The 451053-nt window shown below is 68.7% G+C and carries 393 protein-coding genes and 79 pseudogenes (1 of these 472 cut by a window edge); 228 read left to right on the top strand and 244 right to left on the bottom strand.

Annotated elements, in window-relative coordinates:
• The 3 genes from GQF42_RS44640 to GQF42_RS44630 all read left to right on the top strand — a co-directional run.
• Positions 1-2658 (top strand): helicase associated domain-containing protein (locus tag GQF42_RS44640; RefSeq protein WP_158929589.1); only part of this gene is annotated, 2658 nt, incomplete at its 5' end.
• 79 nt (positions 2659-2737) lie between these two features.
• Positions 2738-4003, top strand: a complete 1266-nt coding sequence (locus GQF42_RS44635) for a competence protein CoiA family protein (protein WP_158929587.1) — start codon at positions 2738-2740, stop codon at positions 4001-4003.
• A 312-nt stretch (positions 4004-4315) separates the two neighbouring features.
• Positions 4316-5518 carry an AfsR/SARP family transcriptional regulator gene (locus tag GQF42_RS44630; RefSeq protein ID WP_158929585.1) on the top strand — a complete coding sequence of 401 codons (1203 nt, stop codon included), beginning with the start codon at positions 4316-4318 and terminating at the stop codon, positions 5516-5518.
• Positions 5519-5548: 30 nt separating this feature from the next.
• Here GQF42_RS44630 and GQF42_RS44625 read toward each other — a convergent pair whose 3' ends face one another.
• The 4 genes from GQF42_RS44625 to GQF42_RS44610 form a co-directional block, all read right to left on the bottom strand.
• On the bottom strand, positions 5549-5989 hold the full coding sequence (locus GQF42_RS44625; RefSeq protein WP_158929583.1) for a hypothetical protein: 441 nt from the start codon (positions 5987-5989) through the stop codon (positions 5549-5551).
• 139 nt (positions 5990-6128) lie between these two features.
• Positions 6129-8009: a DUF2637 domain-containing protein gene (locus GQF42_RS46800; protein WP_233273723.1), complete on the bottom strand. Its 1881-nt coding sequence runs from the start codon at positions 8007-8009 to the stop codon at positions 6129-6131.
• Positions 8010-8641: 632 nt separating this feature from the next.
• Positions 8642-9115 carry a hypothetical protein gene (locus GQF42_RS44615; protein WP_158929581.1) on the bottom strand — a complete coding sequence of 158 codons (474 nt, stop codon included), beginning with the start codon at positions 9113-9115 and terminating at the stop codon, positions 8642-8644.
• Positions 9116-9130: 15 nt separating this feature from the next.
• Positions 9131-10384 carry a helix-turn-helix domain-containing protein gene (locus tag GQF42_RS44610; protein ID WP_158929579.1) on the bottom strand — a complete coding sequence of 418 codons (1254 nt, stop codon included), beginning with the start codon at positions 10382-10384 and terminating at the stop codon, positions 9131-9133.
• Between the two features lie 1360 nt (positions 10385-11744).
• Here GQF42_RS44610 and GQF42_RS44605 point away from each other — a divergent pair.
• From GQF42_RS44605 to GQF42_RS44585, 6 genes are all read left to right on the top strand, one after another.
• Positions 11745-12932 (top strand): phosphotransferase, encoded by a 1188-nt coding sequence (locus tag GQF42_RS44605; protein ID WP_158929577.1) that lies wholly within the window; start codon positions 11745-11747, stop codon positions 12930-12932.
• On the top strand, positions 12929-13837 hold the full coding sequence (locus GQF42_RS44600) for a lactate/malate family dehydrogenase (RefSeq protein WP_158929575.1): 909 nt from the start codon (positions 12929-12931) through the stop codon (positions 13835-13837). Before GQF42_RS44605 ends, GQF42_RS44600 begins: the two co-directional genes overlap by 4 nt.
• Positions 13828-14955 carry a phosphoenolpyruvate carboxykinase (ATP) gene (locus GQF42_RS44595; protein ID WP_158929573.1) on the top strand — a complete coding sequence of 376 codons (1128 nt, stop codon included), beginning with the start codon at positions 13828-13830 and terminating at the stop codon, positions 14953-14955. Before GQF42_RS44600 ends, GQF42_RS44595 begins: the two co-directional genes overlap by 10 nt.
• 295 nt (positions 14956-15250) lie before the next feature.
• The gene (locus GQF42_RS44590) at positions 15251-15736 is read left to right on the top strand and encodes a serine integrase family protein (RefSeq protein ID WP_158929571.1); all 486 of its coding nucleotides are present in this window, start codon (positions 15251-15253) and stop codon (positions 15734-15736) included.
• 47 nt (positions 15737-15783) lie between these two features.
• Positions 15784-15906 (top strand): hypothetical protein, encoded by a 123-nt coding sequence (locus GQF42_RS47105; protein WP_267906173.1) that lies wholly within the window; start codon positions 15784-15786, stop codon positions 15904-15906.
• 303 nt (positions 15907-16209) lie between these two features.
• On the top strand, positions 16210-16704 hold the full coding sequence (locus GQF42_RS44585) for an N-acetyltransferase (protein ID WP_158929569.1): 495 nt from the start codon (positions 16210-16212) through the stop codon (positions 16702-16704).
• A gap of 121 nt (positions 16705-16825) precedes the next feature.
• Here the strand turns inward: GQF42_RS44585 and GQF42_RS44580 are convergent, their stop codons facing one another.
• Entirely contained in the window at positions 16826-18112 is a 1287-nt protein-coding gene (locus GQF42_RS44580; RefSeq protein WP_373300785.1) for an IS256 family transposase, read from the bottom strand.
• A 139-nt stretch (positions 18113-18251) separates the two neighbouring features.
• On the opposite strand from GQF42_RS44580, the gene GQF42_RS44575 reads away from it, so the two are divergent.
• On the top strand, positions 18252-18407 hold the full coding sequence (locus tag GQF42_RS44575) for an ASCH domain-containing protein (protein ID WP_158929567.1): 156 nt from the start codon (positions 18252-18254) through the stop codon (positions 18405-18407).
• A gap of 98 nt (positions 18408-18505) precedes the next feature.
• Here GQF42_RS44575 and GQF42_RS44570 read toward each other — a convergent pair.
• A pseudogene (locus GQF42_RS44570) lies at positions 18506-18817 on the bottom strand (integrase core domain-containing protein); the annotation flags it as partial.
• A gap of 25 nt (positions 18818-18842) precedes the next feature.
• Here GQF42_RS44570 and GQF42_RS44565 point away from each other — a divergent pair.
• Positions 18843-20062: pseudogene (locus GQF42_RS44565) on the top strand (IS30 family transposase); the annotation flags it as partial.
• A gap of 279 nt (positions 20063-20341) precedes the next feature.
• On the opposite strand, the gene GQF42_RS44560 reads toward GQF42_RS44565, so the two are convergent.
• The 7 genes and pseudogenes from GQF42_RS44560 to GQF42_RS44530 form a co-directional block, all read right to left on the bottom strand.
• Positions 20342-20551, bottom strand: coding sequence for an integrase (locus tag GQF42_RS44560; protein ID WP_233273722.1), 210 nt, complete (start codon positions 20549-20551; stop codon positions 20342-20344).
• A gap of 469 nt (positions 20552-21020) precedes the next feature.
• Positions 21021-21800, bottom strand: coding sequence for a hypothetical protein (locus tag GQF42_RS44555; protein ID WP_158929565.1), 780 nt, complete (start codon positions 21798-21800; stop codon positions 21021-21023).
• Between the two features lie 109 nt (positions 21801-21909).
• A complete protein-coding gene (locus GQF42_RS44550) occupies positions 21910-25962 on the bottom strand; it encodes an SGNH/GDSL hydrolase family protein (protein ID WP_158929563.1) in 4053 nt (1350 codons plus the stop codon).
• 500 nt (positions 25963-26462) lie between these two features.
• The gene (locus GQF42_RS44545; RefSeq protein WP_158929561.1) at positions 26463-27053 is read right to left on the bottom strand and encodes a hypothetical protein; all 591 of its coding nucleotides are present in this window, start codon (positions 27051-27053) and stop codon (positions 26463-26465) included.
• Positions 27054-27096: 43 nt separating this feature from the next.
• Positions 27097-27633, bottom strand: a complete 537-nt coding sequence (locus GQF42_RS44540) for a hypothetical protein (protein WP_158929559.1) — start codon at positions 27631-27633, stop codon at positions 27097-27099.
• 434 nt (positions 27634-28067) lie between these two features.
• Positions 28068-29258 (bottom strand): IS110 family RNA-guided transposase, encoded by a 1191-nt coding sequence (locus GQF42_RS44535; RefSeq protein ID WP_158929557.1) that lies wholly within the window; start codon positions 29256-29258, stop codon positions 28068-28070.
• A 243-nt stretch (positions 29259-29501) separates the two neighbouring features.
• Positions 29502-29777, bottom strand: a pseudogene (locus GQF42_RS44530) (transposase family protein); the annotation flags it as partial.
• 186 nt (positions 29778-29963) lie between these two features.
• On the opposite strand from GQF42_RS44530, the gene GQF42_RS44525 reads away from it, so the two are divergent.
• Positions 29964-31739 carry an IS481 family transposase gene (locus tag GQF42_RS44525; protein ID WP_158931343.1) on the top strand — a complete coding sequence of 592 codons (1776 nt, stop codon included), beginning with the start codon at positions 29964-29966 and terminating at the stop codon, positions 31737-31739.
• Positions 31740-32721: 982 nt separating this feature from the next.
• Here the strand turns inward: GQF42_RS44525 and GQF42_RS44520 are convergent.
• From GQF42_RS44520 to GQF42_RS44510, 3 genes and pseudogenes are all read right to left on the bottom strand, one after another.
• On the bottom strand, positions 32722-33564 hold the full coding sequence (locus GQF42_RS44520) for a hypothetical protein (RefSeq protein ID WP_158929555.1): 843 nt from the start codon (positions 33562-33564) through the stop codon (positions 32722-32724).
• Complete coding sequence (locus GQF42_RS44515; RefSeq protein ID WP_407699523.1) at positions 33561-34145, bottom strand: RNA polymerase sigma factor; 585 nt, start codon at positions 34143-34145, stop codon at positions 33561-33563. Before GQF42_RS44515 ends, GQF42_RS44520 begins: the two co-directional genes overlap by 4 nt.
• Before the next feature lie 593 nt (positions 34146-34738).
• Positions 34739-35691 (bottom strand): annotated as a pseudogene (locus GQF42_RS44510) (IS5 family transposase).
• A 397-nt stretch (positions 35692-36088) separates the two neighbouring features.
• Between GQF42_RS44510 and GQF42_RS44505 the strand changes: the two are divergent.
• A complete protein-coding gene (locus GQF42_RS44505) occupies positions 36089-36829 on the top strand; it encodes a hypothetical protein (protein ID WP_158929551.1) in 741 nt (246 codons plus the stop codon).
• 350 nt (positions 36830-37179) lie between these two features.
• Positions 37180-37401, top strand: coding sequence for a hypothetical protein (locus tag GQF42_RS44500; RefSeq protein WP_158929549.1), 222 nt, complete (start codon positions 37180-37182; stop codon positions 37399-37401).
• 133 nt (positions 37402-37534) lie between these two features.
• Here GQF42_RS44500 and GQF42_RS44495 read toward each other — a convergent pair whose 3' ends face one another.
• Together GQF42_RS44495 and ltrA are read right to left on the bottom strand one after the other, a co-directional pair.
• Positions 37535-37927 carry a hypothetical protein gene (locus GQF42_RS44495; protein ID WP_158929547.1) on the bottom strand — a complete coding sequence of 131 codons (393 nt, stop codon included), beginning with the start codon at positions 37925-37927 and terminating at the stop codon, positions 37535-37537.
• Positions 37928-38711: 784 nt separating this feature from the next.
• Positions 38712-39971 (bottom strand): group II intron reverse transcriptase/maturase, encoded by a 1260-nt coding sequence (ltrA, locus tag GQF42_RS44490; RefSeq protein ID WP_158929545.1) that lies wholly within the window; start codon positions 39969-39971, stop codon positions 38712-38714.
• Positions 39972-40559: 588 nt separating this feature from the next.
• Here ltrA and GQF42_RS44485 point away from each other — a divergent pair.
• Positions 40560-40772, top strand: a complete 213-nt coding sequence (locus GQF42_RS44485; RefSeq protein WP_233273721.1) for a hypothetical protein — start codon at positions 40560-40562, stop codon at positions 40770-40772.
• A gap of 35 nt (positions 40773-40807) precedes the next feature.
• Here the strand turns inward: GQF42_RS44485 and GQF42_RS44480 are convergent, their stop codons facing one another.
• Genes GQF42_RS44480 through GQF42_RS44470 form a run of 3 tightly spaced genes read right to left on the bottom strand, consistent with a single transcriptional unit; the run spans position 40808 to position 41459 of the window.
• A complete protein-coding gene (locus tag GQF42_RS44480; protein ID WP_158929541.1) occupies positions 40808-41008 on the bottom strand; it encodes a hypothetical protein in 201 nt (66 codons plus the stop codon).
• Between the two features lie 38 nt (positions 41009-41046).
• Entirely contained in the window at positions 41047-41244 is a 198-nt protein-coding gene (locus GQF42_RS44475; protein ID WP_158929539.1) for a hypothetical protein, read from the bottom strand.
• Positions 41241-41459, bottom strand: a complete 219-nt coding sequence (locus GQF42_RS44470; RefSeq protein WP_158929537.1) for a LexA family protein — start codon at positions 41457-41459, stop codon at positions 41241-41243. The genes GQF42_RS44475 and GQF42_RS44470 overlap by 4 nt, the downstream gene beginning before the upstream one ends.
• A 237-nt stretch (positions 41460-41696) precedes the next feature.
• Here GQF42_RS44470 and GQF42_RS47465 point away from each other — a divergent pair, with 237 nt between their 5' ends.
• The 4 genes and pseudogenes from GQF42_RS47465 (at position 41697) to arr (ending at position 44131) form a co-directional block, all read left to right on the top strand.
• Positions 41697-41879, top strand: a complete 183-nt coding sequence (locus GQF42_RS47465; RefSeq protein ID WP_325100423.1) for a DUF6233 domain-containing protein — start codon at positions 41697-41699, stop codon at positions 41877-41879.
• 267 nt (positions 41880-42146) lie between these two features.
• Positions 42147-42791, top strand: a complete 645-nt coding sequence (locus GQF42_RS44460) for a dihydrofolate reductase family protein (protein ID WP_158929535.1) — start codon at positions 42147-42149, stop codon at positions 42789-42791.
• 147 nt (positions 42792-42938) lie between these two features.
• Positions 42939-43589 (top strand): annotated as a pseudogene (locus GQF42_RS44455) (ISL3 family transposase); the annotation flags it as partial.
• A 131-nt stretch (positions 43590-43720) separates the two neighbouring features.
• Complete coding sequence (gene arr / locus GQF42_RS44450; protein ID WP_158929533.1) at positions 43721-44131, top strand: NAD(+)--rifampin ADP-ribosyltransferase; 411 nt, start codon at positions 43721-43723, stop codon at positions 44129-44131.
• Between the two features lie 269 nt (positions 44132-44400).
• On the opposite strand, the pseudogene GQF42_RS44445 reads toward arr, so the two are convergent.
• Both GQF42_RS44445 and GQF42_RS44440 read right to left on the bottom strand, forming a co-directional pair.
• Positions 44401-45006: pseudogene (locus GQF42_RS44445) on the bottom strand (BRCT domain-containing protein); the annotation flags it as partial.
• Between the two features lie 76 nt (positions 45007-45082).
• Positions 45083-45445 (bottom strand): class I SAM-dependent methyltransferase, encoded by a 363-nt coding sequence (locus GQF42_RS44440; RefSeq protein ID WP_267906172.1) that lies wholly within the window; start codon positions 45443-45445, stop codon positions 45083-45085.
• Positions 45446-45517: 72 nt separating this feature from the next.
• On the opposite strand from GQF42_RS44440, the gene GQF42_RS44435 reads away from it, so the two are divergent.
• Positions 45518-45901 (top strand): hypothetical protein, encoded by a 384-nt coding sequence (locus tag GQF42_RS44435; RefSeq protein ID WP_158929531.1) that lies wholly within the window; start codon positions 45518-45520, stop codon positions 45899-45901.
• 212 nt (positions 45902-46113) lie between these two features.
• Complete coding sequence (locus GQF42_RS44430; protein WP_158929530.1) at positions 46114-46857, top strand: DUF7019 family protein; 744 nt, start codon at positions 46114-46116, stop codon at positions 46855-46857.
• Between the two features lie 85 nt (positions 46858-46942).
• On the opposite strand, the gene GQF42_RS44425 is transcribed toward GQF42_RS44430, so the two are convergent.
• The 3 genes from GQF42_RS44425 to GQF42_RS44415 all read right to left on the bottom strand — a co-directional run bounded on the left by GQF42_RS44425 (position 46943) and on the right by GQF42_RS44415 (position 50165).
• On the bottom strand, positions 46943-48295 hold the full coding sequence (locus GQF42_RS44425) for an LGFP repeat-containing protein (protein WP_199273007.1): 1353 nt from the start codon (positions 48293-48295) through the stop codon (positions 46943-46945).
• 247 nt (positions 48296-48542) lie between these two features.
• Positions 48543-49607: an IS110 family RNA-guided transposase gene (locus GQF42_RS44420; protein ID WP_158929528.1), complete on the bottom strand. Its 1065-nt coding sequence runs from the start codon at positions 49605-49607 to the stop codon at positions 48543-48545.
• 192 nt (positions 49608-49799) lie between these two features.
• Entirely contained in the window at positions 49800-50165 is a 366-nt protein-coding gene (locus GQF42_RS44415) for a transposase (RefSeq protein ID WP_407699544.1), read from the bottom strand.
• A gap of 163 nt (positions 50166-50328) precedes the next feature.
• Between GQF42_RS44415 and GQF42_RS44410 the strand changes: the two genes are divergently transcribed.
• From GQF42_RS44410 to GQF42_RS44400, 3 genes are all read left to right on the top strand, one after another.
• Positions 50329-50760 carry a transposase domain-containing protein gene (locus GQF42_RS44410; protein ID WP_158929526.1) on the top strand — a complete coding sequence of 144 codons (432 nt, stop codon included), beginning with the start codon at positions 50329-50331 and terminating at the stop codon, positions 50758-50760.
• A 394-nt stretch (positions 50761-51154) separates the two neighbouring features.
• Positions 51155-52003 carry an alpha/beta fold hydrolase gene (locus GQF42_RS44405; protein ID WP_199273006.1) on the top strand — a complete coding sequence of 283 codons (849 nt, stop codon included), beginning with the start codon at positions 51155-51157 and terminating at the stop codon, positions 52001-52003.
• Positions 52004-52019: 16 nt separating this feature from the next.
• Positions 52020-52418, top strand: coding sequence for a nuclear transport factor 2-like protein (locus GQF42_RS44400; RefSeq protein ID WP_158929524.1), 399 nt, complete (start codon positions 52020-52022; stop codon positions 52416-52418).
• A gap of 105 nt (positions 52419-52523) precedes the next feature.
• Here GQF42_RS44400 and GQF42_RS44395 read toward each other — a convergent pair whose 3' ends face one another.
• From GQF42_RS44395 to GQF42_RS44385, 3 genes and pseudogenes are all read right to left on the bottom strand, one after another.
• Positions 52524-53765 carry an IS256 family transposase gene (locus tag GQF42_RS44395; protein WP_067049883.1) on the bottom strand — a complete coding sequence of 414 codons (1242 nt, stop codon included), beginning with the start codon at positions 53763-53765 and terminating at the stop codon, positions 52524-52526.
• Between the two features lie 122 nt (positions 53766-53887).
• Positions 53888-54565 (bottom strand): annotated as a pseudogene (locus GQF42_RS44390) (transposase); the annotation flags it as partial.
• 242 nt (positions 54566-54807) lie between these two features.
• Complete coding sequence (locus tag GQF42_RS44385; protein ID WP_158929519.1) at positions 54808-55524, bottom strand: TetR/AcrR family transcriptional regulator; 717 nt, start codon at positions 55522-55524, stop codon at positions 54808-54810.
• Positions 55525-55624: 100 nt separating this feature from the next.
• Between GQF42_RS44385 and GQF42_RS44380 the strand changes: the two genes are divergently transcribed.
• Positions 55625-57310: a CocE/NonD family hydrolase gene (locus tag GQF42_RS44380; protein ID WP_158929517.1), complete on the top strand. Its 1686-nt coding sequence runs from the start codon at positions 55625-55627 to the stop codon at positions 57308-57310.
• 155 nt (positions 57311-57465) lie between these two features.
• Here GQF42_RS44380 and GQF42_RS44375 read toward each other — a convergent pair.
• Positions 57466-57591 (bottom strand): annotated as a pseudogene (locus GQF42_RS44375) (AAA family ATPase); the annotation flags it as partial.
• A gap of 224 nt (positions 57592-57815) precedes the next feature.
• On the opposite strand from GQF42_RS44375, the pseudogene GQF42_RS46795 reads away from it, so the two are divergent.
• Positions 57816-59171 (top strand): annotated as a pseudogene (locus tag GQF42_RS46795) (Tn3 family transposase); the annotation flags it as partial.
• Positions 59172-59402: 231 nt separating this feature from the next.
• Here the strand turns inward: GQF42_RS46795 and GQF42_RS44370 are convergent.
• On the bottom strand, positions 59403-60560 hold the full coding sequence (locus GQF42_RS44370; RefSeq protein WP_158931336.1) for a nuclear transport factor 2 family protein: 1158 nt from the start codon (positions 60558-60560) through the stop codon (positions 59403-59405).
• A gap of 95 nt (positions 60561-60655) precedes the next feature.
• Here GQF42_RS44370 and GQF42_RS44365 point away from each other — a divergent pair, with 95 nt between their 5' ends.
• Positions 60656-61549, top strand: a complete 894-nt coding sequence (locus tag GQF42_RS44365) for a LysR family transcriptional regulator (RefSeq protein ID WP_158929515.1) — start codon at positions 60656-60658, stop codon at positions 61547-61549.
• Positions 61550-61723: 174 nt separating this feature from the next.
• Here the strand turns inward: GQF42_RS44365 and GQF42_RS44360 are convergent, their stop codons facing one another.
• The 3 genes from GQF42_RS44360 to GQF42_RS44350 form a co-directional block, all read right to left on the bottom strand.
• Complete coding sequence (locus GQF42_RS44360) at positions 61724-62671, bottom strand: site-specific integrase (protein ID WP_158929513.1); 948 nt, start codon at positions 62669-62671, stop codon at positions 61724-61726.
• 844 nt (positions 62672-63515) lie between these two features.
• Positions 63516-63836 (bottom strand): helix-turn-helix domain-containing protein, encoded by a 321-nt coding sequence (locus GQF42_RS44355; protein ID WP_158929511.1) that lies wholly within the window; start codon positions 63834-63836, stop codon positions 63516-63518.
• Positions 63833-64909, bottom strand: a complete 1077-nt coding sequence (locus GQF42_RS44350) for a tyrosine-type recombinase/integrase (protein ID WP_158929509.1) — start codon at positions 64907-64909, stop codon at positions 63833-63835. Before GQF42_RS44350 ends, GQF42_RS44355 begins: the two co-directional genes overlap by 4 nt.
• Here GQF42_RS44350 and GQF42_RS44345 point away from each other — a divergent pair.
• Complete coding sequence (locus GQF42_RS44345; RefSeq protein WP_267906171.1) at positions 64908-65780, top strand: Tn3 family transposase; 873 nt, start codon at positions 64908-64910, stop codon at positions 65778-65780. The two genes, GQF42_RS44350 and GQF42_RS44345, sit on opposite strands and share 2 nt — an antisense overlap.
• A 439-nt stretch (positions 65781-66219) precedes the next feature.
• Here GQF42_RS44345 and GQF42_RS44340 read toward each other — a convergent pair whose 3' ends face one another.
• Positions 66220-67239, bottom strand: a complete 1020-nt coding sequence (locus GQF42_RS44340) for an aldo/keto reductase (protein ID WP_158929505.1) — start codon at positions 67237-67239, stop codon at positions 66220-66222.
• 108 nt (positions 67240-67347) lie between these two features.
• A complete protein-coding gene (locus GQF42_RS44335; RefSeq protein WP_158929503.1) occupies positions 67348-68307 on the bottom strand; it encodes an alpha/beta hydrolase family protein in 960 nt (319 codons plus the stop codon).
• Between the two features lie 165 nt (positions 68308-68472).
• Between GQF42_RS44335 and GQF42_RS44330 the strand changes: the two are divergent.
• The 4 genes and pseudogenes from GQF42_RS44330 to GQF42_RS44310 all read left to right on the top strand — a co-directional run.
• A pseudogene (locus GQF42_RS44330) lies at positions 68473-68859 on the top strand (hypothetical protein); the annotation flags it as partial.
• A 264-nt stretch (positions 68860-69123) separates the two neighbouring features.
• Positions 69124-70533: an IS701 family transposase gene (locus GQF42_RS44320; RefSeq protein WP_158916949.1), complete on the top strand. Its 1410-nt coding sequence runs from the start codon at positions 69124-69126 to the stop codon at positions 70531-70533.
• A 568-nt stretch (positions 70534-71101) separates the two neighbouring features.
• On the top strand, positions 71102-71407 hold the full coding sequence (locus tag GQF42_RS44315) for a DUF3759 domain-containing protein (RefSeq protein ID WP_158917172.1): 306 nt from the start codon (positions 71102-71104) through the stop codon (positions 71405-71407).
• Between the two features lie 365 nt (positions 71408-71772).
• Positions 71773-72621 carry a hypothetical protein gene (locus GQF42_RS44310; RefSeq protein WP_158929501.1) on the top strand — a complete coding sequence of 283 codons (849 nt, stop codon included), beginning with the start codon at positions 71773-71775 and terminating at the stop codon, positions 72619-72621.
• Here the strand turns inward: GQF42_RS44310 and GQF42_RS44305 are convergent.
• Positions 72618-73448, bottom strand: a complete 831-nt coding sequence (locus GQF42_RS44305; protein WP_158929499.1) for an alpha/beta fold hydrolase — start codon at positions 73446-73448, stop codon at positions 72618-72620. The genes GQF42_RS44310 and GQF42_RS44305 overlap by 4 nt on opposite strands.
• A gap of 57 nt (positions 73449-73505) precedes the next feature.
• Here GQF42_RS44305 and GQF42_RS44300 point away from each other — a divergent pair.
• Positions 73506-73980 (top strand): annotated as a pseudogene (locus GQF42_RS44300) (MarR family winged helix-turn-helix transcriptional regulator).
• A gap of 75 nt (positions 73981-74055) precedes the next feature.
• Here the strand turns inward: GQF42_RS44300 and GQF42_RS44295 are convergent.
• Positions 74056-74822 (bottom strand): annotated as a pseudogene (locus tag GQF42_RS44295) (transposase).
• 126 nt (positions 74823-74948) lie between these two features.
• On the opposite strand from GQF42_RS44295, the gene GQF42_RS47460 reads away from it, so the two are divergent.
• Entirely contained in the window at positions 74949-75200 is a 252-nt protein-coding gene (locus GQF42_RS47460) for an SbtR family transcriptional regulator (protein ID WP_325100422.1), read from the top strand.
• Between the two features lie 46 nt (positions 75201-75246).
• Positions 75247-75930: a hypothetical protein gene (locus GQF42_RS44285; RefSeq protein WP_158929497.1), complete on the top strand. Its 684-nt coding sequence runs from the start codon at positions 75247-75249 to the stop codon at positions 75928-75930.
• A gap of 343 nt (positions 75931-76273) precedes the next feature.
• Here the strand turns inward: GQF42_RS44285 and GQF42_RS44280 are convergent, their stop codons facing one another.
• Positions 76274-79129 carry an AAA family ATPase gene (locus GQF42_RS44280; protein WP_158929495.1) on the bottom strand — a complete coding sequence of 952 codons (2856 nt, stop codon included), beginning with the start codon at positions 79127-79129 and terminating at the stop codon, positions 76274-76276.
• Positions 79130-79368: 239 nt separating this feature from the next.
• Between GQF42_RS44280 and GQF42_RS46790 the strand changes: the two genes are divergently transcribed.
• From GQF42_RS46790 to GQF42_RS44270, 4 genes are all read left to right on the top strand, one after another.
• Positions 79369-79941 (top strand): cupin domain-containing protein, encoded by a 573-nt coding sequence (locus tag GQF42_RS46790; RefSeq protein WP_233273720.1) that lies wholly within the window; start codon positions 79369-79371, stop codon positions 79939-79941.
• A complete protein-coding gene (locus GQF42_RS46785; protein ID WP_233273865.1) occupies positions 79935-80180 on the top strand; it encodes a helix-turn-helix domain-containing protein in 246 nt (81 codons plus the stop codon). The genes GQF42_RS46790 and GQF42_RS46785 overlap by 7 nt, the downstream gene beginning before the upstream one ends.
• The gene (locus GQF42_RS46780) at positions 80177-80263 is read left to right on the top strand and encodes an AraC family transcriptional regulator (RefSeq protein WP_233273855.1); all 87 of its coding nucleotides are present in this window, start codon (positions 80177-80179) and stop codon (positions 80261-80263) included. The genes GQF42_RS46785 and GQF42_RS46780 overlap by 4 nt, the downstream gene beginning before the upstream one ends.
• Before the next feature lie 739 nt (positions 80264-81002).
• On the top strand, positions 81003-81857 hold the full coding sequence (locus GQF42_RS44270; RefSeq protein ID WP_158929493.1) for a pentapeptide repeat-containing protein: 855 nt from the start codon (positions 81003-81005) through the stop codon (positions 81855-81857).
• Between the two features lie 13 nt (positions 81858-81870).
• Here the strand turns inward: GQF42_RS44270 and GQF42_RS44265 are convergent.
• From GQF42_RS44265 to GQF42_RS44250, 4 genes are all read right to left on the bottom strand, one after another.
• Positions 81871-83279, bottom strand: a protein-coding gene (locus GQF42_RS44265) for an IS3 family transposase (RefSeq protein WP_407699472.1) whose coding sequence is annotated in 2 segments (ribosomal slippage) — positions 81871-82913 and positions 82913-83279 — 1410 coding nt in all. Because the reading frame shifts where the segments join, the coding sequence is not laid out codon by codon here.
• Complete coding sequence (locus GQF42_RS44260) at positions 83276-84460, bottom strand: SDR family oxidoreductase (RefSeq protein WP_199273005.1); 1185 nt, start codon at positions 84458-84460, stop codon at positions 83276-83278. The genes GQF42_RS44265 and GQF42_RS44260 overlap by 4 nt, the downstream gene beginning before the upstream one ends.
• On the bottom strand, positions 84445-84879 hold the full coding sequence (locus GQF42_RS44255; RefSeq protein ID WP_158929491.1) for a GNAT family N-acetyltransferase: 435 nt from the start codon (positions 84877-84879) through the stop codon (positions 84445-84447). The genes GQF42_RS44260 and GQF42_RS44255 overlap by 16 nt, the downstream gene beginning before the upstream one ends.
• Positions 84876-85292, bottom strand: a complete 417-nt coding sequence (locus GQF42_RS44250; protein WP_199273004.1) for a YbaK/EbsC family protein — start codon at positions 85290-85292, stop codon at positions 84876-84878. The genes GQF42_RS44255 and GQF42_RS44250 overlap by 4 nt, the downstream gene beginning before the upstream one ends.
• Before the next feature lie 215 nt (positions 85293-85507).
• Between GQF42_RS44250 and GQF42_RS44245 the strand changes: the two genes are divergently transcribed.
• On the top strand, positions 85508-85816 hold the full coding sequence (locus GQF42_RS44245; RefSeq protein WP_158929487.1) for a hypothetical protein: 309 nt from the start codon (positions 85508-85510) through the stop codon (positions 85814-85816).
• Here GQF42_RS44245 and GQF42_RS44240 read toward each other — a convergent pair.
• Together GQF42_RS44240 and GQF42_RS44235 are read right to left on the bottom strand one after the other, a co-directional pair.
• The gene (locus tag GQF42_RS44240; protein ID WP_158931332.1) at positions 85813-86625 is read right to left on the bottom strand and encodes a LysR family transcriptional regulator; all 813 of its coding nucleotides are present in this window, start codon (positions 86623-86625) and stop codon (positions 85813-85815) included. The genes GQF42_RS44245 and GQF42_RS44240 overlap by 4 nt on opposite strands.
• A 29-nt stretch (positions 86626-86654) precedes the next feature.
• Positions 86655-87893: an IS110 family RNA-guided transposase gene (locus GQF42_RS44235; protein WP_158916897.1), complete on the bottom strand. Its 1239-nt coding sequence runs from the start codon at positions 87891-87893 to the stop codon at positions 86655-86657.
• 393 nt (positions 87894-88286) lie between these two features.
• On the opposite strand from GQF42_RS44235, the gene GQF42_RS44230 reads away from it, so the two are divergent.
• From GQF42_RS44230 to GQF42_RS44220, 3 genes are read left to right on the top strand one after another with little or no spacing between them, the layout of a single operon-like run.
• Positions 88287-89171: an NAD(P)H-binding protein gene (locus tag GQF42_RS44230; protein WP_158929485.1), complete on the top strand. Its 885-nt coding sequence runs from the start codon at positions 88287-88289 to the stop codon at positions 89169-89171.
• Positions 89168-89674: an SDR family NAD(P)-dependent oxidoreductase gene (locus GQF42_RS44225; protein WP_158929483.1), complete on the top strand. Its 507-nt coding sequence runs from the start codon at positions 89168-89170 to the stop codon at positions 89672-89674. Before GQF42_RS44230 ends, GQF42_RS44225 begins: the two co-directional genes overlap by 4 nt.
• Positions 89671-90126 (top strand): hypothetical protein, encoded by a 456-nt coding sequence (locus GQF42_RS44220; protein WP_158929481.1) that lies wholly within the window; start codon positions 89671-89673, stop codon positions 90124-90126. Before GQF42_RS44225 ends, GQF42_RS44220 begins: the two co-directional genes overlap by 4 nt.
• A 186-nt stretch (positions 90127-90312) precedes the next feature.
• On the opposite strand, the gene GQF42_RS46775 is transcribed toward GQF42_RS44220, so the two are convergent.
• Entirely contained in the window at positions 90313-90669 is a 357-nt protein-coding gene (locus tag GQF42_RS46775; RefSeq protein WP_233273719.1) for a hypothetical protein, read from the bottom strand.
• A 184-nt stretch (positions 90670-90853) separates the two neighbouring features.
• Here GQF42_RS46775 and GQF42_RS47095 point away from each other — a divergent pair, with 184 nt between their 5' ends.
• The gene (locus GQF42_RS47095; protein WP_267906169.1) at positions 90854-90985 is read left to right on the top strand and encodes a hypothetical protein; all 132 of its coding nucleotides are present in this window, start codon (positions 90854-90856) and stop codon (positions 90983-90985) included.
• Positions 90978-91112 (top strand): annotated as a pseudogene (locus GQF42_RS44210) (ATP-binding protein); the annotation flags it as partial. The gene GQF42_RS47095 and the pseudogene GQF42_RS44210, both read left to right, overlap by 8 nt.
• Positions 91113-91134: 22 nt before the next feature.
• Here GQF42_RS44210 and GQF42_RS44205 read toward each other — a convergent pair.
• Entirely contained in the window at positions 91135-91431 is a 297-nt protein-coding gene (locus GQF42_RS44205) for a hypothetical protein (protein ID WP_158929479.1), read from the bottom strand.
• Between the two features lie 351 nt (positions 91432-91782).
• Positions 91783-92088: an integrase core domain-containing protein gene (locus tag GQF42_RS44200; RefSeq protein ID WP_375994027.1), complete on the bottom strand. Its 306-nt coding sequence runs from the start codon at positions 92086-92088 to the stop codon at positions 91783-91785.
• Between the two features lie 21 nt (positions 92089-92109).
• Between GQF42_RS44200 and GQF42_RS47940 the strand changes: the two are divergent.
• From GQF42_RS47940 to GQF42_RS44185, 3 genes and pseudogenes are all read left to right on the top strand, one after another.
• A pseudogene (locus GQF42_RS47940) lies at positions 92110-92663 on the top strand (IS5 family transposase); the annotation flags it as partial.
• A 71-nt stretch (positions 92664-92734) separates the two neighbouring features.
• Positions 92735-93241, top strand: a complete 507-nt coding sequence (locus tag GQF42_RS44190; protein ID WP_158929475.1) for a DUF6624 domain-containing protein — start codon at positions 92735-92737, stop codon at positions 93239-93241.
• Positions 93242-93308: 67 nt separating this feature from the next.
• Positions 93309-94313, top strand: a pseudogene (locus GQF42_RS44185) (IS110 family RNA-guided transposase); the annotation flags it as partial.
• Positions 94314-94506: 193 nt separating this feature from the next.
• On the opposite strand, the gene GQF42_RS44180 reads toward GQF42_RS44185, so the two are convergent.
• The 3 genes from GQF42_RS44180 to GQF42_RS44170 form a co-directional block, all read right to left on the bottom strand.
• Positions 94507-95760 (bottom strand): RNA polymerase sigma factor, encoded by a 1254-nt coding sequence (locus GQF42_RS44180; protein ID WP_158929473.1) that lies wholly within the window; start codon positions 95758-95760, stop codon positions 94507-94509.
• 10 nt (positions 95761-95770) lie between these two features.
• A complete protein-coding gene (locus GQF42_RS44175; RefSeq protein WP_158929471.1) occupies positions 95771-96172 on the bottom strand; it encodes a YciI family protein in 402 nt (133 codons plus the stop codon).
• A 220-nt stretch (positions 96173-96392) separates the two neighbouring features.
• Positions 96393-97220 carry a helix-turn-helix domain-containing protein gene (locus GQF42_RS44170; RefSeq protein ID WP_199273003.1) on the bottom strand — a complete coding sequence of 276 codons (828 nt, stop codon included), beginning with the start codon at positions 97218-97220 and terminating at the stop codon, positions 96393-96395.
• A gap of 114 nt (positions 97221-97334) precedes the next feature.
• Between GQF42_RS44170 and GQF42_RS44165 the strand changes: the two genes are divergently transcribed.
• Both GQF42_RS44165 and GQF42_RS44160 read left to right on the top strand, forming a co-directional pair.
• On the top strand, positions 97335-98195 hold the full coding sequence (locus GQF42_RS44165; RefSeq protein WP_233273717.1) for an alpha/beta fold hydrolase: 861 nt from the start codon (positions 97335-97337) through the stop codon (positions 98193-98195).
• A 188-nt stretch (positions 98196-98383) separates the two neighbouring features.
• A pseudogene (locus GQF42_RS44160) lies at positions 98384-99227 on the top strand (IS5 family transposase).
• Positions 99228-100067: 840 nt separating this feature from the next.
• On the opposite strand, the gene GQF42_RS46765 reads toward GQF42_RS44160, so the two are convergent.
• The 3 genes from GQF42_RS46765 to GQF42_RS44145 all read right to left on the bottom strand — a co-directional run bounded on the left by GQF42_RS46765 (position 100068) and on the right by GQF42_RS44145 (position 102349).
• Positions 100068-100268, bottom strand: coding sequence for a hypothetical protein (locus GQF42_RS46765; RefSeq protein WP_233273716.1), 201 nt, complete (start codon positions 100266-100268; stop codon positions 100068-100070).
• 372 nt (positions 100269-100640) lie between these two features.
• Complete coding sequence (locus GQF42_RS44150) at positions 100641-101117, bottom strand: hypothetical protein (protein ID WP_158929469.1); 477 nt, start codon at positions 101115-101117, stop codon at positions 100641-100643.
• A gap of 164 nt (positions 101118-101281) precedes the next feature.
• Positions 101282-102349: an aldo/keto reductase gene (locus GQF42_RS44145; protein WP_158929467.1), complete on the bottom strand. Its 1068-nt coding sequence runs from the start codon at positions 102347-102349 to the stop codon at positions 101282-101284.
• Between the two features lie 147 nt (positions 102350-102496).
• Between GQF42_RS44145 and GQF42_RS44140 the strand changes: the two genes are divergently transcribed.
• The 5 genes and pseudogenes from GQF42_RS44140 (at position 102497) to GQF42_RS44120 (ending at position 105923) form a co-directional block, all read left to right on the top strand.
• A complete protein-coding gene (locus tag GQF42_RS44140) occupies positions 102497-103090 on the top strand; it encodes a TetR/AcrR family transcriptional regulator (RefSeq protein WP_158929465.1) in 594 nt (197 codons plus the stop codon).
• Positions 103091-103136: 46 nt separating this feature from the next.
• The gene (locus tag GQF42_RS44135; protein WP_158929463.1) at positions 103137-103478 is read left to right on the top strand and encodes a hypothetical protein; all 342 of its coding nucleotides are present in this window, start codon (positions 103137-103139) and stop codon (positions 103476-103478) included.
• Between the two features lie 233 nt (positions 103479-103711).
• A pseudogene (locus GQF42_RS44130) lies at positions 103712-104629 on the top strand (DUF6192 family protein).
• Between the two features lie 2 nt (positions 104630-104631).
• Entirely contained in the window at positions 104632-105042 is a 411-nt protein-coding gene (locus GQF42_RS44125) for a RacP protein (RefSeq protein ID WP_199273002.1), read from the top strand.
• Positions 105043-105065: 23 nt separating this feature from the next.
• Positions 105066-105923: an IS5 family transposase gene (locus GQF42_RS44120; protein WP_158929461.1), complete on the top strand. Its 858-nt coding sequence runs from the start codon at positions 105066-105068 to the stop codon at positions 105921-105923.
• A gap of 159 nt (positions 105924-106082) precedes the next feature.
• On the opposite strand, the gene GQF42_RS44115 is transcribed toward GQF42_RS44120, so the two are convergent.
• Complete coding sequence (locus GQF42_RS44115) at positions 106083-106385, bottom strand: gp53-like domain-containing protein (RefSeq protein ID WP_158929459.1); 303 nt, start codon at positions 106383-106385, stop codon at positions 106083-106085.
• A gap of 577 nt (positions 106386-106962) precedes the next feature.
• Between GQF42_RS44115 and GQF42_RS44110 the strand changes: the two genes are divergently transcribed.
• Positions 106963-107577, top strand: a complete 615-nt coding sequence (locus GQF42_RS44110) for a hypothetical protein (RefSeq protein ID WP_158929457.1) — start codon at positions 106963-106965, stop codon at positions 107575-107577.
• Between the two features lie 46 nt (positions 107578-107623).
• On the opposite strand, the pseudogene GQF42_RS46760 reads toward GQF42_RS44110, so the two are convergent.
• Positions 107624-108336: pseudogene (locus GQF42_RS46760) on the bottom strand (helix-turn-helix domain-containing protein); the annotation flags it as partial.
• Between GQF42_RS46760 and GQF42_RS44100 the strand changes: the two are divergent.
• The 3 genes and pseudogenes from GQF42_RS44100 to GQF42_RS44090 form a co-directional block, all read left to right on the top strand.
• A pseudogene (locus GQF42_RS44100) lies at positions 108309-108941 on the top strand (transposase); the annotation flags it as partial. The pseudogenes GQF42_RS46760 and GQF42_RS44100 overlap by 28 nt on opposite strands.
• Entirely contained in the window at positions 108938-109360 is a 423-nt protein-coding gene (locus tag GQF42_RS44095) for a hypothetical protein (RefSeq protein ID WP_158929455.1), read from the top strand. The pseudogene GQF42_RS44100 and the gene GQF42_RS44095, both read left to right, overlap by 4 nt.
• A 516-nt stretch (positions 109361-109876) precedes the next feature.
• Positions 109877-110167 (top strand): hypothetical protein, encoded by a 291-nt coding sequence (locus GQF42_RS44090; protein ID WP_158929453.1) that lies wholly within the window; start codon positions 109877-109879, stop codon positions 110165-110167.
• 244 nt (positions 110168-110411) lie between these two features.
• Here GQF42_RS44090 and GQF42_RS44085 read toward each other — a convergent pair whose 3' ends face one another.
• Together GQF42_RS44085 and GQF42_RS44080 are read right to left on the bottom strand one after the other, a co-directional pair.
• A complete protein-coding gene (locus GQF42_RS44085) occupies positions 110412-111317 on the bottom strand; it encodes a hypothetical protein (protein ID WP_158929451.1) in 906 nt (301 codons plus the stop codon).
• A complete protein-coding gene (locus GQF42_RS44080) occupies positions 111314-111724 on the bottom strand; it encodes a hypothetical protein (RefSeq protein WP_158929449.1) in 411 nt (136 codons plus the stop codon). Before GQF42_RS44080 ends, GQF42_RS44085 begins: the two co-directional genes overlap by 4 nt.
• A gap of 160 nt (positions 111725-111884) precedes the next feature.
• Between GQF42_RS44080 and GQF42_RS44075 the strand changes: the two genes are divergently transcribed.
• Complete coding sequence (locus tag GQF42_RS44075) at positions 111885-115154, top strand: CHAT domain-containing protein (protein WP_158929447.1); 3270 nt, start codon at positions 111885-111887, stop codon at positions 115152-115154.
• A 185-nt stretch (positions 115155-115339) separates the two neighbouring features.
• Here the strand turns inward: GQF42_RS44075 and GQF42_RS46755 are convergent.
• A pseudogene (locus tag GQF42_RS46755) lies at positions 115340-115871 on the bottom strand (IS3 family transposase); the annotation flags it as partial.
• A gap of 207 nt (positions 115872-116078) precedes the next feature.
• On the opposite strand from GQF42_RS46755, the gene GQF42_RS44060 reads away from it, so the two are divergent.
• Both GQF42_RS44060 and GQF42_RS44055 read left to right on the top strand, forming a co-directional pair.
• A complete protein-coding gene (locus GQF42_RS44060; RefSeq protein WP_158929443.1) occupies positions 116079-116642 on the top strand; it encodes an ArsR/SmtB family transcription factor in 564 nt (187 codons plus the stop codon).
• Between the two features lie 101 nt (positions 116643-116743).
• Entirely contained in the window at positions 116744-118105 is a 1362-nt protein-coding gene (locus GQF42_RS44055; protein WP_233273713.1) for an alpha/beta hydrolase family protein, read from the top strand.
• A 111-nt stretch (positions 118106-118216) separates the two neighbouring features.
• On the opposite strand, the pseudogene GQF42_RS44050 reads toward GQF42_RS44055, so the two are convergent.
• From GQF42_RS44050 to GQF42_RS44040, 4 genes and pseudogenes are all read right to left on the bottom strand, one after another.
• Positions 118217-119037, bottom strand: a pseudogene (locus GQF42_RS44050) (IS701 family transposase).
• A 140-nt stretch (positions 119038-119177) separates the two neighbouring features.
• Positions 119178-119984, bottom strand: coding sequence for a transposase (locus GQF42_RS44045; protein ID WP_158929439.1), 807 nt, complete (start codon positions 119982-119984; stop codon positions 119178-119180).
• 326 nt (positions 119985-120310) lie between these two features.
• Positions 120311-120385, bottom strand: a pseudogene (locus GQF42_RS48025) (helix-turn-helix domain-containing protein); the annotation flags it as partial.
• 78 nt (positions 120386-120463) lie between these two features.
• On the bottom strand, positions 120464-121009 hold the full coding sequence (locus tag GQF42_RS44040) for a hypothetical protein (protein ID WP_158929437.1): 546 nt from the start codon (positions 121007-121009) through the stop codon (positions 120464-120466).
• A gap of 239 nt (positions 121010-121248) precedes the next feature.
• Between GQF42_RS44040 and GQF42_RS44035 the strand changes: the two genes are divergently transcribed.
• From GQF42_RS44035 to GQF42_RS44020, 4 genes are all read left to right on the top strand, one after another.
• Entirely contained in the window at positions 121249-121791 is a 543-nt protein-coding gene (locus tag GQF42_RS44035; RefSeq protein ID WP_158929435.1) for a hypothetical protein, read from the top strand.
• 107 nt (positions 121792-121898) lie between these two features.
• Positions 121899-122243 (top strand): DUF3147 family protein, encoded by a 345-nt coding sequence (locus GQF42_RS44030; protein ID WP_158929433.1) that lies wholly within the window; start codon positions 121899-121901, stop codon positions 122241-122243.
• Positions 122240-122710 carry a DUF3147 family protein gene (locus GQF42_RS44025; protein WP_158929431.1) on the top strand — a complete coding sequence of 157 codons (471 nt, stop codon included), beginning with the start codon at positions 122240-122242 and terminating at the stop codon, positions 122708-122710. The genes GQF42_RS44030 and GQF42_RS44025 overlap by 4 nt, the downstream gene beginning before the upstream one ends.
• Before the next feature lie 560 nt (positions 122711-123270).
• On the top strand, positions 123271-124485 hold the full coding sequence (locus tag GQF42_RS44020) for a glycosyltransferase 87 family protein (RefSeq protein WP_158929429.1): 1215 nt from the start codon (positions 123271-123273) through the stop codon (positions 124483-124485).
• A gap of 111 nt (positions 124486-124596) precedes the next feature.
• Here the strand turns inward: GQF42_RS44020 and GQF42_RS46750 are convergent, their stop codons facing one another.
• The 7 genes and pseudogenes from GQF42_RS46750 to GQF42_RS43985 form a co-directional block, all read right to left on the bottom strand.
• Positions 124597-125019 (bottom strand): SpoIIE family protein phosphatase, encoded by a 423-nt coding sequence (locus GQF42_RS46750; RefSeq protein ID WP_233273712.1) that lies wholly within the window; start codon positions 125017-125019, stop codon positions 124597-124599.
• A 627-nt stretch (positions 125020-125646) separates the two neighbouring features.
• Positions 125647-125831, bottom strand: a pseudogene (locus GQF42_RS44010) (cold-shock protein); the annotation flags it as partial.
• 796 nt (positions 125832-126627) lie between these two features.
• The gene (locus tag GQF42_RS44005; RefSeq protein ID WP_158929427.1) at positions 126628-127554 is read right to left on the bottom strand and encodes a tetratricopeptide repeat protein; all 927 of its coding nucleotides are present in this window, start codon (positions 127552-127554) and stop codon (positions 126628-126630) included.
• A complete protein-coding gene (locus GQF42_RS44000) occupies positions 127547-128113 on the bottom strand; it encodes a tetratricopeptide repeat protein (protein ID WP_158929425.1) in 567 nt (188 codons plus the stop codon). The genes GQF42_RS44005 and GQF42_RS44000 overlap by 8 nt, the downstream gene beginning before the upstream one ends.
• A 113-nt stretch (positions 128114-128226) precedes the next feature.
• A complete protein-coding gene (locus GQF42_RS43995; protein WP_158929423.1) occupies positions 128227-129582 on the bottom strand; it encodes an ATP-binding protein in 1356 nt (451 codons plus the stop codon).
• A gap of 19 nt (positions 129583-129601) precedes the next feature.
• Positions 129602-130060, bottom strand: a complete 459-nt coding sequence (locus GQF42_RS43990; protein ID WP_158929421.1) for a hypothetical protein — start codon at positions 130058-130060, stop codon at positions 129602-129604.
• Between the two features lie 543 nt (positions 130061-130603).
• Positions 130604-131500 (bottom strand): annotated as a pseudogene (locus GQF42_RS43985) (ISAs1 family transposase); the annotation flags it as partial.
• A 617-nt stretch (positions 131501-132117) separates the two neighbouring features.
• On the opposite strand from GQF42_RS43985, the gene GQF42_RS43975 reads away from it, so the two are divergent.
• Positions 132118-132402: a hypothetical protein gene (locus tag GQF42_RS43975; RefSeq protein ID WP_158929403.1), complete on the top strand. Its 285-nt coding sequence runs from the start codon at positions 132118-132120 to the stop codon at positions 132400-132402.
• 534 nt (positions 132403-132936) lie between these two features.
• On the opposite strand, the gene GQF42_RS43965 is transcribed toward GQF42_RS43975, so the two are convergent.
• Positions 132937-133263 (bottom strand): hypothetical protein, encoded by a 327-nt coding sequence (locus GQF42_RS43965; RefSeq protein WP_158929399.1) that lies wholly within the window; start codon positions 133261-133263, stop codon positions 132937-132939.
• A gap of 97 nt (positions 133264-133360) precedes the next feature.
• On the opposite strand from GQF42_RS43965, the gene GQF42_RS43960 reads away from it, so the two are divergent.
• Positions 133361-134443: a hypothetical protein gene (locus GQF42_RS43960; RefSeq protein WP_158929397.1), complete on the top strand. Its 1083-nt coding sequence runs from the start codon at positions 133361-133363 to the stop codon at positions 134441-134443.
• Positions 134444-134622: 179 nt separating this feature from the next.
• Here the strand turns inward: GQF42_RS43960 and GQF42_RS47935 are convergent, their stop codons facing one another.
• The 5 genes from GQF42_RS47935 to GQF42_RS43935 form a co-directional block, all read right to left on the bottom strand.
• Complete coding sequence (locus tag GQF42_RS47935) at positions 134623-134814, bottom strand: DUF488 family protein (RefSeq protein WP_375995088.1); 192 nt, start codon at positions 134812-134814, stop codon at positions 134623-134625.
• A 96-nt stretch (positions 134815-134910) separates the two neighbouring features.
• Positions 134911-135921, bottom strand: coding sequence for an SDR family oxidoreductase (locus GQF42_RS43950; protein WP_158929395.1), 1011 nt, complete (start codon positions 135919-135921; stop codon positions 134911-134913).
• 3 nt (positions 135922-135924) lie between these two features.
• A complete protein-coding gene (locus GQF42_RS43945) occupies positions 135925-136350 on the bottom strand; it encodes a hypothetical protein (RefSeq protein WP_233273711.1) in 426 nt (141 codons plus the stop codon).
• Positions 136347-138170, bottom strand: coding sequence for a thiamine pyrophosphate-requiring protein (locus tag GQF42_RS43940; RefSeq protein ID WP_158929393.1), 1824 nt, complete (start codon positions 138168-138170; stop codon positions 136347-136349). Before GQF42_RS43940 ends, GQF42_RS43945 begins: the two co-directional genes overlap by 4 nt.
• A gap of 36 nt (positions 138171-138206) precedes the next feature.
• Positions 138207-141281 carry an FAD-binding and (Fe-S)-binding domain-containing protein gene (locus GQF42_RS43935; protein ID WP_158929391.1) on the bottom strand — a complete coding sequence of 1025 codons (3075 nt, stop codon included), beginning with the start codon at positions 141279-141281 and terminating at the stop codon, positions 138207-138209.
• A gap of 347 nt (positions 141282-141628) precedes the next feature.
• On the opposite strand from GQF42_RS43935, the gene GQF42_RS43930 reads away from it, so the two are divergent.
• Both GQF42_RS43930 and GQF42_RS43925 read left to right on the top strand, forming a co-directional pair.
• The gene (locus GQF42_RS43930) at positions 141629-142585 is read left to right on the top strand and encodes an LLM class F420-dependent oxidoreductase (RefSeq protein ID WP_158929389.1); all 957 of its coding nucleotides are present in this window, start codon (positions 141629-141631) and stop codon (positions 142583-142585) included.
• Between the two features lie 70 nt (positions 142586-142655).
• Positions 142656-143218, top strand: a pseudogene (locus GQF42_RS43925) (isochorismatase family cysteine hydrolase).
• A 76-nt stretch (positions 143219-143294) separates the two neighbouring features.
• Here GQF42_RS43925 and GQF42_RS43920 read toward each other — a convergent pair.
• Both GQF42_RS43920 and GQF42_RS43915 read right to left on the bottom strand, forming a co-directional pair.
• A protein-coding gene (locus tag GQF42_RS43920; RefSeq protein WP_407699472.1) for an IS3 family transposase occupies positions 143295-144703 on the bottom strand; the annotation gives its coding sequence in 2 pieces (ribosomal slippage) (positions 143295-144337 and positions 144337-144703; 1410 coding nt in all).
• Between the two features lie 321 nt (positions 144704-145024).
• A pseudogene (locus GQF42_RS43915) lies at positions 145025-145437 on the bottom strand (transposase); the annotation flags it as partial.
• Between the two features lies 1 nt (position 145438).
• Here GQF42_RS43915 and GQF42_RS43910 point away from each other — a divergent pair.
• Positions 145439-145798, top strand: a pseudogene (locus GQF42_RS43910) (transposase); the annotation flags it as partial.
• A 165-nt stretch (positions 145799-145963) separates the two neighbouring features.
• Here GQF42_RS43910 and GQF42_RS43905 read toward each other — a convergent pair.
• Entirely contained in the window at positions 145964-146626 is a 663-nt protein-coding gene (locus tag GQF42_RS43905; protein ID WP_158929385.1) for a peptidylprolyl isomerase, read from the bottom strand.
• A gap of 326 nt (positions 146627-146952) precedes the next feature.
• Here GQF42_RS43905 and GQF42_RS43900 point away from each other — a divergent pair.
• Positions 146953-147461: pseudogene (locus tag GQF42_RS43900) on the top strand (NUDIX domain-containing protein).
• A 65-nt stretch (positions 147462-147526) separates the two neighbouring features.
• Positions 147527-147676 (top strand): annotated as a pseudogene (locus GQF42_RS43895) (transposase); the annotation flags it as partial.
• A gap of 150 nt (positions 147677-147826) precedes the next feature.
• Here the strand turns inward: GQF42_RS43895 and GQF42_RS43890 are convergent.
• Positions 147827-148225, bottom strand: a complete 399-nt coding sequence (locus GQF42_RS43890; protein ID WP_158929383.1) for a hypothetical protein — start codon at positions 148223-148225, stop codon at positions 147827-147829.
• Positions 148226-148548: 323 nt separating this feature from the next.
• Between GQF42_RS43890 and GQF42_RS46740 the strand changes: the two are divergent.
• Positions 148549-148782: pseudogene (locus tag GQF42_RS46740) on the top strand (transposase); the annotation flags it as partial.
• 310 nt (positions 148783-149092) lie between these two features.
• Positions 149093-149776, top strand: a complete 684-nt coding sequence (locus tag GQF42_RS43880) for an SDR family NAD(P)-dependent oxidoreductase (RefSeq protein WP_158929379.1) — start codon at positions 149093-149095, stop codon at positions 149774-149776.
• Positions 149777-150012: 236 nt separating this feature from the next.
• Here the strand turns inward: GQF42_RS43880 and GQF42_RS43875 are convergent, their stop codons facing one another.
• Entirely contained in the window at positions 150013-150696 is a 684-nt protein-coding gene (locus GQF42_RS43875) for a hypothetical protein (protein ID WP_158929377.1), read from the bottom strand.
• A 268-nt stretch (positions 150697-150964) separates the two neighbouring features.
• Complete coding sequence (locus GQF42_RS43870; protein WP_158929375.1) at positions 150965-151117, bottom strand: hypothetical protein; 153 nt, start codon at positions 151115-151117, stop codon at positions 150965-150967.
• A 202-nt stretch (positions 151118-151319) separates the two neighbouring features.
• Between GQF42_RS43870 and GQF42_RS46735 the strand changes: the two genes are divergently transcribed.
• Complete coding sequence (locus GQF42_RS46735; RefSeq protein ID WP_233273709.1) at positions 151320-151709, top strand: hypothetical protein; 390 nt, start codon at positions 151320-151322, stop codon at positions 151707-151709.
• A gap of 952 nt (positions 151710-152661) precedes the next feature.
• On the opposite strand, the gene GQF42_RS43860 is transcribed toward GQF42_RS46735, so the two are convergent.
• Complete coding sequence (locus GQF42_RS43860) at positions 152662-153198, bottom strand: helix-turn-helix domain-containing protein (RefSeq protein WP_158929373.1); 537 nt, start codon at positions 153196-153198, stop codon at positions 152662-152664.
• Between the two features lie 370 nt (positions 153199-153568).
• On the opposite strand from GQF42_RS43860, the gene GQF42_RS43855 reads away from it, so the two are divergent.
• Positions 153569-154405: an alpha/beta fold hydrolase gene (locus GQF42_RS43855; protein WP_158929371.1), complete on the top strand. Its 837-nt coding sequence runs from the start codon at positions 153569-153571 to the stop codon at positions 154403-154405.
• A gap of 202 nt (positions 154406-154607) precedes the next feature.
• Here GQF42_RS43855 and GQF42_RS43850 read toward each other — a convergent pair whose 3' ends face one another.
• Both GQF42_RS43850 and GQF42_RS43845 read right to left on the bottom strand, forming a co-directional pair.
• A complete protein-coding gene (locus GQF42_RS43850; RefSeq protein ID WP_158929369.1) occupies positions 154608-154838 on the bottom strand; it encodes a hypothetical protein in 231 nt (76 codons plus the stop codon).
• A gap of 62 nt (positions 154839-154900) precedes the next feature.
• Positions 154901-155266 (bottom strand): hypothetical protein, encoded by a 366-nt coding sequence (locus tag GQF42_RS43845; RefSeq protein WP_158929367.1) that lies wholly within the window; start codon positions 155264-155266, stop codon positions 154901-154903.
• 259 nt (positions 155267-155525) lie between these two features.
• Between GQF42_RS43845 and GQF42_RS43840 the strand changes: the two genes are divergently transcribed.
• A complete protein-coding gene (locus GQF42_RS43840) occupies positions 155526-155723 on the top strand; it encodes a hypothetical protein (protein ID WP_158929366.1) in 198 nt (65 codons plus the stop codon).
• A gap of 222 nt (positions 155724-155945) precedes the next feature.
• Here GQF42_RS43840 and GQF42_RS43835 read toward each other — a convergent pair whose 3' ends face one another.
• The 3 genes from GQF42_RS43835 to GQF42_RS43825 form a co-directional block, all read right to left on the bottom strand.
• Positions 155946-156644 carry an SDR family oxidoreductase gene (locus GQF42_RS43835; protein WP_158929364.1) on the bottom strand — a complete coding sequence of 233 codons (699 nt, stop codon included), beginning with the start codon at positions 156642-156644 and terminating at the stop codon, positions 155946-155948.
• Positions 156645-157444: 800 nt separating this feature from the next.
• Positions 157445-157855, bottom strand: a complete 411-nt coding sequence (locus tag GQF42_RS43830; RefSeq protein ID WP_233273708.1) for a hypothetical protein — start codon at positions 157853-157855, stop codon at positions 157445-157447.
• 747 nt (positions 157856-158602) lie between these two features.
• Positions 158603-159196 carry a YdeI/OmpD-associated family protein gene (locus GQF42_RS43825; RefSeq protein ID WP_158929362.1) on the bottom strand — a complete coding sequence of 198 codons (594 nt, stop codon included), beginning with the start codon at positions 159194-159196 and terminating at the stop codon, positions 158603-158605.
• A gap of 986 nt (positions 159197-160182) precedes the next feature.
• On the opposite strand from GQF42_RS43825, the gene GQF42_RS43820 reads away from it, so the two are divergent.
• From GQF42_RS43820 to GQF42_RS43805, 4 genes and pseudogenes are all read left to right on the top strand, one after another.
• Complete coding sequence (locus GQF42_RS43820) at positions 160183-160671, top strand: hypothetical protein (protein WP_158929361.1); 489 nt, start codon at positions 160183-160185, stop codon at positions 160669-160671.
• Between the two features lie 40 nt (positions 160672-160711).
• A pseudogene (locus GQF42_RS43815) lies at positions 160712-161109 on the top strand (helix-turn-helix domain-containing protein); the annotation flags it as partial.
• 137 nt (positions 161110-161246) lie between these two features.
• Positions 161247-162007, top strand: a pseudogene (locus tag GQF42_RS43810) (class I SAM-dependent methyltransferase).
• Between the two features lie 154 nt (positions 162008-162161).
• On the top strand, positions 162162-162659 hold the full coding sequence (locus GQF42_RS43805) for a GNAT family N-acetyltransferase (protein ID WP_233273707.1): 498 nt from the start codon (positions 162162-162164) through the stop codon (positions 162657-162659).
• A 357-nt stretch (positions 162660-163016) separates the two neighbouring features.
• On the opposite strand, the gene GQF42_RS43800 is transcribed toward GQF42_RS43805, so the two are convergent.
• The 13 genes and pseudogenes from GQF42_RS43800 to GQF42_RS43740 form a co-directional block, all read right to left on the bottom strand.
• Positions 163017-163292: a hypothetical protein gene (locus GQF42_RS43800; RefSeq protein WP_158929357.1), complete on the bottom strand. Its 276-nt coding sequence runs from the start codon at positions 163290-163292 to the stop codon at positions 163017-163019.
• Positions 163293-164031: 739 nt separating this feature from the next.
• Complete coding sequence (locus GQF42_RS43795; RefSeq protein WP_158929355.1) at positions 164032-164280, bottom strand: hypothetical protein; 249 nt, start codon at positions 164278-164280, stop codon at positions 164032-164034.
• 341 nt (positions 164281-164621) lie between these two features.
• Entirely contained in the window at positions 164622-165956 is a 1335-nt protein-coding gene (locus GQF42_RS43790; protein WP_199273001.1) for a ricin-type beta-trefoil lectin domain protein, read from the bottom strand.
• 103 nt (positions 165957-166059) lie between these two features.
• Positions 166060-166422 (bottom strand): annotated as a pseudogene (locus GQF42_RS43785) (RICIN domain-containing protein); the annotation flags it as partial.
• Positions 166413-166582 (bottom strand): annotated as a pseudogene (locus GQF42_RS47455) (hypothetical protein); the annotation flags it as partial. The pseudogenes GQF42_RS43785 and GQF42_RS47455, both read right to left, overlap by 10 nt.
• Positions 166583-166703: 121 nt before the next feature.
• Positions 166704-168536, bottom strand: a complete 1833-nt coding sequence (locus tag GQF42_RS43775; RefSeq protein ID WP_158929354.1) for an RICIN domain-containing protein — start codon at positions 168534-168536, stop codon at positions 166704-166706.
• A gap of 103 nt (positions 168537-168639) precedes the next feature.
• A complete protein-coding gene (locus tag GQF42_RS43770) occupies positions 168640-170181 on the bottom strand; it encodes an arabinofuranosidase catalytic domain-containing protein (RefSeq protein WP_233273706.1) in 1542 nt (513 codons plus the stop codon).
• Positions 170182-170251: 70 nt separating this feature from the next.
• Positions 170252-171865 (bottom strand): glycoside hydrolase family 27 protein, encoded by a 1614-nt coding sequence (locus GQF42_RS43765; RefSeq protein ID WP_199273160.1) that lies wholly within the window; start codon positions 171863-171865, stop codon positions 170252-170254.
• A gap of 81 nt (positions 171866-171946) precedes the next feature.
• Positions 171947-173368 (bottom strand): arabinofuranosidase catalytic domain-containing protein, encoded by a 1422-nt coding sequence (locus GQF42_RS43760; RefSeq protein ID WP_158929351.1) that lies wholly within the window; start codon positions 173366-173368, stop codon positions 171947-171949.
• Positions 173369-173795: 427 nt separating this feature from the next.
• Positions 173796-175259, bottom strand: a pseudogene (locus GQF42_RS43755) (endo-1,4-beta-xylanase); the annotation flags it as partial.
• 78 nt (positions 175260-175337) lie between these two features.
• Positions 175338-176477 carry an SGNH/GDSL hydrolase family protein gene (locus tag GQF42_RS43750; protein ID WP_158929347.1) on the bottom strand — a complete coding sequence of 380 codons (1140 nt, stop codon included), beginning with the start codon at positions 176475-176477 and terminating at the stop codon, positions 175338-175340.
• A 60-nt stretch (positions 176478-176537) separates the two neighbouring features.
• On the bottom strand, positions 176538-178910 hold the full coding sequence (locus GQF42_RS43745; protein WP_158929345.1) for an RICIN domain-containing protein: 2373 nt from the start codon (positions 178908-178910) through the stop codon (positions 176538-176540).
• Positions 178911-179155: 245 nt separating this feature from the next.
• The gene (locus GQF42_RS43740) at positions 179156-180598 is read right to left on the bottom strand and encodes an arabinofuranosidase catalytic domain-containing protein (protein WP_158929343.1); all 1443 of its coding nucleotides are present in this window, start codon (positions 180596-180598) and stop codon (positions 179156-179158) included.
• Positions 180599-181895: 1297 nt separating this feature from the next.
• On the opposite strand from GQF42_RS43740, the gene GQF42_RS48020 reads away from it, so the two are divergent.
• The 3 genes from GQF42_RS48020 (at position 181896) to GQF42_RS43730 (ending at position 183642) form a co-directional block, all read left to right on the top strand.
• Complete coding sequence (locus tag GQF42_RS48020; protein ID WP_446447331.1) at positions 181896-182150, top strand: poly(ethylene terephthalate) hydrolase family protein; 255 nt, start codon at positions 181896-181898, stop codon at positions 182148-182150.
• Positions 182086-182367 (top strand): ricin-type beta-trefoil lectin domain protein, encoded by a 282-nt coding sequence (locus GQF42_RS43735; RefSeq protein ID WP_158931318.1) that lies wholly within the window; start codon positions 182086-182088, stop codon positions 182365-182367. Before GQF42_RS48020 ends, GQF42_RS43735 begins: the two co-directional genes overlap by 65 nt.
• Before the next feature lie 231 nt (positions 182368-182598).
• Positions 182599-183642 (top strand): LacI family DNA-binding transcriptional regulator, encoded by a 1044-nt coding sequence (locus tag GQF42_RS43730; RefSeq protein ID WP_158929341.1) that lies wholly within the window; start codon positions 182599-182601, stop codon positions 183640-183642.
• 15 nt (positions 183643-183657) lie between these two features.
• On the opposite strand, the pseudogene GQF42_RS46715 reads toward GQF42_RS43730, so the two are convergent.
• Both GQF42_RS46715 and GQF42_RS43720 read right to left on the bottom strand, forming a co-directional pair.
• Positions 183658-183880 (bottom strand): annotated as a pseudogene (locus GQF42_RS46715) (GntR family transcriptional regulator); the annotation flags it as partial.
• A gap of 186 nt (positions 183881-184066) precedes the next feature.
• Entirely contained in the window at positions 184067-185080 is a 1014-nt protein-coding gene (locus GQF42_RS43720) for a LacI family DNA-binding transcriptional regulator (RefSeq protein ID WP_158929339.1), read from the bottom strand.
• Between the two features lie 282 nt (positions 185081-185362).
• On the opposite strand from GQF42_RS43720, the gene GQF42_RS43715 reads away from it, so the two are divergent.
• From GQF42_RS43715 to GQF42_RS43705, 3 genes are all read left to right on the top strand, one after another.
• Positions 185363-186328, top strand: coding sequence for a glycoside hydrolase family 6 protein (locus tag GQF42_RS43715; RefSeq protein ID WP_158929337.1), 966 nt, complete (start codon positions 185363-185365; stop codon positions 186326-186328).
• A 163-nt stretch (positions 186329-186491) separates the two neighbouring features.
• Positions 186492-187778, top strand: a complete 1287-nt coding sequence (locus GQF42_RS43710) for a glycoside hydrolase family 6 protein (protein WP_158929335.1) — start codon at positions 186492-186494, stop codon at positions 187776-187778.
• Positions 187779-188029: 251 nt separating this feature from the next.
• On the top strand, positions 188030-188242 hold the full coding sequence (locus GQF42_RS43705; RefSeq protein WP_158929332.1) for a hypothetical protein: 213 nt from the start codon (positions 188030-188032) through the stop codon (positions 188240-188242).
• A gap of 66 nt (positions 188243-188308) precedes the next feature.
• On the opposite strand, the gene GQF42_RS43700 is transcribed toward GQF42_RS43705, so the two are convergent.
• Positions 188309-189844, bottom strand: a complete 1536-nt coding sequence (locus tag GQF42_RS43700; protein WP_158929330.1) for a glycoside hydrolase family 43 protein — start codon at positions 189842-189844, stop codon at positions 188309-188311.
• Between the two features lie 87 nt (positions 189845-189931).
• Here GQF42_RS43700 and GQF42_RS46710 point away from each other — a divergent pair.
• Positions 189932-190058, top strand: a pseudogene (locus GQF42_RS46710) (IS5/IS1182 family transposase); the annotation flags it as partial.
• Between the two features lie 664 nt (positions 190059-190722).
• On the opposite strand, the gene GQF42_RS43690 reads toward GQF42_RS46710, so the two are convergent.
• The 4 genes from GQF42_RS43690 to GQF42_RS43675 are packed head-to-tail and all read right to left on the bottom strand — an operon-like array spanning position 190723 to position 196156.
• A complete protein-coding gene (locus GQF42_RS43690) occupies positions 190723-193083 on the bottom strand; it encodes a beta-xylosidase/alpha-l-arabinosidase (RefSeq protein ID WP_158929326.1) in 2361 nt (786 codons plus the stop codon).
• Between the two features lie 8 nt (positions 193084-193091).
• Positions 193092-193910: a carbohydrate ABC transporter permease gene (locus GQF42_RS43685; protein ID WP_158929324.1), complete on the bottom strand. Its 819-nt coding sequence runs from the start codon at positions 193908-193910 to the stop codon at positions 193092-193094.
• The gene (locus GQF42_RS43680; protein ID WP_158929322.1) at positions 193910-194842 is read right to left on the bottom strand and encodes a carbohydrate ABC transporter permease; all 933 of its coding nucleotides are present in this window, start codon (positions 194840-194842) and stop codon (positions 193910-193912) included. Before GQF42_RS43680 ends, GQF42_RS43685 begins: the two co-directional genes overlap by 1 nt.
• A 9-nt stretch (positions 194843-194851) precedes the next feature.
• Positions 194852-196156 (bottom strand): ABC transporter substrate-binding protein, encoded by a 1305-nt coding sequence (locus tag GQF42_RS43675; RefSeq protein WP_158929320.1) that lies wholly within the window; start codon positions 196154-196156, stop codon positions 194852-194854.
• Positions 196157-196365: 209 nt separating this feature from the next.
• Between GQF42_RS43675 and GQF42_RS43670 the strand changes: the two genes are divergently transcribed.
• Positions 196366-197385 (top strand): LacI family DNA-binding transcriptional regulator, encoded by a 1020-nt coding sequence (locus GQF42_RS43670; protein WP_158929318.1) that lies wholly within the window; start codon positions 196366-196368, stop codon positions 197383-197385.
• Positions 197386-197437: 52 nt separating this feature from the next.
• Here GQF42_RS43670 and GQF42_RS47930 read toward each other — a convergent pair whose 3' ends face one another.
• Positions 197438-198046, bottom strand: a complete 609-nt coding sequence (locus tag GQF42_RS47930) for an IS3 family transposase (RefSeq protein WP_407699543.1) — start codon at positions 198044-198046, stop codon at positions 197438-197440.
• A gap of 92 nt (positions 198047-198138) precedes the next feature.
• The gene (locus GQF42_RS43660; protein ID WP_158929314.1) at positions 198139-198381 is read right to left on the bottom strand and encodes a transposase; all 243 of its coding nucleotides are present in this window, start codon (positions 198379-198381) and stop codon (positions 198139-198141) included.
• A gap of 212 nt (positions 198382-198593) precedes the next feature.
• Between GQF42_RS43660 and GQF42_RS43655 the strand changes: the two genes are divergently transcribed.
• Positions 198594-200318, top strand: coding sequence for a hydrogenase maturation protein (locus GQF42_RS43655; RefSeq protein ID WP_158929312.1), 1725 nt, complete (start codon positions 198594-198596; stop codon positions 200316-200318).
• A 1030-nt stretch (positions 200319-201348) separates the two neighbouring features.
• Here the strand turns inward: GQF42_RS43655 and GQF42_RS43650 are convergent.
• The 6 genes and pseudogenes from GQF42_RS43650 to GQF42_RS43625 all read right to left on the bottom strand — a co-directional run bounded on the left by GQF42_RS43650 (position 201349) and on the right by GQF42_RS43625 (position 206372).
• The gene (locus GQF42_RS43650; protein ID WP_158931316.1) at positions 201349-201888 is read right to left on the bottom strand and encodes a GNAT family N-acetyltransferase; all 540 of its coding nucleotides are present in this window, start codon (positions 201886-201888) and stop codon (positions 201349-201351) included.
• Between the two features lie 374 nt (positions 201889-202262).
• Positions 202263-203671 (bottom strand): IS3 family transposase gene (locus GQF42_RS43645; RefSeq protein WP_407699472.1). Its coding sequence is split into 2 segments (ribosomal slippage): positions 202263-203305 and positions 203305-203671, totalling 1410 coding nucleotides; the frame shifts between segments, so codons are not numbered across the junction.
• A 107-nt stretch (positions 203672-203778) separates the two neighbouring features.
• A complete protein-coding gene (locus tag GQF42_RS43640) occupies positions 203779-204411 on the bottom strand; it encodes a M15 family metallopeptidase (protein ID WP_158931314.1) in 633 nt (210 codons plus the stop codon).
• 195 nt (positions 204412-204606) lie between these two features.
• Positions 204607-204815 (bottom strand): annotated as a pseudogene (locus GQF42_RS46705) (hypothetical protein); the annotation flags it as partial.
• Entirely contained in the window at positions 204793-205359 is a 567-nt protein-coding gene (locus GQF42_RS43630; protein ID WP_158929310.1) for a GNAT family N-acetyltransferase, read from the bottom strand. The pseudogene GQF42_RS46705 and the gene GQF42_RS43630, both read right to left, overlap by 23 nt.
• A 74-nt stretch (positions 205360-205433) precedes the next feature.
• The gene (locus tag GQF42_RS43625) at positions 205434-206372 is read right to left on the bottom strand and encodes a MerR family transcriptional regulator (RefSeq protein WP_158929308.1); all 939 of its coding nucleotides are present in this window, start codon (positions 206370-206372) and stop codon (positions 205434-205436) included.
• Positions 206373-206631: 259 nt separating this feature from the next.
• On the opposite strand from GQF42_RS43625, the gene GQF42_RS43620 reads away from it, so the two are divergent.
• On the top strand, positions 206632-207408 hold the full coding sequence (locus GQF42_RS43620) for a methyltransferase domain-containing protein (protein ID WP_158929306.1): 777 nt from the start codon (positions 206632-206634) through the stop codon (positions 207406-207408).
• Positions 207409-207441: 33 nt separating this feature from the next.
• Here the strand turns inward: GQF42_RS43620 and GQF42_RS43615 are convergent, their stop codons facing one another.
• From GQF42_RS43615 to GQF42_RS43605, 3 genes are read right to left on the bottom strand one after another with little or no spacing between them, the layout of a single operon-like run.
• On the bottom strand, positions 207442-208239 hold the full coding sequence (locus GQF42_RS43615; RefSeq protein ID WP_158929304.1) for an ABC transporter permease: 798 nt from the start codon (positions 208237-208239) through the stop codon (positions 207442-207444).
• Complete coding sequence (locus GQF42_RS43610; protein ID WP_158929302.1) at positions 208226-209158, bottom strand: ABC transporter ATP-binding protein; 933 nt, start codon at positions 209156-209158, stop codon at positions 208226-208228. The genes GQF42_RS43615 and GQF42_RS43610 overlap by 14 nt, the downstream gene beginning before the upstream one ends.
• A gap of 26 nt (positions 209159-209184) precedes the next feature.
• The gene (locus tag GQF42_RS43605; RefSeq protein WP_158929300.1) at positions 209185-209535 is read right to left on the bottom strand and encodes a hypothetical protein; all 351 of its coding nucleotides are present in this window, start codon (positions 209533-209535) and stop codon (positions 209185-209187) included.
• A gap of 65 nt (positions 209536-209600) precedes the next feature.
• On the opposite strand from GQF42_RS43605, the gene GQF42_RS43600 reads away from it, so the two are divergent.
• The 4 genes and pseudogenes from GQF42_RS43600 to GQF42_RS47090 all read left to right on the top strand — a co-directional run bounded on the left by GQF42_RS43600 (position 209601) and on the right by GQF42_RS47090 (position 212147).
• Positions 209601-209891 carry a helix-turn-helix transcriptional regulator gene (locus tag GQF42_RS43600; protein ID WP_158929298.1) on the top strand — a complete coding sequence of 97 codons (291 nt, stop codon included), beginning with the start codon at positions 209601-209603 and terminating at the stop codon, positions 209889-209891.
• Complete coding sequence (locus GQF42_RS43595) at positions 209888-210652, top strand: hypothetical protein (protein WP_158929296.1); 765 nt, start codon at positions 209888-209890, stop codon at positions 210650-210652. Before GQF42_RS43600 ends, GQF42_RS43595 begins: the two co-directional genes overlap by 4 nt.
• Positions 210653-210855: 203 nt before the next feature.
• Positions 210856-211518 (top strand): annotated as a pseudogene (locus GQF42_RS47450) (hypothetical protein); the annotation flags it as partial.
• A 113-nt stretch (positions 211519-211631) separates the two neighbouring features.
• The gene (locus tag GQF42_RS47090; RefSeq protein WP_267906168.1) at positions 211632-212147 is read left to right on the top strand and encodes an ATP-binding cassette domain-containing protein; all 516 of its coding nucleotides are present in this window, start codon (positions 211632-211634) and stop codon (positions 212145-212147) included.
• A gap of 47 nt (positions 212148-212194) precedes the next feature.
• Here GQF42_RS47090 and GQF42_RS43580 read toward each other — a convergent pair.
• Positions 212195-212586: pseudogene (locus tag GQF42_RS43580) on the bottom strand (transposase); the annotation flags it as partial.
• Positions 212587-212737: 151 nt separating this feature from the next.
• Positions 212738-213463, bottom strand: a complete 726-nt coding sequence (locus GQF42_RS43575; protein WP_199273000.1) for a TetR/AcrR family transcriptional regulator — start codon at positions 213461-213463, stop codon at positions 212738-212740.
• 95 nt (positions 213464-213558) lie between these two features.
• Between GQF42_RS43575 and GQF42_RS43570 the strand changes: the two genes are divergently transcribed.
• Complete coding sequence (locus GQF42_RS43570; protein WP_158929290.1) at positions 213559-214683, top strand: FAD-dependent oxidoreductase; 1125 nt, start codon at positions 213559-213561, stop codon at positions 214681-214683.
• 780 nt (positions 214684-215463) lie between these two features.
• On the opposite strand, the gene GQF42_RS43565 is transcribed toward GQF42_RS43570, so the two are convergent.
• A protein-coding gene (locus tag GQF42_RS43565) for an IS3 family transposase (RefSeq protein ID WP_407699472.1) occupies positions 215464-216872 on the bottom strand; the annotation gives its coding sequence in 2 pieces (ribosomal slippage) (positions 215464-216506 and positions 216506-216872; 1410 coding nt in all).
• A 505-nt stretch (positions 216873-217377) separates the two neighbouring features.
• Between GQF42_RS43565 and GQF42_RS43560 the strand changes: the two genes are divergently transcribed.
• Positions 217378-219459: an alkaline phosphatase family protein gene (locus tag GQF42_RS43560; protein WP_158929288.1), complete on the top strand. Its 2082-nt coding sequence runs from the start codon at positions 217378-217380 to the stop codon at positions 219457-219459.
• 71 nt (positions 219460-219530) lie between these two features.
• On the opposite strand, the pseudogene GQF42_RS46695 reads toward GQF42_RS43560, so the two are convergent.
• Positions 219531-219820, bottom strand: a pseudogene (locus GQF42_RS46695) (transposase); the annotation flags it as partial.
• Positions 219821-220669: 849 nt separating this feature from the next.
• Between GQF42_RS46695 and GQF42_RS43550 the strand changes: the two are divergent.
• The gene (locus GQF42_RS43550) at positions 220670-220960 is read left to right on the top strand and encodes a hypothetical protein (RefSeq protein WP_158929286.1); all 291 of its coding nucleotides are present in this window, start codon (positions 220670-220672) and stop codon (positions 220958-220960) included.
• 399 nt (positions 220961-221359) lie between these two features.
• Here GQF42_RS43550 and GQF42_RS43545 read toward each other — a convergent pair.
• The 4 genes and pseudogenes from GQF42_RS43545 to GQF42_RS43530 all read right to left on the bottom strand — a co-directional run.
• Positions 221360-221887, bottom strand: a pseudogene (locus tag GQF42_RS43545) (transposase); the annotation flags it as partial.
• Between the two features lie 160 nt (positions 221888-222047).
• A complete protein-coding gene (locus GQF42_RS43540) occupies positions 222048-222974 on the bottom strand; it encodes an NADP-dependent oxidoreductase (protein WP_199272999.1) in 927 nt (308 codons plus the stop codon).
• Positions 222975-223001: 27 nt separating this feature from the next.
• The gene (locus tag GQF42_RS43535) at positions 223002-224165 is read right to left on the bottom strand and encodes an FAD-dependent oxidoreductase (RefSeq protein WP_158929284.1); all 1164 of its coding nucleotides are present in this window, start codon (positions 224163-224165) and stop codon (positions 223002-223004) included.
• Positions 224166-224264: 99 nt separating this feature from the next.
• Positions 224265-225158 carry an NADP-dependent oxidoreductase gene (locus tag GQF42_RS43530; RefSeq protein WP_158929282.1) on the bottom strand — a complete coding sequence of 298 codons (894 nt, stop codon included), beginning with the start codon at positions 225156-225158 and terminating at the stop codon, positions 224265-224267.
• Positions 225159-225229: 71 nt separating this feature from the next.
• Here GQF42_RS43530 and GQF42_RS43525 point away from each other — a divergent pair, with 71 nt between their 5' ends.
• Complete coding sequence (locus GQF42_RS43525; RefSeq protein ID WP_158929280.1) at positions 225230-225814, top strand: TetR/AcrR family transcriptional regulator; 585 nt, start codon at positions 225230-225232, stop codon at positions 225812-225814.
• 819 nt (positions 225815-226633) lie between these two features.
• Here the strand turns inward: GQF42_RS43525 and GQF42_RS43520 are convergent.
• On the bottom strand, positions 226634-227338 hold the full coding sequence (locus GQF42_RS43520; protein ID WP_158929278.1) for a LysM peptidoglycan-binding domain-containing protein: 705 nt from the start codon (positions 227336-227338) through the stop codon (positions 226634-226636).
• Between the two features lie 1360 nt (positions 227339-228698).
• Positions 228699-229079 carry a winged helix-turn-helix transcriptional regulator gene (locus tag GQF42_RS43515; RefSeq protein ID WP_158929276.1) on the bottom strand — a complete coding sequence of 127 codons (381 nt, stop codon included), beginning with the start codon at positions 229077-229079 and terminating at the stop codon, positions 228699-228701.
• A 90-nt stretch (positions 229080-229169) separates the two neighbouring features.
• Here GQF42_RS43515 and GQF42_RS43510 point away from each other — a divergent pair, with 90 nt between their 5' ends.
• Positions 229170-230099: an NADP-dependent oxidoreductase gene (locus tag GQF42_RS43510; protein ID WP_158929274.1), complete on the top strand. Its 930-nt coding sequence runs from the start codon at positions 229170-229172 to the stop codon at positions 230097-230099.
• Between the two features lie 220 nt (positions 230100-230319).
• On the opposite strand, the gene GQF42_RS43505 is transcribed toward GQF42_RS43510, so the two are convergent.
• Positions 230320-230472, bottom strand: coding sequence for a hypothetical protein (locus GQF42_RS43505; protein WP_158929272.1), 153 nt, complete (start codon positions 230470-230472; stop codon positions 230320-230322).
• Between the two features lie 709 nt (positions 230473-231181).
• Here GQF42_RS43505 and GQF42_RS43500 point away from each other — a divergent pair.
• Positions 231182-232387, top strand: a complete 1206-nt coding sequence (locus GQF42_RS43500; protein WP_199272998.1) for an acyl-CoA dehydrogenase family protein — start codon at positions 231182-231184, stop codon at positions 232385-232387.
• 499 nt (positions 232388-232886) lie between these two features.
• Here GQF42_RS43500 and GQF42_RS43495 read toward each other — a convergent pair whose 3' ends face one another.
• A complete protein-coding gene (locus GQF42_RS43495; RefSeq protein WP_158929270.1) occupies positions 232887-233750 on the bottom strand; it encodes an LLM class flavin-dependent oxidoreductase in 864 nt (287 codons plus the stop codon).
• A 658-nt stretch (positions 233751-234408) separates the two neighbouring features.
• Between GQF42_RS43495 and GQF42_RS47925 the strand changes: the two are divergent.
• Both GQF42_RS47925 and GQF42_RS43485 read left to right on the top strand, forming a co-directional pair.
• Positions 234409-234618: pseudogene (locus tag GQF42_RS47925) on the top strand (IS630 family transposase); the annotation flags it as partial.
• A gap of 100 nt (positions 234619-234718) precedes the next feature.
• Positions 234719-234952, top strand: a complete 234-nt coding sequence (locus GQF42_RS43485; RefSeq protein ID WP_158929268.1) for a hypothetical protein — start codon at positions 234719-234721, stop codon at positions 234950-234952.
• Positions 234953-235456: 504 nt separating this feature from the next.
• On the opposite strand, the gene GQF42_RS43480 is transcribed toward GQF42_RS43485, so the two are convergent.
• Together GQF42_RS43480 and GQF42_RS46685 are read right to left on the bottom strand one after the other, a co-directional pair.
• Positions 235457-236989 carry a helix-turn-helix domain-containing protein gene (locus tag GQF42_RS43480; RefSeq protein WP_233273705.1) on the bottom strand — a complete coding sequence of 511 codons (1533 nt, stop codon included), beginning with the start codon at positions 236987-236989 and terminating at the stop codon, positions 235457-235459.
• Between the two features lie 94 nt (positions 236990-237083).
• Complete coding sequence (locus GQF42_RS46685) at positions 237084-237323, bottom strand: nucleotidyltransferase domain-containing protein (RefSeq protein ID WP_376002352.1); 240 nt, start codon at positions 237321-237323, stop codon at positions 237084-237086.
• 7 nt (positions 237324-237330) lie between these two features.
• On the opposite strand from GQF42_RS46685, the pseudogene GQF42_RS43475 reads away from it, so the two are divergent.
• From GQF42_RS43475 to GQF42_RS47435, 3 genes and pseudogenes are all read left to right on the top strand, one after another.
• Positions 237331-238298: pseudogene (locus GQF42_RS43475) on the top strand (glycosyl hydrolase family 65 protein); the annotation flags it as partial.
• A 142-nt stretch (positions 238299-238440) separates the two neighbouring features.
• Positions 238441-239268, top strand: a complete 828-nt coding sequence (locus tag GQF42_RS43470; RefSeq protein WP_158929266.1) for a class I SAM-dependent methyltransferase — start codon at positions 238441-238443, stop codon at positions 239266-239268.
• Positions 239269-239391: 123 nt separating this feature from the next.
• On the top strand, positions 239392-239925 hold the full coding sequence (locus GQF42_RS47435; RefSeq protein WP_325100421.1) for a DUF6603 domain-containing protein: 534 nt from the start codon (positions 239392-239394) through the stop codon (positions 239923-239925).
• A gap of 366 nt (positions 239926-240291) precedes the next feature.
• Here GQF42_RS47435 and GQF42_RS43460 read toward each other — a convergent pair whose 3' ends face one another.
• Together GQF42_RS43460 and GQF42_RS43455 are read right to left on the bottom strand one after the other, a co-directional pair.
• A complete protein-coding gene (locus GQF42_RS43460) occupies positions 240292-240852 on the bottom strand; it encodes a zinc-binding dehydrogenase (protein WP_158929262.1) in 561 nt (186 codons plus the stop codon).
• Between the two features lie 44 nt (positions 240853-240896).
• Positions 240897-241193, bottom strand: a complete 297-nt coding sequence (locus GQF42_RS43455) for an alcohol dehydrogenase catalytic domain-containing protein (protein WP_158929260.1) — start codon at positions 241191-241193, stop codon at positions 240897-240899.
• A 325-nt stretch (positions 241194-241518) separates the two neighbouring features.
• Here GQF42_RS43455 and GQF42_RS43450 point away from each other — a divergent pair, with 325 nt between their 5' ends.
• On the top strand, positions 241519-241968 hold the full coding sequence (locus tag GQF42_RS43450) for a MarR family winged helix-turn-helix transcriptional regulator (RefSeq protein WP_158929258.1): 450 nt from the start codon (positions 241519-241521) through the stop codon (positions 241966-241968).
• An 81-nt stretch (positions 241969-242049) separates the two neighbouring features.
• Here GQF42_RS43450 and GQF42_RS43445 read toward each other — a convergent pair.
• Positions 242050-242921: pseudogene (locus GQF42_RS43445) on the bottom strand (IS5 family transposase).
• A 239-nt stretch (positions 242922-243160) separates the two neighbouring features.
• Positions 243161-246262 carry an nSTAND1 domain-containing NTPase gene (locus GQF42_RS43440; RefSeq protein WP_233273704.1) on the bottom strand — a complete coding sequence of 1034 codons (3102 nt, stop codon included), beginning with the start codon at positions 246260-246262 and terminating at the stop codon, positions 243161-243163.
• An 859-nt stretch (positions 246263-247121) separates the two neighbouring features.
• On the opposite strand from GQF42_RS43440, the gene GQF42_RS43435 reads away from it, so the two are divergent.
• From GQF42_RS43435 to GQF42_RS43395, 10 genes and pseudogenes are all read left to right on the top strand, one after another.
• A complete protein-coding gene (locus tag GQF42_RS43435; protein WP_158929254.1) occupies positions 247122-247739 on the top strand; it encodes a DUF5317 family protein in 618 nt (205 codons plus the stop codon).
• A gap of 568 nt (positions 247740-248307) precedes the next feature.
• Entirely contained in the window at positions 248308-248901 is a 594-nt protein-coding gene (locus GQF42_RS43430; protein ID WP_158929252.1) for an RICIN domain-containing protein, read from the top strand.
• A 935-nt stretch (positions 248902-249836) separates the two neighbouring features.
• Positions 249837-250916 (top strand): IS110 family RNA-guided transposase, encoded by a 1080-nt coding sequence (locus GQF42_RS43425; RefSeq protein WP_158918164.1) that lies wholly within the window; start codon positions 249837-249839, stop codon positions 250914-250916.
• Positions 250903-251055, top strand: coding sequence for an MFS transporter (locus GQF42_RS43420; RefSeq protein WP_158929250.1), 153 nt, complete (start codon positions 250903-250905; stop codon positions 251053-251055). The genes GQF42_RS43425 and GQF42_RS43420 overlap by 14 nt, the downstream gene beginning before the upstream one ends.
• Positions 251056-251081: 26 nt before the next feature.
• Positions 251082-251243 carry a hypothetical protein gene (locus GQF42_RS43415; RefSeq protein WP_158929248.1) on the top strand — a complete coding sequence of 54 codons (162 nt, stop codon included), beginning with the start codon at positions 251082-251084 and terminating at the stop codon, positions 251241-251243.
• 444 nt (positions 251244-251687) lie between these two features.
• The gene (locus GQF42_RS45250) at positions 251688-251951 is read left to right on the top strand and encodes a DinB family protein (protein WP_199272997.1); all 264 of its coding nucleotides are present in this window, start codon (positions 251688-251690) and stop codon (positions 251949-251951) included.
• A gap of 426 nt (positions 251952-252377) precedes the next feature.
• Positions 252378-253490, top strand: a complete 1113-nt coding sequence (locus GQF42_RS43405) for an ABC transporter substrate-binding protein (protein ID WP_158929246.1) — start codon at positions 252378-252380, stop codon at positions 253488-253490.
• A 246-nt stretch (positions 253491-253736) separates the two neighbouring features.
• Positions 253737-253949, top strand: a complete 213-nt coding sequence (locus GQF42_RS46680; protein ID WP_233273703.1) for a hypothetical protein — start codon at positions 253737-253739, stop codon at positions 253947-253949.
• Positions 253946-254248 (top strand): hypothetical protein, encoded by a 303-nt coding sequence (locus tag GQF42_RS46675; RefSeq protein ID WP_233273702.1) that lies wholly within the window; start codon positions 253946-253948, stop codon positions 254246-254248. The genes GQF42_RS46680 and GQF42_RS46675 overlap by 4 nt, the downstream gene beginning before the upstream one ends.
• Before the next feature lie 362 nt (positions 254249-254610).
• Positions 254611-255031: pseudogene (locus GQF42_RS43395) on the top strand (CBS domain-containing protein).
• A 235-nt stretch (positions 255032-255266) separates the two neighbouring features.
• On the opposite strand, the gene GQF42_RS43390 reads toward GQF42_RS43395, so the two are convergent.
• Positions 255267-255581: an ANTAR domain-containing protein gene (locus GQF42_RS43390; protein WP_158929244.1), complete on the bottom strand. Its 315-nt coding sequence runs from the start codon at positions 255579-255581 to the stop codon at positions 255267-255269.
• A gap of 195 nt (positions 255582-255776) precedes the next feature.
• On the opposite strand from GQF42_RS43390, the gene GQF42_RS43385 reads away from it, so the two are divergent.
• On the top strand, positions 255777-256733 hold the full coding sequence (locus GQF42_RS43385; protein ID WP_158929242.1) for an AraC family transcriptional regulator: 957 nt from the start codon (positions 255777-255779) through the stop codon (positions 256731-256733).
• Between the two features lie 917 nt (positions 256734-257650).
• On the opposite strand, the gene GQF42_RS43380 is transcribed toward GQF42_RS43385, so the two are convergent.
• The 5 genes and pseudogenes from GQF42_RS43380 to GQF42_RS43365 form a co-directional block, all read right to left on the bottom strand.
• Positions 257651-258502: a SigB/SigF/SigG family RNA polymerase sigma factor gene (locus GQF42_RS43380; RefSeq protein ID WP_158929240.1), complete on the bottom strand. Its 852-nt coding sequence runs from the start codon at positions 258500-258502 to the stop codon at positions 257651-257653.
• A 304-nt stretch (positions 258503-258806) separates the two neighbouring features.
• Positions 258807-259122 (bottom strand): annotated as a pseudogene (locus GQF42_RS43375) (ArsR family transcriptional regulator).
• 33 nt (positions 259123-259155) lie between these two features.
• Positions 259156-259395, bottom strand: a complete 240-nt coding sequence (locus GQF42_RS46670) for a hypothetical protein (RefSeq protein ID WP_233273864.1) — start codon at positions 259393-259395, stop codon at positions 259156-259158.
• The gene (locus tag GQF42_RS43370) at positions 259314-259538 is read right to left on the bottom strand and encodes a transposase family protein (protein ID WP_233273701.1); all 225 of its coding nucleotides are present in this window, start codon (positions 259536-259538) and stop codon (positions 259314-259316) included. The genes GQF42_RS46670 and GQF42_RS43370 overlap by 82 nt, the downstream gene beginning before the upstream one ends.
• Before the next feature lie 29 nt (positions 259539-259567).
• On the bottom strand, positions 259568-260311 hold the full coding sequence (locus GQF42_RS43365; RefSeq protein ID WP_158929238.1) for an alpha/beta hydrolase: 744 nt from the start codon (positions 260309-260311) through the stop codon (positions 259568-259570).
• A 49-nt stretch (positions 260312-260360) separates the two neighbouring features.
• Here GQF42_RS43365 and GQF42_RS43360 point away from each other — a divergent pair, with 49 nt between their 5' ends.
• Complete coding sequence (locus tag GQF42_RS43360; RefSeq protein ID WP_158929236.1) at positions 260361-260738, top strand: winged helix-turn-helix transcriptional regulator; 378 nt, start codon at positions 260361-260363, stop codon at positions 260736-260738.
• Positions 260739-262183: 1445 nt separating this feature from the next.
• On the opposite strand, the pseudogene GQF42_RS46665 reads toward GQF42_RS43360, so the two are convergent.
• From GQF42_RS46665 to GQF42_RS46660, 3 genes and pseudogenes are all read right to left on the bottom strand, one after another.
• Positions 262184-262288 (bottom strand): annotated as a pseudogene (locus GQF42_RS46665) (iron-containing redox enzyme family protein); the annotation flags it as partial.
• 575 nt (positions 262289-262863) lie between these two features.
• Positions 262864-263532, bottom strand: coding sequence for an HAD family hydrolase (locus GQF42_RS43355; protein ID WP_158929234.1), 669 nt, complete (start codon positions 263530-263532; stop codon positions 262864-262866).
• Positions 263533-263537: 5 nt separating this feature from the next.
• Positions 263538-264107: a Rieske 2Fe-2S domain-containing protein gene (locus tag GQF42_RS46660; protein ID WP_375993292.1), complete on the bottom strand. Its 570-nt coding sequence runs from the start codon at positions 264105-264107 to the stop codon at positions 263538-263540.
• 223 nt (positions 264108-264330) lie between these two features.
• Here GQF42_RS46660 and GQF42_RS43345 point away from each other — a divergent pair.
• From GQF42_RS43345 to GQF42_RS43330, 3 genes and pseudogenes are all read left to right on the top strand, one after another.
• Positions 264331-265346, top strand: a pseudogene (locus GQF42_RS43345) (glutathione-independent formaldehyde dehydrogenase); the annotation flags it as partial.
• A gap of 202 nt (positions 265347-265548) precedes the next feature.
• Positions 265549-266064, top strand: coding sequence for a hypothetical protein (locus GQF42_RS43340; RefSeq protein WP_158929230.1), 516 nt, complete (start codon positions 265549-265551; stop codon positions 266062-266064).
• A gap of 280 nt (positions 266065-266344) precedes the next feature.
• Positions 266345-266671: a plasmid stabilization protein gene (locus tag GQF42_RS43330; RefSeq protein WP_158929226.1), complete on the top strand. Its 327-nt coding sequence runs from the start codon at positions 266345-266347 to the stop codon at positions 266669-266671.
• Between the two features lie 109 nt (positions 266672-266780).
• On the opposite strand, the pseudogene GQF42_RS43325 reads toward GQF42_RS43330, so the two are convergent.
• Both GQF42_RS43325 and GQF42_RS43320 read right to left on the bottom strand, forming a co-directional pair.
• Positions 266781-267016: pseudogene (locus tag GQF42_RS43325) on the bottom strand (GAF domain-containing protein); the annotation flags it as partial.
• Between the two features lie 812 nt (positions 267017-267828).
• On the bottom strand, positions 267829-268758 hold the full coding sequence (locus GQF42_RS43320) for a LysR family transcriptional regulator (protein ID WP_158931304.1): 930 nt from the start codon (positions 268756-268758) through the stop codon (positions 267829-267831).
• A 90-nt stretch (positions 268759-268848) separates the two neighbouring features.
• Between GQF42_RS43320 and GQF42_RS43315 the strand changes: the two genes are divergently transcribed.
• From GQF42_RS43315 to GQF42_RS43305, 3 genes are all read left to right on the top strand, one after another.
• Entirely contained in the window at positions 268849-269703 is an 855-nt protein-coding gene (locus tag GQF42_RS43315; protein WP_158929224.1) for an alpha/beta fold hydrolase, read from the top strand.
• The gene (locus GQF42_RS43310; protein ID WP_233273700.1) at positions 269700-271070 is read left to right on the top strand and encodes an MFS transporter; all 1371 of its coding nucleotides are present in this window, start codon (positions 269700-269702) and stop codon (positions 271068-271070) included. The genes GQF42_RS43315 and GQF42_RS43310 overlap by 4 nt, the downstream gene beginning before the upstream one ends.
• Positions 271071-271284: 214 nt before the next feature.
• Positions 271285-271503, top strand: coding sequence for a hypothetical protein (locus GQF42_RS43305; RefSeq protein WP_158929222.1), 219 nt, complete (start codon positions 271285-271287; stop codon positions 271501-271503).
• Positions 271504-271845: 342 nt separating this feature from the next.
• On the opposite strand, the gene GQF42_RS43300 is transcribed toward GQF42_RS43305, so the two are convergent.
• Positions 271846-272178, bottom strand: a complete 333-nt coding sequence (locus tag GQF42_RS43300; protein ID WP_158929220.1) for a DUF3592 domain-containing protein — start codon at positions 272176-272178, stop codon at positions 271846-271848.
• Between the two features lie 273 nt (positions 272179-272451).
• Positions 272452-273180 carry a polysaccharide deacetylase family protein gene (locus tag GQF42_RS43295; protein ID WP_158929218.1) on the bottom strand — a complete coding sequence of 243 codons (729 nt, stop codon included), beginning with the start codon at positions 273178-273180 and terminating at the stop codon, positions 272452-272454.
• A 360-nt stretch (positions 273181-273540) separates the two neighbouring features.
• Here GQF42_RS43295 and GQF42_RS43290 point away from each other — a divergent pair, with 360 nt between their 5' ends.
• The 12 genes from GQF42_RS43290 to GQF42_RS43235 all read left to right on the top strand — a co-directional run bounded on the left by GQF42_RS43290 (position 273541) and on the right by GQF42_RS43235 (position 280437).
• A complete protein-coding gene (locus tag GQF42_RS43290) occupies positions 273541-273969 on the top strand; it encodes a phage holin family protein (protein WP_158929216.1) in 429 nt (142 codons plus the stop codon).
• A gap of 575 nt (positions 273970-274544) precedes the next feature.
• Complete coding sequence (locus tag GQF42_RS43285; RefSeq protein WP_158931300.1) at positions 274545-274910, top strand: gas vesicle protein GvpO; 366 nt, start codon at positions 274545-274547, stop codon at positions 274908-274910.
• A 63-nt stretch (positions 274911-274973) separates the two neighbouring features.
• Positions 274974-275396: a gas vesicle structural protein GvpA gene (locus tag GQF42_RS43280; RefSeq protein ID WP_158929214.1), complete on the top strand. Its 423-nt coding sequence runs from the start codon at positions 274974-274976 to the stop codon at positions 275394-275396.
• The gene (locus GQF42_RS43275) at positions 275393-276163 is read left to right on the top strand and encodes a GvpL/GvpF family gas vesicle protein (protein ID WP_158929212.1); all 771 of its coding nucleotides are present in this window, start codon (positions 275393-275395) and stop codon (positions 276161-276163) included. Before GQF42_RS43280 ends, GQF42_RS43275 begins: the two co-directional genes overlap by 4 nt.
• A 30-nt stretch (positions 276164-276193) precedes the next feature.
• Positions 276194-276451 (top strand): gas vesicle protein GvpG, encoded by a 258-nt coding sequence (locus GQF42_RS43270; RefSeq protein WP_158929210.1) that lies wholly within the window; start codon positions 276194-276196, stop codon positions 276449-276451.
• 1 nt (position 276452) lies between these two features.
• Complete coding sequence (locus GQF42_RS43265; protein WP_158929208.1) at positions 276453-277079, top strand: DNA primase; 627 nt, start codon at positions 276453-276455, stop codon at positions 277077-277079.
• Positions 277076-278149, top strand: a complete 1074-nt coding sequence (locus tag GQF42_RS43260; RefSeq protein ID WP_158929206.1) for an SRPBCC family protein — start codon at positions 277076-277078, stop codon at positions 278147-278149. The genes GQF42_RS43265 and GQF42_RS43260 overlap by 4 nt, the downstream gene beginning before the upstream one ends.
• Positions 278146-278481 (top strand): gas vesicle protein, encoded by a 336-nt coding sequence (locus GQF42_RS43255; RefSeq protein ID WP_158929204.1) that lies wholly within the window; start codon positions 278146-278148, stop codon positions 278479-278481. Before GQF42_RS43260 ends, GQF42_RS43255 begins: the two co-directional genes overlap by 4 nt.
• A complete protein-coding gene (locus GQF42_RS43250) occupies positions 278478-279230 on the top strand; it encodes a GvpL/GvpF family gas vesicle protein (RefSeq protein ID WP_158929202.1) in 753 nt (250 codons plus the stop codon). Before GQF42_RS43255 ends, GQF42_RS43250 begins: the two co-directional genes overlap by 4 nt.
• A complete protein-coding gene (locus tag GQF42_RS43245) occupies positions 279227-279433 on the top strand; it encodes a gas vesicle protein (RefSeq protein WP_158929200.1) in 207 nt (68 codons plus the stop codon). The genes GQF42_RS43250 and GQF42_RS43245 overlap by 4 nt, the downstream gene beginning before the upstream one ends.
• Positions 279430-279711 carry a gas vesicle protein K gene (locus GQF42_RS43240; RefSeq protein ID WP_158929198.1) on the top strand — a complete coding sequence of 94 codons (282 nt, stop codon included), beginning with the start codon at positions 279430-279432 and terminating at the stop codon, positions 279709-279711. The genes GQF42_RS43245 and GQF42_RS43240 overlap by 4 nt, the downstream gene beginning before the upstream one ends.
• Positions 279712-279996: 285 nt before the next feature.
• A complete protein-coding gene (locus GQF42_RS43235) occupies positions 279997-280437 on the top strand; it encodes an ATP-binding protein (protein ID WP_158929196.1) in 441 nt (146 codons plus the stop codon).
• A gap of 741 nt (positions 280438-281178) precedes the next feature.
• Here GQF42_RS43235 and GQF42_RS43230 read toward each other — a convergent pair.
• From GQF42_RS43230 to GQF42_RS43220, 3 genes are all read right to left on the bottom strand, one after another.
• Complete coding sequence (locus tag GQF42_RS43230; RefSeq protein WP_158929194.1) at positions 281179-281343, bottom strand: hypothetical protein; 165 nt, start codon at positions 281341-281343, stop codon at positions 281179-281181.
• A gap of 92 nt (positions 281344-281435) precedes the next feature.
• Entirely contained in the window at positions 281436-282956 is a 1521-nt protein-coding gene (locus GQF42_RS43225) for a catalase (protein ID WP_158929192.1), read from the bottom strand.
• Positions 282957-283325: 369 nt separating this feature from the next.
• On the bottom strand, positions 283326-283703 hold the full coding sequence (locus tag GQF42_RS43220; RefSeq protein ID WP_158931298.1) for a transposase: 378 nt from the start codon (positions 283701-283703) through the stop codon (positions 283326-283328).
• Positions 283704-284427: 724 nt separating this feature from the next.
• On the opposite strand from GQF42_RS43220, the gene GQF42_RS43215 reads away from it, so the two are divergent.
• Positions 284428-284655: a DUF5133 domain-containing protein gene (locus GQF42_RS43215; protein ID WP_158929190.1), complete on the top strand. Its 228-nt coding sequence runs from the start codon at positions 284428-284430 to the stop codon at positions 284653-284655.
• An 806-nt stretch (positions 284656-285461) separates the two neighbouring features.
• Here the strand turns inward: GQF42_RS43215 and GQF42_RS43210 are convergent.
• The 4 genes and pseudogenes from GQF42_RS43210 to GQF42_RS43200 all read right to left on the bottom strand — a co-directional run.
• Entirely contained in the window at positions 285462-287000 is a 1539-nt protein-coding gene (locus GQF42_RS43210; RefSeq protein ID WP_158929188.1) for a CYTH and CHAD domain-containing protein, read from the bottom strand.
• Positions 287001-287256: 256 nt separating this feature from the next.
• Positions 287257-288024, bottom strand: a complete 768-nt coding sequence (locus tag GQF42_RS47430) for a glycoside hydrolase family 15 protein (protein ID WP_325100404.1) — start codon at positions 288022-288024, stop codon at positions 287257-287259.
• The gene (locus GQF42_RS47425; RefSeq protein ID WP_325100403.1) at positions 287982-289040 is read right to left on the bottom strand and encodes a trehalase-like domain-containing protein; all 1059 of its coding nucleotides are present in this window, start codon (positions 289038-289040) and stop codon (positions 287982-287984) included. The genes GQF42_RS47430 and GQF42_RS47425 overlap by 43 nt, the downstream gene beginning before the upstream one ends.
• Before the next feature lie 256 nt (positions 289041-289296).
• Positions 289297-289660: pseudogene (locus GQF42_RS43200) on the bottom strand (thiamine pyrophosphate-requiring protein); the annotation flags it as partial.
• Between the two features lie 589 nt (positions 289661-290249).
• Between GQF42_RS43200 and GQF42_RS43195 the strand changes: the two are divergent.
• Both GQF42_RS43195 and GQF42_RS43190 read left to right on the top strand, forming a co-directional pair.
• Entirely contained in the window at positions 290250-290807 is a 558-nt protein-coding gene (locus GQF42_RS43195) for a hemerythrin domain-containing protein (RefSeq protein WP_158929186.1), read from the top strand.
• Positions 290808-291039: 232 nt separating this feature from the next.
• The gene (locus tag GQF42_RS43190; RefSeq protein WP_158929184.1) at positions 291040-291546 is read left to right on the top strand and encodes a hypothetical protein; all 507 of its coding nucleotides are present in this window, start codon (positions 291040-291042) and stop codon (positions 291544-291546) included.
• 349 nt (positions 291547-291895) lie between these two features.
• Here the strand turns inward: GQF42_RS43190 and GQF42_RS43185 are convergent.
• Together GQF42_RS43185 and GQF42_RS43180 are read right to left on the bottom strand one after the other, a co-directional pair.
• Positions 291896-292381, bottom strand: a pseudogene (locus GQF42_RS43185) (sigma-70 family RNA polymerase sigma factor); the annotation flags it as partial.
• A 42-nt stretch (positions 292382-292423) separates the two neighbouring features.
• Positions 292424-292885 carry a hypothetical protein gene (locus GQF42_RS43180; protein ID WP_446447368.1) on the bottom strand — a complete coding sequence of 154 codons (462 nt, stop codon included), beginning with the start codon at positions 292883-292885 and terminating at the stop codon, positions 292424-292426.
• On the opposite strand from GQF42_RS43180, the pseudogene GQF42_RS46655 reads away from it, so the two are divergent.
• Positions 292863-293075, top strand: a pseudogene (locus tag GQF42_RS46655) (IS256 family transposase); the annotation flags it as partial. The gene GQF42_RS43180 and the pseudogene GQF42_RS46655 overlap by 23 nt on opposite strands.
• 65 nt (positions 293076-293140) lie before the next feature.
• Here the strand turns inward: GQF42_RS46655 and GQF42_RS43170 are convergent.
• On the bottom strand, positions 293141-293707 hold the full coding sequence (locus tag GQF42_RS43170) for a YbhB/YbcL family Raf kinase inhibitor-like protein (RefSeq protein WP_158929182.1): 567 nt from the start codon (positions 293705-293707) through the stop codon (positions 293141-293143).
• Between the two features lie 68 nt (positions 293708-293775).
• Between GQF42_RS43170 and GQF42_RS43165 the strand changes: the two genes are divergently transcribed.
• Positions 293776-294249 carry a MarR family winged helix-turn-helix transcriptional regulator gene (locus tag GQF42_RS43165; RefSeq protein ID WP_158929180.1) on the top strand — a complete coding sequence of 158 codons (474 nt, stop codon included), beginning with the start codon at positions 293776-293778 and terminating at the stop codon, positions 294247-294249.
• A gap of 924 nt (positions 294250-295173) precedes the next feature.
• On the opposite strand, the gene GQF42_RS43160 is transcribed toward GQF42_RS43165, so the two are convergent.
• Positions 295174-295344: a hydrophobic protein gene (locus GQF42_RS43160; RefSeq protein WP_158929178.1), complete on the bottom strand. Its 171-nt coding sequence runs from the start codon at positions 295342-295344 to the stop codon at positions 295174-295176.
• A 140-nt stretch (positions 295345-295484) separates the two neighbouring features.
• On the opposite strand from GQF42_RS43160, the gene GQF42_RS43155 reads away from it, so the two are divergent.
• Positions 295485-295652: a CsbD family protein gene (locus GQF42_RS43155; RefSeq protein WP_158929176.1), complete on the top strand. Its 168-nt coding sequence runs from the start codon at positions 295485-295487 to the stop codon at positions 295650-295652.
• 146 nt (positions 295653-295798) lie between these two features.
• Here the strand turns inward: GQF42_RS43155 and GQF42_RS43150 are convergent.
• A pseudogene (locus tag GQF42_RS43150) lies at positions 295799-295915 on the bottom strand (DUF5133 domain-containing protein); the annotation flags it as partial.
• A gap of 891 nt (positions 295916-296806) precedes the next feature.
• Here GQF42_RS43150 and GQF42_RS46650 point away from each other — a divergent pair.
• Positions 296807-297239 (top strand): annotated as a pseudogene (locus tag GQF42_RS46650) (GAF domain-containing protein); the annotation flags it as partial.
• A gap of 82 nt (positions 297240-297321) precedes the next feature.
• Here GQF42_RS46650 and GQF42_RS43145 read toward each other — a convergent pair.
• Entirely contained in the window at positions 297322-298116 is a 795-nt protein-coding gene (locus GQF42_RS43145) for an RNA polymerase sigma factor SigF (protein WP_158931296.1), read from the bottom strand.
• A gap of 517 nt (positions 298117-298633) precedes the next feature.
• Here GQF42_RS43145 and GQF42_RS43140 point away from each other — a divergent pair.
• From GQF42_RS43140 to GQF42_RS46645, 4 genes and pseudogenes are all read left to right on the top strand, one after another.
• On the top strand, positions 298634-298978 hold the full coding sequence (locus GQF42_RS43140; protein WP_158929174.1) for an STAS domain-containing protein: 345 nt from the start codon (positions 298634-298636) through the stop codon (positions 298976-298978).
• A gap of 154 nt (positions 298979-299132) precedes the next feature.
• The gene (locus GQF42_RS43135) at positions 299133-299552 is read left to right on the top strand and encodes an MFS transporter (protein WP_325100402.1); all 420 of its coding nucleotides are present in this window, start codon (positions 299133-299135) and stop codon (positions 299550-299552) included.
• A gap of 138 nt (positions 299553-299690) precedes the next feature.
• Positions 299691-300059 (top strand): annotated as a pseudogene (locus tag GQF42_RS43130) (IS110 family transposase); the annotation flags it as partial.
• Between the two features lie 517 nt (positions 300060-300576).
• Entirely contained in the window at positions 300577-301287 is a 711-nt protein-coding gene (locus GQF42_RS46645; RefSeq protein WP_233273699.1) for a hypothetical protein, read from the top strand.
• Positions 301288-302200: 913 nt separating this feature from the next.
• On the opposite strand, the gene GQF42_RS43120 is transcribed toward GQF42_RS46645, so the two are convergent.
• Complete coding sequence (locus GQF42_RS43120) at positions 302201-302704, bottom strand: GNAT family N-acetyltransferase (RefSeq protein ID WP_158929170.1); 504 nt, start codon at positions 302702-302704, stop codon at positions 302201-302203.
• A 462-nt stretch (positions 302705-303166) separates the two neighbouring features.
• Between GQF42_RS43120 and GQF42_RS43115 the strand changes: the two genes are divergently transcribed.
• Complete coding sequence (locus GQF42_RS43115; protein WP_233273698.1) at positions 303167-303688, top strand: hypothetical protein; 522 nt, start codon at positions 303167-303169, stop codon at positions 303686-303688.
• A 20-nt stretch (positions 303689-303708) separates the two neighbouring features.
• Here GQF42_RS43115 and GQF42_RS43110 read toward each other — a convergent pair whose 3' ends face one another.
• The 5 genes from GQF42_RS43110 to GQF42_RS43095 all read right to left on the bottom strand — a co-directional run bounded on the left by GQF42_RS43110 (position 303709) and on the right by GQF42_RS43095 (position 305370).
• A complete protein-coding gene (locus GQF42_RS43110) occupies positions 303709-303966 on the bottom strand; it encodes a DDE-type integrase/transposase/recombinase (RefSeq protein WP_158929168.1) in 258 nt (85 codons plus the stop codon).
• A 15-nt stretch (positions 303967-303981) separates the two neighbouring features.
• Complete coding sequence (locus tag GQF42_RS47920; protein WP_375993574.1) at positions 303982-304047, bottom strand: hypothetical protein; 66 nt, start codon at positions 304045-304047, stop codon at positions 303982-303984.
• Positions 304020-304268, bottom strand: a complete 249-nt coding sequence (locus tag GQF42_RS46640; protein ID WP_233273697.1) for a hypothetical protein — start codon at positions 304266-304268, stop codon at positions 304020-304022. The genes GQF42_RS47920 and GQF42_RS46640 overlap by 28 nt, the downstream gene beginning before the upstream one ends.
• Positions 304269-304407: 139 nt before the next feature.
• A complete protein-coding gene (locus GQF42_RS43100; RefSeq protein ID WP_158929164.1) occupies positions 304408-304581 on the bottom strand; it encodes a transposase in 174 nt (57 codons plus the stop codon).
• 270 nt (positions 304582-304851) lie between these two features.
• Positions 304852-305370 (bottom strand): phenolic acid decarboxylase, encoded by a 519-nt coding sequence (locus GQF42_RS43095; RefSeq protein ID WP_158929162.1) that lies wholly within the window; start codon positions 305368-305370, stop codon positions 304852-304854.
• A gap of 106 nt (positions 305371-305476) precedes the next feature.
• On the opposite strand from GQF42_RS43095, the gene GQF42_RS43090 reads away from it, so the two are divergent.
• From GQF42_RS43090 to GQF42_RS43080, 3 genes are all read left to right on the top strand, one after another.
• Complete coding sequence (locus GQF42_RS43090; RefSeq protein WP_158929160.1) at positions 305477-305926, top strand: MarR family winged helix-turn-helix transcriptional regulator; 450 nt, start codon at positions 305477-305479, stop codon at positions 305924-305926.
• Positions 305927-306090: 164 nt separating this feature from the next.
• Entirely contained in the window at positions 306091-306726 is a 636-nt protein-coding gene (locus GQF42_RS43085; RefSeq protein ID WP_158929158.1) for a hypothetical protein, read from the top strand.
• Between the two features lie 60 nt (positions 306727-306786).
• Positions 306787-306978, top strand: coding sequence for a hypothetical protein (locus GQF42_RS43080; protein WP_158929156.1), 192 nt, complete (start codon positions 306787-306789; stop codon positions 306976-306978).
• Positions 306979-307264: 286 nt separating this feature from the next.
• Here the strand turns inward: GQF42_RS43080 and GQF42_RS48015 are convergent.
• Positions 307265-307552 (bottom strand): annotated as a pseudogene (locus GQF42_RS48015) (hypothetical protein); the annotation flags it as partial.
• Between the two features lie 116 nt (positions 307553-307668).
• On the opposite strand from GQF42_RS48015, the gene GQF42_RS43075 reads away from it, so the two are divergent.
• The gene (locus GQF42_RS43075; protein ID WP_158929154.1) at positions 307669-308097 is read left to right on the top strand and encodes a PPOX class F420-dependent oxidoreductase; all 429 of its coding nucleotides are present in this window, start codon (positions 307669-307671) and stop codon (positions 308095-308097) included.
• Positions 308098-308353: 256 nt separating this feature from the next.
• Here GQF42_RS43075 and GQF42_RS43070 read toward each other — a convergent pair whose 3' ends face one another.
• Entirely contained in the window at positions 308354-308848 is a 495-nt protein-coding gene (locus tag GQF42_RS43070) for a zinc finger domain-containing protein (protein WP_199272994.1), read from the bottom strand.
• Between the two features lie 138 nt (positions 308849-308986).
• On the opposite strand from GQF42_RS43070, the pseudogene GQF42_RS43065 reads away from it, so the two are divergent.
• From GQF42_RS43065 to GQF42_RS43035, 7 genes and pseudogenes are all read left to right on the top strand, one after another.
• A pseudogene (locus GQF42_RS43065) lies at positions 308987-309276 on the top strand (Dyp-type peroxidase domain-containing protein); the annotation flags it as partial.
• Between the two features lie 438 nt (positions 309277-309714).
• Positions 309715-310470 (top strand): (5-formylfuran-3-yl)methyl phosphate synthase, encoded by a 756-nt coding sequence (locus GQF42_RS43060; protein ID WP_158929152.1) that lies wholly within the window; start codon positions 309715-309717, stop codon positions 310468-310470.
• 8 nt (positions 310471-310478) lie between these two features.
• Positions 310479-311882 carry an aldehyde dehydrogenase family protein gene (locus tag GQF42_RS43055; RefSeq protein WP_158929150.1) on the top strand — a complete coding sequence of 468 codons (1404 nt, stop codon included), beginning with the start codon at positions 310479-310481 and terminating at the stop codon, positions 311880-311882.
• A 2-nt stretch (positions 311883-311884) separates the two neighbouring features.
• Positions 311885-312988 (top strand): NAD(P)-dependent alcohol dehydrogenase, encoded by a 1104-nt coding sequence (locus tag GQF42_RS43050; RefSeq protein ID WP_158931292.1) that lies wholly within the window; start codon positions 311885-311887, stop codon positions 312986-312988.
• Positions 312989-313250: 262 nt separating this feature from the next.
• Entirely contained in the window at positions 313251-314159 is a 909-nt protein-coding gene (locus GQF42_RS43045) for a class I SAM-dependent methyltransferase (RefSeq protein WP_158929148.1), read from the top strand.
• A 592-nt stretch (positions 314160-314751) separates the two neighbouring features.
• Positions 314752-314928: pseudogene (locus tag GQF42_RS48010) on the top strand (transposase); the annotation flags it as partial.
• A 662-nt stretch (positions 314929-315590) separates the two neighbouring features.
• Positions 315591-316655 (top strand): LacI family DNA-binding transcriptional regulator, encoded by a 1065-nt coding sequence (locus GQF42_RS43035; protein ID WP_158931290.1) that lies wholly within the window; start codon positions 315591-315593, stop codon positions 316653-316655.
• Here GQF42_RS43035 and GQF42_RS43030 read toward each other — a convergent pair.
• Genes GQF42_RS43030 through GQF42_RS43015 form a run of 4 tightly spaced genes read right to left on the bottom strand, consistent with a single transcriptional unit; the run spans position 316618 to position 321222 of the window.
• On the bottom strand, positions 316618-318003 hold the full coding sequence (locus tag GQF42_RS43030) for a glycoside hydrolase family 32 protein (RefSeq protein WP_158929146.1): 1386 nt from the start codon (positions 318001-318003) through the stop codon (positions 316618-316620). The genes GQF42_RS43035 and GQF42_RS43030 overlap by 38 nt on opposite strands.
• Positions 318000-318854, bottom strand: a complete 855-nt coding sequence (locus GQF42_RS43025; protein WP_158929144.1) for a carbohydrate ABC transporter permease — start codon at positions 318852-318854, stop codon at positions 318000-318002. The genes GQF42_RS43030 and GQF42_RS43025 overlap by 4 nt, the downstream gene beginning before the upstream one ends.
• Before the next feature lie 14 nt (positions 318855-318868).
• Positions 318869-319816, bottom strand: coding sequence for a carbohydrate ABC transporter permease (locus tag GQF42_RS43020; protein ID WP_158929142.1), 948 nt, complete (start codon positions 319814-319816; stop codon positions 318869-318871).
• Positions 319813-321222, bottom strand: coding sequence for an extracellular solute-binding protein (locus GQF42_RS43015; RefSeq protein ID WP_158929140.1), 1410 nt, complete (start codon positions 321220-321222; stop codon positions 319813-319815). Before GQF42_RS43015 ends, GQF42_RS43020 begins: the two co-directional genes overlap by 4 nt.
• Before the next feature lie 159 nt (positions 321223-321381).
• On the opposite strand from GQF42_RS43015, the gene GQF42_RS43010 reads away from it, so the two are divergent.
• A complete protein-coding gene (locus GQF42_RS43010; protein ID WP_158929138.1) occupies positions 321382-322962 on the top strand; it encodes a glycoside hydrolase family 32 protein in 1581 nt (526 codons plus the stop codon).
• A gap of 122 nt (positions 322963-323084) precedes the next feature.
• Here the strand turns inward: GQF42_RS43010 and GQF42_RS43005 are convergent.
• A pseudogene (locus GQF42_RS43005) lies at positions 323085-323213 on the bottom strand (transposase); the annotation flags it as partial.
• A 1-nt stretch (position 323214) separates the two neighbouring features.
• On the opposite strand from GQF42_RS43005, the pseudogene GQF42_RS43000 reads away from it, so the two are divergent.
• Positions 323215-323424 (top strand): annotated as a pseudogene (locus GQF42_RS43000) (glycosyltransferase); the annotation flags it as partial.
• Positions 323425-323431: 7 nt separating this feature from the next.
• On the opposite strand, the gene GQF42_RS42995 reads toward GQF42_RS43000, so the two are convergent.
• The 5 genes from GQF42_RS42995 to GQF42_RS42980 all read right to left on the bottom strand — a co-directional run bounded on the left by GQF42_RS42995 (position 323432) and on the right by GQF42_RS42980 (position 327939).
• Positions 323432-323581, bottom strand: coding sequence for an arsenate-mycothiol transferase ArsC (locus tag GQF42_RS42995; RefSeq protein WP_158931288.1), 150 nt, complete (start codon positions 323579-323581; stop codon positions 323432-323434).
• 289 nt (positions 323582-323870) lie between these two features.
• Complete coding sequence (locus GQF42_RS42990; RefSeq protein ID WP_267906193.1) at positions 323871-324242, bottom strand: DegT/DnrJ/EryC1/StrS family aminotransferase; 372 nt, start codon at positions 324240-324242, stop codon at positions 323871-323873.
• Positions 324173-324391, bottom strand: a complete 219-nt coding sequence (locus tag GQF42_RS47085) for a DegT/DnrJ/EryC1/StrS family aminotransferase (protein WP_267906166.1) — start codon at positions 324389-324391, stop codon at positions 324173-324175. The genes GQF42_RS42990 and GQF42_RS47085 overlap by 70 nt, the downstream gene beginning before the upstream one ends.
• A 190-nt stretch (positions 324392-324581) precedes the next feature.
• Positions 324582-325013: a hypothetical protein gene (locus tag GQF42_RS42985; protein WP_158929136.1), complete on the bottom strand. Its 432-nt coding sequence runs from the start codon at positions 325011-325013 to the stop codon at positions 324582-324584.
• A 718-nt stretch (positions 325014-325731) separates the two neighbouring features.
• Positions 325732-327939 carry a putative Ig domain-containing protein gene (locus tag GQF42_RS42980; RefSeq protein WP_158929134.1) on the bottom strand — a complete coding sequence of 736 codons (2208 nt, stop codon included), beginning with the start codon at positions 327937-327939 and terminating at the stop codon, positions 325732-325734.
• An 851-nt stretch (positions 327940-328790) separates the two neighbouring features.
• On the opposite strand from GQF42_RS42980, the gene GQF42_RS42975 reads away from it, so the two are divergent.
• Complete coding sequence (locus GQF42_RS42975; RefSeq protein ID WP_158929132.1) at positions 328791-329045, top strand: hypothetical protein; 255 nt, start codon at positions 328791-328793, stop codon at positions 329043-329045.
• A 191-nt stretch (positions 329046-329236) separates the two neighbouring features.
• Here GQF42_RS42975 and GQF42_RS42970 read toward each other — a convergent pair whose 3' ends face one another.
• Together GQF42_RS42970 and GQF42_RS42965 are read right to left on the bottom strand one after the other, a co-directional pair.
• Positions 329237-329725, bottom strand: a complete 489-nt coding sequence (locus tag GQF42_RS42970; RefSeq protein WP_158929130.1) for a hypothetical protein — start codon at positions 329723-329725, stop codon at positions 329237-329239.
• Positions 329726-329812: 87 nt separating this feature from the next.
• On the bottom strand, positions 329813-330649 hold the full coding sequence (locus GQF42_RS42965) for a universal stress protein (protein ID WP_158929128.1): 837 nt from the start codon (positions 330647-330649) through the stop codon (positions 329813-329815).
• 490 nt (positions 330650-331139) lie between these two features.
• Between GQF42_RS42965 and GQF42_RS47910 the strand changes: the two genes are divergently transcribed.
• The 3 genes from GQF42_RS47910 (at position 331140) to GQF42_RS42950 (ending at position 333081) form a co-directional block, all read left to right on the top strand.
• Positions 331140-331349 carry an avidin/streptavidin family protein gene (locus GQF42_RS47910; RefSeq protein ID WP_376002527.1) on the top strand — a complete coding sequence of 70 codons (210 nt, stop codon included), beginning with the start codon at positions 331140-331142 and terminating at the stop codon, positions 331347-331349.
• Between the two features lie 533 nt (positions 331350-331882).
• The gene (locus GQF42_RS42955) at positions 331883-332674 is read left to right on the top strand and encodes a slipin family protein (RefSeq protein ID WP_158929124.1); all 792 of its coding nucleotides are present in this window, start codon (positions 331883-331885) and stop codon (positions 332672-332674) included.
• A gap of 83 nt (positions 332675-332757) precedes the next feature.
• Positions 332758-333081, top strand: a complete 324-nt coding sequence (locus GQF42_RS42950; protein ID WP_158929122.1) for a hypothetical protein — start codon at positions 332758-332760, stop codon at positions 333079-333081.
• A gap of 21 nt (positions 333082-333102) precedes the next feature.
• Here the strand turns inward: GQF42_RS42950 and GQF42_RS42945 are convergent, their stop codons facing one another.
• Positions 333103-334206, bottom strand: coding sequence for a baeRF2 domain-containing protein (locus GQF42_RS42945; protein WP_158929120.1), 1104 nt, complete (start codon positions 334204-334206; stop codon positions 333103-333105).
• Between the two features lie 273 nt (positions 334207-334479).
• On the opposite strand from GQF42_RS42945, the gene GQF42_RS42940 reads away from it, so the two are divergent.
• The 5 genes from GQF42_RS42940 (at position 334480) to GQF42_RS42920 (ending at position 340146) form a co-directional block, all read left to right on the top strand.
• Entirely contained in the window at positions 334480-334707 is a 228-nt protein-coding gene (locus tag GQF42_RS42940; RefSeq protein ID WP_158929118.1) for a DUF1918 domain-containing protein, read from the top strand.
• 1066 nt (positions 334708-335773) lie between these two features.
• Positions 335774-336628, top strand: a complete 855-nt coding sequence (locus tag GQF42_RS42935) for a universal stress protein (protein ID WP_158929116.1) — start codon at positions 335774-335776, stop codon at positions 336626-336628.
• 472 nt (positions 336629-337100) lie between these two features.
• The gene (locus GQF42_RS42930) at positions 337101-337547 is read left to right on the top strand and encodes an SPW repeat domain-containing protein (RefSeq protein ID WP_233273696.1); all 447 of its coding nucleotides are present in this window, start codon (positions 337101-337103) and stop codon (positions 337545-337547) included.
• A 520-nt stretch (positions 337548-338067) separates the two neighbouring features.
• Positions 338068-339099, top strand: a complete 1032-nt coding sequence (locus GQF42_RS42925) for an NAD-dependent epimerase/dehydratase family protein (RefSeq protein WP_199272993.1) — start codon at positions 338068-338070, stop codon at positions 339097-339099.
• 165 nt (positions 339100-339264) lie between these two features.
• Positions 339265-340146, top strand: coding sequence for a universal stress protein (locus GQF42_RS42920; protein WP_158929109.1), 882 nt, complete (start codon positions 339265-339267; stop codon positions 340144-340146).
• Between the two features lie 56 nt (positions 340147-340202).
• Here GQF42_RS42920 and GQF42_RS42915 read toward each other — a convergent pair whose 3' ends face one another.
• From GQF42_RS42915 to GQF42_RS42900, 4 genes and pseudogenes are all read right to left on the bottom strand, one after another.
• Positions 340203-341141 (bottom strand): ThiF family adenylyltransferase, encoded by a 939-nt coding sequence (locus GQF42_RS42915; RefSeq protein ID WP_158929107.1) that lies wholly within the window; start codon positions 341139-341141, stop codon positions 340203-340205.
• A complete protein-coding gene (locus GQF42_RS42910) occupies positions 341138-341317 on the bottom strand; it encodes a hypothetical protein (protein WP_158929105.1) in 180 nt (59 codons plus the stop codon). Before GQF42_RS42910 ends, GQF42_RS42915 begins: the two co-directional genes overlap by 4 nt.
• Before the next feature lie 227 nt (positions 341318-341544).
• Positions 341545-342792 carry a site-2 protease family protein gene (locus GQF42_RS42905; RefSeq protein WP_233273695.1) on the bottom strand — a complete coding sequence of 416 codons (1248 nt, stop codon included), beginning with the start codon at positions 342790-342792 and terminating at the stop codon, positions 341545-341547.
• Positions 342793-342892: 100 nt separating this feature from the next.
• A pseudogene (locus tag GQF42_RS42900) lies at positions 342893-343895 on the bottom strand (IS256 family transposase).
• Between the two features lie 203 nt (positions 343896-344098).
• Here GQF42_RS42900 and GQF42_RS42895 point away from each other — a divergent pair.
• The gene (locus GQF42_RS42895; RefSeq protein ID WP_158929103.1) at positions 344099-344677 is read left to right on the top strand and encodes a fasciclin domain-containing protein; all 579 of its coding nucleotides are present in this window, start codon (positions 344099-344101) and stop codon (positions 344675-344677) included.
• A 514-nt stretch (positions 344678-345191) separates the two neighbouring features.
• Here the strand turns inward: GQF42_RS42895 and GQF42_RS42890 are convergent.
• Entirely contained in the window at positions 345192-346658 is a 1467-nt protein-coding gene (locus GQF42_RS42890; protein WP_158929101.1) for an extracellular catalytic domain type 1 short-chain-length polyhydroxyalkanoate depolymerase, read from the bottom strand.
• Between the two features lie 441 nt (positions 346659-347099).
• Here GQF42_RS42890 and GQF42_RS42885 point away from each other — a divergent pair, with 441 nt between their 5' ends.
• The 3 genes from GQF42_RS42885 (at position 347100) to GQF42_RS42875 (ending at position 351588) form a co-directional block, all read left to right on the top strand.
• Positions 347100-347927: a 3-hydroxybutyrate dehydrogenase gene (locus tag GQF42_RS42885; RefSeq protein ID WP_158929099.1), complete on the top strand. Its 828-nt coding sequence runs from the start codon at positions 347100-347102 to the stop codon at positions 347925-347927.
• 193 nt (positions 347928-348120) lie between these two features.
• Positions 348121-349518, top strand: a complete 1398-nt coding sequence (locus GQF42_RS42880) for an MFS transporter (RefSeq protein WP_199272992.1) — start codon at positions 348121-348123, stop codon at positions 349516-349518.
• 117 nt (positions 349519-349635) lie between these two features.
• Positions 349636-351588 carry a helix-turn-helix domain-containing protein gene (locus GQF42_RS42875; protein WP_158929097.1) on the top strand — a complete coding sequence of 651 codons (1953 nt, stop codon included), beginning with the start codon at positions 349636-349638 and terminating at the stop codon, positions 351586-351588.
• 89 nt (positions 351589-351677) lie between these two features.
• Here GQF42_RS42875 and GQF42_RS42870 read toward each other — a convergent pair whose 3' ends face one another.
• The 6 genes from GQF42_RS42870 to GQF42_RS42845 are packed head-to-tail and all read right to left on the bottom strand — an operon-like array spanning position 351678 to position 357488.
• Positions 351678-352640: an alpha/beta hydrolase gene (locus GQF42_RS42870; protein WP_158929095.1), complete on the bottom strand. Its 963-nt coding sequence runs from the start codon at positions 352638-352640 to the stop codon at positions 351678-351680.
• Positions 352637-353767: a branched-chain amino acid ABC transporter permease gene (locus GQF42_RS42865; protein WP_158929093.1), complete on the bottom strand. Its 1131-nt coding sequence runs from the start codon at positions 353765-353767 to the stop codon at positions 352637-352639. Before GQF42_RS42865 ends, GQF42_RS42870 begins: the two co-directional genes overlap by 4 nt.
• Positions 353764-354651 carry a branched-chain amino acid ABC transporter permease gene (locus GQF42_RS42860; protein WP_158929091.1) on the bottom strand — a complete coding sequence of 296 codons (888 nt, stop codon included), beginning with the start codon at positions 354649-354651 and terminating at the stop codon, positions 353764-353766. The genes GQF42_RS42865 and GQF42_RS42860 overlap by 4 nt, the downstream gene beginning before the upstream one ends.
• Positions 354651-355439, bottom strand: coding sequence for an ABC transporter ATP-binding protein (locus GQF42_RS42855; RefSeq protein ID WP_233273694.1), 789 nt, complete (start codon positions 355437-355439; stop codon positions 354651-354653). The genes GQF42_RS42860 and GQF42_RS42855 overlap by 1 nt, the downstream gene beginning before the upstream one ends.
• Positions 355436-356248 (bottom strand): ABC transporter ATP-binding protein, encoded by an 813-nt coding sequence (locus GQF42_RS42850; protein WP_158929089.1) that lies wholly within the window; start codon positions 356246-356248, stop codon positions 355436-355438. Before GQF42_RS42850 ends, GQF42_RS42855 begins: the two co-directional genes overlap by 4 nt.
• Positions 356249-356252: 4 nt before the next feature.
• Positions 356253-357488, bottom strand: coding sequence for a substrate-binding domain-containing protein (locus tag GQF42_RS42845; protein WP_158929087.1), 1236 nt, complete (start codon positions 357486-357488; stop codon positions 356253-356255).
• A 291-nt stretch (positions 357489-357779) separates the two neighbouring features.
• On the opposite strand from GQF42_RS42845, the gene GQF42_RS42840 reads away from it, so the two are divergent.
• On the top strand, positions 357780-358580 hold the full coding sequence (locus tag GQF42_RS42840; RefSeq protein WP_158929085.1) for a CoA transferase subunit A: 801 nt from the start codon (positions 357780-357782) through the stop codon (positions 358578-358580).
• Between the two features lie 2 nt (positions 358581-358582).
• Complete coding sequence (locus GQF42_RS42835; protein ID WP_158929083.1) at positions 358583-359245, top strand: 3-oxoacid CoA-transferase subunit B; 663 nt, start codon at positions 358583-358585, stop codon at positions 359243-359245.
• Positions 359246-359729: 484 nt separating this feature from the next.
• On the opposite strand, the gene GQF42_RS42830 is transcribed toward GQF42_RS42835, so the two are convergent.
• A complete protein-coding gene (locus tag GQF42_RS42830) occupies positions 359730-360524 on the bottom strand; it encodes a GAF domain-containing protein (protein ID WP_158929081.1) in 795 nt (264 codons plus the stop codon).
• A 182-nt stretch (positions 360525-360706) separates the two neighbouring features.
• Here GQF42_RS42830 and GQF42_RS42825 point away from each other — a divergent pair, with 182 nt between their 5' ends.
• Entirely contained in the window at positions 360707-361147 is a 441-nt protein-coding gene (locus GQF42_RS42825; RefSeq protein WP_158929079.1) for a hypothetical protein, read from the top strand.
• 27 nt (positions 361148-361174) lie between these two features.
• On the opposite strand, the gene GQF42_RS42820 is transcribed toward GQF42_RS42825, so the two are convergent.
• Positions 361175-361588: a pyridoxamine 5'-phosphate oxidase family protein gene (locus GQF42_RS42820; protein WP_158929077.1), complete on the bottom strand. Its 414-nt coding sequence runs from the start codon at positions 361586-361588 to the stop codon at positions 361175-361177.
• A gap of 110 nt (positions 361589-361698) precedes the next feature.
• Positions 361699-361971 (bottom strand): ABC-2 transporter permease, encoded by a 273-nt coding sequence (locus GQF42_RS42815; RefSeq protein WP_158929075.1) that lies wholly within the window; start codon positions 361969-361971, stop codon positions 361699-361701.
• Positions 361972-362178: 207 nt separating this feature from the next.
• Here GQF42_RS42815 and GQF42_RS42810 point away from each other — a divergent pair, with 207 nt between their 5' ends.
• Complete coding sequence (locus GQF42_RS42810) at positions 362179-364869, top strand: bifunctional acetate--CoA ligase family protein/GNAT family N-acetyltransferase (RefSeq protein WP_158929073.1); 2691 nt, start codon at positions 362179-362181, stop codon at positions 364867-364869.
• A gap of 30 nt (positions 364870-364899) precedes the next feature.
• Complete coding sequence (locus GQF42_RS42805; RefSeq protein WP_158929071.1) at positions 364900-365628, top strand: CBS domain-containing protein; 729 nt, start codon at positions 364900-364902, stop codon at positions 365626-365628.
• A gap of 21 nt (positions 365629-365649) precedes the next feature.
• On the opposite strand, the gene GQF42_RS42800 is transcribed toward GQF42_RS42805, so the two are convergent.
• From GQF42_RS42800 to GQF42_RS42790, 3 genes are all read right to left on the bottom strand, one after another.
• Complete coding sequence (locus GQF42_RS42800) at positions 365650-365850, bottom strand: hypothetical protein (protein WP_158929069.1); 201 nt, start codon at positions 365848-365850, stop codon at positions 365650-365652.
• A 66-nt stretch (positions 365851-365916) separates the two neighbouring features.
• Positions 365917-366189: an SHOCT domain-containing protein gene (locus tag GQF42_RS42795; protein WP_233273693.1), complete on the bottom strand. Its 273-nt coding sequence runs from the start codon at positions 366187-366189 to the stop codon at positions 365917-365919.
• A 1279-nt stretch (positions 366190-367468) separates the two neighbouring features.
• Positions 367469-367612 carry a hypothetical protein gene (locus GQF42_RS42790; RefSeq protein WP_158929065.1) on the bottom strand — a complete coding sequence of 48 codons (144 nt, stop codon included), beginning with the start codon at positions 367610-367612 and terminating at the stop codon, positions 367469-367471.
• Between the two features lie 151 nt (positions 367613-367763).
• On the opposite strand from GQF42_RS42790, the gene GQF42_RS42785 reads away from it, so the two are divergent.
• The 9 genes and pseudogenes from GQF42_RS42785 to GQF42_RS42745 all read left to right on the top strand — a co-directional run bounded on the left by GQF42_RS42785 (position 367764) and on the right by GQF42_RS42745 (position 375037).
• Positions 367764-368222 (top strand): Crp/Fnr family transcriptional regulator, encoded by a 459-nt coding sequence (locus GQF42_RS42785; protein WP_158929063.1) that lies wholly within the window; start codon positions 367764-367766, stop codon positions 368220-368222.
• A gap of 26 nt (positions 368223-368248) precedes the next feature.
• A pseudogene (locus GQF42_RS46635) lies at positions 368249-368557 on the top strand (CBS domain-containing protein); the annotation flags it as partial.
• Between the two features lie 58 nt (positions 368558-368615).
• Positions 368616-369254, top strand: a complete 639-nt coding sequence (locus GQF42_RS42775) for a hypothetical protein (RefSeq protein ID WP_233273863.1) — start codon at positions 368616-368618, stop codon at positions 369252-369254.
• Positions 369241-370683, top strand: coding sequence for a V-type ATPase 116kDa subunit family protein (locus tag GQF42_RS42770; protein WP_233273692.1), 1443 nt, complete (start codon positions 369241-369243; stop codon positions 370681-370683). The genes GQF42_RS42775 and GQF42_RS42770 overlap by 14 nt, the downstream gene beginning before the upstream one ends.
• Positions 370668-371084 (top strand): ATP synthase subunit C, encoded by a 417-nt coding sequence (locus GQF42_RS42765; protein ID WP_158929059.1) that lies wholly within the window; start codon positions 370668-370670, stop codon positions 371082-371084. Before GQF42_RS42770 ends, GQF42_RS42765 begins: the two co-directional genes overlap by 16 nt.
• Positions 371084-371311, top strand: coding sequence for a V-type ATP synthase subunit F (locus GQF42_RS42760; protein ID WP_199273158.1), 228 nt, complete (start codon positions 371084-371086; stop codon positions 371309-371311). Before GQF42_RS42765 ends, GQF42_RS42760 begins: the two co-directional genes overlap by 1 nt.
• Positions 371308-371817 carry a hypothetical protein gene (locus GQF42_RS42755; RefSeq protein WP_158929054.1) on the top strand — a complete coding sequence of 170 codons (510 nt, stop codon included), beginning with the start codon at positions 371308-371310 and terminating at the stop codon, positions 371815-371817. Before GQF42_RS42760 ends, GQF42_RS42755 begins: the two co-directional genes overlap by 4 nt.
• Positions 371802-373598 (top strand): V-type ATP synthase subunit A, encoded by a 1797-nt coding sequence (locus GQF42_RS42750; RefSeq protein WP_158929052.1) that lies wholly within the window; start codon positions 371802-371804, stop codon positions 373596-373598. Before GQF42_RS42755 ends, GQF42_RS42750 begins: the two co-directional genes overlap by 16 nt.
• Positions 373595-375037 (top strand): V-type ATP synthase subunit B, encoded by a 1443-nt coding sequence (locus GQF42_RS42745; RefSeq protein ID WP_158929050.1) that lies wholly within the window; start codon positions 373595-373597, stop codon positions 375035-375037. The genes GQF42_RS42750 and GQF42_RS42745 overlap by 4 nt, the downstream gene beginning before the upstream one ends.
• A 374-nt stretch (positions 375038-375411) precedes the next feature.
• On the opposite strand, the gene GQF42_RS42740 is transcribed toward GQF42_RS42745, so the two are convergent.
• Positions 375412-375888 carry a MarR family winged helix-turn-helix transcriptional regulator gene (locus tag GQF42_RS42740; RefSeq protein ID WP_158929048.1) on the bottom strand — a complete coding sequence of 159 codons (477 nt, stop codon included), beginning with the start codon at positions 375886-375888 and terminating at the stop codon, positions 375412-375414.
• Between the two features lie 135 nt (positions 375889-376023).
• Between GQF42_RS42740 and GQF42_RS42735 the strand changes: the two genes are divergently transcribed.
• A complete protein-coding gene (locus GQF42_RS42735) occupies positions 376024-376878 on the top strand; it encodes an alpha/beta hydrolase (protein WP_456115211.1) in 855 nt (284 codons plus the stop codon).
• Between the two features lie 253 nt (positions 376879-377131).
• Here GQF42_RS42735 and GQF42_RS47905 read toward each other — a convergent pair whose 3' ends face one another.
• Positions 377132-377698 carry a transposase gene (locus GQF42_RS47905; RefSeq protein ID WP_158929044.1) on the bottom strand — a complete coding sequence of 189 codons (567 nt, stop codon included), beginning with the start codon at positions 377696-377698 and terminating at the stop codon, positions 377132-377134.
• A gap of 189 nt (positions 377699-377887) precedes the next feature.
• Positions 377888-379036 carry a serine hydrolase domain-containing protein gene (locus GQF42_RS42725; protein WP_158929042.1) on the bottom strand — a complete coding sequence of 383 codons (1149 nt, stop codon included), beginning with the start codon at positions 379034-379036 and terminating at the stop codon, positions 377888-377890.
• 191 nt (positions 379037-379227) lie between these two features.
• On the opposite strand from GQF42_RS42725, the gene GQF42_RS42720 reads away from it, so the two are divergent.
• The gene (locus tag GQF42_RS42720; RefSeq protein ID WP_158929040.1) at positions 379228-379479 is read left to right on the top strand and encodes a hypothetical protein; all 252 of its coding nucleotides are present in this window, start codon (positions 379228-379230) and stop codon (positions 379477-379479) included.
• A gap of 180 nt (positions 379480-379659) precedes the next feature.
• Here the strand turns inward: GQF42_RS42720 and GQF42_RS42715 are convergent, their stop codons facing one another.
• The 5 genes from GQF42_RS42715 to GQF42_RS47900 form a co-directional block, all read right to left on the bottom strand.
• Positions 379660-381663: an AfsR/SARP family transcriptional regulator gene (locus tag GQF42_RS42715; protein ID WP_158929038.1), complete on the bottom strand. Its 2004-nt coding sequence runs from the start codon at positions 381661-381663 to the stop codon at positions 379660-379662.
• 160 nt (positions 381664-381823) lie between these two features.
• Positions 381824-382186 carry a hypothetical protein gene (locus GQF42_RS42710; RefSeq protein WP_158929036.1) on the bottom strand — a complete coding sequence of 121 codons (363 nt, stop codon included), beginning with the start codon at positions 382184-382186 and terminating at the stop codon, positions 381824-381826.
• Between the two features lie 248 nt (positions 382187-382434).
• On the bottom strand, positions 382435-382608 hold the full coding sequence (locus GQF42_RS42705; RefSeq protein ID WP_158929034.1) for a TopoII/MutL transducer domain-containing protein: 174 nt from the start codon (positions 382606-382608) through the stop codon (positions 382435-382437).
• A 14-nt stretch (positions 382609-382622) separates the two neighbouring features.
• Positions 382623-382802: a hypothetical protein gene (locus tag GQF42_RS45240; RefSeq protein ID WP_199273183.1), complete on the bottom strand. Its 180-nt coding sequence runs from the start codon at positions 382800-382802 to the stop codon at positions 382623-382625.
• A complete protein-coding gene (locus GQF42_RS47900) occupies positions 382717-383520 on the bottom strand; it encodes a carboxylesterase family protein (RefSeq protein WP_375996472.1) in 804 nt (267 codons plus the stop codon). Before GQF42_RS47900 ends, GQF42_RS45240 begins: the two co-directional genes overlap by 86 nt.
• 290 nt (positions 383521-383810) lie before the next feature.
• Between GQF42_RS47900 and GQF42_RS47895 the strand changes: the two are divergent.
• Both GQF42_RS47895 and GQF42_RS46625 read left to right on the top strand, forming a co-directional pair.
• A pseudogene (locus GQF42_RS47895) lies at positions 383811-383906 on the top strand (SDR family NAD(P)-dependent oxidoreductase); the annotation flags it as partial.
• Positions 383907-383962: 56 nt separating this feature from the next.
• A complete protein-coding gene (locus GQF42_RS46625; RefSeq protein WP_233273690.1) occupies positions 383963-384166 on the top strand; it encodes a Rossmann-fold NAD(P)-binding domain-containing protein in 204 nt (67 codons plus the stop codon).
• A 134-nt stretch (positions 384167-384300) separates the two neighbouring features.
• On the opposite strand, the gene GQF42_RS42690 is transcribed toward GQF42_RS46625, so the two are convergent.
• The gene (locus tag GQF42_RS42690) at positions 384301-385230 is read right to left on the bottom strand and encodes a LysR family transcriptional regulator (RefSeq protein ID WP_158929030.1); all 930 of its coding nucleotides are present in this window, start codon (positions 385228-385230) and stop codon (positions 384301-384303) included.
• 98 nt (positions 385231-385328) lie between these two features.
• On the opposite strand from GQF42_RS42690, the gene GQF42_RS42685 reads away from it, so the two are divergent.
• Entirely contained in the window at positions 385329-385820 is a 492-nt protein-coding gene (locus GQF42_RS42685; protein WP_158929028.1) for a GNAT family N-acetyltransferase, read from the top strand.
• Between the two features lie 551 nt (positions 385821-386371).
• Here GQF42_RS42685 and GQF42_RS42680 read toward each other — a convergent pair.
• Positions 386372-386608 (bottom strand): annotated as a pseudogene (locus GQF42_RS42680) (transposase); the annotation flags it as partial.
• A 310-nt stretch (positions 386609-386918) separates the two neighbouring features.
• On the opposite strand from GQF42_RS42680, the gene GQF42_RS42675 reads away from it, so the two are divergent.
• Positions 386919-387560 (top strand): PAS and ANTAR domain-containing protein, encoded by a 642-nt coding sequence (locus GQF42_RS42675; protein ID WP_158929026.1) that lies wholly within the window; start codon positions 386919-386921, stop codon positions 387558-387560.
• 435 nt (positions 387561-387995) lie between these two features.
• Here GQF42_RS42675 and GQF42_RS42670 read toward each other — a convergent pair whose 3' ends face one another.
• From GQF42_RS42670 to GQF42_RS42640, 7 genes and pseudogenes are all read right to left on the bottom strand, one after another.
• Positions 387996-388268 carry a glutaredoxin domain-containing protein gene (locus GQF42_RS42670; protein WP_158929024.1) on the bottom strand — a complete coding sequence of 91 codons (273 nt, stop codon included), beginning with the start codon at positions 388266-388268 and terminating at the stop codon, positions 387996-387998.
• A 52-nt stretch (positions 388269-388320) separates the two neighbouring features.
• Positions 388321-389679: an SMI1/KNR4 family protein gene (locus tag GQF42_RS42665; protein WP_158929022.1), complete on the bottom strand. Its 1359-nt coding sequence runs from the start codon at positions 389677-389679 to the stop codon at positions 388321-388323.
• Between the two features lie 64 nt (positions 389680-389743).
• Positions 389744-390232, bottom strand: a complete 489-nt coding sequence (locus GQF42_RS42660) for a nuclear transport factor 2 family protein (RefSeq protein ID WP_158931278.1) — start codon at positions 390230-390232, stop codon at positions 389744-389746.
• Positions 390233-390965: 733 nt separating this feature from the next.
• On the bottom strand, positions 390966-391874 hold the full coding sequence (locus GQF42_RS42655; RefSeq protein WP_158929020.1) for a GlxA family transcriptional regulator: 909 nt from the start codon (positions 391872-391874) through the stop codon (positions 390966-390968).
• A 10-nt stretch (positions 391875-391884) separates the two neighbouring features.
• On the bottom strand, positions 391885-392484 hold the full coding sequence (locus tag GQF42_RS42650) for an isochorismatase family protein (RefSeq protein ID WP_158929018.1): 600 nt from the start codon (positions 392482-392484) through the stop codon (positions 391885-391887).
• 193 nt (positions 392485-392677) lie between these two features.
• A pseudogene (locus tag GQF42_RS42645) lies at positions 392678-393245 on the bottom strand (IS5/IS1182 family transposase); the annotation flags it as partial.
• A 262-nt stretch (positions 393246-393507) separates the two neighbouring features.
• Complete coding sequence (locus tag GQF42_RS42640) at positions 393508-394344, bottom strand: helix-turn-helix domain-containing protein (protein WP_158929016.1); 837 nt, start codon at positions 394342-394344, stop codon at positions 393508-393510.
• A gap of 102 nt (positions 394345-394446) precedes the next feature.
• On the opposite strand from GQF42_RS42640, the gene GQF42_RS42635 reads away from it, so the two are divergent.
• The 3 genes and pseudogenes from GQF42_RS42635 to GQF42_RS46615 all read left to right on the top strand — a co-directional run.
• Positions 394447-395043 carry an NADPH-dependent FMN reductase gene (locus tag GQF42_RS42635; RefSeq protein WP_158931276.1) on the top strand — a complete coding sequence of 199 codons (597 nt, stop codon included), beginning with the start codon at positions 394447-394449 and terminating at the stop codon, positions 395041-395043.
• Positions 395044-395054: 11 nt separating this feature from the next.
• Positions 395055-396023, top strand: coding sequence for an aldo/keto reductase (locus GQF42_RS42630; protein ID WP_158931274.1), 969 nt, complete (start codon positions 395055-395057; stop codon positions 396021-396023).
• Positions 396024-397265: 1242 nt separating this feature from the next.
• Positions 397266-397474: pseudogene (locus GQF42_RS46615) on the top strand (prolyl aminopeptidase); the annotation flags it as partial.
• A 37-nt stretch (positions 397475-397511) separates the two neighbouring features.
• On the opposite strand, the gene GQF42_RS42620 reads toward GQF42_RS46615, so the two are convergent.
• From GQF42_RS42620 to GQF42_RS42595, 6 genes are all read right to left on the bottom strand, one after another.
• Positions 397512-399365: an RICIN domain-containing protein gene (locus tag GQF42_RS42620; RefSeq protein WP_158929014.1), complete on the bottom strand. Its 1854-nt coding sequence runs from the start codon at positions 399363-399365 to the stop codon at positions 397512-397514.
• 64 nt (positions 399366-399429) lie between these two features.
• The gene (locus GQF42_RS42615; protein ID WP_158929012.1) at positions 399430-401166 is read right to left on the bottom strand and encodes an amylo-alpha-1,6-glucosidase; all 1737 of its coding nucleotides are present in this window, start codon (positions 401164-401166) and stop codon (positions 399430-399432) included.
• Between the two features lie 83 nt (positions 401167-401249).
• Positions 401250-402074 carry a carbohydrate ABC transporter permease gene (locus GQF42_RS42610; protein ID WP_158929010.1) on the bottom strand — a complete coding sequence of 275 codons (825 nt, stop codon included), beginning with the start codon at positions 402072-402074 and terminating at the stop codon, positions 401250-401252.
• Positions 402071-403054: a carbohydrate ABC transporter permease gene (locus GQF42_RS42605; RefSeq protein WP_158929008.1), complete on the bottom strand. Its 984-nt coding sequence runs from the start codon at positions 403052-403054 to the stop codon at positions 402071-402073. Before GQF42_RS42605 ends, GQF42_RS42610 begins: the two co-directional genes overlap by 4 nt.
• 10 nt (positions 403055-403064) lie before the next feature.
• Positions 403065-404312, bottom strand: coding sequence for a sugar ABC transporter substrate-binding protein (locus GQF42_RS42600; protein WP_158929006.1), 1248 nt, complete (start codon positions 404310-404312; stop codon positions 403065-403067).
• Between the two features lie 148 nt (positions 404313-404460).
• Entirely contained in the window at positions 404461-405507 is a 1047-nt protein-coding gene (locus GQF42_RS42595; RefSeq protein WP_158929004.1) for a LacI family DNA-binding transcriptional regulator, read from the bottom strand.
• A 536-nt stretch (positions 405508-406043) separates the two neighbouring features.
• On the opposite strand from GQF42_RS42595, the gene GQF42_RS45235 reads away from it, so the two are divergent.
• From GQF42_RS45235 to GQF42_RS42565, 6 genes and pseudogenes are all read left to right on the top strand, one after another.
• Entirely contained in the window at positions 406044-406241 is a 198-nt protein-coding gene (locus tag GQF42_RS45235; RefSeq protein WP_199273182.1) for a hypothetical protein, read from the top strand.
• Between the two features lie 958 nt (positions 406242-407199).
• Positions 407200-407958, top strand: a complete 759-nt coding sequence (locus GQF42_RS42585; protein ID WP_158929000.1) for a FadR/GntR family transcriptional regulator — start codon at positions 407200-407202, stop codon at positions 407956-407958.
• A gap of 329 nt (positions 407959-408287) precedes the next feature.
• Positions 408288-408377: pseudogene (locus tag GQF42_RS47890) on the top strand (IS5/IS1182 family transposase); the annotation flags it as partial.
• A gap of 51 nt (positions 408378-408428) precedes the next feature.
• A pseudogene (locus tag GQF42_RS42575) lies at positions 408429-408903 on the top strand (IS256 family transposase); the annotation flags it as partial.
• Positions 408904-408945: 42 nt separating this feature from the next.
• On the top strand, positions 408946-409929 hold the full coding sequence (locus GQF42_RS42570; protein WP_158928998.1) for a GNAT family N-acetyltransferase: 984 nt from the start codon (positions 408946-408948) through the stop codon (positions 409927-409929).
• A 202-nt stretch (positions 409930-410131) separates the two neighbouring features.
• A complete protein-coding gene (locus GQF42_RS42565; protein WP_199272991.1) occupies positions 410132-410602 on the top strand; it encodes a hypothetical protein in 471 nt (156 codons plus the stop codon).
• 225 nt (positions 410603-410827) lie between these two features.
• Here the strand turns inward: GQF42_RS42565 and GQF42_RS48005 are convergent.
• Positions 410828-411126 (bottom strand): annotated as a pseudogene (locus GQF42_RS48005) (transposase); the annotation flags it as partial.
• Positions 411127-411442: 316 nt separating this feature from the next.
• On the opposite strand from GQF42_RS48005, the gene GQF42_RS42555 reads away from it, so the two are divergent.
• From GQF42_RS42555 to GQF42_RS42540, 4 genes are all read left to right on the top strand, one after another.
• On the top strand, positions 411443-411883 hold the full coding sequence (locus GQF42_RS42555; protein ID WP_158928996.1) for a VOC family protein: 441 nt from the start codon (positions 411443-411445) through the stop codon (positions 411881-411883).
• Positions 411884-411899: 16 nt separating this feature from the next.
• A complete protein-coding gene (locus tag GQF42_RS47080; protein WP_267906164.1) occupies positions 411900-412034 on the top strand; it encodes a hypothetical protein in 135 nt (44 codons plus the stop codon).
• 372 nt (positions 412035-412406) lie between these two features.
• The gene (locus GQF42_RS42545) at positions 412407-412964 is read left to right on the top strand and encodes a hypothetical protein (RefSeq protein WP_233273687.1); all 558 of its coding nucleotides are present in this window, start codon (positions 412407-412409) and stop codon (positions 412962-412964) included.
• 172 nt (positions 412965-413136) lie between these two features.
• A complete protein-coding gene (locus GQF42_RS42540; protein WP_158928994.1) occupies positions 413137-413415 on the top strand; it encodes a hypothetical protein in 279 nt (92 codons plus the stop codon).
• A gap of 94 nt (positions 413416-413509) precedes the next feature.
• Here the strand turns inward: GQF42_RS42540 and GQF42_RS47075 are convergent.
• The 3 genes and pseudogenes from GQF42_RS47075 to GQF42_RS42530 form a co-directional block, all read right to left on the bottom strand.
• Positions 413510-413683 (bottom strand): annotated as a pseudogene (locus GQF42_RS47075) (ATP-binding protein); the annotation flags it as partial.
• A gap of 3 nt (positions 413684-413686) precedes the next feature.
• Positions 413687-414098: pseudogene (locus GQF42_RS47410) on the bottom strand (helix-turn-helix domain-containing protein); the annotation flags it as partial.
• A 76-nt stretch (positions 414099-414174) separates the two neighbouring features.
• Positions 414175-414906 carry a dienelactone hydrolase family protein gene (locus GQF42_RS42530; protein WP_158928992.1) on the bottom strand — a complete coding sequence of 244 codons (732 nt, stop codon included), beginning with the start codon at positions 414904-414906 and terminating at the stop codon, positions 414175-414177.
• Positions 414907-415147: 241 nt separating this feature from the next.
• Here GQF42_RS42530 and GQF42_RS42525 point away from each other — a divergent pair, with 241 nt between their 5' ends.
• Positions 415148-416239, top strand: a complete 1092-nt coding sequence (locus tag GQF42_RS42525; RefSeq protein WP_158928990.1) for an IS630 family transposase — start codon at positions 415148-415150, stop codon at positions 416237-416239.
• Positions 416240-416606: 367 nt separating this feature from the next.
• Here the strand turns inward: GQF42_RS42525 and GQF42_RS42520 are convergent, their stop codons facing one another.
• Entirely contained in the window at positions 416607-419297 is a 2691-nt protein-coding gene (locus tag GQF42_RS42520; protein WP_158928988.1) for an ATP-binding protein, read from the bottom strand.
• A gap of 498 nt (positions 419298-419795) precedes the next feature.
• On the opposite strand from GQF42_RS42520, the gene GQF42_RS42515 reads away from it, so the two are divergent.
• Entirely contained in the window at positions 419796-420320 is a 525-nt protein-coding gene (locus GQF42_RS42515) for an AAA family ATPase (protein ID WP_158928986.1), read from the top strand.
• 215 nt (positions 420321-420535) lie between these two features.
• Positions 420536-421225 carry a DUF4232 domain-containing protein gene (locus tag GQF42_RS42510; RefSeq protein ID WP_158928984.1) on the top strand — a complete coding sequence of 230 codons (690 nt, stop codon included), beginning with the start codon at positions 420536-420538 and terminating at the stop codon, positions 421223-421225.
• Between the two features lie 606 nt (positions 421226-421831).
• On the opposite strand, the gene GQF42_RS42505 is transcribed toward GQF42_RS42510, so the two are convergent.
• The 3 genes from GQF42_RS42505 to GQF42_RS42495 are packed head-to-tail and all read right to left on the bottom strand — an operon-like array spanning position 421832 to position 425608.
• The gene (locus GQF42_RS42505) at positions 421832-422512 is read right to left on the bottom strand and encodes a hypothetical protein (RefSeq protein WP_158928982.1); all 681 of its coding nucleotides are present in this window, start codon (positions 422510-422512) and stop codon (positions 421832-421834) included.
• 40 nt (positions 422513-422552) lie between these two features.
• A complete protein-coding gene (locus tag GQF42_RS42500; protein WP_158928980.1) occupies positions 422553-424115 on the bottom strand; it encodes a hypothetical protein in 1563 nt (520 codons plus the stop codon).
• Between the two features lie 29 nt (positions 424116-424144).
• Positions 424145-425608 carry a hypothetical protein gene (locus GQF42_RS42495; protein WP_158928979.1) on the bottom strand — a complete coding sequence of 488 codons (1464 nt, stop codon included), beginning with the start codon at positions 425606-425608 and terminating at the stop codon, positions 424145-424147.
• Positions 425609-427220: 1612 nt separating this feature from the next.
• Here GQF42_RS42495 and GQF42_RS42490 point away from each other — a divergent pair.
• Positions 427221-427997, top strand: coding sequence for a DsbA family protein (locus GQF42_RS42490; protein WP_233273686.1), 777 nt, complete (start codon positions 427221-427223; stop codon positions 427995-427997).
• A gap of 1100 nt (positions 427998-429097) precedes the next feature.
• On the top strand, positions 429098-429805 hold the full coding sequence (locus tag GQF42_RS42485; protein ID WP_158928977.1) for a hypothetical protein: 708 nt from the start codon (positions 429098-429100) through the stop codon (positions 429803-429805).
• Between the two features lie 198 nt (positions 429806-430003).
• Here GQF42_RS42485 and GQF42_RS45230 read toward each other — a convergent pair whose 3' ends face one another.
• On the bottom strand, positions 430004-430279 hold the full coding sequence (locus GQF42_RS45230) for a GyrI-like domain-containing protein (RefSeq protein ID WP_199272989.1): 276 nt from the start codon (positions 430277-430279) through the stop codon (positions 430004-430006).
• A 159-nt stretch (positions 430280-430438) separates the two neighbouring features.
• On the opposite strand from GQF42_RS45230, the gene GQF42_RS45225 reads away from it, so the two are divergent.
• Positions 430439-431173, top strand: coding sequence for a hypothetical protein (locus GQF42_RS45225; RefSeq protein ID WP_199272988.1), 735 nt, complete (start codon positions 430439-430441; stop codon positions 431171-431173).
• A 169-nt stretch (positions 431174-431342) separates the two neighbouring features.
• On the opposite strand, the gene GQF42_RS42470 is transcribed toward GQF42_RS45225, so the two are convergent.
• A complete protein-coding gene (locus tag GQF42_RS42470; RefSeq protein ID WP_158928973.1) occupies positions 431343-432356 on the bottom strand; it encodes a YncE family protein in 1014 nt (337 codons plus the stop codon).
• A gap of 428 nt (positions 432357-432784) precedes the next feature.
• Between GQF42_RS42470 and GQF42_RS42465 the strand changes: the two genes are divergently transcribed.
• Positions 432785-434071 (top strand): alpha/beta hydrolase family protein, encoded by a 1287-nt coding sequence (locus tag GQF42_RS42465; RefSeq protein WP_158928971.1) that lies wholly within the window; start codon positions 432785-432787, stop codon positions 434069-434071.
• Between the two features lie 131 nt (positions 434072-434202).
• Here the strand turns inward: GQF42_RS42465 and GQF42_RS47885 are convergent.
• The 4 genes and pseudogenes from GQF42_RS47885 to GQF42_RS47405 all read right to left on the bottom strand — a co-directional run bounded on the left by GQF42_RS47885 (position 434203) and on the right by GQF42_RS47405 (position 435549).
• Positions 434203-434580 (bottom strand): annotated as a pseudogene (locus tag GQF42_RS47885) (DAPG hydrolase family protein).
• 68 nt (positions 434581-434648) lie between these two features.
• Positions 434649-434723, bottom strand: a pseudogene (locus GQF42_RS47880) (hypothetical protein); the annotation flags it as partial.
• A 36-nt stretch (positions 434724-434759) separates the two neighbouring features.
• On the bottom strand, positions 434760-434903 hold the full coding sequence (locus tag GQF42_RS42445; protein ID WP_158928969.1) for a hypothetical protein: 144 nt from the start codon (positions 434901-434903) through the stop codon (positions 434760-434762).
• A 490-nt stretch (positions 434904-435393) separates the two neighbouring features.
• Positions 435394-435549, bottom strand: coding sequence for a hypothetical protein (locus tag GQF42_RS47405; protein WP_158928967.1), 156 nt, complete (start codon positions 435547-435549; stop codon positions 435394-435396).
• Between the two features lie 479 nt (positions 435550-436028).
• Here GQF42_RS47405 and GQF42_RS42435 point away from each other — a divergent pair, with 479 nt between their 5' ends.
• On the top strand, positions 436029-436904 hold the full coding sequence (locus GQF42_RS42435) for a patatin-like phospholipase family protein (RefSeq protein WP_158928965.1): 876 nt from the start codon (positions 436029-436031) through the stop codon (positions 436902-436904).
• Between the two features lie 11 nt (positions 436905-436915).
• Positions 436916-437962, top strand: coding sequence for a 1-acyl-sn-glycerol-3-phosphate acyltransferase (locus tag GQF42_RS42430; protein ID WP_233273685.1), 1047 nt, complete (start codon positions 436916-436918; stop codon positions 437960-437962).
• A 380-nt stretch (positions 437963-438342) separates the two neighbouring features.
• Here GQF42_RS42430 and GQF42_RS42425 read toward each other — a convergent pair whose 3' ends face one another.
• Positions 438343-438546, bottom strand: coding sequence for a hypothetical protein (locus GQF42_RS42425; protein WP_158928961.1), 204 nt, complete (start codon positions 438544-438546; stop codon positions 438343-438345).
• Between the two features lie 383 nt (positions 438547-438929).
• A complete protein-coding gene (locus tag GQF42_RS42420) occupies positions 438930-439274 on the bottom strand; it encodes a helix-turn-helix transcriptional regulator (RefSeq protein WP_158928959.1) in 345 nt (114 codons plus the stop codon).
• A 222-nt stretch (positions 439275-439496) separates the two neighbouring features.
• Between GQF42_RS42420 and GQF42_RS42415 the strand changes: the two genes are divergently transcribed.
• Positions 439497-440159: an ANTAR domain-containing protein gene (locus tag GQF42_RS42415; protein WP_233273684.1), complete on the top strand. Its 663-nt coding sequence runs from the start codon at positions 439497-439499 to the stop codon at positions 440157-440159.
• Between the two features lie 141 nt (positions 440160-440300).
• Here GQF42_RS42415 and GQF42_RS42410 read toward each other — a convergent pair.
• Both GQF42_RS42410 and GQF42_RS42405 read right to left on the bottom strand, forming a co-directional pair.
• Positions 440301-440786 (bottom strand): annotated as a pseudogene (locus GQF42_RS42410) (transposase); the annotation flags it as partial.
• Between the two features lie 186 nt (positions 440787-440972).
• The gene (locus GQF42_RS42405) at positions 440973-441650 is read right to left on the bottom strand and encodes a GNAT family N-acetyltransferase (protein ID WP_199272986.1); all 678 of its coding nucleotides are present in this window, start codon (positions 441648-441650) and stop codon (positions 440973-440975) included.
• A gap of 855 nt (positions 441651-442505) precedes the next feature.
• Between GQF42_RS42405 and GQF42_RS42400 the strand changes: the two are divergent.
• Positions 442506-442906 (top strand): annotated as a pseudogene (locus GQF42_RS42400) (transposase); the annotation flags it as partial.
• 30 nt (positions 442907-442936) lie between these two features.
• On the opposite strand, the gene GQF42_RS42395 reads toward GQF42_RS42400, so the two are convergent.
• Positions 442937-443680 (bottom strand): SDR family oxidoreductase, encoded by a 744-nt coding sequence (locus GQF42_RS42395; RefSeq protein ID WP_158931269.1) that lies wholly within the window; start codon positions 443678-443680, stop codon positions 442937-442939.
• Between the two features lie 99 nt (positions 443681-443779).
• Between GQF42_RS42395 and GQF42_RS42390 the strand changes: the two genes are divergently transcribed.
• The 5 genes and pseudogenes from GQF42_RS42390 (at position 443780) to GQF42_RS42370 (ending at position 447005) form a co-directional block, all read left to right on the top strand.
• Complete coding sequence (locus GQF42_RS42390) at positions 443780-444682, top strand: LysR family transcriptional regulator (RefSeq protein ID WP_158928956.1); 903 nt, start codon at positions 443780-443782, stop codon at positions 444680-444682.
• A gap of 212 nt (positions 444683-444894) precedes the next feature.
• A pseudogene (locus GQF42_RS47875) lies at positions 444895-445417 on the top strand (transposase); the annotation flags it as partial.
• A gap of 119 nt (positions 445418-445536) precedes the next feature.
• Positions 445537-445761, top strand: coding sequence for a class I SAM-dependent methyltransferase (locus tag GQF42_RS46565; protein WP_325100419.1), 225 nt, complete (start codon positions 445537-445539; stop codon positions 445759-445761).
• Positions 445762-445770: 9 nt separating this feature from the next.
• Entirely contained in the window at positions 445771-446460 is a 690-nt protein-coding gene (locus GQF42_RS42375; RefSeq protein ID WP_158928954.1) for a helix-turn-helix transcriptional regulator, read from the top strand.
• A 32-nt stretch (positions 446461-446492) separates the two neighbouring features.
• Positions 446493-447005 carry a DUF3291 domain-containing protein gene (locus GQF42_RS42370; protein ID WP_158928952.1) on the top strand — a complete coding sequence of 171 codons (513 nt, stop codon included), beginning with the start codon at positions 446493-446495 and terminating at the stop codon, positions 447003-447005.
• Between the two features lie 431 nt (positions 447006-447436).
• Here the strand turns inward: GQF42_RS42370 and GQF42_RS42365 are convergent, their stop codons facing one another.
• Positions 447437-448777, bottom strand: a complete 1341-nt coding sequence (locus GQF42_RS42365) for a S53 family peptidase (protein WP_158928950.1) — start codon at positions 448775-448777, stop codon at positions 447437-447439.
• 377 nt (positions 448778-449154) lie between these two features.
• Between GQF42_RS42365 and GQF42_RS42360 the strand changes: the two are divergent.
• The 3 genes and pseudogenes from GQF42_RS42360 to GQF42_RS42350 form a co-directional block, all read left to right on the top strand.
• Positions 449155-449611 (top strand): annotated as a pseudogene (locus GQF42_RS42360) (ATP-binding protein); the annotation flags it as partial.
• A 69-nt stretch (positions 449612-449680) separates the two neighbouring features.
• Positions 449681-450073, top strand: a pseudogene (locus GQF42_RS42355) (SCO5389 family protein).
• A 157-nt stretch (positions 450074-450230) separates the two neighbouring features.
• On the top strand, positions 450231-451053 hold the 5' portion of the coding sequence (locus tag GQF42_RS42350; RefSeq protein WP_158928948.1) for a metal ABC transporter solute-binding protein, Zn/Mn family. The gene runs 155 nt beyond the window's last position; 823 of the gene's 978 nt are visible here — the first part of the coding sequence; it begins with the start codon at positions 450231-450233; its stop codon lies off the right edge, out of view.

Here is a 451053-nt window from a genome sequence, read left to right as displayed (position 1 = left end):
CCGGACAGCGAGATCCACCTCAACGCCCAGGCCCGCGCCCGCATCGCCACGCTCTGCCGCGTTGAGCCACAGGTACTGGAGCGTGCTCTGCCCGCCTGGATGCGGGAAGAACCATGCGGCAAGTACGGGGCCGGCCCGGTCGGGCGGCTGATGCGCGGTGAGCAGGCCGTGGCCGCATGGGGCCCGGCCTGCCCCGGATGCACGTCCGCCCGCACCGGACGCCTCATGTCCGCGCGCCGGTACCTGGCACCCGAGCAGCGTGTGTGCCCGCGCCACCGGTACTGGCTCATGTATCTGCCCCACACCAGCGGCCTGAGCGTGCCCCTCGCCAGGTGCCCGGAGGTGGTCGAGGCCCATGGGCGGCATGTCCGGCTGCTACGGCATGGGGCAGTGGGGGCACAGGCCTTCGAGGTCGCGCGCGCCGTCGCCGGGGCCTGGTGGCAGCAGTCCTGGCCCGCGGAGGAAATGCTGTGGCCGAACCGCCTGGCGGCTACGTGTCCCGAGGGCGCCGATCCCAGCTGGTGGCAAGCGGCCGCCCGCGACCTGATCACCTATCCCGAGACCGTCGCTCTGGCGCGCCTGCTGGCCGACCGATCTCTGCAACAGCGCACCGTCACCGAATCGGGCCGCCATCTGCCCTACCGGCTGGGCGAACTCCCCCGGTTGCTCACCGAACTCGCCGACCGGCTCGGGCGGCCGTGGCTCGCCCGCCACCTCGCCGCCGACACCCACGGCCCGCTGTTCACCTGGATCCACTCCTGCGTACGCACCCGAGCAGCCTCCACGCGTGCGGCGCAGAAGGTGCTGTGGAGGGTTCACTCGGCTCACCGGCCGCGCGCCCTGAGCGACCTTCTCCCCCGCCCGCCTGCCGCCGGCACCGCCCAGCCGATGCCGCCGCCCGTGAAGCGGCTGCGCGGCCACAGCGTTCAGGCCGAGCGCGCCTTCGAGCAGGGGGTAGCGCACGCCCGGCTCTTCCACCAGCAGCACGGGCACCTGGCCGTGCCCAAAGATGCCACGCTCGGCGGCTACCCGCTCGGCACCTGGCTCGTCAACCAGCGTGCTAGACACCTGCGGATGCCCGACCACCACTTCATGGCACTGGCCGCCCTCGACCCGTGGTGGAACCCGCCCTGGGACCCGCGGTGGCGGCGGCAATGGCACCAAGCCGCGCAGCACACCCGCGCCCACGGCCCCCTCAACGCGGCCTCCGGCTTCCCCGACACCGGTATCAACCTCGCGGAATGGCTGTACGAGCAGTGCGCCCGCTATGCCGATCTGCACCCTGAGCAGCAACGCCTGATGGCTTCCCTCGGCATCGACACAGCCACCGCTCAGGCAGCCCGGCCGCCCCGGCGCAGCTACAGCGAACGCTTCCAGATGGGCCTGGCACACGCCGCCGCCTACGCCTCGCAGCACGGGCAGCTCGCCAACGTCGGCCAACGCACCGTCCACGACGGCTTCCCGCTGGGCAACTGGCTGGCCCTGCTCCGCAACCGGCACCACAACCGGCCCCCCGTACCCGCCGACCGCATTCAAGCTCTCAACGCCCTCGACCCATGGTGGAACCCTCCCTGGAGCCTGTACTGGCAACGCCACTACTACCGCGCCCGCGACATGGCAGCCGGCCACACATTGAACCCTTCGAACGGCTACGACGACCTGCCTGACGCCGCAGTCGCCGACTGGCTACGCCGGCAATGCCGTGACTACCACCATCTCCATCCCAACCAGCAACAGCTCCTGACTGCTGTGGGACTCACCCCCGACACCGTCGACACAGCCCGCCGCCACCTGACCACTCGCACCGGCACGGCACGCAACCGGCACCGCGCGAAGAACGGCAGCCTGCTAGGACACCGGCCCGACCAACGCGCCGGCTTCGATGCCGCCCTCGCCCACGCCCGCTCCTATGCCGCCCAGCACGGCCACCTCGCCGTCCCGGGCGACACCCTCCACGACGGCTTCCCTCTGGGCCGTTGGCTGGCCCGACAACGCAACCAGGCCAGTACACGGGCCCGCCGGAACCTGCCGCCCTCCCCGCAGACCGGTGAACTCGCCGCTATCGACCCCTGGTGGAACCCACCCTGGAAAAGCGAGTGGCAGCGCAACTACTACCGCGCCCTGCACCACATCCACGCCGGCAAACCCTTCAACATCGCCCACCGCGTCCCCAACTCGCACACTGCCCTGGGTAGTTGGATCGACCGTGCCTGCTGCCACTACGACCGCCTCCACCCCGGCCAGCAACAACTCCTGACCAGCCTCGGCATCACCCCCGAGGCCCTCGCAGCCCGCACCGGCATCGCACCGCACTGGCACACCGCCATCGAACACGCCCGCTCCTACGCCGCCCAGCACGGCCACCTCGCCGCCCCCCACCACACCCTGCATGACGGCTTCGCGCTGGGCCGCTGGCTCGTCAAACAGCGCTACCGCACCAGAACCGGTACCTCATGCCCCGCAGCCGGTGCTCTGACCGCGATCGACCCGTGGTGGAACCCACCATGGAACCTGCGCTGGCAACGCGCCTACCACCACGCCCGCACCCACCCCCACACCCACGCCAGCCGGCAATGGCTCAACAACCAGCGCGCCGCCTGGCCCCGCCTCCACCCCGACCAGCAACGCCTCCTCACCCACATCGGCGTCACAGGCTGAGACCGACGCTCCAGCATGTCCCCGGTGCATGGCATCTGCACTCTTTCCATGCCGCAGACAGCCACTTACCGTCAGTTGCATGGCCAACGGGGTGTTTCACACCAGGTACGGCATAGAGATCAACCTGACGCGCGAAGACCTCGACCACCCGGACCACACCGGACTGCTGGAAGAGATCACCCAGCCTGTCGGGCAGCGGCCCCGGGACCTGCTGCAGTGCCTGACGGACTACAAGGGCGGACAATGCCAGTGCGCCCTGGACGGCAAGACGCCGTGGATGTTCGTCCGGCGCCAGCGCCGTGGCGGCAAGGTGATGTGGGTAGCAGCGCACCTTCCACTCACCCACGTCGCCACTCCCCAGGAGAGCGACAAGCACAAGGCGATGAAAGAGCGGATCGCCCGCACCGCATCACGCCACGGCCTTCACGTGCAGACCGAAGCCCGGTCCGAGGACGGACGGGTCATCACCGACGTGCTGGTGACCGGAGCCGGCGCACGCGTGGGATGGGAGGCCCAGTACTCCCCCATCACCGCCAGTACCGTGCGCCGGCGGTCCGCCAAAGCCCGCGAGCGCAACATCGCACCTCTGTGGGTGACCGCAGACGCCACCTCCGCCCTGATAGACCGCGCCCCCTGGACCCGCGTCGACGACGTGCCCTGGCAGCGCATCATCTCCCCGCTCGCCCTGATCATCCGCGGCGGCGTCCGCCACCTGCAGATCTGGAAATGCACCCCCACCAGCGAACGCTCATGCCCCGAAACCGGCAGGGCGTGCGGAAAGTGGCACAGCGGCTGGTTCCTGCCCGCCCTGTGCATCCCCCAGGAACGCGCCACCCCCCTCGACGAACTCATCGTCACCAGCGCCGACGGCGAGCACCTGCCCGTACGCTCCCGCAACCGGCACGACCCCCACCGCACCTCCTACCTGTGGGCCCTGGCCCGCGACGTCAAACGCTGGCACGAGATCACCGGCGAAACGAACACCCCGCCCGAGACCGGCCCGGCCGACGACGAACCCCTCACCTACACCGAACAAGAACTCGACAGCTCCTGCCACTACGGCGACGAAACCCCCCACACCAGCAGCCCACGCCCACAACGCGAGACGACCTCCGCCACCGGCCTGCAAACCTTCGACCACGCCCCCGACGACACCCTCCTCCAACCCACCAGACCCATCGCCCTACACCTGTCCCCCCGCGAACGCCTCGTCATCGCAGCAGAACTCAAGTGCCCACCCTGGGAAATCGGCCCCTGCATGCTCTGCGCCACCCCCATCCACCGCTACGGCCCCCGAAGCCCCAAAGCATGCCCCGCCTGCCGCACCACCACCCAGCAAACCTAGGACCGCACCCCATACCAACAACCACTCAACCTGATCACCAGTCACCGCAAGTGACACGACCTGATCACCCAGCCCGCTATCTGACAAAGCCGCAGACCAGACCCCACACAGCAAGGCCCACACCCCCACCCGCGCCCCCACCGAAACGCCCGCACCCCCCGACCACACCAACACGCCAAACTGATCAACACAGGCCAGACCACCAGCCACTGATCAGAAAAACCGCCACCGGACACCGCTGGGGCGCACTTCCCCGAGGCGGAGACCGTCAACGCGTCCCTCAGCACGCCGCAACCCCTCGGCTCCATCGGCATGGACATCATCGTGCAGCGCCTGGAGCACGCGGCGTACGAGCAGATCGCCACGGCGCTCACCCTCTCCGGGCAGCCCGCCGAACCTGCCCAGGGCCCGTGGCGGGACGTTCCCGACGAGCCCGACCCCGCAAGGCAATCCGATCGCGCCGTGGCGGAGGAGTTCGACGGCCTCGGCAGCGATCCTGGCCCGGACAGCGGCAGCGAAGCCCCCGCGGCGGAACCGGTGACGGGGAACCTGACCGACAGCGACGTGTTCCCGGCCCTGCTGGCCGCCTCAGCCGATCCGGCCGGTCTGCGCCTGCTGCCCGCCGCGTTGTATGACGGGCAGGACGCACCCCGGCCAGAGCTCGCCGAAGACCCGGCAGAGAACGAAGAACCGGACGTTCCAGCCTCTGCGATTCCGGAACCGGACAGCGGCGGGGGCACAGCGGACAGCGAAGCGCACGATATGCATGCGCCGGAGATCCGCGTCCTGGGACCGGTTGAAGTGGACGGCGTGGCCAGCTCCGGGCACGGACCGCGCATCGCCCAGCTCGCGGCGCTGATGTATTTCCGCCCCAACCGCAGCGCCGACGCGCTGTGCTCCGACATGGACCCGCTCACCCCCTGGGGAGCAAGCACCCTCAACGCCCGCCTGCGGGGCCTGCGCAGCGCACTCGGCAACGACCCGGCCGGCAACCCGTACGTGCCGCGCCGCCGCACCGGCGAGGACCCCTACCGCCTCTCCCCCGCCGTACGGTGCGACTGGACAAGGTTCCTCCAGCTCGCCGAACGCGCGCTGCCCCAGGGCGCGGCCGGCCTGCCGGACCTGGAAAGGGCCCTCGGCCTGGTGCGAGGAAAGCCGTTCGGCTCGAGGCCACTGCCCTGGGCCGAACCCTTCCAGCAGGAGATGATCACCAGGATCATCGACATCGCGCACACCGTGGCCACCTACCGCACCCCGGCGGGCCCCCGCCACGACCTCAGCGCGGCCCGCCAAGCCATCGCAACCGGCCTCGACGTAGACGACAGCTCCGAGTTGTTGTACAGGGCGTGGATGAGGGTAGAGCATGCCGCGGGGAACCGCTCCGGCTTGCACACCGCCATCGCCCGCATCCAACAGGTCAACAGGTCGCTGGAGGCGTCGATGGAATTGGAGACGGAGCAGCTGATCAACGAACTCCTCCACGGCCGCGGCCCGGCCATGCGCAAGGCCCTGTAGAAGGTCGGTGCGCAGGATGCGCGGTACGCGCTACCGGCCGGAGGCCACGTCCCGGGCCGCGTAGGCAAGGAGTTCGCTAGCGGCCGCCTCGCTCGAGGCGGGCGGCCGGGCCTTCCATGCCTTCAGTGTTTGCCGCACGGTCTGCGTCACCGTGCGGGCGTGCTCGGCAAGATCGTCGTCCAGTGCGGCCGCTTCCCCGTCCGGCGTGCGGCCCGTGATGACCACGGGGCCATGCAACGGGTACAGGGCCATACGGCGCCAGGCGCTCACAAGCGCCCACGCGGCGAGGTTCTGGTCGAGCCCGACCACCTGGCCCTCGCCGTGCACGTGCAGGAGGGCGCGGTGGTGGTACACGGCCTGGTCGACGGCTCCGGACGTTCCGACGTGGTGACGGATCACGGAGAGCGCATCGGCTTCGGGGAGGGTGAGTTCCGTGAGAGTGGTGTCCGGGGCGATGCGCAGTGCTCTCATGGCAATCCTCCTGGTCGCTCAGGGTCCGGTGCACAGGCCTGCGCAGTGATCATTGTGGCTGCGCATTGGGCAGCTGATCAGGGGCTTTACCGATTGCGCATCGCTGGGCTCCTGATGCGCAACCGGTGTGCGGCACGGTCTACTGCTGGGTGTCGGCGTGATAGCGGGTGAGGGCGTGCCAGCGCCGCTCGAAGTCGTCGGCCTGCTCGGTGACCTGTGCGGGGGTGATGGGCTTGTTGTACTGGGCGGTGATGCCGCGGGCTGCGCAGTCCTGCGCAACGGCGTCCACCGCGGGGTTCTCATTGCGCACACGGTGCTCGGCCCAGACGCTGTAGATACGGAACCAGAGCGGGTACCGGCGCAACGTGGATGGGCTGACCGGCTTCCCTCCCCGGCCGTGCATGCCCTTCTCCGCGAGATAGATCGACAGCTGCTCGGCGCCGGGTTCATCGCCGTGCTCGGCCTGGTAGTCCACCCAGGCCAGGAAGTAGCGGTCAACGACGGTGAGGTCGCCTCCCTCAGCCGGGTCAGGGGGTGCAGGATTCTCGTCGATAGGAGCGTTGACGCTCGGCCCGCGCTGCTCCTTGGCAGCGTGCGCACCCGCACTGGCGGTCTCCTGCCGTGTCTCCGCTGCTGGGTGGGGCTCGGTGGCCTGCTGCTCGCCAGGATCGGCGTCCGCCTCCTCCTCGCCGGCCGACTCGGGTGCCGGTGCGCCGGTGCCGTACTCGCGTTCCTGGAACTCGGCGACGAAGCTCTCCACGTCGGCCCCGGTGACCGGCCGTCCGTCGGCGCCCGTGATGCCGTCGTGCTGGTGCACGAACTGGGCGAGCGCGGCGGCGTCAGGGTACGCGCCGTACTGCTGCGCGTACATGAGCCAAGCGCTGTAGAAGTAGTCACCCCAACCGTCGTCAGCGTCGTGCGGGGCTTGGGGTTGTGTCCCCTCCTCGGCTGGTGGCGTGTGGCGCTGCTTGAAAAGTCGCAGCAGGGGGTCGAGTTGCTCGTCAGACAGTGGCCCGCCGGCCGCGGTGGCGATGCCGTACTGGTCTTGGAGCCACAGGGCGAACTGCGCCCTGGTGGGCTCGTATCCGAAGGCTGCCATCCAGTCCTGATAGGCATCGGCGAGGTGTTGGGCGTTTCCTTCTTCTTCAATGTCGTGCGGCTGCTCCAGACGTGCAGCTCGTACTTGCTCCACCGGCTGGGGGGCCGCGCCGCCCGCTTGCGCCAGTTCCTTTTCCTGGTCGACGGCGGCCTTGAGTTCGGGGCTCTGCCGCTGTGCCGGAACCGGGGTCCGCTCGACGATGAACTGAATCGGCGATTCATCAATGCCGGCTGCGGCCAGCCCGGCCCGGGCCGTCTCTGCGAGGGGGACGCCGTAGCGAGCCAGGCGTAGCGGCATCAGCGACTCCACGGGAGCCTTCCTGCGCCAGGCTCGGCCGAAGCGGGACCGGAGGCTCGCTTGGTAGACCAGGCGTTCCTGTTCCAGCTTGATGACCTGGTCGTAGGAGCGCAGCTCCCACAGCTTCATGCGGCGCCAGAGGAGGAACGTCGGGAGCGGGGAGAGCAGCCAGCGGGTGATGCGGACGCCCTCCATGTGCTTGTCGGCCGTGATGTCGGCGATCCGGCCGATCGCGTGGCGGGCGGCCTCGACCGCGACCACGAACAGGATCGGGATCACCGCGTGCATGCCCACGCCCAGCGGGTCGGGCCAGGCGGCGGCACCGTTGAACGCGATCGTCGCCGCCGTCAGCAGCCACGCCGTCTGGCGCAGCAGCGGGAAGGGGATGCGTATCCAGGTCAGCAGCAGATCCAGGGCCAGCAGGACACAGATACCCGCGTCGATGCCCACCGGGAACACATAGGAGAAGTTCCCGAAGCCCTTCTTGATGGCCAGCTGACGGACCGCCGCGTACGAGCCGGCGAAACCGATGCCGGCGATGATCAGGGCACCGGAGACCACCACACCGACGAGAACCCGATGCGCTCGAGTCAGCTGGGGTATCTCACGTGTCCCCGCAGCCACATTCCGCTCCCCTGCCTGAACCTCAAAATTGAACAGCTATCACACTCCCACAACAGAGGTCGAGGCTATACGCGGCAGGCCGAGGAACGGTCGGACGGCTCCGTCCGAGGACGACGCCCTTGGAGCGGGCGGGTCATGCACCGGTCTCCCGTAAGAACGGCTCCGCCGACGTCCTGGCCGCCTTCGGTCTCCCTCTGCATCTCGGCCCGAAGCAGGTCTGTCGGCGCACCGACCTGGGCCCCGACTTCGCTTTGGCCCCGGCCTTCCGTCAGGGAACGCGGTCGCGTCAGGGTGAGCGTTGGGGTAGTTGCTGTGGCTATCAGTCGATCATCTGCACCCTGACGCTAAGGACGGCGATGTAAGTTCCGACCTCTTCGTCGGAGACGCGGAAACGGCGCCCGAGCCTCTGTGAGCCACGTGGACTTCCGGGACGGACAGCCCCCGCCCCGCGGAAAGGCCATAGGCTTGCGGTGCTCTCGCGATCACTCGCAAACTACGGTGCTCCGCCACGCAAAGAACGTCCCGCCACCGCCGGCGGACAGAAAGCTCCGATACGGGATTTGAGACGGGTGCATGCAGTGAGTCGTTCGTCGGCGGGCAGCGCCCCGAAACCGATCACATTGGGGGCAACGTCATCGGCTGGCGCCCTCGGGCCACAGCACCCGCACCGGGACACCAGTCCGCTCGGCGTACGCCACCACGTCCGCCGTGCCTCCATACCCCCGCGCCGGTTGCCCGTCCCACACAGCGATCAGCTCATGCACCAGGCCAACGAGGATTTCGGATCCGGCCTGATGGGCTTGGGAAGTTGACTCGGCCATGCCGGTGTGGTGGATGTCGGCCGCGCGAGAGATAAGTCGATCGTAGACGTGGTGATGCCAATCGGGCAGGCTCTCGCGGTACTCGGCAGCAGGGATAACAACCTCGAGACGGCCGCCGTGCTCCAACACGGCTTCGGCGAACCAGGAGTCTGGGCCGTCGGCGATGCATGACACGCCGACCAGTTCGGCCGAATAGTACTCTTCGACCCGTTCGGCCAGGAACGCCCGAACCCGTTCCCCTACTTGTGTGCTCAGCCCGCGATGCCCTGTGATGCCAACCCTCATGCTGTAGTCACTCTCCTACAGGTAGACGCCGTGCAGGCGCTCGTCAAAGTCCCGCACAACTTTGGACGGTGAGGTGGTGGTGAGGCTACGGCGCACGGCGCGGACCCGTTCCACGATCCGGCCGGACCGGTACTGAAGGCCAATGTCGAGCGCGCGCGAGGCGAGAGCGAACGTGGCCTCGACCCGTCCGCTAGCAAGATGCCCGGCGGCAATGTCGAGCACCAACAGAGCACGTTGTTTCGCATGGCCGGTGGTCAGGGCCTCCACGTCCTCGGCCAGCACCCAGTCCGCCAGTCCGAGGCGTGCGCCGCAGGTGACGCGGCAGGCAGCCACCTTGTCCGGGGTGAAGGAGAACACCCACGGCCAGGGCGGCGGCTCCTGGGCGGCGGTCAGCGCCTCCGCCCCTGTACGGGATGCGGTCAGGGCTCGGTCAGCTCGAGCCAGGTCCCCGGCTGCCGCGTATCCGAGCGCTTCGACGCTGGACAACCATGCGTCGGCGACGGCCGGGCGCTGCTCGCCCAGCACCCTTCGGGCGCGGCGGGCGAGATTCAGGGCCTCCACACCGTTCCCGGCGTGTGCCTCGAACTGGGCAAGCGTGCCGGCCTGGTAGGCCGTCAGGAGCGCGTTTCCGGAAGTTCGGGCAGCTTTGATGGCACCGCCATACCAGGAGCGGGCCGACCCGTGGTCACCCTTATCCCACGCCAGCCAGCCGGCGAAGGATGCGGCCTCACTGCCTGCTGCGGCCAGCCTCGCCCGATCTGCTTCGCTGGTCGCGCTGCGGGTGACGGTCTGGATGAGCCGGATATGACCGTCCACCGCGTCGGCGAGGTCCCGGGAGGGGGTGGTGCTGTCGAGTCTGCGGTAGGCACTCGTGGTCAGCCGCAGGGCGGCGGCCTGGCCGCCAATCGTGTCGTGCGTGTCTGGCACGGCGGCCAGGACGGGGGCTGCCATCGCGGCGACCGCGCCGCCAAGTACGGTGCGTCGGTGCATGGGATCGTCGTCTCTCGTCTGGACCTGCGCCATGCGCCCGTCTGCCAGACCCACCAGTGCCGGCGGAATCTGAAGATGTGCAGCCGCCGCGGTCAAGACGTCCGTGCTGTATGAGGCTGAGCCGCGTTTCTCCAGACGGGAGACGGCGGACTGGGACAGGCCGAGCGCCTGTCCGAGTGCCGCCTGCGTCATCTGCCGCCCTTTGCGGATCAGTTCGATGACACGTCCGTAATCCCCGGCCCGGGACGCGTCTCGGATCGGGCCTGTCTGGAAGTTCACGAGCTACCCCCACGCTACGAGTCCATGCGGCATCCGTCGTCTGTCCGTACCCGTTGAGCGCATATGTGTATACGCATGCCGCATGTGTGATGGTCCCACAGCGCACAGTGATCGTTGACTGGGTGTCAGCCCAACCGCCCCCGCTCCGGGCGCGTTGTGCCCCGGTGGTCGCCCCCGTTGGGGACGACCACGCCAAATCGACCGCGAGCGCGAGGCGACGACATGACGACGCGCAGCACGACCCCGCAACCATCCTCCGGCGGACTCGACGCCCCGACGCCACACTTCGATCGACTCAGCGACAGGCAGTGCGAGGGCGCCTCTTGCTGCTGGTGCTCCGGGACGCCTGACCGGCGGTTCGCGGTTCGGATACTGAGTGCGCTCAGCGTCCAACTGAATGCCTGCGAGCACTGCGCGGGCATGTACGGCTTGACGGAGGCCGAGCGGTGAGCGCGGACCTGGGGCTCATGCACCGTGATCACAGGTGGCTGAACCACGTGGTGACGGACACCGTCACCGGGCGTCGGGGCACACTCCGCGCCATCGCTCCGGACACGGGAGTGCATCCCGTTGCGTGGCTGGCTCCGGTCGGCGGGGGTGTGGAGTGGACGACGAAGCTCAGTGCTCTGGCTGATCCCGCTCCAATCACCGCAGGCACGCACCCGGCGGCGGTGTCCCGGTGACCCGCGACGACTCCGGGCGTGGCAGCGGTCGGCGACCTGGTACGCGACAAGTCCCGGAGCCGTCAGGCGATGCTCACGGACCTGTGAGAGGGCCGACCGTTCCTGCACCCTCAGCACGGCGGCAGCCTCGTAGAGCCGTGGTCGACCTCGTGGGCGGCAGTCGAGCTAATGACATGGCGCGGCGCCTGGGAGGAACAGTGAGGAGCCGGCGTCGGATGCCGGCCGGCGACGGCAGGACCGCCAAGGCTGCGCTACTCGGCGCGGTCGGTTGCAGGCCTCGCCCTGGTGCCGGCTCAGGTCTTCTCACCGTCCGCGTAGACGCCGCGCCGGTCCGAGTAGAGCGTCCGGACCGCCCGCCGCCCGAGGCCGCAACCTGGCCGCACCACATGAGTGCCGCTGCGGCACCCGATAGACCCCGGCGGGGCTCGGACCCGCCGAACGTCACACCCCGCCGGTCACCACTCCATCCCGAGTCGGTAGCCCCGTTCCCGCGCCCTGCCGCCGGTCCGGGACAACCGATAGCTCCCGCGCGGTCAGTGGCCCAGGCAAGACCGGCCGCGCGGGACCGGGACGGCACCTCACCCCAAGAGGAGCCGTCCTACCCCGGCCGCACACCCAGCCTCTCTGCACCGGGCGGGCGGTACACGCCCGCCACTGTTGACCGCCGAGGAGACACTATGCACCGCACCCCCTTACCGCAGGCCGCCGATCTGTTCGCGCTCAGCGCCGACCGCATCCACCGCGCCGCAGCTGACCTGTGGCCCTGCGAGCCACTGACGCTCGGCGATCACGTCCCCTCGGTCACCGGCTATGTGCACCGCGCCAGCATCGGCGGGCGGGACGTGTTCGCGAAGGACTCCATCCTTGGCCTGTCCCTCGTCTCCGTGCTGCGCGGCGTGGCTGGTGACCGGGACATGGTCCGTGCGGCGCAGGCCGCTTATGCCACCTCTCCCGCCTCTCTGCTCGCGCGGGAAGCCGCGCAGCTCCGCGCCCTGGATGCGTCTGGGGTCCGGGTCGGCCGATGTGCCGGCTACGCGGCCGGGGTACTGTTCACCGAACCCGTCACGGGCCCGACCCTCGCCAACCTGATCACCAAAGACCCGGGCCGGACCTACGACTTGCTCAGCACCGCCGTCGCCGCCCTTGAGAGCCTTCAACGCCCGCAGGTGGCCTCGCAGGTCGACGCCGCGTCGATTCCTGAACGCAGCATCGACGGCACGTTCCGCAGGAAGTTCAACGGCGTCTCCGGTCGCCTCTACGTCGAACGCCTCGGCCTTGACCGAGTGGACGAGCGCAGGCGCCGGAACGTCGCCGCGGTGGTCGGCGCCGTCGTAGCCCGGCTGCTGAAACTCCGCCTCATCCCGCCGACCGGTCCCGCCGTGATCGTCTACGGCGACTTGAAGCCGGAACATGTCCTGTTTCCCGACGGCCCCACAGAGGCACCGGTGTTCATCGACCCCAGTCTGGCACGCGGGCCCGCCTGCCATGACACGGCAAAGCTCGTCTCACGTACGTTCCTCGCGCTCCTCGCCGCCCCGCACTTGGACGGCCCCGCGTCTACGGTGGTGGACGGGATCGGCGAGTTCGTGGCGGGACGGATGCGAACCCTGCACGGTCCCGCGCGGACCCTGTGGCTCCGCCGTCTGCTCGTGACGTGGCTGATGGACACGGTGAACATCCTCTCCACCTACCTCACTGCCCCCGCCACCCTGCCACTGCCCGAACACGCCCAAGCCGTCATCGACCGCTCAGAGACCTTGTGCTCGCTGCTGGACCTGGTGAGTGCCCCGCTCGCGGCCGGAACCGACCCCGAGACTGCCTGGCGGCTCGCCCTGCGGACCGTGAGCCGGGCGGCGGACCGGTGACCGGCCACACAATCGGCATCATTGGCGCCGGCGCAGTCGGACAGACTGTCGCCGCGCTTCTCATCGGCGAACCCTGGTGTGACCGGCTGCTGATCACCTCCCGCACGGCCGACAGCGCCACCGGTCTCGTCGCCGATCTGGACGACATGGCCCACGTCGTCCGCGCCGGGACCCGCGCGCACGCGGTCACCGTCGCCGAGCTGGACCAGACGGACGCCGTGGTCCTGTGCCCCAGAGCCACCTTCACCAACACCGCCAGCCGCGACGTGCGCATGGCAGGACTCGCCGCGAACGCCCCGCTCATCGCCTCACTCGCCCGCACCCTCACCGGCTACACGCGCCCCGTGGTCATGGTGACCAACCCCGTGGACGTCCTCTCACGCCTGTGCGCCACCATCAGCGGCGCCCCCACCTACGGGATCGGATCGGCTACCGACACCGCCCGCTACCGCACAGCCCTCGCCGCCCATCACCGCGTGCCCGTCAACGAGGTCGACGGCTATGTGATCGGCGAGCACGGGGACGGCGCAGTCATCTGTGCCTCTTCCACCACCATTCGTGGCACCCCCTGCGCCGTCCCCCTCGACCTCATCCGCGCCGAACTCGCCGACCGGCCCCGCCGGATCAACGCCGGGATCGGACGCACCCGCCATGGACCGGCCGCCGCCGTCCTGTCCGCCCTGCGCAAGCTCCTGGACGTCGAGGACGGAACCGACGTGCTGTCCGTCAACCGCGCGGGCGTGTGGCTCGGAATCCGGTTGCGCATCCGCGCCGGCCGTCCCACCGTCCAGCCCCTGGAGCTCGACCCGCACGAGACAGCGGACCTGATCACGGCCCGGACCAAACTCGAAGCCGCCTACCGCACCATCAACCACCACGAACAAGGAGCCCGTACGTGCCTGTGACCGCAACCCGCATCCACGCCGACACCGCAACCGTCACAGTCGCCAGCCTCACCAAGGCAATCACCGACTGGTCCACCCGCTACTTCGGCCCCTGGTGGAACGCCACTGCCGCCGACGACGCCGGCCCCGGCTCCCTCACCGACGCCAGCCTGGTCCTCGCCGACGTCGACCCGGGCCGCGTGGAGGACATCCGCGCCCTCGTCACGGACTACGGGCACGAAGAAACCACCTACGCGAACGCCCGAACCCACGTCGCCCGGCACGACGGGATCACGTATGCAGTACAGCCTGATGAGCGCATCGGCTACCAGGCCGACGGGCGCCGCCTGGTCATTGTCGGTGACCAGGCCGAACCGGTCGCCGTCGCCGCCGCCCGCCTCGCCCGCGAACTCGTCCGCAGCCAGCTCCTCGCCGACGGCTGGACCGTCCTCCACGCCTCCGCCGCCACCCACCATGGTGAAGCCGTCCTGACCCTGGGCGACAAAGGCGCGGGCAAGACCACCACCAGCCTCCTGCTCGCCCTGGACGGCTGGGGCCTGCTCGCCAACGACCGCGTCTTCGTCCGCCCCGAATCGGACAGCAGCCTGCGCGTATTGCCGTGGCCGTCCGCCGCCGCGCTCGGCCTCGGCCTCCTCGACGCGACCGGCCTGTACGACCAAGTCCGGGAAAAGGTGCTCGACGGCGGGCAACTCCACCCCACCCAGCACCCCAAGGTGACGCAGGCCCTCAAGGACGGCCGCCGCGAGCCGCTGTGGCACAAGACCGGCAAGGAACTGAAGCCGCAGTTCTTCCCCGACCAGCTCCACTCGTGGCTCGGCCTCACCCTGTCCACCGAAGGCCGCGTATCAGGGCTCCTCTTCCCCACGATGAGCTCTGATGCGACCCCGGCCCTCGTGGAGACCGGGCGGACGCTGACCGACGCGGACGTGTTCGACCAGAAGACCGAGGACCGCTACCCCGACATCTTCGGCCTGACCCCCACCGCCACGACCGGCACCGAGGCCATGACCGAACACCTTGCCCGGCTCCCCCACCGCTCGCTGCTCCTCAGCCACGACACCATCGCCTCCGCCGCACTGCTGACCAAGACCGCCAAGGAGATCACCGCCACCCCTTGAGCGCACACGCCCATGAAACCCCCGGCCGGGGCTTGTTGCCCTCGCACACCCGCCCCGCCCGGGACCTCACTGCCACCAATCGAGACGAGCCAGAGGCATCACCGTGATACCCGGTCGTGAGATCCCCTACAGGGGTCTGAAGACGAGCACCCGTGACGCAACTGCTTGCCCGCGCCGCTCTTGGCTTCGCCGCCTTTGTTCTCGTGCACCGCGCGCCCCGTACACCGCCGGAAGCCACGGCGCATCGGCACGAAGAGGAGAACCGCCCCTTCACCGAGCCATACAGGAGGGCCTCATGAAGCTCCAGCTCGTCCCGGCCGACGAACTCGACGAGCCGTGGTTGAGATGGAGGCTGCCGGAGCCCCGGTTACGACCAACCCCTGATTCCAGGCTGAGCGCCTTGCGACGCAGCGTCTTCGAGAACGCTCTCGCCGCCATCAAACCCGGCCGGTCCGTCAAGGTGACCACCTACGTCTTCGCCGACCGCGGCGTGGACACCGACGGCGCACACGCCCTCCTGACGGAGCACGCGCGCGACCGCGGATGGATCGTCCACCGAGAACGGTTCACCGACGAATCGACCGGTGGCCCGGCCTCTGCCCGCCCTCAGTTCAACCTTGCGTGCCGCCGCGCCGGGTCGGGCTTCGTCGACGGCGTCCTCGCGATGGGACGAGACGCCATGCCCAGCACCGACGAGGCGTACGAGGCGTACCTGCATTGGCTGCACCGCCACCACGCCTTCATCGCATTCCTACAGCCGACCACAGGGAGAACTCAATGACCCCAGAACCCCGGCATCATCACCAGCGACCAAAGAGGCCGCCGCTCATGACCACACCCAAGCCGCCGCTACGGACCAGGATCATCGACACCGTCATCACGACCACCCTGGCCAGCCTCGTCATCCTTGCCTTCGTCATCGCGCTCGTCCACACGCTTCGAAGTCACTGAACCCAACCACCTCTCCAGGTCTCGCCGACGCCGCTCTCATGCACTCCGGACAACCCGTACATCCCCGGCCCCAAAGGGAGCGCCCTCACGAAGAACGGCCGGCCCGAGACCTACCGCCAACCGGCCCTCACGAGAGACAAGAACTTGGTATACGAGATGCGCCCGGCCGCTGACGAGGACGGCCAGGGGATCCACAAACTCCTCCAAGCGCGCAACGAATGGGCCCGTCAACGTGGCCAGTTACCACCAGACAGCATCGCCCTACGCGTGCTGACCGCAAACACTAGCGATGACATGGCCCTCATGCTGCTTGTGGAGGACAGCGCCGTCGTGGGCTGCTTCGTCCTCTACGCCACGACACCGGGGTGGACATGGACCGCCAGCGAGCACGCCGAGCCGTCCATGAACCTGGCCATGATGCACACCCATCCCGATCAACGCGGCGCGAGACTGGCTGACTTGATGACCCTGTGGGTGCTCGACTACGCAGCCCGGCGCACCGGACCGGAACTGCACTGGGTGCGCTGCTGCGTCCCTGACAACCGGCTGGCGCGATACTTCCGTGAGGAGCTGGGCTGGCATCAGGTCCGGGTCACCCGTAACGTCCAGGGACAGTACTACGCCCACATGCAACGGCGCCCCCGCCGCCTCCCTGAACTCTCCGCCCTGATCAGGAGCGACGATCCGGCGCTCCTCGTGACCGGGGACCTGGCGATCACCACCGCGCCCCTCGTGCCCCCACAACCGCGCCAGAGCCCCGGCATTGTCACCAGAGACCAGAGAGGCGGCCGCCCATGACCTCACAAAAGCCACCGTCACGAACACGGAACATCGAAACGGCCATCACCATCGTGCTGGCCGGCCACGTGGTCCTCACCTTGGGTCTGTCCAGCCAACGGTGTAACTCGGGTGATGTGAGTTATCGGCGGCCGACGGAGAGTCGGCCGTCGAAGGCGATGTCGAATGCCTGCAGGGCGGGCTTCCAACGCATGGTCCAGCGTTTGCGTCCCTGGCCGGTGGGGTCGAGGCTCATGATGGCCATGTAGACGCATTTGAGGGCTGCGGCCTCGTTCGGGAAGTGCCCGCGGGCCCGGACGGCTTTTCGTATGCGAGCGTTGACCGACTCGATAGCGTTGGTGGTGCAGACGACACGGCGGATCTCGGTGTCGAACTGCAGGAAGGGCACGAACTCTGCCCAGGCGTTCTCCCAAAGGCGCACGATCGCCGGGTACTTGGCGCCCCACTCCTCCTGGAACTCCAGGAACCGGTCCTCCGCCGCGCTCGCAGTGGGAGCCGTGTAGACCGGCTTGAGCGCGCGGGAGATCTTGTCCCAGTCCTGGCGGCCCGCGTAGCGGAACGACGCCCGGATCAGGTGGACGACACAGGTCTGGGTCACCGCCTGGGGCCAGACCGCCGAGATCGAGTCGGGCAGGCCCTTGAGCCCGTCACAGACGACCATGCACACATCCTCGACACCGCGGTTCTTGATCTCGGTCAGGACCTGGAGCCAGTATTTGGCGCCTTCGCCGCCGTCGCCGGCCCACAGGCCGAGAATGTCGCGCGTGCCGTCCACCGTGACGGCGAGTGCGACGTAGATGGGCCGGTTCGCCACCTGCCCATCTCGCACCTTGACGTGCACGCAGTCGATGAAGATCACTGGATAGACCGGGTCCAGCGGCCGGTTCTGCCATTCGGCCATCCCGTCCATGACCTTGTCGGTGATGGTCGAGATGGTCTGCTTGGACACGCTCGCGCCATAGACCTCGGCCAGGTGGGCGGAGATGTCACCGTGCGTCAGACCACGCGCGGACAGCGACAGGACCATCTCGTCGACGCCGGTCAGCCGCCTCTGCCGCTTCTTGACGATCTGCGGCTCGAAGCTGCCGTCGCGGTCACGCGGCACCGTGATCTCCACCGGCCCCACGTCGGTCAGAACGGTCTTGGACCGGGCCCCGTTGCGGCTGTTGCCGCTGCCGGCACCGGCCGGGTCGTGCTTCTCGTAGCCGAGGTGGTCGGTGATCTCGCCTTCCAGGGCGGACTCCAGCACGCGCTTGGTCAATTGCTGCAGCAGCCCGCCGTCGCCGGTCAGCTGCAGGCCGCTCGCGCGGGCCCGGTCGACCAGCTGCCCGATCAACTGGTCATCCAGCAGGTCCGCCGGCGACTCGGCCGGCCGGACCTCTTCAACCGCCTCAACAGAGACAGTCACGTCGCTCATCAGGTGCTACTTCCATGATCGGGAGTTACACCGAAGACCGTACAGACCCCTCACCTTCGGCGTCGCGCTGCTGGCGAGTTTGTGGCGGTCAGAGATCTGCAGCCAGGCCGCCGCGTCATACCCGGCGGCCGTGGGTGAGCCGGTCGACTCGATCGCCGAGCAGGGCGCCGCCGTCGAAAGCGGCGACTGGATCCGCGGCATCACGGTCCGCCAGCCCTGGGCCACCTGCATCCTCGCAGGGAAGCGCACGGAGAACCGGCCCAAGCACTGGCTTATGGGCAGTTGAAGCGGCGCTTACAGCATTGACCAGGTTGGTTGCGTGGTGGACATGTCCTCCACGCGGCAGAAGGAGGGGTCAGATGCAGGTTCGGGTGACAGGTGCGGTCACGCGGCCTGGAGGGTCGGCGTGGTCATGACGGTCTCGAATTCGATGGGGGTCAGCCGACCGAGTGAGGCTTGTCTGCGACGTCGGTGATAGGTCCGCTCGATCCAGGTCACGATCGCGATCCGGAGTTCTTCGCGAGTGGCCCAGGCACGGCGGTCGAGGACGTTCTTCTGCAGCAGGCTGAAGAAGGACTCCATGGCTGCGTTGTCGCCGGCAGCTCCGACCCTCCCTATCGATCCGGCCATCCGGTGGCGGTCGAGCGCCCGGACGAACTTCCGGGAGCGGAACTGGACGGATTCAACCGGTCGTCGCAACACCTGATCGGGAGGTGGAGCGATGGGCTCTGTGAAGCGGCACAAGCAGGTTCGTGCGTATCGGGGGTTGATGCCGTCGCCGGGCAGGCCGTCGGTGGCCTGGCGTGAGGACAGGGTCAGGTTCTGGTCGGCGATCGCTCGGGGTGCCAAGACCGAGGATGCGTGCAGTGCTGCCGAGGTGTCCGGGCCGGTGGGGTTCCGCTGGTTCCGGCACGCTGGCGGCGTGAATCCGTGTCTGCTGATGAGGTGTCCGGGCGCTACCTGTCGTTTCCCGAACGGGAGGACATCGCCGTCTGGCATGCCCAGGGCGCCGGCGTCTGCGAGATCGCCCGCAGGCTCGGACGGGCGCCGTCGACGGTCTCCCGTGAGCTGCGGCGCAATGCCTCTACCCGGACCTACAAGCTGGACTACCGGGCCTCGACCGCACAGTGGCACGCTGAACGCCGGGCCCGGCGCCCGAAGAAGGCCAAGCTGGTGGACAAACCGAGGCTGCGAGCCTATATCCAGGCCCGTCTGTCGGGGGACGTCACCGACGCCGGAGGCAACCGTGTGGGCCCGGAGGGCCCGGCCTGGAAGGGGCGCAACAAGCCGCACCGCGGCGACAGAGGCTGGGTGACAGCCTGGAGCCCGGAGCAGATCGCGCGACGCCTGCCGGTCGAGTTCCCCGACGATGAGGACATGCGCATCAGTCACGAGGCGATCTACCAGGCGCTCTACGTCGAGGGACGTGGTGCGCTGAAACGCGAGTTGGTGGCCTGCCTGCGCACCGGACGGGCGCTGCGTGTTCCCCGGGCACGCAGCCGGCAGAAGGCATGGGCTCACGTCACCGACAAGGTCCTCCTCAGCGAGCGTCCCGCCGAGGCCGAGGACCGCGCCGTTCCCGGGCACTGGGAGGGCGACCTCATCATCGGGCTGAAACGCTCGGCGATCGGGACTCTCGTCGAGCGCAGCACCAGGTTCACCATGCTGGTCCACTTGCCGCGCGAGGAGGGCTACGGTGTGGTCCCGCGCACGAAGAACGGACCCGCTCTGGCCGGATACGGCGCCATCACGATGAAGAACGCTCTGGCCAGGACGATGACCACACTGCCTGAGCAACTCCGGCGATCTCTCACCTGGGACCGCGGCAAGGAACTGTCCGCCCACGCCGCCTTCACGGTTGAGACCGGCATCCCTGTCTACTTCGCGGACCCTCACAGCCCCTGGCAACGCGGGACCAACGAGAACACCAACGGCCTACTGAGTTGTTGTAGCGACCGCGACCCGGTCCGACAGTCGCTCACCGGATGACTTCAGTTGACCCGCTCTTGACACACCAACAACAACGACGAGATTGCCCGTAAGTTACCGGTATTGGGTCTAGCCTCGGCGTTTCAGTTGGGGTGATGAGACGTCACTGTTCGTCTTGGTTCACTGCGCGCTGGCAGGACCGCATGTGGCTGCGCGAACAGAAGCTGAAAGCCGGGGTCGGTTTCAACTGAGCTGTGACCTTGCCCTTGCCGATATCTCCGTCCGTGCAGGTCAGGCGGCGTGTCCGTACTCGTGAAGGATGCCGCTGAGGCCATCGCGTCTTCGTATGTCGAGGCGGGCTATTTGGTCCGGATCGGCGATCAGGGCGGGCAACGGGTAGAGCAGACGGGCGTTCGCCATGCCCTGATGCGGCCGGTGTCCGTTATAGAACTGCTCGAACTCACGCAGGACGTCCAGCAGGTGCCGCTGGTTCCAGATCAAGGTCCGGTCCAGCAGCTCGCGTCGGGGCGGGCGCGCCGGGCGCCTGCCGGTGGTCGGTGCGTGGTCATCGCGGTGACTCCTTCGCTCCGGACCGCCTGTTCGTGGGCGGCGATCGAGGGAGCAGCGTGCCCGGGAGCCCCTTGTCCGCGGTCTGACGGCCGTCGGTAGCAAGCATGGTCAAGGGAAAACACGGCCGTGGTCGGGGTGGTAGCCAACCTGGCCAAGGGGTCATGGTCAGGCTCGTGGTCGGGCCGACCATGCGAACAAGGGGACCGGGTTTGGCCCTGGCGGTCCAACTCGTCCCGGGCCGGGAGGGAGTGTCCTGTTGAGCCGGCACGGAGCGCGGAGGGGGCTCCCCCCGGTCAAGGTGGGGTTCGCCTGGTACTCCCGCCACGACGCCGACCCCGCGCACGCCTGGCTGCGCGTGCGTGCGGGAGCTGATGGAACCGTGCGCGGCTGGCACCGAGCATCACTCCGTGCGCGTCCGACCATTCTTGAGCACCCCGTAGTAGTCGCTGTAGGGGAGTTCCAGCTTGAACACCAGGCCGTACTGTTTCCGGATGGCGGCGACCGTGACGGTCTTCGGATCGCGGACCACGCGGGACACCGGCGGATCGTCGACGAGGCCGGCGTAGGGCTCCTCGACCAGCTGGCGCGGGGCACCACCGCCGCGTGTCGTGTCCCAGGTCAGCGTCTGTCCGGAGACGGTCAGCCTGGTCGGCTCCGGGGCTTGTGGGCCCTGGGGGTTCGGGCCGTGCCCCCGGTAGTAGGCGACGAGCCGCTTGCCATGGTCGTCGTGCGTGAACGGGATGGGACTTCCGGACCCGGTCGGCCCGGAACGGTCATGGTCGCCCGCGGTCAGGATCCCGTCGAGGGTGTCGCCCATGTGCCGAGGGTCGGCGCCGTAGTAGGCGGTGATGTTCATCGAGCAGACGACCTTGTAGTCGTCGGTCTTCTGCTGGAAGAACCAGCCCGGTCCCGATCCCGGCACGCACACGTCGTGCACCACGACCAGGCCGAGCGACAGGGGCGTGCGGTCGGCGTAGGCCCGCGCCACACCCCGAAGCCGTTCCTCCGCCCGCTCCCGGGCCCGCACCGCCTGGTCGCTCTCCCCGAGTTTGCGCAGTTGCCTGTCGCTGACGGCACGGTCCGGGGTCGTGGAACAGGCCGAGACGGCGAACAGGACGAGCACCGCCAACGATCCCCACACGCTCTTCGAGCCGCCGGCACGCCGCGCGAAGGCCCTCATGGTTGTCCGCCTCTCATCGGCAGCTGCCTCTCCGTCGTCGTACGTCCGGCCCGGCTGTCACTGTCCACCAGGACGGCCGGGCCGGGCATGAGTACCCGTACTCAGACGGCTACAGGCTCATGCCTGCCATCGTGCGTTCGAGCGCGTTCGCGTACAGGCGCGCGCCCCCGATCTTCGGGTGGAACGACTGGGCCGACAGGCCGTACTGGTTGATGAGCGGCCAGTCCTTGATCGGCTCGTCGGACTTGGTCAGGGTCTTGACGATGCCGTGAACCTGTTCCGGGTCACCGCACACGCCCTTGCCGGAGAAGTCGCTCTTCGGGTTGGAGAACCACACGTTGATGCCCGAGGCCTTGGCGTCGTCGGCCGCGCCCTGCATCTGCGCCGCCAGTGTGTCGGCGGTGTCGTCGAGCCAGCCCGCAGATGCCTCGGAAAGGCCGATGGCCATGCCGCTGAAGCCGGCGTTCAGGCACGATCCCTTGTCCGAGATCAGGGGCGGGTACCCCATCAAGACGATTTTCGCGTTCTGCGCCCTCTTGTGGATCTCCTTCAGGACCCGTGTGATGTCCGGCCGGACGACCTGGTTCATCAGGCCCGGGACGGCCGTCTCCAGCGGCTGTCCGAGGAACTGCTTGTCCCGGCCGTTGACGCTGTCGTCCGTCATGTCGAACTTCTGGCCCTGGCAACTGCCGTTACCGATGGACAGCAGGCACTTCTGGACGATCTGGGAGAACCGGGAGTCGTTGCCGCCGATGGAGATCGTGACCAGGGTGGTGTTCTGGTCCAGATAGCCCTTGTCGGTCTGGGGTTCCTCGCCGTTCTGGCTCTCTCCCTTCGACAGAACGCTGTCGGCCCCTACGTCCTTGGGCAGAACGTTGTAGGTGCGCGCGCCCGAGCACGCGATCAGGTGGTAGTCCATGCTCGGGTCCAGCGAGTCGTCCAGTTGACCGATCGACTGCGACGCGCCGGGCATCGTGGCCTGGCGCGACCACGCCTGGGTGGACCGGTGGCAGGCGTTGCGGGCGCTTTCGTCGAGCTTGTTGCGGTAGTTGGTCTCCGGGTAGTAGTCCCGGTCACCCTCGGAGGCGCCCTCGCCGGAGGAGTAGGAGTCGCCCATGGCGACGACCACGTTCTTCGGCTTGCCGGGCAGTGGCTGGAACGCGACCGAGCCCCAGGCGATGTCCTCGTCGGCCGTACCGTCATCGGTGACGTTCGACAGCATGACCGCCGGCCGCCCCGTGAAGTGGAACGCACCCAGGCTCACCCAGCGCCCCGCACGCTGCTGCACGGACCGATCGGGGCTCGTGCTGTCGGTGTTGATGACGTGGTACTTCGCCTGCCTCGTCTGCGCACCGGTGTCGGGCAGATGCACGAGGACACGCGCCCAGCCGAGATCCTGCCCGAGGGTCCAGACGCCGTTGATGGCCATCCGGCCGCCGTCGCCGCCGAGGTGGTCCGCGTTGCGGGTGTGGGCGTACCAGTAATGGCCCCCGTATCCGCCGCCGACCTGGTGCAGATCTTCCTTGCCCTCGAAGTGGTCGTCGGAGTCAGGGAAGAAGCGGAAGCCGAAGGTTCCCGCCGAACTGGTGTTGCCGCAGTCGGACCATGTCGGTGTGCCGTCCGGTACCGAGGCCACGACCTTCGCCCCGGTGGGGGCTCCGGTGCAGACCGGGGCTCCGTCCTGCAGGCGGTGTCCCTGCCCCGGCTCCGAGATCAGCGTCTGGTACTTGATGTTCTCGTGCCCGCAGGTGGTCTTGCAGACGGGCTTCCAGGTCACGTTGGGCTGGTTCCACCAGTACTGCTTGTAGCAGTCGATGTTCTTGCAGTTCGGCGGAACGTTCGGGTCGCAGTTGTTCTTGGTGTTGCAGAACGTGTCCAGCGGCGGGGAGACATGGCTGCGGTCGCCCTTGCTGATCCACCAGGCGGGCTGGAAACCCACCGAGTTGAACCCGGATTCGCCCGGCCAGTCCTGCTTGCCGTCGGTGCCGTAGGAGAAGCCGGTGTCCATGGACCAGGCGGCCCAGCCCATCACCTTCTCCTCGTACGGCCAGTCCTGCGGATGCGCAGCATCCTTGTTCGCGGTCGGGCCGTCCACGTCGGTGTCCATGAACGGATGGCCCCAGCTCTTCTTGTAGAGCGGGTTGGCCGGGTTGTTGTACCAGCCCAGACCCCAGTAGCCGGCGTTCTTGCCCGCGTCCGCAGCCGGGTTGAAGCCGAGGTTGTAGTTCCACACGGCGGTGAACCAGTTCTCGACCATGGACGGATCGTCGTCGTTGACGGTGACCGTCTGCCCGGCGGCGTGGACCTCGTTCCACTTGTCGGCCAGGATCTGCATCGCGGCGGCGATGTTCGTGGCGTAGTCGACGGCGATGGCCTTCTGAAGGCCCGGGTCCAGCGCGGTCTCCTTGTGCCCGTTGTCGTCCGTCTTCTCGTGACCGGCCAGGCGCATGCCGTCGGTGACCTGTCCGACGCCGTACCCACAGTCGGACTTGTCCCAGTGGATCTGCCAGTAGGCGTCCGGGGCGTTCTCCACGGCCTTGCGGCCGTAGTAGCCGTCCATCGCGGCGAGCGGGTTGCCCATCTCGCCGGGGATCGAACCGCCCTCGGCCTGCCACAGGTTGGACTCCTGCGCCATGATGCCGAGCAGCACGTTCGCCGGGATACGTCCCTTGCCGTCACCTCCCGCCAGCCTCGGCACCGGGAACAGGCCCTGGGGGTCGATCGTGCCCAGGCCGGCCTGGCTGCGGTATCCGCCCTGCCGCAGGTACTGGGAGCGCAGCTGTCCGCGTACGGCCATGTCGACGGCCCACTCGACCTGGTTCGGCGTCGGCTGCAGCGCCTGTGCGTCCACATCGTTGCGGGAGATCGCGCAGATGCGGTCGGTGTCCCGCGGGTCCACCGCCGCGGTGGGGTCGTTGACGCGCGCCACCGAGGACCCCTTGCCTCTGCCGCCGGCGATGGGGAGAGCGGGGCTGGGGTTCTTCCCGCTCGGTGCCGTCGCGTCCGCGACCGACTGGGTGACCTTCTCTCCAGTGGCGGTGGCCGTGCTAGTGATCGTCACGGGCTGGTCCCCAGCCACGGTCTCGGGAGTCGGCCTGGTGTCCTGCGGGGCGGGCTCGTTCCTGGTGAACCCCTTGCCCGCGCTCTTGATGTGTGCCAGGCCCGCGCGGACGCCCGGCGTAAGGACGGGTTCGACCGCGAGACGTCCCTGCGTGGAGATGTCCGTGTCGGCGGGGGCATCGATGCGGGTGACACCGGTGCCCCGCATGTTCGGGGCTCCCTGGGGGTGACCGGTGAGGAAGACCCGGCCCGCCTCGCCCGGCATCAGGTCGAGGTCGCCCAGCTTCCCGGAGGCGACGAGGGTCGGCCCGCCGTGCCCGGACCACACCTTCGCCTGCGCGGTCTTCGTGTCCTTGCGGTCAACGAAGACGATCTTGCCGTCCTGTGCGGGATGGATGTCGAACGGGACGCTGTCCCCGGTGGCGAGGTCCTTCACCTTGCCGGCACGGTCGATGTGCACCAGGTTGTGGCCGCGCGCGGCCACCGCCCCGTCCACGACCGGTACGGCGCTGGTGATCTCACCCTTGAGCGCCGCCTCGCCCAGGGATCTTCCGGCCGTGTCGACGGTCACCACACGGGTCTTCGTCAAGGCCGGGTCGTTGACGTCCCGGAAGGCGGTGAACGCGGCCGTATGCGTCCGGGTGTTGCAGGACGGGTCGAAGTAGGCCAGGGACACCGTGAACGGCAGCTTCGTCACATGCCCGTCGGCCGTGTCGACGATGGCGGCGAACGCGCCGCCCTGCATCAGATCCGGCTTGTTCGTGAAAGTGCGCGGCGCGTACACGGCCGCGACATGGTCGCGGTCCATCACGCACTGGTTCCCGATCCACGAGTCCGCCGTCAGACCCGGCTCGGACAGTTCTGCGGCCGTCTTCCATACGTACGCCTGGCTGCTGTCCGCGGTGAGGATCTTGAACCCGCTGGTGTCGGCCGCCCCGGTCACCGCTCGGTCTGTGGAAGTCTTCCAGCCGGAGCCGAGCGTCTTGCCCGGGTCCGTCACGCGGCCGGGAGGGGCTGGCGTGGCGTGTGCGTTGTTGCTGCGGTCCTGGCCGGGTGCCGGCGCGGCAGCGGCGGGCGCTGCCTGCAGCAGACCGCCGGTCATGGCCGCGCAGGCAGCCAGGGCAGCTATGGGCAGGTGCGATCTTTTTCTGCGTCTCAAGTGAGAGCTCCCCCGTTTCTAGTTAAGAGGTTCCCCCCGCCTGGTCGAGGCAGGGCTCGGCCGCCCACCCTCAGAGGTGGGCGCGAGTGCGAAGAGAGTTGGCCGGCGGTGGAAATGGCAATGGCGCGGACTGCGGACCCGGGTTTCTTCAGCCGGGTCGGCTTGCCTCGGAAGCGTGGCGGCAATGGCCAAGTACGCGTCCATGCCAGTAGTGGTGAACCAGCCGACCACGTACTCGGGGTAGTCGCTGAACTTGGTGGGCGACTCCCCCGAGAGGCGTTGTTAGTGCCAGCCCCATGGGCGTAGGCGCGCAACAGAGTGTGCGTCCCGCATTGGGGCCATTCCAGGAGACCGCAGGCCGCGCTCCGAACCGACTCACCAAATCGCTCGCGCGAACAGGGCGTCTTGGACGGCGGTCGGCAGGAGAGCCGCGGTGGGGTTCTCTAGGCCTTGTATTCGTTCCGCTCGACGCTCTCGATGGTGATGTGCGGGTGCGAGGGAGGCGTGTGACCGGGGTCACTTACCGTCAGCTCGGTGGGCCAGGAGGTCCCGGGGTACAGGCCGACGACATTCGACGAGGCACTGGCCGTTGCGTCGAAGCCGCCCGGCCCCGTGATCCGAATCCGGAATCGGTAGAACGCGCGCTTCCGACCGCTGTTGACCACCTCTACCGGGACTGTCAGCCCACCCTTCTCCCGGCGGGCCGCGTAAACGGTCACATCTCCTTGACTGATGACCGGAGTTCCGAAGTGCTCGCTGCCCTTGGCGATGCCCGTCACCGGCGACGGCGTGATGGTCACCCCAGGCGGTGCAGCCTGCCTGCGCTCCCTTTCCGCCTTCTGTCTGGCCTCCTCTATCCCGTCAGACCTCGTGCTGGCGGCGGCCGACGACGCGGCGGAATCCGGCGGTGAGGACTGAACGGCTGAGGTGTCCGGGCCATGGCTCGCCGGTTCGTGCCCGCACGCAGCGGTCATCGCTCCGGCAGCGACGAGCAGGACAAGGAACCGGCGAGATACCGGCGTACGTACGGGCATGACATGCACCTCGGGGACGGAGAGGGACGGGTACGGGTGACGGTCAGTCGCAGCCAAAGACGTCCGTCTGCCGGTCGATGATCGCAACATCGCCCTCCCACATCAGGGCGTTCACCACGGCGCAGCCGGGATCGAAGTCGCCCTCGACCTTGACCGGACCCGCGTAGTCAGAGAACCAGCCTTCATCGACCTGGCACGTCGTCCCGCACAGCTTCAGCTTCATGTGCTTCTTGGCACCGAGGTTGTTGTCGAACAGGGCGCATGCCCCGTTCGCCCCGCCCGGCCCAAACTTGGTGTATGTGAAGAGGGTCCCGAACCGGCGGGAGTCCGGAAGCGGATTCACCAAAGCCAGCTTGTATCCGCTCCCGCACAACAAACCGCCGGCTTGTACCGCTGCAGGGTTGGCCGCCGCGAGGGCACGCGTCTGCGGATCCCGCGCCGCGCCCGGTGCATACTCCACGTTGGTGCCGGGCACCTTCTCGGGAACCGGCTTCGAGTCCTGGGCCAGGGCTTGTGGAGCTAACAGAACCGAAGAGACGAAAGCTGTGGACACGGCAAGAGCAGGCAGCCACTTGCGCATGACGTCATTCCCCCATATTGAAAGCACAAGGGGGCCTCGCCCGTGGCGGCACGGGCGTGCTTGTGGTCCCCGTTGTGCTGAGCGTGTGTTGGTCGTCCACTCCCGTCCCGCCCGGATGACACGGGCTGGCAGTTCCCCAACTGACCGAGAGCGGCCCGTCACTCTATGCCCACACGCAGCAGCAGACGCAAGAGCATAAGCCCCGACATGGCGAAGAGACGACGCCTGCAGAAAGGTAAGCGGAATCGGAGGGACACCATGTGCCCCATACGCTCGCCCAAAGAAACGGAACTCGCCGAGCACACGCGAACCATGGCAGAAATCCGCACCAACGCTTGCACTCTGGATGAGCCGAAATGCTGCAATCACTATGCGGTGCATCGTCGGTGCGCACCACGGCATCGAGTGCACTCAGTGATTCCTAATGCTGTCTGTCAAGCGGCGAGGGTGGTGGGTGGCGCGGCCTCGTAGGTCCGTCCGTCGCGTAGGAGTGCCCAGAGGACGTTGACGCGGCGGCGGGCCAGGGCCAGGACGGCCTGGATGTGACGCTTACCCTCGGAGCGTTTGCGTTCGTAGAACCGGCGGGAGTCCTCGCAGCTTCGGATGCTGAACAATGCGGAGATGTAGAGGACTCGTTGGAGTCGGCGGTTGTAGCGGCGTGGGCGGCGGAGGTTGCCGCTGATCTTCCCGGAGTCGCGGGGAACGGGAGCAACGCCGCCGAAGCCGGCGAGGCGGTCAGGAGAGCCGAACAGACTCAGGTCGCCGCCGGTCGCGGCCAGGAACTCGGCACCGAGGATCACGCCCAGGCCGGGCATGCTGGTGATCACCTCGAAGTGCCGGTGGTCGCGAAACCGGGCCTCGATGAGCTTGTCGAGCTCGGCGACCTGCTGGTTGAGGGCCATCACCTCCGCCGCCAGCGTGTGCACGAGCTGGGCGGTCAGTTTCTCTCCGGGCAGGCTGGTGTGCTGGCGTTCGGCGGCCTCGACGGCTGTCTCGGCGAGCCGGTCAGCGCGAAGGACCCTGCGATTGCGGAGCCAGGTCTCCAGCCGTTTGACCCCGATCCGCCGAATGGCGGCCGGAGTCTGGTAGCCGGTCAGCAGCACAAGCGGACCGGTGTTGGTCAGGTCCAGTGCCCGCTCCAGACCAGGGAAAATACCGGTGAGCTGGGCGCGGAGCCGGTTAACGATGCGGGTGCGGTCGGCGACGAGGTCCGTGCGCCGGCCGGTGAGGATCTTGAGATCAGTGACGGTCTCGTCGCCGGCGCGTAAGGGATGCAGGTCGCGGCGGATGCGGACTTGGTCGGCAATGACGGCGGCGTCCTTGGCGTCGGTCTTGCCCTCGCCGCGGTAGCTCTCGGAGGCACGGTGGATGGCCCGGCCGGAGATGTAGTGCACCGGCTGGTCGTGGTTGAACAGGAGCGTGATGGCCAGAGCGGCACCGCCGTCGGCCAGGTCAATGCCCCAGGTCACCTCGTCGCCCAAGGCCAGGACATCGCGGAGGAGTTCGAGGAGTTCGGGTTCGTCGTTGGCGACGCGTCGGGACAGCAGCCTGCGGCCGCTCTCGTCGATCGCGACGCAGTGGTGGTGGGTCTTGCCTGCATCGATGCCGGCCCAGATCATGGCCATGTGGTGCCTCCGTGCGGTGTGCTGCTGGCGCCTCCCGACGGACGACCTCGCTGTCGATTCCCTACTCAGCGATCATTCGCAATTCCTAATTGGCAGCCGAGTCGTCGTGGGGTACTGGGCGGCCAATCAGTGGAAGCCACAAGCGGCAGAGCCTTTTGAACCACACCCGGCACCCCTGGGCGGGTCAACCATACGAGGGGCTCACCACATCCCGCGGAACAACGTAGGGAGCCTTTTCCATCTTCAGTCTGAGCTGGTCAGATGAAGGGTGAGGACGGCCTGGACGAGGTTGGTGATCCGGGTGGTCGAGCACCGCAGTTTGCGCAGGAGTCGCCAGGACTTGAGGGTGGCGATGGCCTGCTCGACGAGTGCCCGGATCTTTGCGTGAGACCGGTTCACCGCTTTCTGGCCTGCGGAGAGGGTCTCCCAGCGTCCCCAGCATGGGATGCGGACGGTGCCGCCGGCACCCCGGTAACCCTTGTCTGCCCAGCACTTGATGTCGGCCTCGGCGAGGGCGTTGTCAACGGCCATGTCGTTCTCCCCGCAGTGTGAAGTCCCACGGGTTTTTGGACAGTTCCGTCCCGGTTGATCCTGGACGGTCTCACGGCAGTTTTGACGGTCTCGGCACATCCTGGACGACCGTGGCTCGTTGGTCCTTCCGTGACGGAAACGCATGAGCCTGAGCCAGTGGACGACCGGCGGTGGATGGCCGAGCACCGTTACCGGGCGGTGCTCCTGGTGCTGGACGGAGCGCCGGTCGCGCAGGTAGCCCGCCAGTTCGGTGCGTCGCGGCAGTCGGTGTACACCTGGATCGAGCGGTACCACGCCGGCGGGCTGGACGCGCTGGTGAACAAGTCGCGCCGTCCGCACGTCTCGCCGCACCAGGTGCCCGCCGAGGTCGAGGCGCTGGTCTGCGATCTGCGGCGCTCCTACCCACGCTGGGGCGCCCGCCGGATCGTCCACGAGCTGGGCCGGCGCGGGCTGGCGCCAGTGCCCGGCCGCTCCACCGTGCACCGGATCCTGACCCGTCACGGACTGATCAACCACCAGGAGCAGAATCACCGCCGCGTCTACCGCCGCTGGCAGCGCGACGCCCCGATGCAGCTGTGGCAGATGGACCTCATGGGCGGGGTGTTCCTCGCCAGCGGGCGCGAATGCAAGCTGGTCACCGGCATCGACGACCACTCCCGGTTCATCGTGATCGCCAAGGTGGTCGCCGAGCCGTCCGGCCGCGCCGTGTGCACCGCCTTCGCCGAGGCCATGACCACCTACGGGGTGCCCTCGGAGGTGCTGACCGACAACGGCAAGCAGTTCACCGGCCGCTTCACCAAGCCGGTCCCGGCCGAGGTCCTCTTCGAGCGGATCTGCCGTGAGAACGGCATTACCGCCCGGCTGACCAAACCTCGATCACCGACCACCACCGGGAAGATCGAGAGGTTCCATAAGTCCCTGCGGCGCGAACTGCTCGACCACGTCGGTCCGTTCGCGGACCAGGCAACAGCCCAGGCCGCCATCGACGCTTGGGTGCACGGCTACAACCACAGCCGACCGCACCAGTCCCTCAACATGGTCGTGCCCGCCGCCGTGTTCCGCCCCGTGGCCAAGGACCCGCAGCAGGACCGACACGACGTCCACCTGCCCGAGCCGCAGGACGAGACAACGTCTGCGACGGCCGAGCTGCTGGCGCCGCAGCTGCCCGCGCTGCTGCCCTCACCGCGGTTGCCCGTCGACGAATCCCACATCAGGGCCGTGGAGTTCGAGGCGCTCATCTCACCGATCGGCAGGCTGTGTCTGCCCTCCGGCCAGCAACTGAAGTTCCCTGCAGCTCTGGGCGGACGCACCGCCACCGTCTGGGCCGACGAGCGCAGCATTCACGTCTTCATCGACGGCGAACTCGCCCGCACTCGCACCTCCCAGTTCACGGCGGCCGATCTGAAGGCGCTGGTGCAGCGCGGCGGGCGAATCGCCGGCCCCGAGCCAGCGACGCCCGCCCTGCCCAACGGGCCGCACTCCCCGTTCGTGGTCGAGGTCGACCGGCTGGTCGGCCGGGACGGTGACGTCGGGCTCGGTGGGCAGCGCATCAAGCTCGCGGCCCAGCTCGCCGGACAGCAGGTCACCCTGCGGTTCGACGGCCAGCTGATGCACGTCATCGCCGATGGCCGGGTGGTGAAGACGCTGCCCGCGCCCATCCCACCGGAGCAACGAGCGCAGATCAGCGGGGCCCGCAGCCCGCGCACCGCGATCATCCCTCCGTCCGCGCAAGCCCTGCGGGCTCAGCGCAAAGTGCCTGCGGACGGCGTGGTGATGGTCGGCGGCCAGCGCCTGCGGATCGGCCGGGCTCAAGCTGGGAAGACCGTGACCATCCTCATCGAGGACACCGTCTTCCGCATCCTGGACGGCGACGTCGAACTGCCCACCCACGCCCGCAACAGCGACAAGCCGATCAGGCAGTTCAAGGCGGTCGCCCGCACGAGGAAGTAGCGGCTGTCCAGCATCTACCGGTGACGTCCAACATCAGCTGGGACCAAACTGTCCAAGATCTCGCGGGACCTCACACCGTCACAGCACCACCCTCATGCCCACCCCGGCAATCCCGGCAGTCGGCCTGGACCGGCCGTATCGCCTGCACCACCTGCTCGAACGCGCCCGCGACCAAGCAGAGCCACGCCCTGATCGACCGGGACCTGTAGGTGCAGGCCGACTGGTTCGCCGATCCGGCGCGGATGGCGGCGGGTTTCCCCAAGGATCACACTTCGCCACCAAGCCAGCGTTCGCCCTCGCGCAGGTGAAACGGGCGCCGGGATCAGACCGAAGTGGACAACCGACGAGGTGTACCGACGGAGCCAGGAGTTGCGCGAGTTCTTGGAAGGCTCCGGCATCGGCTATATGTTCGCGATGCCCGTCGACCACCAGGTCACCACATCCGGCGGCGGGACGCATGCGCGCGGACCAGGCACTGCACCTGGTCGAGCCGGACGGGTGGAACCGGGGCAGTGACGGTCCAGGACACCCTCGCGGCAGCCTCCCGACGATCCCTTCATGGCACCGTGACCCGCGGACAGAGAATGTGACACAGGCGCAGCACCTCGATGGTTTGCGAGCTCCGCGACGAGACAGGGGCACCGGGCTCCTTCGGTGAACCGCCTTGTTCGGCACCGAAGCCTCCGGCTGCCCCGGTGCGACTGCTGCGCCTGACCGACCGCACTGCCGCTTGGCCGACGACATGCCCCCGGCATGGCCCCGACCTGAGCGGCTCACCCCTCTGCAAGCGACGCCGAGCGGCGGCATCGCTCAATCCGAGGCGGAAGTGCTCGATGCCGTGGGCGACCCGGACACAGGCCCCCGCCGAAGACCGCCTAAACCGCGCCTAAACCGTCACCCCAGCGGTCCCAGCGCCCGGCCCGGCGCTGCGGTCCGTCACGCGTCACCCTTGCAAAAGGCCGGCGGTCCTCGTCCCGCCCGGTCAGCCGGGCGGTGCGAGGACCCCTTGCGGTGTGGCAGGTCCGGGCCCGTCGATGATGCGCAGGCCCGCACCGGATCGGGTGCCGCCCAGGGCCGGTGGGACCACCCCTTCCACGACTTGGCCCACGACGCTCGGCTTGCCCTGGCCCTTCCCGGACTTCCCTGTGTTGTTCGGCTTCGTCGGCGTCGGGTCGACCTCGTTCGCCGTCCCCGTCAACTGCACGCAGTAGGCCGCGACTTGCTGTTCACCGCCCGCGGCGCGGACGAGAGAGTGCCATGCCGCGGCCTTCAGGGCGTGGCCGCGGCCTTTGACCTTCCCGTAGGCACGGCACTGCGCCTCGACGTTCTGTGCCGTCCCGGGGCGTGAGGGAGCGGAAGTGGGTGCCGTGCCGGATCCGGTGGACGCGGAGCCCTGTTCGCCGGGCGCGGGTGTGGCAGGCCGACGCGTGCTGTGGCTGGTGCCTGCCTCGTGGGCGGGGTGCTGCCCTCTGTGCACCACGCCGATGGAGGCGAAGGCGATACCGCCCAGCAGCGTGCTCGCCGCGAGGGCAAGGGCGCCGCCGCGCGTCCAGCGTTGCTTCCGTGTCCTGGGGCGCCAGTCGTCCTGACGCCGGGTACGCAGGGCCGCGTCGCTCGCCGTGCGTGCGCTTCGGAAGGCGGCAAGGGCGGCCTGCTCCGCGCCGTCGTCCACGGGCTGACGGCGCAGGGCCTCACCGATCCGCTCGGCCATGCCATTCAGGTCCCACGCGCCGTCACCTTCGGTCGCGCGGCCGGGACCTGCGGTGATCTCGGGCTGATGGGCCTGGCCGCTCAACCGTCCGTCTCCGTTTCGATGGGTGCTCATGTCGGTTCCCCCAGCGCCCGCGCGACACCATGTGTCACATCACCGGCGCCGAGCAGACGCGCCAGGCTCCTCGTACCCCGGCGGGCCAGCAGCCGTACGACAGGGCTGGGCCGGCCCATGACCCGGGCGATGGTGGGCTCGTCCAGACATATGACATGGCGTAGGAGGACCACCTCGGCCTGAGCGAGGGGCAGCTGGGCGATCAGGGCCTGGGCCGTCTCGGTGGGCAGCGTGGCTCCGGGCAGGGTGTGGGCGAGGTGATCCATGGCCGGCGGCGGCCAGGAGCTTCCTGTCGTGCGATGCGATGCGCCGCGCCGCCGCAGGTGGCCGCGCGCGTGGCGCCGGGCGATGCTCGCCGTCCAGCCGCGGAATCCGTGCCCGTCACCGCGAAACCGTGGCAGTTCGCGGGCGATCTCCCGCCAGGCAGCGGCGGCGACGTCCTCGGCGTCCTCCCCTACGATCCCGCACAGGTAACCGTGCAGGCCCGGCTGGACCGATCGGTACAGCACCTCGAACGCGGCCTCGTCGCCGTCCTGGGCCTGGGCAACCGCCGTGCCCAGTGCCAGATCGTCGGCCGACACGCGCTGAACCTGCCCTCCCTTGCGCACTATTCCGTCTCCCCTTGCTGAGCAACGCCCCGGAGCGTACGGCACGTCACATCAGCCTCCCAAATAGTCGGTGGCAACTCCACACAACAGGCGATCCAGGCCACCGAGATCGCCTACCGCGGCCGCCGTGCCCGCCGAGCCGCGCGCGGGGAGCAGGGGCGGCGTGTGAGAGGGCACCTTTCCGGATGGAACGGAGGAGGTTGTTCCGGGCGGCATCACAGCCGTCGGCGCAGCACTTGCGCGACTTGTAGTCAATCCGTGATGGCGACAAGTGCACGTCTTCATAAAGGTGTCGATCTCGCGGCCATCTCGGTCCACCCGTGACACTCCTGACGCGCGGCGCGCTGTTGAGAGTGACCCCCGACGGGGTCACGGCGCCCATCCTCCGGAGGAGGTACAGGAGCCGATGTGCCGGGGCAGGCTCGGTCTCCCCCCGTGACCGGGTCTGCCCCTGCCCTCTAACATCCAGTCCGCCGCCCGCGCGACGGATCTTCGAACCCGGCGGCCGACCTGACCCAGGCCGTGAAGGTTTCGGCGCACCGGCTAGGGCTCGTATCGAGTCGTGATCAATTGGTGGTCCGGGTGAGGTCTTCGATCCAGATCATCGAGGCTCGTAGGTGGAGGCAGGCGAGGTAGCTGTCCGGGGTCTTGTCGTATCGGGTGGCTATGCTTCGCCAGGCCTTGAGCTTGTTGATCAGGCGCTCGACGGTGTTCCTCTCCTTGTAGAGGACGGCGTCGTGGCTGACGGGCCGACCGCCGCCGGAGCCCTTCTTCTTCCGGTTGGCGGCCTGGTCCTTCTTCTCCGGGATCACTGCCTTGATGCCGCGTTGACGCAGGTGGGCCCGGTTGCCGCGGGACGAGTAGGCCTTGTCTCCGGCGACCGCGTCCGGGCGGGTTCGGGGGCGGCCGAAGGGGCCGCGGACCCGTAACTTCTTGAGCACCGGGATGAACTGTGGACTGTCCGCTGCCTGGCCCGCGGTCAGCACGAACGCCAGCGGGCGGCACGTGCGGTCGGCGGCCAGATGGACCTTGCTGGTCTGCCCGCCCTTGGAGCGTCCGAGGAGAGCGGCCTTCAGGCGGACCCTTCGCCGACGCCGGATGCGTCGTGGCTCCTCCCGCTCGGGATCTGCTGTGACGTCCTGCCCGCTTTGTTCTTCGAGGCTGCCCCCTTTGACCTGGCCTTCTCCTCCTCGGCGGCAGCCTTCTCCAACGCAGTGACGACGTCCTCGCCCAGGTGCATCCCGGCGGCATCGTGGTGTGCCCGCACGGTGGTGGAGTCGATACTGACCAGGGACAGGTCCACCTCACCCCGCTTCGCCGCTTCCTCGATCAGGCCCTCCAGCAGGGCCTCGAAGACGCTGGCGTCGCGCCACTGCCGGAAGCGGTTGTGCACGGTCGACCAGGCGCCGAACTCCTGCGGCATCTCCCGCCACTGCCCGCCGGTCTTGAACCGCCAGATCACACCCTCGAACTGCTGCCGCAGCCGCTCGGGGTACGGGCCGTACTCGCCGATCGGCAGCTACGGCCCGATGAACTCCCACTCTGCGTCCGTCAGTTGCACTCGCGTCACGCAAGAAGTTCTACCGGACCAGACCCCGCCGCGAGAGAATCCCGCAGATTGATCACGACTCGATACGCGCCCTAACACGGATCAGTCATGGCTTTCGTAGCGACACGCAGCCAGCGGAGGGTGAGCAGGCGTCAGCAGTTCATCCGTGAGGGCTAATGGTCATTCAATCTGCCTGGTCTTCGAGCCGCTTCACATTCTGACGGTGCGCCAGGCAGGGCCGTATATACCCCGGTCGGCCCCCTGCCGCACAGCTTTCGATATGACCCGATATGACAGCTATGAGTACTTTTGGTCGCAGTCGGCTGACGAGCCGACATCTCCGAGATATCCAGACAGGAGAAGCGACATGAAGCTCGCTCGTTCCACCATGGTGACCGCAGGTCTCTCGTCCGCCGCGGCGCTCGTCGTGACCGGCATCGCCTACGCCTCGGCGGCCTCCGCCCCGGCACCCCAGGCCGTCCCGGCTGCCGCCTCGGCAGCACCCTTCGGCGGCGACTCCGGACAGAACAAGGCCAACAACAACCAAGGACAGGGCAAGGGCAACGAAGGAAAGGGCAACGAAGGCCGGGGTGAAGGCCGACGCGAGGAAGGCCGGCGCCACGAGGACAGAGGCCGGATCGAGATCAACGAGCGGTCCTACTCCGCCCATCCCGGCGACTGCATCACCGTCGTCAGCGGCCTGGGCGCCAAGACCCTCAACATCCGCAACGAGAGCCACAAGCGCCTCGAGGTCTTCCGCGGAGCCGTCTGCGACAACGGCGCACCCATCGCCACCGTCGGCCCCTGGAGCTCCTCCGACGGCGTCTGCCCGACGATCAAGGACGAGGACGAGAAGAAGAACGGGAACGAGAACGAGAACTGCGAGGAGCGCGAGCACCACGAGAACGGCAAGCACGACGAGAACGGCAAGCACGAGGAGAACGGCAAGCACGAGGAGAAGGGCGAGCGCCACGAGAAGGGCGAGGACGGCGTGAAGGTCAAGAACGGAGTCATCGCCAGCTTCCGCGTGGTCTGCGACCACGACGACCGCGGTGACCGCGGTGAGGGCGGCCGGGGCGGCGAGGGCGGCGAGGGCGGCCGGGACTGACCCCGGAGCCGAGCAGCCCAACACGGGGCCCCGGCCCGCCGGAATCGGGCCGGGGTACTCCCATCTCATTGTCCGACAACCCACGCACCATGCGCGCACCACCGGCCCGGACACCAGACATCACACCCCTGGTGCCCGGGCCGACGCTCTTTCCCTTGTTGGTCGATCCACCTGGGGATATCCGTCCCGAACGCTTCCCGCGGGCACATCTGAGCACGCCCTCGCCAAACGTTTTCCCTCCCGGCGTTTCCACCGCCCCGAACGGGTGAGAAAACGCGCTGGCGGAACGGACGAGGACGTATGCACGGACACGGGCGCAGGCGGCCCATCACCGCCCGTACGATGATCGCGTGACAGCCCGCCGCGCCCTTGGCGCCGGTCCCCAGGCCCCGCAGAACATCCGCGCCGCCCAGGCCGACCTCCTCGACACCCTCCCCGGGATCCGGCTGCCCGGCCTCGACCAGCTGCGGGCCCGTGGAGTCCTCGGCACTCACCCGGCGGCACCCCCGGCATCCCGGCGGACCCTCGGCACGGGCGGCCGCGCTGACGCGAACCCCTCTCACCTCTCCTGATGCCCAGACCGGCACCGCGGACAAGAGCGCGAGAACGCTGGGGGCCGGGCCAACCAGCCGTGTGCTCCGGCGCCGCAGCCCGACCGCGGCCGTCCAGCCCCTCACACACCAAGGTCCGGACGGCTGGACCAGGTCAGCACGGCGGCACGATGTTGTTGTGGAAGTAGAGGGCGCCGTCGACATAAGGAGCGAAGGTCCACCAAGGGTCGGTAACGGTGGCCCAGCTGGAACCGTTGGCGTACTCGACCTGCCACGTGCGGTACCACACGTCGCCGGCGTTGCCGACTTGGCCGCCGGCGATCCAGCAGTCGATCATCAGATAGTCCCCCTTACTCAGGGGGGTGTAGCCGAGGTTGTTGGCAGGCGTGTCGTAGGGCTGCGAATAGACACCGACGTGACTGCCGGTCGAAACCTGGTCCGTGACCGGATAGGGGAGCGGGGTGGCCTGCGCGCTCGTGGTGCTGGCGACGGCTGCGGCTGCGGCGATGACGGCCGCGACGGCGGCCTTGGTGATACCTCCGGGCATGTTTCCCCCTACGGTCGACCCCGGAGTCCTGGAATGGATGCCGGGGAGTTGTGGACAGCGGCCCGCGGTCGGGCCGTTGGATTCGTGTGCCAGCTTGCCTGTGCACGGTCAGCCGGGGAATGACGCTGGCTTGACGTTCCCCTGACATTTCGAGCGGTCGCTGCGCCGCTGGGGCCAGCCTTGCGCGAAGCGACAAGACCAGGCTGCCCGAGTCGGCTTGGTGAAGTTCCGTTTCCCGCACGACCCCGCACACCCGCTCCCGGACCATATGTCAGGGGCACGACTTCGTAGGTGACGCTGGTTGGGAAGGGGTGCGGTTTGCGTTCGAACTCAATCTAGGACCGGCGACGCATCGTGTGGAGTGGCAAGTTGCACAGTGAAGCGGGGGTTCCGGTGCCGCGGTGCACAGCGAGCGGGGAAGGCGCAGATGAGTAGCTGTTGGCGTAGCGAATCCAGGGATGGTGCTCGGTCCAGGACCACATCGTGCTCCGCGGTGACGGCGGGCCGGAGCGGCAGCCTCGCCGGTGGACCCTCTTCGTACGCCTCACAGGCTTGACCGACATCGGCCGCGGCCCGGCACGAACACCGGCCTCCAGGCCGAGCGCGGCTCTACCCGATCGGCCGGTGGCCCCGAGAGCCGGACTGCCGTGACCGCCGTCTAGGATCCGCCCGTGGCAGAGGTTCCCGATGAGTTGATCGAGTAGCCGAGGGGGATCTCACCCCTCGGCTCTCACGGAACCGTGCGTAAAAGTCTCCCGTTACACGGCTCTTGTCGTTCTGACCATCAGATCAAGCAGGCGACAGCGGTCAGGCGCCAATGCGCGAACATGCGTGGGTACCGCTGCGCGATCTCCCCGAGCTTCGCGAGCGCTTTGCGGTAGCCTGCGAGCCGTTTGTACTTCCGGCGGATCCAACGCACCAGGTAGGCGTTGATGCGCATCAGGAAGGCGATCAGCTCCCACGGGCGGAATCGTCCGTAGTAGTTGATCCAGCCCCCGACCACAGGGTTGATCCTGCGGGCGAGGTCTGTGAAGGAACTTCCGGTGTGGATGTGCAGTTGCCACGAACGCACTTCCCGACCGATCCGGGTCAGGGCCTGCCTGCTGATGGCCGGCTCGAACGACAGGAACTGCTTGCCGTGCCGATTCCGGTTCTTCCTGGGCCGGAACGTGTACCCGAGGAACGTGAACGACGTGTGCTCATAGGAGCCGCGCCGGTACGAGTCCTTGCAGTAGACGATCCGGGTCTTGTCCGGGTGCAGCTGCAACCCGACCTCGACCAACCTGTCCCTGAGCGAGGCCAGCACCTGCCGGGCCTGGCGCTCGGTGACGCAGTGCAGTACCGCGTCGTCCGCATAGCGCTCGAACCAGATGCCCGGGAACTCCCGTGCCATCCAGGCGTCGAACGCGTAGTGCAGGAACAGGTTCGCCAGGACGGGAGACACCGGGGCCCCTTGCGGGGTCCCGCGGTCCCGTTCCAGCAGGGAGCCGTCGGGCATGACGAGCGGGGCGGTGAGCCACCGGCGCACGTACAACTTCACCCATACGGCATTAGTGTGAGCCTCCACCGCCTTGACCAGCAGGTCCCAGGGCACGCTGTCGAAGAACTTGGCGATGTCGAACTCCACCACCCAGTCCCGCTTCCAGCAACGCTCCCGGCACCTTTCCACCGCATCCAAGGCAGACCGTCCAGGCCGGTATCCGTAGCTGTCCGGGTGGAAAACAGTCTCCACCCTTCTCACTAGATGCCGGGAAACCACGGTCTGAGCCACACGATCGGCGACAGTGGGAATGCCGAGCATTCTCGTGCCACCTCCATGCGGCTTGGGGATCTCCACCGCGCGCACCGGTGGCGGAAAGTATGAGCCCGACGACATGCGATTCCAGACCTTGTAGAGGTTGCTCCTCAGGTCCTTCTCGAATTCGTCGATGCTCTGCCCATCCACGCCGGATGCGCCCCTATTTGCCTTGACTTCCTCCCATGCCTCCTTGACTTCCCACTTCGAAATATCAAACGGCTTGACCTGAGACTTCAACTGGTCCATCGCACTCCTCCCGGGCTCTCGCCCGGTTGATGTGATCAACTCAGCCACGAACGACCCGGCCCCTTCGCTCCACCCCCATTACAGGGGCTTCATCACTACTACGGACCGGTCTGCCAGCAGGCGCCGCATCGGTACTCGACCCCTTACGGTGTCCGCCGCTTGGGGCACTCCCTCTCCCCCGACCTGCGTCAGGGCGTATCAGCGCCTGCCTTCTCCTGTTCCATGCGAGAGCCGCAGACCGGACTCACGTCGCCTCCATGCCGGACACCACCTGGCCAATAGACGGGCACCCGCCAGGCTCATCCCGGAACTCATGATCCGCCCCGGTTTTGATGTCGTCTGGTTCCATTTCGACACGTCAGCAGCGATTCACTTGCGTTCGTCTTTCCGGTCCCCACCTGACGCCTCCTACGGCGCCTTTTCCTCATCGCTCACCACGACAGTCTTCAGCTAACGCAGCATGAGGCAGTTTGAAGCCTCCCCCCGCAGGGCGGCTTCGAAGGGCCACAAAACCTTCATCTCTCACACAGCACCATTTCCGGAAACTGCTCCTACATCCAACTTCCTTCCATGTTCAGGACACACATCATGCTTGAACGATCCGCCGAACAGGAGCCCGCCGCGCTCGCGGGCCTGGCCGGCGAGGAGTACAACCTGCAGTGGGCGCGTTGGCTCAGGGCGGCCGAGGCCGCGCAGGGGGCCGTCACCGCGCACGCCGAGGCGTCCGGGGAGAATCGCTACGAGCTGGAGCAGGCCGTGAAGCGGGCGGTCCGGCACGCCACGGAGGACCCCGCCGAATAGGCCGGCGCGGCGGTGGGTCAGCGTGTCGAGAGACGCTACTCGCCGGCCGGCGGCGCGATCTGGTGCAGGGCGGCCGTCATGGGCTCGACGGTCTTCACGATGGTGGCCGTGCCGTCGAGGAGTTGCCGCTCGAACTGCGTCAGCGGTCGCGGCGGGACGGCGGGGCCCACTTCGAAGCAGCGCCGTTCGATCTGCTTCCGCGCGCGCTCGCGGTTGGGGTACGGGCGGTGGGCCATGGCGTCGCCTCCGTGATCCTGGCCAGGATGGCAGACGCTCACTGCTCGTCGGGCCAGGTCGTCAACACGGTTCCGGTCTCCTCGTCGGTCAGGGTGATGCGGGCGCCGGGCGCGCGGTGCAGGCCGACGCAGTCGCCGTATTTCTCGCGAGCGACCTTCTCGTTCCCCCACCAACCGTGCTGCGCCGGTCGCCCGCCGATGGTGTGCAGCAGGTGGTAGCGCCCCGGACCGGTCATGCGAGCCGGATGCCTCTCGCCCGGCCCGGCTCCCGGACGATCGCCTGCTGCGTCTCCAGCTCGACCAGTTGGTAGTGGACGCTGGACCGGCTGCTCATGCCGACGGCCTCCCCGATCTCCTGCACCGTCGGCGCCTCGCCACGGTCGGCGATCGCCTGTCGGATACAGCGCAGGACGCGCTCCTGGGTATCGGTGAGGTGCTCTACACGGTGCATACTGAGATTGGAGCACTTGTTCGAATTCTTCGGCAAGCGGACACACGGCACAGCACAGAGGAGCGGGCAGGTGAACCAGCCGACCTCGATCTGGACATGCTGCGGTTCGCCCGCCGCGTCGTCGAGCAGCAGACCGCGCGGCAGCTCGCCCTGATCGACCGGTGGATCGCCGACGAGGAGCGCCGGGAGCACTAGCGGCGGCGGGGTGAGGAGCGCCGGCCGTCGCAGCCGGAGTGGCTGATCCAGTACGGGCTCAACCGCAGCAACATCGATGCCATGCACACCGGCGACTGCTGGGCGGCCGCCAAGAGCGGACGGTGTCGCCCGGCGACCCGACAGCAGGCCCTTGACGCACTGCGGCGCCAGGTACGGGCCTGCCCTCACTGCAGGCCGGACACCGCCCTCGGCATCCTCGAATAGTGCTCCGGCCGGCAAGGTTCGCCGGGTTAGCGGTTGGATCGGTCGGACGGGCGGTGACGTCCATTGCGACGCACGTGAGTCGTCGCGGTGGCCGCCCGGGGCACCGCGATGCCCTCCGGGTCCATGACGTTCACGCCGCCGCTGTGGCCGCTTCCTCGCACGCCTTGGAAAAAGTTGCGGACCGCTGTCGATCCGGCCACGTCCCGTTCGACGTCATGGTGTGCGGCGCTTCGCTGCACGATGACGACGGACCTGACGAGGACAGACATGGATCAACTGCTGAGAGTGATGAACTTCAACGTCTCGAGTGACGGAATCGGTGCCGGTGAGGATCAGAGTCTCGAGCGGCCGTTCGGATGCGACCGTCCCGAGAGGCTGTTTGCCTGGGCCGGAGCCACGGCGAGCTGGCCCATGCGCACGGATCCCGGGGGGAGCCGGGGCCTGGACGATTACTTCACGCGAGACTTCGCGCGCAACATCGGTGCCGAGATCATGGGCCGCAACAAGTTCGGGCCGCAGCGTGGGCCATGGCGGGACCATGATTGGCGCGGCTGGTGGGGTCAGGAGCCCCCGTTCCGCACGCCGGTGTTCGTCATGACCCGCCACACGCGTCCGTCGTTCACGCTCTCCGACACCACGTTCCACTTCGTCGACGGCGACCCGGCCACGGTCCTCGAACGGGCGCGGGAGGCGGCGCAGGGCAAGGATGTCCGACTTGGCGGCGGGGTCACCACCATCCGACAGTTCCTCGATGCCGGCCTCGTCGACACCATGCATGTGGCGGTCTCACCGGTAAGGCTCGGGTCGGGACTACGCCTCTGGGAGTCCCCCGATGAGCTGCTCGACCGGTTCCACCTGGAGGTCGTGCCCAGCCCGAGCGGCGTGACGCACCACCTGTTCTGGCGAAGGTGAGGCGAAGGCCCCCTCGAGTTCAGGCTGCGACTGCGAGGGGGCGTCAGCCCCAGCGGATGCCCTTCTCTTCGGATGGGGTCTGTAAAGCGAGCGGCTCTGTTCCGTAGTCGGTGGTGACGCCGGGTAGCCGCCCTTGATCATGATCTTGTGGTGGATATCAACTCCCTTATAGGTATGGTGTTTTCGGGTCTCTCGGTGCTGGTCGTCGAGGACGTGGCGGACGACGGCAACACGGTGGTGGTTTCCGCCCGGACCCGGGATATCGCGGTGCCGTGTCCCGTGTGCGGAACGCCGACGGCGAAGGTGCACGGTTATCACCGCCGAACGGTGAGGGACGTGCCGGTCGACGGCCGCCAGGTCGTCGACCACCTGCGCGTACGGCGGCTGGCTTGTCCGGCCCTGGGCTGCTGGCGGCAGACCTTCCGCGAGCAGATTCCCGTACTGCTGGAGCGCCATCAGCGCCGCACGGTGCGGCTCGCAGGGCAGATATCCCAGGTGGCACGGGAGTTATGCGGCCGGGCGGCCGCACGCCTGGCCGGCCTGCTGGCCGTGCCCGTTTCCCGAAGTACCGCGCTGCGCCATCTGCGGCGCCTGCCGCTGCCGCAGCAGACAGTCCCACGGGTGATCGGCGTGGACGATTTCGCCCTGCGCCGCCGCCACCGCTACGCCACGATCATCACGGAAGCCGAGACCGGCAGGCGCGTCGCGGTCCTGCCCGACCGAGAGGCCGCGACGCTGGAGTCCTGGCTGCGCGAACATCCTGGTGTCGAGGTCGTGTGCCGTGACGGCTCGGCCACGCGATCCCGCACGGCATGCAGCATCTGCTGTGCCGGCCTCCTGGGACGCCGACGCGGTGCGTGACGACCCGTAGAGCTATGGAACAGAAGGTCGCAGCAGGGGCGGACAAGTAGGTGCCGTAACCTGTGGCGATGGACGAGACGTTGGACGAGGGACTGTTCTTTCACGGCACGAAGGCCGAGCTGCGGGTCGGAGATCACCTCACCGCCGGTTTCCGTTCCAACTACCGGCCCGAAATCGTGATGAACCATATCTACTTCACTGCGTTGCGCGACGGCGCGGGACTCGCTGCCGAACTCGCCGCCGGTGACGGGGCCCCGCGGGTGTATGTCGTCGAACCGACCGGGGAGTTCGAGAACGATCCAAACGTCACCGACAAGAAGTTCCCGGGCAATCCCACTCGCTCCTATCGCAGCAGGGAACCGCTCCGGATCGTTGGCGAGGTCACCGACTGGACGCGACAGACACCCGAAGCTCTCCAGATGTGGCGAGACCGGCTGGCCGCAATCCGTCTGGATGACCGCGCCGAAATCATCAACTGAAGGTTGTCTCGTAACTACTGGGTCACGGTGAGATGCTCTCGCTGCGGCTGGTGTGATCACGGCGTACGAGCCCTCCTGGACAGCCCCGTTCACGGGGCTGAGCCCGCGCTACTTCTGCCAGCCGCCGACGAGACTCTGGCGCGTGTCGTAGCGAGACGGGTCGTGGTGTCCGGCCCGTCGCTACGGGGGAGAGCTGCGGCCGGATGCTTCACGATGACAAATGCCCTTGCCACCCGGAAGTATCGAGGTCGACTTCCTGCCGCGCGACGTCAGTTGAGGTAGTCGGCGACGAGGGCGGCGAACTCGTCGGGGGTGGCGAGGCGGATGCCGAGGTCTTCGGCCTTGGCACGCTGGGAGCCGGCGTTGTCACCGGCGACCACCAGGGTGGTCTTCTTGGACACGCTGGAGGAGGAGCGGCCGCCGGCCCGTTCGATGAGCTCGTTCGCCTGGTTGCGGCTGAGCTGTTCCAGTGGCCCGGTCATCGCGCCGGTGACCACGACCGTCATCCCGGCGAGCGGACCGGCAGCCGGGGCGGTGACGGTCTCGTTGTCCGTGGTGGCAGGCGGGGGTGTGGCGCCCGGCTCGGTCATGTTCACCCCGGCCGCGACGAGTTTGTCGATGAGTGGGGCGAGTTCGGCGACGATGGAAGGTGCCTTCTCGGGGCCGATCCCCTCGACTGCTTGCAGGGCGTCGGCGTTGGAGGCTCGGATGTTGTCCATGGTCGCGAAGTGCCGGGCGATGCGCCGGGACATGGAGCGTCCTGTCCCGCGGACGCCGAGTGCGCACAGCACCCGCGACAAAGGCCGCGCCTTGGCCTCGGCCAGGGCGGTCAGCAGGTTGTCGCTGCTGGTGTCGCCCATCCGTTCCAGTGGGAGCGGATGCCGGAGGCTGTCTCAGTTGATGTGGTCCAACTTCACTGTGTCATCGGCCGCAACCGGACCGCTGGCGTGGCTAGGACTGACGGCGTGCGAAGAGGACTGCACCTAGAACGCTCTCGTCGGGGTCGATCAGCATTTGGGCCTCGACGGTGAACCCGGCATCGCGTAGCCAGGCGGCCGCTCGGTCAGGCTGGCGGCGGTGAACGTGGACGTTCATCGGGTGGCCGCCGTAGCCCTGCGTCTTCAGCCTCGACCCGTCGCCGACGTGAAAGCCGAGCAACAGTGGTCCGCCGGGACGCAACACGCGCCGGAAGTGGCCGAAGACCGTAGGCACTGCTTCGTCGGGGACATGAATCAACGTCGACGACTTGCTGCGCACGCTCGCGCCGCAGGTCGTCGGCGTGCTCACCCGCGACGCCGTGATCACACCAGCCACGGAGAGATCATTTCAGTTGCTGTCGCCCTTCCTTGAGGCCGATCCTGTGGGCTCGGTCAGCGAGGAGGACATGTGGGGCTCGTTCTGTTTCCAGGAGACGGTGACACCGGCAGCCCGGACGTCTCCTGGTCCTACACCGGCTTCGAACTGTTCCGGCGGTGGCTGGCACAGGCCGAGGGGTTCGCACTGGACGAGATGCACGGCTTCGGCGGACAGCGCCCGTGGAACGACGTCTCCACCACCCTGGCACCACTCCTCAATCATCCCGACGATGACGGCCCCGACCTCACGCCGGTCCAGTGCGCCGCGATCCTGCCCCGCCTTCAGGAGATCGCCGACCACCCTCAAGACGGAAACACCGACCCACCTCTCCAACGGCACATCAACGACGCCCGCCAGTTGATGGTCGTCCTGCAACTCTGCATCGAGAAGGACGTCGACCTCCCCTTCGGCTGACCCAGCGGGCGTTACCGGCGCACTACGACCAGCAGTTACGGGACAACGCTAGCCCGGTTCGTTTGGATCAACCATCGGGGGGACAGAATCGGTAGCTGAATCGAGCGGACGAATGAATCATTGGTCCAATTGCCCTGCACTACATGGCCCTTGACGATCGGAAGCCCCCCTTGCGCCTTCCTCGCCGCTCTCAGCCACCGCTGCGGTACTTCGTGTACGTCTCCGACAACAAGCTCGACATGCTGTACGAGCAGATCGACCCGGCTCTGCGTCGACGTATCAACACAGAGGCTAAAGTCGACCTCAAACTGGCCAGTTTGACAATAAAGCAGGCTGATTCACCCCAAGCGACTCGCATGGCGAAGTTGCGACTGGTCGAGCATTACATCGACACTCACCACGAAGTTGGCACCGTCCAGGCGCCCGGCCAGAACTACTTCCGCGGATCGATGCCCATGCAATGGGGCTGGCTCCGGATCATGAACTACAGGATCGATCCCGTTACCGTGGGAAACGAGACACGGTCCACGGTACCGAGCACGGCATTCTTCAAGGGGCGACAGGGCTCGGACCTCGTGATCCTGGCAGGCTCCCAGCACCATGTCCTGGGAGCAAGACCGACCGAGGAGCGCGGCCTGTTTGCGTTCTCGTCCACTCCCAGCATCATGGCGGTCATCGGGGAGCACATCTCCAGCCTCACGGAGCTCGATGAGTACTGGCGCACCGAAGAGAGGAATCGTCACTCGCACTATCGCACCCGAGTAGAGGCGCATGAGCACGGGCTTGAGGAAGCGGCCGCCGTTCGTCTCAGCGGACCCGCACAGCACTTGGAGTTCCTCGCTGTACCTCTCCTTGAGGGAACCGTTCCTGTCTGGGGCCCAGGACAGGACGAGCCCGTACACGCCATCCTCGCCACCCCGATCTATGTCGCGCAGGTGGGTCCTTCCAACTCCTAGAAGCGGTCCCCGGGCAGGGCTTCTCCTCCGCACGGAAAACCCCCGCCGGCCTGGAGGCGGGCGGGGGTTTCTCAGTTCGCGGGTGTCACCCGGTGCAGTTCAGCGTCGCGTCCGAGCTGTCCGGGTTGTAGCGACTGCATGTGTGCTGGGGCGCCGACAGGTCGCTGACGTGGGTCTGCCAGACGGCACCCTGCCATTTGGCCTGCGGGGCACTGGCGCTATCGAGGAGACGGGGGTAACGCAGGACTTCCCAGGACGGGAACTTGTCCTTCTGCGTCCACACGTCGAAGCCGGTGTACGCCTTGTTGTTGTCGTCGTAGGCGTGCGGCGAGATGGAGAACGTGGCGTTGATGCGGCCAAGGTCTCCATACTGGTAACCCGGCACGTCCACAAAGGAGTTGACCGCCGAGATCGAGACCTTGATGCCCCCGCCGGAGGTGGGCACGACCCAGTATTCGTTCTGGGGGGTCTGGTCGTCCTGGACGACTTCGGCGTGCTGGGTGCGGACCAGGGGCTTGGCGTCGCGGCATCCGTCGAGGCTGGTGCCGGGCGCGTGGACACAAGAGTGTTCGACGTAAACGCCGACGCGGCCCGATTCGGTGTCCCAGGCAACGGTCACCTTGGATTCCGCGGCCGGATCGGTGCTCCATTGCCGGTGGTTGCCGATGACGTCGTTCACCGGATTGTTGTCGGTGGCGATGTAGCCGCGTACGACGACGATTCCCCGGTCGCCTCCCAGGGGCAGCAGGTTTGCGGCCTCTTGCCGACCACCGTCACGCGTACTGCTGACCGGGGTCAGGTACAGGTCGCGCGCCTGTGCGTACTGCGGATTGGGGGTCTCCTCGGGAGACCATGCGATGGGGCCGTGCTCGAACATCTGGCTGAGGCCCTTGGCACCCGGAACCTGGACTTCGTCGCTGATGGGATAGCCGTAGCGTCCGGCCTCCCACTGGGCCTGCCCCCAGCGCTCGCCGATGCGACCCCAGACGGGGTGGGCGCCGTTGGAGCGGGTGGGGTGCCAGTACACGGTGCCCCCCTCGAACTGCTGGCGCTTGCCCTGCCCGTCGGGGTTCGTCAGTTCATCGTCGACGGGGTAGCCGAGCTTGCCTGCTTCCCAGCCGATCGCCCCCCACTTGTCGCGGATGGCGCCCCAGACGGGGTGGGCGCCGGTGGTGGCGGTCCAGTAGATCGAGCCGTGGTCGAAGGTGTTGTACCGGCCGCGGCCGTCCGGGGTGGTCAGCTCGCCGGATGTGGGGCACCCGAGGACGCCGCCTTCGCCTCCCAGTTCGTTGTACTTCGTGAGGATGGCGCCGCCGACTTCCTTCCCGCAGACCGAATCCGCAGACGCTGGGGTGGCCTGGAGGCCGAGTGTGAGGCAGGCAGCAGTGGCAGCGACGGCTAAGGCCTTGGACATCTTGTGGGTCCAGGGTCGCTTCATGGGTCCCCCTTGAGAGAAGTGACTCGACAGCTTGGATAGTGACACTTCCCAATGAGGGATTGATAGCGGTTCAGGTGAGATGGCTGGATCGGATCCCTCGTGTAGGCATCCTCTGGGATCCATCACGAAACGTCGGGTTCTCCAGCAGCACGTCGAGGACCCTCGCCACTCTCGTCAGGTGTCTGCGGCCAAAGGCTGTCCCGTAACGGGTGTTGTCTCAGCTTGACTCCGAAGCGTCTATAGATCGTCAAGCTGTAGGAGACGGCCCGGGTGTGCCGCTGGATGCGCTGGTCAGGTGGTGGTAGACCTCGCGCGCGACGAAGCGCTTGAGGCCCCTGAAGATGTCCTTCGTCTTGAGTCCTTCGAGGGTGCGCCGGGCGACGTAGTCACGGGTGCGCGGGTCGTGACGCATGCGGACCAGCACGATTGTGTGCAGCGCGCGGTTGGCCTGGCGATCTCCGCCACGGTTGAGCCGGTGGCGGTCGGTACGCCCGGAAGAGGCTGGCACTGGCGCGGCGGCGCACAGGTGGGCGAAGGAGGTCTCGGATGCGAGCCTGTCGGGGTTGTCCCCGGCGGTGACCAGCAACTGCCCGGCGGTCTCGGTCCCGACGCCCGTCAGCGCGAGCAGGCCCGGTGCGGTGCGGGCGATCAGGACGCGCAGGTCGCGGTCCGCGTCCGCTATCTCCTCGCTCAGATGCCGGTAGCGCCTGGCCAGGCGCTTGAGGGCCAGTCTTACGGCTGTGGCCGGGGCAGCCAGATCGGTGCCCGGACGGCTGACGGCCAGCCGTCGGACGAGCTCGGTGGTAGTCAGCGAGCGGAGCGCTTCGCGGACCTCAGCGGATGCGGTGATGATCAGCGATTTGATCTGGTTGATGGTCCGGGTGCGGGTCTTGACGGCGCTGGCGCGTACGACGCGCAGTCCGCGGATTGCCTCGACCGCGCCATCGCGGTGCTTCGGCGTGCCTGTGGCGCGGCCGGCGAGTACCGCGGTGGCGGCGGCGTAGGCGTCGATGGAGTCTGACTCCCCTGCCGCCCGACGAGCCCGACGGCCGGGTCGGTCCACCTCTATGACGGTGATCTGGTTGGTTCGGAGGTAGCGGCCGAGTTCGGCGCCGAAGGAGCCGGTGCCCTCCATGCCCACAACCAGCACCCGGCCGTGGGAACGCAGCCACTCCAGCAGGTCCCGGTAGCCCGCAGGCGTTGTGGGGAAGGCCTCGGCGGCCAGGTGCTGGCCGATGGTGTCGATGGCGGCGGCCTGGTGAAAGTCGGTGTGGGTGTCGATCCCGCCGATCACTTCGATGGGCTGTGACATGGTGGCCGGGTTCCTTCCGTGCGCGGCGAGTTGGCTCGCGCGCACCGACCGGCGGACGGACACGACTGTGATGGGACCACGTGGGTCACGCTTCTATGAGGTCACGATCGCCGAGCGGTACACGCGGGTGGCACCGCCCGAAAGGTCGACGATTCAGAGTGAGGACAGCCGAAGCGTCAATCGGGGATCGGGTCAGACCCTCGAGCGGTGCCGCCCCATCCTCACAGTCGGGGATCTTGGAGGTGCCGAGGTCAGCTGCCCAGGGTTCGCCAGGACTTCGGCCGGGCTATCTCGCGCTGGTCGAGGTGGTTCTGGAAGGCAGTCGGCCGGCGGCGTGGGTGCTTCGTCGCTTGGCGGCAGTGCGCCGAGGCGCTCGATGCTGACGGCGATGGCCGTCAGGACGTGCTGGATGCGGGCCTTTCTCGGGCCTCGGTAGCGGCAGCGTCGCATGCCGTGTCCGTGGGCGAACTCGTTGACGGTTCCCACCACTCCGGAGCGGATTGCGTAGCGAGCCTTCCACTCGGGCGTCTGTTGCTCGGTGCGGAGGCGCGGTTGGATGGTGTCCCGTCTCGTGCAACGCCAGTGCGTTAAGCATGTGTGCGCCCTGTCAAGAGGGCGGGACCTCTGGTAGTTCGCATGGTGTCGAAGCCATTGCGAGTGTCCCGGAGGTCCCGTTGCCGCAGAATTCAGTCAGGTCCGGTCCGGCGCGACAGCCCCGGACGTGTACGCGCCTGGCCATCTCGGCGAGTTGACCGAGATCATCGACCCCGAGTTGGTCGACGCGGTCCTGGAGGACACCGGTGTCCGCACACAGCGGGTACGACTGCTCCCGGCGCGCGTCGTGGTGTACTTCGTGCTGGCCCTCGCCTTCTTCGAGCGATCCTCCTACCAGGCGGTATGGGCCAAGCTCACGGCGGGACTGGGCAGCGTGCCCGTGGCCCGCCCGTGCCCCTCGTCGCTGGCACGTGCCCGGCGCCGACTGGGAAGCGGACCCCTGCGCCACCTGTTCTCGATCCTGGCCGGACCAGTGGCCGACCACCGCCCGTCCTGCGCCTTCGAGCAGGGCCTGCGCCTGGTCGCCGTGGACGGCACCACACTGTCCGCTCCCGACGAGGAAGCGGTGACCTGGCATGACGGTAGGCACGCTTGGTGAGCAGGCCCAGGTCGGTCAGGCTGTTCAGTCGGGCGCACTCGTAGTCCCCGCCATCGCGGCCATCACGCGTTGGGCCGAGACCTATGCAACCGACGGTGACGTCATGCGGCACCTGTTGATGCACACGGTGTGTGGGAACCCAACCAGTCCGTATCTCGCGTGCAGCAGCTGCCATCAGCCGGTCGAGGCCTCGACCCTGCGGCCGATGCCTGCCGAGGAAGGAGGCGTCGAACAGGGGCAGTCCGTGGAAGGCGGCTCCCGTGGTGCCGGGTGCCGCCGGCGTGAGATCCCCTCACGGCCTCGCCGTGAACGCGACACTAGTAGTGAATCCATACTAGTTTTGCTATGCTACTAGCACCTTCGAATGTCGCCTCGGTCACGGAGAGGGCTGATCATGACCACGAACTGGCTCGAAGAGGTCACCGAGAAGCTGATCCCCACCTCGCTGGGGCTGATCAACGTCCGCGTCGGCGGCCGTTTCGACGGCCCCGCCATGGTGTGCTGGCCAAGCCTGATGATGGACGGCACCATGTGGCAGTACCAGTACGAGCACTTCGCCCCGACCTACCGTCTGGTGCTCGTCGACAGCCCCGGACACGGCAAGTCCGACGCGCTGCGCAAGATCATTGATCTCAAGGAGTGCGCCGACGCACTCGTCGAGATCCTCGACGCACTCGACATCGACAAGTGCGTTCTGGTGGGCAACAGTTGGGGCGGCATGCTTGCCGGGGTCTTCCCGGCGTACTACCCGCAGCGGACCACCGCGGCGATCGGGATCAACTGCACCGCCTCACTTCCCACGATGTTCGAGAGCATGTGGGCCACCGGGCTGGCCACGTTCCTCTCGCTGCACGCGAAGATGCCCCTGCTGGCCGCCAAGGCCGCCCGCGCCGCGTTCGCCGGCCCTACCGCCGAAGCCACCAACCCGGATTTCCTGGAGTTCACGAACTTCGTCCTCAACGACGATCCGAAGTCCGTGGCCTGGGCCCTGCGCAGCATCCTGATCGGCCGCAAGGACGAGCACCGCCGTCTGAACACCATCAGCAACGTGCCCGTCCTGATCATCGCCGGTGAGGAGGACAGTCAGTTCCCCGTGCACGTGGTACGGAAAATGGCCGACGCCATAGAGGGGAGCACCTTCTGTGTGCTGCAGCACACGGCCCACCTCGCCGCCCGCGAGAACCCCGACGGCGTCAACGCCGAGATCGACGCATTCCTCGCCGCCCCGCCCGCCGCGCCCTGATCAGGAGAACACCACCATGGCAGACATAGCACAAGCGACGGCCGTGCCCGGCTGGGTCCTGAAGTTCATGGACGCCATAGACACCCTGGAGTTCGGTGAGGGCTTCGCGCCCCTGACCGAGGACACGGACATGTTCTTCGGCGCCGCGCACATCCACGGCGTCGAGGCCATCAAGGAATTCTTCGTCAAGATCGACGCACCACTGAACATCACCCACGAGGCCGTGGAGTTCTGGACCGCGGGCGACGGAGTTCGCCTGCTGCACGGCGAAGCGACCATGGCCAAGAAGTCCCAACCTGACCAGGTGGTGCGCGCCCCGTTCATGCACATCTTCCACCTCGACCAGGAAGAGCCGGTTCGCATCCGGACACTGCGCATCACCGCCGGGCCGCTGGAAACAGACGCGGTGATGTGACGCCACCGGAACCTGTCAAAGCGATCAAGGCAGGTAGGTCGTTCTAACGTTGCGCCGGTATCCGTGGGCCTGCTGGGGTTGTGTCCCTTGTCGTGGTGTAGCCGATCAATCGGCGGTTGTGTTGGTGGTGTTGGGTAGCTCGGGGGCGCTTTCGGGGAGCTCGGCGGGGTAGATCTGGTCCATGCTGCCCTCGGGGAGATAGCGGCGGGGGAAGGCGATCCACTCGTCGTGCATCTCGAAGAGCACGGCGGTGACCAGCCGCAGCAGCGCGTCGTCGTTGGGGAAGACCTGGACGACATCGATGCGACGCTTGATCTCTCGGTTGACCCGCTCCAGCGGGTTCGTGGACTGGATCTTCTTCCAATGTCGTTCGGGGAAGGCTGCGAATGCCGTCAGGTCGTCCTTGGCTTCCAGGAGCATCTGTTTGACCTGCGGGAACTGCGCGCCGAGCATGTCGGCGACCGTGTCGAGCTGGCGGCGAACGGCGGCCTGGTCGGGCTGGGCGAAGATGGTGCGGATGGTGGCGGCGACCATCTCGGCGGCGTCCTTGGGGATCACGCCGAAGACGTTGCGCAGGAAGTGCACCCTGCACCGCTGGTAGGCCGCACCGATGATCACCTTGCGGATCGCCTTGACCAGGCCCGAGTGGTGGTCGCCGAGCACGAGCCGGACCCCGTTCAGGCCGCGTTCGCGCAAGGAGCGAAGGAACTGGGTCCAGAACACCTCGGTCTCGCTGTCGCCGACCATCACTCCCAGCACCTCGCGGCCGCCGTCCTCGGTGATACCGGTGGCGATCACCACGGCCCGGGAGACGATCTGGTGGGCGACCCTGGCCTTGCAGTACGTCGCATCCAGATACATGTAGGGGAAGCGGACATGGTCCAGCGACCGGGTGCGGAACGCGGTCAGCTGGGTGTCCAGGTCGGCACAGATCCGCGAGACCTCGCTCTTGGAGATCCCGCTGTCCGCACCGAGGGCCTTGACCAGCTCGTCGACCGAGCGGGTGGACACCCCGTGGACGTACGCCTCCATCACGACGGCGAACAGGGCCTGGTCGATGCGCCGGCGGCGCTCCAGCAGGCTGGGGAAGAAGCTGCCCGAGCGCAGCTTGGGTATGCCCAGGTCCAGGTCGCCGGCCTGCGTGGTCAGTGTCTTGTCCCGGTGCCCGTTGCGCAGCGCGGTGCGGGTGTCGGTGTGTTCGTTCCACTCCGCGCCGATCCTCGCGCTCGCCTCGGCCTCGATCAATTCCTGGAGCATCCGCTCGGCCACCGAACGGACGAGTTCGAGCCCGTCCGCCGAACGTAGTGACTCCAGCAGGCGGAGTAGGTCAGACTGAGACAGGGCCACCGTGCACCTCCCGGGTTGAACTGGCCGTTCACCAAGGAGAGTTGCAGGTGGCCCGCCTGCTGGGCAGGGAGCGGAATCCCCATCACCACACGCCCCGGGGCGTACGCCCTAGCCTTGATCGGCTACACCACAAAGTGGGACGCCATCCCTGCTGGTGCCGGCTTGTTGACCCAGGCCGCTGCGGGGAGCTTTGGAGGCTCGGGGGGTTGGCGGACGAAGCGTTCGGGGTGCTTCGCGTAGACCGCCTCCAGGACATCGGCTCGCATCTCACGGAGTTGTCCGGCGAGGCCGAAGTGCACGTCGTAGGGGGTGTGCAGGCCGATCCCAGAGTGCCGGTGCTCCTGGTTGTACCAGGAGCAGAAGCGGGTGCACCACGCGCGGGCGTCCTCGAGGGATCCGAAACGGTCGGGGAAGTCGCGCCGGTATTTCAGGGTCTTGTACTGGCTCTCGCTGAAGGGGTTGTCGTTCGATGTCTTCGGCCGGGAATGCGACCTGGTGACGCCGAGACCCGCCATCATCTGGGCAACGTTCTGCGCAACCATCGGGGACCCTCGGTCCGAGTGGATCGTCAACTGGCCCGGTTCGATACCGTACTTGGCGATCGTCTCGGACAGAAGACGCTCCGCGAGGTCCTTGTTCTCGTGAGCGGTGATCATCCAGCCGACGGTGTAGCGGCTGAAAATGTCGATGATCGTGTAGAGGCAGTAGTAGACGCCCTTCACCGGCCCCTTCAGCTTCGTGATGTCCCACGACCAGACCCGGTTCGGATCCTCGGCGACCAGTTCGGGAACCGTCCGGGGAGGAGGCAGAGGCACTCCAGCATCGGCCAGATCAGCCCGAACGCCTTCGAAGAACGATCAGTCACGCTGACCACCGCCGCATGACAACCGGTGTCCACGATCCCGGGTCAAGCCCCGTAGTTGGTCGACCGCCTGAAACAGAGCTGGCGGCAGCCTTTGTCGCGACCTGGGCGCCTTGGAGAGGGCGACGGTCTGTTCCTCGGAGGTGCCGCGGGCGGGACGGCAGTCTCAGGTGCATGGCATCAGTCAGTATCGAGGCCGTCGATCAGGCGGTTGAGGAACCGGGTGAAGGTGGCGTCGGGGGTGAGGGGGCGTCCGGGGGCGGCAAGGGCTTCGGCGAGTTCCGGATGGCAGCCGTCGGCGGCGACAGCGGCGAGGTAGCGGCCCTCGGCTGCGGCCCGGTCCGGTGATCGTGAGACTGCGGCCTGCGCCATCTCATGGGCAACGTGCCCGGCCACGAATGCGGTGATCTGGGCGAAGACCTCTAGTTTCGCTGCACCGTCCAGCCCGGTGGGCCGCAGGACGGCGAGCACGTGTTCCAGGAAGGCCAGCGTGTTGGGGCCCGGAACACGACGGGTGGACAAGGCGGCGGGTAGCCAAGGGTGGCGCAGCATGTGGTCGCGCTGCAGTCGGGCCACGGTCTTCAGATCGGCACGCCAGTCGCCGCTGGGTGGGTTCGTGACCGTGAGTTCGCCGCTGACGTGGTCGACCATCAGTTCCAGCAGCGTCTCCTTGTCAGGGGCGTAGCTGTAGAGCGACATGACGCCCGCCCCGACCTCGGCGGCCACCCGCCGCATGGTGACCGCGTCGAGTCCTTCCGCGTCCGCCAGAGTGACGGCCGCCGCGGTGATCGTCTCCCGGCTGAAGGAGGGCCTGCGGCCCCTGCGCGGCTCGGCGGGACGCAGCCAGAGCTGTTCGGGATCGACGCTCTCGGCACCGGACTTTCCGTCACTGGACACGACCTCGCACTCCTTCCCCAGGTTGTTGAGGCGGCTCTTGCCAAGGTCATCCAAGCATCCTCTATTCTCGTACATCGTACGAGAATAGAGGAGGGAAACGATGCCATCACGCACGCCCGACGCCGTAGCCAGACCGGGCTGGATACCACCCGCCGGAAAACCGCCGCTGTCCTCCCGCATGATGAGGGCGACCTGGCGAGGTCTGCCGGCGAAACGGCACGAGGCCGGGTGGGAGCCGGGACTGTCGGTGCCGGCCGCCGACGGCAGCCCGTTGATCACTGACCACTACTTCCCGCGCACCCAGGGCGACTTCCCCACCCTCCTGGTCCGCTCGCCCTATGGCCGAGGCCTGCCGTGGTCACCCCAGTACGGCCTGCTCTTCGCCGAACAGGGCTTCCACGTGATCCTGCAGAGCTGCCGCGGCACCGGAGGTTCCGGCGGCATGTTCGATCTGTGGCACAACGAGGCCGCCGACGCCCAGGCCACGGTGGCCTGGCTGCGCGAGCAACCCTGGTTCAACGGAACACTGGGGACCGTCGGCCCCAGTTACCTGGGCTACGTGCAATGGGCCCTCGCTTTGGACCCACCGCCAGAACTGAAGGCAATGGTGGTGCAAGTAGGGCTGCACGATCCCTACGCCTTCTTCCACGCAGACGGTGCGCTTCGCCTGGAGAACGCCCTCGCCGTGGGCGTGGGCATGAACTACCAGCACCAGGGCATGGCACCGTTCCTCAAGGCGACGCTGCGCCTGCAGCGCCGCCTGCGCGACATCACCACCGCGCAACCCCTGCGTGGGGCGTACGTGTCAGCCTTCGGCAGCGAACTGCCCTGGTTGGACGACGTGATGACACACCCGGACGCCAAGGACGCCTACTGGCACGGCGCGTCGTTGGCGGAGTCGGCGCAGCGGCTCCGCGTGCCCACGGCGCTGATCACCGGATGGCACGACGTACTGGCCGACCAGACCTTCGAGCAGTACGACCGGCTACGCCAGGCCGGATGTGAGACTGCCCTGCTCGTCGGTCCCTGGACCCACACCTCCGCTCTGCAGCAAGGATGGCCCGAGGTATTCGCCGAGAGCCTCGCGTGGCTGCGCGCCCACCTGTACGCCGATCCCTCCGGCCTGCGTCCCACCGCGGTGCGCGTGCACGTCGGTGGCGAGAACGCGTGGCGGGACCTCGACGACTGGCCGCCAGCCGCGGCTGCCACCTCGTGGTACCCCGTCCCCGGCGGGCATCTCACCCAGCAGGCCCCCACGGACTCCGCACCCGTGACGGCGTTCCGCTACGACCCGGCCGACCCCACCCCCTCCCTCGGCGGCCCACTCCTCTCCCGCACCGCCGGGCCCCGGAACAACGCCACCCTGGAGGCCCGAGACGACGTCCTGACATTCACCGGCCCACCACTGACCGAGCCCATGGACATCCTGGGCCCAGTCTCCGCACGGCTGAGCATCTCCACGGACACCGGACACGCCGATGCCTTCACCCGCCTGTGCGACGTGGACCCGCAAGGCCGCTCCGTCAACATCTGTGACGGGTTCAGCCGACTCCGAACGGCTGGACAGGCGCCCTCACAGGTCACCGTGCCGATGAGCTCCATCGCCCACCGCTTCCCCGTCGGCCACCGCATGCGCTGGCAGATCAGCGCAGGCGCCCACCCACGCTACGCCCGCAATCCCGGCACCGGTGAGTCGCCGGTAGACGCCACCACCTTCACACCGGTGCGCATCACGCTCCACGCGGACTCGGCATTGGTACTTCCCAGCAGCTCTGGGCTCGCGTAATTCGCCAGCCCTCCGGGGAACGGTCGGCGAGCCGGGCCGTCCGGCCCGGCTCACTCCTCCACGCCCTCTTCGCAATCCAGGTCAACCAAGTCAGGATTTCGTAGCAGCCACCCGTGGGCCGCGATTCACTTCGACACGCTGAACTTGACAGAGAAGTCGTCACTGACGCCCTCGCGCAGCGCGTCCAGGGACAGGACCTGTGAGGCGGGCCAGGTGCGCGCGGTCGTGGACTTCCCGGCGCCGGACGGGCCGATGAGGACCACCAGGCTGTGCTCGGGCATCTCCGGGTGCGATCGTGGAGGGATTGATCGGCAACTACCGCACCCTGCTGCGGCAGGTGGACACCGACGGGCCGACGCAGACCGCCCGGGCCAAGGCCGGAGCGCTGACCAAGGAGACCCTGGACGCGCTGGAGGGCCTGGATGAGGCGGCCGGGGCCTCGGAGGTGAACCGGCGACTGAAGCGGCAGGTCGCGGCGGCGTTCCTGAAGCTGGCCGAAGGGCTGATGGTGCAGTCCAACGGGCTGTTCAGCGTGACTTCGGCGGTGGACGGCTTCGGCGGGTTCGACGCCCAGTACTCCCAGATCGAGAAGGTCTCCGCCCACCACGGCGACAACTGGGAGGTGCTGATGCACGGGCACCTGAAGGCCGACCGCTCGGTGATGCTGAACCTGCTGGAGAGCCTGGAGCTGGTGGCGACCAGGGAGGACAGCCGGGTGCTGGACGCCTTCAAGCACCTGCTGCGGTTCCGCAACTCCCGCGACTACGTCCCGGTGCGGGGCCAGGACGACGAGGGCCGGGACACCGGGGTGGTGGACATCCGCTTCGCTACCCAGAACTGGCAGAAGATCGTGCGGGACCGCACCCGGCCGGGCGCGTACGTACGCCGACGCTTCGAGGCGATGGCGCTCTTCAACCTCGCCGAGGAGCTGCGGTGCGGCGACATCGCGGTCACCGGCTCAGAGGAGTACGCCGACTGGAGTCAGCAGCTGCTGGGATGGCGTGAGGTGGAGGAGCGGCTGCCGGCCTACCTGGTCGAGGTCGGCTTCCGAGAGCCCGGCGACGAGACGCCGTTCTACGCGAGCGCGTTCCGCACCCAGCTGCAGGACCGGCTCACCGAGGCCGCAGCCGCCGCGGACTCCGGCTGCCCGGAGAACGAGGGCCTGTCCATCGACCCGAAGAGCGGGGTGCCCACGCTGGAGAAGTACAAGGCGGACGCGCGGCGCCCGAGCGCGGTGAAGCTGGAGCAAACCATCAAGTCCCGCCTGCCCGAGCGGTCCCTGCTCGGCGTGCTGGCCCGCACCGCGTACTGGATCGAGTGGTGGCGACGCTTCGGGCCGGCCTCCGGCCACGGCCCCAAGCTGAAGGACGCCTTCGGCCGGTACGTCATCACGACGTTCGTCAACGGCACCGACATGGGCCCCTACGAGGCCGCCCTGCACATCAACGGCGTGAGCGGGCACGAGCTGTCCGCCACGGCGAACCGGCACTTCTCCATCGCCAAGCTGAACCAGGCGATCACCGACGTGGTCAACGCCCACGGCCAGCTGGACATGGCCCGGGCCTGGGGCGACGGCACGGCGGTGGCAGCCGACGGCACCCACATGGACACCTACCCGAACAACCTGGTCGCCGAGACCTCGATCCGCTACGGCCGGCCCGGCGGCATCGCCTACCACCACGTCGCCGACACCTACATCTCGCTGTTCACCCACTTCATCCCCTGCGGGGTGTGGGAGGCGGTGTACATCATCGAGGGGCTGCTGAAGAACGAGTCCGAGATCCAGCCGACCACGATCCACGCGGACACCCAGGGCCAGAGCTACCCGGTGTTCAGCCTGGCCCACTTGCTGGGGCTCGAGCTGATGCCGAGAAGGGGACCACGAGTTCAGCATTTCCGAAGGGCTCTGAGCGCGAACTGGAGGGTAAAAACGGCTCGTTGGATGGCAAGGCTTCCTCGCCTTCCGGTTGTGTTCCCACTCGTGGTGGGACGGACCAAGGCGAGAGGGCACAGGCCGCAGTACGAGGCCAGCATCTGCACAAGGGCGGCCTTGAGGAAGCTCAACGGCTGTCTCTCCGGAATCTCCGTCCTCTCAGGAGTGCCGGTGATAAGCCTTGTTGGCGATGCGCCAGGTGTCGTGGGCGCGGACCAGCAGGAAGATGTCGGTGAATCTGTCCGCGCCGTGCGAGAGCGTCATGGTTGCGGTGGCGACGGTGCCGTGGACGTCGATGGCGTCGATGCGGCGGGAGCGGGTCGGTTCGTCCGGGGCCGGCCGGCCCTGGAAGAGAGCGCAGTACTCGTCCAGGGGCCACGACACGAATGCCCCGTCCCGGATTCCCTCGATGTGTGCGGTGGGCAGGAACGCGTCGCGGAAGTGGGCGGGGTCGCCGGTGGCATGTCCGCGGGTGTAGGCGCGGAGCGGTTCGAGCACGGCGTCCTCCACGGCGGGGACCGTGGCGGCAACGGCGATGTCGGCCTCAGGGTCGGCAGGAGTGTCGGCCAGGTTGGCTGCGCTGCGCAGGGGGGTGTTCGACGCGGCGGCCAGCAGAGCCATGTCCTTGGCCAGCGCACCGATCGTGAAGTCGGCCGTGCCAGCGGCCGGCTGGCGAGCGAGGAAGGGTCGTTTGCGGGCCGCGAGCCCGCCGAGTTGGCCGAGTTCGAGGACGTCCAGCGCCTGGGCGCGGGACAGGCCGAGGGCGTCGGCTTGCCGAAGCGAGTCACGCAGCGCGACGACGGCACCGGCGAGGCTGTTGTTGGCGATCAGCTTGAGCCCGGCGGGGGTGGAGGCGTCGTCGACGCACCGCACGGTGCCCAGCGTTTCCAGAACCGGTCGGACTCGATCAAGCGCGTCTTGGCCAGCTGCGGTGAGAATCTGCAGGGCACCAGCGGCAGCAGCCGGCACAGAGCCGAGCACCGGCGCATGGACGTAGGACGGGCCGATCTGCCGGGCCAGCTCAGACGCTTCGGCGGGGGCGATGGTGCTGGTGTTCAGCACCATCGCATCCGGTCGCAGCGAATCCCGGACGTCGTCGAGGACCTGCTGGCAGGCCGGACCGTCGAACAACGCCAGGAGCACGAGGTCAGCCTTCGCCACTGCCTCGTTCGGATCGTTGGTCATCTTGACGGCGCCCGATGTGCGCCCGGAGCGTGTCCAGCCGACGACGTCCCAGTCCTGAGCAGCCAGTCGTGTCGCGATCGCGCCGCCCATGCGCCCCAGGCCGAGGACGGCGATCGTGTGCGGTGTGGTCATGCGCGCCACAGTGGTGCACGGCGATGGCTGCGACAAGCGCAGATTTTGCAGGACAGCCCTGCGGGATGCGCATACTGGCTGGTCATACTGGTTCCATGGAACTGACGGTGTGGCGGACCTTCGTGACCGTGTGCCGACTCGGGTCGCTGTCGGCCGCGGCCGCGGAGCTCAATCACACGCAGTCGGCCGTCTCCCGGCAGATCGCCGGGCTTGAGCGGCAGCTCGGCGTGCCTCTGATGGAACGCCATGCGCGCGGTGTGCGTCCGACGCCTGCCGGCGAGGTGTTCCGGCGCCACGCCCTGGCCACGCTCAACGAGGCCGACCGCGCCGTTCGTGCCGCACGAGACGTTCGTGACGGGGCATATGACCGGCCGTTGGTGGTCGGTGCGACACCCTCGCTGGCCGCAGGGATCGTCCCCGAGGCCATCCGGAACCTGCTGAAGCAAGCCGGATCCATCCGATGGAGCCTGCTTCCCGGCCTGAGCGGACAACTGCACAACCGTGTGGTCGCCGGCGATCTCGACATGGCCGTCGTCACCGATGCACCGCCAGGGCTCCCCAATGACCCGCGGGTCGATCGACGGTTCCTCGGGCTGGACGACATGATCGTCGTCCTGCCCGTCGGCCATCCGCAGGCCGGGGGCGGCCCAGTGCACATGCAGATGCTGGCCGACCAGACCTGGGTCGAGGACAACGACGGCTCGGCGGCGCTCCTGCGCCAGCACGCCGCCCGCGCCGGAGTCAGTGCCCGCATCGACCTCACCGCGGCCGATCTGCCCGGCAAGCTGGCCCTGGTCGCAACCGGCCACGCCATCGCGCTGATACCCGGGGTGCTGACGTGCGCGCTGCGGACCGACGTCACCACAGTGGGCCTCGTCGATCCCCCGACCCGCGGCATCTACACGGTCACACCACGCCGTGACCCCCACCCCTGGGCAGCGCCCCTGCTCGACCAGCTCGCCACAGCCTTCGCGGGGCCTCGGCGCTGAACGGCTGCTTGTGGTGGTTCTGCGGCGGTCTCTATGATCGCGTAGCGTCTCACAGCTTGGCTGCTTACCGGGCGACTGCGGCCTTCATGGCGTGGAAACACAGAGATCCCGCCCGATCGAAGTGATCGGACGGGATCTCGTGAACCGCCTACGAGCTAACTCGTGAACGGCGCGCTATCCGGGAGCGGAGGAATCAGTGCGGCCGTAGAAGGCGTCGACGTAGCGCTGAGCGGTGTCGGGGTTGAGACCGAAAATGGCGGCGACGTGGAGTGGATCCGGGATCCCGACGGCTTCGGCTTCGTCGAGAATACGGTCCTGGCGCAGTCTGCTGAGGGTCGCTTGCCGGTCACGCACGGCATACCGGAGCCAAACCCTACTCACGGGCTCGGTGTTGTGCGCGGTCTGCTGGGTGATCAACAGGTGCGGATTGGCCGTCCGTGGCCATCTACGGTGCCGGTAGTCCAGGTAGCGGGCGATGGCGGCGTGGGTGAGGTTGTCGAGAGGGCGGTGTGCTCCGCCGAGGTCGAAATCGCGGTTGGGTATGTCCACGTTGGTCAGGGTGAGCGCGCGGATCTGAGCCGCAGTCAGGGCCTGATGGCCGGTTAGTACGAGGATCAGCCACTCGGCAGGGTCGGGTTCATGAGCAGCCAGTTCAGCGAAGGCCGCTTCGGGGAGCCGGGTGGGGATGCGGGGCTGGGGTCGGCGTGTCAGGTCACGGCTCAGTCGACGGGTGGGATTGGTGAAGATCCGACGACGGGCCTTGAGAAAGGCAAAGAGCGAGCGCAGTGCCGTCAGCCGGGTGTGCCCGTCCCCGCCGCGGGGTGTGGGGTGTTGGAGCGCGGTGATGATCTCGTCTCGGGTGACCCCGCGCAGCGTGGTGTGCTGGCGGGCCCAGCTTGTCAGGATCGGCAGCGCTTGGAGGAGGTAGTTCTTCCATGTCAGCTCGGACTTGGGGAAGTGGCGGGCGTCCCCGCGCCGCGGGACGTCGACCCAGTCGGCGACGTCAGTGCGGATCGGATCGGGCAGACCTGCCAGATGCTCGGCGAGCCAGAGGTCTGCCGGGTCGGGGCGGTCGTCGGTGAGGCGGCCGAGAAACTGCAGGAGCTCGAGTGTGCGCGCCACGTTACGGTGACCGCCGTCGCCGAGCCGGGCGATCCGGGATGCCGAGTAGACGGGGTGCCCGCCTCGTGGATGGCGACCACGGCTTCCAGGGTGAGGGCAACGCTACTGTGGACACCGCTTGTCCAGCCCTTCACGTCGCCGATCCGGTCGACGGCCCTGGCCAGATGTGCGTACCAGGCCAGGCGTGGATCGTCGTCGCGAAGAATCTTGAGCGGCACGCTATCGCAGGGCAGCGTGAAGAGTTCCGGCTGCACCGGCCAAGACGGCCTTTGCGGCATCACGCCGTGTTGCGAGCCGGCGTCGCTGGCAGGGGATCGCCAGTGGTAGCGGCGGTGCTGGTCGGGCGGGTTGAACCGGCTGATGCGCCGCAAGGTGTCGGCGAGAAACAACTGCTGCCCTGTGCTGGGGACGAGGTGCACGGCCGAGGGGCCGTTCGCGTGGGTTCCCGCGGTCAGTATGCGGGCCTGGTGGCGGCATAGCCGGCAATGGCCATCGGCCAGCGGGACAGTACGCCCGCAGGTCGTGCAGCGTCCGACCGCATGCGTTCTCGCGAAGCTGCGGCAGGCTTTGCAGGTGAAGCCGTCCATGAGGCCCTACGCGAAGCAGACACGGCACGAGCGGGGTCTGCTGCGCGAGTTGAGGTGCGGGTGGCAGCGGCGACACCAGCCGGACATCCAGCACTCCCCGCCGCAGCCCTTGCATGGCGGAGGGGGATCGGCCGGCCAGCCGCACTCCCAGCAACAACGGTGTTTCGGCGTGCGCGGCGGCCGCACCTTGCATCGGACACACACCAACTCGCCGTCCAGGGCCGCCCGCAGGAGTGGCGAGAGGTTCTTCCGCTCATTCATGGCGGCGCGCTGCGGCCGGATCGACGCACGGGCCTGACCGCAGGCCGGCCGCCCACGGCCTGGTCAACCTGAGGCGCCTCCGCTGGGACGGTCGTGATCTTTCTGGGCTCGCGCAGCAGCAGTTCCTCCGGACCGCAGTCCAGGGCCGCGCAGATGACTTCCAGGTCATCGAGGCGGATGGAGGTCGGCTGCCCCGACCACAGCCCGGACATTTTGCCGACGCTGATCTCCAGACCGTGCTCGGCCAAGAGCCGCCGCATGTCGCTGGCCTTCCAGACCTCCCGCCGCGCGGCGGCCATCCGCAGGTCCCACTTCATGTCCTCACCCCACCGAGCCGGGCCGCTGAGCGGCTCGCGGCCTTCACCCAGGAGTCTTCGATATGCGTACGCAGTACGTGGATGTAGCCCATGGTCGTGGCGATCCATTCGTGACCGAGCAGTTCCTGGATCGCGATGATGTCCACGCCGTTGCAGTACAGCGACGACGCGCAATAGTGCCGCAGCACGTGCGGTGTCAGCCTCCCGCACCAGGACGGCAGGTGACGCTCCACGGCGCGGGCCAGACCGGTGCGCAGGGCCTCGGTGCTGATGCGGTTGCACGTGCCGTCCTTGCTGCGTCGTTCCGATACAAACACGGGGGCGCCGGGTCGGTCCCAGGCGTCGTCGAACTGGCCGCGGACGTCCTCGATGAACCACGCCAACTGATCGCGCGAACCGTTGATCAGCGGCACCATTCGCGGTTTGGGGCCGCGTCGGCGCGAGCCCTTGCCGAAGCGAACGTGGGCCTTGCCGAACGGGCCCAGTTCCCACAGCAGGTCCGGCATGTCCAGGCGCGAGGACTCACCGATTCGCAATCCCACCTGCGACCACACCTTGGCTGCGGTGTAGTTGCGGGCCTCGGGCAGGAACTTCCGCGCCGTCAGGACGTGGTCCTTCCACCCATCAAAGAGACAGGCGACCTCGACATCGCTGGGCGGGATCCTCAGGTTGAGCCCCCAGCCCGAACGAGGCCGATTCATCTCGTCGATCGGGCACTGCACGAACTCGCCGGTCAACGCATGGATTTCGGCCTGATGCCGCAACTCCAGGAACTCGAAGAACACCGAAATCCCGAACGCCTTCGCGCTGACCGTGCTGTGGGCCTGGCCGTGCCGCTGGGCGCCGAGGAACCGGTCGGCGTCATCCGGGCGGGCTGTCCACAGGTGGCGGTCCATCGAGTCCCGGAACTCCGAGATCGCACGGATCTCCGCCTGGACCGACTTGTCCTCCACCCCGGCCGCCGACCGAGCGAGCACGAAGCCAGCCACCAAGTCCTGCTCGAAGGCATCAAGGTCCTCGACGCTCGGCACCGGCCGGGCCGAGCGCAAGTCGTGCACGAGAGCCAGCGTCATGGCCGCCCCTCACCTTCACCAATGTCATACGTCCATCAGTAAGGAGACGACTGTTTCAGCAATCCCGACGGCCTTTCAACGTCTGGCCAAGGCCCCTACCCACAGCAGACACCACAGGCCAGCGAAGCCTCAGCACGGGCACTGCCCGCTGACACCCCAAGGAACTCAAGGGAAAAGAAATATCCGCAACTGGAAGGACCTGGTGTTCTTCCGGCCCACCCGGCAGACCTCCTACGTGTACATCGACGCGCTGTTCGGCGAGGCCGGGCGCAACGTCATCGACTGGGACCTGATCGAGCAACACTTCAAGGACCTGATGCGGGTCGTGCTGTCGATGCGCGAGGGCAAGGTGTCCTCCGTGCTGCTGCGGCGGCGGCGCCTGCGCTCCGGATCGCGCAAGAACGCCCACTACGCGGCGTTCCGCGAGGTGGGCCGGGTGATCCGCACCATCCAGCTGCTGCGGTACCTGACGGACCCGCAGATGCGCCGGCGGGCGACGGTCGCGACCAACAAGGTCGAGGCGTACGACGGCCTCTCCGAGTGGGTGCGCTTCGGCAACCGGTGCGTCATCGCCGACAACGACCCCGTCGAGCAGGAGAAGGCGGTCAAGTTCCACGCCCTGCTCAGCAACTGCCTGATCTTCCACAACACCCTGGACATCGCCCAGGCGGTGCGCGGGCTGCAGGCCGAGGGCTGGAAGGTGGAGCCCGAGGACCTGGCGGAGGTCTCGCCCTACCTGACCGAGAAGATCATGCGGTTCGGCGAGTACTCCACCCACGAGCTCGACCTGGCGCCGGAGGCATACGAGCCGCACCTGGACGTCGACTTCGCCAAGCTCGACTCGCAGGACCAGGCCGGCTCCGAACAGTAGCGCACGTCTTTCGGGGTGGTCGAAGCCGCGGGTGGCGGCTTCGACCACCCCGGGTGCCTGGCTACGGCCGGGTGAGCAGGGCGGAGCCTGGAATAAGTCCCGGAGCAGGTGGTGGAGTTCGTGCGGTGGCAGGTGGTGTCACGGTGGGAACGGAACGAGAAGGCCGAGTTGCTGTCAAAACTTTTGACGCCCCGGGAGCCTGCTCCGGCAGCTGCGGTCCGGTGGTCAGCCGCCAGCGGCAGCTTCCGCAGGGCCTCGGGGTGGCCTGCTCAGGCGGGGCCCGCTGATCTGAGCAAAGCCCTGAACTGATCATCTCTGGGGCGGGACTGGCCCTTCGCCCGCGACGGGCTGTAGCACGTCCTTGTCGGCGGGCGCCCCGACGATTGTCGGGGCGCCCGGGAACTGGAAGGGAAGGCGCGTGGACGCTGCCCTCGGACGGTCAGCGGCGACGCAGTGACGGGTCGAGCAGCGCGGGCGGAGTGTCGTTCTTCTCGTGCGGGGCGAGGTCGACACCGGGTGCGACGATGGAGTCGATCGCGTCCAGCACGTCGGTGGAGAGTGCGGTGTCGGCGGCGGCGAGCTGCGAGTGCAGGTGGTCCAGTGTGCGGGGGCCGATGAGCGCGCTGGTCACGGCGGGGTGCGCGGCCACGAAGCCGAGCGCGAGCTGGATCATCGTCAGTCCAGCGTCATCGGCGACTTTGGCCAGCTGCTCGACCGCATCGAGTCTGGCCCGGTTGGAGGGGACGGTGGCGTCGAAGCGCTGCGGCATGAACGTGGAGCGGTTGGTGGTGATCTCCCGGCCCTCGCGGATCGCGCCGGACAGCCAGCCCGAGGCCAGCGGGCTCCACACCAGAACACCGAGCCCGTACTCCTCGGTCACGGGCAGGGCGTGGGTCTCGATCCCGCGCTGCAGGATCGAGTAGCTGGGCTGCTCGGTGACGTAGCGGCTCAGGCGGTGCTCGCGGGCGGCCCACTGGGCCTGCACGATGCGGTAGGCGGGGAAGGTCGAGGAGCCGAAGTAGCGGATCTTCCCGGCGCGCTGCAGGTCGGTCAGGGCGGACAGGGTTTCCTCGTCGCTGGTGCTCGGGTCCCATCGGTGGATCTGGTAGAGATCGACGTGGTCGACGCCGAGGCGGCGCAGGCTGTTGTCGAGCTCGGCGAACAGCCAGCGGCGCGAGCTGCCCCGGTGGCCCGGCTCCTCGCTCATGGGCATGCCGGCCTTCGTGGCCAGCACGATGTCGTCGCGGCGGCCGGCGATGGCCCTGCCGACCATTTCCTCCGACTCGCCGCCGCTGTACATGTCCGCGGTGTCGATGAGGTTGATCCCGGCCTCGAGAGCGGCGTCGACGATGGCGGTGGCCTCGTCCTGGGTGGTGTGCCCGATCCTGCCGAAGTTCATCGCGCCGAGCGCGAGGGAGCTGACCCGCACACCGGTGCGGCCCAAGGTGCGGTACTGCATGGCTGTGTTCCTCCGTGACGGATTGGTGTGTGTTGGCAATGCGTGGCGCCGGTCTCGGGCCCTGCCACCACACGCAATCGGAGCATCGCTCCAGTTCTGCGCTAGGGGTTACTTGGACTCGACCCGTCCGAGCGGGTTGGGTCCGGCTGCGAGCAGCTCACGCGCTTCGTGCCAGGCGGGATCCCCGGGGTAGAGCTCGGTGCGGAGGTAGGCCCGGGTGAGCCGTTGGACTGTGGCGACTCGCTCCGGGTTCTCGTCCGTGGTCTCGGCGACGTCGTATCCGGAGACCCCGCCGAGGCCGTGCTCCGCGTCGAACAGCGTGAGCAGGGACTTGGGGCCCGGGGCGAGGACATACGGGTCGGTGTGCCAGGCCGCGCCGCGAACTGTCAGGTGGGCGGAGGGGTCCTTGTCGCCGGCGACCACGAGCGCGGGCGTCGTCATCTGGGAGAAGTCCGTCGTCAGGAAGAACGGGTAGTTCTCGGCGGCGAACTCGGTGAGGGCATCACCCCCTCTGCCCGGTGCGGCGAGCAGCACGCCCGCCTTGATCCGGGGCTCGGCCAGGTCCACCTCCGTCCCGTCGTGGGGGTCGGTGAGCCGGGCGCCCAGCAGCAGGCTCGCGGTGTGCCCGCCCATCGAGTGCCCTGCCACGGTGACCTTGCTCGGGTCCAGGCGTCCGCGGAGCTGCGGGATGGCGGTCTCGATCACGTCGAGCCGGTCGAGGATGCGTTTCATGTCCTCGGCCCGCGACCGCCAGTACAGCGGCGCCCCGGGGGTATTGGGATCCAGGCGTAGCGTCCTGGAGCTCAGATGGGTGGGCTGGATGACGACGAAGCCGTGCGCGGCCCAGTAGTTGGCGAGTGGGGCGTAGCCGTTCAGTGAGGAGAGGTTGTTCGAGGGTCCATGGCCGTGCGAGAGGAGGATGACCGGCAGGTCGCTTCCGGTCACCGGGGCGGAGACTCGCACGTGCAGGTCCACGGCGCGGCCGGGAGCCGGCAGGACCACCGGATTGACCGAGAGGACAGCAGTGCGCTCGCTGACGGTGTCAGCTGCGTGAGTCGATGCAGTCATGAATGGTGCCTTTCCCTTCCCGCGGCTTTGCTGCCGTCTCGTCCGGCTGGCGGCGGGTGAGGCGTACGGAAGGGCCCCGCCACGGCTAAGCCCAAAGCGGAACCTTGTTCCAGATACGATACGGAACAACGTTCCGCTTAGTCAATCGTCCGGACGGAGAACGTGGTGTCCACTGCAGGCCAGTCCGAACAGCTGCCGGCCCGAGGCAAGCGGGCCGACGCGCTGCGCAACCAGCAGGCGCTCCTCGCCGCCGCCGAGGTGTTCGTCACCTCCGGCATCGATGCGCCGATCCGCGAGATCGCAGCCCGGGCCGGCGTCGGCGTCGGCGTCGGCGTCGGCGTCGGCGTCGGCGTCGGCGTCGGCGTCGGCGTCGGCGTCGGCGTCGGCGTCGGCGTCGGCGTCGGCGTCGGCGTCGGGACGATCTACCGCCACTTCCCGACCCGGGCGGACCTCGTCGTCGCCGTCTACCGCCACCAGGTCGAGGCCTGCGCCGAGGCCGGCCCGACCCTGCTGGCCGACACCGACTCCCCCCTCGCAGCACTCCGCCAGTGGCCCGGAAGAGGGCGTCCTTGGTCTTGAAGCGCAGATAGAGACCCTGCCGGGAGATGTCTGCGGCGCCGGCCACATCGGTCGTGGCCCAGATGCTCGACGACCTGCGCTCAACCACCTGGCAGGCACTCGGGCGAGACGATCACAGCGTCGAGGAGCGTCTTGCCTACCGGTAGTTCGTTAAATCCGGCGGTGGTGTGGATTGACGTCAGGTCGGGTTGGTCGTAGGCCGGTGGGAGGAGTCAACTGCCTTGCTGGGGGCTAAAGATGACTGCTCGCCGTCCGTGTCCGCCTGCGCCGGGGCCGTTGGAGGACTACGCGGCCCGGTTCGACGACCTCTTCTTCAGTCTCGCCCAGCGGCGGGGGTTTCGCGAGTACCTGACCGGGCTGCTGGCGCCGCGGGAGCGGAACAAGACGATCACCTGTCTGGCCGGGGCGGAGCCGGTGGCCGGTGCGGGGATGCCGGGGGTGCAGCGGCTGCAGTTCTTCCTGTCCGAGTCGCCCTGGGAGGTCGAGCTGGTCAACGACCGGCGGCTTGAACTGCTGCGAGAGCAGCCGGCGACCGCTCCGCACGACGGTGGGGTCATCGTGATCGACGACTCCGGGGACCGCAAGGACGGCATGGCCACCGCGCACGTGGGCAGGCAGTGGCTGGGCCGGTTGGGCAAGACGGACAACGGCATCGTCACAGTGACCACGGTGTGGACCGACGGCCGCGTGTACTACCCGCTGCACGCGACTCCCTACACCCCTGCCCACCACTTCGACCGCGGCCGCTCGGATCCGTCCTTCCGCACGAAACCGCAGCTGGCCGCTGCCCTCGCGGCCCGCGGGAAGGAGGCGGGCTTCGGCTGCCGGGCGGTGGTCGCCGACTGCGCCTACTCCGTCAGCGACGACTGGTACCTCGCGCTGCGCGAAGCCGGCCTGCCCTACGTAGTAGCCCTCAAGCCGCGCAACGGTGTCTGGGCCCCAGCCCACGAGCCGCACACTCCCATCGAAGCCGCACACGCCCTGACCTGGAAGGATGCCAGGCGTCCCGGCGACTGGACAGCTGTGGAGCGTCACTTCCGCGACGGGCACACCGAGACCTGGTGGGCCGCCGACGCCCGCCTGGGCGGCTACGGACCCGACTCACCCTGCCGACTGGTCGTGGCCACCACCGACCCGGCCAGCCTGCCGGAGAAAGCCACCTGGTACCTGGCCACCAACCTGCCCCACCCCGACGCACCCCACGCCACCACCAGCCCGCACCCGCCGGCCGACCTCGCCGAGATCATCCGCCTCTACGGACTACGGCCCTGGATCGAGCAGAGCTACAAACAGATCAAGGACGAACTCGGCTGGGCCGACTTCCAAGTCCGCTCCGACCGCGCTATCCGCCGCCACCAAACCCTGGTCAACTGCGCCTTCTCCTTCTGCTGGGACCAGTGGTTCGCCCCACCGGGCCCCCTGGACGCCACCGCGCCCGACCCGTGCCCCGACGAGGGGCCAGAGAGGGGGCCCAGCCATACCCCTCCAGCCCCAACCGCCCTGCTGGCCAAGGGCCTTACGGGCCATCCGCTCCTGGCTCACCCCCGCCATCACCCTTACCCGATGGTGGCGAGCCTGGACGGACGCCGACCCACCCTGCGAACTCCAGGCGCTGATCGACGCGGTCACCACAGGACACGGCATTGACCTCTACCTCCGGATTTAACGAACTACCGGTAGGAATCGTTGCGAGGGGTCATGAGCACTCCCACGCCCTCGTACAAGGCCACATCAGCCCATACCGAGCCACCCCACACCCCGACAACCACTCAAACTGCGCGGCACCCAACCAACCTGCGCAACCGGCGCCCGGGCCGACCGACACCACAGGTCAGACGGCTGACAAGCCATACCCCCTGTGCAGAATCAGCGAGCCAAACCCAGTACCAACCCGTTCAACCAAAACTGCGAAACCCCAGGTCAGCACACGCACCACTGCGCAGATTCACTGATCAGCGACAGTCACCAGAACGTCACCATGATCGCGTAACTCGTCGGATCCGGCGCACGGAGCCTACCCGCGCCGCACGGCCCCCAGGCCGGAAGACGGAACCCGAAACCCAAAGGGGCAGAGGGATCACGACCCAGCCGTGTCGCCCCTCAGGCCACCCGTTCGGGGGTCGCCGTCGGGCGCGAGCGGGCCGGGTCGGGTTTGTCTGGGTTGGTAACCGGCCGGCGCGCAAGAGCCCGGTCTGGCCCAATGCGAGGAGAAACCGTGTCCCAGAGCATCAAGCAGTACAAGGACGCGCACACCGTCATCTACGGCAGCACCAGCCTGGACCGTCACGTCACCGAGGAGCAGGCCGGCCACGCGGCCGCCTGGGAGGCCACCCAGAAGCTGAAGAAGTCCGGACAGCCGACCGACACCCAGAGCCTGGCCCACACTCTGGAGGCGCTGGCCCGCCAGCAGGCCGACCGGCTCGTGGTCGACTTCGGCCTGGACCACCTGGACGATGAGGAGGTCAAGCGCCACGCGGTGGCCGCAGCCGCGCGTATCGCCCCCGAGTTCGCCACCGCCTGACCGCGACGGCCCGCGCGCCGGTGGGTGCCGGCAGCCACGCGCCGGCACCCACCGCCTTCGCCCCCCCTTCTGCTCTCTCGGCCGCAGGAGGCTGCACCCTCGACCAGGTGCTGGCCATCTCGGGTCTCAAGGCGATCAGTCCGGCCACCGAAAGCCGTCCCGAGCATATAAAGGCTGCCCAGGCCTTTGCCTGCGAGGGTGCCAGGATGCCGGGCTGGCTGACGGCCTCGGGCACGACCAGCGCGCTGCTGCTCCTCGCGCGCCCCCGGAGCGGGGAACTCAAGCGACTCGCACGGCGGGTGCGTGGTCGTGCACCTGGTGTGCGCCCCTGCCGAGTGCCGGAGCCATCGAGGAGCATGCGGTGCATGAGGCCGGTAGAGCAGACGTTCGTGGTGCGGCCAGAGATACCCCTCGTGGTGTTCGCTGATCCGTTCGCAGGTGAGGAGCCCTCCGGGCCGGGCCCGCGTGGTGCGGCACGAGGGGTGGTGGTCGAGACGGTGGCTGCGCTGGAGCAGGCCGGCACCCGTGCCTATAGCGGGCCAGAACGTGTGCGGTCGCGGCTGCTGGCTGCGGCTGCGGCAGCAGGCGTGATCGCGACGGCACTTGAGGCGGACGCTCGTCTCCACGGGCCTGGCCTGGCCCGGTCGTCGAGCGAGGACTACTTCCGGTTGCGCGTTGCCCCGCTGAACCCGGTAGCAGCCCTGGCGTACGGGGCAGGGGTGATCGCGCGCGCGGCCGGGGACCTGGCGTGGGCGCCGGTCGTGGCGGACGATCTCGCCCTCGAGGTATGGGCGCTCTCGTATGCCCTCGCGCAGCTCGGCGAGCGCGCCGGTCCGCTGTCCATGTCCTGTGCGACATCAGCACCCTGGGCGCCGGCGGCGCCGGACGTCGGCGGGCGCTGGATCATCGGGCACCACGCGCGGTTCCTGCTGGAAGCGTGTGCCGCCGCCCGTCTGGCCGCTGCCGCAGACTGGGCACGAGGCGGGCAGCTGGAGGAAGCAGCCGGGCACGTGCGCGGGGCGACCGTGTACGTGCGGGGACTTCCGGCGGCCGTGGCGCAAGCCTGCGCCACGCCGGCCGCCCGGTACCACCGGGCGATCCGGCCCGGCATGGCACCGCCCGCAGCCGCGGAGACCCTCAGCGGCAGTCGACACACCACGACCGGCTGTGGCGCAAGGCGCTGCGCCGCCTTCGGGACCTCACGCAGGCGCTAGTTCGGAAGAGTTTCGAGGAAACCGGCCAGGAGGGCGTTGAATTGGGCCGGTTCCTCCATGTTGGGGAAGTGCGCGGTGTTCGCCACGGACACCGCGCGGCCGTCGGGTACCGCGTGGACCAGACGCTCGGCCATCGCGATGTGGTCGCTCACGTCGAGGGCACCATTTATCGCCAGGACAGGAACGTCGATGGATGCCGCACGCCGCCAGGTCTGCTGAACCGGGACGCGATGGTCCGGTTCGTCGGCCGTGTGCTTGGAGATCGTCCGGGACGCCATCGCGCGCAGGCGGCGCGCCATGTCCGCATCGACATCTCCGAGCGAGCGGTACGGGCCTGCCGCGAAGCGCACGTGCCCGTTCAGCCAGCCCTCGACGTCGCCGGCTGCCAGCGCAGCGTTCTGCTCCCCCAGGACCTCCAGGCTCCAGGGATCCTCGAAGTAAGGCTCACTGGTCCCCACGCCGCTGACGACCACGGCGCGAACCAGTTCGGGATGCTCTAGCGCAGCGTCGACCGCTGTACCCCCGCCCATCGAGACCCCGACGAGCACTGCCGGCCCGGCATCGAGATGACGCAGCAGCGCCGCCAGATCGTCGGCAGCACGGAACGGCCGGGTCGCGTTCGAGGAGGCGCCGTGTCCGCGAGCGTCCGGTGCTATGACCCGGTAGTGCAGCGCGAACGCCCCTATCTGTTCATCCCACATGCGGTGGTCGAAGAACCCGGCATGGAGCAGCACCAGCGACTGCCCCTTGCCGGCGTCGCGATAGGCGAGGGAGCCGTCAGCGGTCGTGAACGTGAGCATCTCGGAGTGCTCAGCGAAAGCAGACATGACAACCAAGGTGTCATCATCTGTGAAAGTTGGCAACCAGGGTGTCATTCTTGGGGAATGACAGGCACCGACACCCCTCTGCCGCCCGACGAGCTCGCCGACCGACTGACGGAGGTGTTCGCCCTGGTGGGACCGCTGTACCGGCGAGCGCACCGCAAGGCGGAACAGGCCGAGCCGACCGAGGGGCCGTCCGTCGGCGTGCACGCCGCCCTGGATCTGCTGCGCCGGCACGGACCCATGACCGTCCCTCAACTGGGCCGTGCCCAGACACTCAGCCGGCAGTTCATGCAGCGCATGGTCAACGACGCCGCCGCGCAGCACCTGGCCGAGTCCACCCCCCAACCCCGACCACCAGCGGTCCTCACTGATCCGGCTGACCGCCGACGGCACGGCGGCCATCACCACGGTGCACGCCCGCGAACACACGGCCCTGCGGCAAGTGAGCGGCAACCTCACCGGCACCGACGTGGACGCGTGCCTGCACGTCCTGCCCCGGATACTCACGCTCTTCGACGATGTCGACGTGCCCTAGCTACTTGCCCCTGAAAAAGTGTTTTGCCTGGTGACCGGGCTGGCGCTGTGCAGCTGGCCGGTCGGTGCATGTCCCTCACCGGCTGAGGACGGTCATCCGCTGGAGGTCGTAGGCGAAGATCCCCAGTCCGGCCCAGGTCCGGGCGCCGGCCAGGTGGCGCAGGCGTGTGCGACGGAAGCCGAAGCTGCGCTTGAGGTGACTGATACGGGCCTCGACACCGACTCTCCAGTTGCGCATTCGCCGGAATGGGCGACTTTGCTCGTACTCACGCCGTGCCTTTCCAGGTTTTCCAGCACGTTGCAGGCCGATGCGCTGGACACCGAGTTCGGCCAGGGCGAGGTCGTTGGCCGCGGTGCCGAAGCCGCGGTCGGCGACGACCGTGCCGGGCGGGCGGCTGGTCAGTGACGCGGCGCGCTCCACCGAGGGAACCAGTTGCGGCGCATCGGCCGGATTCCCGCGCTGGACCTGGTGGTCAACGATGAAGCCGCGTTCGTCCTCGGCCACGAGGGCGGTGTAGCCGAACTGGGTGGGGTGCTGAGGCTTGCCCCAGCGGATCGGCCGCGCGTCGGGATCTACCGGCGCCAGCTCAACGAGTCCGCGACCTCACGACACAGAGTCTCGTAACCCAGCTGGTAGCGGTGCTTGAGATACAGCAGCCGCAGCAGCGTCTCCACCGGCACCGACGGCCGCCCCAGCCGCTCGGCGAACACCGCCCGCCAGGGAGCGATGAATCGCTCGTCGTCCAAGAACGCATCCACCCGAGCCAACTCGGCGGGTAACTGCCGCGCGTGCTCCGGCCGTACCTCCCACCAGGTGTCCTCTACTCCCGCGACACGCAACATCGCCCCACCCCCGGCCACCAAGACCTGCACCCACTGTGACGGCCGTAGCCCGGCCCTCACCAGCTCTCCCCAAGGGACACCCCACAGCCACCCCGGACTTCTTCAGGGGCAAGTAGCTAGACCCTCCTGCAAAACGACGAGCAACTGAGCTCGCAGACACGCGAGCAACTGACCCGCGCCGTCGAAGAGTTCCGTCTCGCCGGGATCAGCCAGGGGGTGATCCGGGAGGACGTACCCTCACCCGACATCCTCATGAGCCTGGCGGGAGTCACCCTCGCAGCCGGGGCCGCCCACCAACGCGAGCAGGCCGAGCGGCTGCTCGACCTGCTCATGGACGCCATCACGCGCCCGGACGGATGGCGCGGGACCACACCCTGATCCGGCGGATCACCGCGGACAACCCGACTCGGGGAAAGGCGGCAGGATGGCCGACGGGGACCGTGCCGATGGGCTCCTTGCGGTGATGGTCGGCCGTCTCGTGACCGCCGGCCTGCTCAAACGCCGCGGCCGTCCGCGCGCCGGCTCCACCCACATGCTCGCCGCGGTCCGCAGGCTCAACCGCGGCGAACTGGTCGCCGAGACCTTGCGCTGCGCGCTGGAGCAACTCGCAGTGCAGGCGGAGGAGTGGCTGGCCGGCCTCATCACGCCGCGGTGGGCCGTCCGCTACGACCGGCTGCCGCGCGGCCGGGAGGCGTTGATCGCTTATGTCCTGCAGGTCGGTGCCGACGGTACGCACATCCTTCAGGCCATCCACCGCGACGACGCGCCACCCCCGCTGCGGGGCCTGCCGGCCGTGCAGGTCCTGCGGCAGGTATGGGTTCAGCAGTACTGGTATGACGCGGAAGGCCAACTGGGCTCGCGGGGGCCGAAGTCCACTCGCGACCGGGCCCGTCGACGGAAGACCGAACAACGCAATACCGGCAAGACCTCCGCCGACGACAGGACCGATCCGGCCACTGCACAAGTGCCGTGGTCGAGTCCGGAGATGGCTACTCCGCACGACCCCGAAGCCGCTACAGCCAGAAGATCACCGCCGCCGGGCAGCCCGACTGGATCGGCGACCGCGACCACCAGAGCGAGACATGCGACGACACCGGACCGAACGTGATCGTCCAGGTGGTCACCCGGCCGGCCACGGAACAGGACATCGACGCCCTGGACCGCATCCACCAAGGCGTCACCGCGCAGGGGTTCCGCCCCCTCGATCATGTCGTGGACGGCAGCTACAGCACGCCTGACAGCATCCATCACTCCGCTGCCGGTACCGGGGCCTGTCCAAAACTCACGTGCAGCACATACTGACAGCCGCCGGAGCCAACATCGTCCGTCTCAGCGAGTGCTTCCCACCCGGAACAACACCAACCCGCGTACCTCGACCAGCCAGCCACTTCCAACGGCTCTGCAAGCGGCTGGCGGCCTAGAGATCACCAACAGCATCGATTCCGTGATGGCTACGCCTCGGGACTCCCGGGTCGCGCGACGGTGACGGGCTCGCTCAACTTGCCCTCACGCGGCCCGTCTCCGTAACGGTCGAGGACGTCACGTAGTTGGGCGCGCCCCGTGATGCCGAGCTTGGGGAAGACCTTGTGCAGGTGGAAGCCGACAGTGCGGGGTGACAGGAGGAGCCGGGCGCCGATGTCGCGGTTCGTCAGGCCCTGCGCGGCCAGTCGGGCGATCCGCAGTTCCTGCGGCGTCAGGTCGCCCACGTCCGCCGGCGCCCCCGCAGCGGCCACGGCCACGCCGGCCGCGCGGAGTTCGGCGGTGGCGCGCTCGATCCACGGGCGGGCGTCGAGCCGTTCGAAGATCTCCAGGGCGCCGGCGAGCAGGGGGCGCGCCTTCGCGGACTGTCTGCGGCGCCGTAGCCACTGGCCGAAGTCGAGCTGAGTCAGTGCGTGTTCGAAGGGCCACTGCGCACTCGCCGGGTCGGCGAGCGCCGCACGGAAGTGCGGCTCGGCGGCGTCCGGTTCGCGCAGCAGGGCCGAGGCGCGGTGCACGATCGCGGCGAGGCGTGCGGAGCGCGGTGCCGTGCCCAAGATGTCCTCGGCGGCCCGGAGCACGGCACGGGCGTCGTCCGTCCGGCCGACGCGCACGGCGGCCGCGGCGAGGTCGGCCACGCAGTAGAGCGAGGCGTGGTGGTGCACGGGCGCAGGGTGGGGGTCCTGGGTGAATACGCGGCGCAGGTGCTCGTACGCCGTTGCATGGTCCCCCGCCGCGAGCGCGGCCAGACCAAGCGCGTGAGAATGGCGGACGTGCAGGTTGCGGGAGGCGCTCAGGTCGATGCCGCGTACGGCGCCGGCGGCCCGCTCCCGCGCCCCTGTGTGGTCGCCGCGGGCCGCGCACAGGGTGGCCTGGAGGATCAGCGCTCCCACGGAGACCAGGTCCGCCCCCGCCTCCGTGGCTTCGCCGAAGGCCTCCTCGGCAGTCGTCCGGGCCGCCGTCCACGCTCCGCGGTCGAACAGCGCGAGGGCGAGGGTCTGTGTGATCAGGCAGTGGGTGCCCGGCGTCGCAGTCGCGCGATTGCGCTCCATGGCCTGACGCAAGAGGCGTACGGCGAGGTCGGTCTCGTCCAGGATCCAGGCCGTGGCGCCGAGGAGCGTGAGGTCGCCGAGCAGCTCGATGTCGGAGACGGCACGGTCCCACAGGGTGTCCACCACGTGGTGCAGGTGTGTCAGCGTCTCCTCCCGTTCCGTAAAGGGGTGGACGACCGCCCGGGCCCAGAGGCGGTCGCCCCGGTCGGGCTGCCCGGTGATCAGTGCGGCGACGCGCCGGAGTTCGGCGCGATGGAACGGGTCCCCGGACTGGTAGGCCGGGGTCGCCGCTGTTCCCAGGGCGTCCAGGGCAACGGCGGGCGCCGACGTGGCCATGGACGCGGCCACGGGCAGCAAGAACCCGAGGGCGTCCTCGTGCCGGAGGGTGACGATCAGCGACCAGCCGCGGCAGAGCGAGGCTTCGGCCAGCGGGTAGGGGTCGTCCGTCAAGGCGGCGACACGGGCCGCGATCTCGCCCACGCGTTGAGGGTGTCCGGCGTACATGGCGGAAGCGGCGGCGGCGAGCAGTCGTTCGGCGCGGCATGCCGAGTCCGGGGTGAGGTCCGCGGCACGTTCCAGCGCGGTGGCCGCGGCCGCGTACCCACCGCGGCGCCGGGAACGCTCTGCGCTCGCCGCCAGGGCGTCGGCGACCTCGTCGTCGGGACCGAGGGCGGCGGAGGCGAGGTGCCAGGCTCGACGGTCGGGTTCATGGGCGAGCGCGGTGGCCAGCAGAAGGTGGGCCTCCCGGCGGTCCGCGAAGGAGGCGGCCTGGAGGATCGCGCAGCGGACCAGCGGATGGCGCAGGCGCGCGTCGCCGTTCTCCACCCGTACCAAGCCTGCCTGCTCGGCGGGCCGCCAGACCTCGGGGTCGCCCAGCCAGGGGGCCGCGTGGAGGACGTCGGAGAGCCGGGCCGCACCGGCGGCCGCCGTCAGGAGCAGCGCACGCCGGGTCTCCTGCGGCAGACCGGGCAGGCCGGCCGCGAACAACCGCTCCAGCCGGGCGGTGAGTGGAGTCGAATCGGCGGTTCCGCTCCCGCGACGGCCGCGCTCCTTGGCCCAGGCCCGCGCAAGTTCGATGAGGGCGAGGGGGTTTCCCGCCGCTTGTTCGATGATCTGGGCCCGGGCCTTTCCCCGCGGCGGTCGGGGCTGCTCGTCCAGCAGGAGCCCGGCCGCGGCCCGCTCCAGGGGGCCCATCGCCAGGTGAGGGAAGTCCCGGTCGAAGCGCGGCGGCACCGCCTCGTCCCGTGCAGCGAGCAGGAGGGCGATGCGTGCGTCCTCCAGGCGCCGGGCCACGAACGCCAGCACGTCCAGTGATTCGACGTCCAGCCATTGGGCGTCGTCGACGATCACGAGCACAGGTCGGTCCGTAGCCGCCTCCGTCAGGAGGGCCAGCACCCCCGTTCTGAGCATCAGCGGGTCCGGGGTCCGCTGCGCGTCGCTCCCGGCTGTGCCGAAGGCGTGGTGCAGGGCGTCGCGCTGGCGCACGGGCAGCCGGTCGGCTTCGTCGAGTACCGGGCACAGCAATTGGTGCGCTCCCGCGAGGCACAGGCCCTGCTCGCCCTCGCTGCCCCGTATCCGGAGCACGCGCCGGCCTCGTGCCACGGCCTCGGCGGTGGCGTGGTCCAGCAGGGTGCTCTTGCCCGAGCCGGGCTCGCCGGTCAGTACGAGGACCTTGGTATCTGCTCCGTCCGCGGAGTCGACCAGCCGGCCGATCCACGCGAGTTCGCGGGACCTGCCCAGGATGTTCCGCGTGCGTGTCCCAAGGCCGCCCACGTCCATGCTCTCCCTTGTCTCACCGACAGCGGCAGCGACGTGCCTGCTCACAGCTGTGGTGCCATCCTGCCAGGCTTTCGGCATGACCGGTCGCATGGGCGAAGCGGGGTCGCGGGCCCTCTGGCAGCATCCCCGCTCGGGCCGGAAAGAGCGGCCCTGTACGGTGAGTTCGGAGCGTTCTGGTGCCGGTTGTTGTTTCCACGTCGTCACTGCCGCCGTCCGAGCGGGCGGACCACTGACACAGTGTGGTCTCCGACACGTTCACCCCGCTGGACGTCATGCTGTACGAGCGCGAGTCCTCGGTGGGGACGATCACCAGCGATCGGCTGGGCCCCCTGCAGATCGCGGTGGTCGAGGCGGGTCCCCAGACCGTTTCGCGTGACGCACCGCCAATCTCGCGGGGCGGTGAGCAGTACGTGATCGTCACCTTGCAGCACCGGGGTACCGCTCGGCTCACCCAGGACGGGCGCCAGGCCTTCGTCCGGCCCGGGACCTTCACGTGTACCGACGCCGGACGGCCCTACCAAAGAGAGCAGCCGGACGACTTCCGCTTCACCCCGTTCCGGGTGCCCAAGGACGGGCTGGGCGTCTCGGACGCCGATCTGCGGGCAATCACGGGGACGCTGCTCAGTGGCTGTTCCGGTACGTCCGCACTGGTCGCCGGGTATCTGGAACGGCTGGCCGGACAGGCGGCCGCGTTCGACCCGTACACGGGCCGGCAACTCGCGATGACCGCGGCGGATCTGCTCACGGTGCTGGTGCGCGGGCGGCAGGGCCGACTGGACCCGCATGCGTCGGAGCAGCCCGCGGGATGCTGACGCGGGTCAAGGAGTACATCCTGCGGCACCTGGCGGATCCCGGCCTGTCACCGCAGGGGATCGCCGCCGCGCACCGGATGTCGGTCCGCTACCTGTACAAGCCCTTCGAGGCGGAGGCGACCACGGTGGGCCGGTGGGTCCAGCGGGAGCGGCTGGAGCGCTGCCGGCGCGATCAGGCACGGCAGCACGGGGCGGCGCCGGCCATGTCGGCCGTCGCCCACCGCTGGGGGGGTACGTGAGCCCGTCCCACTTCAGCCGGGCCTTCCGCGTCGCCTACGGCATGTCGCCACGGGAGTGGCAGTCCAGCAACCGCGCCGCGTGAGCCAGCACCGGGCCGCCACCCAGCAGCGACCGGTCAGTTCCACTCGATCTCGCTATCGGCCTTCCGGCGCCGCCCACTCTTGGCGTCGAAGCGAATGAACCCGGACAGCACGCCGCTGCCTCGGGTTCGACGTAATTCGGGGGTTCTGGAAGTCCAGCGGAGATGAAGACGCAGGACATCGGCTTGCAAGAGGCAGAGAAGACCCTGCTCAACCCCGGAGTGGACCTGCTGTTCTTCGACACCACCAGCAGCTATTTTCGAGCTGGAAGAGCCCGATGAGCCCGTGGCCCGCGACGACGCCGGCCACAGCCTTGAGCTCCTGAGGCGGGATGACACTGCCGTACTGGACCGCGTCGCGCTTCACCGCCTGGACCATCCGGGACTGGCCGACCAGCTGCGCCCATGTCTTACGACAGGAACCGAGGACAGCTGACAGGTCTACTGGGCAGCCAACATCGCCCGAACCTGCCCCCATCCTGAACTGAACGGCGATCTCCTGGACGTCGCCGAGGACACGGATTGTCACCCCGAGGTCCGTGTCGCGGCCTTGCGCGGCATCACTGCCCTCAAGCTCTGCCTCTGGCCCCAGCAGCAAAGTTGCGGTCCGAGCCGCGTGCTGCACCCAGCCCTCGTGCAGGACTGCCTCTGATGTTCCTCAAACCTCGGTCCGTGCCGTACGACGCGGGGCAACGTAGCAGCAGAGCAGCAGACACTCACGTGAACTCGGGGGTGCAGTGACATGCAGAAGCCCGCTCAGCGTGTGCGGCCGATCTCATGGTGGTGGGCCCTGCTGGCCGTTGCACTTGTAGCATCCGCAGTCGCCGTGTCATTGACGGTGATGCTGGCCCAGACCGAAGGGCTGCACGGCGCGCTGCGGGCTACGGCCCGCATCGACGCGATCAAGACGGCGCTCACCGTCGGTGCCGGTACTGGCGGTGCTGCTGCTCTGCTGCTGGCACTGCGCCGCCAGTGGTTGAGCGAGCATACTCATGTGCGGCAGGAAGTTGCGGACGCCATCTCGGAGTTCGATGCGAGAGAACGCCGCATCACCGAGTTGTACACCGCTGCGGCCGGGCAGTTGGCCAGCGACAGTGCTCCTGTACGACTCGCGGGCCTGTATGCGCTCGAGCGTCTTGCCCAGGACCACCCCGACCACCGGCAGACCATCGTCAACGTGATCTGCGCCTATCTGCGGATGCCGTTCTCGTCGCCACGGCCTGCCGAGCTGAATGCTGCGGAGTCGTGGGAGCAAGAGCGCGTCGTGCGTATCACGGCTCAGGGAATTCTCACCAGCCATCTCTACGTCGGTGGAAGCCGCGGGGACGACGCGTCCTGGCCCCTGAATCCCTCTCCCCAGGAACCGAAGTTTTGGCCCGGCATGGAACTCGACCTCTCCGGGGCCGTACTCCTCGACTTCGAGTTCACGGGCCGACGCGTGGAGATGGCTACCTTCGACGAGGCACGATTCGTCGGTACAGCCAACTTCGCCCACGCGGAGTTCACCGGCCATGCGAGCTTCGACAAGGCACATTTCGAGCAGGGCCGCGGGCACTTCCTGAGCGCTTGGTTCGGCGGTAGCTGTCAAGTCAAATGAAACGAATGTGCGGCTATGAACTGTGTTGCTGTGGTTCGCGTCGTCGGGCGGGGTCGTTGATCCACGCCTGTTGGGGAATCTTCGGCGGCACCGGCCGGCTGTTGAAGCGTTCGGGGTGCTGCTCGTAGGCGGTGATGAGGGTGGCCGCCCGTTGCTCGCGGACGAGTTCGGCGGTGCCGAAGTGGACACTGGCGGGGGTGTGGTAGCCGATCCCGGAATGCCGGTGGACGTGGTTGTAGTGCGAGATGAACGCCTCCATCCACTCCCGTGCGTGGGTGAGGGAATCGAAGCGTTCTGGGTAGTCGGGCTGGTATTTCGTGGTGCGGAACTGGCTCTCGCTGAACGGGTTGTCGTTGCTGACTCTGGGCCTGGAGTGGCTGCGGGTCACGCCGAGATCGAGGAGCATCTGGGAGACTTGCTTGCTGGTCATCGAGGTGCCGCGGTCGGCGTGCACGGTGTGCGGCACGATGCCGTTGCGGTCGATCGCCTCACGGATCAACTCCTCGGCACGGGCGGCGGATTCGGCCGCCTCGACGGTGTGGCCGACAACGTAGCGGGAGTAGATGTCCAGGATCACGTACCCGTGAAACCAGACGCCCTTCGCCGGACCCGCCAGATGCGTGATGTCCCAACTCCACACCTCGGATGGGCCGTCGGCCACGAGCTCGGGGACCGTGCGGGGCGGGTGGGTGGCCTGACGGCGGCGTTCACCGTCTTGCCCGGCCTCCTTCAGGATCCGGTACATGGTGCGCTCGGAACAGTGGTAGCGGCCCTCGTCCAGCTCACGTGCGTAGATCTGCGCGGGCGGCAGGTCCACGTATTCGGGCCGGTTCATCAACGCCAGCACGGCCTGCCGCTCGGCCGGTGTCAGGGCGTTGACCGGCGCGGGACGTGGGGCTCTGGGCCTGGCCGGGAGGGGGTTCAGCCGCCGGTGGTGGGTGGCTCGGGAACGGCCGGTCAGGCGGCACGCGGCCACGATGCCCACGTGCGGGGCCAGGCGATCGACGGCCTCGTGGAGAAGCGGCTCCAGGGCGTCCTTCAGTCCGCGCTCTTGGAGAGTGCTTCCAAGAGCGCGTGTGTTTTTCCCAGCACCTCCAGTGCGGCGTCCCGCTTCGCGACCTCCTTCTCCAGCCGCTCCACCTGCCGCCGAAGCTTGTCGTTCTCCGCCTCGGCGGGGTGCTTCTTCGGCCGTGCGGGGCTGGTGCGGTGGTCGGTCAGCCTCTCCAGCGCGCCGGCGTCCCTGGCCTGGCGCCACTCGATGATGTGGGAGTGGTACAGCCGCTCCCGGCGCAGGACCGCGCCTTTGTCCCCGGTGGGGGCCGCGTCGTATTCGGCGACGATGCGCAGCTTGTACTCGGGGGTGAAACGGCGGCGCTTCGGCTTTGGCGCGGGATCTTGCCCGGAGGGCTTGGTGCTGGTCATGCGGGAGGTGCTCCTGTCGTACCCGCCCACAATATCTGATCATTTCGGGGCGTCTCACCCGACGATGTCAGAGACGGCGGACTGAGTGTCTCCTTCATCGGAACCGGCTTCGGGAGCGAGCAGGCCGTCTTCGACGGCGCCACGTTCACTGGCATGGTCTTCTTCCACGAAGCGGTTCTGCCGGGCGGCAGCTCCTTCGAGGCCGTCCGCGGGCTCGCCGACTTCAACCGAAGTTGGGGCTCCGTTCGGCAATGGCCCGACGGCTGGACGGAACGCCCGCTGGAAGCCGACGAGCACATGCCTCTGCTCGAGCCGAGGTTCAGCCGCTGGCCCGAGACCAATCTGCCGCCGGGCTCCTCGACATGGACTCTGATCGTTCCGAGATAGGGCTCCCAGGCCGTGCCCAATGAGGTGGGGGATCCAATGCGCAGGTGTGGGGTCACCTTCGAACCAGGGCTGGCCGCTTTCAAGGTTCTGTGAGCAATCTGGTGAATGCCGAAGTCAAGGGGCCGTGTCGACGGAAATGGCCTGCTCGGCGATCGCTTCCGGGGAGTTCTTGGGACCGGTGACATGCGCGGCCATGTCGTGTCGAGGTATCCGCAGTGCACGCCGACGACGAGGACGCCGGTGTCGTGGAGTTCGCCGCGGATCCCGTTGGTCAGGGCCCAGGCGGCGGCCTTGGAGGCGCTGTAGGAGCCCATCGCAGGGTTGGTGAACCAGCTCGCGATGGACAGCACGTTGACGATGGCGCCGGGCGAGTTGTCTGTCAGCAGTGGGGCGAAGGCTCGGCACATGGCGAGCGTGCCGAAGTAGTTGACCTCCATCTCGGTGCGGGCGGCGTCCAGGTCGGGCGCGGCCAGCAAGGGGCTGTCGGTCAGGACGCCGGAATTGTTGCCCAGCAAGGTCACGTCGGAGCACGTCCCAGCCGCCGCGGCCACCTGGGCGGAATCGGTGATGTCGAGGCGGACCGGGATCACGCCGGGCTCGACGACCGACCGCGGGTCGCGGGCCCCGCCGTAGACGCGCTGCGCGCCGTGTTGCAGGAGCAGCCGGGCCATCACCTGCCCGAGCCCCCGGTTCGCGCCGGTCACCAGTGCCGTTGCCCCCTGGATCCGCATGGTTTCAACCCCCGTCTCGCCCGGCCGATTCGTCGGCGGTTTCCCGATCACGTAGTGGACCATGTGAGGTGAACAGCGGTCTCGTGGAACCCGAGAGCGCGATAGAAGCCGGCCGCTCTGCGGGTCGGCACGGTCACCTCGACGTCCTTCGCTTCCTGGGCCTTTGCCTGGACGGCCCTGATCAGCGCGGAACCCGTACCGCGGCCGCGCAGGGGCTCGGCCACGGTGAGTTCGAGCAGTGCGAGGATGGTTCCGCCGGCGAACAGGGTGGGCATGCGCAGCGCGAGCAGGTACCCAACCACGCATGAGTCCTGCTCGGCGACCAGGAACTCGGCACTGCCGTCCGAGGCGGCCTCGATGATCCGGGGGAACGTGGCGTCGTCGAAGACCTCTCGGTCGGGCCGGTAGCTCGTCACGAACCCGCTCAGCAGACGGTAGATGTCATCGGCGTCCGAGGCCGTGGCGTCGCGGACAGTCGTCATGCCGGCCCATCCGGCGGGAAGCCGACGATCGACGCCGTAGCGGCCTCCGGGACAGCGGCCATGAGTTCCGCCGCCTCGACCTCGATGCTGCGGTCGGGCCGGCCACTGCCGCAGTGCACACGTCCCAGGCTGCTGACCGTCTCGTCGAACACCACCAGCGCAGCCCGGTCCGCGGACACGGGGCACACCCCGCCCGGCTGCATCCCCGCCCGCGCCAGCCGCCCGGCATCGGCGGGAGACAGCTCGCCTCGGCGGATCCCGGCCGCGCGGGCGAGGGCGCCGTACCTCAGCCGTGCATGGCCCGGCAGCGCCGCCAGCACGAGGCGGTCCTCCGGGGTGACGAATGCGAGGGTCTTGACGGTTCGCTCCAGCGGGACACCCAACGCGGCGCAGACCTCCAGAGGGCTGGTCACGTGAGGGTGCTCGTGCAGCCGGAAGGACACACCGAGCGAAGCGAGGGGCGCCGGTGGACCCATGGGTGCGAGGCCATTCGACAAGCTCGCAGTTCGGTACGAGGCGACGGTTCACGTCGCGGCGATCCACCGGTGGTTGTGAGCCGTCGGGCGGCCAGGCGGCCGTGCCATGCTGGCCACCAGCACTTCGAGCAGCACACGCATGGGGAGGTCCGGTGGCCGCTGATTTCTACTGCGCGGACAGCGAGAACGGCGACCACGTCGACGACCCGTCCGAAGACGCCCTGTTCGAGCTGGTCAGCGACCTGAACGGCACAGACAACACCTTCGTCGTCATCCAGCCCGACGAGGACGATCCCGCCTGGTTTGCCTCCGTCGCCGTCCTGGAGACGGGCGGCTACGAGATCGTCCGGCGTGACACCAGCCGCCGCGAGCACGACGTCACCGTCGAGACAAGCATCGACCAGATAGCGGGCGACCTCACCAAATGGCTGGCCACCCGCGCCACCCAAAACACGGCCTAGTCGCCGCGGAGCGCCGTGGTGGCGATGTCCAGGAAGGCCAGGACCAGTGGTTCGCGGGTGGTGGTGGGGGCCACCAGGCAGGTTTCCTCGGCGGGCACGTCGGTGACCGGGATGTGGGTCAGGTCGGGGCGGGAGTAGGTGCGGGCGACGCTCAGTGGGACCAGGGCGATGCCGTGGCCGGAGGCGATCAGCTCGAACTTCTCCTCCGCGGAGGTGGTGCGGCGGCGGGTCGGGGTGTCCAGGACCGGTTCGCCCTCCAGGTCGGCCAGGGTCAGTTCTTGACGGCTCGCCAGGTGATGGCTGGTCGGGAGGCAGGCCACCCGGGGTTCTCTGCCGATCGAGACCATGGACAGTCCCGTGTCGTCGAAGGGGCGGCGCAGGAAGCCGACCTGGGCGCGGCCGTCGCGCAGCGGGAGGTCCTTCTCCCACCAGTGCGCCGGGACGACGTCGATCTCCACCTCCGGATGGTGCTCTCCGAAGGCGCGGATCGCCTCCGAGACATGCAGTCCGGGAGCGAAGGCGACCATCAGCCGCCGCACGCCCCGGTCGGCGTCCCGGACGCGCCGCAGCCCGGCCTCCACCGCCGCCAGAATGCCCTTCGCCTCCTCGTGCAGCTGATGCCCGGCCGCCGTCAGCTCCACCCGGCGCGTCGTCCGGTTCAGCAGCGTGCACCCCAACTCCTGCTCGAACGCCCTGATCTGCCGGCTGAGCACCGGCTGGGCGATGAACAACTGCTGCGCCGCCCGCCCGAAGTTGCCGTGCTCGGCCAGCGCGACGAAGTAGCGGAGCTTGCGCAGATCGAGACTCATGCCCTCAGACATCCGAGCTTCGTAGGAAGTCAAGTAGCAGCAGGTCCGACTGTCGTCGCGAGGGCTGGGAACGCCTTCGCCGGGTCGAAGTTCTGGCCGGTGGCCAGGCAGTGATGCAGGCAGCCGAGGAGGCGGTTGAACAGGTTCCTCATAGCGGCGGTGTGTCGGTCTCCCCGGGCTCTGCGCCGGTCGTAGTGCTCTTTGACCTGTGGTGAGGGCAGTGCTCCAAAGATCCAGACGTAGCCCGCGGCGGCCAGCCTCTGGTTCTTCACTCGCCGATGGTGCACGGCGTGACTCTTGCCACTGGCGACAGTGACCGGGGCGGCTCCGGCGTATGCCTTCAAGGCGCGTGCGTCGCGGAACCGGGAGCGGTCGTCGCCGATCTCACCGAGGACGCGGGCACCGGTCAGCGGGCCGATGCCGGGGAAGCTGCTGATGATCTCGTTGTCCGGGTGCTGAGCAAACGCGTCGGCCGCGGAGGCCGCGAGGTCGTCCGCAGCCCGGCAGGCCGCGTCAAGCTGGAGTACGAGAGCAGCGGTCTGACGCCCTATCGCCTCTTCCACCAGCGGGAGTTGATGGAGGTAGTCGCTGGTGAACACGGTCTTCAGACGGTCAGTCCAGGCATCAATGTTGCGCTGCCGCCCAGACTTGCGCAGCAGTGACCGCAGCTGGGTGCGGGTCAGCCGCGCGGCCGTCGCCGGGTCCGGCGCCGCGGAGAGCACGGCCCGTGCTTCCCGGGAGTCCAAGCCGACGCTCCGGGCCTGGAAGGCGACCAGTGCAGCCGGGAAGTACTGCTTGAGGTGGGAGCGGAGCTGGTTGTTCAACTGGGCCCGGTTCCAGACCGCGTCCTGCTGGGCACGGGCGAGAACGGAAATGGCCTGCGCCAGCTCGGAATCCGCCGGCAGCGGCCGGTGGACGTCGGCATCTGTGCGCAAGATGTTGGCCAGCGCCATGGCGTCGGCATGGTCGGACTTTGCCCGGGCGACACGGTGACGCTCGCGGTAGCGGGCGACCGCCATCGGGTTGATCGAGTACACCTTGCGGCCGGTGGCGCGAAGGCAAGCGAACAGCAGACCGCGGGCGGTCTCGACCGCGACGGGGATGGGCTCCTGTGGGCTGTCTCCCGCCTCGGCCAGCATGCCGAGCAGCTGGCGGTAGCCCTCCGCATCGTCGTTGATGCGACGCTTGGCGACGAGCTGTCCGGCCTCGTCCACCAAGGCCACGTCGTGATGGCTCTCTGCCCAGTCGATTCCGCAGGTGATTGCCAACTCTGGCCCTTTCTCCCGGAGTTTGCCCAACGTGTGAGCCTGTGCGGGGTCACGCAGCGACCTAATAGGAGGGCTCGGCGGCCCGACATCCGATGAGCTGTTCGTGGCCCCAGCTGGCCGCACGCTCCCGGTCTTCGGAGAGAGCTCTGGGGCTCGCGTGTTGAGGAGCGGGTGGTCGTACGGACGGCTCGGGTCACGATCATGAATGCCCTGGTGGAGGCGATCGATACTCACTCGCAAGAGTGCACGGCGACGGAGCCCTCTGCCTGTGGAAAGGAGTCAGGGCTCCGGGTATTGAGTAGGGGTCATCCGGCGCCGTGCACTGCTATTAGGGTATCGAGCGGCAGCAAAGGGTATTGGACGCCCGAAACGCCAAGGCCGAGACTCGAAGGCATGATCGTAGTCACCACTCCCACCGGAAGTATCGGCAGCCGGCTGCTGCGCGACCTCCTGGACCGGACCGACGAGCCGGTCCGTGTCGTCGTCCGGGACCCCGCCCGGCTCCCCGACGCGGTCCGCGACCGCCTCGACACCGTCACCGGCTCGCACGGCGACCCCGCCGTGCTCGACCGCGCCCTCGCCGGCGCCGACGCCGTCTTCTGGGTCGCCCCACCCAACCGCCAGGCGCCCACCCTGGACGCTATCTACGCCGACTTCACCCGCCCCGCCGCCAAAGCCTTCGCCGCCCATGGCGTCGGCCATGTCGTCAGTGTCTCCGCGCTCGGCCGCGGCACCCCCGTCGCCGACCGCGCCGGGCTGGTCACCGCCTCCCTCGCGATGGACGACCTGATCGCGGCAAGCGGCGTCGCCCTCCGGGCCCTCGCCAACCCCAGCTTCATGGAGAACCTGCTGCGCCAGACCGCCTCGATCCGCGACGACGGCGTCTTCACCGACACCCTCCCCGCCGACCTCAAGGCCCCCGTCGCCAGCACCCGCGACATCGCCGCAGCCGGGGCCCGGCTGCTGATCGACCGCAGCTGGACGGGCACCGGCGAGGTGCCGGTGCTCGGCCCGGAGGACCTCTCCGCCGCAGACCTGGCCCGCATCATGAGCGAGGTCCTCGACCGCCCGATCCGCTACCGCCGGCAGTCCCTGGAGGACTTCCGCGCCGCGCTCCAGGGCCACGGCACGGGAGCCCTCGTCGAGGGCTATGTCGCGATGATGCGCGCCAAGGGCGAGGGCCTCGACAACGGCGTGCGTCGCACGGCGGACACCGCGAGTCCCACCACCTTCCGCACCTGGTGCGAGGAGGTCCTCAGGCCGGCGGTGGACGCATGAGCAGCACAGCCCCGACCGCTCTGATCGCCGGTGCCTCCCGCACCCTGGGCCTCGGCCTCGCCGCCGAGTACGCGCGCCGCGGCCGGCACGTCGTCGGCACCGTTCGCGGCGACACCCGCACCGGTCTGCACGACCTCGCGGACGCCTCCGACGGCCGGGTCACCGTCGAGCAGCTGGACATCAACGAACCCGAGCAGATCAACGCGCTCCGCGACCGGCTCGCCGGACGCAGCCTCGACCTGCTCTTCCTCAACGCCGGCATCACGCGCGGCGACCTGTCGATCGCCGACGTCCCCACCGACATGTTCACCGACCTCATGGTCACCAACGCACTGGGCCCGATGCTCGTCGCCGAGGCGCTGCGCCCGCTGGTCGGAGGCACAGCGCGAGCTGATCACCGACGAGGGAACAGGCAGACCGCCGACAGCGTCATACCCGGCAACAGCCATGAACAGCCAGCGTCAAACAACTATGTGACAAGGTGTCAGGAGTACTGCACATGAACCGTCTCGCCCGAATCCGCTCCCGCTACGTCATCAGCGGCTTAGCCGCGGCGATGATGGCCGTTGGCGGCCTGCTCGTCAGCAGCCCCGCAGCCTCGGCCAGTCCCAACTTCCCAGTCGGCAGTCCCAACCCCACAGTCAACACTCTCCCATTCGAACTGGAGATCAGTGGGGTCTTCCAGGAGTACGACTACAGCGTTGATAGCCTCACCCACAACTCGGTCGATGTGACTCGCGGTCCAGTTCGTTCGCAGCTCATCAACAACCTGGCCGGATGCAGGACGAGGGCTCACGTCCTCAACCTCGTAACCATCAATGATTTCGGCGCCCCGGTGCGGTCCTTCAACCTGTACAACGCGTGCGTCGTGCGAGTCACCACCGCGGCCGGTCAAGAGAAGGACACCATCGGGTTCTCGTACATGACCACCACCCCACAACCGGCCACCTCCTAGCGCAGTTGGCTCCCAGCATCGGGGAGTAACTGCCACGCAGCGGTGAGGGTGGTCGGTGTCCGCGGGCCGTACGAACTGCACCGACCGCTCTGCCCCACACCCCAGGCGTGATGCGTGATCGGATCTCGGGCAGGGCCGGGTGAACGAGGGAGGGCGCGCGACCATCCATGATCACGTTGATACCACTCAGCATGATCGTGAAGGCCGCTCCCGCATGCCATCCTGCCCGACCGGGTCATCGCCGCGCTGAACGAGCTGGGGGAGGTGGCGGCGGTGTACTACCGCCGCCCCGCCTCCTGCGCCGCCCGCTACCAGCAACTGCCCGCCCAGCAGCGCGACTTCTGTACCGCCGAGGGCCGCCACGGGCTCGGCGGCATCCTGAACCACCTGCACGGCGCAACCTACGTCAACCACCCCGGTGCGGTTACGGCTGCCGACTTCAAGCCCGCCCAGCTCCAGCTCGCCACCCAGCTCGGCCTTGCCATCCCGCCGACGCTGGTCACCAATGACGTCGAGGAGGCCCGGAAGTTCGCCGCCGATCACGCACCCGTGATCTACAAGACGTTCCGCGGTCTGCCCACCGGCGAGGACGGGCACACCGGCGCGATCTGGGCCCAGCGCGTCGACCCAGACACCTTCGACGACTCCATGCAGGTGACAGCCCACCTGTTCCAGGCTGAGATCCCCAAGACCGGCGACGTGCGCGTGACTGTGGTCGGCCCGGAAGGTGTTCGCCCAGCAGATCGCCGCGCCGGACGGCGCACTGGACTGGCGCCGAGGCGACTGGGACCAGCTCCTCCACTCCCCCATCGCGGTGCCGGCGCCCGTCGAGGCCGCACTGAACAGCTACTTTCGGTGACGAAGTCCTCGCCACCGCGATCCTCGACCGGCTCCTGCACCACTGCGACGTCGTCGCGATCACCGGCCCCAGCTACCGACTCAAGAACCGCCTCAAGGCCATCGAACGGGACACCAACGCCGCCTGACCCAGGAACGCGGGCCCCTGTCCTAGCGGGCGGGGAGACCGGCCCGGAATCGCCAGTAATCCGCATCACGAGGGTCTGCCAGCCAACCCACCAACCGGTCGACGCCGGCCTGGAATGCCTGACTCAGCGATGTCTCGCCGTTGATGATCAGGTGGAGCGCATCGACATCATGGGTCGCGTGGCCAGTGTCGCACCAACAGGCCACGCTCACTGCCGCGCTGACCGACAGCTCAGCGTGGTCCGTCCAGGCCACATCCAGCAGGAATTCCAGCTGATCGCCCCGCTCGGCCTGCTCGGTGGTCCCTGCGAGAAGGATCACGGAGGCCCCCGGCCCTGCGCCGGGGAACACCGATGGGTTGGTTCCCACAGCCACGTCGGCTCGGCTTCTCTGGTCCTTGCCGCTTCGACGACCAGGGCTGCACATCGCAGGGATTGCACCTCAGCAGCCGAGAGCCGCGGAAAAGTGTTCCCAGAGGGACAGCCTCGAGGGAGCCACGGGTCATGACCATGAGCCCGATCATCGGTCCTCTCATGTCCAGACCACAAGGAGCATGGCCTCCCGCCCCGCCAACCCACAAGCCGGGGACGTTCATTCGTTCCGAGCTGGCCGCATCGGAGAGTACGCGGACAGGTGGTCCCTCACCCGCGAAAGTGGACACGTTTCATGTGTTTATGCGGCGAGTGTCATGGTAGGCGACTGTTGCTCGTGGTGGTGCTCGCAAGCGACGGAGCTGAGCTGTCCGTTCGCTGAGTGGCGGCGCCTGGTGTTGTAGCGGGTCAGCCGGCGAAAGACCTGGTGGCGGCAGTCGGCGGGGCCGTCGTAGCGTCGTGCGCCTTGGAGGGGTTCCCGCTTCAGCGAGGCATGGAAGCTCTCGCAGGCGACGTTGTCCGCACTCGTGCCGACGGCGCCCATGGACCGAGTGACGCCCAACTCCACGCAGAAGTCGGGCGATCGGCACGCCCTTGGGGGAACCATGCCAGCGGGAAAAGACTCACGCCCCGGCAGCACCGCCCCGATGAGGGGCTCGGACGTTCCCGGGGTGGCCTCACTTGCAAGATTCACCTCGCCAGAAAGGCGGGTGCCGTCCTCTGGCCCTGCTGATCAGTCCGGGATAGTGGGGCGACGCCCCGCAACTCATCCCCGTCATGGAACACATACATGTCGGCCGGCTCAGCGGCGGACGCCCCCACACCGGACCTGACCACCTCGGCGGCGACAAGGCCTATTCCTCCCGGCGTGACCGCCGCTACCTGCGATGACGGCAGATCAAGCACACCATGCCCGAGCCGAAGAACCAGCGGGTCAACCGCCAACGCCGCGGCAGCAAGGGCGGACGGCCCACCGGCTTCGACCACACGATCTGCAAGCGCAGAAACGAAGTCGAGCGGACGATCGACGCCCTCAAGAGCTTCCGGGCCGTGGCCACGAGGTTCGACAAGCGTGCCTATGTCTTCCAAGGCACCGTGACCGTCACAGCGATCCGGCTCTGGCTCCGGGGTAAATCCATTATCCCGGTGCGGCGAGGCGCCTGTCACCGTTCTCCGGAATGATCTTTACGTCCGTTTTACACCTCTAGCCTTGCGGGCGGACACAAAGCACGGTTCTGACCTGGGAGTTGAGAGTGGCGCACGACGTTGCCGCGCTGGCGGTGGAACTCGCGGACATGGCTGCGGCCGATCACCAGTCCGCATTCCGCGCGAACAGCGACGACCCTGACGAGCAGCTGGCGTGGCGACGGCTGACCGCCCGGCACGGTGACCGGCTTGACGAGATCATGGAGGAATACGGCTGGCCAACGGCGGAACTGGTCGGCGAGGAGGCCGCACGCGCGGCATGGCTGATCGCTCAGCACGCCGACCGGCAGCTCGACGTGCAGCGTCGCGCCCTCCAGCTGATGCAGCGGGCAGTGTCGGTGGGCTCGGCCAGCCCCCGCGAGCTGGCCTTTCTGCACGACCGCACGCTGGTCAATGAGGGCCGCAAGCAGGTCTACGGCACTCAGATCGCCGGTGTGAAGGACGGGTCACCGGTTCCGTGGCCCTGCGAAGAGCCCGAGCGCATGGACGAACTCCGTGCAGAAGTCGGCATCGAGCCCTTCGACGAGTACGTCGCCAAGTTCTCCATGGCATGACGCCCGCTTCCCAGTCGCGTCCGGTGGATCACTGCCCGGCCTCACCTGCCGCGGGCCATGATCCGCCGGACAGACCCCAGCCATCGCGATCCTCCTCGACCACGCCCAACCGGTGCTCTACATCTCCGGCCGGGCCAGCCATCGCGCGTCCGAAGGCTGTCGCGGCGAAGGCAAGACCGACGCCAAGGACGCCGCCGCCATTGCCGACCAGGCCCGCATCCGCCGCGACCTGCATCCCTTACGGGCCAGCGACGAGACTGTCACCGATCTGAAGATCCTCACCAGTCGTCGTACGGACCTGGTCGCCGACCGCACCCGAACCGTCAACCGGCTCCGGGCCCAACTCACCGGCATGTTCCCTGGCCTGGAGCGCGCGCTCGATCTCAGCAACACCGGCCCGCTCATCTTGCTGACCGGCTATCGGACGCCAGCCGCCCTCCGCCGGATCGGCCGCAAGAGGCTGGAAACGTGGCTGCGCAATCGCAAGGTGCACCGCGCCGACCAACTGGCCGAGACCGCCTTCCAGGCCGCCGAGCGCCAGCACACGAGCCTGCCGGGCGAAAGGCTCACTGCCGGGATGGTCCACACGCTGGCGGCGGAGGTGATGGGCCTCAGCCAGCAGGTCGCCGAACTCGACAAGCTCATCCAGGCTCGGTTTCGCGACCACCACGACTTCGAAGTGATCACTAGCATGCCGGGCCTGGACGTCATCCTCGGTGCCGAGTTCCTAGCCGCCACCGGCGGCGACATGGCTATTTTAGGTACTCCCGACCGGCTCGCCGGCTTCGGCGGTGTCTCCCCCGCGCCCCGGGACTCCGGAAAGATCAGCGGCAACCCGCGGCGCCCTCAGCGGCACAACCACAGGCTCCAGCACGTCTTCTACACCTCGGCTCTGTTCAGCATCCGACGGTGCGAGGAGTCCCGCCTGTTCTATGACCGCAAACGCGCCGAGGGGAGGCGCCACACCCAGGCCGTCCTCTCCCTTGCCCGCCGCCGAGTCAACGTCCTCTGGGCGCTTCTGAGGGATGGACGGCGCTACGAACACACACCGCCCACCGCCCTCGCCGCTTGACAAACGGCATGAGGAATCGGTGGCACAGGACACCGTTGACCTGTCGCGACGAAGGCTGAGCCATCTGTCCCGTCTCCAGAGATTTGGTCCCTGTCTCAGGTGGCGTGGTGCGATTCGCTTGCGATCTCAGGCAACTTGGAACGCCGGCGTCCGTAGCTGTCCTGCCTCACCCAACACAGCTTTGACTGGTGGCTCACCTTCCCGCTCGCGTGGCCAGTCGGGCGGCGCACAGGCTGAGGTGGTGCCGCTCCGGGAGGCTGGCGGTGCGGCGGGCGGCGGCGCGGTAGTCGGCCATGGCAGCCTCCCGGTCCCCGGCGAGCTGGTGCAGGTGGGCGCGGACCGCGTACAGCCGGTGGTGGCCTGCGAGCGCGGGCGGCGGGTCGGCGAGCAGGGCGAGGCCGGCGGCGGGGCCATCCACCATGGCGGTGGCGACCGCACGGTTCAGGGTGATCAGCGGATTGTCGGAGATACGGGTGAGCACCCCGTACAGGGCGAGGATCTGCGGCCAGTCGGTCTCGGCGGCGGTCGGCGCCTCGTCGTGGACGGCCGCGATCGCGGCCTGCACCTGGTACGGGCCGACCGGGCCGCGCGGCAGGGCGGCGGTGATCAGCGCGACGCCCTCGGCGATCGCGACGGTGTCCCAGCGGCTGCGGTCCTGCTCGGCGAGCGGGACGAGTTCGCCGTCCGGGCCGGTACGGGCGGGCCCGCGCGCCTCGGTGAGCAGCATCAGCGCGAGCAGACCGGCCACCTCGGCGTTGTCGGGCAGCAGCGTGTGGACGGACCGGGTCAGGCGGATCGCCTCCCGGGAGAGTTCGACGCGCCGCAGCTCGGGGCCGGTGCTGCTGGCGTAGCCCTCGTTGAAGATCAGGTAGAGGACGTGCAGCACCGCGTCCAGCCGGGCCGGCCACGCGGCGCTGTCCGGCATCCGGAACGGCACCCCGGAGGCTTTGATCCGCTGCTTGGCCCGGCTGATCCGCTGGCCCATGGTCGCCTCGGGGACGAGGAACGCCGCGGCGATCTCGCCGGTGGTCAGCCCGCCGACCGAGCGAAGGGTGAGCGCGATCGCCGAGGCCGGCGACAGCACGGGGTGGCAGCACAGGAACAGCAGCGCGAGGGTGTCGTCGTGCGCGCTCTCGTCCCCGGTGTCGGCCCCGGGGGCGGAGCGCCGGTCGGCCGGGACCTGACCGGCCACCAGCTCCTCGCGCCGACGGCGGGCCTGCTCGCTGCGGACCTGCTCGGTCATCCGGCGGCTGGCGACCTGAACCAGCCAGCCGCGCGGGTTGCGCGGCACACCCTCGGCCGGCCACTGCATGGCGGCGGCCAGCAAGGCCTCCTGGACAGCGTCCTCGGCTGCGGCGAAGTCCCCCCAGCGGCGGGTGAGCACGCCGGCGACCTGCGGCGCGAGCGTGCGCAGCAAGTCGTCGACGGTTGGTTCGAAAGTCGTCATACAGGGATGTTCACAGCTCGGTGGGCGGGGCCGCCATGATCTGGCGCACCTCGATCGGCATGTTGAGCGGCCGCCCGCCCGGGCCGGGGGCGGCGGAGACGGCAGCGGCGATCTCGATCGCCCGCTGCTCGGTGTCGCAGTCCACGATCCACCAGCCGGCCACCCACTCCTTGGACTCCGGGAACGGGCCCTCGGTAACGACCGGCGCGCCGCCGCTGTGGGAGCGCACGATCCGGGCGGTCTCCGGCATGGCCAGGCCCTGGGCGTCGACCAGCTCGCCGGCGGCGGCGAGGCCGGCATTGGTCTGCTTCATGAACTGGATGTGGGCCTGGATCTCCTCGGGCTTCCACTCGTCGAGCTTGGGGAAGTCGACGTTCTTCTCGCTGAACTGCATCAGCAGCATGTACTTCATGGTCCTGCTCCTCGTGCGTCGTGCCGCCCCCGGGCGGGGCTCTCACGGGTAGGTAGAAGCACGCCCGGCGCTTTCGACATCCTCGGCGAGAATCCGCGAAAAACTTGGAGGTGGCGCAGATAGGCGCGCCGATGCAGTGAGGCGAGTACGGAGTTCCGGCGATCACGGGTTGTGACACTCCGTGATTATGGATGTGAGTGCCCTTCTTGAGTGCACCTCCTCACTCGACGGCTGCCGCCGCCTTCCATGCGCCTGGGCGCATGCCTGTCGCCTTGTAGAAGAACACCGAGAAGTTGGATGCGTCGGGGAAGCCGAGCGTGGCAGCGCAGCGGGCTGCGGTGAGGCGGTCGTGCGCGAGGAGCCGTTTGGCTTCCAGGATGATCCGGTCGACGATGTATGCCTTCGCGGTGCGGCCTGTGGCCTGCTGCACCGCTCGTGAGAGGGTGCGGGGCGCGTATCCCAGAGCGCGGGCGTAGTAGCTGGCGTCGTGGTGGTTACGGAAGTGCGTCTCGACGCTGGAGCGGAACAACCGGAACACCGGATGTGTGAACCGTGCTTCGGCGTGCGAGGGCCGCAGCCGGGCGATGAGCGCGGAAAGCAGGATTTCGGGCAGCTCCGTGGAGAAGTCCTCGGGTGGGGCGGATGCTTCGAGGAGGAGATGGTTGCGCGCGGTGTCGACGAACAGCCAGTCGGCGTCGGGGATGCTCCAGTGCGCGGCCAGGTCCGGGGAGGCGACGAGCTGCCGGGTGGCGTGGGTGACCGGCGCTGTCGGCACGAACAATACGAGGTGCCCCGCCACATCGCCGATGTCGTCCCACCGGTGCACCGCTCCGGGTGGAATCCACACCGCGGACCGCCCGGTGAGCGGGTGGTGGAGGAAGTCCACTGTGACCGAGCCGTGTCCGGCGTCGATGACGGCGAGGACGTGGAAGTCGGCGCGCTGGGTGCCTCCGTCGTTCAGCTCGCGAAGGCGGTCGAACGTCATGGTCTCGACCGCGGCGGCGCGGCGCCCTGCGGGCTGGTAGGTCATCTGCCGAATCATGGTCACGTGTCCAGTTTTCACTATCGGGCGACCAATCACGCCGATGCCCCGTCCGGGTGCAGAAGTTTCAATGAACTCACAGGGCAATCGCTCAGAAGACTGATTGGAAGAAGAGCCACCATGAGCATGACGCAGCAGACGCTTCTGCCCGTTTACGACCACCGGCCGGGGACCGGACCGACCTTGGTGTTCCTGCACTACTGGGGTGGTTCCGCCCGTACCTGGGACCTCGTCGTCGACCGCCTCGCGGGCCGTGACGTGCTCACGGTCGACTTCCGCGGGTGGAGCCGGTCGAGCGCTCTGCCCGGCCCCTACACGCTCGGTCAGCTCGCCGACGACACGCTCGCCGTGCTCGCTGACGCGGGGGTCACCGACTATGTCCTGGTGGGGCATTCGATGGGGGGCAAGGTCGCACAGCTGGTGGCGGCCATCCGGCCCGTCGGCCTGCGTGGCATCGTCCTCGTCGGCTCCGGCCCGGCGAAGCCCGCCGCACAGATCACCCCCGAGTACCAGGAAGCCCTGTCGCACGCTTACGACTCCGCCGATTCCGTAACCGGGGCGCGGGACCACATCCTCACCGCCACCGAGCTGCCCGCATCGGTCAAGGCGCAGATCGTGACCGATTCGCGGACCGTCACCGACGCCGCCCGCACCGAGTGGCCGCTGCGCGGCATCGCGCAGGACATCACCGAGCACACGCGCATGGTCAGCGTTCCCGCCCTCGTCGTCGCCGGAGAGAACGATCAGGTCGAACCCGTCGACGTGCTCCGGGACAACCTGGTGCCCTACCTCTCCCAGGCCGACTTCGTGGTGGTCCCGCACACCGGTCACCTGATCCCGCTGGAAGCCCCGGCCGACCTTGTCGAGGCCATCACGGCCTTCGCACCAGGAGATCCCGAACCGGGACTCGAAATGGGGCACGGCAACGGCCCGGCAGCGACTCGTTCACCGTCTCGGAATCGTCAGCCAGATGACCACTGACGGCAGTGAGCTCAACGGCCTGGGACAACGCGACGCGGCCGTCAAGGGAGCCATGCTCACTCGATGGCCCACGCTTCAACCACTGCCTGTGCAAAGGCCGTAAGGCGTCAGCCCGCAACCTGGCCTACGACGTGGTCTCGAACCACAAGCCATAGAGTTGCGACGCTCTGTGATCACTGGGAAGACCTGTGCTCGCGCTGCCCTCATGGCTGACCGAACCCCTCTGGGATCAATTCGCGGTCCTGCTGCCCGAGCGGCCGGAGTTCGACCCGGACCATCCGCTCGGCTGCCACCGCCGGCGCATCAGCGACCGGGTCGTCTTCAACAAGCTGCTGCAGTTGCTGCGCTTCGGCTGTTCTTACGAGGCGATCGCCGACACGACGTGCTCGGCCACCACGATCCGCAGCCGCCGCGACGAGTGGATACGACAGGGCGTCTTCGCCCGGCTCAAGCAGATCGCGCTGGACTCCTACGACCGGATCGTCGGTCTCGTCCTCGACCAGATCGCAGTCGACGGCTCCGTCACCAAGGCTCCCGGAGGCGGCGAGGTGGCCGGGCGCTCCCCGGTCGACCGCGGCAAACAGGGCCTGAAACGCTCGGGCATGACGGTCGGATACGACATTCCCCTGGGTCGTGTCCTGGCCGGCGCCAACCGCCACAAACTCTCCGCTGCTCGCCCCGACTCTGGACCGTCTGAACGGCCTGGGCCCGCTGCCCGAGGACGTCACCGTGCACCCGGACGCCGGCTACGGCTCGGACAGGACCCGCACGCTGCTCCACGAACGGCGTTTGCACGGCCGCATCGCGCACAAGGGCGAGAAGGTGCCGATCAAGGCGAGTCGGCGGTGGCACGTCGAGCGCACCCCCGCATGGCACAACGCTTTCCAGCGGCTCGCCCGCTGCTACGAGCGGCCCACCACCGTCATCCACGCCTTCTTCGACCTCGCCGACACGATCATCACCATGCGAAGCCTGATCCGGCGTGCATGGACCACTCACCGCTGGGACGAACGCCCGAATCGCCGACCATGACCGCACGCCTATCCGTGCGACCTCTTAGCTGCCCCCACGGGGACGAGCCCGCAGCAGCCCCACGACCCGCAGGGCCTGCGCGGCCGCAGCAACCGTGCCACCGGCCGACCACCGTCGCGCCGGCACGCTCGGTGTGTAGAGCTGGCATCGACGTCGATATCCCCTCGCGCACGATCTGCGCGGCCATCCTGCGACCGGCGGGCACCAAATCGGTCGACCGACCAGGCGTGGTGTCAGTTCGAAACGCCTCCGCTGGACCAGATCAGCTGAGACGCCACGGGCATCCGCCCTCGGACCGGATCACCTGAAATTCCTGGCGCCTCCGAGTCTCACTTGATCTGGTCGCTCCAGGTCTGAGCCGGTTCCGCGGACCAGATCCTCTGCGACGGGACAGCCTTCTCACCGATGTCTGAGCGCTGAGCGTGTCCTCGCCCTCGGTTGGCCGTCTGCCGCAGCAGCGAGCACAGTCAAGTGGGCCTGCCGGCTACGCACCGCACGCTCCAACTGCTCTACGTCCAAACTGGCACGTCGGTGGGCCGGGGTCCCTGGCCTGCTGCCTGCCAGCCACTCTCGGGCTTTGGCCAACGATGCTTCCCGAGCCGCAAGCCGACGCTGAACCGTCTCGATGCTTTGCATAGCACTCAGGATGGCGTACTGCCCCCCTCACGATGCGTTCTTCGGCTGATCTGGGCTGGTTGCTACTCAGCCTTCGGTGAGTACGCTCGATCTTGCTGCGAGAGGTGAGGTGGCCGGCCATCCATGCGTTGACGGCGACGTTGAGGATGACGGCGTACAGGTCTCCGCCGGTTTGGGCAAGCGCATCCGGCACGCCCGCCAGGATCAGGGCAAGCTCGGGGTGTTCCGCGGCGGCAGGGGCGCTTGCCCGACTTCCTCGTCGGGGCTGCTGTCTTCGAATGCCCGCACGCTCTGGGCGAGACTGTCGGCGAGCGCGGAGGCGTCGAAGTACCGCCAGGATGATCGCACCTGGATGCCGAGGTGGCCGGCCACGACTTGGACGTTGCGCTCGATGGTGTCCTCCACCGTCGCGGGAGTGAGGGTGACGCCCCGGCGTGCCGGTTCTGCGGGGGTCTCGGCGACGGCTTGTTGAACGCTTTGGCGTTCCGCACCACCGCACCGTAGGGACGCGGGGCTTGCCCGGGATGCCGTGCAGTGATGCTCGCGGGAAGCGGGCAGTTCAAGCGGAGCGGGCCAAGGAGGCCAGGAAGAGGGCGTCGGTCCGAAGCGGGCGCGGGCGGTGTCGGCTGCCTTCTCGAGCCGGCCGGCTTTGCCGTCGCTCGCCTCGAGGAGGAGTTGGCCCTCGAAACCCTGGCTGGATAGGCCGGAACGGCAGATACTCACAGCTCTCTTCGAGAATCCGCGTGTATCCGGGGTCGGGCTCGTACAGGAAGTCGCTCAGGTGTTGCGGTGCGTACAGAGACTCCGCCAGCACCACTCGACAGCCATCCAAGACAGGCGTTCCATCCACGGCTCCCACCGCTGGGCCTGCCGGTCGGCCAGGTCCAGTAGCACATGGACCCCCGGATCAGCCCGGTCGAGATCTTTGAGCAGTACGTCCCAGGAGCAGGCTCCCTGGTTCTCCTCCCGGAAAACCAACGCTTCGCTGCGCGCGTCGTTCGCCACCAGCGTCTCGCGTTCGTGCGCCTGTTCCGGTGGTGCCGAAGCGTGATGGTCGGAGTCCAAGAAGCGACCGCGTGCGGGTTCCGTCCATTCGAACACCAGGATTCTGCGAACCCGCACGCTTCCATGTTCGACCTCCTGGAGGCCGAGGGAACCGAACTCGTCGCCCTGCCCTACGCAGAGCGCCGGACGAAGCTCGAGCACCTCTTCGCCCGGGGCACGCCACCGGAATGCGTTCCAGAAGATGAACACGCCGCCAGCGCAAGGCAGGACAGCACCACCAGCGGAACGGCACGACCCAACACACTCATGACGACCCCCCACGGACGAGCAGCAGCTGAGCAGATGCTCCCCCACCCCTGCACCCGGCTGCTCTCCGAGCCCGGGCGCACAGGCGTACGCCCCTCTTGGCCGTGTCACTCTTCGGGGCTGTCGCGCTGAACGGCGGCGCGGCGGCGGCGCTTCGGGTCGGCCAGGACGTCGGCGCTGTAGCCGGCGTCGCCGGGGTTGAGGTTGGTGCCGGGCGCCACGATGTGGTCGATGCGGTCCAGCACGGCGGGCTCCAGGGTGACGTCCGCGGCGCTCAGCTGGTCGTTCAGATGCTCGGCGGTGCGGGGGCCGATGATCGCCGCGGTCACTGCGGGGTGCGTGGTGACGAACGCCAGTGCCAGCTGGATCAACGTCAGACCTGCTTCGTCGGCGATGCCGGCGAGTTCGGTTGCGGCGTCGAGCTTGACCTGGTTGGCCGGTATATCCAGGTCGTAGTGGGAGAGGGTGGTGCGGAAGGGCATGGTCCGGGTGCGGTGGCTGGACAGGTCGGCCGCGTCGCGGCGCCACAGGCCGGACAGCCAGCCCCCGGCCAGCGGGCTCCAGGCGAGCACCCCCATCCGGTACGTCTCGCAGGTGGGCAGCACGTCGGCCTCGATGCCCCGGGCCAGGAGGGAGTAGGGCGGCTGTTCGCAGACGAAGCGCTCGCGCTGTCGTCGCTCGGCGGTCCACTGCGCCTGCACGATCGTAGAGGGGGCGAATGTGGAGGACCCCGCATAGAGGATCTTGCCTGCGCGGACGAGATCGGAGAGCGCGCCCAGGGTCTCGTCGAGGTCGGTCGCGGCATCGGGCCGGTGCACCTGGTACAGGTCGATGTGATCGGTGCCCAGGCGGCGCAGGCTGTTCTCGCAGGCCCGGATGATCCAGCGCCGCGAGGCACCGCGCTCGTTGAGGCCTGGACCCATGGGGCTCGACACCTTGGTCGCCAGGACGACGTCGTCGCGCCGTGCGGCGATCGCCTTCCCGACGATACTCTCGGACTCGCCGCCCGAATACACGTCGGCCGTGTCGATGATGTTGACGCCCGCGTCGAGTGCCGTGCGGATGATGCCGATCGAGTCGTCGTGATCGGCGTTCCCCCACTGCCCGAACATCATCGCTCCCAGGCACAGCGAGCTGACCTGGACTCCCGTACTTCCCAGCATGCGGTACTGCATGGCGCGGTGGCCCTTCTGCGAGTGCGGCGGTGCGGTGGAACGGCCGACAGCAGCCTGCTACGGTCCCCAAGTAACCGGAGTCGGCTCCGTTTGTCCGCCACGTTAAGCGGAGCCGACTCCGCATGGCAAGCCGAGAGGAAGAACCCCATGCCTGATCCGTCCGGCCGGCCGATCCGGGCCGACGCACAGGCCAACGAGGACAAACTGCTCGCCGCAGCCGCCCTGGCCTTCGCCCGGGACGGCGCCGCCGCGACCCTGAAGCAGATCGCGAAGGACGCGGGCGTCGGGATCGCCACCTTGTACCGCCGCTTCCCGACCCGCGAGCAGCTCGTCGACGCCACCTACCGATACGAGACGGCCCGGCTGGCCGCCCGAACCCCGGACCTCCTGCGCCAACTGCCGGCCGACCGGGCCCTGCGGACGTGGATGTCCCAGGTGCTGGACTACCTCGCCGCCAAGCACGGCATGGCCGACACGCTCAAGACCCTCCTGCAAAACGACGAGCAACTGAGTTCGCAGACACGCGAGCAACTGACCCGCGCCGTCGAAGAGTTCCGTCTCGCCGGGATCAGCCAGGGGGTGATCCGGGAGGACGTACCCTCACCCGACATCCTCATGAGCCTGGCGGGAGTCACCCTCGCAGCCGGGGCCGCCCACCAACGCGAGCAGGCCGAGCGGCTGCTCGACCTGCTCATGGACGCCATCACGCGCCCGGACGGATGGCGCGGGACCACACCCTGATCCGGCGGATCACCGCGGACAACCCGACTCGGGGAAAGGCGGCAGGATGGCCGACGGGGACCGTGCCGATGGGCTCCTTGCGGTGATGGTCGGCCGTCTCGTGACCGCCGGCCTGCTCAAACGCCGCGGCCGTCCGCGCGCCGGCTCCACCCACATGCTCGCCGCGGTCCGCAGGCTCAACCGCGGCGAACTGGTCGCCGAGACCTTGCGCTGCGCGCTGGAGCAACTCGCAGTGCAGGCGGAGGAGTGGCTGGCCGGCCTCATCACGCCGCGGTGGGCCGTCCGCTACGACCGGCTGCCGCGCGGCCGGGAGGCGTTGATCGCTTATGTCCTGCAGGTCGGTGCCGACGGTACGCACATCCTTCAGAACCCATCTTTGAACCTCTGACGATCTCGTTCTCGCGCCTCGTTGGACGGCTTGATGCGCATCGGGCCCTCCAAGCAGTGGAGTCTCAGCGGTACGGCAGAGGGCTTTACGGAGAGCTTTCCGGTGCTCCACGCGCCGTGGTGGCACGCCTTTCGGGTGTGGGACGGCGTGCGGATTCTGCCCAGTACCGGGCGGGCCGGAGTTCCCTATTACGGCCACGTGGCCGTGCTCCGGCCTGGCAGGGGGTGGGCGCGATGCCGAGTACCGAGAAGGTCGGCAACGTCAGCTTGGGCCGGTACGAGCAGATCGTGGAGCGACTGCGCGAGGCGGCCGAGAAGTTGTCGAAGAGTTCGTTCATCATCGGCGACGGCGCGCTGGAAGTGGTCCCGATGCAGGAGCACGGCGGCCGGTCCGTGGGGGATGACCTGTTCGGGGTCTCCGCGTGGCTGCACCGGCTGTCGGAGGACATCGACGTTCCTTACAACACGATCAAGGAGTACCGGTGGGTGGCCAGCCGGTGGCCCGAGCGGCACCGGTGCCCAGGGGTGGCCTTCAGCACCCACCAGATCCTCGCCGCCATCTCGGATCCCGAGGAGCGCTGGGCGGCGATCAAGAACCCGCCGCTGGACGTGCGGACAGGCAAGCGGCGGTGGACTCCGGAGACGGCCCGGCAGAGGGTGGGCTACCACGGGCCGGGCCCCGAGACGGTGCAGGAGAAGATCGAGGCCGTGCACGACCTGGTCGCCGACGAGCAGGTCGCAGCCCAGGTGGCGACCGATCTTCTGCGACGCCCCTCGGTCGCCTTCAAGGCCATGACCGACAACACGGCTCGGCATCAGGTCAACCACGTCCAAGTCGAGCAGGCACGGCTGCTACGTGAGGCGGACGGGTAGCAACTCACCGGCTCGGTGGGCCCGTTCGAACCCGAGGTGCGGCGGATCAATCATGCGCTGGAGTTCTTGGACCTGGTCGGGGCCTGTCAGCGGTTCGTCGCGGCCACGGGCCGGATCGTGCCGGCGCTGCGGGAGCGGCGGTTGTCCGAGGACGAGCGCGAAACAGTGCACCGCAAGGTCGACCGGGTACGGGCCACCTGTGAGTGGATCATCACGGCCGTGGACACGGGCGAGGTCGATGTGGATGAGGAACTGGCGAAACTGATGCGAGGCGAGTAGCCGTGCCCCGGTCCCAGCGCCGGGGCGATGCGGCACGCGATCACGCGGAAGTGATCTGGCGGGTGCTCATGCAGGCCCGTCCGGCCGGGCTCCACATGCCCCAGCTGATGCGGGCCACCGAACTCACCCGCGGCCAGGTGGGCTCGGGGCTGGCGATGATGCGCGACACCATCACACAGAAGGGGTGGCCACCGGTGATCTACACCCGCGCGGACGGATACCAGTTCACCGCCGACCCCGATGACCTGGAGGCCTACGAGACGGCCCGGGTGCACGTGCTGCTCACCGAGGTCCGCCGCCTGATCACCGGCACCATCGCCCCGCACGCCGCCCTGGACCCGGACGACAAACGCCTGCGCCACATCGTCGCCCAGCTCAACTCCGTCGAGTCCACCCTCGACCTGATCGCCTGACAAAACGGGGGAGGCAGACTGCGATGCGGCGGCGCCGCTACCCCTCGGACACAACCGATCTTGAGTGGGCTCTCATCGAGCCGCTGCTGCCGGTGCCGGCCTGCCAGACCCCGCGCGGCGGCCGCCCGGAGACACATCCCCGACGCGAGATCGTCGACGCCCTGCGCTACCTCGTCGACACAGGATGCAAGTGGAGCGCGCTGCCGCAGGACTACCCGCCCTTCAAGACGATGTTCGGGTTCTTCGCCCGCTGGTCCGCGGCCGGGGTCTTCAACCTCATCCGCGACCAGCTGCGCCGCCGCATCCGGCGGACCATGGGGACGTCCCCGCACCCGGTGGCCGTGGTGATCGACTCCCAGTCCGTCAAGGTCGCCGCCACCGTCCCGCGCTCCACGTCCGGGTGTGACGCGGGGAAGAAGATCCCGGGCAGGAAGCGACATATTGTCGTGGACACCAAGGGCCTACAGCTGTTCGTGATGGTCACCCCGGCCGATATGCACGACAGTCAGGCGGCACGCGAAGTCCTCTTCCGACTGCGGCTGATGCATCCCGAGATCACCATCGTCTGGGCCGACCTGGCCTACGCCGGCACGCTCGTCGACTGGGCCAAGTCCTTCCTCCACCTGACCATCAAGACGGTGAGCCGACCCAAGGACGCCAAGGGATTCGTGGTTCTGCCGCGCAGGTGGGTCGTGGAGAGGTCACTCGCGTGGCTGCTTCACGCCCGCCGGAACGCGCGGGACTACGAGACCTTGCCGCAGCACTCCGAGGCGATGCTCACCCTCGCGGCCATCACCCTGATGACCCGCCGGCTCACCCGGCAACCCATCTACCCCGATGCCGCAGTGCCCCGTCCAGAGGCTGCACTTCGAGCCGCTTGACCCCGGTTACCTCGCGGAGCGTGGGCGGCTCCGCTGCCAGTGACTGCTCCCTGAACACGGGGCAGGTCATTGAGCATGTCTCCCTAATGAAAATCAGTTCAGCACCTGGCCGCCTCAGACCTCGATATCTCCCGGCGCCGGAGGCGGCAGGTCGTGCTGTCAGACCGTGGTGGCCAGCCACCCGACGGTCTCGCTGGTGTGGAGGCCGTCGCTGCGGACGTTGGCGTTGACGTTGACCTCGTTGAAGCGGATCAGGAATCCTTCGTTGTTGACGTCGGCCAGGCGGATGCCGGGCGTCTCCGGGCCGTTGAACGTCTGCGTCTGCGCGAGCACGATCACCTGGGACCCATTGGGGAACGGGGTGGGGAAGGTGACACGGGTGAACGTGGAGGTGTTCCCGCCCTGCGTCGCGATGGGCTGGTCCGACGACAGGTCGACCTTGCCGGTCTGAATCATTGACATGTGCGACCCCTTGCGATTTCGGATACAGACAGTCACGGATCAGTGACTATCCGCCTCATCCCCGGAGTGGTATTCACCCATTCGCCCGTCACTCCATTGGATGATCGCAGTTGAGTCAGCATGCTCCTATATGCCGGTGAGTCAACGGGCTTTGAGATTGATGGGTGAGGCGTATGTGCGCCCACCCGCCACAAGAAGGGCGCGCAACCCCGCCGTGCCGGATCGCGCAACCGGCTCAGAAGTTACCCTCATCCCGGCCCGGAGCCCGGCTACACGACTCGACGCATTCGGCGGGACGTCATCATCGCCCCAGACGCTCCACCGCTCCGCGAGGTTCAAAGATGGGTTCTCAGGCCATCCACCGCGACGACGCGCCACCCCCGCTGCGGGACCTGCCGGCCGTGCAGGTCCTGCGGCAGGTATGGGTTCAGCAGTACTGGTATGACGCGGAAGGCCAACTGGGCTCGCGGGGGCCGAAGTCCACTCGCGACCGGGCCCGTCGACGGAAGACCGAACAACGCAATACCGGCAAGACCTCCGCCGACGACAGGACCGATCCGGCCACTGCACAAGTGCCGTGGTCGAGTCCGGAGATGGCTACTCCGCACGATCCCGAAGCCGCTACAGCCAGAAGATCACCGCCGCCGGGCAGCCCGACTGGATCGGCGACCGCGACCACCAGAGCGAGACATGCGACGACACCGGACCGAACGTGATCGTCCAGGTGGTCACCCGGCCGGCCACGGAACAGGACATCGACGCCCTGGACCGCATCCACCAAGGCGTCACCGCGCAGGGGTTCCGCCCCCTCGATCATGTCGTGGACGGCAGCTACAGCACGCCTGACAGCATCCATCACTCCGCCGAGAGGTGGGACATCACGCTCCTTGGGCCGGTCCGTGACGTTCCGAAGGCCGCCGAGCGCCCCGGCCTCACGAAGAAGGACTTTCGCATCGACTGGCAGGCCAGCACCCTGACCTGCCCGAACGGTGTGACCAGCCCACCGTGGAAACCCACGCTGGGCGACGGACGGTCGGACTGGGGCTGGTGGCCAACGCCGGTCCGGTGGGCGGTCAGAACTGTGACGGTGCTTTGTTCCCGCAAAGCCCCTATCGGGACACGTCCACCGGGCCGATGCCGGCAAGTGCTGCACGGAGACGGGAAGCCGACAGTTCTACTCCAAGGCAACTGAGGCCAGTTGTCACACGGGGCAGGCTTACCGCCCCCGGCAGCACTCCATGATCCTCACAGTTGTCACAGACGATCTCGATCCGGACCTGGGCCGGGTAGAGGGTGCGCAGGCAGCGGCAGAACTCCAGGAACTGGGTGCGCTTCTTGATTGGCCTGATGTGGCCGTAGAGCTTGTCCCGGGCCAGGTCCAGGGCGGCGAAGAGGTGGCGCGCACCGCCGTAGCGGTTGTAGGCGGCCCTCCACCTGCGGCGCGGTTCCCGGTCGGGGTCCTTGTGCATGCTCCCGCGTTCTGCCCACTGACGGCCGGGGTGCGGCATCAGGTTGAGCGGCCCGAACTCGTCCATGCAGAAGGCCACTTCGGGCTCGCCGTCCTCCGGTATGACCTCGCCGTCAGCGATCGAGCAGAGGTGCTCGACCCGGGCCTTCTTGGCCTCGTAGTCCGGATCACGGGAGGTCTTCCAGGTCTTCAGGCGTTGAAAGGAGACGCCTTCCTCGCGGAGCGAGATGCGCAGGCCCTCGTGGCTGATGTCGTCGACCACCCCCTCGGCAACAGAAAGTCCGCCAGCTTGGTCAGGCTCCAGGCGGAGAACGGCAGGTCGCGCCCGGTCGGCTTCGACTTCGCGAGCTTCTTGATCTCGCGCCGCTCGGGCAGCGTGAAGGTCTTCGGCCGGCCGCCCTTATACTTCGGGTACAGCGAGTCGAAGCCGTCCGTGTTGAAGTTGTGGATCACATCCCCCGCCCGGAGCGGTGAAGTACTACTTCTACCTCTGGCGCGACGAGGGCACCGACCAGGACATCCACGACCTGCTGCGCTGGCAGCTGCGGGAGACGCGGAAACGATTAGCCGACCCGAGCCTGGTAGTCCTGGACACGCAGAGCATCCACGCCGCCGTCGGAGTCCCGGTCACGACGACGGGCCGGGATCCCGCGAAGAAGGTGCCGGGCAGGAAGAGATGCCTGGCCGTGGACGTGTTGGGGCTCGTCGTCGCGGTCGTCGTGCTCGCGGCGTCCGCACATGAGAACACCGCCGGCATCGCACTGCTGGACCAGGTCGCCGGGCAGAGCGGCACGGTGAAGAAGGCGCTGGTCGACCAGGGCTTCAAGAAGAAGGTGGTCGAGCACGGCACGAACGTGGGCATCCACGTCGAGTTCGTCGAACGCAACCCGACCGACAAGGGCTTCGTTCCGCAGTCCCGGCGGTGGATCGTGGAGCAGACGAACGGGATCCTGATGTTCTACCGCCGCCTCGTACGCGACTACGAACACCGGCCCGCCTCCTCCCGCTCCCGTGTCCTGCGGGCGATGACCTCCGTCATGAGCCGCCGCCCCACCGGAGCCCCCCTCGCCTCCTGGAGGACCGCATGAGCGAGAACTCACAGGTCACAGCCATCCTGGAACACATCGAGGCCCGCGAGCGCGAACTGGCCTGCCAGGCCGTGCAGTTCCGGGCCCGCATCGAAGAACTCACCCGACAGCTCCGCGAGGCCGACGCGGAGAACGAGAACCTGCGCATCACCCGCAAGACCCTCCTCGCCCTCCCCATGCCCTCACCCGCCGCTGAGCCGGAGCGCCCTGACGTCCCGGACCACCCCGCCTACCAGCAGATCCTCACCGCCCTGACCGACGCGGGCCGGCCGATGCGCGCCCGCGACCTCTGCCAGGCCCTCGACCTGCCGATCCTCCCGGAGAACACCGAAGGCATCCGCTCCAAACTGAAACGCCTAGTCAGCCGCGGCATCCTCATCGAACCCGAACCCGGCTTGTTCGCCCGCCCCGGCGCCTGAGGACCAGCCCCGCCCCGGGACCAGCATTCCTTCCCCAACCTCAACTACGAAACGGACAAGAGCTCACGTTCCGCACTCTCGGAAAGCCACCACCACCCCAACTCACACCCCACCCACCACACCAACTACCAACCCCGGAAGCACAGTTGAGATTCCCAGCCCGGAATGATCATCCTTTCGGGTGATCCGGCTGGTCGCCGACCGTGGACATGCCGGGCTGGTCGCCGTGAGCGAGCACAAGCCCACTCAGTTGGATGCGGGTGCACCTGTCTGCCCGCGGCGAAGCGCCCATCAGACTGGCCAGCCCAGTATCCCGCCGCATGCCGCCGACCCCGAGCCCTCCCAGTGGCGCGAAGTGTCCGATCTGCCGCGGCACTGTCCCCATGCCACTCGCGGCTGCTTCCAGGAGCCGTCACCAACAGCCCTGGAATTGAGGTCAATTGGGAACCACGAGTAGCAAGGCCATCACGATACTGTGGACCTGCTCGCCCTTATGGCCACAGAAAGTTGTATGCGATGAAGGTGTACAAGATCATAGTGATCCACAACGGTGAGGCACCCCGGCCCGATGAGGTTCAGGCGATTGCCGACTACGTACAGAACAACTTGGGGCACGACACCGCAGGTGCCGGGCTCACCGTGTCTCGGACTCTTGCTTCGGTCCCGGACAACGACCTGATGATGGCGATCTTGGTCAGGATGGACGCGGAGGGAGAGCTTCCCGGCGGGGACATCTCCAAGGCTTTCTTGCAGGAGCTGAACACCACGAAAGGAAAGGTCGTCCTGGGGATCGTGCCTCGGGCGTAGGCCCCTCCGCTGCAGCAGAGTTGGGTTCGCAACCGTCGCAACACGCCCTGAGCTGCAAAGGCACGAATCGCCTCGTTCGTCGATCGAGACTGAGCGAGCGGGCCAGAACGCCCGGTTGCGTCGGCATGAACGCCGTTCCGCGGCCTGGGTGTCGGCTGCGTCTCGACGAGCGTCAAGGCACGAACAGGCTTCCACCCATTAGGCACCCGACAGCTCACGCCGTTACTGCCCAGTGATCTGGGGGTTAAGGCGTCGGTCTGAGCCGTTCCAGGATGCGAGTGCCCAGCAGTCTGACGTCGTCCGGGCGTTCCGCCCCGAGCTTCTCGGCAAGGTCCCCCAGATGCAGGTCGACCGCGGTGTCCACTACGTCGGCGAGACGGTCCGCGGTCGGCTTCGCTCGGATACGGCACGCGAGGAACGCGGCTGAGGCGACGATGGCTGCAGGCCACCACAGCGAGGCGGCGGCGGCATACATCACGCCCCACCCGGCGAGGCGAGCGCTCGCGGCATAGTCGGCTCGGGCCGACGCGATAGTGGCCTGGAGCTGCTCCGGAAGGACGGCGTGGAGGCGTGGCCAGACCAGGTGCAGGTCACTGAGGCCATACAGCTCCTCCGTTCGCCGGGCCGTCGCGCCGAAGCGCTCCGCGATCCGGGTCGTGCAGGTCGGCCATGCCGGTCCGATGCGATGAAGGCGCCTTCGGAGGAGGGCGATCCTGCCCTCGTGACGTGATTCCCCGGCGGTCTCGCCGGGCGGCAGGGCACTGGCCCGGATCGCTGCCCTCAAACGGTCCGCTGCCTTCTGCCACCGCTTCCTGCGCCTTCGCAACAGCCACCTCGCGGGAGGCTGATGGGATGGCCACGTCCAAAACATCTGGACAGCCGATCCAAGAGCGTCAGCGAGCAGCCCCGCGGCTGCAGATGCCAGCGACACTCCGACGGCGACCAACACGCCGACAAGAGCCGAGTGGGCCGTCGACCGCGTGGTGAGATCGTTCAGTTCTGCCGCGAGGTACGGAGGACTCAGCGCTCTGCGCTGCCCCGACAGCAGCCCGACGGCCATGGCGGCCGTGAAAAAGAGGCCCGGTAGCAGCAACACCTGCACCCAACGATCGGCGGCCTTCGAGCCCAACGCCGCGAAGAGACTCGTCACCGTGGGTGAATCCTGTACGGCCTCATCCGGCTGTCGCCAGCGACGCAGGCGGGAGATCCGGCGGTCTCCTCCGGCAGCACGACGCGGGGACAGCGCGCCAAGGGGCACGTCCATCCGACGGTGGTGGGCCTCGCGGTCATGCCGGGCGGCAAGGTGGACTCCGCGGTAGGAGTGAGGAAGGACCGCGTGCTCAGACTGCCGAGCCCCACGCTGCGCAGTACCCGTTCGATCTCATCGACGAGGTCGGCGATCCGCTCGGGCCGAGGGTCGTCCGCGGAACCTATCGCTTCGAGCAGGGAGGCCAGCTCGGCTCCGCCGCCGCCGTCCTCGATGATCCGCCTCAGCTGCGGCCTGTCGCTCAGTTGCGCACACAGGACCGCTACGCGCTCCCATACGGGGTGCCCCATGCTGTTCCCCTCCCGGCAGCCCCGGTGCATCGCTCGGGGCGCTCATGCAACGGATGTCCCGCTAAAAGCTACACCGCCCAGTCGGAGGGCTCGTAGCATCGAACGTGGTCGGCGCATCAGTTCCTGCGGCAGCGAACTTCAGGAGATGTAGGTCACGGTGATGGACCGTCAGGAGAACTTGCAGGAACTCTATTCCACTGCGATGGGCTTGCTGACGGCATACGACGAGTCCGGGCGGCAACAGGACCTCATGTCCGGGATGGGACTCCTACGCAAGGCGATCGGATTCCTGGCGCCAGGTGATCCCAGGCGGGGACTGTTGCTGGGGAACTACGCCGTGGCACTGCAGAAGCTGTACGAGGAGACGGGGGACGTTCACGATCTCGAACAGGCGGTCTCCGTCGCCGGTACCGCGACGTCCGAGGTCCCTCGCGACCACCCGGCTCGTATTGCGTTCGTGGGGGACCACGTCAATGTGCTCCGCAAGCTCTACGAACGGACAGGTCACGCCGCCGACCTTGAGAAGGCCGTGGAAATCGGAGAGCGGGCGGCACGGCAACTCCCGGAGCATCCGGGCCCCGCGAACGGTGGTTTCCTGAACAACCTGGCGATCGCGCTGCGGTGTGACTTCGAGCGAACCGGAGATCTCGACGCGTTGCGCAGGTCCGCTCACTATGCGCGTAAGGCGGTGGCGGCGGCGCCGGCCGAGGCGCCACAGAGAACGGAGGCACTCCTGTCGCTGGGTGTCACGTTGCAGGAACTCGGCAAGCGGACCGGTGACGACAGCGCTCTGCGAGAGGCGGTGGCCTGCGGCCGCGAGGCAGTGACCACAGCCCACAACGAGTCGCTTCGTGCCACCGCCCTCGACGATCTGGGAATCGCGTTGCACATGTCCTTCGAACGCACCGGTGAGCTCAGCGAGATCCAGGAGGCCGTGGAGTGCGGCCGTCAAGCGGTGGCCGATGGCGTCCGGAGACACCGAGAGCCCACCTTTCTCGTCAACCTGAGCGTCTCGTTGAACGCCCTTGCCGAACGCACCGGATCACTGGACGCGCTCGAAGAGGCGGTGGACACGGCCAGAAGAGCGGTGGCTCAGGGGTCACCGGACCAGACCGACCACGGGGTGTTCCTCGATACCCTGAACAACACGTTACGCACGCGCTATCGACGCAGCGGTGACATGGCCTCCTTGGAGGAGGCGGTGGAGGTCGGCAGGCTGGCGGTCGCCGCAACCCCGCCCGGCCACGCCGATCACCACGGGTCGAAGAACAACCTCGCTCTCAGCCTGCGATCGCTCCACACGCGGACTCGTCACCGCGGTGCGCTCGCGGAAGCCGTCGAGCTGACACGCGACGTCGTAGTGGCCACGGACGGACAGGCGAGCCACGGCCTCTACCTGTACAACCTGAGTGGCCTCCTCGGCGAGCTGTACGGGGAGGAAGGGGATCTCGGCACGCTACGGGAAGCCGTCAGCGTGGCCCGTGCGGCGTCACGGGCCACACCGCCCGACCACCCCGATCAGGCACGCCGACTCGGAATGCTGGGTCAGCGACTGGTCCAGCTCTTCGAAGCGACTCGGGACCGGACGCTCCTGGTGGCGGCGTCTGACGCACTCAACGCAGCGGTGCGGAGCACGCCCGGCGATCATCCCCTGCGGACGTCGTATGTGTACGACCTTGCCGGAGCGCTCAAGTTCCGGGCCGAGGAGAGTCGTTCCGTCGATCTCCTCGAGGAGGCCCGTGCCTGTTACCGCGAGGTCGCGGAGCAGGCCGCGGCCTCGACACTGAACCGAATCCTGGCGTATCGGGAACTCTCCCTGCTGACCATTGACGCCGGCCGTCCGGCCGAGGCGCTGCAATGGATCGAACGGGCGGTGGACCTGCTGGAGATGCTGGCTCCGGGCACTCTGCAACGCGATGACCGCCAGTTCCGACTGGCTCAGCTGAACAGCAGCATCTCCGGTGACGCCGTTGCGGTAGCCCTGCACGCCGGTGATCCGGTCAGGGCGATCGAGCTTCTGGAGCGCACCCGCGGGACCCTGGCCGCCGACACCGTCGGCGTGCGGGGGCCGGACCACGTCAGGCTGCGGAAACACGCGCCCGATCTGGCCCGACGTCTGGACCAGCTCCGATTCCTCCTGGACAACCTGGACAGCGCTCAGTCCGCCCAGGCCACGGACGACGTCTCTCCTGGCCGACGTCGGGATCACGGCATTGCCCAGCAGGTCGCGATCGAACGGCAACAGGCCTACGAAGAATGGCAACGTCTTGTGGCGCAGGCACGGGCGCTGCCTGGCTTCCACACCTATCTCAGGCCGGGGATCGAGCAACTGTCGCAGAACGTTCCCGAAGACGGCGTGGTGGTCTTCATCACGACGAGCAGCGCGCGGTGCGACGCACTAGTCGCCACGGGCGATCCAGGACAACCGGTCCTTGTGGTGCCCTTGGAGGGCCTCACTCAAGAACGTGCGTACGAGCAGGTCAATCGGCTGATCGACGCACGGCTGCTGGCTGCCGACAACCAGCACGATCCCCTTGACCGTATCGCTGCCCAACAGGAGATCCTCACGGTCCTGACCTGGTTGTGGCACACCGTCACCAACCCCGTACTCACCCGGCTCGGCCATGTCGCCACGCCTCAGGACGACGACCGCAAGCCACGCGTCTGGTGGTGCCCGGTAGGGGGCATGGCGCCGCTTCCGTTCCATGCCGCGGGCGACTACTCGCGGGCCGGGGCCGTCACCGGAGGAAGCTCGGTGCTCGACCGGGTCGTCTCGTCGTACACCACTACGCTGCGCTCGCTTGAACGGAACAGCGCGATGCCGGTGGCGCACTCTGATTCCTCGACGGTGATCGTCCCGGTTCCCGACGTACCAGGAGCCCCACTCCGCGGAGTCACACGGGAGGTGCAGTCGCTGTCCGCAGTGCTTCCGGACGCGCGTGTGCTCGCTTCTCCCACGCGGGGTGCCGTCCTCAGCGCGTTGCCGAACCATCGGATCGCCCACTTCGCCTGCCACGGTTACGCCGACATCGCACGCCCCAGTGAGAGCCGGCTCATCCTCACCGATTACGTGACCGACCCCCTGACGGTCGCAGACATAAGCCGACTGCAACTCTCAGCCGAGCTGGCCTTCCTCTCGGCGTGTGACACGACGGTCACCCCGTCCAGACTGGCCGACGAAGCCGTGCACATCACCGGGGCCTTCCAGCTGGCGGGATTCCGTCAGGTCATCGGGACACTGTGGGCTGTGGACGACCAGGTAGAGGCGGATCTCGCCATCGACTTCTACCACCGGCTCACCAACGGCGGCACCACGGCGCCCGAGACCGCCCGCGCGCCGTACGCGCTTCACAGGGCGGTCCGGAAGCTGCGCGCTCAGTATCCGAAATCGCCGATGCTCTGGGCGGCTCAGGTACACGTTGGTGCGTGAGCACGCGGTTCTCACCGCTCTGGCGCGTAGTGAGCGGTGAACAGGTGGAGCTGAGCCTGAATGGGGACGTCGGGTGGCAGCGTGTTGTTCCGCGTGCTCACCGCGGTCAGCCTACCGTCGCGGCACACCCGGAATCGGTCGCCCGGGTCGCCCACCCGGAAAGTGGACACCAGTTCGTATGGTTGTGCGGCGAGTGTCAGGGTAGCTGATCGCTGCTCGTAGGCGACGGGGCTGAGCTGCTCGTTCGCCGAGTGACGGCGTCTGGTGTTGTAGTGCGTCAGCCATCTGAAGACGCGGCGCCGGCAGGCGCCGGGGCCGCCGAAGCGGCGGGCGCCTTGGAGCGTCTCGCGTGTCAGGGAGGCGTGGAAGGACTCGCAGGCGGCGTTGTCCGCCCTGGTGCCGGCAGCACCCATGGACTGAGTGACGCCCAACTCGGCGCACAAGGTAACGAATTGGCGGGACCTACGCTCCATGGTCGCTGTGGAAGATGGCGCCGCCCAGGGTGCCGCGGGTGGAGGCGGCCATCGTCAGCACGTCGGCGATCAGGTCGGTGCGCATGTGATCGGCGATCGACCAGCCCACGATCCGGCGGGAGAAGCAGTCCAGGACCGTCGCGAGATAGAGATGCTCGCCGTCGCCGACCGGCAGCTACATCACGTCGCCCATGTACATCAGGTTCGGCGCGTCAGCGGTGAAGTCCCGGTTGAACAGGTCCGGAGGCCTGACCTGGCCCGCGAACCGAACTCCGCACGGACGGCGCACCCACACGCGTCACACCACGGTCCTATCGGACCGGCATCCACACCCGGGGCTTGATCGCAACAGAAGACAGTCCTGGTCGGCGATGTGCAGCAAGTCAGTGGCTCGGTCCGAGAGTTGCAAGGACTCCTTGCAACTACCCTTTGCAACTCTTACCCTTCGGGCATGGCCGAACAACCTCCTGCCCAAGAGATCACCGATGTCGAGGCACTACGCGCCTTCGCGCACCCGATGCGGCAGAAGATCGAGCAATGCCTACGCCGGGGGCCCGCCAACTCTGCCGCGCTGGCACGTGAACTGGGCGAGAGCACGGGGCTGGTCAGCTACCACCTGCGGCAGCTGGCCAAGCACGGCTTCGTCGAGGAGGTCCCTGAGCTGGCGAAAGGGCGGGAGCGGTGGTGGCGGGCAGTGCCAGGGGACCGGCGGTTCCCGCCGTACAGCCGGCAGACGCCGCAGATGCGCGAGGCACTGACCGAGATGCATCGGCTCAACCTCGCCGAACTGATCGACTCGGCCCGGCGGTTCGAGGAGGCGCGCGACACGCTGGGCCCCTGGGCCGACGCGGCGCTCTTCTCGCGCGCCTCTCTCCGGGTCGACCCAGACCAACTCCGCGCGTTCTTCGAGGAGTACATCACGCTCCTCTACCGGTACTCGGCCCCGGAGCATGGGGACGCACCCGAGGCGCGGACCGTGCTCGTCCGGCTGCTCGGAATTCCCGAGACCAACTGACCGCGCAGCCCGACCGACAACGAAGGGGGACGCAAGCCATGCTGCTCTCTGCTACGTCCGCATCATCCATACGCACCGTACTGGCCCTTTTATCCGGGGCGTTGGCCGGCGCCCTCCTCCTGCTGGCCGCGCCCAGGGCGTATGCCGACGGGGACGGGCTGGTCCGCCAGCAGGTCACCTTCCGGGGCGGCGGCGGGCTCGTCCTGCACGGCACCGTCCTCAGCAAGAACGGAGCACCTGGCCCGGAACCGGGCATCGTACTCGTCGGCGGCTCGGGCCCCGGGCCCCGGAAGGAGTACCGGCAGGAGGCCGAGGCATTCGCGCGGGCCGGGATCACCACGCTGGTCTACGACAAGCGGACCGTCGGCTACTCCCGGCTCCACACAGACTTCGGCCTGCTGGCCGACGACGCACTCGCCGGAGTGCGGTTGTTGCAGTCCAACAGCGGGGTGAACCCACACCAGGTCGGGCTGTGGGGGTTCAGCGAGGGGGGCTGGGTGGCGCCGCTGGCCGCATCGCGCTTGCCCGACGTCGCGTTCATCGTCACCATCGGCGGCTCCGGCTACGACCCGCTGCGTACCCAGGTCTGGAACCTCAGCACTCATCTGCGCCACCAGGGGGTGGGCGGATCGTTCCGTCGCACCGTGGCCGGCCCCGCCGCCCAGTTCATGGCATCGACCGGTCTGTTCCCCTCGGCCGGCTACGACCCCGTACCGGTGCTGGAGCAGCTCCACCGAACGCCGGTGCTGGCGCTGTGGGGCGAGCACGACACGCAGGTGCCGCCCCAGGAGAGCGCACAGATCTTCCGCGAGGCCCTGGCCCGTGCGGGAAACCAGCACGCCGTCATCGGCTTCGTCGCCAGCGGTGCGCACAACGGGCACCGCACGTCGGACGGGTTCGACCGGATCGGCGGCCCGCTCTTCCACGGCAAGAAGCTGGGGGAATTGGCCCCGCGCTATGCGCAGACCATGACCTCATGGGTGCAGGCCGTCGCGGCCGGCCACCCACCGGCGTCAAGCGCCGCCCCCGCACCCGGACAGACACTCGCCACCACCCCCGTACCCGACCACGCCTGGTACGCCTGGCTCACCCCGGCGCTGCTGCTCCTCGGCTTCGCCGCCTACCCGATCAGTGCCCTCCTGCGCCGGGGCCCGGTCCTGCGCCCGGCGCGGTGGTTGGCCGGGCTCGGCCTGCTGGCGGTCATGGCAACGGTGGCCTGCCCGCTTGCCGTTTTCGTGGCAGGCATCAGTACGGCGGCGCCCGTTGTGTGGGGCCATCCGGCCGTGTGGCTGATGGTGCAGGGGCTCGCCGTCGCCGTGGTGGTGTCCGCCGGCGTCTCCGCAGCCGCACTCTGGCGCCGACGGCCGACGCCGAGCCGGGCGGCCTGGCTACGCCTGGCCCCGGTCGGGCTGGCCGCGGTCGGATTCGTACCGTGGGCAATGTGGTGGGGTGTTGCCACTTGAACCTCACACCGGGATGGGCCCGAGTCCCGCCCAGCCCGCTTCCGTGAGCCCTAGTAGGACTCCGTTAGGTCGAGGTAGATCTTGCTGGGTGGTGTCTGGTCCGGGGTCGCGTCAGGGGCTGGTGGCATGTTGTGCACAGGCCGGTCCAGCAGTGCAGCACGTCTTGGAGGGCGTCGAGGATCTGGTAGAGGGTGAGGCCGGTGTGTGAGCTTTTGGGGCCAGGCGCTGTTCAGTGAGGAAGGCGTGGGCGGCGGTGACGAGGGTGACGTGGTGGTGCCAGCCGTTCCAGGAGCGGCCCTCGAAGTGGTCCAGGCCCAGGCGTTCTGGCCGTAGCCGGCGTCTGCCACCAGCACCGGCGGGGTCAGGTCCCATCTGGCCGGCTCATCGATGGTGTCCAATGCCAGTCGCCACTTCTCCCGGTGGCCGATGTCCTCGGGAATCCCGGTCTTGCGCCGCCGCTCGACATCACCGGCCCATTCTTCGGGCATGAACAGGCGCCATTGCAGCGGGCACGACGCGGTGTCCGTGACCGCGTGCACGCTCACCGCGACCTGGCAGTTGGCCTGTTTGCCCAGCGCTCCGCAGTACTGGTGGGCGACAGCGACCGACATACTGCCGTCCTTGGGAAACGACACGTCGTCCACCGCCCAGGCGTCCGGGCCAATCAGCGGCACCATCCGCTGTGCGATCCGTCGGCGCACCGGCACCGGATCCCACGGCGACTGGTTCACGAACTGCTGCAGGTTCTGCTCGTTGCCGTCAGGCAGCTGCGAGGCCATGGCCTGGATGGACTTGCGGCGACCATCCATCATCAGGCCCCGCAGATAGCAGTCGCCCTTGGCCCGCTGGTCCTTCCGCGGCACCGAGGCGAACACCTCAGCCACGAATAACGCCAACTTCGCCCGAACTCGGTTCACTTCATGTGCGTCCACACACCCACCATGACGCTCAACACGAGCGACAGACAGACCTAACGGAGTCCTACTACCCGCCGTTGAAACTGCGACCAAGTGAGGGAGACGAGCAGAGGCGGCCATTCAGGGTTATGGCAGCGATCTCATGAAAGCCGAGGTCAGGGCCGTGCCAGGATGCGAGCTCGCACGAGCGCGAAGGACGCGCGACTGTACATGCTTCTCTTGAGGAGCTTGACTCTGCAGACATGTCCTTCGACTACGCCCGAGCTGTAGGCGAGGATAAGTCCAGCGGTCACGGCGTCAAGGTCCTGACGGAGGAAGCCGGCGAAAGACCGGATCGACGGCTGACCGCACTGTTCGCCCTGGCGGATCGACTCAGTGAGCAGATGACCCCGGCGGTTTCGGACCAGGTCGGTGAAGGCACGGGCGATGTTGCACGCTTCGGTGATGTCCGGGAAGGCCAGCCGGACGCGTTCCAACTCAACGGCTTGACGAGGTGAGAGCTTTTCGCGTAGCCGCATGATCCATCCGCTGATGGTGCGTGGGCTCGGGATCGGTTCGGGGGCAGGAACGGCGGTGCCGTCGCGCAGTGTTCGCACGTAGCGGGAGAGCGTCGAGTAGCCGCCGGAGAAGCCGCGTTCGCAAATCTGGCCGTACAACTCTTTGGCATTGGTGTGACCGGCGGCAAACTGGGCTTGGAGGCAGGACTTGAAGCGGTCGAGGGCACATTCCGTCGGTCGCGGGCTGAGTCGAGCAGAACCTGCGCCAGGGGCGACTTCCTTGACTGCACGGGTGTAGGCGCTTGCCCGATCCCGGCACACGACCTCGGCAACGGCATGGTCACGGAGCCAAGTGGCCAGCGTCTCGGAACTCCGGTCTGGCAGGACGTCGACGAGCTGATGGGTTTCCACGTCGACGAGGATCGTTCCATAGCGACGGCCGCGGCCGAAGGCGAACTCGTGCACGCCAAGCACGCGGGGGGATCGGCCGGGGCACGGCCGGAGCATGCAGATGTCCGAGGAGCCGCATCCGGCCTGCTGGAGCCGAGAGTTTCCGGCACAGCCGTGCCCCGGGCCGTCCACCCAGCTCGGCCGCCACGGAACGAAGCACGAAGCACAGGCTTGAGCTGGCCCTCTGGTGGGGGTCGCTCGCACCGTCGACCTGCTCAACGAGCGTCCTCCGTTGGCAGGTTGGGGTATCGCAGAAGAACCGGCGGACGGTCAGCCGAACCAGTACCGACGGGACAGTCGTCCAGCTGACGACCATAGCTTGCTGTGGACCCGGCGGGATGCGACGCTTCGTAGCGGATCCGCTCACGAAACCGCCGCCGCTCCGCGGTCAGTCCGCCACCCTGCGCGTACCGCATACCACCGGCCTACCGCAGGGATCACCACACGTCACCACCCCCGACACCAACCCGAAGAGATCAGTAGCGGCGGGCACGTCAGGTCGTGCTCCGGCCCTCGCGTTCGGGGGATCCGTGCGGGTAGTCGGTGGGGAGCCATTCGCCGACGCTGAACAGGCGGCTGCGGAGCAGGTCGCTGTCGGGCTTCAGGAGGCGGCTCGGGGTGTGCTCGTCCAGGTCGAGCCAGGACCGCACCATGCGGTCGTCGTCGGGCTGGTTGAGGTTGGCGATGACGCAGGTCAGTGCGCCCTGCAGGACGTGAGTGCCGGCGGCGGGGGTCCACACCCTGAGCGTGACCGGGGCGAACAGGGCGACCCGGGTGATGATGTACCGGGTCTCCGGCACCGGGTCATCCCAGTCGAGGTGGGTGTCCGCGAGGGGATACGGCGGGCCGGTGATCGCCAGTCGTTCCAGCACGGTCCCGGGATCGTACGCTTCGAGGGCGCACTGGGCCTGGCCGCACAGAAGCTCGAACGGGTTGCCGAGGAATCGGGCGAACAGATCGAGGGATTGGTATCTGCGGACGAATGCCGCGAAGTGGCCCTCGCTGGCTATCCCGGCGACGCCGTTGGGGGTTTCGGCCATGGTGAGCGGGCTTGCCCTTCCGCCGTGCGAGGGTGGAGGTCATCTGCGAGTGCGGTGGGACGGGGGCCCTCGGCGACTCCGACTGCGGCACTTTCTCACGCCTGATCATCATGGGCAACGCTGCCGGAAAGGTACGGCTCGCCCCCCCAGGCACGGACTTCCGCGTGTGGTACACCACGTGGCCAGCATCGCTGCAGATCTCAAACACGGTCTGACATGTGTGTGCTGCCCCGGAGCGCATGTCCGGCGTCTCGGAGAGCCGACGCCTGTCGGTCGACCAGACGATCATCGCGCAGGCCGCGAATCCGGCCCCGAGGAGGCTGGAGCCGGTCCAGCCGCGGGACGAAGGCCCGCAGGACCAAGAGAAGGATGACTCCTTCCGTGACCGGCAGCCGGGGCGTCGGTGTGGGCTGGAATCCGCGGCCGACCGCGTCGGTCAGGCCCACGGCCACGAGCGCGAGAATCGCGATGACGAACGCGTACGTGGGTGCGGCGAAGACAGCACCCGCCTGGCGTACTCCGCGCAGGTTGCCCACCAGCAGGACGACGATCACCGCCAGGCGTCGGGGTGGCCACCGAGGTCTGGATCCACCGGCAGCGCGGACCGTCACACCTCGGGGTCCTCCAGCACCTGGCCCCACTCGCGTCCGACGCGACCCAGGATCTTCAGATCTCGGTCACTGAGCTTCGGCAACAGGGCATCCGAACTCGGCGCACTCGCGGCGGGGGCGTCCGTGCTGTCGTTCTCGTTCCTGCTGCCGATGTCCGTATCCGAAGACTGATCAGGCCCGGCTTCGATGTGGATCGCGTACCCCGATACCCGGAGAGTGACCACTGCCTGACGGCGTGGTCGATTGCCATACGGCGTGCCGGGGCTCAGGTTGTACCGGTGAAGTCCTTGCTGGAGATCTTCTTGAAGGCTTTCGTGGGGGGCTTGCTCGTCGTGGCTTTCGCCTTGTTGGCGGAAACCATCGAGCCCAAGCGGCTGGCCGGCGTCTTCGCCGCCGCGCCCTCGGTCGCTTTGGCCGGTCTGATCCTGACGGTCGTGTTCAAGGGGAACCACGAAGCCATGGACGCGGCCAGGGGCATGCTCGCCGGAGCGCCGGCCTTCACCGTGTTCTGCCTCGTCGACGCGCCGGCCTTGGGAAGGCTCGGAGCCAAGTGCGGCTCGGCGGTGGCACTTCTCGTGTGGGGCGCGGTAGCGGCCGCCGTCGCCTTTGCGGTGGCCACATGAGCAGCGCGGCGAGGAACGAAGGCAGTCGCGAGCGGCCGCAGAACACCGACCGGGTACGGGTGGAACCGCGCAGGGCCCGGGAGATGCCACACAAGGACCTGCTCGTCCGGTTCGGGTTCGGAGCGGGCGTGTCACTGCTGGCGGCTGTCGTGTCAAAAGTGTTCGGCCCGTTCATCGGCGGGGTCTTCCTCGCCTTTCCCGCCGTCCTGCTGGCCAGTCTGACTCTCGTGGCCAAGGAGGAGGGCCTGCGCAGTGCCCGCGACGACGCCCGCGGCGCCACCCTGGGCACCCTCGGGCTCCTTGCGTTCGCCCTGACCACCTCCGTTCTCCTGCGCCACCACCCGGCGTGGCTGGCTCTGACGGTCGCAACGGCAGCCTGGACCGTGGTGTCGCTCGGCGCCTACGCCACCGTCCGCGCGGCAGGAGCGGGAGGAGACGAAACCGGACCCGAAAGACCACGTGCATAGGGCACCCCAGGACCGCTCCGCCGGGCGATCAGCGGCCGACGCGCGTCTGTACCTGGATGTGGGAGCCCATGATGGCGGTGCGGTCCCGGGGAGGCCGACGTACTCGGCGGCGTCGGCCGTGATGCAGGAGGTCGCGACGAACAGGCGCTTGCGCCGGGCGGCCATCGTCGGGGCCTTCCCACGCCGCAGCTCGAACTTCGACAGGAAGCAGAACGCCCGTTCGAGGCTCAACGGCCCTTAGGTGTGGGGCGGGGTGAGCAGGGCACAGGGCCAGGGTGCTGGGCACGTCCGGTGTCTCCATGTAGCCGAACCGGGCGTGGCGATCTGGCGGATGCGCAGTGGGAGCGGCGGGAGCCGTCCGTGCACTCTCCAGCAGGCTGCGACATGCCGCTGCTGGCGTAAAGGCGCGGCGCAGGCCATTCAGTCGGTCACGCTGGCGCGCGTTGGTCACGGTCGCGTCAGGAGACCTCTGGGTGCACAGATCGCATGAGTGGCTGTTTGAGCGGATCCATCGGGGGCGGCTGAATGCCGTAGCCGCAGGACGCAGGACCGTAACGTGAGTGACGAGCCACGCCGGATGGTGCCTGACCGTCTCGATCGCCCTGCACGTCCTGGCCATCAGCGCCTTCCCTCCCACGCCTCTTGATCTGCGTGTCTATCGCGATGCCTCTCCGCTCCTCCTCACCGGCGGTCTGTACGACTACCACCTGCACACAGCCCCGCCCATCCCCTCGCTGGTGTTCACCTATCCGCCGTTCGCCGCCCTGGCGTTCCTGCCGTTGGCACAACTGCCGTGGACGGTCGCGGTCTGGCTGTGGCAAGCAGCATCCGTGACCGCCTTGTTCGCCATCAGCGCCTGCACCGCACGTCTGCTGTCCGTCCGCACTCCGCGCCCCGCCAGGCCCCGTGCCATGCTCTGGACAGCCGCCGGCCTGTGGCTCGAACCTGTCCGACACACGCTCGACCAAGGCCAGATCAACCTGCTCCTGGGCGCCCTGGCGCTGGGCGCCCTGACCGTACTTCGTACGGCCGCAGGCCGGGGAGCGGCCGTCGGACTGGCCGCCGCGGTCAAACTCACGCCGGGCATCGGCGGACTGTACTTCCTGGCGACCCGGCAATGGCGCACGGCGGCATGGGCTCTGACCGCTGCTTGCGCAGCCACAGCGCTCGCCTGGCACGTCGCCCCGCGCGAGTCGGCGAGGTACTGGACCACCCTGGTGACCGACACCCAACGCATCGGCCCCGTGTGGTCCGTACGCAACCAGTCCCTGCGCGGAGCACTCAGCAGGCTCCTCGGCCACGATGCCACCCTCTCCCCGGCCTGGTGGCCTGCCCTCGCAGCGATCACCGCCCTTGCAGCCTTCGCCCTACTCCAGGCCGCCAGACGCCACGACCTCCTTGGCATCCTGATCACCGCTGAACTGTACGGACTGCTGGCATGCCCGATTTCCTGGAGCCATCACTGGATCTGGTGCCTGCCCACCATGATCTGGCTCGCCCACGACACCAGACGGCATCAGCTGCTCAGCCGCGTCACGCTCGCAGCGTGGATCCTCGCGACAGCCACACGCCTCGTACCGCTGCTGATCCGCTGGGAGGACAGCCTGCACCACACCCACCCGTATCCAGTCCTGCTGGCCTGGCCCGGCACGGCCTATGCCGCATGCGCTGTGCTGAGTTTTCTCGCCGTCAGCACCGACCCCGCACACGCCCACAGCCGCGAGTGCGGCCGCGCCGCGAAGCCCCCGCAGACCGCCCAGTGGTACCCAAGGTGAGACGGAGCCCTCGCAGTCGTGCACGACAGAGACTCACGTCGAAGGACGTCGGCCGGCGACGCCAAGAACTGTGACCGGAAGGATCCTCCACCCGGCTCGGCCCACGGCGGGCTACCCCAGCAGGGCCGTACATCGTCGAGGCGTCCGCCAGCCTGGGCGAGAAGATCGCGCCGGATGTGATGCAGAAGCGTCTCGGGGCCGGCGTCGGTCGACTGAGCTGCCCGTTCCGTGAAGGTAGAACCCGCCGACAGGGTCGCGGGCCTCGATGACGCCGTCGGCATACAGCAGGAGGATGTCCCCCACCTCGAAGGAAAAGACATCGAGGGTGTAGTCCTGCGGCCCAGTGCTGCCGGCCCCCAGCGGGGGCGCGGGGTGCAGGAGAACGGTGATCGCTTCGCCCGGTCTGAGCAACAGTGACGGAGGGTGGCCGCAGCTGGTCAGCCGGATGTGGGGCCTCGTCGGGGATCTCCAGCAGCAAAGTGGAGGCAACGCATTCCCCGGCCTCGTCCTGGCTTCGAAGTCGGCCGGCGACACTCTGTTCCAGCCCAGCGGCCAGCGCCGGCAGCGTAGTGTGCGGCCTCGCCGATGGCGGGCAGGCTCTTGCCCCGCACGTCACCGAACATGATGCGGGTCCGTGCTCGGTGCGGATGGCCGCGTACAGATCGCCGGCGACCTGGGCCTCGTCCTCGGCCGCCAGATACAGGCAGGCGACTTGCAGCGGCCCGATCCGGTCCGGCACGGCGACGGCGACGGCAGGACATGCTGCGCGGCCTCGAACACCGATCGCGCCTGGGCCGATTGCCGACTGGGGCGCTCACGCATCGCACTCAAGAACACGACCAAGACCGAGAGCACCGCGAGGGCAGGGATTGCCAGCAACGCATGGCTGGACTGCCGCGGCTGCCGCAGACCGGCGAAACACTGCTGGGCTGCCGCGTCTCCACCCTGCACCCCCTCGCAAGTGACCGCGAGCCCAGACATCAGCACAGCATCCCCGCCGACGCGCGGCCCGTAGTTGCGCGTTCTCCTGCGTGGTCGTTCCGGGTGTCTGGTGGTCCCGCGGACCCATTCGCACCCTGCGCGCGACCGCCAGCCGTGCGGGGCGGCACCGGACCGGACAGCCGCCCCGCTCGCCCGGTCAGCCCCGGACAATGCTCTCGGCTGCGGACCCGTGTGGCCCTGGCCGATGCCGAAGGTGACGCACTCGCCCTCGGTCAGCTCGCGGTACCCCACTCCCCCGCCCTTGATCTCGGAGTAGTGCGCGAAACGTCCGGGCCCCCGCCGTCCTGCGCGATGAACCCATAACCCTTTTCCGGGTTGAACCATGCCGCTGGCCATACGGCCAAACGCCCCTGCAACCGCACAAGCCTGAGACCGCACTACCCGCAACGCCACGTCCATCCGACCGCACACCACCATCGGCGTGACCTGCCGCAGTGGGGGTCGTCGAGCTGGACATCGCGGCATGAACGTCCGTCCCTCCCACGGCGGATGCGCGAGCCCCTCGTGCGGGCCCGGACCACGGCGCCTCTCCCCGGGCCCCCACCCAGGGAGAGTGTCAACGGTCTTCTGTAGCCCCCCGGTGGTCAACATTTCGGGATGACCAAGCATGACTGATTATCAGTTCGATCTTTGAACGGGTGTGTTACATGATCAGTTACTCGAAGTACTGCTGCCGCACCTGACAGATGTGGCCGTCAAGAACGTCCAGGTCGGCGGGGCAGGAGTACAGATAACCGCTGTGGCTGCTGCCGCAGTCGCACCATGTCCGAGGTGCGCAACGACTCCCGCAGCGTCCACGACCGTTACGGCCGTCGACTCGCCGATGTGGCAGGGTCAGGAAGTGCCGTCGAGCGCGATGTCCTGCGCACGAGCGAGGACCAACAGGACTCGCTCGATCGTGTGCGGCGATGAGCCAGGGCTTCGGCACAGCGACGGATCGCCCGATTCGTCACGGTCTGCGTTGGGTGGACCAGCCTGGACGTCCAGCAGGCACGGATTTCCAAGCCGGAGGCGGGGAAGGCCCAGTCAGTTCCGGGTGGCCCGGACGGCGGCTATGTCGTAGTAGAGCAAGACAGTGACACCATCGGTGTACGGCTGCCCAGTGCAGCGAGGCGGGACGGTGAGGTTAGGGTGCGGACCTTACGGTGCTCGGCCGAACCGGCGGGATCGTGATCGCCCCTCAGCCTCCGGCAAGAGCTCTGCGAAGGTCGCTCTGACTTCCCGCGCGGTGTCGGCGAAGGTCTCCGGATCGGCGGCGGCGAGGCGCTGGTAGATGACCATGCTCTCCGAGAGAGTGTTCAGGACGTCCGACATGTCGTCATGCATGTTGTATTTCAACAAGCTCAAGGCGTACAGGGCTTGGGCGAGGCGCGGCAGGTGGGCAGCCGGGTCCGCTCCGGCCAGGCGCCTGCGGATGTCGACGGCTTCCTCGACGGCAAACCGGGCCTCCAGTTCCCGGTTGCACCCGGAGAGCATCATGCCTTGCTCGAACAGGGCATGTGCGAGTCCCGCTTCGTGTGCCGCAGGATCGGCCACGACCAGCCGACGACATACGGCCACCGTCTCCGTGGTAATCGGCAGGGCCTCGGCGTAACGTTCCTCGGACTGCAGCAGGGTGGTGAGGCGGCCCAGCACTGTCGCCAGGCTCTCATCATTGGCCGCAGGGTTCCCGGCGGCGAGCTTGCGGTAGATCCCGGCCGATTCTTCAGTGGCCGCGTATGCCTCGGCCTGCTGTCCCGCAGCTACTTTGCAGGTTCCCAGGTTAAAAAGAGCCATGGCGAGCCCTTGCTCGTGGGCAAGGCTCCACTTGAGGACGAGCTGACGCCATAGGGCCACGGACTCCTCGGCGGCGGCGAGGGCGTCGGCGAACCGATCGGCCTTGAACAGGTGGGTGCCGTAGTTGTTCAGTGCCATGGCGAGGTCGAAGGTGTGGGCTGCCGGATTGACCTCTACGGTCCTTCGGAACCCGATCACGGCTTTCTCGGTCGCGGCAAGGGCCTCCTCCGTACGTCCCTGATCTGCCAGACGCGCGCCGAGGTTGAGCTGAGCGGTGGCGTCCTCACTCACATAGAAGCGGACGCCGCCGGCGCCCAGGCGGTCCCTGATGGCGGCGGACTCCTCTGCGGCGGCAAGGGCTTCGGCCCCCCCTGCCCACTTCGGACAGCCGTGTGGCGAGGTTGCCCAGAGCGTCTGCCAGACGCTGCTCGTCGTGGGAGGTGGCATGGTCGCCGTCGATCAGCCGGCGGTTCAGTGCGACGGCCTCTTCGGCCGTCTCCAGCGCCTCCTCTCGCTGGCCGAGCTCTGCGAGGTAGGCGCCGTACCAGTTCAGTGAGGAAGCCAGGAGGGGCACGTTGAAGAACGGGTCGTCATCGGCGAGTTGGCGCCAGATCTCTACGCCGTCACGGGCCATGTCGGCGGCCCGCTCGTCGAAGCCGGCGCGGTACAGCCGTTCGGCGAGCTCGGTTCGGTACATGGCGTGCAGGCGGAGGTTGTCGGTGCGTTCGATGCGCGGCCCGATGACGCGGTGCGTGATGGCGGCGATGCCTACGGCGAGGTCTGCGTGCGGTCCGTTGGGCAGCAGGGTTTCAATGGCCTCCAGAACGTCGGTGTCGGCGCTCTCCTGCATGGCGAGTGCGAGCAGAGCGGCGTTGCCTGCCTGGACGGCCAGCTGGGGGTGTTGCTTCAGCAGCGGATAGAGGTAGTCGGATCCGACGTGCGGCCATCGTTCCGCTGCCGCCGTCAGGGTGGGGATGGCGCGGGAGAGGTAGGGCGGGGGGCGGCCTCGCCCACCGTGGGCACGTTCCCGGTGGGGTCCCAAGTCCTCGCCGTGTGCGCGGCCTCTGCGGTTTGTACGGTTTCTGCGGTGAGTACGGTCTCTGCGGTGGCCGGGGCCCAGGGGGCGGCCGGGTAGTCAGCGGTGTGCCCGGGCAGGGTCAGGGCGAGGAAGTCCTCGGCGAGGCGGTCGGGGTAGAGCGGTTCCAGGACGGTGGGGATCGTGGGGTTGGCCGGTGGGTAGCAGACGCCGTGATCGGCGAGGAGCTGCGGCGCATCGTGCGCTAGGCCGAGGTCGCGCAGCGTCGCCGCGCCGGTCGGTGCGGGGACGGCGCCCGTCAGGGCGGCGGCGAACACCACCTGGTTCATCACCTGCGGTGAGGTCCGGTAGGTACGCTCCGCCGGGTTCAGCTCATGGGTGCCGTCACCGTGCAGGCGTGCCCAGTGCAGGTGTTCACGGTCGAGTAGGTAGATGGTGAGGCCCGCCATGTCCGACGGCAGGCGGCTGCCGGTGGCTCGCGCGTCGACGGCGACCAGGGCAGCCATGTGGACGGCGAGGGTCAGCCCGAAGTCCTCGTGGTCTAGGGGCGCGGGCGGCGGGATGTCGCTGGGGTCGGCGATCCCGTAGAAGGTCGCGAAGCTGCTCCGCGCCGCGTCGTACATCTCGGCGCGTTGCTCGGAGCCGTCGGAGGAGAGCGGTGCGAGTTGGTGGGTGGAGGTGCTCGCCTCGTGATTGGCCAGGGTGGCGCGCACGGCGGGCCATGTGTCGCCGGTGCGGGCGAGGAGCAGGATGCGTGTCGGCATGCCGGGCCGGTGGAGCAAGGCATTGCTGAACAGCCAGGTCAGATGGGTTAGAGGCCAGCGGTCGGCGTAGTCGACGATGAGGAGCACGCCGCGGGCGTGGCGCAGTCGCAGGTCCTGGCTCCCCGGTGGCGGGTGGACGGTGCCGGGTCCGTGGGTCGCCGTGATGACGGTCCAACCCTGGTCGGCGGACCGGGCGGCGAATTCCGCGGCAAGCCGGGTCTTGCCCTGCCCGCCGGGCCCGTACAGCCATCGCGCTGCCAGGCGCGGACGGCTGTCGCGCCACTGGTGCAGCTGGGCCAGGTCTTCCTCGCGGCCGGTGAAGTCCGCCACCTCGTAGCGTGCGTTGAGCATGCGGCTGGGTGACTCCAGCAACCAGTTCGGCTCCGGTGTTCGGGGCACGCGCCAAAGCTCCAGCAGGTAGAGAGGGGTGCCGTCCCCGAAGACGTGGATGTCCGCGCCGATCGCGCCGTAGCCGAAGCCGGATTCGACGTGGACGGCCTGCCTCGAACCCGGAGGCACAGAGTCGCTCCCGTCCGCTTCAGTCACTGTTTCCATCCCGAGCGGGCATCGGCTGGGGTACGGCGGGTGTGTGGTGCACGGTGATACTGCCGCCCTGGGCGCCGAAGGCCATGCCATGGTCCTTGGCGGAAACGTTCTGGATCCAGCTCGCCTTTCCCTCGCTGGGCAGCTGAGCATTCACGGACGCCACCAGGGCCTCGATCTCCGCTTCGGCCTCTGGGTGCTCGCGAAGCAGGGCGACCAACTGAAGCCGCCAGCCACCCACGAGGTCCCTGCGGGCGGAGTCGGGGTCCGGCTCCTGCCGCACCAGCACCGCTTCCCGGTCCAACCGAGCTTCGAGAGCACGCTGATCTTCCGGTTCGAAGCGACGGAACAACCGGATCGTCCCAGCACGGGCGGCGGCCCAGGCACTGGTGGCCATGGCACTCATGATGGTCGTCGCGCCAGTCATCGCAAGCGTCGTCAGCGATTCGTCCATGCGTCGTCTCCGTGTGGCCTGTGGGTGAGCGGCAACCAGCAGACGGGTCAGCACAGCGGTACGGCAGGAGGGCTCGAACCTGCCGTCCTACCGTCCAGCCTTGGCCACCATCATGCAGACCCGCCCATGAGAATGCGGCCCGAATCACAAAGATCCCCGCACGTGGGAGGGTGGCTCGAACGCGACTTCTGTCGACGGGAGTTGAGGTCAAACCTGTTGGGGCGACGCCGGGCGCATCATCCGCCCCACCTGCCCCAGACCATCCAGAACCGGGTCCTCGCCGAGGAGGTCCCGTCCACGGCGAGCCCCGGGGCTATCTGCGACAACGATGCGCTCAACCGCGACCCAGAGCTTCGAAAATGACACAAACTATCCGGTTTGTGATCACGTGAGGCCGAGGAGTGCGACGGGGCGACGGGGGTCGCGGGCGTTATGGCGGAGGCCGGCCGCGATGTTCTTCGATCCGGCTGCCCGGAGGGCTCCGATGGCGAGGTTGCGCCAGGTGGCCATCGCGCGGGGTGCGTTGCCGGTCCGCAGTCGCGAGGCGTCCTCGGCGAAGGTGGTGGCGCGGACGTGGTGCAGCACCTCGATCGTCCAGTGTTCCCGGACGAGTCGGGCGAGCTGGGCCGGGGTGGCCTGCTCGGCGGTGAGGCTGGTGACGGCGTAGACGGCCTTGACGGTGGTCTTTCCGGTCTTGCAGTCGGTGCGGCGGCGCTTGATCTGGACGGCCTGGCGGGCTCCGGGGAAAAGGAGGTTGTTCACGGTGGCGACCTTGATGCGGCGGATCTCCGAGCGTCCGTGACCGGCGTTCTTGGTGCGGCCCTGGAGCGGGATGTCCTTCCAGGGAAGGGACTTGGGCTGTCGGCGGAGCTTCTTCTGGTTGCCCTTGGCGATCACGACGTAGTGGGCACCACGGCCCATGAGGTAGTCGGCGTGCTCGCGCTGGGTGTGCATGGCGTCGCTGGTGACCACGGTGCCGGCCAGGTCGGCGACGGTGTCCAGCAGCGGCTGGAAGCAGGTGATCTCGTTGGTCTTCTCGCCGACGTCCAGCTGGGCAGGAACCAAGCCGGTGGCGTGCTCCAGTGCGGCGAGCAGATGGATCTTGCGGTCCTTTGCCTTGACCGCGCCTCGAAGACTCTTCCGTCCACGGCCAGGCCGCGTCAGCCCGGCGGCCCCGGTCGTCTTGGGCCGGCGGTCCGCGAACCAGCTCCCGACCGCCCGGTCCAGGGCGTCGCCGTCGAGGCGGGCCAGGAGCCTTCGGACCGTGGTCTCGGCGGGCAGAGCCCGCCCGGGCAGAAGCGGATCGGGGTGAGCACCGACCTGTTCGAGCACGTGCGCTGGGGCGTCGGCGATCCACTCACCGACCGCCAGCAACGAGGTCGCTCCTGCCAGCACCGCGCACGCGGTCAGTGCGAGCACGACGGTCAGGCGGTGGCGCACCCCACGTGGATCACGCGGGTCGGGTACCTCGGCCAGCCGCTCCAGCAGGCCCAGAACCTCCTCGGGTCCGACCGGCGAACTCTCACGCAGTTGGTCAAGGGCAGGCGGGATCAGCGATGTTGCGTCGGCAGGCACGGTCTTCCACTCGGATCACGGGGCGTAGAGAACTCCATGATCTTGGAAGCCGTGCCTGTCACGTTCCGCGGACGCCGATAGGAGCAGATCGCCACGAACAGGGCGTCACGCGACTACGCCGAAGCCCTGGGCGATGAGCGCCCCGGGCATGACGCTCCGATCAGACCCCGCGGGCGCCACGTTCCCGGATTGAGATCCAGTACGCGGACTGGCTCGCCGATCCATCGGTCCGCTGCCGTCGTGGCAATGATGGCTGCCTCGGGGCGGTCCGGAGTGGGCTGAGCGGCGTACTGGCAGTGTGCCGCAGTCGATCCCACCTGCACCGCTCCCCCGGGCGGCCACGGACGGCTCACCTCGACACGGCTGGCGCCGCCTTCGGCCATTCGAACCCTCTCCGCGGGCGGACAATCGCGCTCCTGAGTTAGCTTGAAGCGCGAACACGCCGCAGTTCGCGCCGCCGACCGCCGTTGGAAGGAACGCGTGTGCCGTCCCTCGAATCGCTGGAGAAACTGCTGCGTGCCATCGGGGAGCAGGCTGTCCGCGGCCTGCGTGCCCTCGACCCGCCCGGCGGCGCGGACCGGGCCCTGCGCAACGCCGCCCAGGCTGCCGCCGCTGCCTCGGTCGAGCGCCGCGAGCACGACGCCGTCTCCGCCTGGCTGGCCCAGCGGAACGGGAACCCAGCCCACCCGGCGCCCTTGCACAACCCTGTCACTGCCGGGCACTCGGTGGCAGGCGCGGGCGCGGGGGCGGTTCAGGAGGGACGGTGACGGGCGTGGAGACGGCAGTGACCGTCCGCCGACGCGCAGGCATCCCTCGGTGATCACCCGTGCCCTGGGGGGCGGCACCGATCCGTCGGCCCACGACTTACGTCTGTCCGGCTGGACTGCCGGTGTCAGGGGCAGGAGTCGATGCGGACCGAGCCGATACTGGCGGACGGGTTGAAGAGCATGGGGCTGGCGCCCTGCCCGACGACGTTGCCGGTGCAGTTACGAGACTGGAAGACGGTCATGCCCCCGTTACCGGCCCTGCTGCCAACCGCGACGCTGATCAAGACGGTCCGGCGGCCCCCGGACGCCAAGGGCTTCGTCGTCCCTCCCCGCAGCTGAGTAGTGGAAAGGTCCCTTTCGTGGATCATGCGGGCGCGTCGACACCGCCGGGACCATGAGAGGCTGCCGCAGGTCAGCGAATCGTTGATCACGTGGGCATCCATCACGTTGATGACCCGCCGCCTCACCCGGCGCCAGGCCCGGTGGCCCCCGCGACGGGCGACGCCGCCGCCCCCGTTCGCACAGGCAGCCTGATCACCCAGCGGACTCCGGGCCGTCTCCTTTCCCGAACCACCGGTGCCAGCCTTGAGCACCCAGGTTCTGCCACAACACCCCGAGCCTGATCTGGCCCTCGGCGAGCCCAGTCTCATAGGCCAGCTCCTCCGGGCTGATCCTTCCGCCGTGAGCCTCGCTCGCGCGATAGATCTTGCCTGCCCACAACTCGGCATCCACGAACGGCCGCTGTTTGTCCTGTTCGACCAGTTCAGCCAGGTGCTCGCGCGAGCACCCGACGATCAAGCGCTTGCCGTCGAACTTCGGATCGACGGCGTGGATGGAGGACGAGTCGAGGACGAGAGCCATAAATGATTGTGTTTCGGTCTCCGTCTGCCAGCTTCAACGCTAAGTTGGCGTTCGACTACGACAGTTGGAGTCCAGGCGTCTCGTACAGGGGGAGTGGATGAGTACGGGAGACAGCTCAGACCTGGTCGCGGCGGTCGTGGCCGCGCTGGTGCAGGCGGCTTCAAGCGCCGCGGGGGCTGCCGGCACTACTCTGGGCGCCGAAGCGATCGACTGGGTTCGGACCGGGCTGGGACAACTTCCACGATGGACGCAGGCGGCCGAGCGAGTGGGCACAGCACCAGACGACGAGCAAGCGCAACAGGACTTGGCCAAAGCAGTGGACGAACTGCTCAGCCTCAACCCCGGCCTGGCGCAGGCATTGGAATCTCGACTCACGCAGCCTGGCCCGGTCCCGCCCCCGCCAACCGGTCCCCCGACAATCACAATCGGCGAGCATGCTCGGATCGGCGGCGGCGCAGGGCCGACCGCGGTAGGCGCTGGGAACAACGTCGCTGGTAGGGATGTCCGCACCAAAGTCACCAACAAGCGCAGCGGCATCGGTGTGCTGATAGCTGCCCTGGTCGTGATGGCCGCCCTGATTGCCTTGAGCATTCACTTTGTCGGGCGCTCCTCGAACCAACACGCTGCTAAGCCGTTGACCAACATGGAGCAGGTCAAGGCCGTTCTGCCCGACCTCCATGCTCTACCCGCCGGCTGGCAGCAGACTCAGCCCGCGCTGGCGAGTCCCAGCGGGGAATGCATCGGAGCCGCCGCTTCCTCGGGGCCAACCGGAGACCTCTGCCGACGGGTGGTCGCATCTGCCAGCGCCCGGTTCGATACGGCAGAACCAGGCGGTAGCGTGTTTTTCATGGACGTTGCGGGCCCCAGCACCTCATGGGCCGATCAGATGTACGACCAGTACCTTCAGCACTTTGATGATGGCATGACCAACCCCGTCAACTTCCCGGCATTCGGTGATCGCTCCTCTGCTCGCCAGGGCGCAGGCGAAACCTCGGTCCTCATACGAACCGGCACCGTCGTTGCCAGTGTCGTCTACACCACCGTTTCCAACAACGACGCTTCACCCAGCGCCAACGACACACAGCGTGCCAGACAGACCGTGATCCCGCTCGCCAGCATGATCACTACCCGCGCTCAACAGGCTCAGGCCGGCCAGACACCCACGGCATCAGCCCGCTAAACCCGAGCAGCCGGGCGCTGACCTGCGCTGACGGATATCGCAAACAGGCTAAGGCTCCCGTCACGGACCTGGGCATGCTCGTTCGGGTCCGCAGATGCCGTCTTGTTGGGCGACAGGATGTGCACCACATCCGAACCCACGACGATCAACGCGTCCGCGATCAACCTGCGATGGCAGCGTCAAGGGACTGCATCGCTGCACATGATCGCAGGACGTTCGTGTTCGGAGAGGTCCAGCAGCTCATCCAGGCCCTCCTTGAACTCGTCAGTGGCTATGCAGTCGGCGTAATCACGGAGGGCTTTGACCTGCCAAGCGCCATCCAGGCTCGGTACGCGATCGGGGGTGTACCGTCGGCCTCCCAGTTTCGGTATCCACCTGGGTGAGCCCGCCTACGGTGGCGACGATGGCGGTCGCTGCCGCGACGAGGTCGGTGGGGGCGGTGGGGCCAGGGTCCATACATGGTCTCCTCACGAGACGCGGGTGTGTCTGTGCAGCCAGGCCGTCGCCAGGGCTGCGATGCCGAGTGCGAGGCCTGCGGCGGCTGCGGCTGGGTGGCGGCTCAGGGCAGCTTCGAGGGACGAGCTGTGCGCCTGCTCGTCGAAGACGCCGTGGGCGCCGTGGTCGCTGTCCTTTGTCCGGTCGACCGGCTCGAAAAGGTTGCTCGCTCCGGTCGGGGGCCACAGGTCGGTCTGTTGGGAATCGAAGCCGGTGCGGGCCAGGTAGCGGTCGAGCAGGGCAGGGGCCAGGCGGTTGGCCCAGATGGTCGCCACCGTGGTGGCGCCGATGTAGTACTGCTTGCGCCGCGGATGGTCGGCGGCGTGTACGACGCCCCGGGCGGCGACCTCGGGCTGGTAGATCGGCGGTACGGGCTGGGGATGCTGGGGCAGACGGGAGCGGACCCAGGAGAACTGCGGGGTGTTGACGGCGGGCATCTGGGCGATGGTGACGTGCACGTTGCTGCCTCGGTGCAGCAGTTCGGTGCGCAGGGAGGAGGTGAAGCCGTTGATGGCGTGCTTGGCGCCGCAGTACGCGGACTGCAGGGGGATCGACCGCTCCCCCAGAGCGGAGCCCACTTGCACGATGGTGCCGGCATCACGGGGCAGCATCCGTTTCAGCGCCGTCCGGGTGCCGTTGACGAAGCCTAGGTAGGACACCTGGGTCACACGGTCGTACTCGGCGGCGGCGATCTCGTCGAAGGGCGCAAAGACACTGGTGAACGCGCAGTTGATCCACACGTCGATGGGCCCGAAGGTCTGTTCGGCCGCCTGGGCGGCGGCTTCGAGCTGGGCGGCGTCGGCGGTGTCGGCGACCTGGATGAGTGGATGACCGCCGAGGGACTCGACCTCCTTCGCGGCAGCCTCCAAGCCGGCGCGGCCCCGGGCGATCAGCAGCACGTTGGCGCCGCGCCTGGCGTAGAGGCGGGCGGTGGCGCGGCCGATGCCGGCGCTGGCGCCGGTGATGACGACGGTCTGTGGCATGGGTCAGCTCCTTTCGAGGCGATGCGAATTGCCCTGTTCGGGGTAGTGGGCGAGGTGGGCGGCGGTCTCGAGCAGCAGGGCGTGTACGAAGGCTTGAGGGGCGGGCAAGGCGCCGCGGACGGCGGGCAGCGGCAGCGCCGCGTCCACCGACGGGTCGTCGGGCGCGCGTTGCCAATGGCCGTCGGCGTGCACGCTCGTGGCCGCAGTGGCGACGAAGGGCGTGCAGGTGTCGGCGATCCGGTGGCCGGGGGCGGCGTTGGCCAAGGCTCGCAGCCCTGCCACGCAGGTGAGGCGGCTGTGAGTCCACGGCCGGGGTTCCAACTCCCAGATGCCGGCGTCGGGCTCCTGCCACCGTTCGGCGATGGCCCGTACCGCGATGTCGGCGAAGGCGGCGGTGTCCATCCGTTCCACGATCGGTGTCTCGTTCACCTGTCGTCTTTCGCGCCGGGTCGGTCCTCGCGGGAGCGGTGACCGGGCAGGAACTCCTGCACCTTGGCCTTGAAGCCCTGGCGGACCACGGCGGCCCGGTCGCTGTCGCCCTTGAGGACGGCCGTCGCGGCGGCCTCGATCTGGTCGAGAGTGGCGTGCGGGGGGATGGGTGGCACGGCCGGGTCGGTGACGAAGTCCAGTACGCAGGGTTTGTCGGCGGCGAGCGCCGCCTCCCAGGCGCCCTGGACGTCGGTCGGCTTCTCGATCCGCATTCCGTCCAGGCCGGCCAGCCGGGCGAAGTCGGCGTAGGCGAAGTCGGGGATGGACTGGGAGGGCAGGAACTGCGGGGCGCCCTCCATGGCGCGCATCTCCCAGGTGACCTGGTTGAGGTCGCGGTTGTTCAGCACGGCCACGATCAGGCGTGGGTCTTCCCACTGCCGGTAGTACTTGGCGATGGTGATGAGTTCGGCCATGCCGTTCATCTGCATCGCTCCGTCACCGACCAGCGCGATGGCCGGGCGGTCGCCGTGAGCGAACTTGGCGCCGATGGCGTAGGGCACACCGGGCCCCATGGTGGCCAGGGTGCCGGACAGCGAACCGCGCATGGCGCCGCGCAGCTTCAGGTGCCGGGCGTACCAGTTCGCGGCCGATCCCGAGTCCGATGACAGGATGACGTTCTCGGGCAGCAGGCCGCTCAGTGCGTGGACGACGTACTCGGGGTTGATCGGGTCGGCGTCGACCGCCGCGCGGCGCTGCATGACCTCCCACCAGCGGGCGGTGTCCTTCTCGATCTTCCTACGCCAGCTGGTGTCCTTGGCCCCGTCGACGAGGGGCAGGAGCCGGCTCAGCGTCTCGCGGGCGTCACCGACGAGGTTGACCTCGAACGGGTAGCGCATGCCGACCATGTGCGGGTCGATGTCGATCTGCACGGCCCGTGCCTGACCGAACTCCGGCAGAAACTGGGTGTAGGGGAAGGAGGAGCCGATGACGAGTAGGGTGTCGCAGCCGGTCATCAGCTCGTACGACGGCCGGGTGCCCAGCAGACCGATCGCGCCGCTGACGTAGGGAAGGTCGTCGTCGAGAGCGTCCTTGCCCAGCAGCGCCTTGGCCACGCCGGCACCCAGGCGGTCGGCGAGCGCCATGACCTCCTGCCGGGCGCCGCGGGCGCCCTGTCCGACGAGGATGGCAACCTTCTCGCCCGCGTTGAGCACCTCGGCGGCGCGGGTGAGATCCTCATCGGAGGGCACCGGCGCGTAGTGGGGCATGCCGAGGCTGGAGGGGACCATCTTGAAGGCGTGCTCGGGCGGGGAGTAGTCCAGTTCCTGCACGTCAGCGGGGATGATCACGGCCGTGACCGATCGTCGGGCCATGGCGGTGCGCATCGCCCGGTCGATCACGTTGGGAAGCTGCTCGGGGACGGTGACCATCTCACAGAAGTCGGAAGCAACGTCCTTGTACAGGCTGAGCAGGTCGATCTCCTGCTGGTAGGAGCCGCCCATGGCACTGCGGTTGGTCTGGCCGACGATCGCGACGACCGGAACGTGGTCGAGCTTGGCGTCGTACAGGCCGTTGAGCAGGTGGATCGCGCCGGGACCGGAGGTGGCGGCGCAGACGCCGACCTTGCCGGAGAACTTGGCGTAGCCGACGGCTTCGAAGGCGGCCATCTCTTCGTGGCGTGCCTGGACGAACTGTGGGTTGTTCTCGGCTCGGCCCCATGCCGCGAGCAGCCCGTTGATGCCGTCACCTGGGTAGGCGAAGACGTGCTCCACTCCCCACTCGCGCAGACGCTCGAGAACGTGATCGGAGACCTTCTTCGACATGTTCGATGACCTTCCGTAGCTGGGACAGACGCGTGGCTAGGGGCGGCGCAATGTGCGTAGGGCTGCTCGTCCGGCCACTGCCATGGCGGTCGCGGTGACGGCGCCCGCGCCCGCAGTGGCCGCCCAGCGGGCCGTGCGCGAGGGCTGGTCGGGCCGTTGGGCCAGGCGTTCGGGCTGTTCGCTGGGCAGGTTGCCGTCGAGCCCGAGGGCCAGGACCTCGGCGAGGTGCAACGCGCGGCGTCCGGTGCGGCCCTGCTCGATCTGGGTGCGGCAGCTGAATCCGTCGGCGAGGACCAGGCTGTCGGGTGCCGCTCCGCGTACGGCGGGCAGGACGCCCTGTTCGGCGACGGCCATGGAGACTTCGTGGTGGCCGCGTTCGAAGCCGAAGTTGCCGGCGAGTCCGCAGCAGCCCTCGTCCAGGACGTCGGTGTCGAGGCGGGCGCGACGCATCAGTTCCCGGTCGGCGTCGAACTTCATGATGGCGTGCTGGTGGCAGTGGGTCTGCACGATCGCCTGCCGCGCCAGCTGTGGGGGCCGCCAGTGGTCGGGCGCGTGGTGCACGAGTTGTTCGGCGAAGGTGCGGACCTGCCCGGCAAGCCGCTGGACGTCCTGGTCGGCGGGCATCAGCTCGGGCGCGTCGGCGCGGAACACCGCGGTGCACGACGGTTCCAGGCCGATGACCGGGGTGCCCGCCTCCAGATAGGGACGCAGCACGCCCAGGGTACGGCGCAGCACCTTCTTCGCGACGGCCAGCTGCCCGGTGGAGATCCAGGTCAGACCGCAGCACACCGGCTTGTCGGGCACGGCGACACGGAAATCCGCGTCCTCGAGGACACGCACGGCCGAGATGGCGATCGAGGGGTGGAAGTAGGTGGTGAAGGTGTCCGGCCACAAGACGACCGTGCGCGGGTCGGCCGGGTCCGGCTGCTCCCGGTCGCGCGCCTTCCACCACTGTGCGAAGGACTCCCCTGCGAACACGGGTGCCGAGCGGGCCTCGTCGATGCCGGCAAGCCGCTTGCCCAGAAGGCTCAGGCCTGGCGCGTGGAGCGCGGAGTTGATGAGGTTGGGCGCGGTACGGGACAGCCGGGCCCATACGGGGAGCCAGCCCATCGAGTAGTGGGAGGCGGGACGTGTCCTGCCCTCGTAGTGGTGGGAGAGGAACTCCGCCTTGAGGGTGGCCATGTCGACGCCGGTGGGGCAGTCCGACTTGCAGCCCTTGCAGGCCAGGCACAGATCGAGCGCGTCGCGGACCTCCGTCGAGCGCCACCCGTCCGTGACCGCGGAGTCGGTATGACCGCCCAGCATCTCGAACAGCAGCCGGGCCCGGCCGCGCGTGGAGTGCTCCTCCTCCAGGGTGGCCCGGTAGGAGGGGCACATGACGCCGCCGGAGTGGCCGCGGCAGTTGCCGATGCCGACGCAGCGCATCACCGCACGCGTGAAGGAGTGCTCGTCCTGCGGATAGCCGAACTGCGTCTTGGGTGTCGCGGGACGCCAGGCGGGGCCCAGGCGTAGCTGCCCGTCGACGGGGTTGGGGCGGACGATCTTGCCCGGGTTCATCCGGTCGTGGGGATCGAACAGCGCCTTCAGCTCACCGAACGCGGTCACCAGCCGCTCGCCGAACATCCGGGTGAGCAGCTCTCCCCGGGACTGACCGTCGCCGTGTTCGCCGGACAGCGAGCCCCCGTAGGAGGCCACGAGGTCGGCGGCGCGTTCCACGAACCGGCGGAAGTCGGCCACGCCCTCGGCGGTCCTCAGCCCGAAGGGGATCCGAGTGTGCACGCAGCCCTGCCCGAAGTGCCCGTACAGCGAGGGATGGTCGTAGTCGAACTCCTCGATCAGCGCCTTCAGATCCCGTAGGTAGTTGCCCAGCCGCTCCGGTGGGACAGCCGAGTCCTCCCAGCCCTCCCAGGTCTCCCGGTCGTCCGGCGGGCGGGCAGTGACACCGAGCCCCGCCTCCCTGGCCTTGAGCATTTCCTCCTCGCGGTCCGGGTCGTCGGAGAAGGCGACCGTGGACTCCTTCTCACGGCGGCCGAGCGCGCGCAGCAGAGAATGGGCCTGCTCGTCGACCTCGTCCTGGCTGTCGCCGCCGAACTGCACCATCAGCCAGCTGTCACCCTCGGGCAGGACATGCAGGGAGTCCAGGTAGGCGCCCTCCTCGCGCATCAGCTGCGCCATGCGCCCGTCCAGGGCCTCCAGCTGGCTGGGCGAGCAGTGCTCCAGCAGGCGCGGCACGTCGTCGGCGGCGGCGCAGATGTCGCCGTAGCCGAGCACCAGCAGCGACTTGTACGCAGGGACGGGCACGAGGTCGAGTTCGGCGCGCAGCACGGTCACCAGGGTGCCCTCGCTGCCGACGAGCGCCCGAGCCACGTCGAAGCCGTTCTCGGGAAGCAGGGAGTCGAGGTTGTAGCCGGAGACACGGCGCGGGATCTTCGGGTAGCCGCGGCGGATGTCGGTCAGATAGTCGGTGACGATGCGGTCCAGACCGTCGTAGATCTCGGCCCGGCGGCCACCTTGCGCCGCGATCCGGACCCGTTCGGCCCGGGGCGTCGGCCCCACCCACATCCGGGAGCCGTCGTAGGTGAGCACCTCCAGGCGGCGAACGTTGTCGACGGTCTTGCCATAAGCCTGCGCCGAGGCACCGCACGAGTTGTTGCCGATCATGCCGCCCAGGGCGCAGTGACTGTGCGTGGAGGGCTTCGGCCCGAACTGCAGCCGGTGGTCGGACAGGCGCTGGTTGAGCACGTCCAGGACGATCCCCGGCTCGACCACACAGGTCCGCTTCTCCGGGTCCACGGAAACCAGCGCGTGGCAGTACTTCGTCCAGTCGATCACCACGGCCGTATTCGTCGACTGACCCGCGAGACTGGTACCTCCACCACGCGACAGGACCGGTGCGCCGAAGCGGGCACACACCTGCACGGCATGTGCCCCCGCCTCCACTGTGCGCGGCACCACGACACCGATCGGCACCTGCCGGTAGTTCGAACCGTCCGTGGCGTAAGCGCCTCTGCTGCCCGCGTCGAACCGGACCTCGCCGTCCACGGCCCCGCGCAGCGCCGCCTCCAGCCCGGCAGCATCCGCCACGGAGGCGTCCCTGGGGGTGCGAGCCATCAGTTGAAACCGCCCTTCCTGAGCACTCGACCATGCGTGAACCATTCGGGCCTACCGCCGTCTCCTGTGCCGTCGCCTCCGCGAGTACCCGCCCTTGCACAATGCAAGGGCGGGTACTCGCGGCGCACACCGTACGACAATCCACTCATAGCGATCGCAACATGCCCGTAATACCCGAGACCGGCATAGCGCTTGCACCCTTCGCCGAGAATCAGCCGCACGTGGCATTCACACGACGAAATCGCGAGGACGGGACGACGCTCGGGATCAGTGACACCGTGCACAACCCTGTCGCTTCCGGGTACTCGGCAGCGGTCCCCCGGCACAGAGGCGGTTCAGGAGGCACGATGACGGGCTTCGGATACTTCCTGTCATGTGAGGAGCACGGCCCGGCGGAACTCGTTGAGCAGGCGCGGATGGCCGAGCAGGCCGGCTTCGAGTCGCTGTGGATATCCGATCATTACCACCCGTGGCACGACGGCCAGGGCCAGAGCCCGTTCGTGTGGTCGGTGATCGGTGCGCTGTCGCAGGCGGTGTCGCTGCCCGTGGAGACGGCGGTGACCTGTCCGCTGGTGCGCACGCGTCCCGCCGTGATCGCCCAGGCGGCCGCCACCAGCGCGGTGCAGCTGGGCGGACGATTCCGTCTGGGGGTGGGGACCGGGGAGGCGCTGAACGAGCATATTCTCGGCACCGTGTGGCCCGAGGCACCAGTGCGGCTGGAGATGCTGGAGGAGGCACTTCAGATCATCCGGCGGCTGTTCACCGGGGAACAGATCAGCCACCACGGCAAGCACTTCACCGTGGAGAACGCCCGTCTGTACACGCTGCCCGACGAGCCGGTGCCGATCGACGTGTCGGCCTTCGGCCCGCAGGCCGCAGAAGTCGCCGCCCGCATCGGCGACGGGTTGATCACGATGATGCCCGACGCCGGCGTGGTCGAGCGGTTCCGGCGCGGAGGCGGCGGGACCCATCCGGTCTACGGCGGGTTGAAGGTGTGCTGGGGCCCCGACAAGGGGGAGGCGGTACGCACCGCGCACCGGCTGTGGGCCAACGAGCAACTGCCCGGCGAACTTCCACAGATCCTGCCCACCCCACGCCACTTCGAGCAGGCGTCCCAGCTGGTCACCGAGGACCAGGTCGCCCAGTCCGTGCCGTGCGGCGACGACCTGGACGCCCATGCCAAGGCGCTGTCGGAATTCGTTGAGGCGGGCTTCGACACCGTCTACGTCAACCAGATCGGCAAGGACCAGCAGGGCTTCTTCGACTTCTACCGCACCCAGGTCCTGCCCAGGGTGCAGGACTGACCGCACAAGGTGATGGTTCGCTGTGCACACCTCCACAGAGAGAGACAGCAGCGCGCTCGTCGTGACCGACATGATCAACACCTACGACCACGAGGACGCCGACCTGCTGCTGCCCTCCCCCGAGCGGGTCGTGCCGGTCCTTGCGGAATGATCGGCCGGGCCCGCGCCTGGCAGGTGCCGGTGATCCACGCCAACGACAAGTTCGGGCTGTGGCGCTCCCACCACGGCGAACTCGTCGACACGTCTCTCACACGTCCACACGCCGACCTGGTCGAACCGATCCGGCCGGACGACGACTCCCTCTTCGTCGTCAAGACGCGCCACTCCATCTTCTACGACACCCCCGTGGCGTACCTGCTGTGGCAACTCGGCGTCGGCACCGTTGTACTGACCGGTCAGGTCACCGAGCAGCGCGTGCTGTACTCCGTCCTGGACGCGCACGTCCGCCACCTGAACGTCATCGTGCCGAGGGACGCCGTTGCTTCCATCCACCCTCACCTGGAAGCCGCCGCCCTGGAAATGATGGAACGCAACATGGACGCCCAGATCATCCGGGCGAAGGCAATCGACTTCCGGGGCTCCCGCCGGCCTGCACCAAACAGAGGGCCCTACCAGCCCGAAGGCCGACCATGAGCACACACGGTCGCGGCGAGCCGCTCGGCAGCCTGGCAAGGCGGTAGCTGTCAAGTCAAATGAAACGAATGTGCGGCTATGAACTGTGTTGCTGTGGTTCGCGTCGTCGGGCGGGGTCGTTGATCCACGCCTGTTGGGGAATCTTCGGCGGCACCGGCCGGCTGTTGAAGCGTTCGGGGTGCTGCTCGTAGGCGGTGATGAGGGTGGCCGCCCGTTGCTCGCGGACGAGTTCGGCGGTGCCGAAGTGGACACTGGCGGGGGTGTGGTAGCCGATCCCGGAATGCCGGTGGACGTGGTTGTAGTGCGAGATGAACGCCTCCATCCACTCCCGTGCGTGGGTGAGGGAATCGAAGCGTTCTGGGTAGTCGGGCTGGTATTTCGTGGTGCGGAACTGGCTCTCGCTGAACGGGTTGTCGTTGCTGACTCTGGGCCTGGAGTGGCTGCGGGTCACGCCGAGATCGAGGAGCATCTGGGAGACTTGCTTGCTGGTCATCGAGGTGCCGCGGTCGGCGTGCACGGTGTGCGGCACGATGCCGTTGCGGTCGATCGCCTCACGGATCAACTCCTCGGCACGGGCGGCGGATTCGGCCGCCTCGACGGTGTGGCCGACAACGTAGCGGGAGTAGATGTCCAGGATCACGTACCCGTGAAACCAGACGCCCTTCGCCGGACCCGCCAGATGCGTGATGTCCCAACTCCACACCTCGGATGGGCCGTCGGCCACGAGCTCGGGGACCGTGCGGGGCGGGTGGGTGGCCTGACGGCGGCGTTCACCGTCTTGCCCGGCCTCCTTCAGGATCCGGTACATGGTGCGCTCGGAACAGTGGTAGCGGCCCTCGTCCAGCTCACGTGCGTAGATCTGCGCGGGCGGCAGGTCCACGTATTCGGGCCGGTTCATCAACGCCAGCACGGCCTGCCGCTCGGCCGGTGTCAGGGCGTTGACCGGCGCGGGACGTGGGGCTCTGGGCCTGGCCGGGAGGGGGTTCAGCCGCCGGTGGTGGGTGGCTCGGGAACGGCCGGTCAGGCGGCACGCGGCCACGATGCCCACGTGCGGGGCCAGGCGATCGACGGCCTCGTGGAGAAGCGGCTCCAGGGCGTCCTTCAGTCCGCGCTCTTGGAGAGTGCTTCCAAGAGCGCGTGTGTTTTTCCCAGCACCTCCAGTGCGGCGTCCCGCTTCGCGACCTCCTTCTCCAGCCGCTCCACCTGCCGCCGAAGCTTGTCGTTCTCCGCCTCGGCAGGGTGCTTCTTCGGCCGTGCGGGGCTGGTGCGGTGGTCGGTCAGCCTCTCCAGCGCGCCGGCGTCCCTGGCCTGGCGCCACTCGATGATGTGGGAGTGGTACAGCCGCTCCCGGCGCAGGACCGCGCCTTTGTCCCCGGTGGGGGCCGCGTCGTATTCGGCGACGATGCGCAGCTTGTACTCGGGGGTGAAACGGCGGCGCTTCGGCTTTGGCGCGGGATCTTGCCCGGAGGGCTTGGTGCTGGTCATGCGGGAGGTGCTCCTGTCGTACCCGCCCACAATATCTGATCATTTCGGGGCGTCTCACCCGACGATGTCAGAGACGGAGGGCCCCGGACGCCGAGACCGAACTGAGAGCCGTCGCGGCCCGGCAACCGGCGCACCTGCCACCACCTGCTCCCACTACCGTCGGGACCCACTCGACGTATCACGCCCCGGCCCGCGGCAGAGGGAGCCCGCGCGGCCGAGGGTGCGCGCCCCCCTCCGACACCCCGACGCTGGCGTGGCAGCCCTGCCGGGAGTGTAAATCTAACGGCCCTGTCTCGCTTTCAGTGGTGACGGAGCGTGCCGCTATCCGAGAAGGATGTGGTGCCGAAGCAGGGTGAAGCATGCTCGTCCGTGCATTGGCGTGCGATCCGTTTGGTCTTGGTGTTGACACCCTCGGTGGAGCTATTGCTGTACGGAAGCGTGAGGGCCGCATTCACGGCGTCACGGTCTCGTGCCAGACCTCGGGTGAAGGCATGCAGGTGGGGCAGGTCGGCGCCGCAGACCTGGGTGGCCCAGCGCGTGAGCACGTCGGCGTTGTCCGTGCGCGGCGTCAGGAGTGGGGCGAAGTCCCTGATGAGGTTGGCCAGCTGGGTCATCTCGGCGCAGGCGGTGGTGAGCCTGGCCAGGAGTTCGTGTTGCTCGGCCTTGAGGTTGTCGGGCTTGCTCAGCAGCATTCAGGCGAGTCTGCGCGGGGAGATGTGGCTGTGGCCGGCGTCCTACCGCGACCTGGTCGTCCGCGCCCACATCCAGCTCCAGGCGCCGATCGTCGTCATCTGGGACAATCTCGACACCCACCGGGCCGCCGGAATGCGCGACTACGCGGCCGCACACGACTGGCTCACCATCATCCAACTGCCCTCACACGCACCGGATCTGAGCCCGGTCGAGGGCATCTGGTCACTGTTACGGCGCGGCCCACTGGCCAACACCGCCTTCACCGACGACGACCACCTCGAACGCACCCTCCGGCGCGGCCTACGACACATCCAACTCCGCCCCGACCTGATCGACGGCTGCCTTGCAGGAACCGGACTCAAACTCACCCACCGGCCGACAACAACCCGAAGAACTCAGTAATCCGTAGGCAAGGGCGTCCATGCGCCCAAGGGCCGCCGGACGGACGCCGGCTGGTTTCCGTCTGCCGAGCCTGGACCACCTGCCGTTGGGACACACGTCCTCGACGCCGACCATGACCGGGACGGACGGGGCTTCCTGCAAGGACGGGGCCGGGGCAGGACCGTACTAACTGCTCTTGATTTGCACGCGCTTGATGTTCACCGGCAGCCTCGGAAAGCCGTCTCCCGGCCCGTTCTGGTCATCCTCGCCGCCCACCGCGATCTTATGGAGCACGTCGAGGCCCGAGGTGACTTTGCCGAACGGCGTATAGGAGGGCGAGAGTTTGGTGTCCTTCCAGACGAAGAAGAACTGGCTTCCGTTGGTGTTGGGCCCAGCGTTGGCCATCGCCACCGTCCCAGCGGGATAGGTCGCCCCGGTCAAGTTCTCGTCGGGGAAGGAGTAACCGGGTCCGCCGCTTCCGGTGCCGGTCGGGTCGCCGCACTGGAGCACATAGATGCGCGCGGTGGTGAGCCGGTGGCAGTGCGACCGATCGAAGTAGTCGCGCCGGGCAAGGAACTTGAAGGAGTACGTGGTGCAGGGAGCCTTGTCGGTCAGTGCCCGGAAGGTGATAGCGCCCTGGCCAGTGCGCAGCGTCGCGCTGTACGGCTTTGCGGCCTTCACCGGGTCGAAGACCGGTATCCCCTTGAAGTTGTCTGCGGGAACGGCCGGCGTGTAAGTGCAGGCGGCCGACGGCGCGGCAGGGGGCGGATTGTCGGCTGCGGCCTGCGTCGCGGTGCCGAGGAGGAGCAGGGCGGAGGCGGCGAGCAGTGCGCTTGGCTTACGGAGCACGAGACGGTTCCCTTCGGGTCAGCACCGCATGGGTATGTCATGGCCGCCTCATCCTGCCCGCTCCGTCGTCCGGGTGGAACCCCTACTCCGGGCACCGGCAACTTGGGCGGGCGGCGCCACTGCAAGCCGAGCGCGTGGGCCAGCTCGCGGCGCAGGTCGCGGGTGGAGGGCCGGGCCCGGAACGGTCGGAGGGTTCGCAGTCCAGCCGGGGCGAGATGGCGGACCTGCCCCGGACACCCCTCGCGATCGCTTCCTCCAGGTGTGGCCAGCCGCTGTCAGAGCATGTGCTGGCCGTACTCGGCCAGCACAGTCCGTAGCCGGACGGCCTGGTCGTCGTCGGTGCGACCTTGGCGCTTGCGGCCTATCTCGCGGAGGGCAACGCGAAGCAAGCCCGCAAGCGCGTAGCAGCCGATGTGCTGCTGTGGGACCCATCCGGCCGCGTGCTCCTGGTGAACCCCACCTACAAACCAGGGTGGGACCTGCCCAGCGGAATGGCAGAGGCCAACGAGCTGCCGGAGGAAACCGCACGCCGTGAGCTGATGGAGGAACTCGGCGCGCACGTCACCCTGCTCGGGCCGGTGGTGGTGGACCGGGTCGCCCCGCACGGCCCCTGGGATGACCGGATCGCGTTCATCTTCGACGGCGGCACGCTCGGCCAAGACCGAGCCGACCAGCTACGGCCACAAGACGACGAGCTGTCCGAAGCTGCCTTCGTCACGCCCGCCGAAGCCTCCGTTCGCCTACAGGCCCGCATCCGGCGTCGGTTCGAGCACGTGCTAAGGCGCTGGACGCGGGGCGGCCGCTGTACCTCCGAGACGGTGAACCCGTCATGTAGACCCAAACCCGACAGCTCTTCGAGCGCGGCCCGATGGGTGGCTGGAGCCCTGGCGGCCGTAGGAGATGTCCGCGGAGGCCGGCGCCCTCTGCAATGCCGAATACGGCCAAGTCGACGGCGAGCGAGTCAATCACCGCGACGGACAGCGCCCGCGCGAGCGGGACACCCGGGCGGGCACCGTCCACCTCGCCATCCCCGGACTGGGGTCCGGGAGTTGTTGCGAGGCTCAGCGAACCCGGTCGTTTCGGCGTCTCCGCCGCTGAGCCGGGTCGTATTCGCCATCACGGCCGGTTTCCTCTCCGGAACGGTATGCCGTCCCGGAGAGGGCGGTCGATCAGCATGCGAGGCCGCTGACGTTGTCTCGGCTAGCGGACGACGTGGACGGTCACCGGCGAGGACGTGCGGTCCGTCTTCGCGTGCCGGTGGTGGCTGTCGGTCGAGTACAGCACGGAACGGAACTGCAGATCGCCCCTGTGCGTGGCCTTGACGTTCATGCGCGCGTCGCCGTTGTAGCTCCGCTTGACCACGCGCCAGTGGCCCCAGTGGCCGGGTTTGCCGGACCGCTCCTGTATGACGAGCGTGGTGTACCGCGCAGCATCGTCGTCACCCTGGCCGTGCACCTTCACGATGTGGCCGGCATGCACGGTGTGAGGGGTGGCCTGCACCGAGATGTCACCCTTCGCGAACGCCGGGGATACCGCCAATGCGGCCGAGGCGATACCCAGCGCGCCGACTACCGCGAGCCGCTTCAGACCAAGCTTCATACCTGGATCTCCTTTGATCTCTTCAGTCCCGTACATCAACCGGGCTTCACAGATGACCAATTGGTGCGTTTTCACCGAGGAAGAGCACTCGGCACGCCAAGAAGTTGGCCCCCGATTGTCACTACCACGTAACTGCTGTCGGATGACCACCGCACCGCCTTGCCTAGGCTCAGCCGGGAAACATGAGAACCGCCGTCCGGCGATCAAGGGGGTGAGCGCGGTGTCCCCGGCCGACGCCGCCCGGCCGCGTCGACGCCGCGCGCGCCGTCCCGCGTCCGCAGCATGGCGTCGGTCTCCGAGGCGGCGTAGCTCGTCGCCAACGACGGATCCGCCTGGATCTGGACGGCCGGGTGACTGCGTTCCGTGCCCGGCCTCTGGATCACGTCCGCTTCCCGTACGTGTATCTGGACGCCACCTACTGCAAGGCGAGGGTCGAGCACCAGAACGTGTCCCGGGCCGTGGTGATCGCCACCGGCATCACCGAGGACGGCGGCCGCGAGGTGCTCGGGGTGATGATCGGCGACAGTGAGACCGGGGTGTTCTGGACCGAGTTCGTCCACCCCACGGGGAGAGCCTCAAGCCGCGCGGTCACCCCCATGACAGCCACCACGAAACGCCGAGCCGTGTCGTACCAGGCCGACAACCCACCACAGCCGATGACACCCAAACCCCACCACCACGCTCCCAACTCACATCTGGAGAGGGACCGCCACCCTCACATTTGCACTCACAATGTGGAATTTAAATTCCATTCAATGTTGTCCTAGGGAATGTCCCACGAGCCGCCAAGGAGCCTTCGTGCGCACCGCGGGAAGACTGCCGCGGGGTAAAGAGGCCCCTGTAGAAGGCAGTTGAGCGGAGGTATGTGTGAGTGAAGAACGCGTCGCCCTCATCACCAGTTCGTCCACGGGTATCGGAGCGGCCGTCACACGCCGTATGGCGGCCGCCCGGCTGCGGGTGGTGGTCAACTCCGCCTCCCCGGTGAAGGCCGGAGAGGAACTGGCCGCCGCGCTTCCGGACGCCGTCTACGTCCAGGGCGACATCTCCGACCCCGCCGATGCCGCGCGGCTGGTCGACACCGCGATCGAGCGGTTCGGCCGCCTCGACATCCTGGTCAACAACGCCGGCCGCACCCGTGGCTCGCGGGACTGGATCAACGCCAACACCCCGCAGCGCCGGGTCGGCACGCCCGAGGACGTCGCCGAAGTGGTCTACGCCGTGGCCCATGCCGCCTACACCACGGGCGCGGCCCTGACTCCCCGCGAAACCAACGTGCCCTGCAAACCTGCTGCGCCGCCACGGGTTATGCACCGGCCCCGGCGGGCCTCTCCAACGCGCTCGAGTCCGCCGTGTAGACCTCGTAGTCGTGGAAGAAGTACTGCAAGCCTCTTGCTCTTGCGGCCCTCTTCCGTGCCCGACCTGTCGACGGCCTCCTCAGAACCCATCTTTGAACCTCTGATGATCTCGTTCTCGCGCCTCGTTGAACGGCCTGGTGCGCATCGGGCCGTCCGGGTCAAGCCCTCTGGTGCGGGGGTCCGTGTTGAGCAGTGAACCCTCTCGGAAGGCACACTTACGCCTCCAATCGGGTGAACGGACCCGCGTTGATCGATCCCGGCCGTGAGGACGCCTGTTGCTGTTGCGGTATCGCCACGGCTGCCAGGCCCCTCGGGGACCTCACAGTAGCGCGGCGAGACATCTGCTGGGTGTTGGGCAGAGGGCATGGGGATGCCCCCCGGAACCTGCCAGGGAGGGCATCGCTCATCTCAAGGTGATACGGGTTTTAGTCGTTAGCCTCGATAAGGTTCCGAGGTCTGGTTGGTGTAGATGTTCCAGATCTGCCAGTTGTTGGTGGTGGAGCAGCCGCCGGGGAAGCCGTAGACACCGATGCCGCCGTCCAGACACACGTTGTAATGATCGTTGTGGAAGTTGATGAAGTGCTTCAATCCCGCCGGGTTTCCAACGTTCTGCGCCGGAGCTGCGGTTATCATGGTCCAGATCTGATCCCAGTTGTTGCCATCAACCTCGCAGGTTTCCCAACGCGTTGCAGCCGAACCCTGGATCTGAGAGGGTCCCTCGCCCGCGACCGCTCCCAGGCACACCGTTCCGCTGCCGCTTTCGGTCATGATCTGGACGTTCGCGTGGCCACCGGAGTCTGGTTGCCCGCTCTCCAGCCGGATCCAGCTGGTGCCCCTGGCCATACACCCAGGCACCGTCTCGCCAGCGGGGTACGAGGGTCCGAAGTCGTATACACCTGCCAGGCACTGCTGGCTGGCCTGGTTGACCATCTGGATGCTGGGGTTGTCCCAGTAGATCGCCGCGTTCGCCGTGCCGGTGGTGCCCAGCAGCATCGCGAGCGCCGCCGTCACAGTCGCGGCCAGCTTTACGAGGCGGTTGGACAGCAGTTTCCTGATCCGGATCAAGGCGCTTTCTCTTTCGGTCCTCGCACGCATGGACTTGCCGAGTTTGAGCATGAGTGAGCTTCTCCCTCTGATGGCAGCCTCGGTTGGGCCGTTGTTAGCTCGCCCGACAATCTAGGAACGGCAACACATCGTGTGGAGTGTCTGTGTGCACAGTGAAGAGGGGATTCCGGTGCCGCAGTGCACCGCGAGCCGGGAAAGTGCAGGCAGGGCCCCGTGATCAAAGTTCCGGCATGACGCGCGTCACCTTATGTGTGCGCTGTGGAAACATGCCGGCAGCGCGAGGCACGCCGTCATCGGGTCGAAACGGGACCGCCGAGCGTCAGTGCACGGCCGACCACGCGCTCGGCCCGCCACCCCGCCACTCGATAAGCGGTGAGTTCACCAGGTCCACCACGTCCAACCCCAACAGGCCGGCACGCTCCAGGAACACACTCAGATCGTGCAGGCCGAACGCGGTCGCCTCGGTCGGCATATCCGTGAGACCCCGATCCGATGCGGGTGGAACGCCAGCGGGCGGGTGAACTGTCCTGTCCGTCATGCGGCTTGCACGGTGGCCTGCGGGCGGGGAAGCGAGGCGTTGGGATGGACTGCCTGCCGGCTGAGGCGACGAGTCATCAGCGTGGCTCGACACCGGCGTACTGAATGCCGAAGCCGCGGTCGACGGCTGGTACGCATTGCTGACATCCGTCCCCGCCGACCAGGCGGACGCAGGGCAGGCCCTGATCCACTACAAGGGCCAGGGCACGGTCGAGCGCCGCTACCACGACTTCAAGGGCCCGCTCGCGGTCGCGCCGGTCTTCGTCCAGCACAACCGGCGCGTTGCCGCCCTGATCCAGGTCATCTGCCTGGCCATCCCGGTGTTCTGCCTGATCGAGCGGCAGGTCAGACGGGCGCTCGGCCCCGAGCAGACCATGAGCGCCCTCTACCCCGACAACCGCCGCGTCCGTCCCACCGGGCGCATGATCTTCTACCACCTCGGCGAACTCACCCTGCGGATCGGCAACAGCACGGACCGCCCACCGTCCAGATCACCCGCGGCGTCCAACTCCACCTCCTCGACCTAATCGACACCGACATCGGACAAACCCACTGGCCACAGGCCTGAAACGGTGAACCGCGAAGTCCAGGTCTAGCTGCCGTGGTCGATCGGGTGACGCGACCAGCGCGCAGGCGCGGCTTGCGCAGTCGATGGCTCCGGACGTCGATCTGCCTGCCCCAGCCTCCGATGCACAGTCAGCCGTGCAGTCCATCACGGCGGTGCGCAGTGCGCACGGCGAGGGCGGCGCGTGGTCGGTGACGGTGGCTGCGCAGTACACCGACGGCTCGGTGCTCCACTGCACGGTGCCGGTTGCTCCTGGCCGCGATGGCGCTCGTTCACGGTGATCGACGCGCCCGGCATGGTGGCCGGACCCGGCCGAGCAGCAGTGCCCGCGTCGCCGTACAGGGCGAGAGTCCCCGGCGGTGACCTGTCCTCCGCTGTCGGCCAGTTCCTCGCCGCCTATCTGACCAGTGCCGGAGAAGTCGACCGTCACCTCGCCCCCGGTGTGACGCTGTCGGCCGTTGAAGCGGTCGTCCTCGGACGCGAAGGGCGCGTCGGGCAGGGCGCGTATGTTCGGGATGCCCGGGAGACTGGAGCGGCCTGGACCTGCGGAGTGGCCGGGCACGGCCTGCACACTCCACGAGCGGGCGGCCCGGTGGACAACGCGCGCCGCTCGCTGGAACTCCCCAGCGCGTTGAACACCGGGCCGAGTGAGGCGGCGAGCGGCCCTGACCGTTTTGTTTTCAAGGGTTCTCATCAACAGTGTGGATGTGCCGGAACGGGGCACGATGGTCGCGCGGACCGTGGCGGTGCCCGCAGCTCTGTCCCGCGCGTGGCAAGCCAGAAACCGGAGTCCGAACCAGATGTCGGGGAGACCCCGGGAACGGGGCCGCCTTCACCGTGTGGCCCGTGCATGCCGGTGCTCGGGAGCACTCAGGCACCAATTTCAGGTATCGAGGAGCCTCGTAGGTGACGGGCTACGGCGTCAGGCCTTGGGTGTCGCGCCATTCCCGGGGGGACATTCCATAGGCGGCCCGGAACACCCGGCTGAAATGCGCGGCGCTGGTGAAACCCCATCGGTGCGCCACCGCGGCGATCGTGAAATCGTTCCGGCGGCGCGCCACAGTGCGCCGGCACTCCTCGAGGCGACGCCGCTGGATCCACCGGCAGACAGTGACGTCTTCGCTCTCGAACACCCTGTGCAGATAGCGCAGGGATAAGTGGTGGGCTCGGGAGATGGCCTGTGGGGTCAGATCGGGGTCCGCGAGGTGTCGGTCGATGAATGTCTGGATCTGCAGCAGCAGTGCCCGGTTCTCGCTGGGTGTGTCCGTGCTGGTCCGGCCGAACAGCTCGTGGGTCAGCGTGCCAAGCGGGCCTACGACGTTGTGGGTCATCAGTTCACTGGTGCGTGGCGGGTAGGTTTCCGCGCTGTCCACGAGTTCGGCCAGGAAGGGCGAGAGCAGGCTGCCCAGGGGCGTGTCGGGGCCGAGGGGTGAGGCCGTGATGTGAGTCATGTCGGACTCGTTCAGGCCCAGAACGTCTCTACACAACTGTGTCTGCCGCAGCGCCTGAGGCAGGCGGCACACATCGTGCCATCCGCCGCATCCTGCCCGGCTTGTGCCCCAGGGCACGCAGGAGGGGCTGTAGGCCCGCGGCAGAGGCCCGCCACCAACTGGCCGAGGCGTTCCTGCACTCCCAGTAAAGAAGCCGTGCGTTCGTGGGCAACTGGCGGCAGGATCTTCGCCCTAGCGTGATGGCATCCCGTGCAGCAAACACCCGGACGTCAAACGCCGATGGGCTGATGCCGTCCGTACAGAGCCCCGTCTCGTCGAGACGGAGCGTGGTCCTGCACGCGCCAGTCACTACAGACGAAGGAACGAGATCTTGCCGTACATCACCGTGGGCCAGGAGAACTCCACCACCATCGACCTCTACTACGAGGACCACGGCAGCGGACAGCCGGTCGTCCTCATCCACGGCTTCCCGCTCGACGGCCACTCGTGGGAACGGCAGAGCGTCATGCTGCTGGAGGCCGGCTACCGCGTGATCACCTACGACCGCCGCGGCTTCGGACAGTCCAGCCAGCCGACGACCGGCTACGACTACGACACCTTCGCGGCCGACCTGAACACCGTGATGGAGACCCTCGACCTGCACGACGCCGTCCTGGTCGGCTTCTCCATGGGCACCGGTGAGGTCGCCCGGTACATGTCCGCCTACGGCTCGGCCCGGGTCTCCAAGGTTGCCTTCCTGGCTTCGCTGGAACCCTGCCTGCTCAAGACCGACGACAACCCGGACGGGGTCGCCCCGAAGGAGTTCTTCGACGGCGTCGTCGCGGCAGTCAAGGCGGACCGCTACGCCTACTACACCGCCTTCTACAAGGACTTCTACAACCTGGACGAGAACCTCGGCACCCGCATCAGCGAGGAAGCGGTCCGCAACAGCTGGAACGTCGCCGCGGGCGGCGGCTTCTTCGCCGCTGCTGCCGCGCCGTCGACCTGGTACACCGACTTCCGGGCCGACATCCCGGCCATCGACGTGCCAACGCTGATCCTGCACGGCACGGGCGACCGCATCCTGCCCGTCGAGGGAACCGCACGGCCGTTCCACAAGGCGCTTCCGTCCTCGGACTACGTGGAGATCGAGGGCGCGCCGCACGGCCTGCTGTGGACCCACGCAGAAGAGGTCAACACCGCACTCCTCACCTTCCTGCGGAAGTGACACCCGTCCGCAGGCCCGCCATGCGGGCCTGCGGAACGACGCCGCCATCGGGATCGCCGGAAACGGGAAATGCACAAAGTCCCCGGTGGATGCATCTCCGGGGGTGCGCGAGGCCGCTCCGGGAACGGAGGGGCATCCGGGCGCCGGCTGGGGTGCCAGCCCACCTTGCGCTGCAGCGGTCAGCCGCCGCGATCCCGTTGAATCACCCGAGCCTGTATGTAGCAGTGCCGGAATCCCGGTGGCGGTATTCCATACCGAAGGTGTTCACCCCGAGGGCCGCGATCAGCACCGCGGTGAGCAAGGGCATCAGGGACAGACCCTTGATGAACTGCTCGGTGCCGGTGGAGCCGGTCCGGCCGTCGGCCAGGGCGAAGCAGAGCTGGAGCAGGACCACAAGGCCGCTCAGCACCCAGGTCGACCGCAGGGTGCGCATGCCCGCCCAGGTTTAGCGGAGGGCCGGGAGGACGGGGCCCGGAGAGCTGGACACGCTGGCGCTCATGCCGCCGCCTTCCTCTCGAGCTCGCGCTGCCCGGCGCTGTACTGGCCGGCCTCGGCGGTGGCGGCAAGGAATGCCTCTTCCAGACTGCTCTCGCGGGTGTGCAGCTCACGCACCCGTACTCCGGCACCGGCCGCGACCTCCCCCACCCGGTCGGCGTCCAGGCCGTCGACGACGACCGTGTCCGGTCCCTCCCGGCGAGCGGTCGCGCCCTCGGCGCCCAGCCCCGCCTGCAGGGCTTCCGCATCTGATGTGCACACCACCAGCTTTGAGCGGGTGTACGCGGCGATGAACTCCCGTACCGACTGGGCCGCGATCAGCCTGCCCCGGCCGATCAGCACCAAGTCGTCGGCGGTCAGCGCCATTTCGGTCAGCTGATCGCACAGCATGGAAGCGGCCGGATCCACCCAGCGCCTCGGCGCAATCGGTTTCTCGTTGCCGCCCCGAGCGGGCTCGGCGGCAACCGTGAGCAAGAGCCGAGTCGGCAGCCCGCTCGTTACCGGGAGCTCGGCCGTGCCACGGCATCGTCAACGCGACGACACGAAGGTGTCAGAGCGCGACCGTATGCCGCGGCAATCACACATACATAACGAGACGCTCCACAGAGAAGGACACGCCGTCAGCATGCACTCCATCGCCGCGCTCGTAATGATTGTGCTGTTCGTCGCCTATTGCATCTTCATCGTCAGTGCGCTGCGGAGCGCAGTGACTTCGAGGCTGCAGTTGCTCGCCAAAGTACTGTGGGTTGTGGTGATCTACGCACTGCCGTTTGCGGGCAGCCTGCTCCGGCACCTGGTGGGCAAGACGTCCGCCCTGGTCTGAGCAGCGACAGGGTTCGAGGAGGCCGCGGCCCTGACGGAGCGCCGCCCATCGTGGCCGGCTTCGAGGGGTCCAGGGTGGTGGTCCTTCCCGGGTGGGTCCACCTCTCCGCCTGACGCCGTGCGTCCCCGCCCCCCCCGGACGGCCGCAGGCACTTTCGGCCCGCACCGCGTGATACGCGGCGGGCTAACGGCGCTTGTCACTACGGTCGTTGGGAGCGCGGAGTCAGCCGAGCTGCCCGGTCGGTCGCATGGTGATGTGGTTGATGTCCACACCCGCGGGCTGGTTGACGGCGAAGACGATCGTGTCCGCGATCTGGTCGGCGGTCATCGCCGGCGCCTGCTCGGGGGTGCCGCCGCGCTTGTCCCAGAACGGAGTGTCCACCACCCCAGGCGCGACGACGGTCACGCCGATCCCGTCCTTGCCGACCAGCAGCCGGGTGTTCTCGGCCAGCGCGTGCGCGGCCCACTTGGTGACCGAGTACAGGTTGCCAGGCGTGTTGCGCACCCCGGCGACCGAACCGATGATCACGATCCGGCCCTTGGACTCCCTGAGGTGCGGCAGGGTCTCCCGTACCAGCAGTGCCGGGCCCAGGACGTTGGTGAGGACCATGGCGCGCATGTCCTCGGGGACATGGCTCTCCAGGGTGCCGGGCAGCGAGAATCCGGCGTTGGCGATGACGTTGTCCAGCCGGCCCCACACATCCACGACGTGACGCACGGCGGCGGCGACGTCGTGCTCGTCACTGGTGTCGCCGGTGATCGTCAGCAGCCGCTCGCCCGCTCCGGCCGAAGCGGCGAAGGCTGCCAGTTTGTCCACGTCACGTCCGGTGACGGCTACGCGGTGGCCCTGCTTGAGCAGGGCACGGGCGGTGGCGGCGCCGATTCCGGTCGAGCCACCGGTGATCAGCGTGACGGGTTCCATGGGACGTCCTCCTGCACAATGTGGTCAACGGGAGACCGCTTCCAGCGGAAGCGATTGTCGATGAATTGGGCGGCCGGCCCGCATCGCCAAGTGCCAAGACACCCAAGGGAAATGACGTCGCTCCCGTGTCTGCATCCTCGGCCGCGTGGCTGACTCCGCCTGGAAGCATACCTGTATGACAATTTCTGCTGTGCTCTTCGACGTCGACGGAGTCCTGTTGGACTCAGCTGCCGTTCACCGGAGGGTCCGGAACTCTTGGTCTCTGGCGCATGGACTGGAGCCTGAGAAGGTTGGGCAGCTCACCTTTGGACGCCCCGAGGACACGGACGGAGACGCAGCTGCGCAGCTGGATCCAGCCGTCGAACGTTTCGGCGGTGGGCCCCTTCCCCGCAGTGGATTCATGACAGCGATGGGGAACACTCGAAGCCGTTGAACGCCTCGTACATGCGCAGGCCGACAGCCCCTGTTTCATGCACTTCATCTGTCATCGCCCCACTTCCAACCAGTGGCCCACCGGCATCGACCAGCGTTGACCTGGCTGGGGCATCACGCCGCGGACGCTGAGGCTGGCTTCGTCTGCTCAGCTCGGACTGTCGTGCGGAACGGGCGCCGCCCAGCAGCAGGCTGTATGGAGCTACGAGGTGCTGAAGGTCCACCAGCGCTGGCGCCACGGCCCGCGATGAAGTGGCCAGCGACTGACGCCCCTGGCCCCTGCAGACGGCCCCCAACACGACATGGGCCCCCTCCGACACAGACCGCACCGGGCCTGGCTTGATCCACCACCGCGTGCGAAGCCCGACTCAGGTCTGCGAAGCCGCACCGGCCCCGGCGCACCCGGTCAGGTCAGCCCGAGCTTGTCCATTGCGGTGCTCCAGTCCGTGGCGATGGCCTGCGGTGCGGCCTTCAGCGTGCAGCTGAAGGCCGATGTCGTGGTCGTACTCGGTATCGCCAAGACTGCCGGTATAGCCGTAGGAGGCGGCGTTCAGCTTCTTCTCCTTCCCGGTGACCGCCACCGGCGGCCGGATGCCCTTGGTGTAGCCGCCCTTGCGGCAGATCGTCTGCGCCAGATTCGCCTGCGTCACCGCCGGCGACGTCGCACCCGGAGTGCACTTGAGATCCGGCAGCGGCTCACCCTTCTCATACCGGTAGTGACAGCTGCCCGCGGGCGGCTGCTGCTGCGCCGTGTACTTCCGCTGCGGCCCCGCACACACCGGAGTCTCCCCCACCGAACCCGCAGCCGACGCCCCGTTCTTCCCGCCCGCACCTCCCTCTACCGTTTCAGCAGCCAGTTCACGATGCGGTCGATGGCCTCGTCCTGTTCCGGGACGCGCTCGCCCGCCTGCCAGGCCAGTGAGAGCAGGACGAGCAGGCTGGGTGCTTCAGCTGGCCTTGAGCTGCAACGATAGGACTTGCTGAGGGGCCTGTCCGTGGGAGCGAAAGAGGCGCACCCCAGGTGAAGAGCCGTGGCGCAAGCGGCCGGCCGTGGATGAACGATCGCGGCTGGAGGCGCTGCTTGAGCTGGCGGTACAACTCGGTGACTGCGGCATCGGCTGGTGCTGTCACCTTGTCGGTGGCGACGTGACAGCACCGGTATCGGTGGCGGCGTGGACACCGACCGCGACCTGGCAGTTGGCTCGCTTGCCCAACGCTCCGCACTCGTGGTTCCGCCGACGCACGTCATACGCCCCCAGGGCGACGGGTGACGGCGGGCCGGTCGACTGTGCAGTCGATCCCTCGCATGACGCTTCGTGCCGCACAGTCCGCTCACGCATCGCGCACGCACGAAGCCCGCGTCCTGGAAGCCGGCCGCTCTTTGTCGCGTCTCCGATCTTGAGCGGTGCGCCTGCTCGGGGCCTCTGACATTTCGTTACGCTCAGTGTTGGCACCTGGGTGGCTGCCGCCGGGCAGCAGGCGCGCCGAGACCTGGGGCACTACACGGCCGCTGTCCCTCTCCGTGACTACGGGTAGAGCTTCTCGCCCTTCGCCAGCATCGCTACGTACTTCTCTATCCGGCGCGCCCGGGTCTCGGGCTTCTTGGCGTCTTGGACCCTATACAGGATCGCGTAGCGGTTCTGCCGATCCAGTGTCTCGAAGAACTCCGCCGCGGCCGGGTCGGCGGCCAGGGCCGCCGTGAGGTCGTCCGGCACCGTGGCGGTCTTCGCGCCGTCGTAGGCCGCCTCCCAGCGGCCGTCTGCCTTGGCGCGGTCGACCTCGGCCTGCCCCGGGGGATGCATCCGGCCCTGCTCGATCAGGGCGGCCACCTTGTCCCGGTTGGCCTTGGACCACTTGCTGCGCGGCTTGCGCGGGGTGAACCGCTGGAGCCACCACTGATCGTCGAACTTGGCCTTCTGGCCGTCGATCCAGCCGTAGCAGAGTGCCACATCGAGCGCCTGGGCATAGTCCAGCGCGACGATTCCGGGGCCCTTCTTGCGAAGCTTGAGCCAGATGCCGGACGAGACGGCGTGGTTCTCGTCGAGCCATGCCTGGAATGCCTCGGCGGATTCGAATGCGACGATCTCCAAGTCCTGAGTCACCCCACCAGCGAACCACACCAGGCCGATGTCATGACTGTCCCCGTACCACCGCCACCGTTAAAGCAGGCCCACCTGCGCCGGCGCGCTGTGCACTGCGGCACCGGAACCCCCACCTCACCGTGCAGCTAGACACCCCACACGATGCGTTTCCGGGCCTAGATTCGGGTTGGTCGACAGGGGCCGTCCCGGGTGTGTGGACTTGTGCGGGAAACGAGACTCCGCACGGTCACCGGAGGCGGCCTGGTCGTGCCGCTTCGCGCAACGTTGCCCCAAGCGGCAACAACGGGGGAAGCCGAGCGGTCATGCCAGGCCGCCCCCACAAGCAGGGGGAACACATCATGAACTTCACGTTCGGACGCCGCACGGCGATGGTCGCCACCGCCGCGGCGCTGAGCGTCGGCGCGCTCACCGCGACGGCCGGGACCTGCCTCCGCCGACGGTGACGTCCAGATCAGCGTCGGCCAGCGGGGCGGCCTTTACAGCGACCCCAACACTACGGACGGCAAGATCGGGGGGATGACGTTCCCCCGGGCGGCGAAGTCTCCGCCCACTGCTGGACCGTCGGCCAGAGCATCGGCACCTACGGCGACACCTGGTGCCAGGTGAACTGGGTGGACTACGACGGCAACGGTTTGTGGATAGAAACCTCCACCGCATGCGTCTTCGCCGGGCACGCCGACGGCAATGCCCGCAGCGTCAACCGGGACCCGAACATCCCTGAGTGCTGACGATGCCGAGCGCGCCAGGACGGGTGGGGACCGGGAACCGCACAGGAGAGGGAAAGCGCATGCCTCAATGGAGGGCGGCCCCAACAAGGGTGACGCCAGTACGAACGAACACGGCCGAGGAGACCACCGCGGCGACGGAGGCGGCGGACGCGACCGCCGAAGGCACGGCCAGCAATGCAGAGACAGCCACGCCGACCAGCGAGTGAACTGCGCGGACGAACAACAGGGAAGGCTCATAGGCCCGCAACGGGCCGCAATCGCACTCAGGGGGAACACATGCCCGATTGGTCCGGAGGCATCACCAAGGCCGTCGTCGCTGGCAGCATCACCGTCGCGGGCGTCGTCACCGGCACTGGCACCGCCCACGCCGACCCCGCGACGGCCTGCCGATCGGGGATCAACGGCCCCACGGTCGCAGTCACCAACACCATCTCCATCGGCTCCTGCTGCTACGTCGAGGGCAATGGCTACACCATCTGGGGCTGGATCCCGTACCAGAACAACTCTGGCAGCTCAGTGACGTACTGCGCGCACGCGATCGACGTCATCCACGGCGGCTGGGCCCACGACTTCGGTTGCGACAGCACCACTGCCGCCCAGCAGGGGATGGCCCACCCGGGAGCGGCGGATCCCTACCACAAGTGGGGCTGGCAAACCTGGGGTGCGGGCCCGGGCACCTACGTCATCTCCGCCGGGTTCTGGCTGAACGGCCACTATCTCGGCGACGTCGAGAGCCCGATGACCACCATCGGAGCGCACGCCTGAAGGGTGTTGCACAAGGCTCTGATCTGGGCATCTTCCATGTATGGCTGGGGTGTCAAGGGCTGAACGTGTGTGGGTGGAGACGTTCACGGGGCTGCGGGTGACAAAGTTGTCGGCGCTGTTGAAGGTGGTGCGGGAGCGCGGCGGCAACGGCACGTCGCGGGGCCGGCCGTGGTCCTTGCCCCTGGCCGAGCGGGTGCCGATGGCCGCGGTGTACTACCGCACGAACTTGACCATGCGGCAGCTGGGCCCGCTGTTCGGCGTCTCCTCCTCCACGGTGTGCGGTGTGATCCAGCGGCTGGGACCGCTGCTGGCACTCGAACCGGTCTCCCGCCCGGCTGATGCCCCGGACCGGATGTGGATCGCGGACGGCACACTCGTCCCGGTCCGCGACCGCGGCGTGGGCTCTCCTCCCGTAACTACCGGTTTTCAGCGTGTGTCGCCGACCTCGAATCTATTCAGCCCCGAGAGTCTCGGCAGCTGCTGTGCGCCGAGGGGGCTGGAGCTGCAACCCGAAGTGGTCACCGGGTTGGGTGATCGGTCCCTGCTGCACCGTGGCAGGGACCGATGATGTGGAGATGACTGCCAGCTCACGTGCTCATTCGTTCAACTCGGCTGCTGCGCAGTACGAGGCGAGCCGCGCTTCGTATCCGCCCGTGCCCTTCGACTTCGTCGAGGAGTCCCTGAGCCGTTCCCTGGCGGGTGCCCGCGTCGCTTACGTCGGCGCGGGCACGGGAATCGCGACCTCCCTGCTGCGGGAGCAGGGTGCCGATGTGGTCGCCGTCGAGCCTGGTGACGCGATGGCCGTCGAGTTTCGTCGGGTGCTCCCGGACGTGCTGATCGTGCGAGAGACGGCAATGTGCTGCCACTCGCCGATGCCTCGCACGACCTGATCACGTACGCGTAGTCGTGGCAGTGGACCGACACCGGCCGCTCTGCCCCGGAGGTCCTGCGGGTCCTGTGCGCGGACGGGGCTCTCGCGATCTGGTGGAACACCACCGCGTTCGACGTGCCGTGGATCCGCGCTCAGCACGAGCGCATCGCGCACCACTGCGGAGTTCCCGCTCGTTCCGCGGTGCGTCCCCACGACAGCGAGGCCGTCCGGCTCACGGGGCTGACCGGACTGCGGATCGTGCGCCGGCAGATCCGCTGGCAGCGGACCGTCCCTCTTGACACACACCTCGCCAATATCAGCAGCCGCTCGGCGTTCCTTGTCCTCGACCAGACCACGAACCGGGCCTTTCTCGCCGAAGAGCGCAGGCGACTGCGCGGGGCATTCCCTGATGAACTGGTGGAAGGGGTCTATGTCGTTGATGTGCTCGTGGCCACTCGTCCGTGACCTTGCGACGGGTGGCGCTGTTCACCGGTTTCGGTTCTGGCACGGCTTCCGTGCAGCGGCGACTCCATGTAGTTGGTACGACTGCTCGGCCGTAATTCCCGGGCGGTCGTGTGCACGGGTCTCGTACGGTGCCGAGATGTTGACTGTACGAGCTATGACCGAAGTCGATGTCCCGGCTGTGTCAGCGATACGAGTGACCGGCTGGCAGGCCGCATATGCCGGAATCCTGCCCCAGTCCTACCTCGACGAAATGACGGTTGAGGCCGATGTTCAGCAGCGCCGTCGGCACTTCGAAAGGTCGAGAGAGGGCACGACCAACCTGGTAGCGGTCGACGCCCGTGGACGGGTCGTGGGTTGGGCATGCTTCGGACGCTTCCGCGGCAATGGAACGAGTACGGCCATGGGCGAGCTCTACGCCCTGTACGTTCAGCCCTCACTCATTGGGTCCGGAATCGGCCGCATGCTCCTCGAAGCCGTGCACTCTCACGCTCACGCGGATGACTTCGGCCTGATGTTGCTGTGGGTCCTCACCGACAACACTCGGGCACGTCACTTCTACGAGCGAGCGGGGTATATCGCCGACGGTGCTGTCCAGGCTGACGACTACGACGGAGTGTCGGTTTCCGAAGTTCGTTACCGGCGCGCCCTGTAGGACCGTGGCTGGTGAACTCGCCGCAAGGTCAGGCGAGGAGGACCCGTTTACGCAGGAGAGGGAAGCCCGCGCGGCCGAACATCTGCCGTTTGAGCATCTTGCCGATTGACATGACCTTCGACGACGCCCGAGTTCCAAGGGAGGCTGAGGCCGGCGATGACGGCGTCGCGGTCGCGGTCGATGCCGACGGCGAGCGTGTGGAGGCTGGGCAAGTCGTTCGTCCTGCTGGCCGGCATCGAGCCTGTCCGGCAGGCGCTCGCCCTGATGGGCGGTGACCATGGCCGCGAAGGACCGGACGTGCCGAGTCAGCTCGTCGAGTTCTGGGCAGTGAGCACAGACAGCCTTGAGCTGGAGTTGCTAGGGTTCGGTGAAGGAATCCGGGCCGACGGCTCGCGGCGAGGACGGCCGGGCAGTCACCGGCCTTGGTGTGGTGCGCTTGTCGCGCAGGTAGTCGCGAACGCGCTGGTAGCTGCCCTTGTAGCCGAGCGGCACGACCTCCTCCCACAACTTCCACGCGTTCGTACAGCCCTCGTTCCAGCGGTGGTCCAAGTAGGGCTTGTAGTCATCGAGGTCCGATGGCCGGTTCTGCCACTGACCGGTGAACAGCTTCTCCGGCGTCGCAACGTCGGCCAACTGCTTGACGGTTCGTCAGCTCATCCCGAGCTGAAGCTGGACCGAGCGCAGACTGAGTCCTGCCCTCAGCAGGGCGTGGACGGCAGCGTGCCCTTCCCGGGTGCGGTCGGCGAACCGGTGTCCTCGTGGCCAAGGTGACCCGGACACGGCCGCCGCCGAGATGGCCCCGAGCTCGGGCTGGCCCCACGGGCGTCAGGACGCGCAGACAGCGCCGACGCTGGGTGACGCTCCGCTCGGCGGCCTCACTCAGGTTGTGCCAGAGGCGCCACCTGTCCGCGACCTGGACCGCCTGCGGTGCCCCGGCCGCGGCGCCTTCAGCGAAGAACGGCGCGCGGTCCCGGTAATCGACCTCGATGCCGGGCGTGCTGGGCCGAGCCATGCAGCCCAGGCTGGATGCCTCCCGGTCCGGGGGCAGGTCGACCGGACGGCGGGTTTCGACGTCCACCAGGACGGTGCCGTAGTGGCGGACCTTACGTGTGGCGTACTCCCCCGTCGGCCCGTAGTTTGTGCTGCGAAGGCATGCCTTGTGTCCGCAGAGGCCGTGTGTGGTCGGGTGCGTGTTGCAATTGAACAGGTCCGCTTTCGCCGCCGCGTTCGCAACGATGGCGGCGTCGTGTGTTGCATTCGAGCCCCGCCGATGTGACGCAGTTCATCGCAGGGTCTTGATGGTGGAAGGGACGGGCTGAGTGCGTCCGTTGTGGCAGGGTCGGGGCATGCCCTTTGATCACAACGACCACTATCACCGTCTGCTGTTGCGCCAGGTGCCGCGGAACTGCGGTGCGGCACAGTCCAGGCCGAACGCGGCGCACCGCTCGTTGGTCCGCCTGAAGGCCGCCTGCCAGGCCGCCGGGTCCATCGGGCGACCGTGCTCTGCCGGCCACAGCCACAACGGCTGGCCCGACTCCCTGCACAGGCGCCTGCGATCGGCGACGCTCAGCCGGGTGTAGAGCCGCGCCCGGCCCGCGAGCACCACCGCGTGACGGCGCACCGCCCTGGGCCCGTCTTCGGATGACGCGCGAGACAGTGGCAGAGGTGTTCGCCGAGCTGTCAAGGCAGGACCTCGAGGCGAGGGGGCAGGAGCCAGTGGTGCCAAAGACGCAGGTGGAGCCCGAACTCCGGGTGATGGGGGGTGGTCTTGGTGCCGCACTGGCGGAACGGGCTCACGACGGACGTGCTGCCGGATGTGTACCCGAGCATCGTGGACATAGGCGACCGGCCATCTCAAAACCGTCCGCAGACCGGCCCCGCTCCGGAGCCAATGAGGTGCCTGTCCGCAGCCCGGCCATTCGATCGGCTTGGACTGCGGCGTTTCATCCTGGCCCCGGTGTGTCAGTTCTGCAGGCGCCAGTGCTGGTTCGCACCGCCCGTGCAACTCCATAGCTGAACTTTCGTCCCCTTGGCGGTCCCCTGGCCGCTTGCGTCCAGGCAGAGCCCCGACTGCGCTGCTGTGATCGTGCCGTCGGGATTGACGTTCCATTGCTGATCTGCCTGCCCGCTGCAGTCCCAGATCGCCGCCGGGGTGCCGTTGCCCGCTGTCTGGCCCACGCCCAGGCACTTGTCGCCGTAGACAACCAGCTGCTTTCCGGCGGTGAAGGTCCACCGTTGGTTGGAGCCGCCGTTGCAGTCCCACAGTTGTGACTGCGTGCCGTTGGCCGTGGTGGAGTTGTCGATGTCGAGGCAGCGCCCCGACTGCTGGCCGACGATCTCCTGGCTGCCGGACGGCGGTGGCGAATTCGAGCCGAACTGTGTGAAGAACTGCCACACCGCCGCCGACGTCCAGGTGTGCCAGCCGTCACCGGTGGAACCGTCGACAGGACCGGGATCGTGGCCCGCTCCGTCGAACGCGGCCCAGACGACGGGGTATCCGGACCTGCATCCTGAGTAGGTGGTGATTATGTGCGTCAGGCTTCCGTAGGCCGGCTCGGGCGGGTTCTGCGGGGTGCAGCCATTCGCCCGGACGAAGGTGTCGCGCAGTTCCCGTCCCGACGAGATGGGCAGCACGTTGTCCCTGATGCCGTGCAGACCCATGTACGCGATGGGCTGAGTGCCGCCGTTGCACCCGCTGAGGTTCGCTCCGGAGTAGACCGCGACCGCGCGGAAGACCGTCGCCCGGGAGCAGGCGAGGGCGTACGACATCGCGCCGCCGTAGCTGAAACCGGCGGAGAACAACTGCGTGGTGTCGACACACAGACCTGCTTCGATCTGGCTGACCATTGCGTCGACGAAGGCCACGTCCTGGCCGCCGGAGTTGGCCCAGCCGTTGTCGATGCCCTGGGGGGCGACGAAGATCGTGCTGTTGTTCGCGTTGTCCGCCAGGCGCCGTAGGCCGTAGTAGGACCAGTTGTACCCGTCCGTTCCGCCCGAGTCGACGTCGTTGGCCGTGCCGCCCCGCCAGTGGAAGCCGAGGATCAGCCGGTAGGGGTGGTTGCTGTCGTAGTCGGCAGGAACCCGCAGTATGTAACTGCGCGTCTGGCCGCCGCTCTGAATCGTGTGTGTGCCACTCGTCAGCGTGGGGGCCCTGCCGCAGCCGGCAGTCGCCCTTGGGGCGCCGGTGGTCGTGACCGACGCGGGCGGGCCAAGGCCACTGCTGAACGAGGTGCCCGCAGCGGCCAGGACGAGAAGTATCGCGGCCGCGATGGACACTAAGAGCGGTTTGCGTTTCATGCATTCCTTCTTCCGTAGTCGAGGGATGTGCAGGGAGCACCGATCGGTTGGGGACGGGTGCTGTGTGCGGCGGTGACACCGCGACGAATGAGGCTGGGGCAGTTCAGACCGCGGTGATGGTCCATTCGTTGTTGGTGCTGGAGTTCGGTGTCCACATGACCGTGGTGGAGCCGACCGTGGTACTGCCGCTGCCGTCAAGGGCGGTGCCGGTGCTCCGATTGACGATCTGGTAGCGGTTGCCGCCGAGGCTGTTGAGCGACCACTGCTGGTTGTTGCCGCCGTTCCACGCCTCCTGGCGGGCGGAAGCGCCGTGGGCGGAGTTGCCCCAGCTGTCGGCGGCCATGCCGTTGGTGCGGTTCATGATGCGGTAGTAGCCGTTGCCGACGTCGATCAGCTGCCACTGCAGGTTGGTGCTCCCGTCGGAGTTCCACTGCTTGAGGTTGGAGCCGGAGGCGACGTTGCCTCCAAGTTCCCGCCGCCGATCCAGCCGGGCGCCCCCAGGCGAGCCCGTACAGCTTGATGTCCGGGTTGCGCGCCTTGGCCTGCTCCATCAGCCACCACTCGTAGCCCCGGTCGCAGTTCAGGTCGGACCGGGTGTGCTGGTGACTCGGCTCGGCCCCCGAGGTATGGCGTTCCCTGGCCGCCGGGGTGGTCCGGCCTTGGGGCGCGATGGCTGTGCTGTTCGTAGGGGCCGTGGCTACCTGGTTGCCGGAGGTCGCTCGCGGGCCGGTGTCCGTGGAGACGCGGTCAGCGGAGGATGAAGTCCTGATTCGTGCCGGGCGTGTTCTTGCACTGCCACTGGTCCAGTTGCTGCCCCGGATTGCTGCCGGCGCCGTAGACGTCCAGGCACAGCCCGCTGTTCTTGTTCTGGAACTCGTAGGAGCCGTCGGACTGCCGCACAGGCAGCCAGAGGCTGCCCGCCGCCGCGCCGGTGGCCTGCTGGAGGATGTCCGGGGTGCCCGCCGCCGTGGAACCGCCGGCCACCGCCACGTCCAGGCCGGAGTTCTGGGCCCGCAGTTCCCCGTAGCCGTCCGTGGCGGGCACGAACCGGAACTGCTGGTTGCCCTGCCCGTTGCAGGTCCACTGGTCGATCGCGGCACCGGCGCTGCCGGAGTTTCCGTACACGTCGAGGCACAAGTTGTTGTTGGCGGCCACGAGTTGGTGGTAGCCGTCCGGGAAGCCCCCGCCGCCGGACGAGGCCGGTGTCACATGGACGGCGAACGCGTCGTGCGCGTCCTGGAACGTGATCGGCACGGTGATCGAGCCGCCCGAGGTGCGCACGTTCTGGTCGTACACGGTCTGGGGCGCACCGAGCGGCGCCTGGTCCGGGATGCGGTGGACGATGACGTGCACGCTGCCGACGTTCGCCAGCCAGGGTACGGACGACAGCCCGTCGAAGGTCACGGACGCGGCGCCGGTGTACCCATTCGAGTCGCCGACGATCGCCACCGCGCGCTTGTTCGCGGAGTCCTCGGAGGCCGAGATCGCCGTCGAACCGATCTGGCCGGAGGTGTCCACGAGGGTACCGGTCATGTCGGCGTAGTCCCGGAGCGCCCACCAGTTGCCGGTCGGCTGCCAGGCGCCCCCGCTCCGGGTGAGAACTCCCGTCAGGTTCGGGGTGACACAACACACCCAGTTGCCGCGCATCGCGTTGGTGTACCCGGACTGCGCGAACCGCGCCAGGTACCAGGCCGTCACCCCGGCGGTCTGCCGGTCGGCCGGCTGGTACTCGTTCGAGGACAGCGGCAGCGGACCGATGCCCGCCGAGCTCAGCGCGTTGTCGAGGCTCCGCGCGACAGTGACGGGGTCGTCGACATCACCCTCGTTGTGGTTGGTGATCATGTCCGGCACTGTCCCGGCCGCCTTCACGTGCGCGAGCCAGGTCTGCCATTCACCCGGGTTGCTCTGCGGGGTGAACGCGAGTGACGGCCCTACGATCTGCGCCTGCGGGGCGATGCGCCGGATCTCCCGGTAGGCGGTGTCCCACATCCGGAAGTACTGGGCGCTGTTCACGCCCCGGGTCCAGAAGGCGGAAATGTCCGGCTCGTTCCAGATGTCGTAGGAGAACGTGAGCCCCGAAGACTGCAACGCTCCCACCGTGGAGTCGATGAAGTCGACCCAGTTGGAGCAGTCGCCGTTGTCGCACGGGTACCTCGTGTTCGACGGCTGGCCTCCGTTCGCGCCGTAGATGTCGCTCACCAGCACCTGGTACTGCGCGTGGTAGGGCGGCCGGGTGAGCCGTTTCGCCTGCGCGGTGATCGAGTCGACGTCGGCCTTGGTGGCCGAGCCGTACTGGTAGCCGTCGCTGATCCAGCCGCCGGAGAACCATCCGCCGCCGCGGAACGCGTTGATCCCCAGCGGCTGGAGGAACTGGTCCACGGGCTGGCTGCCGTCTTCGCTGATTCCGTAGAGGAACCCTTCCCCCACACCGGTCGACGGTCCTCGGGTCGACGCCAGGTGCACGCTCAGCGACTTGTCCGAGGCGGCCTGACTCGCGGCCGTCGACAGCAACGGCAGCACGAGTGCCAGGACGATGCCGACCACCAGTGCCGGACGGCTGGGTCTCGTTCTCGTCCTCATCCGTTCCTCCTGCGATTGGGTGCCTCTTCGCTGCGGCGCGGCGACATGCGGCGGGGCGGCGGTCGGAAGCCGCCCCGGAGTCGAGCGCGGGTTCCTCGCCGGGTCAGCTCAGCGACCATTGCTGGTTGGATTGGCCGTTGCAGGACCACAGCTCCACTGGGGTGCCGTTGGCGCTGGCGGCGCCGGTGACGTCCAGGCACAGGCCGGACGGGGCGCTGGTGATGGTGCCGTTGGCGTTCAGCGTCCACTGCTGGTTGCTCTGGCCGTTGCAGGTCCAGGTGATGACCTTGGTGCCGGGGCCGGTGTCCCGCCCGGAAGCGTCCAGACACAGCCGGCTGCCGCCGGAGTACACGGAGAGCTCCTGGGAAGCGGTCCTCGACCAGGTCTGGTTCGCCGCACCGGCGCAGTCCCGGATCTGTGTCTGCGTGCCCGGCGTCGTGGACGAGCCCGGCACCTCCAGACACCTGCCCGCACCCACCGCGTGCAGCTCACCCGTCATGGCACCGCCGCCGACCACCCCGTAGCCGGCGGCGGTGATGGCGGCCTGCACGGCGTTCTCGGTGGCGTCGGAGGGATAGCCCGCCGTCATCGCGCCTTCGAAGAACTCGCCCACGCCATTGGGACTGTTGTCGCCCCCGGTGCCGAGCAGGACCGAACTGTCCACCTTCATCGGTGAGTAGCCGTTCGGCAGGGGACCGGAGAAGGTGGTGGTCAGGCCACCGCTGCTGGCGTTGCCGTATTTGAGAGTGAAGTTGCTGGTGCCGTTGTTCTTCAGCCACGCGCTGACGAACGCATAGTGCACGCCCTGGTTGTTCGGGTCGTTGTTGGAGCCGGTGTTGGTGTGGAACATGCCGTTCTCCAGGTCGGCCTCGACCCAGGGGCCGCTGCCGGTGCATCCGCCGAACCAGCACGCGTTGCCCCAGTAGATGGCGTTCATGGTGGCGTTGCCGGTGTCGGTGTGGGAGTTCTCACCGCTGCCGTAGTCGAAGCAGCACCACTGGTTCGTGTAGTTCGACGACGTCACCATGTAGATGCCTTCGGGCTGGGATCCGGTGGCCACGCCGCTCGCGTGGTCGATCCGGTAGCCGACACCGGGGGTGACCTTGACACCGTAGACCTGATGGCCGGCCGCGGTCACCGGCAGGGCCATGGCGTCGGCCCCCACGTCGGATCCATTCGGGCCGGGACCCTTCCAGTAGCCGCCCCAGGAGATCGGCAGGTCGTTGTGTCGGGTGGTCTGGTCGTAGATCTTCGTGATCGTGCACGACGTGCCCGCGCAGAACGACACCTGGGACGCGGAGTCGGCGTACCCGCCCGCGCCGAGCACTCCGATGTCGCGGTAGCTGTGGTCGGAGGACCGCTGGATCTCGTACAGCGGCCCGTTGTACGACGCGAAGAGTGCCCTCGTCGTAGAGTGCGCCGTCACACACGGCGTGCCGCCCGCGGCATAGATGTCGCACGGAAGCGACGCGTCGGCCCCGGACGTGTTCGTCGGCGGGGTCGCCGGGTGCACGGCGGCGGGCGTACCGGTCGGCGGGGATGCGGCGAACGCCGGTGTGCCCAACGCGGCCAGGGCCATCGCAAGAGCGGTCAGGAGCGCGGCCGGGAATCGCCTTCGTCTGCGATCGGTTGATGATCCGGGCAAGGAGACCTCCTCTGTGGCGGTGCCACCGCACGGCGGCACCTGAGCTGCCGGTGACCGAGGCGAGGGGGAGTCATGCCAGCGTCCACCGCTGGCTGCTGCTGCCGTTGCAGGTCCACAGCTGGGCGAGGGTTCCGTCGGCGGTGGCCGCTCCGGTGACATCCAGGCACAGGCCGGACTGGACGCCGGTGACGGTGCCGTTGGAGTTCAGCGTCCACTGCTGGTTGGTCTGGCCGTTGCACGGCCAGATCTCCACCTTCGTCCCGGGGGTGGTCTGGTTGTTGTAGGCGTCCAGACACATCTGGGCGCTGCCGGAGTAGACGGTGAGCTGGTCGGAGGTGGAGTGCGTCCATGTCTGGTTGGCCCCGCCGTTGCAGCTCCAGATCTCCACCTGGGTGCCGGCGGTCGTGGTGGAGTTCGGTACGTCCAGGCATTTGCCCGCACCCACCGCGTGCAGCTCACCGGTCACGCTGGTACCGCCGCCGCTGGTGGTGCCGCCCGCGACCCGGTACATCACCGTGCCGTGGGGCGGCACCGAGGCGCTGATCGTGCCGGAGGTGGTCGAGGACGCGCCCGACCACAGGTCGGTCAGGGTATAGGCGGACGCCCCGGTCTTCCCGATCGCGGCCGCGGTGGTGGTGATGGTGGCCGTCGAGCCCGTCTCGTTGAACAGGGCCACCGACACGTCCCCGTTCGCCAGCGGCTTGGCCAGCACGTCCAGGCCGCCCGAGGACGACACCATGGTGCCCTGTTTGCCGAGGGGGTCCTGGTCGACCGCGATCACCCGGGAGTTGGTCAGGGTGGACAAGGTGTCGGAACTGGCCGAGGCAATGTTGGTGCCCGTGATCAGCGGAGCGGCCATCTCCGCCCACAGGCTGAACTCGCTGCGGTTCTCGGTGGCCGTCATCGAGCCGTTGCCGATCTCCAGCATGTCCGGGTCGTTCCAGTGGCCGGGTCCGGCGTAGGAGGCCAGTCCCACGTTGCTGTGGAAGATCGACAGCATGCTGGAGTAGCTGGGGCTGATGTCCCCGGTGGTGCGCCAGCTGTTGCCCACGCCCGCGCCCCAGGTCCACACGTTCTCCTGGCCCCAGTTGCACAGGCTGAACAGGATCGGCCGGCCGGTGGCGGCCAGGGCGTCCCGCATCGAGGTGTACCGGGTTTGTGCCGGCACCCCGGTATTGTTGCAGTTGTCGTACTTCAGATAGTCCACACCCCACGACGCGAACGACTGAGCGTCCGTGGTCTCGTGCCCCAGGCTGCCCGGATACCCCGCACAGGTCGCGGTGCCCGAGTCCTCGTAGATTCCCAGCTTCAGCCCCAGCGCGTGCACGTAGTCCGCGGTGCCCTTGATGCCGTCGGGGAACTTGGCCGGATCCGGTACCAGGCGGCCACCGGAATCGCGGTTGTGGGTCATCCAGCAGTCGTCGATGTTGACGTACGAGTAGCCCGCCGCCTGCATGCCGTTGGTGTGCATCGCCTGAGCGGTGGACTTGATCAGCGACTCGGAGACATTGCAGCCGTACGCGTTCCAGTCGTTGAAGCCCATCTGCGGCGTCAGCGCCAGCCCGTTGCCGAGCGCGGCGGCGGGCTGCGCCGTGCTCAGGGAAAGGAGCTGGGCGGCCACGGTGAGCAGCACGGCCGAGAAGAGGAGCGCCAGGGTTCTGCGCAGGGACAGCAGCGTGGTCAGCGGTCGAAGACCCCTGGCTCTCGCAATGGTCGTTGACACAAGTCATCGCCTCCCGGGTCGAGTTGGGGAGCTGAGTGGAGTTCAGCGATATCCGGCGGCGGTGATATTGGCCTGCACCGCGTTGTCGGTCGCGTCGGAGGGGTAGCCGGCGACGATCGCCCCTTCGTAGAAGGTGCCTGCGCTCAGGTTGGCGCCGCCGCCGGCCTTGCAGCAGTCACCGCCGCTGCCCAGGACGATGGCTCCCTGTTTCTTCATGGGGCTGTATCCGCCCGGAAGCCCGCCGTCCCACAGGGTGGTCAGGCCGCCTGACTGCGCGTTGGCGCCCTTGAGGGCGAACCTCGACGTCCCGTTGTTCTTCAGCATCGCGGTGACGAACTTGCTGGGAAAAGCTCGCTGGTTGGTGTTCCAGGACTGGCTGCCGCCGGAGTAGAGGCCCCACTCGAGATCGGCCTGCACCCAGGGGCCGCTGCCGACGCAGCCGCCGAACCAGCACTCGGTACCGAAGTTGATCGCGTCCATCGCCCCGGCGGCGTCGGCCTTCCTGGTCGTCTCGCTGTTGCCGTAGTCGAAGCAGCAGCCACTGTTGACGTGGGTGCCACTGGTGACCATGTACGCCCCTTCGGGTGCGGCGCCGGCCGGCACGCCCGTCAGGTGACCGTCTCGCCAGTAGCTGTTCCCGGGATTGATGTACAGCGAGTACGCCTTGGTCCCCCCTGCGGTCAGTGACTCGGAGGTCGCCTTCGCGGGGCTGCTCTGGCTCGATCCCGGGACCTGGGCCGAGCCCTGGTACCACAGGTCGTTGCCGTGTCCGGACTGGTCGCGGACGACCGTGATCACACACGAGGTACCCGTGCAGAACGAGTCCTGCGCCGCCGCGTCGGCGAAGCCGCCGGGCGCCAGCACGCCGATGTCCCTGGTCGCGTTGTCCGAGGAACGCCTGACCTGGTAGAGGGAGCCGTGGTACGAACCGTAGAGCGCCCGCACCGTGCTGTGCGCGGCCACGCACGGCGTACCGCCCGCGGAGTAGATGTCGCACGGGCCCAATGCGCTGGGCGGAGCTGCCGGGGTGCTCCACTTCTGGTTGCTCCGACCGTTGCAGGTCCACAGGATGACCACGGTGCCGTTGGCCGTGCCCGCCCCGTTGACGTCCAGGCAGAATCCGGACGCCACGCCGGTGACGGACCCGTCGGAGTTCTGTCGCCACACCTGGGTCGGCCGTCCGTCGCACGACCGGATGGCCACCGGGGATCCGGGAGCCGTCCGGTTGTCGTAGGCGTCCATGCACCGGGTGCCGCCCATCGTCCTCAGCTCACCCGCCGACGTGAACTCGAACGCCTGACTGGCCTGGCCGTTGCAGTCCCAGATCTCCAACGCGGTTTCCGGCGTGTCGACGTTGCCCTTGACGTCCAGGCACCGCCCCGACGCCGAACTCACCAGGGGAGCCACAGGTGCCGACGCCGACCATGTCGGCGCGGTCGCCAGCAAGAGGGTCAGCAGTGCCATCACGCATACGGCAGCGGTTGCCGATAGGCGTGGTCCTTGAACGGGGCTCCGGGGCGAAACGGATGAAGGCTGCATTCTGTTCCTCGAATATGTGGGGAAGGGGGCAGAGAGTGCCGTGCCTGTCCGAGGGCATCCAGCCGGGGCGGTCAGTCGACCGCTCCCGTCAGCGGGCCCGGATGTACTCATAGAGAACACCCAGACATCCCATGTTCCATAGTGATCCCACACACCTGACACGGAGTCAATTCATGTGTTGCACCGAATCGGAACTCGATCCATCCCATGTTTGCCCTGGTCGGCTCGCCGTGACGGCATGCCGGAACCCGCGTCCGGTCGACGGCCACCGTGCCGGACGCTGGAGTGGGTTCGGGGTACCCGGAAACGGACCGCGGGCAGGAGCGCGCGCTTGGCGCCGGTCACCTCACCCGAAGTTCCAGTGCTGGTTGGCGCCGCCGCTGGAGTCCCAGATCTGGACGGGGGCCCCGTTGGCAGTCTGCCCGCCGGGAATCTCCAGCGCCCGGCCGGAAGCGACGTTGATCAGGGTGTACGAACCGTCGCCGTTCCGGCTCGCCCGCCAGTGCTGGTTCGCACCGCCGTTGGCATCCCAGAGCTCCATCCGCGTGCCGTTGCCGGTCTGGCCACCCGGCTCGTCCAGAACCCGCCCACTGCCGACATTCGTCAGCGTGTACGAACCATCATCGTTCTGATTCGCCCGCCACTGCTGGTTCGCGGCAGCACCGTTTGCGTCCCAGTCCTGCAACGGCGTGCCGTTCGCCGTCTGCCCGCTCGGCACGTCCAGCACTCGCCCCGCGGCGACATCGCTCAGCGAATACACCTGGCCCGAGACGATGCCCCCCGAGTTCCCCGTACCACCGCCCAGCGTGGACAGGACCGCGTCGTAGGCCGGCTTCTTGCTGCCGTTGCCGCTGAACAGCAGCGGGTTCTCACCCGACCGCCACGAGTCGCTGTCCCTGATCCCCCACACGGTGATGCCGGTGCAGCGGGGGACGTTCATGCAAGCCTGCACCGTATTGGCGTAGGCGGTCGGCGATGCCTGGGCGATGTCGAGTTCGGTGATCTGGACGTCGACGCCGAGGGCCGCGAAGTTGGCCAGGGTGGTCTGGAAGCTCGACGGCGGGCCGCCGGTGCCGAAGTGACTCTGGAAGCCGACGCAGTCGATGGGCACGCCGCGGGACTTGAAGTCGCGCACCATGGTGTAGACGCCCTGGGTCTTGGCGTCCGACCAGTTCTCGATGTTGTAGTCGTTGTAGCAGAGCTTGGCCGAAGGGTCGACGGCCCGGGCAGTGCGGAACGCCTCCTCGATGAAGCCGTTGCCGAGCACGTCCTGGAACACCGAGCTGCGGTGCTGGGTGGAGCCGTCGGCGAAGGCTTCGTTGACCACGTCCCAGGCGTAGATCTTTCCCTTGTAGTGGTTCATCACCGTGGTGATGTGGTTGTTCATCACGGTGCGCAGCGTGTTCGCGTCCCTGATGCCACTGACCCAGGCCGGCAACTGCGAGTGCCACACCAGGGTATGGCCACGCATCCGCTGACCGTGCGCAGTGGCGTGGCCGACGATCTGGTCGCCCGGGCCGAAGTTGAAGTTGCCGCGGGACGGCTCGGTGGTGTCCCACTTCATCTCGTTCTCCGGGGTGATCATGTTGAACTCCCGGTCGAGAATCGTGGAATACGTCGAATCGCCGAGCCTCCCGGCGGCCACGGCCGTGCCGAAATAGCGGCCGCTGTCGGCCGCGGCAGCGCCCAGCGTGCTGGAAGCCGCATGGGCGGCGGGTGCCGCCGTGCCCGCCAGGGCCAGTACCGTGCCGGCTGTCAAACCGGTGACGGAGGCGAGGGCCTTGCGAAGACGGGTCCGCTCATTGAGCCAGGACATAAAGGATCATTCTCCTTCTGTGTGAGGGGGATGACACCGGCCGCGAGACGGTGCTGCGAGTGGAGTCGGGCCATGGGCTCACGGGACCGGCAGAGCGGTCCACTGCTGGTTGGCCCCGCCGTTGCAGTCCCACAGGCCCAGTTGCGTCCCGTCGGTGGCGGACGAGCCGGGGTCGTCGAGGCAACGACCGGAGACGGGGTTGCGGTAGCCGCCGTTGTACGCCTGCCATTGCTGGTTGGCACCGCCGTTGCAGTCCCAGATCTCGATCTTGGTGCCGTTGGCGGTACCGCGTCCGGTGGCGTCGAGGCACTTCCCGAGCGCCCGCAGGGTGCCGTCGGAGCGCGCGGACCACTGCTGAGCCTCGGCGCCGTTGCAGGACCGGATGTCCGCGGCGGTCCCGTCGGCGCTGTTGCCGCCGTTGACGTCCAGGCACTTCCCCGCGATTCCGGAGCGCACCTGACCGCCCACGGAGACCGGCGGCTTGATCCAGTCTGCCGCGTCCGCGGCCTGGACCCCGGCGTTGAAGGCGTCCGCCATCTTCCGGTAGCCGTTGTCGTTGGGGTGCAGGGAGTCGGCCAGGTCCGCGGTGGTCAGGCCGCTCATGTCCACCAGGCGTACGTGCTTGCCGGCGGCCTGCTCGGCCGTGACGATTTCGGGGAGCTTGGCGTTGAAAGCGGGCCGGTTGGCCTCCTCGGTGCCGCTGGTGGAGACGATCACGGTGCCGACGAGGACGGCGACGGCGGGGACGTCGCCGGTGATCCGGTCGATGAGCGCGCGGAGCCGGTCGGGGGCGGTCGGGACCTGGTAGTTGCCGTTCAGGTCATTGGTACCGATCTCCAGGGTGACCACGTTCGGCCGGTAACGGGCCAGCACGGAGTCCGCGATGCCGGTTATCTGGTCGATCCGCCAGCCGGAGTGGCCTTCGTTGTCCGGGTCGGACATGGTGCCGTTGCGACCCGAGCCGACGAAGTCCAGGGCGTGTCCCTCGGCCGCCAGCTGGTTCCACAGGGAGCCCCGGTAGCTGTTCCCGGACGGGCTGCCGACGCCCCAGGTGATCGAGTCGCCCAATGGCATCAGTCGAACGTCGGCGGGCGTGGCGGCGGACCGTGCGGCGGAGGGCGGCGGCTCGGTGCCGGTGGCCGCCGCCGCGGGCAGGGCGGTGCCGACGCCGAGCGCGGCCGTCAGTGCGGCGGCCAGGGGTGTCGCGTACTTCTTCATCAGCGTTCCTCACTGGTGCGGGACAGTGGGTTGGGGGGGGTGAACGAGCACGCGACCTGGTCAGCGGGGGGTGAAGTCCTGGTTGTTGCCGACCGTGTTCTTGCAGGGCCACTGGTCGAGCTGCTGGCCGAGGTTGCTGTCGCCGCCGTAGAGGTCAAGGCACAGGCCGCCGTTCTCGTTCTGGAAGGAGTACGAGCCGTCGGACTGCCGTACCGGCAGCCACAGACTGCCGGCCGTTCCGTCCGGGGCCTGCTGCACGATGTCGGGCGTACCCGCGGCCGTGGAGCCGCCCGACACCGCCACGACGTGTCCGGAGTTCTGCGCCGCCAGTTGCCCATAGCCGCCCGAGACCGGCCTGAACTCGAACTGCTGGTTGCTCTGCCCGTTGCAGGTCCACCGGTCGATCGCGGCGCCCACGGCGCCGGAGTTGCCGTGCACGTCCAGGCACAGACTGTCGCTGCCGATCACCAGCTGGTGGTAGCCGGTGGGGAAGCCCTCACCGCCGCCCGACGCCCGGACGCCTGCCTGCTGGATCACCTGCTGCGCGCCCTGCGGCCAGTTGCTGCCGCTGACCAGGACGTTGCCGGAGAAGGTGCTGTCGTCGGTGTGGTTGTTCGCGCCGGCGTTGGTGAGCGCCCAGTTACCGGCGTCCTGCACCACGTTCAGGTACCGGGAGCCCTCGTCGAGGTACAGCGCGGTGGTGTGGTTGTTGCCGTACATGTAGTTGTCGGAGATCACCGAGCCGGGGCTCGCAGACAGGCTGTAGATACTCCCGCCGTCGAACATCGCCTTCTTGGTGTCGAAGACGAGGTTGTGGGAGACGGTGTTGTTCTTCAGCGTCGTGGGGGTGCTGTAGACGGGCTGGTAGTTGTACGTGCCCCGGTTGACGTAGTCCTGGCTGCCGCCGGGGTCGTTGATCCCCCAGCCCCAGCCGATGTCGAGCCCGTCGTAGGGAAGGTGGTCGCACTGGTTGTGGGTGATCGTCACGTTCGTGACGTAGGTGGACAGGATGCCCGCGGTCTCCCTGTAGTCGGTGCCCACCTCGCTGACCCGGTTGTCGCTGATCACGATGTTCTGGTCGGTCATCTGCGGGTTGCCGGGGTGATGCGCGTCCGGCTGGATTCCGCCGACCTGGATGCCGCTGCCGGCGATGTCGGTGAACGTGTTGCCGGTGATGGTGACGCCGCCCGCGCCGAGTCCGGTGCCGGAGGCCGTGGCGACACCGTCGTTGCCCATACCCAGTCCGGCCTGCCCGAGTTCGGAGAACGTATTGCCGGAGAACGTGATGCCGGTGGCGGCGGAGACCTGGACGGCCGCGGGCATCTGCGCCCAGTGGTTACGGGCGGCCTCGAACTGCGGGCACCCCGACTTACACGTGCTCAGCCAGTTGGCCGGCATCGCGCAGGCACCGGTGATGTGGGCGCCGCTCTGCTGGTCCGCGTATCCGTCGGATCCGCTCGGGCCGAGCCAGGAAGTCCCGGTGAACCGGATGCCGGTGAATGCCAGGCCGGTCGCTGGTGAGCCGTAGCTGCCGCTGATGCCGAGCAGGCTCTGCAGCCTGGGCAGTTCGATGTCGAGGCTGTTCGGGTTCTGCCCAGGCTGGGCCCGGTAGTACAGGTCGCCGGTGGACGAGTCGAGGTACCACTGTCCGGCCTGCTTCAGGAACGCGTAGTTGTTCTCCAGATACATGGTCCCGCCGGCGAACGGCGCGTTGATGGTGTCGTATCCCCAGGAGTTGTTGTTCCACGCGGGCTGCTGCATGGTGATGGTTGTGCCGCTGATCGACTGGACCGGCGCGTAGCGGTCGGTGAAGGAGTTGAGGCTCTCGACTTCCATGTGGGTCTGGTGCGAAAGGCCGGCCAGGTAGTCGAAGGAGGAGTCGGTGACGGTCAGGCCGGTCCGCGTGAAGGTGAAGCCGGAGCGGGGCACCTGGATCGCCGCCCGCGGTGCCTCCTCGCCGTTCACGTACAACTGACGCGTGTTCACACCAGTGCCGACGTGAACCGACCCGATCTTGCCCCTCTGATCATGCACCTGCCAACCCGACATCTGCTGGGCGCCGCTCACGACCGGCTGCTGCCCGGACACAGCCTGGTAGGTGATGGTGTGGCCGTTCTGGCCGCTGTCACCGGAGCCGAATGTCAGCGGCTTGGACAGTCGGTAGGTGCCACCGGCCAGGTAGACCACGACGTCCGAATCGACCGAGAGCCGGTGCGCGGGCTGCTGCGCCTGGTCGATCGTGGCGAACGGCTGCTCAGCGGTGCCGTTCCCGCCGGGAGCCACACCCGGCGCCACGTACAGGGCGGCGGCCGCCGCCTGGCGCTCGGCGGGTACGGCGTACACGGTCCCGGCCGTGGCCAGGCTCTGGACCAGCAAGGCGAACAGAGCCAAGGGGGCGGTCCAGAGGCCGCGGAGCACTCTGGTTCTGGACATCGTCATCCTCCAGTGGTGGCGCACCTGGGCCGGTGGTGCAGGAGCGATGTGGCGTTGTTCGCCGTCGAGACCGCCCGCGCAACGCGGCCACTCCAGGGTCCGGCGAGGGGTTCGGGCGATTCGGCCGGACGGTCGGAGAAGGCCATGTGGAGCTGCCCGCCGGGCGTGGGGCACGGGGCTGCCCGCATCCGGTGGCGGTGGCCCGCGGCCGGGGGTGAGCCGACCACGGGCTGGAGCCGTTCGGGTCAGTTGAGACTCCATTGTTGGTTGGATTGGCCGTTGCACGGCCAGAGTTCGGCCAGGGCGCCGTTGGCCGTGGAGGCGCCGGTGACGTCGAGGCAGAGTCCGGACTGGGTGCCGGTGACGGTGCCGTTGGAGTTCATCTGCCACTGCTGGTTGGCACCGCCGTTGCACGGCCACGTCACCACCTTGGTGCCGGCGGACGTCTGGTTGTTGTAAGCGTCCAGGCACATCGGGCTGCTGCCGCTGTAGACGGTCAGCTGGCCCGAGGACGTGCGGGTCCAGGTCTGGTTGGCAGCACCACTGCAGTCCCAGATCTGCAGCTGTGTACCGGCCGTGGTGGACGAGTTCGGCACGTCCAGGCACTTGCCCGCGCCCACCGCGTGCAGCGCACCGGTGCTCGCCCCGCCGGAGGAGTTGCTGTATCCCGCCGCGGTGATGTTGGCCTGGACCGCGTTCTCGGTCGCGTCCGACGGGTAGCCGGAGGTCATCACGCCCTCGTAGAAGGTACCTTGGGCGCCCTTGCTGTTGTCGCCGCCGGTGCCCAGGATGATGGCACCCTGCTTCCGCATCGGGTTGTAACCGGCGACGTTGGGACGCGGTCCGTCGTAGAAGGTGGACAGGCCGCCGGACTGCGCGTTGCCCCCACGGATCGCCCAGTGGTTCGGGCCGCCCTTGATGATGGCGGTCGTGTACCGGTAGTTGATGGTCGGGTCGCCCGCGTTGTCATGCTGGTTGACCCCGGAGAACAGGCCGTTCTCCAGATCGGCCATGATCCAGGGGCCGTTGCCCGAACCATAGCCCCAGACCCTGATGTTGCCGAAGTAGATGGCCTCCATGGTGCCGTTGCCGTCGTCGTTGCTGTTCGTCTCGGCGTTGCCGTAGTCGAAGCAGCAGCCGCCGTTGTAGTGCGTGCCGTCGAAGATCGCGTACATGCCCTCGGGACCGTCCCCGGTGGCGATGCCGTTGGTGTGGTTGTTCCGGTAACCGGTGCCGGGCGCCACGAAGACGCCATAGGCCTTATGGCCGCCCACCGTGGTGGGCGCGGCGGTCGCGTTCGCAAGGTTGTCGGGCCCGCCCGCGGCGCCGCCCGCGGGCGCCTGGGTGAGGTTGTTGCCGCGGCCGGACTGGTCGTAGACGATCGTGATCAGGCACGTCGTCCCCGAGCAGAACGAGTCCTGGGCGGCGGCGTCGGCGTACCCGCCCGCGCTCAGGACGCCGATGTCCCGGGTGGTGTTGTCCGAGCCACGCCGGACCTGGTAAAGCGGCCCGTCGTACGAGGCGTACAGCGCTCGCGTCGTGCTGTGCGCCGCCACACAGGGCGTACCGCCCGCCGCATAGATGTCGCACGGCCCGGAGGTGGCGGCCCGAGCCGTGCCGGCCGCGGCCGTGGCGCCGATCAGAGTTCCGGCGACGAGCGTGGCCGCGGCCCCCGCCCGGGCGACCATGGTCCGCCGAGGGCGTCGAGAGCGGGGCGAGTTTGCCGACGGAGGGACGTGTGCCTGATCCGGCACTCTTTCCCGCCTGCCGCGGCGTCGTACGGCCGCGAGTAACAGCCGGACGCCACCGCGGCCGGACAGCAGCTGGTGTCTTGCACGTGCGGTGCCCATCTGATCTCCCCACCGTGCCGACGCAACCCGGTCGGGTTTGGTGTTGGTGGCGTCGGCGAATCCGGAAGCGCTTGAATGTGCTGTCTTTGCAGCGAGATTGCAGAGAGGTTTCGGGGGGAGACGGTGCTCCCGGTTTCGCGGCGCTGTCAAGGGTGTTGGAGCCTCTGTCACAAACCTTGTCGCGGAATCGATTCGACGGCTTGATTGCAGCGGGTCGCGGCCGGCCGACGCGTCCGCGCGCGCCCCGCATCAGGCTGGCAGGTGGTGGCGTGTCCGCGGGCCGAGCGGACCGGTAGGGCGCGCGGGCATGCCCGCCGCCCGGTCCCGGACCACCCGGATGACCTGCCATGGCGCCGGTGAACAGGAACGCAGCGACCAAGCCCGGATGCCGGGCGACCGGCTCCGACTGCATCGGCCGACGGCGGAGCGCCGCCCCGCCGTCGGCACCTGGCTTCGCCTCGCGGCACTCCATTGACCCCGCACCCCTCCGGTCGTAACCTCCTTCGTCGAAGCGCTTGCGTGGAACCGGTTCGCACCACGGCTTGCGCAAGCCGTGAATCGCGTGACCACGGGACGGTCCCCGGCCCGACGTCATTCCCCGCGGGCTCATGCACTCTTCGCCCGCCTGTGCCTTCATGATGCCCAGACGCCCGTGAGGCACCGTGGGGGCCAGGGCGCTCGTCCAGCCCGCTTGAGACCACTCCCTCGGGCGGCTGCGACGTCGTACGCCAGCTCACCGCCGCGAACTCATCACCCTTGCGCGCACAGCCGCAGGAAAGCGGCGCCCGAACCCGAAGAAGACGCGATGAGACGAGATCTGGCCGCCGGGCTCCGTCAGCCGGACGGACCTTTGACGCGGTCCCGTCCGGGGCGACCTCATCGGCTCTGTCGTCGGCGGATCGACCAGCCGCCACCGGTCACCATCGTCCTGAAGATCGACAACGAGGTCGCTGATGCCGTGAAGCACACATTCATCCCGAGGGTCCGCGGAGGTCCCGCCCACCCGAGACGATCCGGCTGACGGGCACGACCCGTCAGGGGGTTGCGGCCGCGTTCGTGGCCGTCGCCAAGCTGCTCGCGGCGATGCTCGCGCCCCTGCGACCGGAGTGGGCCGCCGCCCCTACCAGCTCCCTCCGTGGCAAGCGTCGCCGCCCCCAGCGGTCCCTTCACCACCGCGTCGGTCAGCGTGTCTGCCCGCAACGGATTCAACGGCGGCAGGGTCTACCACCCCACCGACACGGACCTGGGCACCCTGGGCTCCGTCTCGACCGTGCCCGGCCACACCGCCCGATTCGCCGACGAAGAAGCGTGGATGAGGCCCGTGGCTGCCGTCGTTCGGTTTCGTCGTCATCGGCGTCGAGAAGAACAGCCGCACCGATTACGGCGCTGACGCCTCCGACCAGCGCGCCGGCCCCGGCACCAAGGTCATCGCCTGGTCCTGCAACAGCCAGACCAACCAGCAGTGGGACCTCAACGCGAACGGCACCGTCACAAGCGCTCGGTCCGGCCTGTGCCTGGACGTGACAGGCGCCGTGACCGCCAACGGCAGCCCCGCGCAACTGTGGACCTGTGACTGCGGATCCAACCAGCGATGGATGCTGGGATGATCACTTCACCGGCACATCCGCGGAGGCGAGCTGCGGCCGGCCGAAGAGCCGACAGCCGATCGCCGTCGGCCACAGCACCGGCTGAGTCGAACGGTCACACGAACCGCTTCGGCGGCGAGACCCAGCACCCCGCCCCCGGCCGGAGCACCCCCGCACCCTTCCCGCCCCCATGGCGAACCGATTCGCGCCAGGTACCCTGACGCCCTGCGGGTAAGTGCTTGAGGGAGCTGTATGAACATCGGGGAGATCGCTCGGCGCGCCGGCGTGTCACGCAGCACAGTGTCGTACGCGCTCAGCGGCAAGCGACCGGTCGCAACCAGCACCCGCAGACGCATCCAAGACGTGATCAACGAACTGGGATATCGCCCCAACGCGACTGCGAGGGCACTCAAGGAGGGCCGGACCCGGACGATCGGTCTCGTCATACCACCGGCAGGCAACAGGCTCACCCACATGCAACTGGACTTCGTCGCCAGCGTGGTCGAGGCGGCCGCCCGCGTCGATCTTGACGTGCTGCTGTCCCCGTCCGGCGGGGGTCACGACCGTTCATTCGAGCGGTTGGTCTCCGAGAGCCGGGTAGACGGTGTCATTCTGATGGAGATCCGCCTGGAGGACCCGCGTGTGGGTCGTCTGCAGGCAGCGGGGCTGCCCTTCGTCGGCATCGGGCACACGGCCGGCGACCACCAGATGTCCTGGATCGACGTCGACTACGCCGGCTTGGTCCAGCACTGCGTGCGGCACCTCGCCGATCTGGGACACCGCCGAGTGGCTCTGGTCACGCGTTCCAGGGAACTCATCTCGGCCGGTTACGGTCCCGCGCGCAGGGCCAGTGAGGGTTTCGAGGCAGCCGTGGCGGAACGGGGTCTCGACGGCGTCGAGGTGCCGTGCGGGGACGATGCACGCTCCGGCCAGGAATGCGTCGTAGCGCTCCTGCGCAGCCATCCGGACCTCACCGCTGTCACCACCATCAACGAGGCTGCGCTGCCCGGCATCGAGCGCGCGCTGGCGGACAGCGGCATCGAAGTGCCGTACGACTTCTCCGTCACGGGAGTCGCGGCCAAGACCTGGGCCGAGGACTTCCGTCCGCCGCTCACGGCAGCGGACGTACCGGCCCTGGACATGGGCGAGAAGGCCGTGTCCCTGCTGGTGGAACGCATCGCCGCACCGGACACCCCGCCGCGGCACATCCTGCTGACCCCACCGATCTCGCTGCGCTCCAGTACAGCCGCCGCACCCACTGGCCGGCCGTCGCGGGTCAGTCGCGCGACGCGCTGAAACGGGCGAGCGGGCGCGCTGGATCTCCCCCCGGTAGTCCTCCGGTGTCCTGTCGAGGCGTGTCGGCGTGGCCTGGGCCGCCTCATCGGGCCGGCCATCACGAATCGCCCGGTGGATCGCCTCATGCACGTCGACCGCCGGCTCGGTGCCCTCGCCGAGGCGTATCGTGGATTCCGATCGAGTTCGACTGCCGCTGCAGTCGTCGCGCACCCCGTACGGCGCTGACGAGGAAGGTGTCGCGCGGCCCGCACCAGCAAGGTCACCACCGACCTGTGGGACAACGGCTTCTTCCACGACCACGCACTCCGCGACCGCCTCCTGGCAAACGGCTTCGTGTCTAAGTCGGGCTCGTCAAGGACCGCAGGGCTCACCACGAAGGCGGCCAGGCCCACCCGTTCAGGTGATCAACTACGGCACCCCGCCGTCAGGAGCTGGAGCGGATGACCAGGCGGGTGGGCAGGATCAGCGGGGTGGGCTCCTGTCCGTTGACGAGCGCGACGAGCATGCGCGCCATCTCCCGTCCGAGAGCCCTTATGGGCTGGTGGACAGTGGTGAGCGGCGGATCGGCGACCTGGGCGACGGCCAGGTCGTCGAAGCCGACCACCGCGACGTCGTCGGGGACCAGTCGGCCGGCCTCGCGCAAGGTGCGCAGCGCTCCGACGCCCATGTTGTCGTTGGCGGCGAACACCCCGTCCACTTGGGGGTGTTGCGTCAGCAACGCGGCCGTGGCGGCGGCTCCGCCGGGCTCGGTGAAGTCCCCCTCCCGCGGTGGGTACGGTCTGAGTCCGGCCGCCAGCATGGCGTCCCGGTAGCCGCGGTACCGGGCACGCGCCGCCTCGGTGTCCAGCGGCCCGCAGATGGCCGCCACGCGGGTCCGGCCACGCGAGATCAGGTGCTCGGTCGCCTCGCGCGCCCCACCGGCGTTGTCGACATCGACGTACCACCGGGGAGCCGGACCGCCCGGGCGTCCGCCGAACACGACGGGCATCTCCGCCTCCTCGGCCGTCCGGGCCAGCGGGTCCCCGTCGCGCAGCGCCATCAGCATGACGCCGTCGGCGCCCCGGGACCGCAGGAGTTCCTCCACTCGCTTGCGGCCGCGCTCGGAGGCCGCCAGGCACAGCATCAGGTGCAGATCGGCCTCCTCCAGCGCGGCCGACGCTCCCACGATCACCTGGGCGAAGAACGGGTCCGCGAAGATGGACGGGTCCTCTCCCGATACGACCAGGGCCGCCGCTCCCGTCTGACGGGTGGCCAGCGCGCGGGCGGTCGGATTGCGCACGTAACCGAGCTGCCGGACGGCCCGCTCGACCGCCTCGCGTTTGGCACGGCTGACATGCGGGGCGTTGTTGAGGACGCGGGAGGCCACCGAGCGGGAGACACCGGCGAGTCCGGCCACCTCGTCCATCGTCGGCTGCCTGCGTGGCGCGTTTCCTGCCATGACCCGTGAGCCCCTCCCCCGTCGGCCGCGCTGCTGGCAGCGCTTCCAGTTCCGAGACTGTAGAGCCTACTTTCCGCCATGTGAAGGGAGGGACGGGCGACGGTTCTTGACAGGTCGAGCGGCGGGCCACACGATACCGGCCACAGCCCACGGTTCTCGAAGCCCCTGGGACCGCTTCCAAATTGGGAGCGCTCCCATGACTTCACCCCGCACTTCCTCAGCGCGTCGCACGCTCCGGACGAGAGCGTGCGGCGCATCCCCGCCCGGAAACGAGGTACAGCCATGCGCCGCAGACTCCGCGCCCTCGTAACGGCGTTCTTCGCCCTGCCGCTGGCGCTCGCCGCCGCACCGTCCGCCCATGCCGCCGACCCGACCACCATGACCAGCGGGTTCTACGTGGACCCCGACTCCAGCGCGAAACGGTGGGTCGACGCCAACCCCAGCGACGGCCGGGCGTCCGCGATCAACGCCTTCATCGCCAACACCCCGATGGCCCGATGGTTCGGCTCCTGGAGCGGCACCATCGGCACCGCCGCGGGCGCCTACGCGGGCGCGGCGGCCTCCCAGCGGAAGCTGCCCCTCCTCGTCGCGTACAACATCTACCACCGCGACTACTGCGGCGGGCAATCCGCCGGCGGAGCCGCCTCACCGTCCGCCTACGCGAGCTGGATCGCCCAGTTCGCCGGCGGGATCGCCAGCCGCCCGGCCATCCTCCTCCTGGAACCGGACTCCCTCGCCGACTACGGCTGCATGACCCAGGCTCAGATCGACGAACGCGAAGGCATGATCACCGGCGCCCTCACACAGTTCAACCGCCAAGCACCCAACACCTGGGTCTACTTGGACGCCGGCAACCCGGCCTGGGCGAGCCCGGCCACGATGGCCCAGCGCCTCCACGAAGCCGGCCTCCGACAGGCCCACGGCTTCTCGCTCAACATCTCCAATTACTACACCACGGCCGAGAACATCGCCTACGGCAACGCCGTCAACAGCGAACTGGGCGCTCGCTACGGCTACACCAAGCCGTTCGTCGTGGACACCAGCCGCAACGGTAACGGCTCCGACGGCCAGTGGTGCAACCCCTCGGGCCGCCGCATCGGCAGCCCTACCCAGACGGGCGGAGGCGCCGAGATGCTCCTGTGGATCAAGGCCCCGGGCGAGTCCGACGGCGACTGCGGCGTCGGAGCCGGCTCCTCGGCCGGACAGTTCCTCCCCGAGGTCGCCTACAAGATGATCTACGGCTATTGATCCCGGATCCCCGTGACCGACCTGGCGCGTTCCTGCCCCGCCACCGGGCCACGGGCACCATCCGCCACAGCCCCGCCGGTCCACCGCTCGCCGTCTTCCACACAGGCGGGGCCTGCGGACCGCCCCGGGTCTCCCCTCGTCCATCCACCGCCCAGGAGCAGTCATGAAACCACGCAGCCTACGGCGCCGCGCGGCCGCCGTCATCGCGGCGCTCACCGTCTGCACCGCCCTCACCGTGACGCAGGCTCAGGCCACGCCCACGCCCACGCCCACGCACGACGTGATCATCCCGGCCGCGAAGTTCTATGTGGACCCACACAGCGAGGCGGCGAAACAGGCCCTCGTCGACCTCGGGAACGGCGACATCCAGGACGCCACGAACATGGCCAGACTCGCGAGCTGGCCGCAGGCCGAATGGTTCACCCAGGGCACGCCCGACGAGGTGCGCGTCAGGGTGCACAACCTCGCCCGGCGGGCCCGGGCCGTCGACCAGATCACAGTGCTGGTCGCCTACGACATACCCGGCCGGGACTGCTCGCAGTACTCCAGCGGCGGAGCCGTGTCCTCCGCCGCCTACCGCCAGTGGATCGACGCCTTCGCCGCCGGCATCGGCGACAACAGGGCCGTGGTCGTGGTCGAACCCGACGGCCTCGCCAACCTCCCCAAGGACTGCGGGCCCGCCACGGACCCGACCGGCGAGCTCACCGCCGCCCGCATCGCCGACCTCCGATACGCCGTCAAGGCCCTGAAGGCCAGGCCCCGCACCGCGGTCTACCTGGACGCCGGCAACGTCCAGTGGCGGGCCGTCGGCGACATCGCCCAGCGGCTGTTGGACGCCGGGGTCCAGTACGGCGACGGTTTCGCCCTGAACGTCTCCAACAACCACCCCACCGACCACAACGCCCGATACGGCACCTGGATCGCCAAGTGCGTCTGGTACGCCACCGAAGGCCCCGAGCAGGCGCGCGGCCACACCGACTGGTGCGCCAGCCAGTACTACTCGTCCGCCGCCCCCAACGACGGCGCTCCCGGCGACGCCGTCTCCCCCACCGACCCCGGCACCTGGCGGTGGACCGACGCCTGGTTCGACCAGAACGTAGGCACCGCGCCGGCCGGCGAGCTGCGGCACTTCGTGATCGACACCAGCCGCGACGGTCGGGGCGCGTGGACCCCGGCGCCGGGCAAGTACAGCGGGGACCCGGAGGCCTGGTGCAACGCGCCCGGCCGTGGTCTCGGCCCACGCCCCACCGCCTACACCGGCGTCCCGCTCATCGACGCCTACCTGTGGATAAAGACCCCCGGTGAATCCGACGGCAGCTGCACCCGCGACACCGGCGGCACGATCGACCCCGAATACGGCATCGTCGACCCACCCGCCGGCGCCTGGTGGCCCGACCAGGCCCATGCGCTGGCCCGCAACGCGGTACCACGCCTGACGTTCAACCGCTGAGCCCGGTCGGACACCTCCGTACGCGTCCGGCCGCCAAGCCCGCTTCCTCCCCGAGTCGCCGATCACCGAGCCGGTGTGGGTGGGATTCAACTGCTCGTGCTGGTCGCGAGCGGGATCGCGGCGGGGCAGGGACGGGGCGGGCCACGGCCGAGCTGCCGACGTGGGGGGGCGTAGCGGCGGGCGGTGCGAGCCGAGCGACGGCGCGAATCGGAAACAGACCATGGGCCGCATTCCGCGGCGGGACACGGGACTTGAACCTACGGCAAAGCTGTGGCCGCACCGGATCGTGCTTCGATATCGCCGCCGCGGAGAGCTTCTGGGCCCTGCTCAAGGAAGTGACCAGCACCTGCACCTGCACCTGCACCTGCACCTGGCCCGACCGTGCCACCGCCCGCGCAGAGGTCTTCGCTGTCATCGAGACGTTCTGCAACCGGCGTCGGCTGCGCAAGCACAAGGCAGGGTGATCCCGCGGCATGCCGCGTGCGGCGCCCGCACGGACGCGAGTGTCGCACGCGGCCGAACGCCGGGCGTCAAGCGGAGGGCGCCGAGGCCGGGGTGTACTCGAACCAGTCGAAGGCGACCGCGCCCTCGGTGGCGTACATGCCGATAACGCGGCCGGTGAAGCCGCAGGCGACCTCGGTGGACAGGTAGCGCCCGTCCAGTTCGACGAGTGGCTGGGCGTCCGGGGCGTCGGGGTCGCCGACCCAGAAGGCGACGGTGTCAGGGCCGGTGGTTCCGCCATCGGTGAGTTCGGGCGACGCAGGCACAAGGTCGGACGTGCGGATCGCGACGGTGAGGGTCAGCGGTCCGGACGGGACTGGTCGGGCGGCCACGGTCTGGCGCAGCGGACCGATCCGGGCGACGACGCCGGCCTCTCCGTTCCCGACCTCCAGTTCATAGTGGTGGGCTTCGTCCAGGCGCACGCAGAGGCCGCCTCGTCCCGTACCCGGGTCGATCGCTGCGGTGACGCGGCAGTCGTGGTGTAGCTGACGGCGGCCGACGAAGGTGTACCCGGGGCGGTCCAGGGTGGAACCGGTGGCGTTGAGGGCCAGCCAGCCAGGGCGCTCGGTGAGCGACCAGGAGCCCTCCGGGCGGGTGAACGGCGAGACCCACTGCGGCGCGAGAGCGGGCTCGTCGAAGTCGTCGCGGGCGGGCGGGCCCGGAACGGGGTGCCAGGCACCGCCCGGGGCCACGTGACTCTCGGGGACGGGCGCGACGACGGGCCAGCCCTCCTCGTCCCACTCCACGGGGGTCAGGAACGTCTCGCGGCCGAGCACGTGCACGTCGGGCGTGAAGCCGCGGGGCCGGACGCCGAGCAGCACCATCCACCAACTGCCGTCGGGAGCCTCCACCAGGTCGGCGTGGCCGGTGTTCTGGATGGAGCGGGCGGTACCGCTGTGGGACAGCAGGGGGTTGGCGGGTGCGCCTTCCCAGGGTCCGCGTGGCGAGCGGCCGCGGGCGACGGACACGCTGTGGCCGCGTTCGGTGCCGCCTTCCGCGATCAGCAGGTACCACCAGTCGCCGATGCGGTAGAGGTGGGGCGCCTCAGGGTATTTCAGGCCGCTGCCCGACCATGCGGCAAAAGGGCCCTCAAGTATCTCCCCCTTGACCGGGTCGATCCTGGCCATGTTGATGCCGCCTTCGGGTCCGGAGAAGGCGCACCAGCAGGTGCCGTCCTCCGCCCACGCCAGATCGGGGTCGATCCCGTGCAGGTCGATCCACACCGGGTCGCTCCACGGTCCCTCGGGCCGCTCGGCCGAGACGACGAAGTTGCCGCCGCCGTCGACATTGGTGTTGATGACCCAGAAACGGCCGTCGTGCCGGCGGATCGTGGGGGCGTAGAGGCCGCCGGACGCCTTGGCTCCGGGGAGAGGCAGCGGCAGCTGCTCGGGCCGGTCGAGCACGTTGCCGATCTGCTCCCAGTGCACCAGGTCCTTGCTGTGGAAGAGGGGCAGCCCGGGGAAGTACTCGAAGCTGGAGCACACCAGGTAGTAGTCGTCACCGACCCGGCACACGCTTGGATCGGGGTGGAACCCGCTGATCACAGGATTGTCGTACGTACGCACAGAATGTGTTCCTCTCGGGCAGCAGGGCGCCGTGGAGCAGGTCGAAGGGGTGCCGTAACTGCTGGTTACGGGTGAGATGATCGTGTCGTGGCTGGCTGGATCACGGCGTTGGAACCACTCCCGGGCAGCCCCGTCCACCGGGTTGAGTCCGCGTCAGTTCGGAAAGCTGATCACCGCGCTGCGGCACGAGGGGGCGGACCCGGTGCGCAAGGGACCCCATGGAGGGTGGTGCCGTCCAGCCTCAGCTTCCAGGCGGTGCACGACGCCGTCGAGGGGCGGTTCGCCACGCACGACGCGATGGGCATAGCGCCCCACCGTCGCACAGAAGCAGCGGGCTCCGCCCAGCAGCTGGGCAGGGTCGCCGGGGCTGAGCACGACGTCGGCGGACGCGCCGTCCCCGTCGGGGCGTGCAGGGCGTGCAGGCCGGCACCGAGGTCCGGGATTTCGGCGTGGACTGACCCGGTCGCCGGCCCGAAGGTCCAGCGACTCACTCGTCGCCCGTCGGGTGGTTCGGCGTAGGAGTAGCGGCGCAGTTTCAGTTGTGCCTCGGTCATCACGGATGCGCTGCCTTCGTGGTGGAGGGATCGGTCCGGGCGTTCACGCTGTGGGGCAGGTGCACCGCACCCCGTGCATGGGACACGAGGCGCAGCCACGCGTTGACCGGTCCCGCCGGAGCCCGGGACGGTGACGTCGAAGGTGTCCATGGTGGTCAGTCCGGTGCTGACCGGCCTCGGCCGGACCTCGCCGCCGTAGGAGCGGGCCTCGGTGGGTGTCTGCTCCCCGTAGGCGTCGGAGTCGTCCGGTTCGGTCTGGCTGCTCTGGTAGCGCCGCAGCTCGGCCTCGGGCACGTCGGTGTACACACACGGCCTGTCGTTGCGTCAGCGGCACTCGACAGTGACAACGGGGTGCAGCCTGCGGGTGTGGTCGACCTCCCGGACGGGGCCGGTCAGGCGCAGCGGGACCGTGATGCGGTGGTCGGTGCTGCTGGCGGAGATCCGCAGCTCGAGCTCGCCGGGTTCGACGATGCGACGGCCCCCGCGACCGGTGAAGGAGGCCAGGTCCGCGGGCAGTTCCAGGCGGACCAGGCAGACTTCCCCGGTTTCGAGCGGGAGGCGCCGGTAGCCGACGAGGCGCTGCATCGGTCGGACCACGGAGGCCACCGGGTCGTGCAGGTAGAACTGCACCACCTCGCAGCCGGAGCGTTCGCCTGTGTTGCGGACCTCGAAGGCGATCCGGAAGCTGCCGTCGGTGCCGGTCTCCGCGACGCTGACGTCGAGCGCGGACCACTCGAATTCCGTGTAGCCGAGCCCGTGCCCGAACCCGTAGGCAGCGCTGGTACTGGTGCTGGACACGTCGCTGTCCTGGGCCAGTCGTGCGGCCAGGTAGGTGGAGGGCTGAACACCCTTGTTCCGCGGCACGCTCACCGGCAACCGTCCGGAGGGGTTCACCCGCCCGCTCAGCACGCCGGCGATCGCCTCGGTGCCCGCTTCCCCAGGAAAGAAGGACTGCACGATCGCCGCCGCCTCCGTGTCGGCGCGGCCCAGTGCGTAAGGGCGGCCCGCCAGCATGACGAGCACCACAGGCGTGTCGGCATCGAGCAGGGCGTCGAGCAACTGCTGCTGAACGCCGGGCAGTTGCATCGATTCGGCGTCACATCCCTCGCCACTGGTGCCGCGGCCGAACAGGCCGGCGCGGTCCCCGAGGGCGAGTACCACGACGTCGGCGACGCGCGCCGCTGCGACCGCCTCGGCGAAGCCGGCCGTGCTGTCGCCGTCGACCGTCGCACCGGGCGCGGAGAAGATCTCGGCGTCGGGGAACTCGGCCGCCAAGGCCTCGCGCAGTGTCGGCAGCGCGATGCCGGTCGGGACCTCGGGGTGTTGCGAGCCGACGTGCACGGGGAAGGAGTAGCAGCCCAGCACGGCCGTCGGGGTGTCGGCGTTGGGGCCGATCAGGGCGATCCTGCCGGGGCGGCCGAGCGGCAGCGTCCCGTCGTTGCGCAGCAGCACGACGGCCTGCTCCGCCAGCTCGCGCGCCAGCCGCCGGTTTGCCGGGGGGTCCAGGTCGACGCTGCCGCGCAGCGCCTCGGGAACGGCCAGTTCCGCTCCGGAGAGCGCCTGCGGAACCGGGTTCCAGTCGGGGTCGAGCAGGCCGAGTTGGGCCTTCTGAATGAGGATCCGGCGCAGGGCGCGATCGATCAGTTCCTCAGGGACGGTGCCGGCCTCGACCGCGTCGAGCAGGGGCTGTCCGAATGTCTTGACGGTGGGCAGCTCGACGTCGACACCGCTGGCGAGGGCAAGCCCGGCGGCCTCGGCCCAGCTTCCGGCGACGCCGTGCAGGAGCTTGAGGAAGGCGATGCCGAAGTAGTCCGCCACCACCGTCCCGTCGAAGCCCCAGGTGTCCCGGAGCAGACCGGTGAGCAGTTCCTGATCGGCTGCCGAGGGGATGCCGTCGGTGTCCGTGTAGGCGTGCATGACCGAGCGCGGTCGGCCTTCGCGTAGCGCCATCTCGAACGGGGGAAGGATGACATCGGTGCGCTCGCGGGGGCCCATGGTGACCGGTGCGAGGTTGCGGCCGGCCCGCGAGGCGGAGTAGCCGGCGAAATGCTTGAGCGTGGCGACGATCCCGGCGGACTCCAGGCCCTGCACGTAGGCGGTGGCGATGGTGCCGACCAGGTACGGGTCCTCGCCGATGGTCTCCTCGACGCGGCCCCAGCGGGCGTCTCGCACCACGTCGAGCACGGGGGCGAGGCCCTGGTGGACGCCGACGGAGCGCATGTCGGTCCCGATGGCGGTGGCCATGGTGCGCACCAGCTCGGGGTTGAAGGTGGCGCCCCAGGAAAGCGGGACCGGGTAGGCGGTCGCCCCCCAGGCCGCGAACCCGGCCAGGCACTCCTCGTGGGCGATCGCGGGTATGCCGAAGCGGTTGGCGGCGACGATGCGCTGCTGGGAGCGGGCGAGCGAGAGCGCACCGACGGCGGCGTCCACGGGAACGGTGCCGAAGGGCCGGGTCAGCTGGCCCAGACCATGCGGCAGCAGGTCGTCCAGGTCCGGCGGCTCCTCCATCTCGTGCTGGTGCGGGGCGACCTCGCCGCCCTCGTCGGAGGCGCCCACCCAGACTCCGACCAGCTGCGCTGTCTTCTCCCGCAGGGTCATCGCCGCGATCAGGGCGTTGGCTCTGATCGCGGGGTCGAGCGAGACGTCCCGCCACACAGGGGTGGCGACCTCGGCGGCTGGGTTCATGTTGCCGGTCACTTTCCTCCGACCCCCATGAGCCCCTGGACCAGGGCGCGGCGGGCGAACAGGTAGACGATGAAGATGGGGAGCATGGACAGCACCACGGCGCTGAGCAGTCCGGGGACGTCGACGCCGTGTTCGGTCTGGAAGTTGTACAGACCGAGGGTGATCACCTTGGTCGAGTCCGACTGGGTGAGGATCAGCGGGAAGAGGAAGCCGTTCCAGGCCTGCAGGGCCGAGAAGACGACGATGGAGGAGAGCCCGCTCTTCGACAGAGGCAGGACCAGTTGCCTGAAGACGCGCCGCGGGGAGGCTCCGTCCATCGCCATGGCTTCGTACAGCTCGGGGGTGATGTCGCGCATCGACCCGGTCAGCACCAGGGTGCACACCGGCAGCGAGAACGCGGCGGTGGGCAGGATGACGCCGATCAGGTGGTCATAGAGCCCGGCCTGGCTGATCACGTAGAACATCGGCACGATCACTGCCTGCGCGGGAACCGCGAGTCCCAACAGGAAAAACCGGAACACGACGGTGATGGTCCGGCCCTGGGCGCGCACGATGGCGTAGGCGAGCGGAGGCACCACCACCAGCACGATGCCGACGACGCTGACGGTGACGATCAGGGTGTTGAGGAAGTCCTGGCCGAAGCCGTTGGAGAACGCGTTGAAGTAGTTGCTCAGGGTCAGCTGCGACGGAAAGCTCAGCGGGCCCTGGGTGGAGTAGTTGGAGGTGGTACGCAGGGTGGCGGTCAGCAGCACGTAGAGCGGCAGGCCGATCAGGGCGAGCCATATCAGGGAGCCCAGTCCTGCGAGGTAGTTGGGGCGCTGCCTCATCAGATCCCCTCCGCTGTGCTGCGCATCTTGTCGTAGCCGGAGAGCCGGACCACGGCCAGGGAGATGAGGGTGGCGACCACGACCAGGACCAGCGCGATGGCCGACCCGGCGCCGAAGTCGAAATCCTTGAAGCCCTGCACGTACATGTAGTAGGCGCTGACCGTGGTGTCTGTGCCGGGGCCGCCCTGGGTGAGGATCAGCACCGTGTCGAAGGTGGTCAGCCCGCCGACGACCATGAGGATCATCGATGTGATCATGGTGTTGCGCAGTTGCGGCAGGGTGACGTGGAAGAACTGCCGCACGGTGCCGGCCCCGTCGATCGCCGCGGCCTGATAGAGCACCTGCGGAACCGCGCGGGCGCCGCCCTGGTAGAGCAACGTGTGCAGGGGGGTGAACTGCCACATTCCGACGAAGGTCAGCACCGCGATCGAACCGGGCTGGTTGCCGAGCAGGTTGCCGTTGCCGAACAGCCAGGGAAGCTGGCCCGGCACGCCGAAGTTGGGGTCAAGCAGGGCGCGCCACAGCACCGAGACCGCGGTCGCCGAGAGCAGCAGCGGGACGAAGAAGATCGCGGACAGCACAGCCCGGTTGCGCTGCGGTCCGGCCGCCCAGACGCCCAGCAGGATGCTGATGGGCGTCTGCGTCACGACCCCGAGCACGGTGAGCACGAGGGTGAGCCAGATGCTCTGGGTCATCACCGGGTCGTGGATCAGCTTGGTCCAGTTCGCCAGGCCGTTGAAGTGCGGCGAAGTGATGCCGTCCCAGCTCGTGAAGGACAGCACCGCGACCAGCACCAACGGAAGGATCGCGAACAGCAGGAAGAAGACGGTCGCGGGAACCGCCCAGGCGAAGCCCGGGCGGGTCACCCCGACGCCGGCCCGGCGCGCCTTGAGGCGGCGGCCGGACACGGCTGCGAGAGAAAGTGGGCTCATCGGTCCTACTCAGGAGTTGGACAGCGACTGCATCGCCTGGATGAAGCCGTTGGCGTCGGTCTTGCCGTCGAAGAACTTCTGAATGGCCGTGTGGATCGGCGTGGCCGCCGCCGGCGGGTAGGCCTGGTCCCAGGACAGCTGGAACGACGGGGCCGCCTTGACCAGGTTGAACTGGAACTGCGAGTAGTCCGGGCTGGCCGAGGTGGACAGGAACTTGGCGGTGTTGGTGGTGGTCGGCAGGTTGCCGATGCCGAGCTGCGCCTTCACGAACTCGTCGGAGTACATGAGCTTGAGGAAGGCCGCCACGGCGTCGGGGTGCTTGGTCTTCTTCACGACGGAGTAGAAGTTGTTGGTGTTGCCGACGACGTCCTTCGGGTCGCCCTTGCCGCCGCTGACGGTCGGGAAAGCGCTGTAGCCGAGATCGTTCTTGGCGAAGTCGGGGTTGCTGGACTGCTGGGTGGAGTACTCCCAGGAGCCCATCAGCTCGAAGGCGGCCTTGCCCTTGGCCATCAGCGCCGGGGACCCGCCGTCGGTGAACTTCACCGAGTCGAAGTTGCTGCCGAATGCGCCGACGTCGACCAGTTGCTTCAGCATGCCCAGGGCCTTCTGGCTGTCCGGGCCGGCCCACGCGCTCTTGTCACCGGCGAGCGCCTTCCGGAACAGGTCCGGCCCGGCAACCCGGTCGAAGACGTACTCGAACCACATGAGGGCGGGCCACTGGTCACCGCCGCCGAGCGCGATCGGGGTCAGACCCTTGGCCTTGAGCACCTTGACGTCGCTGATCAGGTCGTCCCAGGTCCGCGGGACGCCAAGGCCGGCGCTCGCCAGGACCTTCTTGTTGTTGAAGAGCAGCACGGGCTGCGTCCCGCGCATCGGGACACCGTAGGACTTGCCGTCGATCACCGCGGTGTTGAACACCGAGGGAAGGAAGTTGGACTTGAGCCCCGGGTCCTTGGCGATCATGTCGTCCAGGGGGAGCAGGAGGTTCTTCTTTGCGAAGGGCGCGATGCTGCCGCCGCCCCAGTTGAAGAAGATGTCGGGGGCCTGCGGGGTGTTGATGATCGTGTTGAGCTTGGACTGGTAGTCGGCGCCGGGGATGGTGTCCAGCACTGCCTTGACCTTCGAGGTCTTGTTGAACGTATCGACGATCTGCTTCTCGACCTTGTTCGCGGCGTCCCCGTAGACGAGGACGTGGATCGTCCCGGAGTTGGGGCCGCCGCTGGACCCGCATCCGGCGGTCAAGCTGAGCACCAGCGCGGTCGTTGCCGCTACTGCGGCGAATCTGTTCCGGGTCGCACCGTTACGAACGGTCATGCGAAGAGAACCCATTGGATTGCCACTCCGTCGATAATTTCGAAGAGATTGCCGAATGATGCGGGAAACCTAGGCGCAACATCAACCTCCGTCAAGGGTTTGGAAGATCTCGATTCGGCCGTACCAGTTGAGGCCCTGACCAGCTACTATCCGGCCGTACGGCGGCAACGACGTCGTACTTCGCACACCAGGGCGGCACAGGAGGGCTCGTGACCAGAGCGGCGACACTCGCCGAAATCGCGCGCGAGGCGGGGGTGTCCACACCGACTGTTTCGAAAGTCGTGAACGGCCGCGCGGACGTCGCCCCCGCCACCCGGGAGCGGGTGGAGGAGCTGCTGCATCAGTACGGCTACCAGCGGCGACACAGCAACAACGCCCCGTCCAGCCCGTTGCTGGAGCTGGTGTTCCACGAGCTCGAGAGCGCCTGGGCGATGGAGGTCATCCGCGGGGTCGAGAACGTCGTCCGCCAGGAGGGAATGAGCGTCGTCCTGTCGGAATCCTCGGGCCGGCTCAGCCTCGGGCAGTCCTGGATGGACGGGGTGCTCGCCCGCCGCCCAACGGGCGTGGTCCTGGTGCTGTCCGGGCTCGACAAGGCACAGCAGGCGCAACTGACCGGCCGAGGCATCCCGTTCGTGGTGATGGACCCGGCCGGGGACCCCGGTCAGGACATGCCGGCGGTCGGGACGACCAACTGGAACGGCGGCCTCGCCGCCACCCGCCACCTGCTCGACCTGGGCCACCGACGCATCGGCATGATCGCCGGACCAGGGCGGATGATGTGCAGCCGCGCCCGGATTGACGGCTACCGGGCCGCGCTGGAGACGGCCGGCGTAGCCTTCGATCCCGCACTGGTCCGCGAGGGCAACTTCCACCACGAAACCGGCTACTGGGTGGGCCTGGAGCTGCTGCGCCTCAAGGACCGGCCCACCGCCATCTTCACCGGCAACGACCTGCAGGCGCTCGGCCTCTACGAGGCCGCACGCGAGTTGGGCCTACGCATCCCGGAGGATCTCAGCGTCGTCGGCTTCGACGACCTGCCCATCGCCCGCTGGGTCGGCCCACCCCTGACCACCGTCCGCCAGCCGCTGACCGAGATGGCCGAAGTCGCCGCGCGCATGGTGATCGACCTCGCCCGCGGCAACCCACCGTCCGCTCTGCGCGTGGACCTGGCCACCAGCCTGGTCGAGCGCAGCAGCACAGCCCCAGCCCCGACCGCCGACCAGCACTGAGCCGTCGGCACCTTCGAAATTTCGAAAGCACCTTTCGAAAACACGTAACGCATCACTCCGGTCGCGTACCGCGGGCCCCGGAGCCATTCCGGCCGACCTGCCCCACCGCCGGCTGCCAGCCAGGGGTGCCCCGCGAGCATCGACTGCTTCGGGCGGCGTCCCACTTCCCAACGGCATGCTCTGGGACGGCCCGAGACGCAACGGAACCTTTCCAGACAGGACTGTTGTCATGGCAACCCATCGAAGCCTCGTTCTCAGCTCGTGCGGCGAGATACCCGGCCCAGTCGCGTCCGGCGTAGGCGACCCAGCGGAGCACGGTGTGGCGGTGCCCCTTCCTGGATGATCCGTTCGAACTCGACGGGGGGCTTCCCGCCGGCCGCGCTGTGTATTCGCTCCGCTTGCCGGGGCGGGTGAGCGAGCGGCGTCGGCGAGGCGGCTTGCGGCCCTGCAGGCCGAGTTCGGCCATGATCTCGGCGACGGTGTTCTGTGACACCTGCCAGCCCTCCTCCCACAAGTCCACTGTGATCCTCGGCGAGCCGTACGTCCGGCCGGAGCGGTCGAAGAAGTGACAGATCCGCTCGGCCGGCTCTGCGCGTCTGGTCTCGCGTTTCGTCGGCTCGGACGCCCGGCGGCGCCACTTGCAGAACCACGCCTCCGACACGCCCAGGGCCCGGCAGGAGGTGCGGTACGGAACGCTGTGCACGGTCTTCTGGTCGCTGATCACCCCGACGAGCACCGCCGGGTCCGCCACAGCTACTTCACCCACAAGACCATGCAGCGTTCGAGCACATCACGCTCCATGGCCAGCTCCTTGCTGTCCTTCTTCAGCCGCGCGTTCTCCCGCCGCAGCCGCGCGAACTCCTCGCTCTCACCCCTCGCCACGGCCCCGCCGGCCCTTCGAGCCCGCGACACCCAGCTCGCCAGCGTGGTCTCGTTGATCCCGAGGTCCTGCGCGACCTGCGCGATCGGCTTGCCGGTCTCGGCGACGATCCGCACAGCCCCTCACGGAACTCCGCATCGAACTTCCGCCTCTTGCCTGACCCTCAACTTCCCCTGCAGTCAGGGTCTCTACGCTACGAGGGGAAGGTCAAAGCCGGGGTCCCTCGAGCGGGTCCAGGACCGGCTACGTGGAAGCGCCCCGTCCGAGGCAGACGAAACGCCGTAGTGGTTCTTCACGGCACACCCGAGAAGCGCGAACATGCTCAGTCATGGACATTCTGCTCGTTGTGAGCGCGTTCAACAGCCTCTCCCAGCGGGTGTACACGGAACTCTCAGACCGGGGTCACCGAGTGGACGTCGTCCTCGCCACGCACGGCGACGCCCCGGTCCGGGCCTCCGTACGCGAACGGCGCCCGGAGCTGATCATCGCTCCGATGCTGAGGACAGCTCTGCCCGAGGACGTGTGGCGGGAGCACACCTGCCTCGTCGTGCATCCCGGACCGCCCGGCGACCGTGGTCCCTCCGCGCTCGACTGGGCGATCGCCGAGCAGGCTCCGCGGTGGGGTGTCACGGTGCTCCAGGCCGAGGCGGCCATGGACGCCGGGGATATCTGGGCGGCGGAGCCGTTCACCGTGGCGCCCGTGGGCAAGAGCGACCTGTACCGAAACGAGGTCTCCGACGCCGCCGTGACCGCCGTCCTGCTGGCCGTGGGCCGGTACACCGCCGGCGGGTACAGGCCCCGCCCGCAGGTCCACACCCCTGAAACCCCTCTGCACATCGTCCGGCGCGACTTCTTCCGGCAGGAGCGCCGCCGCATCAACTGGTCGAACGACAGCACCGAGACCGTGCTTGGCAAGCTGCGCGGCGCCGACTCGCAGCCGGGCGTCCTGGACGAGCTGATGGGGCGCGAGGTGTTCCTGCACGGCGGTCACCCCGAGGACCGCCTGCGCGGCCGCCCCGGCGAGCTTCTCGCGACCCGGGCGGGCGCGGTCTGTCGCGCCACCCGCGACGGTGCCGTGTGGATCCCGGAACTGCGCCCGCGCAAGGACTCCGGCGACCCGGCACCCTTTCGGCGCCCCGCCGCCTCCGTCCTCGCCTCCTTCGCTGAGCCGCACCAGCTTGACCTTGCAGATTCCGCCGTCCCGTTCGAACTGCCCGCGCACCGCCGCACCTGGACCGACATCCGATACCGGCAGCGCGGCGAAGTCGGCTTCCTGAGCATCTCCTTCCCGGGCGGTGCGATGAACACCGACCAGTGCCGCAGACTCCTCACCGCATACGAACACGCAAGAGCCCGCCCCACCTCCGTGCTCGTGCTCGGCTCCGACCGTGACTTCTTCTCCAACGGCATCCACCTGAATGTCATCGAAGCGGCCGCCGACCCCGCTGAGGAGTCCTGGCGGAACCTCAACGCCATGGACGACCTCGTCGAGGCCGTGCTGCGCACCACCGACCGGCTGGTGGTCGCCGCGCTCGCCGGTAACGCCGCCGCCGGAGGCGCCATGCTCGCGCTCGCCGCCGACCAGGTGTGGTGCCGTAAGGGCGCCGTGCTCAATCCGCACTACCGGCGGATGGGCATGTACGGCTCCGAGTTCTGGACGTACACGCTCCCGCGCCGCGCCGGAGCCGACACCGCCCGCCGGCTCACGCAGGAGGCCCTGCCCCTGAGTGCCACATCGGCCGCACGGCTCAACCTGGTGGACCGGCTCCTGACCACCGCGCCGGGCGAGTTCGCAACCGGGGTCGAGCGGCTGGCCACCGCTCTCGCCGCCGCAGGGGACCTACGGCACCGCATCGCCACCAAGGCCGCGGCACACCGCACGGCCGAGGAGGTACGGCCGCTCGCGGTCTACCGGCGTGAGGAACTCGCCCGCATGCACGCCGTCTTCTTCGACCCCGAGGCCCCCTACCACGCCCTGCGCTCGGCCTTCGTGCGCAAGAAGCCGACCGCTTCCCTCCACCCCCTGGCGCCGCCGGCGGGAGCCGTCGGTTGAGTTCCCGGAACAACCGGCTGCTGCTCGCCGGCGCCGGCAACACCTTCCTCGGGGACACCACCCTTCGGCTCCGACGTGATCCGCCCCTCACACGGCGCCCGTTGCTGCCCGAAGTGCGCGTCCGAGACCTCGGCATCCACAGCCTGGACCTCCTCAGAGAACCCACGCGGCCGAGTACCCCGCAGCGACCGGACCATCGGACGGCGCCCGTCCGCGGCCCAGCAAAGCCCCGGCGGGGACCGAACCGCACACCGTCGGTGTCCACCTCCACCTCCAGGACCAGCACGGCCGGAGCCGTGTCGTTCGCCGAGGGCCGGCCACTGTCCGTCATGTCCTTCACAGTCCGCGACGGCCTGGACCGGACATCCTCACCGACCCGTCGCGCTTGGCCGCCCTCGGCCTGATCGCCTGACCAGCGTGAGCCCTGCCCCGGCGGCTGTCCGGCCGTCGGGGTCTGATGTGGCCCGGCGCCGCATCAACTCGCCGTGTTCGTCACGGTGTTCGTCCGTCAGTTCGTCAGACATGAGCCAGCAGTCATCAGCCAGGATCCCGAGAGATCGGTAGCTGGTGCCATATTAGACACCTGATGCGGCACTAGACCCTTTTGGGCCGCGTGTCGTTCGCGTGCCATAACGTAGCGACCACCGCAGTGAGTTGGCACCCGCAAGCCCTTCCGCGTCGGCATCTCGAATCGCGAAACCTGGCAGGCGGCCTGCTCTGCCGCGACCGGAGCCTCTCTGATGTCCGCGCCTTCGCCGGCCGCGCGGGCGTCCCCGTCAACTGGCCTGACTTGCAAGGGGTTTGCGACCTCGCAAACCGATTTCCCTCGGCACCTTCCGTCTGGACATAGACGCCCGGCTCGGCTTGGCACCAACCCCTGCATGCACGAGGCCGCCTGGCGGAGACGCGAAGGGTCGACTCAAGATGAAGAATCTGGCGCGGGCATCACTGGCTGTGACCGTCGGGACGGCTGTCTGTCTTGAACTGCGTTCGTTGGCCCCGGTGAATGCGGGCACCGCCCGGCACAACCTCAGTCGGACAGTGTGGCCGGGGACCACATGCCAAGCCACTGCTCGGCGCCCCATGCCTCGAACCGCTCTACCTCGGTGAACCCCAGCTTTGCCGCGAGGCGCATCGAGCCGACGTTGGCGGTCTGGGTGGTGAGCACCACCGGCTCGCCGGAAAGCGCGCCGGCGACCCAGCCAAGTGCCGCCGCGCACGCCTCGGCGGCGTACCCGAATCCCCACGCCCGCGGCAGGAAAAGGTAGCCGAGATCGGCCTTCCCCGCGGCAGCCGGGCGACGGTGCCCGGTTGCTCTCCTGAGCAGGATCTGGCCGATCATCGCCCCGCCGAGCTCAACGACGAAGCTGCCGGGCCACTGCTCGGGCACCTCAGGCGTCTTGCGCTCAAGCTCGTCACGCGGGCGGGGACCGCCGAGGTAGGTGTGCACCTCTGGCGAGGCGAGCAGCTCGATGAAGGCCGCACGGTCCCGAGCCTCGGGCTCACGGAGCACGAGCCTCTCAGTCTTGATCAGGGCAGGTGGCCAGGCGACGGTTCCAAGATCAGACATGCTGGCCAGCCAATCAGCAAGCTCGGTAGCGATCAAGACTGGCGGACCGGGCAATCCACCCGCCAGGGCCCGTCCTTCTTCTCTCACGTCCCCTCCAACGAGCCACAACCCGTACTCTCCGCCCTGCGGTTTAAGGATGAGATCTGACGTCATTCCTCGTGAACATCCACGGCCCTGCCGACCGCCCATCGCCACCCAAACCGATGGATAAACGCTGCTGCTTGAAGGGTTCTGGCTCGCTTTCCGCGAGCCAGAACCGCTTGAAGTGAACGAAGCCACCGAGTCCATCGTTTCCAGACCACCACCGCCGCCGAACGAGCCAAGTCCACAGGAGCACGACGGTAGCTGTCAAGTCAAATGAAACGAATGTGCGGCTATGAACTGTGTTGCTGTGGTTCGCGTCGTCGGGCGGGGTCGTTGATCCACGCCTGTTGGGGAATCTTCGGCGGCACCGGCCGGCTGTTGAAGCGTTCGGGGTGCTGCTCGTAGGCGGTGATGAGGGTGGCCGCCCGTTGCTCGCGGACGAGTTCGGCGGTGCCGAAGTGGACACTGGCGGGGGTGTGGTAGCCGATCCCGGAATGCCGGTGGACGTGGTTGTAGTGCGAGATGAACGCCTCCATCCACTCCCGTGCGTGGGTGAGGGAATCGAAGCGTTCTGGGTAGTCGGGCTGGTATTTCGTGGTGCGGAACTGGCTCTCGCTGAACGGGTTGTCGTTGCTGACTCTGGGCCTGGAGTGGCTGCGGGTCACGCCGAGATCGAGGAGCATCTGGGAGACTTGCTTGCTGGTCATCGAGGTGCCGCGGTCGGCGTGCACGGTGTGCGGCACGATGCCGTTGCGGTCGATCGCCTCACGGATCAACTCCTCGGCACGGGCGGCGGATTCGGCCGCCTCGACGGTGTGGCCGACAACGTAGCGGGAGTAGATGTCCAGGATCACGTACCCGTGAAACCAGACGCCCTTCGCCGGACCCGCCAGATGCGTGATGTCCCAACTCCACACCTCGGATGGGCCGTCGGCCACGAGCTCGGGGACCGTGCGGGGCGGGTGGGTGGCCTGACGGCGGCGTTCACCGTCTTGCCCGGCCTCCTTCAGGATCCGGTACATGGTGCGCTCGGAACAGTGGTAGCGGCCCTCGTCCAGCTCACGTGCGTAGATCTGCGCGGGCGGCAGGTCCACGTATTCGGGCCGGTTCATCAACGCCAGCACGGCCTGCCGCTCGGCCGGTGTCAGGGCGTTGACCGGCGCGGGACGTGGGGCTCTGGGCCTGGCCGGGAGGGGGTTCAGCCGCCGGTGGTGGGTGGCTCGGGAACGGCCGGTCAGGCGGCACGCGGCCACGATGCCCACGTGCGGGGCCAGGCGATCGACGGCCTCGTGGAGAAGCGGCTCCAGGGCGTCCTTCAGTCCGCGCTCTTGGAGAGTGCTTCCAAGAGCGCGTGTGTTTTTCCCAGCACCTCCAGTGCGGCGTCCCGCTTCGCGACCTCCTTCTCCAGCCGCTCCACCTGCCGCCGAAGCTTGTCGTTCTCCGCCTCGGCGGGGTGCTTCTTCGGCCGTGCGGGGCTGGTGCGGTGGTCGGTCAGCCTCTCCAGCGCGCCGGCGTCCCTGGCCTGGCGCCACTCGATGATGTGGGAGTGGTACAGCCGCTCCCGGCGCAGGACCGCGCCTTTGTCCCCGGTGGGGGCCGCGTCGTATTCGGCGACGATGCGCAGCTTGTACTCGGGGGTGAAACGGCGGCGCTTCGGCTTTGGCGCGGGATCTTGCCCGGAGGGCTTGGTGCTGGTCATGCGGGAGGTGCTCCTGTCGTACCCGCCCACAATATCTGATCATTTCGGGGCGTCTCACCCGACGATGTCAGAGACGGCGAGCAGGTGGTGGCGTGGCTCAGTAAGCGTTAGATCGGTCCGTATACGGCAGCGGGGGCACCGGTCATGAGCGCCCAGTACCGGTCCCCGTATGACCAGTGCCACCACTCGCTCGGATAGTTGACGAAGCCCTGCTCGCTCAGGCATTGGGCGAGGAGGTTGCGGTTGGCGCGCGCGGTTGGCGACAGTCCTGGAGCGTCGAAGGGACACCACGTCTCATCGCCCGTGCGGTGTCCGTTCACCGCGCCGCCCATGTCCAGTTCCACGCCATCGCTGTCGATGAGTGTCAGGTCCACGGCCGCGCCGGCGCAATGTGGGGCCACCTCGACCGGGGAGACGAAAGCACTCGCCTGGCGGAGAAGCTCTGCCGGGTCCGTGATGCCTGAGAGGCGCAGACGATCCTCATACAGTGCGAACCGGCGTGCCTGTTCAGCCAGGCTGCGATGGCCCTCAATCACAAGGAGCCTGACGCCGGCAGGCAGCCTCTCGGAGGCTGAGCCCAGGCGTTCGAGCACGCTGGCCCTGACTCGCCCGTATGCCCCGGCCTCGTCCTGTTCTCGCGGGTCCAGCGTTATCACCGGAACGGTGGCGATCTCCGCAAGGGGTTCGCCGCAGTCCGCCACCGGGGTGTCGATCACTCGCGGATCGCTAAGCAAGATCATGCCGCGTGAGCCTAACGCCTCGGACCGGCAACCGTGCGAGCACACATTCGGCCGCTGGCTCGGAAGCAACGTGAGCGTGGAAGAGGCCCGAGCCCAGACCGAGTAATCGCTCGGGACGAGCACTCCTTGTGCGCGAGGACCGCGTCGGGTGCCGTCCGGGGTCTGCCGACCGACTGTGGGACCCGAACTTGGTCCGCGGGTTCGAGGTCTACCGATGTAGGTGCCCACACCTCTGGCGAGGCGAACAGCTCAATGAACGCCGCACGGTCTCGAGCCTCGGACTCACGGAGCACGAGCCGTTCGGTCTTTATAGGAGCAGGTGGCCAGACGGTGGGACCGAGTTCAGTGGCGAACTGTGCCGGTCTCAGCACCTGGCCGGTGTCAGATGTCGCGTTCGCGCACATGGAGGTGGCCTTCGAGAGGGAATGCGGGTGGTGCTGCTGCCAGGAACTTGGTCAGTTCGTACCGGCACTTCTGGGCGACGCGGCATGATGCCAGGTTGTCTACTTGGTGCAGGAGTTCCAGGCGTGTCAGGCCATCACCGGCGAAGGTGGTGAAGGCCCAGTCGGTCAACGCCTGCAGTGCACCGGAAGCCACTCCCCGGCCGCGCGCGTACGCAGCTGTCCAGTATCCGACCTCGGCGGATGAGGCGCCTGGGACAACGCCCTTGAGGACCACGTGCCCCGCCAGTTGCCCCGTACCTCCCTCGGCTTCCATCGCTGCGATGGCGAATGCGAAGCGCTCACCGGCCTCCCAGCCCCGTTGCTGGGTTCGAATCCACCGTGCCGCGCTCGCCTCGTCGTCTATGGCTGAATCCGTCCAGCGACGCAGGGCACCGTCGCGATACAGCTGGACGAGTTCGGTGGTGTCCGCCGCCCTCCACGGACGCAGAACCAGAGCGGGACTCCCCGCGGCGTCTGCCTCGAGGCATGCAACGATCTCGTCCATCGGCCGATGGTAGGGGGCCGCGGTGTTTGGCGGTGGCGCCTCTGCACAGGCTCCGCGCCGGTTCGGCTGCTGCATCATCGGGCCGTTCGTATCGTCAGAGCCTTGACGGACCAGTCGATCACCGGCTCCAGGGATTCCGGGGCCGGCCAGCCGTTGATCACGGCGAGCAGGGCGAGGTACCGGTCTCTGCGTGTATCGATCGCGGCCTTCAGGCGTTGCAACAGCCAGTCCTGCAGCAGGGCGTCGTCGGGACACCCGACGGCGAGCGCACACCCTGCGGTGAGCGTCGCGACCACGGCATCGGCTTCCGGTGAGTCGGGGCTGATGCCGGTTGACACGGCAGTTTCCACAAGATCGCGGGTGACGGCGACGACATCCGGGCGTGGCGGCGTGGCGGCGCCGTCAGGCAGATCGGCCATATGGGCCTCGACCAAGCTCCGCAGACTGGCACGGAAACCTGCGTCCAGGGACAGCTCGGCCAACTCCACCCATGCTTCGATCTGTTCCTGTGTAGGGCTGTCGGGTAGCTCGGGTGTCATGGAACGCCGGATCGCGCCGTGGCCTGCCTCACTGTGGTGGCCGTCGAAGACAGTGTCGAGGAATTCGTCGGTCAAGCGGCGCCTCTCGGCTTCTGACAGCATGGCGAGCTGGTGCATGCGCTCCATCTCCTCGAAAGTGGGCTCGCGTCTGGCCGCAGCGGCCAGCACGGCCTGCCGCAGGCGCAAGGTCTTGATCTGTACGTCCAGGGCTGCGGTGTGCTCCGCTACGACCTGGTTCAGCGTGAGTTCCTGATCAGTGACGTGCCGGATCACGTCGAGGCCGACGCCCAGCTCGCGCAGCGTTCGGACGAGGGCGAGGCGAGCGATGGCGTCCTGACCGTAATGGCGGCATCCGGCGGGGGTGCGATGGGCCGGCGCCACGATTCCGCGGTCGGAATAGAACCGGATTTTCTTGACCGTCAGCCCCGTACGCCGGGCCAGTTTGCCGATCGAGTAGAGGGTGTCGCCGTCCATGGCCCTACTTTCATGTCTCCCTCCACGGGAGAGTCAAGTTCGGGAACAAGCTGTGGAGAGCATCGGCGCTCATGGCCCTGACGAAGCGGTGGGCTTCCCGTGTTCTTCTCATGGATGACGACGATGGCTTCTCTCCTGCCCGACGTGCCGGCGACTGTCGGCCTTGGCCGAGCTCCTGTGTATCTGGGCAACTTCAACGAAGAGACCGATCCGGAATAACGCACCCCGTACGGTGAACACAGTTGGTTGACTTGAGCGCATGACATCCTCCGCGTTCGAGACAACCAAGCCCGATTCCGTCGCCTATCTCGACCGGCTCGCCACGAGCGATCTCGGCCGCGCCTACAAGCAACGCATGCTCGACGCACTCGATCTGCGCGCCGGGCACAGCGTGCTCGACCTCGGCTGCGGTCCGGGGACCGACCTCGAGGCGCTCGCCCAGGCGGTCACCCCGGCCGGGACTGTGATCGGCATCGACCACGACCACGACATGGTGGACGCCGCCCGGACACGCACCACCGGTCAGGCCGCGGTGGAGGTCCGGCACGCGGACATTCACGGTCTGCCGATGGCCGACGACACCGCCGACCGCGCCCGCACCGACCGGGTCCTGCAGCATGTGGCCGATCCGTCGGCGGCGCTCGACGAGATCCGCCGGGTCCTGCGGCCGGGTGGGCGGCTCGTGATGGGCGAGCCCGACTGGGAGACCCTGACCGTCGACCACCCCGACAGCAGCCTGACGCGCGCCTACACCCGCCATGTGGCCGAACGGGTGGTCCGCAACGCGGGCATCGGCAGGCAGCTGACGCGCCTGGCGACCGAGAGCGGATTCACCGTGCCCGAGGTCATCCCCGTCACTCCCGTCTTCCGGGACCTCCGGGTCGCGGACAAGATCCTCGGCCTGGAACGCACCACTCGGCGAGCGGTCGAGGCAGGGTACTTCAGCGACCAGGAGGCGGAGACCTGGCTGAGGCGGCTCACTCAGGGTCCGTTCTTTGCGGCGGTGACGTTCTACATCGTCGTGGCCGAGGCGTAGTCGCAAAGTTCGGCATCGCAGGCACATCAGGTGTCATGCCGCGGGGTCCCGTCGCAAGAGCACAAGGACGGCGGCACACGTGGCCAGAGCGCTCGTGGCGGTCTGGACCAGGATGCCGGTGCCGAGGTGGGCGGTGCCCGAAGGGTCGAACAGGTGGGTCCAGTCCTGCCAGTAGTGCATGGGCAGGACGAGTTGAACGGGGTGCAGGGTGTGCGAGCCGTTGAAGAGGCTCGCGGCGATCACGAAAGCCACGGCGGCGCCCAGGGCTTCGACACCGCGGGGCAGGAGGAGCCCCAGGGTGAACGCGATCGTCGCGATACTCAGCATGCACAACAGGCAGTAGCCGGTGGCCGACAGGACGCGGACGGCCGTCTCACCGCCGTTGAGATTCGGCGCGCCGATGACATGGAACGGGTGCCAGCCGAAGACGGCGAGGCCGACGTGAAGTCCGGCCGTCAGTACGCACAGGGTGGCGATCACGGTGAGCACGGTGAGGGCGCCGAGTTTGGCCGCCAGAAGGCGCGTTCGGCTGGCGGGGGCGACGTACAGGTAGCGCAGGGTGCCCCATTCCCGGTCGGAGGAGGCGATCGCGGCCGCCGGCAGCGCCACCAGAATCGGGAGGAGCAGCGGCTCGATGAACGCCATGCTCGCCATGGCGAGGTTGAGCGCGGAGTAGGGGGAAGCGCCGAACAGGCCGGTCTGTCGACCGTTGCGGTGCCCCGCGTCCGAGGCGAACGAGAGGCCGGCCATGACGGGGACGGCGGCCAGGCAGGCCAGCACGGCGAGGGTGCGGATCCGCAGCAGTTGGGTGGTCAGTTCAACGCGCACCACGCTCGCCGTCTCCTTCGGTCATGGTCAGGAACGCCTCTTCCAGGGACTTGCTCTCCTGCTGCACGGACATGACGCCGATGCCCTCGGTGACCAGCTCGTGGACGAGGTCACGGGAGGGCACGCCGGGTGCGGTGACGACGATCTCGTCACGCCGTGTCATGACCGTCGCGACGCCGGGCAACACGCGCAGGACGGCAGCCGCCCGTGCGGTGTCGTCCGCCTGGAGGAGATGGGTGCCGGCGTCGCCGAGCAGTTCGCCCATCGGTCCGGCGGCGATCAGCCGGCCGTGGTTCAGCACGACGGCGTGGGTGGCCAGTTGCTGTACTTCGGCGAGCTGGTGGCTGGAGACGAGTACGGCGGCCCCGCACCTGGCCAGTTCGCCCAGGTGCTCGCGCAGGGCCCTGACTTCGCCGGGGTCCAGGCCGTTGGCCGGCTCGTCCAGGATGAGTACGTCCGGTTTCCGCATCAGGGCCTGAGCCAGTATGAGCCGCTGCTTCATACCCATCGAATAGCCCTTGACCTTGCGGTCGAGCGCGTCGCCGAGGCCGGCGAGGTCCAGGGCGTCGTCCAGGGCAGGGGGCGGCCATGCCTGCCCGGTCGCCGACCACAGGAGCCGCAGGTTGGCCCGGCCGGTGAGGTGCGGCACGAAGGCCGGACCGTCGATGAGGACGCCGACGCGGCTCAGCACGGTCGCTCCCAGGCCGACCGGCTCGCCCAGGACGGTCACGCTACCGATGTCCGGGGAGGACAGGCCGACCAGCATGCGCATCGTGGAGGTCTTGCCCGCTCCGTTCGGGCCGAGCAGCGCGCAGATCTGGCCGGCTTCCACGGTGAAGCCGAGCCCGCTGACGGCCTGCCTGCGCCCGTACCGTTTGGACAGCTTATGGGCGCAGATCACCGGTGCGGTTTGTTCATGCACGGTGGACGGTTCCATCGTCACGCCTTTCACCGGTTCGTTCCCGGTCGTCGAGGGTGGACGCCGGCCGCGTCCGAGTGGTGGCGGCGTGGCCCGGAGGACCCCTGGGGAAAGCGCGGGAGCAGGAGAGCCGCCGCGATCACAGACGTAGCCGCCCCGGCGCCCAGTGTGAGGGCGGCGAGGGCTGGTACGGATGTGAGTGTTCCTGTTCCGAGCACCGACCACAGGGCGTCGCGGAACGCCGTCGCCACGCTGATCGCGACGCATCCGGCGACCATCGCGGCCTCGGCGATGCGGCGGGTACGGGTGCGCGGCGGCCGTGTGATGAACCCGGCGATCGCGTTGCTGATCACGCAGAACGCCAGGTCGGAGGTGGTCACGACGATCAGCATCCAGGTGATGAGGAGCGGATCCGTCCAGTGTTCGCCGATGGCCTGACGCCCAGATGCTCGTACTCACCGTCCTCGCCGACGGCCCACTGCACGGCTACGCCATCAACGCCGCGATCGAGGAACTCACCGGCTGCAAACTCGGCCCCGGCAGCCTCTACGGAGCACTCTCCCGACTGGAGGCACGCGAACTGATCCGGCCCGCGGACGAGGCGGCCGAAGCCCAGGAACGCCACCGCACCATGCAGATCACCGACACCGGCCGCGACCAACTTCACACCGAACTCCAGCAGATGGCCCGCATCTCCGCCGCCGGCCTGCGTGCCCTCGGGATCACTCCGGCATGAACGCGGCCACGCTGCTGACCCGCCTCTACCCACCGGCCGTTCGCGAGCGCTGGGGCGAGGACATCAGCCACGAGGTGTCCGCATCGGGAATCCGCTCCTGGCCCGACACCCTGGCCGGCGCCGCGCGGCTCTGGCTCCACCCCGGCGACTGGCCCGAGTCCTTCACCGGCCAGACCCGCCGCGTCCTGACGGTCGCACTCTTCGCGCTCGCTGCGGCAACCGGGCTGCTACTGCGCTCCGCCGAACCCTCCAGCACACTTACGGCCGACGTCCACCACCCCGCCACCAGCCTGTGGCTCGCCCCGATCCTGCTGGGCATCTGCCTCGCCGCACCGCTTCCCCCGTTCCGTGGCGACGTACTCCGCCCCCTGACCTCCGCGGCGGTCCGCACCCTGGCGGCCCCGACCGCCGCGTTCCTGGCCATGTGCCTGACGGCATGGAGCGGCGCCGCCGAACACGTCACAGGCGTCGCCGACACCGCCATGGTCCTCTGCTACTGGTTCACGCTCGGATTCGCCGCGTTCCGACTGTGCACCCTCGTCGCCCACGCGGCCCGGACCGCCGCCCTGCCGACCACACGCCGCCTGTCCACGGCACTCCTGCTCATCGGCGCAGGACTGACCCTCGCCGCGAGTCAGAACCTGCTCGCCGCCGTCCGGACCGTTCCCCATCCGAGTTCCGTCGTCGAGACCCTGGCGCTGAGCGTCCTGGCCGCAGCGGCGATCAGCGTCGGCCACGATGTGAAGCGGACGAGGGCATAAGCCCCAGCAGAGGCACAGGGCCGGGCCTCCCGTCAATCATCCCGAACATGTCCCCGGACGACGTCGGAACGGCCCGCAGCCTGCGCTCCGCGAACGCCGAATGACCGGCACCGGCTCTTCGGGGTGCGGATGCGAGGAACGGCCTCCCTGACCAACCAGCCGCCGTGCTGCTGAACGTCACAGCTCCAGCGCATGCGTGAGCGATGCGTGAGCGGACAGTCCGGCACGAGGTGTCAGTCGCGGGAGTGGGCAGCCAAGCGGTGCCGACCAGGCAGGACAGCACCACGTGGCAGCGCCGAGCACCACCCGGCAAGGATTCGATCCCACTTGTGGAGCGATGCTGTTCCGACCGCGCGTTATTCGTTGCCTTGGAGGGTCGCGAGGTAACCGGCCCAACTGTCCTGACCTCCTGGTACCGGCAGATCACTGACCGGATCAAGGCCACCCACCGGGCCGCGGCCCCGCGCGTCCTGCGCGTCACCCTGCTCGCGGCGGCCGTCAGCGTGCTGATGCTCGGCGCGACCTGGGCCGCGCTCGGCTGGCTCGCCGCGACGGGGCGGATGGACCTGGCCATCGCCGCCACCGCCGTCATTGCCGTGCGCACCTCCACCGGAGCCCTGACCTCCCTGGTCATGGCCGCCGCCCGGCTGTTCCGCACCTCGCTCTACTTGGACGACTGGCAGGCGTTCCTGCACCGGGCGAAGGCCCTGCGCGCCGTACGCGGCACCACGCCGGTCCCGGCTGGTGCCCCCGCCAAGATCCGGGCGGAGAACATCTCGTACAGGTACCCGGGCGCTGACCTCCCGGCCGTCGACGGCGTCAGCCTGACCCTGCGCCGCGGCGAGTTGATCGCGTTGGTCGGGGAGAACCGCTCGGGCAAGACCACGCTGTCCGCCCTGCTCACCGAGCTGCGGGTCGCGAACGCGGCGGCACGGCGACCTGGGACGGCATCGACCTCGCCGAAGCGGACCCGCACAGCGTGTGGGCGCGGGTCGGGCTGGTGCCGCAGGACTACACCCGCTGGCCCATGGACCTGCGCGCCAACATCCACCTCGGCCAGCCTCGTGCCGAGGACGACGCCCTGCTCCTGCAGGCGGCGAAGGCGGCCGGCGCGGACAGCGTCATCGCCAAGGTGCCGTACGGCCTTGACACCCTGGTGGCCAGCTCGAACTGGGGCGGCACCGACCTGTCCGGCGGGCAGTGGCAGCGCATCGCGGTCGCCCGGGCCTTCAACCGGGACGCCGCGATGCTGATGCTGGACGAGCCGACCTCGGCGATGGACCCGCGCGCCGAACACCTTGTGATCAGCCGGTCCAAGCACCTGGCCGAGGGCAAGGCCGCCGTGTTCGTGACGCACAACCTGGAGAACGCCCACCTCGCGGACCGGATCACCGTCCTCGACGGCGGCCGCGTAAGAGAACAAGGTGACTTCCAGGCCCTGATGGAGTTGGGCGGGCTCTTCGCCGAGCTCTACAAACGCGCCCAGGACCGGTAGAGGCGCGGCTTCGGTCAGCGAGCGCGCGTACAGGTCCACGAAGCCGGTTTCGAGCGGGCACGGCCCGGGTCGACCGGCGACGGGCCCAAGTGGCTGCCCCCTTTTAGGAGCTCACGTCGGCGGAGTCGACCACGCACCCGGACCCGTCGAACCGGGAGGCCGCGTTGAGTTCAGCCCGCAGGGCTTCATGCAGCCGCTGTCCAACGCCGGCCTCATTCCAGTCCCGCAGCCTGCGCCAGCAGGTCGTGCCGAAGCCGAAGCCCGGCTCTTGCGGCAAATGCGCCCACTGGATACCGGCGTGCAGCACGTACAGGATGCCGCGCAACACCTCCCGGCCCGGCAGCGGCCTACGACCCGGGTAGCAAAAACGCCGATCACGCTTCGGCAGCAGCGGCTCCAGCCGCTCCCACAGCTCATCCGACACGATCCACGGCGCCATCCCCACACCGAGCCGAACGCTCAACTCCTGCCGTCGCGGACGAGTTCGGCGACGACACCCGAGAGCCTGCCGGTACCACCGACGGCCGGCGCGCGTCTCATGATGGGACTTGTGATCGCCTCGGCGCCATGTGGCCACCGCACGCCGCAGGTCAACCGGATGCGGGCCGCAGGTTGTTCATGAGCAGGCCGAGGGTGAACTCGAAGCGGTCGTGTCCTGTGCCGGAGATCAGCTCGGCGGCATGGCGCCGAGTCTGCGGGAATTTCTCGGCAGGCAGTGCGGTGAAGCGGTCCAGCAACTCCTCGTGGCTGAGCACCCATTCGTGATCCTGGTGCCGGCGTCGTTGCTGGACCAGCGACTGCTCCAGTGCGTAGGCGCTGACGTAGAGGGACAGCGCGTCGCGGGCCCATCCGGCCGTCCTCGGTTCGATGCCGCCCGCGAGCAGGATGGCCAGCATTCCTTCGCCGACCCGCAGCGTTTCCAGGTTGGTCGGCACCGTGGCCAGCGCGGCGCGCGAGACTCCAGGGTATTTCAGGTACAGGTCGCGGATCTGTGTGTACACCCCGAGCAGCTGCTCGCGCCAGGCAGCCGGGTCCGGTTCGGGGAGCACGACCTCGGCGTAGAGCCTGCCGATCAGCAGATCGTCGATGTCGTCCTTGTTGACGATGTGGGCGTACAGCGACGACGGACCGGTGCCGAGCACGGCGGCGACCCGGCGGATGGTCAACGCGTCGTACCCCTCGGTGGCGACGACTTCCAGGGCGGCGTCGGTGATCCGTTCGACGGTGATCGGCTTCTTGCGTGGTGCCGACGCGGCGACCTCGGCTGCGGGTTGGGCGTGGCGAGCTGCGCGGCGTTGGCGGGGATCGGCGGACATGCCGACCACTATAGCTTGACGCGATCTAAGTTCGTTAAGTAGAACTTAGATCGTCATAACGAACTAAGTTCGTAGCGATGCCTCGGAGGTGTGTGATGCGAGTTTCCGTTGTCGGAGCCGGTCTGGGAGGTCTGGCTCTCGCACAGGGTCTGCGTGGTGCCGGGATCGAGGCCGACGTGTTCGAGCGCGACCCGGGGATCGTCGCGCGGTTCCAGGGCTACCGGCTCGTGCTGAACCTGAGCGGTTTCCAGGCGGTGCGCGACTGCCTGCCGACGCGCTGGCACCCGCTGCTGGACGAGATCGTCATGGACGCCTCCGCCGAGCAGCTGATCCTGGACCCGCAGCTGAACGAGATCGGCAAGCTCGGCGCGGGCCGGACCGGCATCGTGGTCGACCGGCAGGTGCTGCGGCACCTGTTGCTGACCGGCCTCACCGTGCACACCGATGCCGCGCTGACCGGCTACGACGTGCTGGCCGACGGCAATGTCCAAGCGCAGTTCACCCGCCGCGACCCGGCCACCGCCGACCTGCTCGTCGGCGCGGACGGCGTCACCTCCGCGGTCCGCGGGGTGTTGTCGCCGCACACCACCCCGACCGACACCGGCGTCCGGTTCGTCATCGGCCGTACCCCGCTGACCGACGAGTTCGCCACCCTGTCCAAGGCCTACGGCTCGAAGATCACCGGCGACGGCGTCAGCCTGCTGCTCGGTGCGATGCGCTTCCGTACCCCGCCGAAGCAGGCCGCCGAGCAACTGGCCGCCGAAGTCACGCTGCCCGACATCAGCGACTACGTGCGCTGGGCCATGATCCTGCCGCCGAACGGCTCGCTGGGGGACCTGACCGCGCAGAACGCCGTGCTGTCCAGGATGGAAGGTTGGCACCCGGAACTGCGCGCGCTGATCGAGCAGGCCGACCCGGACAACAGCACGCTGCTGTCCATCCGGGTGGTCAAGCCCGGTGAGCGCTGGGCGTCCGGTCCAGTCACGCTGCTCGGCGACGCGATCCACGCCACTTCCCCTACCGGCGGCAACGGCGCGAACACCGCGCTGCGCGACGCCGACCTGCTGCGCCGCTGCCTGATCGAGGCCAACGAAGGTCGCCAGAGTCTGCTCAGCGCGGTCGACGACTACGAGCGGCAGATGTTCGGGTACGGCGCCGAGGCCGTGCACAGCAGTCTCGAGAAGCTGCCCGCCTTCGCCCCCGAATCGAAACTGTCCTGAGGCCGAAATTCACCTTGCGCAATCGACCGGACTCGTCACTGGTGGCGACATCGGGCCGTAGCCAGTGGAAGACGTCCACGGCCAGGACCAGCCGGCCGTCGGCCGCCCGCGGCAGCGACACCCGGTCGGGGAGCGCCGCAGCCGGCCGAACTCGACGAGGCCCCGGTTCCGGGCTGCCGTACAGGGCGCCGCGCCGGTGCTCGAGCGCCTACGCCAACCCGACCAGCCCCTTCACCGGCCCCTCCGAGCACGGCAGCGCGTCCGTGAACTCGAACAACTCATCGCCCCGCCCGATCACAGTCGAGGACCTCGCCCCCAAACCAGCACGATTCAGCGAACGCGCCCCTGCCGATCCCGTCACACGACACACTCATTCCCAACGGCCTCAGCTCCGATCATCTACCCCTAGGCCGTTTCTGATGACCCTTGGACGCGGGGCGTCGAAGAGGGTCTGCAGCATCTGCACGCCCGTCAGGTCGAGCGCGCCGGGTGGGCGCGCCATGACTGGGTTTTCGGGTCGTAGGAGGCGATCGTGCGGAGCCTGTCGAGTTGCTCGTGCCATTGAGGATCGGCGGCTGGTGCGGTCCGGATGGTGGCCTCCAACGCCCTTGCGCCTTGGCGGGAGTTCGACGGACTGGTCATAGCAGGACGGCAGACGTCACAGCCTTGCCCGGTCAGGTGAGTTCGGAGCCGGGTCAGAACCCCGCCCGTGCACGGATGCGTACTGACAGGCATGGAACCGATCCGGTAGCTGTCAAGTCAAATGAAACGAATGTGCGGCTATGAACTGTGTTGCTGTGGTTCGCGTCGTCGGGCGGGGTCGTTGATCCACGCCTGTTGGGGAATCTTCGGCGGCACCGGCCGGCTGTTGAAGCGTTCGGGGTGCTGCTCGTAGGCGGTGATGAGGGTGGCCGCCCGTTGCTCGCGGACGAGTTCGGCGGTGCCGAAGTGGACACTGGCGGGGGTGTGGTAGCCGATCCCGGAATGCCGGTGGACGTGGTTGTAGTGCGAGATGAACGCCTCCATCCACTCCCGTGCGTGGGTGAGGGAATCGAAGCGTTCTGGGTAGTCGGGCTGGTATTTCGTGGTGCGGAACTGGCTCTCGCTGAACGGGTTGTCGTTGCTGACTCTGGGCCTGGAGTGGCTGCGGGTCACGCCGAGATCGAGGAGCATCTGGGAGACTTGCTTGCTGGTCATCGAGGTGCCGCGGTCGGCGTGCACGGTGTGCGGCACGATGCCGTTGCGGTCGATCGCCTCACGGATCAACTCCTCGGCACGGGCGGCGGATTCGGCCGCCTCGACGGTGTGGCCGACAACGTAGCGGGAGTAGATGTCCAGGATCACGTACCCGTGAAACCAGACGCCCTTCGCCGGACCCGCCAGATGCGTGATGTCCCAACTCCACACCTCGGATGGGCCGTCGGCCACGAGCTCGGGGACCGTGCGGGGCGGGTGGGTGGCCTGACGGCGGCGTTCACCGTCTTGCCCGGCCTCCTTCAGGATCCGGTACATGGTGCGCTCGGAACAGTGGTAGCGGCCCTCGTCCAGCTCACGTGCGTAGATCTGCGCGGGCGGCAGGTCCACGTATTCGGGCCGGTTCATCAACGCCAGCACGGCCTGCCGCTCGGCCGGTGTCAGGGCGTTGACCGGCGCGGGACGTGGGGCTCTGGGCCTGGCCGGGAGGGGGTTCAGCCGCCGGTGGTGGGTGGCTCGGGAACGGCCGGTCAGGCGGCACGCGGCCACGATGCCCACGTGCGGGGCCAGGCGATCGACGGCCTCGTGGAGAAGCGGCTCCAGGGCGTCCTTCAGTCCGCGCTCTTGGAGAGTGCTTCCAAGAGCGCGTGTGTTTTTCCCAGCACCTCCAGTGCGGCGTCCCGCTTCGCGACCTCCTTCTCCAGCCGCTCCACCTGCCGCCGAAGCTTGTCGTTCTCCGCCTCGGCGGGGTGCTTCTTCGGCCGTGCGGGGCTGGTGCGGTGGTCGGTCAGCCTCTCCAGCGCGCCGGCGTCCCTGGCCTGGCGCCACTCGATGATGTGGGAGTGGTACAGCCGCTCCCGGCGCAGGACCGCGCCTTTGTCCCCGGTGGGGGCCGCGTCGTATTCGGCGACGATGCGCAGCTTGTACTCGGGGGTGAAACGGCGGCGCTTCGGCTTTGGCGCGGGATCTTGCCCGGAGGGCTTGGTGCTGGTCATGCGGGAGGTGCTCCTGTCGTACCCGCCCACAATATCTGATCATTTCGGGGCGTCTCACCCGACGATGTCAGAGACGGATCCAAGAAGCGCACGTGTCCGAAGCCGGCTCCGGATTCCCGTCCACAAGGCGGAGCTGGTCTTGTTGTCCCCCTGCCCGCACCGCCTCAGCAAGACGCAGCGACGAACCGCGGTCGGGAAGTGAACTGCGCGCAGCTCATGCTTCGCCAGCCTCTGTAGGCGATGGGTTTCATCGTTCCTGGTGTACCTCGACAACGCGGGAAGAACGCCGTGCGCTGGGCAAGCAGTGGTCGGTGTCCATTCACTGAACGGACACCTGCGCCGGGATAACTGGAGCCAGCTTGTTTGGACAAGTTCCCTCCAATACCCAGTCGACATCCGGCTGATCACCGATCGGTCGGTGTTCACACAGGGTTGATGTCCGCTCGTTCACCGAGCGGGTCACAGCAGCCATCCCCACCTATCCACGTTCATGTGAGGAGCTTCCATGGCCGGCGATCCGATCAACCCGACGCCCGAGTCCGAGCTTGTCGACAGCCCCGGGACGTCGATCGGCACTACCCGCCGTCGGTTTCTCCAGGGAACGGGGGCCGCCGCTGGAGCGCTGGCGCTCGGCGCGACTGCCGCGGCGGGCGAGGCGCATGCCGCTGCGAAGCCAAGGTACGTCTTGCCTAAGGGCTTCAAGGGCAACATGTCCGACCTGAGGCATGTCGTGATCCTGATGCAGGAGAACCGGTCCCTCGACCACTACTTCGGCACGTTCCCCGGCATACGCGGCTTCAACGACAAGCAGGCGCTGCGGTTCCAGGACGGCACCACCGTCTTCCAGCAGAAGGACGGCAACGGCAACGTCGTCACGCCGCAGGTCGACGACGGCACCTGGGGCAACGACCACGGAGCGTGGGGTGACGTCGACCATCGCAAGTGGGATCTGTGGGTGCAGCACAACGGCGCCAGCTGCATGAACCACCACAGCGACGCCTACATGGGCTTTTACCACTCGGTCGCCGCCCAGTACACCATCGCCGACCAGAACTTCTGCTCCGAGTTCGGCCCGACCGACCCCAACCGAAAGTACCTGTGGAGCGGTACCGCCAACAGTGAGACCGGCAACATCGATGAATCCAACTACTCCCGCCCCTGGATCACGGTGGCCGAGCAGCTCCAGCAGGTCGGCATCGACTGGCGGCTCTACTCCGACAACAGCGGCAACGGGCGACAGGGTTACATCAGCACCTGGGTCGGCGACTACGGCGACAACGAGCTGAAGTACTTCAAGGGGTTCGACCCGGAGGGGCTGAGCGCCGACGACCCGAAACTTCAGCCCGGCACCGGGCTGATCTGGCGTGGCAACGCCACGTACTACTCCGGCATGACCTCGCCGAACGACGACTCCGACGACAACCTCGACGCGGTCCTCAAGAGCCTCCACGACGCCTGCCAGCCGGGTGCGGAGCACCCGCTGCCGGCGGTCTCCTGGATCGTGGCGCCGTACGGCTGGTCCGAGCACCCGGGCGCGGACAGCCAGCACGGCGAGCGCTATACCAAGAGGGTACTCGACATACTGCAGAGCAACGCCGATATCTGGAACCACACCCTCTTCATCCTCAACTACGACGAGAACGACGGAAAGTTCGACCACGTGCTGCCGCCGTGGCCTGAGCCGGACACGGCGCGCGAGTACGTCGGCGACTACCCGCTCGGCTTCGGTCCGCGAGTGCCGATGCTGCTGGTCTCACCGTGGACCCGCGGCGGGCACGTGGCCTCGGAAGTCTTCGACCACACCTCGACGATCAAGTTCCTTGAGACCTGGGCAGCCCACCTCGGCAAGCCGTTCCGCTGCCCCAACATCAGCGACTGGCGGCGCTCGATCGCGGGCGACCTGACCAGCGCGATCGACTTCGCCCACCCGCAACCGGGGCCGGCCACCTTCCCGGACCCGCTCGCCGAGCAGTCGCTGTCCATCGCCGCCGACCACATGAAGCCGCGCCCGCTGAGCTTCCATCCGCACGCGGTGATCTCGCAGGACCGGGCATCGGGGACGGTCACCGCCAAGATGACCCTGACCGGCGGCCCGAAGGGCAAGGCATTGAGTTTCCAGGTCTTCCCCGACAAGTACCAGGCTTTCTCCAACACACCGTTCACCGTCACAGCGAGCAAACCACGCGAGTACACCTGGGACGCCAAGGCCACCGACGGCAAGTACGCGTTCTCGATCTACTCCAACGACGGTTTCGTGCGCTCCTTCGCCGGCCAGGTCGCTCCCGCCGGAAAGATCGACGGTGGTCTCCCGCGCGTGGAGGCCGACCTGCTGAGGGGCGAAGGCACCAAACACGAGGCTCAAGTGAAGCTCACGTTGCACAACGACGGCACCGAGTCCGTGCGCTACACACTCACCGCCAACGACTATCTCCACCGTACCCAGAGCGTCACGGTGGCTCACGGCGAGACGAAGCTCGTCATGTGGCCGACCCGGGAGGGCTACTACGACGTGGTCGTCACCGTCAACACCGACGAAACCTGGACGCAGCGCTACGCCGGCCGCGTCGCCACCGCCGGAAAGGACTGATCCGCCACGAGATCCGTGGCGGCGTCGGCCGTCCTGGCCGCCGTCGCCACGGTGCTCGCGGGCCTGTCCAGTCAAAGGTGCAACTCGCGGGATGTGAGTGAGCGGCGACCGGCGGAGAGTCGGCCGTCGAAGGCGATGCCGAAGGCCCGGAGTGCGGGCTTCCATCGCGTGGTCCAGCGTTTGCGTCCCTGGCCGGTGGGGTCCTGGCTCATGACGGTCATGGAGACGCACTGCAGCGCCGCGGCCTCGTTCGGGAAGTGGCCGCGGGCTCGGACGGCCGTGCAGATCCGCGCGACCCGTTGACACTCTCGGTCGCGTTGGTCGTGCAGACGATCCGCCGTATCTCGGCGTCGAATGAGAGAGGGCCGTAGGTGGCGGCGGACGGTGTTGCCGTCACCGCGGTAGCCCGGTTGCTGGATCTCCCGGGTCAGCGCGGCGGCCTTGGTGCAACCCTCCATCCGGCCGTACGACTACCCCGCCAGGAGTACGGTTCGCCGCTGCCCCTCCCGCACTCATCGTGCCCACTTTCCCAAACGCTGCATTGAGGCGGTCGTCCCGGAGAGAAACGGCCGGCCGGCAACCGCAGGAAGAAAGCCAGCCGAAGCAGCAGATCCGTCGCTCACGACGCCTGTCTCTACCGTGACCGCAACACGGTCGAGCGCACCGTCACCAGGATGAAGGACTGGCGCGGCGCTGAAGGGAGTCCTGGGCGGGTCCGGGGCCGCTGACGCATCCAGGGCACTCGCATCACATGATCCGGTGAACAGCCGACATGCGGCTGTCGAAGGTTGCCCCCTTCCCTGCAGTGTTCCTCGAGCGCACCGCGCGCACTCGATCGCGCCGAGGCCGGCAGTTCCACGCGCCCTCCGGAAGGCGGCGCCCAGGCGACCGCGGACCGCCCAGTACTCCAGCCCTGCGTCCGGCCGGCAGTGTGGTTGGATGCACCGCACCCCCCCTCACCTGCGGCGACGAATCTTCGAGCGGCACACCATCGCGAGGCATGGCTGGCGGCCAACCCGCACGTGATGGCCACCAAGGGAATCGTTCTCCCGGAGGTGCTGCCCGAAGCGCTTGGTGGGCTGCTCGTCGGACGCGAAAATTATGAAACCGGCGCGCCATTGTCCGATTTGCGGCACTTCGCATTAGCTTCTTGTGAGCGAAAGAGGTCGGTCTACCAGAGATCGCATCCATTCACCTTCACGGAGACGACATGCACAAGCTTCGCAAGGCTGCCGTCCTGGTCGCTGCCCTCGGCAGCGTCGGACTCGTGACCGCCGGCACCGCCCACGCCGGCGGACGGGAAGGCGGTGGCAGAGGCGGTGACAGCTTCAACATCCGGCAGAGCTCGAACTGCAGGTCGCATGACCTGAACCTCGACGTCCTCGGCGAGGTCGGAGTCCTCAACGGCCTGCTGGGCAGCGCCCTCAACGGCGAGGGCAACCCGGGCGCACAAGCCAGCCGCATCGGCTCGACCATGGGCTGCAGCAACAGCGCCTTCTAAGGCTGACGCGCCTCTCACGCGGAGCGAGAGGCGCGTCGGGTTTCGCATCCGGGTGCCGCACGCTCGGGATGTTAGACGCACGAGCGCCCCGTCCTGCAACCGTGTAGGGCGGGGCGCAAGGTGGTGCGCTGGTTCGTGGGCCAACGAGTATGCTTCCGGGACGGTTTCTGGCCCTCGCTCAGCGCCACGCACCGCAACAGCCCACTTCGGGCACCGTCCTCGGCCCCGCCCGTCGCCGACGAGCTGATCAGGCGCGGGCAGTTGCCACAGCAGGACATCCTCACTGAGGCCGAGTTCGAGCAGCAGAAGGCACGCCTCGGGGCGGCCGGTAGATCCAGAACCAGAAGAGTGCCCCCGATCTCTACGAGGGAGACCGCGGGCGCAGGCGGAGGCACGAATCCGCCAGTTCGGAGTGGATTCGCCGGTGAGTCGTCGGCTGATGAGGTCGATCATCGCCACGTGGTCCATGGCTTCGGAGCGGTGGGAGTGGGTCTCGCAGTCGCGGGCGAGACGGCGGTGGTGCCATCAGCCAGCCGAAGGTCCGCTCCACAACCCAACGTCGGGGGATCACCTTGAACCCCTTGACGCCGGGGTCGCGTTGGACGACTTTGACGTCGAGTCCGAGGTCGGCGGACGTCTTGACGCTCTGCGCGCCAGCACGCAGGCGCCCGGCTCGGCGCTGCGCCCTTCGGCTTCACACACCAGGCGCCGTAACAGGCCGAAGAGCTGGTCGAAGACGTCTTCCCTCTGCCAGGCGGCGAAGTATTCGTAGACCGTCTCCCACGGTGCGAAGTCGTGCGGCAGGTAGCGCCAGGGGATCCCGCTGCGGTCGACGTAGAGGATGGCGTCCATGATGCGCCGCAGGTCATGCTCGGGCGGGCGGCCGATGACCAGCCCCTTGCCTTTGCGCTCGGCCCGCCAGGCGGTGGCCAGCGTCGAGGCCCGGTACTTAGGCGAGGTCTTCGACCGCGCTTCCCCCGGAATCGCCGCCCCGGTGGCAGAACTCCAACGGCAGCGACCTGTGGGCGGCCCAGGACGAGACCCGCGCTCAGATCATGGGCGGCGAGCGCGACCAGACCCAGGGCTGTCAGGGCACGGTGATGACAATCTTGCCGCGCGCGTGGCCGGTGGCGCTGACGTCGTGAGCCCTGGCGGCCTCCTTCAACGGGAACACGGCGTGCAGCGGGACGGTGAGGCGTCCGCGGTCGGCGAGGTCGGCCGCCAATGGCAGTCCTGCCCAGCCCGGCGACTCTTCTGCCTGGGAGCGGGAGAACCGCACTCCGTGCCGGCCGGCGTCGAAGTCCGCGATGGTCACCACGCGGTGCGGGTCGCCGGCGATGGCCACCAGTTCACCGAGAGAGCCTTTACCGGCCGCGTCCAGAACCACGTCGATCCCGTGCGGAGCCAGTGGGGCGAGGCGATCGGCCAGCCCCGCCCCGTAGGTGACCGGAACGACGCCGAGTTGGTCGAGGAAGCCGTGGTTGGCTTCGCTCGCGGTGCCGATCACGGTGAGGCCGCGGGCCTGGGCGAGTTGCGCAGTGATGGTGCCGACGCCTCCAGCGGCTCCATCGATCAGCAAGGTCATGCCCTCGGCGGCCTCCAGGGCCTCCAGTACACGCGTGGCTGTGTCGATGTTGCCCGCGGCGCCGCCCGCTTCCTCGAATGACCATGCCCGAGGCTTGGGTGCCCATGCCTCAAGGACGGCGTACTGGGCCACAGCGCCTCCCTGGTCCACGAAGGGGACGAGGCCGAAGACCTCGTCTCCCGCGGCGGTGCCGGTGACGCCCTCCCCCACCTCGTCGACCACTCCGGCGGCATCCATGCCGGGGATGTGGGGGAAGTCCAGAGTGGCAATGTCCCGCAACATCCCTGAACGCAGGTACCAGTCAGCGGGGGTGACACCGGTGGCACGCACCGCGATGCGGACCTGACCGGGCCCGGCGTGCGGCTCTTCGACCTCCTCCATGCAGAGGACTTCGGAACCGCCGTAGCGGTGGTACTGCACAGCAAACACGGACAACCTCCGTACGTAGTAAGTCGTTCAGCAGGCCCGCTTGCAGTCGCTTACCTCTGCGGGACTGTCAGATCCCGCCTGGTCGCGGTCGGTGAAGAAGTTGATCACGTCCTGGGGCGTGGGGTTGTGGGCGACTTCGACGGCAGCCGCGGCGCCGCGGGGAAACAGCGCTAGTTCGTATGAGGTGAGAGCGGTCTCGATGTCGTCGGGGTGTGCGGCCAGGGCCTTTCCTAGTTCGGCACCGTCCTGCATGGCCAGGTTGGCGCCTTCACCGTTGGGGGGCGAAAGATGGGCGGCGTCGCCGATCAAAGTCACTCCCGGCACCCGGTCCCAGCGATGCCCGACCGGCAGGGCGTAAAGGGGGCGCAGGACCGGCGCGGTCTGGCCGGCGGTGATCAGGGCGGTGAGTTCCGGTGCCCAGCCGTCATACTCCCCCGCGATCCGCCGGGTGGCTGCAGCGGCATCGGTGAAATCGATGGTGGCGAACCAGTCCTGCGGCCTGGCCAGTGTGATGTAGGTGCGGAGGACCCCGCTCTTCTCCCGGTGAGCCACGAGCCACTTCCCGTTCCCGGCCGGGTCGAGCGCGACGAGTGTCCCGCCGCCGACCGCTTTCGCGGTGGCCGGGTGACTGGTGTCGGCGTCGTGCAGGTGCGTCTCGACGAAGGACCGGCCAACGTATTCGGGTGTGGCGTCGGAGAGCAGCGGTCGGACTCGTGACCATGCGCCGTCCGCGCCGACCAGAAGGTTCGTGACGACGGCGGCGCCGCCTGCGAAGGTCACCTCGTGGCGGCCCGCGGTGAGGGCGCGGACGCCAGTGGCCTTGTGGCCCCATCGGACGGTGCCGTCGGGGAGTGCGTCCAGCAGGATCTGTCGCAGCTCACCACGCTGCACCTCGGGGCTTTCGCCCGTGCCGTCGTCGGCCTTGTCGAACAGGACGGATCCGTTGCGGTCCAGGAGCCGTATCGCTTGGCGGCCCTCCAGAACGAGGCCGCGGAACTCGTCCATCAGTCCGGCTGTCCTGAGGGCGAGTTGGCCGTTGTGGTCGTGGATGTCGAGCATCCCGCCCTGCGAACGCGCCGTCGGGGAGGACTCCGCCTCGTAGACCGTGACCGGGATGCCGTGGAGGTGCAGGACGCGGGCCAGGACAAGGCCGCCGAGTCCGGCGCCGATGATCGTGACAGGAGTGTGCATGGGGCTCTCCTTGCGTGTCGCACACCTGCCGGGTGGGACCCGGCAGGATCGCTGGAAGGAAGGCAACTCGCCGGGGCCTGCGACCGGGCAGGCAACGGCTCAGACGACGATGACCCGGCGCCCGCGCGTGTGACCGGCCCGGCTGTCGATGTGTGCCGCCGGGGCCTGGGCGAGCGAGTACGACTTCTCGACCGGGATGTGGAGCTTTCCTCGCGTGATGAGGCGGACGGCCTCGGCGAGGGCTTGCGGAACGTTCCCGGTCGCGCCGGAGTACCGGGCACCGAGCTGCGGCGCACCGGGGTCGGCGATGGAGATCACCCTCCGCGGGTCCCCGGTCAGCTCGACGAGCTCGTGGATCACGCCCGAGCCGGCCAGATCGAGGGCCGCGTCGACCTGTCCGAGCCGCCGTACCCGCTCGACCCAGCCCTCGCCGTACGTCGTGGCGAGGGCACCCAGGCCACGCAAATACTCCTGACTCGCGGCTCCGGCCGTGCCGATCACCGTGATGCCGCGGTCGCGGGCGATCTGCAGCACCGCCGATCCGACGCCCCCGGACGCGCCGCTGACCAGCAGCGTCTGCCCGGACCGCACATCGACCTGACCGATGATGCGCAGCGCGGTCTCCACGACGGAGGGGTACCCGGCCGCCTCTTCGAAAGTCAGGCTCTCGGGCATACGGGCCCAGGCCGCGAGGACGGCGAACTCGGCATACGTACTTGAGCCTCGCCCGAACACGCGGTCACCGACCTCGACCCCTTCGACGTGCTTGCCGACCTGGTCCACCACCCCGGCGGCATCCTGCCCGACTCCGGCAGGCAACTCGACCGGGCGGACCTTCTGGAACTGGCCTTCACGGATCCGCCAGTCGACCGGGTTCACACCCGCCGCCCGTACGGCGACGCGTATCTGGCCGGGGCCCGCGTGGGGTTCCTCGGCGTCTTCGAGGCGGAGAACGTCGGGACCGCCGAACTCGGCGAAGCTCACTCTCTTCATGCGGTCGACCGTAACACTAACGGTTACGGTTTTGGAACTGCTATTCCTTTGGATTTGGTAGTGTCAGCGGTATGACCGTGCCGACGACCGGACGCCGTGAACGCAAGAAGGCCGCGACCCGCCAGAAGATCGCCGACACCGCCCTGCGGCTCTTCCTGGAGCGCGGGTACGACGCGGTGGGCATCCGTGACGTGGCCGCCGAGGCCGACGTGGCCGTCACCACGCTCTTCTCCCACTTCGCCTCGAAAGAGGCCCTGGTGTTCGAGCAGGACGAGAACTTCGAGCGGCGCCTCACGCAGGCCGTCACCGGCCGGGGGCCGCACGAGCCACTCGTCCTCGCGCTGCGCCGCGAGATCCAGGCCATGGTCCAGCACTGCACGGGGGACGACGCCGCCCCGATCTACCGCATGATCGACGCGTCACGTGCCCTGCGGGAGTACGAGGAGTCGATGCGGCTGCGCCATGCGGAGTCGCTGGCCACGGCTCTCGTCGCCGATCCCGACCTGTCGCAGAGCGAAACGGCCTGCCGGACGATCGCGAGGTTCGTGATCGACGCCTATGCGCTGGTCCGCGAGGCAGCCGACCCGGACGCCGCGCTGGACGAGATCTTTCGGATGATCGAGGCGGCCTGGGAAGCCACCTCACCTTCCAGGTGAGGCTGCCCGCGAGCAGTGGATCCAGAGCCGGACGGGACCTCAGCACGAACTCTGGTTCCGCACGAGCCAACTCGTCTCGGACTGACATCCGATCCGATCAGGGCGAACCGTCGAGGATAACGACACTAGGTTGAGGCTCCGACGTCCGACACGACGTGATACTGCGGAAGAACCTGCGCGTGACGATGCCGATCCGGGCCAGGGCATGGGCCGTCGATCCGGGCGGGAAGTCCTCGACTGCCGGCCGGTCGACCGGCCGCGGGTTCCACACCTACGACCAGGACTGAAGCTCTGGTACACCGCGGGGTGAGGGACCCGTGCCGCCGGGGTCGAAGGGCGTCCCTGCGCGGTGTCACGGAGGAAGGGCGGGAAGCGCGAGTGCGGGCGCTTCCCGCCCTGTGGCATGCAGGCCCCACGGTCTCACCGCGCCGCTCCCATGGTGGACGTCCTGCTCCCCGCGGGCATGACGAGCCCGCAGGCCGGCCGGAGCGGCTGGTTCGCCCCGTCAGCCGGACAGGAGCGTCGCAAGAGGGAGCCGGCGGGAATCCGGCATGACGCGCAGCGGTGAGCGGGAACGACCGCCGTCATACGCGCTGGGTCCGAGGTACCGGACCCGGGGAGCGACCTGAGGTCAGGAGGGCGCGCCCGCGAGTCCTCAGACCTGCCGGCTCCCCGCGTGCGGATCACTCCGTGCGCGGACACCCCGGTGACCCCGAGGGCGGGTCTGCGTACATACCGGTCGGGACGACCGTGCTGTTGCCGCGCAGGGTCGTTGCGTCCCTGGAACGGCTGCACAGTGCCTGGCGTGGTAATGCCCTGTCAGTAGGGTCCGTTGACGTTGTCGATGGAGCCATAGCGGTGGTAGGCGTAGTTGCACGCGGCTGTGATGTTGGCGACGGGGTCGTAGATGCTCGACGAGGTCCCCGGCACGTGGTAGGCGTCGAAGGTGGACTGGATCACCTGGAGCAGACCGATGGAGGGGTGGCCGGCGGCGGCGTTGGAGTCCCAGAGGTTGATGGCACTGGGGTTGCCGGAGGATTCCCGTATCACGTTTCGGTAGATCCCGTTGTACGTGCCAGGGATGCCGTTCTGGGCCATGATCGCCAGAGAGTGCTTGATCCAGCCGTCCAGGTTGTTGGTGTAGGTCTGGCCGTCGGCGGTGGTCGTCGTCGCGGACGGGGCCTTCGTGGCGGTTGCCGTCTTCGTGGCGGTTGCCGTCTTCGTCGCGGGGTTTGATCCGGCGGGCAGACTCAGGACCTGTCCCGGCAGGACGGTGTAGGGGCTGGTGATGTGGTTGGCGGTCGCGATGGCAAGCCAGCCGCCGGACACATGCTGGGTGCGGGCGATGGAAGCCAGGTGGTCGCCGGACTGGACGGTGTAGGTGATCGCGGCCGGGGCGGCTGCAGCAGCCTGGGCCGTTCCCAGTACGGCGGTGGAGACCAGGACGAGGGGGCCGACGGTGACGGCACCGCCGGTGACGAACCGGCGTACCCGGGAGGGGCGCTTGCGGGCGTGACGGGGCATGGAACGGTCCTCTTCCAGAATTAGCACGACCCGCAGTTGCCGGTTCTACAGCATGCTGCACCGCATTTCGTTGAGCGGTGCGCTGCGGGGCGCTCATTCTTAGCCGCCGGAAATGGATTGACAATTGCCCGCTTTACTAATCAGCTTCGTTGTCCGGCCGCCTTCGCACGCCCGAAGGTCCGAGAACAGGCCGCAGTGAGGACGGTTTGCAGCACTAGATTGCATCGTAAGTGAAATGAGTCACCCATACCGAAATAAAGGATCAGCGATTAAATGACGCGAGATCAGTCTTTTGTTATTTTCTATACCAAAATGGACATTCTGCGGTTAATAGCTACCATGCCCGTCAGAGCGCACGCGCTCGGCCCGCCCGTCGGGACGTGTACCGGTCCCGCCAGTGCCGTGCCGGTGAGTCGACGTGTCCTGTTGAGGTCGGGCGGCCTCATCGGTGGGCGCGTGTTCCTGTTCGCGGTACCACGCCCGTGACCCGGCCATTCCCCACTTCGTTCAGCTCCCACAAGGCACTGCGCCCGGAAATCCCACGCATGAGCCGTGGCGCTTCGACTCGGCAGCCAGCGTTTGGCAGTTCCTGTGGGCAAACCTCAGGCCTATTGCCTCATGGGTTGCCGCGCACGCTGGCAGGCTGGACGGTCTTCATGATGAGGTGAACCGAGTGGCGGACAGGCCGATTTCGACGTCATCTCGTTGGCTGAACCGGATTTTGTAGTGAACCGCGCCGGGATCGGTAGAGGCTCCGGACTGTCCCGAGTTGAGTGGCGTCGAATTGCATGGTGGGGAGCATGAGTCGACTCACGCTCCCCATCCGTCAGCCCGAGGCGCAGTTACTGCTTCCCAACTCTCACTCACGCCCGCTCGGCCAGGCAGGCTCTCCCATCGCCGCCTCGAAAGAGTCGAGCATGGGTTGCAGATAGGAGTGTTCGGATCCGTAGCGGACGAGCTTGCCTGCCGCTTCCACGACTGCGCGGACGTCCGGTTCGGCCACCGATAGCAGGGCCGTGCCCTCCGGTGATGTCATCCTCGACGGTGCCCGAGACCGAACAAGCCGCACACCTCGCAAAATGCCGGCTCAACGCCTGAGCCGGGCCCTGTGGGTACGGGGAGACACATGTCCCCACACGACCACGGAGAGCCGAGCCTCATGAGCGGCAACGGCGCGAGGGCCGACGCCGACGCAGGGACGGCCCTCTGCTGCCAACCGACGCAGCAGCCCCTGCCGCTCCCGTGCCCACCGGTGTTCATCGGCGGTCGACCGCCCAACGCATCGAGAGCCTGCGGAAGGGTGCGGCCGGGCCGATTCCGAGCAGCGGCCGAGAGACCGCTCAGTGCCCTGGCGGGGGCCTCAGTCGCTATGGGTGACCGCCTTGGGATCGGCGTCGAGCGCATCGAGCACCGCATCGCCGTTCGCCCTCGCCCACTCGGTCAGCATGTGGATCGGATCGATCAGCGTCGCCCCGAGCGGGGTGAGCTCGTACTCGACGCGGGGCGGCACCTCGGCGTAGGCGTGGCGGCGGATGAGTCCGTGCGCCTGGAGCCGTCGGAGCGTCTGGGTGAGCATCTTGCGGGAGATGCCGCCGATCAGCTCGATCAGCTCGCCATGGCGCACCGGGCCCTTGCTGAGGCCGTAGAGCACGACCACCGTCCACTTGTCGGCGATCAGTTCGACCGCAAGACGCGCCGGACAGTCGGCGAGAAAGGGATCACCGGGACCGAAATCGCTCATGGCGCCCAAGGTACCTGCGTCCAAGGTACCTGCTGGTTCCTGTCGGAAACCTAGCCTGGGTGCTCTCCCCCCTCCCAAGCCAGGAGAGTCATGCGAGTCATCACCCAGCAGACGCTCGGCGGTCCCGAGGTGCTCACCATCGTGGACGCGCCCGAGCCCCAGCCCATCCCGACCGAGGTTCTCGTCCGCGTCAAGGCGATCGGACTGAACCCGCTGGAGGCGCGCCTGCGCGCCGGCGAGTTCCCGCTGATCGGGCGGCCGCCGTTCATCCTCGGCTGGGACATCAGCGGCGTGGTCGAACAGGCATCGGGGACGTGGCGGTTCAGGCCCGGCGACGAGGTGTTCGGGATGCCGCTGTTTCCCCGGACGGCGAGCGCGTACGCCGAGGTCGTGTCGGCGCCCGCGTTGCACCTGGCACGCAAGCCGACGTCGCTCTCGCACGTCGAGGCGTCGGCGCTGCCGATCGTCGGGCTGACGGCGTGGCAGGGCCTCGTCGACCTCGGCGGTGTGAGGGAGGGCGATCGCGTCCTGGTCCACGGCGGTGGCGGCGGGGTCGGCCACGTCGCGATCCAGATCGCGAAAGCGCTCGGCGCGCACGTGATCGCGACCGCCAGCGGGAGCAAGCGGAAGTTCGTCGAGGGGTTCGGCGCCGACGAGGTGATCGACTACACGGCGGTCGACTTCACCGAGGCAGTCCGCGACATCGACGTCGTGCTCGACACGATCGGCGGCGACACCGTCGAGCGGTCCCTCGACGTGCTCCGCCCAGGCGGTCACCTGGTGACGGCTGTCGCCGAGGAGGATACGAAGCTCGCCGCCACGTACGAGGCGGCCGGCATGCGCTTCAGCGGCATCGCGGTCGACCCCGATCCGGTCGCCCTGCAAGGTCTCGTCGAACTCGTCGAACAGGGCAGGCTCCGGGTCCACGTGCAGGAGACGTTCCCGTTCGAGCGCGTCACCGACGCGCACCGGCTGCTCGACGCAGGTCACCTCCAGGGCAAGCTCGTCCTCACCGTCTGATCCCGACGCGGGGGCCCGCGTGAGCGAGTCCCCACGGGCCGGCTCCGGCCATTCGTCTCAACGAACCGGGTCGACCTGTCTCATCCCACTCGGTCCACGCAGGTCACCATCATGCCGTGTGTCGAGGCGCGGGCCGCCGATGGGTGCCTGCCGTGGTGCCTGTCCGGCAGATGCCGGACAGGCACCCGTCAAACGGTGCCCGGATAACGGGAGTTGGGGCCTACTGGGGTGTGGCGTGGAGGTAGAAGGTCTCGTCGCCCACGGCGTAGGATCCGCTGCCGCTCTCATGGGGGGACTGGATGGCCCAGGCGCCGTCACGGGTGGAGTTGCCGCTGATGCGGACGTGGTCACCGGTGGCCTGGTTGCGGAGCATGGTTGTGTTCGGTTGGTGCAACGGGATGCTCCACGGTGAAGTTCTGGGTGTCGCGCAGGTAGCCGCCCGGCCCATTGGCCCCGTTGGGCCGGTGGCACCGGTCGATCTCGAGGTGGTCACCGTCCTTTGAGTGCTGGCCGTTGTGCACGCCCAGGCACCTGCAGCCGATCGCGCTCACGCCAGTTGCGCCGGCGACAGCCCACGCTGTCCGTCAGCCGGATACCAGTCAGCGAAGTCGGCGTCGCTGACAGCCCGTCCAACCGACCCCGCACCCAAATGCGGGGGCCCCGCGGATTACTCGCCCCCGCCATCCGCACCGTCAAGGGCGGAATCACCCGCCCTGAACCCGAACCCATCGGCACCGCGGCCACCCCTCCGACCGCCGAAGCCGCCCCGCTCCCACCGGAGCAGCACCACAAAGACGTCAACACAGGCGCGGTCATCGGATTTCACTCCACCGAGTGGAGATCACCAACAGCATCCGGAAGTTGAGCCAGAGCCGGGAGTGATGAACAGAGCCACCCGGGGGAAGACCGCGAACCGAGACCCGTGGGATCGTCCTTGTTGGCGAGGCCACAGGCGCGGTCTTTCGATTCCGTGCAGCAGGTGGCCGCCCGCACCAGAGTGCGCCGGCAGGCCTACGGGTACGGTGCCGGGACTGGCCGCCGGCCTCTTGCCCGGTCGGGTCACGAGCGAAGGAGGACCTCTCATGACGATGGGCGCCGCGGAACCTGCCCCGGACATCGAGCGGGCCACGCTGCCCGGACGGGCCGCAGCCTTGGTCGGGTTACTTCGGCGCAATGCCGCCCGCACCGAACAGGACCGCTGTGTCGCAGCGGAGAACATCGCGGCACTCGATGAGGCCGGCCTGTTCAGCCTCGCCGTTCCCAAGCGGCTCGGCGGCCACCAGGAACGCATCCGCACGCTGGTCGAAGTGAGTTCCGAACTCGGCCGCGGCTGCGGATCGACTGCCTGGACCACCAGCTTGATCAACATCTCGGGCTGGCTCATCGGCCTGTATCCCCAACGCGCGCAGCGTGAGGTCTACGCGCAGGATCCCGGCACCCGCGCCTGTGCTGTCCTGCCACCCCATGGGACCGGCAGGACAGCCGACGCAGGCAGCATCGTCACCGGACGGTGGGGCTTTGCCTCCGGCTGTCTCCACGCCCGATGGGCGCTGCTCGGCATGACGCTCACGGGCGAGCGCGGCGACCGCCTGGACCAGGCACTGGCCCTGGTCCCGGTGGACCAGCTGACGATCGAGGACACCTGGCACGTTGCCGGGATGCGCGGTACCGGCAGCAACACCCTCGTCGCCGACGGCGTCTTCGTCCCAGCCCACCGCATTCTGTCGGTGACGCACGCGCTCCAGGGCACTTATCCGACCGAGTTCAAGGACGAGACCTTGTACCGCGCCGCGTTCGTCCCCACGCTCGCCCTGTCTCTCGCCGGCCCGCTGCTGGGCCTGGCCCGCGGCGCGATGGAGCTGGTGCTGGCCTCCCTCGCCGCGGGCCGGGGCATTTCGCATACGCACTACGCACAGGCACGCGAGGCACCCTCCACCCAGATGCAGCTCGCCGAGGCAGCATCACTGATCGACACTGCCACCCTGCACTTGATGCGTGCCGCGGACGATGTCGACAGCTGGGCGGCGAGCGGCCAGTGCATGCCCCTGGTCAACCGGACCCGGGCGCGCATGGATATCGGGACAGTCGCCCGCTGCTCACGTGATGCACTGGACCTGCTGCTGAGCGTCCAAGGGGCCCGGAGTTTCGCCGACGACAGTCCGCTGCAGCGCATCTGGCGGGATCTGGAGACTGGTACGCGGCATGCCATGGTCAACCCCGCCATCGCCACCGAGATGTACGGCCGGGCCCTGCTCGGTATCGAGGACCAGATCACCGCGCTGATCTGAACGCGCAGCGCCCGACGACGCCGGGACGCACCCCTGCTCCTACCCGAGACCAACGGGCGTGGCATCTGGTGCTCCGGCCAGGCGTGACACCAGTGGGCGGCTCCGGGCGAAATCCACGGGCCGGGCCGGGCGGTCGCTCCCGCGAGCCCTGCTGCACCACGACATCATCGACCGCGGCCAACCACGCCGGAGCCGGCCCGCGTAGTTCGTCGCTGCTGGGGGTCTGCCGGCATCTGTCCGCCGGCAGGCCGCCCCAGCCGACGGACAGATGCCGACGGAACCCGCACAAGGACCGACTGCCACGTTTCCACATGTCACGGCCAGCCCGGGTTCACAGGATCGGCCTTCCGTCAGAAACCGACCAGCCACCGGCCCTGGATCCTGACGCTCCGTAAGATCCCCACGATCTACATGATCAGCTTCATGTAGTTCCCCACCCACGCGGTCACGATTCCCCAGGGGGGTGCTGAACGTGTCCGGCACAACCTCGAGTGGCTGATCAGACCACCGGCGGTCCCGCCTCGATGCGGCGCAGCACCGGAGGGAGGAGATCCAGGGCGGGGCCGGTCTGGACCTGTCGCTCGTCCCACCAGGTGGCTCCGGCGTCGTACAGCGGACCGATCACGTCCTTGGCCTTCGCTGCGTCCGGGGGCGTGGCGCCGCCGAGCACCAACTCGAAGGGACGCTCGGCCTCGGTCGTGCGGTGTTTGCGTACATAGCCGATCAGTGCCCGTACCTCCGCCACATCGGGCACATGCCCGTGCCGGGCCGTCTCGAAGAGCGGTACCGCGCCGTCCCATCGCGCTGCCCGCCGCATGGGCAGGCGGCGTGGCCAGAACCCGCCGATCCACATCGGCGGACCGGGCCGCTGCACGGTGGCGGGCAGCAACGTCACGTCCCGGACTTCGTAGTGCCGGCCGTGGTGATTCACCGGCTCGCCGGACCAGAAGCGCCGCAACAGTTCCAGTCCCTCGTCCAGCCGCTCGGCGAGGAGGCGCGGCTCGGCGGTGTCGCCGAAGCTGCGGTATTCGTCGTCGATCGGACCGCCCAGGCCCGCGGCGAAGGTCACCCTGCCGCCGCTGAGGTGGTCCAGGGTGGCCACTTGGCGGGCGAGTTGCTGCGGACGGTAACGGGGGACCGGCGTCAGTAGGGTGCCCAGTCGGATCCGTGAGGTCGCCAGCGCGGCCGCGGTCAGCAGCATCCAGGGGTCTCCGAAGGGACGCCCCTGATGCTGCCGGTGCAGTACGTGGTCCCAGACGAAGAGTCCGTCCCAGCCGGCCTGTTCGGCGGCAGCCGCAACGGTCGCGACGTTACGGGGGTCGGCGAAGTCACCGAAGTTGGGGATGTTGATGGAGAAACGCATCCCAGCAGGATGCGCAGCCGGCCAGGAAGCGGCAACCGGATTCGGATGCAGGCGGCTTCACGGCAGGCTGGGACCATGCACGGTTCATCAGGGTCCCCGAAAAACACCCGGACGGACAGCAATGACCCGTCGGACTCCGCATCACGAGCCGGCACCGCCTGAGGAATTGCGTGACCACGGCCCCAGGGAGCTACGTGACTGTCGACACCTCCACACCTACAACCACCATCGCTGCCACACCGCACTCGGCGGCCACCCACCGATCAGCCGTGTGGACAACGCTTCGGGTCAATACACCTAGGACAAGGACTGGATGCCAGGTTTACGCGGCCAGCGGTATCCGTGTTCTACGACAGGTCGATCGGCCCCGGCGCGCATTGCAGTCAACGCGCTGCGCGGCCCACAGGTCACTTTGGACAGGATGGGTCTCGTGGGGCAGGTGCCATCACGCTTGCAGGATCATTTCATCGACTACCTGGAGACGCACAACAAGAAACTGCGGTACTCGCAGTGTGCCGATCCGTGCTCGGCCGAGCTTGGTCTGGTGTTTCGGGCCCAGCGGGCTCGCGACCTCCTCTCGGTAGTCGTGCTCGATGCGCCGGCGCGGTTTCGCGGTGTGCACGACGGTGGCCAGCGCCGTGTCGGCGGGCAGGTTGGACTGCCGGCCCATGCACCCGACCTCAACCCCGTGGAAGGCATCTGGTCACTGCTGGGACGCGGCAGCCAGGCCAACACCGCCTTCACCGGCCTCGACCACGCGCCCTCGGACAAGGCCTCCGCGAGATCCAGTACCGCAGCAACCATCATTGATGGACGTCTCGCCGAAACCGGTCTCACCACGACGACATCACGGCAACAAGGTCAGTAGTGTCAGCTTGTCGTCCCTCGTTCCGGGCAAGCTGCTCCGGCTTCGGATCACGCCTGACGGGTCTGGGTACTGACTGACTACATCGACCTAGGAGATTGCCATGTCCGGATTCCTCGACCGAGCCAAGGAACAGGCCCAGAGCGCCCTCGCCCAGGGAAAACAGAAAGTCGACGAGGTCCAACAGCAGCGAGCCGGGAACGACCTGCTCAGGAAACTCGGCGCCGCCTACTACGCGGAACGCCGTGGTTCAGGCACACCCGACGCCACGCAGAGCGCCCTCTCCGCCTTGGAGGCTCACATCAGCGCTCACGGGGACGGCTTCTTGCACGGATGACCGCCGCGGGTCAACCACGGCGCCGGCCGGGCCACCCGGTCGGCGCCGCAGTCCTTTCTCGTGCGGCCGTGTGAGGCGCCTCCAGCGCCAGTAGCCGGATGGCAGATCGGTGCCGTAGCGGTCGGCGACCGGCACGGCGAACGCGGCCCTGATGAACCGCTCGCCGGGCATGCACCGTGCGAGCACGGCCAGGGCCTCACCGAAAGGGCCAAGTCCGGATGCGGCCACATCAGTGGCGTACCGGCGGGCCGCACGCATCCCGTGGCGGGCTGTGGCGTAGCGGGGTGCTCTCCTTGAAGCCGCTTGCCCCGGTGGCGAGGCGTTCGGCGAGCGCGGCCCCACCGAAGTACCGTCAGATCGACCGCACTTGAGTCCCCAGTGGGTCGGCCACCGTGCGGATGTTCCGATCGATGGGGTCCTTGACCGTCACCGGGGCGAGCGTTACGCCTTGTGGGCCAGCTCTATCAGGGCCTCGGCAACGGCCTAGCGTCATCATGCTCTCCCCTAGAGGCCGGGAAGGTGGCGCGGCACTTCGCTCGGCTCGGCCAGGTCGAGGGCGCGTAGTGCGAGCCACTGGTCATGGATGACGCTGGGGGACCGAAGAAGCGAGCGTTCGAGCAGTGCTTCGCTCCGTGTCAGACGCTTGCGCACGGCGGATGCCGAGATGGACAGTGCGGTCGCGGTGGGCCCGATGCGTGCGTCGAGGCGTAGCCAAGTGGTGAGGGTCTCCGCGATGCATGCCGGGACGTCGGGCGCGGTGACAGGACGGAACTGTTGTTGGGCCCACGCCCCGACGCGCGGCAGCAACAGAAGCTCGTCCAAGGTGGGCAACGTCTCCCCCGCCCGTGCGGCATCGCCCTCTGGCGAGGGCGGGAGCCCTGCGGCGATGGTGCGCAGAGCGAGTACCAGTGCGGCTTGGTCGGCGAGCCGATGCAGGTCCAAGCCGAGCAGTTCTTGGATGCATGTCAGACGCGCGCTCAGGGTGTTGCGGTGAATTCTCAGGTGGGCCGTCGCACGGGAGGAGAAGCTGAGCCATGACGCGGCGGTGGCCAGCAGTTCAGCGCTGTCGGGATCCTGGGTCCGTCTGGCGCGGTGGGTACGGATCGGTGAGAGGAAGGCCTCGGCCCAGGCCGCCGCAGCGGGCCCGATGGTCAGTACGAGGTCGCGGCTGGCCGCGAACGAGGCCTGCCGTTCAGCGCGGCCGCGTGCGGCAGCGAGAGCATGGAACGCCTGAGCATAGCCAGTGGCGGTTTCCCGCAGGGGCACGGCACTGCTCTCTCCGATCCAGCAGGCGGCTGCCAGCTCGGGGGGCCAGATCCGTGCCGGGGCGCCGTCACCGGGCGCAAGCATGAAGAGATGGTCGGCGTACACCGGGCATGGCACGATCCACGCGCCTTCGGCCGCATCGGTCAGTTTCCGGACGAGTTGGCTGCGAACTCTCGGCGGACCCTCGATGACGTACACGCGCACCATCGCGGGAAGAGCCGGGCGCAGCGCCCCCGCGATCTGGCGCGCCACGGACGTGTGGCCGTTCAGCAGTAAATGCAGGACTGCTTCGCGCGTCCCGGCTTCGGCAATCCGTAGCCGACGTTGCTTCCGCCGGGTGTGTTCCGCCAGCCAGTTCAGACTCAGCACGGATGTGGCATCCGCGAGCAGGAGCGGCAGTTCAGGTGGTGTCGGCCGGGGCACAACGGCAGCGAGAAGGGGCGCCGCGACACCCCGCGATCCGTCGAGAGGAAGGACGATGCAGGTGAGTCCGTCCTGGTCGATGGCAACGGACCCCAGCCGCCGCTCAGTTAACTCTCGCGCACCGCGCAACGCGAGACCCCGCTCGGCGACGCCGAGGGGAGCGTGCGATGGGTGGGCCGGAGTACCGGCAGAGTTCATCAGAAAGACCGTGGCACCGGTGCGGCGCGCCAGCCAGCGAAGCACCGGCTTGGTGCCGCCCTTTCGAGCGGCACGCTGCATATCCAGCACGTCGTCGGCGCGTCGCATCCGTCCGACAGCCGCCGTGTCCGCACGCAGATCACCGTGCATGTCGCCCCCCGAGAGACTCACAAGTCGGTTCGATCGCAGAGTAAGCAGGTGCTGGCAGGCGCACAACAAGGCTCGCTGTGCCAAGAGTCCAGGATCAAAAGTGGTCCAGGATCAAAGGTGTGTGGCGATCCGGAACGCCTGGCGCAGTTGCGCCATGTCGGACCACGGCCTCGGCGACAACGCCACTGACGAAACAGGATGCAAGATAGGGAAACGGACGTTCCGGATCCGGCGACGCTTGCACCGCCGAACCGTCCTCACCGAAGGCCGGCGGATGCAGATCGACCTCCCGCCCCGATTGGTCCGACAGGACGAACCGCACAGGACCGCCCATCGAAGGTCTCGACGAAGCCGGCCTCCGCCAAACCGGCGACCACCACGACGCGGAAGGCGTCTTCCACATCGACGGCGTCACGGGCCCCGACGAGTACAGCGCGATCGCCCGCGACAATCTGTACACCAACCTGATGGCCCGACAGAACTTGGTCTCGGCCGCGGACGCTGCCGCGCGTCATCCGGAACGCGCCGCAGAGCTGGGTGTCGACGACGAGGAGACCGCGGCGTGGCGGGACGCCGCGTCCCGCATGGCGGTGCCGTACAACGAAGCGCTCGGCGTGCACGAGCAGGCGGCCGGTTTCACGAGTTTTCAGCGCTGGGACTTCGAGGCGACCCCTCCCGAGAACCACCCGCTCCTGCTGCGCTACCCCTACTTCGACCTGTATCGCAAGCAGTTGGTGAAGCAGGCCGACGTGGTGCTGGCGATGATGGAGTGCCCGGACACCTTCTCCGATGAGCAGAAGGAACGCAACTTCGCCTATTACGACGCGCTGACGGTCCGTAACTCCTCGTTGTCAGCGTGTTTGGCGGTGCTCGCCGCCGAGACCGGGCATCTGCGCCTGGCCTACGCCTACCTCGGCGAAGCCGCGCTGATGGACCTGGACGACCTGGAGCACAACACCCGTGACGGGCTGCACTCGCCTCCCGCGCCGGGACCTGGATCGCGCTGGTCGGCGGGTTGGGAGGCTTGCGCCGGTACGTCGGCGACGAAGGGAGCCAGGGCCAGCTGGCGTTCGCGCCCCGCCTGCCGGAAGCACTGTCCAGGGTGGCGTTCACGCTGCTGGTACGCGGACGCAGACTGAAGGTGGACGTCGGTCCGTCCCGTGTGCGCTACCGCCTGGTGGACGGTGAACCGCTGGTCGTGCTGCATCACGGCGAGCCCACGACCCTGACCGCCGACGCTCCGGTGGACCGTCGGATGCCGCCCTCACCCATGCTCCCCGAGCCTCAACAGCCGCCGGATCGAAGCCCGGTGGGCCTGCCCGCCGAGGAGGAGGAACAGCCGACGACACAGGACCACCGGTGGTTCCTCTCTGAACTACCGCCAGCGGCACGTCACCGCTGCCGGCAAACCAGTGGCGTCCCCGTCGACGACCCTCATAGGTTGTGCACTCGTGACCGATGACCCGAAGAGGCACCCGAATCCACAGGACCTCGGCCGGGTGTTCAATGAGGTCCCGGAGCTCTACGACCGGGTCCGGCCGGGGTATCCGGACGAGTTGTTCGCGGACCTTGTCGCCGCGACCGGCCTGGACGAAGGGTCGTCGGTGCTGGAGGTGGGCTGCGGTACCGCTCAGGCGACGCGATCACTGGCAACGCTCGGCTGCTCAGTGACCGCTGTCGAGGCGGGCGCAGACATGGCCGCACTCGCTCGCCACCGGATCGCTTCCTTCCGCAACGTCGAAGTCGAGACGTCGGCGTTTGAGGAGTGGGACGACCGCGGTCGACGCTTCGATGTCCTCGTCGCTGCGTCCTCGTGGCACTGGGTCGACCCGTCCCTTGGCTGGCAGCGAGCACACGACGTGCTCTCTCCCGGGGGTTGGATGGCGCTGCTCGGCAACGTCGTTGTCCGGCGACCGGGAGAGCCGGAGGTGTACGCCGAGACCGCCGATCTCCACGAGCGGTTCTGTCCCGGGAATCCCGACTGGGGTCATCCACCGCTGGAGGACGACGTGCGCACCACCAACGAGGGCTGGGGCCTGGTCGCCGATCCCGGAGGATTGTTCGGCCCGACGATCGTGCGCTGGTACCCGACCGTTCAGTGGTTCAACGGGGACGGATTCGCCGATCACCTTCGCTCGTTGTCGCTGTATCGCAGCCTCGACCACGACGTCCGTGAGCCCCTGCTCGACGCCATCGCCGAGCGCATCCGCAAGCGGATGGGCGACCGCGCATCACGCCGATATCTGAGCGTCCTGCGACTCGGACAGCGCGCCGAGTGAGGCCAGGGAATGATCTGTGAACCACCGGTCACGGTCTGGTCAGCAGCAGAGGGAAACGTATTCCCTGCCGGGCGCCGAGGGTGATGGGGCCGAAGGCCGGCGTGGCGAGGCTGACCGCATTGGATCGGCGGGACGGCGCGACGACGCAACGCACTCAGGACATCCCCTCAAGACGAGCAAGAGCCGATACAGCCTGGCGGTGGGCGGTGTGCTGCTGGTGGACACCGGCACATTTCACGGCAGCGCTGTCGCCGCAGCATATGCGCCCAGCGGGGACGTGAGCCGTCGTTCTTCGCGTTCGGCGCGCTGAGTGCGGACAAGGGGATCGAGCCGCCCGCGTTCCAGGTGCGCGGGGTGGCCGGCGGGATGGGGTGGCGCAGCCATCTGCGGCTGCCGGATGGTCCGGACAACGTGCCGGACTTCCCGTTCATCAAGGCGCTGGACGACCCGCGGGCGATCGGCGCGAAACCGGACGGTTCGGCTGATCCGCTGGCGGTGCTGGAACATCTCACCCAGGGTGACAAGCCGTGGGTGCGTCCCGCGCACTTCGACCGGTTGTACCGTCTGCTGCTCGCCGAGCTGCACGCGGCCGACGGGCTGGACTGGTCGCGGGCCTGCGTGGATACCTCCCGTATCCGCGCGAAAAGAAGGGGGTGAGGCCACCGGCCCGTCTCCGGTCGACCGCGGGAAGACGGGCAGTGAGCACCGCTTGATCTGCGACGGGAAGGGAACTCCGTTCAAGGACATCACCACCGCGGCCAACATCAACGACGTCCGCCAGACCCTCGCCCTCGTCGACGGCATCCCGCCCGTGGCCGGCGAGCCGGGACGTCCACGACGCCGACCCGAAGCGGTGCTCGGCGACAGTGCTGGTTGCGTCCTGCCGTGGCGGCCGCGGTGCGGCCCCGGCGTGAGCAAACCCCGACAGCACCTCCTCGGTCGCCCCCTCAGCCTGACGACTTCTCGATCGCGCCCTGGCGGGCACCGTCGCCCAGCATCGGAATCGGGCGGTGCCCGGTCGGGTCATGCTGGGGTGAGCACGATCTTCTTGCCGCCGGCCCGTCCAGTGACCACCCGGGCGAACGCATCCGGCCCCTCGCTCAGCGGCAGGGGTTCCGGTGCGAGTTTCAAGGTTCCCGCGGCGACCTGCTCCGCCAGCCGGACAAGCTGCGCGGTGTTGGGTTCGACGTAGAGGTCCCAACTCGTGATGCCTCGTTCCTCCGCAGGCGCGTCCGAGGTCAGGGAGCACAGTCGGCCGCCGTCCCGCACCAAGGGCAGGGCGGCGTCCGCCGTGCCGGCGGCGATGACGAGGACGGCGTCGAACCCGCCGCGTACCCTGGCCGGCCAGTTGGGGTCGTGGTAGTCGACAGCCTCCATCGCTCCCAGACCGCGCAGGCGTTCCGCGGCGGCAGCAGAGGCGGTCGCGGTCACCTCGATGCCCTGGGCCGCGGCAAGCTGGATGGCCAGGACTCCGGTGGCCCCGCCTCCGTTGGTGATCAGGAGCCGCTGTCCTCGGCCGAGGTCCAGTTTCTCCAGGGCCTGCACCGCGGTGAGTCCGTTGACCGGCAGCGCCGCCGCGTGCACGGCGTCCAGCCCGGGCGGACAGGCTGCCGCGTCATCCGCGTTGATCAGAACGCGTTCGGCCCAGAAGCCGCTTCCCCCGGGGCAGCGGGGGCCTCGTGTGCGAGCACCCGGTCGCCCACGGCAAACCCGGTGACACCCGCGCCGACGGCCAGCACCTTGCCCGCGCCCTCCACTCCCAGCGCCGCCGGGGGGCGCAGCCCCACGTCCCAGCCGGCGCCGTTCAGCAGTTCGTCCCACGGGCCGACCCCGGCCGCCTCCACCGCCACCAGGATCTGACCGGGCCCGGGAGACGACGGTTCGAGCAACTCCAGCAGGACGACTTCCTTCTCGGCCCTCGACACTCCCCACGCCTTCACAGCAGATCTTCGTCCTCTCACTCGGTCCGGCCGACCGGGAGGTACGGGCCGGAAGCCCAAAGCAGGTACCAGTGTCGGCCTCGAGATCCCCTGCAGGGGTCGCTCGTGGTCTCAGGTGCATTGGTGTCGAGCCTATGCAGCTAGGGTCTGTTGCGAAAGTGCTGGTCACAGCCACTTGTTGAGGACTGCGACCAGTACGGTTGCCTCTTGGTGCACGGCGAGTTCGTCGCATCTCGTGGCGGCTGCGCGGTGGCCGCTGGTCTGAACCGGCCTTGACCTCAACCGCGCTTGAGGTCCTAGCCTCACGATCATGACGACCATAAGCACCCCGCGGAACAACACGACCGCGCTCGACCAGCGGCCGATCGCCCTGGTTGCCTGGGGCGCCACCGAGGCGATCCTGCGGCATGCGCAGGCTGCCCTGGCGCGCATCGACGTGACCCAGCCCCAGTGGTGGGCGCTCAACAACATCGTCCGGGCCGAGCACGGCCTCACCAAAGAAGAGATCCGTGCCCTGGACGTGCCCTACGGCATGGACACCCAGGTGATGGTCCACGCCGCCGACGCCCTCGTGCACCGGGGCTGGCTCGGCGTCGGCGCGGACGGCCGGCTGACTCTCACGGAACAGGGCCACGAGGGCCTGGCGACGGCGAAGGAACACATGGACCGGGTGCGCTCGGAGCTCCTCGGCGACATCACGGAGGAGGACTACGCGACGGCGGTCTCCGTACTCCAGCACGTCACCGACAACCTCGCCTGACGGTACCGTCGTAGAAGTCGATGTACCCGAGCAGGGGCAAGAAAGGCCCGCCAGGTGATGCTGCCGAAGGGTTTACCGCGGTCAGAGCCACTCGTGAATCGCTGCAATGAGCACGGTTGCTTCGTAGCGGACCGCGAGTTTGTCGTACCTCGTGGCCACGGCACGGTGCCTTTTGAGGCGATTGATGCCGCACTCAACCGCCTGCCGGGCCTTGTAATCCTCTGCGTCGAACTTCGGCGGCCGCCCGCCCCGAGAGCGGAGCTTCTTGCGGTTACGGGCCTGGTCAGCCTTGTCCGGGATGGTGCAGCGGATACCGCGACGTCGCAGGTAGGCACGGTTCTTGCGGGAGGCGTACGCCTTGTCGGCTCGGACCCGACGGGGCCGGGTGCGCGGACGGCCAGCCCCCTGGCGGGCGACGCGGACCTTGTTCAGGACGGGCTCGAACTGCGGGGAGTCGCCTCGCTGCCCGGCCGTGATCACGATGGACATAGGCTTCTGCCCCTGCTCGACGGCCAGGTGGAGCTTGGTGGTCAGGCCACCGCGCGAGCGTCCGAGCCCATCGTCGTCCGGCTCGACGGCGACGCCACCGGGTGGCTCCTTCTGCAGGTCCCCTTTTTCCGCGCCCCGGCGGCGTGCTGGTGGGCCCGGCACACGGTGGAGTCGATGTTGAGGTCCCAGGTAATGAACTCCTAGGCGTCGGCCTGGGCCTGCAACGCGGCGAAGATCCGCTGCCAGGCGTCCCGCTGCCAGCGCCTGAACAGGTCGTACAACTGGGCCCATGGGCCGTACCGCTCTGGTACGTCCCGCCAGGGGACGCCGGTGGGGGTGCGAAACCGTATGCCGTCAATCAGCTGCCGGCTGGTCCATATCGGCGGGCGCCCCGGCTTCTTGCCCGGAGGCAACAGCGGCTCCAGGCGGGCCCACTGCGCATCCGTCAGATCTCCACGTGCCACAGAACAAGATCATCCGACCTCGAGATCCACTTCCGACACACGCCCTAGTGGCCCGGACCTGTGGTCTATTTGGAGAGTGACGAACTGGGCCAATCATGGAATAGATCTGTGCCTGGAGGCTTCCCTGCTGCCTGGCCGCACGACTCTTGTCATCCAATCCAGACCCTTCGCCATCAGGGATTCGGGGCACCTCCTGCACACCGACGGAACGGGCGGCATCACCCATACCCCGGGGCGTGTCAACAGGTCTGCTGGTACGAGACATCCGGAATGAATGTCTTCCAGGCGGCAGGGCTCAGGCCGGACCCTGCGCGGGCGCATACGGATGCAGCAACGAGCTGCGGTGATATCGGGTAGGCACGTGGCGGTGTATGGGCACCGTGAACGATGAGGGTTGTCCCGGCGCGGTTGAAGGCCAAGGAGACCACGTCGTCCCCCGCCGCGAGCAGGGTCGTCCCCAGCGGACGGGATGACGCGGCGTCCCACAGCCGGACACTGCTGCCGCCTGCGGCAGCCAGGATACGGCTGTCCGGTGAGTAGGCGAGCGCGGAGACCGGATGGGGTTTGCCGTCCTCCGCGTCGGTGGGCACGGCGTCGAACATGCCGAACCGGTGCTTAATTGTCCGGTCCCACAGGGTGACCCACCCCGTGCCGTCGCCGGTCGCCACCCGGCCTCCGTCACCGGGGGCCACGTCCATAGCCGTCATCTGGCTCTCGACCGGGCGGCCGGGATCGGCGGCAGGAGGCGGCGTCTGGACTCCGTCGGTCCTCCAATCAGAGTCAAGGGCGTCCCCGACGTAGAGAGTCCGGATGACGGGCGCGGTCGAGAAGCCCGCTTCGAGGTACCGGATCAGCTTTCGGCGCTGGTCCAGGCTCACTTCCGCGACCCAGCGGCCCTGCAGGGGATACCGGAAGACCGGACCGGCGGAGCTGCCGAGCCGCCACAGAGCAATGGCCCTCTTGTCGGCGACCGTAAGAAACCGGCCGTCGGGGGTGATGGACACGAAGGTGCGTGCCGTCGCAGGGATGGACGGGCCTTCCTTTCCCGTACGCAGGCTCCAGATGTGTATGCGGTTGCCGGCGACGATGACGAGGTGGTCCGCATCCATGTGCAGCGCGTACGACCCAACCGCATCGCCGTGTGGACCGCAGGCCAGTCGCACAGCGGAGGCCCACGGCCCCCTCCTGCCCAGTCGACGTTCGCTGCCGCCGTCCCACACAAGCAGGTCACCGGTCCGGGCACATACCGTCCCTGGCCCCTGATTCGTGCGCTCGGAAACAACCGGGGCTCGGTGGCGACGCGGCAGACGCCACATCCTGGCAAAGTGGCCGGGTTCGTCATAGAAAAGAAACGTGTCTTCGGTCGGACCGAAGAGCACGATTCCGTCGGAGGCGGGGAGCGGCAACCGGGTTGACGCGCCGGAGGCCGCGTCGAGCACCTCCCACGCGTCCGAGGTACGGAACAGTAACCGCCTGGCGTCGGAGGACGCCTCCATCAGGCGGTCGTCCTTACCAACAGGCGGCGCACGCAGGAGGCGGCGGCTGGTCAGGTCCCACAGCTGTGCGTATCCGGTGCCGCCGGTCACCAACGTGCTGCCGTCGGTGCTCAGGAAGGAGGGGTCCTCGGCGCTTTGGCCGGCCGGGCCTGGTACGGCGAAGGCATCCTGCTCGGGCTGGGTGGAAGCGCCCAGGAGCGCAGTCCTGGCTTCCAGTGTGGGGCTGATGCGCCATGCGGCCACGCTGAGGCGCAGAGCGGTGAGCGGGTCGGCGTACCGCATGCTTTCCGCGAGCGCCGCGACGCGTCGGGATGCCGCGTCGGCGAGGCGCCGCTGCCCGGTCTGGTCCTGCTGCCACGCCACCAGGCCGACAAGCATCGCCAAGACCGCGATTGCGGAGATTGCCACCCGCAGCCGCCGAAGCCGTCGGGCCGTTCGCCACGCCCCGCGCAGTTCCTGCTCGCGTGCGACGATGCTGGCGTCGAGAAAGGCACACTCGACCGGGATCAGGTCCGCGCGACGTCCAGCGAAGCACTCCTCGGCCGCGGCCAGTCGTGTGCCGCGATACAAGGCTCCTGGGTCTTGTCCGAGGGCCTTCCATGTGCGCGCGGCTTCGGTGAGCTGGTGGTGGACACGCAGGCGGTCGCGGGCCTCCTCGACCCAGAGCTGGAGCCGGGGCCAAGCCGTGATCAGTGCTTCGTGGGCTAGCTCGACCGTGTCGCCGTCGAGGGTGAGCAGGCGTACCCGGACCAGTTGCGCAAGAACGTTCCTGGCCTCAGGGGAGTCGGTGTCCAGCGCGGCATGATCGGTAGGGTGGCGGGTATCAGGGGTTCCGTCCCCGGGCGAGATCAGCCGCAGCAGCATCCGACGGGCGGCTGTGGCCTCCGTATCCGAGAGCGCTGAGTACACCTGCTCTGCGCTCTTGGCGATCGCGCCATGGATACCGCCTGTGGCCTGATACATCTCCACGGTCAACGCACGGCCCCTGCGGCGGTACCAGGTCTCCAGGAGCGCGTGGGACATCAGCGGCAACCCGCCGGGTTCGTCAGCGACGTCGTTGACGATCTTCGCTGTCAGCTCGCGTTGCACGATCAATCCTGCCGCGGCAGCCGGTTTGACAATTGCTTCGCGTAACTCGGCCGGGCTCATGGGTCCGACCAGAAGCGTGGCCTGCCGCAGCGCTCCAGCGAGGTGGTGGTGCTCGGCACAGCGGCCGAAGAAGTCCGCCCGCACAGCGATCACGACACGCACTCCGCTGTTCGGCTGGACGGCGGTCACCAGCAGGTCGATGAACGCCGCACGCTCTGCCGGATCCTGGCACAACGTGTACAGCTCCTCGAACTGGTCGACGACGACCACCGTGTCGCCGTCAGCTTCGCGCGGTGTCATCGCGCCGGTGTGCGTGGCGACCGGATGTGGCCCGGGGGTGAGGATACGAATGGCGGCCGCCCGCGGGCCAGCAGGGTCGGGGATACGCAGGCGCGGGATGAGGCCGGCGCGCAGCAGCGAAGACTTTCCGCTGCCCGATGCGCCCACGACAGCAACCAATCGATGGGCGTTCAAGAGCGCGGCCAGTTCGGCAACCAGCACATCCCTACCGAAGAACAGGTCCCGATCCCCCGGCTCGAAACGGGCAAGGCCACGGTAGGGCGGCTGGACATCCCCATCCTCCCTGCGCGGCTCGGCCGCTGACTCGGCGGCCGTCTCACGCCACCGCGCCTCCCACTCCGTCTCTTCGCCGCCGCAAGCGCGGGCGTAGGCGAGAACGACCGGCAACGTAGGGAGCCGCTCACCGGAGGCAGCCTGCGACAGCGTGCTCGCCCCTTGACCGGACCGCTGCGCCATCACCCGATACGTCGGACTCCCGGCCTCCGCCCGGAGTTTGCGTAACTCGGCAGCAAATCGCTTAACCGGCCCCAGACTGGGATCCAGCGGGCTTTCCCGACGCCCCGCCATCAACGGCTCCCTCCCATGACCCGCTTCCCCCGTGGAGGCGGCGCTGTGGCCGCAGAAGCTAGACACACCCGTGGCAGAAGAGCAAACCAGAGGCTCCTTCTTTGGCCAGCATGATCATTGGATCATCGATCCTTCTTACCCCGTCATGATGATCGCCCGTTTGCGCAGGTCAACGGGATGGTTGAGTGAATTCAGTACGAGAGCTTTCGTGATCCTTCTCGGGTCTTCTCCAGCCTTGTGTGCCCACCATGTTCCCAGCAGGGACCCCGGGAACTTCGATGCGGGGGCGCGGCCGGCCTTCTGCCAAGGTCGGGCGGCAGATGCGTTCCGGTGAGCACCACAGATGCTTCGAGATGAACACGGGCTCATTTCCCCTGTGCCAGGGGCTGAGCGAGTGACCGATTTCGCAGGTCAGCCGATTGATTGCACGATACCCGACGCACCTCTGCTCTGCCCAAGGCGTGTGCAACTGAGTTCGCAGCACGGCCTGTTCATGCCGGGCCGCTCTCCTGGCTCGCTGTGCACTGCGGCACCGGAACCCTCTGCTCACTGTGCAGATGGACACTCCCCACGGCGCCTTGCCAGCCCTAGATTCATGACGGAACGCACCAGTGCGTGCAGCGAAAGGACCAGTCATGCCCAGTTGGGCCGGGGACGTCGCGCCCAGAACGGCTTGGATCCTGCGGCGCCAGAATGCAGCGAGGTGGGGGATGAACGTGCGGGGACGCGTCACCTGCGGGGTGGGGCCATGGGCGTCACCCCGCTGATCCTGTTCGGGGGACCGGTTGCCGTCGGAGCGGTTGCGGGGTATCTCGGCGGTGGCCGGCTGAGCAGGATCGCAGGCGTGCGGCTGCGATGGCTGTGGCTGCTGTGGCTCGCGGCTGTCGTGCAGGTCGCGCAGCTGGCTACCGCCGGCCTTCCCGGAGCTGCCGGACGCCATCTCAGGGCACCGCTGCTTGCGTTGGCCATCGCCCTTGCCCTCCTCTGGCTGGGCGTCAACGCGCGAGGCAGGACCTGGCCGCTGAAGACGGCGGTGGGACTGGCACTCACGGGTGCCGTTCTCAATGCTCTGCCGATCGCCGTCAACGGCCGGATGCCCTACAGTCCCTCCGCGGCGGCCGTCGCCGGGCTGCGCGCCGGGTCCCAGACTGCCAAGAACGTGCCGGCCGATCACGGCACCCGCCTGCTCGCCCTGGGCGACACGATCCCCGTTCCGCCTCTGCACGCCGTCGTCAGCATCGGCGACATGCTCCTCGCCATCGCCGCGGCCCTGCTCGTGGCAACCGCCATGCACCACCCAGCAAACGCCGCTCAAGAAAGGCCTCAGCCATGCCCCACACCCTCACCCGGCAGCGCCTGGCGCTGACCGCACTCACCCTGGCCTCGGTCGCCGTCCTCCTCTACACCCTCGGCGCCCCCAACTGGACCGGCGGCTGACTGATCCGCCGACGGCCACACTCCGACACCACCGACCTCAAGGAGTCTTCAATGCTTCGGATCATCCCCTGGCAGCGCCTGGCGCTGACCACATTCACCCTGGCCTCGGTCGCCGTCCTCCTCTACACCCTCGGCGCCCCCGGCTGGGGCGGCGGCTGACCGGTCGGCTTGCTGCACGGCCAGGCCTCACCCTCCGCCGAACATCCCACCCCCGACGCTGCCGCTTTGGGGCCTGTCCGAACAGATCGAGCCGTATCCCGCAACGGAAGGAGGACCATGGCTGTTTCAAAGTGCGGCGAGTCGCCGCTGATCGATCTCCTGGTCCGTATCCGACACAGAGTTGATCAATCCCGCAAAGGTGCGGTTCCTCTGAAGGCAATGGCGAGCTGAAGGAACCGAGCGAGGTGGACGGATTCGTACGGGAAACGGGACTCCAAACGGCAGCCAACAGGGCAACGCCCATGCAGACCCGCATACATGAACGGGGAGTAGACATCATGCGCAAAGTCACCAAGCGGGCCGTACAGGGTGCCGTCGCCGGCGCCCTCGCTCTCAGCGGCGTCGCCATGACGACCGGCCCGGCCGTCGCATTCGGCAACACCGCCAGCTTTTCATGGCCACACGACTACCAGATCGGCGGGAACAACAACACCGGCCGCTGCGTGGACGACTCGATCGACTCGAACGCCATCAGCGGCAACCTCCTGCGGGGCTACCCGTGCAACGGCTACAACTGGCAGAAATGGCGCGTGATCGAAATAGAAGACATAGGGGGCGACACCTACGCCGCGCTCAAGAATGACGCCACCGGGCTGTGCCTGGACGACTCCAACGGTGGGGCGAACGGCGCGGACCTGCTGCGCGGATACCCATGCAACGGCTACAGCTGGCAGAAGTGGAGGGTCGTCAGCCGGATCACCGGTACCCACCCCTCCTACTTCCAGCAGGTGCTCCAGAATGCCGCCACCGGCCGCTGCCTGGACGACTCCGACGCCGGTCGCGGCGGCTCGGACCTGCTGCGCGGCTACCCCTGCAATGGGCCCTCGCAGGACGGTGGGTGGCAGGGTTGGGACCTCTACATGGTCGACTGACCAGCCCCAAGCGTGAGGCTGCGCCCGGGTGCGCCTCTGGCCGGCCGAGGCGCAGCCCTGGCTGGCACACGTCGAAGCAGTGCCGGCTGCAGAGCTGACCCCGGCCGTTCGCTCCGAAGCCACGATCCCCGCAAGCGCACGCGAACGAGGCACGGCTGCCGGAGCAGGGGAGGCGTGAGACGGACAAAGACCAGTGGATCGCGATACTGAGCCGCCGTCGCGCGTACTGCTGGCGTGTGCATCAGAGCCGGCCGATGGTCCGGGACTTGAGGTCACACACACCCGTGCGGCCTGGCTCCAGCGAGCATGTCTTCGCGGCGCGTCACCGAACCTGTCGGCGCTGCCGGACCGGATAACGACGGCCTCGCGCAGTCCGCAGCCCCCACTTGAAACGAGCCGTACCCTGGTGAATTCGCCGATCATCGCCTGGGGTTCGGAGGGTGGGTCCATGTCGGTCCAGGCTCGCCACCCGCGGTTCAGGTTGGTGGCCGGGGAGAGCCAGGAGCGGATGGCGCGCAAGGCCCGGGCCAGCTGGGCGGTTGGGGGCTGGTAGGAGGGGGCCGTTCCTCCCTCCCTGGCCGGTCGGTCGTCCGGGCAATGAGGTTCCCCGCATGGCTCCGAGAACATGGCTTGACGAAAGACTGTGAGTCTTCATCTGGCTGGTCCGGGACCGGCTGGCAGGGTTGACGTCGGTCGCCTCGTCGTAGTCGTGACTCGTGACAAAAGTGGCCCCCACGGGTGCCTTGCCTATGAACTGTCCGACTATGGCGGGCGGTCGGCGCCGACCCGGCCCACCTCGGTGGCCTGATAAGAAGCCTGCCCGGCCCCAAAGGGCCGTGGCCCGTCACAGTTCTGCCTCGAAGTGACCTCTCCCGGGCACGGCGCCGGTCCGCAGCGACCGGGACCACCGCCTCACGGAGAGGAACCCTGATCGCGTGAACACCATTGTCGCCCAGGCGCATTCATTCATCATCGGCGTCGACACCCACGCCAAAACGCACACTTACGCCGTGCTCGCCTCCAGTGGTGAGCACCTGGGCACGGAGGCATTCCCCAACACCCACGCTGGCAGGGCACGAGCCATCAACTGGGCTGGACGTCGCACTGGTGGAGACCTCGGTGCTCTGTGGGTGATCGAGGGGGCGGGCAGTTACGGAGCCCAGATCGCCCGCCAGACGGCACGCGCCGGCTACCAGGTGGTTGAAGCCGCCAGAATGGGCCGCGCCGGCCGCCGCGGCATCGGCAAATCCGACCCGATCGACGCCCGGCGGATAGCCGCTGCCGTGCTTCCGCTCCCCGAAGAACAGCTGCGCACTCCACGAATGGACGAGGGGGTTCGGGCGGCAGCACAGATCCTCCTCACCTCCCGGGACGAGCTCACCAGCGAGCGGACCAGGGCCGTGAACGCCTTGACTGCCCTTGTGCGCATCGCCGACCTCGGCATAGACGCCCGCCGTCCCCTCAGCGCCAGGCAGATCGGCGAAATCGCCCGCTGGCGCCCCCGTGAGGAGGACCTCGCCGCCACGACGGCCCGCACCGAGGCCGTCCGTCTGGCCAAGAGGATCCTCGCCCTTGACACGGAAATCGCGGACAACATGAACCGGATAGGCGAGCTCGTTGACGCCAGCCCTGCGGCCGGCCTCCCCGAGGAAACAGGGATCGGCCCCGTCACCGCTGCCACCGTCCTGGTCGCCTGGTCCCACCCGGGACGGGTCCGTGACGAGGCCGCGTTCGCCGCCCTCGCCGGAGTGAGCCCCATACCCGCCTCCTCGGGCAACACCACTCGCCACCGCCTCAATCGCGGCGGCGACAGGCGTCTCAACCGAGCTCTGAACGTCATCGCGATGGTCCGCATGGTGCATCACCCGCAAACCCGCGCCTACGTTGACCGACGGCGGGCCGAAGGCAAGACAGACCGCGAGATCCGCCGCTGCCTCAAGCGCTACCTCGCCCGACGCCTCTACCGTCATCTCAACAACGCCGCCGCGGCCGAATTGGGGGTTGACGGGACATAGAAGCTTCATAGAGGCACCCCCCTGGGTCCACGCCCGCGGCCTCGCCGTCTACCCGATCGTCCTCCTCGGCGGCCAGGGCCTCGGCTCGCTGCTGTGGTTCATCGCGCGCCCCTGGGTGCCGAGGGAACACCGACGCTGACAGCCGCACTGTTGGTGGCATGCGCGGTGAGCCTGCCACTGTTCCCGCCGCTGCCCGACACCGGCACGCTCGACCGGACCGTGTCCGCCCACTGGCCGGAGCCCGCGCTGGTCTTCGACGCCGCCGGCGACACAGGACTGCTCCTGGCGCACAGCCTGCGGCTGAACTCGGAACTGGAAAGAAGATAACGGTCGATGACGCCGGCGAAGCGGTAAGACATGATCCAAGCGTGCGGGGAAGCGGTGGCGAGGTGCTGGCGGGAAGCGGCCGCCGAGCTCGTGCGGGGAACCGACCCCGCATGTAGACAGCCCATGATGCAAATTGAGGAGCATGCTTGCCGGACTTGACCGGACACGGTCGGCTCAGAGGCTGCCCGGGCGGACCGGACCGGCCTCTTGGCTCCGGTCAGGATGGGAGTGACTTCGAGGGTGGCGACGTGTTCGAGGGCGCCGATGGTCTCGCTGAATCTCTCTGCTGGATGGCGGCTTGGCCGCCGACTTCCTCCGGCTCCGGGACGAGGACGCTCTGAGTGACGATCCGGTGGGCGCGTAGACCCGATCGGTGCAGAAATGTGCCGCGGCATTCCGAAGGCCGGGCCCCTCCAACAGGTCCTGGACTACCCCCTCGGACCGGTGACCGGTGAACAGGCCCTCGCCATCCGGACCACGGACGCGACCATGCACGCCTGGGACCTGGCCCGGGCCATCAACGCTCCCGAAGAACTCGATCCGGGGCTCGTCGCTTGGATCGAGGACCATCTCACCGAAATCTACGTCGGCTTGGCGGAGTCGCCTGTCTCCGCCGACACCACCCACCGGTTCTGCGCAGCCCCAGCAACTCCGCCCCTGACCGGAGAGGCCCAGCAGGCCCGGTTGCTGCGGCTGATGGGCCGCTGAGCGAGAGGGAAGGGGCGCCCGGCTGCACAGGGTTGCTCTCACAAACGGTTTCGGCAGGTCTCCGCACTGTCCGCCGGCGACCATAGGGCCAGGACGTGCCCGGATGCATCGGCCGCCAGACGGAGCCTGGTCGTAGAACCGCCGCGCGGGCGCCCGAGTGCGTGGGCGTCCGGCTCATCAGCGGTCAGCGCGTGTCCGGATCGGATCACGAGCCCATGTGCCGTCAATCTGTCGTGCGTCGTAACACCGAGTGCAGTGCAGCGCCCAAATAATCGGTTGCCCATCGGCGATGATGGTGGATCCAATGACCGGTATGATCACCAGGGCACTCCCGCCGCGACGAGACGTGATGAACGCAAACCCGCCCCGGACGGCGCGCGATCCGGGCCAACTGCGACCGCATCGTCCCACGGGAGACGCCACCCGATGAACACGCCGCCATCGCCGTCTGGAGCGGAGCACACGGACGGGTCGTCCATCCGGCTGGGCGCCCTGGCCCCGCTGACGCGGCCCGGCTGGATCGAGGCGGGCCGACACCTGCTTGCAGGCCTCGACCTGGCCGTTCGCGAGGTCAACGACGCCGGCGGGATCGACGGCAGACCACTGGAGCTGGTAGTCCGGGACACCGCAGCCGATCCCGAGCGAGCCGCGACAGCCGTGGACGAATTGGCCGGCCTGGGCGTGGCGGCAGTGGCGGGCGAGTATCACAGCGTCGTCGCCCGCGCCGCTGCCACCCGGGCCGACGCCCTCGGCGTACCGTTCCTGTGCTCGTCCGCGGTGCTCAACGCGCTCACTGAGGAGCCGACAGCGTGGGTTGCGCGTCTGGCGCCGCCTCAATCCCATGGCTGGCGGACCTACGCGGACTTCCTCCTCGGCACGGGACGACGCCGGATCGCCGTGGCCACCCAGCCGAGCGTCTACTGGGCGTCCGGAACCCGCGTCCTGCGGGAGCACCTCACTCCCCGCGGCGGCACCGTCATCGAACTCGACACGAACGCGCACACCCCAGAGGCCCTGCGCGACGCGCTCGTGGACCACGGCGCGACGGCGCTCCTCCTGCTCGTCGGCCATCCGGAGCCGGCGGTGCCGATCGTCAAGGCCGTCCGGGCCGACCGGCGGCTCGCAAAGATCCTGATCGGCGCTCCGGCGGGACAACCGGAGTTCGCCGAATGGGCCACCGCGCTGGGCGCGGACGGCGCCGGGATCCCGTTCCTGCGCTACCTGCCCGAGCGCCTCGGTCCGCTCGGCGAACGCGTCGGGAAGGAGCTTCGCGAGCGGCTGGGCGAAGCACCCTCCTTCGTCGCCTTCGAGGGCTGGGACACCATCGCCGTCCTCGCCGACATGCTTCGTTCCCACGGTACGGACCGGGCGGCCATCGCCAAGTCATGGCCGCGTATGGCGGTCGAGGGCACCCGCGGACCCATCCGGTTCACCCGCACGCCGGGCATCAGCGTTTGGCAACGGGCTTGGACACCAATCCAAGTCGTTGATCGGGACCCAGCGAATCCCGACCACTTTCGGATCCTCCACACCGGCTGAGCTTGACTCTGTCGGCGATCTTGATGGCTGAAGTCAGGTGCCGAGGGTCCACCAGGACTTTGACCGGGAGATCTCGTACTGGTCGAGAAAGGCCTGGAAGGCAGTCGGTGGTCCCGGCGAGGGGGCGGTGAGTAATTATCAATTCCTGTGGACGTCGTCGCGTTCCTTGATGACCCGGGACGCGGATGCCTGTGACGTTCCGGCGTTGCTGGTCGGCGGGCCGGTTGGGCGTGCGAGGGTGTTGTCATGTTGATCGCGATGGCGGGGCTGCCCGGTGTGGGGAAGAGTTCGGTCGCCGAGGCTTTGGGGCGCAAGCCGACTACTCCGGTCGTGTCCGTGGGCCCGATCGAGGTGGCACTGTGGCGTGTGGGGGTGGCCCGTGACCAGCCCACGGGCCTGGCCGCGTATGTCGTGTCCGGGGCCGTGGCCGACGGTGTGCTCGGCATGGCCAACCCGTGATCGTCGATGCAGTCAACACCGTGGAGGCGGCGCGGAGACAGTGGCGGACGCCGGCGGATCGTCATTGCCTGCCGGTGGTGTTCATCGAGGTGGTGTGTTCGGATCCTGTGGTGCACCGCCGTCGGTTGGAGAACCGGTCCCGGAGGATCGAGGGCTTCGCTGGGCCGACGTCGGAGGTGGTGGAACGTCGGCGGAGGGAGTTCGCCCCGTGGGCCGACCACCGGTTGGTGCTGGATGCGACGACCGACCTGTCGTCGAACGTCGCGACGGCCCTTGGGTTCCTCTCCGCGACAGCCTGAACTGTCCTCTCGCAGCGTAGGCAAGGTTGAGCGAATCTCACCGGAGCTTGAGTAGTGCTCGCAGAATCCGGCTCAACATTCGGGCCGGAGTGAAACCGAACGGGTCTCCTTCGAGTCCACGCCGCCTGCCGCTGAGCCCGTGTTGAGGTGTCCGCGTACATGTTGATGTGCACTGGCAGAGGTAGGCGTTCTCCTGACTGGCCGATCGCGGGATCGCAACGTCGCGCAGCCTGTCATCGCAGCAGCCATCCACGTCGATCGCCCGAACCCGCGACAGTCCGGGGGAAGAAGACCGCGCGCCAGGGGTACCCGGCTGCCGACAGAATCCCTCGAACAGTGAGAAATGAGAAAGGAGCCCGGTCATGACCCAGCATGTGCGCGACATCATGACCAGTGACCTGGTGACCGTCGAACCTCAGGCGTCCGTGAGCGCCGTGGCCCGGATGATGCGGGACGAGGACGTCGGCACGGTCCTCGTGACCAAGGACCGGCATCTGCGGTGCCTGGTGAGCGACCGCGATCTGGTGGGTGCGGGCCTTGGCGGAAGGCGCCGACCCCGACCGGACCACCGTGATGCAGGCGGCCAGCGAGGACCTGGTCACCGTCACCCCGGACGACAGCCTGGAGCGGGCAGTGCGGCTGATGAGGGAGCATGCCGTTCGTCGACTCCCGGTCGTCGAGGGCGACCGGCCGGTGGGCATCCTCGCCCTGGGCGACCTGTCGATCGAACGCGACGAGACGTCCGCCCTGGGCGACATCAGCGCGGCCCGGCCCAACACCTGAGACCCCGGCCCTCAGCCGATCAGGTACGGCGGCCCGGCCACGCGGGTGTTTCACGGCGGTAAGCCGCCCGCCTCCGGCCGCAAGGGCCGGAGAGAGGGAGGAGGGCCCTAAGCCTCTGGTGAATGGCGAGTTCGGCCCGGCGCGCACGCCCGTTCGATGACGCGGGCGACGCCCGGCTGGCCCTGCCGCGCCGGACATCATCGCGTCGCGGCGCACTGCGCGCACGCGGTTCCCTTCAGACCCCGGCGGCCGGGGCAGACACGCACCTTGCCCGCACCGCCGCGTCCAGGGCATGACGCACCTCTTCCGGAAGCCGTTCGCAATGCGGCCACTGCCTGATGTGCTCCGCGATCTCCCGTAACCTGATGTTGGTGTGCTGCGAGACGTCCCTGAGGATCTCCCAGGCCGTCTCGGGGGTCGCGCCGCTGCAGGCGATCACGACACCCATCGCCTGGTCGACGGTCGCATGCGCGGTGATGGCGTGCCGAAGCTGGGCGACCTCCGTCTCAAGGGCCGCAATCCGGGCGAGGTTTTCGACGTCTTCGCACATCGTGAGGAGGGCTCCCTGGTCGGACTGCGATACCGGTCTCTCGCACTGCTGCCCGCACCCGGCATCCTTGAGGGGATTCGGAACGAACAGTCGATGCCGCCGCTGTCCACAAAACGAAATCCGGCCTCGAAGTAGGCAGACGTTGTGGCGACCGCCTCCCCGCCCCGGGCGTCGCGCTGGCAGGATGACGGGGTGATGGACTCGCTGGTGTTCGAAAGCGACGACCTCGGCGTGACGGAGGAATTCCTCTGTCACGCCTATGCGCGGATGCGCATCGGCAGCACGACCCCCACCGCCCGCACGGCACGCGTACGCCGCGACAGCACGACGTCGATCAGCGTGGACGAACTCGACCTGAACTTCGAGATGTCGTACTCGGTCACCCCACTCGGCCGGATCTGTCTGTGCGTGATGCACGAGGGAAGCGTCCAGGACCACGTCTTCCACCGCGTCCGGGATTCCTTCGGCCCCGGTGACACCGTGCTGTTCGCGCCTCCAGACCTGCCGTACTCGGGACGCATCTGCAACGCGCGGTACAACATCACGATGCTCGATCCCGCTCTCCTGGACCAGGTGGCCGCTGCCTCCGGAGGACGGCGGCTCGAGCGAGTACGGCTGACCGGGCACCGGCCACGTTCCCAGGCCGCCGGAGACCGGTTGAAGGCCACCATCTTCTACCTGCGTGACCATGTCCTGGCCGACCCGGACACCGCGGCACAACCGCTGATCGTCTCGGCCAGCAGCCAGTTGCTGGCCGCCAGCGTCCTGGCGGCCTTTCCCAACACCGCCCAGACCGACCCCACCGGACAGGACCGCAAGGACGCACACCCCACCACCCTGAGACGCGCCATCGCCTACATCGAGGACCACGCCGACCGGCCCATCACCGTCGCCGACATCGCGGCCGCCGTCCATGTCACGATCCGCACCCTCCAGTACGCCTTCCGCCGGCATCTGGACACCACACCGATGGCCTACCTGCGCCGGGTGCGCCTGGCACACGCGCACCGCGACCTTCTCGCAGCCGACCCCCACAGCGGTGCCACCGTCGGCGATGTCGCCGCCCGCTGGGGCTTCGCCCACCCCGGCCGCTTCGCGGCCCTCTACCGAACCATGTACGGCTCCAGTCCCGCCGAGACCCTGCGCGACTGAGCACGTACGCCTCCTCGCGTGCGGCGCACGGAGCCGCGGCTCAGTAACCGCCCAGGAGGCCTCGTGCCGTGCAGGGTCTCCGGACCGGCGGAGCTGTGCCGGCCGGACGGGACGGCGGGGCAGGCGGCCCCACAGCAGCAGGACGCACACGGCGACGTCGCTCCCGCGGTGGCCGAACCCTCGGGTGCGGCGAGCCAGTTGCCGCAGCCGCCGGCGTCGGCCGTCACCACGAAAGAGCCAGCTCCCGTCCGGCGGGCTGCGAGGTTCTAGGTATCGGCCGCCGGGGCTGGGGACCTGGGAAAGAGGCATCGAGTGACCTCGATGCTGGGGCGCAACTGCGTGCGTTCCTCCAGCCCTGCACGATGCCCACCCGTACCCGGAGTCAGGCAGCGCTCGACTTTCGCTCCGAACGGCCGTTCTCTGCAAGACCCCGCCGTGCGACCGCTGAATTGGCGGCACTGCGGAAATGTGGCCGAGCCGGTGAGGCCTGGCCTGGCTTCGTAGATCGTCGCCGCAACGGGCCGGCCTGTCCCGGGCCGACGGCGGCTTCCGGCCCAGGGCCCGTTCACTCCGGGGTGTCCCGGGGATCCGTGTCGGGCCGTGGCGGCCGAAGGCGTCTTCCAGCCCGGCCCGGATGTCTGAAGGCATCTTTCCCATGCGGCCCCGGATGAGGTCCAGTTCCGCGACATTGCCGGTCGGAGTGGTGCTCATCGGCGCTGCCTCCTGCGGTCAGCCCACCCGGTAGGGCTGTGCGCGCTCGGTGTTGAAGGTCAGCCCCAGCCCCTGTGCGCCGTCGGCACCAGGGGTGAGGCAGCCGCCGCCCGAGGGCCCGGACTGCCATCACACGCCCAGGCCCTCAGCCGTGTGTGACGCCACGCGGCAGCAGCATCCGGACCGCTCCATGACGGCAGTTGATATCACGCCGCGACGCGGTCCCCGGGCCGCTCCGCCAGGGCTTCGGCGCGGATCCGGGCGCAGCTGCGGCTGATCAGCCGGGAGACGTGCATCTGGGAGATGCCGAACCGATCGGCGATACGGCTCTGCGTCGCGTCCTCGAAGAACCGCATGTAGAGGATGGCCCGCTCCCGTTCCGGCAGTCGGCGCAGGCCCGCCTTGGCCGCCTCACGGTCCACCACCACGTCGTACGAGGCGTCGGCGGCGCCGAGGGTGTCGGCGAGGCTGGATCCCTCGTCACCGGTGGGCAGTTCAGCGTCCAGTGACAGGGCCCTGAAGCTCTCCAGCGCCTCAAGGCCCGCTGACACCTCCTCCTCGGTCAGGCCGGTGTGGGCGGCGACATCGGCCGTGGTGGGCTCGGCAGCACCGGGCCGCCGTGCCAGCTCCCGGCGGGCCAGCCGCACCCGGTTGCGCAGTTCCTGCACCCGGCGCGGCACCCGGACGGCCCACATCCGGTCCCGGAAGTGCCGCCTGACCTCACCGGTGATGGTCGGCACGGCGTAGCTCTCGAAAGCCCCCCGGGAGGGGTCGTACCGGTCCACGGCCCTCACCAGGCCGAGGGCGGCCACCTGACGCAGATCCTCCAGCAGCTCACCACGGTCACGGAAACGGCCGGCGATCCGGTGGGCCATGGGCAGCCAGGCGGCAACGAGTGCGTCGCGCACGACCTCACGCTCGGGGCCGTCGTCCAGTTCCACGAGCCGATCGAACAGTGCCGCGGTGTCGGGGGCGTCGTCGTGGCTGCGTCGGCCTGCAAGTGAGCCGGCGGCGGTCTCGGGCGTAGCGGGGCGGGGCGTCGACGTGTCGGTCAGCATGCGGATTCGCTCCTGAACGGGTTTTCAGGGCGGTCCCGAAGACGGCGTTCGTCTGGGGGGCGGCCCGAACAGTGTTGTCAGGGACTGCCCGCAGAGGAGTTGCCGAGGTTGCCGGTCAGTGCCGGCCCCCGGCTTCCTCCGCTGGGCATGCGCCTCCGGTCCGAAGCACGAAAGCCCGCATGCCCTTTGATCCGGCAGGCAAACCAGGCAGCCACGAGGACGGGGCTCTGCGTCGGGACCGCAGGAGCGGGTGGGCGGCCACCAGCCGGTCTCGGTGAGGACGGCATCAGCGGGTACGCGGGGGCTACGGGGCAGCCTTCCGCGTGGTCGCGTCGTGATCCTCGGCGCCTCGGCGTTCGTCCTCGTCCCTGAGCAGCATCGACAACAGTGACGCCACCGTCAGGCCTGCCTCGGCCCGGTGTCGCAGGACCTTGCCCGAGTCGATGCTGTACCGGTTGACGCGACCGTGGCGGGTGTGCGAGAGGTAGCCGTCCTGCTCCAGGTCCGCGATGATCTTCTGCACGGCGCGCTCGGTTCGTCGGCAGCGCGCGGCGATGTTGCGGATGCGGGCGTTGTGGTTGTCGGCGATGCTCGCCAACCACGCGCGCGTGGTTGGTCAGGAACGTCCACCCGTTGTGCGGCTGGGGCCAGGGCTATTGCGTGTAGTTGATCCGTCCAGGTTGATCAGGTGATGCCGAGGGCTGCCAGGGGTCGCTGTGGGTCTCGGGCGGTATGACGGCAGGCGTGCCGTTCGCGTGCTGCGTGTGGGCCGCATCGGCTGTGATCACCGTGTTCTGCAGGTTGATCCCGGTCAGCAGGGGGGCGAAGGCCGGTGTCTCATTGCTCTTGTCGTCAATCCGGCGCTGCCCGAGCACGATGCCGGTGTGGTCCATCGCGGCCAGCAGCGGGGGGCGTCCGCTATCCACTCGGTGACCGCGGTCAGGGATCTCGCGCCGCCCAGCACGCTCGCCGCCGCAGCCGCCACGATCGCGATCAGCGGGAAACGCCGGCCACGGCGAGCGCGTGGATCCGGCAAGCCGGCAAGGAACCGGGCCAGGCCAACGGTCAGCCAGCCTTCAGCAGCAGGTCGGTGAGTGCCTCCGGCACGGTGACCATGCAGTCATGGCCGCTCCGCAGCTCCCACACCTGGGACTCAGCGCCATTGGGCTGCACCGCCGGAACCGGGCGGCGCGTGACGTCCCCCGGTGCGCTTCCGACACAGTGGATGTGCGTCCGGGAAATCGCGTCCACGGCCGGGTTGTCCAGCCGGACCGGCTGCAGGAAGCAGCGCACCGACTCGTCCGACAGCATGGTGCGCAGCCACGCCGTGTCCGCCGGGTCGGTCACCCCGAACAGACCCATCGGCGCGGGCATTTCCGGCACGGGCGGGATGCGCCAGGGGGCGTCGGAGGCGGCGGCCGCGTCGATCAGCCGCTGGGTCTTCTCCGGTATGACGTCCAGCGCGCTCTCACCGTCAGTCGGGACCATCGCGTCGACGTAGACCAGATGCGCGATCCGGTCCGGGACCTCGCCGGCCACGCCGGATATGACCATCCCTGCGTAACTGTGCCCGACCAGCACCACGTTGGTGAGATCCCACTTGCTGAGGAGAGCAACGACGTCGGCGACGTGGGTGTCCAGGTCGACGTCTGGAGTGAGCAGGTGTTCCTTCTCGCCGTGGCCGGTCAGCGAAGGGGCGAACGCCTGATGCCCGGCCCGGGCCAGCAAGGGAACCACGCGGTCCCAGACGCGCCCGCTGTGCCAGGCACCATGGACAAGAACATAGGCCTTCGTGTGCGACGTACTCATGCAGAAAGACGCTACTGAGCCGATAGGTACCTCCTGGTAACGTTCGGCCGTGCACGACTCAGCCGGAAGCGTCTTCCTCGCCGACTGCCCCGCCCGGCTCGCCATCGACATCATCACCAACAAATGGGCCGTCGTCGTTCTGTTCGCCCTCAGTCGCCGGTCCCGCCGGCACGGTGAACTCGTCGACCTCGTCGGTGGCGTCTTCCGCAAGGTACTCACCCGGACACTGCGCAGACTTCAGAGCTACGGCCTGGTCGAACGCCGTGCCTATGCCGAGGCACCCCCACAGGTCGAATACAGCCTCACCGACCTCGGTCAGACCCTCACCGAACCCATCGCCGCCCTGACCGACTGGGCGAAGACGTACGGCGCCGCCGTCGCCGACTTCCAGGAAACGGCACAGCAGGACACCACCTCCGACACCTGACCCGTGACCGCCACCGGACACGTGATCAAGAAGAGCACTGCCTGAGCGAATCTGCGAGCCGAGCAGACAGTCCGGCTCGCAGCCTGCCGCTACACCACCCGCGACCCACAACGGCCCCTGACAACCCGCGGAGTCCCCTGACCAACCGGACGAATCGACTACACGCAAAGACCCTGGCGGCTCCGGCACTCCATGGACTTCCGCCATGTCCACACTGCTACGACCACTTGTTCGCGCTATCCAAAACACGAACGCTAATTCATGTAGGCCTTGATGTCTCGCAGGGGCCGGGTGAGTGGGCAGAAGAACAACCGGAGGTCCGGAGGAGGTAATCATGACGCTACCGGCCTGGGACACGACCGCCGTCGGCGACAACGCCATCCGCACCCCGCCCCCTCAGGACTCTGCGCGTGCAGGCGGGACCGGGAGGCACCCGTGTCACCGTCACCGTCACCGGAGAGTTCTCCCTCGACGCCCGTCAGAGCCTCCGCACAGCGTCTGCTGGCCTACGCCGACACCCGCATCCTCTTCTCCCCCGCCCCCATCACACCACCCCACCCGCCCGGAAACCCGCAGCGCCGTGGGAGGACTCCGACGACGGTCTCCTGCGGACCGAACTCGTCCATCTCAGGCGCGCCATGCGCACCCGTCCGGACATCGACCTGGCCCGCGGCATCCTCATGGCCACCTTCGGCCTGGACCCGCGACAAGGCCAGGAACGTAATGGTCACGGCATCCCAGAACACCAAACTGCACCGCCTCGCCGAGGAGGTCGTCACCACCGTCGACGGCGCACCCCTGCCCGACCTGTCCAATAGCGGCTCACGGCAGCCATCGCCACAAAACGGGACACCGGCAGCCGCTCACACGCCCGCAACCGCACCGACCGGCCTCAGCACACCGCACATCACTGACAGGTCGCCATCCGGGAAGGGGACAGCGCGACCTGAGTGAGACCGTCAAGCCACTCAAGTACCTGCGCAGAGCAACCGCTCCGCAACGTCCAGAACCCATCTCACTACGGCTCCCCCACCGCCGCGCCGAGCAACTGCTCACGGCGGGCAGTCACCATCCCGAAGCGCGGTCGCTGACAGGCCGGGCCGAGTGGACGAGGCCCCCGTACCACTGCCTGTAGGCGAGAAGTCGCGGCCCGTGCGGTCCGGGCCCTCCACCGCCCGCGCGGTGCGTCCTGCCCAGCACTTGGGAAGCTACGGGCGTCAGGCGCGCAGGCGGAGCCGGTCGGGGTTCCGCAAGGCCACTCGAACTGATCACGCTCCCCCGCCGTGGAAGACCACCAGACTGGCGGTGACATGTCCTGGCAACCAGCTCCTCGTCGGACATGGCACACACACGCCGGTACGCGCCGCCTCATCCTCTCCAGCGCGGAGTCGGCGTGAGGAGCCCCTGAGTCGCCTCGCTGCGTGCGCACGGCCGCCGAGCCTGCGGCCCATCCGACGCAGGGTCCGGGCCAGGCGGCGGGAGGCCGGGGAGGACGTCATCTCGACGGTCGTGAAGTGGCCGACGAGCGCACCGCGCAGGGGCCGGAGCAGGCGTCCGGGCCCGGTCGACCTCCGTGCGCAGTCCGGCCACCCGGAGACGGACCAGCGTCTCCTCGACGCCGCTGAGGTGCGAGTGCACCATCGGCAGCCGCCCCGCCGGGCACAGGATCGCCGGGGCCGCCGCGTAGATGTGGTCGATGAGCAGGCGGCCGTCCGCGCCGGCGTTCCAGGCCCGGGCACGGCCCGGCCACGGGGCTGCGCCGGGGTCGGGCACATAGGGCGGATTGGCGATGACGAGATCGAAGTGACGACCTGTCACGGCGAACGTCACCGTGTCGTACCTGCACCGCCTACCCCCTCAGCAGGGCGTTGCGCCAGGCCGTGGCGAGCGCCTTCCAGGCGATGTCCACTGCGGTGACCCGGGCGCTCTGGCGGGGCGCCGCCACCGCGAGCGCGTCCAGGTCCAGGACCTCGGTACGGCCGGTGATCCGCTCATTTCTTCAGCGTGCAGTTGATGACGAGAGCCTTCACGGTTCTACTCCGAACGCGCCGCAAGGGCGTGGTGGGCCGGCCATGAACCGGCGGCACCACACGGGTGCCCCCGCGCAGTGAACGTGACAACGGCGTCAGGCGAACGGACTGCGCGCCAGCTCGGTGAGCAGCTGGGCCGGGTCGGCGAAAACGGCGTCGGCGCCGGCCTCCTCCAGGTCCGCGCGGGGAATGCCGCCGCACAGCAGCGCCACGCACCGCACGCCCGCACGGGTGCCCGCCCGCATGTCCCACACCGTGTCGCCGACGAAGACGGCACGCTCCGCCGGTACGCCGGCCAGTTCCAGCGCCCGTTCGACGGGCTCGGGAGCAGGTTTGCCTTCGGAGACGTCGTCGGCGCTCGCTGTCGCCTTGATGGCGTCGTCCGCGTCGATCGCCCGCCGCAGCGCGGCGAGTTCGTCGTCGCTCGCCGAGGTGGCGAGGACGACCGTCCAGGCGTCGTCGGCCAGCCGCCGCAGCAGACGACCTGCGTCCGGCAGCGCAGTCAGCCGCTCGAAGTACTGGGCGTACAGCACCTTGTGCGCTGCGCTGAGGTCCTCCGCCTCGCCGGGGGCCAGGGCCGCCTGTCCGCCCTCGCCGAGCAGATGGGCGACGAGGTCCTCGGAGCCGAGCCCGACCGCACGGTGGATGGCGTGCGTCGGCACCCGGTGCCCGGCCCGGCGGAAAGCCTCCCACCAGGTGACCACGTGCAGATGATTGGTGTCGACGAGGGTTCCGTCCACGTCGAACAGGGCTGCCCGTTCCATGCCACTCAGACCTCTCGTTTCTCCAGTGGCCGCACGGGTCCCTGAAGGATGCGACCGTCGGGGGCGAAGCGGGAGCCATGGCATGGGCACACGCATGCCTGCTCCGCACGGTTGAAAGCGACAAGACAGCCCAGGTGGGTACAGCGGGCCGAGACGGCTCGGAGCTGGCCGCTTCCGTCCCGGTGAACTGCGCACTGGTGCCGGCCCACGCGCAGGACCGCTCCGTCTCCGGGAGTGAGGTCCTTGGGGGAAGGTGCGGTGACGGGCGGCAGCCGGTCACCGAGGAAGTGCTTGGCCACGCGTGCCTGGTGCTTGAGGAAGGACACGCCTTCGCGGGCCTTGGAATTGAGCCGACGTGGGTCGTACAGGACCGATACCACCTGTCGGCTCTCGACGAGGTCGGCGATCAGCACGCCGGCCATGATGCCGCCGCTCGGGCCCGTGCTGCGCCCCGCCATGCCGCCGCCGATCACCGCGACGTCGACGGTGAGGCTCCCGGACGGAGGGGCTGCGGGCTCGCCGCCCGCAGAGGTCTCGATCCAGTACGACCCCCGGAGTCCTTGCTCGGTGTTCATGGCCACCGAGTTCCCGTCCTGTCGAGGTGACACGCACCGGCGTGGGAGGAGTCGTTCGTCGTTTTCCACCTGATTCCTCCGTTTCGCCGGAATCGTACACGGGGATCCGGCACTGACCGGCAACAGCCCACTCAGCCGCCTTCCGGTCCGCGGACCGGGGCGACGTGAAAGGAGCGACCGTGAAGGCCGCCGGTTACGAAGGACCGCGTACCGTGACTGAGGGACGTCCTTCGAGACGGGCCGCAGCATGGGGCACGAGAACCTCGGCGAGGTGGTGGAGGTCGGCTCCGCCGTCAGCAAGGTGAAGGTCGGTGACTACGTCGTCCTGCCCTTCAACGTCGCCTGCGGTTTCTGCAAGCAGTGCGAACAGGGACTGACCAACCACTGCCTCACCATGCAGCCGGAACCTTCGCTGGCCGGTGCCGCCTACGGATTCGCCGAGATGGGGCCGTACCAGGGCGGTCAGGCCGAGTACCTGCGGGTTCCGTACGACGACTTCAACGCCCTGCGCCTGGGCGAGGACGCCATCGAGCGGCAGAAGGACTGCATGATGCCCGCCGACATCTTCCCGACGGGCTATCACACCACCGAGATGGCCGGCGTGGGGCCCGGGGACCAGACCATCGTCTACGGCGCCGGACCGGTCGGGCTCATGGCCGCCTACTCGGCGATCCTCAAGGGCGCCGGCCGGTTTGGGTCGCCGACCACCAGCAGGACCGACTGCGCAAGGCCGAGGAGATAGGCGCCGTCGCGATCGACACGACCAGCAAGGACCCGGCCGAGCTTGTGAAGGAGGCCACGCTCGGGCTCGGCACCGACAACGGCTGCGAGTGCGTCGGCTACCAGGCCCACGACCCGAGTGGCCGGGAGGACGCCGTCCTCACCCTGAACGGGCTGATCGACAGTGTCCGATGCACCGGCTCGCTGGGTGTGGTCGGCGTGTTCCTGCCCGAGGTTCCGGGCGGTGCCGAGGCTCAGGGCGAGCTAGCGGCCCAGGGAAGGATTCCGTTCGACTACGGCCTGATGTGGTTCAAGGGCCAGCACATGGGGAGGGGCCAAGCCCCGGTGAAGCGGTACAACCGGGCCCTGCGCGACCTGATCGCCGCGGGCAGAGCCGAGCCGAGCTTCGTCGTCTCGCACGAGCTGAGCCTCGACGATGCGCCGACGGCTTACGAGTACTTCGACAACCGGGACGAGGGCTGGACCAAGGTGGTCCTGCATCCCGACGGCCACGGCTGAGACAGACACCGTCAGGCGGCGGCGCCCGCCGGGAGCGGCGCCTGGTGGACCTGTGCCCCGAAGCCCAGGGGCCGGGCCGGTTCTGGGACGCGCGGTGAGGATGTCCACAGCGGCAGGGGCCGGACGGGCCGCGTCGGGGTACTCGTGCAACGCCGCCGTACGCGGGCGAAGCAAAGTGAGGGAACAAACCATGACGACACAGATGCCGGGCACCCGCCCGCAGATCCGCAGGGTCCGCACGGATCTGCTCGCGATCTACCTCAACGACCATCTGGCAGGTTCCACGGTCGGAGCCGGACGCTCCCTGTTCATGGCCCGATCGCATCGCGACCCGCCATACGCGCAACCACTGCGGCACCTCGCGGGCGAAATCGCCGAGGACCGGACGAGCCTGCTGCGCATCATGCGAAGCCTGGGCGTGCCGAAGCGCCGCTACAAGGTCGCAGCATCCGCCGCGGCCGAGCGGCTGGGGCGTCTCAAGAGCAATGGGCGCCTCTTCCGGCGTTCGCCTCTGACGCTGGTGATCGAGCTTGAATTCCTCCGGCTGGGGGTGAAGGGCAAGGAACTCGGCTGGCGCACGCTGCGCACCCTGGCCGAGGCGGATGGCCGCCTCGACGGGCAGGAACTCGACGGGCTGATCACACGGGCCGAGCGGCAGCTGGGCACACTGGAGGAGCTGCGCGTCAGAGCCGTCCGGGACGTGTTGCTCAGCGGCTGAGGCGGAGCGGCAGGACCGACGGGGCGGATGACAGCTTCGGAGGACTCGAGGCATCGCCCCCATCCCGTTGAAAAGAGCGAAAGGAGGGAGCGGGTCCAACGCTCAGCAACCCGAACAACGACACAGCGACAAAGACGTTGGTGGCGGCCATGCCCATGGCACGGACAAGGGGAACAAGGGCGGCGGAGAAGGCGGCGGAGTGCCTCCGGACCAGCGGCCCGACCACCCCTGAGGTTGCAGCGCCGTCCAGTCTCTATTGAGAACGGCGAGGAGGAGCAACATGCCGGCCGGATCAAGTTCCAAGCGGGAACGGCAGTACGGACACATCAAGAAGAGCGCCCAGGACCGGGGCGAGTCCGCCGGACGGGCCAAGGAGATCGCATCGAGGACAGTCAACAAGGAGCGGGCGAGGTCGGGCGAGTCGAAGACCGCGAGCAAAACCTCGACCAGTGGCCCCAAGCCCGCGTCCCAGCGCGGCGGGCAGCGCTCGCGCAGCAGCGCGCAGGGACCGACCAAGGACCAGCTCTACCAGGAGGCGAAGAAGCGCAGCATAGACGACCGCTCCTCGATGACCAAGAAGCAGCTGCAGAACGCCCTCGGCCGTTGAGGGTGAGGCCGATACAGACAGAGATGGACCGGATCGCCCGGCCCTGGGGTGACCGCACCCCCTACGGTGGCGGTGGGTCCGGGCGGGCCTCGCCCGGCGTGTCGACGACAGCGACCGCCGCGTGCGAGGCCGGCAGCCATCCGGCCGGCTCACTGGCCTCGGTGAACGCACCGGGCTTGCGGGAGGAGACGTTCAGCACGCCGAGGTCTTCCTCCTCGGTGAACAGCAGGAAGCCCAGCATGCTGCCGGCACCGAACCGTATGCCTGGGCAGCGTAGGCGGGCCGCCGGCGCTGGCGCTCGGCGGTGAGGTCGGCGATGCGGAAGACCCGTTCACCACGCCTTGTCGCCTTCAACCGTGCCGAGCAGGCGTGGGAATGCCCCTGCCAGGGTTCCCGCTTCGCCTCGGATGGCTGGATCCTGCAGGGCCCTGCCGCGAGGGCGCTGGAGAAGCGAGACGTGTGACAGCGCCCGGGAGTCTGCTGGTCCGCCCGGGCATCGAGCAGCTGCCCACGGGCCTCGGAGAGCGCCTGGTCCAAACGGCGAGTGCCGGTGACCACGCACAGTGGTTCAAGCAGACCGACACAACACGGTTCGCATGCGCACCGAGCGCGGGCGACCTGTTGCGTTCGCTGTCAACCGGCTGACAGCCCTGCCAGGCCCTGCGGCAGGAGCAGCCCGACCGGTCCGGACATCGTGGGCACTGGCCGCCGAACGCCTGCGCCCCTGCACAGAACAGCAAGCCGCCCGCTTCCGGCGCATCCCCCAGGTGCTGTGACGGGATCCGCCCGGGCACCGCGCCGCACCGAACTCGCCGCCCAGGCCCGCCCGCTGATGCCCGCACGCATGCAACCGCTCCGGATCGGCGTGCCCCGCCACTCGGCCATCGGCCCCAAGATCGAACGCTCCTCGAACGGCCGCGGCCACGCGTCGAGCCACGACAGGTCCTGGCGCACCAGGGAACGACGCCGTCGTCCTCGAAGAACGAACGCTGCAGCAGTCCCGCCGGCGCCGTCGCCACGTGGACGCACCGGTCGCCCAGCAGACCCAATGGCGTACGCCTCGACCTCGGGGCGGCTTAGTTGGGCAGGGTGTGACTGTGTCACCGGCCAGATCCCGGGCCCTCGAACGGAGCCGCTGGCAGAATTGAATCCCATACTCATGTGTGGCCCAACCGCCGATCGAGCGCGGTACCGACGTCGGGGCAGTTGTTGCGGACGGTGCCGAGGAAGGCACTCAGCACCGGGGAGCGGTCGCAGTCGGCGAAAGACAGGACCAGGTCGGGCAGCATCGTGCGCGGGGTTACCTCGCAGAACCGGATGCCCGGGCGCGGGACCGCCAGCATGCGGGAGGGCCCGAGGCCCACGCCGACCCCGCAGGCGGCCAGGCCGATGATCGTGTGCACGTCCCTGGCGACGGTCGCACCGTCCAGTGCGGCGGCGTCCTCGCCCAGCAGGGAACGCAGCACGGCGGCGACCGCGGGCTCGTCCTCCCCGGCAGCCACGATCAACGGCTGCCGCCGCAGCTGGTCCACGCTCACCGACGCCTGGCCGGCGTAAGGGTGCGCCCTGCTGACGGCAGCGATCAGATGGTCGTGCCCGACCGGTACGGACACCAGGTGTTCGGCCCCGGCGCCCCGTGGCGGTCCGAGGGTGACGGCCACGTCCAGTTCTCCGGCAATGAGAGCGGTGGCACTGCGGCCGGATGCCATCTCGTGCAGTTCCAGCCGTACGTCAGGCCGTTCGCGGCCGAACCGGCCCACGACGTCTGGTAGCGGGTCGAGCAGCGCGGAGGCGATGAAGCCCAGGCGCAGCCGGCCCGTCTCGCCGCGCGCTGCCCGGCTGGCGTCCACCGTGGCCGCCGTCATCTCCTCCAGCGCCCGCCGCGCCCTGGCGAGGAACGCCTCGCCCGCGGCGGTCGGGAACACGCCCTGGCGCGTGCGGTCGAACAGCCGGGCCCCGGTCTCGCGCTCCAGGTCGGCGATCTGCTTGGACAGCGGGGGCTGTGCGATACCCAGTGCGTGGGCCGCCCGGCCGAAGTGTCCATGCTCCGCGAGGGCGAGCGCGTACCGCAGATGCCGCGCCTCCATCACCACCCTTTCATACACACAAAGTATCGCCATTCAGCTTTCCATATCTTGCGCTAGATGGCACTGCTGTCGCCGACTGGGATGGGAGCCATGACACCCTTTCTGAACAACGATGTGAACAACACCGTCTTCGTTCTCGTCCACGGCGCCTGGCACGGTTCATGGCAGTGGGGGGCGACGCAGCGCGCACTCGTCGGCCTCGGCGCCGCGAGCGTGGCCGTCGACCTGCCCGGGCACGGCTTCGACGCCCCCTTGCCCACCGGGTACCTGCTGCCTGGCCGGTCCGGTCTGCTGACCGAGAGGTCGCAGGTCGCCGACGTGACGATGGACGACTGCGCCGATGCCATCCTGGACACGCTGCGGCGGGTCCGCCGCTACGGCCGTGTCGTGCTCGTCGCCCACAGCGCGGGGGGCGGACCCGCCTCTTTGGCCGCAGAGCGCGCGCCCGATCTGGTCGACCGCATCGTCTACCTTTCCGCGTTCGTTCCCGCCGGCCGCCCCCGGTTTTTCGACTACCTCAGTGCCCCCGAGAACGCCACCGCACGAGGACAGGGCCTCAACCTCGGTGATCCCCAGGTGCTGGGCGCCGTACGGATCGATCCGCTCTCGTCGGACCCCGCCTACCTCGAGGAGCTGCGGCAGACCTACTACCACGACACGCCCGCCGACCGCTTCGACCGCTGGCGCTTCGCTCTCAGCCCCGACCTGCCGCTGGCCGTCCCGGCGACCCCTATCGTGCTGACCTCAGTACGGTGGGGCCGTGTCCCGCGCACCTTCCTGCGCTGCGCGGAGGACCGGGCGCTGCCGACGGCTGCACAGGACCTGATGATCGCGGAGGCCGACCAGGCCATGCCGGGCGAGCCGTTCACCGTCCACACCCTGCCGGGCAGCCACAGCCCGTTTGCCGCCCGACCGCGGGAACTCGCCGAGGCTCTGGTCCGGTGAACGGAGGTCGGTTCCTGCTGCCGGTGGTGCTGAGTGCGACCTTCGTGCAGCTGCTCAACGTCACGATCGCGCAGATCGCCGCTCCGGCCATCCAGTCTGGTCTGGGCACGGGCCCCGGCGCGGTGCAGCTCGTCCTGGCCGGGTACACCCTGGCATACGCGTGCCTGCTCATCACCGCCGCACGGCTGGGCGAGCGCTACAGTTACCGGCGGCTGTTCCTGCTGGGCACCGCGGTGTTCACAGTCGGCTCGGTGGCCTGCGCCGCCGCGCCCGGCGCAGGATGGCTGATCGCGGCCCGGCTGGTGCAGGGCGCGGGCAGCGGCCTGGTCGCCCCGCAGGTGCTCTCGCTCATCCGCACCGGTGTGGCCCCGGAACGTCGCCCACGAGCCCTCGCCCTGTACGGCGCCACGATGGGCGTGGCATCGCTGGCCGGGCCGCTCGTCGGTGGGCTGCTCGTCGGCACCGACCTCTTCGGCCTCGGTTGGCGAGCGGTCTTCCTGGTAACGGTGCCGGTCGCAGCCGTCCCCCTGGCGGGGGCAGCCCTGCTGCCCCGTACGCGCGGTACGGACGGGCAGCGCGTCGACTGGGTCGGCGCGGCGCTGGCCGCCACTGGCTTCGGCGCGCTGGTTCTGCCGTGCGCTCTGGGCCGGGAGACCGGCTGGCCCTGGTGGACGTGGGCCTCCTTCGCCGTGGCCGCGGCGGCCCTCATATGCTTCGCCCTCACCCTCCAGCGTCGGCCGAACCCCCTGATCCATCCGTCGGCCCTGCGGGATGGGATCGCGCGGCGGGGCGTGCTGCTGGTGTTCGTCTTCAACGCCGGAGTGCCGTCGTTCACCTATCTGCTGTTCCTGCACCTACAGACCGCCCTCGGATACCCGGCGCTGTCCGCCGCTCTGGTGTCGGCGCCCTTCGCCGCCGCGGCCGTTCTGGGCAGCCGTGCCGCCCCGGCCCTCTCCCGCCGCCTGGGCCCGACTGCGCTCACGGCCGCCGCCCTGGTCCTGGCGGGCACGGCCCTGGCACTCGCACCGCTCATCGGCACCGAGCCCGGGCGCCGGGCGGCCCTGCCGGTACTGGCGGCCGGGGGCGCGGCGTTCGGCCTGTTCACAGCCGCAGTGTTCGTGCTGGTGCTGGCGCGTGTGCGGAGCGCCGCGGCGGGCTCGGTGTCCGGGCTGCTGCCCACGGCCCAGCAGCTCGGCGGCTCGATCGGGGTGACGGCGGCCGGGCTGGCCTATTTAACGCCGGCGGACAGCGCGAACGCGGCGTTCGCCCATGCCATGGCATACGAGGCCGCCATCTTTGTGCTCACGGCCTTGATCGCCCTCCGACTGCGACGGACTGGTTCGGAGCCGGAGCAGTCCCGGCCCTGACTACCTCCCGCAACGCACAGGTAAACCGCCGGGCATGGTGCCCGGCCCCGTCGCAGCCCGCGATATCGGATGAGCGAACACCACGCACTCTCGAGTGGATGACGGCATACCACCCGACCAGACCCATCGCCCGGGGGCGACAGGAGCGCCGCTCCGGCAGGCGGAGAGCAAGCAATGGATCAGAGCGGCGGCGCAGCCGCAGGATCTGCGGCGAATGAGAAAGAACGAGCAGCTGCCCAGTACGGTCCCCGCTGTGGTGATGGCGGCTAGGTTCGTCGTAGTTGCCGCCGTGCTGGTGGGCGATGGGGCGTTCATGCCGGTTCCGTCCGACTCAGGATCGGACATCACCGAGTACATGCGGCACCTGATTTACATGGCACTGCACTTGGGCATGCTGGTCACCGGGCCTATCACCATTCCCCTCGGCCTATGACCGTGCTCGCGCGCATGCTCGACGCCCAGGGACGGGCCGCGGTCACCGTCAACTGCGTCGAGCTCAGGACCACTTCATCCTGGCGTCCGAGCTGGGCGCCGATGCTGCAGAGCCGCTGGCCCACGCCCAGAAAGCAGCCGACACCGTCCTGGGCACCGCCGTACACAAGAAGGACCTGATCGACCACAAGCACAACGACCTGGCCGTTCCCACGCAAGTCCGGGCGATCACCCACAAGCTCACCGAGCACACACGCCTACGGCCGAAACTTCCCCAGCAGGCCGGCACTCCCCCGCTCCAGAAGGCCCACGGCACACGCCGAGCCCAACTCGACACGATCAGTCAGGGAATGAAATACGGGATGAGTCCCATGAGCCAAAACCCCCACACGGACAGAAGGAGCAGGCCTGATCGGACGTTGGCCTTCCAGCTGTATGCCAGCATCCGGTCCTCGTCCGGGCGTCCGGGACGGTAGGCGACGGGGACGTGGGTCCCGAAGTCCGGAGCCGCCTTCGTCGTCATCAGGAGGCACTTGATCTGCCGCTGCCGCCCGTTGTGGTCGGAGAAGGAGATGGTCACCTTGGTGTGGTGGTCTTCGTCCTGGTCCACGGTCTCCCGGCCGAACACGCGACCTTCGGCGTGCAGGCCGTACCGCTTCAGCCACCACTTCCTCACGGGAGCCCATATCCCTCACGGGAGCCCAACGGTTCCGGCCGGCCGCTCGGTTCACCTGAGGGGCCGCTCATGCGGAACCGGCAGCACAAGGTCCCCACGGGCCACAGGACACCCGGAGGACTCTCCACCGGTGGATGTCCGACATCGCCGGGATGGTAGGACCGCCTTAGCGGGGGAGGACGTGCTCACTCTCCGACCAGGAGCGGCCGGGCCTCCGAGCGCAATCCGGAGCCCGTTCCCCGGGTCCGGGGTGGGAGTGCGGCCGGGTTTTGGTCACGGACCGTGACGGTAGAGGACTCCCGGCCTCAAGCCCTTTGTCGAGCCGAACAGTTGAGGGACGGTGACCAGGTGATAGCCGCGTGCTTGGAGGGCGCGGATGATGTGGGGTATTGCCAACGGGGTGGTCGCGTACCGGTCGTGCAAGACGACGATCGCGCCTGGCCGCACCAGGCTCAGGACACGGTGCTCGATGACGAGCGGATCGTGGAACTTCCAGTCCCGGGCGGTGACGCTCCACATGATCATCGCCATGTCCTCCGCGCCGGCCGCCATCCGCACCTTCGCGTTCCACGCCCCGAACGGGGGCCGGAACAGTCTTGGCCGTTGGCCGGTGACGGAGGTGATCTGCCGTGCCGCGGTCCCGATCTCGGACTCGATCCGGGCGAGCGGGAGGACGGTGAGACGAGGATGGGTGACGGTGTGGTCCCCGATCGCGTCCCCGGACCGGTACTCCCGGAGCACGTCCGTGCGGTAGTGCAGTGCGTGCGGGCCGATGAGGAAGAAGGTAGCCGGGACATGCTGGCGTTGCAGCGTGTTCAGGATCGGGGCGGTGTACTGGGTCGGTCCGTCGTCGAAGGTCAGGGCGACGCACCGGACGATCCGACAGTCGACCCGGTGGGCCGGGGTGCCGACGGTGACGGGCGCGGCCATGCCTACGGACAGCGCTGCGGCCGCCAGAGGAACGAGCGCGCTGGGGAGAAGCCCGTGGCGGAGGCCGGACATGTCCTGCTCCTTCTACTCGGAGCCGGGGGGAATCGTCCCCGGGGATGTCACTACCAGTTTCACCCCGGGGCTGCGGGGAGGCTGAGAGCGACGCAACCAGCCACGACGGACCCGCGGACGGCAGACTGCCTGTCGCCGACAAAATGCCAGACGTCCGCCGCACGGTGATCGTCTGGCTGACTCCCGGAACGACACCGCATCTGACGTCGGGATTCGGTCTTCCGATGCGGACCATGGCCAGCGAGACGCGAGACGCTCAGCCACAGGACGACACGAGCGGTTCCGGCAACCGCTTCACACGGGACATGCCAGGGGCCACGACCTACGTTACCGACCGTTCCCGCCGGGTACCCGAGCGTCATGGACACTTCGGATCACCTGGAACATCTCGAACACCTGGACAAGCACCTTGCCGAAGAGCTGGCGCAGGTGGCCCGCGAAACGGTACGCGACGAACTTCACAAACAGACCCGCAAGCAGCGTCGCTCCGCCGTGCTCTACGCCGCATCCGGCGCTGCAGCACTGTATGCGGGCGGAGCCGTAACCGTGGCCGTGGGCTTGGCGCTGGCCATCGGCCTGCCGGACTGGGCGGCAGCCCTGACCACCGGGGCAGTCTTGGGCGTTGCTTCCTACCTGCTGCGTGGCGCTGTCCATCGGAAGCGCAACCGCTCGTCACACAGCGATCGTGTCATCGGCGGCACTGCTCCGGCCGCCCCGCCGAGCGGCCTGGGCGTCCCCTACCCGCCGATACCGGCGGAGCCGCCCGGCGCGCCGCGGCGTCGGGCCTGACGGCCGGGCAGTGGAAGCGGAAAGGTGCGGGCAGTCTGGCCAGTCCGCCGGCTCGCGCCCGCTCCGAGGAGAAATGCCCTACCGAGCAGCCCCTCCACCCGGTGGACGACAAAAAACCCTCGGCGAATGCCGAAACACACCGGACCGAGGGGCACGTGGCCGCACTTGACCGGCTTCTGCTGCCAACCTGGTGTCCGGCGAAACCCAGCGTGTCTTCACCGCATTGGGTCGGAGGAACCAGATGTCCTCGACGCTCGCCGACGATCTGACGGCTCTACCGCTCCCTCGCCCCTACAGGCGCTGGTGCCACACGATCGAGAGGCTGCCTCCTGCGCCTGACCGCCCTGCCGGGCCGTCAGCCCCCAGCCATCCAGAATCGTCCCAGGGCAGACGGCGAGGTTGTGCACGGGCGGCGCGGCTGAAGGCAGCGCCTGCAACTCTGGCGAAGTCGCCCCGCAGATCGGATCTCTGACACATCCATTACTCCGACCAGGTGTGACGGCCGGGCGGAGGAACGCGATGGCTCCCATAGGTTTGGCCCACGCTGTGGCGGCCACACGCGGTGAGAGGTGGCCATGTCGAACGCAAAAGACACACCCAAGTCACAGAGTTCGCGAAAGTCCCACGACGCTCACGAGTCGCACGGCGATGGAGAACAGGCGGCAGACGATCGCCGTCCGACCCCCATGGAGGTGCTGCGTCAGGCGCGTGCCCAGTTCATGGAACTCACCGGCCTCGTATCAGAGGCGGTGTCTTCGTTCGAGCAGACGAAGGACGGTTGGTCGCTGGAGGTCGAGGTCCTCGAGCTGGCCAGGGTGCCCGACACGATGAGCTTGATGGCCGGCTACCGGGTCGAACTCGATCCGGACGGTCAGCTCACCGGCTACCGGCGGGTCCGCCGCTATGAACGGGGCAGGGCCGACAGGCGCGACGGCCGCTAGGCCGGCACACCCACCGCGAACCGAGAACCGTGTATTGACTACCCAGAAGGAGGAACCGCCGGCATGACTGTTGTTCCGGCACAGCAGACCGGAGGCGGAGGCGGCAGCAGTGGCCTCTACGATGTGCTCGAACTGGTCCTCGACCGGGGGCTCGTGATCGACGCTTTCGTGCGTGTCTCCCTGGTCGGCATCGAGATCCTGAAGATCGACGTGCGGGTCGTTGTGGCCAGCGTCGACACCTATCTGCGCTTCGCTGAGGCATGCAATCGCCTCGACCTGGAGTCCGGACCGAACAGGAGCCCGGGTCTGCCCGAGGTCGTCGGCGAGATCACCGAGGACGGTGCCCGTGGAAAGACCAAGGGTGCGCTGTCCGGTGCCGCGCAGACCATTTCCGACGCCTTCACCCAGGCACGTCAGGAAGGGGAGAGCGAGTCCCGCCCCCGAGCCCGCAAGCCTCCTGCGCGCCGTAAGGAGGAGCAGGAGTGAGCACTTACGTCTACGGGATCACCACGCGGGCGCACCCGGCCCTTCCCGAGGGGATGGCCGGCGTGGGAGAGCCTCCCCGGCCGGTGCGGGTGCTGGCCAGCGGCCAGCTTGCTGCTGTGGTGAGTGACGCCCCCGAGCAACTGCGCCCGAAGCGCCGGGACCTGCTCGCGCACCGGAACGTCCTCGCCGAGGCCGGCTCGGGCGGCTGCGTCCTGCCGATGCGTTTCGGCAGCGTAGCCACCGACGACGACGAGGTCACCCAGGTGCTCGACGAGCGGTCCGACCATTACCAGGAGCGGCTGCGGGAGCTGAACGGCAAGGTCGAGTACAACATCAAGGCCACCCACGTCGAGGAAGCCGTCCTGCACCTGGTCATGGCCGAGAACGCGGAAGCCCGGGACCTCGCTGAGGCCAACCGCCTTTCTGGAGGTGGAAGTTACAGGGAGAGGCTCCGGCTCGGCGAACTGGTCGCGACTGCGGTCAAGGCGAGGGAGGCCGAGGATGCGACCGAGGTGCACGACCTCCTGGCACCGGCCGCCGACGCGGTCAGCGTGGGTCCCGAGTCCAGGGGCTGGCTGGTGAACGTATCGTTCCTGGTCGCAAGGGACATGGCAGGGGACTTTCTGGCCGCGATCGAGCAGGTCCGTAAGAGCCATCCGCACCTGGACCTTCGTGTCAACGGCCCGCTCCCGCCGTACAGCTTCGTCGAGCCCGGCATCGCCGCGCCCTCAAGCAGGGCGGAGGGCGTGGACCCCGACCCCAGGTGACGCATCCGGCCCGAGCGAAGGGAGCCCACCGTGGGACTGATCGGTGAAGTGCTGATGCTGCCTTTCGCCCCCGTGCGCGGCAGCGTGTGGGCCGTCCGACAGGTGCTCCGTGAGGCGGAGCGGATCTATTGCGACCCCGCCGCCGTGAGGGTCGAACTGGCCACCCTCGAGGAGCAGTTGGAGGCGGGAGAGATCACCGAGGAAGAGTTCGACCGACGCGAGAACGAACTCCTCGACCGGCTGGAGACCGCATTGCGCTCCGGCGAAACCACAGGCAACTGGACGTGAGATGAAGAGCACCGCACTCGGCCTAGCTGTAGGAGCCGGCTACTTCCTGGGCCGCACGAGGAAGCTGAAAATTGCGCTCGCCGTCGGCTCGTTGGTCGCCGGGAAGAAACTCAGTCTCAGTCCGAGACTACTCGCGGACACCATGAGCCGGCAGATGAAGGACAACCCTCAGTTCAAGGAGATCGGCGACCAGCTCCAACAGGACTTGCGAGGAGTCGGCAAAGCCGTGTCCGGCGCCATCATCGAACGGCAGATGAATGCCCTCGCCGACCGGCTGCAGGACCGCACGGCCCAGGTCTACGAACGGCTCTCCAGCCCAATGCCCGTCGGCTCCGGACGCGCTGAGGAAGGGTATCGGGAGGACGAAGACGTCCCCGAGGGCCCTGCGGAGGAACGCGCCGAGGACGAGACTGGTGATCGCGCGAAGGAGGCCCCTGCGCACGCGGAACGCACGACCGGACCGCGCGACCGGAAGCCGGCCAAGCAGGCGCCGGTCAAAAAGGTCCCGGCCAAGAAGGCAGCTCCAGCCTCGAAGACGGCTGCGGGGGGTTCGAAGAGGGGGCGCAGGGCTGCCGGGAGCAGGACTGCCAGTGCGTCCCGAGAGCGGAAGGGTGGCGACGAGCGATGACCGAGCCCCTCGGATCCGCCACCTCCGCGGCCGGCACTGCAGGCGCAGGTGTGGCCGGCAACCCGTTCAGGGACCTCGTCCTCCGCAGCAAGGCCGCCGACCGGCTCAAGACCGAGGCCCGGGAATACCTGGCTGCCCAGGCCACGAGGCTGCTCAACGGCCTCGGCCACAAGCTCGGCGAGACCACTGTGAGACTCAACGACATCGCTGAAGGGAACAGCCGCGGCTTCGCCGAGCTGGCCCTCGAAGGCGGTCGCAAGCTCGCCGATGGCAAGGGCCCGCTGCGTTCCGCACTGGAGATCGGCGCCTCCCACGCCAAGGACAACGTGATGGAAGCCGTCAGTAACCTCACAGGCGGCAAGGGGAGGAGAAAAGGCAGCAGCGGCGACAAGCCCACCGTCATCATGGAGTCCGTCGATGTCGGCGTGCCGGCACGTACCACCTACGACCAGTGGACCAGGTATCAGGACTTCTCGGCCTTCGCCAAGGGTGTCAGGAGTGCGAGCAGCGCCGATGACACCCACTCGGACTGGCAGGCCAAGGTCGCCTGGTCCACCCGGAGTTGGAAGGCGCACACCACCGAACAGATCCCGGACCACCGCATCCAGTGGACTTCGGAAGGTGCGAAGGGCAGCACGAAGGGGGTCGTCACCTTCCACCCGCTCGGCGAGAACCTCACCCGGGTCCTTGTGGTCATGGAGTACTACCCGAGCGGCCTGTTCGAGAGGACCGGCAACCTCTGGCGAGCCCAGGGCCGCCGGACGAGGCTCGATCTGAAGAACTTCGCCCGGTTCGTCACCCTGAAGGGCGAAGCAGAGGACGGCTGGCGCGGCGAGATCCGGGGCGGCGAGGTGGTCCGCAGCCACGAGGACGCCATGGCCGAGGAAGAACAAGGACAGGAGCAGGGCCCGGGCCGCCAGCACGAAACCCGCGAGGAAGAGTCTGAAGCCGAGGAGATCCCGTACTCCGACGAGGATACGGACGAGGACGAGGCGGAGGAACTCGAGCCCGAGTACGAGTACGAGTACGAAGAGGAGCCGGAGTACCACGAGCGCGGAGGCCGTCGATGACGTCGCCCAGCCGGCTTCCCGATCCGTACGGCCACAGCGGCGGGGCCAACCTCGCGGACATCCTGGAGCGTGTGCTCGACAAGGGACTGGTGATCGCGGGCGACATCCGGATCAACCTGCTCGACATCGAACTGCTGACCATCAAGCTGAGGCTCATCGTCGCCTCGGTCGACAAGGCCAAGGAGATGGGCATCGACTGGTGGGAAAGCGACCCAGCGCTCTCCTCCAGGGCCCGCCGCGACACGCTGGGGCGGGAGAACGCCGAACTCAGCGAGCGACTGGCACGGCTCGAGGAGCTGGAGCGAGGCCGGACCCCGAAGGAGGCACCATGACCGGACTGAGCTACGTCTACGCCGTCTGCCACCCCTTCGAGGGGCCCTCGTTGTCCCGGCTCACGGCACTCGGGGGCACTTCCCCGACGTTGCTCCACCACTGTCGGCTGGCCGCGGTTGTCAGCACGGTCCCGAAGGCCGACTTCTCCGAGCAGGCTCTGAAAGCGCGGTTGGAGGACCTGGACTGGCTGAGCTCGACCGCCCGCGCGCACCAAGCCGTGATCGACGCGCTGGTCAAGGTCACCACGCCGCTGCCACTCCGGTTCGCGACGGTCTTTTGGGACAGCAGCGGGGTGCGCTCAATGATCGAGGAACGCCAGGACGACTTCCGGCGCACCCTGAACCGGCTGGAAGGCCGGGTGGAGTGGGGTGTGAAGCTGTACCTGGACACCGAGCCCGCTTCCGACCTTGCCGAGAGGCCCGCAAACGGCCGGGACTACTTGCGCCGGCGGCGCGCCAGCACCCACGCCCACGACGAGCGGTGGCAGCTCGCCGAGGTGTTCGCCCAGTCGCTGCACGAGCGCCTTTGCCGATACGCCGAGAATTCCAGGCTGTACGCCCCACAGGGTTCCGCGCTTTCCACGGAGCCCGGCCGGAACGTTCTCAACGCGGCCTACCTGGTGCCCCGTGCGCATTCCGAGGACTTCGTGGACCAGGTGGACCGGACGAAGGACGAGGCGCCCGGCATCCGGGTGGAGGTCACCGGACCCTGGGCACCCTATTCGTTCACCGGAGAGGCGGTGCTATGACCGTCGTCGAACGTCGTGAGATCGCGCTCGTGGACCTGCTCGACAGGCTGTTGGCCGGCGGAGTCGTCATCACCGGCGACATCACCCTGCGGATCGCGGACGTCGACCTGGTCCGGATCGACTTGAACGCGCTGATCAGCTCGGTGAACGCGTCGGTACCCACGCCCTTCGAGACACTGCCGACGCCAGAGGAGGCCGAGTGACGCCGCGCAACCGGCTCGACCTGGAACCGGACTCTGTCGAGCGCGACCTGGTGAAACTCGTGCTCACCGTCGTGGAATTGTTGCGCCAGCTGATGGAACGCCAAGCCGTGCGCCGATTCGAAACCGGTGAACTGAACACGGACCAGGAGGAGCGGATAGGACTCACCCTGATGCTCCTGGAGGAGCGGATGGTAGACCTGCGCGAACGCTATGGCCTGCGCCCCGAGGACCTCAATCTGGACCTCGGCCCACTCGGACCGCTGCTTCCCCGGGACTGACTTGGGGCTCGCCGCGGGGCGCGTCGCCACCGCCCTCGCGGCCATGAGTCCGTGTCGAGTCGCGCGGCCGTCGTACCCGTCCTTGACCGATGCTCACTCGGCCGCCCGGCCGCGCGCCGAAACCGCTGCCTGTCGCCCGCCGGTGGCTAGGCTCAGACCGGCACCGTGACTCGCCACCTCCGGCGGGCGGGAACCCCTTTTCGGGCTCAAGGATGTTCTCCAACGTTGAGGCCGACGCTCTACCAGCAGACGAGATCGGCATCATGTTCGACTGGAGGAGGATCAGTGTCGAACTCATCACTGAGAGCTGTGGGATGGGCACGTTCGCTGCCGGTCAGCAGCGGGGCGAAGGCGGCCAGGGACTGGACGCGCACGCACCTGGCGACGCTCGGCTGGACACAGACGGCACCCGATCTGGCAGACTCGGTCCTGCTGGCCGTGTCCGAACTGGTCACCAACGCGCATGTCCATGCCCGCAGTACGGCTCAGCTGGTCCTCACCTGGGATGAACAATGCCTGCACGTGACCGTGCATGACGCGTCCCGCCGACTGCCCGAACAGCGTCACCCCTCTGACACTGCTCTCGGGGGACGCGGTCTGCTCCTGGTCGAAGCCCTTGCCGACAGCTGGCAGGCGCACCGTTGCCCGCATGGCAAAGACATCACCGCGTGCTTCCAGCGGCCCGCGTCCGATGAGCCCGGCGCAGCCGGCTCCGGCAAGGACTAATGACCCCGCACCTGTCAGCTTGTCCGTTCGCTGTTCGGGTCGCCGGGCCGAGAGAGTCCCGGCCGTGAATCGCCTCGAGTGAACTGGGGAGACGGATAGAGCCGCGCACAATGGCTGGCTGCCCGGTCCCCCGCGACTGGCTGGCCCGCCAACAGCTTCGGGCCGGGCCTGGATGGCAACGATCCTGTGCGTGCTGCGGACGGACATACGAGCCTGGGCCCAAGAAATCTTCCCGCAGCCGCACTCGATGGCCGACGCGTTTGTGCCAGTTCCGGTGATTGGCCGGTCGTGAGCCTGAGCCGCATGCCGCCGAGGTGGCGGCTGTGCGGCACCTGCTCCGGCCGGGGTCAGCCGTCTCGACACCACCTACGAGTCCTCGACTGCAACCAGGCGGCCGACGAACCTTCCTCGAACCCACGGCCCGTGACATGCGTGCCTGATGATCGCGGTACGACGTGCAAGTCCCCCACAAGGCGCTCTACGCAGTACTTCGAGCGGCTGGCCGCGCTGTCGGCGTGCGACGTCTGCTGCGGCGGCCGGCCGCCGAGGGTTGCACTCCTGTGTGGAGGCGTTCCGCGCACGGACCCGGAGGAAGCCGGCGCCAAGGACATCGGTGTGGACGTCATCCGCGTCAACGGCCACTTCGGCCGCCGATGATCCACCGCAACGAGATCCTGGGCTCCCTCGCGCGAACCCGCGCGACCTGATGCCGGTGTGGACTTACGGGGAGGCGGCCGACGGTCACGGGGCCTGCGTTTCTCCGGCCGACGGCTCGGACTCGCCCTCGTCGTCAGCCTCGGCCCGCACGTCGCGCGGGGTGGGTGCGGTGATGTTCCGTTGCTCGGCGGATCGCTGCCGCGTCTCGTCGTCGACCTGCGGGGTGTCATTCTCATCAGGGGTTGTCACAGCAGCTGTCCCTTCACAGGTATTCATCGTGTTTCGGGTCGCACAGCTTGCACTTCGGGCGAGCCCGCCTGGCTGATCCGCGCGTGGCAGCCTTATGCCTTGTGCTGCATGGCGCGACGCGCGGGACTATCCTGTTCGGCCGCCTTCGGGTCCTTCTCATCAGCCTTGGCTCGCACGCCGTCGGTGATGCGCTTGCCGATGGTTTCGTCGATGTTCGACCAGTACCTGAAGGCACGCTCGAGGACCGGTTCACTGACGCCGTTGAGTAGATGACCGACAACATTGTCGACCAGACGATCACGGGCCGCACCGTCCATCACCTCACGGACCAGGGTGCCGGCCTGCCCCCAGTCGTCGTCCTCGGGGTGAGAGACGTAGGCCGCACGAACTATCTCTCCGTCGGCCTCCCAGCTGGGCGGGTTCCCGTAGCCGACCGTGTCGGCTGCCGGGCCGCCCTTGGAGTTCGGGGCGTAGACAGGGTCGGTCGTCCTGCGGTACGCCATCGCCCCGTCCTTGGAGTAGGTGTGGACGTCGACGACGGGGGCGTTGACGGGCAGTTGCTGGTAGTTGGCACCGATGCGATGGCGATGGGCGTCCGCGTAGGAGAACAGCCGGGCCAGAAGCATGCGATCAGGACTCGGTCCAATGCCGGGGACCAGGTTGTTCGGCTGGAAGGCCGCCTGCTCGATCTCGGCGTGGTTGTCCGTCGGGTTGCGGTCGAGAGTCATCCGGCCGACCTCGATGAGCGGGTAGTCGCCGTGCGGCCACACCTTGGTGAGATCGAAGGGGTTGAAGCGGTAGGTCGCGGCGTCCTCGTACGGCATGATCTGTACGTACAGGGTCCAACTGGGGTGCCTCCCGTCACGGATGTGCTCGAAGAGGTCGCGCACGTGATAGTCCGTGTCGACGGAAGCCATCTGGTCGGCCTCGTGCTGGGTGAAGAACTCGATGCCCTGATCGGTCTTGAAATGATATTTCACCCAGAACCGGTCACCTTCGGCATTGATCCACATATACGTATGCGACGAGTAGCCATTCATATGTCGCCAGGTACGCGGAATGCCACGGTCCCCCATCAGCCAGGTGACCTGGTGGGCAGACTCCGGAGAGAGCGTCCAAAAGTCCCACTGCATGTCGTGGTCGCGCAGGTTGTTGTCCGCCCGGCGTTTCTGGGACCGGATGAAGTGCTGGAACTTCATCGGATCCTTCATGAAGAATACCGGCGTGTTATTGCCGACCATGTCGTAGTTGCCTTCGCTGGTGTAAAACTTGACCGCGAATCCGCGCGGATCACGCCAGGTGTCCGGACTGCCCCGCTCGCCCGCCACGGTCGAGAATCGGATGACCAGATCGGTCCGCACGCCCGGCTGGAACACGGCCGCCTTCGTGTAGGCGCTCACGTCGTGCGTCACTTCGAATTGACCGAAAGCCCCGCTTCCTTTTGCGTGCGGCTGGCGTTCGGGAATCCGCTCCCGGTTGAACTGAGCCATCTGCTCGATCAGATAGGCGTCGTGCAGCAGAATCGGACCCCCAGGACCTACGGTTAGCGAATGTTCATCACTCTCCGCCGGGGCGCCCGAGTCGGTCGTGGTAGCCGGTCGGAACTCTGTCATGATGGATACGCCTTTCGCCGTGCTCAGCAACCACAAACGGCTGGTCGCGCGGGCGTGCTGAACTCCTGGTTTCACCTGAGGCCTCGCGCCGCAGGCCGGGTGACCCCGAATCGGCCGCGGTAAACGCACCAGAGCTGATGAGTTCTCAGGTTTCAAGATCGAGCAGTTGGAGTGCGTGGTCGGCTCGTCACCGATAGCGGTCGGTGGCGGCGGTGATGTTCGCCCGGCCGGCCTGGCGGATGAGGCGGATGGCGAGGTACGGGGGCCTCATCGCTCAGGGTGCGGTGACAGCGCGGATGCGGCAGGCGTCCTCGGCGAAGGTCACGTCTCTCACGTGGCGCAGAGCCTCGACCTGCCAACCCACGCGGATCAGTTGTGCGAGTGGGGCCGGGTAGCCCGGGCGAGGGTGAGGCTGGTGCTCACGTCTACCATCTTGGCGGTCGTCTCGCCGATCTTGCGCTTCGTGCGGCGGCGCTTGATCTCGATGGCCTGGACGGCGTGCGGGAAGAGCTGGCCGGGCTCGAGGGTGCAGGCCTTCGGACCGCGGATCTCGCGCCGGCCGTGGTTTGTGTCCCGGGTGCGGTGCTGGAGCGGAATCTCGCGCCAGTGCAGTCGCTGCGGCTGTCGGCGGAGCCTCTTCCGGTTCCCTCTCACGGCCAGGATGTAGTGGGCGCCCTGGGCGGTGATGCGTTCGGCGTGATCGGTCTGCGTGTGCGTCGCGTCGCCGATGATGACGTGTCCGCGCAGGTCGAGCCGGCGCGGGCCGTACGAGGTTCCTGCGCTAACTCGACCAGCAAGGGTGCGACCTCATCGTCGTGTCCTCGCCGGCGGAGGGGGGCTGGGACTCGCGATCGCCAACCGGCTCCAGCGCACCGTGGGGCCCGGCCCACCCTGTGACCAGCACCGACGCTGCGCCTTTACCGCACCCGGAGACAGGGGCCGGCGGCCTTCGTGACCGATTCGGCCAGCTCGTGCCGCCCCTCGTCGGTGACGACCTTTCCCCATCCCTGACACACCTCGCAGCCCCTCCCCATTGCCAGGTGGGCGCCGGGGACGGTGCTGGGCACGCGGTCGGCTCCGTGAGCCATAGGAGGCCATTCCGGGCGAGGGCCGCCTCGAAGCGGAACCTCAGCGCGCGACGCTGCGCCCGGCGCTGTACTCGGCCCACGCCGGCGGCTTATCCCCGCGCCCCCTCGAACGCCAGGTCCTCGAGCTGCACACAGTCCACATCGGGACCTGCCGGGCACCGCCTCGTGGGTAATGTGCACCAGCCGTTCGGAGCCGCCGTTGTTCCACTGGTCCGCAGAGTATCCGCCGAGGTTTCGCCGCCGAGGCATGGAGTGCGCCATCCGCGGCGCACACACGCACCAGGCGCATCCCTGCCTGCGTCGAACGGGGATTGGCAGGCCGGAAGCGGGGCACACGGGCCGGTGTGTCAACCTGTGTGAGTGGTGCGACGAGGAGGCTCCCCATGCTCATGGCACACCCGGCCGTGCTGCAGAACCTGATCAAGCAGTATGAGACGCTGCGTATCCTGCGCGCCGAAGACGGCAGCGAGGAGGTACGTCGGCGTATGGATGACGTCGCGTACACGCTGTGCGTGTCGACCGGCACGTGCGACGTCGACGCCGCTCTTATCGCCGCCCGCCACCAACTGCCCGGGGCCCGAACCGAAGACGACTCACTTCTTGCCCTCTGACCGCGCCTGCGGCGTCCCCGGCACCACCGTGCGCCCCGCCGTCCTGCTGGCTTCCTCCGCCGGCTCGTTGAGCTGGCCCGGTTTGTCACCCCAGTGCCGCCGTTGTGACCGGCCCGGCGCGCGGAGATCGAGGGCGGCGCTGTGGAACTGCGGCCTGCAGACGCGAACAACGCACTGCGTGACGCCCGCGTCCTGACCGACCGCCTCGTCCAGGCCGCCGGCGGTCGGCCGCTCGGCCGAGGCTCTGCATGCCTACGAGGCGGCGACGCTCGGGTACGGCTTCGACGCCGTGCGCGACTCGGCCCGCCCGCGGACACCGCTTGGTGGGCCGGGACCTGCTGCACACCCCGCAGGGATGGGCCGGGCGCCGGCCGGTTCGGTGCCCGACTGCCCGCCGAACCGCCGACCATCGCTGCCGCCACCGCGCACCGCCTCACCGAGCACACCCGCTCGTTGACGATGCTCGACCGCGATCAGGTGTACGCGCGCCTCGGCGCCGGCGGACCTGAACTACGGACGGCTGTACCGCGCCGTCGAGCGCCTGCGGTTGCGGGAGGTGTTCGCCGAGATCGGCGTCGTCACGGTGGATCCGACGGGGGCATCGGCTGCACGCGGTGTCTTGAACGCCGGCTTCCAGGCCCTGTTCGCCGGGGCTCTCGCACGTGCTCGGTACCCGCCGCGTCGGGCGCCTATTTACCGGCGCGTATCGGCGAACTCCGGTACTGCCGCGCACCAGGAAGGCGGCTGTGGGTCCGCGGAGGGGACCGCCACGGCGCGGTCCCGGGAGGCGGTTCGAACATGACCTCTCAGTGAACGAGCGCCTTCCGTAGTTTGGGCTTCGCTGCATCGGCCCATGTGGCCGGCAGTCCTCGTTCACACCCTTCTGCCACGGCTTGCTCCTGGCCGTACAACAGGCCCCAGGTGAAGGCGGGCTCTCCCGCCGCGTGCGCCGCCAGGGCCAAGTTCCGCAGGGTGTCGCGCGCAACGACGCTGTCCTGATGCTCACCGAGCATTTTCTGTACGGCTTTGACACGCTTGCCGAGCCGCCTGACGGGTTTACCGAGCGATGCCCGCGCCGGTTCTGTTGCGTACCGCGCTTTCTTGGCCGCCTTGCGGGCCTGGTGGAGGGCCGCGTCGCGTTCCGTCCCCCGGGCAAGCTCCAGCGCGTGTGCCACCCGGCCGGCCAGCCGGACGTGCTCCTTGAGTATTGCCTTGACCATGACTTTCTCCGGCTTGCGAGTGGCCTTGCGGCGCAGTGGCGGCTGTTCCGTGAGTTCGGCCAGCGAACTCAGCAGGGCCAGATATCGGGATGAGAGCAGGGCGTCGAGGGTGCGCTGGCGCGACTTTGAGGTGCGGGCGACGTTCCACACTTGCAAACGGGCGTCGACGGGCCCAAGGATCAGCTCACGGGGCGAGGCTCCGATACGCGTGCTGAGCCGGTCCACAAGGACCTCTTGGTCACGTTCCGCGCCAAGCTCCCCGCCCAGCCACTTGAGCTCCGCACGGATCGGATCGGTGACCTCACGGTCCAGCACCGCACGGTAGGAACGCAGGATGCTGCGCAGTCGTCGGCAGGTGACGCGCATCCTGTGCACGGAGTCGGGCAGGCCGCGGCGTACCGCGGGATCGGCGTTCACCAGGGTGTGCCTCTGCTCGTCCACGTACCTGAGGACCTCGTCGCCGGCTGAGCCGGGTACGACGGTCTCGGCGCGCTTGTCCGGCAGGCGCGGCGCTACCGTTCCTGTTTCTTCCAGCGCCCGGGCCAGCTTGGATGAACCATCTGCGCGGGCGATACCGTTCTTGCGCAGCGTCTTGTCGACGGCGTCGAGCAGCAGGGGATCGGCGTCCTTGGCGAGTTCGACCTCCATTTCGGTCCATGAGGCTCGTACGGTCGTGTCGAGCAGGGACTCGGCGCGGACGCTGTCGAGGCTCAGCTCTGCGAGGACCGCGCCTTCGGAATCGATGAGGTGCCGCGTGCTTCGGGAGGACCGGATACGGATCACTGGCCTGAGTTCTGCCCCTCGAGTACGCGAAAGGGTCAGGTCGCGCAGGGTGTCCGGAATCGTGTCTGACAGCGGAGCCTGCACCGCCTCCCGGCTGTCCCCGGACGTGGGCAGTTTGAGGTGCCAGCCTGCATCAGCCCCGCCGGTCCTTCGGCGCAGCGTCGCCAAGGCGCCAACCATGCGCAGGTCGTCCGTGTCGTAGTACACAGCGTCCAGTTCGTCGAGGCCCTTCTCCACGACCGACACGATGCCGTGCACACGAGTGAGGTCCGGCAGCCACGAGGTGTCATCGGCCGACGGTGCTTCGTACTTTCGCTCTGTCTCACGCTTCGAACGGGTCATACTGGGCGCGTGCACGCGACAGCGGGGTTCAAACACTTGTGAGGCAACATCCCCGCGGTGAGCAAGCCGACTGAGCAGGCCGGTGGCTACCCCAGAGCGGACGGCCGACCGGGACCTGGCCGCTTTGACTGCAGCCTCCCGCCGGCTCGGCCTCGGGCGATCAGCACGCCATCGCGCCCGACTGTCGTCGAGAGGGGTGGCCGGAGCGGGGGTGTCGGCGCTGGCGCCGGTGATGGGGACGGTCTGCGCCCGCGGATCATGTCCCTTCTGAGCGGTGCACGTCGTCTGGTTTGGGATTGTGGGCGAGGCGGGCGACGGTCTCGAGCAGCAGGGCGTGCACGAATGCTTGCGGAATGTTGTCGCGCAGTTGTCGCTGGGCGATGTCGAACTCTTCGGCGTACAGGCCGGCTGCCCTGTCGGCGCCGCGGTTGCGTTCGAACGAGCGATGGGCTTCGACGGGGCGGTCTTGCTGGTGTTGGGCCTGAGCCATGACGAACCCACACAGCAGGAATGCGCCTTCGCCCTCTCCCAGGGGCCGGTTGTCGTGGCGGTAGCGGTAGATGAAGTGGTCTTCCGTCAGTTGCCGGCGGCTGGCTGCGAGGGTGGCGCGGGTGCGCACGTCGTTTGCAGGCAGGGCGCCGCGGAGGGCGGGCAGCAGTAGTGCCGCGTCAACCGCGGGGTCGTCGGGGGTGCGTCGCCAGTGGCCGTCGGGGTGCACGCTGGTGGCTGCCGTGGCGGCCAAGACCGTGTCGGCGAGCGATGTACAGGTGACGGGGAGCCGGTGGCTGAGGGCGGCGTCGGCCAGGGCGCGCAGCCCTGCGACACAGGTGAGTCGGCTGTGGGTCCACGGCCCCGGGTCCAGCTCCCAGATGTCGGCGTCAGGTTGTCGCCATCGTTGGGCGATGGCACGTACCGCGATGTCGGCGGCCTTCCAGGCGTCGGCAGCCAGGCGGTCCTGCCGCCGGGCGGCGGCGAAAAGCGTCAGGGCTTCGCCGAAGCGGTCCAGTTGGAACTGCTGACCCACGCCGTTGCCGATCCGGTCGAAAGCCGCCGGGATAGCCGGGCAGGGCGAATTCGTGCTGCTCGGGTACGGGTGTGCCGTGGACGGTGTAGGCCGGGGGCCAGGTGCGGGCCGTCGGCCAGCAGCCGCTCGCGGGTGAAGCGAACGGCCGCGTCGAGCAGGTCAGGGAGCCCGGCTGCGGCTGCGGCTGCGGCTGCGGCCTGACTGGCGTAGCTCTGGTCGCGGATTCCCATGTACCGGTAGTCGTAGTTGGGGCCTTCGTCCGCGCGTTCGGGCAGGCTGGTCGTGGCCGCCGCGACCATGCCGCCGTCGCGGGTGGTCAGGCCCCGCAGCAGGGCGTAGGCGCGCCGGGCGTCACGGGTGGCAACGGCGTGCTCCAGGCGGGGTACGGTCGCGTGCCAGGCATGCTCGGTCGCGGTCCATGCCTGCTCGGCCCGCGGGAGGGTGAGCGACAGCGGCACGTGGGAGCTTTCCAGGACGAGGTCGTTCCGCTGGCCGGGCTTCAGCAGCAGGTCGGCCATCAGTCCCTCAGGGCGGACGGTCCGACTAGGCACCCTGCCAGCGCAGCCGGTGACGGCCGTGTTCGGGTGCCAGACGCCGTCGTCGCGATGCGGCGAGGTCAGCGGGGCTCGCCCGAAGTCGGCGCGTGGGTCGAGTACGACACGGACGTGGGCGGTTCCGTCCACGGCGTGCACCTGCCGTAGCAGAGTCAGGCTGTCGGCATCGCCGGGGAAGGCCGGGGCTTCGCGGCACCCGATCACACCGTTGTGGGTGATCCAGCGGCTGCGCCAGATCAGCGTGCCCTCTTCGTAGTAGCCGCCGGGCACCCAGTGGTCGTGCCCGGTCACGGCGTAGACGCCGCCACCGCCGATGAGGGAGGCGAAGATCGCCTCGTCGTGCCAGGTGGATGCGCAGAACCAGTTCAGAGCGCCGTCGGGTCCGACCAGCTCGCCGCGCTCCCCGTCGGCCGGCAGCGCGTAGTCGTGCAGCGCATGCGACGGGAAGGAAGTGGTGCTCATCGGCGCTGCCTCCTGCGGTCAGCCCACCCGGTGGGGCTGTGCGCGCTCGGTGTTGAGGATCAGTCCCAGCCCGGGCGCGCCGTCGACACCGGGAGTGAGGCTGCCGCCGTCGGGGCGAGGCAGCCGTCGAAAGAGGATGCGCTCGATGTGCACATGGTCGTGGAACCACTCCAGGCACCGCAGGTCGAGCACCGCAGCGGCGGCGTGCGCATGGGCGTGTGGGGCACAGCAGTCCGTTCCACGACCGGAGTGTCGCTCACCTGTCGTCCTCCGCGCCGGGACGGTCCTCGCGGGAGCGGTGACCGGGCCGGGAACTCCTGCACCTTGGCCTTGAAGCCCTGGCGGACCACGGCGGCCCGGTCGCTGTCGCCCTTGAGGACGGCCGTCGCGGCGGCCTCGATCTGGTCGAGAGTGGCGTGCGGGGGGATGGGTGGCACGGCCGGGTCGGTGACGAAGTCCAGTACCCAGGGTTTGTCGGCGGCGAGCGCCGCCTTCCAGGCGCCCTGGACGTCGGTCGGCTTCTCGATCCGCATTCCGTCCAGGCCGGCCAGCCGGGCGAAGCCGGCGTAGGCGAAGTCGGGGATGGACCGGGAGGGCAGGAACTGCGGGGCGCCCTCCACACCACGACACTGATCGGCACCTTCCGGTAGTTCGAACCGTCCGTGGCGTAGGCGCCCCTGCTGCCCGCGTCGAACCGGACCTCGCCATCCACGGACCCGCGCAGCGCCGCCTCCAGCTGGGCGACATCCAGTACAGCGGCGTCCCAGGGGGTACGAGCCTTCAGACCGAACCGCCTTCCCGAGTGCTTGACCGTGCGCCGGCACCCGGCCGTACCGGCATCTCTTCTCCCGTCCCATCCGTGAGTACCCGCCCTTGCGCCGTGCACGGGCGGGTACTCACGGCGCTCGCCGTACGGCGATCCACACGCGCCGGGCCCAACGTGCCCGCAGTCCGCGAACCGGGCACGACCGGTTGCGCCGTTCGCTGAGAAAGAATCTCCTGTGGGCATTCACGCCCTGACCAGCAGGCTTGGGTGCCGTCGAACCGCCGACGGAGCGCCCACTGCGGGCGCCGACGATCGATGATCGGGGAGCGCCCGACCGGGTGGAGCCGGGACAGGGGCCGCGCATGGTTCCGGCAGACGGGGAACCCGTGTCTGCTGGGCGGGAAGGACCGGCCCGGACACGACCCGCGAAAGGCGGACAGGCGATGGGACATGGCGGAAACGTGCTCGAGGAATTGATGACGGACCACCGGGAGGTCGAGGAGATCTTCGGCCGGATGGAAGCGATGACCAGGGGGCAGGAACTGCGTGACCTCGTCGACGCGGTCACCATCGAGCTGGTGCGTCACTCGGTGGCCGAGGAGGAGTACCTGTACCCGGCGGTTCGCAAGCACGTCGAGGGTGGTGACCGGCTCGCGGACAAGGAGATCGCGGACCACGGCCGGGTCGAGAAGCTCCTCAAACAGCTGGAGAAGACGGACGCCGACGACCCCCGGATGATGATCACGCTGCAGCAGCTCATGGACGAGGTGACCGCCCACGTCCAGGACGAGGAGAACAACCTCTTCCCGATGCTGCGCCAGGCGTGTTCCTCCGAGGCGCTCGACGAGCTCGGGGACAAGGTCCGCCGGGCCAAGGCCATGGCCCCGACCCGACCCCACCCCTCCGCTCCCGACACCCCGCCCGCGAACAAGCTCCTCGCCCCGGGCGCCGGCCTGGTGGACCGTGCACGCGACTTCGTCACCGGCCGCGGCAAATCCTGAACCCCGCAGCGCCACCAGCGGGCGAAGGCGGACGAGCTACGGGGCGGGTAAGCACTCGCTCGGGTCCGGCCGCCTCGCCCGCAACCGCATCCTGTGACGCAGACCATTTCGTCTTCCGAAGCGGCTGCATACGCTGTCGTGCCACGAGCGGGGCAGTGTGGCCTCGCGCAACAGCTCGCGGGACCGATCAGCCGGGACACAGGCGAGCACGCTCTCAGAGGGACCGACCGCCGTGTCCGACGATCTGACACCTGTCATAGCCGCCTCCACCCGCTGGCTCCTGGCCGCCTACCCCGCCCCCACGGGCGCGCTCAGCCGCGCGCTCGCCGAGGCGCAGGCCCGGCAGGCCACCACCCTCGCGGCTAGCCTGCGCTACCCCACCAGGCTCGACGTGCAGTTGCTCCACCTTCTCGCACCGAGTGGATCCCACCGGCTGGACTGGCACACGGGATGCAACCCGCATCCTGGCAACACCGCCTGGCGGACCTGGGTCGACGAAACCGTCGTCAGCTGGGCCGCCTGCCTCCTGGCCGACCCCGTCCTGGCCACACGCGCCCACCAGGCCCTCTCTGCGACCGAGCACGCCGTCGTCAGCCTGCTGCGACTGACCGCCCCCAGCGGCCGGGACACCGAAGCCGCCGCCCTGCTACGCCACCCCGACCTGCTTGAACACGTCGCCTGCCTGCACCGCCCCCAGCTCATGGAGCTGCTCAGTGCTGACAGCGCCGAGGTGCCGTGATCCCTTCCTCATGGGGACCAAGCGTGATCCCTTCCTCATGGAGACCAAGGGCGAGCTGATCAGGGAGCCGTGCAGGAGCGGGTTTCGCCGCGACGCACCGAAGCCGCCAGGGCCGACAAGACTTGCCGGCCCATGCCGGAAGACCTGCGGCGGCGGATCCTCCACTCGCGGCGTTCGAGAGGTCTCTGCCACAAGAGCAGTGGACGTCCGGCCTCACCGTGGTGGTCGCCTCCGTCCTCGTTCCCCTCGCGAGTGTCGGCCGAGGCGGAAGAGGCCGTCGGGCCGGCACCGTTGCTGGGTGCCCGCCGCCGAATGCGGCAGCCCACCTCCATCACTGCGGGCGGGTCTGTCAGTTGAGGGTGAGCATGGCCTCGCGCAGCCGGGTAAGAGTGCGGGTCAGCAGGCGGGAGACATACATCTGGGAGACGCCGAGGCGTTCGCCGATCTGGGCCTGGGTGAATTCCTCCACGAACCGCATGCGGATGATCTGCCGGTCCCGCTCGTCGAGTTCGTCGATCTGCGGGGCCAGGGCGTGAAAGTCCTCGACGAGTTCGAGGGCATGGTCCTGGTTGCCGATGAAGTCCTGTAGGGCGGCTTCGCCGTCGTCGCTGTTGTTGATGGCGGCGTCCAGGGAGGCGGAGTTGTAGCCGTTGGACGCCAGCCGAGCCTCACCCACTTCCTCCTCGGACAGGCTCATCAGTTCCGCGAGTTCCCTCCCCGCGGGGGTGCGGCCCAGGCGGCTCTGGAGTTCCTCGGTGGCGCGGGCCAGCTGGATCCTGGCCTCCTGCAAGCAGCGCGGTACGTGCACAGCTCAGGTGGTGTCACGGAAAAACCGCGCGGCGGCCGTCATCGCCTTCGCCGTGGCGCCATGAACAGGTCAGCAAAACCCGCAGGCGGGAACGGAAATGATCGAGATGACCTCGCAGTGGTGCAGGAGGCGGTCGAGGATCGCGGTGGCAGGCCTGATGCCTAGCTCTTCGGCAATGCGAGGCCTGGCTTCCTGCAGGTAGAGCTTGACCCGCTGGTAGTTGATGGTGACCCCGAACTCCGATGCCAGACGCTCATGGATCACCCTGCCCTTGAGCAGGATCTCCGACCTCAGCATCGCGTCGATCAGTGGGGCGACCTCGTCCACCAGCCGTTTCCGCGGCCGGCCGCTTGGTTCCCGCTCCGGCGCCGCCGGTACCTGGACCGACAGACACTTCGCGACCGTGCGGCGGTGGGGCCCGGTCTCCTTGGCGATCTGCCGCTGGCTCATAACGCCGGACTCGAACAAGCCGCGATACCGGCTCAACTCAAGCCAGCGATGCGGGTCCAAGTCGACCTTCAGCTCGGTCAAGCTTCGCACCAAGGTCACCCGGGGTGCGGGGAGCCCCGCCGCCTCCCTGGCGATCGTGTCCAAGCTCGTGTAGTCCGCCCAGGAACGTTGGCGCGCGGTCACCGCCCCGCACCTCGTCGCCCTCGTCCGCGCCGGAGCCCGCTTTGAACGCGGACACCTCGTCGAACGCCCCGAAGCGCACGCGGCCTGAATTGCCTCATGACCCGAAGGATTTGACCATTCCTCTGGTATCCCCGTGCCCGCCGCCACTGTTGCTCAGGAGATTTCGTAGGTCCCGTCAAGCCGTGCTCGCCCGAGGACATGGCCCGCGAGGGCGGTGAGCATCTGGTCGAGGGAGAAGCCGTCCGGCAGTCCTGTGGCCCGGGACAGAGCGAAGATCTGGAAGACGTAGGTATGGGGGCCGTGCGACCGGATAGGCATGGGTCCGGCGTAGCCACGGCGCCCGAGCGGGCCCTTGCCGAGCCGGAGGCCGGGCACGGGGCTGGGGTTCGCGAGGGCGTTCTCCGCGATGCCGGTCAGGGTCGGGGCGATGCCGAGCGCGAGCCCGTGCGTGGCCGGCTTACCGAAAGGGACGTCGGGATCCTGCACGATGAGTGCGAGCTCGACGGTGCCCGCCGGGGGCGGGGTCCAGGCGAGGGCCGGCGAGACGTTCGCGCCGAACACGCGACCGCGATGCCGGGCCGGGATGGGGGTGCCGTGGCCGAAGGCGGGGCTGGCCAGCGTGAGATTGTCCGGGGCCTGCAGGTCCGGATGGGCCCAGGCGAGGGTGTGGTGACCGGCGCGCCGGTTGCGCAGTGCGACACCGAGGGGGTTTGCCAGCATGGCTGGGGCAATTCCTTACGGTCATTGATTAGGCATACGAAACAATTCTTTAGGTATACTAAGCAGCCATGGAGAAGCGCGCAACCTGCGACGACCCCACGGCCGAGCGGTCCGCCGCCGAGGCCGCGGACCACGACCTCGGCGGACAGGTGCGCGCCGCCGTCTGGAGCCTGTTCCGCCGCTTCCGCAGCGAGCGGCCCGACGGGGAGCTGGGCGACGTCGCCCTGGACGTACTTGTCCATCTGCACAAGCGCGGACCGCAGACACTGACTGCCCTGAGCGAGCGCGGCGGGGTCTCGCCCGCCTCGATGAGCCAGACGGTGAACCGCCTGACCTCGGCCGGTTACGCTGTGCGCTCCCGCGACGCGGACGACCGCCGCAAGGTGCTCTTCAGCGTCACCGAGGAGGGCGACCGGCTCGGCGGCGCCACGCAGGCGCGCCGCAACGCCTGGCTCGACGCGCGACTGGACGCCCTCGACGTCGAGGACCGTGCGGTGATCGCCCGGGCCGCGGCACTGTTGGCCGCCATCGCCGACTCCTGAGCGCCTCTCCCAGCAGCACCGATCCACAGGTCTTGACGATTGCTCCATGATCACGGGACCTGTGCTCGCCCTGTCACCGGGACATCCTGGACCACCTATCTGCGCGAGCTCTTTGGCGCACTCATCCGTACGAGGTGGTGCACGTCCACCTGTACGCCGACAGCGCACCACCGAAGGCGGGCTGCCAGCAGTACTGCCTCACTAGAATGATCAAGTTCACGGGCTGCTTCCAGCCGTCCTGTGACATCAGCGCCGGGTGTGCCCAGTCCCGACGCGACCGGCGGTCACTGGAACTACCCATCCCGGTGACCGCCGCCTTCAACGACTGGGGCAATTGGCCGGTGGCCTCGCACAGCTCCAGAAGGGCGACACCCCCGACATCCCGGCGGACCCTCGGCACCGGCGGCCACGCCGATGCGACCTCCCTTTACTCAGCACGGGAGTCGCTCAAGCCCGGCCCGGGCCTGCATAGCCGCACTGGCCCCAGCACACCCGACCAGGTCAGCCCGAGCTTGCTCTGTGTGGCGTTCCAGTCGTTGACAATGGCCGGTTGCGACCTTGAGCGTGATCTTGTCGGAGCACACGGTGGTGTGGAGCTTCGTCTCCACCGAGTCCTTCAGGTTGCTCACCCCCGAGCCGAGGGCGCGGAGAAGGGGGGATGCGTTGGTCGCGCGGCTCCCCCGCCCACGCCCAAGCCGCCCGGGCAGGCGGCTGTCGTTGAGGTCGAGGGCGGGAGGCGGTGGGAGATTGCGCGGGTTCCCTCACGCATGGCCGTCCCGCCCTCCCCTGCAACACAGCTTCTCGATCCCTTTTTGCTGCTCCTTCAGCCGGTTTCAGCGTGGTTCGTGTGCTCGCCAGGCATACCAGCTGGGCCCGGCCGTCGTGACGGCCGGGCCCAGCGAGGGGATGTGGTGCGCGGTCAGGTCACCATCGGTACCAGCGGCTGCGACCGCCGCCCGCGTTGGTGGAACGCGCCAGGAAGCCAAGGAGCCAGACCGCGAGAACGACGACTGCGACCCACCACAGAATCTTGAGAGCGAAACCTGCACCGAACAAAATGAGCGCCAGAAGCAGAACGAGCAGCAAGGGGACCATAGCTATCAACCTCCTGAATCTCGCTTTCCCTGCGATCTCCCTATCATTCCCCAAGGGCGCGATTGTTTACGGGAGCGAGTGCGGGGCATTCGAGGGTCACCGCGGAGTCCGGAAAGATCGTCAGAGGAGATGCATCTTCCGTGACAGCTTCCAAGAAGGCGCAGACCAGGCAGGTCAAGGGCAAGGCCAAGGCAGCTGCCGGACGCGCTGTCGGCAATGAACACACGACCGCCGAAGGACACGCCGAGAAGCCCAAGGGCGGTGCTCGGGAAGCCAATGAAAGGGCAAAGGACGCCTTCAAACGCTGACATCTCGTTGCTTCACACAAGAGCAGGACCCTCACTCCGACAACGGGTGGGGACCCTCTTGCATAGTTCCCTTTCCTTACCCGATTGCTGTCAAATCGCCGACCGCCTACGGCAATTCCGGCTCGGGTATGGGCATCGCCTGCCGAGGTAGTGTCTTCGAGCACTCGGCTGGTGCGGCCGGTGGAGCGCACGTCGTGCTCGATGCGCGCCTGGGCAAACCGGGCCAGTACAGCGCGCAGTTCCTTCTCCGCCGGAAGAACCATGGTGGCTCCTTCTCTCCAATGACACGCTCGCGTGGCGGCTGAACGCCACCGCGAGGAACAGGCTGCATGCGGGGCATCCGACGCCACCTGCAGCGGCGTCGAGCAGAACGTCAAGTGCCCCGCTTCGCGAGGCCTACGCCTGCAAGCATCGTGAGCCGGGCGCGAGGGACAGCGCAGCGCGCGCGGCGTTGGGCACGGCGGCGTGCAGGACGTCATCCCCAAGGACGCCTGCACAGACGGGGCCCCGGAACATGTACGGATCCCGGTACCCCTCCTGCCACTTTGCGCCGTGGCCGGCCACTACCCCGTCCCTGGCCGCACTCAGCCCAGCCTTGCCGGGCCACCCGACCGGCCCCGACCCCCCGGCCACGGACTCGACTACAGCAGGCCCGCTACAGCAGGTCCCAGCGCCGCGCACCACCTCAGCACCGGGGCTGGGGCAGAGGTCCGGCCCGCCGCTACGGGGGAAGCGACGGGCCGGACAGCCCCACAATGACACGCATTACCCCTCGCCGGAGACTGAAACGGGCGTGTTCCTACCGTGTCCCGACTTCCCGGCGCCCAAGAGCAGCACACTTCCTGGCGCCCAAGAGCAGCACAGCGGAGCGCCACCGTTCCCGACGCGGAGCGCTTCATCCGCCTCGCCCACACCAAGGCTCTGGCCGAGCAGGCCGCCACCAGGTGACCGGACCGGACGGGTCCCCAGGCACGACGATGACGTCGGCCGCCTGACCGGCCCAACCTTCGCCCTCAGGCCGGCCACACCGGGCCCCGGCACCTGGAGTCCTTCAATGGCCTGAGCGCGGATTCGTGGAAGGAAGGGCAGAAGAGTGCTCGGCAGCGGGACGCGAGAGGGAGAGCAACGTGGACTGGGGCCGGTTTGCGCAGCAGATGGCGTCAATGGCACGTGATCTGCTGGCGCAGGATTCGGTGGCCGCCACACTGCAGCGGATCACCGCTTCGGCCACCGAGCTGGTCGACGGCTGCGACGCGGCCGGCATCCTCGTGCTGCACGACAAGCGCGTGGAGCCCCTCGCCCCCACCCGTCAACTGGTCACCGACAGCGACCGGCTCCAGGAACGGCTGGGGAAGGCCCGTGCTTCGACGCCACCCGCATCTGGCACGGCGAGCGGGTCTTCCGTATCGCCGACCTCACCGGCGAACATCAGTGCTGGCCCCACTACGCCCCCAGGCCCACAAGCTCGGAGTGGGCACCATGATGGGCTTCCTGCTGTTCACCGAGGAAGAAGACCTCGGCGCCCTGAACCTCTACTCCCGCGAACCCGGCGCGTTCACCGCCACCAGGCAGCCGGCCGGCCTGCTGGCTACGACTTCCGTACGCGCGCGGCCCAGGAGAGCGACGTGGCGGCCTACCACCGCCTCCTGCGCCGTGCGCGGCGCCCGGATCAGGCGACGTCCTGCAGGACCTCGTCGCGCAGTTGATGGCAGCACCGGCTGATCAGCCTGGAGACATGCATCTGCGAGATCCCCAGCTGCTCGGCGATGTTGCTCTGGGTCATGTCCTTGAAGAACCGCATGTACAGGATGGCGCGATCCCGCTCTGGCAGGGCCTCGAGACGGGGCTTGACGGACTCACGGTCCACGACGGTCTCCAGAGCCTGGTCGGAGGCACCCAGCACCTCGCCGAGCGAGAGGCCGTCGTCGCTGCCAGGAAGGCCAGCGTCGAGGGACAACGTGCTGAAGCTCTCAAGCGCCTCGAGCCCCACCCGGACATCCTCCTCGCTCAGGTGGGCCCGCTCGGCGATCTCTCCGACAGTAGGCCAGCAATCGGTGACTCCCCACGACAACTCCTGGCACGCGACACGTACCCGGTTACGCAGATCCTGGACCCGGCGCGGCACATGCAGCGTCCACATGTGGTCACGGAAATGCCGCTTGATCTCACCCGTCACGGTCGGCACGGCATAGCTCTCGAATGCCTTGCCTCGCCCGGGATCGAAGCGGTCGACGGCCTTGACCAGTCCCAGGGCCGCGACCTGGCACAGGTCCTCGTAGCTCTCCCCGCGGCCGCGGAAGCGGCTCGCGATCCTGTTGGCCATCGGAAGCCAGGCCTCCACCAGTTCCTCACGCAGTGTCTCGCGCTGGGCACCCGGAGGCAGGGTGGCAAGCCGACGAAACGCCTGCTCGGTGTTAGGGGCGTCGTCGTGCGGACGGCGCTGCACGTTCGTCTGAGTTCGCATGGCGCATCGCAACTCTCAGGTGTTGGGATCGATGATCACCGTGGAATTGCGACCGCGTGTCGGACGGACCCACATCCAGGCGACGATGACGTCACTCCCACGGATGGGTGCCTCCGGTCCGAAACACTCATTCACTCTCATTCCCATGAACCCGGATACCAAACACCGCATTCACGAAATGTCGTTCGGCCTGACGGCCTGATGCTCCTTCGACGACAGGGCATGTACCGAGGGTTGCGGCAGGTCAAGGCCCGGGGTGCAGCCCTGGCGGCCAAGAGGAGACTCCGGCAGCCCGACGAAAGTTTCCCGCGACGATCAACACACCCAGCCGGGCCTCACCGAATCCAGACCCGCTGATACCGCGAACACTCGCCCGGACACTACACGTGAATTGCGACATACAGAAAGTAACGCGATAGATTCAGAGTGACCAAAGCTGCGCTGCTCATGGGTTCCGGGCAGATCGTCTGGACATCGCTCCACGAAGGGGGTCCCTGAAAGGACGGGAGGTGACGCCGTGCCCAGACCGTTGCGCGTCATGGTCAACGCCCCAGAACCCGACCACTGCGTGTTGACCGCAGCCGGCGAACTGAACGTGGTCACCGCCGCAGAGCTGCGCGCCGTTCTACAGCAAGCCGTCACGACCTACCCGCGCACGGTCGTAGACCTGGCGGGTTCTGCATTCTGCGACTGCAGCGGCCTCAGCGCCCGTCTGGCCGCGAGCCGCCACGCCAGGGAGCGAGGCGCTGTGCTGTGGCTCCGCTCGGTGCCGTACGCCGGAGCCCCCTTTCTGCGGCTGGCCCACCCCCACAACGCCTTCACCAGCGAGAGCAGGCACAGCCACTCGGCAGGAGTCACCTGACCCGCCAGTAGCAAACACCACAGCCCGCCCGCCTCAAGATCAATCAGGACATGACAGTGCCCCACGGGGACAGCTCTCATCCCCAGAACCGGGGACGCACGGTCAGTCACCGCTCACCACCACCGTCGGCGGTTCAACCGGCTCGAACAGTGCCATGGCTTCAGCGATGACATCCGCCAGGCAGTCGATATTTTGCATCACGTACGCCCCTGATGTGCGCCGCATCCAGTGGCGGGCCGCCCTGTTCGTGTTGCCCGCCAGCACTCTGTGGGCCCTGCTGCCCGTGATCACCGACGACCATCTGCACCAGGGCTCCGGCGGCTACGGCCTGCTGCTCGCGGCGCTCGGCTCGGACGCGGTCGCCGGGGCACTTGTCCTGGGCCGCCTGCGCAAGGTGCTGACTGGCCATCAACACCTCCTTTTGTCAGGCCTGCTCTATGGTTTCGGCGCCCTGGCCACGGCCCTGTCCACGAGCCTGCCCATTGTCGCCGTGGTGTCCGTCGGGGCCGGGGTGGGCTGGCTGATCACCCTGTCGACGCTCAACACCGCCATGCAGCTGCCCCTCCCCCGGTAAGTTTTCCGCGGTCCTGCAAGAGGGCCGCTGGCATCCGAGCCCGGCATGGCTGTTCCCCTCTGTCGAACGGATGACCTGAGGGGTGGTGCCACCGGGCCCGAGAGGCCCCGTCGGAGACACTGATGAGAGGTCCGACTACCGGCCCGGCCTGGCGCAACGCCCGGCCGCTTGCGGGCGGTCACCTACCTACCCGGACCGGCCAAGCGCCGGATCGCCGACCTGTATCCGGGCGAGGCCAAGACCGACGCCCGCGACGCGGCCGTGACCGCGGACGCCGCCCGGACGATGCCACACACCCTGCGCTCGCTGGAACCGACCGACGAGATCGCCGCCGAACTGACCGACCTGGTCGGCTTCGACCAGAACCTGGCGGCCGAGGCCACCCGCACCAGCAACCGGATCCGCGGCCTGCTCACCCCGTGCTCCCTGGCCGAGGGCGTCGCCGGGGATCTCTTGTGGTGGGAGACGGTTGGGCAGTTCCTCGGCCGGCACTGCGCAGGTTCTGCCTGGCCGCCGGGTTGCCAGGGTGGCGGCGATGGTGATCACGATGTGTTCGGCGAAGTCAGGTCCGGGCAGGGGGATTTCGTACTGAGGGTTTCGGTCGTAGCCGATCGCGACGGCGGTGGCGAAGTCGATGAGGGCGGTGGCGGTCTCGCTGTGCGTGCGGAGCACGGTCCTGGTGAGGCGGCTGAGGACGCACAGCACGGTGGGGATGTTGGTGCCGTCGGGCTTTGGCGCTGCCGCTCTCCTAACACGGATCGGTCATGGCTTTCGTAGCGACACGCAGCAGGCAAGGGGTGAGGAGGCGTCAGGAGATCACCCGGGAGGGCTAATAGTCATTCACTACGCCTGGTCTTCAGGCCGATTCACGTTCTGACGGGGCGGCAGGCAGGGCCGTATATACCCCGGTCAGCCCCCTGTCCCGACTCTCTCGATATGCACCGATACGACAGTTGTGAGTACGTTTGATCGCAGTCGGCTGACGAGCCGACGTCTCCGAGATATTTCAGACAGGAGAAGCGACATGAAGCTCGCTCGTTCCACCATGGTGACCGCAGGTGTCTCGGCCGCCGCAGCGCTCGCCGTGACCGGCATCACCTACGCCTCGGCGGCATCTGCCCAGGCACCCCAGGCGGTCCCGGCCGCCGCCTCGGCAGCGCCCTTCGGCGGCGACTCCGGGCAGAACAAGAGCAACAACAACGGAGGTCAGGGCAAGGGCAACGAAGGCCGGCGCGAGGAAGGCAGGCGCCACGAGGAGCGCAGAGGGGAGGGCCGGATCGAGGTCAACGAGCGGTCCTACTCCGCCCACCCCGGTGACTGCATCACCGTGGTCAGCGGCCTGGGCGCCAAGACCCTGAACATCCGCAACGACAGCCACAAGCGCGTGGAGGTCTTCCGCGGAGCGGTCTGCGACAACGGCGCCCCCATCGCCACCGTCGGCCCCCACAGCTCCTCCAACGGCGTCTGCCCGAGGATCAAGGACAAGGACGAGGACGAGAGCGAGAACTGTGAGGAGCGCGAGCACCACGAGAACGGCGAGCACCACGAGAACGGCGAGCACCACGAGAACGGCGAGCACCACGAGAACGGCGAGCACCACGAGAAGATGGAGGACGGCGTGAAGGTCAAGAACGGAGTCGTCGCCAGCTTCCGCGTGATCTGCGACCACGACGACCGCGGCGAGCGCGGCGAGCGCGGCGAGGGCGGCGAGGGCGGCGAGGGCGGCTGGGACTGACCCCGAAGCCGAGCAGCCCCATACAGGGCCCCGGCCCGCCGGAATCGAGCCAGGGTACCCAATCCCATTGTCGGGCAACCCATGCCCCATCCACGCACCACCGGCCCGGGCACCAGGCGTCGCATCCTGGTGCCCGGGCCGGCACCCCTTCTCCGTCGGCCGAACCACCCGGGGACTTCCACCCCGAACACCTCCCGCGGAGACCTCCGACCACCCCCTCGCCATCCGTTTGCCTCCCGGCGTTTCCACCGCCCCCGAACGGGTGATAAAAGACGGAGCCCGCTCGCCACGAGGCCGGCCTGGGATCCAGGGCACGGGCGGCCAGCCCGGTGAGCCCGCCGGCCGCTGGCCGCTGGCCGCCCCGGCCTGCCGGCCGCGTCCGCAAAGACGCCGGGCGTCCGAGGGTGCCGCCGGATCCATAGCCGCACTGATGACCTGAGCTGACGGCGAGCGGGGCATGGGCAGCACGCCTCCAAGTCTCAGCCGGTCGTACCACGCTGGAGTGACGGGGCGCTGGGCCGGACGTGTGGGCGCCGCCCGGCTCGTGCCGCGCTCAAGCACCACCACGAGCAGCCTGGCTTGCGACAACCGCCGCCTCTGTCGGCGGACCTGCGCGGCGGCGCCGATGCGCGACTCCGGCGAGCGCGCCGCGGCCCTCGGCTCCGGCCACCCGCAGAACACGGACTGACAGAACGAGGAGCGCGGCCTTCAACTTGCACCGGGCTGATGTCATTCCGCCCGTTGTTCAGGCTCAAACCAGGCCGACCGTGCACAGGTCTCGGACAACAAGTCCGGGCCCCGACCTTGCGGCGATCAGTCCCGCCTGCCGTGACCGTGCGGGGCCGTGACACTGCCCAGGAACTCCGGCTCCCGTTCGATCAGCAACTCCTCTGACCGATACGACGATGGATTCTCAAGCGTCGGGGTGCGCCGGCAGGGCGAGCCAGTCCGACCAGGATATCTCACGGCCGATGAAGCGCGGCTGCTCAAACGGCCAGTCGGCGGCGATCCACTGCGGCACCAGCGCATCCAGAACCTGCTCGACCCTGCTGCCCACCAGCTCGTCCACCACCCACCAGGAGATCTCGCCGTCCGCGCCGACCTTCTCCGGCGGATCGATGTAGACGCAGCCGAACAGAGCCGCCTCCGCCGCATCGAACAGCGCGTAGTTGAAGGACTGATGTGCGGCGATCTCCTTCTCGTGCCGCAACAGGTCCGCCTGGTCGGCCTCGTAGGTCATGGTGGCCGCGGGCCACCCCCAGGCCGGGCCGAAGATGCTCCACAACCGCTCGCGCGAGCCCATCACGGCCGGATAGTCGAGAGGTGTGTCCGCCTCTCGGATCGGCCGCAAATGATTTCCGACTCCCGGCAGCGGCACCAGGACAGGGTGGACGAAGTCATCGGGAAGCCAGCTCATGGCGCCCGACCGTAGCACCACGCCTGCGTCTGCTCCCCAGGGTTTTCTCCGTACCCACGCACGGACCGCCATCCCCGATCGGTACGACAACGGCTTCGGAGGCCAGACGACGATGCCAGTCTGCACTGACGGTGACGCGCCGTCTGCCGTGGGAACGGTGGACCCTGTTCAGGCCGGAGCGAAGGCTGTACCCACCAGCCGTGACAGCGACCAAGCTGCTGCACTGGTCCAACTGGCGCCGACCTCACCAAGCAACAGCCCGACGCAGCCACTACCGACGCCGAATCGCCGGCGAACCCGCTGGATAGATCACGAAACGTACTGGAGTACTGGGTGATCGGGTCCGGGTCGCCGGGCGGGCGCGTGCGACCCAAGGCGGACGGACAGCTCCTGCTGGGGCATGATCCATTTGCGACCGGCGGCCGACGCGGCAAGGCCGGTACTGCGGCCAGAATCGTCGCCATGCCAATGTTCTCCGCCCTGCAGACCCTGCCCGATGTCCCGCGCTGGGCGCGCAACGCAGCGCGCCTGGCGGTCCTGACGCCGCTGCCGTCCAGCCTATGGCGGCTCCCGATGGCCTGGGGCTGGATGATGGGCTTCGGCCCGGAGGCCAAAAGGACGCTCCACGTGCCCGGCTGGGGGTCGCTCTACATCGTGGGCCTGACGGTGTTCTCGGAGGTCTTCGCCTTCCTGACGCTCGGCCTGGTGCAGTCCTGGGGCGAGGTCTGGCCGCGCTGGATGCCGGGCCTGCGCGGCCGCCCGGTGCCGGTCCCGGCCGCAGTGATCCCCGCCCTGGTTGGAGCCGGCCTGGTCATGGTGTACTCCATGGGCCTGATCCACAACATGTTCGTCAATCCGGACCCCGACGCTCCCCACGGCATCTCCGTCGTGGTCCTGAACCTCTGCTACGCGCCCATCATCCTCTGGGGGCCGCTGCTAATGGCAGTCACCGTGCATTACTGGCGCCGCCGACGTCAGACGTGACCGCCGGACGCGGCCCGCACTCAGGCACGGTCGAAGCGTACAGAGCACAAACTCGCACTGGAGTACAGTGCGTTCAGCGGCAGTTCGGTCCGCATGTGGTTCGCGATCTGCCAGCCGACGATCATCCGCGAGTACACGTCCAGGACGAGCGCCACGTATGCCCACCCGGACCAGGTGCGCACGTAGGTCATGTCTGCCACCCACAGCTGATCGGGCCGACTGGCTGTGAAGTCGCGGTCGACCAGGTCGGGCGGGCGGGGCGCCGACGGCTCCGCCACGGTGGTCCGCCGCCGCTACTCCCGAATGACGCCTTCCAGGCCCAGCTCGGCCATCAGCCGCTCGACGGTGCAGCGGGCCACGTCGGCACCTGTGCAGCGCAGGGCCTGGGCGATCCGGCGGGGCCACAAGTGCCGCCCGAATCGCCATGAACCCGCTCGATCGGCGGCATGAGCTGCTCGTCGCGGAGCCGACGGGCCGACTTCGGCCGCTTCTTGCGGGCGAAATAGGTGGACGGCGACAGCTCCAGAACCTGGCAGATGGGATCGACCCCGAGGCCCTTGTCACGAAGGTGGTCGATCACCTGCTCGGCCTCGTCTGGGCACGCTCGATCTCCATCTCCTGGGCAAAAGACACACTGGCCGCTTTGAGGATCTCGTTCGCGCGCCTCAACTCCAATACTTCTTTGCGGAGTTGTTTGAGCTCGTCCTGCTCGGCGCTGGTCAGTCGATCATCGCGCTCGCCGCGGTCGGCCTCGCCTGGCGGACCCAGCCGCGCAGGGCCTCCTTGTGGATGCCCAGGTCCTTCGCGACGTGTGCGATGGGACGGCCGGCGGCCCGGACCTCGCGGATCGCGCGCTCGCGAAGCTCGTCGGGGTATTTACGGGGTACTGCCATGGGTGCTGGTGGATCTCCTTCGCCAGGACCGTAACCCTGGCATCAGGGACTCCACAAATCCCGGTACAGCTCAGGGCGGCGGGGCCCGCAATGGTGGTTCGGTGTCGGCGCCTCAACCTCCGTCCCTGAATGCCGCTCTACACGCTTGCGGTTGACGATCACGCCACCCGCGCGAAGCTTGGCGGTGATCCGCTTGGCCCGAGTTGTCGGGGTGCCCTGGCGTCGCAGTCTTGCGTGTCGATGCCGGGGCCGGCTGCGGGTCGATGCGTGTCAGTTGGTGCGGTTGGACCAGCCTTCGGGGAGATCGCCGGGGGCTACTGAGATGACGGTGTCGTCGTCGGTGCCGACGTACTCGAACAGAGTGATCTTCGCGAACTCGGGGACGATGTAGATGGGGTAGGTCGGGCCCTGGTCACGATAGGTGCGCATCTTGTCCAGGTGGTCGTTCTGGAACAGGACGGTGCGCTCGCCGTGATTGCGGATCCAGTCCGGGAAAAAGATCACGCCGTGCAGGAGGCGCTTGCCGGGGATGACGTTCACCGTGACCGAGGTTCCGGTGGGCTCGTTCCAGGACACCTTGTAGCTGCCCTCGTCGAGCTGGACGAGGTCGACCTGCTGGCCCTTGACCCAGCGGCCGCCGACGTGGCCGCTGTGGATGCGGTAGTCGATGGTGTGGTCGTTCTTGACGTACATCTCGTACTGCCAGCCGTTGGCGTAGGTGTAGATGAAGCGGTGGCCGACGATGCCGGAGAGGTCCTGCGCAGGGACCGGGTTCTCGACGGTGGTCATGGTGATGCCTCCTTGCGGTGTGGTGCCGGGGATTGCGTCCCCAACCCCTTCAGTTTTGCACCAAAACTATTTTGTTGCAAAATCTGGCATGCGTCACAATGGACGCATGGACACCGCAACCGAGTTCGGCCGACTCCTCGGCCCCCTGCGCCGGGCCGTACTGCGCACACGCCGCCTCGAAGGCCTGCCCGACCTTCCCGAGGCACAGATCGAGCTGCTGCGCGTGCTCGCCGACTCCGGCCCACTCTCTCCGAGCGATGCCGCAGCGCGGCTCAACGCCGCGCCATCCACCGTCAGCAACCTCGTGCGCACCATGACCGCGGCGGGCCTGGTCGAGCGCACCCCTTCCGCCACCAACCTGCGCACCGTCCAGCTCACGGCCTCACCTCGCGCCCTGGTCATGCTCGAACGCTATGACCGCATCAGCACCGCCGCACTGCGCCAGGCACTCGACAACCTCAGGCCCGACAGCCGCCGAGTCATCGACCAGGCCCTGCCCGCCCTCGCCGAACTTCTCGCCGGCCTGGAGGCGGCGGGTCCGGGAGGCAAGGGCTGATAAGCCACTGATCTGCTCCGCGAACTGGAAACAACTCTGTGCGGACAGGGACGCCGGGAGCATCACGAAGGACGCGCGTCACGCCACAGATCCGCGATCACGCCTCCGGGATCCACTGACAGACATGCAGACCTACCGAAACGGCCCGAGCCAAGGCCGCCGGCGTGGCAGAGACAATCCACGCCGCAACCGGCTTCCCCCGCCGCCCCTGCGAGCGTCCGGAGGTCCTGCAGACCGCCCGATACGCCAACGGCAAGTGGGCCCCGACCAAGCAGCTGTTCAAGAGCTGGTCCTTCTACGACTTCACCGACGTGGCACAAAACGGCCGACTGCGTCTGTTCATCAAGCAGCCCACCGGCCGGGACGTCACCTTCGAGGAGGCCACCCAGAACCCGGACGGCAGCTGGCCCGCCCCCACCCCGATGCACGGCCTGGCACCGGTGCCGGTGACCTCCAAGCCGACGCGGAACTACCTCGCGGCAGCCGTCGCAGGAACCCACGTGCACCTGGTGTACATCCACACCAACGGCCGCCTGATGCACACCATGGAGCGGTCCGACGGCACCTGGACCGCTCCCGACCAGGTGGCGCCGGGCGGCGCCTACCGCAACGACTGGTTCGAGCGCCTGTCGGCCGCCTCTGTCGGCGGAGGGCTGCAGGTGGCCGCGGTGGACCAGATCCACCGCACCGTTCTGCACACCGCGCTCGGCGCGAACGGCAGGTGGACGCAGTGGAGCAACGTGCTGACCAACGGCCAAATCGCGCAGTACCACACCATCCGCAGCGCGAACGGGCACTGAAACACCTGGGACGGCATCAATGCGCGGGGGGACTTCAACCACGCTGGTTTCAACGGCACCGTGCTGAACGAGGTCACCTCCGTCAACGTTGCAGGAAACCTCCAGCTCGTTTTCGCCTCCGACGACGACCGCGGCACCCTCTTCCACACCATGCGCAACGCCAACGGCGCCTGGACCCGGGCAACGCTGGTCCAGCACTACACGCACATGTCCGCCTGGCGGCCCGCCGGAGTGGCTGGATCATCCGGCTGAACCGCGGCCGGGACACAAGCGTAGAGGCCCGGCCCGCCGCTACGGGGGAAGCGACGGGCCGGACAACCCCACAACGACACGCCTAACCCCTCGCCAGGCACTGAAACCGGCATGTCCGTCACCCTGCATCGAGCCGCCGAACTGTGGGCACAGCATTGGCGCGCGATCTACAGAGCGGCGCTCGGCCAGGCCTCCGGGTACCGAACTCTCGCGCATCCTCACCGGCCCAGCAGGCGCTGCCTCGGGACCGTGCGGCACCGGACATACCGCCGTCGGCCGGGATGAATCACTGCGGCCGAGGCTTACGCAGACGGATGTACTCCTTCGACCGCTCAACCCGTGCACGGTGCGGCCCGCCCGGACTCTTGCAGCGCGCCTCCGGGCCCTGCCCGCAGTCCGGGCACGTCACCTGGTACACCCGCCAAGGCCGCGTGCCGACTTTCGGATTCGCCGTCTGCTGGGCTTTCCGTTCGTCCACGATCGGCCGCGCCCGCTCGTCATGAGGGAAGTCGCGCACCTTGCCGACATCAGTCCCCTCAGCGAGTACGCAGTCCTTGCCCTGCCCCGCGTGACAGCGTGGACAGCTCCTCTAGATCCAGTAGCGGCGTGCCACCTGCCGTGCCGGCAGTCGGCCCCGCACCCACGGCGAGCCACATACCCGGCGAACCGCGCCGACGGCAAGATGGCGGCATGGCACGCACAATGACCAAGGATGAGTGGCAGGAGTTCCTCTCCGAAGGCACCCGTACCGGAAAACTGTCGACCGTACGGGCCGACGGCAGCCCGCACATCGCACCGGTGTGGTTCCTCATGGACGGCGACGAGCTGGTGTTCAACACCGGCAAGAACACCGTCAAGGGCCGCAATCTCGCCCGCGACGGCAGGGTGGCACTGTGCGTCGACGACGAAAGGCCGCCGTACTCCTTCGTGGTGGTGAGGGGGACGGCGGTGCTCAGCGAAGAGCTGAGTGACGTACGGCACTGGGCGACCCGGATCGCGGCCCGCTACGTGGGCGAGGAGCGTGCGGAGGAGTACGGCGCCCGCAACGGCGTCCCGGGCGAACTGGTGGTGCGGGTAAACATCGACAAGGTGACCGCAGCCGCGTCCGTCGCGGACTGACCGGCTGCGGCGTCCGTCCAGGACGTCCGCCAGTCCACGGCCCGGCCGGCATCGAGAGTGGTGCCCGCATCATGGTCGGGGTGCCGGGCCAGGAGAGTGATCAGTGATGACGACATGCGGAAGCGGTCCGTGGTGATGAGGCGTCAGACACCTCGATCATCACGGACCGCTTCCGCTCCTTGATCACAGCCCTAAAGTCAGCTACGGCCCACCGAGGTCTTTGCAGTGCATCTCGCCACCCGGTCTTCCGCCATGGTCAGCAGTTCGGTGGCGCCGCGAGGCGCTTCATCTCATGCACGGAGAAGATCACCCGCTGGTCTGGGACGGCCTTCTTGATGGTGCGGGCGAAGTCCATCGCCTTGACGAACTCCGGCCGGACCTTGACGCGGGTGCTGATCTTCTCGGAGAAGACCGGATCGCACCCGGCTCCCGCCAGGGCGTCGAGTTGGCTCTGAAGCTCCTGCTGGGCGGTACTGCAACGGGCGTACCCCACCCTCGTGGGCTGCGCCTGGGCCTCGGGTACCGCGGCGTCGATCGCCGGTCCCATCTCCCACGCGAGGCCGGGGCCGCGGTCGGCGGGGGTCTTCACCTCCAGCTCGGCGCGGAGCTGGGGGAAGAGCATGAAGCGCGGGGTGTGGTATTTCGGGGCGACCTTGCCGCCGCGGGTCCGGCAGGCGTTTCCCGCCGGGGCGGAACAGGTGGGGCAGTCGAACCGTTCGACGGCGGCGGCCGGTTCAACGAGCTCTGGCATGTCGCAGAACCCATCGCGAAGGGCATTGCGCGAAAGCCGGTTTGCGAGAGGTTATGAGAACGAAGATCAGGGGCAAACCGGACACGGTCCCGCGGGGGGCCGTGATCTCTCAGAATTACTCATTTCTGCGAGCACGAAACCGGCCGTCATCAGGCAGGCATCACACTTCCGCAACCGGCCCAGCCGAACCTGCTGGCGGTGGTGGCCGACCTCGCTGACGCCGCGGCTGCCGGCCCGCTGCTGGCCGAACTCGGCGACGCCATCCGCACGCTCACCGCGGGAACCGATCCACGACTGCTGGGCTGCACCCGGGCGCTCTCACCGTGACGATCGGCGTGGGCCCCCGCCTGGTGCGCAGGGCCGACCCTTCCCTGCCCGGCGCGACGGACCTCCCCCGGTTCTCCCGCGAGCAGACCGCCCCACAGGCACCACGACAACCGCCAGCGCGACATTCCTGATCCTCCCCCGGCTTCGACCACCAAGACCCGCTCGGCGCGCAGATGTTCCACTGCCCATGCCGATGGCGTCGATGGGGCCAGCCCATCCGCTCCCACGCGGCCATGCCCGACCGGCCTCGTCTTCCCGCCACCGGGCATGCTGCTGCCTCCTTCCGGAGCGGTGGTGGACGGTCTGTGGCCGACTACGACTCGCCGTGTGCCATCGGATGCATCTGCGCGCGGCCGGTTTGAACCCGCGTAGGCGGCGCGCTGGGGGCGCGGGCACGTCCTGGCAATGACCCGTACGGACTCCGCGCGCCCTGCCGATGGCCCAAGGCCGCAACGATGATGAGCAGACCGCACGTGATTCAGGAGACACCGCGCACCTGCCCTTTGGCAGGTGGCCATGGCGGAAGGAAGGAATCCACGTTGTTGCTTCTCATCTCCCCGGACAGCGTCGAGGAGGCCCTCGACTGCGCGAAGGCGGCGGAGCACCTGGATATCGTCGATGTCAAGAAGCCCGACGAGGGCTCGCTCGGTGCGAACTTCCCGTGGGTCATCCGGGAGATCCGCGAAGCGGTCCCGGCGGACAAGCCGGTGTCCGCCACCGTGGGAGACGTACCGTACAAGCCCGGCACGGTGGCCCAGGCGGCGCTCGGTGCGGCTGTCTCCGGAGCCACGTATATCAAGGTCGGTCTCTACGGATGCACGACGCCCGAACAGGCCATCGATGTCATGCGGGGGGTCGTCCGGGCAGTGAAGGACTATCGGCCGGACGCGTTCGTCGTCGCCTCGGGCTACGCCGACGCCCGCCGGATCGGCTGCGTGAACCCGCTCGCGCTGCCCGACATCGCCCGCCGCTCCGGCTCCGACGCGGCCATGCTCGACACAGCGATCAAGGACGGGACACGACTGTTCGACCATGTGCCGCCCGATGCCTGCGCAGAGTTCGTCGGCCTGGCCCACGAGGCCGGCCTGCTCGCCGCCCTCGCGGGCAGCGTCAAGGTGGGAGACCTCGGCGAGCTGACGCGCATCGGCACGGACATCGTGGGCGTGCGCGGGGCGGTCTGCGAGGGGGGCGACCGCAACACGGGAAGGATTCAGCCGCAGCTGGTGGCCGCCTTCCGGGCGGAGATGGACCGGCATGCCCGGGAACACGCAGCTGCCGTCGCGGCGGCGAGCTGACCGCCGGCATGCCGACCAGCCAGCCTCGTCGGACGATCGGGACCCGCGGCGACCGCTTCGCCGTCCTCGATCCGGCAACGGGCGAGGTATTCGACGAGGCTCCCGACCAGCAGCCGGACGAGTTGGACGCCGTCGTCGACCGGGCCCGCGATGCCTGGCGTAGTTGGCGGGCCGAGCCGGCCGCCCGTACGACCGCGTTGCTCGCGGCAGCCGACGCCGTGGAGACGGCCGGGGCCGACCTCGCTCAGCTGCTCACCCGTGAACAGGGCAAACCCCTGGTCGAGTCGTATGCGGAGATCGCCCGCACGGCGGCCCGCCTGCGCTATTTCGCCGAGCTGCTCCCCGGTCCCCAGCTGATCACGGACGGTCGGCCGCTGCACAGCGAGATCCGCTGGCGACCGCTCGGGCCCGTCGCCGCAATCGTCCCGTGGAACTTTCCACTCCAGCTCGCGTCGGCGAAGTTCGCGCCCGCGCTCGCCGCAGGCAACACGGTGGTGCTCAAGCCGTCCCCGTTCACGCCCCTTGCCACGCGGCTGCTGGGGTCCGTCATCTCCACCGCCCTCCCCGAGGACGTGCTGACGATCGTCACCGGTCGCGAACCCCTCGGCGCCCGCCTCGCGTCCCATCCGGGGATCTGTCACGTGACCTTCACCGGTTCGATTCCCACCGGACGGGCCGTGGCGGAGGGTGCGGCGGCCTCGCTCGCCAGGGTCACCCTGGAGCTGGGCGGTAATGATGCCGCCATCCTGCTGGAGGACGTGGAGGTGGAGGGGATCGCGGACCGGCTGTTCTGGGCGGCTTTCCGCAACTGCGGGCAGGTCTGCATGGCGGTCAAGCGCGTCTACGCCCCGGCCCGGCTCTACTCCCAGGTGGTCGAGGCCCTGGCGGAGCGCGCGAAGACCGCCGTCGTCGGAGCCGGGCTCGACCCGGGCTCGCAGCTGGGGCCGGTCAACAACCCCCGCCAACTGGCCCGGGTCGAGCACTACACGGCCCAGGCCCTGGCAGACGGTGCCCGAGCTGTGGCCGGTGGCTACCGGCCGGACCGACCGGGCTACTTCTTCGCTCCGACGATCTTGACAGATGTCCCCTCCAATAGCGCGGTGGTGACGGAGGAGCAGTTCGGTCCGCTCTTGCCGGTGCTGCCGTACAGGAGCCTCGACGAAGCTGTCGAGGCAGCCAATGACACCGGCTTCGGGCTGGGCGGCTCGGTATGGGGGACGGACCTCGACCGGGCCGAGGCGGTGGCCGACCGGCTGGAATGTGGGACGGCGTGGATCAATCACCACGCCGAACTTTCCCTCGCCCAGCCCTTCGCGGGCATCAAGAACAGTGGGGTCGGCGTCGCGGGCGGGCCGTGGGGGCTGTACGGGAACCTCAGGCCGTTCGTCGTGCACCGTCCAAAGGAGGCGTGACGATGAGGTTCGGTGCGGCGGTACTGCGGTCGTACGAGAGCCGATTCGCCGTCGAGGAGGTGGTCCTGAACGCGGGGCCGGCCGACGGCGAGATCCTGGTCGAGATCGCGGGCTGCGGGATGTGCCGGACCGATCTCGCGGTCCGGCGTTCGGCGGGCCGCTCACCGCTGCCGGCGGTGCTCGGCCACGAGGGGGCCGGTGTCGTGGTGGAGACGGGCGGCCCGGTAACCGGTCTGAGCGTCGGCGACCACGTCGTGCTGAGCTTCGACTCCTGCGGTCACTGCCGGAACTGTATGGGTGCGGCCCCCGCCTACTGTGACTCCTTCGCCTCCCTCAACCTCTTCGGAGGGCGCAAGGAGAACACGGCGCGGCTCACCGACGCAGCCGGGGGCGAATTGGCCCCCCGGTGGTTCGGCCAGTCATCGTTCGCCGAGTACGCGATGGTCGCGGCCCGCAACGCCGTCCGGGTCGATCCCTCGCTGCCCCTCGAACTGCTCGGACCGCTCGGCTGCGGCTTCCTCACCGGCGCCGGAGCAGTCTTCAACTCCCTCGGTGTCGGCCCCGGCGACACCCTCGCCGTCTTCGGCGCGGGAGCAGTGGGTCTGGCCGCGGTGATGGCGGCCACCGCGGCCGGGGCGGTGACCGTGGCCGTCGACCGGCACCCCGAACGGCTGGCCCTCGCCGAGCGGCTCCACGCGATCCCGCTGCACGCCGCATCGACCGCCCTGCCCAACCGCATTCAGCAACTGACCGACGGCGGCGCGCAGTACGCACTCGACACCACGGGCTCCATCCAGCTGATCAACAACGCGCTGCGGGCCCTGCGCCCGACCGGCCACCTCGGCCTGGTGGCACGGCTCCACACCGCGCTGCCGCTCGACCCGGGGACGCTGGACCGGGGCAGGAGGATCTCCCACATCTGCGAGGGGGACGCGGTGCCGGGACTGCTGATTCCACGACTGACCGGACTGTGGCAGGCCGGGCGGTTTCCCTTCGACCAGCTGATCCGTACGTACCCACTCGCCGACATCAACGAGGCCGAACACGACTGTGACGCGGGCCGCGTGGTCAAACCCGTCCTGGTCCCGGCGGGGAGGACCCGATGAGCGAGGCGTTCAACGCCTCTGCCTGTCCGCGCGACCGCGTCCTGACAGACCGTCACCGGCACCGCACCGCCGTGGCCGGTCCGCGCGGCGAACTGACCCGTGCCGAGCCGGCCGGACCAATGCCGGATGGCCGCAGGGCTGCGCGCCATCGGGCTCCCCCGAGGGACGGATCACCCAGAGGTGCAACCTCGTGCGTTCACCGCAGACCCATCGTTCGCATTCCTCGCTGTTCGTGGTCTCTACTCGCGCCAAGGGAGGACACATGGTCGGCACAGCACAACCGAACACCGGTGCGGAAGGCGTGGAAGGGGGTATCGGCCTGACCGCTCTCATGGTCGCCGCGGCACGGGCGATCGAGACCCACCGCCACGACAGCCTGGCACAGGACGTCTACGCAGAACACTTCGTGCTCGCCGCACCGGTGTCCGCGGGCTGGCCGGTCCGCACACAACAGGTTCCGGACGGGGACGCTAACCCGCTGTGGGGGCGATTCGCGCGTTACTTCGGTCTGCGGACGAGGGTCCTCGACGACTTTCTCCTCCAGTCGGTGCACGCTGGCAACACCCGCCAGGTAGTTCTGCTCGGGGCCGGGTTGGATTCGCGGGCGTTCCGACTCGACTGGCCTCCCGACTGCGTGATCTTCGAGATCGACACGGAACACGTGCTGGCGTTCAAGCACAAGGTGCTCGGCGGACTGTCGGCCACCCCGAAGGCAGCGCGGGTACCGATCCCGATCGATCTGCGCGCCGACTGGGCCCGGGCACTGACCGCCGCCGGCTTCGACACGGCCGCACCGAGCGTCTGGCTGGCCGAGGGATTGCTGTTCTACCTGCCCAACGCCGCCGAGACATACCTCATCGACACGGTGGACCGGTTGAGCACGGGGGGAAGCGCTCTGGCGTTCGAGGTCAAACTTGAGAAGGACTTGCTGGAATATCGCGACAGCCCGATCTACACCTCGACGAAACACCAGATCGGTATCGACCTGCTCAGCCTGTTCGATGGAGGGCCGAGGCCCGACTCCGCGGGCGATCTGGCGAGCAAAGGCTGGTCCACATCGGTCCACACCCCCTTCGACTTCACCCGCCAGCACGGATGCGGCCCGCTGCCCGAGCAGAACGACGCGCTGGCGGGCAACCGGTGGGTGTTCGCGAACAGGCCCCGGCCGTAACGCTGCCGTCAGTTGGCCCGGCCTCCGCCAGCTCTGTCGGCGGCCAGCCACCACCGCACTCCTCAAGCCGGTGAAGGGCCACTGGCCGTCGGGAAGGACCACGGTGACGGGCGACGGCTCGGAGGGGCGGTCCGCCACGGCTACGCCCGACTCCCGACCCTCGCTGTCCCCGCTGCCGAGCGCGTACTTGAGCTGGGAGCGGGGATCAGGCCGTGCGGATCCGGGGGCCTCGTTCCAGAAGGCGTGCGTCAGGATCACACCAGTGAGGTCGCGTTCCTTCTCCCGCTGGCGCGGCGACCTGCCGCTGTTCCTGTTCGGACCAGCCCGGCGAGTCCGGGTACGCGCGGGACGTGGCGAGCACAGCTGCGCGATCGTCCCCGTGATCCTCCTCGGGTAGCGGCGCTGGTCGGCGAACGTCTCGAACACCGGCGGGGCCTCGGCCTCCGCCTCATTGGCGTCCAGGTGCTCCTCGATGAGCCCGTGATCCAGGTCCCACCGCCGCACCGTGTCCACGAACGCACACCGCAGCGGATGATCACTGCTCCCGGATCGCAGATCCGCCATCATGTCGGCACGCCAGCGAGCGAACCACCGCACCCGCTCGGCCGGGATACCCGAGGCTGTGCAGTTCGCCACCAAGCCACGTCTGGCTGCGAAAATGATCGAAGCCGCGCTGGACGCCGGGATCACCGCCTCCTGGGTGACCGGCGACGAAGCCTACGGCCGGGACCCCCAGCTGCGCGCCGCCCTCCAGGCGCGCCGCATCGGCGAGGACAAGAGCGACCGGCGTATCAACGTGCTGGGCGCCCTGGTCGTGGGCGCCGATCCTGATCTGTGGTGGGAGCACACTCCCGGTGAGATCGACGCGGCCGTGTTGCTGGAGTTCGTCTGTTGTCGGCTGGCCGGCCTGCCCGGCGAGGCCGCCGCGCCGGCCCCGGCCGCGGACGGTGTCGGGCCCCGCACTGCCTGTCTGGCGACGGTCGAGACCGTGCACCGTGGTGCTGGACAACGCCTCCGTGCACCTGGACAGGGATTTCAAGGGCCGCCGCGAGCAGCTGGTGAAGATCCGGGTGGAGCCGTTCTGCCTGCTGCCCCGCAGCCCCGCAGCCCCGAACTCAACGACATCGAAGGATCAGCAGCGAACTTCACCAGGACCGCTTAGTCGCATGTGTCGGCCTCGGTATTGGTGTCTGGGACACCTGGAAAGACGATCAGCACGAGTCCAAGTGTCGGCCACGCCGAACCGAGGCACGTGCGCTGAGCGACAAAGCCCTCGCGGTACAGATTGTGGCGTGGAGGTTGCCGAGACCGTCGGCGGCGTGGAGATGCCCTCTGCACGGGAAATCTCCCTCGGCTGTGTCGTACACCGAGCGTCACGGATAGGGTGAGCAGTGATCAATCGGACGGGCGGATATGAGGGCAGCGCGCGGCATGGGCGGCACGGAGGAGAGGCAGTCGGCGGGGTCCGGGCGTCCCACGTCACGGGACGTCGCCCGGCTCGCCGGCGTGTCCCACACCGCTGTCTCCTTCGTGTTCAACGGGCGCGCCGAGGGCAATCTCTCACCCGCCACCCAGGAACGCATCCGTCAGGCCGCCGAACAGCTCGGTTACCGCCCCGACCCCGTTGCCCGCGGCCTGCGCCGCCGTCGTACGGCCGTGATCGGCCTGGTCACCGACGAGATCGCCTCCACACCCTTCGCGGGCCGGCTGCTGCGCGGCGCGATGGAGACCGCCTGGGACAACGAGCACCTTGTCCTGACCGTGGACTCCGGCGGCGACCCCGCCAAGGAGGACGCTGCCGTCGCCGAACTCCTCGACCGACGCGTGGACGGCATCATCTACGCCGCCATGTCGCTACGTCGGGTCCGCGTCCCCGAGGGCCTGCACCGCACCCATTCCGTCCTCGCCAACTGCCTGCCCGAGGACGACTCCCTGCCCTCCGTCATCCCCGCCGAACGCGCCGGAGGCCGCACCGCCGCCCGGCTCCTGCTGGAGAAGGGACACCGTCGGGTCGCCGTGGTCGGTGGCCAGGACGACATCGCCTCCGTCGAGCGGCTGCGCGGCTACCGGGACGCCCTGCGCGCCGAGGGGATCACGGTCCCCAAGGAGTGGGTCCTGCGCACCGGGGGCGAGATCTCCGGCGGATACGAGGGCGCGATGCGGATCCTCGACGGAGCGCCCGCCGATCACCGCCCGACCGGGATCTTCTGCTACAACGACCGGGTCGCGGCGGGCGTCCTGCATGCCGCGACCCGGCTCGACATCGCCGTCCCCGCCGATCTGTCGGTGGTCGGCTACGACGATCAAGAGCACATGGCCGAGTTCCTGACCCCGCCCCTGACCACGGTCGCGCTCCCGCACCACGCGATGGGTGAAGCCGCCGCCCGGCTCCTCCTCGACTCCATCGAAACCGGACGCACCCCGCCCGCCACCACGCGGCGCATCGCCTGCCCGGTGATCAGTCGTGCGTCCGTGGGACCAGCTCCCACCCCGTGACGGCAGTCGCCGCCCCCGACACGACGAGCTCGGGCACGTCGTCGGGGCGCAGGTAGACACGCTCGGTGATCGTGGCCCGATCGTCGACGAACAGCTCGATCAACGAACCGTCGACGAGCATCCGCAGCTTGCTGCCCGGCGTCCGCACCACGATCGGCGCCGACCCGTCGGCGGGCGTGCGCGGCCAGTCACCGCGATCCAGCGTCACGGTGCCCGCGTCCGGGTCCAGCCGCACCGTCACCTCCGCACCGGAGGCGGACCGCAGCAGGCTCACGGTGGTGGGCCCGTGTGCGGTGACGGCGAGGTCGTACGACTGCGGAAGCGGTACCCGGCCGCCCGGCGCGGTGACGAACGGCTCGGCCGCGCGAAGCAGTTCGAACTGCTTCGGCGGTACGACGTGCAGCGTGCCGTCCGGATGTACGTCCACCTCTCTCGGCGCGGTGAGGACACCGGCCCACCCGGCGAGGTCCACGTCGCCCTGCTCGCGAGCTTCCCAGGACCAGCCCCACATCAGGGCCCGGTCCGGCTCCTGGAGCACGGCTGGCGCGTAGAAGTCCCGCCCATGGTCGAGCAGGCCGCCGGTGCGCGCCTCGAAGCGCAACTCGCCGTCATGGTAAGGACGTAGACGTCCCGTCAGGTAGCCTGTGGTCCACGGGTCCCCGTCCCACAGCGACACCACGAGCACCGACTCCCCACTGGTCGTCGCATACATCTGCGGGCATTCCCAGCCGACGGGCCGATCGCCGAACAGCTCTGCCGCCACGGGGTCGTTGCCGTCGAGGAACACTCCGGCGAACCGCCAGTCGGCCAGGTCGTCGCAGTCGTACAGCAGGACCGACGGCGTACCGTCGGCGTGTCCCGCGCCGACCAGCGCCCATCGCCGCCCGCCGTCGGTGAACACGAACGGGTCGCGGAACATCACCACGTCCAGGTCGGCCGGCGGACCGGCCACCACGGGCGTCGGCAGCGGCTTCCAATCGGTGAGCGTCTCGTCGCCGGGGACTACGGCCCGGGCCAGGCAGATGGAGCCGAGGCCGGTGTGGTGGCGGTCGACGCCGGTGTACACGGCGGTCGGTACGCCGTCGTCGTCGACCACGCAGCCGGACCAGCAGCCGGCCTCGTCCGGGCCGCCGGGTGTCGGGGTGAGCGCGATCGGGTGGTGCTCCCAGTGTGCGAGGTCGGGGCTGGAGGCGTGGCCCCAGTGGACGTTCGCGTGTAGCGGAGCGTCGGGGTTGTGCTGGTAGAAGAGGTGGTAGCGGTCCCGCCAACGGAACGGACCATTGGGGTCGTTGATCCAGTTGTGGGGCGGGCGGACCCTGAAACGCGGAGCGTTTGGGTCATGTTTCAACGGTTGACTCCTGCGGACGTGATGCCCTCGCGCAGAGGGCGCTGGCCGACGACGAACACGGCGACGGCGGGGAGCATGGAAAGGACGACGCCGGCGAGGACCACCGAGATGGAGCCGGTGCCGAGGTTGCCCTGGAGGGAGACGAGGCCCAGGGGCAAGGTGTAGTTCTGGCCGGAGGTCTCCAGGATCAGCGGCCGGAAGAACTCGTTCCAGTGGTAGTTGAAGGCCAGCACGCCGACGATCGCGAGACCGGGCGCGGCCAGCGGCGCGTACACGGACCGAAAGATCCGCCAGGGCCCAGCTCCGTCCAGCATGGCCGCCTCGCCCAGGTCCTTGGGCATGCCCAGGAAGTACTGGCGCATCAGGAAGGTGCCGAACGCCGTGGGGAAGGCCGGGATGATCAGGCCGAGCAGGGTGTCCGTCAGGCCCATCGACTTCAGCACCAGGAAGACCGGCACGATGGTGACCTGCAGCGGCACCATCATCGTTGCCAGTACCAGCCCGAACAGGGGTTTCTTGAACCGGAATTCGAGGCGGGCGAACGCATACCCGGCCAGTCCCGCCGTGATCATCTGGCCGACCGCGATCAGCGCGGTCACCAGCGTGGAGTTGAGGGCGAGCAGCCACACGTCTAGCTGGTCGAACACCCCGCGGTACGCGGCGGTCGTGGGATGCGTCGGGATTATCTTCGGGGGCAGGTCGAAGGACTGGGCCGGGGTGCGCAGCGAGGTCGACACGGTCCAGATGACCGGGCCGAGGGTCAACAGCGCGCACACGGTCAGAGCGGCGATGCGTGCCCACGGCCCGAGCGCGTGTCGGGCGTGGCTCGGGGACAGTGTTGCTTGGCTCAAGGGACTCACCCGGCTCACTGGTAGTGGACGAAACGCCGGCTGAGCCGGAACTGGAGGGCGGTCACCGCCATGATCAGCACAAAGAGCAGCACGCCCACCGCGGACGCCTCGCCGAAGCGCAACTGCTCGAACGCGGTCTCGTAGATGACCATCACGACGGTGCGGGTGGAGTCGCCGGGCCCGCCGTTCGTCAGCACGTACGGCTGCTCGAAGACCTGCAGCGCGTTGATCACGCCGACCACGGTCGCCACCAGCAGCGTCGGCGACAGCAGCGGCAGCGTGATGTGCAGGTGCTTGCGCAGTCCGGTCGCGCCGTCGAGGGAGGCCGCCTCGTGGATCTCCTTGGGGATGTTGTTCAGGCCGCCGACGAACAGCAGGAACGAGAAACCGAACTGCTGCCAGACGTAGACGATGACCACCGTCGCCATCGCCGCGTTCTCGGAGGTCAGCCACGGCACCGGGGCGATCCCGACCAGTCCGATCAGCCAGTTCACCACCCCGAAGTCCTGGTTGAAGAGGTACTTCATCACCACGGAGATCGATGCGGCGGACAGCACCAGCGGGAAGAAGAACGCCGAGCGGAACACCGAGCGCAGCCACACCGGCATCCGTCCGGTCAGCGTGAGCGCAAGGGCCAGCGCGACGAGCATTTGCAGCGCGACCGCGAACACCATGAACACGAGGGTGTTGCGGAAGGAGACCAGCACGGTCGAATTGCCGAAGATCTCACGGTAGTTGGCGGTCCCGGCGAAGCTGGGGGAGTCGATGACGTTCCACTGGAACAGGCTGAGCACGACCGAGCCGACGATCGGTACGACCGTGAAGACGACGATGCCGACGAGGGTGGGTGCCAGGAACAGTGTGGCCAGCAGGCGGGTTCCGCGGTCCCGGGGTGACCGGCGCGGGGCGGGCGACTGACCTGCCGGCGTCCTTACGGGCGTGGTGATCTGGGTGCTCGTCATACTTCACGCTCCATGGCCTTCTCCAGGTCGCTCTGCATCCGGCGCAGCGCGGGGCGCACCGAGCGCGGGGAGGCCAGGGCGGTGCCGGTGTGCTTGAGCAGGACCTCGGTCACCTCGGCGACCTGCGGCGGCGCGGGGATGGGTCCGGTGTCGGGGAACTTGTCGAGAGTGCCGTAGAAGGCCGGCCAGTGTGCCGGACCGGTCTCCTTGTAGCGGCCGGCGGTCAGCAGCGAACGGCGCGCCGGGGTCGTCTGGTTGGTGTCGAACAGCGCCGTGAGTGTGTCCTTGCGGGCGGCGTACTTGATGAACTCCCAGGCTTCGTCCTGCTTCTCGGAGGTGCGCAGCAGGGCGTAGCCGGCGGCGCCGAACTGCATGCGCTGAGTGCGCCAGCGAGGGAAGTACTGGACGTCGTAGGCGTCGGCTTTCATGCCGGCCAGGTGCAGTCCGCCCGCCCAGAAGCCGCCCGCGGGCGTGACGCCGACGCGGCCGGTGGAGAACACGCCGACAAGGTTCTGGCCGTTGCCGCCCTCGGGGCGGGTGCAGAGGTTCTCGTGGATGAGGGAGGCGAGATAGTCGTACGCCTCCTCGACGCGGTCGTCCGTGGCCTGCGGGGTCGTCCAGCGGAAGCCGCCACCGCGGCCCCTGCGTTCGGCGGCCGGATAGAAGGAGTCCCACAGCCAGGCGCCGCCGGGTGCCTTGGACTCGGCGAGGAGGTTGGTGCCGTTGTTGAACAGCCAGGGCACCACGCCGCCCCACAGCCGGTTGGTCCAGAAGTACGGGGTGAACTGGGAGCCGCTGGACCTCTTCATGGCCCGCAGCAGCGTGGTGAAGTCGTTGCGGGTCCAGTCCGGCGCCGGGAAGTCTGCGCCCGCCCGCCGCAGCACCTGCCGGTTGAGGTACATGTCCGCCGCGTTGAACTCGACCGGCAGCTGGTAGAGATGCCCCTCGTACATCATCGACTCCACCAGCGAGGGGTGGACGTCGGCGAAGTACTCCTTCAGCTGCGCCGCGTCACGCTTCACCCAGCGGTCCAGCGGCACGCCGAGGCGCTGCGCGAACAGCTGGACACCCTCGGTGGCGACGTAGACCAGGTCGGGGGCGGTGCCCGCCGCGATCTGGGTGAGGATCTTCGCGAAGAAGTCCGACCAGTCCACGGCCTGCACCGCGTTGATCCGGAGCTTGATGTCCGGGTGCACTTTCCGGAAGCCCTCGGTGAGCGTGCTGATCGCCTCCGGCCCGTAGGCCGGGCCGAGGGTGGCGACGACGAGCGAGCCGTCGTCGCGGCCGGGTATGTCGGCCCCGGTGAGCCGATCCCAGCTCGCGGCGGTGCCGGCCAGGGCGGCGGCTCCCGCCCCGTAGGTGCCGTACCGCAGCAGCGTGCGGCGGGTGAAGTGCGAGTCGGTCATCCAGCGCGCCTAACTCGTGTTAGATCAGGGTTGATGCCCCAGATGATGTGAAGCGCCCTACAGCCGTGTCAAGAGTCGTGCACCCTTGACCTTTAACGAGTTAGGTCGCACAGTCCTGCTTCACATGAGCCGCCGTTCTCACGAGAGGAACGATGTGTGATGCCCGGGATGTCCAGGAGGGCCCTGTTCGCAGGGTCGGCCGTAGGGGTGGCGGCCGCGATGCTGCCCGCGCCGCCAGCCACGGCCGTGTCGGCAGCCGCCGCGCCGAAGCCGGCGAAGGCGCGGCCGAAGGCGACGACCGGCTGCGCCAGCTACCGCGCCGAGTACCACCACACGGTCCCCGACGGCTGGAAGAACGACCCGCAGCGGCCGGTGTGGATCGACGGCAAGTACCACTACTACTACCTGTACAACGCGGACTACTTCACCGGAGTCGTCGGCACGGCCTGGCGCCTGGCCACCAGCACCGACCTGGTGACCTTCCAGGACGGCGGCGTCGCCGTACCCAAGGACACGACCCCCAACGGCGACGTCTGGTCGGGCTCGGCGGTGGTCGACACGGACAACACCGCGGGATTCGGGGCGGGCACGGTCGTCGTCATCGCCACCATGTCGCCCGGCGGCGGCACGGACCACCAGGAGCAGTTCCTGTACTACTCCACCGACCGGGGCCGTACCTTCACCAACTACGGCACCGATCCGGTGCTGCCCAACCCGGGCGTCACCGACTTCCGCGACCCCAAGGTGATACGCGACGAGGAGCGCGGCCGCTGGGTGATGGCCCTCGCCGAGGGCACCAAGGTGGGCTTCTACCACTCCGACGACCTGAAGAAGTGGACCTCCGTCAGTGACTTCGTCAAGGAGGGGCTCGGCGCGCTGGAGTGCCCGGACCTGTTCCGGATCACCAGCGCGGACGGCACCGCGAAGTGGGTGCTCGGGGTGAGCGCCAACGGAAAGGGCTCGGGGCTGCCGAACACATACGCCTACTGGACCGGCAGCTTCGACGGCAGCACGTTCACCGCCGACGCCACCGACCCGCAGTGGCTCGACCACGGCTTCGACTGGTACGGCGCCGTCACCTTCGAGAAGCACCTCGCCGACGGCTCGCCCGACCCCGCCACCCGGTACGCGATGGGCTGGCTGAACAACTGGGACTACGCCAACACCACGCCCACCATCGACTGCGACGGCTTCAACGGCACCGACTCGATCGTCCGCGAGGTCACGCTGAAGCGGACAGTCTCCGGCGCGTACTACCTCGCCTCAGAACCCGTCGCCGACCTGGACGACCACGTCTCGCGCACGGTGAACCTCGGCGACATCGAGGTCGACGGCAGCCGCGTACTGGACTACACCGGCACCGCCTATGAGCTGACCTGCCGGATCACCTGGAACCAACTCACCGGCGCGGGCCTGCAACTGCGCCGCTCCGCCGACGGCAGCCGGCACATCGACGCCGGCATCTACAGCGACTTCGCGTTCCTCAACCGGCGCGGCGCCGTCAACCCCGACACCTCCGGCAAGTGGCAGGAGAGCCACACACCGTTCGACCCGTCCGCGGGTACGGTGACGCTGCGGATCCTGGTGGACCGTACGTCCGTCGAGATGTTCGTGGACGACGGACGGTACGTGCATTCCACGGAGGCGTTCCCCTATCTCGTGGACACCGGACTGACGCTGTTCACCGTCGGCGGTACGGCCGTCTTCCGGGACGTGGTGATACGGGAGTTCACCATGTGAGGCAGCCGACTCCCCACCCGGGCACAGGTTGTGTGAATGCCGCGGCCGAGCGCGCACCCCTGGGAGCAGGGAGACGACATGCCGGTGCCCGAGGCGCCGGCGAGCGCCCTGGGCAGCGAACCTGGCAGATCGCGCCAGGGTGAGCAGGTGCGGTACTTCCACGCGATGGCTTCCAGAATCCGGCGGTGGTCGGCCCACTGTCTTCCACGGACCGGATCAGCCGGCATCAGCGGCTCGATCCGGTCCCACATCCCGGCCAACGAGGAGAGCCTGCGGGCACGAGCGGCAGGGCTGCCCTCCGAACTGGCCGGCCGGTACTACCTGGCCGGGTTCGTCGGCCCGGAGCTGCCGGACGTGCTCGCGCTGGCCGGCGTGGTGATCTCCCGCAGTGGTGCGGGGACGCTGGCGGAGCTGACAGCGCTGGGCAAACCCGCGGTGTTCGTACCGCTGGCCTCATCGGCAGCGGTGATCATGGACTCGTTGGCAGGTTCGCCTTCCACTTCCCGATCAGCCCGGCCGAGCGGACTTTCAGCTCTGCGCCGCCGCGGTGGGCCAGGACGAGTTCGGCGAACGGGCTGCGGCAGTAGTTGCCGAGGCAGACGGTCAGGACCTTGTGCATGATGCGGCTCCCAGGTCTTGAGGACTTCGTCGGGCGCCGTAGCGACCTGGTCGATGTCGGTCTCGGTCAAGTGCTGGTGGAACGGCAGCGTCAGGATCTCCCCGGCCGCCTGAGGTGGCGGGCAGAACGCGCCACCACTGGGCGAACGCCGGCTGGAGGTGGTGGGGCGGGCAGTGGACGCCAACGCCGATACCGCGGGCCTTCATCCGCGCGTGGACGCCGTCTCGGTTGGGGATGTGGACCTGGCACAGGTGCGGCACGGAGCGGTCGGGGCCGACGTCGACCATCGTCACGCCGTCGAGGCCGGCCAGGGCGCGCTGTTATGCGCGCCACAGCACGCGGCGGCGGTCTCTGTCTGCTCGAAGTGGCCGAGCTGGGCGAGACCGACGGCGGCATTGATGCCGGACATCTGGTAGCGCAGTCCGGAGCCCTCCACGCGGTAGCTGGTGGTGTTGGCGCGTCCGGTCTGGGGCTGGACCACGCCGAGCATCCGGATCCGGCGGATCGTGCCGGCCTCGGCGTGGGTGCGCGGTATGACGATGCCGCCCTGGCCGCAGGTGAGGTTCTTGAGCGGGCCGAAGGAGAAGCAGGTCAGATCTCCGGTCGCTCCGACACGGCCGGCGCCCTTGCGGGAGCCGAAGGCGTGCGCGGCGACTTCGATGATGGCGATGCAGCCAATTCCTTGCCGACGTGGGAGAGGTCGACGGCCCGTCCGCCGAACAGGATGGGGAGCACGGCGGCCGTCTTGTCCGTGATGGCATCCATGACGAGCTGGACGGTCACGCACAGTGTGGCCGGGTCGATGTCCACGAACCCCGACCGCACTCCCCTGGCCAGGCATGGTCGGGGTCGGCGGCAGCGTGGTTGGATCTCCGTAGTGATCGGATACCCAGGTGCCAACGATGATCGTCAGTTTTAGACATCACGGGCTCCCAGACGAACCGCCGTCAGCAAACCACCGCCAGGAGTCCCCTGGGCCCTGGCCCAGGGGTCTGCGTGGTCAGCGTCGGTAGTACGGCAGCGACGAGCCGGACGCGGTCGCGAGTACGGCTTCCGTGCCGAGGCTGTTGCCGCTGTCCTGGTACAGGGTCAGTTCGCCGTCGGACCAGCGGACCACGAGGTCCGACTCGTTGGTCCCGGCGAAGTCGGCGGACGTGAGGGATGTGGCGTGTGTCCAGGTGGAGTTGGCAGGATTGAGCCGGACCTCGCTGTGGAGACCGGTGGAGTTGATGTTCTTGTAGAGCGTGGTCTCGCCGTCGGACCAGCGCACGATCAGGTCGTCGGGCCAGTGGTCGTCGGTGGTGTACCGGCCCGCCGTCATGCCGACCTCGTGCTGCCACAGCGTGCCCGGCTTGACGAGTGTGATCTGACTGTGCAGGCCGTGCGCGTCGACGTCGGGGAAGAGGGTGAGGCTGCCGTCGCTCCAGCGCACCAGCAGGTCGTAGGTGTTGGTGCCCGTGAAGTCGCCGTGCCTGCCGTATCGACCGAGACGACGAGAGTTCCGGCCAGCGCGGTGATCGCGCCTACGGCGGCCATGAGAAGGGCACCGCGCCGACTCGCGCGGTGCCCGGCAGTTCTGCTCACTTTTAGGCTGAATTCCCCCCACTTGGCGTGGCTCCCCGCCACGCAGGCGATAGGACTGGCAGAGAGTACGGCACTGTTGCTCGGCGATCGAACCACAGGGCGAATTCGCCTGGGTGATCAGCCAGCGGCCGGTGCCGGATCTCGGACGCACAGTGGGATCGAGGTGAGACGGCACACGCGAAGGCCTGCTGCTGGAGCCATGGGCGTGCCGCGCGCGTGCATGGTCCGCCCCCCGGCAACGCGAGCCGTTCAGTGGACCGTTCGCAGCGAGAGCGGAGAGTCGAGCAGGTAGGACGACCATCAGCCGCGCCGCAGGGCGCGACTTCCAAGAGGCCTGCCGGGACTCGCGCACGGACTGGGCTGGGCTGGTCCGGACGTCAGCCGTTTCATTCGAACTCCGCTGCCACAGCCGGGGCGAAAGCCGTTCCGGCTGTGGCAGCTCCGGCCTGCTGATGGGATCACGAGTCGACGTACAGCACACCGCGAGCGGTGCAGATCGCGGAGGCGCTGTCGCTCATCGCCGCTGCTGCGCAGCCAGTCCACCGCGGACGGCGCAGTTGGCCGGGTCAGCTGAGTGTCAGGGCGCTGTCGTCGATGACGAATGAGGTCTGGGCGGAACTGTCCTCGGCGCCGGTGAAGGTGATGGTGACGGTTTGCCCTGCGAGGGAGGACAGGTCGAAGGTCTTCTGGCTGTAGCCGGTGGCGGCGTTGAGGTTGGAGTAGGTCGCCAGAGTGGTGCCGCCGGCTTTGAGGGTGAGCGTGTCGTATGCGGTGGAGGTCGTCGTCTCGGCGGTGTCGATGTGCAGGTAGAGGCTGAGGGTGGCCTTGCAGCCGGAGGGGATGGTCACGGACTGCGAGAGGGTGTCGGTGTGGGAGCTGCCGTAGCCGTCCAGCCAGGCGTTCCAGGTACCACTGTGCGGGGGCTCGCCCTGTGAGCCGTACTGGCCGATGACACCGGAGCTGGCGGACCACACTGTGTTGCCGGACTCGAAGCCGGGGTTGCCGAGCTTCTGGCCGGTGGTGGTGCAGGTGCCGCCACCGGCCGGGTTGACGGTCCAGGTGAAGGTGGTGGAGCCGGTGGCGCTCGTGTCGTCGGTCGCGGTGGCGGTCACGTGGTACGTGCCGGCGGCGGTGGGTGTGCCGGAGATCAGGCCGCCGGTGGAGGCTATGGTCAGGCCGGGCGGCAGGCCGTTCGCGCTGTAGGTGAGCTTGGCGGACGAGGAGGAGTCGGTCGCCGCGATCTGCAGGCTCGCCGCGGTGCCGACGGTGCCGGTCCGGTCACCGGGGTTGGTGACGGTTACGGTGTTGCCGCCGGGCTGACCACTGCCGATCGGCAGGCCACCGGTCGGTGCGTACATCGACACGTCGAAGGTGCTGCCGCTGGGGGCGTGGGCGATGGGGATGACGGTGACGGCGTTGCCGCCGGACAGGACGGACGTCGATATGTAGTCGCCGAACATCCGGCCCTGCGTGGTGTTCGGCAGCCAGGCCAGGGTCATGGGGCCGGCGAGCTGGGCCGGCGTCGTCCACGTGCTCCCGCCGTCGGCGGAGGAGACGTAGCCGGCATTGAGCTGGCAGGTGGTGTCCGTGCAGGAGGCGTTCGGGTAGTAGTAGTACGTCAGCGCGATGCGGGCGGTGGTGCCGGAGCTGCTGGGGTCCACGCCAATACCCGGCACGAAATGATCGGCGGAGCTGTTGGCCGCGTCGATCGGCACACGGGCCGGTGAGCTCCATGAGCTGCCGTTCGTCGAGGTCGACATGATGATGTCGTTGCTGGTGCAGCTCGTACGGAAGCGGCAGTCGGACCAGACCACGTAGACCCGACCGGAGGCGTCGATCTCGGCGGACGGCAGCGGTCCCTCGCGCAGCGTGTCCAGCCGCGACATGTCGGCGGCATCGTCTTCCAGGCCGGCCACCGGGTGGTGCGACACGGTGGCGATCTGAACGCTGGAGCCCCAACTGCCGCCGCCGTTGGCAGAGGTGAAGGCGCGTTCGCTGTCTTCGCTGGCGGAGGAGAACGGTACGACGACGGTGCCGTTGGGCTGCACGACCGGCTGCCCGCCGAGCCCGCTCGGGCTGTCGGCCGGGCTCTGCTGCGCGCCCCAGGTCGCGCCGCCGTCGGTCGAGGTCTTCATGTGCTCGGCGTCGCCGGCGTTGGCGTCGTCGTATTCGGTGTAGCAGTGGCCGTAGTACGGGCTGGCGGGGTGGTTGTCGCAGACCGTCCAGTTCTTGTCGTCGAAGGTGCCGGTGGAGACGGTGACCGGGGCGCTCCAGCTGTGGCCGCCATCCGTGGAGCGGCTGACGTCTACATCGACGTTGTTTCCGGAGCCGATGCCCAGCCACGAGACCATCCATACACCGTCCTTGGCGTCGTAGGCCACGGACGCGTCGCTGGCGGCGGAGTACGGGCCGCCGGTATTCGTGGTGGAGCCGGGCAGGAAGCCGTGCGTCCAGGTCTGCCCGCTGTCGGTGGAGGTCGACCACCCGATGTTGGACGCCCCGCCGCCTGAGACCCGCCCGACCTGGAAGGCGGCGATGACGGTGCTGCCGAAGCTGTAGGTGTCCGGCTCGACCTCGGTGGCGTGCTGGGCCTGCGAGTCGGAGTACGGGTCGCTGCTGACCTGGGCGAGGGCGGGGGCAGCGGCGTGGGGGGCAGCTAAGGCGGTGGCGGAGAGCGAGGGAGTGGCGAAGGCGGGAGCGGCGAACGCCATGGCCGCGGCCAGGACACCGATCAGTAGCGGTCTTCTTCCTCTTCCCGGTCTGGATCTGGACATGCTTCTCCTAGCTGTGTAAACGGGGATGCCGGATGCCGGTGATGCAGGACGGTGTGAATCCCGGTGCCACCGTCCTTCGTACGTCGGAGCCGCATCGGGTGAGAGCGCGGCATGGCACGCCTACGCCGGGTGGTGCCCGGACGTTCCGCGCGGCCTCGTCCCGCCGGCCGGCGGATGCGCGTCACTCCCGATCTGCCATGCGCTGCCGCGGCTGCGGCGTCGGTCCGCGTGAAGGGCGCGTTCCAAGCGGCGCTCTCATGCTCGGTGGCCGATCGCCTTCATCACGCTCCTGGCCGGCGCCCTCGGCCTCGTTCGTGCTGTCTCGCTGCTCCAGGTCGCTGCGCTGATCACGGCCGCCCTCCTGGTGACAGCGGCACAGCGGCGTCCTTGGTCGAGCGTGAAGCGTGGCACTGAACATCCCTTCAGGCAGCCGGGAATACCCGGAGGCGGGGGGTGAAGGACGTTCACGCAAGGTGCACGCGTGTTCTCAAGCCGGAGTCTGGACCCGTACATGACACCACGCAAGGGGCTGGCGCAAGAAAGCCCCCCAGGCCGGCCGGTGATCTCCTTCGCTCCACGCCGCTCTCGAGCTTCGGTTCGGCTCCATCGGCTCCAGCTCGTGCTGCCGAGCAGGGCTTCACCATCCCAAGCAGCCGGCTTCCAGGCACGCACCGGGTCGTGACTGGCGCGCCCGGGCACCATGCGGGTATGCAGCACCAAGGGAAACTGCGCGGATGGCGGCTGCGACCTGGTGGCGGTGTTGGCGTGGCCGGCGGCGTTGGGATGCACGAGCGTGGGCCGCCTAGCTAGTAGGACTCCTCGTCGACGTCCTCGCCCGGCAGGCACTCCAGGTGGCCCGCTCCCAGACGGAGACCGAAAGCCTCGCCCGCCTGGTCGCCGACGCACTGGCAGGCGGCACGATGGCCCCCGCCGAGCTGGTCGTCGCCCTGCGCCGGACCTTCGATCTGGAAGGCGTCGCCCGCCTCCGGCGGGCTGACGCCGGATGCGAGACACAGGCGGCAGCAGGCCTCACCCCGCCTGAGAACCCCGAGGACGCCCCTTTCAGCACCATGCCGGCCGACGGCCGGTGCCTGGCACTCGCTTGAGGCCGGCTCACCTCCGAAGGAAGCCCGACTCCTGCGCTTCTTCACCACCCAACTGCGCATCGGTCAGGAGAAGCGGCAACTGGACCGCATGCGTCACGGCCCCTCGACACCCGACGCACCCGCGTGAGGCGGTGGCCCACCCGGCCACGACACCACTCGGCGCCTGCCCGGCCACCGCTCGCGGACACCGGTCAATGCCCACGTGTCTGCCCCGCAGGCGGAGTGCCGGTACCCACTGCTCGTCGACCATGGTCATGCCCTGAAAGAGAGGGCGACTCCTCTGCCGCCCGGCGCTTCTCTTCAGAGGCCGCGACGATGAGGTGCGCGACATCAGCGGGGAGATCCAGGTTCCTTTCCAGCCACATGGCGCTCATCCCGCAGGTGTGGTTGGCCAGCACCCATGCGGCGTACAGGCGGTCGAGCGAGGGTGTGTCCGATGCCTTCAGGGCGGCGCGGACCGCCTCCTCGGGGAAGCCGTCCAGGGTGTGGGCAGCGAACCATGACGTGTCGACCGGCTCGACGGCCTGACCTCCTGGGCACCGCCGGAACGGCCGGACGAGAGCCTGCCTCACCCTCGTGCCGACAATCAGGGCGACAAAGGCGACGACCAGCACGAGAGCGGCCACGCCGACGCGATCGGTGAGGGGCAGCCTGGTCCACAGTGGCGGCAGAATGGCCATCGTGTGACCGCCGTGGCGCGGGTAGAACAGGTGCCTCATCCGGGCCTCCCATGAGTCCGGCGGGGACGGCCGACTCGACGCCGCTCGCTACCGCCGCCCGACCAGTGAGAGTACGGACGAGCGCTCGCCGAACGTGACCATGGCGTCGGCGAGTGCCAGGCTGCCGAGCGAGGCCAGGTAGTGGTGGCCGCACAGGAAGAGGTCCACCGTGTGCCTGTCGCCGGCCGGCAGAACGGCCTTGACCATCGGCGGGGCCAAGCAGCAGCAGGCGCGTTCGGGCCACACCCTCGCCTCGCCCAGCTCCCTTGCGCGGGGTGAGGCGACGGGTGCACGGCGCGTGGCGTCCAGCGCTCCATCCAGGACTTGCGAGTGCAACGACTCTCCGGCGGCGGAGCTGAGGAAGGCGTCCCCCGGGACGGCCAACACCGGGCAGACGGCGTGTGCGGCGCAGTAGCGGCGGGGTGAACGCTGGAACCAGCGCCACGGCCAGAGGCGCCGCAGCCCACACGGCGGGGCTTTCCCCACCACCAGCAGATCGTCGACCACGTCCGCGGTGGCCACGAGCACCTTGCCAGGCGAGCCCATGGAGGTGACCACCCGTACCCGCACGCCGTGCGGAATGCCGCCCACCGCTTGGGCGAAGGCTCGCCGCACCGCATCTCTCTCACGCTGCTCGCGGGCTTCCTTCAGCTGCTGCCAGGACGGCGAGGACGGATCCATCGGGGCAACCGCCGGATTGCCCGGCCACCCGAGCAGTTGCCCTCGCCATGTCGAGTAGGGGTGCGGCGGCGGCTTGTAGGCGCGTACGGCAACCAGTTCCCGACCCGCGAGTGCGGCCTGGGCGACGGCGACACGCAGCGCCGCCGATCCGGCCGGGGAGTCGTCCACTCCGACGATGACCCGCCCGGCAGCCGGCTTGGTCATGGCGGACCACCATCCCTCGACCACAGCGGATCACGACTCTGGCTTCCACCATCGGCGTCTTCCCTGAGGCCGTCCAGAGGCCGCTTGTCCTCGGGCCGGGGACGTACGGGGAATTCTCCAGGACCGTTCGGCCCTGAGGCAGGGGTGTTCAGGCCTGCGTCACGATCGTGAGCGACGAGGAGAAGGAAACGTTCGGTGTTGGACCGTTTCACTTCGTCGGCGGTGTTGAGGCTCGTCGTCCATGCACGCGTGTCGGACTTGCACAGCGCGGCGGGCAAGGCTCGGGTCACGTGGTCGTACGGCGTCCTCGGGCTCGCGCCTGATGTTTGGCGACCCGGCCCCGCTTCCCACCCTCGGACACATCCGCCTCATTCATCCGGGTATTTAACATTAGGGTTGCAATCGCCGCAGGTAGGTAGTGGCGGTTCTGGCCCGTGATGCCGCAGGCGGCGAGAGCGAGTAGAGAGAAGATCATGTTCATTAATGGAGAGTGGTACAACGAGAGTTTGGTTCACAAATGCACCCGGAGGTGGACCCGGAAGGAACCATCAGCGGAAAGTACGTAACCGCCGTAGGACACACCCCGGGGACGTACCTCCTCACTGGACTCCATGACGGGCCGACAAGCCCGGGGAACGGCATCGCCCTCGGCTGGACGGTTGCCTGGCGCAACGAGCACGGCACGCGCGCCATAGGGTGATCACGGAGTGCTCGCGCCCACGCAACGACAAGAGCAGCCATCGGTTGTCGCCACCCTGGGGGTGCCGGGGTTCGGCCGCCTGGACGACACCACGGATCCCGGTTCCGGACCGATTGTCCAGCTACCCGGAAGGCGGGCTCACGCAGGACTCCTCCACCTCGCGCACGCCACGGGCGCCCAGATGTTGCCCGTGGGCCAGGCGGAAGCCCGCGCACTGGCATGGCAGCCCCTTCGAACAGGTGGCCAGGCTGCTCACCGCCCCACTGCGCTTGGACAGCGAACATACCCGGGCCCAGGCTCGTGCCATGACGCACAGCGCGCTGCCCCAGGCCTGGCACGCCGCCGCCCGGCAGCTCGGCGCACCGGTGCTCCGCATCGGGCGCTGTAGGTCGGCCCTACCCACCGGAGCTGTCGCCAGCTCGCCATCAGGCAAGCCGGGGCCGGTCGGCCCCTGGCGGCGGGTCGGATGGCACGGGCCTTGCCGCAGGCGCCCAGGTCACCATGAAAGGCAGAGTCTCAAGGAGGTGGGTTCCATGGCGAACCTCGGAGTCGCGATCGTCCGGCAGTACCAGCGTGGTGTCGTGTTCCGCTTCGGGAAGCTGCGCAGTGTCCGGGACCCCGGAATCCGGTTCATGATCCCGTTGGCGGACCGGATGTGGAAGGTCACTCTGCGCACGGTCACCATGCCGATCCCGTCCCAGCAGGTCATCACCCGGGACAACGTGTCCATCGGAGTGGCCGCGGTCGCCTACTTCCGCCGCGTCGACCCAGTGAAGTCGATCGTCGAGATCGAGGACGTGTCGTCCGCGATGAGTCAGATCGCCCAGACCACCGTGCGCAACGTCGTCGGCCGTTCCCTGCTGGACCAGGTGCTCACCGACACGGAGACCCTCAACAGCCAGATCAAGGACATCCTCGACGGACTCACCCAGCAATGGGGCATCTACGTACTGCTGGTGGAGCTGAAGGACATCGAGCTGCCGGCCGGCATGCAGCGGGCCATGGCCCGCCAGGCCGAGGCCGAGCGCGAGAAGCGTGCCAAGATCATCGCTGCCGAGGGAGAGGCCCTGAGCGCCAACCGCCTCGCCGAGGCTGCCGACGTCATCAGTGACCACCCGATCGCCCTGCAACTGCGCAACCTGCAGATCCTCGCCGAGATCGCCGCGGAGAAGAACTCGACCATCGTCTTCCCTGCGCAGTTCCTCGAAAGCGTCCGGGCCCTGACCCGGTTTGTCGAAGGCGAAGCCGGAACGGGTGCGGCGTCTCGGCCCGAACTCCGAACACGCAGGGAACCGGTGAGAAGCGGCAGCTCTGTCCCAGTCTGAGCCGGGTGGGCCCCGAAGCACCAGGAAGCGGGGCTGCCGGAAGCAAGAGACCTCCGCATGCACGAAGGAAGGCCGAAGGCGTCATGGCCGAGACATCATGGACGACGACAGGCGTGTTCACGGGGCAGGGGGGCGTGCGGACCGACGAGGCCGGGATCGTCACCGGGGACCTGACTGTGCACACCACGTGGGACGGCAAACAGGCCGTTGTCAAGGTCCAGTACAGCGGCACCTCCCAGTGGTTCACGCTGACCGGAAGCCCGCTGTCCTGCCCCTCTCGGCAGGGCAGCCGCGACCTGCACCAAGCTGTGGTGGAAGCGGTGCGGGCCGGCGGCGGCACCACCGTTCCGCAGCACGACCAGCTGTTGGGTACGACCTTGGGCACAGGGCTGGAGAACCAGCATTGAGCCGCATCCCGGAAGCCCGCCTCACTCACGGGATCCGGGGTCGGCGTAGCGCAGTAGTACGCCCACACCCTCACCCAGCCTCAGCTCCTGCTCGGGCACCACGACCAGTTCGGCCCTCGTGCCGACGAGGGCGCGGGCAAGGGCCGTGTCGGCCCGTTCTTCACTGAGTTCCCGTACGCCGTAGGAGCGCAGCTCCTGTTCGGTCAGGGCGAGCTGGCCGGGCTCCGGACCGACCCACAGGCGCAACGGCGACTCGGGATGGTCGTTGAGGAAAAGAGTCTTGACCCGGCCGCGTTGCAGAGCCGACACGGCCGCGGCCAGGCCTTCCGCGGAGGCCCCGTCGCGGGCCCGCTCGGCGAGGAAGACGTCCAGCAGTGCCCGGTCGTGCGCGGCCATGCGCCCTGTGAAGAGGCTTGTGAGCCGCTGCTCCAGCAGTGCCCGCCCGGGCTCGGACTCACCGACGCCCTCCACGGTGATGGCCCGCCCGCGCAAGGCAGCCGGCAGCCGACGGATGAGGATGCCGCGGGCCCAGACGTCCCCGGCGACGACCACCGTCTCGATGTCGATACGCCGTGCGTGGCCTTCCAGCTCCCGGCCGACTTCCCCGGCGGCGCTGGTCCAGTCGCCCACCGGGATCTCCTCGTCCAGCCGGTGGCCCGGCGTGACCTTGGTCAGCGGCCACGTACCCACCTCGGCCTCGATCCGTACTGTGCCGGTGGCGTACGTCGAGTGACGGCCGCCGTAATGCACGTGCACGGCCAGGTACGGGATCCCGGGCGCGTGCTGGACGATCAGCGGCATGGTGTCCGGCAGGGCTCCGAAGTGCACGGTGTCCCGTGCGGGCGGTGCGGGCAGCTCGTCCAGCAGGGCCAGGTGTCCGTGAGCGGTGAACACGGCCTGACCATGCGTGCCGGGAACGTCCGCGTCGCTGCCCACGGTGCCCGCCACCGCGGTGATGGAGTCACCGTCCGCCCCCTCAGACGTCAGTGCGTCCCGAAGGTGCCGCCAGCGCAGTTGTACGGCAGCATCGGGATCCTCGATTGCGGCGTCACGGGACGTGTCCAGATAGACGGACGCGAAAGGGCCGGGCTGCTTGTAGAGAGGTTCCAGGAAGGAAAGCCTCATGACCACTCCCGAGTGGGCTGCCGACGCCGCGTGCCACCACGCCCGGGGATGCCGGCGTACCAGGACACGTTCCGGTTGGCGCCCGCGGCTCTGCCAACTCCAGGATGCGCCCGCCCGACGAGCCGCGCTTGCCCACCGCACGAGTCGCGGGCGTCTGACACCGACGGGCCCGGCAGCCCGCCGGAGTGCCCGAATGGCCCTTCTGCGCGCTCCATCTCCCGGGGCATCCTGAACGAAGTCAGGGAAGGACGGCAGGGAACGAGGTGAGTCACGATGAAGGCGCATGAAGATGACGTGCTGCGGCTCACCGGAAGAACCGTGGGAACCCCCGAACACCATGCCACCGTCACGAAAGTGCTCGGCCAGAACGGCGAACCTCCCTATCGGGTGCGCTACGAAGACGGTCACGAGACAGAGATCTTTCCCGGCCCGGGATGCGTGATCGAGACCCATCCGGCACATGAGTCCTCGTTCGGGCAGCCGCACCGGGAGAGGCAGTGACCGGGAAGACCGTAGGCGGGAACAGCTCCGCGCAGCCTGCATTCGGCGCCAGGCTGCCACCGCGCCGCGCAGCGCGAGGCGCGATCTCCACGGGGATGGACGACAGCAGAGACCGCAAGGACCAGCTCGTGCTATTGCCCGGGCTCGGCTGGCGGCGCATCGACACAATACGGGTCCGCCGTCTGTTCGGCTGACATGGCGGCCGGGCCTGCGGCTGCGGGCTCGAGAGCCACTTCCTCCATGACGGGGCCTGCTCCTTGAACGGCGTGTCAGGCCGCGCCCGGACGACGTCCCGGGTCGTGATCTCCTCGACGGTTCGGTGCTTCGTGGTGCCTCCCGCACAGGAGCCGCCCGCCTCGCGGAGGGGCCTCCCGCCCCGTGCAGCGGTGTGTCCGCACGGCAGGTTGGTACCGCACCATTCTGAGGAGACGGCCGCGATCATGCGAGCTGACCTCGCCGACCGACTCGTCATGGAGAGCCTGGCCACCGGCGCAGCCAACACGCAGGTGACACTCTCCGTCCTGCACGGACGCGTGGATGGCGTGGTTGAGCACGGGAACGGGGCTGCCGAAGCGGTGTCCTTGCGGATGGTTTCCCAGTGCATGAGTGTGCTCCTCCGCACGGCCTCAGATGTCCGGAGTCGCCGAGCCACACGTCGGGTTCACAGAGCCCGTGGCCGCCCGCTTCTCTCGCCCCGACACGAACTCGGCCGGACCGGCCTTTGCACTGCTGTGGGCCAACCGGTACGGACAACGGGGTCGGAAGGCCCTTGGTGAGAAACCTCCGTGCGGTGTTGGATGACGGCGGAAGCAGGACGAGGGGCATGGGCTGCTGGTGCGGACTCAGACCGCGACACCCCGCATGTGCCCTTGTCAGTACCGCCGGGTCACTTCCCGTCGCCGAAGTGGTAGGGCTGTTCGCACCACTCCACCCGACCATGAGACCGGTGAGGAGGAACCCACGGGGGAGGCGCAGTGTCCGGCGGGCGCCGTGATCCGTTGCGACATGGAGGAGATCCGCGGTTCTCGTGGCGGCGAACACCGACGTCCACATATGGGAGAAGCTGATGACTGATCCGATCATGGTCGGAGTCGACGGCTCCGGCCGCAGTCTGCGAGCTCTGGTGTGGGCCGCCCACGAGGCGGCGCTGCGTCACCGCGCCTTGCGCATCATCCACGTCCTGCCCCTGTTCCACTCCTATGCGACCAACGAGGCAGAGCGCATCGGGGAGAGGAACGAATGGGACCAGGGAGTGGCGACCGAGGCAACCGCCATCGTGCGGGAAGCCCATCCAGACCTTGAGGTGACATCCGCCCTCCCCTCGGGGAACCCGGCGGCGGTACTGCTGGCCGAAGCGGAGCACGCCCATACGGTGGTGCTCGGTGCCAAGGGCATGGGCAGCTTCGGAAGCCTGCTGATCGGTTCGGTCGCCACTCAGGTCGTCGGTCACGCGGCCAGTCCAGTGGTGATCGTCAACCACGTCCCCACCGGGCACGGTCGCATCGTCGTCGGCGCCGACGGGTCGGCATACTCCCGGGCGGCCCTGGCCTACGCCTTCGAGCAGGCGTCGCTGCGCGGCGCCCCGTTGCACGCCCTGCATGCCTGGAGCCATCCAGGGCCCCACGCCCATGTCAGCGCGGCCCAGGACGCCCTGGCCAAGGAGCAACGGCAGACGCTGGAGGAGTGGCTGGCTCCGCTGCGCCACGAGTACCCCGAAGTCAAGGTGGTGGAACAACTGCCCGACGAACCACCGGTCATCGCGCTGTCCCGGGCCTCGGACCGCGCCGATCTCCTGGTCGTCGGCTCGCGTGGACTCGGCGGTTTCCACGGACTGGCCCTCGGCTCCGTCAGCCACCACCTCCTGCAGTTCTCCCAATGCCCCCTGGCAGTCATCGCCCACGGACCTGAGGTCCCCACCTGACCATCGCATGCCAACTGGATCGTCCCTCGGCGCCGCCCGCGGCGATCCCGACAATCCTCGTCGATGAGCGGGAACACGTGGCCCCCGTACTGGTTCCGCTCCACCATTGCTCCTGCAACAGGCCGGACCACCCCTGCTCCGTGTGCCTGACGACGGTCGCACCCGGCCCGGCCCGCGGTCACGCCGACCTGATCCGTCGCATCACGGCTTCGTGCGCTGCCTCGGTCACGGACACCTCCGTACCATGCCGTCACCTGCGTGGGTGGTGAACCACGGCGTCGACGAGCGGGAGGCTCGTTCGGCGTCAGGTACGGGGCGGGTCAGGAAGGGCATGGGGCGGCCGGCACCCCGTGCGGGCCGTTCGGCCCACGACAAAGGTCAATGCGCGGCACACTATGTAGGCAAAAGATAAGCCCTTTGCCCAATGCGATAGGGGCGCAACGGGTTCGGGATGACACGGGAGGTGTCTGACGTGGCCGAACGCATATTCCCGGGTATTGAGGAACACCCGGACATCGTGGCACTGCGCGCCAGCTCCGAGCGGGCGACGACGACAGTGGCAGCGCAGATCATGGAGGGACTGGCCTTGCTGGCTGGTCTGTATCTGGCGGCGTCGGCGTGGATCATGGGTTTCCACACGACCCTCCCGACACTCTCTGTCACCAACCTGATCGCCGGCCTGGCGTACGCGTTCCTCATGGGCGGTGGCTTCGGCTCCGCCTACGAGCGCACCCACGCGATGTGCTGGGCAGCGGCCGGAATCGGCGTGTGGACCGTCATCGCCCCGTTCGTCGTGTCCGGTGCCAGGGCTTCGCATCCGGCCTCGGTGATCATCAGCAACACGGTGATCGGCGGCCTGGCCGTCGCCTTCGCGGCGGGCACAGGGTTGCTGGCGCTGAGGGTCAAGCGCCGGTCGTGACGTCCCTCCCGCAATCGTGGTGGGACCAAGTCGGTTCGCTCGGGCCCACCACGCGCGAAGCGGGCATCACCTGCCCAACGCGATCACCGAAGGGCTGCGTAACTGGGTCTCCAGCAGCTCCCTTACCCGGCCGGCTCCGGGGCATCCAGCGCAGGCGATCACCGGGACGTCGTCAGTCGCGGAAGCCGGGCTGTTACAAGAGGCTGACCGGCTGTGCCCGCAGCGTCGTTGACCGGCGTCTGCACCAAGTGGCGGTCGGGCACACCACGGACAACGCTGCGTAGGACACGTCCGCGCCAGGCCTCTGTGCTGCCACGACTGGATCAACGAGCCGTGCGGGGCAGCCGGTGTGCGCCGGATGGGCGGACGTGCCCATGGCGGCCCGCGCATGCATCAAGGCTCAGACGCACGGTCTGCGGGCGGCGCGTAGCGCCGTGCGGCGCCGCCGATGTCGGCTTACGGTCGTGGAAGGGGACTCAACAACCATTCCATCTCAGCGCCTCGAGGGCAGGCGAGACTCATGACACCTCCCGGCATGCGCGTGGTCGTCGTCGGGGCCACCGGAAACCTCGGCACCAGTGTTGTCCAGACACTGCGCGCGGAACCCCTGATCGACTCGATTCTGGGATTGGCCCGCCGCCTTCCGCAGTGGTCTCCGGCGAAGACCGAGTGGGCGAGCGCGGACGTCGCGGAAGACAGCACCGACCTGGCCGGTCACTTCGCCGGCGCGGACGCCGTCATCCACCTGGCGTGGCTGTTCCAGCCCACGCATCACCCGGTGACGACATGGCGCACGAATGTCCAGGGCAGCATCCGGGTCTTCGACGCCGCGGCCGCGGCCGACGTCCCCGCGCTGATCTACGCGTCCTTCGTCGGGGCCTACTCACCCGGGCCCAAGGACCGGGCTGTGGACGAGTTCTGGCCCACCGACGGCTGGCCGGAGTCGCCGCTGTGCCAGGAGAAGGCCTACGTCGAGCGCGTCCTCGACGCCTTCGAACTCCAGCACCCTGGGGTCCGCGTGGTGCGGATGCGGCCGGGCTTCATGTTCAAGCGGGAAGCCGCGTGCGAGCAGCACCGTTTGTTCCGCGGCCCGCTGGTGCCCAAGCATCTGACTCACCCGGAGCGCATGCCCGCGATCCCGAACATCCCCGGCATGCGCTACCAGGCCCTGCACACCGACGACGCGGCCGAGGCCTTCTACCAGGCCACCGTGCGCACGGTGCACGGAGCCTTCAACCTGGCCGCCGAGCCCGTAGTGGACGCGGCCATGCTGGCCAAGATGTTCGACGCACGGGCCGTTCCGGTGCCGGGTCGGCCGGTTCGGGCCGTGGTCTCGGCCGCCTGGCGAGCGCATCTGCTGCGTACTCCCCCGTCCCTGTTCGACGCCGTCCTGCACTTCCCGATCATGGACACGACGCGGGCCCAGCACGAACTGGACTGGACGCCCCGGTACACCGTCCAGGAGGCTCTGCAGGAGTGGCTGAACGGTCTCCACGAGGACGCGGGCCTGCCCACCCCGCCGCTGGCCGGTGAACCAGGACTGCGCCGGTGAGGCCGGCACCAGGGCTGTCGCCCGACCGTGAAGCCGCACCCGGCTCAGGTACCGGGCAGCAACATCGATTCCTCGCCGCAGGTCACGGCAGGCAGGCTGGCTGTCAGGCCGTGTGCTAGGCCGTCAGGCTCACTCCAGTGACGGGGCCATCTTGGGAGGTATGTGGTGACCGGTTCGCCGGATGCCCGGCCGATCGTGGTGGGCATCGACCCGGATCCCACGAAGCAGCTGGCGCCGGCCTGGGCAGCCGACGAGGCCGACCGGCGCAGGCTGCCGCTGCTCCTGGTGCACGCGCGAGAGGCACCGCCCTCCAAATACCGGACGGCGGAACTGACACCGGCGTGGGAGACGTGGGACGAGGCCCTGCGTACGCTCGGCACACACGCCCTTGAGCAGGCCGAGGCGTTCGTCAGGGACCGACAGCCCGAGGTCGCGGTGTCGGTCCTGCTCGTGCAAGGCGATGCGGCTTCGGTACTGCGCGGGCAGGCGCAGGAGGCCGCCGCGGTCGTACTCGGCTCCCGGCACCTGACAGCCGTACAGGAACTCGCCCGCTCCCCCTCGGTGGCAGTGCCGGTCATCGCCCACGCCGATTGCCCCGTGATCGTCGTGCGCGAAGTCGAACACGTCTCGCAGCAGCCCTCGTTCCTCGTGGTGGGCGTGGACGGCAGCCCGGACTCGAAGACGGCTGTCGACTACGCGTACGAGGAGGCGGCTTCGCGCGGCGCGGGGCTACGGGCGCTGCACGTATGGCGCCCTCCGCTCCTCGGTGCCCTGGACGAGCAGGCCGCGCAGCGGGAGTGCCGCAGGCTGCTCTCGGAGACGGTGGCCGGCCACGGCTCCGCCTACCCGGATGTGGAGCTTCACCACGAGGTTGTGCGCGGCCACCCGGTGAAAGTGCTGACCGAAGCGTCCGCACATGCGCTGGGCCTTGTGGTGGGATCCCGGGGCCTGGGAGGTTTCACAGGCTTGCTGCTCGGGTCCGTCAGCCAGGGCGTGCTGCATCACGCCCTGTGCCCGGTCGCGGTCGTTCCGCATCCGCAACACTGAACGCGGCGGCCGAGGCCACCGGCCGACAGCGGGCGGCGCTACGTCCGGGCCGTCCCTCAACTGCGTATGAAGCGGCCGGCCAGGACGAGGAACAGCAGCATGACGATGAACACGATGGTGAGGAAGGCGGCGACATGCGCCCAGCGGGCTCCTTCCCGCTCATCGGGTGGTGTCCGGGCTGCGTCCCAGGTACGTAGTCGGCTGCCGTGACACGCCGGGCAGGGCCGGTCCGGAAACGGGATGCGCACGTTGCGGCTCTCCAGACCGCCGGTGGGGAATGCGTCGCGGATGGCCGGCGAGGTGGGGGTGAGCCCGTGCAGGTAGACGGCGGTGCGCTGCCGGTCGAGGATCGCCGCGTGTTCGTCTTCGGGGTCGGCCAGCGCCGCCACGACCTGGGCGGTGGCCAGGGCAACGAGCTGGATGTCGAGCCGGGTGCCCCGGGCCGCCTGCGCATCGGCCGCCCCGTTCCGGAACTCGGCCGCACATTCGTAGCAGGGCGTTCGACGGCCGGGCAGCACCCAGAGGATCTCACCGACCTCGGCATCACGGACCCGCGCGTCCACCCACACCGCCGGGTACACGGCGGGCTTGCGGGCCGCGAGCGCTACGGCGTTGACACGGCGCTGGCACGCGGCGGAGTCTGTCGCTGCCACCACCACGTCGGCCTGCTCGGCCAGCCACAGCTGCTCACCGACCGGAAGCTTCAGGAAGTCGGCATCCACGCCGGTGGCCTCGCACGGCGGGAACTCCCGGCGGATCCTGCCCGCCAGCCCCGAGGCCTTCGGCTGTCCCAGGGCCGGGGCGCCGAGCGGGTGGCGAACCAGGTTCTCCACCTCCAGGATGTCGGGATCGACCAGGTGGAGGGGACTGAACCCGAGCCGCGCCAGTTCCTCGGCCAGGAACCCACCTACCGCACCCGTACCCACGATCAGGACCGCTCCCGTGCGCCGCCGGTGCCGCGCCCAGACACGGTCCTGCCAAGCAGGTTCGGTCAATCGAAGGTCCAGCGCGCCACCCGGACCGGCTTCGGCCGGTCCTGCGGGTCCTCACCAGAACTCTCCTCCGGCTTCAGCTCGCCGGTGGATGCGTCGAGGAACCACTGCCGCTGGTTCTCACGTGCCTGCTGCGGCGTCAGGTGTGTCTCCGGCAGGATCTCCGGTGCTGCCCCCACGGCAATCCCTTCTTCCCGTCCTGTGCGAACGCGAACGTCTTCTCCCCACTCACCTCCACGAGATGAGCGGGGCAGCATCATCTCTCCCTTTCCACGCTATGGCGCCCACGGGCTGCCTGCACCTCGGGATGCAAGGCCTGCGGACCAGGGCACCTCGCACCCGCCCTCCGGAAAGTGTCCAAGTGCCCCCCGACGACGCCGACGTACGCGGCGCAGAGGCAAGCTTCCTACCGGCTCCGAGCGGTGTTCATCAGCCAGTTCACCGTACGGCTGATGTCCGACAGTGACAGCATCCCAACGAGTCTGCCCTCTTCCATCACCAGGACCCGATGCGCGGCGCCGGGCTCCATGCGGGGCAGCAGATCTGCCAGCGAGTCGTTCGGCCCCGCGACGGAGGTCTGCGACAGGGGGACCATCACCTCGCCCACCGTCACTGTCCCGCTCTTCTCAGGCGGCACCCCCCTGGCGCTGTCCAGCGTCACCAGCCCGGTGGGTGCCCCGGACACATCGGTCACCGGGAACGCCGAGTGCCGGTACCGGTACCGCGGGTCGGCCAGCAGATCCGCGACCGTGAGGACTGCGGGCACCGTGAGCGGGTCTTTTGTCATAGCGTCCCGTACGGGGACACCGGCAAGTACACCGCGCAGCTGCGCCTGCCGTCCTTCAGCAGTGGCGGCCGCGATAAGGAACCAGCCGATCAGTGCCAGCCAGAGTCCGCCGAGCCCGCCGCCTCTCATGAACACAACAAGGCCCAGCCCGATGAGCAGCCAGCCGAGGATGCGTCCCGCCATGGTGGCCCCGGCCGTCGCCCGCACTCGGTCTCCCGTACGCCACCACAGGAAGGCACGCAACAGCCGCCCGCCGTCGAGCGGAGCGGCGGGAAGGGCGTTGAACACGGCGAGCAGCAGGTTGATGCCCGCCAACCAGGCCCCGACTTCAGCCAGGAGTCTGGGTGCGGACGCCAGGGCGAGCAGCCAGGTGCCCAGTATGAAGAGTCCGCCCAACAGGAGGCTGACCAACGGGCCGACACCCGCGATCCGCAGTTCCGCCGCCGGGCTCGACGCCTCCGACTTCAGCCGGGCCACCCCACCCAACAGCCACAACACGATGTCGTCCACGACCACGCCGTTGCGCCGCGCCACCACCGCGTGCGCCAGTTCGTGGGCAAGCAGAGAGGCCAAAAAGACCACGGCAGTCCCAAGGCCCGCCGACCAGTACACCAGCGGGGCATGGCCCGGATCCACGTGGGGGAACTGGCCCTGCGCGAGACCGAACGCGATGATGCCGAAGATGAGCAGCACGCTCCAGTGGACCCCGATCCGGACCCCCGCGATCCGCCCCAGTGTGAAAGTCGCCCTCACAGCGTCTCTCTCCTGTTCGAACTCGTCCCAGGACAGACAGGTGGTGGCCGCTCCCCGGTCAAGGCTCAGGACGCCGACCTCGACGTCCTCGGATTGGTGTGACCCTTCGATCATGCGGCCACGTCCTCGCTCCATGCATCCTGGCCCGGGAAAGCCCGATCGGCCTCGACACAGAACCGGGGCGTGTCTGTGATCTTGTGTAAGTGCCTTGGGCTCATTGGACGCTGAGCCGGTCCTCGAAGAAGAGCGAGAACTGGTTCAGTGCTTCCTTCCAGTGTGCGGCAACGTGGTTGGCGTCGCGCGCCTTCGGGGTGATCTGCTCTCGGACCGCGAGGTAGAGCACCTTCAACGCGGCCTGTTCCGAGGGGAAGTGGCCGCGGTTGCGGGTGGCCTTCGACAGGCGGGCGTTGATCGACTCGACCATGTTCGTCGAGTGGACGACTGTCCTTATCGCGGATGGGAACGCGAGGTAGGGCGTGAACTCTGGCCAGGCCCTTCAGCCCATCACAGACCACGATGCAGACGTCCTGGACCCCGCGGTTTCGCAGCTCGGTGAGCACAGCCATCCACGTGGTCGCACCCTCGCCCTCGGCGCCGACCCACAGGCCCAGGACGTCCTTGCGCCCGTCCATGTCGACGCCGACGGCCAGGTAGACCGGCTTCGAAGTCACCGCGCCGGAGCGGATCTTCACCCACAGCGCGCCGATGTAGATGATCGGCCAGACCGGGTCGAGCGGCCGGTTCTGCCGGGTCGCCAGCTCGTCCACGACCACGTCGGTGACCTTGCTGATCAGGTCCGGGCTGACCTCGACCCCGTAGATCTGGGCGAGGTGGGAGCGGATACCGCGCACCGACATCCCGCGCGCGTAGAGCGACAGGATACGGTCGTTGAAGCCCGCCAGCCGGCGCGCCTTCTTCAGGGCCAGCTTAGGTTCGAAGTCGCCGTTGCGGTCCCTGGGCACCTCCACGGTCAGGGCACCCACGTTGGTCAGCACGGTCTTCACGGAAGCGCCGTTGCGCGAGTTGCCCGAGCCCCGGCCTGCGGGGCCGTGCTTCTCGTAGCCGAGGTGCCCGGTCATCTCCGCTTCCAGGGCCCGCTCCAGCACGGCCCGGGTGATCTCCGTCAGCAGCCCGCCCTCACCCAGCAGGGCGGCCCCGGAGGCGTCGGCGCTGTCCAACAGCCCGCGTGCATGCAGCACCGATCTGACGGCCGTCATGCCGATGCCCCGAGAGCGCGCACCGCATCCATCCGGGCCTCGAGATGCGGTCACCGGCACCTGCTGGATACGCTCGCTGAGTGGCCGGGTGATGGCAGCCCAGGGCCGTGGCGCGGCAGCCGCCCCACCCCGCCCAGCAGAAACGAGGACTTCCGCAACCCATACCTCTGCAGTGTCACGCCCTCCACGGGAGGAAAGTCGCGATGAGGTTCATTCGCACGCGTACAGCAAAGGCCACCGCGGCAACTCTGGTCACCGTCCCCCTCGCCCTCGGAGGTCTGGCGGCACAGAGCCACGCGCAGGATGCGTCTCCCAGTCCGTCGGGGACGTTCGGTCCCGGCTGTTCGGCGCTCGCCCAGAAGGCCAACACGGCCAAGGACAAAGTCGTAGAGGCTGCGGCCGCATATCCACAGCTCAGCCACCTGGTCTCAGCCACGGTCAGAGCCAAGCTGAGTGGCGCCCTCGACGGAAAACCCAACGTCACCATCTTCGCTCCCAACGACCAGGCATTCCAGCAGGCGTCCGCGTCGCAGCTGGCCTCGCTCCTCAGCAATCAGGGGCAGCTGAAGAAGGTGCTGACGTACCACATCGTGGCCAAGCAGATCACACCGGACGCGCTCGCCAAGGGCTCCTTCACGACGGTGGAAGGCGGCAAACTGACCACGTCGGGCTCGGGCACCGAATTCAAGGTCAACGGCAAGGCGAAAATCGTCTGCGGCAACATCAAGGCCGCGAACGCCACCATCTACGTCATTGACGCAGTTCTGCGGCCCCCGTCCTGACTCACCGATCTCGGCACCTGTGCGGGGCGACCCGAGCGGACTCGGGTCGCCCCGCACAGGTGCCGGCCCACGGCCGTGGTCTTCTCCTGTCAGATGCCGTACCGGCCGGACAGGGCGACGGCGGAGAAACCGTCGCACCCATTCCACCTCGGCCCCCGTGCAATGCCGGCATGTCGGGCTGGACGGTGCGGCGAGGCCGCCGGCCGCGGCCCTGCCGCGCGGCGATCTCCTTGGCTCGCCCGGCGGACTTGCCCCGGTCCCGCCCGCCAGCTGCGACGATCCCCGTCGCCCATAAGGTGCGCGACGCACGGGCACCGACACGGAGTGGGACCGGCATCGCACCTCCTGTCTCGTCCGGCCCGGCAGAGGGCACGCGTCGAGCCCGCCGACGCGTCGGCGGCGGTACGGACTCGAAGCTCGAAGCGAAGTCGACGGAGCCGGAGACGGAGCCGTTGTCGGGCGTTGCCTGCGCCGGCCCCTCTGACCAGCCGGCGCAGGCGTGGGGCTGGCCGGTTCAGCAGCCGGAGTCGGCGATGACGAAGTAGCCCGGGGAGGTCTCCGTCAGGGTGTGGGTGACGGCCACGTTGTACAGACCCATGTTCTCGTCGGAGCCGTCGGCGTAGGTGTAGCCACCGCTCTGGTGGGCTCGTCCGGCCTGCACCTGGTTGTAGTTGTTGTCGGTGTAGCACTGGGCCGCGGAGCCCGTCGTCGTCGCCGTGACCGAAGCGGACGACGCGCCGACAGCACCGGAGGAGTCGACCGCGGCGACGGTGTAACCGTAGGCGGTGCCCGCCGACAGGCCGGTGTCGGTGTACGTGGTGCCCGTCGCGGAACCGACCATCGTGCCGTCGCGGTAGATGTTGTAGGAGGCGGCGCCGCTGACGGAGTTCCACGACAGCGAGACGCCCGTGTCGGTGGTGCCGGTCACCGTGAGGCCGGACGGCGCGGGCAGGGAACCGGTGCCGCCCTGGCCGCCGCTGCCGTCCAGACCCCAGAACTTCGCGGTGTAGTAGCTGGAGCAGATGTAGTTGAGGTAGTAGGTACCTGTGCTGCCGCACTGGTCGGCGCCCGAGCCGGGGTTCACGGCAAGGCCGTGCGCCATACCGGAGACCGAGAACAGGGCGACGGCGGGCTTGCCGGTGGCGTCGTCGTAGATGCTCTCGGTGGTGCCGCCGGTCAGGGTCTGGGTGCTGGAGGCCGTCTGGCCGATGCCCCGGACATCGGTCCACTGGTCGCGCAGCTCGGTCCCGTTGACCGGGGCGACGGTGGTGTCGGAGGTGCCCTGCCAGACGGCGACGCGCGGCCATGGGCCCGAGTACCCCGGATCGGAGTTGCGGACCTTGTCGCCCCACTGCTGCGGGGTGAGGTTCTGGCTGCTGTACTGGCAGCCGGAGGCGCCGGTCTGGGTGGTGGCGCACTGCGCGGGGATGCCGGAGTCGACGGAACCGCCGGCGAACACGTCCGGATAGTCGGCGAGCAGGTCCGCGGTCATGCCGCCGCCGGCGGACAGCCCGGTGACGAAGATGCGGCTGCGGTCCGAGCCGTACTGCGCCACGGCGGTGTCGACCATCTGCTTGACGGAGGCCGCCTCGCCATTACCGCGGGTGTCCTTGGTCGAGTCGAACCAACTGAAGCAGGACAGGCTGTTGTTGGCCGCACTGGTCTGCGGGTAGACCACGGCGAAGCCCCACTGGTCGGCGAACTTCTGCCACCCGGAGTTCGCGTGGTAGTCGCTCGCCGACTGGGTGCACCCGTGCAGAGCCACGACCAGCGGTGCGCCGGCAGGCAGGCCGGACGGCGCGTACTCGTACATCGCCAGGTTGCCGGGGTTCGAGCCGAAGTTGCTGACCTGCTGGAGGGTGCCGGCAGCCGCCGCGCTCGCGGCCAGCGGGGTGACGACCGTCAGACCCGCGGCGAAGGCGCCCAGTGCGGCGGCCAGTGCGGTGCGCCGGAAGAATCTACGCCAGGTGGAGTGAAGCATGGTGCGACTCCGATGGGTGGTGGGGAGAGGGAGGGGAGCGCGGACGCGGCGCGCCGCCCGGCAGTCCCACCCCGCCAGGCGCCACCCCGCGCACGTCCTCGTGACCGGCCGGTGCTGCACCAGGCCGCACCGGCCCACTGTCGTACTGGCTTGCTGAAAGCGGACGGTACGGTCGGCCGGCCCACGCGCGACATGTGAGGAACAGCCAGGACTGCGGTGCCCGGCGTGGCTCGCGCACCCATGGTGTCGGCGGTGGCGCTGTGACATGCGACGAGCAGCGCGGGCCGACGCACCCGCGCTTATCGGGTGTTCCGGGCGTGCGGGACCCGCCGGGGTGACCACCGACCATCAGCACATGGCGACTTCACCCATCTCATGCTTCGAAAATATGGTGGCGACCCACGTGTCTCACTTCATGGTTCCTACCTACCGTGTTCGGCCATGGACAGCGCCAAGAACTCCGCCGAGGGCTCGACCCAGCATCCCGAGGCCGGTGACGCCGCCGCGGCCGGCCTGGCCTCGACCCGATTCCTCACCGGCCGCAAGGTTCTGGTCACCGGTGCGGCCAGCGGGATCGGCCGGGCCTGCGCCGAGGGCTTCGCCGCGGCCGGTGCCGAGGTCTACGTCGTGGACCGGGCCGCCGAGGCCGCCAAGGAGCTGGCCGAGGCCATCGGCGGCGTCGCCGTCGTGGCCGACCTCTCCGAGACCGACGCCGTGGACGCGTTGCCGGACGACGCCGACATCGTGGTCAACAACGCGGGACTGCAGCACGTCGCGCCGGTGCACGAGTTCCCCCCGGAGCGATTCACGCTGATACAGCGGGTCATGGTGGAGGCACCGTTCCGCATCCTGCGCCGCACCCTGCCCCACATGTACGCGCGGCACTGGGGCCGGGTCGTCAACATCTCCTCGGTGCACGGCCTACGGGCCAGCGCCTACAAGTCGGCGTACGTGGCGGCGAAGCACGCACTGGAGGGCCTGAGCAAGGTGGTCGCTCTGGAGGGCGCCCCGCACGGCGTGACCAGCAACTGCATCAATCCCGGGTACGTCCGCACGCCGCTGGTCGAGGAGCAGATCGCGAACCAGGCACTCGCCCACGGCATCCCTGCGACACAAGTGATGGACCAGGTGTTCCTGGAGCGCACCGCGATCAAGCGTCTCATCGAGCCGACCGAGGTCGCCGAGGCGGCTCTGTGGCTGTGCACCGAGCGGACCGGCTACCTCACCGGCGGGTCGATCCCCCTGGACGGCGGCTGGACAGCCCACTGACCACCCGTCACGCACTCGTCATCCTGCGGCCCATGCCGGTTCCGAGCGGCTGAGGCCGGCCGGGACGGCACCCGCGCGCCGCTGCCCCCGGCGCACCGCACCATCGAACTCCCCCGGACCTGCTCCTTTCGTCCCCCAGCGTCGGCTGGATCCGGAGGTTCCGCTCCCATCTCCTTCCGAAACGGTGACAACCATGCCCAGCGCTCACAACGCCGTGACCGAACCGGACTCCTCCGCAAGACCGGGCGGCCTGCGCAAGATCGTCGCAGCCAGCCTCATCGGCACGACCATCGAGTGGTACGACTACTTCCTCTACGGCTCGGCCGCCGCCCTGGTCTTCGGCCACGTGTTCTTCCCCGATTCGGACCCGCTGACCGGCACCCTGCTCTCCTTCCTCACCTACGCCATCGGCTTCGCCGCCCGACCCATCGGCGCTGTGGTGTTCGGGCACTACGGCGACCGCCTCGGCCGCAAGAAGCTCCTGGTGATCAGCCTGCTGATGATGGGCCTCTCCACCGCCCTGATCGGCTGCGTCCCCGGCTACCACACGATCGGTGTCGCGGCCCCCCTGCTGCTGACCACTCTGCGCCTGATCCAGGGCTTCGCCCTCGGCGGCGAGTGGGGCGGGGCGGTGCTGCTGGTGTCCGAACACGGTGATGCGAAGCGACGCGGCTTCTGGGCGTCCTGGCCGCAGGGCGGCGCACCGGCCGGCAACCTGCTCGCCGTCGGAGTACTCTCCCTGATGACCACCGTGCTCAGCGACGACGCGTTCAACTCCTGGGGCTGGCGGGTGCCGTTCCTGCTCTCCGCCGTGCTGGTCATGATCGGTCTGTGGATCCGGCTGTCCGTCGACGAGTCCCCGCTGTTCAAGGAAGCGCTGGCCAAGGCCGAGCAACGCAAGGCGCAGCAGCGGGCCGAGCAGCCGCCGTTCGTCGCTGTCCTGCGCAACCACTGGCGGGACATCCTGGTCGCGATGGGCGCCCGGATGGCCGAGAACATCTCGTACTACGTGATCACCGCCTTTGTCCTTACCTACTGCGTCGACCACCTCAAGATCGACAAGCAGACGTCGCTGAACGCCGTGCTGATCGGCTCGGCCGTGCAGTTCTGCCTGATCCCGCTGTTCGGCGCCCTCTCCGACCGCGTCGGCCGCAAGCCCGTGTACCTGGTGGGCGCGGTCGGCGTGGGCCTGTGGTCGTGGGCCTTCTTCGCACTGCTCGACACCAGGTCGTTCCCCGCGCTGGTCCTGGCTGTCACCGTCGGCCTGATCTTCCACAGCGCCATGTACGCACCCCAGGCGGCATTCTTCTCCGAGCTGTTCGCCACCCGGATGCGCTACACCGGTGCCTCCATCGGCGCCCAGCTCTCCTCGGTGGCGGCCGGCGCCCCCGCCCCGCTGATCGCCACCGCTCTGCTCGGCTCCTACGGCACCTCCACCCCGATCTCGGTGTACGTCGGCCTGGCCGCCCTCATCACCGTGATCGCCGTCATCGCCGCCCGCGAGACCCGTGGCAGGGACCTGGCTGCGATCGAGCCGGACGGCTCCGCGGTGCGGTCCGCCCCGGACCAGCAGACGGCCGCGTCCGCCTGACGGCCCGGCACCACTGCACGGCCGGAGGGTCAGGGTCTTCCCGGTCGGGGATCACCCCGGCCCTCCTCGGCCGTGCACCGATTCCCCTGTCCCCGACTCAGCAACGGTTGCCCGCCCATGTCGCACAAGCCCGCCTCCGCCACCCGTCACCTGCGCCGGCTGCTCGAACTCCTTGCCGCAGGCGCCCCTGCCGAGGAGCTCGGAGCCGTCGCCGTAGAGGCACGGCGCAACGGTGCCACCGCCCAGGACCTCACGGAGGTCGAACAGGCCACCGAAGCGGCGCTGCGCGTACAGAGCGCGCTCACGCAGCACAGGCGCCGGGAAGCGGAGCTGACCGCGCTCTTCGACACGGCCGGTGACCTGGCGGCCCTGCGCGACCTGGACGCCGTGCTGCGCTCCATCGTCCGGCGGGCCAGGTTGCTCCTGGGCACCGACACGGCCTACCTCACGCTGCCCGACGAGGAGGCCGGGGACACCTACATGCGAGTCACCGACGGCTCGGTGTCGGAGCTGTTCCAGAACCTGCGCCTGCAGCTAGGGGAAGGCCTCGGTGGTCTGGTCGCACAGACCGCGCGCCCCTACGCCTCCCCGGACTACCGCACCGACGACCGCTTCCTCCACACCGGCAACATCGACGCCGGGGTTCTGGACGAGGGCCTGGTCGCGATCCTCGGCGTGCCGCTACTGCTGGGGTCGGGTAGCGGCGGCCAGGTCATCGGTGCGCTCTTCGCCGCGGACCGTACGCCGCGTGCCTTCTCCCCGGACGAGGTCGCCCTGCTGTGCTCGCTGGCCGACCATGCCGCCATCGCCATCGACACTGCCAAGGCCATGGCCGACGCCCGCGTCGCGCTGGCCGAGCTGGCCGAGGCGAACGCCGTGATCCGGGAGCACTCCGCCGCCATGCAGCGTGCCGAGGAGTCGCATGACCGGCTCACCGATCTGGTACTGCGCGGCGGTGACGTCCCGGATGTGGCCGCCGCCGTGGCCGGACTGCTGAAGGGGGACGTCGCGGTCCACGACGGCTCCGGGCGGCCGCTCACCGCGGTCGCCGGGGATGGCGGCGCGTTCACCCGGGGCACGGGCGACGCCGGTCGCGCCGAGGAGGCTGCGGCGTTGGTCGCGGCCGCGGAGGCCTCGCGCGCGGCCGCCCACGCGGTGTTCCATGACGGGCGCTGGGTCTGCGCGGTACTGGCCGGGCAGGAACTGCTGGGCTGCCTGGTTCTGTACGGGCGGCCGGAACTCGACGGCCCCGACCGGCGCCTGTTCGAGCGCAGCAGCGTCGTGACCTCCCTGCTGCTCCTGTTGAACCGTTCGGTCGTGGAGACCGAGAACCGCGTCCGCGGTGACCTGCTCACCGATCTGCTCACCGCACCCGACCGCGACCCGGCCGGGCTGGTGGCCCGCGGGCGCCGCCTCGGCATAGACCTCGACCGGCCCCACGTCCTGCTCGTCGCCCGGTCCGACGCCACAGCTCGGGAGCGACTCGCCGACGCCGCCGCGCGGTGTCTGTTCGGGGGCGGCGGCGTCAGTGCGGAACACGAGGGCGCCGTGGTGCTACTGCTGCCGTACGACGGCACCGGCCCGGGTGAGGCGGCCCGCGTCACCGCCGGACAGCTCGGCCAGCTTGCCGGCGCTCCGGTCACGGTGGCCGGCGCCGGTCCGGCGACCGGGCCGCGGGCCATCACCGACGCGCACGCCGAGGGCTCGCGCTGCCTGCGCGCCCTGTACGTGCTCGGCCGCGCCGGGGCAGGGGCCAGCGCGGCCGAACTCGGCTTCCTCGGCGTGCTGTTGGGTGACCACCACGACGTGGACGGCTTCATCGCCGGCACCTTGGGGCCACTGCTGGAGTACGACGCCCAGCGCGGCACCCAGCTGATCCGCACGCTGCACGCCTACTTCGGTTGCGGTGGCAGCCTGACCCGGGCGAAGGAGGAGCTGCACGTGCATGTGAACACCGTCGTACAGCGCTTGGACCGCATCCAGGCGCTGCTCGGACCCGACTGGAACGCTCCCGAACAGGCGCTGGAACTCCAACTCGCCCTGCGTCTACACCTGTTGTCGGGTACCTGAAGGGCCCACCGGGTGCGCTGGCAACCGTGCATCTGCACGGCCGAACGACCCCGGCACGGAGGACCCGACAGGAGCCGGCACGGTCACCGCTACGGTGTGCCGTTCCGTCCAACGGTTCCCGCCATGCCGGCCGCGGCCAGCAGGTGGTGTGCCACGACCTGGGCGCCCTCGTCGCCGACGAGGATCGTGTAGTGGTTGGTGCCAGGTACGAGCTGGGTGCGCACCAGGCGGGAGGCAAGGCCGGCGGAGGCGAGCCTCTGCTCGTCGTACAGGCCCTGCGGCTCGTCCATCAGGCCGCGTTCCGCCCACAGCAGCACGGCCGGGCGGGGCAGCCGGTGCACCGCACCCGACACTTCTTCACGCAGCTGGTCCACGCCGTCGGTGCGGACCGCCTCGAGGCTGCAGGAGGAACGCAGTTCGGGCTCCTCCCCCACGAGGTCGCGCTGGACGTAGGCATCCACCCACGGCGACCAGGAGCCGACGAAGGCCGGATGCCGCTGCCAGAAAGCGCGGTAGGCCTCCCGGTCCGGGAACGTCATCGACAGCCGCCGCATGGCCGGGCCGATCACCGAAGTGATCAGTTCGTCGGGATCCAGGCCGGGTGGGACGGGGAAGCCCACGGCGCCGTCCACCAGCAGCAGGCCCGTCAGCAGGTCCGGATGACGCACCGCGGTCAGGGCCGCGGTGAAGGCCCCCATGGAGTGGCCGGTCAGCACCACCCGCGCCACTCCCAGCGCCTCCACGACGGCGGCCATGTCGTCGGCGTGGGCCGCAATGCCGTACGGGCCGGGCAGTGACCCGCTGCGGCCCCGGCCGCGCAGGTCGGGCGCCACCAGGGTGACCCGGCCGGCCAGGTGGTGGGCGACGCGCGCCCAGCTCAGGCCGTTGGCGGTGATGCCGTGCAGCGCCAGTACCACCGGCGCGCCCGGGTCGTGGGCCGGCCAGCGCGACACGGCCAGCTTCCCGCCGGCCACCGGCACTTGGAACTCCTCGTGCCCGGCAACGGCGGCGCCCTGATGTCCGGTTGCCTCGTTCCGTGAAGTGCGGCTCATGGCTGGAGGACCTCCTCGCGGTCGGCGGCGCGGGACGTACGGGCGGTGCGCAGCCGGGCCGGGAGCCGGGCCACGCCACCGGGCAGCAGGTATATCACCGCGACGAACAGGGCGCCGAGCAGGAACAGCGGCTGCGAGAGCGGCACACGGACCACAGAGGGCAGAGAGGCGACCGCGCCCGAGCCGGCCAGGTCGCCGAGACGTTGGTCGGCCCAGGTGTAGAGGATGCCGCCGATCATCGGACCCCACCGGGTCCCCGAGCCGCCCAGCACCACCATCACCAGCAGGGACAGCGTGAAGTCCGAGGTGGTCGTCTGCGGGGTGGCGCCGCCGGTCAGCAGCAGGTAGACGATGCCGCCGAGCGCGGCCAGGGTGCCGGCCAGGACGAAGGCGACCAGTTTGAAACCGTACGGGCGCAGCCCCAGCACCTCCACTCGGCGCTCGTTCTCCTTGATGCCCTCCCAGACCCGGCCGGTGGGCGAGCGGACCGCCCACTGCACCACGACCAGCACGACCACGAGGTAGGCCAGGGCCATCCAGTACAGGTTGGCGGTGTGCTCGATGCCGACCAGTGAGGCCGGCAGTCTGTCCGCAGGCGCGGCCCTGCCTTCCTCGCCGCCGGTGACGCCTCCGGGATCGCGCTGCACGAGGATCGACGCGGCCTGCGCGAAGGCCAGGGTCACCATGGAGAACCCGATGCCGCTGGCTCGGAGGCTGACGGCGCCCAGCAGCGCGGACAGCACTGCGCCCGCCAGCAGTCCCGACAGCGCGGACACGGCGAACGGCAGTCCTGCTTCGAGCATCACGGTGTTGGTGACGTAGGTGCCCGCGGCGAAGTAGAGGGCGTGCCCGAAGGACAGCAGACCTGTACGTCCGAGCAGCAGGTCGTAGCCGGTGGCCAGACCCCCGAAGAGCAGGCACAGGGCGAGCAGTTGGAGGTTGCCGGGGCTGCCGATCGGACCGTCGAGCAGGCCCGGCAACGGCAACGCGCTGTAGGGCACCGTGAGGAGCACCACGAGCAGCAGGGCGGGCCACCAGCGGGTGGCTCGCCGCAGCCTCTCGGAACGGGTGGCGACGGGGTTGTTCGCCGTGCGGGCCCGGCCGCGCGGCTGGGTGGCGGTGGTCATGCGAGCCTCCCGGTGAGCCCCCGCGGCCGGACGAGCAGCAGGGCGGCGAGCAGGACGACGACAGCGAGGTCGCCGAGCCCGGCGGTGGTGTAGTAGTTGGCGAACTGCTGGACGAGGCCCACGGCCACCGAGGCCAGCGCGGCGCCGGTGAGCGAGCCCATGCCGCCCGTCACGACGACCACGAAGGCGAAGATGAGCAGCGACGTACCCTGGTGGGGGTCCACGGAGCCGAAGTAGAGGCCGCCGACGGCACCACCGAGGGCTGCTGCTGCGCCGCCGATGGCGAAGACCAGAGTGAAGGCCCTGCGCACGTCGATGCCGAGCGCGGTGACCATCGCCCGGTCCTCCACCCCCGCGCGCACGACCAGTCCGTGCCGGGTGCGGCCCAGGAACAGCTTGAGCGCGGTCAGGACCACCAGGGCCGCGCCGATCAGCACCGGGCGGTCGAGCGGCACTTCGGCGCCCAGCAGACCGAAGGTGCCGGACAGTGCCTTCGGCCCGGGGAAGGGCCGGGCGTCGGATCCCCAGATCGCGGACAGCAGCGCCGGCACGGCCAGACCCACGCCCACCGTGGCGAGGATCTGCTCGCGAGGACGGGTGTAGAGCGGGCGGATCACGGCGAGTTCGAGCAGCACGGCAGCGACCGTGCCCACCGCGGTGCCGAAGACGACGGCGAGGGCGAATCCGGCGCCTCCGGAGCCGGCGCCGGGCAGATGGCCCGAGGCGGCCCACCAGGCACCGTAGGCGCCCACGGACAACAGGGCACCGTGGGCGAAGTTGAGCACGTCCATCAGCCCGAAGATCAGCGACAGGCCGGCGGCGACCAGGAAGTACAGGGCGCCCAGGCCGAGTCCGGTGAAGGTGAGCAGCACGACGGTGGCCATCAGAAGTCTGCCTCCGTGGTCCGGGCGGCGGGACGCGCCGCGGTGCGAACGGACTGGTCGGCGGAACCCTTTGCGGCGCTGCCGACGCCGAGCAGCCGGCGTGCCGCCGCCGCGTCGGCGAGGAGGTCGGCGGCGGGGCCCCGGTGCGCGGTGCGGCCGTCGGCAAGGACGACGCAGTGGCGGGCGAGGCGGCGCACCACGGCGAGGTTCTGCTCCACGAGCAGGACGGGCACCGCCTCGGCGGCACGCTCCAGCGCCTGGGTGACCTCGGTGACCACCTTCGGCGCCAGCCCCTTGGTGGGTTCGTCAGCGATGATCATCCGGTTGCCGTTGAGCAAGGTCCGGGCGATGGCGACCATCTGCTGCTGGCCGCCGGACAGGGTTCCGGCGGCCTGCCGGGCGCGTCGTCTCAGCTCCGGGAAGAGTTCGTGCACCAGGTCGTAGGCCGGTTCACCGGCGCCGGGCCGCTCGGCGAGACGCAGGTTCTCGGCCACGCTGAGAGCGGCGAAGACACCGCGGTCCTCGGGGGCGTAGCCGATGCCCCGGCGCACCAGGGTGTGGGTGGCCAGACGCACCGTCTCCGCACCGGCCAGCAGGATGCTGCCGGTGCGCGGAACCAGGCCGAGGATGCCACGTACGGTGGTCGTCTTGCCCGCTCCGTTGCGTCCCAGCAGAGCGGTGGTGCCGGAGGCGGCCACCTCCAGGTCGACGCCGTGCAGGATGTGTTTGCCCCCGATCACGACCCGCAGATCGCGCACGGTCAGCAGGGGCACCGGAGCGGGGTTCACAACTCCTCCCCGAGGTAGGCCTGTTGTACGGCCGGGTCGGCCACCACGGCCTGCGGGGTGTCCAGGGCCAGCAGTGTGCCGTGATGCATCACGGCCAGCCGATCGGCCAGATCCAGCAACACGTCCATGTGGTGCTCGACCATGAGCACGGTGCGCCCCTCCTCCTTGTGCAGCGACCGGATGAGGTCGGTCAGCGCAGGCACCTCCTCGGCGCTCACGCCCGCCATCGGCTCGTCCAGCAGCATCAGCCGGGGCTCGCCGACGAGCAGGACAGCAAGTTCGAGCTTGCGTTTCTCGCCGTGTGAGAGGGCGTCGGCGCGGGTGCCGGCGCGGTGCGCGAGCTGAGTGCGCGCCAGCACCCGGTCGACCTGCTCCGGGTAGGTGTCGGCACGGCGCCAGACCCGGTACGAACCGCCGTCGGCAGCCTGGGCCGCGAGCCCCACGTGGTCGGCGACCGTCATGCCCGGCCACAGGCTGGAGGTCTGGAAGGTACGCCCGAGGCCGCGCCGGGCCCGGGCGTAGGCGGCTTCCGCGGTGACATCGCGGCCGTCCAGTTCGATCGTGCCCCGGGAGACCGGACTGAGCCCGCTGACCAGGTTGAACAGGGAGGTCTTTCCTGCGCCGTTGGGGCCGATGAAGGCGAGGAACTCGCCCTCGCGGACGTCGAAGGAGACGGAGTCGACGATGGTCGCGCCGCCGACCGACCAGCCGACGTCGCGCAGCCGGAGCACAGGGACCGGAAAGGTACGGGTCTCCCCGGCGCCCGCAGCCCCCGCGGCGCCCGGTGACGTCGTGTTCGAGGAGGACATCGTCTCAGCCCGCCGTCTTCGTGGCCGGTGGTGCGACCGCTGTCATCGGGATGCCGGCGATCAGCTCGGGCCGGGCGGCGCTGCCGGTGCCCTTGAGCCGGGCCGTGAACATCGGCTGCAGCAGGGCGTGGTCCGTCGCGCGGATCTGCTCCTTGCCCTTGGGCCCGTCGAAGCTCCAGCCCTCCAGCGCCTTGGCCATGGCCGCGGTGTCGGTGGTGCTGCCGGACTCGACGGCGTGCACGATCATCTGGGCGGCGGTGAAGCCGTCCGGGCTGAACAGGTCGGGGGTTCCACCGGCCTTGGTGATGCCGTCGAGCATGGCCTTCTCGACGGGGTTGCCGCCCCCGGCGCCCGGAAAGTAGTGCGCGAGGAAGGCGACCTTGGAGCCGGCCGGGCCGAAGACCGGGTACGAGGCGGTGCCCGCGAGTCCGGTGACGACCTTGCTCGCGTCCAGCACGCCCTGCTGGTTGAGCGCGGTCCACAGGGCAGGGGCGGTGGCGCCCGCCCAGGCGACGAACACCAGGTCCGGCTTGCCGGCCCTGGTCTGGCGGGCGAAGGGCGTGAGGTCGGTGGCGCTCGACGGGGCCAACACGGAACCGACGTGCGCGCCCTCCTTCCCGAGGACCGACTTCACGGCGGCCACATTGGCCTGTCCGAACGCGGAGTTCTGGGCGAGCACGGTGACCTTCCTGCCCTTGGCGTCGCCGAGAAGGGTTCCGGCCGCGAGGATGTCCTGATAGGACTGCCGGCCCGAGCGGAAGGTGTAGGCGTTGACGCCGGTGACCGCGTCGGTCGCGGCGGGACCGCTCACGTACAGCACCTTGTTCTGCGCGGCCAGCGGCGCCATCTGCAGTGCCACACCGGAGTCGGTGGTGCCGGCGAGGATCTTGTAGCCCTTGCCGACGAGGGTCTTGGCCGCGGCCACGGCCTTGGCCGGGTCGCCCGCGTCGTCCTGTTCGGTGACCTCGACCGGATGGCCGCCGGCCTTGTTCGTCCCGTGCGTGGCGTAGGCCAGACCGGCCTTGAAACCCTGCTCGTACTGCTTGCCGTAGGCGGCGAGGAGTCCGCTGCGCGAGTAGACCAGCCCCACCTTCACGGAGGCGGTCCTGCCGTCCGAGCCGGCGGACGCGGTGCCTGCGGTACCGGCCGAGGAGCAGCCCGCGACCAGGGCTCCGACCGCGATCAGGGTGAGTGCGCGAACAGATCTGCTGCTGAAGGTGCCCGTGAGGCTGGAACGCATGACGATCGGCTCCTGACAGTGTGTCGCCCGCCCGCCGCCGGGTTCCGTCAGGCTTGCTGGGACGGCAGCCTCGTACGACGGGGCGCGGTGCGTGGTTGTCGGAACCCTAGGAGCGCCGTGCGACAGGCGGCATGTTGTCAATCACCGCTCTTCGAGGCCCAGTCATGGCACTGGCGCACATGGTCGGTGACGGCAGGTACCGCAAGGGTGAAGACCACCTGGTCCAGGCCGCCGACGCGGTGAGCCGACCGGCCCGGCGAACGGAACGGACCCCGTGGGGAAGGAAAGAGCATGGACAAAGTGGTGGCCGCGGCCGAGCAGGCAGTGGCGGACATCCCTGACGGTGCGACACTCGCGGTCGGCGGGTTCGGTCTGTGCGGCATCCCGTCGACGCTGATCGCCGCGCTGACCGGGACGAACGCGTCCGGCCTGCGGGTCGTGTCCAACAACTGCGGTGTCGACGACTGGGGGCTGGGACTGCTGCTGCGGGCCGGCCGGATCACCCGGATGACCTCCTCCTACGTGGGCGAGAACAAGGAGTTCGCCCGCCAGTACCTGGCCGGCGAACTGGAGGTGGAACTGACACCGCAAGGCACTCTCGCCGAGCGCCTGCGGGCGGGCGGCACCGGCATCCCCGCGTTCTACACCCCGGCCGGGGTGGGCACCCAGGTCGAGGAGGGCGGCCTGCCGTGGCGCCACACCTGCGACGGCGGTGTCGCGGTGGCCTCCCCGCCCAAGGAGACACGGGAGTTCGGCGGCCGCCGCTACCTGCTGGAGGAGGCCATCACCGCCGACTTCGCCCTGGTGCGGGCCGCGGTCGCCGACCGGCACGGCAACTGCGTCTTCCATGCGTCGGCACGCAACTTCAATCCGCTGTGCGCGATGGCGGGGCGCGTGACCGTGGTGGAGGCCGAGCGCATCGTCGATGCCGGCGAACTGCCACCGGACGCCGTGCATCTGCCGGGCGTGTACGTGGACCGAGTGGTCGCCGTCGACGACTCGCTGCTCAAGCGCATCGAGCGTCGCACCGTGCGCCCGGCACACGTCGGCGCCCAGGCAGCCGTCCCCCGCACCGACTCCGAGGAGAAGTGACCATGCCGCTCGACCGCAACCAGCTCGCCGCCCGCGCCGCCCGGGAGCTGCGCGACGGCCAGTACGTCAACCTGGGCATCGGTCTGCCCACCCTGATCCCCAACCACCTGCCGGACGGCGTGCACGTGGTGCTGCACTCGGAGAACGGCATTCTGGGCGTGGGCCCCTACCCGTACGACGGCGACGAGCACCCTGATGTGATCAACGCCGGGAAGGAGACGGTGACCACCGTCTCCGGCACCTCCTACTTCGATTCGGCCCTCTCCTTCGGCATGATCCGAGCCGGTCGGATCGATGTCTCCGTGCTCGGCGCCTTGCAGGTGTCGGCATGCGGCGACCTGGCCAACTGGGTGATCCCCGGGAAGATGGTCAAGGGCATGGGCGGTGCGATGGACCTGGTCCACGGCGCCCGCCGGCTGGTCGTCGTGATGGAGCACGTCGCCAAGGACGGCAGCCCGAAGATCGTTGAGGAGTTGAGTCTTCCCGCCACGGGCCGCCGTGTGGTGGACCGAATCATCACCGACCTGGCCGTCATCGACGTCACCACCGAGGGCCTGCACCTGGTGGAAACCGCTCCGGGCATCACCGTGCAGGAGGTCCTGGCCGCGACCGGCGCCCTGCTCCTTGTCGACGAGGGCTCGCAGGCGCCTGCACCCACCACCTGAATCCGATGAACGAGCACAGTCCGAACCTCCGTCGGCCTCCAGTCACCACGTCACCACCCGGGCCGAGGGGGCGTGCTCGTCACCGACGCCTCGAGGGCATACATCGGCGGGCCTGGACCGGGCGCTCGTAGCCGCCTTCGACAAGCTCAATCCGAGCCGGCGGCGCCTTGCGCAGAGTGCCCGACTGCGCACGAGGATCTTTCGCGTTGGTTCGCCCGACCGGCAGGCCCGGGTCTCGCCCGGCAGAGCGGTGCGTTGCTGATTCGCCGCCTCGAGGGCCTTCTCTGCGACGTTCTGGGGCTGCGGACCTTGCGGTTGCGCGTCTCCGACTGCTCCCCCGAGTCGGGCACGCGGTCCGACAGCGCTGCTGACCAATGATGCCGGGCACCGCCGGCCCCGGCCGAGCCGTTGGCCTGGACGTGCACACCTGCGCTCCGCCTGCCGTCGACGAGTCGGCCGTGATTCCCCGGTGCTCGAACGCGGCTCAGCTCTCACGGGTGATCCGGAGGCCGAAGACGGTGCCGGTGATGTCCTTGATGACCACGTCGATGCGATCGGCACCGTCGAGCACTGCCTGCTGCCGGTCGGAGTCGAGGCGTCCGGCGATGCTGTGCAGGTCGAGGCCGATGGCGTAGAGATCCCGGATGGTGCGCTCGCGCAGGTCGGCTCCGATGCGGTCACTGTCGTGGAGGAGTCTGAGTTGTTCGTCGTCCGCACGGTCTGCGGTCAGGCGCCGGGCGAGTGCCGCCTGGACGGCGAAGGAGGCGAGGAGTTCCACCTCTGTGCTGCCGAAGCGCCTGCGCGTCGTGGCACGGGCGACGGACAGCGTGCCGACGGGTGTGTCTCGGTCGGTGAGCGGGACGGCCATGGCCGGACCCAGGCTCGTCGCAACCGGGAGCTGCAGGCCCAGAATGTGGAGACCGCCGCGGGCGTCCTCGGTGATCCGGGGCCGGCCTGTGGCGTAGGCGCGGCCGGTCAGGGAGGCGGCGTCCACGGGCTGTGTCCGGCCGAGCAGTTCGGAGCTGCCGAGGCCGGCTGCGGCGCGGACGACCAGGCGGTCGGGCGCACGGTCGGGCAGGCTGACCAGGGCGGTGTCGGCCTCGGCGATCTGCAGGGCCTGCTCGGCGATGACCTGCAGCGCGTGGTCGCCGTCGGCGTCGCTGAGGATGGCGGTGGTGAGCTGGGTATGCGCGTGCTGCCATGCCTCGCGCAGCCGAATCTGGTCCAGCAGCACGGCGTGGTCCACGGCGGTTGCGGCCGCCGATGCCAGCACCTGCACCAGCTCCTCGTCCTCGGAGCTGAAGGGTCCCGGGGAGTGGCCGGGGTGGTGCTTGTCGGCCAGGTACAGGTGCGCGGCGTTCCCGTTGCCGGTCCGGATCGCGGCGCCGAGGAGGGCACTGACCGGCGGTGTGCCCGGGAGACCCTGGCGTCGTCCACCCGGACGATGTCACGGCCTGCGAAGTGGTCCTGGAAGTCGTGCAGCGCGAGCGCGATCGGGTCGAGGTGGTCGGCGTCCGCGTCCTGCAGTCCCGCGTGGATCATGTTGTCGGCCCGGCCGAACTCATCGCCCGGCACCACGGCGGCCCAGGCGGCCCCGGTCAGGTCGCGTGCGGAGATGACCAGCTGCCGCAGAATCCTGGCCAGGTCGCTCTCGTCGGTGACCAGCATGACCGCGCGCAGCAGCGCGCGGATCCGGCCCTGGGTGCGCTGTACCTCGTGTGCGGTGGCCAGCAGGTTCTGCACCGCCTGGTCGAGTTCAAGGCGGGCGGGGTCGGGGAAGTACAGGCGTCCTGGGTGCGGGCCGGCGGTCGGCCGGGCCGGCGCGTTCGGCCTGCCAGGCTCTCTCTCAGCAGCAGGCATGACACATGCTCCAAATCAGGCGCGATACATCATCGCGCTTGACCGGAGCAGATTCCAGCGAGCGCAGGGTCAGCCGGCGGCCCGGAGGTACCGACGGCCGTCCACGATCGTGAGCCCGATCGACATGATCTTTTCGTCGGCTTTCGGGCACCAGTACCCGTCGACGGCGAGGCCGATGATTCGGTCGATTTCGTGAGCGTCGTGGATGCTGTGGGTGTAACCGGTGACCGTGACGCTCTCGGTGACGTCGCCCGCCTCGCTCGCCCTGTCCGCCTGGAAGACGACGACATCGCCGTCGCGCAGGCGGTCCAGACGCCGGTCGTCACACCCACCGATGACAACGCCGTCGCGGTCGAGCAGGCAGGAGACCGGAACGACCACGGGCAGGGCCTGATCAGTGAAGACCACGCGCCCGTAGCGACACGCGCCGAGCAGTGCCAGGCACTGTGCGTGGTCGAGTTCAGACGTACCGTTCACGGTCATGGGTCCAAGTCTGGGCTGCGGTTGCCGACCGCGCTTGGGCCGTTCGTCCCCGTCCGCGCACTTTCCGGTCCCCCGCTGCCTGGACCGGATGCCGACACGCTGGTCGCGTCCTAATCCGGTTTACCGAAGCCGTTGATGGCCACGGCGAGGAAGACGGGCACGCAGGCACAGACTATGCCCAGTTCGGCGGCGAGGGGCAGCTGATGTCCGAAAAGGGTGACCCCTGTGGGGAAGCGAGCCTGGGCTGCGCGTGGCATGTGCTGGGCGGCGAAGACGAGGTGGCGCAAGGGATCGACGGCATAGGTGAGGGGGTTGAGCCGGGTCATCACGGTCAGCCAGGCGGGCAGGCTCTTGAGCGGGAAGAGAGCCGGAACGTGCGTCACAGCGGTCTCCTCGGTCGCACCAGCCTCGTCTGCCTTCGGGGCGCGGGCCGCCGCGGTGCTGACGCCGGACCTGCTCCGGCACGGACGGACCGGCACCGGCCTGAGAGCGCGCCGGGGCCACTCGTCCCGGACGCTTACCCGGTCAGCCCCTGTGATCCAGCGAGCGCGCGCCGGACGCTGGAGGGGATGCGTCCGGAGGGAGGCCTCATGATGGCCGGCATCAAGGAAGCTCCGGTGCACGCGCTGCTGACCGACGGCACCACCGTGCGGATACGGCAGGCGGGTCCGGCGGACAGCGATGAAGTCCTACGGCTGTATGAGGAGATGTCACTGGAACATCTGCGGCTGCGGTTCTTCTCCGTCAGCCCGGCCTCCGCCCGAGTGGCCGCCGACCGGGTGGCCGCCGGCGAACGGCCCGGCTACCGTGCACTGGCCGCCGAGTACGGGGGACATCTGGTGGGCCTGGCCGAATACGAGGTCCTGCCGCCGGGCAGCTCCGCCGAGATCGCGGTGGCCGTCGCCGACGGCTGGCACCACCGGGGTGTGGCCACACTGCTGCTGGAGCACCTGGCCGACGCGGCTCGTACGGCGGGTGTGACGGCTTTCACCGCGGACGCCTTGTCCGAGAACCACGAGGTGCTGAAGGTCTTCCACGACCTGGGGCTGCGCGTCACCCGCCACTTCCAGGGCCCCGAGGTGCACTGCACGGTCGAACTCACCGAGGACGAACCCTACTTGGAAGCCGTCGATGCCCGGGGGCGGGTCGCCGACGTGGTCAGCATGCAGCGGCTGCTGCGGCCAAGGAGTGTCGTGGTGATCGGTGCGGGCCGCAGGCCCGGCTCCGTGGGGCGCGCGATTCTGCGGAACATCTGCAGCGGTGACTACACCGGGCCGTGCTTCGTCGTACACCCCGAGGCCGGTGCGATCGCCGGCGTGCGCGCCTACCGGTCAGTCTCCGACCTGCCGCAGGTGGCCGACCTGGCCGTGATCGCCGTACCGGCGCCCGCCGTTGCCGAGGTGGCGCAGGAGTGCGGGAAGGCCGGGATGGGCGCTCTGCTCGTGGTGTCCGCGGGCCTGAACCGGCATCAGTCCGGTGCTCTCATGGACGTGTGCCGGCGACACGGCATGAGGCTCGTCGGCCCGAACTGTCTGGGCCTGGCCAACACCGCGGACGACGTCCGTCTCGACGCGACCTTCGCCGCACACCACCCAGGGCCCGGCACCGCCGGAGTCGCCGTACAGTCCGGCGGTATCGGCATCGCGCTGCTGGACGGGCTCGCCCGGCTCGGCATCGGCGCGTCCAGCTTCGTCTCACTCGGCGACAAGTACGACGTCAGCGGCAACGACATGCTCCAGTGGTGGGAGAGCGACGGGCACACCGACCTGGCGGTGCTGCACCTGGAGTCCTTCGGCAACCCACGTGCCTTCTCGCGTACCGCCCGCCGCGTCGCCCACTCCATGCCGGTACTCACAGTCGACGCGGGCCGCTCCGAGGCCGGGCGGCGCGGTGCGGCTTCCCACACCGCAGCCGCGGCCACCCCCACCATGACCCGCCAGGTCCTGTTCGCCCAGGCCGGCGTCACCGCAACCCGGACCATCGGCGAACTCCTCGACACCGCCGCACTGCTCCATGCACAGCCCCTCCCCAAGGGCACGAAAGTGGCTGTCGTGAGCAATGCCGGCGGAGTGGGCGTCCTCGCCGCCGACGCGTGCGCGGAAGCCGGGCTCGACGTCCCCTCGCTCGGCGTCGACCTGGTGAACGAACTTCTCGGTGTGCTGCCCGATGGCGCCACCGCCACCAATCCGGTGGACGTGACCGCGGTGGTCGGCGAGGAGCAACTGCGTTCGTGTACCGGTCTCCTGGCCCGGCACGGTGCCGTCGACGCCGTCCTCGTCACGCTCGTCCCGACCGCCGTAGCCACGGCTACCGGCGAGGATCTCCTACACGCGCTGACACGGACGGCAGGGCGGCTCCCCCGCCCGGTTCTCGCTGTCCTGCCCACTCAGTCGTCCCGTGTCGAGCTGCTGCAGACCGCGGGCGAGACCGCTGTTCCCGCGTACTCGGACGCAGAGGATGCCGCCCGCGCCCTGGCCCACGCCGCCGCCCGCGCGAAATGGCTTGCCCGACTTCCCAGCGCGGTTCCGGAGTTGCCGGACGTGGAGACCGCTCGCGCACGGGAGATCGTCGCCGCGTACCTGGACGCCAACCCGGAGGGCGGGTGGCTGGATCCGCGGGCAACCTCGTTGCTCCTCGCCTGCTACGTCATCCCGCAGATCCCCTGGGCATGGGCCGAGGACGACGACGAGGCCGTGGCAGCGGCCGAGCGGCTCGCGGGGCCTGACGGACGGGTCGTGATGAAGGCCTACTGGCCAGGGCTGCTGCACAAGAGCGAGCAACGCGCCCTCCACCTGGACCTGCAGACCAGCGCCCAGGTCAGGGCCGCACACCGGGATCTGATCACCCGGTTCGGTGACCGGATGACCGGCGTGGTCGTCCAGCCGCTGGCCGAGCGCGGCACTGAGCTGTTCGCCGGGATCGCGCGGGACGAGGTCTTCGGGCCGCTCGTGGTGTTCGGGCTCGGCGGTACGGCGACGGAACTGCTCGCCGACCACGCGGCCCGGCTGGCCCCGCTGACCGAGCTCGACGCGCACGACCTGCTGGCCTCACCCCGCTGCTCCCCGCTGCTGTTCGGGTACGCCGGCAGTCCCACCGCCGACCTCGGTGCCCTGGAACAACTGCTGCACCGGCTGTCCCGGATGGCCTCGGACCTGCCCCAGCTGACGGATGCCGATCTCAACCCGGTGCTGGCCGGGCCGCACGGGATCACGACGCTCGATGCCCGCATCAGGCTCGCGCCACGCCTGGCTCAGGACCCGTACCTGCGCCGGCTGCGCTGACCGGATCACCGCCTTCGAAGGAGGTCCGCCATGGAACCCACGAGGATCGGCGCCGTCATGACCGACGACGTCGTCACGGCCGACTACGGCACGCCGTTCAAGGACGTCGTACGACTCCTGCGCGAGCACCGCGTCAGCGGACTGCCGGTGACCGACGAGGACGACAAGGTCATAGGTGTCGTCTCCGAGACCGACCTGATGCAACGCCAGGCAGTCCTCTCGGAACCGCGCAGCCGTCTCGGTACATGGGTTCACCAGCTGCGACGCGGTGCGCGGAAGAACTCCGCCAGGTTGCGCGCGCGTACGGCCGGTGGCGTGATGTCGGCGCCCGCCGTGACGGTGCCCGCGGAGGCGACTGTCCGTGAGGCCGCCCGGCTGATGACACTGCACGGCATCGAGCGACTGCCCGTGGTCGACGAGGAGGACCGGCTCGTCGGCATCGTCACCCGGCGCGATCTGCTTCAGGTCTTCGTCCGCACGGACGAGGAGATCCGGCAGGCGGTGCGGAGCGAGGTGCTGGTCGACGCGCTGCGGCTCGGCCCGAACACCGTCGACGTCGATGTGTACGACGGTGTGGTCACCCTCACCGGGCAACTGGAACACCGCAGCGACGCCACCATGGCGGTCGCGTTGGCCCGCCGCCTGGACGGGGTCGTCGACGTGGTCGACCACCTCACCTACCGCTTCGACGACCGTCACGCCCAGCCCGCCGGGCCGGCGGCACACGGCGAGGCCGACGACTGGTCGCACAACCTGTGAGGGGTCGGTCGAGCGTGGTCGTCATCGGTCCGTGACGTCGAGTTCGGCATGCATGCCGGCGGCATGGTGACCGGGAAGGTTGCGGACGAGTTCGTAGCGGCCGGGGTGCAGCGTCGGCGTGGTCCAGCCGTTCGTTCCCGGCGCGATGCCGTTACCACTGCCCGCGTGGCAGTTGCGGGGGGCTTCGCCTACGCTGCCCGTCCCGGCGGCCCTGCTTGCCACCGCCGGCCCTCACCGCGGCCCGCGACAGCCCGACGAAGATCAGCAACAGTGTGCCGTGGCGCGTGGTCACCGCTGCTCCCGCAGCGTCGCGAGGCGGCGTCTGTACTCGTCCTCGTCGATCTCTCCGCGGGCGTAGCGCTCTGCCAGCAGATCCTCCGCGCGCCGGTTGCTCCACCCGCTCTCCTCCTGCGAGGGCGGGCCGGGCCGATGACCGCGCCGGGCGCCGGTGAGGTAGTGGACCAGGGCGACACCGCCGACGATCAGCAGCGCCCAGAAAAGAATCATGATCAGGGTCATGAGCAACCATCCGCCCCCACCGTAGCCGCCGTACCACATCATGCTGATCACCTGCTTCGGCCGGCCGAGCACCGACAGGTCCAGGATCGTCCCGTTCGGAATCGGAGGAGAGGGCCATATGGGTCCGTGCCCGTGGCTGGATGACCCCTGCGGGAGCCTGCGCATTGCGCGGGTCGGTCGGGAGGCGTCACCGATGGTGCGGGACGCGGCCACCGGTGGATGGCCGTGCCGGACGCCGAGGCGATGATCGCCGGACCGCTCGAGCGGCTCATGCCGATGAACTCGTGGAGCGAACGCACGGCCAGGAAGGGCTCGGGGCCGAGCGCGGTTGTGCCTTCCGTTCGGGTCTCGGAGCGAAGTTCGGGAACCCGGGCGAGGACGGCGTCCCCGTAGACATCCAGGGCCGTCGGCCCCATGGGTCGACATACACGGGGACGTCGGCGGGGATCCGGCCCGCGCCGCGCAGTTCCGTCAGTTCGTGCAGGACGACTTCTGTGCGGTCCAGGCGGACGGCCGGTATGACCACGGCGCCTTCGCGGCCGAGCGTACGGTTCAAGCACGTCGGCGCCCGGGAATTTCTCCGGCGGTAGCAGGTAGTGGGCGGCCGGCCCGCCGGTGACGGCGAGGGGGTGAACGTCCTCCAGGGCTGGGCGGCCCCGGCCGAGCCGAGACGTGGCCTGCGGGATGCACCGTGGACCGCGTGCCGACGGTGAGATCGTTCTCCGCACCCATCCGAACCGGGTCGAGCAGCTTGACACTGCGGTCGACGCCGGAGGCGTCGTACAACGGCAGCGCGGGCCGGTGTCTGGACCAGCCGTGTTCATTCGCCTGCTCAGCCGCCTCGACCTGCGGCTTCACTCCGTCCCGGAGCACGATCCAACGATCCCCGTCAGGCGAGCCGTGAGGCCGGTTGCGGCGGCGCAGGTCGGCCGGCCTCCGGGAGAGGCCGCAGTCGCCAAGGACGCAGGCATGGTCGCTCGACGAGAAACTCGCTGCCGGTGACCGTGCCCACAGCACCGAGGAAAGTGAGCATCGCGGGCCGTGACCCGCCGGGCGGCTGTGTTGCCGGGCCGGTGGTCGCTGTGGTCATGTGTGTCGGCTCCTCGGATGCACGGGCAGCAGGGACGAACGGCACTGGTGGGCCGACGGCGGGCGTGATGTGCCGGCGGTGGCGGGATGGACCCGTTGGAGACGCGCAGACAGCGGCAGCCGACCGTGCACCGCGCAATCCGGCGCCGCGAGAAGTGGAGGGTGCACGACCTCGAGAACCACGGCCAGTTCGGTGCGGTCCCACCACCGGATCAGCCGACCCGGATCGAGGTCACTCCGCGAGGACGGTGCCCGGCGGGAAGGGGCTCTCCCGCCCCCGCCCGTGCAGGCGGGAGGGTACGGCGCGGCCGGCACCCGCGTCGTGCCGGGACGGGTCACCGACCGCGATGATCGCGATGCGCGTGGACACCGTCATGGGCCCCCCTCCGGGCGGATGCTTCCAGATTGCCGTGGGGCAGCGCCTGCTCACAGGGGCCGAAGGGCCCTGGCCGGATCCGGGCGACCCGTGGTGGCTGAGCGTCGATGGGCTCACGCTGAAAGCAGAGAACCTGAAGGGAGACGGTGTGATGACTTCCGCCACCACCATGACCGCGGCCTTGTCGGCCGAGCACCGCGACCGCCTGATGCGCCTCGCCCGTGAGGTCTCGTTCGATGCCGGCAGCCGCCTGTTCGAGGAGGGCCGGCGCGCCGACCGTTTCTGGATCGTCCGCACCGGCACCGTCGCCCTGGATCTGCATGTGCCGGGCCGTCGTTCCGCCGTCATCGAGTCGCTGGGGCAGGGCGAACTGATCGGCTGGTCATGGCACTTCCAGCCGCACCTGTGGCATCTGGGCGCCGAGGCCATGAGCCCCGTGCGGGCGTGGGAGTTCGACGCGGAAGCCGTGCGCGCGCTCTGCGCCCAGGACCCCGAGTTCGGCCGGGCGATCGCGGTCTGGGTCGGGCAGGTGGTCGCCCAGCGACTACACGCCTCCCGCATCCGTCTGCTCGACCTCTACGCCCCCTACGGCAGCGGCGGTCTGACATGACCGTCCGGTCCTGTGAGGAGGACAGCATGCGCAACAACAGCCCGCATCGGGTGAGTGACGTGATGACGCGTGCCGTCGTCGCGGTGGGCCGCAAGGCCCTGTTCAAGGAGATGGCCGAGCGCATGGAACAGTGGCACGTCAGCGCACTGCCGGTCCTCGAAGGCGACGGCCGGGTGATCGGGGTCGTCTCCGAGGCCGACCTGCTGCCTAAGGAAGAGTTCCGGGACAGTGCCCCGGACCGGATCCCCCAGGCACGCCGGCTGCCCGATCTCACCAAGGCCGGAGGGGTGACCGCCGAGGAGCTGATGAGCATGCCTGCGGTCACCGTGCTGGCTGCCCCGAGGCGGCGCCCGCCTGCTCGTCCCGCTCGCCGCCGGGTTCGAGATCGCCAACGTGACCACCCGGTTGCTCGCGCAGACCGGTCGCCGTACGCAGGCCCCGCAGCCGTATCGGCTCGGGGCGCTGGAGACGGCCTGGCGGAGTCTGGAGCATGCCGGGACGCCTGCGGAGCTGCGGGCCGCGCTCGCCTCCTCGCCGTGGGGTGATCCGGGCGGCGATACGCCGTGGGCGCTGGCCACCGGTATGCGTATGGCTGCCGCGCGGCGCACCGCCGTCGCCGTACCGCCCGCGCGCCGCTGGGCCCAAGGACGCGCGGTCCTGCTGACAGCCCGTGAACTGTTCGTGCATCACCGCCCCTTGCCGGAACCCGCGCGACGTGACGCGGCACGGCTGCTCGGCGCGCGGGCGTCGGCTGCCGCCTCGTACCAGGAGTTCCGCGAGCGTCTCCCCTCGACCGCCGGTTGGGTCCTTGCCGACGTGGAGGAGCCGGGCGCGCTGTGGAAGGCCGAGGCCCGCTGGTGGCGGACCGTGCACGCCGACGGTACGGCGATGCTGCGCGACGGCCGATTCGGCCCCCGTGTCGTCGTGGGCGCGGTGGCGGTGCTGTCCGTGGACGCCTGGCGGGTGCGGGCGGCGCTCGAGTCCGCGGCGCGCGGCGGACGGCCGGGGGAGGTCTTCGATGCCCTTCGCTGAGGCGATGACGCCGGTCCGGATGCGCCGTGTGGCGGTGATCGTGCCGCAGGCGACCCTGCGGGATGCGCTGGTGCGGATCGCCGGGGCCGGTTGCGTGGAACTGGACCGCGCCGAGGAGGCGCCTCCGGGTGCGGCGGCGGTACGGCTGCGGCGGCTCCGGGGAGGTGCCACGACGGCCGGACCCGAGAGCGCCACCACGGCCGTCCTCGCCGCCACCGCGCCCGACCTCGATCTGCTCGAAGAGCGTCGCAGTCTCGCGTTGCTGGCGGGCGAGGCCCAGCTCGAGGAACGCGCGGACGGCGCGGTACTGCAGGGAGAAGTGGCCGCACTGGCCGGGTGGTGCCCGGCCACCGAAGTGGCTCGCGTCGCCGGCCGGCTGGCCGCCGCGGGCGGCGCACTGCTGCCGCTGCCGCTCCCGCATGGCACCGACCCGCCGACGCTGCTGCGACCGGGCAGGCCCGTCTCCTTCGCGCCGCTGGTCACGACGTACGGCACACCGGCGTACCGGGACCTCGACCCCTCGTGGCCTGCGGGCGTCGCCTACGTCGCCATGTTCGGGATCATGTTCGGTGACGTGGGGCACGGGGCCTTGCTGGTGCTCGGCGCGCTCGCGCTCCGCCTGAGGCGGCCCCACCGGTTCGCCCGGCTCAGCCATCTGTGGCCGTTCCTGGCGGGCGCGGGCATCGCCTCTATGATCGCGGGCGCGGCCTACGGGGAGTTCTTCGGCCCGACCGGGCTGCTGCCCGTGCTGTGGTTGAGCCCGTTGGCCGACCCGGCCCGCCTCCTGGCCGCCTCCGTGATCCTCGGGGCCGCACTGCTCTCGGTCGCGCATGCGGCCGGCGCGGTCAACCGCGTGCGTGAGCACGGCTGGGGGGCAGCGTTGTTCGCCGCGTCCGGCTGTGCCGGTCTGCTCTTCTACCTGGGGCTCGCCCTGGCCGCGGCCGGTCTGCTGCTGCACCGACCGCCTGCGGTGGTCATCGGGGCCTGTGCCGCCCTGGTCGGGCTGGCGCTGGTGGCGCTCGGCCTGTTCCGCGCCACGGCGGGCGGAGGCGCCGGATGCGCCGAGACGGCCGTTCGGCTGTTCGACGTCGTCGTACGCACGGGCACCAACAGCCTCTCGTTCGCCCGGCTCGCCGCTTTCGGCCTCACTCACGCGGCGCTCGCCGGCCTCGTGTGGCGCGGCACCACGGGCCTGGCCGGGCGCGGTGCCGCAGGGGTCGTCGGCGCCGGTCTGCTGTTCACCGTGGGCACGGCCGTCTCGTTCTGCCTGGAGGCCTTGGTGGCCGGGGTGCAGGCTCTGCGGCTGGAGTTCTACGAGCTCTTCTCCCGGATCTTCGAGACGGAGGGCCACCCGTTCCGTCCCTGGCACGTTCTCCCGGCGGAATCCGCCGACCGCGCTACGAAGGTGATCCCATGCTCACCTGGCTGATCGTCCTGCCGGTCCTGGCTGCGGTGCTCGGTGCCGGACGGCTGCTGCGGCGACGCCGGGCCAGACACGCCTTCCGCTGGCTGCTGGGCGCGAACCTGGCCCTGTTGGGTGCTGCCTGCGCCGTTCTGGCCACGGCGCTGGCGAGCCCCGCTCAGGCGTCGGCGCAGGCCGCGGCGTCCGGCGGGGTCAACGGGGCCGCTCTGATCGGGGCGGCCATCGCGGTGGCCGGTGCCTCGATCGGTGCCGCGATCGCCGTCGCCTACACGGGCGCCGCGGCACTGGCCGCCCTGAGCGAACGACCGGAGATGTTCGGGCGTGCGATGGTGATCGTCGGTCTGGCGGAGGGCATCGCAGTGTACGGACTGGTGGTCGCGATCCTGCTGATCGGAAAGGCAGGATGATGGGCACCGTGGCCGCCATCGGGTCACGGACCGCCGTGTGCGGGTTGGCCCTGGCCGGGGTCGACGTCCGCGTCGCCGAGGATCCGGACGCCGTCCGCCGGGCCTGGCACGGGCTTCCGGGCACGGCCGCCATTGTGATTCTCACGGCAGAGGCCGCCGAAGCGCTGGGGACGGCGGCCACGGCTCCTGCCCCGTCCCGACCGCTGACGGTGGTGATGCCCCCATGACCACGCCGGTGGACGCCTTGGATCCGGTGCGCGCGCAGTTGCTGCGCGCGGCGCAGGCCTCGGCCGACGCCGTCCTGGACCGTGCGCGGGCCGACGCGGACGACACCCTGCGCACCGCCCGCGCCACGGCCGAGCAGGTGTTTGCGCGGGCGCGGAAGCTGGGCGCCGGTGACGGCGCCGCCGCTGCGGAACGGGAGCGGGTGCGAGCGGTTCAGGACGCCTGGGCGCTGGAGCTCGCGGCCCGTGCCGAGGTCTACGCGGAACTGAGGTCCAGGGTCCGCGAAGGCGTACGCCGGGCACTGGCCGAGGGCGGCGTACCGCAGAGCCGACTCGCCGAGGCGGCCCAGGCCATGCTGGGCATCCAGGCCCGGGTCACGGCTGCCGCAGGTGGCGGGGTGACGGCCGAGGTGCCCGGCCGCCGGGTCGACCTGTCGGCTGACGCCCTCGCCGACCGCGCCCTGGAGCGACTGGGCGCGCGGGCCGAGACTCTGTGGGGTCCGCCGTGACCCCGGGCTGCAGCCAGGGGGCAGACCCACAGGCCGCGGGCTTCGCGCCGGCAGCATCGCGGAGGAACCGTGCATCGCGTCCACGAATCCTTCGGGTGGCCGGCCCCCTCGTGGAGATCGTCTGCCCCGGATCGGTCGCCATGCACGACCTGGTCACACTGGGCGCCGCAGGGCTGCCCGGCGAAGTGGTCGCCATCCGCGGTGACACAGCCACCGTCCAGGCGTACGAGTACACCGGCGGACTGGCCCCCGGACATCCGGCGCAGCCCCTGGGCCGACCGCTGACGGTACGTCTGGCCCCGGATCTGCTCGGCGGTGTCTTCGACGGTCTGCTGCGCCCCTTGACCGACGCCGGAGAATGGCTGACCAGTGGATCGAAGGGTGCGCCGGACGGGCGTACCTGGCCGTTCACACCAAAGGTGGCCGAGGGAGCCGTGGTATCGGCCGGGGATCTTCTCGGGCAGGTCAAAGCGAGCGTGCCTCTTCGCCTCCTTGTGCCACCGCTCCTCTCGGGCACGGTGACCTGGATCGCGGCGGCGGGCGATCACTTCCCGGACGCCGTACTCGCCGTGGTGGGCGGGCACGAGGTGCGGATGGCACAGTCCTGGCCGGTGCGCAGGCAACGGCCGGCCGCGGAGCGGTTGTCTACGGACCTGCCGCTGAACACCGGGCAGCGCGCCGTGGATCTGCTGTTCCCGGTGGCCCGCGGCAGTACGGTCGCCGTGCCGGGCGGCTTCGGCACCGGAAAGACCATGCTGTTGCAGCAGATCGCCAAGTGGTGCGACGCCGATGTGATCGTCTACGTCGGCTGCGGCGAGCGCGGCAACGAGATGGCGGACGTCATCGAGGAGCTGTCGGAGCTGACCGATCCCCGCACCGGAGGACGCCTGGCCGATCGCACGGTGACCATCGCGAACACCTCCAACATGCCGATGATGGCCCGCGAGTCGAGCGTGCACACCGGTGCGACAGTCGCCGAGTACTTCCGTGACATGGGCCTGGACGTCGTCCTGATCGCCGACTCGACATCCCGCTGGGCCGAAGCGCTGCGCGAGTTCGCCTCGCGGATGGGCGAACTCCCCGCCGAGGAGGGATATCCGGCGGGGCTCGCCTCCCAGCTGGCCTCGTTCTACGAGCGGGCCGCCGCGGTGCGCACCCTGGGCGGTGCGGCCGGCTCCGTCACCGTGATCGGCGCCGTCTCCCCGCCGGGCGGTGACCGCACCGAGCCGGTCACCGCGCACACTGAACGCTGCGTACGGTGTCTGTGGAGCCTGGACCGCGACCTCGCCTACGCACGGCACTATCCCGCCGTCTCCTGGGCGGACTCCTTCTCGCGGGACGCCGTCACGCTGGCCGCCGCCCACGCCCGGGCCGGTGATACCGAGTGGGCCGAGCGGCGTGGGCGGGTGGCGCGCCTGTTGGCGGAGGCGGACCGGCTGGCCGATCTGGTGGAGCTGGTGGGCATCACCGCGCTGCCGCCCCGGGAGCGGGTCAGCGTGCTCGCCGGGCGGCTGCTGCGCGAGGCCGTGATCCAGCAGAACGCCCTGTCGCCTGCCGACGCCTACAGCACTCCCGAGAAGACCACCGCCCTCGTCGAAGCCGCGCTGACGGTGATCGACCGCTGTCTGGAACTGGTGGACTCCGGCTCTCCGGCGGACGTGGTCGAGGCAGTGGACTTCAGCCCGCTCCTGCGGGCCCGGGAGACCGCGGGCCCCGCCGAGACCGACCCGGTGGAGGCCGCGCGGGACACCGTGCTGGACCGGCTCAAAGGGGTGACATGAGCGGCACGGAGAACGCGGTGGGCATCGAGTACAGCGGCGTGCGGGAGCTGCGCGGCCCGCTCGTGGTCGTTGAAGGGGTGAGCGGGGTGGGTTGGGACGAGTTCGCCACGATCGTGCTGGACTCCGGTGATCGCCGGCACGGACTGGTCCTCGAAGTGGACCGGGAGATCGCGGTGGTGCAGGTGCTGGAGAATACGGCCGGCATGGACCGGACCGGCACACGCATCGCCTTCGCCGGGACACCGCTGCGCATACCGGTGGGCACTGCGTGGCTGGGGCGGGTGTGCAACGGGCGGGGCGATCCGGCCGACGGCGGGCCACCGGTGCTGGGTGACACCTACGCGCCGGTCAGTGGCACGCCTGTCAACCCGGTGCGCCGGGAACCGCCGAGCGAACCCGTGCTCACCGGTGTCGGCGCCGTGGACGTGCTCACCACTCTGGTACGAGGCCAGAAACTGCCGGTGTTCTCGGCAGCCGGCCTTCCCCATCTGGAGTTGGCGGTGCAGATCGCGGCCCAGGCGACGTGCGGCGGCGAGCCGTTCGCCGTCGTGTTCGCCGGCATGGGGCTCACGCACGCCGACGCGGCGTTCGTGCGGGACGGACTGGCCGCCCGTTCCGCCGCACGGGAGCTGGCCCTCTTCGTCAACACGGCCGACGACCCGGTGATCGAGCGCTTGCTCACCCCGCGTCTCGCACTGACCGTCGCGGAGCATCTCGCCTTCACGGAAGGCCGTCACGTCCTTGTGGTGATGACGGACATGACGGCCTACTCGGAGGCGTTGCGCGAGGTGTCCGCCGCGCGGGGAGAGATACCGGCGCGCCGGGCCTACCCCGGCTACCTCTACAGCGACCTCGCGTCCCTGTACGAGCGCTGCGGCAGGATCAGGGGCCGCCCGGGATCGGTGACCGTCCTTCCGGTGCTCACCATGCCCGCGGGCGACATCACCCACCCCGTGCCGGACCTCACGGGCTACATCACCGAGGGCCAGATCGTGCTGTCCACCGAGGTCCACGCCGTCGGCACATATCCCCCCGTCGATCCACTGGGCTCACTGTCCCGGCTGATGCGCAAGGGAACCGGACCGGACCGCACCCGCGCCGACCATCCGTCCGTCGCCGCCCAGTTGATCGCCGCGCTGGCCCGGTCCCGGCAGGTGCGCGAACTCGCCGACCTGATCGGACGGCCCGCGCTCAGCCCGACCGACCTGTGCTTCCTGGACCTGGAGGACGCCTTCCGCCACCGGTTCCTCGCCCAGGGAGCGGACGAGAACCGATCGCTGGACGAATCCATGGACCGAGCCTGGGAAGTGCTCCTGGCCCTGCCTGCCAGTGAACTTGGCATGATCCCCGCCGAACCGGTCTCGGTGAACGTCCAGGCCGAATCACCATCCCTCCGCCCCGCTGCCTCGCGCACGGCACGTCCTGGCCCACGCAGGTGAGGTCTACGCGGCCCAGCTCCACACCGCCACCGGAATCCCGCACATCCCCGTCCTGCCCCCCTGGAGACGATCCCGCCAGCCAGTCAGGCCCGCATCTGGTGCCCGCGCAGCGTCATGAACGAACACGCGCCTCGGCCTGCCGCACCGCTGTATCCCACACCCGCGCGAGCGCGGCCGAAGCCCCGTGCTCGGCCGCCGGTTCATCCGCCATCCGGAAGCCCTCCGCCATGCCCACGAGTACAGACCGGGGCCGTGCCGCTGCCTGCCTCCTCGCAACTAGGGTGCGTATCGAGTCGTGATCAATCCGCGGCATTCACCCTCGTAACAAACGCTGATCACGCGGCCAACGGCAGTCGCACTGGATGCGTATGCGGTCAGCCTGTAGGCAGGCCGATCTGGTCGCGTTCGAGCACGGAGCGGAGTTCCGAGAGGATCTGCACGGCGGCCAGTCCTGAGGGGCCGCCGATGGTGCCTGCGGTCAGCTCGGCCAGCATTTCGGTGAAGGTCACCTCTGCCGCCTCGACGAGTTGCCGGCCGTCATCGGTCAGGTCCAGCAGTGATGAGCGGCGATCCGATGGATTGGTTCGCCGGATGACCCATGCCTGCTTCTCCAGGCGGTCGATGCCCTTACTGGTCGCACCGATCCCGATGGCGAACTCGACAGCGAGGTCCGCCACCCGGGCCCCGGGGTGGTCGCGCAGGAAGCGCAGGAACTCGAACTGCGAGGTGACGATCCCGTGCCGCTCGCGAAGACGGTCGTTCAGCGCGTTGTAGAGGCGCGTCTCGCAGCGGACGAGGTCGGCGAAGAAGCCCGGGAGGTCGACCCGGCCACCGCTTGACTTAGATGCCATGGCATATATCCTAACCTAGATTCCTAGGCATATAGTTCCTCGGCATGCACTTGCGATGGAGGCGACATGAGCAGGCAACAGCGCGCGGAGATCGACGCAATGGTCCGACAGCCCAATCCGGAGGGCCCTCGGTCGGTGGAGGAGCTCCGCGCCGGGTTCAGGGCGATGATGGGGGAAATGATCGTCCCGGCTGGGATCCGCACCCGGACTACGACGCTCGGCGATCGGCCCGCGGTGCTCGTCGAGCCGGCCGGCACTCCGAAGGGCGGGACGATCCTCTACTTTCACGGCGGCTCCTACGTGGTCGGTTCACCGGAGACGGCGATGTCACTGACGGGGAACTTGGTGACCAAAACAGGGTTCAGAGCATTCTCGTTGGATTACCGACTTGCCCCTCAGTATCCGTTCCCGGCCGCGATCGAGGACGGGCTGAGCGCCTACCGCGCACTTCTCGACAGCGGCGAAGACCCTTCGGCGATCGCATTCGCCGGGGACTCCGCCGGTGGCGGCCTCACCGTCACCACCTGCCTCGCCGCCCGTGACGCGGGCCTGCCCATGCCCTCCGCAATCGTGGCCTTCTCCCCCGGACTCGACATGACCCGGAAAGGCGAGAGCATGGACACCAAGGCAGGCATCGACCCGTTCTTCACGCGCGAGGGCCTGGAACGCACCGGGACCATGTACCTTGCGGGACAGGACCCACACCAGCCCATGCTCAGCCCCGCCATCCTCGCCGACCTGACCGGCTTCCCTCCGATACTTCTGCAGGCGGGCACCAACGAAATGCTCCTGGACGACTCCACACGCATGGCCACGCACGCGAGAGAAGCCGGAGTGGACGTCATCCTGGACATCACCGCCGACGTTCCACATGTCTTCCAGGCGTTCGCCGGCGTCCTGGACGAAGCCGACGAGGCACTGGAGCGCGCCGCTCTCTTTCTCAGTCAGCACATCCGCACAAAGGGCACGGCACACACGTCGGCAGGCTGAAGCCCGCAGGCGGTCGCATACGGACAGCGGTCCGCCATGTTCGCGCGGGGCACCGTGCAGCGGGCCCGGGCAACGCACGGGCGGGCCCGCAGCTGGACGGGAGACAGCAAGAGCACCTTCGACAAGGTACTGCGCCTCGCCATCCAGCTCGGCGCAGCAGCCCTCCTCCGCAAGATCGGCACCAAGCTCGGCATGTGGGCATACCACCGCATCGAGTCCGGCGCCTGGCGGTGGCCCCTCTGGGCCGCAGCCATCACCTGGCCGGAGCCTGCTCGACGGCCAACTCGGTTTCCTTGCCGTCGAGTTGTTCCTCCGCAGGTCCCTCGTCCGGCTCGTCGTCGGTCCGCTCGGGGCGCGCCGGGCGCTGCTTCGGCACCCATCCGTCCCGGTCGGCTCGGTAGGCGGCTATGCCCCTGCGCCCGGAGGATGCCGCAGTTGTTGCCGCAGGTGAGGCCACCAACGAGTCGTACGCCTCGTCGCCCAAAAGACACTCAGGCCGCCTTCGGGGCCGGTCGGGTCGTCCGGCGACGGGCGGGATGCCGTCGACGAGGTCGAGCGTCCGGGTGACGTCGTCGACGTTGGCGGCGGTCGTGATGACGTGCAGCGGGGTGCCCTTGCCGTCGCAGATGAGGTGATGCTTGCTGCCCGTCTTCCGCCGGTCGACCGGCGACGGACCGGTCGCGGCTCCCCCTTTTTCGCGCGCACGTGGGAGCCGTCCACGCACGCGCGGGTCCAGTCGAGCGGCCCCGGCCCCGGCCCCGGCCCCGGCCCCGGCGACCGCGTCGGCCAGGGCGGCAGCAGCGGTTCGATCAGCGCCCACAAGCCATCGTCCACGATCCACCGCCGAGTCGTCACACCCGCCGAACGATCAGATCGTCACAATAGTCACGCTCGACCGGGACACCTCAGCAAGATCTCTTGGCGGGCTTACACAGCCATGCGTCGTGGTCCGATTTCGCCACCCGGTCAGCTGGGCCCACCGTGAGGCCACGGGCGCGAGACGCGTGTGTCAGGCGTTCGCCGCGTACCGCCAGAACTCCCTGATCACCGGTGCCGGCACGGGACCCATCGCTGCCACCTGAGTCAGCAGGATGGTGACCGCACCCGTGGCCGCGATGACGTGCGCCGCTGTGCCCGTGCCGCCGACCCAGCCGTAACGGCCGGGCGCATTCCACGGGTTGGTCCGGTCGATGTCAACCGAGCCGCCGAAGCCCCACCCCTGGCCCTCCAGGAACAGCTCGCCGATGTCGCGCTGCGCCGGATTCGTATGGTCGGTGGTCATCATGCGCACGGAGTCGGCCGACAGCACCCGGCGGCCGTCGGCCGACACCCCGCCAGCCAGCAACATCCGGCAGAAGGCCAGCCAGTCGTCGGCGGTCGAGGCCAGCCCGCCATTGCCGAGCGGTAGCGCGGGCAGGCTACTCCACTCGCCGTCCGGGCCGTCGGCGAGCTCCAGGCTGCCGTCGTCGCCTGGCCTGTAGAAGCTGGTGAACCGGCCCCGCTTGGCGGCCGGCACCTCGAAACCGGTGTCCACCATGCCCAGCGGCCCGAAGATCCGCTCCGTCAGGAACTCCGGCAGCGGCTGTCCGGTGACCCGCGAAATCAGTACCCCCTGCAGGACGGAGCAGGTGTCGTACAGCCAGGCGGCGCCCGGTTGGTACAGCAGCGGGATGCGGCCGAGCGCCGCCATCCACTCGTCGGCCGGCGGGAAGTTGCTCGGCACCCGGCCGTCCTTTTGCACCGTGAACAACTCCTGCACCGCCGGCAGTGTGAAGTCGGAGGGGAATCCGTACCCGGCCTGGGAGGCCAGCACGTCGAATACGGTGATGGGCCGGTCGGCCGGCACCACGTCGTCCACCGGGCTCGCCGGCGTGCGTACGACCACCGGCTTCCCCAGCTCCGGCAGCCACATCCCGATCGGGTCGTCCAGTGCGATCCTGCCCTCCTCCACGAGGATCAGCAGTGCGGCGGCGGTGACGGACTTGGTGATCGAAGCGACCCGGAAGATGGAGTCCCTCGCCATCGGGGCGCCGTCGCCGGCGTCCTGCGCGCCGACGGCCACCACCTCGACCTGGTCACCCCGGGCCACGAGGCCAACCGCTCCCGGCAGCGTACCCGCTCCGACGTGGGCTTCGAGCAAGTCGTGCAGGGGCGTCATGAGGCCGCCTTCCAGAAGATTGCTGTCGAAAGACAGACTCCCGCACGGGCCGGGAATCATCGGCGTCGACAGGTCTGGTGGCCGAAGCCTCGTCACGGAACGTCTCGAGAAGTCCAGATCATGATCGCGTTACGAGCTCTAAGGGGCGTGAAATCCCTCCCCAAGGCGTCCCCGGTGCTCGTTGAACTTGTGTGACGAAGAACAAGAAGCAGACCGGGGACGCCGTTTCCCTGGTCTACCAGTGCCGTCTGCCGCTGTCCACGACCACCGTCGCCTCCGTCGCCGATCTGCTGCGACGACACCTGAAAGCGATCGGATCACGGTGGCGGTCCAAGCCCACGGGCCGGATCGCGGTGCTTGTGCTGGCCGTGCTGCGCCACGACCAGCGCGCCGCCGACCTCGCCGGCGGCAACCAGATCTCGGCCACGAACATGAGACGCTGATGCGACGAGGTCGTCGCCCTGCTGGCGGCCAAGGCCCGCGCCTGGACCGCGCTATACGGAAAGTGGCGAGACGCGGGGGAAAGTGCATGGCCTGACGCGGCCTCACAACCCACCCCGTCCATCAGGGGAAACCGGGTGTGTGGCTCACAGCAGTAGCAGGATGTCAGTGAGCGACGGCGGTCAGAGGACGGTGCCGTGCAGGGTGCGGCGTTCGCCGGACATCGCGTGGCGGCGCGCGGCGGGGCCGTACTCGAGGGGCTCGCCGATCGCGTACGTGCTGGCGACGTCGTCGACGACGCGGCGCAGTGCGGCGAGCCCGGGATCCGCCGGGCCACCGGTGGATCGGCGCGCGGCGCGGGCCCCGCGGCGCAGGGCCGCCAGCCGCTCCTGCGCCGTCTCGGTGGCGGCGGCCTGCTCCTTGCCGAACAGCCTCTGAAGATCGTGGAAGCCGTAGGAACCTCGCTGAGGGCAGGTCAGCAGATGTGCGTCGACCAGTTCTTCGAGGATCTGTTCAGCGCGACGCCGCGGCAGGTCGAGCATCGCGGAGGCGACGGACAGCGGCAGCATCGGCGCGTTCGCGAGCGCCAGCAGTCGGAAGGCGCGGGCGTTCGGCCCGGGCAGCGCCGCATAGCTGAGCATGAGGCTGGCCCGTACGTCCATGTCCTCGGCCCGCAGCTCGTCCATCCGGTGGCGGCGGTCGGCGAGCCGTTCGGCGATCTCCTGCACGCTCCAGGCTGGTCGGGCGGCCAGCCTGGCCCCGGCGATGCGCAGCGCCAGCGGCAGGTAGCCACACCGGGCCGTAATCGCGGCGACGGCATCCGGCTCGTCGTACCCACGTCCGGCGACCTTCCTGAACAGGTCGGCCGCTTCGGACTGCGAGAGAAGGCCCAGGTCGAACGGGCGGGCCCCGGCGAGGCCCGTGAGTCGGCGCCTGCTGGTGACCAGGACGGCGCTGCCGGGGCCGGGAAGCAGCGGACGCACCTGCGAGCTGTCGGCGGCGTTGTCCAGTACCACCAGCAGCCGGCGCCCCGCAGCGAGGCCGTGATAGAGGGCCGCGCATACCTCCCGTTCGGCTGGGATCGCGCTCCTCTCCGCGCCCAGGGCGCGGGCGAAGGCGGCCAGCACGTCGGCAGGGTCCGCTGATCGGCTCTGCTGACCCTGCAGGTCGGCGAAGAGCACGCCGTCGGTGAAGGTGTCGCGCAGTCGCCATGCTGCCTGCAGCGCAAGCTCGGTCTTGCCGCTGCCGGCCTGCCCTGACACCGCAGCGATCCGGGGGCCGTGACCGCCATCGGCAGTGAGCGCGGCGATCAGGGCCGCGGACTCCTCTTGGCGCCCGGTGAAATCGGCGACACCAGGCGGAAGTTGGAAGGGCGCGCGCGGTGGCTCAGCACGGGAGTGGGGCTGCGGGGGCCGGAGCCGGGCCGGCTGGTTCTGTGCTAGGCCGGGGTCCTGCCGCAGCAGGCCCTCGTGGAGCTGCTGGAGCGCGGGGCCCGGTTCAACGCCCAGCTCGTCCAGCAGCGCGGCGCGCGCCTCCCGGAACACGCCCAAGGCGTCGGCCTGCCGCCCCGATCGGTAGAGCGCGCGCATGAGCTGGCCATACAGGCTCTCCTGGAAGGGGCGTGCGGCCAGTAGCTCCCGCAGCTCGGGAATCAGGGCTTCGCCGACCCCGCTCTCCAGGTCGTACTCGATGCGCTGCTGCCAGACAACAAGTCGCAGCTCGTCGAGCTGCACCCTCTCCTGGCTGTGCGCCGCTGTGGCGGGCACGTCGCTCAGGGCACTCCCGCGCCACAGCCCAAGGGCCCGGCGCAGCAGGGCAGCTGCCCTGTCGTACTCGCCGTCCTGGGCCGTAGTGGCCGCGGCGGTGTGCAGTGCGCGGAAAGAAGCCAGGTCCAGTTCCTGGTCGTTCAGGACCTCCACGAGGTAACCCGGTGCCCGGGTCCGGACACGGGCACCGGCCTCCTCGCCGAGCGAACGCCTCAGCCGGGCGATGTGGTTGTGCAGCGTCGCTGTCGCGCTGGCCGGATGGTGATCGCCCCATAGGCGGTCCAGAAGATCCGCGACAGGGACGACCTGGTTCGGCCGTAGGAGTAGCGACGCGAGGAGGGTTCGCTGCTTGGGGGCGGCGAGTGTCCGTGGCCCTTGACTGTCCTCGACCAGCAGCGGCCCCAAGATGCCGAAGATCAACGACGGCCCCCCGTCAGTGTCATGGACACACCTTGGGTGAGCCTATCCGGTCAACGGCGGTGACGACAGGTTACGAACGATGCCGACGCCCTCACCGGAGCGGCGGCGGCATACCGGGCCCGCCCTCGATTTGCGGTGGGTCGCAGGCCGCCGTCAGAGGTCAGTTGGCGGGGCCCCAGCCGGTGAGGCCGTTGGCCTCGTCGAGTACCTCGACCTGGAGATTCTGGTCGGGGCCGTCGTAGATGTCGCCCTGGTTGCCGGCAGGCGACATCGACGAGTAAGCCGCGCGGCCAGCGTTGTTGTCCCAGATCACGTAGAGGCACGAGCTCTGGTCGACCGTCGGGTCCACGTACATGTGGTCGTGACCCGATTCGATCCTGGTGAACTCCAAGGCCTGGCAAGCTGCGTCAGCCGTCACCGTGACCGGGGCCACGCTGGCGTTGGCCAGGCCCGGTGCGGCGAGCACCATTGCGGAGGCGGCCACTGCCAGCGCGCCGACCCGGACGAAACCCCTGCGAGGCATTTCTGCTCCTTCCGGCCTGCGGCCCGAGTGGCCGCCGGACTCCCAGGATTCTTGGGACTCGGCCTATCGCCTTCCGTGCCGACGCCTATCGTGCGACCAACGGCGCCCTGGATGTATTGCCGTGAAGACCGTGTTTGAGATCTGCCCTGTTGTGTGGATGGTGGGGTCGTTGGGACCGGCTTTGCCCACCGAAGCCTAGACCGGGTACCGGCCCCGACCTGGGCTTCGGTGTCTTCGGTGCGCTGCTGTCAGTGGCGGGTGGTCATCGAGATCCGGGCGAGGACGGCCGTCGCTTGGACCGGGCTGGCGCGGAGCCAGGCGGTCGGATGCTCTCGGACGGCCTCGGCGACGCAGCCGCGCGTGGGTCCGTTGCCCAGCCGGTCGCGGGTGGCCCTCTCGAACTCGGGGTGATCGAGCTTCACCGACACGACCGCGGTCAGGCCCGCGCCGAGCTGGTGGTGAAGTCGGAGTCGGACCGGGTGAGCAGCTGTTGCTCCCGGACGTAGGCGTTGACCGCGGCCGCCAGGCCGTCAAGGAAGCCGAGGTCGTGTGTGCCACCGCCGGTGCCGGCAGGCTGTTGGCGTAGCTTGTGACCCGCTCCTCGCAGGAGTCGCACCAGCGGAGGGCCGCCTCGACGGCTCCGTCCATTCCGATGAGAAGAACGTGCCCGGCACACTCTGCGCGACGGCCCGTCGGGAGCGCCCGGCTGCACGGTCCATCGCCAGCAGCGCGGCGACCGATCCCCCGCCTGCCGGCTGGCCGCAAACCGCGGCCCGGTCAGCGTCGCCGCCGAAGGGCCGGATGTTGTCGCGCACCCATTCGAGAGCGGCGACCCGATCAAGCAGACCCCGGTGGAGAGGAGCCCCTTCGATCTGCGCGAAGTCCTCCCTACCCACACGGTAGTTGAACGTCACCACGACCACGCCGCCGTCCCGCGCGTGCGGGCGGCCGTCGTACTCGGGGAGGCCGGACATTCCGATCACGTAGGCGCCGCCCTGGATCCACACCATCGTCGGCAGCCCTGCGCCCGTGCCGAGGTCGGGGAACAGACGTTGACTGTCAGCCAGTTGTCGCCCGCCCCGTCCTGTGACAGCGCGTCCATGCCGAGATCGCCGCCCTGCGGGGGCGGCGGACCGGTACGACACGGCGTCCCGTACCTCGGTCCAGCCCTGCGCCGGCCGCGGCGCGGCTAAGCGCAGCACACCGACCGGGGGTTCGGCGAACGGGATGCCACGGAAGACCGCCACACCCGCTTCCCAGCTGCCACGCAGCCCTCCGGCCACGGCCCGGACTTCAGGCGGGGACCCCGATGGCTTGGACTCGGCAACAGCCATCACGACTTCCTCTCCCACAGGAGGAGAAGGCTCGCGGTGGCACCGGGCCCTGCGGATCATCCGCCGCGGTTGGATGCCGCGCCAGCGAATTACACCGTGTCCGTGGAGTTCGGGCGCGGTGCGCGGGAGGCCGAAGAAGGGGGCGAGGGTGGTCTCGAAGTGGGTGAGGGCGCTGACGCCGTCGAGGGAGAACGCGGCCACCAGGATGCCGGAGCAGTGCAGCAGGCCAGACGCCGCGTCGCGGACGTAGAGGCCCCAGGCTGGTTGGCCGGACGCGGTCCGGCGGGGCCGTGGTCAACGTCGCGTCATTGGCGGCGCTCGCGTCGGTGCCGGGGATGGCGGGGTACTCCGCCTCCAAGGCCGCGGCGCTCGCGCTCACCCAGACGCTGCGCCTCCAGTTCACCGCTCAGGGCGTGCGCGTCCACGCCGTGCTGGCCGGCCCGTGGACACCGACACGTCCCGGGGCCTGGACCTCCCCAAAGCCGCACCATCCGCCGTCGCGGATGCGATCCTCGACGGCGTGGCCGCCGGCGACGACGAGATCTTCCCCGATCCACTCTCGGCCACGCTGTCGAAGAGCCGGCCGACCAGCCCGGTGAAGCTGCTCGAACGCTCAAACGCCGCACTGGCAGCCGACCCTCAATGAGCACGACCGCGCCCGCAGCGGGCCGGCCACCGCCAGCGGCCGGCCCGCCGTGCAGACCCATCGTTCGCCATGGTCGACCAGCAGTAACCTCCGCGCGCCCCGCGGCTCCTGAGTTTGTTGGCCAGCCGGCTCACTTATCTGATCCTTTGAGCTTTCGCTGACCGGCCGTCGACGGAAATCTTCATGGTCTCGGGTGCTGCGATGAAAGCTTGCACAAGGGGACGGTTGTCGCCCTGGCGGGTTGCCATCAGGATCCGGCTCACGTGAGGAGACCCGTCGAGTTCGAGCCTCCGGGCGCCCGGGGGGAGCAGCGTCGTGACGCTGTGGGGAGCGATGGTGATGCCCAGGCCGGCGGCGACGAGCATGATGATGGTGTGCCAGTTCGAGCACTCCTGGGCGACCTGGACGTCGATGCCGGCCTCTCTCAGTGGCTGGGTGTTCAGGTCGAACGCGTGAGGTCCTGCTGATCGCGGGAACAGGATCAGTGGATCGGCCGCCAGTGCCGTGACTCCTAGACGGTCGCCCCTCGCGGCGGGGTGGTGGGCCGGAACTACGGCGACAAGGCGTTCCGTGGCCAACGGGGTAAGGGCGATGCCGCTGCGCTCCTCGGCGTCCCGGACGATCCCGACATCGGCGGTGCCCCGCTCCAGGGCCGTCAGCACATCAACGGTGAAGCCGTCATGGAGTTTGACCTGGACGTCTGGACGGTGGCGGGAGAACGCGCGGAGCCGTTCGCTCACGATCGCGGTGGCCGAGGTGATGAAGGCGACATCGAGGCGGCCGGATTCGCCGCGGCCGACCCGGCCGGCCTCGTCGAGGTCTGCCGCCAGACGGCTCAGGAGGTCCCTCGCGCGCGGCTGGAACGATGCTCCCGCGTCCGTGAGGCGGACGCTTCGGGAAGTCCGCTGGAACAGCTCGACGCCGACGATCTTCTCGAGCTGTCTGATCTGCTGGGACAGGGCCGGCTGAGCGATGTGCAGTCGCTGGGCGGCACGGCCGAAGTGGAGTTCCTCGGCCACGGCCAGGAAGTACCGCAGATGGCGGAGCTCGATGCGCTGGTCCATAGGCCAAGCTTATTGATGATGGGCAATCCTTGTATTGGACGTATGGGTGAGCCTGGCCGGAGGCTGGTGGGAAGTCCACGGGGAAGGAAGCCCACCAGATGCCCTACGCCCCTGCGCCGATCGCGGTTTCTTCGATCGCCACCCAGGCTGACGCCGACGCGTTCCGTGTGTTGAACGAGGAGTGGATATCGGGCTTGTTCACGCTGGAAGAAGCGGACCGAGCCGTCCTCGGGGACCCGTTCGGCCGCATCGTGGACCCGGGCGGCGATGTTCTGCTGGCCCGTACCACGGGGGCCGACGCTGTCGTTGGCTGCGTGGCGCTCCTGGCCTACCCAGACGCGGTGTTCGAGCTGGCGAAGATGGCGGTGGCTCCTGCCGCGCAGGGACGCGGCATCGGCCGCCGGCTCGTCGGCGCGGCGATCGACCGCGCCCGCGTACTCGGTGCGGCCCAGGTGTTTCTCGGCACGAACAGCAAACTTGGCCCCGCCATCCACCTCTACGAGGACGCCGGATTCGTCAGGATCCCCCGCGACCGCCTCCCGGTGGCCGACTACTACGCCCGCGCGGACGTGCTGATGAAACTGATGTGACGGCCCGGCCGGCGCCGACAACAGCCAGTGCAGGCTTATCTGGTAGGCGCGTTCGCCACCTCGCCGTCACCGGATTGCTCCCTCTCCCGCGCGGTCCCGAAGACCGGGCCCCTGAAGCACGCTCCAGCGCTGTGCCGGCGCTCTTCGTCGGTCGCTTGAGGTGCCCCGCAAGAGGGGCTGCGGCCGTCCAGATGTCCAAAGCAGGTAATAACTTGCCCGGCCAGGACAACTGCCTCTTACCTCGATGCTCAGATCCCTGCCCAATGGCTCGGTCCCTCGGCTGAGCACCAAAGTGGCCGGCTGAGACGCACAGTCACATCAAACGGTGCCGGGCCCGCATCCGATACGAACCTCCTGGACACCGGCCACTTCGCCCTGGAGACCCACGCCGAGGAGATCGCGGCAGCCATCGACGAGTTCCTCACCTGAGAGAGCGTCGGGCAGCCGATCAACTCTTGGGATGCTGGGCCGGTGGTGATCTTCGAGTGGCCAGCCTTCCGCGAAGATCACCAGTGGACGGACTGCCTGCCGCAGGCCGCCGAGCGGACGGGGTGGATGCCGCCGGTGTTGTCGGAGATCCTGGCGGCGGTCACCCGGACGGCCAGCAGCAGGCCAAGGGTGTCGACACCGATATGGCGCTTGCATCCTGCGATCTTGTTGCCTGCGTCGATGCTTCGGCCGACCGCGGGCACGTCGGCGGAGGTCTTGACACTCTGAGTGTCCAGCACGCAGGCGCTCGGTGCGGCGCTGCGGCCGTCGGCTTCATGCACCAGGCGTCGCAGCAGGCCCGCCGCCGGTCACCCCCGGTAGTGCTGGTAGGCCCGCAGGCCTCCAGCCAGCCGAAGCCGTCTGCGTCACGGGCATCCAGGAGATTGACGCCGCCGAAAGCGAGGGCGCCGTGTCCCGTCGATGCGGCCGGTGGCCGGGGCTTGCAGGTCGTTGCAGGGATGTTCACGCCCCCCAGGGAGGCAAGTGATCCGCACCTTCATCCGTACGCGTATGGCGTCACCTCTCCGCACGTCCCTCACCCTTAGCATGGGGAGGAGGTCCGTTCCCCCTGATGTCGGAGCGAGACCGTTCGGACGGGAGGAGCGGATCGTGAGCGCGGACTCCATTCCGATCGGTAACGAGGCAGACGAGCCGACCGGAGTGTTCGTGTATCGAGTCGCCGAGAACTCCTGGTGGTGGTCGGACGAGATGTACCGCCTCTACGGCTACGCACCGGACTCGGTAGAACCGACGAACGAACTTTTCCATGAGCACCAGCATCCAGACGACCGCGAAACAGTGGAGAAGGCCCTGGCGGCCGTCATGGCGGACGGCAAGCCGTTCGGTTGCTACCACCGCATCATGGACACCACAGGCGCCGAACATGCGGTTGTCCTGGTCGCCGACGGACGTACGGACGACACCGGCAGTGTGGTGACACTGCGCGGTTTCGTCCTGGACGTCACCGAACCCGTCGCCCGACACGCCCGCGACCTCGCCAGCGAGGACATCAGCAAGGCCAGGGGCAGCCAGGAGGACATCGATCTGGCGCGCGGGATTCTGATGGCCCAGTACGGCGTGGCGGCAGATGTGGCACTGCGGGTCTTGCGCCGGCAGTCCCAGTACACCAACAGGAAGCTAAGGGAGTTGGCCCAGGACCTCGTCGCCGCAGCTCCCACGCCCGCAGATGAGCCGCAGCACGACGTGAAGCACCGGATCGGCGCGGTCCTATACCCGCAAGGTGTCGACTGAAGTGAGCACCCGAGTCCCCTCCTTCGCCCCGGGTACTCGGGACTAGGACCGTCCCGGTTCGGAAGGGAGCCAGAACAGCCCGTGCGTCCGGGTCTGCCCGGGACGACCCGGACGCACGCCGCAAGGCGACCGGACGCCGCTGAACGCTCGATGCCCCGCCGACGAGACAAAGGGGTGCCCTGCCGCGCCGAGGTCGAGGAGACCGGCAGCCCCGCTCCAACTCATCCTGCGGCACGGCTGGAGCGGGCGTGCCACCCGGAACTGTCCTGTCTGCCGGTCGAGGCCGTCGTACTCCGGATCTACGTCGACATGGTCGAGGTGCGCTGTGCGATGCGGAACAGAGCGGGCTCGCGTTGGAGTTGTGACCGACGGCCACCGACCGCGTCTGGGCCGCCCGCAGGCCGTCGGCCCGAGCCCGTTACCTCTCGCGCCAGGTCAGGACGCCAGCAGGTGCGGTGCGTGCGTGCGGACCGCGTCCAGAAGCTGTCGCTTCGACGGGTTGACCATGGCGTGCCCGGCAACGGTGACGGTGGGCACCGTCTCGTTCCCGTCGGCGACGGAGCGGACGAACGCGGCTGCGTCCTGGTCCCGCCAGATGTTCCGCTTGGTGTAGCGCAGGCGGGTGAAGAGCAGGCTCAGCCGCAGCTTCATACAGAACACGCAGCCGGGCCGCCAGTACATCACGACGCCCTCACGTTCCTCGGACATGCCCTTCCCCCCCCGTACGGTATCCCTGTCCCCGGCTGCCAGTGCGCCCAGCCTACTGGAGGCCGGGGCCCGTACCTCGGGGCGTGGCCAGGATCTCGCGGCCGCGGTCCGGGGTGATCAGCTGGGCCAGGACCGGGTCGGCGAACAGGGATATCGGGGCGATGTGGTCCTCGCACACCGGGTGCCACAGGCGCAGCGCCGCACGGAGTTCGGGCCAGGCTTCGTCGCACAGGGCCACGCGGGCCGCGCGGACCTTGGCGGGGTCGGACAGCGGGTCGGGTTCCGGCCGCGAGCCGCTGCCCGCGTACAGGGTGACGACGATCGGACCCGTACGCATCGGCGGCTCGTCGGGAGCCTGGAAGGCCGGCTGCCCGGCGAGGCGGTCGGCGACGGCATGCACGGCCGCATCGAACTCGGGCCCGCCGAAGGTGAGCCGGAAGCCCGGCTGGGCCGTCCGGGCCTCGTAGTCGGCAACGAGCGCGCGCACAGGTGCGGGCGCGTACTCCTTGAGCCGCGGCAGGGGCCGCAGGTCGTGGGGGTGCGCGAGCTGGTCCTGCCGGACCAGCAGCGGCAGGAGTTGCGCGGTGAACAGCGGGCTGAGCAGGAGGTCATCGATGTCCGGGCTGTACCACGTCAGGCTCGCGACGTGGTCGCGCCAACCGCCGAGCATCGCTTTCATCTGCATGCTCAGCACATCGGCCCGCTCCCGCCCGTACTCGTGCGCCTGGGCGAACACCGCAAGCGGTCCGTCGACCGCCCCGGCCAGCGCATCGCAGCGGGCCCGCTCGACCTCCGCGTCCCAGTGGTCCCGGGTGGCGCCCTGCGGCTTGCGCAGGGCGTGAAAGGAGACCCACTGTTGGCGCATGAGGTCGTAGAAGGAGTCGTACCGTTCCGGTCCCTCGCCGGACCAGGAGGCGAGCCAATACGCCGCCCACTCGCCGTTCTCGTCCACGTCGTCCGGGTCGAGCAGCATGACCGCCGCGTCACCCTCGAGGGACAGGCGCAAGGAGCGCGCGAGGACCTTCGCCTCCTGCACGCCGAACGCCTCCTCACCGTCGTCATCCTCCTCTACACCGTCCTCCGCAAGGTCTTCCCAGACCTCGATCCAGGAGCGGTCGTCGGTGTCCCGCAGCCATTCCAGCTCCGCGGTGCCCGCCAGCCGGTAGATGAAGTTACCCGCGTCCCGCCACCCGTTGGTGACGAACAGGAACTCCCGCAGCGAAGGCGGCAGCCGACGCCCCAGCCGGGCCTCGGCCGCGACGACCTCGTCCTCGCTCGCCGACGCGAACCCGAGCCAGGTGTCACGTACGACCTCCCGCGCGAGCGGCGCGTCCATCTCCGGGTCGTGCCCCGCGATCCACTCCGCGCTCCACTGCTCCAGAAACGGCCGCCACGCCGTGCACTCACCCATCGTCCCCTCCGCCTGCCGCTCTCCGTCGTCCAACCACACCTCACCACAGGGGTATGACAACGGGTTACGGCCCCGGCTCGGCTCCGCTCGGGCTTGTCTCCGGCTCGACTACGGCGATGGTACGGAAGACGGGCCGACTCGCCGGGGTGTCTGTGGTGGGTGAAGTTTGGAACGGACCTGGTCCCTGGGAGAACCAGCGCTGCGCGGGAATCTCGCGGAGATGGCGACTCACATCACCGACGAGGTTGACGTGGACTCGTCGTTCCACGAAGCACCACTGCTCGTCACGGCGCTCGAAGCGACCGTGGTACCGGCCGCCGGCGATGGGTTGCAGCGGCAGGTCGGGCAGTGCCTGCAACACGGTGACGTACGAGCGCGAGACTGCCGTGCCCGCCTGTTCGTTGACCTCGATGGCGATATTGGTCGTGACATGCCGGGTTCGCGGAGTGCCGTCGGCGTAGACGATCAGCATGTCCTGGAACATCTTCTCGATCGCCTGGCGGCCACTCACTGGCTCGCCGCTGCCTGCGAAGGTGGCGTCGGTGAGAAGGATGCCGAGTCCTGCGAAATCGCCGTCGTCCTAGGCGAGACGGGCGATCTTCAGCGCTACCCTTGCTGACGACAAGGCTGCAATTTGGGCGGTTGTGACAAGTAGCTTGCCGTGTTGGTGACACCTGGAATGCCCCGGACGACGTGAACGGTCGCATCACCCCGCCTTGTTGGTGACGACCACCGTGCTTCGGCGCAACTGTGATCCGGGTACCCGACCACATCTCTGCTCGGCAGGTGTCTGTTGTGGACGATGACCGCCGGCCAGGGGCGCACTCCGCCTGACCTCACACGGCGGCAGTACCCCCGGGAATCCTCACTTCGACCACGACGACAACGTCCTTCGGGACGAGTGGTTCCCGGCCTCCTCCTGCATGGCCCTGACCGTCCTCTTCTGGGACCGCCAACGCCCACAGTCAAGGGCAGAGGTTCTGTGACCTACGGTCCATGCCGCGATCAAGGCATCCGATCACCGGACCGTTGGCCCGGCCGTGCCGTTGGCTGATGCACAGTGGGCGCGAATAGAGCTGTTGCTGCCAGACTGAACCCCGAAGCGGGGCGGGCAGCGGCAAGGTGATCGAGAGCAATGCTCAAGACCGGTGGATCGGACTCGGGAGGCGTGCCTCGCGGAACGCGGAGGGCGTACCTTCCCGAGTGATCGACCTCCGGTCATCGAGTAGGTCCGCGTTGCAGCGCGGGTCCGAAAGGCATCCCCGTGCTGAGCGTAGTAGACGCAGTCAGGTCGTGCGGGCGCGGAGGCGGCGCAGCATGCGCGGGTCCTCGAAACCGACGGAGCGGGCGGCGGCGTCGATTGTCGCGCCGTGGCTGATGAAGTGCTCGGCGCGTTCGAGTCGGAGGGTCTGCTGGTAGCGCAGTGGGGTGAGCCCGGTGGCGCGGCTGAAGAGGCGGGTGAGAGTACGTTCGCTCACGCCTACGGCCGAGGCCAGCGTGGGGAGGGGGAGCGGTTGGTCGAAGCGGGCGTCGATGATGTCCTGGGCTCGGTGCACGGTGTCGTCGAGGTGGGACCGGTGCCGGAGCATCGCGCTGGACTGCGGTTCATGGCCATTGCGGCGAGCGTAGACAACCATGTCCCGGGCTACCTGGGCGGCAACCGCCGGGCCGTGCCGGGTCGCGACCAGGTGCAGGGCCAGATCGATGCCGCTGGCGATGCCCGCCGAAGTGATCACTCGGTCGTCGACGGTGAAAAGGACGTCACGGACGACCACCGCCCTGGGGTGACGCAAGGCCAGCTCGTCCTGCACGTCGTGGTGGGTGGTGCAGTGCCGGCCGTCCAGCAGGCCGGCCCGGCCGAGCGCCTCGGCTCCGGCGCATACGCTGGCCACCGTCCCGCCCCTGGCGTGGTGTTCCCTGAGGGCCTGCAGGGAGGCGGCTCCGATAGCAGGGCCGTCGGACAGGGCGCCAGCCCGCCAGCCGGGCACCACGATCAGATCCTCGGCCCCGAGTTCGGGCCAGTCGAGCCCGGCCACCAGCGGCAGTCCCTGGGCGGTGGAGACCTGTGGCTGCTCGGCGACGTAGGTGAGCGCGTAGGGGTGCCCGAAGTCCGCGGCCGTGGAGAAGACCTGTGCGGGGCCGGCCAGGTCCAGCAAGTGGACTCCGGGCACGAGGAAGAAGACGATGTGGCTCACGATTCGGTCATCATGCCTGAAGTTCTGCTGCGGCCTCCAGCTGGTCGACCGTCGCGATGGTGGCGAAGCGTCCGGCGAGGGCGTACGCGGTGCGCCTGATGATCTCTTCGGCAGGCATCGTTCGGGGGTCGGCCAGCAGGTCGCCGACGCTCTGGTCGGCGGGAGCGTCGCGGTGCGGGATGGGATTGGTCGCGGTCGCGTCGATGACAAAGGTGACCTGGTAGCCGAGGTCGCTGGCGACGCGGGTGGTTGTCTCCACACACTGCTCGGTGCGCATGCCGCAGACGGTGAGTTCACGGATACCGCGCTCGGTGAGGAGTTGCTGCAAGTTGGTGGTGGTGAAGGCGTTGTGCGAGGTCTTGTGGATCAGCGGCTCCCCCTCCGCTCGCTCCAGTTCCTCCATCAGCCGGACATGGCCGAGGGCCGGGTCGAAGACATCGCCGGTGCCGGGCTCGGAGTGCAGTACCCACACCACCAGGTCCCCGGCCTGACGGGAGAGCTGGACCAGGCGGTTCACCTGGTCGGCGATCTTCGGGTCGGAGGTGGTTGCCCACAGCGGACGGGCGCGGAACGACTCCTGGACATCAATGACGATCAGTGCTCGGTTCATGTCCCCAAGCCTGACCGCGGGGGCGGGGGCGGTGACAGGCCGCATCGGGTCCGGGAGCGGACCGATCCGGTCATCATCAGGTCAGGCGGCTGAGTAACCGAAGTGCGAGGAACTGCGCGAGCACATCAGGGCATCCGTCAGCAGGTCGTAAATGCGAGGGGTTCTTGGGCGGGTGCCTCAGTGGTAGGGAGTCCAGGCGCGTAGGGGCAGGCAGCGGACCGTGACAACGGTGCCGGCCAGGGTGATGAAGATCGGCGAAGCGGTCGAGGGTGGCGGGCAGCAGCGAGTGGTCGCGAGCGTTGGCAAGCGCCGGGTCAGTGACTAGCGGTAAGCCGTGCCCATCCGTCAACTGCGAGCGTTTGATGACTTGTTGCGCCCGATCGTCGGGGCTTTTGCCGGCGCAGTCGCCGCCGGAGGGGGCCTTGCTGATGCAGCCGTCAGCGGACAGCTGGTCGAGTCCGAGGCCGATCATCCGGTCGTAGGCGGCCGGCGCGAGCAGCCTCAGGGGCTCTATCACCCCACCCACGATCTTCTCGTCACGGCGGCGGAGCAGGGTGGTGGCGGGAGGAACCGTCGGCCGCCCGCTCGTATCCGCAGCCCAAGACCAAGCCCTGCACCAGACGGTCGAAGACCACCCCGTCACTGATAAGCGGGTTGTGGCAGACCCCCTGCCCCCCGGATGGCACTCCTCACGCATGGGCAGCGACGCGAGTTAACTGATCACGGATCGGGTCGAGAATGCGTGACGCGACGGCAGGCACAGATCCTCCGGTGATCATGAAGCACAGAAGCCATGATCGAGCGAACCGCGTCTGCCCTACTGGTGCCACTCAGTTCAGCACCTGCTGGCGGACGCTCTTGATGTGCCGATCGCGTGGTCGCCGACCTCCTTCGCCGCATCGCGCGGGGGAAGCAGCCGGTCGTGTCGTGGGTCCCGATTCCGCTCGATGCCCCCGGCCTTGTCGTGGATGCCGCACAGGGCTGGAAGTCGTCCGTGGACCGGATTGTCGAATTCGCCACCGTTCAGGAGATTGCCCGCAGGCGGGCCGGGGCCGGCTGGGTGAGCCGGTCGAGGTGGGCGGTGGTGTCCTCGTCTGCGGGGAGAAGGACGAGGAGCTGCTGGGCGTCGGCTGTGAGGTCCAAGGTCTCACGCAGCAGGCGGAGTTCGGGTCCGGCCGGGTGCTGGAGGCGGAGCGGGCCGCGGCGCGGGACACGGTGGTTGCCCAGGCGGCGGGTGAACTCGGGGCCCGCCACGGGGGCGAGTTCGGTGCTGAGCCACTCGGAGTTCTCGGCCGAGGGGCCGAGCCAGAGGTCGAAGGCCTGCTCGTCGGCGACCTCGTCCCAGTCGGGGAAGAGGGTGCGGGACCGGGGGTCGGTGAAGACGTAGCGGGTGAGGTTCGGAGCCGGGACGTCAAGCAGGCCGGCCGCGCCGAGGACGGCGGCGTAGCCGCTGGTGTGGGCGAGGATGTCGCCGAGGCGGTTGGTGACGGCGGCGACGCCCGGTTCGAGCAGGCGCAGGGTCTCGCGGACGGCCGGACGGACGTCGCGGGGCGGCGGGGCGGGCCGGGTGCGGCCGGCGCAGGCGCCGCCGGTGATCTTCGCGAGGTAGCGCAGGTGGCCGCGCTCGGCGGGGTCGAGGCTGAGGGCGTCGGCGAGGGCGTGGAGCACGGCCGGGGAGGGGTTGCGGTCGCGGCCCTGCTCCAGCCGCGTCAGGTACTCGACACTGATGCCGGCGCGCACGGCCAGGTCGGAGCGGCGCAGTCCGGGCGAGCGGCGGCGGCCGTGGTCGGGCAGGCCGAGCGTCTCGGGCTGGATGCTGTCGCGCTTGGCGCGGATGAAGTCCCCCAGTGGTGTGCCCATGTGAGAAGCGTAACGGCCGGCGGCGGCACGGAGGGTGGCCCTGTGAGGGCCAGTCTGGGCACGGTCTGGTTGCGGCCGATGGGCGGGCCGATGGTGGTGGCCATGGAGAAGAACACGCACAAGCTTGTGATCCTCGTCGGTAGCGTCCGGGAGGGCCGGTTCGGCCCGGTGGTGTCCTCGTGGGTGGCCGAACAGGCCGTCGCACACGGTGGGTTCGAGGTGGAGGTGGTCGATCTGGCCGAGGTGGACCTCCCGCTGGCGCTGCCCGCCGCCCCGCCGAAGTTCGCGGGCGCCGACTATCCCCGCCCGGCCGGGATGGCCGCGCTGACCGAGGCCCTGGAGGGCGCGGACGCCTTCCTGATCGTCACACCGGAGTACAACCACAGCTACCCCGCCTCGCTGAAGGCCGCCATCGACTGGCACTTCACCCAGTGGACGGCCAAGCCGGTCGCCTTCGTGAGCTACGGCGGCGCGGCCGGCGGCCGGCACGCCGTGCTGCACCTGGAGAACGTGCTGACCGAGTTGCACGCGGTGACCATCCGGGACGGCCTGGCCTTCCCGAACTACTTCACCGCCTGGACGGACGAACGCCCGGACGACCCGCAGGCGGCCGGCTACGCCAAGACCATGCTCGACCAACTGTCCTGGTGGGCGGGCGCGTTGAAGCACGCGCGGGCCGCCGAACCGTACCCGGCGTGAGCGGGGGAACGATGGAGTACGTCAATCTCGCCGGCACCAGCCTGGCGGTCAGCCGGATCGCGCTCGGCTGCATGGGCTTCGGCGGCAGCGGCCGCGGGCACAACCCCTGGGCGCTGGACGAAGAGGCCGCGGCATCGGTCTTCCGGCGCGCGGTCGAGCTCGGCATCACCTTCTGGGACACCGCCAACGTGTACGGCGGGGGTGCCTCGGAGGAACTGGTCGGCCGCGCGGTGCGGCGGTACACCCGGCGCGAAGACGTCGTCCTCGCGACGAAGGTGGGCCTGCCGATGCACGACGGCCCGGGCGGCTCCGGGCTGTCCCGCAAGGCAATCCTGGCGCAGGTGGACGGCTCGCTGACCCGCCTCGGCACCGACTACCTGGACCTCTACCAACTGCACCGCTTCGACCCGGCGACCCCGGTCGAGGAGACCGTGGCAGCCCTGCGGGAGGTGGTGGCGGCCGGGAAGGTCCGCTACGTCGGCGCCTCCTCGATGTGGTCCTGGCAGTTCGCCAAGCTGCAGCACACCGCGGCGCGGGACGGCGGCCCGGCCTTCGTGTCGATGCAGCACCAGTACAGCCTGGTGCAGCGCGAGGAGGAGAGGGAGATGTTCCCGCTGCTCGCCGACCAGAGGGTGGGCAGCCTGGTGTGGTGCCCGCTCGCCTCCGGGCGGTTGGCCCGCCCGTACGGGCGGGCGACGGCCCGCTCGGCCGGGGATCCGGTAGCCCGGCGGTTCTTCGCGGACGTCGACCGGCCGATCGTGGACGCCGTGCAGTCCGTCGCGCGAGCCCGGAGCCTGCCGATGGCGCAGGTCGCGCTCGGCTGGGTGCTGGGCAACCCGGTGGTCACTGCCCCGGTCGTCGGCGCGACCCGCCCGGGCCACCTGGACGACGCGGCGGCCGCGCTGGACGTCCGACTGACCGGCGACGAACGCGCGGCGCTGGAGCGTCCGTACACGCCCCGGCTGCCCACCGGGTTCTGAGCACGAAGCTCGGGCAAATCGGGGCGTCGGCGGCGGTGTCGACGATCAGGCGATTCGGCTCTGGCGGGGGTCTTGTGACATCACCTGGCTGACCTGGGTGTCTACCGAGTATGTGGACGATCCTGTGACTCCCCAGCCCGGTCGCTGGCAGTGATTCCCCACCCTGTCGGTGCAGGTGTTGAAAAGGGCTCGCATGATCCGTGGTCGAGGTGGGGGCCACCCGGCGAGGAAGATCCACTCACGCGATCTGTGCACGAAAGGGTCTCCTGACACGAGCGCAGCACCTCGACGAGGAACTTGTACGCCTTCGCGGCCACCTGACCGCCTGCAGCGACGTAGTACCCGGTGCCCATACAGTTGTGGTCACCGTCTGAATGTGACCATTGACCCAGGCTTCCCAGTTGAGTTGAGGTGTTGACGTGGATTGATTGAACGAGCCGGCGGCAGGTCGACTTGGTGTGTACACCGAACGACACCCCTCCGAGCCCCGAAGCCGATGCTGAGCATGACGGGCCTGGCCGGACCGGCACCCACCACGGCGGCGACGTTCACAGCGTGTCCGTCGCCCCCTGTAGTCCCGGCCGGATCGCTGATGGAGTGACTTCGCTGAGCAGGGAGAAGCCGGCCACCAGGCTGAAGGACCAGCCGAGGCCGTGCAGGAGCGCGGTGCCGATCTTGATGTCTCTCGGGTGAAGGACCGTTTATGGGCGTCGGAACAAGGGCCGGTTCTGCTAGGGGGTGGCCCGGCCAGGTGGCCGCGCCACCCCTTCGAGGCCCGCAGCGGCCAGGCGTTCTGCGCGGCGGCCGCTGGGGCGGGAGCCTTGTGAGCCTTGCTGGTCTCGCGGAGGGTCAGCAGGCCGGTGATCGCGATCAGCACCGGGGTCAGACCGTGGATGCCGAACGCGGCGGCGACGGAGCCGTGGTGGGGCAGGCGGCGGCCAGGACGGTGTTGACGTTCTTCAGCGACGTGGTGCTCCTTCTTCGATGTTCAGCCTGAGGTGGGGCAGCATTCAGCGGCGGGCGTGGCTGGGGCGGACGAGATCGTCCTGCTCGGGGCGTCTGTGACCGTGCCGGCTTGCCGGTTCGTCTTCGCCTATGCGGGTTTTGCCGGGCGTCTGGTCGACCGGGCCACTCAGACCCTGGGTGCGACCGCCAGCGTCATTCGTAAACCTGCAGATCAGAAGTGCTTCGCTGCGCTGCCCTGAAGATAGATACCCGCCGATCGAGCCGTACGAGCAGCAGATGCTCGATGTCGGCGACGGCAACCTGCTGCACTGGGAGGTCTGCGGCAACCCGGACGGCCGGCCCGCGCTCGTCGTCCACGGCGGGCCGGGATCGGGGTGCGGCAGGGGTGTGCGCCGGTACTCCCCCCGGACCGCTACCGGAACGTCCTCGGTTCCTGGGGGGCCACGCTCAGCCTGGCCTACGCCGAACGGCATCCGGAGGGGGTGGAGCGAGATCGTCATCGTAGCGGACCCGCTTCAGCCGTCAGAACGTGCCGGGGAGCCGCCAGATCTGGTTCTTCTTGGTGCCGAGGGCGCCGGCCGGGTCGCAGGTCCACTGGTGGATGAGGGCTCCCGGAGCGGTGGAGATGTTGCTGACGTCGACGCACTTGCCGCTGTGGACGGCCACGAGTTGGTAGTCCTTGCTGTTGCCGAGTGCGGTGACGGGGTTGAGGGTGAACTGCTGGTTGGCCGCGCCGTTGCAGGTGTACTGGATGACGGCGGCGCCGTCGGCGGTGGACGCCCCGGAGACGTCGAGGCACTTGCCGCTCAGCTCGTTGACCACGGTGTAGGTGTCGGCCTTGCCGTTCACCGGATTGAGGTCGAGCATCTGCTGGTAGCCGCCCTCGCAGAGGTACTGCTGGTATTGGGTGCCGTTGGCGGTGCTCAAGTTGGTGTCGTCCAGGCACTGGCCGCCGTTCTCGCTGACGGCGACGGTCGAGACGGTGGTGTGGGACGGCGGGAGCAGGGTGACGGTGTAGCCGTCCTTGGCGTTGCTCCAGGGGACGCTGACCGAGGTCGCGTTGTTGCTGACGCTCAGGGTGGTGTCGGAGATCGTCTCGGGTCCGGCCACCGCGGCGCCGCCGTTGTAGGGCACGCGCTGGACGACGGCGCGGACCTTGCCGCTCTCCACCACCGAAGTCGTGTTCAGGCCGGTGAGGTTGACGGTGACATTGCCGGTGTTGCCATTGCTGCCGAGCAGGATCTTGGCGTTCCTGGCGGTGTTGTCCTTGGTGGCGAGGCCGTCGGTGCCGGCGCCCGGAGTGAGGTTGACGATGTTGCCGGTCTGCGAGCCGTAGTAGCGGTACACGAACCACTCGCCCAGCGGCAGGTACTGGCCGGAGCTGTTCTTGGTGAGCAGGTTGGCCTCGTCGTCGTGCAGGTTCGTGCCGGAGGCCCAGTTGCCGCGCAGGCCGTCGGCGCCGGCTCGCTCCAGACGGCCGATGAACCAGGCGCCGCCGCCGGGGTTCTGCTGGGACAGCGCCGCGTACTCGTTGATCTGGTACGGGCGGGTGTTGGCCAGGCCTGCCGCGGCAAGGGTGGAGTTGGCGCCGGCCACGCCCGGGACGGGATCGGCGGGTTCGTCGTGCCAGCTGTAGATGTCGGGCGCGACGTTGTGGGCCTTGACGTAGTCGAGGTAGGTGGTCCACCAGGTGTTGGAGGAGGCCGGCTGGCCCGCCATGCTGGGGCCGACGATGAGCTGGCCCGGGAAGGCGGCCCGGACGCGGGCGTAGAACCGCGACCACATCTGCAGGTACTGCGCCTGCGAGGGAGCCCAGAAGCCCCTGCCGTCGGGTTCGTTCCACAGGTCCCACTCGACGGTCATGTGGTTGGCTTCGACGTCGTTGATGAGCTGCGTGACGAAGTTGTCGAACTTCGTCCAGTCACCGTTGTCGCCGGGCCAGCCCTGGCTGGTGGTGCTGTCCGCACCCCACAGGTCGTGCGGGAGCAGCACGAAGGTGCCGCCGAGGGCCGTGGTGCGCTTGTACTGGGCGAGCGTGGCGTTCCAGCGGGTCTGGTAGTCGGCGAGGCTGGTACCGTAGCCGCCGCTGTTGAGCTGGGCGCCGCCGGCCCGCATGAAGTGCCACTTGATGTCCTTGAAGAAGTGGTCCTGCGGCAGTGACCCGTCCGGCGTCATCCCGTAGATCATGCCGGAGGCGCGGTAGGTGGGCGCGCCTCCGGCTGTCGCGAAGTCCACGGTGACGCCGGTGTCGGCGGCCTGTGACGGGTCTGCGGGTATGAGGGTCGCGGCCAGGGCGGTCAGCAGGACGGCGACGGAGGGGATCGTTCGGCGTCCGGTGCGGGTGGTGGGGGTGGGGTGTATCCGGGGCGATTTCATGGTGCGGCTCCTGCATGAGTGTGGCGGGCTCGGGCGGTCCGGGGGCTATGGGGGAGGCAGCCGGTCAGTGGCCGTCCCGCTGTGCGTGTGCTTCGGCCAGCAGGAGATAGCTGCTGGCGGTCCAGGTGTAGGCGCGGTCCCGCAGACCCGTGCCGGTGAGGGCGTCGAAGTTCTCGGCGAAGCCGTGGGTCTCGCACAGGGCGCGGAAGCGGGCGCTGATGTCGTCCGCCAGCCGGTGGTGGCCGGCGCGGCGCAGGCCGTCCTCGACGAGGACGGTGGCGGGGGCCCAGATCGGGCCGCGCCAGTAGCCGTCGGCGAGGTAGTGCGGTGAGGTGGTCAGTTCGGTGGCGAGGCCGTACGGGGTCAGATGGGCCTTGATGTGGTCGGCCAGCGCACCGGCGACCTCGCCGGGCAGGTGCTCGCCCAGCACGATGGGCATCAGGTCGAGGAGGCTTGAGCTGCTCCAGGTGTTCCCGCCGGTGACGCCTTGGGCGACGAATCTGTCCCCGCTCCAGAGCTGCTCCAGCAGTGCCGTCTGGGTCTCCTCGGCCGCCCGCGCCCACCGGCGTGCATCGCCCTGCCTGCCCAACTCAGTTGCTACATTGGATAGTTCATGCATCTGGAGGACGAGGAAGGCGGCCAGGTCGGCCGCGACGACCACCCGCTCGCGGTCGAAGGTGGTGGCGTTGTCCCAGCCACTGTCGTTGCCGTGCTGGTAGTGGGCCAGGTCGGCACCGGGGGCCCGTCGTGCGGTGAGCCAGAAGTCGGTCCAGCACTCCAACCGGTCGTACACAGTGGCCAGTTCGGCCTCACTGGGAGGTGTCGGCAGGCGACGGCGCAGGTGCCCGAAGGCCCAGCCGTGGATGGGCGGCTTGACGAAGTTGTAGAGCACCTCGGAGTGGGCCACCGAGTCGGGCAGGGCGCCGCTGTCGTCCTGGTGGTCGAACGGCAGGGCGAACTGGTCCAGGGCCAGTTCGGGACAACCGGGCGCCAGGGCCAGGGCGTTGAAGCAGTGGTCCCAGCTCCAGACCTTGTCCATCCAGTGCTTGGACATCAGCACGGCGGGGCGGGTGACCAGGCCGGTCGGTCGTACCGTCGCCGACCAGACGACGTAGGCGGCGAGTTCAGCGGCCGGGGTGGCGGACGAGCGCCAGGGAGCCACGGCGTCGACGAAGTCCATGAAGCCTCTCTTCGCGGCTTCCGCGATCTCGTCGAAGGGCGCCGAGGACGCGTAGGCCGGACGAGAGGTGCCGAGTTCCTCGATCGCCATCTCCCAGGCCCCGTCCGCCGCGGCGGTCATGGCGAGACCGCGGTCGGCGCTGCCCAGGGCCTGGGCTCCGGCCGGGACGGCGAGGGTGCCGGACAGCACGGTGACGCGGTAACGGCGTCCGGTCTCGTACGACGTGAACACGTGTCCGTTCGCTGCCGGGTCGTGGAGGAAGTACGTTCCGCTGAACGGGGTCAGGGTCTGCGCGGCGGCGAAGACGCCGATGCCCAGGCCGCTCCCCCGCAGCCGTACGGTGTCCGGCGACTCGTAGGCGAGGTCGACGTGCCCGCCCTCGCCGATCCAGCTGAGCAGTCCCGGTGTCGCCTCGACGCGGGCCGTGGCCCGCTCACCCGTCGCCGGGTCCAGGGGGACCAGGCGCAGGACGCCGTGCATGCCGTTCTGGTGCGAGACGAGGTGGAGGTCCTCGGCGTACGTCTTCTCCGCCACCACGGGCGAGATGTCGAACCAGGATCCGTACGTGCTGAACGGAATGTCGTGGACGGAGAAGGCCGGGCCTGACAGGGCGGCGGTCATGATGCGTCACTCGTTTCTCGGGCAGGGGGCACCGGCCGACTGGCGTGCGTGCAGCCGGAGCGGTTGTGACGGAAGGGAGGGACTCAGTCCTTGATGGCGCCGGCGGTCACGCCGGCGGCGACGTAGCGCTGGGCGAGGACGAGGATCACGGCGGTCGGCAGCGAGGCCACGACGGCGGTCGCCATGATGGCGTTCCACTGCTGGTTGTTGTTGCCGATGTAGTGGTAGATGCCGAGAGTGATCGGTTCGTGGGCGCCGCCGCCCGCGAGGGTGCTGGCGAAGACGAAGTCGGACCAGGACCACAGGAAGGCGAACAGGGAGACCGTGACGACGGCGTTGCGGCTCATCGGCAGCACCACGGACCAGAACGTGCGCAGGGCCCTTGCCCCGTCCACCTGCGCGGCCTGGAGCAGTTCCCCGGGGATGCCGGACATGAACGCCGTGAAGATGAGGACGCCGAAGGGGACGGCCAGGGTGGAGTCGGCGACGATGAGGCCGGGAACGGACTGGAGCAGGCCAAGCTGGAGGTAGATGGCGTAGAAGCCCATCGCCATGATGATGCCGGGGATCATCTGTGCGGCCAGCAGGACGAAGCTCAGGATGCCGCCGCCGCGCGGGCGGAGCTTGGCCAGGGCGTAGCCGGCGGGGGCGGCCAGGGCGACGGTCAGGACGACGGTGCCCAGGCCGATCACGAGGCTGGTGCCGAGGTAGGGCAACTGCTCGTCGAGGACGGTGCGGTAGCCGGACAGGGTGCCGTGCGCAGGGAGCAGGTCCGGTGGGCTCTTGCGCATGTCCTGGTCGCGGGTCAAGGACACGTTGAGCATCCAGTAGACCGGGAAGAGCATGATCGCGGTCAACAGGACACCGACGGTCGTCTTCCACCACGTCCGGCTGGTGCTCAGGTTCATGACAGCGCCTGCTTCCGCTGGACCCGGACGTAGACCAGGCCGAAGATCAGGGCGGCGACCACGAGCAGGTTGCCGACAGCCGCGCCCGGGCCGAAGGCGGGCAGGAGGTTGCCGAAGCCAAGCTGGTAGGACCAGGTGGCGAAGGTGGTGGACGAGTCGGCGGGGCCGCCCTTGGTCATGATCCAGATGATGTCGAAGACCTTGAGCGTGTAGACCAGCCCGAGCAGCAGGGTGATCGCGGACACCGGGCGCAGCAGCGGGAAGGTGACGCGCCAGAAACGCTGCCAGGCGTTCGCCCCGTCGAGGGCGGCTGCCTCGTACAGGCTCGTGGGGATGGATTGCAGGCCGCTGTAGAGGACGACCAGGTTGAACGGGACGCCGATCCAGATGTTCGCGATGATCACCGAGGTCAGCGACCAGGACGGTGAGGTCAGCCAGTTCACCGGCTCGATGCCGACAGCGCTCGCCAGGGCGTTGACGATGCCTGAGTCACTGTTGAGCATCCACGACCAGGTGGAGGCCGACACGATCAGCGGCAGCAGCCAGGGCACGAGGAACAGGGCTCGCAGGGTGGCCGACAGTCGGAAGTGCTGGTTGAAGAAGACCGCGAGGGCCAGGCCGATGGCGTACTGGAAGACCAGGCACACGCCGGTGAAGACGGCCGTGTGGAGCAGGGCCGGGGCGAAGGTCGGGTCGTCGAAGACCGTGCGGTAGTTCTGCAGGCCCGTGAACGGGGCGTTGCCCTGCACGAAGGAGCGGACGGTGTAGTGGCGCAGGCTGAGGTCGAGGTTGCGGTACAGCGGATAGGCGTAGAAGAGGGCGAGATAGACCGTCACCGGGGCGAGGAATCCCCAGGCGGCCCACTGCTGGGACGTCGGACGGCGGCGTGTCCTGGTGCGGGCCGGGGACGGGGAGGCGGTGGCCGCCCCGCTCCGGACGCGCGCGGACCGGTGGTCCGGCGGATGGGTGGTCTGTTTCATCGGTCCCACCTCACTTCACCGCGTTCTGCGCCGAAGTGAGCGCGTTCTTGGGTGAGTTGGACCCGCTGAGAGCGGACTGGACGGCCTTCCACATCTGCTCGGAGATCTTGGGGTACTTGGTGCCCAGGTTGTCGCTCGTACGCCCCTTGGCCGACTTGACCGCTTCGATCCATGGCTTCAGCTCCACGTTCGCCGCCACCTGCTTGTTCTGGACCTCGCTGGTGGGAGCCACGTAGGACAGGGTGGTGTCGGTGTCGTAAAGGTTGTCGGCGCTGGTCAGGCAGGCGGTGACCTTCTGGGAGGTGGTGTAGCGGGCGGTGTCGTCCTGGACCGGGATGGTGACGAACTCGCCGCCGGTCGGGGCTGCCGCGTTGCCCCCCGTCGCGGCAGGGATGGGCAGCACCCCGTAATCGAGCCCGGCCTTCCTCGCATTGGCGAGCTGCCAGGTGCCGTTCTCGGCGAAGGCGTAGTCACCGCCGGCGAACTCCTGCCAGCTGGTGGTCTGGGTGTTGTTGAGCACCGAGTTGGGGGCGTAGCCCTGCTTGAGCCAGTCCGTCCACAGCGACAGGGCGGACACGGCCTGCGCGGAGTCGAGTCGGGTCAGCTTGGCGCCCGCGCCCCAGAACCACGGCAGGAACTGGAAACTGCCCTCCTCCGTGCCGATCGCCGAGAACGTGACGCCCTTCTTGCCCGCCTTCTTGACCTTCGCCAGTGCTGCCGTCAGCGACGTCCAGTCCTTGACCGAGGCGATGTCCACCCCGGCCTCCTTCAGCACCTTCTTGTTGTAGTAGAGGGCCAGGGTGTTGGCGCCGATCGGTGTGCCGTACGTCTTGCCGCCCGACCGGCCGGCCGCGAGCAGGTTGGGGTCCACCTTCGAGGTGTCCAGCTTGGTGTCGTCGGTCGTGGTGAGCACGCCCGCCTCGGCCAGGGTCGACACCACCGGGTTGTCCACGATGAGGACGTCCGGCGAGTTGCCCTGCTGCGCCGCCAGCAGCGTCTTGTTGCCCAGGTCGCTGGTGTCGAAGGCGGTCCGCTTGATCTTCACCCCGGCCTCGGTGCCGCACCGGTCCAGCAGCTTCACCCAGGCCGAACCCTTGTCGAACTGGGGGTACGGGTCCCAGATGGTGTACGTGCCGCTGCCGCCGCCCCTGGCGTCGGTGCTGCCCGAACCGGAGGAACAGGCGGTGGCGCTGACGGCCACGGCCAGCGCGGTGAGGGCTGCGGCGGTCAGACGACGCTGTCTGGAGAAGTGGCTCATTGCGGGTTCCTTTGTTTTGGGCATGACAGTTCGGGGCTCACGGTGCGACACGGCGAGACGGGCACGGCGAACGGCACCGTTGAGCGGTGCGAGCGCCAGGTGGTGCGACGAGGGCTGGAGAGGTTTGAAGAGGGTTACGTGGGTGCGGTCAGGCCGTCGTGCCGGAACCCGCGTCCGCGGTGGGCGTGACTCCCGCGGGCCCGGTGCTGGCCCGCAGGGAGATCGGCGGCGTGAGGAGATGGTGCCGGGGCGGCGCGTCGGGATGGTCGAGTCGCTCCACCAGCAGGTCGACGGCGCGCCGGCCCATCTCCGCCGCCGGTACGTCTGCCGCGGTGAGCTGCGGGGTCACCGTCTCCGCCCACCGGCCGGCCACTACCCCGGTGACGGAGAAGTCGCGCGGCACACGACGGCACGCCTGGGCGAGCCCCCGGTAGAGGCCACCCAGAGCGGCCTCGTTCAGCGTGACCAGGGCCGTGGTGGCCGGGTCGTCGCGCAGGATCTGCTCCACGCACGCCTGGCCCGACGCGGCGTTGTCCCCGCAGCAGTACGTTCGCACCGTCAGCCCGCGCTCGGCCGCCGCCTTGGTGAAGCCGTCCAGGCCGCGGTGCGCGGACTCGTACCCGGCCCGCACCAACTGCTCGGGACGGTTGACGAAGGCGACCCGGCGATGGCCGAGATCCGCCAGGTGGTGCACGCACGCCGCCGCCAGCTCGGTGTGGTCCAGGCCCACCCACCAGCCGTCCTCCGGGTGGGCGGTGCGGCCGATGGCGACGGACGGGAAATTCAGAGCGGCCAGGTGGTCGACCCGGTCGTCCTCCAGTCTGATCTCCATCAGGATCGCGCCGTCGACCCGCCGCTCGCCCAGCAGCCGCTGGAAGGAGCGGTCGCTGTCCACACCGCTCGGGGACAGAAGCACGTCGTAGTCGTGGGCCGCGGCGGCCTCCACCACACTGCCGATGAAGTCCAGCTGCATCCCCGTGTAGTGGTCCCCGGCCGGCGGGAAGACCAGACCGATCGTGCTGGTCCGGCCGTTGGCCAGCGCACGGGCACTGGCGCTGGGCCGGTAGCCCAGCTCGTCGACGACCTGCTGGATCTTCCAGCGGGTCTCCTCCGACACCGGGCGCTTGCCGCTCAGCGCGTACGACACGGTGCTCCGCGAGACGCCGGCCCGCTTGGCGATCTCACCGATGTTCACGGGAACTCCTTGCTCGAACCGGTTCGCTGCTCCGGGAGGAACATGGCGCCGGGCGTCTGGGGCTGTGGGAACGGTGAAGAGACGATCTCCGGTTTGTCGAACCGGTTCGCATGAAGTGAAGGTAGGAACCGCCCGAAAGCCTGTCAACACCCCCGACCGCATTCCCGGAATTCCGGGCCGGAGCCGGAACCGGAACCGGTAGAGCGCGTCGAGGGGATTGCTGGCCGGGTCGCTCGGTGCTAGCTTCGCCGAACCGGTTCGACGAAGTGTGGCGTAGATGATCTGTCGGTTCGACGTGTGCCCGTACTGAGGGATGACGTGTGCCCGTACTGAAGGATCGAGGACGCGATCCATGCATTCCGCTGATGGATCCGCCCGGTACCACGCACCGGCCCCCGCGGCTCCGACTCCCGGCGCGGGCCTGCCGGCCGCTCCGGCCGTCACCGCGCAGACGACCGAGGCGCCCCAGCCCGCCGCCCGCTACACCTTCAACCAGGACGACCTCGCCTCCGGCGTTCCCCGGCGCGAACTGCACCATGCAGGGTGTCGCCACGCTGGACGAGAAGAAGCGACAGGCCCGGCTGATCTTCGACGGCTCCACCGGCAAGGGCCACATCACCTTCGCGGGCGTCCCCGACAAGGTCTTCGGGGACCGAGATCGCCGACAGGGCGACCGGCGGCCCACCACCGCTCACTCATCGCCCGCAAGTACGGCATCCTCGGCCGCCTCATGATTCTCCACAGCCGGCTGCGCGGAGGAGCCGACGGGACCCTGGGCGTCCGCGTACGACTCGCCCCGACGCGGTAGCCTCACCCCGAGATCGGGGACGACGTCATCGCACGCGTCGCCGAGACCGAACGCGAGGGACGGCTCGGCCGAGTCGAGGGGTGCGGTCAGGCGGCCAGAACACGGTGCTCTTGGCCGAGACCCCGCAACCTCGTGCACCGCGGCAACATCCTCATCGGGTACCTGTCCAGCTTCACGCAGATGCCCGGCGGCAACCCGTACCCCGAACTCGTCCCCGGCGTTCCCCGCAAGCCACTGCGCATCTTCCTGCAAGCGGGCCATCGTGACCTGCGCTGGAACAGGCCCGAAGCGAACTGGCACGCCAACGACTCGCGTGTCGCGGCCGCACTCGCGGAAGCCGGATACGACTTCCGCCTCGTCCTGGGCGACGGCGGCCACAGCCCCAACCACGGTGGAGTCCTGCTCCCTGATGCCTTGCGCTGGCTGTGGCGGTCGGATGATCGCCCGGACCCTATACATACATCCCATCTATCCTGCTCCGCATCAGCGCGAGGAATTACCGATGAGACTCAGAACAGCCCTCTGCTCCGCCGCCTCGGCCGTGTCCACCCCGGCGCTGCTCACCGCGTGCGACAGCGGCTCCGGTACCGCGGAATGATGTACGACTACCGGGAGGCTCCGCCGGAGCTGGTCGCGCGCGCCCGCGAGATCGCCCGGGGCTGCGCGTAGCACGGGACGAGCCTGCCCGCCGCGGCCATGGCCGTCCCCCGCACGCATCCCAGTATCATCAAGGCCACCCTGGGAATGCGAAACCTCGAACAGGTCGAGCGGAACGCGGAGCCTCACCACCGGCCCGTTCCCGACGGTCTGTGGGCCGACCTTCGCGCTCGGGGCCTGATCAGGGCGGACGTGCCGGCGCGGGCCGGTCGCGGGAGGAGTGCGCGGTGTCTTTGACCGACAAGGCCATCGAGCACATCCGCGAGCTGATCCGCAGCGGCGCGCTGCCTCCGGGTTCGAAGCTGCCGCCGGAGGCGGACCTGGCCGCCCAGCTGGGTCTGTCCCGCAACCTCGCCCGCGAGGCCGTCAAGGCACTGGCCGTCGCACGCGTGCTGGACGTCCGGCGAGGCGACGGAACGTACGTGACCAGTCTGGAGCCCAGCCTGCTGTTCGAGGGCCTGGGCGGAGCCGTGGAACTCCTCCAGAGCGACTCGGCCGCGCTGCTGGACCTGATGGAGGCCCGCCGGCTCCTGGAGCCGGCGGCCACCGCGCTGGCCGCCACCCGGATATCCGACGACCAACTGGCCGAGGTCAAGCGCCATCTGGACGCCATGCGCGAGGCCCGCGACGACGTCGAGCAGCTCAACGCCCACGACGCGGCCTTCCACCGGGCCGTGATCTCCGCGACGGGCAACGACTCGCTGCTCACGCTCCTGGAAGGCATATCGGGCCGCACACTGCGCGCCCGGATCTGGCGCGGCCTGGTCGACGACCAGGCCGCGGGACGCACCCTCGCCGAACACGAGTCGATCTTCACGGCCCTGTCCACCCGCGACGCCTTCCTGAGCCAGGCCGCCGCCCTCCTGCACGTCAACAACACCGAGCGGTGGCTGAGGGAACACCTGCGCTCCTCGGAGTCACCCGTCACCCGTACAGCGAAGCGTCGACGGGGTGCCCCGGCGAAGCCTCCCCGCCAGGAGGCGTGAGGCACTCCCAGGGCCAGCCTGCGGACGCCCCACCGGGGCCTGCCCCTGGCTGCCGTCCTCATCCCCGCCAACGGTCGACGACTCCACCGTGTGCAAAGCGGTGCTGGAATCTGTGCGGGTGCCCTCGGGCAGGCGCCGGGAGACCGCGGCAAAGACCCAACACGGTCGTCGCGGACAAGGAGTACTCATCACGGGAGATCCGGCTGAGGCTGCGGCGCCGAAGCATCCGCACAGTCATTACGGAGCGGACCGACCAACGGGCCAATCGCCAGCGCTGCGGCAAAGCCGGTGGCAGACCACCGACTTTCGCCCCCGGGTCCTGCAAAGCCCGCAACGTGGTCGAGGCTTGCTTCAGTCGGCTCAAGCAATTCCGAGCCATCGCAACCCGCTTCGACAAGCTGGCGACCCGCTACCGGGCTGGACTCCACATCGTCTCGCTCGTACGTTGGTTCCGCCAACCCGCTTGTCGGGCAGCGACGGTCACCCGCCTCACCCGGCAGTGGCAGGCCGTCCACCAGGCATTCGGCGAACGTGATCTGTCCGGCGGCGGCTGCGTACACGTGTGGGCCGACGGTATCCACCTGCGCATACGCCTGTGGGAGGCGATGCCGGGTGTCCTCGTGCTGATGGGCGTGCGCGCGGACGGCACCAAAGGTGCTGATCGCCATGAACGACGGCTACCGCGAACCCGCAGGAGATCTGCTACGCCAAGGACGCGCCACGAAACCGATTGAGTCGACCTTTGCCACCGTCCGGCTGCGGACCAAAGTCACCCGAGGCGCCGGAAGCGCGCCCGCCGCCCTGGCCGTGGGCTTCAAGCGTGTCGAGTCCGCCCAACAGCGGTGGCGGGCCGTGAACGCATCCCATCTCGTCGCCCTCGTCCGCGCCGGGGCCCGCTTCGAACGCGGCCGGCTCGTTGAACGGCCGCAGAGGACCGTGGCATGAATAGGGTGGTGGACCTGCCTCAAAGTTGGAGATTATCCGGTCATGTCGGATGGCACGCCAGGACAGGACCTTCCGGTCGGCTTCGGGTTCCGGCCGTACCGCGGCGAGGAAGACCACAGCGCCATGGCCGCGGTGCGGCTGGGGTGTGCTGAACGGGACGGGGTCGATGCCCACTCGGTTGTGGAGGGGCTCCCGACAGCGGCTGAGATCGCCGAAGCCTCTGCCGCACTGGAGGAGCCGTCCAGGAACCAGATCCTGGTGGTGTGCGACGGGATGGTCGTCGGCTACGCGACGATCCGGTGGTGGCAAGAGCGGGACGATACGTGGCTCTACCTGCACCGTGGCCACCTCTTGCCCGAGCATCGCCACCAGGGCATCGGCTCAGCCATGCTGAGCTGGGCCGAGGAGCGGATCCGCCGGCTCGTCACGCAGCATGGAACGACGCGTACGGCAGTGATCGGAGCGAACGCTGTGGCCTCTGCGCAGGACGCCACGACGCTTCTGCTCACAGCCGGCTACCGACGTGTCCTCAGCCTGGTCGAGCTGGAGCTGGGCGATCTGCGGCAGTTGCCCGAGCGGGGCAGCGAACTGCCGACCGGGATATGGACGGGGCCGATCGGGGCAAGCCACTACCGTGCAGCCTGGAGGACGGTCGTCGATTCGTATGCGGACACCGGTCTCACTCAAAAATGGCCTTTCCGGGACTTCGTCGACACCGCCCACCCGGCATGCTGGCGGGCTGCGTGGAAAGGGCAGGACATGGTCGGGGTCGCCCTGTGCTCCATCCGCCGCCACGACCGCACCGTGGGCGAGGTCGAAGAGCTGAGCATCCGGGCGGACCAGCGACGCCTCGGAATCGGCAGGGCTCTGCTGCTGGACGGGCTGCGAAGCCTTCGCGAGCAAGGTGCAACGGCCGCCCGGCTCTTCACGGGCACGGCAAATCCGCACCGGTCCTTCGATCTTTACGAGAGCGTGGGGTTCCGGCGGCAGAACGAGTACGTCCGTTACCGCAAGCCGCTTGCTTGACCGACCGGTCATTGGGCTGCCCGGCCACTCCGCAGGATGTGACAATGCCTCACCTGGGTCGCGTGAAGAGCGTCTGCGGGGTCGGGCTTGCGGTCTCCGCCGGCGGCCAGGAGACGGGCCCTGGCCGACAAGGTGGAAGGCACGCCAACGACATCCTCGCCCATGGCGGCCAACTGCTGAGCAGGGAGAGGACCTACACCTGATGTCCATATGGCCTTCGATCGTTGCCGTGCTCGGTACTCTCGCCGGCGCTCTGACCGCCGGACTGCTCCAGCACCGTTCGGCACGCACCGCACGCGCCGAGGAGCGCGCCGACAGCCACCGCCAGGACCAGCTCGGTGCCGTCACCGACTTCGCGGCCGCCCTGGACGCGCACCGCTCGGCGATGTTCCATCGGGAGCGTCTGGCACTGACGGAGGCGGGCACCGAGCACCAGCTGGAGGCCCAGACGAGGTCCCACGACACCCGGGCGGCAGTCACCGCGCCCCACATCCGCCTCCAGGTCCTGGTTCCCGAGCTGGCCGGCCCCGCCCAGCAGGCCGCAGATGCCACGTACGCGCTGCGCAAGGCCGTCGACCGGACCGAGCTGGACGCCCGGCGGCATGCGGCCAAGGAAGCATCCGTCGCTTTCATCGTCGCAGCCGCCACACTGCTGAGCCCCAACAACCGCTGACTGCGGGCGGCCACTGCCGGCGTCCCGGCCGCTTGGTCGTGCCCGTTCCATGCGCGCTACAACACTCGTACGCTCCCGTGGCGGGTGTTCCAGTTTCGCACCTACATTCCGGACGTCGATGATCGTGAAGCCTCCTGAAAGCCGCAGACGAACGTTCTTGGCGATGACCTGCGCAGCCGACGCGACCGGTATCCTCGACCACTCGATCCATGAGCACGGGTCTGTTCAACGAACGGTGCAGCCAGGGTGGTTGGGTTGCCGACGTGCTGCTGTGAGTCGGCCGTCGAAGGTGATGTAGAGGGCGGCGTCCAACGCCGTCTTCCAGCGCATGGTAATGCGGGCCTGGCTCTTGCCGGTGAGGTCGAGCGACATGATGGCCATGTAGAGGCGCTCCAGGACGGCCTGCCCGTTGCGGAAGTGTCCGCGGGCTTTGTGGCCGCTCGCCGGATCCGCGCGCCGGCCGACTCGATCGCGTTGGCGGTGCAGGCGATGCGGCGGATCTGTGTGGCGAACCGCAGAAACGGAGCGCTCGTCGACCGTATCCGCGCCACACGCTCCGACAGCGCGGCCCCGGCCCGATGGGGCGACGGCACGGCGCCGAACAGCGGTACCTGCGCCACGTCGAGGTCGGTGTGCACGCGGCGTGGGCGGGCAGGGTGCCGCCACCGGCCGACGCTGTCCCGGGCGACATCGACAGCGACCTTCGTGGACGGTGCGGAGGCTCGGTCCGGGCTTTTTCTCCGTTCGGCGGTCTGCGGATGTCGAGAACGTGTCACCGGCTCCGTCCCGGGGACATCAGCGGCCACCGCCGGCCGCATGAGGAACAAGGAGAAAGCCAGTATGGCGATTCAGCGGATGGACAACGTCGGCATCGTCATCGAGGACTTGGATGCCGCCACCGCGTTCTTCGTGGAACTCGGTATGGAGCTGGAGGGCAGGGCGCAGGTCGAGGGACTCTTCGCCGACCAGTGCACCGGACTCGACGGCGTCCGCTGTGACATCGCGATGCTCCGCACCCCGGACGGTCACAGCCGGCTCGAGCTGGCGAAGTACCTCAGCCCGGCGGTGATCAGCATCGGGCCGCGCAACCGGCCGCACAATGTTCTGGGCACGCACCGAGTCATGTTCGCCGTCGACGGCATCGAGGACACCGTTGCCCGCCTGCGTCCTCACGGCGCCGAACTCGTGGGCGAGATCGCCCGGTTCGAGGACAGCTATCTGCTCTGCTACCTCCGCGGCCCGGAGGGCATCATCGTCGGGCTGGCCGAGCAGCTGCGCTGAGAGGAGGAACCGGACCATGCAGCCGAGCGTGACCATCGAGGTTCTGAACCGCCCGATCAGCCAGGAGCTGCTGGCCTGTGACGTGACCCGCCTGGCCTGCGTCGCCAAGGACGGAATCCCGCGCAACGTCAGGAACGCGAGACACCGGTAGCCGTCTGCCTTCTGCTGCCGGAGCGACATCACCAACAACACCGGTAGCGTCACCCTCTCTGTCGAACCGGCCCCCACCTCTGGCAACCCACGCTCACCCCGGACGTAGCCCCCAGAGGCGGTGCGTGCCGGGGCTGACCCATGCCCCGGCACACCCGTGCCCGGAGCCACGGCGACCGTCATCGCGATGCTGTCTCCCAAGCCGGACCTCGCCCGGATCACGCAGGACCCGGCCGAGGCCCGCGCAGCCGCCCAGACCGCCATCGCCACCCCCGACGGCATCGGCACCGTCGCCTTGTAGTGGACCGAGGTCCCGCTGTCCGCCACTGGCACCTGGAACGCGTCCGGCAGGGGCGATACCCAGGCCGACATCGTGCTCACCGCCCTGCAGGACAACGTGCCGCTGCTGTTCATCGAGGCAGACAACCTCACCCTCGGCCAGCAGCGCGCGCTCTTCCGGCGGTGGACGACCGGTGAGCAAGACCACCCGCACGAGGCACTGATGGGAATGCTCGCCCTGCTTCACCGGGCCTCCGGCTCGGAGGTCTGCCAGCTGCAGAGCACCGAGGTGGACCGCGTCGCACAGACGGTCAGGCTCGGCAGACGCCCCCATCCCGTCCCTCTGGACCCCGCTTCCTGGTCGGTGCTGCGGCGTTGTCTGATCCACCCTGAAGGACGGCGGGACGGACAACCCCGATGTCATGGTCACCAAAGAAAAAGGCCGGGCGAAGCCCGGCCTCAACTGCCCACCTTTCCCACGTCCTTGACGACTGCGGCTTCCCACCCCCGGATGATCCGCAGCACTCGGCTGGTCGACCTGGTGAACACAACGGACCCCAAGCTCGTCGCCGTAGCGTTCGGCATGGACCCGCAGGCCACCATGATCCGTCTCGCCGATCATGTCGGCGAAGGACGTCTGCCACAGCCGTGAGCAACCACAAAACTGTTGGCCAGGGCATATTCCGCCAGACAGAATCAGCAGTATGCCCCGCTTCCTGTGTGACCATTGCCGACAGCCTCTCACCGGACCGGTCACCAGGATCAAGGTGCCGCCACCGGTCCCACCATCGGAGATACCCGGTGTCCGGACACGGCCAGTGCGGATGCCTCGCGGCACCTATGCCCCGAACTTCCGGCTGGGCGAGTTCGATATCGACCTCCCCGGCTTCATCATCCATCCTGACGATGCCGTTGGCACCGATCGGCACCCCGACATCATGCGATCGATCGGATGCTGCCAAGGCCCTGCTGGTAACGACGGACCGAACCTCGTCTGCTTGGCCTGCGGGGCCGAGGTGGCCACCCGGCAATCAGACTGCTATACCCAGGACCAGGTGGTATTCGAGCCTGCCGCAGTCTGCATCTCCTTCGCCGACGACTGATCCCACGACCCCGCACGGCTGAACCCGTTGGATTTCGGCGCTGCCTGGCGCAGGTTCGCCGGAACATGTGCGCTTTGCTGAATGTCTCGTACTACGTCAGGATGATCGAGCCCTTCTCGTAACGCTTCGAGATGACCTGGAAGACCAGGTTCGCCTCGGCGCGTTTGAGGGGCTGGTAGCCGACCTCATCGACCACGAGAACGTCAGGCCGCAGGTAGGTGCCGAGTTTGCTGGTCAGACGGCCCGCCGCTTCGGCGGCCTTCAGGCTGCACAGGCCCTCGTGGCTGATGTCGTCGACCACCCCCTCGGCAACCAGGAAGTCCGCCAGCTTGGTCAGGCTCCAGGTGGAGAACGGCAGGTCGCGCTCGGTCGGCTTCGACTTCGCGATCTTCTTGATCTCGCGCCGCTCGGGCAGCGTGAAGGTCTTCGGCCGGCCGCCCTTGTACTTCGGGTACAGCGAGTCGAAGCCGTCCGTGTTGAAGTTGTGGATCACATCCCTCACCCGGTCCGGGCTGGTGAACGACACCTCGGCGATCTTCGCCACCGGCATGCCCTGCGTGGACAGTAGGACCATCTGGGCCCGCCGCCTTGTCACCACTGAACCGGGTGCCCCTGCGGATGATCCGCAGCAGGCGCTGTCCCTCGTCATCGTCGCTGTGTCGAACCTGAACTCTGTCGGCCATGCCGACCGGTTTCAGTGAACGCGCCGATCGGGATCCGGTTCCCGATCGGCGCGTCGCGGGAGTGCAGTCGGCGGTATCAGCCGAGGTGCCGGGCGAAGAACCTCAGTGTGCTCTCCAGCTCGAATGCCGGGATCTCCCCGTGCTTGCCGGGGTTGGCGTGCAACGTTTTCTCGGCCGAGGCCAAGGCGTCGAACAGCGCCAAGCTCTGATCCCGCGGCACCCGCTCATCGTCCCACTGCACCAAGAACTCCACTGGGACGGTGATCCGCGCGGCGGCCTCGGCCGACGCCAGCGCCCCGCCCAAGCCCAGTACCGCCGCGGAAACCCGCGGTTCGGCAGCGACGAAGGCGACACCGAGTCCGCATCCCAGCGAGACCCCCCAGTAGCCCACCGGGCCAGCGCCAACGTGCTCGAGTTGCTGAACCGCGTCCAGGACCGCTCGCCATTCCGGCACGGTCTGGCGGGCCACGAGTGCCTGGAAGCCGGCGATCAGCGGGGCCAACTCTTCACCGGCTTCCACGCGAGCCTGGTTCTCAGTCGCGATCCGGTCGTACTCCTCAACCTTCGGCCGGTCGCCATGGGCGGGAACGTCGACCGCCACGACCGCCAAACCGCATTCGGTCACGAAGCGGCGTGCACGAGCCAGGACGTCAGGGGCCTTCTTGTGCTGACCGCCACCGTGTCCCATCAAGACGAGCGGACGAGTGGCGACGGCACCTTCCGGCGTCCACAACACGCCAGGAATCTCGCCGAGGGTGAAGAGCTGTTCGCGGACGCCGTCGGACGACGTCTCAGATATGAAGCGCATAGCGATTCATGCCTTTCGGGATGCCTCTGCGGGCACTCCCTAGGCCATGCGAGGGAGGGAGGCCCGAGCTGTCAAAGCGTTGATCGGTCCCGCCTCCTCAGTTCGCAGCAGTGCACGGCGGCAGGAACGTATCACGAAGGACTCCACCTTGGCCCGGGCAGGGATGCCGACAGGGCAAACGTTGTCTGATGCGGCACTGGTGTCCTGAGTCGTTATTTCGCTATAGAAGCAGGCTGGGCTCATGGCGCGTATGGGTCGGCCGACGGTCGAGGTGGTCCTGACGGATGAGGAGCGTGAGACGTTGCTGCGCTGGCCGCGGCGGGCAACGTCCTCGCAGGCTCTGGCGTTGCGGTGCCGGACCGTGCTCGCGTGCGCCGATGGCGGTTCGAACACCGCGCTGGTGGCGGAGCTTGGGATCCATCCGGTCACGGTGGCCAAGCGGCGTAAGCGGTTTGCAGCCGACCGGCTCCAGGGCCTGTCCGACGAGCCACGACCCGGCCCGCCGCGCACGGTGGGCGACGAGAAGATGGAGGAGGTGGTCGTGCGGACTCTGGAGACCACTCCGAGGAACGCCACGCACTGGTCGACCCGGGACATGGCCGCGGCCAGCGGGCTGAGCCAGTCCACCGTCTCGCGAATCTGGCGGACCTTCGGCCTCAAACCGCATCTGGTGGACACCTTCAAGCTGTCCAGGGACCCGCAGTTCATCGAGAAGGTCCGCGACGTCGTCGGACTGTATCTGGACCCGCCCGAGCGGGCCATCGTCCTGTGCGTGGGCGAGAAGTCGCAGATACAGGCACTGGACCGGTCGGCGCCGGTGCTGCCGATGATGCCGGGCAGGCCCGAGCGCCGCACTCACGACTACCTGCGCGGCGGCGTGACGACGCTGTTCGCCGCCCTGAACGCGGCCACCGGCGAGGTCATCAGCTCGCTCCACCGCGGGCACCGCGCGGTGGAGTTCAAGAAGTTCCTGGCCAAGCTGGGCAAGGAGGTACCTGACCATCTCGACGTCCACCTGACCTGCGACAACTACGCCGCCCACAGGACGCCCGCGATCCAGAAGTGGCTGCCGGCCCATCCCCGGTTTCACATGCACTTCACCCCCACCAGCTCGTCCTGGCTCAATCAAGTGGAGCGCTGGTTCGCGCTGCTGACGGACAAGCAGATACGGCGTGGCGTCCACAGGAACGTCCAGGCCCTGGAGAAAGACATCCGGGCCTGGATCGCCGACTGGAACGACAACCCGAGGCCCTTCGTCTGGACGAAGACCGCCGACGAGATCTTCGAACGCCTCACCGGATATCTGAACCGAATCAAAGACTCAGGACACTAGGTGTGCACCCATCTGTCAGCGGCCTCCAGCAGTGTCGCGTCGGCCCGGCTCCCGTGTGTCGGAGCTGGCCCGGCCCGTAGCGCTCCAGCGGCATGACGAGGGCGCCATGGCGTCATCCAGGGACCTCGCGACACGGGGCACGTGGCACAGGACGCATGGCGCCAACATGCTGATGGAGACCGAAACGGTGGCTGCCGCGGCTGGACCGATGGGGCCGTTGAGACGGCTCCGTCCCTCCAGGCCACCGTCAGTGCGACCGTCGGGCAGCCCTCTGACGACGCCACGACGGAGCCATGATGGAACCGCGGTGCGCTCCTGTGGACGGCCTCGGGTTCCGTGGCTGCGGTCGTAGGCCTGGTCGCCGGGATCATCGCCTTGGCCACCGCTGCGGCGGCCGGCTCTCGGCGGCAGCAGCGGGCTCGGTCCGCAGGGCGGAGAGCCGGGCGGAGGCGTCCGTGGCGGAGGGTGAGCCGAGTCGGCGGTAGAGGGCGACGGCGCCCTCGAAGCCGGCCAGGGCGGCGGCGCGGTCGCCGAGAGCAAGGGCGCAGCGGGCGGCGCCTTCCAGGGCGCGCGCCTCGTCCAGGGGGCTGCGGGTGTCGCGGGCGAGTGCCAGGGCCTGCTGGTGGAGCGTCAGCGCCGAGCGCGGGTCCGGCGTCTGCTCGGTCAGGGCTCCGAGGTCGAGCAGGGCGCTGGTCTCGCCGATACGGCTGCCGATCTCCCGGTACAGGGCCAGCGCCTGGTGGTAGAGCGCGACGGCGTCACGGCCCTCCCCCAGTGCGTGGCGGGCCCGGCCCAGGCCGAGCAGCGAGTCGGCCTCTCCGTGGCGGCTGCCCGCCTCCCGGCAGGCGTCCAGGGAGCGCTGGTGCAGCTCGGCCGCGGCGCGGTGGTCGCCGACGGCGTGCCGGACCCGGCCCAGGCCGCGCAGGGTGTTGGCCACGCCCTGCACGCTGTTGAGGTCCTCGTAGATCGTCAGCGCCTCCTGGTAGAACTCTCCGGCGCTGTTCCGGTCGCCCATCTCGTCCAGGATGTAGGCCAGGTCGTGCAGGGCGGCGGCCTCGCCGCGGCGGTCTGCCATGGTGCGGTAGAGGGCGAGCACCTGCGAGGTCAGCTCGACCGCGGCGGGTGAGTCGCCCAAGGAGTGCCGGGCTCGGCCCAGGTCGCACAGCGCGCGAGCCTCGCCGAGCCTGTCGCCCAGAGCCCGGAAGGCTGCCAGAGCCCGTTCGTGCAGCCAGGCGGCCTCCCGGATCTCCCCGGTCAGCAGCCGGATGCGGCCCAGCTCGTGCAGGTCGTTGGCCTCGCCGTGCCGGTCCCCCAGCTCCTGGTGGCTCGCCAGGGCCCTCTCGTACAGCTCGGCGGCGGCCCGGTAGTCGCCGGTCGCGTGCCGGGACCGGCCCAGGTCGCACAGGGCGTCCGCCTCGCCGCGGCGGTCGCCGGCGGTTGCCGCCGCGGTCGCTGCGGACTGGTGCAGCGCGGCGGCCTGGTTCCAGCGCCCCTCCAGCAGGAGGAAGGCAGCCAGGTCGGCGGAGATCGACACAGTGAACATGGGAAGGGCCGCGAGGGCGGAGTGGCCCAGGAGTGCGAGCAGGTTCCGGTGCTCGCTGCGCATCCAGGCCAGGGCCTCGGCCCGGTCCGTCACCACGGGGAGGGCGGCCGGTGCCTCCGGCTCGAGGCGACGGCCGGGGCGGGTGCGACGTGCCAGGTGCTCGTTGGCCCGCGCGGCGGCGTGCTGGTAGTACCCGGCCAGCCTGCGCAGCGGGGCGTTGCGGTCCGCCTCCCCGGTCTGGTCTTCGGCCATCGACCGGGCGTAGAGACCGACGAGGTCGTGGAAGAGGTAACGCCCCGGGGTGCGCTGGACCAGGAGGTTGTGGTCGAGCAGGGATTCCAGCAGCCGCTCCGCTGTGCGGTGGTCGGTGCCGGCCAGGGCGGCGACGGCACAGGTGTCGACGTCGTGGCCGGGGAAGAGGCCCAACAGCCGCAGCAGGTCCTGTTCGTCGGGGGCGAGGGAGGCGAAGGAGGTGGCGAAGACGGCGGTCAGGCTGCGGTCCTCGTCCGTCAGATGGGCCAGGCGCTGGTGCTCGTCGCGGAGCCTGCCCACCAGGTCGCCCAGGCCCAGGCCGCGGTGGTGGCGCAGCCGGGCAGCGGCGATGCGGATCGCCAGCGGCAGGTGGCCGCAGAGCCGGACGAGTTCGTCGGCCGCCGGATCGCCGACGGGGACGCGACCGGGGCCCGCGCCTTCGCGCAGCAGCGCCACCGCGTCAGAGTCCGGGAGAACGTCGACGGCGAGGCTGTGTGCGTCGTCCAGGCCCCTCAACCGCTTGCGGCTGGTGATCAGGACCAGGCAGCCGGGAGTGCCGGGCAGAAGAGGGCGCACCTGCGCGCTGTTGGCAGCGTTGTCGAGGACGATCAGGGTGCGGGTGTCGGCGAGCCGTTCGCGGTACAGGGCTGCTCGGGTGCTCAGTTCCTCGGGTATCTGCTGCGGCGCCACGCCCAGCGAACGCAGCAGCCAGTCCAGGGCGTCGGCGGCGGTGACAGGGGCAACCCCGGCCGTGTGGCCGTGGAGGTCCACGAAGAGCTGCCCGTCAGGGAACTGCGCACGCACCCGGTGCCCGGCGCGAATGGCCAGCGCGGACTTACCCACACCGCCCATGCCGTCGATCGCCGAGATCACCACCATGCCGGAGGCACTGCCCGCGGGCGCCGATCTGGCCAGAGCCAGCAGTTGGTCGAGCTCCCGGGCCCGGCCGGTGAACAGCCGGGTGTCGTAGGGGAGCTGGCAGGGCGCGCCCGTGCTCGGCCGCCCCCTTTCTGGGGCGGCGGTCGAGCGGGCCGGGGCGGAGACGGTGCGCGCCGCCGCAAGCAACTGTTCGCGGCGGCGCGGATCGAGTGCAAGGGCCTCGGCGAGCCGGCTGACCGAGGACAGCCGTGGCTGTCGCCGTCCCGCCTCCAAGACGCTGATCGAGTGGGCCGACACCCCTGACCGGTCGGCTAATTCGTCCTGCGTCCAGCCGACCGAGAGCCGGCAGTCGCGCAGAAGCTCCCCAAAGGCACTACCGCCCACTTTCCCCCCTGGAAACGGTCAGCCGCCGAAACGGCGCAGGCCAGTCGGACCATTCTCGGTCAGCGAGCTGCGCGCGTTCAACTGCCGTTCTGGCCTGCAGGAAAAGCAAGCGGGCCCGCGCGTAAACGTCCGACGGCATGAGAGCACTGGCCTTGTCCGAGCACGGCCCGGCGAGTGTCCTTGAGGTCATCTGCCGCCGTCCGCCGCGCGCGGCCCCGCACCAATGCGTGAGGGGACCGGCCATCGCCGTACTCGCCGCCGTCCCCGCGGACCCCGAGACGTACGGGCAGGGGTGGCGACGCGTCGTACGCGACGATGGAACGCCGCAGGGCGGCCCCGGGCGTGGCGGAGGCCGCCCTGCGGTGTTGGAACTGTGCCTACTGCCCCGCCGGTCCAGTACTGAGTCTGAGCACCATAGTTGTCACCGCCACGCCGAAGCCGTACCGGATCTCTGATGTGCCTGCTGCGGCGGCCCGCTCGACGCTAGCGTCGAGTCCCATGATCGTATGGCTCAACGGCACCCATGGCGCAGGCAAGACGACGACCAGTGTGCACGTGCAGCAACTGATCCTGGGTTCACGGGTGTTCGACGCCGAGAAGGTCGGCGAGACACTCATGGACATCACACCGGGGCTGCCCGCTACGGACAACTTCCAGCACTGGCCGCCATGGCGGTCGCTCGTGGTCGAGACCGCCCGCCGCGTACTTGACTACACCGGCGGCACTCTGGTGATTCCCATGACTGTCCTGGTCGAACAGTACTGGCGCGAGATCAGCTCGGGCCTTGCCCAGCATGCCATTCCGGTCCGGCACTTCGTCCTCCATGCCGACCAGGACACCCTCCGCGCGCGCATCGCGGGCGACACCGTGCTTGGCCCCAACTCCCCCTTCCGTCTCCGCTACCTCAAGCCGTACGCCGAGGCGGCCCGCACGTGGCTGCACGCCGAGGCGGAGGTCGTCGACACCACGCGCCTCACACCCGCCCAGACCGCCCTGCAGATCGCAGAAGCCGTCAGAAATTGAGACGACCTGCCGACGTCAATCCCCGCAGGTGACGAGAAGCCTGCCTGCCCATGTGGACCACCAGCTGAGTGAAACGCGCAAGCGATGGCAGCCGGGCGACCGTGAGGTCAATACGCCGGTGACAGAACGAAGACATCGCGGGGAACCGCCTGTAACTGACTGCGAGATACAAATACTTCCGACCACACGCAGCGCGCCACTTCTGGGGGAACACCGTGAAGTCCACTCGCATCACCGCTCTCGCCGCCATCGGCGTCGCCGTCACCCTCTCGCTCACCGCCTGTGGCAATGACAACTCCGGGAAGGACTCGTCCTCCAAGGGCTCCTCGACGTCGTCCTCCTCCTCGCCCTCGTCTTCTTCGCCTTCGGACGGTGGCTCGAAGTCGGAGGGCGGCTCGGGTTCCGGAGGTTCGGGGGCCGGTAAAGCGAAGCCGGGCTCCGGTAAGGACACCGAGGCCGGCGCCGGCACCGCGAACGGCACGACGAAGACCGGCGGCAAGCTCACGTTCTGCAAGACGGAGGACCTTGCCATCGACGCCAGGAACGCCTCGCCCGACAAGGACTCCGGCAGGATCGACATCACCATGATCAACAGGGGTTCGACCACCTGCTCGGCGACGGGGTTCGCGGGTGTCGACATCAAGGACGCCGACCACACGTCGAGCCCCATCGAGCGCGGCCACGCCCAGCCGCGCATCACCATGCTGAAGCCCGGCGACACCGCTGTCTTCGACCTCGCCTACCACATCGACCACAGCGGCAACAGCCTCGCGTCCCCGACCGACATCCTGGTGACACCCCCGAACGAGACCCACACCGTGAGCCTGCGGTGGCCCGCGGGCGCGGGGGCGATCAAGGGCGCCTACACCGACGTCGAGGTCTACCCGACGCACACGACCGAGTAGGGGTGGTGACCACGGTCGACCCCGGCGGCTGGGGGCACGGCGGCCGGCGTCGCGCACGTACATCCCGCCGAGGCCTTCGGCCCCGATACCGCGGAGTTGCTGTTCGCTGGCGTCGGCCTGCTGGGCGTCGAACAGGCTCCGAACATGAACTCCTACGCGACCCAGCAGTAGACGCGCTGGTTGTGGAGCTGGGCGCTGTTGACGAGGGTAGCCAGATCACCCACGATCGCATCGGAGTCAGGACCAGCGCACCGAAAACCGCGATGACCGAGGTGACCAGGTTCTGAGTATGTCTCATTGCGCTGACAACGAAGGTGTCCACGAGCATCGCGAACACCAGGACCGCGAACACAATCGTCAAGCCGCGAAGCACCCTGACAGGCGTAAAACCTCGACAAGCTTTTTCCCGAAGCTCGGACAGCTTTTTTCCAGGCTTGGACAGGGGGCTCTGCGGCTCGGAGGGTTCTTCGGAGATCGGGACTTCTTCTTTGGAGCCTTGGCTGATTCCTGCGACGGACTTGAGCTTGCGGAGCATAGTCGAAATCACCTCCCCTCACTGACGGGTCAGTGAATCACCAAGGCCGGCAAAAGGATCCGTCGGAAACCTCAGGACGCCAGGTCGTCTGTCTCCAGATACACCTCCGCGAGTACTTGGACACCCAACGTGTCTGGCACGCTGCTCGGGCCGTCCCTGACAGCGGCGGTGATCTGCTCGCCCGGCGCGAGCCGCTTCTCGAATCCGTTCTCCCGGCCTGGCAGGCCCAGCGTGAGAGCCCGATCCGGCGGGAGTACTGGGCTCTCGGCTCCGCTGAGCTGTGCCGTCAGCAGGTGGTCGAAGTCGGGCGGAGTGGTGATCCGGTGGGCCAGGAAGAGGTCTGGCCCTTGCCCGAAGAGCAAGTAGCGCAGCTCCGGCAGCTCGGCCGCGTGCGGCTCGAGGTGTTGGAAGTCCAGCGTCCGCAGAACCTCGACGCCGACCTGGCCTCGAGGATCGCCCCCGCGCTCGAAGTGCCCGAAGAACAGCTCGGCCGTCAATGCAGACAGGGCCGGACGGCCGTTACGGTCTGGTTTCAGGCCGTCGATCCCGAACGGTTCGGGGCGCAGGGTGCACAGCGCGGCGGTGCCGAAGTGGGCCCGAAGGTCCTGGTACTGGCCGAGGGCGGGACCGATCTGGACGATGACCTGGTAATTGTGCGGATCCGTGAACATGGGCATGTGGCTGGCGCAGACGGTCTGTGCCCCCAGCAGGACCATGCCATGGACGCCCACATCGGTGTGCGGCATCTGCATCGCTGCGTGCTTTCCTTCCGTGTGGGTCACTTCTGTGCTGTCACCAGGACAGAGCCGGGTCGGGGTCGGGGCTCTTCGGGAGACGCCGGCAGACGAACGCAGCCAGGTAGACGTCCCCTGGTGCCGTGGTGTTGTGCATGTCCGTCGGCGGGCCCCACTTGTAGGTCACCCAGCGGATCAGCATGTTGTAGCCGTACTTGACGACCAGTACCTTCGTGAAGTTGCCCTCCGAGGTCTCCACCGCGAAGACGTCCCCGTCGACCAGCCGGTTGGTCGGGTCCGGATTCCCGGGGATCGGATCGGTGCCGTAGCTGAGTGATACGAGCTGGTCGAGGCCGATGCTGTCGAAGTCGGTGACGCCCAGGTTGGTGATCCTGGCCCGTTTGCCTGGTGTCATCTGGGCTGAGGTCGCGGTGAGCTGTTCCCACCAGATGTCCCCGTCGAACAGGTCGCTGACCGAGGCTCCGGTGTCGAGGTCGATGATCCAGGTGCCCTTCAGTACGGTGTCCCCCGAGGAGACGACCGTGGGCCCGGGGCTGCGCCGGGTGATGTCGATGTTGCGTGCCAGGGCGACGGACTCCACATATGTGGTGCACCGTCCCTGTGGCGGGTCGCCACCGTCGCTCAGTGGCAGGGTGCCCTCGGGAGGCTTCCAGGCCCTCGAGCCGAATAGCTCCATAGCCGGGTCCAGCCAGGGTCGCAGGAGAGAGACCACGCAGTAGTCGAAGGACAGTGCCTGGACTGCAGTGTCGACCGTTCCGCCCAGTGCCGCGGTCACCTCCGCAGGTGCCTGCGCGACCAAGGATTCCAACACGTCCCGTGGCAGTACCGCGCGTGGCCATGGGGTATCGAGCGCGCCGGCCGGTGCGTAGAACGTGGGCGCGAAGCGCTCGCCGTTCGGCGCGGTGGTGAACTGGTCGGGCAGATTGGGATCGAAGGTGTCCCGGTGCCGTTTCCAGATCGCCGACGGAGACTTCGCCGAGAGATCGGAGATGAGCCGTAGGGCATCCTCGACCTGGTTCTTGTGGCCGGTAGTCTGCCAGGTGGCCAGGGCGTCGTCGCGTACCTGCCGCAGTTTGGGCTCGTCGACCTGTGTCCAGTGGTCCCGCACCGCCGGATCCGCTGACATGCTCGCGGTCTGCTGCGCCTGACGGTACTCGACATCTGCCTGGAGCCAGGCCTGCCGCGCAGCCTGATAGTCGCGCAGCGCAGCCGACGGAGTGGAGCTGCCGTTCGCTGCGGTGTCGTACAGGTATCCCGACGCGGTGCCGCAGCGCTGTTTCTCGTCCGGAGTCAGGCTGTCGTGCGCCAGGCCGGCGCCCAGGACTTCGCCGTAGATGTCCCACAGGTGGGGGCTGTCGGCGAGCGGGGACCATATGGCATGCGTGGGGACGCGGTTGAACAGCTCGGAGAGTTCGGCCAGCGCGTTCTCCCCGGCTGCGTCGAGCTGCCCGCCCAGCCGCAGCCGGCTGTCCTGATACACCACGGGGGTGACGGGGACGGCGACCATGTGGTCGGTATCGGTGAGCAGCTGCCGCAACCTGATGCCGAGGCCGAGCATGGTTACCGTGTCGAGAGGGGCCGCCAATGCACCGTCGTTCATGAGCTCGGGCCTTTGCGGTAAATGAGCGGTCAGACAAGCTGGTCCTGGCTGATGCCGTCCAGCAGGTTCGGCGTCTTGCCGAGCAAGTGGTTGACGAAGCCGATGATCTGCATCCCGGGGACGCTGATGGTCGCTCCATCACTCTCCGAGTGGAAATGATCACCGGACTCGGCATGGCTGTAGCTGCCATTGAGCGTGAACGGTCCCCAGCCGACACTGGCGTTGACGCTCGTGGAATTGGAGTAGGAGCTGAATGCCTGGGCGAACTGGGCGGAATGGATCGTGAGATCCTTGATGAACAGGGCCTGGAGTGGGTACCCGATGAACCTGCCCTTGGGCGGGCTTCCGCCATCCGACGGCATATCGTCGTAATTCCAGCCCTCGCCCTTGCGCAGGTCCCAGCCCCGGTTTTCCAGAAATTCCGGAAAGAACCATGGCCGCACGATCTGGACTTGGGTCATGTCGAACGACAGCGTGAAGTCGTCGAGCTGAAAGCTTTCCGAGTACTGTGACGATGTTTCAGTGACGCCCGCACTGGCGCTCCACAGCCCCCAGTTGACTCCGCCACCAGCCGACCAGGAGGTGGTCTGTCCCTCGTGTGAGGAATCGATCATTTGGTGATACATGGAGTATCCGGTCCAGCCCTCCGCCGAGGCGAAGTCACCGGGCACCACGGTGGTTGAGAAAAAGCGCTCCCCTGGCGTGAGAGCATTGACGATGGCGTCGTTGTACATCTGTTCCAGGTGCTGCTTCCACAGCAGCATCGACTTTTCTGTCACCTGGTTGATGTACGCATTGATCTCATCCACGTCGTTGCGATAGCCGTTGGACGTCCAGTCGTCCATGGCGGCACTCAGCTGCATCTGGTAGAGCTGCGCGTTGTTGGCCCAGTCCGCCACGGCTGCCTTGCCCGCCTCTCCAACGGCCGCCTCCGCGGCGATGCGCTTGTTGTTGTAGTTGAGGGCGGCTGCGATGTACGCCTGCATGCCGGCCTTGTATGCCTTGAGCATGGGGCTGTCTTCGGTGACCTGCTTCTCCTCGTCGGTGACGATGTCCTTCACCGTTCGGGTCACCCGCAGTAGGCCGCGGAACTTTTCCAGTTTCTGCTTCTGTTCGTCGGTCAGCTCGTCATTGACGACCTTGGAGAACTTCAGGATCTGTCCGTAAATCTCGCTCAGCCGTGCACCACTTGCATTGCGCCACACTCCTTCCTGACGGTCGGTGGAGTAGGCAGCCGTCGCGTCAGGAATGAAGTCGATCAGCGACGCGAAGTTGAACGCCTGCTGGAGCAGGACCTTGTCCTCCTCCGCAGTGGCACCGGTACCAATTCCCTGCGCCGCGAAGGTGAAGTCCGCTGGCTGGTACGGCAACCCCGGTGTGCACCACGTGATGAAGGCGTCTTTGGCAGGCGGCACATTCGCGTCGCCCCCCGCGAGAACGTTGTACATCTGGTCGTGGAATAGGCGACCAAGGTCGCCCAGCTGGTAAGCCATGTCTTTCCTTCCACTGCGCACCATGGCGAAGCGGCTCGAACCTCGGTCTGGGTTCCGTCCCGGCACCGCCAGCTGCGCATCAGACAAGCCGACGGCTCATGGAGGCAAGGTCGGTGGGGGGGAGCTGTGATGGAGCGAGACGTCCGGTCAAAGCCCCGGGGACCCAACCGGCTTGTGACGAACGGTACTCAAGGGATCCCTGCAACCTACTCGGCAGGACAGTTTCCGCGGTGTGCGAATATTTGTGGCATCTCAGTCATGGTGACGATCTCGCTACACCGACAACACTAGTCACCCGCTCACGGATGGACAAATGTAGAATGTGCAACCTGAAAACGACTGTCAACTAATTTACGATTCAGTTTCCACCGGCTTGCCTTCGTGCATGGTTGGCCGTATCCCGGTGCCTGCACGGCTCTCGGACTGGCCGGAGGGACCCGGGCCGCATGAGCCGATCGTGGCGGAATATCGGGTCACTGGGGCTATGGCCCGCTGTGGCCGGAGAAATCCGCGCTGGGGTGGGGCCGTTGTGGGCGGTCCTTCATGCCCGCTCCATGCCCGGCTCGTGTAATGCGTCGTGCTGTCGCTGGGTGAGTTTGTCCTGCCGGCTCTTACTGTTGGACAAGAACACCCCGAGTCTCACCTCGGCGCCGTCCTCAAGCCGCTCTGCATGGCTTCTTCTTCGGCCTCGGCACGGACCCGGCAGCCGGCAGCACACGTCGATACCTGGGCGACGCCGTCAAGCCGATCGCGCTCGGCCGGGTTTCCAGGCGCCGCGAGTTCGATCACCTCGCTGGGCGCCCACAGGGTGCCGCGGCGTCTGCTGGGCGCGACGAACCTCTGCGGCAGCCCGCCGGACGGCCTCGGCCGCCGCGCGCTGCCGCCGCGATGTACGTCCTCGCTGCACCATGGATGCTGCACCATGGATCATGCCCCCTTGAGACCTCCGTCACCGCGAGCTGTCACACCGCAGGTAGCCGTACCGCCCAAGCCGCCGCAGCCCACGAACATGACATCCACCAGCCTCACGCCGACATGAGTGCGGAAGTTTTGCCGTGGTATGCCCCGGCCCAACGTGCCTGACGCTGCGCTGTTGGGCTTTGCCGAGCAGTGGTCAGACGTGCTGTGCAGCGAGTTGGGATTCATCGCGAACTGGGGGCACCGGCACAGCACATGCAGGCGCCGTCGTGCTGGATCGGGCTGCCCTACCCACGCAGAGCGCCGCGACCGAGACGGCCTGTGCCCTGTTCGATACGGTGGCGCGGCCTGCGTGCCCTCGGTCGAGCCTGGGTGGCCCCTTCTGGGGCATGGCGCGATCTTGCTCTCCTCTCACCAGAGCACGACATGCCGCCGACGTGATCAGCGGGAGAGGCCCGGCACGAGGCGGACATGCATGAACCGGCGTGTGGGCCAGGCGGTGCCGGGACCAGGCTTGGAGACCGGCCACGACACCAGCGCTACCCCTGGCGCGCGTGAGACCCGCGGCCGGAATGCTGTCACGCGGGAAGGGGTGAGCCGCTGCTCACGGCGAGTTGCGCAGGATGGAAGCACCCCACCACTGCCGCGCTGCAGCGGATGCCTTACCCTCCTCCTCCATGACTAAAAGGGGGGCATGATGCGGTTGAAGCGTGGGAGAAGACGGCTGACGGCAGCCGTGTTGACAGGTGTCCTCGGTGCGGCAGTGGTGAGCTGCGGGCCTCGGAACCCGGCCGCGGCGGCCACCCCGGGCAGGGCCGGTGGCGAACACCAAAGCCCGGCCAAGGCCGACTACGCAGGGTTGGCTGACGTGCCTGAGCAGGTGGAGCCGGACGGCACCAGTATCTTGGTGGGCGACCCGCAGGCGCTGACGACCGTGCACCTCTACGAGGATCCGCGCTGCCCGTACTGCAAGGAATTCGAAACCACCGGCGGCGGCCCGGTCCTGACCCAGTATGTGCTGCGACGCAAGGTCAAGGTCGAGTACACGATGGCGTCGTTCCTGGATGGACGACTGGGAGGAAACGGGTCGAAGAAGGCGGTCAACGCGCTGCGAGCGGCGGTGGAGGAGCGCAAGTTCGCCGAATACCACACAGTCCTCTACCAGAGCCAACCGCCGGAGGAGGTGGACGGCTTCACCGACGCACGCCTGCTGCAACTGGCGAGCAAGGTGAAGGGGCTGCGGAGCCCGTCCTTCGACACGGCGGTGAAGTCCATGAAATACCAGGCCTTCGTGGATTCCACCGAGAAGGTGTTCTCTGCCGCTGGTCACTACAACGGGCACGCCGGGCCGGGCACGCCTACTGCCGAGGTGGACGGGTACCGGATCCCCGTCGAGTACAGCGGGCTCCTCTACAAGGGGGACCTCTTCGACAGGTACCTGGCACGGGTGACCCGTCGTGCGGCGACGTGAGTAGCGACCTGCCGGGGTTTCGCGTCCCAGCCCGACCATGACCCAGTCGGCCGTGCCCTTCCCCGCACCGCCGTGATCGCCTGTTCTTGGGCTTCCTGCGATGACGTCGCTCTCACTCCTGCGGAAGCCCGACCGACACCCACGGCCGAGGGAGCTGCTGAAGCCGGCTTCCACCGGTTCCCCGGCACCGGTGCCGGGATGGTCGTCACCGGCACGCAGATGTACGCCGCCACGACCAGATGGGTGTACCGCTCGATCGAGTCGAGCCCGCCACACCGCGCCCGCATCGCGGGCCGCGCGCCGTGCCGCCCGCTCGGCGCGATGCTGTAAGCGGGGCGGTGCTCAACGGCCCCGGCATGCCGCGCGGATGGCGGTGAGGTGGTCTGGAGAAGGGCCCGCAGCCGGAGTTCGGTTGGCGTGCTCTGCGTCGGTCGGAGAAAGCCATACGCACGGTTCGGTGATCTCGACGTGGTACCTGCGATAGTCGTCGGCCGGCCGGGGCAGCGGGACGGTACAGGTGCCGGCCGTGCGCGGTGGCCCGCCGCAGCGGGCGATCGGCCATGGCGAGGGTGCCGTAGTGGTCGAGGAACATCGCCACCCGTGCACACCGCGAGCAGTGCTCGTAGCGCGGAGGAGAGAAGCGCGGGTGGGACGAAGTGGACGTGTCCGAACCCGGCCACGGTACGGACGCGACGCCACGAACCCCATCGACGTCGGGCAGTTGCGGATATGTCAGGCAATGTGGAACGGAGCCGACACCGCCCGCTCCTCATTCGTCGCGTTTGCTGTCCGACGACGTCAGCAACCGTGAACGCAGTCGACGGCCTACGACGCAATCGCCCCGGTGCCACCACCATGTCCGCTCCTCCAGGCACTGCCGCGCCCCCTTACAGGACGCTGGTCAGGAGCCGTGACAGGCAGCAGCACTGTTCCGTGTCGGAGGTTGCCCGGCGTCTTGTTACCGACTGCGGACAGACCCGGGTGAACGACGCCGGTCTCGTTGCCATCTTATGGAGTGCAGCGAAACAGTCGATGCGGCCGGTCGCTCTGCGGGAGCAGGGGGAGGCGCCGCGTCCTGGCAGTCCATGGGGGCTTTCATCATGACCACGCACCGTGCTCGCTGTACCGCCCGTTCCGTCGGCCTGGTGGCCGTCGCCGCGGCGGCGGCACTCTCGCTGGCCGCCTGCCAGAGCGGGGGCAAGGACGCCGTCGGCTCGGAGAAGAAGGCCTCCGCCTCCGCCGCCTCCTTCACCGGTGACGGTGGTGGCCTCGGCAGGGCCAAGGCAGGCAAAGACAAGGCCAAGACCAGCGGGGGCAGGGCCCGGAGCGGGATGCGGACGCAGACGACCGCCGCGCACCGCAGCACCACTTCTGCCGCCAGGCCCAAGGCGGCATCCCCTGTGCGCACCCAGACCCTGCCCGACGGCAGCAAGGCCGAGATTTACAAGCTCGGTTCGCAGCACTACCTGCTCAAGATTGTCCACCGCGGTGATGTCCTGGGCACGGTGGAGGCGAACCGCCAGGACGCCGGGCTCGACGCCAACGACATGTTCATCGTGCTCACGCAGGACGGCCGGGTCCAGGCTTGGATGGGCGGCGGACACGAGGGACCGGGCGCTTTCGAGCTCATGGGTGGCTGGACGGCCAAGGTGACCAAGGTCGGGAAGAATCACTACCGTGCGCGGATCCTCGGCGACGCCGGCGGCGTGTCCGCCACGCTGGACGCGCACGAGCACGACGCCGGTGTCGAGCTCGACCGCGTCTACCTCGTGCTCGGCGACGGCGGCGTGATCAGCGCCCACGTGTAGCCGCGGAACCCGGCATCGCGGTGAGCCCGCCTCCGTCGGTTCCACCGCGGTGACCGAAGCACTCAGCCCGGGCCGGGTCCAAAAGTTGATCTTGTGATGGGCCGGGGTGGGGCAGGTCAACCTGTCACCCAAACCTGCGGCAGACCCCACAGGGCTGTCTATGACAGCATCTGCGTGTCGGCGGGCGGGATCGTCGTGCTATCCGCGGTGGCCGACGCCGGTGCGGAAGACCGGCCAGCAGACCTCGGTCCGCCACCGTGCGCTGTCCAAGGTGTCGCACTGGCCGACCAGGTAGTACTCGCGGACCGGGCCGTCGACGGCGAGCGCGTGGCGCGCGACGTAGGCAGCCAGTGTGCCGTAGGCGCGGTCGACCTCGGAAGGCGGCCCGCAGTGCTCGATCACCGCGGGTTCCACCGCCGGCACCAGCAGCGGTGCGACCCGGCCGACCGGCCGGACGGGGCCGTCGCAGGGCACGAAGACCGTGGCCTGCCCCGGTGGAGGGTGAACAACTCGTCCGAGTACACGCCGCCGGCATGGCCGGTCTCCCGCAGCCGCTGACCCGCCACAGTCGCGAACAGCTCGCCGACGACGCCCTGGATCCAGGTTCCGACCTCCTGGGCTCCGACCGTCGCCGTGACCGCCGCGGCCTGGACTGCGCCGACACTGCGCAGTTCGATCGCGGATGAGTCCCAGCAGGCGGGCGGTGACAGCAGGTCGCGCAATGCCGCTACCAGTGAACGTCACGTCCGCCGAGCCGAAGGGGGCGGCTCGCTCCCACAGCGCGTCGAACAACGCGGCGAGCGCCTGGGTCAGGGCGGACTCGCGGACCACCACTGCGGTCTCCATCATCCGGTCTGCACTGGCGGACAGGGAGAGGAGGGCACGACGGCGGTTGGCAAGGAGCAGTTTGACAGGGATGTCCGGCAGGACGCGGATGCGCTCGCCCGCTTGCGTCAGGCGCTGGGCCTGTGCGTAGCCCCCGGGTGCGGCAAGGACATCGGCGGCGTGCACGGCCCGGCAAGTGACACCGCGGCCGAGCACGGCAAGCATGGGATCGAGACTGTCGTCACCGGGGTCGAGGAACGGCGGCCCGACGAGGACGAGCTGTTCCTGCTCGGTGGCTGCGAGCAGGTCGGCCACGTGCGCTGCGATGGCGGGGGCTCCGTGCACGGTCTCGGTGAGGCGGCGGGTGTCGTCGCGGAGCAGGGTCTCGCGGAATTCGTCCGCGAGTTGGTCGGCGGCTTGTTGGAGGCGGTCGAGATCGGTGCGGCGGCTGCGGATGAGGGCGCCGAGGCCGACACGAGGGTCGACGGGTACATGGCCGCCGCCGGACCGGAGCGGCGAGTTCGACGGCGCAGAGCCGGGTGAGGGCGTCGTGAACAGTGGGCTCGGGCAAGCCGGTCATCTCGGCGTAGGCGGCGGTGCCAGGGAAGTCGCGCGGTAGACGCGCTCCGCGGCTCCGTCGAGGCCAACCGGCTCCCACATGGCTTGTAGTGTGCCGATCCGACCTTAGCCGACCCGGCGGGAGGTCACGACGTCACGAAGTGCGTCCCAATGCAAGGCCGTTGGGATGAACGAGGCCGTCGCCGAAGGTACCGGTGACCTCACCGGAACCGGCGTCAAGGGCGGACACGGAACCGGTGGACTGGTACTGGGCGAGGTAGACCGCCTTGCCGTCCATCGACACTGCGAGATCACCGAACGACGGTGTGACGGCGAACTGCCGGGCTTTGAGGGTGCGGGTGTTGATGGCAGCGAGGCCGCTGCGAGTGTCGGAGACGTAGAGCGTGCGGTCATCGGGGCTGAGCGCGAGATCCAGTGGTCGGCCGCCGACCGGGACCTTTCTCGGCGCCTGGGCAGGATGGGCGGTGTTGTAGACGTCGACGGTGCCGCCGTAGTAGTCAGTGGCGTAGAGCTGCTTGCCGTCGGGGCTCAGCCGCACGCGACGGGCTGACGGGCCGCCCGCGGAGAAAACAGCGTGCTGAGCGCCGGTTCTGGTGTCGAGGGCGAGCACTTCGTGCCTGGAGTAGACGCCGACGTATACGGTCCTGCCGTCGGGGCTCACGGCGGCGCCCTCCGCGGGACCGGGGAGTGTGACCGTCTTGACGAGCCGTTTTGCAGCGGTGTCCACGACGGCCAGTTGCTGGGCGACCATCGAGGTGACGTATGCGTACTTCTGGTCGCCACTCAGGGCTACGTAGTCGGCGTCGATGCCGAGTGGCACGGCGGTGGTCATCTTCCTGGCGGAGGTGTCGACGACCCCGAGGGTGCCGTTGTGGAAGTTCGCGACGTAGGCGGTGCGGCCATTGCGGGTGAGGGCGATGGACCATGGCTCGGCTTCGGCACCGACGCCGATACGGGCGGTCTCCTTACCGGTGGACGGATCGATGGCGATCAGGTGGCTCTGGCCGTCACCGCTGTCGGTGGCATCGGAGGTCCACAGGGTGCCAACCGACGGTCGCAGCAGGGAGGTTGTGTTGGCATGGGCGGTGGTGGCTGCCGCGGCGACGAGCGCGAGGGCGGCGAGCGCGGCCTGGACTGTGCGGGTCATACGGCGTGCCATTTCCGGACCTCCGGGTGGGAAGCGATGGGCGCCGGTGCGTTCCTGCGGCCACCGGAACGTTAGGCGTCCACGAGGGCGGTGTCGACGGCTCAGGGGCCGTGCGACGGCACTTTTCCGGCCGGTTCCGGACGCCGGCCGAACCCGGCCAGAACAGGATGTGGGGCAGCCTGTGGCGTGGTACGAGCCGGCTTCCCTGTCGTTGCTCAGTGGATCTGCGCAGTGCTGCGCGCCCTCTCTGCGGTATCACGCAGCCACCCCCCTCTTGCCAATCTCCGTGGTGGGGCCAGCCCCACCTCAGATTGTCGTGGCAGCGGGATGGCTCGCGCGGCGGGGTGATCGAGAGGATCGAGGTATCGCAGTCCACGATCAATGCGGGCTGTGGAGCATCGTGACCTGACATGTGAAGGTGAGTTCTGATGCGGAAGACCGCTGCCATGTCGTGCCTGACCGCCTTGTCCCTCGTCGCGCTTGCCGCGTTCGCTTCAGGAGCGAGCGCCGCTGCCGGTGACGCGAAGCCGACGATGCCGATGAAGTCGACGCAGCCGACGAAGGCCACGAAGGCGATGAAGGTGACAAGGTCCGCGCCGTCTGCGGTGACGCCTCAACTGCCGCGGCCTACCGGGCCGTACCAGATCGGGGCCGTGAACCTGCATCTGATCGATTCAACGCGTCCTGATCCGTACAACCCGCCGCAGACGTACCGCGAACTCATGGTCAGCGTCGTCTACCCGGCCCGGCATGCCGCGAGGTACCAAAGGGCGCCGCTGATGACGTCGGGGGCCAGCGCGGGCTTCAACGCCCTGGCAGGCGTCTACAACTACAGCGTCCCCAAGGGGACCACGATCAACTACTCAGCCATCAAGACCTTTGAGCGCATGGAAGCGCCGGCGGCTTCCGGAAGGTTCCCGGTGGTGCTGTATTCGCCGGGATTGGGGGACGTGCGGTCGTGGGACTCGGTGCTCGTCGACCAGCTGGCGAGCGAGGGACACGTCGTGGTGACCATCGACCCGACGTACGAGACCTCCGGGGTCGAGTTCCCCGACGGCCGGGTCGCGTCGAGCCGGCTCCTCCAGCTGTACGCGCAGGCGGTCGCGGACGGGACGCAGACCAAGTTCCTTGAGACGGTTGTGCTTGGCACCAGGGTCGAGGACACGAAGTTCGTGCTCGACTCGCTGAAGCAGCTCGCCGACGGCCAGGACCCCGACGCCGAGCACGCGCCGCTGCCGACCGGACTCGGGTCGGCACTGGACATCGGCCGGGTCGGCATGTTCGGTCACTCGGGCGGCGGGTTCACCACGCTCGAGGCCATGTACGAGGACCCACGGATCAAGGCGGGGATCAACATGGACGGGACACTCGAGTACACCTTTGGCGCGCCGACGGACACGAACTTCTCACCCGTCGCTCAGCACGGACTGAGCAAGCCCTTCCTGATCCTCTCCAGCGACTCCACGGACGCGTGCACGGCTGCCGCCGACCCGTCGTGCGCCGCGGTGCTGGCGCACAGCACCGGCCGGCACGCCGCCATCACGCTGCCGGGGACGCGGCACGGCTCCCTCACCGACGCCGAGGTGCTGATGCCGCAGCTGAGCAGGGTGATGACGCCCGAGGAGATCGCCTCGGACACCGGTACCGCGCCGACGTCCGACGTCATGGCCGAGGAGGAGTCGCTCGTATCCGGGTTCTTCGACACGAACCTGTGATGCCGCGACACTTCAGCGCCGGCGCCGGATCTCAGGAGAAGGATCGACGCCGCCGCCTGATCCGCAAGAAGCTGCTCGCACTGACCCGGACCAGCCGAAGCCGGACATGACGTCGGGCATGACGGGACCCATCACTCGAAACCGTCGGCCGTGGTACGGACGAGGTGGAGCGTGACGCCGTTGTTGATGCTGAGCTTGCCGCACGCGTGGGCGCTGATCTCGGACTGGGCGAAGCGGCTGGTGTCGAAGCCCAGTTCGCAGGAGTGGAGGAACTGCACGGTGAGTTCCGAGCGCAGGGGGCCGATGCACTCGATGATGTCGTGGGTGTTGCCGATGTAGCGATCGACGTCAGCTACACCGGGCCGGGTGAGGACATCCTGGTCGCGGGGGATCGCCTACTGGTGGTTGTAGGGGTACCACAGTGAGTAGCGCTCGGGCTCGACGGAATGCCACCAGAACCACCAGGTGAACATCTCCGGCGTGCAGCCGGGGCCGGGTCGGCGGCGCAGCCGGGTGAGTAGCAGGCGTCCTCCGGATTCGCCGATGACGATGCCGAACAGTCCCTCGGGGGCGCCGGGGAGGGCACCCTGATCAGCGCATACATGATTCCGATGCCGATTCCGGCACCCAGTGCCTGGGCGTACGAGAGCACCCTTCACCTCCCGCGACGACGGCGCCGTGCACCTGATCACCAGCGATGCGCGTTGCGCATCCGGGTGAGGCCGCATGCCAGGCGCAGGCCCAGTCGGCGCCGGGCCTGGGTGCCAGTGGCGGCTGCGGCGTCATGCGCGAGGGTGACCGGCTTGGGTCGGCGGCGGGTGGTCAGGGGCACGGTCGGCGGATGGCGGATCGTGTTTCTTGCGCAGCGGGTCCTCGGTGCGCCTGGCGATCGGTGCGAGATCTGCGAGCGGCTCGCCCTGGGCGCGCCGGCGGACGACAACGACCCTGGGTCGCCCGGCGCAACCTGACCGGGACCGCGGCCGGTGGACGTGGAGACGGCTCCGTTCGAGAGCTGGCCGCTGCCCGAGGGACCGTTGACGCGAGAACCGTTCGACGCGAGAACCGTTCGACGCGGTCGTCTCGGCGACAGCGTTCCATTGGGTCGCCCCGGCCGTGCGCATGACCAAGGCCGCCGACGCGCCGCGTCCGGGCGTCAGAAAACGCCCGGAACGGTGCGGAGTTCGTCGCGGACGAAGACCGCATCGGCGGTCTCCAATGCGAGGTCGGAGCCCACTGGCCCCATGGTGCCGCCTGCCCGCCCGGCGGTCAGGGCCGGTCGTCACCGACGCCGTCGCCGACGCCGACGCCGACGCCGACCATCATCACCTTGCGACCGGGGCCACCTTGCGGCCGACGCACTCCAGCTTTTTGACCGTGCCCATCTCGTCCTGCGGCAGCAGGTCGGCGCGCACTCCCTCGATGGCGACCCCGGCGGCCAGGCGGGAGCCGGCGCGCGGGTTGTCCCAGGTCAGCAGCACGGCCCGGTCAGAGAGGACCGGGCCGAGACTGTCGCGTCGGTGTCGGCACGTACCCGTCGGCGAATCCGAGCACGCCCACCGGAGCGCCAGTCCGTCATACCAGGAGGTAGGGACACGGCTGCATCCGGACGCCGGTGCGCGCCGTGCCTCACGCGCCCAGTCGCTCCAAAGCGTCCAGAACCGCGAGACAGACCAGTGCGACGGGGGCGCCGAGGGTGAAGGCGGCTCCATCCCGGTCTCGGCACGGGCACTGCTGAAGTTCAGCGCCCCCACGAACCGGGCGCCCCACCGCGTTCACCTGGCGCCGCTCGAGCCGTCTGCCGGGACCACACTGCCGGTATCCGGCTCAAGGCGAGACTGAAGGTGAGACTGAAGGCGAGACCGAACCTTCGCGGTGCTGGCGTCCCCCGTTGGTGCCACAGCGGTCGGTGAGGGATCCATCAGTGGTTGGCGGCGCCGTGTCGGGGCACCCTTCGGCCATGGAGGACAGCCGGCCCGCCCGCCCACCGACCCGCGCCTTCGTGCTGGGCGGCGGCGGTGCGCTCGGCGCCTACGAGGTCGGCATGCTCAAAGCGCTCTTCGCCGCCGCCGTGCGGCCGGACCTCGTCGTCGGCACCTCTGTCGGCGCGATAAACGGCGCAGCTGTCGCGGCCGATCCTTCGCGGGCGTCGGTGGCCTGGCTCGCCGACCTGTGGACCGGCCTTGGGCGTGCCGGCGTGTTCTCCGGGTCGCTGCTCGGACGGCTGAGCACCGCCGTACGCAGCGGCACTCACCTGTACCACCCCACACCGCTGCGCGAACTGCTCTCCTCCCACCTTCCGGTGACTGACATCGAGGATCTGGCCCTGCCGTTCCAGTGCGTGGCGGCGAGCATCGAGCGGGCCGCCGAGCACTGGTTCGCCGCCGGGCCGCTGGTGGATGCCGTGCTCGCTTCGTGTGCAGTGCCCGGGCTACTGCCGCCCGTCCGGCTCGACGGCGAGCACTACGTCGACGGCGGTCTGGTCAACAGCATCCCCGTCGGCCGCGCAGTCGCCCTCGGTGCGACTGAGGTCTATGTGCTGCAGGTCGGCCGCGTCGAGCGAGCCCTCTGCCCACCGCGGGCTCCCTGGCAGGTGGCCCTGGTGGCGTTCGAGATCGCTCGCAGACACCGATTCGCGCGTGACATGGCGGACCTGCCGCCCGGCGTCACGGTCCGCGTGCTGCCGTCGGGCTCGGGCCCCGAGGAGGGCACAGCCACCCTGTGGCAGCTCCCCTACCGCAGCTTCGGCCGGACCGCCGAGCGCATCGAACGCGCCTACGCAGCCTCCTCCCGCTACCTGGAGACCGCTCTCAGCACACCCGACGGCAAGCCATGACCGATGCGAGTGTGTCCCGAAGACGCGCGGTACGGGTGGCCGGCGCGGTGGTCACCGGGCTGCGCCGCACGACCACCACGGCACTGCTGCTCGCCCTCGTCCCCACGGTGGCCGCGCTCCTCATCGCCGCAGGCGTGCTCTGCGCGCCGGTCTCCCTCGCCACGCAAGGCTCGTGGAGACCGGTGCGGATCACCGGTTTCGCGTTCATCTACCTCCTGGTGGACTTGGCCGGTCTGGTGGCCGCCGCCGTTCTGTGGGCGCGGCGGCTGCCGGACAGGTTGGACCGCGAGGAGCGGATTTCCGCGGATGCCTTCGCCGTACTGGAGAGGCTGCTGCGGCAGCTACGACGCGCGGGCGAGCAGGTCTTCCGGCTCCAGGTGGAGGTGAGGCCCCCGCCACCAGGCGAGACCGGACACGCCGCGGTACCGGTCCTGGTCTTCGTACGGCACGCCGGGGTCGGTGACTCCTTCCTGCTGCTTCAGATCCTGCTCAGCCAAGCCGGGCTGCGTCCCCACACCGTTCTGAAGCGGACACTGCGCGCCGACCCCGCTCTCGACGTCCTCATCGGGCGGGTCCCCCACTGTTTCCTCCCGCCCTTCGACGGCCGCGCCGAGGACGCGATCGCGGACCTGGCGGCCGGACTGGGCCCGGGCGACGCCCTCGTGATCTTTCCGGAGGGCGGCAACTTCACACCGCGCCGCCGCCGGCGCGCGATCGCCTCCTTGCGCCGCCAGGGATTGCCGCGCCGGGCGTCACGCGCGGAACGGATGCGCCATGTCCTACCACCGAGGGACGCCGGCGCCCTCGCCGCGATCGCCGCCGCGCCCACGGCCGACGTGGTCTTCGTCGCCCACACCGGCCTTGACGTCGTCCACTCGGCGCGCAGCGTTTGGAGCCAGCTGCCACTCCGCGAGGGCGTACGCGCACGGTGGTGGCGCATACCCGCAAGCCGCGTGCCGCCAGGCAACGATGCCCGCAGCGAGTGGCTGCTCACCCAGTGGGCCCGCGTCGACCGCTGGATCACCGACCACGCCACCCCGGACGCTACGCACGCGTGAGCCGTGGCGGCATCCACACCTGCGTCTCCTGATGACCGCCCCGGGCGGCCCGGCGTGGACGGTGCCAAGCATCTCGCCTCGTCGGCACTGCCAACGAGGTTCTCCGGGATGGGCTGCGTACAGGTCCGGTCCGCTACAGCGAGTACCTGAACGTGTAGACGCCCCTGTATCCACGGCAGGGCCCATGCCCGGTGCAGGCCGGGAGACCGCTCGGGCGCGGGCCGCGGGAACGGGAGCCGATGACCTGCCGACCGCCGACCTGCCGACCTGCCGACCTGCCGACCTGCCGACCTGCCGACCTGCCGACCTGCCGACCTGCCGACCTGCCGACGGAAGCCTCGCAGGCTTCAGGACAATTCCCGTGGACACGGACACCACGCCTAGGTCTGCTCGCCTTCCGCTTCCCGATCTTCTCCGTCCAGGCGCTGCCTCATCCGCTCGACGGTTTCGGAGGAAATCTCTCCACCTGAGGCAGGTATCAGGTCGTCAGGGTCGAAAGGCCGCTCTGGTTCGTCGCCACGGCGTTTCGTGCTGCCGTCAGCCTCGGGCATCTCTTTGTCAGGTGATTCCTTCATCGATGTCACCTCGCAACCTTGACCGGCAAGCCCTCTACCAACTTTCCCTTCGGCAGCCCTTGGGGCCGGCCCCGGTGCCCGAGGCTCGCCGAAGCCGACCGGCTCCGGCCGTTCCGCCTTCTCGGGATGCCGAAGACGACAAGCGCCGTAGTCAGAATTCCCCGTCCTGATCCCCCGGCGAAGATCCTCCTGAGCCTTCCGCGCCTCACCCTCCTCCTGCTCCAGGAGCACCGCAGTGATCACATCAAGCTGCCGCGAGGCTGCCGGACTCGCGACGGGCACGGCCATGTAGAAAGCGCGCCCGGCAGCACGCAGAGCACATGGAACACATGGAACACGTAGAACGCCGGCGAGCTGGTCACTTTCGAGGCGGCTTCAGCTGACCGCTGCCCTCACGTGCCCGGCCGGACGTGCTCGCCAAAGCCTCGGCGCTCGTCCTCGTCCCTGACCAGCACCGACAGGAGGGAGGCCACGGTCAGACCTGCCTCGGCCGGGTGGCGCAGGACCCTGTCCGGGTCGATGCTGTACCGATTGACGCGGCCGACGCGGGTGTGTGAGAGGTATCCGTTCTGCTCCAGGTCCACAATGATCTTCTGAACGGCGCGTTCCGTAAGTCGGCAGCGCGCCGCGATGTCACGGACGCGCGCGTTGTGGTTGTCGGCGATGCTGGCCAGCACACGCGCGTGATTGGTCAGGAACGTCCACCCGTTGTGCGGCTCTGGCACTCCATCAACCATGACTCCACCCTACGACCACACGTTCACGTACCCCAAAATACGAATTTCAATTCGTGTAGAGCTTGACGTGTCACGGGGTGCGGGTGAGCCTGGGAGAGACACGCGGAGGAGGCGAGCATGAACGAACCGCCTCGGGACAGACCCCCCTCAAGCGACGAATCCGACCGCACACTGCCGCCCGCCACGACTCTGCTCGTGCAGGCCGGGCCGCGAGGCGCCCGTGTGACCGTCACCGTGAGCGGAGAGTTCTGCCTCGACGACAGCCAGCGCCTTAGGCACGCCCTCACCAAGGCCCTCGCGACGTCGGAGGAGGGCGTGGACCTCGACCTCGGCCGGCTCAAGCTCGCGGACTGTTCCGCGCTCAACGTGCTCCTGGCCGCTCGCCGCGACGCGCTCACGACGGGAAGAACGGTCACCATCACCGCGGCCAGCCCCGCCGCGGAACGCCTGCTGACCTACACCGACACCTACCCCCTCTTCTCCCCCGCGCACGACCACGCCCACCCGACCGCCGTCAGGCCCGGGCGGCTGCGCGAGAGCCGCGAGGACGGCCTCCTGCAGACCGAAGTGGTCCAGTTGCGGCGTGCGCTGCGGACCCGGCCTGAGATAGACCTGGCACGCGGCATCCTCATGGCCTCCTTCGGCCTGAACGCCGACGAGGCGTGGGAGGTACTGGTCACGGCATCACAGAACACCAACACCAAACTGCACCTCCTGGCCGAAGACGTGGTCACCGCCGTGCAGGGAACGTCCCTGCCGGACCCGGTCCAAAGACAGCTCACGGCAGCCGTCGCCCGAAAACGCCTCGCCGACGGACACCCCCAGCACCCCGCCCGCGGAGACCGGACCCGGCGCCCGATGCTCCGGGGCGTCGAGCGTTCATAGACCGGGTGCACGTCACTGACCGGGTGCACGTCAGTCGGTGCGTGCGGAGGACGACCAAGAGTCCCGACAAAGGCGTCGACATGTCGATAGGTGATGAGACATGCAGCGAGCCCGAGGAAGGCTTCATCCATCCAGGAGCCTCTTCTCCGGTTGCCCGACGTTCTCGGGGACGCCGGTCCGCCCGGGCTGGACATGTCCGGCCACTCACAGGCGGGAACAGCCGCCAGTTCAGCGGGCACAAGACCGCGTCGGAGACCGCGTGCACGCAGACCGCGACCTGGCGGTTGGGCTGCTTGCCCAACGCATCGCAGTACTGATGCTGGGGATTCCTGAAATTGTTTTCAAAGACCGTCATCGCTGAGGAACCACTGCCACCGACATCCTGCCGTCCTTGGGGAACGACAGGTCGTCGACCGCCCAGGCGTCCGGGCCGATCCGTGGCACCAGCCGCTGCGCGATCCGCCGACGCACCGGCACCGGATCCCAGGTGGACCGGTTCACGAACTGCTGCAGGTTCTGCTCATGGCCGTCCGGCAGCCGTGCAGCCATGGCCTGGATGGCCTCGCCGCACCCGTCCTTCACCAGTCCCCGCGGATACTGACCTCGGCGCCTTGAGGTTTGCCCGGGGTTTCGCCTGGCCGGCGGCAGGCCGGGGTGGGCTATGCCGATAACCATGGGCGTCCTGGACCGACTCGCGCGCTTGACCCGCACCCGGCTCAAACGCCTGCAATACCGGTCCGCCACACCGACGGATCATCGCAGGGGTCGGCCTGGCCTTCGACCAGCCACCCGACGGGACCTCGTCAGCCGTGCTCAGTGATCACCCGAGGTCAGGAGCCCGAGGGCTGGTCGGCATTCGGCGACGCCGACAAGGTCGATATCCTCGCGCCGGATCTTGGACCACTGTTCGCGTGTCAGCCGCCAGCGGTAGAGTTCGGCGGCTTCACCACGCCGGGTGGCCCAGTCGCTCCCGTTGCGCTGGTAACCGAGGGCCTGCGAGACCCGGTTCGAAGCGTGGTTGTCGACGAATGCGTCACTGGCGGCCGCCTGCGCTTCGAGTCCGTCGAAAGCCAAGTGCAGCACGGCTTGGCGCATCTCCTTGCCCAGCCCGCGACCGCGCGCATCGGGGCCGAGCCAGGAGAACGTGGTGACGGTGCCGAAATCGGAGAAGCCGGTCGCCATCAGATCCTGCATGCCCACCGGTTCGCCGTCGACGACCACCACGAAGTACAGCCGCCAGAAGTCGTCACTGACCTTTGCGCGGCCGGCCCAGATCGCGCGGAGCCAGGCCCATTCCCGGTCTGGACTGTCCTTGTACAGCGACATTGGGTCGTCGAACGGCCACGGCGGCGCCGTGACCACTCCCTTGCGCACCACGGGCAGCAGCTGCTCCAGCAGCTCATCCGTCGCGCCCATCAGCGACAGCCGAGGTGTATGCACCTCTACATTCAGCGGAGGATACCTGGATGCAGTCTTGGCGATCGTCGGCACGTGTGCAAACGTAGCCGCTGTCGGCGGCGTCCGCACCCGATTACTGACCTCAGCGCTTCACGATGTTGACGGTGAGAGGTCGAGACAGAGTCCGGTGCCGACGAAGACACCGTCAGCCAGTCCCGCGCGCTGATCAAGTCGCACATGGCACAGGAGACATGGGTGCTGTGAACCGCTCCGGGACAGTCCGGAGCCTCCATCAGACCGAAGTCAGTATGTATCGCAACGCCCAAGCCCTGTTCCGGCTATGACGGCCTTCAGGAGTGATCAGTGGGCTTCCCCTGGGTCGCTGACCGGTCGTCACCGCCGGTTCTGGGCCTGGCGGCTGGGCAACCGGATACAGGTAGCCCGTGATCCCGCCTGGTCATTTCTGTTCGTGGCCGTCCTCGGCCGGGTCCGCCGGCGGCCCGAGGGCATGCGCCGGGTCCACCTGGCCGAGGACGCCCGCGCCCTGGGGAACAAGGAGACCTGCGGCGACCCGATCGACATGGCCGTCGGCCACATGATCCTGGCCCAGACCGGTGTCGATCTGCCCGGTATCCTTCCGCCGGCTCCGCCGCACCCACCTGACCGGCTACATGCACGGCATCCACTTCGGCCCGTCCTGGGCCTCCACCCTCAACGAGCGCCTGGAACGCAACCCAGGTACGGATGGCTTGTGGTGGCGCCGCGAGAACGCGCCGGCTCGACTCCTGCCGAGGACTCCTACTCGCGAAGGCAGGGCCACCAACTGCGCGGTGTTCAAGGTCAGGTCCGCCGGCAGAAGGACGCCATGGGCCGGTGAAGGGTCCTGGACGGGCCGGCCACAAGGCGGATCACCTACTGCGGGCGACTCTCTGCTGTGCCTGCTCGAACAAGGGTGCCGCAAACACGCCGGCCGCGCTGAAGTCGATCCGTGCCGCCCGGCCCGACGGCGGCCCCGTCCACGTGATCATGGACAACCTGTCCTCCCACAAAGGCGCCGGCATGCGCCGCTGGGCGAAGAAGAACAAGGCCGAGCTGTGCTTCGCCCCGACCTGTGTCTCCTGGGCCAACCCGGTCGAGGCCCGCTTCGGACCGCTGCGGCAATTCGCCATCGCCAACTCGAACCGCCCCAACCACACAACTCAGAACCGGGCCCTGCACGCCTACCTGTGCCGGCGCAACGCCAGTGCACGCCACCGCGAGGCCTTGGCCGCCGAGCGCAGGGAACGCGCCCGCATCCGCACGAGAGGGACATCCGCCGGGATGGACGTCCCCTTGCCGCCGCGGCCTGAACGGCCGGTGAACCTATGCGGTCAGAGCGCCTAGAGTTGCGAAGCCCCTCCGTCGACCGGGAACTCCGTTCCCGTCGAGAAGGTTGCACCGAACGCCAAGTACGCCACCGCGGCGGCCACTTCCTCGGACGCCCCCAGCCGCTGCATCGGGTTCGTGCTCCGGTAGGTGTCCTTCGTCATCTCGATGACGTCGGCAGGCAAGGAGCGGTCCAGGATGCCGGTGTCGATCGGGCCGGGGCTCACGGCATTGACGCGTACCTTGCGTGGCAGCAGCTCGCGGGCCAAGGTGCGCGTCATCGACCGCAGGGCTGCCTTGCTCGCCGAGTAGACACTGAGCGCATCGAGGCCCAGGACGTTCACCACCGACGTGGTGAGGACCACGCCGCTTCCTTCGCGCAACAGCGGCGCCAACGCCTGCACCGTGAAGTACGGGCCCTTGGTGTTGATGCCGAACAGTGCGTCGTACATCTCCTCCGTCGTCGAGTGCAAAGGCGCGGACGCAGTGACGCCGGCGTTGACGAACAGCGCGTCCACCGCGCCGAACCGCTCCTCCACCGTGTCGGCCAGCGCCTTGATGTCCTTCAGTGACGCGGCGTCGCTGCGGACGGCGATCGCCTTGTCCCCCAACTGCTCCAGCGCGGCGTCCAGCGTGGATCGGGTGCGGCCGGTGATCAGTACGTGCGCCCCACCGTCCGCGAACAACCGGGCCGTAGTCAGGCCAATACCACTGCTTCCGCCCGTGATCACGATCTTCTTGCCGTCATAAGTGGTCATGCCCTCAAGCCAAATATCCACACGCACTCCCTGTCCAAGACCTGTTCCGTATGCCGTCATGTGCCAGGCGTATGACGGCGCGCGACGTACTCTTGGCGAATGGACGTCGATCTGCGGCTCGTGCGCTATTTCACGGTCGTGGCGGAGTACGGCAACTTCGGCCGGGCCGCCATCAGGCTGCACCTGGCGCAGCCGTCGCTGAGCCGTCAGATCCAGCGGCTGGAGGGGCAGCTCGGTGTCCGGCTGTTCGACCGTTCGCCGCAGGGCAGCAGCCTCACCGACGCCGGTCAGGCATTCCTGCCCAGGGCCCGGATACTGCTCCAAGAGGCCGAGCAAGCCGCTCGCACTGCCAGAGCCGCCGTCCAACCCCGTACCATCACCGTCGGCTACGCCGAAGGACTGGTCATCACCGCCTGTGTGCAGGAACTGCGCCGCCGGCACCCCGACGGCCAGGTCCGCACCCGGCACCTCGGCTGGCGGGACATGCGCGCCCTCGCCGAGGGGCGGGTCGACGCCCTCGTCGCGTACAGGCCTCTGCCCTTGCCCACGGAAGGCTTCCGGGTGACCAAGCTCCATGAGGAGTCGCGGGTACTGGTCACGTCGGCGAGTCATCATCTGGCGAAAGAGAAAGCTGTCAGCCTGCGGGCTCTGTCGGGCGAGGAACTGGTGGCCTGCGTCAGCACTCCGGTTGTCTGGAGCACGCCCAAGCCGGTCGGCGACCGCCCGGCACCACCCCCGCCCGCGATCGACGACAGCTACGAGGACAAGCTGGAACTCATCGCCACCGGCCACTGTGTCGCGATCTTCCCTGTCGGCGATCGACGCGCTGCTGTGCGCGAGGACATCGCCCTGGTGCCGGTCATCGACATCGATCCCTGCGAGGTCGTACTCGTCACGCGCGCTGACGACCCCAACCCGCTGCTCGGATCGCTGGAAGACGTCGCGCGTACATTGCTCGGCACAGCCTCCCGACAGGAGGACGACGAACTTCCGGTCAACTGAGCCCACTTGCCTCCGCGAGGTGTTCCGGATGGCTGTCGCCGCGCCGCTGCACGGTCAGCGGGACTGTCGACCGCTCCCGGTCGGTGTGGGGCCGAAGGCGAGCACAAGCGGTTCAGCTCGGCGATCCTGCCGCCGTGGTGCCGCAAGTCCCCGAAGATCAGTGAGGTGCTGCCACTGCTCTACCTGCCGGCCTCCCGATGGTTTCAAGGAACTTCCGGGAGGCCCTGGCCGAGGAGTTCCCCGCCCCCCCGCGAGCAGCGCGGTGCTGGGTTCACAAAGCGGCCAACGCCCTCGGCTCCATGCCTGAGTCCGCGCAGCCCGGAGCGAAAAAGGCGATCCAGAACATCTAGGACTGCAGGGACCGCGACCAGGCTGCGGCGGCGGTCAAGACGTTCGAGAAGCTCTACGGCGCGAAGCTCCCCGAGGCCGTCAAGAAGATCACTGACGACCAGGAGCAGCTGCTGGCGTTCTGCGGCTTCCCCGCCGAGCACTGGATTCACCTGCGCACCACGAACCCCGCTGAGTCCACCTTCTCCACCGTCCGCCTGCGGACCGAGGTCGCCTGCGGGGCCGGCTCCCGTTCCGCCGCCCCTGGCGAGGACCTTCAAGCTGGTGGAGTCCGCCCAGCAGCGGTGGCGGGCCGTGAACGCGCCTCACCTCGTTGCTCTTGTCCGGGCAGGTGCCCGCTTCGAGCGCGGCCGGCTCGTCGAGCGTTCCACCGCCATGGCAGCATGACCGGCTTCAGCCAAGCCCCCGGGGAGGCATCCGCCATGTCCGACCTCGACAGGCAGGTTCTCTACTGAGATGCCGCCGCGGCCACGAAGACGTTCACCCACCCGCTCCGTCTTTCCGGGCTGGACGGGATCAGCAGGCACGCCGCGATCCTCGACTACGGATGCGGCTACGGCCGCGTCATGGAGAAGCTCGAACAGCACGGCTTCGACAGCCTCACGGGCGCCGATATCTCGCCACGAATGATCAAACGGGCACACCACCTGCATCCCGGACAGGCCACGCGAGTCGGGCGCACGGGCCGGGGTCGGGTCCGCCGTTCTATCTCCAACCTGCGTTGTTCCTAGAATGGCCGGGTGGAGGACATTGACGCGATCGCGGCGTTGCAGGATCCGGTGCGGCGTCGCCTGTACGAGTACGTAGTGGCGCAGGACCGCGAGGTCGGGCGCAACGAGGCCGCCGAGGCGGCCGGGATTGCGCGCACGCTCGCTGCGCACCATCTGGACAGGCTGGCGGAGGTCGGGCTGCTGGAGAGCGGCAGCCGCCGTCTGTCGGGCCGCTCGGGGCCGGGGGCGGGCCGTCCCGCCAAGGTGTACGCGCGGGCACAGGCGGAGCTTTCGGTGTCACTGCCCGCCCGCGACTACCGCACTGCCGCCGAGTTGCTCGCCGAGGCGGCCGAGCAGGCAGGGCTGGATGCCGGGCTGTGTGCGGCGGCGCGCCGCCGGGGTGAGGTCCTGCGTGGCTCGGCGGCGCCCTGCGGCGGTCTTGAAGAGGCCATGGAGATGCTCGCCGCCCGCGGCTACGAACCACACCTGGAGGACGCCGAAGACGGCGAAGAGGTGTCGGGGGCGGCCGCGAGTGTCGTACGTATGCGCAACTGTCCCTTCCATGCTGTCGCCGAACGCTTCCCGCCACTGGTCTGCGGTATGAATCTCGCGCTGCTGGAGGGGCTGTTCGGCACGGACGGCCCCGTCCGCGCCCGCATGGACCCCCGGCCGGGGGAATGCTGCGTGGTGGTCGAGAATTCTAAAAACAACATTGATTGACATAGAAATGGGGGCCATGCTGGGATGAGGTCATGACCGCATCCGCGCATGCCGCCCACCTCGCCCACCTCAACGTCGCCACGCTCCGGCACCCCCTCGACGACCCGCGCACGGCGCCGTTCGTCGAGATGCTCGACCCGGTCAACGCCTCCGCCGACGCCGCGCCCGGCTTCGTGTGGCGGCTCGTGGAAGAGGGGGCGGCCGACGCCACCGGCCTGCGCCCGGCGGGCGACGACGTCATCGTCACCCTGTCGGTGTGGGAGACGCAGGAAGCCCTGTGGGACTTCACCTACCGCAGCGGGCACCTCGAGGCCATGCAGCGGCGCCGCGAATGGTTCGAACGGCACGTCGAGGCGCACCTGGTGCTCTGGTGGGTCCCCGTCGGCCACCTCCCGAGCGTCGACGAGGCCCTGGAGCGACTGGCGGACCTGCGGGCGCACGGGCCGTCCCCCCGCGCGTTCACCTTCGCCTCCTCCTACACGGCAGCCGAGGCCGTCCAGCACCTTCAAGCCACGCCGCCAACGCAAGCTCAAGCAATCAACTGATGCAGGTCCTGACGAATGCTCCCCTCAAACAACATGCGCCTTCTCGGCGCTTGATCACATGCGCGATGCCCACCGAGAACTCCTACTCGCGTACCCTTCGCAGGCCGCCGAGGCACCCAGTAACGCGCCTCCTCCAGTGCACAATCCCCTGAGGACTCCCAGGAGACCCCAGGTAGAAGCGGGCACTCCCCCAGACACATGGATCGTCCGCGCCTTCACCCCCGAGCGCCTCACCGGTACCCTCACCGCACTCAGCCAGGCCGGCATCGCCGCCAGCACCGCGCAGACCCACACTCCCGCACAGACCCAAGCCCGCCAGGCCATCAAGGAATGCGAGCGGCGATGGGTTCCAGCGCACACAGCAAGACAAGGGCTGGGCTCGCGCCGCACCAGTGCGACGTGGCCCAGCCCTTGCCGGCAAGAAAGCGCCGTCAGAAGGCGCCGGTGCCGTTGGGCGTGCCGAGACCGGTCGGCCCGTCGTATCCCGGACCCGCGGTGCACAGGTAACTGCCGCCGCAGGAGCCGTTGCTGCCCGAGGTGACGTCGTTGAGCGCCGACGTGTGGTTGTACGGGTACGAGCCGCCCACGACCTGAGAGGTGTTTCCGGCCAGTGCGTAGACGCTCGCGATGATCGGCGACGCGACGCTCGTGCCGCCGACTTCGACCCAGCCATCGGCACCCTGTGCGAGACCGAGTTGCAGCTCGGTGTCGCACAACAACGCGCCGCCGCAGCTGCTGTACGTGTCGTAGACCGCCACCCCGGTGTTGGGGTCGGCGACCGCGGACACATCGGCGACGGAACGCTTGGCGCATCCGGAGTCGTGCTGCCAGGACGGCTTGGCCTCGTACGCCGAACAGCCCGAGCCCGCACCGCTCCAGGCGGTCTCGGCCCAGCCGCGGGAGTTGGACGCCTTGCTCAGCGAGGTGCCGCCCACGGCAGTGACGTACGGGGAGGAGGCCGGCCAGGAGACGCCGTAACCGGAGTCACCCGAACTCGCCGTGATCGCGACGCCGGGGTGGTTGAAGTGCGAGTCGACGGAGGTGATGGTGTTGTCCTCGGCACCGCCCCAGCTGTTGGAGACGGAGACGACGCCCGATGTGGTGGCGGCGGTGTCCTCGGCCTTCATGAGATCCGGGACGTTCGTCGACTTCGCCTCGACCAGGAGGATGTGGCAGCCGGGGCATGTCGCCGAGACCATGTCGAGGTCGAGGCTGATCTCCTCGGCCCATCCGTAGTCACCGGAGGGCAGCGGAGCCGCCTGTCCGCTCTGGTTCACCTTGCGGAAGCAGCCGTTGGCGGTGGTGCACGACGGCAGACCGTAGGCGCTGCGGTAAGCGGCCAGGTCGGACTCGGCGTTCGGATCGTCCATGGCGTCGACGATGGCCACCGTTCGACCGGATCCCGAGGTACCGCCCAGTTTGTAGGCGGAACGCAGTTCGGACGGTACGTACCCCATCGTGGTCGGGGAGCCGGTGGTGAACGGTGACATGCGGCCCGAGGCGGTGCGGTGGCCTTTCATGACCCCGAAGCACCGGGCGTGTCCCGCTCCCGAAGGACGGTCGCAGCCGAAGTCCGTCGTACCCGTTGAGGCGGACGCGCGCGGTGCGGACGAGAGAGCGGCGGCCTGGGCCCCGGTGGCCAGGCCGGTGGTGAGGGCGGTGACGGCGAGTGCGAACACCGTGGTGAGGGCACCTGCCGTCCGCCGCACCCGGCGTCTCAGTTGGTGGCGGTGGATCACCAGGGATCCGGAGGGTATCTCGCTTGGCTGCATCAAGCCTCCGTGCGGTTTGGGGTGGTTCGGAAGGACCACATGACCAAAAGCAGCGTTGACAGACGGCATGTCAGGTCAGCTGCGGTCCAGTTGGTTCACCATGCGGCCGCCCTCTTACGCTGGTCAAGGCCATACCAATGCAGGTCTTGTGAGGTTGCCGCGGTGAGCGAGTGATCGGCCGGTGGCGTCGGCGTGTCCGCGGTAGTGCTCACTTCAGGACAACGGAAATGCCTGCATCACCCGTGAAATGAGGCCCAGTCAGAACGGGCTGCCGAGCTTGTTCCGCTTTGACGGACACCATCGATGTGGTGGTCGTGGGGACGTCGCCTGCCCGCCGCCCCAGGAGGACTCACGCGATCGGCCCGACGGAGCGCAGGGCGACGGGCCTTTTCACCCGCTTCGACATGACGTTCCTGGTCGTCGAACCGACCCGCAAGAGCGTTTCCGTGCACCGCCAGTACCGCGACCACGCGGCCGAGTTCGGCATCCCGGTCGCCGTCGTCCGCAACAAGGTCACCCGCTGGGTCGGCCTGCTCTTCCTCAAGAAGCATGTCGGCGACGAGCTGTTCGCGCACTGCGAGTAGTCCTCGTACGTCCGCGCTCAGGAGCAGAATCGCGGCCACGGCGAGCTGGAGCCGCACCACACCCGAACCCCCGACCTGCTGCGTGAGGCCGTCGACGGCCGCCCCAAGGGCTGGGCCGGCCTTTCAGCGGTACGCCGTGGAGTTCCACCTGCGCAACGCCACCGCCTGGGCCGACGAGGCCACCGGCCGGGATCTCGCCACCCAGGTCGACCCCGACTTCCGGCACGGCCCAGCCGCCGCCCCCGCCTGACCCCTACCCCTACCCCGACCACGACCACGACCACGACCACGACCAGAATCACGGAACGGGACTGCCCCCATGTCACTCGATTGTCTCCCCGAAGCCGCTCGCCGAAGCCGAGAACGGTGAGATGCAGAAGGCGGACTTCGCGGAAACGGTCTGCACGTCCCTGCCGTACGCCTACTACCTCATCGCCCGCCCAGCCGCCGAACTACGTTACGGCGCAGCGGAGTTCACCGACAACCGGATCCCGCCACCCTCCGGGAAGGAGTGCGGCCAGCTGCTGCGCGCCCCGTCCAGCGACGCGATCCGGGGCGGCCAGTAAAACCACTTCGGCATCACCCTCGCCTTCCAGAACTGCCACCGGGTCGCAGCCTTCCGCCTCGAGGCTTCGGCGGCCAGACCCGTGTCCGCTTCATCTCCCTGCGCTCGCAGATCCTCAACCAGTCACCGGAGTTCCGTGACTGCTGAGCCCCGAGTCGTCGGAGCGGTAGTACACCCGGTCAAAAGATGGCAACGGTTTTCATCTTACATTGATCTGAAAATCATTCCCATCTAGCGTCGGGAGTGTCGTCAAACCGGCCCGGCACGTGTCCGCCGCGCGCCGGGCATCACCCGAAGGAGCTGCATGTCCACCGCCCCCGCCGCCCGTTCTCCCCGGCCCTCCGCGAGGATCGCCCTGGTCACCGCGACAGCCGCCCTGACCGCCGTAACGGCGACCGCCTGCTCGACCTCCTCCTCGCACAGCAGCAACACAACCGAGACCGGAGACAGCAGCGGCTCGGGCAAGACGATCCAGGTGGTGGCTGCGGAGAACTTCTGGGGCAGCATCGCCTCCCAACTCGGTGGCGACCACGTGAAGGTGACCAGCATCATCACCAACCCGGACACCGACCCGCACGCCTACGAGCCGACCGCCGCCGACGCCCGCACTGTGGCCGGCGCCCAGTACGCCATCGTCAACGGCATCGGCTACGACGCCTGGGCCGACAAACTCCTCGCCTCCAACCCCGGCAACGGACGCACCGAACTGAAGGTCGGCGACCTGGTCGGGATCAAGCCGGGCGGGAACCCGCACCGCTGGTACTCCCCGGACAACGTCCACCAGGTCATCGAGAAGATCACCGCCGACTACAAGAAGACCGACCCGGCCGACGCCGCCTACTTCGACCAGCAGAAGACCACCTTCGAGACGAAGACACTCGCCGGATACAGCAAGCTCATAGCCGGCATCAAGGCGAAGTACGCCGGAACCCCGATCGGCGCCTCCGAGTCCATCGTCACGCCGCTCGCCGAGGGCCTGGGGCTGAAGATGCTCACCCCGGAGACGTTCCTGGACGCGATGAGCGAGGGCTCCGACCCCACGGCCAAGGACAAGGCGACCATCGACCAGCAGATCAAGAACAAGCAGATCAAGATCTACGTCTACAACTCCCAGAACTCCACGCCCG

It is taken from the genome of Streptomyces broussonetiae, from assembly GCF_009796285.1.
Lineage (GTDB): Bacteria > Actinomycetota > Actinomycetes > Streptomycetales > Streptomycetaceae > Streptomyces > Streptomyces broussonetiae.
Note: the sequence above shows the minus strand (reverse complement) of the source record. Positions and strands in the feature narration are given on the sequence as shown.

What these genes read in the sequence shown, in the direction of transcription:
- GQF42_RS44635 (WP_158929587.1), top strand. Translation starts at nt 2,738, where the DNA reads ATGGCCAACGGGGTGTTTCACACCAGGTACGGCATAGAGATCAACCTG.
- GQF42_RS44630 (WP_158929585.1), top strand. Translation starts at nt 4,316, where the DNA reads ATGGACATCATCGTGCAGCGCCTGGAGCACGCGGCGTACGAGCAGATC.
- GQF42_RS44625 (WP_158929583.1), bottom strand. Translation starts at nt 5,989, where the DNA reads ATGAGAGCACTGCGCATCGCCCCGGACACCACTCTCACGGAACTCACC.
- GQF42_RS44615 (WP_158929581.1), bottom strand. Translation starts at nt 9,115, where the DNA reads ATGAGGGTTGGCATCACAGGGCATCGCGGGCTGAGCACACAAGTAGGG.
- GQF42_RS44605 (WP_158929577.1), top strand. Translation starts at nt 11,745, where the DNA reads ATGCACCGCACCCCCTTACCGCAGGCCGCCGATCTGTTCGCGCTCAGC.
- GQF42_RS44590 (WP_158929571.1), top strand. Translation starts at nt 15,251, where the DNA reads ATGAAGCTCCAGCTCGTCCCGGCCGACGAACTCGACGAGCCGTGGTTG.
- GQF42_RS47105 (WP_267906173.1), top strand. Translation starts at nt 15,784, where the DNA reads ATGACCACACCCAAGCCGCCGCTACGGACCAGGATCATCGACACCGTC.
- GQF42_RS44585 (WP_158929569.1), top strand. Translation starts at nt 16,210, where the DNA reads ATGCTGCTTGTGGAGGACAGCGCCGTCGTGGGCTGCTTCGTCCTCTAC.
- GQF42_RS44555 (WP_158929565.1), bottom strand. Translation starts at nt 21,800, where the DNA reads ATGAGGGCCTTCGCGCGGCGTGCCGGCGGCTCGAAGAGCGTGTGGGGA.
- GQF42_RS44550 (WP_158929563.1), bottom strand. Translation starts at nt 25,962, where the DNA reads ATGACCGGCGGTCTGCTGCAGGCAGCGCCCGCCGCTGCCGCGCCGGCA.
- GQF42_RS44545 (WP_158929561.1), bottom strand. Translation starts at nt 27,053, where the DNA reads ATGCCCGTACGTACGCCGGTATCTCGCCGGTTCCTTGTCCTGCTCGTC.
- GQF42_RS44540 (WP_158929559.1), bottom strand. Translation starts at nt 27,633, where the DNA reads ATGCGCAAGTGGCTGCCTGCTCTTGCCGTGTCCACAGCTTTCGTCTCT.
- GQF42_RS44535 (WP_158929557.1), bottom strand. Translation starts at nt 29,258, where the DNA reads ATGGCCATGATCTGGGCCGGCATCGATGCAGGCAAGACCCACCACCAC.
- GQF42_RS44525 (WP_158931343.1), top strand. Translation starts at nt 29,964, where the DNA reads ATGGCCGAGCACCGTTACCGGGCGGTGCTCCTGGTGCTGGACGGAGCG.
- GQF42_RS44520 (WP_158929555.1), bottom strand. Translation starts at nt 33,564, where the DNA reads ATGAGCACCCATCGAAACGGAGACGGACGGTTGAGCGGCCAGGCCCAT.
- GQF42_RS44505 (WP_158929551.1), top strand. Translation starts at nt 36,089, where the DNA reads ATGAAGCTCGCTCGTTCCACCATGGTGACCGCAGGTCTCTCGTCCGCC.
- GQF42_RS44495 (WP_158929547.1), bottom strand. Translation starts at nt 37,927, where the DNA reads ATGCCCGGAGGTATCACCAAGGCCGCCGTCGCGGCCGTCATCGCCGCA.
- ltrA (WP_158929545.1), bottom strand. Translation starts at nt 39,971, where the DNA reads ATGGACCAGTTGAAGTCTCAGGTCAAGCCGTTTGATATTTCGAAGTGG.
- GQF42_RS44485 (WP_233273721.1), top strand. Translation starts at nt 40,560, where the DNA reads ATGCTTGAACGATCCGCCGAACAGGAGCCCGCCGCGCTCGCGGGCCTG.
- GQF42_RS44480 (WP_158929541.1), bottom strand. Translation starts at nt 41,008, where the DNA reads ATGGCCCACCGCCCGTACCCCAACCGCGAGCGCGCGCGGAAGCAGATC.
- GQF42_RS44475 (WP_158929539.1), bottom strand. Translation starts at nt 41,244, where the DNA reads ATGACCGGTCCGGGGCGCTACCACCTGCTGCACACCATCGGCGGGCGA.
- GQF42_RS44470 (WP_158929537.1), bottom strand. Translation starts at nt 41,459, where the DNA reads ATGCACCGTGTAGAGCACCTCACCGATACCCAGGAGCGCGTCCTGCGC.
- GQF42_RS44460 (WP_158929535.1), top strand. Translation starts at nt 42,147, where the DNA reads ATGGATCAACTGCTGAGAGTGATGAACTTCAACGTCTCGAGTGACGGA.
- arr (WP_158929533.1), top strand. Translation starts at nt 43,721, where the DNA reads ATGGACGAGACGTTGGACGAGGGACTGTTCTTTCACGGCACGAAGGCC.
- GQF42_RS44425 (WP_199273007.1), bottom strand. Translation starts at nt 48,295, where the DNA reads ATGAAGCGACCCTGGACCCACAAGATGTCCAAGGCCTTAGCCGTCGCT.
- GQF42_RS44420 (WP_158929528.1), bottom strand. Translation starts at nt 49,607, where the DNA reads ATGTCACAGCCCATCGAAGTGATCGGCGGGATCGACACCCACACCGAC.
- GQF42_RS44405 (WP_199273006.1), top strand. Translation starts at nt 51,155, where the DNA reads ATGACCACGAACTGGCTCGAAGAGGTCACCGAGAAGCTGATCCCCACC.
- GQF42_RS44400 (WP_158929524.1), top strand. Translation starts at nt 52,020, where the DNA reads ATGGCAGACATAGCACAAGCGACGGCCGTGCCCGGCTGGGTCCTGAAG.
- GQF42_RS44380 (WP_158929517.1), top strand. Translation starts at nt 55,625, where the DNA reads ATGCCATCACGCACGCCCGACGCCGTAGCCAGACCGGGCTGGATACCA.
- GQF42_RS44370 (WP_158931336.1), bottom strand. Translation starts at nt 60,560, where the DNA reads ATGACCACACCGCACACGATCGCCGTCCTCGGCCTGGGGCGCATGGGC.
- GQF42_RS44365 (WP_158929515.1), top strand. Translation starts at nt 60,656, where the DNA reads ATGGAACTGACGGTGTGGCGGACCTTCGTGACCGTGTGCCGACTCGGG.
- GQF42_RS44355 (WP_158929511.1), bottom strand. Translation starts at nt 63,836, where the DNA reads ATGAAGTGGGACCTGCGGATGGCCGCCGCGCGGCGGGAGGTCTGGAAG.
- GQF42_RS44345 (WP_267906171.1), top strand. Translation starts at nt 64,908, where the DNA reads ATGGCCGCCCCTCACCTTCACCAATGTCATACGTCCATCAGTAAGGAG.
- GQF42_RS44350 (WP_158929509.1), bottom strand. Translation starts at nt 64,909, where the DNA reads ATGACGCTGGCTCTCGTGCACGACTTGCGCTCGGCCCGGCCGGTGCCG.
- GQF42_RS44340 (WP_158929505.1), bottom strand. Translation starts at nt 67,239, where the DNA reads ATGCAGTACCGCACCTTGGGCCGCACCGGTGTGCGGGTCAGCTCCCTC.
- GQF42_RS44335 (WP_158929503.1), bottom strand. Translation starts at nt 68,307, where the DNA reads ATGACTGCATCGACTCACGCAGCTGACACCGTCAGCGAGCGCACTGCT.
- GQF42_RS44320 (WP_158916949.1), top strand. Translation starts at nt 69,124, where the DNA reads ATGACTGCTCGCCGTCCGTGTCCGCCTGCGCCGGGGCCGTTGGAGGAC.
- GQF42_RS44310 (WP_158929501.1), top strand. Translation starts at nt 71,773, where the DNA reads ATGAGGCCGGTAGAGCAGACGTTCGTGGTGCGGCCAGAGATACCCCTC.
- GQF42_RS44305 (WP_158929499.1), bottom strand. Translation starts at nt 73,448, where the DNA reads ATGTCTGCTTTCGCTGAGCACTCCGAGATGCTCACGTTCACGACCGCT.
- GQF42_RS44285 (WP_158929497.1), top strand. Translation starts at nt 75,247, where the DNA reads ATGGCCGACGGGGACCGTGCCGATGGGCTCCTTGCGGTGATGGTCGGC.
- GQF42_RS44280 (WP_158929495.1), bottom strand. Translation starts at nt 79,129, where the DNA reads ATGGACGTGGGCGGCCTTGGGACACGCACGCGGAACATCCTGGGCAGG.
- GQF42_RS46785 (WP_233273865.1), top strand. Translation starts at nt 79,935, where the DNA reads ATGCTGACGCGGGTCAAGGAGTACATCCTGCGGCACCTGGCGGATCCC.
- GQF42_RS44270 (WP_158929493.1), top strand. Translation starts at nt 81,003, where the DNA reads ATGCAGAAGCCCGCTCAGCGTGTGCGGCCGATCTCATGGTGGTGGGCC.
- GQF42_RS44260 (WP_199273005.1), bottom strand. Translation starts at nt 84,460, where the DNA reads ATGGTCCACTACGTGATCGGGAAACCGCCGACGAATCGGCCGGGCGAG.
- GQF42_RS44255 (WP_158929491.1), bottom strand. Translation starts at nt 84,879, where the DNA reads ATGACGACTGTCCGCGACGCCACGGCCTCGGACGCCGATGACATCTAC.
- GQF42_RS44240 (WP_158931332.1), bottom strand. Translation starts at nt 86,625, where the DNA reads ATGAGTCTCGATCTGCGCAAGCTCCGCTACTTCGTCGCGCTGGCCGAG.
- GQF42_RS44230 (WP_158929485.1), top strand. Translation starts at nt 88,287, where the DNA reads ATGATCGTAGTCACCACTCCCACCGGAAGTATCGGCAGCCGGCTGCTG.
- GQF42_RS44225 (WP_158929483.1), top strand. Translation starts at nt 89,168, where the DNA reads ATGAGCAGCACAGCCCCGACCGCTCTGATCGCCGGTGCCTCCCGCACC.
- GQF42_RS44220 (WP_158929481.1), top strand. Translation starts at nt 89,671, where the DNA reads ATGAACCGTCTCGCCCGAATCCGCTCCCGCTACGTCATCAGCGGCTTA.
- GQF42_RS44200 (WP_375994027.1), bottom strand. Translation starts at nt 92,088, where the DNA reads ATGGTTCCCCCAAGGGCGTGCCGATCGCCCGACTTCTGCGTGGAGTTG.
- GQF42_RS44180 (WP_158929473.1), bottom strand. Translation starts at nt 95,760, where the DNA reads ATGACGACTTTCGAACCAACCGTCGACGACTTGCTGCGCACGCTCGCG.
- GQF42_RS44175 (WP_158929471.1), bottom strand. Translation starts at nt 96,172, where the DNA reads ATGAAGTACATGCTGCTGATGCAGTTCAGCGAGAAGAACGTCGACTTC.
- GQF42_RS44165 (WP_233273717.1), top strand. Translation starts at nt 97,335, where the DNA reads ATGAGCATGACGCAGCAGACGCTTCTGCCCGTTTACGACCACCGGCCG.
- GQF42_RS44145 (WP_158929467.1), bottom strand. Translation starts at nt 102,349, where the DNA reads ATGCAGTACCGCATGCTGGGAAGTACGGGAGTCCAGGTCAGCTCGCTG.
- GQF42_RS44140 (WP_158929465.1), top strand. Translation starts at nt 102,497, where the DNA reads ATGCCTGATCCGTCCGGCCGGCCGATCCGGGCCGACGCACAGGCCAAC.
- GQF42_RS44135 (WP_158929463.1), top strand. Translation starts at nt 103,137, where the DNA reads ATGGCCGACGGGGACCGTGCCGATGGGCTCCTTGCGGTGATGGTCGGC.
- GQF42_RS44120 (WP_158929461.1), top strand. Translation starts at nt 105,066, where the DNA reads ATGCGGCGGCGCCGCTACCCCTCGGACACAACCGATCTTGAGTGGGCT.
- GQF42_RS44115 (WP_158929459.1), bottom strand. Translation starts at nt 106,385, where the DNA reads ATGTCAATGATTCAGACCGGCAAGGTCGACCTGTCGTCGGACCAGCCC.
- GQF42_RS44095 (WP_158929455.1), top strand. Translation starts at nt 108,938, where the DNA reads ATGAGCGAGAACTCACAGGTCACAGCCATCCTGGAACACATCGAGGCC.
- GQF42_RS44090 (WP_158929453.1), top strand. Translation starts at nt 109,877, where the DNA reads ATGAAGGTGTACAAGATCATAGTGATCCACAACGGTGAGGCACCCCGG.
- GQF42_RS44080 (WP_158929449.1), bottom strand. Translation starts at nt 111,724, where the DNA reads ATGGGGCACCCCGTATGGGAGCGCGTAGCGGTCCTGTGTGCGCAACTG.
- GQF42_RS44075 (WP_158929447.1), top strand. Translation starts at nt 111,885, where the DNA reads ATGGACCGTCAGGAGAACTTGCAGGAACTCTATTCCACTGCGATGGGC.
- GQF42_RS44060 (WP_158929443.1), top strand. Translation starts at nt 116,079, where the DNA reads ATGGCCGAACAACCTCCTGCCCAAGAGATCACCGATGTCGAGGCACTA.
- GQF42_RS44040 (WP_158929437.1), bottom strand. Translation starts at nt 121,009, where the DNA reads ATGGCCGAAACCCCCAACGGCGTCGCCGGGATAGCCAGCGAGGGCCAC.
- GQF42_RS44035 (WP_158929435.1), top strand. Translation starts at nt 121,249, where the DNA reads ATGTCCGGCGTCTCGGAGAGCCGACGCCTGTCGGTCGACCAGACGATC.
- GQF42_RS44025 (WP_158929431.1), top strand. Translation starts at nt 122,240, where the DNA reads ATGAGCAGCGCGGCGAGGAACGAAGGCAGTCGCGAGCGGCCGCAGAAC.
- GQF42_RS44000 (WP_158929425.1), bottom strand. Translation starts at nt 128,113, where the DNA reads ATGCAGGAGAGCGCCGACACCGACGTTCTGGAGGCCATTGAAACCCTG.
- GQF42_RS43990 (WP_158929421.1), bottom strand. Translation starts at nt 130,060, where the DNA reads ATGGACGAATCGCTGACGACGCTTGCGATGACTGGCGCGACGACCATC.
- GQF42_RS43965 (WP_158929399.1), bottom strand. Translation starts at nt 133,263, where the DNA reads ATGGCTCTCGTCCTCGACTCGTCCTCCATCCACGCCGTCGATCCGAAG.
- GQF42_RS43960 (WP_158929397.1), top strand. Translation starts at nt 133,361, where the DNA reads ATGAGTACGGGAGACAGCTCAGACCTGGTCGCGGCGGTCGTGGCCGCG.
- GQF42_RS43950 (WP_158929395.1), bottom strand. Translation starts at nt 135,921, where the DNA reads ATGCCACAGACCGTCGTCATCACCGGCGCCAGCGCCGGCATCGGCCGC.
- GQF42_RS43940 (WP_158929393.1), bottom strand. Translation starts at nt 138,170, where the DNA reads ATGTCGAAGAAGGTCTCCGATCACGTTCTCGAGCGTCTGCGCGAGTGG.
- GQF42_RS43935 (WP_158929391.1), bottom strand. Translation starts at nt 141,281, where the DNA reads ATGGCTCGCACCCCCAGGGACGCCTCCGTGGCGGATGCTGCCGGGCTG.
- GQF42_RS43930 (WP_158929389.1), top strand. Translation starts at nt 141,629, where the DNA reads ATGACGGGCTTCGGATACTTCCTGTCATGTGAGGAGCACGGCCCGGCG.
- GQF42_RS43890 (WP_158929383.1), bottom strand. Translation starts at nt 148,225, where the DNA reads ATGAAGCTTGGTCTGAAGCGGCTCGCGGTAGTCGGCGCGCTGGGTATC.
- GQF42_RS43875 (WP_158929377.1), bottom strand. Translation starts at nt 150,696, where the DNA reads ATGCTCAAACTCGGCAAGTCCATGCGTGCGAGGACCGAAAGAGAAAGC.
- GQF42_RS43870 (WP_158929375.1), bottom strand. Translation starts at nt 151,117, where the DNA reads ATGCCGACCGAGGCGACCGCGTTCGGCCTGCACGATCTGAGTGTGTTC.
- GQF42_RS43860 (WP_158929373.1), bottom strand. Translation starts at nt 153,198, where the DNA reads ATGACTCACATCACGGCCTCACCCCTCGGCCCCGACACGCCCCTGGGC.
- GQF42_RS43850 (WP_158929369.1), bottom strand. Translation starts at nt 154,838, where the DNA reads ATGCGCACCCTGCGGTCGACCTGGGTGCTGAGCGGCCTTGTGGTCCTG.
- GQF42_RS43845 (WP_158929367.1), bottom strand. Translation starts at nt 155,266, where the DNA reads ATGGCGCTGACCGCCGACGACTTGGTGCTGATCGGCCGGGGCAGGCTG.
- GQF42_RS43840 (WP_158929366.1), top strand. Translation starts at nt 155,526, where the DNA reads ATGCACTCCATCGCCGCGCTCGTAATGATTGTGCTGTTCGTCGCCTAT.
- GQF42_RS43835 (WP_158929364.1), bottom strand. Translation starts at nt 156,644, where the DNA reads ATGGAACCCGTCACGCTGATCACCGGTGGCTCGACCGGAATCGGCGCC.
- GQF42_RS43820 (WP_158929361.1), top strand. Translation starts at nt 160,183, where the DNA reads ATGCCCGATTGGTCCGGAGGCATCACCAAGGCCGTCGTCGCTGGCAGC.
- GQF42_RS43805 (WP_233273707.1), top strand. Translation starts at nt 162,162, where the DNA reads ATGACCGAAGTCGATGTCCCGGCTGTGTCAGCGATACGAGTGACCGGC.
- GQF42_RS43790 (WP_199273001.1), bottom strand. Translation starts at nt 165,956, where the DNA reads ATGAAACGCAAACCGCTCTTAGTGTCCATCGCGGCCGCGATACTTCTC.
- GQF42_RS43775 (WP_158929354.1), bottom strand. Translation starts at nt 168,536, where the DNA reads ATGAGGACGAGAACGAGACCCAGCCGTCCGGCACTGGTGGTCGGCATC.
- GQF42_RS43760 (WP_158929351.1), bottom strand. Translation starts at nt 173,368, where the DNA reads ATGGCACTGCTGACCCTCTTGCTGGCGACCGCGCCGACATGGTCGGCG.
- GQF42_RS43750 (WP_158929347.1), bottom strand. Translation starts at nt 176,477, where the DNA reads ATGAAGAAGTACGCGACACCCCTGGCCGCCGCACTGACGGCCGCGCTC.
- GQF42_RS43745 (WP_158929345.1), bottom strand. Translation starts at nt 178,910, where the DNA reads ATGTCCAGAACCAGAGTGCTCCGCGGCCTCTGGACCGCCCCCTTGGCT.
- GQF42_RS43740 (WP_158929343.1), bottom strand. Translation starts at nt 180,598, where the DNA reads ATGGTCGCCCGGGCGGGGGCCGCGGCCACGCTCGTCGCCGGAACTCTG.
- GQF42_RS43730 (WP_158929341.1), top strand. Translation starts at nt 182,599, where the DNA reads ATGAACATCGGGGAGATCGCTCGGCGCGCCGGCGTGTCACGCAGCACA.
- GQF42_RS43720 (WP_158929339.1), bottom strand. Translation starts at nt 185,080, where the DNA reads ATGGCAGGAAACGCGCCACGCAGGCAGCCGACGATGGACGAGGTGGCC.
- GQF42_RS43715 (WP_158929337.1), top strand. Translation starts at nt 185,363, where the DNA reads ATGCGCCGCAGACTCCGCGCCCTCGTAACGGCGTTCTTCGCCCTGCCG.
- GQF42_RS43710 (WP_158929335.1), top strand. Translation starts at nt 186,492, where the DNA reads ATGAAACCACGCAGCCTACGGCGCCGCGCGGCCGCCGTCATCGCGGCG.
- GQF42_RS43690 (WP_158929326.1), bottom strand. Translation starts at nt 193,083, where the DNA reads ATGAACCCAGCCGCCGAGGTCGCCACCCCTGTGTGGCGGGACGTCTCG.
- GQF42_RS43685 (WP_158929324.1), bottom strand. Translation starts at nt 193,910, where the DNA reads ATGAGGCAGCGCCCCAACTACCTCGCAGGACTGGGCTCCCTGATATGG.
- GQF42_RS43680 (WP_158929322.1), bottom strand. Translation starts at nt 194,842, where the DNA reads ATGAGCCCACTTTCTCTCGCAGCCGTGTCCGGCCGCCGCCTCAAGGCG.
- GQF42_RS43675 (WP_158929320.1), bottom strand. Translation starts at nt 196,156, where the DNA reads ATGACCGTTCGTAACGGTGCGACCCGGAACAGATTCGCCGCAGTAGCG.
- GQF42_RS43655 (WP_158929312.1), top strand. Translation starts at nt 198,594, where the DNA reads ATGGACATTCTGCTCGTTGTGAGCGCGTTCAACAGCCTCTCCCAGCGG.
- GQF42_RS43650 (WP_158931316.1), bottom strand. Translation starts at nt 201,888, where the DNA reads ATGTCTGATCTTGGAACCGTCGCCTGGCCACCTGCCCTGATCAAGACT.
- GQF42_RS43640 (WP_158931314.1), bottom strand. Translation starts at nt 204,411, where the DNA reads ATGATCTTGCTTAGCGATCCGCGAGTGATCGACACCCCGGTGGCGGAC.
- GQF42_RS43630 (WP_158929310.1), bottom strand. Translation starts at nt 205,359, where the DNA reads ATGGACGAGATCGTTGCATGCCTCGAGGCAGACGCCGCGGGGAGTCCC.
- GQF42_RS43625 (WP_158929308.1), bottom strand. Translation starts at nt 206,372, where the DNA reads ATGGACGGCGACACCCTCTACTCGATCGGCAAACTGGCCCGGCGTACG.
- GQF42_RS43620 (WP_158929306.1), top strand. Translation starts at nt 206,632, where the DNA reads ATGACATCCTCCGCGTTCGAGACAACCAAGCCCGATTCCGTCGCCTAT.
- GQF42_RS43600 (WP_158929298.1), top strand. Translation starts at nt 209,601, where the DNA reads ATGCTCGTACTCACCGTCCTCGCCGACGGCCCACTGCACGGCTACGCC.
- GQF42_RS43595 (WP_158929296.1), top strand. Translation starts at nt 209,888, where the DNA reads ATGAACGCGGCCACGCTGCTGACCCGCCTCTACCCACCGGCCGTTCGC.
- GQF42_RS43575 (WP_199273000.1), bottom strand. Translation starts at nt 213,463, where the DNA reads ATGTCCGCCGATCCCCGCCAACGCCGCGCAGCTCGCCACGCCCAACCC.
- GQF42_RS43570 (WP_158929290.1), top strand. Translation starts at nt 213,559, where the DNA reads ATGCGAGTTTCCGTTGTCGGAGCCGGTCTGGGAGGTCTGGCTCTCGCA.
- GQF42_RS43560 (WP_158929288.1), top strand. Translation starts at nt 217,378, where the DNA reads ATGGCCGGCGATCCGATCAACCCGACGCCCGAGTCCGAGCTTGTCGAC.
- GQF42_RS43550 (WP_158929286.1), top strand. Translation starts at nt 220,670, where the DNA reads ATGCACAAGCTTCGCAAGGCTGCCGTCCTGGTCGCTGCCCTCGGCAGC.
- GQF42_RS43535 (WP_158929284.1), bottom strand. Translation starts at nt 224,165, where the DNA reads ATGCACACTCCTGTCACGATCATCGGCGCCGGACTCGGCGGCCTTGTC.
- GQF42_RS43530 (WP_158929282.1), bottom strand. Translation starts at nt 225,158, where the DNA reads ATGAAGAGAGTGAGCTTCGCCGAGTTCGGCGGTCCCGACGTTCTCCGC.
- GQF42_RS43525 (WP_158929280.1), top strand. Translation starts at nt 225,230, where the DNA reads ATGACCGTGCCGACGACCGGACGCCGTGAACGCAAGAAGGCCGCGACC.
- GQF42_RS43520 (WP_158929278.1), bottom strand. Translation starts at nt 227,338, where the DNA reads ATGCCCCGTCACGCCCGCAAGCGCCCCTCCCGGGTACGCCGGTTCGTC.
- GQF42_RS43515 (WP_158929276.1), bottom strand. Translation starts at nt 229,079, where the DNA reads ATGAGCGATTTCGGTCCCGGTGATCCCTTTCTCGCCGACTGTCCGGCG.
- GQF42_RS43510 (WP_158929274.1), top strand. Translation starts at nt 229,170, where the DNA reads ATGCGAGTCATCACCCAGCAGACGCTCGGCGGTCCCGAGGTGCTCACC.
- GQF42_RS43505 (WP_158929272.1), bottom strand. Translation starts at nt 230,472, where the DNA reads ATGCTCCGCAACCAGGCCACCGGTGACCACGTCCGCATCAGCGGCAAC.
- GQF42_RS43500 (WP_199272998.1), top strand. Translation starts at nt 231,182, where the DNA reads ATGACGATGGGCGCCGCGGAACCTGCCCCGGACATCGAGCGGGCCACG.
- GQF42_RS43495 (WP_158929270.1), bottom strand. Translation starts at nt 233,750, where the DNA reads ATGCGTTTCTCCATCAACATCCCCAACTTCGGTGACTTCGCCGACCCC.
- GQF42_RS43485 (WP_158929268.1), top strand. Translation starts at nt 234,719, where the DNA reads ATGTCCGGATTCCTCGACCGAGCCAAGGAACAGGCCCAGAGCGCCCTC.
- GQF42_RS43480 (WP_233273705.1), bottom strand. Translation starts at nt 236,989, where the DNA reads ATGCACGGTGATCTGCGTGCGGACACGGCGGCTGTCGGACGGATGCGA.
- GQF42_RS46685 (WP_376002352.1), bottom strand. Translation starts at nt 237,323, where the DNA reads ATGGGCGGTCCTGTGCGGTTCGTCCTGTCGGACCAATCGGGGCGGGAG.
- GQF42_RS43450 (WP_158929258.1), top strand. Translation starts at nt 241,519, where the DNA reads ATGACGACCATAAGCACCCCGCGGAACAACACGACCGCGCTCGACCAG.
- GQF42_RS43440 (WP_233273704.1), bottom strand. Translation starts at nt 246,262, where the DNA reads ATGGCGCAGCGGTCCGGTCAAGGGGCGAGCACGCTGTCGCAGGCTGCC.
- GQF42_RS43435 (WP_158929254.1), top strand. Translation starts at nt 247,122, where the DNA reads ATGGGCGTCACCCCGCTGATCCTGTTCGGGGGACCGGTTGCCGTCGGA.
- GQF42_RS43430 (WP_158929252.1), top strand. Translation starts at nt 248,308, where the DNA reads ATGCGCAAAGTCACCAAGCGGGCCGTACAGGGTGCCGTCGCCGGCGCC.
- GQF42_RS43405 (WP_158929246.1), top strand. Translation starts at nt 252,378, where the DNA reads ATGAACACGCCGCCATCGCCGTCTGGAGCGGAGCACACGGACGGGTCG.
- GQF42_RS46680 (WP_233273703.1), top strand. Translation starts at nt 253,737, where the DNA reads ATGTTGATCGCGATGGCGGGGCTGCCCGGTGTGGGGAAGAGTTCGGTC.
- GQF42_RS43390 (WP_158929244.1), bottom strand. Translation starts at nt 255,581, where the DNA reads ATGTGCGAAGACGTCGAAAACCTCGCCCGGATTGCGGCCCTTGAGACG.
- GQF42_RS43385 (WP_158929242.1), top strand. Translation starts at nt 255,777, where the DNA reads ATGGACTCGCTGGTGTTCGAAAGCGACGACCTCGGCGTGACGGAGGAA.
- GQF42_RS43380 (WP_158929240.1), bottom strand. Translation starts at nt 258,502, where the DNA reads ATGCTGACCGACACGTCGACGCCCCGCCCCGCTACGCCCGAGACCGCC.
- GQF42_RS46670 (WP_233273864.1), bottom strand. Translation starts at nt 259,395, where the DNA reads ATGGACCACACCGGCATCGTGCTCGGGCAGCGCCGGATTGACGACAAG.
- GQF42_RS43365 (WP_158929238.1), bottom strand. Translation starts at nt 260,311, where the DNA reads ATGAGTACGTCGCACACGAAGGCCTATGTTCTTGTCCATGGTGCCTGG.
- GQF42_RS43355 (WP_158929234.1), bottom strand. Translation starts at nt 263,532, where the DNA reads ATGGAACGGGCAGCCCTGTTCGACGTGGACGGAACCCTCGTCGACACC.
- GQF42_RS46660 (WP_375993292.1), bottom strand. Translation starts at nt 264,107, where the DNA reads ATGAACACCGAGCAAGGACTCCGGGGGTCGTACTGGATCGAGACCTCT.
- GQF42_RS43340 (WP_158929230.1), top strand. Translation starts at nt 265,549, where the DNA reads ATGCCGGGCACCCGCCCGCAGATCCGCAGGGTCCGCACGGATCTGCTC.
- GQF42_RS43330 (WP_158929226.1), top strand. Translation starts at nt 266,345, where the DNA reads ATGCCGGCCGGATCAAGTTCCAAGCGGGAACGGCAGTACGGACACATC.
- GQF42_RS43320 (WP_158931304.1), bottom strand. Translation starts at nt 268,758, where the DNA reads ATGGAGGCGCGGCATCTGCGGTACGCGCTCGCCCTCGCGGAGCATGGA.
- GQF42_RS43315 (WP_158929224.1), top strand. Translation starts at nt 268,849, where the DNA reads ATGACACCCTTTCTGAACAACGATGTGAACAACACCGTCTTCGTTCTC.
- GQF42_RS43305 (WP_158929222.1), top strand. Translation starts at nt 271,285, where the DNA reads ATGAGAAAGAACGAGCAGCTGCCCAGTACGGTCCCCGCTGTGGTGATG.
- GQF42_RS43295 (WP_158929218.1), bottom strand. Translation starts at nt 273,180, where the DNA reads ATGTCCGGCCTCCGCCACGGGCTTCTCCCCAGCGCGCTCGTTCCTCTG.
- GQF42_RS43290 (WP_158929216.1), top strand. Translation starts at nt 273,541, where the DNA reads ATGGACACTTCGGATCACCTGGAACATCTCGAACACCTGGACAAGCAC.
- GQF42_RS43285 (WP_158931300.1), top strand. Translation starts at nt 274,545, where the DNA reads ATGTCGAACGCAAAAGACACACCCAAGTCACAGAGTTCGCGAAAGTCC.
- GQF42_RS43280 (WP_158929214.1), top strand. Translation starts at nt 274,974, where the DNA reads ATGACTGTTGTTCCGGCACAGCAGACCGGAGGCGGAGGCGGCAGCAGT.
- GQF42_RS43265 (WP_158929208.1), top strand. Translation starts at nt 276,453, where the DNA reads ATGAAGAGCACCGCACTCGGCCTAGCTGTAGGAGCCGGCTACTTCCTG.
- GQF42_RS43260 (WP_158929206.1), top strand. Translation starts at nt 277,076, where the DNA reads ATGACCGAGCCCCTCGGATCCGCCACCTCCGCGGCCGGCACTGCAGGC.
- GQF42_RS43255 (WP_158929204.1), top strand. Translation starts at nt 278,146, where the DNA reads ATGACGTCGCCCAGCCGGCTTCCCGATCCGTACGGCCACAGCGGCGGG.
- GQF42_RS43250 (WP_158929202.1), top strand. Translation starts at nt 278,478, where the DNA reads ATGACCGGACTGAGCTACGTCTACGCCGTCTGCCACCCCTTCGAGGGG.
- GQF42_RS43245 (WP_158929200.1), top strand. Translation starts at nt 279,227, where the DNA reads ATGACCGTCGTCGAACGTCGTGAGATCGCGCTCGTGGACCTGCTCGAC.
- GQF42_RS43225 (WP_158929192.1), bottom strand. Translation starts at nt 282,956, where the DNA reads ATGACAGAGTTCCGACCGGCTACCACGACCGACTCGGGCGCCCCGGCG.
- GQF42_RS43215 (WP_158929190.1), top strand. Translation starts at nt 284,428, where the DNA reads ATGCTCATGGCACACCCGGCCGTGCTGCAGAACCTGATCAAGCAGTAT.
- GQF42_RS43210 (WP_158929188.1), bottom strand. Translation starts at nt 287,000, where the DNA reads ATGACCCGTTCGAAGCGTGAGACAGAGCGAAAGTACGAAGCACCGTCG.
- GQF42_RS47425 (WP_325100403.1), bottom strand. Translation starts at nt 289,040, where the DNA reads ATGAGCACCACTTCCTTCCCGTCGCATGCGCTGCACGACTACGCGCTG.
- GQF42_RS43195 (WP_158929186.1), top strand. Translation starts at nt 290,250, where the DNA reads ATGGGACATGGCGGAAACGTGCTCGAGGAATTGATGACGGACCACCGG.
- GQF42_RS43170 (WP_158929182.1), bottom strand. Translation starts at nt 293,707, where the DNA reads ATGCTGGCAAACCCCCTCGGTGTCGCACTGCGCAACCGGCGCGCCGGT.
- GQF42_RS43165 (WP_158929180.1), top strand. Translation starts at nt 293,776, where the DNA reads ATGGAGAAGCGCGCAACCTGCGACGACCCCACGGCCGAGCGGTCCGCC.
- GQF42_RS43160 (WP_158929178.1), bottom strand. Translation starts at nt 295,344, where the DNA reads ATGGTCCCCTTGCTGCTCGTTCTGCTTCTGGCGCTCATTTTGTTCGGT.
- GQF42_RS43145 (WP_158931296.1), bottom strand. Translation starts at nt 298,116, where the DNA reads ATGCGAACTCAGACGAACGTGCAGCGCCGTCCGCACGACGACGCCCCT.
- GQF42_RS43135 (WP_325100402.1), top strand. Translation starts at nt 299,133, where the DNA reads ATGGCTTCAGCGATGACATCCGCCAGGCAGTCGATATTTTGCATCACG.
- GQF42_RS46645 (WP_233273699.1), top strand. Translation starts at nt 300,577, where the DNA reads ATGAAGCTCGCTCGTTCCACCATGGTGACCGCAGGTGTCTCGGCCGCC.
- GQF42_RS43120 (WP_158929170.1), bottom strand. Translation starts at nt 302,704, where the DNA reads ATGAGCTGGCTTCCCGATGACTTCGTCCACCCTGTCCTGGTGCCGCTG.
- GQF42_RS43115 (WP_233273698.1), top strand. Translation starts at nt 303,167, where the DNA reads ATGCCAATGTTCTCCGCCCTGCAGACCCTGCCCGATGTCCCGCGCTGG.
- GQF42_RS43100 (WP_158929164.1), bottom strand. Translation starts at nt 304,581, where the DNA reads ATGGCAGTACCCCGTAAATACCCCGACGAGCTTCGCGAGCGCGCGATC.
- GQF42_RS43095 (WP_158929162.1), bottom strand. Translation starts at nt 305,370, where the DNA reads ATGACCACCGTCGAGAACCCGGTCCCTGCGCAGGACCTCTCCGGCATC.
- GQF42_RS43090 (WP_158929160.1), top strand. Translation starts at nt 305,477, where the DNA reads ATGGACACCGCAACCGAGTTCGGCCGACTCCTCGGCCCCCTGCGCCGG.
- GQF42_RS43075 (WP_158929154.1), top strand. Translation starts at nt 307,669, where the DNA reads ATGGCACGCACAATGACCAAGGATGAGTGGCAGGAGTTCCTCTCCGAA.
- GQF42_RS43070 (WP_199272994.1), bottom strand. Translation starts at nt 308,848, where the DNA reads ATGCCAGAGCTCGTTGAACCGGCCGCCGCCGTCGAACGGTTCGACTGC.
- GQF42_RS43055 (WP_158929150.1), top strand. Translation starts at nt 310,479, where the DNA reads ATGCCGACCAGCCAGCCTCGTCGGACGATCGGGACCCGCGGCGACCGC.
- GQF42_RS43050 (WP_158931292.1), top strand. Translation starts at nt 311,885, where the DNA reads ATGAGGTTCGGTGCGGCGGTACTGCGGTCGTACGAGAGCCGATTCGCC.
- GQF42_RS43045 (WP_158929148.1), top strand. Translation starts at nt 313,251, where the DNA reads ATGGTCGGCACAGCACAACCGAACACCGGTGCGGAAGGCGTGGAAGGG.
- GQF42_RS43035 (WP_158931290.1), top strand. Translation starts at nt 315,591, where the DNA reads ATGGGCGGCACGGAGGAGAGGCAGTCGGCGGGGTCCGGGCGTCCCACG.
- GQF42_RS43020 (WP_158929142.1), bottom strand. Translation starts at nt 319,816, where the DNA reads ATGACGAGCACCCAGATCACCACGCCCGTAAGGACGCCGGCAGGTCAG.
- GQF42_RS43015 (WP_158929140.1), bottom strand. Translation starts at nt 321,222, where the DNA reads ATGACCGACTCGCACTTCACCCGCCGCACGCTGCTGCGGTACGGCACC.
- GQF42_RS43010 (WP_158929138.1), top strand. Translation starts at nt 321,382, where the DNA reads ATGCCCGGGATGTCCAGGAGGGCCCTGTTCGCAGGGTCGGCCGTAGGG.
- GQF42_RS42995 (WP_158931288.1), bottom strand. Translation starts at nt 323,581, where the DNA reads ATGCACAAGGTCCTGACCGTCTGCCTCGGCAACTACTGCCGCAGCCCG.
- GQF42_RS42980 (WP_158929134.1), bottom strand. Translation starts at nt 327,939, where the DNA reads ATGTCCAGATCCAGACCGGGAAGAGGAAGAAGACCGCTACTGATCGGT.
- GQF42_RS42970 (WP_158929130.1), bottom strand. Translation starts at nt 329,725, where the DNA reads ATGGCCATTCTGCCGCCACTGTGGACCAGGCTGCCCCTCACCGATCGC.
- GQF42_RS42965 (WP_158929128.1), bottom strand. Translation starts at nt 330,649, where the DNA reads ATGACCAAGCCGGCTGCCGGGCGGGTCATCGTCGGAGTGGACGACTCC.
- GQF42_RS42955 (WP_158929124.1), top strand. Translation starts at nt 331,883, where the DNA reads ATGGCGAACCTCGGAGTCGCGATCGTCCGGCAGTACCAGCGTGGTGTC.
- GQF42_RS42950 (WP_158929122.1), top strand. Translation starts at nt 332,758, where the DNA reads ATGGCCGAGACATCATGGACGACGACAGGCGTGTTCACGGGGCAGGGG.
- GQF42_RS42945 (WP_158929120.1), bottom strand. Translation starts at nt 334,206, where the DNA reads ATGAGGCTTTCCTTCCTGGAACCTCTCTACAAGCAGCCCGGCCCTTTC.
- GQF42_RS42940 (WP_158929118.1), top strand. Translation starts at nt 334,480, where the DNA reads ATGAAGGCGCATGAAGATGACGTGCTGCGGCTCACCGGAAGAACCGTG.
- GQF42_RS42935 (WP_158929116.1), top strand. Translation starts at nt 335,774, where the DNA reads ATGACTGATCCGATCATGGTCGGAGTCGACGGCTCCGGCCGCAGTCTG.
- GQF42_RS42925 (WP_199272993.1), top strand. Translation starts at nt 338,068, where the DNA reads ATGACACCTCCCGGCATGCGCGTGGTCGTCGTCGGGGCCACCGGAAAC.
- GQF42_RS42905 (WP_233273695.1), bottom strand. Translation starts at nt 342,792, where the DNA reads ATGATCGAAGGGTCACACCAATCCGAGGACGTCGAGGTCGGCGTCCTG.
- GQF42_RS42895 (WP_158929103.1), top strand. Translation starts at nt 344,099, where the DNA reads ATGAGGTTCATTCGCACGCGTACAGCAAAGGCCACCGCGGCAACTCTG.
- GQF42_RS42890 (WP_158929101.1), bottom strand. Translation starts at nt 346,658, where the DNA reads ATGCTTCACTCCACCTGGCGTAGATTCTTCCGGCGCACCGCACTGGCC.
- GQF42_RS42885 (WP_158929099.1), top strand. Translation starts at nt 347,100, where the DNA reads ATGGACAGCGCCAAGAACTCCGCCGAGGGCTCGACCCAGCATCCCGAG.
- GQF42_RS42880 (WP_199272992.1), top strand. Translation starts at nt 348,121, where the DNA reads ATGCCCAGCGCTCACAACGCCGTGACCGAACCGGACTCCTCCGCAAGA.
- GQF42_RS42875 (WP_158929097.1), top strand. Translation starts at nt 349,636, where the DNA reads ATGTCGCACAAGCCCGCCTCCGCCACCCGTCACCTGCGCCGGCTGCTC.
- GQF42_RS42870 (WP_158929095.1), bottom strand. Translation starts at nt 352,640, where the DNA reads ATGAGCCGCACTTCACGGAACGAGGCAACCGGACATCAGGGCGCCGCC.
- GQF42_RS42865 (WP_158929093.1), bottom strand. Translation starts at nt 353,767, where the DNA reads ATGACCACCGCCACCCAGCCGCGCGGCCGGGCCCGCACGGCGAACAAC.
- GQF42_RS42860 (WP_158929091.1), bottom strand. Translation starts at nt 354,651, where the DNA reads ATGGCCACCGTCGTGCTGCTCACCTTCACCGGACTCGGCCTGGGCGCC.
- GQF42_RS42850 (WP_158929089.1), bottom strand. Translation starts at nt 356,248, where the DNA reads ATGTCCTCCTCGAACACGACGTCACCGGGCGCCGCGGGGGCTGCGGGC.
- GQF42_RS42845 (WP_158929087.1), bottom strand. Translation starts at nt 357,488, where the DNA reads ATGCGTTCCAGCCTCACGGGCACCTTCAGCAGCAGATCTGTTCGCGCA.
- GQF42_RS42840 (WP_158929085.1), top strand. Translation starts at nt 357,780, where the DNA reads ATGGACAAAGTGGTGGCCGCGGCCGAGCAGGCAGTGGCGGACATCCCT.
- GQF42_RS42835 (WP_158929083.1), top strand. Translation starts at nt 358,583, where the DNA reads ATGCCGCTCGACCGCAACCAGCTCGCCGCCCGCGCCGCCCGGGAGCTG.
- GQF42_RS42820 (WP_158929077.1), bottom strand. Translation starts at nt 361,588, where the DNA reads ATGACCGTGAACGGTACGTCTGAACTCGACCACGCACAGTGCCTGGCA.
- GQF42_RS42810 (WP_158929073.1), top strand. Translation starts at nt 362,179, where the DNA reads ATGATGGCCGGCATCAAGGAAGCTCCGGTGCACGCGCTGCTGACCGAC.
- GQF42_RS42805 (WP_158929071.1), top strand. Translation starts at nt 364,900, where the DNA reads ATGGAACCCACGAGGATCGGCGCCGTCATGACCGACGACGTCGTCACG.
- GQF42_RS42795 (WP_233273693.1), bottom strand. Translation starts at nt 366,189, where the DNA reads ATGATGTGGTACGGCGGCTACGGTGGGGGCGGATGGTTGCTCATGACC.
- GQF42_RS42790 (WP_158929065.1), bottom strand. Translation starts at nt 367,612, where the DNA reads ATGACGGTGTCCACGCGCATCGCGATCATCGCGGTCGGTGACCCGTCC.
- GQF42_RS42785 (WP_158929063.1), top strand. Translation starts at nt 367,764, where the DNA reads ATGACTTCCGCCACCACCATGACCGCGGCCTTGTCGGCCGAGCACCGC.
- GQF42_RS42770 (WP_233273692.1), top strand. Translation starts at nt 369,241, where the DNA reads ATGCCCTTCGCTGAGGCGATGACGCCGGTCCGGATGCGCCGTGTGGCG.
- GQF42_RS42765 (WP_158929059.1), top strand. Translation starts at nt 370,668, where the DNA reads ATGCTCACCTGGCTGATCGTCCTGCCGGTCCTGGCTGCGGTGCTCGGT.
- GQF42_RS42760 (WP_199273158.1), top strand. Translation starts at nt 371,084, where the DNA reads ATGGGCACCGTGGCCGCCATCGGGTCACGGACCGCCGTGTGCGGGTTG.
- GQF42_RS42755 (WP_158929054.1), top strand. Translation starts at nt 371,308, where the DNA reads ATGACCACGCCGGTGGACGCCTTGGATCCGGTGCGCGCGCAGTTGCTG.
- GQF42_RS42745 (WP_158929050.1), top strand. Translation starts at nt 373,595, where the DNA reads ATGAGCGGCACGGAGAACGCGGTGGGCATCGAGTACAGCGGCGTGCGG.
- GQF42_RS42740 (WP_158929048.1), bottom strand. Translation starts at nt 375,888, where the DNA reads ATGGCATCTAAGTCAAGCGGTGGCCGGGTCGACCTCCCGGGCTTCTTC.
- GQF42_RS42725 (WP_158929042.1), bottom strand. Translation starts at nt 379,036, where the DNA reads ATGACGCCCCTGCACGACTTGCTCGAAGCCCACGTCGGAGCGGGTACG.
- GQF42_RS42710 (WP_158929036.1), bottom strand. Translation starts at nt 382,186, where the DNA reads ATGCCTCGCAGGGGTTTCGTCCGGGTCGGCGCGCTGGCAGTGGCCGCC.
- GQF42_RS47900 (WP_375996472.1), bottom strand. Translation starts at nt 383,520, where the DNA reads ATGGCTGTTGCCGAGTCCAAGCCATCGGGGTCCCCGCCTGAAGTCCGG.
- GQF42_RS42690 (WP_158929030.1), bottom strand. Translation starts at nt 385,230, where the DNA reads ATGGACCAGCGCATCGAGCTCCGCCATCTGCGGTACTTCCTGGCCGTG.
- GQF42_RS42685 (WP_158929028.1), top strand. Translation starts at nt 385,329, where the DNA reads ATGCCCTACGCCCCTGCGCCGATCGCGGTTTCTTCGATCGCCACCCAG.
- GQF42_RS42670 (WP_158929024.1), bottom strand. Translation starts at nt 388,268, where the DNA reads ATGTCCGAGGAACGTGAGGGCGTCGTGATGTACTGGCGGCCCGGCTGC.
- GQF42_RS42665 (WP_158929022.1), bottom strand. Translation starts at nt 389,679, where the DNA reads ATGGGTGAGTGCACGGCGTGGCGGCCGTTTCTGGAGCAGTGGAGCGCG.
- GQF42_RS42650 (WP_158929018.1), bottom strand. Translation starts at nt 392,484, where the DNA reads ATGAACCGAGCACTGATCGTCATTGATGTCCAGGAGTCGTTCCGCGCC.
- GQF42_RS42640 (WP_158929016.1), bottom strand. Translation starts at nt 394,344, where the DNA reads ATGGGCACACCACTGGGGGACTTCATCCGCGCCAAGCGCGACAGCATC.
- GQF42_RS42635 (WP_158931276.1), top strand. Translation starts at nt 394,447, where the DNA reads ATGGAGAAGAACACGCACAAGCTTGTGATCCTCGTCGGTAGCGTCCGG.
- GQF42_RS42630 (WP_158931274.1), top strand. Translation starts at nt 395,055, where the DNA reads ATGGAGTACGTCAATCTCGCCGGCACCAGCCTGGCGGTCAGCCGGATC.
- GQF42_RS42620 (WP_158929014.1), bottom strand. Translation starts at nt 399,365, where the DNA reads ATGAAATCGCCCCGGATACACCCCACCCCCACCACCCGCACCGGACGC.
- GQF42_RS42615 (WP_158929012.1), bottom strand. Translation starts at nt 401,166, where the DNA reads ATGACCGCCGCCCTGTCAGGCCCGGCCTTCTCCGTCCACGACATTCCG.
- GQF42_RS42610 (WP_158929010.1), bottom strand. Translation starts at nt 402,074, where the DNA reads ATGAACCTGAGCACCAGCCGGACGTGGTGGAAGACGACCGTCGGTGTC.
- GQF42_RS42605 (WP_158929008.1), bottom strand. Translation starts at nt 403,054, where the DNA reads ATGAAACAGACCACCCATCCGCCGGACCACCGGTCCGCGCGCGTCCGG.
- GQF42_RS42600 (WP_158929006.1), bottom strand. Translation starts at nt 404,312, where the DNA reads ATGAGCCACTTCTCCAGACAGCGTCGTCTGACCGCCGCAGCCCTCACC.
- GQF42_RS45235 (WP_199273182.1), top strand. Translation starts at nt 406,044, where the DNA reads ATGCAGGGTGTCGCCACGCTGGACGAGAAGAAGCGACAGGCCCGGCTG.
- GQF42_RS42570 (WP_158928998.1), top strand. Translation starts at nt 408,946, where the DNA reads ATGTCGGATGGCACGCCAGGACAGGACCTTCCGGTCGGCTTCGGGTTC.
- GQF42_RS42565 (WP_199272991.1), top strand. Translation starts at nt 410,132, where the DNA reads ATGTCCATATGGCCTTCGATCGTTGCCGTGCTCGGTACTCTCGCCGGC.
- GQF42_RS42555 (WP_158928996.1), top strand. Translation starts at nt 411,443, where the DNA reads ATGGCGATTCAGCGGATGGACAACGTCGGCATCGTCATCGAGGACTTG.
- GQF42_RS47080 (WP_267906164.1), top strand. Translation starts at nt 411,900, where the DNA reads ATGCAGCCGAGCGTGACCATCGAGGTTCTGAACCGCCCGATCAGCCAG.
- GQF42_RS42540 (WP_158928994.1), top strand. Translation starts at nt 413,137, where the DNA reads ATGCCTCGCGGCACCTATGCCCCGAACTTCCGGCTGGGCGAGTTCGAT.
- GQF42_RS42530 (WP_158928992.1), bottom strand. Translation starts at nt 414,906, where the DNA reads ATGCGCTTCATATCTGAGACGTCGTCCGACGGCGTCCGCGAACAGCTC.
- GQF42_RS42525 (WP_158928990.1), top strand. Translation starts at nt 415,148, where the DNA reads ATGGCGCGTATGGGTCGGCCGACGGTCGAGGTGGTCCTGACGGATGAG.
- GQF42_RS42515 (WP_158928986.1), top strand. Translation starts at nt 419,796, where the DNA reads ATGATCGTATGGCTCAACGGCACCCATGGCGCAGGCAAGACGACGACC.
- GQF42_RS42505 (WP_158928982.1), bottom strand. Translation starts at nt 422,512, where the DNA reads ATGCAGATGCCGCACACCGATGTGGGCGTCCATGGCATGGTCCTGCTG.
- GQF42_RS42500 (WP_158928980.1), bottom strand. Translation starts at nt 424,115, where the DNA reads ATGAACGACGGTGCATTGGCGGCCCCTCTCGACACGGTAACCATGCTC.
- GQF42_RS42495 (WP_158928979.1), bottom strand. Translation starts at nt 425,608, where the DNA reads ATGGCTTACCAGCTGGGCGACCTTGGTCGCCTATTCCACGACCAGATG.
- GQF42_RS42490 (WP_233273686.1), top strand. Translation starts at nt 427,221, where the DNA reads ATGATGCGGTTGAAGCGTGGGAGAAGACGGCTGACGGCAGCCGTGTTG.
- GQF42_RS42485 (WP_158928977.1), top strand. Translation starts at nt 429,098, where the DNA reads ATGACCACGCACCGTGCTCGCTGTACCGCCCGTTCCGTCGGCCTGGTG.
- GQF42_RS42470 (WP_158928973.1), bottom strand. Translation starts at nt 432,356, where the DNA reads ATGACCCGCACAGTCCAGGCCGCGCTCGCCGCCCTCGCGCTCGTCGCC.
- GQF42_RS42465 (WP_158928971.1), top strand. Translation starts at nt 432,785, where the DNA reads ATGCGGAAGACCGCTGCCATGTCGTGCCTGACCGCCTTGTCCCTCGTC.
- GQF42_RS42435 (WP_158928965.1), top strand. Translation starts at nt 436,029, where the DNA reads ATGGAGGACAGCCGGCCCGCCCGCCCACCGACCCGCGCCTTCGTGCTG.
- GQF42_RS42420 (WP_158928959.1), bottom strand. Translation starts at nt 439,274, where the DNA reads ATGGTTGATGGAGTGCCAGAGCCGCACAACGGGTGGACGTTCCTGACC.
- GQF42_RS42395 (WP_158931269.1), bottom strand. Translation starts at nt 443,680, where the DNA reads ATGACCACTTATGACGGCAAGAAGATCGTGATCACGGGCGGAAGCAGT.
- GQF42_RS42390 (WP_158928956.1), top strand. Translation starts at nt 443,780, where the DNA reads ATGGACGTCGATCTGCGGCTCGTGCGCTATTTCACGGTCGTGGCGGAG.
- GQF42_RS42370 (WP_158928952.1), top strand. Translation starts at nt 446,493, where the DNA reads ATGACCGCATCCGCGCATGCCGCCCACCTCGCCCACCTCAACGTCGCC.
- GQF42_RS42365 (WP_158928950.1), bottom strand. Translation starts at nt 448,777, where the DNA reads ATGCAGCCAAGCGAGATACCCTCCGGATCCCTGGTGATCCACCGCCAC.